This window comes from Rhodococcus sp. JVH1, from assembly GCF_000280725.2.
Lineage (GTDB): Bacteria > Actinomycetota > Actinomycetes > Mycobacteriales > Mycobacteriaceae > Rhodococcus_F > Rhodococcus_F jostii_A.
This window is the reverse complement of record NZ_CP166289.1, coordinates 1-461,373: the sequence shown is the minus strand read 5'-3', so window position 1 is coordinate 461,373 and position 461,373 is coordinate 1. Positions and strand designations below refer to the sequence as shown.

Annotated in this window: 424 protein-coding genes, 6 tRNA genes and 18 pseudogenes (1 of these 448 only partly in view); 251 read left to right on the top strand and 197 right to left on the bottom strand. The window is 68.0% G+C overall.

Translation table 11 applies throughout. The features are described 5' to 3' along the window. Positions 1–480 carry the 3' portion of a TerC family protein gene (locus tag JVH1_RS02240; protein ID WP_009480008.1) on the top strand. The gene continues 504 nt to the left of window position 1, outside the view, so only the last 480 of its 984 coding nucleotides appear in the window; its start codon lies beyond the left edge, outside the window; it ends in the stop codon at positions 478–480. A gap of 42 nt (positions 481–522) precedes the next feature. On the opposite strand, the gene JVH1_RS02235 is transcribed toward JVH1_RS02240, so the two are convergent. Then, positions 523–807, bottom strand: coding sequence for a YciI family protein (locus JVH1_RS02235; protein WP_009480009.1), 285 nt, complete (start codon positions 805–807; stop codon positions 523–525). 73 nt (positions 808–880) lie between these two features. Beyond that, positions 881–1,405: an amino-acid N-acetyltransferase gene (locus JVH1_RS02230; RefSeq protein ID WP_009480010.1), complete on the bottom strand. Its 525-nt coding sequence runs from the start codon at positions 1,403–1,405 to the stop codon at positions 881–883. Between the two features lie 117 nt (positions 1,406–1,522). Here JVH1_RS02230 and pgsA (JVH1_RS02225) point away from each other — a divergent pair, with 117 nt between their 5' ends. From pgsA (JVH1_RS02225) to recX, 13 genes are all read left to right on the top strand, one after another. Next, positions 1,523–2,185 carry a CDP-diacylglycerol--glycerol-3-phosphate 3-phosphatidyltransferase gene (gene pgsA / locus JVH1_RS02225; protein WP_016880118.1) on the top strand — a complete coding sequence of 221 codons (663 nt, stop codon included), beginning with the start codon at positions 1,523–1,525 and terminating at the stop codon, positions 2,183–2,185. Beyond that, a complete protein-coding gene (locus JVH1_RS02220) occupies positions 2,182–2,682 on the top strand; it encodes a CinA family protein (RefSeq protein WP_009480012.1) in 501 nt (166 codons plus the stop codon). Before pgsA (JVH1_RS02225) ends, JVH1_RS02220 begins: the two co-directional genes overlap by 4 nt. Before the next feature lie 71 nt (positions 2,683–2,753). Further along, positions 2,754–3,140, top strand: a complete 387-nt coding sequence (locus JVH1_RS02215; RefSeq protein ID WP_009480013.1) for a helix-turn-helix domain-containing protein — start codon at positions 2,754–2,756, stop codon at positions 3,138–3,140. 157 nt (positions 3,141–3,297) lie between these two features. After that, positions 3,298–4,125: a PspA/IM30 family protein gene (locus JVH1_RS02210; RefSeq protein WP_009480014.1), complete on the top strand. Its 828-nt coding sequence runs from the start codon at positions 3,298–3,300 to the stop codon at positions 4,123–4,125. A gap of 15 nt (positions 4,126–4,140) precedes the next feature. Beyond that, positions 4,141–4,971 carry a hypothetical protein gene (locus tag JVH1_RS02205; protein ID WP_083849902.1) on the top strand — a complete coding sequence of 277 codons (831 nt, stop codon included), beginning with the start codon at positions 4,141–4,143 and terminating at the stop codon, positions 4,969–4,971. Positions 4,972–5,159: 188 nt separating this feature from the next. Next, entirely contained in the window at positions 5,160–5,336 is a 177-nt protein-coding gene (locus tag JVH1_RS02200; protein ID WP_007296377.1) for a hypothetical protein, read from the top strand. Positions 5,337–5,352: 16 nt separating this feature from the next. Then, positions 5,353–6,069 carry a PIG-L deacetylase family protein gene (locus JVH1_RS02195; RefSeq protein WP_009480016.1) on the top strand — a complete coding sequence of 239 codons (717 nt, stop codon included), beginning with the start codon at positions 5,353–5,355 and terminating at the stop codon, positions 6,067–6,069. A 269-nt stretch (positions 6,070–6,338) separates the two neighbouring features. Further along, positions 6,339–6,971 carry a TetR/AcrR family transcriptional regulator gene (locus tag JVH1_RS02190; protein ID WP_009480017.1) on the top strand — a complete coding sequence of 211 codons (633 nt, stop codon included), beginning with the start codon at positions 6,339–6,341 and terminating at the stop codon, positions 6,969–6,971. Next, positions 6,968–8,512: a glycerol-3-phosphate dehydrogenase/oxidase gene (locus JVH1_RS02185; RefSeq protein ID WP_009480018.1), complete on the top strand. Its 1,545-nt coding sequence runs from the start codon at positions 6,968–6,970 to the stop codon at positions 8,510–8,512. Before JVH1_RS02190 ends, JVH1_RS02185 begins: the two co-directional genes overlap by 4 nt. A 27-nt stretch (positions 8,513–8,539) precedes the next feature. Then, the gene (locus JVH1_RS02180) at positions 8,540–9,688 is read left to right on the top strand and encodes a glycosyltransferase (protein ID WP_043782436.1); all 1,149 of its coding nucleotides are present in this window, start codon (positions 8,540–8,542) and stop codon (positions 9,686–9,688) included. 33 nt (positions 9,689–9,721) lie between these two features. After that, positions 9,722–9,916, top strand: a complete 195-nt coding sequence (locus tag JVH1_RS02175) for a DUF3046 domain-containing protein (RefSeq protein WP_005240748.1) — start codon at positions 9,722–9,724, stop codon at positions 9,914–9,916. 145 nt (positions 9,917–10,061) lie between these two features. Then, positions 10,062–11,105 (top strand): recombinase RecA, encoded by a 1,044-nt coding sequence (gene recA / locus JVH1_RS02170; protein ID WP_005240749.1) that lies wholly within the window; start codon positions 10,062–10,064, stop codon positions 11,103–11,105. Between the two features lie 9 nt (positions 11,106–11,114). Next, positions 11,115–11,630 carry a recombination regulator RecX gene (recX, locus tag JVH1_RS02165; RefSeq protein ID WP_009480021.1) on the top strand — a complete coding sequence of 172 codons (516 nt, stop codon included), beginning with the start codon at positions 11,115–11,117 and terminating at the stop codon, positions 11,628–11,630. Between the two features lie 95 nt (positions 11,631–11,725). Here recX and JVH1_RS02160 read toward each other — a convergent pair whose 3' ends face one another. From JVH1_RS02160 to JVH1_RS02145, 4 genes are all read right to left on the bottom strand, one after another. Continuing rightward, complete coding sequence (locus JVH1_RS02160) at positions 11,726–12,625, bottom strand: amino acid ABC transporter permease (protein ID WP_009480022.1); 900 nt, start codon at positions 12,623–12,625, stop codon at positions 11,726–11,728. After that, positions 12,622–13,302, bottom strand: a complete 681-nt coding sequence (locus JVH1_RS02155) for an amino acid ABC transporter permease (protein WP_009480023.1) — start codon at positions 13,300–13,302, stop codon at positions 12,622–12,624. Before JVH1_RS02155 ends, JVH1_RS02160 begins: the two co-directional genes overlap by 4 nt. 92 nt (positions 13,303–13,394) lie before the next feature. Further along, positions 13,395–14,228 carry a glutamate ABC transporter substrate-binding protein gene (locus tag JVH1_RS02150; RefSeq protein WP_009480024.1) on the bottom strand — a complete coding sequence of 278 codons (834 nt, stop codon included), beginning with the start codon at positions 14,226–14,228 and terminating at the stop codon, positions 13,395–13,397. Positions 14,229–14,309: 81 nt separating this feature from the next. Continuing rightward, positions 14,310–15,038: an amino acid ABC transporter ATP-binding protein gene (locus JVH1_RS02145; RefSeq protein WP_011598564.1), complete on the bottom strand. Its 729-nt coding sequence runs from the start codon at positions 15,036–15,038 to the stop codon at positions 14,310–14,312. 210 nt (positions 15,039–15,248) lie between these two features. On the opposite strand from JVH1_RS02145, the gene miaB reads away from it, so the two are divergent. Next, positions 15,249–16,766 carry a tRNA (N6-isopentenyl adenosine(37)-C2)-methylthiotransferase MiaB gene (miaB, locus tag JVH1_RS02140; RefSeq protein WP_009480026.1) on the top strand — a complete coding sequence of 506 codons (1,518 nt, stop codon included), beginning with the start codon at positions 15,249–15,251 and terminating at the stop codon, positions 16,764–16,766. Further along, positions 16,763–17,383, top strand: a complete 621-nt coding sequence (locus JVH1_RS02135; RefSeq protein WP_009480027.1) for a hypothetical protein — start codon at positions 16,763–16,765, stop codon at positions 17,381–17,383. The genes miaB and JVH1_RS02135 overlap by 4 nt, the downstream gene beginning before the upstream one ends. A gap of 6 nt (positions 17,384–17,389) precedes the next feature. Here the strand turns inward: JVH1_RS02135 and JVH1_RS02130 are convergent, their stop codons facing one another. Then, entirely contained in the window at positions 17,390–18,775 is a 1,386-nt protein-coding gene (locus tag JVH1_RS02130; protein WP_009480028.1) for a DUF349 domain-containing protein, read from the bottom strand. A 203-nt stretch (positions 18,776–18,978) separates the two neighbouring features. On the opposite strand from JVH1_RS02130, the gene JVH1_RS02125 reads away from it, so the two are divergent. The 7 genes and pseudogenes from JVH1_RS02125 (at position 18,979) to JVH1_RS02095 (ending at position 26,386) form a co-directional block, all read left to right on the top strand. Further along, positions 18,979–19,695, top strand: a complete 717-nt coding sequence (locus tag JVH1_RS02125) for a class III extradiol dioxygenase subunit B-like domain-containing protein (RefSeq protein WP_009480029.1) — start codon at positions 18,979–18,981, stop codon at positions 19,693–19,695. Further along, positions 19,692–20,621, top strand: coding sequence for a tRNA (adenosine(37)-N6)-dimethylallyltransferase MiaA (gene miaA, locus JVH1_RS02120; protein ID WP_009480030.1), 930 nt, complete (start codon positions 19,692–19,694; stop codon positions 20,619–20,621). The genes JVH1_RS02125 and miaA overlap by 4 nt, the downstream gene beginning before the upstream one ends. Then, the gene (locus JVH1_RS02115) at positions 20,618–21,469 is read left to right on the top strand and encodes an RNA methyltransferase (RefSeq protein ID WP_009480031.1); all 852 of its coding nucleotides are present in this window, start codon (positions 20,618–20,620) and stop codon (positions 21,467–21,469) included. Before miaA ends, JVH1_RS02115 begins: the two co-directional genes overlap by 4 nt. Before the next feature lie 36 nt (positions 21,470–21,505). Then, positions 21,506–22,375, top strand: a complete 870-nt coding sequence (gene dapF / locus JVH1_RS02110) for a diaminopimelate epimerase (RefSeq protein WP_009480032.1) — start codon at positions 21,506–21,508, stop codon at positions 22,373–22,375. A gap of 58 nt (positions 22,376–22,433) precedes the next feature. After that, a complete protein-coding gene (gene hflX / locus JVH1_RS02105) occupies positions 22,434–23,888 on the top strand; it encodes a GTPase HflX (protein ID WP_009480033.1) in 1,455 nt (484 codons plus the stop codon). Continuing rightward, positions 23,881–24,996, top strand: coding sequence for a hypothetical protein (locus JVH1_RS02100; RefSeq protein ID WP_009480034.1), 1,116 nt, complete (start codon positions 23,881–23,883; stop codon positions 24,994–24,996). The genes hflX and JVH1_RS02100 overlap by 8 nt, the downstream gene beginning before the upstream one ends. A gap of 68 nt (positions 24,997–25,064) precedes the next feature. Then, positions 25,065–26,386: pseudogene (locus JVH1_RS02095) on the top strand (alpha/beta hydrolase). Positions 26,387–26,400: 14 nt separating this feature from the next. Here the strand turns inward: JVH1_RS02095 and JVH1_RS02090 are convergent. The 4 genes from JVH1_RS02090 to JVH1_RS02075 are packed head-to-tail and all read right to left on the bottom strand — an operon-like array spanning position 26,401 to position 30,579. After that, on the bottom strand, positions 26,401–26,658 hold the full coding sequence (locus tag JVH1_RS02090) for an HPr family phosphocarrier protein (RefSeq protein WP_005261132.1): 258 nt from the start codon (positions 26,656–26,658) through the stop codon (positions 26,401–26,403). Between the two features lie 57 nt (positions 26,659–26,715). Continuing rightward, positions 26,716–28,818, bottom strand: a complete 2,103-nt coding sequence (locus JVH1_RS02085; protein ID WP_009480037.1) for a fructose-specific PTS transporter subunit EIIC — start codon at positions 28,816–28,818, stop codon at positions 26,716–26,718. A 16-nt stretch (positions 28,819–28,834) separates the two neighbouring features. Next, the gene (pfkB, locus tag JVH1_RS02080; protein WP_009480038.1) at positions 28,835–29,815 is read right to left on the bottom strand and encodes a 1-phosphofructokinase; all 981 of its coding nucleotides are present in this window, start codon (positions 29,813–29,815) and stop codon (positions 28,835–28,837) included. Continuing rightward, positions 29,812–30,579: a DeoR/GlpR family DNA-binding transcription regulator gene (locus tag JVH1_RS02075; RefSeq protein ID WP_029537508.1), complete on the bottom strand. Its 768-nt coding sequence runs from the start codon at positions 30,577–30,579 to the stop codon at positions 29,812–29,814. Before JVH1_RS02075 ends, pfkB begins: the two co-directional genes overlap by 4 nt. 197 nt (positions 30,580–30,776) lie before the next feature. Between JVH1_RS02075 and ptsP the strand changes: the two genes are divergently transcribed. From ptsP to JVH1_RS02060, 3 genes are all read left to right on the top strand, one after another. Beyond that, complete coding sequence (gene ptsP, locus JVH1_RS02070; RefSeq protein ID WP_009480040.1) at positions 30,777–32,447, top strand: phosphoenolpyruvate--protein phosphotransferase; 1,671 nt, start codon at positions 30,777–30,779, stop codon at positions 32,445–32,447. A gap of 70 nt (positions 32,448–32,517) precedes the next feature. Next, entirely contained in the window at positions 32,518–33,846 is a 1,329-nt protein-coding gene (locus tag JVH1_RS02065) for a uracil-xanthine permease family protein (RefSeq protein WP_009480041.1), read from the top strand. 111 nt (positions 33,847–33,957) lie between these two features. Continuing rightward, entirely contained in the window at positions 33,958–35,100 is a 1,143-nt protein-coding gene (locus JVH1_RS02060) for an acyl-CoA dehydrogenase family protein (protein WP_009480042.1), read from the top strand. An 88-nt stretch (positions 35,101–35,188) separates the two neighbouring features. Here JVH1_RS02060 and lexA read toward each other — a convergent pair whose 3' ends face one another. Beyond that, on the bottom strand, positions 35,189–35,920 hold the full coding sequence (gene lexA / locus JVH1_RS02055) for a transcriptional repressor LexA (protein ID WP_009480043.1): 732 nt from the start codon (positions 35,918–35,920) through the stop codon (positions 35,189–35,191). Positions 35,921–36,086: 166 nt separating this feature from the next. Here lexA and JVH1_RS02050 point away from each other — a divergent pair, with 166 nt between their 5' ends. From JVH1_RS02050 to nrdR, 3 genes are all read left to right on the top strand, one after another. Beyond that, on the top strand, positions 36,087–36,218 hold the full coding sequence (locus tag JVH1_RS02050; protein ID WP_272943951.1) for a hypothetical protein: 132 nt from the start codon (positions 36,087–36,089) through the stop codon (positions 36,216–36,218). Further along, entirely contained in the window at positions 36,215–36,712 is a 498-nt protein-coding gene (locus JVH1_RS02045) for a LysM peptidoglycan-binding domain-containing protein (RefSeq protein WP_009480045.1), read from the top strand. Before JVH1_RS02050 ends, JVH1_RS02045 begins: the two co-directional genes overlap by 4 nt. A 180-nt stretch (positions 36,713–36,892) precedes the next feature. Then, positions 36,893–37,357, top strand: coding sequence for a transcriptional regulator NrdR (gene nrdR / locus JVH1_RS02040; protein ID WP_015890458.1), 465 nt, complete (start codon positions 36,893–36,895; stop codon positions 37,355–37,357). A 96-nt stretch (positions 37,358–37,453) separates the two neighbouring features. On the opposite strand, the gene hrpA is transcribed toward nrdR, so the two are convergent. After that, on the bottom strand, positions 37,454–41,344 hold the full coding sequence (hrpA, locus tag JVH1_RS02035; protein WP_009480047.1) for an ATP-dependent RNA helicase HrpA: 3,891 nt from the start codon (positions 41,342–41,344) through the stop codon (positions 37,454–37,456). Positions 41,345–41,414: 70 nt separating this feature from the next. Here hrpA and JVH1_RS02030 point away from each other — a divergent pair, with 70 nt between their 5' ends. Then, the gene (locus JVH1_RS02030) at positions 41,415–42,059 is read left to right on the top strand and encodes a Pr6Pr family membrane protein (RefSeq protein WP_009480048.1); all 645 of its coding nucleotides are present in this window, start codon (positions 41,415–41,417) and stop codon (positions 42,057–42,059) included. 96 nt (positions 42,060–42,155) lie between these two features. Beyond that, positions 42,156–43,235, top strand: a complete 1,080-nt coding sequence (locus JVH1_RS02025; protein ID WP_009480049.1) for an alpha/beta fold hydrolase — start codon at positions 42,156–42,158, stop codon at positions 43,233–43,235. Here JVH1_RS02025 and JVH1_RS02020 read toward each other — a convergent pair. Beyond that, positions 43,136–43,468: a VOC family protein gene (locus tag JVH1_RS02020; protein ID WP_337461717.1), complete on the bottom strand. Its 333-nt coding sequence runs from the start codon at positions 43,466–43,468 to the stop codon at positions 43,136–43,138. The genes JVH1_RS02025 and JVH1_RS02020 overlap by 100 nt on opposite strands. 156 nt (positions 43,469–43,624) lie before the next feature. Here JVH1_RS02020 and JVH1_RS02015 point away from each other — a divergent pair, with 156 nt between their 5' ends. Together JVH1_RS02015 and JVH1_RS02010 are read left to right on the top strand one after the other, a co-directional pair. Then, positions 43,625–44,989 carry an MFS transporter gene (locus tag JVH1_RS02015; RefSeq protein ID WP_009480050.1) on the top strand — a complete coding sequence of 455 codons (1,365 nt, stop codon included), beginning with the start codon at positions 43,625–43,627 and terminating at the stop codon, positions 44,987–44,989. 63 nt (positions 44,990–45,052) lie between these two features. After that, entirely contained in the window at positions 45,053–46,285 is a 1,233-nt protein-coding gene (locus JVH1_RS02010; protein ID WP_009480051.1) for an aspartate aminotransferase family protein, read from the top strand. Here the strand turns inward: JVH1_RS02010 and JVH1_RS02005 are convergent. Next, positions 46,249–46,551, bottom strand: a complete 303-nt coding sequence (locus tag JVH1_RS02005) for a hypothetical protein (RefSeq protein WP_009480052.1) — start codon at positions 46,549–46,551, stop codon at positions 46,249–46,251. The genes JVH1_RS02010 and JVH1_RS02005 overlap by 37 nt on opposite strands. Positions 46,552–46,569: 18 nt before the next feature. Between JVH1_RS02005 and JVH1_RS02000 the strand changes: the two genes are divergently transcribed. Beyond that, complete coding sequence (locus tag JVH1_RS02000) at positions 46,570–47,286, top strand: hypothetical protein (protein WP_009480053.1); 717 nt, start codon at positions 46,570–46,572, stop codon at positions 47,284–47,286. Here the strand turns inward: JVH1_RS02000 and JVH1_RS01995 are convergent. After that, complete coding sequence (locus tag JVH1_RS01995; protein ID WP_009480054.1) at positions 47,272–47,952, bottom strand: PhzF family phenazine biosynthesis protein; 681 nt, start codon at positions 47,950–47,952, stop codon at positions 47,272–47,274. The genes JVH1_RS02000 and JVH1_RS01995 overlap by 15 nt on opposite strands. Before the next feature lie 111 nt (positions 47,953–48,063). Between JVH1_RS01995 and JVH1_RS01990 the strand changes: the two genes are divergently transcribed. Then, positions 48,064–48,987: a hydrogen peroxide-inducible genes activator gene (locus JVH1_RS01990; RefSeq protein ID WP_009480055.1), complete on the top strand. Its 924-nt coding sequence runs from the start codon at positions 48,064–48,066 to the stop codon at positions 48,985–48,987. Positions 48,988–48,996: 9 nt separating this feature from the next. Here JVH1_RS01990 and JVH1_RS01985 read toward each other — a convergent pair whose 3' ends face one another. Continuing rightward, entirely contained in the window at positions 48,997–49,746 is a 750-nt protein-coding gene (locus tag JVH1_RS01985; protein ID WP_043782443.1) for a LysR family substrate-binding domain-containing protein, read from the bottom strand. A 58-nt stretch (positions 49,747–49,804) separates the two neighbouring features. Here JVH1_RS01985 and JVH1_RS01980 point away from each other — a divergent pair, with 58 nt between their 5' ends. Further along, positions 49,805–50,209, top strand: a complete 405-nt coding sequence (locus tag JVH1_RS01980) for a DUF5997 family protein (protein WP_011598590.1) — start codon at positions 49,805–49,807, stop codon at positions 50,207–50,209. A gap of 3 nt (positions 50,210–50,212) precedes the next feature. On the opposite strand, the gene JVH1_RS01975 is transcribed toward JVH1_RS01980, so the two are convergent. The 3 genes from JVH1_RS01975 to JVH1_RS01965 all read right to left on the bottom strand — a co-directional run bounded on the left by JVH1_RS01975 (position 50,213) and on the right by JVH1_RS01965 (position 54,908). Then, the gene (locus JVH1_RS01975) at positions 50,213–52,717 is read right to left on the bottom strand and encodes an RNA helicase (protein WP_009480058.1); all 2,505 of its coding nucleotides are present in this window, start codon (positions 52,715–52,717) and stop codon (positions 50,213–50,215) included. 40 nt (positions 52,718–52,757) lie between these two features. Then, entirely contained in the window at positions 52,758–53,795 is a 1,038-nt protein-coding gene (locus tag JVH1_RS01970) for an alpha/beta fold hydrolase (protein WP_005240793.1), read from the bottom strand. Between the two features lie 144 nt (positions 53,796–53,939). Further along, positions 53,940–54,908: a proteasome assembly chaperone family protein gene (locus JVH1_RS01965; protein WP_009480059.1), complete on the bottom strand. Its 969-nt coding sequence runs from the start codon at positions 54,906–54,908 to the stop codon at positions 53,940–53,942. A 285-nt stretch (positions 54,909–55,193) separates the two neighbouring features. Between JVH1_RS01965 and JVH1_RS01960 the strand changes: the two genes are divergently transcribed. The 3 genes from JVH1_RS01960 (at position 55,194) to JVH1_RS01950 (ending at position 57,834) form a co-directional block, all read left to right on the top strand. Continuing rightward, positions 55,194–55,820, top strand: a complete 627-nt coding sequence (locus JVH1_RS01960) for an MBL fold metallo-hydrolase (protein ID WP_029537522.1) — start codon at positions 55,194–55,196, stop codon at positions 55,818–55,820. 142 nt (positions 55,821–55,962) lie between these two features. Continuing rightward, positions 55,963–56,628, top strand: coding sequence for a DUF5642 family protein (locus JVH1_RS01955; protein WP_009480061.1), 666 nt, complete (start codon positions 55,963–55,965; stop codon positions 56,626–56,628). A 63-nt stretch (positions 56,629–56,691) separates the two neighbouring features. Beyond that, the gene (locus JVH1_RS01950; protein WP_083849903.1) at positions 56,692–57,834 is read left to right on the top strand and encodes an IS701 family transposase; all 1,143 of its coding nucleotides are present in this window, start codon (positions 56,692–56,694) and stop codon (positions 57,832–57,834) included. A gap of 166 nt (positions 57,835–58,000) precedes the next feature. Here the strand turns inward: JVH1_RS01950 and JVH1_RS01945 are convergent. Then, positions 58,001–58,910, bottom strand: a protein-coding gene (locus JVH1_RS01945) for an IS5 family transposase (RefSeq protein ID WP_371112931.1) whose coding sequence is annotated in 2 segments (ribosomal slippage) — positions 58,001–58,558 and positions 58,560–58,910 — 909 coding nt in all. Because the reading frame shifts where the segments join, the coding sequence is not laid out codon by codon here. Positions 58,911–59,110: 200 nt separating this feature from the next. On the opposite strand from JVH1_RS01945, the gene JVH1_RS01940 reads away from it, so the two are divergent. Continuing rightward, a complete protein-coding gene (locus JVH1_RS01940) occupies positions 59,111–60,250 on the top strand; it encodes a DUF4192 domain-containing protein (RefSeq protein WP_009480064.1) in 1,140 nt (379 codons plus the stop codon). A gap of 19 nt (positions 60,251–60,269) precedes the next feature. Here JVH1_RS01940 and galE read toward each other — a convergent pair whose 3' ends face one another. Beyond that, the gene (gene galE / locus JVH1_RS01935) at positions 60,270–61,262 is read right to left on the bottom strand and encodes a UDP-glucose 4-epimerase GalE (RefSeq protein WP_005261105.1); all 993 of its coding nucleotides are present in this window, start codon (positions 61,260–61,262) and stop codon (positions 60,270–60,272) included. 3 nt (positions 61,263–61,265) lie between these two features. Continuing rightward, on the bottom strand, positions 61,266–61,958 hold the full coding sequence (locus tag JVH1_RS01930) for a metal-dependent transcriptional regulator (protein WP_005240804.1): 693 nt from the start codon (positions 61,956–61,958) through the stop codon (positions 61,266–61,268). A 134-nt stretch (positions 61,959–62,092) separates the two neighbouring features. Between JVH1_RS01930 and JVH1_RS01925 the strand changes: the two genes are divergently transcribed. Both JVH1_RS01925 and JVH1_RS01920 read left to right on the top strand, forming a co-directional pair. Next, positions 62,093–63,364: an acetoin utilization protein AcuC gene (locus tag JVH1_RS01925; RefSeq protein WP_009480066.1), complete on the top strand. Its 1,272-nt coding sequence runs from the start codon at positions 62,093–62,095 to the stop codon at positions 63,362–63,364. Further along, positions 63,357–66,119, top strand: a complete 2,763-nt coding sequence (locus JVH1_RS01920) for a bifunctional GNAT family N-acetyltransferase/acetate--CoA ligase family protein (RefSeq protein WP_009480067.1) — start codon at positions 63,357–63,359, stop codon at positions 66,117–66,119. Before JVH1_RS01925 ends, JVH1_RS01920 begins: the two co-directional genes overlap by 8 nt. A gap of 86 nt (positions 66,120–66,205) precedes the next feature. Here JVH1_RS01920 and JVH1_RS01915 read toward each other — a convergent pair whose 3' ends face one another. The 3 genes from JVH1_RS01915 to JVH1_RS01905 form a co-directional block, all read right to left on the bottom strand. Continuing rightward, the gene (locus tag JVH1_RS01915; RefSeq protein WP_005261102.1) at positions 66,206–67,177 is read right to left on the bottom strand and encodes a sigma-70 family RNA polymerase sigma factor; all 972 of its coding nucleotides are present in this window, start codon (positions 67,175–67,177) and stop codon (positions 66,206–66,208) included. A 166-nt stretch (positions 67,178–67,343) separates the two neighbouring features. Next, positions 67,344–68,822 (bottom strand): class I SAM-dependent methyltransferase, encoded by a 1,479-nt coding sequence (locus tag JVH1_RS01910; protein WP_009480069.1) that lies wholly within the window; start codon positions 68,820–68,822, stop codon positions 67,344–67,346. A gap of 30 nt (positions 68,823–68,852) precedes the next feature. Continuing rightward, positions 68,853–69,212, bottom strand: a complete 360-nt coding sequence (locus JVH1_RS01905; RefSeq protein WP_009480070.1) for a DUF3099 domain-containing protein — start codon at positions 69,210–69,212, stop codon at positions 68,853–68,855. A 77-nt stretch (positions 69,213–69,289) separates the two neighbouring features. Between JVH1_RS01905 and JVH1_RS01900 the strand changes: the two genes are divergently transcribed. Then, complete coding sequence (locus JVH1_RS01900; RefSeq protein WP_005240826.1) at positions 69,290–69,526, top strand: DUF3039 domain-containing protein; 237 nt, start codon at positions 69,290–69,292, stop codon at positions 69,524–69,526. Here JVH1_RS01900 and JVH1_RS01895 read toward each other — a convergent pair. Continuing rightward, positions 69,499–70,671, bottom strand: a complete 1,173-nt coding sequence (locus tag JVH1_RS01895) for a YihY/virulence factor BrkB family protein (RefSeq protein WP_043782494.1) — start codon at positions 70,669–70,671, stop codon at positions 69,499–69,501. The genes JVH1_RS01900 and JVH1_RS01895 overlap by 28 nt on opposite strands. Before the next feature lie 255 nt (positions 70,672–70,926). Between JVH1_RS01895 and JVH1_RS01890 the strand changes: the two genes are divergently transcribed. Continuing rightward, positions 70,927–72,687, top strand: coding sequence for a DEAD/DEAH box helicase (locus tag JVH1_RS01890; protein ID WP_009480072.1), 1,761 nt, complete (start codon positions 70,927–70,929; stop codon positions 72,685–72,687). A 107-nt stretch (positions 72,688–72,794) separates the two neighbouring features. On the opposite strand, the gene JVH1_RS01885 is transcribed toward JVH1_RS01890, so the two are convergent. Beyond that, positions 72,795–72,989 carry a hypothetical protein gene (locus tag JVH1_RS01885; RefSeq protein WP_005240831.1) on the bottom strand — a complete coding sequence of 65 codons (195 nt, stop codon included), beginning with the start codon at positions 72,987–72,989 and terminating at the stop codon, positions 72,795–72,797. 260 nt (positions 72,990–73,249) lie between these two features. On the opposite strand from JVH1_RS01885, the gene JVH1_RS01880 reads away from it, so the two are divergent. Genes JVH1_RS01880 through JVH1_RS01870 form a run of 3 tightly spaced genes read left to right on the top strand, consistent with a single transcriptional unit; the run spans position 73,250 to position 75,310 of the window. Continuing rightward, positions 73,250–73,600, top strand: coding sequence for a DUF952 domain-containing protein (locus JVH1_RS01880; RefSeq protein WP_009480073.1), 351 nt, complete (start codon positions 73,250–73,252; stop codon positions 73,598–73,600). Positions 73,601–73,647: 47 nt separating this feature from the next. After that, entirely contained in the window at positions 73,648–74,130 is a 483-nt protein-coding gene (locus JVH1_RS01875) for a cation:proton antiporter regulatory subunit (protein ID WP_005240833.1), read from the top strand. Positions 74,131–74,137: 7 nt separating this feature from the next. Further along, positions 74,138–75,310 (top strand): cation:proton antiporter, encoded by a 1,173-nt coding sequence (locus JVH1_RS01870; protein ID WP_009480074.1) that lies wholly within the window; start codon positions 74,138–74,140, stop codon positions 75,308–75,310. A 62-nt stretch (positions 75,311–75,372) separates the two neighbouring features. Here JVH1_RS01870 and JVH1_RS01865 read toward each other — a convergent pair whose 3' ends face one another. Further along, positions 75,373–76,746 (bottom strand): RNA polymerase sigma factor, encoded by a 1,374-nt coding sequence (locus tag JVH1_RS01865; RefSeq protein ID WP_009480075.1) that lies wholly within the window; start codon positions 76,744–76,746, stop codon positions 75,373–75,375. 121 nt (positions 76,747–76,867) lie between these two features. Beyond that, positions 76,868–77,620 (bottom strand): polyphosphate--glucose phosphotransferase, encoded by a 753-nt coding sequence (ppgK, locus tag JVH1_RS01860; protein ID WP_009480076.1) that lies wholly within the window; start codon positions 77,618–77,620, stop codon positions 76,868–76,870. Positions 77,621–77,776: 156 nt separating this feature from the next. Here ppgK and JVH1_RS01855 point away from each other — a divergent pair, with 156 nt between their 5' ends. Further along, positions 77,777–78,679 (top strand): inositol monophosphatase family protein, encoded by a 903-nt coding sequence (locus tag JVH1_RS01855; protein ID WP_051033815.1) that lies wholly within the window; start codon positions 77,777–77,779, stop codon positions 78,677–78,679. Between the two features lie 7 nt (positions 78,680–78,686). On the opposite strand, the gene cei is transcribed toward JVH1_RS01855, so the two are convergent. Continuing rightward, positions 78,687–79,376 carry an envelope integrity protein Cei gene (gene cei, locus JVH1_RS01850; RefSeq protein WP_009480078.1) on the bottom strand — a complete coding sequence of 230 codons (690 nt, stop codon included), beginning with the start codon at positions 79,374–79,376 and terminating at the stop codon, positions 78,687–78,689. A gap of 480 nt (positions 79,377–79,856) precedes the next feature. On the opposite strand from cei, the gene JVH1_RS01845 reads away from it, so the two are divergent. Next, entirely contained in the window at positions 79,857–80,159 is a 303-nt protein-coding gene (locus JVH1_RS01845) for a DUF4193 domain-containing protein (RefSeq protein WP_005240850.1), read from the top strand. A gap of 46 nt (positions 80,160–80,205) precedes the next feature. Here JVH1_RS01845 and JVH1_RS01840 read toward each other — a convergent pair whose 3' ends face one another. Continuing rightward, positions 80,206–80,676 carry a DUF3093 domain-containing protein gene (locus tag JVH1_RS01840; protein WP_016880141.1) on the bottom strand — a complete coding sequence of 157 codons (471 nt, stop codon included), beginning with the start codon at positions 80,674–80,676 and terminating at the stop codon, positions 80,206–80,208. An 86-nt stretch (positions 80,677–80,762) separates the two neighbouring features. Between JVH1_RS01840 and dut the strand changes: the two genes are divergently transcribed. Then, a complete protein-coding gene (gene dut / locus JVH1_RS01835) occupies positions 80,763–81,284 on the top strand; it encodes a dUTP diphosphatase (RefSeq protein ID WP_009480080.1) in 522 nt (173 codons plus the stop codon). A gap of 2 nt (positions 81,285–81,286) precedes the next feature. Next, on the top strand, positions 81,287–82,117 hold the full coding sequence (locus JVH1_RS01830) for a DUF3710 domain-containing protein (protein ID WP_009480081.1): 831 nt from the start codon (positions 81,287–81,289) through the stop codon (positions 82,115–82,117). A gap of 23 nt (positions 82,118–82,140) precedes the next feature. Here JVH1_RS01830 and JVH1_RS01825 read toward each other — a convergent pair whose 3' ends face one another. Continuing rightward, entirely contained in the window at positions 82,141–82,887 is a 747-nt protein-coding gene (locus tag JVH1_RS01825) for an alpha/beta fold hydrolase (protein ID WP_011598601.1), read from the bottom strand. Between the two features lie 136 nt (positions 82,888–83,023). Here JVH1_RS01825 and JVH1_RS01820 point away from each other — a divergent pair, with 136 nt between their 5' ends. Both JVH1_RS01820 and JVH1_RS01815 read left to right on the top strand, forming a co-directional pair. Next, positions 83,024–83,401 carry an OB-fold nucleic acid binding domain-containing protein gene (locus tag JVH1_RS01820; protein WP_005240856.1) on the top strand — a complete coding sequence of 126 codons (378 nt, stop codon included), beginning with the start codon at positions 83,024–83,026 and terminating at the stop codon, positions 83,399–83,401. Positions 83,402–83,429: 28 nt separating this feature from the next. Continuing rightward, positions 83,430–84,110 (top strand): DUF3159 domain-containing protein, encoded by a 681-nt coding sequence (locus JVH1_RS01815; protein ID WP_009480083.1) that lies wholly within the window; start codon positions 83,430–83,432, stop codon positions 84,108–84,110. 67 nt (positions 84,111–84,177) lie between these two features. Here the strand turns inward: JVH1_RS01815 and JVH1_RS01810 are convergent, their stop codons facing one another. Genes JVH1_RS01810 through JVH1_RS01800 form a run of 3 tightly spaced genes read right to left on the bottom strand, consistent with a single transcriptional unit; the run spans position 84,178 to position 85,885 of the window. Then, positions 84,178–84,477 carry a GNAT family N-acetyltransferase gene (locus JVH1_RS01810; protein ID WP_009480084.1) on the bottom strand — a complete coding sequence of 100 codons (300 nt, stop codon included), beginning with the start codon at positions 84,475–84,477 and terminating at the stop codon, positions 84,178–84,180. 34 nt (positions 84,478–84,511) lie between these two features. Next, positions 84,512–85,171, bottom strand: coding sequence for a TrkA family potassium uptake protein (locus tag JVH1_RS01805; RefSeq protein WP_009480085.1), 660 nt, complete (start codon positions 85,169–85,171; stop codon positions 84,512–84,514). Positions 85,172–85,219: 48 nt separating this feature from the next. After that, positions 85,220–85,885: a TrkA family potassium uptake protein gene (locus tag JVH1_RS01800; protein ID WP_009480086.1), complete on the bottom strand. Its 666-nt coding sequence runs from the start codon at positions 85,883–85,885 to the stop codon at positions 85,220–85,222. 162 nt (positions 85,886–86,047) lie between these two features. On the opposite strand from JVH1_RS01800, the gene JVH1_RS01795 reads away from it, so the two are divergent. The 3 genes from JVH1_RS01795 (at position 86,048) to JVH1_RS01785 (ending at position 89,864) form a co-directional block, all read left to right on the top strand. Next, positions 86,048–88,042: an APC family permease gene (locus tag JVH1_RS01795; protein WP_029537538.1), complete on the top strand. Its 1,995-nt coding sequence runs from the start codon at positions 86,048–86,050 to the stop codon at positions 88,040–88,042. A gap of 13 nt (positions 88,043–88,055) precedes the next feature. After that, positions 88,056–89,324 (top strand): class I SAM-dependent RNA methyltransferase, encoded by a 1,269-nt coding sequence (locus JVH1_RS01790; RefSeq protein WP_009480088.1) that lies wholly within the window; start codon positions 88,056–88,058, stop codon positions 89,322–89,324. Between the two features lie 81 nt (positions 89,325–89,405). Continuing rightward, positions 89,406–89,864, top strand: coding sequence for a MarR family winged helix-turn-helix transcriptional regulator (locus tag JVH1_RS01785; protein WP_005240874.1), 459 nt, complete (start codon positions 89,406–89,408; stop codon positions 89,862–89,864). Here JVH1_RS01785 and JVH1_RS01780 read toward each other — a convergent pair. From JVH1_RS01780 to glsA, 4 genes are all read right to left on the bottom strand, one after another. Next, positions 89,861–90,520 (bottom strand): SIMPL domain-containing protein, encoded by a 660-nt coding sequence (locus tag JVH1_RS01780; protein ID WP_043782500.1) that lies wholly within the window; start codon positions 90,518–90,520, stop codon positions 89,861–89,863. The genes JVH1_RS01785 and JVH1_RS01780 overlap by 4 nt on opposite strands. Next, positions 90,517–91,356, bottom strand: a complete 840-nt coding sequence (locus JVH1_RS01775) for an ABC transporter permease (protein ID WP_009480090.1) — start codon at positions 91,354–91,356, stop codon at positions 90,517–90,519. The genes JVH1_RS01780 and JVH1_RS01775 overlap by 4 nt, the downstream gene beginning before the upstream one ends. After that, positions 91,353–92,315, bottom strand: a complete 963-nt coding sequence (locus JVH1_RS01770; RefSeq protein WP_009480091.1) for a daunorubicin resistance protein DrrA family ABC transporter ATP-binding protein — start codon at positions 92,313–92,315, stop codon at positions 91,353–91,355. The genes JVH1_RS01775 and JVH1_RS01770 overlap by 4 nt, the downstream gene beginning before the upstream one ends. Positions 92,316–92,413: 98 nt before the next feature. Beyond that, complete coding sequence (gene glsA / locus JVH1_RS01765) at positions 92,414–94,222, bottom strand: glutaminase A (protein ID WP_009480092.1); 1,809 nt, start codon at positions 94,220–94,222, stop codon at positions 92,414–92,416. Positions 94,223–94,472: 250 nt separating this feature from the next. Here glsA and dxs point away from each other — a divergent pair, with 250 nt between their 5' ends. Further along, the gene (dxs, locus tag JVH1_RS01760) at positions 94,473–96,422 is read left to right on the top strand and encodes a 1-deoxy-D-xylulose-5-phosphate synthase (protein ID WP_009480093.1); all 1,950 of its coding nucleotides are present in this window, start codon (positions 94,473–94,475) and stop codon (positions 96,420–96,422) included. Positions 96,423–96,484: 62 nt separating this feature from the next. Here the strand turns inward: dxs and JVH1_RS01755 are convergent, their stop codons facing one another. Together JVH1_RS01755 and JVH1_RS01750 are read right to left on the bottom strand one after the other, a co-directional pair. Beyond that, the gene (locus JVH1_RS01755) at positions 96,485–97,882 is read right to left on the bottom strand and encodes a sugar porter family MFS transporter (RefSeq protein WP_009480094.1); all 1,398 of its coding nucleotides are present in this window, start codon (positions 97,880–97,882) and stop codon (positions 96,485–96,487) included. A 96-nt stretch (positions 97,883–97,978) separates the two neighbouring features. Beyond that, complete coding sequence (locus JVH1_RS01750; protein WP_009480095.1) at positions 97,979–98,995, bottom strand: iron-siderophore ABC transporter substrate-binding protein; 1,017 nt, start codon at positions 98,993–98,995, stop codon at positions 97,979–97,981. A 294-nt stretch (positions 98,996–99,289) separates the two neighbouring features. On the opposite strand from JVH1_RS01750, the gene JVH1_RS01745 reads away from it, so the two are divergent. From JVH1_RS01745 to JVH1_RS01720, 6 genes are read left to right on the top strand one after another with little or no spacing between them, the layout of a single operon-like run. Further along, positions 99,290–100,069 carry a GntR family transcriptional regulator gene (locus JVH1_RS01745; RefSeq protein ID WP_009480096.1) on the top strand — a complete coding sequence of 260 codons (780 nt, stop codon included), beginning with the start codon at positions 99,290–99,292 and terminating at the stop codon, positions 100,067–100,069. After that, entirely contained in the window at positions 100,066–100,293 is a 228-nt protein-coding gene (locus tag JVH1_RS01740; RefSeq protein WP_005240903.1) for a ferredoxin family protein, read from the top strand. The genes JVH1_RS01745 and JVH1_RS01740 overlap by 4 nt, the downstream gene beginning before the upstream one ends. Before the next feature lie 16 nt (positions 100,294–100,309). Then, positions 100,310–101,740, top strand: a complete 1,431-nt coding sequence (locus tag JVH1_RS01735; protein ID WP_009480097.1) for an ABC transporter substrate-binding protein — start codon at positions 100,310–100,312, stop codon at positions 101,738–101,740. After that, positions 101,737–102,597, top strand: coding sequence for an ABC transporter permease (locus JVH1_RS01730; protein ID WP_009480098.1), 861 nt, complete (start codon positions 101,737–101,739; stop codon positions 102,595–102,597). The genes JVH1_RS01735 and JVH1_RS01730 overlap by 4 nt, the downstream gene beginning before the upstream one ends. Further along, positions 102,594–103,373, top strand: a complete 780-nt coding sequence (locus JVH1_RS01725) for an ABC transporter ATP-binding protein (RefSeq protein ID WP_009480099.1) — start codon at positions 102,594–102,596, stop codon at positions 103,371–103,373. The genes JVH1_RS01730 and JVH1_RS01725 overlap by 4 nt, the downstream gene beginning before the upstream one ends. Then, positions 103,373–106,057, top strand: a complete 2,685-nt coding sequence (locus JVH1_RS01720) for a fumarate reductase/succinate dehydrogenase flavoprotein subunit (RefSeq protein WP_009480100.1) — start codon at positions 103,373–103,375, stop codon at positions 106,055–106,057. The genes JVH1_RS01725 and JVH1_RS01720 overlap by 1 nt, the downstream gene beginning before the upstream one ends. A gap of 50 nt (positions 106,058–106,107) precedes the next feature. Here the strand turns inward: JVH1_RS01720 and JVH1_RS01715 are convergent, their stop codons facing one another. The 4 genes from JVH1_RS01715 to JVH1_RS01700 all read right to left on the bottom strand — a co-directional run bounded on the left by JVH1_RS01715 (position 106,108) and on the right by JVH1_RS01700 (position 112,304). Continuing rightward, positions 106,108–108,216, bottom strand: coding sequence for a 3-hydroxyacyl-CoA dehydrogenase NAD-binding domain-containing protein (locus JVH1_RS01715; RefSeq protein ID WP_009480101.1), 2,109 nt, complete (start codon positions 108,214–108,216; stop codon positions 106,108–106,110). Beyond that, positions 108,217–109,425, bottom strand: coding sequence for a thiolase family protein (locus tag JVH1_RS01710; RefSeq protein ID WP_009480102.1), 1,209 nt, complete (start codon positions 109,423–109,425; stop codon positions 108,217–108,219). Between the two features lie 145 nt (positions 109,426–109,570). Further along, complete coding sequence (locus JVH1_RS01705) at positions 109,571–110,860, bottom strand: ribonuclease D (RefSeq protein ID WP_009480103.1); 1,290 nt, start codon at positions 110,858–110,860, stop codon at positions 109,571–109,573. A gap of 49 nt (positions 110,861–110,909) precedes the next feature. Next, positions 110,910–112,304 (bottom strand): wax ester/triacylglycerol synthase family O-acyltransferase, encoded by a 1,395-nt coding sequence (locus JVH1_RS01700; RefSeq protein WP_009480104.1) that lies wholly within the window; start codon positions 112,302–112,304, stop codon positions 110,910–110,912. 165 nt (positions 112,305–112,469) lie between these two features. Here JVH1_RS01700 and JVH1_RS01695 point away from each other — a divergent pair, with 165 nt between their 5' ends. Beyond that, positions 112,470–113,720 carry an alpha/beta hydrolase gene (locus JVH1_RS01695; RefSeq protein ID WP_009480105.1) on the top strand — a complete coding sequence of 417 codons (1,251 nt, stop codon included), beginning with the start codon at positions 112,470–112,472 and terminating at the stop codon, positions 113,718–113,720. Here the strand turns inward: JVH1_RS01695 and JVH1_RS01690 are convergent, their stop codons facing one another. Continuing rightward, positions 113,721–114,314, bottom strand: coding sequence for a DUF3000 domain-containing protein (locus JVH1_RS01690; protein ID WP_009480106.1), 594 nt, complete (start codon positions 114,312–114,314; stop codon positions 113,721–113,723). It abuts the gene before it with no gap. A gap of 161 nt (positions 114,315–114,475) precedes the next feature. On the opposite strand from JVH1_RS01690, the gene hemE reads away from it, so the two are divergent. Genes hemE through JVH1_RS01670 form a run of 4 tightly spaced genes read left to right on the top strand, consistent with a single transcriptional unit; the run spans position 114,476 to position 119,965 of the window. Then, positions 114,476–115,543: a uroporphyrinogen decarboxylase gene (gene hemE, locus JVH1_RS01685; protein ID WP_192817886.1), complete on the top strand. Its 1,068-nt coding sequence runs from the start codon at positions 114,476–114,478 to the stop codon at positions 115,541–115,543. Then, positions 115,540–116,901: a protoporphyrinogen oxidase gene (locus JVH1_RS01680; protein ID WP_009480108.1), complete on the top strand. Its 1,362-nt coding sequence runs from the start codon at positions 115,540–115,542 to the stop codon at positions 116,899–116,901. Before hemE ends, JVH1_RS01680 begins: the two co-directional genes overlap by 4 nt. 4 nt (positions 116,902–116,905) lie before the next feature. Continuing rightward, the gene (hemQ, locus tag JVH1_RS01675; RefSeq protein ID WP_009480109.1) at positions 116,906–117,601 is read left to right on the top strand and encodes a hydrogen peroxide-dependent heme synthase; all 696 of its coding nucleotides are present in this window, start codon (positions 116,906–116,908) and stop codon (positions 117,599–117,601) included. A 15-nt stretch (positions 117,602–117,616) separates the two neighbouring features. Next, positions 117,617–119,965 (top strand): molybdopterin guanine dinucleotide-containing S/N-oxide reductase, encoded by a 2,349-nt coding sequence (locus JVH1_RS01670; protein ID WP_009480110.1) that lies wholly within the window; start codon positions 117,617–117,619, stop codon positions 119,963–119,965. On the opposite strand, the gene msrB is transcribed toward JVH1_RS01670, so the two are convergent. The 4 genes from msrB to JVH1_RS01650 are packed head-to-tail and all read right to left on the bottom strand — an operon-like array spanning position 119,925 to position 124,161. Beyond that, complete coding sequence (gene msrB / locus JVH1_RS01665) at positions 119,925–120,362, bottom strand: peptide-methionine (R)-S-oxide reductase MsrB (protein ID WP_009480111.1); 438 nt, start codon at positions 120,360–120,362, stop codon at positions 119,925–119,927. The two genes, JVH1_RS01670 and msrB, sit on opposite strands and share 41 nt — an antisense overlap. Positions 120,363–120,420: 58 nt before the next feature. Then, positions 120,421–121,758, bottom strand: coding sequence for a glycosyltransferase family 87 protein (locus tag JVH1_RS01660; RefSeq protein ID WP_009480112.1), 1,338 nt, complete (start codon positions 121,756–121,758; stop codon positions 120,421–120,423). Positions 121,759–121,792: 34 nt separating this feature from the next. Next, entirely contained in the window at positions 121,793–123,358 is a 1,566-nt protein-coding gene (locus JVH1_RS01655; RefSeq protein ID WP_009480113.1) for an alpha/beta fold hydrolase, read from the bottom strand. 14 nt (positions 123,359–123,372) lie between these two features. Next, the gene (locus JVH1_RS01650; RefSeq protein ID WP_016880151.1) at positions 123,373–124,161 is read right to left on the bottom strand and encodes a pyrimidine reductase family protein; all 789 of its coding nucleotides are present in this window, start codon (positions 124,159–124,161) and stop codon (positions 123,373–123,375) included. 34 nt (positions 124,162–124,195) lie between these two features. Between JVH1_RS01650 and zapE the strand changes: the two genes are divergently transcribed. Beyond that, a complete protein-coding gene (zapE, locus tag JVH1_RS01645; RefSeq protein ID WP_025432416.1) occupies positions 124,196–125,212 on the top strand; it encodes a cell division protein ZapE in 1,017 nt (338 codons plus the stop codon). Between the two features lie 9 nt (positions 125,213–125,221). Here the strand turns inward: zapE and JVH1_RS01640 are convergent, their stop codons facing one another. From JVH1_RS01640 to JVH1_RS01630, 3 genes are read right to left on the bottom strand one after another with little or no spacing between them, the layout of a single operon-like run. After that, positions 125,222–125,752 carry a GNAT family N-acetyltransferase gene (locus JVH1_RS01640; protein ID WP_009480116.1) on the bottom strand — a complete coding sequence of 177 codons (531 nt, stop codon included), beginning with the start codon at positions 125,750–125,752 and terminating at the stop codon, positions 125,222–125,224. Continuing rightward, positions 125,749–125,961, bottom strand: coding sequence for a hypothetical protein (locus JVH1_RS01635; RefSeq protein ID WP_009480117.1), 213 nt, complete (start codon positions 125,959–125,961; stop codon positions 125,749–125,751). Before JVH1_RS01635 ends, JVH1_RS01640 begins: the two co-directional genes overlap by 4 nt. Before the next feature lie 6 nt (positions 125,962–125,967). Next, positions 125,968–127,188, bottom strand: coding sequence for an MFS transporter (locus tag JVH1_RS01630; RefSeq protein ID WP_009480118.1), 1,221 nt, complete (start codon positions 127,186–127,188; stop codon positions 125,968–125,970). Positions 127,189–127,636: 448 nt separating this feature from the next. Here JVH1_RS01630 and JVH1_RS01625 point away from each other — a divergent pair, with 448 nt between their 5' ends. Beyond that, positions 127,637–128,125, top strand: a complete 489-nt coding sequence (locus JVH1_RS01625) for an alpha-isopropylmalate synthase regulatory domain-containing protein (protein ID WP_009480119.1) — start codon at positions 127,637–127,639, stop codon at positions 128,123–128,125. 73 nt (positions 128,126–128,198) lie between these two features. On the opposite strand, the gene JVH1_RS01620 is transcribed toward JVH1_RS01625, so the two are convergent. The 5 genes from JVH1_RS01620 to JVH1_RS01600 all read right to left on the bottom strand — a co-directional run bounded on the left by JVH1_RS01620 (position 128,199) and on the right by JVH1_RS01600 (position 128,680). Further along, positions 128,199–128,273, bottom strand: a tRNA-Val gene (locus tag JVH1_RS01620). A 16-nt stretch (positions 128,274–128,289) separates the two neighbouring features. After that, a tRNA-Gly gene (locus JVH1_RS01615) sits at positions 128,290–128,362 on the bottom strand. Positions 128,363–128,439: 77 nt separating this feature from the next. Next, a tRNA-Val gene (locus JVH1_RS01610) sits at positions 128,440–128,511 on the bottom strand. 1 nt (position 128,512) lies between these two features. Continuing rightward, positions 128,513–128,583 (bottom strand) — tRNA-Cys (locus tag JVH1_RS01605). A 24-nt stretch (positions 128,584–128,607) separates the two neighbouring features. Next, a tRNA-Gly gene (locus tag JVH1_RS01600) sits at positions 128,608–128,680 on the bottom strand. 242 nt (positions 128,681–128,922) lie between these two features. Here JVH1_RS01600 and JVH1_RS01595 point away from each other — a divergent pair. The 11 genes from JVH1_RS01595 to JVH1_RS01545 all read left to right on the top strand — a co-directional run bounded on the left by JVH1_RS01595 (position 128,923) and on the right by JVH1_RS01545 (position 139,444). Continuing rightward, positions 128,923–128,994, top strand: a tRNA-Val gene (locus tag JVH1_RS01595). A 155-nt stretch (positions 128,995–129,149) separates the two neighbouring features. Beyond that, positions 129,150–130,355, top strand: coding sequence for an RtcB family protein (locus tag JVH1_RS01590; protein WP_009480120.1), 1,206 nt, complete (start codon positions 129,150–129,152; stop codon positions 130,353–130,355). 103 nt (positions 130,356–130,458) lie between these two features. Beyond that, complete coding sequence (locus tag JVH1_RS01585) at positions 130,459–130,884, top strand: TIGR02611 family protein (protein WP_009480121.1); 426 nt, start codon at positions 130,459–130,461, stop codon at positions 130,882–130,884. 95 nt (positions 130,885–130,979) lie between these two features. After that, positions 130,980–133,037, top strand: coding sequence for a threonine--tRNA ligase (thrS, locus tag JVH1_RS01580; protein ID WP_009480122.1), 2,058 nt, complete (start codon positions 130,980–130,982; stop codon positions 133,035–133,037). A gap of 5 nt (positions 133,038–133,042) precedes the next feature. After that, positions 133,043–133,618, top strand: coding sequence for an HIT domain-containing protein (locus JVH1_RS01575; protein WP_005240964.1), 576 nt, complete (start codon positions 133,043–133,045; stop codon positions 133,616–133,618). Between the two features lie 79 nt (positions 133,619–133,697). Beyond that, positions 133,698–134,363 carry a phosphatidylinositol phosphate synthase gene (gene pgsA, locus JVH1_RS01570; RefSeq protein WP_009480123.1) on the top strand — a complete coding sequence of 222 codons (666 nt, stop codon included), beginning with the start codon at positions 133,698–133,700 and terminating at the stop codon, positions 134,361–134,363. Continuing rightward, complete coding sequence (locus JVH1_RS01565) at positions 134,360–135,265, top strand: phosphatidylinositol mannoside acyltransferase (RefSeq protein ID WP_009480124.1); 906 nt, start codon at positions 134,360–134,362, stop codon at positions 135,263–135,265. The genes pgsA (JVH1_RS01570) and JVH1_RS01565 overlap by 4 nt, the downstream gene beginning before the upstream one ends. Beyond that, positions 135,262–136,389 carry a glycosyltransferase family 4 protein gene (locus tag JVH1_RS01560; RefSeq protein ID WP_009480125.1) on the top strand — a complete coding sequence of 376 codons (1,128 nt, stop codon included), beginning with the start codon at positions 135,262–135,264 and terminating at the stop codon, positions 136,387–136,389. The genes JVH1_RS01565 and JVH1_RS01560 overlap by 4 nt, the downstream gene beginning before the upstream one ends. Continuing rightward, the gene (locus JVH1_RS01555; RefSeq protein WP_009480126.1) at positions 136,386–137,408 is read left to right on the top strand and encodes an NUDIX domain-containing protein; all 1,023 of its coding nucleotides are present in this window, start codon (positions 136,386–136,388) and stop codon (positions 137,406–137,408) included. Before JVH1_RS01560 ends, JVH1_RS01555 begins: the two co-directional genes overlap by 4 nt. 152 nt (positions 137,409–137,560) lie before the next feature. After that, a complete protein-coding gene (gene pdxS / locus JVH1_RS01550; protein WP_009480127.1) occupies positions 137,561–138,463 on the top strand; it encodes a pyridoxal 5'-phosphate synthase lyase subunit PdxS in 903 nt (300 codons plus the stop codon). A gap of 159 nt (positions 138,464–138,622) precedes the next feature. Further along, positions 138,623–139,444: an acyl-CoA thioesterase II gene (locus JVH1_RS01545; protein ID WP_009480128.1), complete on the top strand. Its 822-nt coding sequence runs from the start codon at positions 138,623–138,625 to the stop codon at positions 139,442–139,444. 6 nt (positions 139,445–139,450) lie between these two features. Here JVH1_RS01545 and JVH1_RS01540 read toward each other — a convergent pair whose 3' ends face one another. After that, a complete protein-coding gene (locus tag JVH1_RS01540; RefSeq protein ID WP_009480129.1) occupies positions 139,451–140,074 on the bottom strand; it encodes a hypothetical protein in 624 nt (207 codons plus the stop codon). 56 nt (positions 140,075–140,130) lie between these two features. Between JVH1_RS01540 and JVH1_RS01535 the strand changes: the two genes are divergently transcribed. Both JVH1_RS01535 and pdxT read left to right on the top strand, forming a co-directional pair. Beyond that, positions 140,131–140,985 (top strand): acyl-CoA thioesterase II, encoded by an 855-nt coding sequence (locus JVH1_RS01535; protein ID WP_009480130.1) that lies wholly within the window; start codon positions 140,131–140,133, stop codon positions 140,983–140,985. After that, positions 140,982–141,590, top strand: coding sequence for a pyridoxal 5'-phosphate synthase glutaminase subunit PdxT (gene pdxT, locus JVH1_RS01530; protein ID WP_009480131.1), 609 nt, complete (start codon positions 140,982–140,984; stop codon positions 141,588–141,590). The genes JVH1_RS01535 and pdxT overlap by 4 nt, the downstream gene beginning before the upstream one ends. Here pdxT and JVH1_RS01525 read toward each other — a convergent pair. Together JVH1_RS01525 and JVH1_RS01520 are read right to left on the bottom strand one after the other, a co-directional pair. Then, positions 141,587–142,501 (bottom strand): hypothetical protein, encoded by a 915-nt coding sequence (locus tag JVH1_RS01525; RefSeq protein WP_009480132.1) that lies wholly within the window; start codon positions 142,499–142,501, stop codon positions 141,587–141,589. The two genes, pdxT and JVH1_RS01525, sit on opposite strands and share 4 nt — an antisense overlap. Further along, on the bottom strand, positions 142,498–142,854 hold the full coding sequence (locus tag JVH1_RS01520; protein ID WP_009480133.1) for a GntR family transcriptional regulator: 357 nt from the start codon (positions 142,852–142,854) through the stop codon (positions 142,498–142,500). The genes JVH1_RS01525 and JVH1_RS01520 overlap by 4 nt, the downstream gene beginning before the upstream one ends. A 144-nt stretch (positions 142,855–142,998) precedes the next feature. Between JVH1_RS01520 and JVH1_RS01515 the strand changes: the two genes are divergently transcribed. From JVH1_RS01515 to JVH1_RS01470, 10 genes are all read left to right on the top strand, one after another. Next, on the top strand, positions 142,999–143,751 hold the full coding sequence (locus JVH1_RS01515) for a YebC/PmpR family DNA-binding transcriptional regulator (RefSeq protein ID WP_011598635.1): 753 nt from the start codon (positions 142,999–143,001) through the stop codon (positions 143,749–143,751). A 135-nt stretch (positions 143,752–143,886) separates the two neighbouring features. Then, a complete protein-coding gene (gene ruvC, locus JVH1_RS01510) occupies positions 143,887–144,456 on the top strand; it encodes a crossover junction endodeoxyribonuclease RuvC (RefSeq protein WP_009480135.1) in 570 nt (189 codons plus the stop codon). Then, positions 144,453–145,055 (top strand): Holliday junction branch migration protein RuvA, encoded by a 603-nt coding sequence (gene ruvA, locus JVH1_RS01505; RefSeq protein ID WP_009480136.1) that lies wholly within the window; start codon positions 144,453–144,455, stop codon positions 145,053–145,055. The genes ruvC and ruvA overlap by 4 nt, the downstream gene beginning before the upstream one ends. Then, a complete protein-coding gene (gene ruvB, locus JVH1_RS01500; protein WP_009480137.1) occupies positions 145,052–146,149 on the top strand; it encodes a Holliday junction branch migration DNA helicase RuvB in 1,098 nt (365 codons plus the stop codon). The genes ruvA and ruvB overlap by 4 nt, the downstream gene beginning before the upstream one ends. Before the next feature lie 135 nt (positions 146,150–146,284). Next, positions 146,285–146,662: a preprotein translocase subunit YajC gene (gene yajC / locus JVH1_RS01495; RefSeq protein WP_009480138.1), complete on the top strand. Its 378-nt coding sequence runs from the start codon at positions 146,285–146,287 to the stop codon at positions 146,660–146,662. A gap of 144 nt (positions 146,663–146,806) precedes the next feature. Beyond that, on the top strand, positions 146,807–148,477 hold the full coding sequence (gene secD / locus JVH1_RS01490; protein ID WP_009480139.1) for a protein translocase subunit SecD: 1,671 nt from the start codon (positions 146,807–146,809) through the stop codon (positions 148,475–148,477). Further along, positions 148,474–149,706: a protein translocase subunit SecF gene (secF, locus tag JVH1_RS01485; protein WP_009480140.1), complete on the top strand. Its 1,233-nt coding sequence runs from the start codon at positions 148,474–148,476 to the stop codon at positions 149,704–149,706. Before secD ends, secF begins: the two co-directional genes overlap by 4 nt. Position 149,707: 1 nt before the next feature. Beyond that, a complete protein-coding gene (locus tag JVH1_RS01480; protein ID WP_043782510.1) occupies positions 149,708–151,444 on the top strand; it encodes an ABC transporter substrate-binding protein in 1,737 nt (578 codons plus the stop codon). After that, complete coding sequence (locus JVH1_RS01475; RefSeq protein WP_011598641.1) at positions 151,441–151,974, top strand: adenine phosphoribosyltransferase; 534 nt, start codon at positions 151,441–151,443, stop codon at positions 151,972–151,974. Before JVH1_RS01480 ends, JVH1_RS01475 begins: the two co-directional genes overlap by 4 nt. Positions 151,975–152,077: 103 nt before the next feature. Further along, positions 152,078–154,453 (top strand): bifunctional (p)ppGpp synthetase/guanosine-3',5'-bis(diphosphate) 3'-pyrophosphohydrolase, encoded by a 2,376-nt coding sequence (locus tag JVH1_RS01470; RefSeq protein WP_009480143.1) that lies wholly within the window; start codon positions 152,078–152,080, stop codon positions 154,451–154,453. A gap of 69 nt (positions 154,454–154,522) precedes the next feature. On the opposite strand, the gene JVH1_RS01465 is transcribed toward JVH1_RS01470, so the two are convergent. Together JVH1_RS01465 and JVH1_RS01460 are read right to left on the bottom strand one after the other, a co-directional pair. Further along, on the bottom strand, positions 154,523–155,317 hold the full coding sequence (locus JVH1_RS01465) for a peptidylprolyl isomerase (protein ID WP_009480144.1): 795 nt from the start codon (positions 155,315–155,317) through the stop codon (positions 154,523–154,525). A 22-nt stretch (positions 155,318–155,339) separates the two neighbouring features. Continuing rightward, entirely contained in the window at positions 155,340–156,218 is an 879-nt protein-coding gene (locus tag JVH1_RS01460) for a peptidylprolyl isomerase (RefSeq protein WP_009480145.1), read from the bottom strand. A 177-nt stretch (positions 156,219–156,395) separates the two neighbouring features. On the opposite strand from JVH1_RS01460, the gene JVH1_RS01455 reads away from it, so the two are divergent. The 3 genes from JVH1_RS01455 to JVH1_RS01445 are packed head-to-tail and all read left to right on the top strand — an operon-like array spanning position 156,396 to position 158,985. After that, complete coding sequence (locus tag JVH1_RS01455; protein ID WP_009480146.1) at positions 156,396–157,076, top strand: MBL fold metallo-hydrolase; 681 nt, start codon at positions 156,396–156,398, stop codon at positions 157,074–157,076. A 15-nt stretch (positions 157,077–157,091) separates the two neighbouring features. Then, positions 157,092–158,363, top strand: coding sequence for a histidine--tRNA ligase (hisS, locus tag JVH1_RS01450; RefSeq protein ID WP_005260893.1), 1,272 nt, complete (start codon positions 157,092–157,094; stop codon positions 158,361–158,363). Then, positions 158,326–158,985: a hypothetical protein gene (locus JVH1_RS01445; RefSeq protein WP_051033816.1), complete on the top strand. Its 660-nt coding sequence runs from the start codon at positions 158,326–158,328 to the stop codon at positions 158,983–158,985. The genes hisS and JVH1_RS01445 overlap by 38 nt, the downstream gene beginning before the upstream one ends. 4 nt (positions 158,986–158,989) lie before the next feature. Here the strand turns inward: JVH1_RS01445 and JVH1_RS01440 are convergent, their stop codons facing one another. The 5 genes and pseudogenes from JVH1_RS01440 to istA form a co-directional block, all read right to left on the bottom strand. Further along, the gene (locus JVH1_RS01440) at positions 158,990–159,175 is read right to left on the bottom strand and encodes a hypothetical protein (protein WP_009480148.1); all 186 of its coding nucleotides are present in this window, start codon (positions 159,173–159,175) and stop codon (positions 158,990–158,992) included. Positions 159,176–159,236: 61 nt separating this feature from the next. Then, positions 159,237–159,509, bottom strand: a complete 273-nt coding sequence (locus JVH1_RS01435) for a hypothetical protein (RefSeq protein ID WP_009480149.1) — start codon at positions 159,507–159,509, stop codon at positions 159,237–159,239. A 370-nt stretch (positions 159,510–159,879) separates the two neighbouring features. After that, a complete protein-coding gene (locus tag JVH1_RS01430; RefSeq protein ID WP_371112930.1) occupies positions 159,880–161,760 on the bottom strand; it encodes a zinc ribbon domain-containing protein in 1,881 nt (626 codons plus the stop codon). A gap of 500 nt (positions 161,761–162,260) precedes the next feature. After that, positions 162,261–163,072: pseudogene (locus JVH1_RS01425) on the bottom strand (ATP-binding protein). 179 nt (positions 163,073–163,251) lie between these two features. Then, a pseudogene (gene istA, locus JVH1_RS01420) lies at positions 163,252–164,869 on the bottom strand (IS21 family transposase); the annotation flags it as partial. Positions 164,870–165,067: 198 nt separating this feature from the next. Between istA and JVH1_RS01415 the strand changes: the two are divergent. The 4 genes and pseudogenes from JVH1_RS01415 to JVH1_RS01400 form a co-directional block, all read left to right on the top strand. After that, positions 165,068–165,310: pseudogene (locus tag JVH1_RS01415) on the top strand (IS110 family transposase); the annotation flags it as partial. Between the two features lie 40 nt (positions 165,311–165,350). After that, positions 165,351–165,755 carry a hypothetical protein gene (locus JVH1_RS01410; RefSeq protein WP_371113108.1) on the top strand — a complete coding sequence of 135 codons (405 nt, stop codon included), beginning with the start codon at positions 165,351–165,353 and terminating at the stop codon, positions 165,753–165,755. Next, positions 165,752–166,072: an IS110 family transposase gene (locus JVH1_RS01405; protein WP_009480155.1), complete on the top strand. Its 321-nt coding sequence runs from the start codon at positions 165,752–165,754 to the stop codon at positions 166,070–166,072. The genes JVH1_RS01410 and JVH1_RS01405 overlap by 4 nt, the downstream gene beginning before the upstream one ends. A gap of 263 nt (positions 166,073–166,335) precedes the next feature. Beyond that, positions 166,336–167,646 (top strand): annotated as a pseudogene (locus JVH1_RS01400) (IS110 family transposase); the annotation flags it as partial. A 118-nt stretch (positions 167,647–167,764) separates the two neighbouring features. Here the strand turns inward: JVH1_RS01400 and JVH1_RS01395 are convergent. After that, on the bottom strand, positions 167,765–168,472 hold the full coding sequence (locus JVH1_RS01395; protein ID WP_009480158.1) for a TetR/AcrR family transcriptional regulator: 708 nt from the start codon (positions 168,470–168,472) through the stop codon (positions 167,765–167,767). Between the two features lie 220 nt (positions 168,473–168,692). On the opposite strand from JVH1_RS01395, the gene JVH1_RS01390 reads away from it, so the two are divergent. Genes JVH1_RS01390 through JVH1_RS01375 form a run of 4 tightly spaced genes read left to right on the top strand, consistent with a single transcriptional unit; the run spans position 168,693 to position 173,719 of the window. Further along, positions 168,693–170,237, top strand: a complete 1,545-nt coding sequence (locus JVH1_RS01390; RefSeq protein WP_009480159.1) for an amino acid permease — start codon at positions 168,693–168,695, stop codon at positions 170,235–170,237. Positions 170,238–170,247: 10 nt separating this feature from the next. After that, entirely contained in the window at positions 170,248–171,084 is an 837-nt protein-coding gene (locus JVH1_RS01385) for an urea amidolyase associated protein UAAP1 (protein ID WP_009480160.1), read from the top strand. Further along, positions 171,081–171,737, top strand: a complete 657-nt coding sequence (locus tag JVH1_RS01380) for an urea amidolyase associated protein UAAP2 (RefSeq protein ID WP_009480161.1) — start codon at positions 171,081–171,083, stop codon at positions 171,735–171,737. Before JVH1_RS01385 ends, JVH1_RS01380 begins: the two co-directional genes overlap by 4 nt. After that, positions 171,734–173,719, top strand: a complete 1,986-nt coding sequence (locus JVH1_RS01375; RefSeq protein ID WP_009480162.1) for a 5-oxoprolinase/urea amidolyase family protein — start codon at positions 171,734–171,736, stop codon at positions 173,717–173,719. The genes JVH1_RS01380 and JVH1_RS01375 overlap by 4 nt, the downstream gene beginning before the upstream one ends. Before the next feature lie 5 nt (positions 173,720–173,724). Here the strand turns inward: JVH1_RS01375 and JVH1_RS01370 are convergent, their stop codons facing one another. The 4 genes from JVH1_RS01370 to JVH1_RS01355 all read right to left on the bottom strand — a co-directional run bounded on the left by JVH1_RS01370 (position 173,725) and on the right by JVH1_RS01355 (position 176,332). After that, the gene (locus tag JVH1_RS01370; protein ID WP_009480163.1) at positions 173,725–174,219 is read right to left on the bottom strand and encodes a dihydrofolate reductase family protein; all 495 of its coding nucleotides are present in this window, start codon (positions 174,217–174,219) and stop codon (positions 173,725–173,727) included. A gap of 139 nt (positions 174,220–174,358) precedes the next feature. After that, on the bottom strand, positions 174,359–174,835 hold the full coding sequence (locus JVH1_RS01365; RefSeq protein ID WP_009480164.1) for an SRPBCC family protein: 477 nt from the start codon (positions 174,833–174,835) through the stop codon (positions 174,359–174,361). After that, positions 174,832–175,188, bottom strand: coding sequence for a helix-turn-helix transcriptional regulator (locus JVH1_RS01360; RefSeq protein WP_009480165.1), 357 nt, complete (start codon positions 175,186–175,188; stop codon positions 174,832–174,834). Before JVH1_RS01360 ends, JVH1_RS01365 begins: the two co-directional genes overlap by 4 nt. Positions 175,189–175,246: 58 nt before the next feature. Then, the gene (locus JVH1_RS01355; protein ID WP_011598663.1) at positions 175,247–176,332 is read right to left on the bottom strand and encodes a dihydrodipicolinate reductase; all 1,086 of its coding nucleotides are present in this window, start codon (positions 176,330–176,332) and stop codon (positions 175,247–175,249) included. Positions 176,333–176,526: 194 nt separating this feature from the next. Here JVH1_RS01355 and JVH1_RS01350 point away from each other — a divergent pair, with 194 nt between their 5' ends. Next, positions 176,527–178,119 (top strand): HD domain-containing phosphohydrolase, encoded by a 1,593-nt coding sequence (locus JVH1_RS01350; RefSeq protein ID WP_009480167.1) that lies wholly within the window; start codon positions 176,527–176,529, stop codon positions 178,117–178,119. Positions 178,120–178,157: 38 nt separating this feature from the next. On the opposite strand, the gene JVH1_RS01345 is transcribed toward JVH1_RS01350, so the two are convergent. Then, positions 178,158–179,885 carry an ATP-binding cassette domain-containing protein gene (locus JVH1_RS01345; RefSeq protein WP_009480168.1) on the bottom strand — a complete coding sequence of 576 codons (1,728 nt, stop codon included), beginning with the start codon at positions 179,883–179,885 and terminating at the stop codon, positions 178,158–178,160. A 125-nt stretch (positions 179,886–180,010) separates the two neighbouring features. Here JVH1_RS01345 and JVH1_RS01340 point away from each other — a divergent pair, with 125 nt between their 5' ends. After that, entirely contained in the window at positions 180,011–181,147 is a 1,137-nt protein-coding gene (locus tag JVH1_RS01340; protein WP_043782546.1) for a serine hydrolase domain-containing protein, read from the top strand. A gap of 431 nt (positions 181,148–181,578) precedes the next feature. Here JVH1_RS01340 and JVH1_RS01335 read toward each other — a convergent pair whose 3' ends face one another. Beyond that, a complete protein-coding gene (locus JVH1_RS01335) occupies positions 181,579–181,782 on the bottom strand; it encodes a hypothetical protein (protein WP_009480171.1) in 204 nt (67 codons plus the stop codon). A gap of 343 nt (positions 181,783–182,125) precedes the next feature. Here JVH1_RS01335 and JVH1_RS01330 point away from each other — a divergent pair, with 343 nt between their 5' ends. After that, positions 182,126–182,473 carry a hypothetical protein gene (locus JVH1_RS01330; protein ID WP_043782550.1) on the top strand — a complete coding sequence of 116 codons (348 nt, stop codon included), beginning with the start codon at positions 182,126–182,128 and terminating at the stop codon, positions 182,471–182,473. Positions 182,474–182,692: 219 nt separating this feature from the next. Here JVH1_RS01330 and JVH1_RS01325 read toward each other — a convergent pair whose 3' ends face one another. The 3 genes from JVH1_RS01325 to JVH1_RS01315 all read right to left on the bottom strand — a co-directional run bounded on the left by JVH1_RS01325 (position 182,693) and on the right by JVH1_RS01315 (position 185,581). After that, positions 182,693–182,860, bottom strand: coding sequence for a hypothetical protein (locus tag JVH1_RS01325; RefSeq protein ID WP_009480173.1), 168 nt, complete (start codon positions 182,858–182,860; stop codon positions 182,693–182,695). Positions 182,861–183,063: 203 nt separating this feature from the next. After that, positions 183,064–183,387: a hypothetical protein gene (locus JVH1_RS01320; protein WP_009480174.1), complete on the bottom strand. Its 324-nt coding sequence runs from the start codon at positions 183,385–183,387 to the stop codon at positions 183,064–183,066. Positions 183,388–183,517: 130 nt separating this feature from the next. Then, entirely contained in the window at positions 183,518–185,581 is a 2,064-nt protein-coding gene (locus JVH1_RS01315) for a transglycosylase domain-containing protein (protein WP_009480175.1), read from the bottom strand. 1,193 nt (positions 185,582–186,774) lie between these two features. Between JVH1_RS01315 and dnaK the strand changes: the two genes are divergently transcribed. The 5 genes and pseudogenes from dnaK to JVH1_RS01290 all read left to right on the top strand — a co-directional run. After that, positions 186,775–188,622, top strand: coding sequence for a molecular chaperone DnaK (gene dnaK, locus JVH1_RS01310; RefSeq protein WP_043782559.1), 1,848 nt, complete (start codon positions 186,775–186,777; stop codon positions 188,620–188,622). Then, the gene (grpE, locus tag JVH1_RS01305; RefSeq protein ID WP_009480177.1) at positions 188,619–189,290 is read left to right on the top strand and encodes a nucleotide exchange factor GrpE; all 672 of its coding nucleotides are present in this window, start codon (positions 188,619–188,621) and stop codon (positions 189,288–189,290) included. The genes dnaK and grpE overlap by 4 nt, the downstream gene beginning before the upstream one ends. An 83-nt stretch (positions 189,291–189,373) precedes the next feature. After that, the gene (gene dnaJ / locus JVH1_RS01300) at positions 189,374–190,543 is read left to right on the top strand and encodes a molecular chaperone DnaJ (protein ID WP_009480178.1); all 1,170 of its coding nucleotides are present in this window, start codon (positions 189,374–189,376) and stop codon (positions 190,541–190,543) included. Between the two features lie 117 nt (positions 190,544–190,660). Next, on the top strand, positions 190,661–190,948 hold the full coding sequence (locus JVH1_RS01295; protein WP_009480180.1) for a VOC family protein: 288 nt from the start codon (positions 190,661–190,663) through the stop codon (positions 190,946–190,948). A 544-nt stretch (positions 190,949–191,492) separates the two neighbouring features. Further along, positions 191,493–192,171: pseudogene (locus JVH1_RS01290) on the top strand (CocE/NonD family hydrolase); the annotation flags it as partial. A gap of 490 nt (positions 192,172–192,661) precedes the next feature. Here the strand turns inward: JVH1_RS01290 and JVH1_RS01285 are convergent. Both JVH1_RS01285 and JVH1_RS01280 read right to left on the bottom strand, forming a co-directional pair. Further along, positions 192,662–192,859, bottom strand: a pseudogene (locus JVH1_RS01285) (MFS transporter); the annotation flags it as partial. 217 nt (positions 192,860–193,076) lie between these two features. Next, positions 193,077–193,715 (bottom strand): HD domain-containing protein, encoded by a 639-nt coding sequence (locus JVH1_RS01280; RefSeq protein ID WP_009480184.1) that lies wholly within the window; start codon positions 193,713–193,715, stop codon positions 193,077–193,079. 330 nt (positions 193,716–194,045) lie between these two features. Between JVH1_RS01280 and JVH1_RS01275 the strand changes: the two genes are divergently transcribed. The 3 genes from JVH1_RS01275 to JVH1_RS01265 all read left to right on the top strand — a co-directional run bounded on the left by JVH1_RS01275 (position 194,046) and on the right by JVH1_RS01265 (position 195,789). Next, a complete protein-coding gene (locus JVH1_RS01275) occupies positions 194,046–194,474 on the top strand; it encodes a hypothetical protein (protein WP_009480185.1) in 429 nt (142 codons plus the stop codon). A gap of 409 nt (positions 194,475–194,883) precedes the next feature. Next, on the top strand, positions 194,884–195,279 hold the full coding sequence (locus JVH1_RS01270; protein ID WP_009480186.1) for a hypothetical protein: 396 nt from the start codon (positions 194,884–194,886) through the stop codon (positions 195,277–195,279). 246 nt (positions 195,280–195,525) lie between these two features. Then, a complete protein-coding gene (locus tag JVH1_RS01265; protein ID WP_009480187.1) occupies positions 195,526–195,789 on the top strand; it encodes a hypothetical protein in 264 nt (87 codons plus the stop codon). A gap of 483 nt (positions 195,790–196,272) precedes the next feature. Here JVH1_RS01265 and phoU read toward each other — a convergent pair whose 3' ends face one another. The 7 genes and pseudogenes from phoU to JVH1_RS01230 all read right to left on the bottom strand — a co-directional run bounded on the left by phoU (position 196,273) and on the right by JVH1_RS01230 (position 200,158). Beyond that, positions 196,273–196,920 carry a phosphate signaling complex protein PhoU gene (phoU, locus tag JVH1_RS01260; RefSeq protein WP_043782561.1) on the bottom strand — a complete coding sequence of 216 codons (648 nt, stop codon included), beginning with the start codon at positions 196,918–196,920 and terminating at the stop codon, positions 196,273–196,275. Between the two features lie 170 nt (positions 196,921–197,090). Then, a complete protein-coding gene (locus JVH1_RS01255; RefSeq protein WP_029537647.1) occupies positions 197,091–197,510 on the bottom strand; it encodes a hypothetical protein in 420 nt (139 codons plus the stop codon). Between the two features lie 412 nt (positions 197,511–197,922). After that, positions 197,923–198,171, bottom strand: a complete 249-nt coding sequence (locus JVH1_RS01250; RefSeq protein WP_009480192.1) for a three-helix bundle dimerization domain-containing protein — start codon at positions 198,169–198,171, stop codon at positions 197,923–197,925. 117 nt (positions 198,172–198,288) lie between these two features. Next, positions 198,289–198,777, bottom strand: coding sequence for a hypothetical protein (locus JVH1_RS01245; RefSeq protein WP_043782554.1), 489 nt, complete (start codon positions 198,775–198,777; stop codon positions 198,289–198,291). Between the two features lie 228 nt (positions 198,778–199,005). Continuing rightward, the gene (locus JVH1_RS01240) at positions 199,006–199,383 is read right to left on the bottom strand and encodes an SHOCT domain-containing protein (protein ID WP_009480194.1); all 378 of its coding nucleotides are present in this window, start codon (positions 199,381–199,383) and stop codon (positions 199,006–199,008) included. Between the two features lie 30 nt (positions 199,384–199,413). Then, positions 199,414–199,691 (bottom strand): annotated as a pseudogene (locus JVH1_RS01235) (SHOCT domain-containing protein). Then, the gene (locus tag JVH1_RS01230; RefSeq protein WP_009480195.1) at positions 199,652–200,158 is read right to left on the bottom strand and encodes a DUF6325 family protein; all 507 of its coding nucleotides are present in this window, start codon (positions 200,156–200,158) and stop codon (positions 199,652–199,654) included. Before JVH1_RS01230 ends, JVH1_RS01235 begins: the two are co-directional and overlap by 40 nt. Before the next feature lie 535 nt (positions 200,159–200,693). Here JVH1_RS01230 and JVH1_RS01225 point away from each other — a divergent pair. After that, positions 200,694–201,101 carry a hypothetical protein gene (locus JVH1_RS01225; protein ID WP_009480196.1) on the top strand — a complete coding sequence of 136 codons (408 nt, stop codon included), beginning with the start codon at positions 200,694–200,696 and terminating at the stop codon, positions 201,099–201,101. 612 nt (positions 201,102–201,713) lie between these two features. Here JVH1_RS01225 and JVH1_RS01220 read toward each other — a convergent pair. The 3 genes and pseudogenes from JVH1_RS01220 to JVH1_RS01210 all read right to left on the bottom strand — a co-directional run. Beyond that, positions 201,714–201,935, bottom strand: a pseudogene (locus JVH1_RS01220) (transposase); the annotation flags it as partial. Positions 201,936–201,984: 49 nt separating this feature from the next. Further along, positions 201,985–203,928, bottom strand: coding sequence for a tyrosine-type recombinase/integrase (locus tag JVH1_RS01215; protein WP_043783006.1), 1,944 nt, complete (start codon positions 203,926–203,928; stop codon positions 201,985–201,987). Next, on the bottom strand, positions 203,925–204,986 hold the full coding sequence (locus tag JVH1_RS01210) for a tyrosine-type recombinase/integrase (protein ID WP_043783004.1): 1,062 nt from the start codon (positions 204,984–204,986) through the stop codon (positions 203,925–203,927). Before JVH1_RS01210 ends, JVH1_RS01215 begins: the two co-directional genes overlap by 4 nt. A 443-nt stretch (positions 204,987–205,429) precedes the next feature. Here JVH1_RS01210 and JVH1_RS01205 point away from each other — a divergent pair, with 443 nt between their 5' ends. Beyond that, the gene (locus JVH1_RS01205; protein ID WP_009480267.1) at positions 205,430–205,852 is read left to right on the top strand and encodes an S-adenosyl-l-methionine hydroxide adenosyltransferase family protein; all 423 of its coding nucleotides are present in this window, start codon (positions 205,430–205,432) and stop codon (positions 205,850–205,852) included. A gap of 402 nt (positions 205,853–206,254) precedes the next feature. Here JVH1_RS01205 and JVH1_RS01200 read toward each other — a convergent pair whose 3' ends face one another. Beyond that, positions 206,255–206,464, bottom strand: a complete 210-nt coding sequence (locus JVH1_RS01200; protein ID WP_009480268.1) for a hypothetical protein — start codon at positions 206,462–206,464, stop codon at positions 206,255–206,257. A gap of 98 nt (positions 206,465–206,562) precedes the next feature. Here JVH1_RS01200 and JVH1_RS01195 point away from each other — a divergent pair, with 98 nt between their 5' ends. The 4 genes from JVH1_RS01195 to JVH1_RS01180 all read left to right on the top strand — a co-directional run bounded on the left by JVH1_RS01195 (position 206,563) and on the right by JVH1_RS01180 (position 210,146). Beyond that, positions 206,563–207,168 carry an ATP-binding protein gene (locus JVH1_RS01195; RefSeq protein ID WP_009480269.1) on the top strand — a complete coding sequence of 202 codons (606 nt, stop codon included), beginning with the start codon at positions 206,563–206,565 and terminating at the stop codon, positions 207,166–207,168. Beyond that, on the top strand, positions 207,101–207,394 hold the full coding sequence (locus JVH1_RS01190; protein WP_051033822.1) for a hypothetical protein: 294 nt from the start codon (positions 207,101–207,103) through the stop codon (positions 207,392–207,394). The genes JVH1_RS01195 and JVH1_RS01190 overlap by 68 nt, the downstream gene beginning before the upstream one ends. 285 nt (positions 207,395–207,679) lie before the next feature. Next, positions 207,680–209,161, top strand: coding sequence for a CHASE3 domain-containing protein (locus JVH1_RS01185; protein WP_009480272.1), 1,482 nt, complete (start codon positions 207,680–207,682; stop codon positions 209,159–209,161). A 793-nt stretch (positions 209,162–209,954) separates the two neighbouring features. Beyond that, a complete protein-coding gene (locus tag JVH1_RS01180) occupies positions 209,955–210,146 on the top strand; it encodes a hypothetical protein (protein WP_371113107.1) in 192 nt (63 codons plus the stop codon). On the opposite strand, the gene JVH1_RS01175 is transcribed toward JVH1_RS01180, so the two are convergent. After that, the gene (locus JVH1_RS01175; protein ID WP_009480276.1) at positions 210,105–210,311 is read right to left on the bottom strand and encodes a zinc-ribbon domain-containing protein; all 207 of its coding nucleotides are present in this window, start codon (positions 210,309–210,311) and stop codon (positions 210,105–210,107) included. The genes JVH1_RS01180 and JVH1_RS01175 overlap by 42 nt on opposite strands. Positions 210,312–210,587: 276 nt before the next feature. Between JVH1_RS01175 and JVH1_RS01170 the strand changes: the two genes are divergently transcribed. From JVH1_RS01170 to JVH1_RS01150, 5 genes are all read left to right on the top strand, one after another. Then, entirely contained in the window at positions 210,588–210,743 is a 156-nt protein-coding gene (locus JVH1_RS01170) for a hypothetical protein (RefSeq protein ID WP_009480277.1), read from the top strand. Positions 210,744–210,779: 36 nt separating this feature from the next. Further along, positions 210,780–211,046: a hypothetical protein gene (locus JVH1_RS01165; RefSeq protein ID WP_009480278.1), complete on the top strand. Its 267-nt coding sequence runs from the start codon at positions 210,780–210,782 to the stop codon at positions 211,044–211,046. A gap of 811 nt (positions 211,047–211,857) precedes the next feature. Then, positions 211,858–212,955 (top strand): histone-like nucleoid-structuring protein Lsr2, encoded by a 1,098-nt coding sequence (locus JVH1_RS01160; RefSeq protein WP_371112929.1) that lies wholly within the window; start codon positions 211,858–211,860, stop codon positions 212,953–212,955. Between the two features lie 525 nt (positions 212,956–213,480). After that, positions 213,481–213,708, top strand: coding sequence for a hypothetical protein (locus JVH1_RS01155; protein WP_371112928.1), 228 nt, complete (start codon positions 213,481–213,483; stop codon positions 213,706–213,708). Positions 213,709–213,742: 34 nt separating this feature from the next. Beyond that, positions 213,743–214,834: an IS630 family transposase gene (locus JVH1_RS01150; RefSeq protein ID WP_043783116.1), complete on the top strand. Its 1,092-nt coding sequence runs from the start codon at positions 213,743–213,745 to the stop codon at positions 214,832–214,834. Positions 214,835–215,082: 248 nt separating this feature from the next. Here the strand turns inward: JVH1_RS01150 and JVH1_RS01145 are convergent, their stop codons facing one another. From JVH1_RS01145 to JVH1_RS01105, 9 genes and pseudogenes are all read right to left on the bottom strand, one after another. Beyond that, the gene (locus JVH1_RS01145; protein ID WP_009480283.1) at positions 215,083–215,712 is read right to left on the bottom strand and encodes an antibiotic biosynthesis monooxygenase; all 630 of its coding nucleotides are present in this window, start codon (positions 215,710–215,712) and stop codon (positions 215,083–215,085) included. Positions 215,713–215,848: 136 nt separating this feature from the next. After that, positions 215,849–216,454 carry a WS/DGAT domain-containing protein gene (locus JVH1_RS01140; protein WP_371113082.1) on the bottom strand — a complete coding sequence of 202 codons (606 nt, stop codon included), beginning with the start codon at positions 216,452–216,454 and terminating at the stop codon, positions 215,849–215,851. 44 nt (positions 216,455–216,498) lie between these two features. After that, positions 216,499–216,720, bottom strand: coding sequence for a bifunctional wax ester synthase/acyl-CoA diacylglycerol acyltransferase domain protein (locus JVH1_RS01135; protein ID WP_009480285.1), 222 nt, complete (start codon positions 216,718–216,720; stop codon positions 216,499–216,501). Positions 216,721–216,824: 104 nt separating this feature from the next. Continuing rightward, positions 216,825–216,971: pseudogene (locus JVH1_RS01130) on the bottom strand (wax ester/triacylglycerol synthase domain-containing protein); the annotation flags it as partial. A gap of 154 nt (positions 216,972–217,125) precedes the next feature. Continuing rightward, entirely contained in the window at positions 217,126–217,434 is a 309-nt protein-coding gene (locus JVH1_RS01125) for a hypothetical protein (RefSeq protein ID WP_043782642.1), read from the bottom strand. Between the two features lie 493 nt (positions 217,435–217,927). Further along, positions 217,928–218,980 (bottom strand): acyl-CoA dehydrogenase family protein, encoded by a 1,053-nt coding sequence (locus tag JVH1_RS01120; RefSeq protein ID WP_009480288.1) that lies wholly within the window; start codon positions 218,978–218,980, stop codon positions 217,928–217,930. Positions 218,981–218,988: 8 nt separating this feature from the next. After that, on the bottom strand, positions 218,989–220,227 hold the full coding sequence (locus tag JVH1_RS01115; protein ID WP_009480289.1) for an acyl-CoA dehydrogenase family protein: 1,239 nt from the start codon (positions 220,225–220,227) through the stop codon (positions 218,989–218,991). Beyond that, entirely contained in the window at positions 220,224–220,988 is a 765-nt protein-coding gene (locus tag JVH1_RS01110; protein ID WP_009480290.1) for an enoyl-CoA hydratase-related protein, read from the bottom strand. Before JVH1_RS01110 ends, JVH1_RS01115 begins: the two co-directional genes overlap by 4 nt. A 7-nt stretch (positions 220,989–220,995) precedes the next feature. Further along, on the bottom strand, positions 220,996–222,594 hold the full coding sequence (locus JVH1_RS01105; RefSeq protein ID WP_083849913.1) for an AMP-binding protein: 1,599 nt from the start codon (positions 222,592–222,594) through the stop codon (positions 220,996–220,998). A gap of 220 nt (positions 222,595–222,814) precedes the next feature. Here JVH1_RS01105 and JVH1_RS01100 point away from each other — a divergent pair, with 220 nt between their 5' ends. Both JVH1_RS01100 and JVH1_RS01095 read left to right on the top strand, forming a co-directional pair. Beyond that, complete coding sequence (locus JVH1_RS01100; protein ID WP_009480292.1) at positions 222,815–223,606, top strand: FadR/GntR family transcriptional regulator; 792 nt, start codon at positions 222,815–222,817, stop codon at positions 223,604–223,606. A gap of 139 nt (positions 223,607–223,745) precedes the next feature. Next, entirely contained in the window at positions 223,746–225,098 is a 1,353-nt protein-coding gene (locus tag JVH1_RS01095; protein WP_016880261.1) for an MFS transporter, read from the top strand. A gap of 372 nt (positions 225,099–225,470) precedes the next feature. Here the strand turns inward: JVH1_RS01095 and JVH1_RS01090 are convergent, their stop codons facing one another. The 3 genes from JVH1_RS01090 to JVH1_RS01080 are packed head-to-tail and all read right to left on the bottom strand — an operon-like array spanning position 225,471 to position 228,468. After that, a complete protein-coding gene (locus tag JVH1_RS01090; RefSeq protein WP_009480294.1) occupies positions 225,471–226,247 on the bottom strand; it encodes an enoyl-CoA hydratase in 777 nt (258 codons plus the stop codon). Then, positions 226,244–227,323, bottom strand: a complete 1,080-nt coding sequence (locus tag JVH1_RS01085) for an enoyl-CoA hydratase/isomerase family protein (RefSeq protein WP_371112927.1) — start codon at positions 227,321–227,323, stop codon at positions 226,244–226,246. Before JVH1_RS01085 ends, JVH1_RS01090 begins: the two co-directional genes overlap by 4 nt. After that, positions 227,320–228,468 carry an isobutyryl-CoA dehydrogenase gene (locus JVH1_RS01080; RefSeq protein ID WP_016880287.1) on the bottom strand — a complete coding sequence of 383 codons (1,149 nt, stop codon included), beginning with the start codon at positions 228,466–228,468 and terminating at the stop codon, positions 227,320–227,322. Before JVH1_RS01080 ends, JVH1_RS01085 begins: the two co-directional genes overlap by 4 nt. Positions 228,469–228,673: 205 nt before the next feature. On the opposite strand from JVH1_RS01080, the gene JVH1_RS01075 reads away from it, so the two are divergent. Both JVH1_RS01075 and JVH1_RS01070 read left to right on the top strand, forming a co-directional pair. Further along, positions 228,674–229,192, top strand: coding sequence for a MarR family winged helix-turn-helix transcriptional regulator (locus JVH1_RS01075; protein ID WP_009480342.1), 519 nt, complete (start codon positions 228,674–228,676; stop codon positions 229,190–229,192). Then, positions 229,189–230,100: a LysR family transcriptional regulator gene (locus JVH1_RS01070; RefSeq protein WP_009480343.1), complete on the top strand. Its 912-nt coding sequence runs from the start codon at positions 229,189–229,191 to the stop codon at positions 230,098–230,100. The genes JVH1_RS01075 and JVH1_RS01070 overlap by 4 nt, the downstream gene beginning before the upstream one ends. 85 nt (positions 230,101–230,185) lie before the next feature. Here the strand turns inward: JVH1_RS01070 and JVH1_RS01065 are convergent, their stop codons facing one another. The 5 genes from JVH1_RS01065 to JVH1_RS01045 all read right to left on the bottom strand — a co-directional run bounded on the left by JVH1_RS01065 (position 230,186) and on the right by JVH1_RS01045 (position 236,625). Next, a complete protein-coding gene (locus JVH1_RS01065) occupies positions 230,186–231,400 on the bottom strand; it encodes a CaiB/BaiF CoA-transferase family protein (protein WP_009480344.1) in 1,215 nt (404 codons plus the stop codon). A 14-nt stretch (positions 231,401–231,414) separates the two neighbouring features. Next, complete coding sequence (locus JVH1_RS01060) at positions 231,415–232,917, bottom strand: aldehyde dehydrogenase family protein (RefSeq protein ID WP_009480345.1); 1,503 nt, start codon at positions 232,915–232,917, stop codon at positions 231,415–231,417. A gap of 53 nt (positions 232,918–232,970) precedes the next feature. After that, positions 232,971–233,540, bottom strand: coding sequence for an adenylate kinase (locus JVH1_RS01055; RefSeq protein WP_009480346.1), 570 nt, complete (start codon positions 233,538–233,540; stop codon positions 232,971–232,973). A 71-nt stretch (positions 233,541–233,611) separates the two neighbouring features. Next, entirely contained in the window at positions 233,612–234,553 is a 942-nt protein-coding gene (gene mmsB / locus JVH1_RS01050) for a 3-hydroxyisobutyrate dehydrogenase (protein WP_337461815.1), read from the bottom strand. A gap of 899 nt (positions 234,554–235,452) precedes the next feature. Further along, on the bottom strand, positions 235,453–236,625 hold the full coding sequence (locus JVH1_RS01045) for an epoxide hydrolase family protein (protein ID WP_009480348.1): 1,173 nt from the start codon (positions 236,623–236,625) through the stop codon (positions 235,453–235,455). A 103-nt stretch (positions 236,626–236,728) separates the two neighbouring features. On the opposite strand from JVH1_RS01045, the gene JVH1_RS01040 reads away from it, so the two are divergent. Together JVH1_RS01040 and JVH1_RS01035 are read left to right on the top strand one after the other, a co-directional pair. Then, on the top strand, positions 236,729–237,304 hold the full coding sequence (locus JVH1_RS01040) for an ABATE domain-containing protein (protein WP_011598808.1): 576 nt from the start codon (positions 236,729–236,731) through the stop codon (positions 237,302–237,304). A 577-nt stretch (positions 237,305–237,881) separates the two neighbouring features. After that, positions 237,882–239,111 (top strand): MFS transporter, encoded by a 1,230-nt coding sequence (locus JVH1_RS01035; RefSeq protein ID WP_043782709.1) that lies wholly within the window; start codon positions 237,882–237,884, stop codon positions 239,109–239,111. Here JVH1_RS01035 and JVH1_RS01030 read toward each other — a convergent pair. After that, the gene (locus tag JVH1_RS01030) at positions 239,094–239,603 is read right to left on the bottom strand and encodes a helix-turn-helix transcriptional regulator (RefSeq protein WP_009480352.1); all 510 of its coding nucleotides are present in this window, start codon (positions 239,601–239,603) and stop codon (positions 239,094–239,096) included. The genes JVH1_RS01035 and JVH1_RS01030 overlap by 18 nt on opposite strands. 821 nt (positions 239,604–240,424) lie before the next feature. Beyond that, on the bottom strand, positions 240,425–241,318 hold the full coding sequence (locus tag JVH1_RS01025; protein WP_009480354.1) for a dihydrodipicolinate synthase family protein: 894 nt from the start codon (positions 241,316–241,318) through the stop codon (positions 240,425–240,427). A gap of 530 nt (positions 241,319–241,848) precedes the next feature. Here JVH1_RS01025 and JVH1_RS01020 point away from each other — a divergent pair. Both JVH1_RS01020 and JVH1_RS01015 read left to right on the top strand, forming a co-directional pair. Beyond that, positions 241,849–243,342, top strand: coding sequence for an MDR family MFS transporter (locus JVH1_RS01020; RefSeq protein ID WP_009480355.1), 1,494 nt, complete (start codon positions 241,849–241,851; stop codon positions 243,340–243,342). A 982-nt stretch (positions 243,343–244,324) separates the two neighbouring features. Beyond that, complete coding sequence (locus JVH1_RS01015; protein ID WP_043782764.1) at positions 244,325–244,900, top strand: GNAT family N-acetyltransferase; 576 nt, start codon at positions 244,325–244,327, stop codon at positions 244,898–244,900. Positions 244,901–244,986: 86 nt separating this feature from the next. On the opposite strand, the gene JVH1_RS01010 is transcribed toward JVH1_RS01015, so the two are convergent. From JVH1_RS01010 to JVH1_RS01000, 3 genes are all read right to left on the bottom strand, one after another. Continuing rightward, positions 244,987–246,390, bottom strand: a complete 1,404-nt coding sequence (locus tag JVH1_RS01010) for an FAD-dependent oxidoreductase (protein WP_043782713.1) — start codon at positions 246,388–246,390, stop codon at positions 244,987–244,989. 16 nt (positions 246,391–246,406) lie between these two features. After that, the gene (locus tag JVH1_RS01005; protein ID WP_009480361.1) at positions 246,407–247,294 is read right to left on the bottom strand and encodes a diiron oxygenase; all 888 of its coding nucleotides are present in this window, start codon (positions 247,292–247,294) and stop codon (positions 246,407–246,409) included. Positions 247,295–248,646: 1,352 nt separating this feature from the next. Continuing rightward, complete coding sequence (locus JVH1_RS01000; protein ID WP_043782765.1) at positions 248,647–249,285, bottom strand: TetR/AcrR family transcriptional regulator; 639 nt, start codon at positions 249,283–249,285, stop codon at positions 248,647–248,649. A 239-nt stretch (positions 249,286–249,524) separates the two neighbouring features. Here JVH1_RS01000 and JVH1_RS00995 point away from each other — a divergent pair, with 239 nt between their 5' ends. The 6 genes from JVH1_RS00995 (at position 249,525) to JVH1_RS00970 (ending at position 254,072) form a co-directional block, all read left to right on the top strand. Beyond that, positions 249,525–250,124 carry a hemerythrin domain-containing protein gene (locus tag JVH1_RS00995; protein ID WP_009480366.1) on the top strand — a complete coding sequence of 200 codons (600 nt, stop codon included), beginning with the start codon at positions 249,525–249,527 and terminating at the stop codon, positions 250,122–250,124. A gap of 757 nt (positions 250,125–250,881) precedes the next feature. Next, entirely contained in the window at positions 250,882–251,007 is a 126-nt protein-coding gene (locus JVH1_RS00990; protein ID WP_081437507.1) for a deaminase, read from the top strand. 338 nt (positions 251,008–251,345) lie between these two features. Then, complete coding sequence (locus JVH1_RS00985) at positions 251,346–251,675, top strand: VOC family protein (protein ID WP_011598824.1); 330 nt, start codon at positions 251,346–251,348, stop codon at positions 251,673–251,675. 112 nt (positions 251,676–251,787) lie between these two features. Further along, complete coding sequence (locus JVH1_RS00980) at positions 251,788–251,967, top strand: hypothetical protein (protein WP_009480370.1); 180 nt, start codon at positions 251,788–251,790, stop codon at positions 251,965–251,967. 372 nt (positions 251,968–252,339) lie between these two features. Next, on the top strand, positions 252,340–253,710 hold the full coding sequence (locus JVH1_RS00975) for an MFS transporter (RefSeq protein ID WP_011598826.1): 1,371 nt from the start codon (positions 252,340–252,342) through the stop codon (positions 253,708–253,710). A gap of 236 nt (positions 253,711–253,946) precedes the next feature. Further along, positions 253,947–254,072, top strand: a complete 126-nt coding sequence (locus JVH1_RS00970; protein WP_009480373.1) for a dioxygenase — start codon at positions 253,947–253,949, stop codon at positions 254,070–254,072. Positions 254,073–254,299: 227 nt separating this feature from the next. On the opposite strand, the gene JVH1_RS00965 is transcribed toward JVH1_RS00970, so the two are convergent. The 3 genes from JVH1_RS00965 to JVH1_RS00955 all read right to left on the bottom strand — a co-directional run bounded on the left by JVH1_RS00965 (position 254,300) and on the right by JVH1_RS00955 (position 256,982). Then, on the bottom strand, positions 254,300–255,112 hold the full coding sequence (locus JVH1_RS00965; RefSeq protein WP_009480375.1) for an alpha/beta hydrolase: 813 nt from the start codon (positions 255,110–255,112) through the stop codon (positions 254,300–254,302). Between the two features lie 305 nt (positions 255,113–255,417). Continuing rightward, positions 255,418–256,641, bottom strand: a complete 1,224-nt coding sequence (locus JVH1_RS00960) for an NAD(P)/FAD-dependent oxidoreductase (protein WP_009480377.1) — start codon at positions 256,639–256,641, stop codon at positions 255,418–255,420. Positions 256,642–256,721: 80 nt separating this feature from the next. Then, positions 256,722–256,982: an acyl-CoA-binding protein gene (locus tag JVH1_RS00955; RefSeq protein ID WP_009480378.1), complete on the bottom strand. Its 261-nt coding sequence runs from the start codon at positions 256,980–256,982 to the stop codon at positions 256,722–256,724. A 245-nt stretch (positions 256,983–257,227) separates the two neighbouring features. Here JVH1_RS00955 and JVH1_RS00950 point away from each other — a divergent pair, with 245 nt between their 5' ends. After that, entirely contained in the window at positions 257,228–258,547 is a 1,320-nt protein-coding gene (locus JVH1_RS00950) for a cyclopropane-fatty-acyl-phospholipid synthase family protein (RefSeq protein ID WP_009480379.1), read from the top strand. Positions 258,548–258,642: 95 nt separating this feature from the next. Next, positions 258,643–259,560, top strand: a complete 918-nt coding sequence (locus JVH1_RS00945) for an alpha/beta hydrolase (RefSeq protein WP_009480380.1) — start codon at positions 258,643–258,645, stop codon at positions 259,558–259,560. A gap of 2 nt (positions 259,561–259,562) precedes the next feature. Here JVH1_RS00945 and JVH1_RS00940 read toward each other — a convergent pair whose 3' ends face one another. Together JVH1_RS00940 and JVH1_RS00935 are read right to left on the bottom strand one after the other, a co-directional pair. Then, positions 259,563–260,087, bottom strand: coding sequence for a polyketide cyclase (locus JVH1_RS00940; protein WP_202803513.1), 525 nt, complete (start codon positions 260,085–260,087; stop codon positions 259,563–259,565). A 97-nt stretch (positions 260,088–260,184) separates the two neighbouring features. Beyond that, positions 260,185–261,237 carry a GlxA family transcriptional regulator gene (locus JVH1_RS00935; protein ID WP_043782722.1) on the bottom strand — a complete coding sequence of 351 codons (1,053 nt, stop codon included), beginning with the start codon at positions 261,235–261,237 and terminating at the stop codon, positions 260,185–260,187. 58 nt (positions 261,238–261,295) lie between these two features. Here JVH1_RS00935 and JVH1_RS00930 point away from each other — a divergent pair, with 58 nt between their 5' ends. The 11 genes from JVH1_RS00930 (at position 261,296) to JVH1_RS00880 (ending at position 273,514) form a co-directional block, all read left to right on the top strand. Continuing rightward, positions 261,296–261,934 (top strand): HD domain-containing protein, encoded by a 639-nt coding sequence (locus JVH1_RS00930; RefSeq protein WP_009480383.1) that lies wholly within the window; start codon positions 261,296–261,298, stop codon positions 261,932–261,934. 57 nt (positions 261,935–261,991) lie between these two features. Further along, positions 261,992–262,429, top strand: coding sequence for a carboxymuconolactone decarboxylase family protein (locus JVH1_RS00925; RefSeq protein WP_009480384.1), 438 nt, complete (start codon positions 261,992–261,994; stop codon positions 262,427–262,429). Between the two features lie 544 nt (positions 262,430–262,973). After that, the gene (locus JVH1_RS00920) at positions 262,974–264,518 is read left to right on the top strand and encodes an NAD(P)/FAD-dependent oxidoreductase (protein WP_009480385.1); all 1,545 of its coding nucleotides are present in this window, start codon (positions 262,974–262,976) and stop codon (positions 264,516–264,518) included. Continuing rightward, on the top strand, positions 264,515–265,447 hold the full coding sequence (locus JVH1_RS00915) for a metal-dependent hydrolase (RefSeq protein WP_009480386.1): 933 nt from the start codon (positions 264,515–264,517) through the stop codon (positions 265,445–265,447). Before JVH1_RS00920 ends, JVH1_RS00915 begins: the two co-directional genes overlap by 4 nt. Continuing rightward, the gene (locus JVH1_RS00910; protein ID WP_009480387.1) at positions 265,444–266,547 is read left to right on the top strand and encodes a PDR/VanB family oxidoreductase; all 1,104 of its coding nucleotides are present in this window, start codon (positions 265,444–265,446) and stop codon (positions 266,545–266,547) included. Before JVH1_RS00915 ends, JVH1_RS00910 begins: the two co-directional genes overlap by 4 nt. Then, positions 266,544–267,056, top strand: a complete 513-nt coding sequence (locus tag JVH1_RS00905; protein ID WP_009480388.1) for an SRPBCC family protein — start codon at positions 266,544–266,546, stop codon at positions 267,054–267,056. The genes JVH1_RS00910 and JVH1_RS00905 overlap by 4 nt, the downstream gene beginning before the upstream one ends. After that, entirely contained in the window at positions 267,053–268,537 is a 1,485-nt protein-coding gene (locus JVH1_RS00900; RefSeq protein WP_009480389.1) for an aldehyde dehydrogenase family protein, read from the top strand. The genes JVH1_RS00905 and JVH1_RS00900 overlap by 4 nt, the downstream gene beginning before the upstream one ends. Next, entirely contained in the window at positions 268,537–269,508 is a 972-nt protein-coding gene (locus JVH1_RS00895) for an SDR family oxidoreductase (RefSeq protein WP_009480390.1), read from the top strand. Before JVH1_RS00900 ends, JVH1_RS00895 begins: the two co-directional genes overlap by 1 nt. Next, positions 269,505–271,346, top strand: a complete 1,842-nt coding sequence (gene fadD11, locus JVH1_RS00890; protein ID WP_009480391.1) for a fatty acid--CoA ligase FadD11 — start codon at positions 269,505–269,507, stop codon at positions 271,344–271,346. The genes JVH1_RS00895 and fadD11 overlap by 4 nt, the downstream gene beginning before the upstream one ends. Before the next feature lie 92 nt (positions 271,347–271,438). Continuing rightward, on the top strand, positions 271,439–272,566 hold the full coding sequence (locus JVH1_RS00885) for an acyl-CoA dehydrogenase family protein (RefSeq protein ID WP_157174105.1): 1,128 nt from the start codon (positions 271,439–271,441) through the stop codon (positions 272,564–272,566). Positions 272,567–272,905: 339 nt separating this feature from the next. Continuing rightward, positions 272,906–273,514, top strand: a complete 609-nt coding sequence (locus JVH1_RS00880; RefSeq protein WP_237735336.1) for an aminoglycoside phosphotransferase family protein — start codon at positions 272,906–272,908, stop codon at positions 273,512–273,514. A 241-nt stretch (positions 273,515–273,755) separates the two neighbouring features. Here the strand turns inward: JVH1_RS00880 and JVH1_RS00875 are convergent, their stop codons facing one another. Then, complete coding sequence (locus JVH1_RS00875; RefSeq protein ID WP_009480395.1) at positions 273,756–274,145, bottom strand: RidA family protein; 390 nt, start codon at positions 274,143–274,145, stop codon at positions 273,756–273,758. Between the two features lie 117 nt (positions 274,146–274,262). Here JVH1_RS00875 and JVH1_RS00870 point away from each other — a divergent pair, with 117 nt between their 5' ends. Next, positions 274,263–275,306: an Rv2578c family radical SAM protein gene (locus JVH1_RS00870; protein ID WP_009480396.1), complete on the top strand. Its 1,044-nt coding sequence runs from the start codon at positions 274,263–274,265 to the stop codon at positions 275,304–275,306. Here JVH1_RS00870 and JVH1_RS00865 read toward each other — a convergent pair. Continuing rightward, on the bottom strand, positions 275,293–275,715 hold the full coding sequence (locus tag JVH1_RS00865; RefSeq protein WP_009480397.1) for a PPOX class F420-dependent oxidoreductase: 423 nt from the start codon (positions 275,713–275,715) through the stop codon (positions 275,293–275,295). The two genes, JVH1_RS00870 and JVH1_RS00865, sit on opposite strands and share 14 nt — an antisense overlap. Positions 275,716–275,845: 130 nt before the next feature. On the opposite strand from JVH1_RS00865, the gene JVH1_RS00860 reads away from it, so the two are divergent. Beyond that, complete coding sequence (locus tag JVH1_RS00860) at positions 275,846–276,301, top strand: hypothetical protein (protein WP_043782727.1); 456 nt, start codon at positions 275,846–275,848, stop codon at positions 276,299–276,301. A 17-nt stretch (positions 276,302–276,318) separates the two neighbouring features. Here JVH1_RS00860 and JVH1_RS00855 read toward each other — a convergent pair whose 3' ends face one another. From JVH1_RS00855 to JVH1_RS00845, 3 genes are all read right to left on the bottom strand, one after another. Continuing rightward, positions 276,319–277,035, bottom strand: coding sequence for an SRPBCC domain-containing protein (locus JVH1_RS00855; RefSeq protein WP_009480399.1), 717 nt, complete (start codon positions 277,033–277,035; stop codon positions 276,319–276,321). Between the two features lie 2 nt (positions 277,036–277,037). Then, entirely contained in the window at positions 277,038–277,664 is a 627-nt protein-coding gene (locus JVH1_RS00850) for a helix-turn-helix domain-containing protein (RefSeq protein ID WP_011598849.1), read from the bottom strand. Positions 277,665–277,729: 65 nt separating this feature from the next. Next, entirely contained in the window at positions 277,730–278,653 is a 924-nt protein-coding gene (locus JVH1_RS00845; RefSeq protein WP_043782729.1) for a neutral zinc metallopeptidase, read from the bottom strand. Between the two features lie 143 nt (positions 278,654–278,796). Here JVH1_RS00845 and aspS point away from each other — a divergent pair, with 143 nt between their 5' ends. From aspS to aroB, 14 genes are all read left to right on the top strand, one after another. Then, positions 278,797–280,605 carry an aspartate--tRNA ligase gene (aspS, locus tag JVH1_RS00840; RefSeq protein ID WP_009480402.1) on the top strand — a complete coding sequence of 603 codons (1,809 nt, stop codon included), beginning with the start codon at positions 278,797–278,799 and terminating at the stop codon, positions 280,603–280,605. A 70-nt stretch (positions 280,606–280,675) separates the two neighbouring features. Beyond that, positions 280,676–281,647, top strand: coding sequence for a DUF389 domain-containing protein (locus JVH1_RS00835; protein WP_009480403.1), 972 nt, complete (start codon positions 280,676–280,678; stop codon positions 281,645–281,647). Further along, positions 281,647–284,226 (top strand): circularly permuted type 2 ATP-grasp protein, encoded by a 2,580-nt coding sequence (locus JVH1_RS00830; RefSeq protein ID WP_009480404.1) that lies wholly within the window; start codon positions 281,647–281,649, stop codon positions 284,224–284,226. Before JVH1_RS00835 ends, JVH1_RS00830 begins: the two co-directional genes overlap by 1 nt. Beyond that, positions 284,223–285,173, top strand: coding sequence for a transglutaminase family protein (locus JVH1_RS00825; protein ID WP_009480405.1), 951 nt, complete (start codon positions 284,223–284,225; stop codon positions 285,171–285,173). The genes JVH1_RS00830 and JVH1_RS00825 overlap by 4 nt, the downstream gene beginning before the upstream one ends. 65 nt (positions 285,174–285,238) lie before the next feature. Further along, a complete protein-coding gene (locus tag JVH1_RS00820; RefSeq protein WP_009480406.1) occupies positions 285,239–286,414 on the top strand; it encodes a phosphotransferase family protein in 1,176 nt (391 codons plus the stop codon). Positions 286,415–286,468: 54 nt separating this feature from the next. Continuing rightward, positions 286,469–287,905, top strand: coding sequence for a replication-associated recombination protein A (locus JVH1_RS00815; protein WP_009480407.1), 1,437 nt, complete (start codon positions 286,469–286,471; stop codon positions 287,903–287,905). An 88-nt stretch (positions 287,906–287,993) separates the two neighbouring features. Beyond that, positions 287,994–290,666 carry an alanine--tRNA ligase gene (gene alaS, locus JVH1_RS00810; RefSeq protein ID WP_009480408.1) on the top strand — a complete coding sequence of 891 codons (2,673 nt, stop codon included), beginning with the start codon at positions 287,994–287,996 and terminating at the stop codon, positions 290,664–290,666. A 2-nt stretch (positions 290,667–290,668) separates the two neighbouring features. After that, positions 290,669–291,205 carry a Holliday junction resolvase RuvX gene (gene ruvX / locus JVH1_RS00805; RefSeq protein ID WP_009480409.1) on the top strand — a complete coding sequence of 179 codons (537 nt, stop codon included), beginning with the start codon at positions 290,669–290,671 and terminating at the stop codon, positions 291,203–291,205. Then, positions 291,202–292,941 carry an endolytic transglycosylase MltG gene (locus JVH1_RS00800; RefSeq protein ID WP_009480410.1) on the top strand — a complete coding sequence of 580 codons (1,740 nt, stop codon included), beginning with the start codon at positions 291,202–291,204 and terminating at the stop codon, positions 292,939–292,941. Before ruvX ends, JVH1_RS00800 begins: the two co-directional genes overlap by 4 nt. Then, the gene (locus JVH1_RS00795; RefSeq protein ID WP_011598857.1) at positions 292,931–293,758 is read left to right on the top strand and encodes a shikimate dehydrogenase; all 828 of its coding nucleotides are present in this window, start codon (positions 292,931–292,933) and stop codon (positions 293,756–293,758) included. The genes JVH1_RS00800 and JVH1_RS00795 overlap by 11 nt, the downstream gene beginning before the upstream one ends. A 34-nt stretch (positions 293,759–293,792) precedes the next feature. Then, positions 293,793–294,452 (top strand): A24 family peptidase, encoded by a 660-nt coding sequence (locus JVH1_RS00790; protein WP_043782768.1) that lies wholly within the window; start codon positions 293,793–293,795, stop codon positions 294,450–294,452. A 74-nt stretch (positions 294,453–294,526) separates the two neighbouring features. Continuing rightward, positions 294,527–295,714 carry a chorismate synthase gene (gene aroC / locus JVH1_RS00785; RefSeq protein ID WP_009480413.1) on the top strand — a complete coding sequence of 396 codons (1,188 nt, stop codon included), beginning with the start codon at positions 294,527–294,529 and terminating at the stop codon, positions 295,712–295,714. A 38-nt stretch (positions 295,715–295,752) separates the two neighbouring features. After that, a complete protein-coding gene (locus JVH1_RS00780) occupies positions 295,753–296,259 on the top strand; it encodes a shikimate kinase (RefSeq protein ID WP_005241678.1) in 507 nt (168 codons plus the stop codon). 65 nt (positions 296,260–296,324) lie between these two features. Then, the gene (aroB, locus tag JVH1_RS00775) at positions 296,325–297,437 is read left to right on the top strand and encodes a 3-dehydroquinate synthase (protein ID WP_029537754.1); all 1,113 of its coding nucleotides are present in this window, start codon (positions 296,325–296,327) and stop codon (positions 297,435–297,437) included. Positions 297,438–297,525: 88 nt separating this feature from the next. Here aroB and JVH1_RS00770 read toward each other — a convergent pair whose 3' ends face one another. Then, the gene (locus JVH1_RS00770) at positions 297,526–298,272 is read right to left on the bottom strand and encodes a B-4DMT family transporter (RefSeq protein WP_043782735.1); all 747 of its coding nucleotides are present in this window, start codon (positions 298,270–298,272) and stop codon (positions 297,526–297,528) included. Between the two features lie 135 nt (positions 298,273–298,407). Between JVH1_RS00770 and JVH1_RS00765 the strand changes: the two genes are divergently transcribed. The 19 genes from JVH1_RS00765 (at position 298,408) to JVH1_RS00675 (ending at position 319,233) form a co-directional block, all read left to right on the top strand. Continuing rightward, the gene (locus tag JVH1_RS00765; RefSeq protein ID WP_009480416.1) at positions 298,408–299,511 is read left to right on the top strand and encodes an aminopeptidase P family protein; all 1,104 of its coding nucleotides are present in this window, start codon (positions 298,408–298,410) and stop codon (positions 299,509–299,511) included. A 34-nt stretch (positions 299,512–299,545) separates the two neighbouring features. Next, a complete protein-coding gene (efp, locus tag JVH1_RS00760; protein ID WP_009480417.1) occupies positions 299,546–300,109 on the top strand; it encodes an elongation factor P in 564 nt (187 codons plus the stop codon). Further along, positions 300,110–300,619, top strand: coding sequence for a transcription antitermination factor NusB (nusB, locus tag JVH1_RS00755; RefSeq protein WP_009480418.1), 510 nt, complete (start codon positions 300,110–300,112; stop codon positions 300,617–300,619). A gap of 142 nt (positions 300,620–300,761) precedes the next feature. Further along, entirely contained in the window at positions 300,762–301,391 is a 630-nt protein-coding gene (pyrR, locus tag JVH1_RS00750) for a bifunctional pyr operon transcriptional regulator/uracil phosphoribosyltransferase PyrR (protein WP_009480419.1), read from the top strand. Next, positions 301,392–302,336, top strand: a complete 945-nt coding sequence (locus JVH1_RS00745) for an aspartate carbamoyltransferase catalytic subunit (protein ID WP_009480420.1) — start codon at positions 301,392–301,394, stop codon at positions 302,334–302,336. Further along, on the top strand, positions 302,333–303,676 hold the full coding sequence (locus tag JVH1_RS00740; RefSeq protein ID WP_009480421.1) for a dihydroorotase: 1,344 nt from the start codon (positions 302,333–302,335) through the stop codon (positions 303,674–303,676). Before JVH1_RS00745 ends, JVH1_RS00740 begins: the two co-directional genes overlap by 4 nt. Further along, entirely contained in the window at positions 303,673–304,239 is a 567-nt protein-coding gene (locus JVH1_RS00735) for a hypothetical protein (protein ID WP_009480422.1), read from the top strand. Before JVH1_RS00740 ends, JVH1_RS00735 begins: the two co-directional genes overlap by 4 nt. Beyond that, a complete protein-coding gene (gene carA, locus JVH1_RS00730; RefSeq protein WP_009480423.1) occupies positions 304,236–305,396 on the top strand; it encodes a glutamine-hydrolyzing carbamoyl-phosphate synthase small subunit in 1,161 nt (386 codons plus the stop codon). The genes JVH1_RS00735 and carA overlap by 4 nt, the downstream gene beginning before the upstream one ends. Next, on the top strand, positions 305,396–308,764 hold the full coding sequence (gene carB / locus JVH1_RS00725) for a carbamoyl-phosphate synthase large subunit (RefSeq protein WP_009480424.1): 3,369 nt from the start codon (positions 305,396–305,398) through the stop codon (positions 308,762–308,764). Before carA ends, carB begins: the two co-directional genes overlap by 1 nt. Further along, complete coding sequence (gene pyrF, locus JVH1_RS00720; RefSeq protein WP_009480425.1) at positions 308,761–309,600, top strand: orotidine-5'-phosphate decarboxylase; 840 nt, start codon at positions 308,761–308,763, stop codon at positions 309,598–309,600. The genes carB and pyrF overlap by 4 nt, the downstream gene beginning before the upstream one ends. A 126-nt stretch (positions 309,601–309,726) precedes the next feature. Beyond that, the gene (gene mihF / locus JVH1_RS00715) at positions 309,727–310,047 is read left to right on the top strand and encodes an integration host factor, actinobacterial type (protein WP_005262298.1); all 321 of its coding nucleotides are present in this window, start codon (positions 309,727–309,729) and stop codon (positions 310,045–310,047) included. Between the two features lie 8 nt (positions 310,048–310,055). Continuing rightward, the gene (gene gmk, locus JVH1_RS00710) at positions 310,056–310,679 is read left to right on the top strand and encodes a guanylate kinase (RefSeq protein ID WP_011598864.1); all 624 of its coding nucleotides are present in this window, start codon (positions 310,056–310,058) and stop codon (positions 310,677–310,679) included. A 41-nt stretch (positions 310,680–310,720) separates the two neighbouring features. Then, a complete protein-coding gene (rpoZ, locus tag JVH1_RS00705) occupies positions 310,721–311,026 on the top strand; it encodes a DNA-directed RNA polymerase subunit omega (RefSeq protein ID WP_009480427.1) in 306 nt (101 codons plus the stop codon). Between the two features lie 14 nt (positions 311,027–311,040). Next, positions 311,041–312,345 (top strand): bifunctional phosphopantothenoylcysteine decarboxylase/phosphopantothenate--cysteine ligase CoaBC, encoded by a 1,305-nt coding sequence (coaBC, locus tag JVH1_RS00700; RefSeq protein WP_009480428.1) that lies wholly within the window; start codon positions 311,041–311,043, stop codon positions 312,343–312,345. A gap of 132 nt (positions 312,346–312,477) precedes the next feature. After that, positions 312,478–313,692 carry a methionine adenosyltransferase gene (gene metK / locus JVH1_RS00695; RefSeq protein ID WP_043782737.1) on the top strand — a complete coding sequence of 405 codons (1,215 nt, stop codon included), beginning with the start codon at positions 312,478–312,480 and terminating at the stop codon, positions 313,690–313,692. 46 nt (positions 313,693–313,738) lie between these two features. Further along, positions 313,739–315,757 carry a primosomal protein N' gene (locus JVH1_RS00690; protein ID WP_009480430.1) on the top strand — a complete coding sequence of 673 codons (2,019 nt, stop codon included), beginning with the start codon at positions 313,739–313,741 and terminating at the stop codon, positions 315,755–315,757. Positions 315,758–315,929: 172 nt separating this feature from the next. Next, positions 315,930–317,357 carry a rifampin monooxygenase gene (gene rox, locus JVH1_RS00685; RefSeq protein WP_009480431.1) on the top strand — a complete coding sequence of 476 codons (1,428 nt, stop codon included), beginning with the start codon at positions 315,930–315,932 and terminating at the stop codon, positions 317,355–317,357. 143 nt (positions 317,358–317,500) lie between these two features. Next, positions 317,501–318,157 carry a PadR family transcriptional regulator gene (locus tag JVH1_RS00680; protein WP_043782772.1) on the top strand — a complete coding sequence of 219 codons (657 nt, stop codon included), beginning with the start codon at positions 317,501–317,503 and terminating at the stop codon, positions 318,155–318,157. Positions 318,158–318,255: 98 nt separating this feature from the next. Continuing rightward, positions 318,256–319,233: a triacylglycerol lipase gene (locus tag JVH1_RS00675; RefSeq protein ID WP_009480433.1), complete on the top strand. Its 978-nt coding sequence runs from the start codon at positions 318,256–318,258 to the stop codon at positions 319,231–319,233. Between the two features lie 59 nt (positions 319,234–319,292). On the opposite strand, the gene JVH1_RS00670 is transcribed toward JVH1_RS00675, so the two are convergent. Then, a complete protein-coding gene (locus JVH1_RS00670; RefSeq protein ID WP_043782774.1) occupies positions 319,293–319,490 on the bottom strand; it encodes a hypothetical protein in 198 nt (65 codons plus the stop codon). 145 nt (positions 319,491–319,635) lie between these two features. Between JVH1_RS00670 and fmt the strand changes: the two genes are divergently transcribed. The 3 genes from fmt (at position 319,636) to JVH1_RS00655 (ending at position 322,971) form a co-directional block, all read left to right on the top strand. Continuing rightward, the gene (fmt, locus tag JVH1_RS00665; protein WP_041812534.1) at positions 319,636–320,559 is read left to right on the top strand and encodes a methionyl-tRNA formyltransferase; all 924 of its coding nucleotides are present in this window, start codon (positions 319,636–319,638) and stop codon (positions 320,557–320,559) included. After that, the gene (locus JVH1_RS00660) at positions 320,556–321,983 is read left to right on the top strand and encodes an RsmB/NOP family class I SAM-dependent RNA methyltransferase (RefSeq protein WP_009480436.1); all 1,428 of its coding nucleotides are present in this window, start codon (positions 320,556–320,558) and stop codon (positions 321,981–321,983) included. The genes fmt and JVH1_RS00660 overlap by 4 nt, the downstream gene beginning before the upstream one ends. Positions 321,984–322,113: 130 nt before the next feature. Continuing rightward, positions 322,114–322,971: a mycofactocin-coupled SDR family oxidoreductase gene (locus JVH1_RS00655; protein WP_009480437.1), complete on the top strand. Its 858-nt coding sequence runs from the start codon at positions 322,114–322,116 to the stop codon at positions 322,969–322,971. 61 nt (positions 322,972–323,032) lie between these two features. Here the strand turns inward: JVH1_RS00655 and JVH1_RS00650 are convergent, their stop codons facing one another. Then, positions 323,033–323,371 (bottom strand): MmcQ/YjbR family DNA-binding protein, encoded by a 339-nt coding sequence (locus JVH1_RS00650; RefSeq protein WP_009480438.1) that lies wholly within the window; start codon positions 323,369–323,371, stop codon positions 323,033–323,035. A 58-nt stretch (positions 323,372–323,429) separates the two neighbouring features. On the opposite strand from JVH1_RS00650, the gene rpe reads away from it, so the two are divergent. The 15 genes from rpe (at position 323,430) to ppc (ending at position 339,751) form a co-directional block, all read left to right on the top strand. Next, the gene (rpe, locus tag JVH1_RS00645; RefSeq protein WP_009480439.1) at positions 323,430–324,113 is read left to right on the top strand and encodes a ribulose-phosphate 3-epimerase; all 684 of its coding nucleotides are present in this window, start codon (positions 323,430–323,432) and stop codon (positions 324,111–324,113) included. 29 nt (positions 324,114–324,142) lie between these two features. Further along, positions 324,143–325,195 carry a bifunctional diaminohydroxyphosphoribosylaminopyrimidine deaminase/5-amino-6-(5-phosphoribosylamino)uracil reductase RibD gene (gene ribD / locus JVH1_RS00640; protein WP_009480440.1) on the top strand — a complete coding sequence of 351 codons (1,053 nt, stop codon included), beginning with the start codon at positions 324,143–324,145 and terminating at the stop codon, positions 325,193–325,195. Between the two features lie 11 nt (positions 325,196–325,206). Further along, positions 325,207–325,815: a riboflavin synthase gene (locus JVH1_RS00635; RefSeq protein ID WP_005241761.1), complete on the top strand. Its 609-nt coding sequence runs from the start codon at positions 325,207–325,209 to the stop codon at positions 325,813–325,815. 80 nt (positions 325,816–325,895) lie between these two features. Next, positions 325,896–327,149, top strand: coding sequence for a bifunctional 3,4-dihydroxy-2-butanone-4-phosphate synthase/GTP cyclohydrolase II (locus JVH1_RS00630; RefSeq protein ID WP_009480441.1), 1,254 nt, complete (start codon positions 325,896–325,898; stop codon positions 327,147–327,149). Beyond that, a complete protein-coding gene (gene ribH / locus JVH1_RS00625) occupies positions 327,146–327,637 on the top strand; it encodes a 6,7-dimethyl-8-ribityllumazine synthase (protein ID WP_005241766.1) in 492 nt (163 codons plus the stop codon). Before JVH1_RS00630 ends, ribH begins: the two co-directional genes overlap by 4 nt. A gap of 13 nt (positions 327,638–327,650) precedes the next feature. Beyond that, on the top strand, positions 327,651–328,103 hold the full coding sequence (locus tag JVH1_RS00620; protein WP_005241776.1) for a PH domain-containing protein: 453 nt from the start codon (positions 327,651–327,653) through the stop codon (positions 328,101–328,103). A 68-nt stretch (positions 328,104–328,171) separates the two neighbouring features. Beyond that, entirely contained in the window at positions 328,172–330,382 is a 2,211-nt protein-coding gene (gene uvrC, locus JVH1_RS00615) for an excinuclease ABC subunit UvrC (RefSeq protein ID WP_009480442.1), read from the top strand. Between the two features lie 44 nt (positions 330,383–330,426). Next, the gene (gene rapZ, locus JVH1_RS00610; RefSeq protein ID WP_050787545.1) at positions 330,427–331,293 is read left to right on the top strand and encodes an RNase adapter RapZ; all 867 of its coding nucleotides are present in this window, start codon (positions 330,427–330,429) and stop codon (positions 331,291–331,293) included. Continuing rightward, entirely contained in the window at positions 331,290–332,315 is a 1,026-nt protein-coding gene (yvcK, locus tag JVH1_RS00605; protein WP_043782742.1) for a uridine diphosphate-N-acetylglucosamine-binding protein YvcK, read from the top strand. The genes rapZ and yvcK overlap by 4 nt, the downstream gene beginning before the upstream one ends. After that, entirely contained in the window at positions 332,306–333,289 is a 984-nt protein-coding gene (gene whiA / locus JVH1_RS00600; protein ID WP_005262275.1) for a DNA-binding protein WhiA, read from the top strand. Before yvcK ends, whiA begins: the two co-directional genes overlap by 10 nt. A gap of 262 nt (positions 333,290–333,551) precedes the next feature. Continuing rightward, positions 333,552–334,571, top strand: coding sequence for a type I glyceraldehyde-3-phosphate dehydrogenase (gene gap / locus JVH1_RS00595; RefSeq protein WP_005241784.1), 1,020 nt, complete (start codon positions 333,552–333,554; stop codon positions 334,569–334,571). 17 nt (positions 334,572–334,588) lie between these two features. After that, on the top strand, positions 334,589–335,800 hold the full coding sequence (gene pgk / locus JVH1_RS00590; RefSeq protein ID WP_009480445.1) for a phosphoglycerate kinase: 1,212 nt from the start codon (positions 334,589–334,591) through the stop codon (positions 335,798–335,800). 3 nt (positions 335,801–335,803) lie between these two features. Continuing rightward, complete coding sequence (tpiA, locus tag JVH1_RS00585; protein WP_009480446.1) at positions 335,804–336,589, top strand: triose-phosphate isomerase; 786 nt, start codon at positions 335,804–335,806, stop codon at positions 336,587–336,589. A 125-nt stretch (positions 336,590–336,714) separates the two neighbouring features. Further along, on the top strand, positions 336,715–336,948 hold the full coding sequence (gene secG / locus JVH1_RS00580) for a preprotein translocase subunit SecG (protein WP_005241788.1): 234 nt from the start codon (positions 336,715–336,717) through the stop codon (positions 336,946–336,948). A 46-nt stretch (positions 336,949–336,994) separates the two neighbouring features. Beyond that, positions 336,995–339,751 carry a phosphoenolpyruvate carboxylase gene (gene ppc / locus JVH1_RS00575; protein ID WP_009480447.1) on the top strand — a complete coding sequence of 919 codons (2,757 nt, stop codon included), beginning with the start codon at positions 336,995–336,997 and terminating at the stop codon, positions 339,749–339,751. Between the two features lie 321 nt (positions 339,752–340,072). On the opposite strand, the gene pgl is transcribed toward ppc, so the two are convergent. The 5 genes from pgl to tkt are packed head-to-tail and all read right to left on the bottom strand — an operon-like array spanning position 340,073 to position 346,508. Further along, positions 340,073–340,816: a 6-phosphogluconolactonase gene (gene pgl / locus JVH1_RS00570; protein ID WP_005564790.1), complete on the bottom strand. Its 744-nt coding sequence runs from the start codon at positions 340,814–340,816 to the stop codon at positions 340,073–340,075. Further along, positions 340,809–341,720, bottom strand: coding sequence for a glucose-6-phosphate dehydrogenase assembly protein OpcA (gene opcA / locus JVH1_RS00565; protein WP_009480448.1), 912 nt, complete (start codon positions 341,718–341,720; stop codon positions 340,809–340,811). Before opcA ends, pgl begins: the two co-directional genes overlap by 8 nt. After that, positions 341,721–343,265 carry a glucose-6-phosphate dehydrogenase gene (gene zwf, locus JVH1_RS00560; protein WP_016880334.1) on the bottom strand — a complete coding sequence of 515 codons (1,545 nt, stop codon included), beginning with the start codon at positions 343,263–343,265 and terminating at the stop codon, positions 341,721–341,723. 3 nt (positions 343,266–343,268) lie between these two features. After that, positions 343,269–344,393: a transaldolase gene (gene tal, locus JVH1_RS00555; protein ID WP_009480450.1), complete on the bottom strand. Its 1,125-nt coding sequence runs from the start codon at positions 344,391–344,393 to the stop codon at positions 343,269–343,271. Between the two features lie 6 nt (positions 344,394–344,399). After that, a complete protein-coding gene (gene tkt, locus JVH1_RS00550) occupies positions 344,400–346,508 on the bottom strand; it encodes a transketolase (RefSeq protein WP_009480451.1) in 2,109 nt (702 codons plus the stop codon). A 216-nt stretch (positions 346,509–346,724) separates the two neighbouring features. Between tkt and JVH1_RS00545 the strand changes: the two genes are divergently transcribed. Beyond that, a complete protein-coding gene (locus JVH1_RS00545; protein ID WP_009480452.1) occupies positions 346,725–347,708 on the top strand; it encodes a heme o synthase in 984 nt (327 codons plus the stop codon). 9 nt (positions 347,709–347,717) lie between these two features. Here JVH1_RS00545 and JVH1_RS00540 read toward each other — a convergent pair whose 3' ends face one another. Beyond that, positions 347,718–348,683 (bottom strand): quinone oxidoreductase, encoded by a 966-nt coding sequence (locus tag JVH1_RS00540; RefSeq protein WP_009480453.1) that lies wholly within the window; start codon positions 348,681–348,683, stop codon positions 347,718–347,720. A gap of 80 nt (positions 348,684–348,763) precedes the next feature. On the opposite strand from JVH1_RS00540, the gene JVH1_RS00535 reads away from it, so the two are divergent. Then, positions 348,764–349,129, top strand: coding sequence for a hypothetical protein (locus JVH1_RS00535; protein WP_043782746.1), 366 nt, complete (start codon positions 348,764–348,766; stop codon positions 349,127–349,129). Here the strand turns inward: JVH1_RS00535 and JVH1_RS00530 are convergent. From JVH1_RS00530 to mptB, 5 genes are all read right to left on the bottom strand, one after another. After that, complete coding sequence (locus JVH1_RS00530) at positions 349,126–350,088, bottom strand: heme A synthase (RefSeq protein ID WP_009480455.1); 963 nt, start codon at positions 350,086–350,088, stop codon at positions 349,126–349,128. The genes JVH1_RS00535 and JVH1_RS00530 overlap by 4 nt on opposite strands. A 69-nt stretch (positions 350,089–350,157) precedes the next feature. Beyond that, positions 350,158–351,603, bottom strand: a complete 1,446-nt coding sequence (locus JVH1_RS00525) for a hypothetical protein (protein WP_009480456.1) — start codon at positions 351,601–351,603, stop codon at positions 350,158–350,160. Further along, a complete protein-coding gene (locus JVH1_RS00520; RefSeq protein ID WP_009480457.1) occupies positions 351,600–352,400 on the bottom strand; it encodes an ABC transporter permease in 801 nt (266 codons plus the stop codon). The genes JVH1_RS00525 and JVH1_RS00520 overlap by 4 nt, the downstream gene beginning before the upstream one ends. Next, positions 352,397–353,341, bottom strand: coding sequence for an ABC transporter ATP-binding protein (locus JVH1_RS00515; RefSeq protein ID WP_011598887.1), 945 nt, complete (start codon positions 353,339–353,341; stop codon positions 352,397–352,399). The genes JVH1_RS00520 and JVH1_RS00515 overlap by 4 nt, the downstream gene beginning before the upstream one ends. A gap of 6 nt (positions 353,342–353,347) precedes the next feature. Continuing rightward, entirely contained in the window at positions 353,348–355,132 is a 1,785-nt protein-coding gene (gene mptB, locus JVH1_RS00510; protein WP_009480459.1) for a polyprenol phosphomannose-dependent alpha 1,6 mannosyltransferase MptB, read from the bottom strand. A 96-nt stretch (positions 355,133–355,228) separates the two neighbouring features. Here mptB and JVH1_RS00505 point away from each other — a divergent pair, with 96 nt between their 5' ends. The 7 genes from JVH1_RS00505 to JVH1_RS00475 all read left to right on the top strand — a co-directional run bounded on the left by JVH1_RS00505 (position 355,229) and on the right by JVH1_RS00475 (position 361,847). Next, positions 355,229–356,014, top strand: a complete 786-nt coding sequence (locus tag JVH1_RS00505; protein WP_009480460.1) for a metalloregulator ArsR/SmtB family transcription factor — start codon at positions 355,229–355,231, stop codon at positions 356,012–356,014. A gap of 94 nt (positions 356,015–356,108) precedes the next feature. Beyond that, on the top strand, positions 356,109–357,569 hold the full coding sequence (gene sufB / locus JVH1_RS00500) for a Fe-S cluster assembly protein SufB (protein WP_009480461.1): 1,461 nt from the start codon (positions 356,109–356,111) through the stop codon (positions 357,567–357,569). Continuing rightward, positions 357,569–358,798 carry a Fe-S cluster assembly protein SufD gene (sufD, locus tag JVH1_RS00495; protein ID WP_009480462.1) on the top strand — a complete coding sequence of 410 codons (1,230 nt, stop codon included), beginning with the start codon at positions 357,569–357,571 and terminating at the stop codon, positions 358,796–358,798. The genes sufB and sufD overlap by 1 nt, the downstream gene beginning before the upstream one ends. Before the next feature lie 45 nt (positions 358,799–358,843). Further along, positions 358,844–359,653, top strand: a complete 810-nt coding sequence (sufC, locus tag JVH1_RS00490; protein WP_009480463.1) for a Fe-S cluster assembly ATPase SufC — start codon at positions 358,844–358,846, stop codon at positions 359,651–359,653. A 6-nt stretch (positions 359,654–359,659) separates the two neighbouring features. Next, positions 359,660–360,919 (top strand): cysteine desulfurase, encoded by a 1,260-nt coding sequence (locus JVH1_RS00485; RefSeq protein WP_009480464.1) that lies wholly within the window; start codon positions 359,660–359,662, stop codon positions 360,917–360,919. After that, a complete protein-coding gene (gene sufU, locus JVH1_RS00480) occupies positions 360,916–361,431 on the top strand; it encodes a Fe-S cluster assembly sulfur transfer protein SufU (RefSeq protein WP_009480465.1) in 516 nt (171 codons plus the stop codon). The genes JVH1_RS00485 and sufU overlap by 4 nt, the downstream gene beginning before the upstream one ends. Then, the gene (locus tag JVH1_RS00475) at positions 361,428–361,847 is read left to right on the top strand and encodes a metal-sulfur cluster assembly factor (protein ID WP_009480466.1); all 420 of its coding nucleotides are present in this window, start codon (positions 361,428–361,430) and stop codon (positions 361,845–361,847) included. Before sufU ends, JVH1_RS00475 begins: the two co-directional genes overlap by 4 nt. Positions 361,848–361,913: 66 nt before the next feature. Here the strand turns inward: JVH1_RS00475 and JVH1_RS00470 are convergent, their stop codons facing one another. Further along, positions 361,914–362,810, bottom strand: a complete 897-nt coding sequence (locus tag JVH1_RS00470; protein WP_009480467.1) for a Ku protein — start codon at positions 362,808–362,810, stop codon at positions 361,914–361,916. 31 nt (positions 362,811–362,841) lie between these two features. Further along, positions 362,842–363,990 (bottom strand): lycopene cyclase family protein, encoded by a 1,149-nt coding sequence (locus JVH1_RS00465; protein ID WP_043782750.1) that lies wholly within the window; start codon positions 363,988–363,990, stop codon positions 362,842–362,844. Between the two features lie 645 nt (positions 363,991–364,635). Between JVH1_RS00465 and JVH1_RS00460 the strand changes: the two genes are divergently transcribed. Together JVH1_RS00460 and JVH1_RS00455 are read left to right on the top strand one after the other, a co-directional pair. After that, positions 364,636–366,267 (top strand): ABC-F family ATP-binding cassette domain-containing protein, encoded by a 1,632-nt coding sequence (locus JVH1_RS00460; protein WP_009480469.1) that lies wholly within the window; start codon positions 364,636–364,638, stop codon positions 366,265–366,267. A gap of 73 nt (positions 366,268–366,340) precedes the next feature. Next, the gene (locus tag JVH1_RS00455) at positions 366,341–366,556 is read left to right on the top strand and encodes a helix-turn-helix domain-containing protein (RefSeq protein WP_005255033.1); all 216 of its coding nucleotides are present in this window, start codon (positions 366,341–366,343) and stop codon (positions 366,554–366,556) included. 31 nt (positions 366,557–366,587) lie between these two features. Here JVH1_RS00455 and JVH1_RS00450 read toward each other — a convergent pair whose 3' ends face one another. Together JVH1_RS00450 and acnA are read right to left on the bottom strand one after the other, a co-directional pair. Then, positions 366,588–367,154 carry a TetR/AcrR family transcriptional regulator gene (locus JVH1_RS00450; RefSeq protein WP_009480470.1) on the bottom strand — a complete coding sequence of 189 codons (567 nt, stop codon included), beginning with the start codon at positions 367,152–367,154 and terminating at the stop codon, positions 366,588–366,590. A 181-nt stretch (positions 367,155–367,335) separates the two neighbouring features. Next, entirely contained in the window at positions 367,336–370,140 is a 2,805-nt protein-coding gene (gene acnA / locus JVH1_RS00445) for an aconitate hydratase AcnA (protein ID WP_009480471.1), read from the bottom strand. Positions 370,141–370,446: 306 nt separating this feature from the next. Between acnA and JVH1_RS00440 the strand changes: the two genes are divergently transcribed. The 8 genes from JVH1_RS00440 (at position 370,447) to JVH1_RS00405 (ending at position 379,071) form a co-directional block, all read left to right on the top strand. Then, entirely contained in the window at positions 370,447–371,052 is a 606-nt protein-coding gene (locus JVH1_RS00440; protein WP_009480472.1) for a DUF6676 family protein, read from the top strand. Positions 371,053–371,410: 358 nt separating this feature from the next. Beyond that, on the top strand, positions 371,411–372,934 hold the full coding sequence (locus tag JVH1_RS00435) for an NlpC/P60 family protein (RefSeq protein WP_009480474.1): 1,524 nt from the start codon (positions 371,411–371,413) through the stop codon (positions 372,932–372,934). 204 nt (positions 372,935–373,138) lie between these two features. Next, positions 373,139–374,314 carry a MoxR family ATPase gene (locus JVH1_RS00430; protein WP_011598891.1) on the top strand — a complete coding sequence of 392 codons (1,176 nt, stop codon included), beginning with the start codon at positions 373,139–373,141 and terminating at the stop codon, positions 374,312–374,314. Continuing rightward, the gene (locus JVH1_RS00425; protein ID WP_009480476.1) at positions 374,311–375,285 is read left to right on the top strand and encodes a DUF58 domain-containing protein; all 975 of its coding nucleotides are present in this window, start codon (positions 374,311–374,313) and stop codon (positions 375,283–375,285) included. The genes JVH1_RS00430 and JVH1_RS00425 overlap by 4 nt, the downstream gene beginning before the upstream one ends. Continuing rightward, entirely contained in the window at positions 375,282–376,262 is a 981-nt protein-coding gene (locus tag JVH1_RS00420; RefSeq protein ID WP_009480477.1) for a VWA domain-containing protein, read from the top strand. Before JVH1_RS00425 ends, JVH1_RS00420 begins: the two co-directional genes overlap by 4 nt. 63 nt (positions 376,263–376,325) lie before the next feature. Then, complete coding sequence (fabG1, locus tag JVH1_RS00415; protein WP_005241843.1) at positions 376,326–377,075, top strand: 3-oxoacyl-ACP reductase FabG1; 750 nt, start codon at positions 376,326–376,328, stop codon at positions 377,073–377,075. Positions 377,076–377,122: 47 nt separating this feature from the next. Further along, the gene (gene inhA / locus JVH1_RS00410) at positions 377,123–377,920 is read left to right on the top strand and encodes an NADH-dependent enoyl-ACP reductase InhA (RefSeq protein ID WP_005241845.1); all 798 of its coding nucleotides are present in this window, start codon (positions 377,123–377,125) and stop codon (positions 377,918–377,920) included. A 41-nt stretch (positions 377,921–377,961) separates the two neighbouring features. Next, positions 377,962–379,071, top strand: a complete 1,110-nt coding sequence (locus JVH1_RS00405; protein ID WP_043782754.1) for a ferrochelatase — start codon at positions 377,962–377,964, stop codon at positions 379,069–379,071. Here the strand turns inward: JVH1_RS00405 and JVH1_RS00400 are convergent. Continuing rightward, positions 379,037–379,846: a hypothetical protein gene (locus tag JVH1_RS00400; RefSeq protein WP_009480480.1), complete on the bottom strand. Its 810-nt coding sequence runs from the start codon at positions 379,844–379,846 to the stop codon at positions 379,037–379,039. The genes JVH1_RS00405 and JVH1_RS00400 overlap by 35 nt on opposite strands. Positions 379,847–379,913: 67 nt before the next feature. On the opposite strand from JVH1_RS00400, the gene JVH1_RS00395 reads away from it, so the two are divergent. From JVH1_RS00395 to JVH1_RS00385, 3 genes are read left to right on the top strand one after another with little or no spacing between them, the layout of a single operon-like run. Beyond that, a complete protein-coding gene (locus JVH1_RS00395) occupies positions 379,914–380,753 on the top strand; it encodes a DUF3097 domain-containing protein (RefSeq protein ID WP_009480481.1) in 840 nt (279 codons plus the stop codon). Positions 380,754–380,761: 8 nt separating this feature from the next. Next, a complete protein-coding gene (locus tag JVH1_RS00390; RefSeq protein ID WP_005241863.1) occupies positions 380,762–381,193 on the top strand; it encodes an NfeD family protein in 432 nt (143 codons plus the stop codon). Further along, a complete protein-coding gene (locus JVH1_RS00385; protein WP_009480482.1) occupies positions 381,194–382,396 on the top strand; it encodes an SPFH domain-containing protein in 1,203 nt (400 codons plus the stop codon). It abuts the gene before it with no gap. Here the strand turns inward: JVH1_RS00385 and JVH1_RS00380 are convergent. The 3 genes from JVH1_RS00380 to JVH1_RS00370 form a co-directional block, all read right to left on the bottom strand. Beyond that, positions 382,377–383,114 (bottom strand): thioesterase II family protein, encoded by a 738-nt coding sequence (locus tag JVH1_RS00380; RefSeq protein ID WP_009480483.1) that lies wholly within the window; start codon positions 383,112–383,114, stop codon positions 382,377–382,379. The genes JVH1_RS00385 and JVH1_RS00380 overlap by 20 nt on opposite strands. Positions 383,115–383,118: 4 nt before the next feature. Next, positions 383,119–383,826 (bottom strand): aminotransferase class I/II-fold pyridoxal phosphate-dependent enzyme, encoded by a 708-nt coding sequence (locus JVH1_RS00375; RefSeq protein WP_371113081.1) that lies wholly within the window; start codon positions 383,824–383,826, stop codon positions 383,119–383,121. A 262-nt stretch (positions 383,827–384,088) separates the two neighbouring features. Beyond that, the gene (locus JVH1_RS00370; protein ID WP_063720718.1) at positions 384,089–384,910 is read right to left on the bottom strand and encodes an IS110 family transposase; all 822 of its coding nucleotides are present in this window, start codon (positions 384,908–384,910) and stop codon (positions 384,089–384,091) included. Between the two features lie 684 nt (positions 384,911–385,594). Between JVH1_RS00370 and JVH1_RS00365 the strand changes: the two genes are divergently transcribed. Then, positions 385,595–387,397: a zinc ribbon domain-containing protein gene (locus tag JVH1_RS00365; RefSeq protein WP_009480488.1), complete on the top strand. Its 1,803-nt coding sequence runs from the start codon at positions 385,595–385,597 to the stop codon at positions 387,395–387,397. 22 nt (positions 387,398–387,419) lie between these two features. Here JVH1_RS00365 and JVH1_RS00360 read toward each other — a convergent pair. Further along, positions 387,420–387,619, bottom strand: a pseudogene (locus JVH1_RS00360) (8-amino-7-oxononanoate synthase); the annotation flags it as partial. A 162-nt stretch (positions 387,620–387,781) separates the two neighbouring features. On the opposite strand from JVH1_RS00360, the gene JVH1_RS00355 reads away from it, so the two are divergent. After that, the gene (locus tag JVH1_RS00355) at positions 387,782–389,407 is read left to right on the top strand and encodes a hypothetical protein (RefSeq protein WP_009480491.1); all 1,626 of its coding nucleotides are present in this window, start codon (positions 387,782–387,784) and stop codon (positions 389,405–389,407) included. A gap of 74 nt (positions 389,408–389,481) precedes the next feature. Here the strand turns inward: JVH1_RS00355 and JVH1_RS00350 are convergent, their stop codons facing one another. From JVH1_RS00350 to JVH1_RS00330, 5 genes are all read right to left on the bottom strand, one after another. After that, the gene (locus JVH1_RS00350; RefSeq protein ID WP_009480492.1) at positions 389,482–389,928 is read right to left on the bottom strand and encodes an acyl carrier protein; all 447 of its coding nucleotides are present in this window, start codon (positions 389,926–389,928) and stop codon (positions 389,482–389,484) included. 318 nt (positions 389,929–390,246) lie between these two features. Next, the gene (locus JVH1_RS00345; protein ID WP_009480493.1) at positions 390,247–390,774 is read right to left on the bottom strand and encodes a hypothetical protein; all 528 of its coding nucleotides are present in this window, start codon (positions 390,772–390,774) and stop codon (positions 390,247–390,249) included. Then, on the bottom strand, positions 390,771–391,352 hold the full coding sequence (locus JVH1_RS00340; protein ID WP_009480494.1) for a hypothetical protein: 582 nt from the start codon (positions 391,350–391,352) through the stop codon (positions 390,771–390,773). Before JVH1_RS00340 ends, JVH1_RS00345 begins: the two co-directional genes overlap by 4 nt. A gap of 59 nt (positions 391,353–391,411) precedes the next feature. Next, complete coding sequence (locus JVH1_RS00335) at positions 391,412–392,122, bottom strand: TVP38/TMEM64 family protein (RefSeq protein WP_272943952.1); 711 nt, start codon at positions 392,120–392,122, stop codon at positions 391,412–391,414. 49 nt (positions 392,123–392,171) lie between these two features. Continuing rightward, positions 392,172–392,993, bottom strand: coding sequence for a PaaI family thioesterase (locus JVH1_RS00330; RefSeq protein ID WP_009480496.1), 822 nt, complete (start codon positions 392,991–392,993; stop codon positions 392,172–392,174). Positions 392,994–393,110: 117 nt separating this feature from the next. On the opposite strand from JVH1_RS00330, the gene mutA reads away from it, so the two are divergent. The 3 genes from mutA to meaB are packed head-to-tail and all read left to right on the top strand — an operon-like array spanning position 393,111 to position 398,294. Beyond that, a complete protein-coding gene (gene mutA / locus JVH1_RS00325; protein ID WP_009480497.1) occupies positions 393,111–395,027 on the top strand; it encodes a methylmalonyl-CoA mutase small subunit in 1,917 nt (638 codons plus the stop codon). Beyond that, the gene (gene scpA / locus JVH1_RS00320) at positions 395,024–397,288 is read left to right on the top strand and encodes a methylmalonyl-CoA mutase (RefSeq protein WP_009480498.1); all 2,265 of its coding nucleotides are present in this window, start codon (positions 395,024–395,026) and stop codon (positions 397,286–397,288) included. Before mutA ends, scpA begins: the two co-directional genes overlap by 4 nt. Position 397,289: 1 nt before the next feature. Further along, entirely contained in the window at positions 397,290–398,294 is a 1,005-nt protein-coding gene (gene meaB / locus JVH1_RS00315; protein WP_009480499.1) for a methylmalonyl Co-A mutase-associated GTPase MeaB, read from the top strand. Here the strand turns inward: meaB and JVH1_RS00310 are convergent. Together JVH1_RS00310 and JVH1_RS00305 are read right to left on the bottom strand one after the other, a co-directional pair. Then, positions 398,283–399,320, bottom strand: coding sequence for a nucleoside hydrolase (locus JVH1_RS00310; protein WP_009480500.1), 1,038 nt, complete (start codon positions 399,318–399,320; stop codon positions 398,283–398,285). The genes meaB and JVH1_RS00310 overlap by 12 nt on opposite strands. Further along, positions 399,317–399,799: an OsmC family protein gene (locus JVH1_RS00305; RefSeq protein WP_051033827.1), complete on the bottom strand. Its 483-nt coding sequence runs from the start codon at positions 399,797–399,799 to the stop codon at positions 399,317–399,319. Before JVH1_RS00305 ends, JVH1_RS00310 begins: the two co-directional genes overlap by 4 nt. A gap of 75 nt (positions 399,800–399,874) precedes the next feature. Here JVH1_RS00305 and JVH1_RS00300 point away from each other — a divergent pair, with 75 nt between their 5' ends. Next, a complete protein-coding gene (locus JVH1_RS00300) occupies positions 399,875–400,504 on the top strand; it encodes a maleylpyruvate isomerase family mycothiol-dependent enzyme (protein ID WP_009480502.1) in 630 nt (209 codons plus the stop codon). Here the strand turns inward: JVH1_RS00300 and JVH1_RS00295 are convergent. The 11 genes from JVH1_RS00295 to JVH1_RS00245 form a co-directional block, all read right to left on the bottom strand. Next, on the bottom strand, positions 400,488–401,795 hold the full coding sequence (locus JVH1_RS00295; protein WP_009480503.1) for a CoA transferase: 1,308 nt from the start codon (positions 401,793–401,795) through the stop codon (positions 400,488–400,490). The genes JVH1_RS00300 and JVH1_RS00295 overlap by 17 nt on opposite strands. A 100-nt stretch (positions 401,796–401,895) precedes the next feature. Then, entirely contained in the window at positions 401,896–402,756 is an 861-nt protein-coding gene (locus tag JVH1_RS00290; RefSeq protein WP_009480505.1) for a hypothetical protein, read from the bottom strand. 4 nt (positions 402,757–402,760) lie between these two features. Beyond that, on the bottom strand, positions 402,761–403,849 hold the full coding sequence (locus JVH1_RS00285) for a hemolysin family protein (RefSeq protein WP_043782758.1): 1,089 nt from the start codon (positions 403,847–403,849) through the stop codon (positions 402,761–402,763). Continuing rightward, positions 403,842–405,212, bottom strand: coding sequence for a hemolysin family protein (locus JVH1_RS00280; protein ID WP_011598916.1), 1,371 nt, complete (start codon positions 405,210–405,212; stop codon positions 403,842–403,844). The genes JVH1_RS00285 and JVH1_RS00280 overlap by 8 nt, the downstream gene beginning before the upstream one ends. 306 nt (positions 405,213–405,518) lie before the next feature. Continuing rightward, positions 405,519–406,955, bottom strand: a complete 1,437-nt coding sequence (locus JVH1_RS00275; protein ID WP_009480507.1) for a GuaB1 family IMP dehydrogenase-related protein — start codon at positions 406,953–406,955, stop codon at positions 405,519–405,521. Between the two features lie 3 nt (positions 406,956–406,958). Then, a complete protein-coding gene (locus JVH1_RS00270; protein ID WP_009480508.1) occupies positions 406,959–407,837 on the bottom strand; it encodes a DMT family transporter in 879 nt (292 codons plus the stop codon). Between the two features lie 5 nt (positions 407,838–407,842). Continuing rightward, positions 407,843–409,240: a DEAD/DEAH box helicase gene (locus JVH1_RS00265; protein WP_009480509.1), complete on the bottom strand. Its 1,398-nt coding sequence runs from the start codon at positions 409,238–409,240 to the stop codon at positions 407,843–407,845. A gap of 96 nt (positions 409,241–409,336) precedes the next feature. Beyond that, positions 409,337–410,788, bottom strand: coding sequence for an NADP-dependent phosphogluconate dehydrogenase (gene gndA, locus JVH1_RS00260; protein WP_009480510.1), 1,452 nt, complete (start codon positions 410,786–410,788; stop codon positions 409,337–409,339). A 152-nt stretch (positions 410,789–410,940) separates the two neighbouring features. After that, positions 410,941–412,839 carry a DEAD/DEAH box helicase gene (locus JVH1_RS00255; protein ID WP_009480511.1) on the bottom strand — a complete coding sequence of 633 codons (1,899 nt, stop codon included), beginning with the start codon at positions 412,837–412,839 and terminating at the stop codon, positions 410,941–410,943. Positions 412,840–413,064: 225 nt separating this feature from the next. Then, positions 413,065–414,018, bottom strand: a complete 954-nt coding sequence (locus JVH1_RS00250; RefSeq protein WP_009480512.1) for a M56 family metallopeptidase — start codon at positions 414,016–414,018, stop codon at positions 413,065–413,067. Positions 414,019–414,044: 26 nt separating this feature from the next. Continuing rightward, a complete protein-coding gene (locus JVH1_RS00245) occupies positions 414,045–414,458 on the bottom strand; it encodes a BlaI/MecI/CopY family transcriptional regulator (protein WP_005246077.1) in 414 nt (137 codons plus the stop codon). 175 nt (positions 414,459–414,633) lie between these two features. Here JVH1_RS00245 and JVH1_RS00240 point away from each other — a divergent pair, with 175 nt between their 5' ends. Continuing rightward, positions 414,634–417,222, top strand: a complete 2,589-nt coding sequence (locus JVH1_RS00240; protein ID WP_009480513.1) for a bifunctional lysylphosphatidylglycerol flippase/synthetase MprF — start codon at positions 414,634–414,636, stop codon at positions 417,220–417,222. Between the two features lie 6 nt (positions 417,223–417,228). On the opposite strand, the gene JVH1_RS00235 is transcribed toward JVH1_RS00240, so the two are convergent. From JVH1_RS00235 to JVH1_RS00225, 3 genes are read right to left on the bottom strand one after another with little or no spacing between them, the layout of a single operon-like run. Further along, positions 417,229–418,062, bottom strand: a complete 834-nt coding sequence (locus tag JVH1_RS00235; protein ID WP_009480514.1) for an ABC transporter ATP-binding protein — start codon at positions 418,060–418,062, stop codon at positions 417,229–417,231. After that, a complete protein-coding gene (locus tag JVH1_RS00230) occupies positions 418,059–419,165 on the bottom strand; it encodes an iron chelate uptake ABC transporter family permease subunit (RefSeq protein ID WP_009480515.1) in 1,107 nt (368 codons plus the stop codon). Before JVH1_RS00230 ends, JVH1_RS00235 begins: the two co-directional genes overlap by 4 nt. Beyond that, on the bottom strand, positions 419,162–420,631 hold the full coding sequence (locus JVH1_RS00225) for an iron ABC transporter permease (protein ID WP_009480516.1): 1,470 nt from the start codon (positions 420,629–420,631) through the stop codon (positions 419,162–419,164). Before JVH1_RS00225 ends, JVH1_RS00230 begins: the two co-directional genes overlap by 4 nt. Before the next feature lie 185 nt (positions 420,632–420,816). Between JVH1_RS00225 and JVH1_RS00220 the strand changes: the two genes are divergently transcribed. Continuing rightward, positions 420,817–421,590 (top strand): hypothetical protein, encoded by a 774-nt coding sequence (locus JVH1_RS00220; protein WP_009480518.1) that lies wholly within the window; start codon positions 420,817–420,819, stop codon positions 421,588–421,590. Positions 421,591–421,840: 250 nt separating this feature from the next. Continuing rightward, positions 421,841–422,302 (top strand): PaaI family thioesterase, encoded by a 462-nt coding sequence (locus tag JVH1_RS00215; protein ID WP_005255099.1) that lies wholly within the window; start codon positions 421,841–421,843, stop codon positions 422,300–422,302. Between the two features lie 82 nt (positions 422,303–422,384). On the opposite strand, the gene JVH1_RS00210 is transcribed toward JVH1_RS00215, so the two are convergent. From JVH1_RS00210 to tnpA, 4 genes and pseudogenes are all read right to left on the bottom strand, one after another. After that, a complete protein-coding gene (locus JVH1_RS00210; RefSeq protein WP_005246084.1) occupies positions 422,385–423,776 on the bottom strand; it encodes an NAD(P)/FAD-dependent oxidoreductase in 1,392 nt (463 codons plus the stop codon). Between the two features lie 182 nt (positions 423,777–423,958). Further along, positions 423,959–424,132 (bottom strand): hypothetical protein, encoded by a 174-nt coding sequence (locus JVH1_RS00205; RefSeq protein WP_009480519.1) that lies wholly within the window; start codon positions 424,130–424,132, stop codon positions 423,959–423,961. Between the two features lie 13 nt (positions 424,133–424,145). Beyond that, a pseudogene (locus JVH1_RS00200) lies at positions 424,146–424,739 on the bottom strand (transcriptional regulator); the annotation flags it as partial. Positions 424,740–424,771: 32 nt separating this feature from the next. After that, positions 424,772–425,128 (bottom strand): annotated as a pseudogene (tnpA, locus tag JVH1_RS00195) (IS200/IS605 family transposase); the annotation flags it as partial. 45 nt (positions 425,129–425,173) lie between these two features. Here tnpA and JVH1_RS00190 point away from each other — a divergent pair. Next, positions 425,174–426,372: pseudogene (locus JVH1_RS00190) on the top strand (RNA-guided endonuclease InsQ/TnpB family protein). A 39-nt stretch (positions 426,373–426,411) separates the two neighbouring features. Here the strand turns inward: JVH1_RS00190 and JVH1_RS00185 are convergent. From JVH1_RS00185 to JVH1_RS00170, 4 genes and pseudogenes are all read right to left on the bottom strand, one after another. Then, positions 426,412–426,617: pseudogene (locus tag JVH1_RS00185) on the bottom strand (helix-turn-helix domain-containing protein); the annotation flags it as partial. A gap of 60 nt (positions 426,618–426,677) precedes the next feature. Next, positions 426,678–427,502 carry an MBL fold metallo-hydrolase gene (locus JVH1_RS00180; RefSeq protein ID WP_009480525.1) on the bottom strand — a complete coding sequence of 275 codons (825 nt, stop codon included), beginning with the start codon at positions 427,500–427,502 and terminating at the stop codon, positions 426,678–426,680. Positions 427,503–427,519: 17 nt separating this feature from the next. Further along, entirely contained in the window at positions 427,520–427,843 is a 324-nt protein-coding gene (locus tag JVH1_RS00175) for an AzlD domain-containing protein (protein ID WP_009480526.1), read from the bottom strand. Beyond that, a complete protein-coding gene (locus JVH1_RS00170; protein WP_043782762.1) occupies positions 427,840–428,514 on the bottom strand; it encodes an AzlC family ABC transporter permease in 675 nt (224 codons plus the stop codon). Before JVH1_RS00170 ends, JVH1_RS00175 begins: the two co-directional genes overlap by 4 nt. Before the next feature lie 93 nt (positions 428,515–428,607). Here JVH1_RS00170 and JVH1_RS00165 point away from each other — a divergent pair, with 93 nt between their 5' ends. The 3 genes from JVH1_RS00165 (at position 428,608) to JVH1_RS00155 (ending at position 430,854) form a co-directional block, all read left to right on the top strand. Continuing rightward, the gene (locus tag JVH1_RS00165) at positions 428,608–429,162 is read left to right on the top strand and encodes a helix-turn-helix domain-containing protein (protein WP_009480528.1); all 555 of its coding nucleotides are present in this window, start codon (positions 428,608–428,610) and stop codon (positions 429,160–429,162) included. A 119-nt stretch (positions 429,163–429,281) separates the two neighbouring features. After that, the gene (locus JVH1_RS00160) at positions 429,282–429,641 is read left to right on the top strand and encodes a YciI family protein (protein ID WP_009480529.1); all 360 of its coding nucleotides are present in this window, start codon (positions 429,282–429,284) and stop codon (positions 429,639–429,641) included. A 1-nt stretch (position 429,642) separates the two neighbouring features. Beyond that, on the top strand, positions 429,643–430,854 hold the full coding sequence (locus JVH1_RS00155) for an RNA polymerase sigma factor (protein WP_009480530.1): 1,212 nt from the start codon (positions 429,643–429,645) through the stop codon (positions 430,852–430,854). Between the two features lie 13 nt (positions 430,855–430,867). Here the strand turns inward: JVH1_RS00155 and JVH1_RS00150 are convergent, their stop codons facing one another. The 7 genes from JVH1_RS00150 to JVH1_RS00120 all read right to left on the bottom strand — a co-directional run bounded on the left by JVH1_RS00150 (position 430,868) and on the right by JVH1_RS00120 (position 437,624). After that, positions 430,868–431,344: a hypothetical protein gene (locus JVH1_RS00150; protein ID WP_009480531.1), complete on the bottom strand. Its 477-nt coding sequence runs from the start codon at positions 431,342–431,344 to the stop codon at positions 430,868–430,870. A gap of 118 nt (positions 431,345–431,462) precedes the next feature. Next, complete coding sequence (locus JVH1_RS00145) at positions 431,463–432,662, bottom strand: Fic family protein (protein WP_009480532.1); 1,200 nt, start codon at positions 432,660–432,662, stop codon at positions 431,463–431,465. Between the two features lie 85 nt (positions 432,663–432,747). Then, positions 432,748–433,674 (bottom strand): metal ABC transporter permease, encoded by a 927-nt coding sequence (locus JVH1_RS00140; RefSeq protein WP_009480533.1) that lies wholly within the window; start codon positions 433,672–433,674, stop codon positions 432,748–432,750. Positions 433,675–433,680: 6 nt separating this feature from the next. Next, a complete protein-coding gene (locus JVH1_RS00135; RefSeq protein WP_009480534.1) occupies positions 433,681–434,418 on the bottom strand; it encodes a metal ABC transporter ATP-binding protein in 738 nt (245 codons plus the stop codon). Next, positions 434,415–435,344, bottom strand: coding sequence for a metal ABC transporter substrate-binding protein (locus JVH1_RS00130; protein WP_237735337.1), 930 nt, complete (start codon positions 435,342–435,344; stop codon positions 434,415–434,417). Before JVH1_RS00130 ends, JVH1_RS00135 begins: the two co-directional genes overlap by 4 nt. A 109-nt stretch (positions 435,345–435,453) precedes the next feature. Continuing rightward, on the bottom strand, positions 435,454–436,131 hold the full coding sequence (locus JVH1_RS00125) for a hypothetical protein (RefSeq protein ID WP_009480536.1): 678 nt from the start codon (positions 436,129–436,131) through the stop codon (positions 435,454–435,456). Positions 436,132–436,232: 101 nt separating this feature from the next. Next, positions 436,233–437,624, bottom strand: coding sequence for an NAD(P)/FAD-dependent oxidoreductase (locus JVH1_RS00120; protein ID WP_009480537.1), 1,392 nt, complete (start codon positions 437,622–437,624; stop codon positions 436,233–436,235). A gap of 156 nt (positions 437,625–437,780) precedes the next feature. Between JVH1_RS00120 and JVH1_RS00115 the strand changes: the two genes are divergently transcribed. Further along, entirely contained in the window at positions 437,781–438,326 is a 546-nt protein-coding gene (locus JVH1_RS00115; protein ID WP_371112926.1) for an Lrp/AsnC family transcriptional regulator, read from the top strand. Positions 438,327–439,377: 1,051 nt separating this feature from the next. Here the strand turns inward: JVH1_RS00115 and JVH1_RS00110 are convergent. From JVH1_RS00110 to JVH1_RS00085, 6 genes and pseudogenes are all read right to left on the bottom strand, one after another. Continuing rightward, positions 439,378–439,518 (bottom strand): hypothetical protein, encoded by a 141-nt coding sequence (locus JVH1_RS00110; protein ID WP_009472515.1) that lies wholly within the window; start codon positions 439,516–439,518, stop codon positions 439,378–439,380. Then, on the bottom strand, positions 439,515–440,420 hold the full coding sequence (locus tag JVH1_RS00105; protein WP_009472514.1) for an AAA family ATPase: 906 nt from the start codon (positions 440,418–440,420) through the stop codon (positions 439,515–439,517). The genes JVH1_RS00110 and JVH1_RS00105 overlap by 4 nt, the downstream gene beginning before the upstream one ends. After that, positions 440,414–441,808 carry a Mu transposase C-terminal domain-containing protein gene (locus JVH1_RS00100; protein ID WP_371112925.1) on the bottom strand — a complete coding sequence of 465 codons (1,395 nt, stop codon included), beginning with the start codon at positions 441,806–441,808 and terminating at the stop codon, positions 440,414–440,416. Before JVH1_RS00100 ends, JVH1_RS00105 begins: the two co-directional genes overlap by 7 nt. 682 nt (positions 441,809–442,490) lie before the next feature. Next, positions 442,491–442,757, bottom strand: coding sequence for a hypothetical protein (locus JVH1_RS00095; RefSeq protein WP_051033621.1), 267 nt, complete (start codon positions 442,755–442,757; stop codon positions 442,491–442,493). Positions 442,758–442,828: 71 nt separating this feature from the next. Then, positions 442,829–443,122: pseudogene (locus JVH1_RS00090) on the bottom strand (TnsA-like heteromeric transposase endonuclease subunit); the annotation flags it as partial. A gap of 145 nt (positions 443,123–443,267) precedes the next feature. Beyond that, the gene (locus JVH1_RS00085) at positions 443,268–443,483 is read right to left on the bottom strand and encodes a hypothetical protein (RefSeq protein ID WP_009472511.1); all 216 of its coding nucleotides are present in this window, start codon (positions 443,481–443,483) and stop codon (positions 443,268–443,270) included. 3,627 nt (positions 443,484–447,110) lie between these two features. Here JVH1_RS00085 and JVH1_RS00080 point away from each other — a divergent pair. After that, complete coding sequence (locus tag JVH1_RS00080) at positions 447,111–447,338, top strand: hypothetical protein (RefSeq protein ID WP_011593342.1); 228 nt, start codon at positions 447,111–447,113, stop codon at positions 447,336–447,338. A 670-nt stretch (positions 447,339–448,008) separates the two neighbouring features. Here JVH1_RS00080 and JVH1_RS00075 read toward each other — a convergent pair. Beyond that, positions 448,009–448,377: a WhiB family transcriptional regulator gene (locus JVH1_RS00075; RefSeq protein WP_009472503.1), complete on the bottom strand. Its 369-nt coding sequence runs from the start codon at positions 448,375–448,377 to the stop codon at positions 448,009–448,011. A gap of 340 nt (positions 448,378–448,717) precedes the next feature. On the opposite strand from JVH1_RS00075, the gene JVH1_RS00070 reads away from it, so the two are divergent. Continuing rightward, complete coding sequence (locus JVH1_RS00070) at positions 448,718–449,137, top strand: DUF1931 family protein (protein ID WP_009472502.1); 420 nt, start codon at positions 448,718–448,720, stop codon at positions 449,135–449,137. Between the two features lie 958 nt (positions 449,138–450,095). Here the strand turns inward: JVH1_RS00070 and JVH1_RS00065 are convergent. Next, the gene (locus JVH1_RS00065) at positions 450,096–451,598 is read right to left on the bottom strand and encodes a wax ester/triacylglycerol synthase family O-acyltransferase (protein ID WP_009472499.1); all 1,503 of its coding nucleotides are present in this window, start codon (positions 451,596–451,598) and stop codon (positions 450,096–450,098) included. A 297-nt stretch (positions 451,599–451,895) separates the two neighbouring features. Between JVH1_RS00065 and JVH1_RS00060 the strand changes: the two genes are divergently transcribed. After that, positions 451,896–452,351 carry an SDR family oxidoreductase gene (locus tag JVH1_RS00060; protein ID WP_009472498.1) on the top strand — a complete coding sequence of 152 codons (456 nt, stop codon included), beginning with the start codon at positions 451,896–451,898 and terminating at the stop codon, positions 452,349–452,351. 307 nt (positions 452,352–452,658) lie between these two features. Here the strand turns inward: JVH1_RS00060 and JVH1_RS00055 are convergent. The 5 genes and pseudogenes from JVH1_RS00055 to JVH1_RS00035 form a co-directional block, all read right to left on the bottom strand. Beyond that, positions 452,659–452,955 (bottom strand): annotated as a pseudogene (locus tag JVH1_RS00055) (hypothetical protein); the annotation flags it as partial. A 264-nt stretch (positions 452,956–453,219) separates the two neighbouring features. Then, positions 453,220–453,870, bottom strand: coding sequence for a hypothetical protein (locus JVH1_RS00050; protein ID WP_009472495.1), 651 nt, complete (start codon positions 453,868–453,870; stop codon positions 453,220–453,222). 546 nt (positions 453,871–454,416) lie between these two features. Next, positions 454,417–454,671: a hypothetical protein gene (locus JVH1_RS00045; protein ID WP_009472493.1), complete on the bottom strand. Its 255-nt coding sequence runs from the start codon at positions 454,669–454,671 to the stop codon at positions 454,417–454,419. 92 nt (positions 454,672–454,763) lie between these two features. After that, the gene (locus JVH1_RS00040; protein WP_009472492.1) at positions 454,764–455,147 is read right to left on the bottom strand and encodes a hypothetical protein; all 384 of its coding nucleotides are present in this window, start codon (positions 455,145–455,147) and stop codon (positions 454,764–454,766) included. Positions 455,148–455,296: 149 nt separating this feature from the next. Further along, positions 455,297–455,611, bottom strand: a complete 315-nt coding sequence (locus JVH1_RS00035; protein ID WP_043777267.1) for a hypothetical protein — start codon at positions 455,609–455,611, stop codon at positions 455,297–455,299. Between the two features lie 338 nt (positions 455,612–455,949). Between JVH1_RS00035 and JVH1_RS00030 the strand changes: the two genes are divergently transcribed. From JVH1_RS00030 to JVH1_RS00005, 6 genes and pseudogenes are all read left to right on the top strand, one after another. Next, entirely contained in the window at positions 455,950–457,140 is a 1,191-nt protein-coding gene (locus JVH1_RS00030; RefSeq protein ID WP_009472489.1) for a Fic family protein, read from the top strand. Between the two features lie 941 nt (positions 457,141–458,081). Further along, positions 458,082–458,858, top strand: coding sequence for a VOC family protein (locus tag JVH1_RS00025; protein WP_009472486.1), 777 nt, complete (start codon positions 458,082–458,084; stop codon positions 458,856–458,858). A gap of 452 nt (positions 458,859–459,310) precedes the next feature. After that, positions 459,311–459,526 carry a ribbon-helix-helix domain-containing protein gene (locus JVH1_RS00020; protein WP_009472484.1) on the top strand — a complete coding sequence of 72 codons (216 nt, stop codon included), beginning with the start codon at positions 459,311–459,313 and terminating at the stop codon, positions 459,524–459,526. Further along, entirely contained in the window at positions 459,523–459,879 is a 357-nt protein-coding gene (locus tag JVH1_RS00015) for a type II toxin-antitoxin system PemK/MazF family toxin (protein WP_009472483.1), read from the top strand. The genes JVH1_RS00020 and JVH1_RS00015 overlap by 4 nt, the downstream gene beginning before the upstream one ends. Positions 459,880–460,357: 478 nt before the next feature. After that, the gene (locus JVH1_RS00010; RefSeq protein ID WP_371112924.1) at positions 460,358–460,723 is read left to right on the top strand and encodes a type II toxin-antitoxin system HicB family antitoxin; all 366 of its coding nucleotides are present in this window, start codon (positions 460,358–460,360) and stop codon (positions 460,721–460,723) included. A gap of 205 nt (positions 460,724–460,928) precedes the next feature. Continuing rightward, a pseudogene (locus JVH1_RS00005) lies at positions 460,929–461,373 on the top strand (hypothetical protein); the annotation flags it as partial.

Below are 461,373 nucleotides of genomic sequence, written 5' to 3'. Positions count from 1 at the left end.
GCGAAGAAGATTCTCCCCACCACGGACACCTACGACGGCGACAAGCTCGTCACGCGGATCAACGGCAAGCGCGTCGTGACGCCGCTGCTGCTCGCGCTGGTCGCCATCGGATTCACCGACGTGCTGTTCGCACTCGACTCGATTCCCGCGATCTACGGACTCACCCAGGAGCCGTACCTGGTCTTCACGGCCAACGCGTTCGCGCTGATGGGTCTGCGTCAGCTGTACTTCCTCATCGGCGGCCTGCTGGACCGCCTGGTGTACCTGTCGTACGGCCTGTCGATCATTCTCGCGTTCATCGGCGTCAAGCTCGTGCTGCACGCTCTGCACGAGAACACGCTGGGCTTCGTCAACGGCGGCGAGCACGTGGCCGTGCCGGAGGTGTCGACGGTGTTCTCGCTCGCCGTCATCCTCGGTGTGCTGGCAGTGACCACCGTCGCCAGCCTTCTCAAGACGCGGAACACGACGCCGGCGCAGTAGTTCGGCCGAGCGTCGTGGCCGGGGTGTCCGGTGCTCGGCGAGTCAGGAACTGAATTCGCCGAGCACCGGAACCCATTCGACGATCCGCGAGGCCGCCACGAGTCCGTTGCGGGCGAACGGGTCGTGGGTGAAGAGCAGTTCCACGGTCTCCGCGTCGGCGGCGTCGACGATGATGAATGCGCCGCTGCCGTCGGCGAAGGGGCCGGACGACACGACGGTCTTCCGCTCGGCGAGCTCACCGAGCCACGCGCGGTGGGCGGGGCGATGCTCGTCGCGTCCGGCGACGGTATCGGCCGAATACGTGTACTCCACTACGAACAGGGACATGTTCTCGCTCTCTCGGGACGGGGTCGTCGAACAAAAATGGGATCAGGGCACTTCTGTCTCACCCACTGAGACTTCAGAGGGTGAGAAGCATTCGGGTATTGCCGAGGGTGTTCGGCTTGACGTAGCTCAGATCGAGGAATTCGGCGACACCGGTGTCGTACGAGCGGCACATCTCGGCGTAGACCTCGGCGGTCACCGGTGTGCCGTCGATCTCGACGAATCCGTGCTTGCCGAAGAAATCGACCTCGAACGTGAGAACGAAGAGACGCTCGAGTTCGAGTTCCCGCGCGACCTCGATCAACTTGGCCACCACGTGGTGTCCCGCACCCTGGCCCTTGGCCGACGGATCGACGGCGATCGTGCGCACCTCGCCGAGGTCGGCCCACAGCACGTGCATTGCGCCACAACCGATCACGCTGCCGTCGCGTTCGGCCACCCAGAACTCCTGGACGGATTCGTACAGGGTCACGAGGTTCTTCTCGAGCAGGATCTTGCCGGCGTAGATGTCGATCAGGCGCTTGATCTCGGGTACGTCGGAGGTTCGTGCTCGCCGCACGATCAGCTGATTGTCGGCGGTGTCCGGCGTCCGAGAAGTCATGTCGTGAACATTAGCCAACGGCCGTACCGATATTCTTAGGCACGTGCCGGTACGACCTACGAATCCTCCCCCCTCCCCGCTGCGTCCCGGGGTGCAGTTCGACGCTGCGGTGCTGCGATGAGCACGCAGCGCGAGGATTGGACGGCCGCCGACCAACCGGCGGCCCCGGATCCATCGGTGGAACCCGCGAGTGAGACGGCCGTACCACTTCTGAACATCGCGAACATCCTGACGATTCTCCGAATCCTGCTGGTCCCGGTCTTCCTGGTCGTGCTGTTCGTCGGCGACGGACACTCGACGATGTGGCGCCTGATCGCCACCGGTGTGTTCGCGGTCGCGGCCATCACCGACCGGATCGACGGGCAACTCGCCCGCAAGTACGGCCTCGTCACCGATTTCGGCAAGCTCGCCGATCCCATCGCGGACAAGGCGCTGATCGGAGCGGCCCTCGTGGGCCTGTCGATTCTCGGAGACCTGCCCTGGTGGGTGACGGCGGTGATCGCGGTCCGGGAACTGGGCATCACGCTGCTCCGGTTCGCGGTCCTGCGCCACGCCGTCATCCCGGCAGGCAGGGGCGGCAAGCTCAAGACTCTCGTGCAGACGATCGCGATCGGCTATTACCTGCTGCCGCTGCCCGACGGATTCGAGGTCGCCGGCTGGATTCTCATGGGTGCCGCCGTGCTGCTGACGGTGGTGACCGGGCTGGACTACGTCGTGCAGGCCGTCCGTCTACGGGCCGGAGTGCACAAGGTCGAGGCGAACGCGAGCACCGGGGCGTGACCGACCCGCTGGTGGACGGCACGCGGGCCGGTGACCTCGTCGCCGTGCTCACCGCCCGCGGCGAGACGGTGGCCACCGCGGAATCGCTCACCGCGGGACTGCTCACCGCGACGATCGCCGGAGTGCCCGGCGCCAGCAACGTGCTCCGCGGCGGGCTCGTCGTCTACGCCACCGACCTGAAGGCCACCCTCGCCGGGGTCGATCCCACGCGACTGGCGGCGGACGGGCCCGTCGCCGCGTCCACGGCGCGCGCACTCGCGGAGGGGGCCCGCGCCCGCTGCGGCGCCGACTGGGGCGTCGGCCTGACCGGTGTCGCCGGCCCCGACATGCAGGACGGACACCCGGTCGGCACCGTGTTCCTGAGCATTTCCGGGGCGTCCGGCACGACCGTCCGCGAGCTCGGATTGACCGGTGACCGGTGGCGGATCCGTAAATCTGCGGTGTCCGCCGCCGTGTCGGGACTCCTCGATCGTGTGCAGGAAACATCCGCAGGCTAAGGTCGGGAACCAATCGGTCCTGTTCGCGCGTTGAGATAGGCGAGACAGGTGACGGATGAAGGAGGAGCGAGATGGCGCTGCTATTGCGTGAGGCAATCGGTGACAGTCTTCGGCGTACGCGCGTTTCGCAGAGCCGGACCCTGCGTGAGGTCTCCAACAGTGCTCGTGTGAGCCTCGGGTACCTGTCCGAGGTCGAACGAGGGCGCAAGGAAGCCTCGAGTGAGCTCCTGGCGGCGATCTGCGACGCATTGGAGGTCCCACTCTCCGATGTGCTCGTCGACGTCAGCGAATCGCTGTCCGACGGTTCTTCGGCCAAGCGTGCGGGCACCGAGCGGCATGCGGTCGAATCCGCGCCCGCCGAGGCTCCCGCCGCGAGCGCACGACCGGGTTCGACGACCATTGCCCGCGACACCCGGGTGGTCATCCCTGCACCTGCGCAGGCGCTGGCCGCCGCGTAGCAACGCCCGTGCCGAACCGATAGATTTCAGTTGACCGCCGATCTCGTGGGCGGTTGGTCAGACAGGCAGTCGGGGCGCAGCCCTTGTTCCGGTGCGTGACGGTCGCGTATCGGGTCGCGCATCGCGCGGCGCAACAGATGGAGGCAGGATCAAACCCATGGCTAATCCTTTCGTCAAGGGATGGAAGTACCTGATGGCGCTCTTCAATTCCAAGATCGATGAGAAGGCTGACCCCAAGGTTCAGATTCAGCAGGCGATCGAGGATGCGCAGCGCCAGCACCAGGCCCTGTCGCAGCAGGCCGCGTCTGTCATCGGCAACCAGCGCCAGCTCGAGATGAAGCTCAGCCGCCAGCTCGACGAGGTGGAGAAGCTCAACGCCAACGCCCGTCAGGCCGTCAACCTGGCCGACCAGGCCCAAGCCGCGGGCGACACCGAGAAGGCCATCCAGTACACCAACGCCGCCGAGGCGTTCGCCGCCCAGCTCGTCACCGCCGAGCAGGGGGTCGAGGATCTGAAGGCGCTGCACGACCAGTCCCTGCAGGCCGCCGCGCAGGCGAAGAAGGCCGTGGAGCAGAACGCGATGGCTCTGCAGGCCAAGGTCGCGGAGCGCACCAAGCTGCTCAGCCAGCTGGAGCAGGCCAAGATGCAGGAACGCGTCAGCGAGTCGCTGCGCTCGATGGACAGCACCCTCTCGGCTCCCGGCAACACGCCCAGTCTCGACGCCGTGCGCGACAAGATCGAGCGCCGCTACGCCGACGCCCTCGGTTCCGCGGAGCTGGCACAGAACTCGGTGTCGGGCCGCATGATGGAGGTCCAGCAGGCGAGCATCCAGATGGCCGGGCACAGCAGGCTCGAGCAGATCCGGGCCTCGATGAAGGGCGACGCCCTGCCGTCCGGCGGTGCCGCCAACGCTCCGGCGACCCCCGCCAGCCCGAACCTCGACAAGCAGCCGCCGGCAGCGGGCCAGACCGGCGCCGCACAGTAGCCGAACAGTATTCGCATGAGTTCCAACCGAGGTGGCCGACCTGGACGCGCAGTCCGGTCGGCCACTGTCGTGTCCGGGCTCGCGGGGATTCAGGGCGCGCTGCGCGACGCCGGCGAGTCCGTCGCGGACGCGGCGCAGCGGTGGCGTGACCCCCGGGAACGGCTGCTGCGGAAGAAGCGGCGCGCCCGGCGCCGCGCGAAGCGCTACGGCATCGTGTCCGGATCCTCGGCCACCGGCGCCGCGGGTCTCGCCCTGATGGCCGCACCGGAGTGGTCGCTGCTGATGGCCGGTGGCGGCGCAGTCGTGTTCGCGGTCCCCGCGGTGCTGGCGGTCAGCCGGTTCCGCAAGCTCGACGCCGTGACGTTGCCACCGGGACTGCCTGCCCGTCGGGTGCTTCCGGGGCCGTCCTCGGCCGCCCGGGAGCCGATCGAGCGACTCGTGCACAGCGAACGGGCACTGCACGGCATCCTCGGTGTGCTGTCCCGGTCCGGGAGCATCAGCGGCGAGGACATCGAGGACACCCATTCCACTGCCCGCTCCGCGGGGGCAGCCCTCCAGGCGGTCGCCCTCGACATCACGTCCATGGAGGACGCCGCCCGGGGGAGCCGGGCCGCGGCCGCACCGCTCCACCGGGCGATCGCCTCCGCCGCCGCGCAACTCGACGACGCCGTCGACCAGTTCGAAGAACTGGTGGCCGCGGCCGCCGAGGTCGCCGTTCCCGGAACGACGAGTGCCGTCGGCGAACTGGCGTACGAGCGTGCTGAACTGGTGTCGGCGACGGAAAAGCTCACCGGCCTCGCGGTGGCTCTCGGCGAGATCGACGACATCGTGCGCCGCTACCGCTGATGTCGTCCGAACCGTCCGGCGACTTCCGGTACATCGTGTGGGGGAGAACCCTGATCTTTCCCTGATCTTTACGCTGACCTGGTGATTTACCCGCTCCGCCGTGCCACGCTGGTGTGCGTACCCGATAAGTGGGGTCGACCAGATGTCGGGCGCAGAAACCGATCGGGGAGACGTGAGTGGAGGAAATCATGTTCTGGAAGATTGTTCTGGCGGTCGCGGCGATCTGGATCGCATTGGCGGTCGTCGGTGCCCTCGTCAAGGGTCTGTTCTGGATTCTCGTGGTCAGCGCCGTGGTGTTCGGCGTGTACCTGTTGATCAAGGCGATGTCCGGATCCGGCGAGAAATCGGACATCACCCGGAGCTGACAGGCATGCTCTACCCATGGAACCGGTACCCGAGGACTGGCATCGTGGGCTCGTCGTCGTCGCGCACCCCGACGACATCGAATACGGCGCAGCGGCTGCCGTAGCGCGCTGGACCGAGCAGGGCAAGGACATCCGCTACGTGCTCGCCACGCGCGGGGAGGCGGGGATCGCGGGCCTGCACCCCACCGAGTCGGGCCCGCTGCGGGAGGCGGAGGAGCGACGTTCCGCGGCCGTGGTGGGAGTGACCGACGTCGAGTTCCTCGGGTACCCCGACGGCACTCTCGTGGAGAGTCTCGCACTCCGCCGCGACCTCGCGACGGCGATCCGTCGTCATCGCCCGGATCTCGTGGTGACGGCCAACTTCGCGGACACGTGGGGACCCGGCCAGCTGAACAGTGCGGACCACCGCGCACTCGGCCGTTCCGTTCTCGACGCCACCGCGGATGCCGCGAACGAATGGATCTTTCCCGAGCTGGGGGAGTCGGGGCTGCCGCCGTGGCGCGGTGTCCGCTGGGTCGCCGTCAACACGATGACACCCACTCACGCGGTGGATGTCACCCACACGGTGGATCGGGCAGTGCTCTCGCTGGCCGAGCACGTCCGCTACCTCGAGGCGCTGAGCGACGTACCGGTGGGGCAGCAGGCGAGGGCGCAGGTCGAGATGGTGACCGGACCGCAACCGGGATTCGACGCCGAACGCGCGGTGGGATTCGAGCTCTATTACTTCGGCTGAGGCCGCGAGCGAGCACGATCGTGCCGATCCTCCGGCCTACCTGACTAGAATCGGACTCGGACGGAATACCGATATTACCCAAATTAGCGAGGGGTCACCTCAACGTTCATCCGACGTGTCGGCCCTTCCTGTCGCCTCACCGTCCAGTCGTACCTCCGTCGCACAATTCCCCGACGTCGGGGAGGGGCGGGCCGTGGCGGCCCGGGTGATGTGATTCGAGTGCCGGTTCGGTGCCGGCGGGGGATTCATGCGTTACGGTGTTACATACAATGTCTATCCGTAATTCTGCGTCGCGTGACGACACCTCAGCGAGCGTCGAGGACTCCATTCTCGACGCCGCACGCTCGTGCATCCTCGATTTCGGACTGCGCCGAACCACACTGGCGGAGGTCGCCCGGCGCGCCGGCGTCAGCAGGCCGACCGTCTACCGCCGCTGGTCGGACACCAGGGCCGTGGTCGCCGATCTCATGACCCGTGAGATCGCAGCCGTGATGCCCGAATTCTCCGCCGAGGAATCGGTCCACCGCCAGCTGGTCGACGCCGTCGTCCACGTGTCCACCGAGGTGCGTGACCATCCACTGTTCGTGAAGATCCTGCGTTCGGATCAGGAACTGTTCACCACCTACGTCCTCGAGCGGCTCGGTACGAGCCAGCGGGCAATCATCGACCAGGTCGCGTTCGCGGTTTCGACGGGTCAGGACCAGGGCTCGATCCGCGGGGGGGACAGCCGTCAGATCGCCACGATGGTCCTGCTCATCGCACAGTCCGCGGTCCAGTCGGCCGTGATGGTGGCCGAGGAACTTCCCGGCGACGCCCTCACGGAGCAACTCCGGCACGCTGTCGGCGCCTATCTGGCGCCGGACGCCGCCGACACCCACCCGACAGATCGAGGAGACCGGTGAACCACCCGAACACGCCGCCCGTGAGCCGCTCGTCGGCTCTGAACGCCGCGCGAAGAGCGCGCGAACTCGACCAGCTGTCGGACGATGCCGTCGTCGACGTCCTGGTGATCGGCGGCGGAGTGACCGGCGTCGGTGTCGCACTCGACGCGGCGTCACGCGGCCTCGACGTCGTGCTCGTGGAGAAGCGGGATCTCGCGTTCGGGACCAGCCGGTGGAGTTCGAAACTCGCCCACGGCGGGTTGCGGTACCTGGCATCGGGCAACGTCGGCATCGCCCGCGAGAGCGCGGTCGAACGCGGAATCCTCATGACCCGCACCGCCCCCCACCTCGTCCGGGCTCTCCCACAGCTCGTGCCCGTCCTCGATTCGACGACGCTGTTCGGCAAGTCCCTCATCCGCACGGGATTCCTGGCCGGCGACCTGCTACGTGCAAGCGCTCGCACACCGTCGTCGGTCCTGCCGCGGTCACGGACGGTCCGGGCCGACCGGGTGGTCGAACTCGCCCCCGCGGTCCGGCGGGAAGGCCTGCGCGGCGGCCTGATGGCATTCGACGGCCAGCTCATCGACGACGCCCGACTCGTGGTGTCCCTCGCACGCACCGCCGCGCTCCACGGCGCGAAGGTGCTCACCCGGACGGGCGCGTACGACGTCACCGGGACGTCCGCGACCCTGCGCGACGAGCTGACCGGCTCGGAACTGCCGATCAGGGCGCGCGCCGTGGTCAACGCGGCGGGCGTGTGGTCGGGTGAGATCGATCCCGCGATCACGTTGCGGCCCAGTCGCGGCACGCATCTGGTGCTCCCGGCCGAGCGGCTCGGGAACCCGACCGCGGCGCTCACGGTTCCGATCCCCGGTGAGACCAATCGCTTCGTCTTCGCGCTGCCCGCACAGCTCGGCCGCGTGTACCTCGGCTTGACCGACGAGGCCGCGCCGGGACCCGTTCCGGACGTTCCGGTGGCGTCGGAGCAGGAGATCGACTTCCTTCTCGACACGGTCAACACCGCGCTCGAGGTTCCGTTGCAGCGCTCGGACGTCCTCGGCACCTTCGCCGGGCTGCGACCTCTCCTCGACACCGGGGACGGATCCACCGCGGACCTCTCGCGCAACCACGCCATCCTGCGTTCGGACACGGGTCTCGTCAGTGTGGTCGGCGGCAAGCTGACCACCTACCGCAAGATGGCCGAAGACGCCGTCGACGCCGCGGTCGAGGTGGCAGGACTGGACGCGGGCCCGTGCCGGACGCGGGCCCTGCCGCTCGTCGGTGCCGCGACACCCGAGGCGCTGCGGAAGGTCTCGGCCCCGCCGGCGCTGCTCGCCCGCTACGGAACGGAGGCGGCGCTGATCGCCGCCGCCGATGCCGAACTGCTGGCGCCGATCGCCGAGGGCGTGGACGTGAGCCGCGCCGAGTTCGAGTTCGCGGTGACCCACGAAGGGGCGCTCGACGTCGACGACCTGCTCGACCGGCGCACCCGGATCGGACTCGTCCCCGCCGACCGTGCCCGGGCTCACGGTGCCGCCGAAGCAGTGTTCGAGAAACGGTGACGCCGACCGTGTGACACCCTGTGGTTCGTGCGAGTCGCCGTGGTCGCCGGGCCTGATCCCGGACATGCCTTTCCCGCCCTTGCGTTGTGCCTCGCCTTCATCGAGGCCGGAGACGATCCAGTCCTGTTCACCGGCACACGGTGGGTCCAGCCTGCACGGGCGGCCGGCGTGCCTGCCGAGTTGCTGAAAGGCCTTGCGCCCCGCCCGACGGACGACGACCTCGATGCGGGAGCGCGCATTCACGCCCGCGCCGCGCACATTTCCACCGAGTTGCTCCCCGACCTGCGCGCGTGGGGACCCGACCTCGTGGTCTCGGACATCCTCACCGCGGGCGGGGGCATGGCCGCGGAGCGGCTGGGGATCCCGTGGGTCGAGCTGTCCCCGCATCCGCTGTACGCCGCGTCCAAGGGGTTGCCGCCCATCGGAAGCGGATTGGCTCCGGGCGTGGGAATTCGGGGCAGGCTCCGCGACACGCTCATGCGCGCCGCGACGGCGCGGTCGATCCGGCAGGGTGAGCGGCAACGCTCCGAGGCCCGGGTCGGCGTCGGACTGCCTGCGAAGGACCCGGGACCGGTGCGCCGGCTGATCGCGACGCTCCCCGCGCTCGAGGTGCCGAGGCCGGACTGGCCCGCCGAGGCGCACGTGGTCGGGCCGCTGCTGTGGGAACCGACGAACGAGGTGCTCGCGGCGCCGGACGGCACGGACCCTCTGATCATGGTGGCTCCGTCGACCGCGTTCACCGGCGCGGAGGGCATGCTCGAGACGACACTGGCGGGGCTCGACGGGGCCGGTGTCCGTGTGATCGCGTCGATACTGGACGGATCGCCGGCCCCGGTTCCGCCCTGGGCGAGGGCAGGTCTCGGCCGTCAGGACGCGATGCTGCGCGAGGCGTCGGCCGTCGTCTGCGGCGGCGGACACGGGATGCTGGCGAAGGCTCTGCTCGCAGGGGTCCCGGTGGTGGTGGTTCCCGGCGGCGGCGATCAATGGGAGCTCGCGAACCGGGCCGCGCGGCAGGGGAGCGCCGTCGTGGTGCGTCCCCCGAGCGCGGAAGCACTCCGCGCGGCGGTCGAACAGGTGCTCTCGAACGGTGCCCACACGGCCGCCGCGCGGCGGGCCGCGCGGAGCATCGTGGACGTCACCGATCCGGTGGAGGTGTGCCGCGACGCGCTGCGGTGAGAGCCCGGCACGAGGTTCGGCTAGCGTGGATGTGTGCGACTGACCGAATTTCACCAACTCGTCCGCGAAGAGTTCGGGCAGATGCGCGGCGACGCACTACTCGTCGACCACGTGCTGCTCAGTCTCGGGGGCAAGACCGCCGCCGAAGCTATCGAGGACGGCCGGGAACCCCGCGAGGTGTGGCGCGAACTCTGCGTGGAGTTCGACGTCCCGCCGCAGCGCCGGTAGAAATCCGGCGTGTCTAACGGACCGACCGCGCATATCGAACACACGTTCCCCTATGCTGGAGATGTTCGGTGGTCACGGTTCTTGTCGGTACCCGGATCTAACCTGACCGCAGATCACTGATGAGACTCGAGGAATGGGGACGACGATGGCACCACAGGCACACGATCGAGACAAGGCGCTCGACCTCGCGCTGGCGCAGATCGACAAGAACTTCGGCAAGGGCTCGGTGATGCGCCTGGGCGAAGGTGTCCGTCAGCCCATCGCCGTCATCCCGACCGGCTCCATCGCGCTGGACGTCGCCCTCGGCATCGGCGGGCTGCCCCGCGGCCGTGTCGTCGAGATCTACGGCCCGGAGTCCTCGGGTAAGACCACCGTGGCTCTGCACGCTGTCGCCAACGCCCAGGCGGCAGGCGGTATCGCCGCGTTCATCGACGCCGAGCACGCGCTCGACCCCGACTACGCCCAGAAGCTCGGCGTCGACACCGACGCGCTGCTGGTGTCGCAGCCCGACACCGGTGAGCAGGCGCTGGAAATCGCAGACATGCTGATCCGCTCCGGCGCCCTCGACATCCTCGTGGTCGACTCCGTGGCCGCTCTGGTCCCGCGCGCCGAGATCGAGGGTGAGATGGGCGACAGCCACGTCGGTCTGCAGGCCCGTCTGATGAGCCAGGCGCTCCGTAAGATGACCGGTGCGCTCAGCAATTCCGGCACCACCGCGATCTTCATCAACCAGCTGCGCGAAAAGATCGGCGTCATGTTCGGTTCCCCCGAAACCACCACCGGTGGTAAGGCATTGAAGTTCTACTCGTCGGTGCGCCTCGACGTGCGGCGGATCGAGACCCTGAAGGACGGCACCGACGCGGTGGGTAACCGTACCCGCGTCAAGGTGGTCAAGAACAAGGTCGCGCCGCCGTTCAAGCAGGCCGAGTTCGACATCCTCTACGGCCTGGGAATCAGCAAGGAAGGCTCGCTGATCGACATGGGTGTCGAACACGGGTTCATCCGTAAGTCGGGCTCCTGGTACACCTACGAAGGCGACCAGCTGGGACAGGGCAAGGAGAACGCCCGCAAGTTCCTGTTGGAGAACACCGACATCCGGGACGAGATCGAGAAGAAGATCAAGGAAAAGCTCGGAATCGGCGCCGACGTCACTGCTGCTACGGATGACGCCGCCCCGGTCGAATTCTAAGGCGCCGCCGTGCGTCCGACGGGCGAAGGTGGAACGGAGACGCAGGCCAAGGATTTGTGCCTGCGTCTTCTGACTGACCGTGCCCGGAGTCGAGCGGAGTTGTCCGAGCGTCTGGCGAAGAAGGGTTACTCGGCCGAGATCGCTGAGCGTGTGCTGGATCGCCTCACCGAGGTCGGACTCGTCAACGACGCCGACTTCGCCCAGCAGTGGGTGCATTCGCGGCACACGTACTCCGGCAAGGGAAAACGTGCGCTCGCACTGGAACTGCGTCGCAAGGGCATCGGTCAGGAGGAGGCCACCGAAGCTCTCGCTCAGATCGACAGCGAAGACGAACGAGCCCGAGCCACCGAACTGGTCGCGAAGAAACTGCGGACGGTGTCCACGGACGATCGGGACCGGGCGGTCCGCCGGCTGGTGTCGATGCTCGCGCGCCGCGGCTTCCCCCAGGGCATGGCGTTCGAGGTGGTCAAGGAACAACTCGATCGCGCCGGTGCGGAAACCGACGGCCTGTTCGACGAGACCTGACCACGAGACGACAACAACACTGACGAGACGACACTGCGGTCGGACGGGAACAGGGTTTCCGTCCGACCGCAGTGTCATGTCACACCCGCGTCAGATCACAACCGCTTGTCGGTGATGTCCATACCCGGAACCGACACCGCCGGAAGCTCGGGAACGGCCCCCCCGGGGCCTCCGCCCTTCTTGCTGGCCCGTAGCCGCTTCTCCACCTTGGTCGCCACCACGGTGAGCGTGTAGTTGAGGATGATCATGATGATCGCCACCACGATCAGGGCGGGCAGGTAGTTGCCGTAGAACGCACCGAGCTGCTGGCCGGACCGCACCACTTCGACATAGCCGATGAGGTAACCGAGCGCGGAGTCCTTCAACGCCACCACCATCTGCGAGATGATCGCGGGCAGCATCGCCGTGACGGCCTGCGGAAGCAGGATGGTCCGCATGACCTGGCCCTTGCGCATACCCAGCGCCATGGCGGCCTCGCTCTGCCCCTTGGGGAGCGAGTTGATGCCTGCCCTGACGATCTCGGCGATCACCGAGCCGTTGTACAGCGTGAGGCCCACGATGACCGCGGCGAGCGCAAGGTATTTCGACTTGAAGACCTCGTACTCGGCGAACAGCTGGTACGAGAAGATCATCAGGATCAGCACGGGGATGGCGCGGAACAATTCGACGATCCCGCCGGCCACCCATCGCACCGGCCGGTGGTCCGAGAGGCGTCCGATGCCGAGGATCGCGCCGAGGATCAGTGCCAACAGGATCGATACGGCGGCCGCCACGAGGGTGCCGCGGATGCCGGGGATCAGATACGTGGTCCACGACGTCGATTCGAGGAACGGATCCCATTTCGCCGCGGTCAGCTGACCTTTGTCGTCGAGCGCGGCGTAGACGAGGTAGCCGATTCCCAGTAGTGCGACAGCGACCACGACCGAGATCAGGCGATAGATGTTCTTCGCCTTCGGGCCCGGTGCGTCGTAGAGGACGGTGGCGGAATTGCTCATCGTGCAACCTCGTATCGCTTGCTCAGGTATCCGAAGAGAAGCCCCATCGGCAGGGTCAGGATCACGAATCCGAGCGCGAAGATGCCACCGACGACGAAGATGGCCGCCTCGTTCTCGATCATTTCCTTCATCAGCAGCGACGCCTCCGCCACGCCGATCACCGAGGCGATCGTCGTGTTCTTGGTCAACGCGATCAGCACACTGCCGAGCGGGGCGGTGACCGCGCGGAATGCCTGCGGCAACACGATCAACCGCAGATTCTGCGAGAACGTGAGGCCGAGCGACCGGCCCGCCTCCGCCTGGCCGACGTGCACCGTGTTGATACCGGACCGCAACGACTCGCAGACGAAGGCCGCGGTGTAGACGCTGAGGCCGAGCACGGCGAGCCGGAAGTTGTTCTCCTCGAAGAACGTCGGCGACTGCTCGGGGGCGAGCTTGACACCCATCGTCTGGAAGAGCCCGAAGGAGCAGAAGATGATGATGAGCGTCAGGGGAGTGTTGCGGAAGATCGTCACGTACGCCGTGCCGACGCCACGTGCGACCGGGATCGGTGACACCCGCATCGCCGCGAGGATGGTGCCGAGTATCAGAGCACCGACAGCCGAGAACGCGGTGAGTTGCACCGTCGTCCAGAACGCGTCGATCAGCTGATCGCTGTATTTGCTCAGTAGGTCCACTTACCGTCTCCCCAGGTCACCGGTGGTTGGTGTCGAACCGGGCCGGACGACTCCACGAATGGGAAGTCGTCCGACCCGGATGAGTGAGTTGCTCAGTACCGATCGACGGTCGGCGGGGCGGGGATCGGGTAACCCGACGCGCCGACTGTCTCGTTGAACGCGCGCGCCCATGAGCCATCCGCGATCATGGCGTCGATGGCGTCGTTGATCTTGGCGCGGGTCTCGTCGTCACCCTTGGCCAGGCCGATGCCGTAGCGCTCTTCGGTGAACGGCTCGCCGACCACCTTCAGCTCGCCCGGGTACTGCGCCGCATAGCCGGCGAGGATGATGTCGTCGGTGGTGACGGCGTCGACCGCACCGTTACGCAGCGCCTCGACGCAGGCGGAGTACGTGTCGAACTCCTGCAGCTGCACGTCCTGCGCGTACGTGTCCTTGACCTTCTGCGCCGGGGTCGACCCGGTGACCGAGCACAGCTTCTTTCCGCCGTTGAGCGAATCGGGGCCGGTGATGTCGGTGTTGTCGGACTTCACCAGGAGCGACTGTCCGGCGATGAAGTACGGCCCGGCGAAGTCGACCTTCTCCTTGCGGGCGTCGGTGATCGAGTAGGTGGCGACGATGTAGTCGACCTCACCGTTCTCGATCAGCGTCTCGCGCTGAGCCGACGGGGACTCCTTGAACTCGACGTTCTCGGGCGCGACACCCAGCTTGCCGGCCACGTATTCGGCCACCTCGACGTCGAAGCCGCTGAAGGACCCATCGGGGTTGCGCAATCCGAGGCCGGGCTGGTCGTACTTGATTCCGACCGTCAGCTTGCCCTCCGACGCGCTCTGGGAGGCGCTCTTCTCTTCACCTCCGCCGCAGGCAGATGTGACGACGGCGAGCGCCATGACGCCGATTCCCACGCGAATCGAGCGATTGATCCTCATCGAGTTCCTCCAATTGAAATGACGGGTGTTGCGTGTCGAGCACGGTCGACCGAGAGAGCACCGCAGCGGCGCCCCTTCGAGTCAGTGGCTGAGAATCTTGCCGAGAAAGTCCTTCGCGCGCTCGGATTTGGGAGCGGTGAAGAACGTGGCGGGCTCGGCGTCCTCGACGATCTGGCCGTCGGCCATGAAGAGAACCCGGTGGCCGACCTTGCGGGCGAAGCCCATCTCGTGGGTCACCACGAGCATGGTCATGCCTTCCTTGGCGAGCGAGGTCATGACGTCCAGGACCTCGTTGACCATTTCCGGGTCGAGTGCGGACGTCGGCTCGTCGAACAGCATGACCTTGGGGTTCATGGCGAGTGCGCGTGCGATCGCGACTCGCTGCTGCTGACCGCCCGACAACTGCGCCGGGTACTTGTCCGCCTGGTTGGCGATGCCGACCCGCTCGAGAAGCTCGTAGGCCTTCGCCTTCGCGTCGGCGCTGCTCTTCTTCCGCACCTTGACCGGTGCGAGCATCACGTTGTCGAGGATCGTCTTGTGGGCGAACAGGTTGAACGACTGGAACACCATGCCCACGTCGGCGCGCAGCGCCGCCAGAGCCTTGCCCTCGGCCGGCAGTACCTTGCCGTCCACCGCGATCTCACCGGAGTCGATGGGCTCGAGACGATTGATGGTGCGGCACAGCGTCGACTTACCCGAGCCGGACGGTCCGAGGACGATCACCACCTGTCCGCGAGGGACTTCGAGGTCGATCTCCTGGAGGACGTGGAGGGCGCCGAAGTGTTTGTTCACCGATTTCATCGAGATCATGGACGGGGCCGCGCCCGTGGAGGGTGTCGGCGTCGCGTCGTCGGCTTGCGTCATAGTCGATGACCCTATGTGTTGGGAGCGGGAGCACCTGCCATTTGCTCCGAGAATCCTCGGGATGTCACGGAAACTTTACTGTCCGGCTTCGGGCGTGTGTCCGGGCGCACACCGGCCGCGACGAGGCGATTTGGCGCGGGCCGTACGCTGGCATACGTGGACACGATCGACCAGACCCCTCACCGCAGCTACGAGGTGCGCACGTACGGCTGCCAGATGAACGTGCACGACTCCGAGCGGCTGTCGGGGCTCCTCGAGGACGCCGGCTACACGAAGGCGGCCGCGGGGCAGGCACCCGACCTCGTCGTCTTCAACACCTGCGCGGTGCGGGAGAACGCCGACAACAAGTTGTACGGCAACCTGAGCCACCTCGCGCCGGCGAAGGAACGGAACCCCGACATGCAGATCGCGGTCGGCGGGTGCCTGGCGCAGAAGGACCGCGACGTCGTCGTGAAGAAGGCGCCGTGGGTGGACGTCGTGTTCGGCACCCACAACATCGGTTCGCTCCCCGCGTTGCTGGACCGGGCCCGCCACAACCAGCGGGCCGAGGTCGAGATCCTCGAGGCGCTGGAGGCGTTCCCGTCGACGCTGCCCGCCAAGCGGGAGTCGGCGTACGCGGGCTGGGTGTCCATCTCGGTGGGATGCAACAACACCTGCACGTTCTGCATCGTGCCCGCGCTGCGCGGCAAGGAGGTCGACCGGCGCCCCGGCGACATCCTGGCCGAGGTGCAGGCCCTGGTGAACGAGGGCGTCGTCGAGGTCACCCTGCTCGGGCAGAACGTCAACGCGTACGGCGTCTCCTTCGCGGATCCGGACCAGCCCCGCGACCGCGGCGCGTTCGCCGCGCTGCTGCGAGCATGCGGACAGATCGACGGGCTCGAGCGGGTGCGCTTCACGTCGCCGCACCCGGCCGAATTCACCGACGACGTCATCGAGGCGATGGCCGAGACCCCCAACGTGTGTCCCCAGCTGCACATGCCGCTGCAATCCGGCTCGGACCGCGTGCTGAAGGCGATGCGGCGCTCCTACCGGAAGTCGCGGTTCCTGGGGATCATCGACAAGGTGCGCACCGCGATGCCGCACGCGGCGATCACCACCGACATCATCGTGGGATTCCCGGGCGAGACCGAGGAAGACTTTCAGGACACACTCGACGTCGTCCGGCAGGCGCGCTTCACCAGCGCCTACACGTTCCAGTACTCCAAGCGTCCCGGCACCCCGGCAGCGGAGATGGACGAGCAACTGCCCAAGGCCGTCGTGCAGGAACGGTACGAACGTCTCATCGCGTTGCAGGAACAGATCACGCTCGAGGAGAACCAGAAGCTCGTCGGCGCCGAGGTGGAACTGCTCGTCGCCGCCGGGGAGGGCCGCAAGAACGCGGAGACCGCCCGGATGAGCGGGCGCGCCCGCGACGGCAGGCTCGTCCACTTCCGGCCCGAGGGCAATCTCGACGGGACCGTCCGGCCCGGCGACGTCGTCACCGTCGTCGTCAGTGCCGCCGCCCCGCACCACCTCGTCGCCGACACCCCGGTCCTGACCCACCGCCGCACCCGCGCGGGAGACTCCTTCGAGAAGGGCGTGACCCCGAAGACCCCGCCGATCGGCGTGGGACTCGGACTGCCGCAGATCGGTGCGCCCGCACCACTACCCGTCCAGATGGGATGCAACGCATGACCTCCCCGTTCGACGACAAGCGGCACGACGGAAACCGGTCCGGTGACAACGGTTCGGGTGCCGAGAGCGAGCCGATCGAGAGTTACCTGAAGGATTTCGACGCCGCCGAGAAGAAGGTGGCCGGCGAGATCGATCCCGGCGCGCGTGCGCTCGTCGTCGCGGTCGCGGTGGTCGTGCTCCTCGGCTCGCTGACGTTGCCGCACTCCGGCATCGCCAACGGCTGGGAGGTGCTGGTGTACGGGGACGACGCCCGCGCGGAGACGATCGCGCTGCCGTCACGGCTGTTCGTGTGGTTCGAGGTGGTGTTCGGGGTCGTCGTGTCGATGCTGGCGCTCGTCACCCGCCGCTGGGCCCTCGCCTGGGTGGCCCTCGCCGGGACCGCCGTGTCGATCGTGTTCGGCATGCTCGCCATCTGGTCGCGGCAGACACCGGCGCCCGGGGTCGAGGCGGCCGGACCGGGGATCGGCCTGATCATCGGCTGGCTCACCGTCATCGTGCTCACGTTCCACTGGTTGAAGGTGGTCTGGAGCCGGACCGCCCTGCAACTGGCCGCGGAAGAGGAACGCCGCGCCGCTGCCGCCGAAGCGGAGCGACGCGGCGACTGGAACGTCGGCTGATCGGACCTACTGGCCGCTGACGGCGCCCTCGGCCGCCTCGGCCCATTCGCGCCACTGCTGGGCCTGAGCGAGGGCGCTCTCGGCGTCCTTCGTCTTGCCCGCCGCGGTGGCCTTGGCGGCCTGCTCCTCGAACTGCGTGACCCGCTCACGGAACTGCGCGGCCCGGGCGAGGGCCTCCGGGTCGGTGCGGCGCCATTCCTCGTCGGCGGCGTCGCGGACACGCTTCTCGATGGCCCGCAGCTTGCCCTCGAGGTCGTGCATCCGCTCACGCGGCACCTTCCCGATGGCGTCCCACTTCTCCTGCAGGTCGCGGAGTGCGGCCCTCGCCGCGTCGATGTCCTTGGCCGGATCGATGTGGCCGGCGTTCTTCAGCAACTCTTCCTTGGCGACCGCGTTCTCCTCGAACTCGGCGTCACGTTCGGAGGACGCGGCGTTGCGGGCGGCGAAGAACACGTCCTGAGCGCCCTTGAAGCGCTTCCACAGGTTGTCGTCGGCTTCCCGCGGTGCGCGGCCGGCGGCCTTCCACTCGGCGAGCAGGTCACGGAAAGCTCCGGCCGTGGGGCCCCAGTCGGTGGAGTCGGACAGCGCCTCGGCCCGGGTGACGAGCTCTTCCTTCTTGGTCTTGGCGGCGGCGCGCTCGCGATCGAGATCGGCGAAATGGGCGCCGCGGCGACGGTTGAACGCCTCCCGCGCCTTCGAGTACCGCTTCCACAGGGCGTCGTCGACCTTCCGGTCGATCCCGCGGATCGTCTTCCACTCGTCCAGGATCTCGCGCAACCGGTCACCGGCGGCCTTCCACTGCGTGGATTCGGCACCGATCTGTTCCGCCTCGGCGGCCAGTGCTTCCTTGCGTTCGGTGTGAGCCTGCCGCGACAGTTCCTTCTCGTGCTTGGCGTGGGCCGCAGCCTCGTCGGATCCGGCGATGATGACGTCGAGCCGCGCCGCGAGTGAATCGATGTCACCGATCACCGCCGCGGTCGGGAGGGATTCGGCGAGCGCGAGCGCTGCCGCCTTGGTCTTCTTCGCGTCGCCCGCGCCGGAGGTGAGCCGGGCCTCGAGGAGTGCCACTTCCGTTGCCAGATCGTCGAAGCGCCGACCGAAGTGCGCCAGACCTTCCGCCGCGTCTCCGGCCTGCCACGACCCGATCTGCCGTTCGCCGTCCGCGGTCTTCACCCAGGCGGTGCCGTCGTCGTCCACGCGGCCGAACTTGCTCGGGTCGCTGTGGGCGGGGGCGGCGACGGCGGGGGCGGAGAGGGCGTGTGTCGGTGTCGGGTGGGGCTTGGGTGCACCCGGTTTCGCGGCGGCACCGGGCTTCGGGACGCTGGACTTCGGTGTGTTCTGCTGCTGAGCGGCAGGCTCCACGGCGGGCTTCGCGTCGCTGCTGTCGGTCATCGGTTCCTCATCTCTGCCGCGCGTCACGGCTGCCTGAACGCAATACTGGCTCCATACGACCCGGGACGGGTGCTGGCTCCATTCAACCCGGTACGGGCCCTGTGGACTATTGAATCAGGTCGGACGGTCCGCGTTGATACCGATTGACGGCAGCACCCGAATCGGATGTCGGGTCCGCTCGGACGGTCGACTAGCGTGACTGTGTGTTCACCGCCGCAATCCTCGTGCCGTCCCCACCGCTACTGGTACCCGAACTGACCGGGGCGGCCGCTGCGGAGACGGCGCCGTTGCGGGACGCGGTCCAGACAGCGGCGAAGGCGTTGTCCGCGCTCGCCACCGAGTGGGTGGCGGTCGGAGCGGCACCCGCCGCGGTGGAGGTGCGGCCCGACGCCCAGGGCACCTACCGCGGCTACGGCGTCGACGTGCGGATCGCGCTGCGGCCCGGTCCGGCAGGCGATCCCGACCCCGACCTGCCGCTCGCGGCGCTGACGGCCGGGTGGATCCGGGGGACGTGCGCGCCGGACGCCGTCGTCGACGCGCGGATCCTCGCCGCCGACCTGTCCCCGGAGCAGTGCGCCGCCTACGGCGCGGAACTGCGCACGCTTCTCGACCGGGACCCGGAGCCGCGGGGGCTGGTGATCGTCGCGGACGGGGCGAACACCCTCACGGCGAAGGCGCCGGGCGCGTTCGACCCGCGCGCGGAAGGCGTGCAGGCCAGGATCGACGCGGCGCTCGACACCGGCGACCGCGACGCGCTGCTGGCCCTCGAACCCACGGAGTGCGAGTCCCTCGGCATCTGCGGGCGCGTCCCGTGGCAGGTGCTCGCCGGCGTGTTCGACGCGCCGCCCGCATCCTGCCGGACGCTGTACAGCGCAGCACCCTACGGAGTCGGTTACCACGTGGGGGAGTGGCGTCCGTGACGTCACCCGTGCCGATCGCCGTCGTCGGACCGACCGCCACCGGAAAGTCGGATCTCGCACTGGACCTGGCCGAACGTCTCGGCGGCGAAATCGTCAACATCGACGCGATGCAGCTGTACCGGGGCATGGACATCGGCACCGCCAAACTCGCCCCGGCCAAGCGCCGCGGAATCCCGCACCACCAGCTCGACGTGCTCGACGTGACGGAGACGGCCACCGTCGCGAACTATCAGCAGGCGGCGGTCCGCGATGTGGAGGGGATCGCCGCGCGCGGCGCCGTGCCGGTCATCGTCGGCGGATCGATGATGTACGTGCAGTCGCTGCTCGACGAGTGGAGTTTCCCCGCCACCGATGCGTCGGTGCGGGCGCGCTGGGAAGCCGTCCTCGCCGAGAAGGGCGTCGCGGCCGTCCACGCCGAACTCGGCCGGGTGGACCCCGAGGCCGCGGCGTCGATCCTCCCCACCGACAGCAGACGCCTGGTCCGTGCTCTCGAAGTCGTCGAGATCACCGGGAAGCCGTTCGCGGCGTCGGCCCCTCGCATCGGCGAACCGCGCTGGGGCACACACATCGTCGGTGTCGACCGGGACACCGCCGAACTCGACGACCGGATCCGGCTCCGCACCCGACTCATGTTCGAACGCGGGCTCGTCGACGAGGTGCGCGGGCTCATCGACGTGGGACTGCGCGAGGGCGTCACCGCCCCCCGGGCCATCGGCTACGCGCAGGTCCTCGCGTGGCTCGACGGCGAATACGACCTCGACGAGGCGCAGGAACGCACGTTCATCGGCACCCGGCGCTACGTGCGCAGGCAACGGTCGTGGTTCCGCCGCGACACCCGCATCCACTGGGTCGACGGAAGTGACCCCGACCTCGCGGACACCACGATCCGCACCCTCGGCGAGACCCGAAGAATGGGAGAACGATGAGCCGCGCACCGTCCGGACGCAACCGTCCGGCCCCGTCCCTGCTGGTGACCACCCGCAACGCCCGCTTTCAGCAGTGGCAGTCCTACCTCACCAACCGCGCCAAGCGAACGAAGGCGGGACGCTTCCTGATCCAGGGCGTCCGCCCCCTCAACCTGGCGCTGGAACACGACTGGCCGATCGAATCGCTGCTGCACCGCATCGACGGCCCGCCACTGTCCGACTGGGCGCGGGAACTGCTCGAGACCCGGTCCGTCGAACAGATCGGTGTCAGTGCCGAACTGATGGCCGAACTGGGCGAGAAGACCACCACCACCGCGCCGGAACTGATCGCCATTGCGAAGACACGAACCCCGCGACTGAAGGACCTGCGACTGCAGTCCGTCCCCCTGATCGTCGTGTTCGACCGGCCAGCCTCACCCGGAAATCTGGGCACCCTCGTCCGTTCCGCCAACGCGTTCGGCGCCGACGCGGTCGTCGTCGTCGGCCACGGCGCAGATCCGTTCGACCCCCGTAGTGTCCGCGCCTCCACCGGATCCCTCTTCGCGATGCCCGTCGTCACGGTCTCGTCCGTCGACGAGATCCTTGCCTTCCGCGACGCCCGGCGTGCGTCCGGAACCGACCTGCACATCGTCGGCACCGACGAGACCGGCTCCGTCACCATCGACGCCCACGACTTCGGCGGCGGCACTGTGCTCGTGATCGGCAACGAGACCCGCGGGATGAGCGCCGCGTGGCGCGACGGCTGCGACACGGTGGTCAACATCCCGATCGGGGGTGCCGCGAGTTCCCTCGGCGCCCCCTCCGCCGGCGCCGTCGCCCTCTACGAAATCGCCCGGCAGCGTAGATGAACCGCACCCGCTCGACCGTTGGTTAGAGTGGTGCGCATGGATTTCAGCAAGGGACACGGCACCGAGAACGACTTCGTGGTCCTCCCGGATCCCGATGTCCGCATCGACCTGTCCGCTCCGCGGGTGGCGGCGCTGTGCGATCGCAGGCGTGGGCTCGGCGCCGACGGAATCCTGCGCGTCGCGAAGGCCGGTGCGCTGGCCGGCGCCGGTGTGCTCGCCGAACTCCCCGACGGCACGTCGGAGGACGACTGGTTCATGGACTACCGCAACGCCGACGGGTCGATCGCGGAGATGTGCGGCAACGGCGTCCGCGTCTTCGCCCACTACCTCCGGGCGGCAGGGCTCGAGTCCCGCGACGAGTTCGTGGTCGGCAGCCGGGCCGGTGGCAAACCGGTGATCGTGCACTCGGCCGACGGCGCCTTCGGTGAGGTCACCGTCGACATGGGTGTGGTGCGGGATCTGGGAACCAGTGCCGCGACCATCGACGGCAAGGTCTTCAACGGGATCGGCATCGACGTCGGCAACCCGCACCTGGCGTGTGTCGATGCGCACCTCACGGCGGCGTCCCTGTCGGCCCTCGACCTGACGGCCGCACCCGGGTTCGACCCCGGCTTCTTCCCGCACGGCGTCAACGTGGAGATCCTCACCCGCATCGATTCCGGTGCCGTGGACATGCGGGTGCACGAGCGCGGGGTCGGCGAAACCCGGTCGTGCGGCACCGGCACGGTGGCCGCGGCCACCGCCGCGCTGCGCTTCGACGGTGCCGACTCCGGTGAGGTGAACGTCCGTATTCCCGGTGGTCAGGTCACTGTGGCGGTGTCCGGCGGCCGGGCGACGTTGCGCGGACCGTCCGTCCTGGTGGCGTCCGGAACCCTCGACGACGGCTGGTGGAACGGCCTCGCCTGATCGCCCTGCGCGAAATGCACGTGCGCTCCCTCGACATTCCGTGGGATCATGAGGGTGTATGACGAAAACACATCGCACAGAAGAATCGCCGATCTCCGACTCCACTGAGTTCGCCTATGACGACGGGCGCCCTTCGGTCGGCGAGATGCAACTCGAGGACCGCAGCGCGCTGCGCCGAGTTGCCGGGCTCTCCACCGAGCTCACAGACGTCACCGAGGTCGAATACCGACAGCTGCGCCTCGAACGCGTGGTGCTCGTCGGTGTCTGGACGCAGGGTACCGCGGCACAAGCCGAATCCAGCATGGCCGAGCTCGCGGCTCTGGCCGAGACCGCCGGGTCCGAGGTCCTCGAGGGCCTCGTCCAGCGGCGGGACAAACCCGACGCTGCCACCTACATCGGTTCCGGTAAGGCCGAGGAACTCCGTGAGGTCGTCCTCTCGACCGGCGCCGACACCGTCATCTGTGACGGTGAACTGACTCCCGCCCAGCTGACCGCGCTGGAGAAGGTCGTCAAGGTCAAGGTCATCGACCGGACGGCCCTCATCCTCGACATCTTCGCTCAGCATGCGACGTCCAGGGAGGGCAAGGCGCAGGTGGCGCTGGCCCAGATGGAATACATGCTGCCCCGACTGCGTGGCTGGGGTGAATCGATGTCCCGGCAGGCGGGTGGTCGCGCCGGCAGCAACGGCGGCGTGGGTCTGCGTGGTCCCGGTGAGACCAAGATCGAGACGGACCGCCGGCGAATCCGGGAGCGGATGGCGAAGCTGCGCCGCGAGATCAAGGGTATGAAGGCCGCCCGCGACACCAAACGCACCAGGCGACTGCGCAGCGAGACCCCGTCCATCGCGATCGTCGGCTACACCAACGCCGGCAAGTCGAGCCTGCTCAACGCGCTGACCGGGTCCGGGGTGCTGGTGCAGAACGCGCTGTTCGCCACCTTGGATCCCACCACCCGGCGGGCGGCGCTGGACGACGGCCGCGAGTACGTCCTCACCGACACCGTCGGGTTCGTGCGGCACCTGCCGACGCAGCTGATCGAGGCGTTCCGCTCGACGCTGGAGGAAGTCACGGACGCGGATCTGCTGCTGCACGTCGTCGACGGCTCCGATCCGCTGCCCACGGATCAGATCAGGGCCGTCCACGAGGTGATCACCGAGGTTATCCGGGAGAACGACGCCGCAGCGCCGCCGGAGCTCATCGTGGTGAACAAGATCGACGCGGCCGACCCGGTCACGTTGACCCAGTTGCGCAGCCTGCTGCCCGGCGCGTCATTCGTCTCCGCCCGGACCGGGGAAGGCATCGCCGAGTTGCGCGCGCATCTCAGCGACGTCCTGATCCGCCCGGAGATCGAGGTCAGCGTGCTCCTCCCGTACAACCGGGGAGATCTGATGGCGCGGATCCACTCGGACGGACAGATCCTCGACTCGTCCCACGAGGAGGACGGCACGCGCGTCCACGCGCGGGTGCCCGAGGCGCTGGCGTCGGCACTGGTTCAGTACAACGGCAGTGCCTGACCGCTCACGGTGGTCGCTCCGTGTCGCGGTTACAGTCCTCGCCGCGTGCACACCGCTCGCGGCGGCGGGCGCCGGATCGGCCGAGCCGTTCTTCCGCGATCAGACGGCAGTCGACGCGTCGGAGTTCGGTCCGCTCTGCACTCCCGACGATTCGGCCGCCGGAACCCCCGACGAGGCCTCGCTGGAAGAGCTGTCGGGGCTCGTGTCGGCGGGGGGACTGCTCTACGCGGTCGGTGACAGCGGTTCCGATCGCGCGGTCGCGGTGATGGACGGGAACTGCGCCGTGCAGCGGTGGCTTCCGCTGCCGGTCGATCCGTACGACGTCGAGGACATGGCGTCCGGCCCCGACGGCTGGCTGTGGCTCGCCGACACCGGCGACAACGGACGCCGCCGCGACACGGTGGCACTGATCGCGATGGACCGCGACACCGGTGCGGGAGAACTGTATCGACTGACGTATCCGGACGGCCCGCACGACGCGGAGACCGTTCTCGTCCAGCGCGACGGCACCCCGCTGATCGTCACGAAGGAAGTGGTCGGGGCGGGCGGCGTGTACCGGCCTGCGGGGGGTGCCGTCGTGGGTGACCTCGCGAGCCCCGGCCCGACCCCGCTCGAGAAGGTGGGGACGCTGGACGTCGCGGAGACGAACGGCGCCGACGACGCCACCACCGGGAGCGGCACCACGGCCCCGGCCCTGCATTCGACGATGTTCACCGGCGGCGCCGTGTCCGCCGACGGAACCGTGGCCGCCGTCCGCAGCTACTCCGACGTGTTCCTGTTCTCGGCCCCGGACGGCGACCTGGCCGCCGCGTTCGCCGCGGGGCCCGTGGTGCGCGCACACGTGCCGCAGCAGCCGCAGGGGGAGTCGATCGCGTTCACCGAGAACGGCGACCTGCTGATCGCCTCCGAGGCGCGGGAGGGGCCCGTTCCGCCGATTCAGACGTTGCCCGGGGCGGTGTCGAGGGTGCAGGAGCAGGCCCGCGCGCGGACAGCCGCCGACGAGGCGTCGGCGCAGTCGCCGGGAACGGTGTGGGGGATCGGCATCGCCGGCGGCGCGGTCGTGCTCGTGGTCGTCGCCGGCTTCCTGATCCGCCGCCGTGCCCGATAGGTCTGTTTTGCGGGAAATGTTGCGAGCCTAATTCTTTCGGTGGCCGACGCGGTGTGAATACTGGCGGGGTGCACGCCCACGAGTTGTTGTCGCGTATCGCCCACCTGTCGCTCGAGCACGGTCGCGCCCAGATCGCATCGACCGTCGCCGTGGTGGCGGGCGTCGTCGTGATGCTCGCGGCGTCGCGTTCCGCCCGGGCACCCATCCTCCGCGCCGCCGCGGTCGCGGTGCCCGTGACCGCGGTGATCGGGGCAGCCGTGTGGGCGCGGTACCGGCCGCTTCCCAATCAGATACCGCCGGCGGGCTACGCGTGGATCTGGCTCGCCGTCGGCACCCTCGTACTCGCAGCCACCATCCTGCTCCGCAAACCCGGTGTCCGGCGCGCCGCGGCGGTCGGGACGGCAGGTGCCGTGGTCGCGGCCGCGGCGGTGGGGCAGGTCAATGCGGAGGTCGGCGTCTTCCCGACCGTCGGTTCGCTGGTGGGACACCGCGCGCCGACGGTCGTCGAGCCGGTGTCGTTCGGTGACGTCCCCGGGTTCGAGAGCGCCGTGCAGGCAGGAACCCCGATGGACTCGGTGTGGACGCGTCCGGTGCGCACACCCGGCTCCGGTGTGGTGACGGAAGTGGAGATCCCGGGCACCGAATCCGGATTCCCGGCCCGGCCGGCGGTGCTGTATCTGCCGCCGGCATACCTGACGTCACCCCGCGCCGTGCTCCCCGTCATGGTCATGATCGCGGGACAGCCCGGGCGCCCGCAGGACTGGTTCAGCAGCGGACGACTGGGGTCCACGGTGGATGCGTATGCCGCGCGGCACGACGGCCTCGCGCCGGTCGTCGTGGTGGTCGACGCACTGGGGGCGCAGGACGCGAATCCGCTCTGCCTGGATTCGGCGCTGGGCAACGCCGCCACCTACGTGGCCCGTGACGTCCCCGCGTGGATCGAGAACTCTCTGCAGGTGTCGCATGATCCTGCGGAGTGGGCGATCGGCGGATTCTCCTATGGGGAACCTGTTCGATCCAGCTGGCTGTGAACTATCCGGCGATCTACCCGACGTTTCTCGACTTCCTCGGTCAGGACGAGCCCTCGCTGGGCGATCACGCGGGGACGGTCGCGGCGACGTTCGCCGGCGACGAGCGTGCGTTCGCGGCGGTCAATCCGGTCGACGTGCTGAGGACGCGGCAGTTCCCGGAATTGACCGGGGTGTTCGTCGCCGGGGCGGCGGACGACGAATACCGCCCGCAGCAGCAGCGGATGTTCGCTGCCGCGCGGGCGGCCGGTCTGAACGTGCGGTACTACGAGCTCCCCGGTGGCCACGAGGGCGCCACCTGGGGTGCGGCGCTCGAACAGGAGATGGACTGGACCGGCCGTCAGCTGGGCCTCACCGGCTGACGGCCGGAAACCGGTCAGGCGTCGAGGTCGGCCGCCACCAGCTGGGCCACCTTCTCGACGGCGTCGGCGTCGTCGCTGGTGACCGTGACGTCAGTGCCCTTGGTGGCGCCGAGCGTCATGATGAGCAGTGCGGAACCGGCGTCCACGGGTTCGCCGTCCGCCACGGCAAGCGTGACGGGCACACCGGCGGCGGCAACCGCTTCGGCGATGACGGCGGCGGGACGGGCGTGCAGGCCGATGGACGAACCGACGGCGACTGTGGTGCTGGGCATGGACTCTCTCCTCTGTCGGTGGGTTTGATGCGGGTCGAGCGGGTCGATCTGTTTCTCTTACGCTGCGACTGTCGCAACGTCGGGGTCGAGTTCGGCGTCGGACGCGCCGGGCTTGATGAATTCTTTGGCGCCGACGACACACAGTGCGGCGACGACGACACCGGCGGCCAGCGCCACCAGGAACCACAGCAGGTTGCCGATGGCGAAGAAGACGAAGATTCCGCCGTGCGGTGCGCTGAGGGTGACGTCGAACGCCATGATCAGGGCGCCGGTGACGGCGCCGCCGGCCATCATCGAGGGAATGACGCGCAGCGGGTCGGCGGCGGCGAACGGAATGGCACCTTCGGAGATGAACGCCGAACCGAGCAGCCAGGCCGCCTTGCCGTTCTCGCGTTCCGCCTCGCTGAACAGACTGGGACGCAGGACGGTCGACGCGAGAGCCATCGCCAGCGGCGGGACCATGCCCGCAGCCATCACGGCCGCCATGATCCGCAGCGAGGCGGGATCGTTGACGTTGAGACCGGCCACCGCGAACGCGTACGCCGCCTTGTTCACCGGGCCACCGAGGTCGAAGCACATCATCAGGCCGAGGATGATGCCGAGGAAGATGACGGAGCTGCCGGACAGACCGTTGAGCCAGTTCGTCAGGCCCGACGTGATCGAGGCGAGCGGACGGCCCAGGACCAGGAACATGAGGGCGCCGACAATCAGGGTCGCGAACAGCGGAATGATCACCACCGGCATCAGGCCGCGCAACCACTGGGGAACCGGGATCCGGCTGATCCACAGCGCGACGACACCGGCGATCAGACCACCGACGAGGCCTCCGATGAATCCGGCGCCGACGAAGACTGCCACGGCACCCGCGGTGAAGCCCGGCGCCAGACCGGGCCGGTCGGCGATGGCGAAGGCGATATAGCCGGCCAGAGCGGGCACGAGGAAGCTGAACGCCAGCGAACCCAGTTGGAACAGCACCGCGCCCAGGTACGTCGCCAGGCCACCCTCGGGGAGTTGGCCGAGGGAGTTGCTGAGGACGATGTCCTCCGCGGGACCGGAGATCTCGTACCCGCCGAGCAGGAAGCCGAGGGCGATCAGCAGACCGCCGGCGGCGACGAACGGGATCATGTAACTGACACCGGTGAGCAGCACCTGACGCAGGTGGGTGCCCCAGCCGATCGATCCGGCCGGCTCGTCCGCCGCGCTGCCGGCACTACCCGCGTCCACGATGGCCGCGGACGGGTTCATGCCCGCGCGCAGTGCCTCGGTGATCATGGTGTCGGGCTCGTTGATGGCACGCTTGACGCCCGACGCCACCACCGGCTTGCCTGCGAAGCGTTCCTTGCCCTTCACCCCGACATCGGTAGCGAAGATGACGGCGGATGCGCCCGCGATCACTCCGGGTGCCAGCGGTGTGCTTCCGCTCGAACCCTGCGTCTCCACGTGGACGACGACCCCCGCGCGTTCGCCGGCGGCGACGAGGGAGTCGGCCGCCATGTACGTGTGGGCGATGCCGGTCGGGCAGGCCGTGACCGCGACGATGTGCTTCGGTCCCACTTCGGGCTCGGGTTCCTTCTCCGGGGCGACCGGTTCGGGCTTCGGAGCCGGGGCCGCGGCGGCCGCCTCAGGGGCTGCCGCAGCCGCGGCGGCGGGGGCCGCGGCAGCCGGTGTGGCGGCGGGTGCGGGTGCCAGGACGTCGTTCACCAGGGTGACGATCTCGGCGGGGGTCTTCGCATCACGCAGGGCGCCGACGAAGGCGGGGCGCACCAGTGCCCGCGCGAGTGAGGAGAGCAGCTTCATGTGCTCCGCGCCCGCACCTTCGGGTGCGGCGATGAGGAACACCAGATCTGCGGGTCCGTCGGGGGCGCCGAAGTCGACCTTCGGGGCGAGCCGGGCGAATCCGAGGGACGCCGCCACAACGGCTTCCGAACGGCAGTGGGGGATCGCGATCCCACCGGGAAGTCCTGTCGCCGATTGTGATTCACGCGCCAGTGCGGCGTCGCGGAGAGCGTCCGCCTCGGTGGCGCGACCGGCGTCGGCCAGACGCCGGGAGAGCGCGGAGATCACGTCCTCCTTGGAGGCTCCGAGGTCGGTGTCCAGGGAGATCAGATCTTCGCTGATGATCTGCGGCCCCGAATCGCGGTCGGGTGTCGAGTGAGACATGGTGTTTCCTTCTTGTTCAGGCCGGATCGGGGGCGGGGGAGCTGAGAGCGGTGACAGTGACGGCGTCGATGTCGACGTGTTCGGGGGTCGGCAGGGTGGTGCCGGGGAGGGCTGCCGCCGCGCTGCCGTAGGCGACGGCGGATCGGAGGCAGTCGGCGGGCGTTGCACCGGACATGTGTGCTGCCAGGTAGCCCGCCAGCGACGAGTCGCCGGCGCCGACCGTGCTGCGGGCGACGATCGGTGGTGGCGTGGCCCACCACGCGCCGGCCTCGGTCACGAGAACCGCACCCGCGGCGCCGAGCGTCGCGAGGACGGCTTCGACCCCGCGGTCCACGAGTTGCCTGCCGGCATGGGCGGTGGCCGTCGGGTCCCCGCGCAGCGCGGACTCCTCGAGCAACTGCCCGTGGGCGCCCGTGAGCTGCGCGAGCTCCTCGCTGTTCGGTTTCACGAGGTCGGGAGCGGCCGCGGGGAACCGGTCCGCGAGCGCGAGCAGTGGAGCGTCCGACGTGTCGACGGCGACCCTGCACGGCGCCGAGCGCAAAGCCTCGACGAGCGTGGCGTACCAGTCGGTGGGAATGCCCGGGGGAAGCGACCCGGACAGCACCACCCATTCGGCCCTGGACCCGCGCTCGATGATCTCCGACTGCAGATCGGCGAGGGATTCGGCCGACATCGCGACGCCGGGTTCGTTGACCTTGGTGGTGGTGCCGTCCGGTTCGGTGATGGTGATGTTGGTGCGCGCCGGACCGGACGTCGCCACGGTCACGTGTTCGATCCCGTGCTCGGACAGGGCGGTGAGCAGGGGATCGCCCTCGTTGCCGGGGAGTACGGCGACAGCGGCGACACCGGCCGAGGTGAGCGCGCGGGCGACGTTGACCCCCTTGCCGCCGGGGTCGCTGTGGGTGGCGGCCGCGCGCAGGACGGTTCCTCGTTCGAGGCGCCCCACCAGGTTGACGGTGCGGTCGATGCTCGGATTGGCGGTCAGCGTGACGATCATGCGATCACCACCTCGATTCCCTGGTCGTGGAAGTGGGCTCGGTCTGCGGAACTGATATCGGCGTCGGTGACGAGGATGTCGACGCTGTGGATGGGGGCGAAGCTCACGAGGTGCTCGCGGCCGACCTTCGACGAGTCGGCGACCACGACGACGTGGTTGGCGCACCGGACCATCGCGCGCTTGACCGCAGCCTCCTCGGTGTCCGGTGTGGACAGGCCGTGGCCGACGCTGAGCGCGTTGGTGCCGATGAACGCGACGTCGACGCGGAGGACGTCGAGGATCCGCAGCGCCTCCTCGCCGACGGCGGCCTGCGTGATGCCGCGCACCCGGCCGCCCAGCATGTGGAGCGTCACCGAATTGAGCCCCGCGAGCCGGGCGGCGATCGGCACGGAGTTGGTGATCACGGTGAGGTCCAGATCGGACGGGAGTTCCGGGATGATGCGCCCCGTCGTGGTTCCCGCGTCGAACAGCACGCTGCCACCGGACGGCGGCAGGTAGGTGGCGGCGCGCTTGGCGATCCGGTCCTTCTGCTCGGCGCGGGTGTGGTCGCGCTCCGTCATGCCGGGCTCGGTGACGGTGAGGGACCCCGCAGGCACCGCGCCGCCGTGCACGCGGCGGATGTGGCCGAGACGCTCGAGTAGAGCGAGGTCACGGCGCACGGTCTCGGTGGTGACGCCGAACGTGTCGGAGAGGTCCGCGACCGACATGCGACCCCGCTGCGAGATCAGCGTGGTGACCGCTTGCTGGCGTTCTTCCGGATACACCGTGACCCCGTTCCTGTTCTCGTCGATGAAGTGTTCGGTGATGTGATCCGTTATGGTCTGCATCACACGAAATGTTGTGTCATGTTGTTTTACGCCCGAGTGTGTTGACATGTCAAGAGTTGAGAGTAATCTCCGTCACATAGTCGATTCGCATTTCCGACTGTGCGAAGACAGAACGAACCGGCCAGGAGGACCCGATGACCGAAAACCGTGAAATCGTGCGAGGTACGCCGGTGGTACCGGGCATTGCCTACGCGCCGGTGATCTGGCCGGCTCCGCGGCCGGAGGTCGCATCCGGATCGGCCCGGATCGACGAGGTGTCGCGCGACGCGGAGAAGGTCCGCTTCGAGGAAGCGGCCGCCGTGGTGTCGCAACGACTCCGCGACCGCGCGGCGAGCGTCTCCGGCGCCGCGGCGGAGGTGCTGCAGGCGAACGCGGCGATGGCGGCCGACCGCGGCTGGCTCGGTGCCGCGCAGAAGCTGATCGCCGGTGGAACCCCGGCGGAGGAGGCGGCAGCCGGGGCCACCGAGCAGTTCGCCACCCTGTTCACCAAGATGGGCGGGCTGATGGCCGAACGCGTGACCGACCTGCGCGACATCCGGGACCGCGTGGTGTCCGAACTCCTCGGTCTGTCCGAACCAGGTATCCCCGTGCCCTCGACACCGTCGATCCTGTGCGCCCAGGACCTCGCGCCCGCCGACACCGCCGGCCTCGATCCCGAGCTGATCGTCGGACTCGTGACCGTCCTCGGCGGCCCCACCAGCCACACCGCGATCATCTCGCGGCAGCTGGGCATTCCGTGTGTGGTCGCGGTGCGTGACCTCGAATCCGTCGTCGCGGGCACCCCCGTCCTCCTCGACGGCTCGGCGGGCGAACTCGTCGTCGAACCGGACCCCGTGGAGGCCCGCGCCGCCGTGGAACACGGCCGCGCCGAACGGATCCGCATCCAGTCGTGGGAGGGGCCCGGCCGCACGAGCGACGGACATTCCGTGTCGATTCTGGCCAATGTTCAGGACGGGGCCGGTGCGCGGTCGGCAGCCACGACCGCCGCCGAGGGCGTCGGACTGTTCCGCACCGAGTTGTGCTTCCTGGACCGCGATTCCGAGCCGGGTGTCGACGAGCAGGCCGAGATCTACGGCGAGGTGCTCGACGCGTTCGCCGGCCGGAAAGTGGTGATCCGGACGCTCGACGCGGGTTCGGACAAGCCGCTGCGCTTCGCCAACCACGCCGAAGAGGCGAACCCGGCACTCGGGGTCCGTGGAATCCGGATCGCCGAACAGAATCCGGGCATCCTCAGCAGGCAACTCGACGCCGTCGCCGCCGCGGCGAAGCAGACGCAGTCGCAGCCGTGGGTGATGGCACCGATGATCTCGACGCCCGCCGAGGCCGAATCCTTCGCGGCGGAGGTCCGCGCTCGCGGACTCGTGCCCGGCGTGATGGTCGAGGTACCGGCCGCCGCGCTTCTGGCCGACCGTCTTCTGCGCCACGTCGACTTCCTGTCCATCGGCACGAACGACCTCGCGCAGTACACGATGGCCGCGGACCGGATGTCCTCCGACCTGGCATCGCTCACCGACCCCTGGCAACCGGCGGTCCTCGCGCTCGTCGCCCGCACGGCCGAGGCGGGCATCGCGGCGGGCAAACCGGTCGGCGTCTGCGGCGAGGCGGCCGCCGACCCGCTGCTCGCCTGCGTGCTGATCGGACTCGGGGTCACGTCGCTGTCCTGCGCAGGTGCCGCTGTATCCGGTGTGGGTGCGAAGGTGGGATCGGTCTCGCTGGACGACTGCCGTCGTGCCGCCGAGGACGTGCTCGCCACGAGCGATCCCGCGGAGGCGCGCGCCGCGGCGGTCCGGGTACTGGGCGCGTAGCCCCGGGTGTGCTGCGGGATCCGGTCCCGAGGGCGCGAAACTCCCAGATCGTGCCTACTATTGGCGAACTGTGACGAAAAGAGAAACCGACGCCCCCGACGGTCCGGCCGGCGGCTCAGCAGGCCCGTCCACCCCCACGCGGGCGTTCGGGTGGGCGCTGCACGGTGACGGCAGGCGGATCGGTGAGGGCGAGGTGGTCGCTCCCGGCGAGCGCCTCACCTGGCCGCGCACGGTCGGAATTGGGATGCAGCACGTCATCGCGATGTTCGGCGCCACCCTCCTGGTGCCGACCATCACCGGGTTCCCGGTCACGACGACACTGCTGTTCTCGGGTATCGGGACGGCCCTGTTCCTGCTCATCACCCGCGGCCGCATCCCCAGCTATCTCGGATCGTCGTTCGCATTCATCGCGCCGCTGACGGCGTCGCAGAGTTCGGGTCCCGCCGCGCAACTCGGCGGTGTCGCCGCTGCGGGTCTGTTGCTGCTCGTGGTGGGCATCGCGGTGAAGCTGGCCGGATCGCGGGTCATCGACGCCGTCATGCCGCCGGTCGTCACGGGCGCCGTGGTCGCGTTGATCGGGCTCAATCTCGCACCCACCGCGGTGGATTCGTTCGAATCGCAACCGCTGATCGCCGGGGTGACCCTGCTGGCGATCCTGCTCGTGACCGTGCTCGGTCCGGGACTGCTGGGCCGTCTCGGCATCCTCGTCGGGGTCGTCGTCGGCTGGGTGTTCGCAGCCGTGATCGGCGGACTCGCCGAGGAGCGGGTGACGGCGCTGCGGGAGGCGGCCTGGTTCGGCGTGCCCGAATTGCGGGGACCGACGTTCGAGTGGTCCGTGATCGCGCTGACCCTGCCCGTGGTCATCGTCCTGGTCGCCGAGAACGTCGGCCACGTCAAGGCGGTGTCGGCCATGACCGGTCGGTCGCTCGACGACGTCGCCGGCGACGCCCTCGTCGCGGACGGATTGGCCACCACCCTTGCCGGATTCGGCGGCGGCTCCGGGACCACCACGTACGCCGAGAACATCGGAGTCATGGCCGCGACGCGGGTCTACTCCACCGCCGCCTACTGGGTCGCGGCCGCCACCGCCGTGGTTCTCGCGTTCTCACCGAAGTTCGGTGCCCTCGTGTTCACCGTGCCCAACGGTGTCATCGGCGGCGCCACCCTCGTGCTGTACGGCCTGATCGGCGTCCTCGGTGTGCGCATCTGGATGGACGCCGAGGTGGACTTCACCGACCCCGTGAACCTCACCGTGGTCGCTGCGGCGCTCGTCGCCGGCATCGGCGACCTGACGCTGACGATCGGGTCCGTGGAACTCGGTGGCATCGCGTGGGGTTCGGTCGGCATCCTCGTCGCCTACCCGGTGATGCGCTCGCTCGCGCGGTTCCGCAAGCCCTGACACGGTGACCGAATGGGTCACGAATCCCGATCACCTGGGTCATTCACCACGTAGTTCCTCGCCTCTACCGTCGAACGAGACGGACCCAGATAGTTGATACGAGGAGTCGGCGTGGAGCGCACCCTGTTCGAACCGGAGCACGAACTGTTCCGGGAGTCGTACCGCAAGTTTCTCGCACAGCATGCCGAGCCGAACCACGCCAAGTGGGAAGAGCAGAACATCGTCGACCGCAGCCTGTGGGTCGAGGCCGGCAAGCAGGGCTTCCTCGGCATGGCCGTCCCGGAGGAATTCGGCGGCGGCGGTGTGCGCGACTTCCGGTACAACGCGATAATCACCGAGGAGACCACCCGCGGCGGGTACAGCGGGATCGGCTTCACCCTGCACAATGACGTCGTCGCGCCGTACTTGCTCGAACTGAGCAACGAGGAGCAGAAGCAGCGCTGGCTGCCCGGCTTCGCGTCGGGCGAGCTGATCACGGCCATCGCGATGACCGAACCGGGCACCGGCAGCGATCTGCAGGGCATCAAGACGCGCGCCGTGCGCGACGGCGACTACTGGGTCCTCAACGGTTCCAAGACCTTCATCACCAACGGCATCAACGCCGACCTCGTGATCGTCGTCGCGTGTACCGATCCCGACAAGGGGGCGCAGGGATTCAGCCTCCTGGTCGTCGAACGGGACATGCCGGGCTTCGAACGCGGCCGCAACCTCGACAAGATCGGGATGAAGGCGCAGGACACCGCGGAGCTCAGCTTCACCGACGTCCGCGTTCCCGCCGCCAACCTTCTCGGTGAGGAGGGGATGGGCTTCCTCTACCTGATGAAGAACCTTCCCCAGGAGCGGCTGTCGATCGCCGTGGTAGCCGCGGCCGCAATGGAATCGGCACTCGACATGACGATCCAGTACTGCCGCGACCGAAAGGCGTTCGGCAAGTCGATCGGCAGCTTCCAGAACACCCGCTTCGTGCTCGCGGAACTCGCCACCGAGGCAACGGCCGTCCGAGTGCTCGTCGACAAGTTCATCGAACTGCTCAACGACGAGAAGCTGTCGGTGCAGGAAGCGGCGATGGCCAAGTGGTGGACCACCGAGGCGCAGGTCCGGCTGATCGACCGGTGCCTGCAGCTGCACGGCGGCTACGGATACATGAAGGAGTACCCGATTGCCAAGGCGTACATGGATTCCCGTGTCCAGACCATCTACGGCGGTACCACCGAGATCATGAAGGAAATCATCGGTCGCGGCCTCAATCTCTGACGAGGCGCGACCTGCGTATCCGGGATGGATGCGAGGAGGCCCCACGGCAGTCGCCGTGGGGCCTCCTCGTGTCTCCACGCGGCAGTGACTAGATCTTGCGCATGACCGTGACGACCTTGCCCAGAATGACCGCATCGTTGCCGGGGATCGGATCGAACAGGGGGTTGTGCGGCATCAGCCACACCTCGTTCTCGGTGCGCTTGAACGTCTTGACGGTGGCTTCGCCGTCGATCATCGCTGCCACGATGTCTCCGTTCTCCGCCACATTCTGCTGACGGACCACCACCCAGTCGCCGTCGCAGATCGCGGCATCGATCATCGATTCGCCGACGACCTTGAGCAGGAACAGCGAGCCCTGGCCCACCAGTTCACGGGGGAGCGGGAAGACGTCCTCGACTGCTTCCTCGGCGAGGATCGGGCCACCGGCGGCGATCCGGCCGAGGACCGGGACGAACGTGGGTTCCGGCAGAGGTGCGCCGTCGGCACCGGACTTGACCGCGGCCAGTCCGACGGCGGCGCTCGCGTTCGCCGCGGCTCCCGCCGCCACCTCGTCGAGGCCGCGTACGTCCACCGCGCGCGGACGATTGGGATCCCTGCGGAGGAAGCCCTTGCGCTCCAGCGTGCGCAGCTGATGAGCGACGGAGGACGTGGAGGTGAGCCCCACGGCGTCGCCGATCTCGCGGATGCTCGGCGGATAACCGCGCTCGTTCACGGACGTGCGAATCACCTCGAGGACACGGCGCTGCCGGTCGGTCAACCCGGCGGCGGAGCCACCGCTCACACGTGGAGTCGAACCGTCGGTCGAGCTGTCGTCCTTCATGGCGAGGTGCCTCCGTCTGTATGTGGATCTTCTCGGTATGGGTCGCATGTGACTGCTGTGCCGCGTGACACGAATCTATCCCGCTTTCCTCGGAGTTTCAAACATCTGTTCGACACGTGTCGCGAGAAGTAGGGACATTGTCGGAGTGCCGTGGTAGAAATCGAACATGTGTTCTTTCGAACGCGTGATCGAACGCCCGGAGGGGTCGGACGCCGACCGGGTCGGCAGCGGATACGACAACGGATCTGACGACAACGGATCTGACTACAACGGATACGAGCAGCGGAGGTACCGATGAGCAACGCAGTTCTCCATCGGCAGGCAGTGCTGAACCGGCAGGCACTCGAACGAGGTGTCGTCCGTTCCGGGGCCGCACGGTCGTACCGGACCGAGCCGCGCCCCCGTCGCACCGACGGTGAGCTGCGGCGGCCGTCGTCCGGCGCCGTCGCGTACCGGCCCACTCACACCGGGGTCTCCCGCGCCGATCACGCGCGCGGGTCGAACGATGTCGGCTGGCGGATGGTGCTCGCGAGTGTCGTGATCACCGCGGGTGTGTTGTGCGGGCTCGTCGGGGTGGCTCAGCTGGCCACCACCGACGGTGTGAGCAACTCGGCGGCCACGGAGGTCGTGCAGGTGCAGCAGGGGGAGAGCCTGGCCGCGCTCGCGGCGCGGATCTCCCCGGAATTGCCGGTGGCACAGGTGGTCGAGCGAATCATGGAGCTGAACGCCATGTCCAATTCGGCGCTCCACCCGGGTCAGAGTCTGATCGTCCCGTCGTCCTCTGACCGGTGACGGGGGTGGCTCTGCATGACTGTCCCCTCGGGCGGCCGAGTAGTCTCGGATGCTGTCAGTCCCACCACTTCGTGTGGTCGCGTCGAGATCGTGCATCCGCTGCGTGAATCCGTTTTCGTCGGTTCGCCATCGGGGGAGGCGAACAGTTGCGGCCACGACGGCTACGACGAAGGAATCGCCATGCACTGCCCGTTCTGCCGGCACCCCGATTCACGTGTGGTCGATTCGCGAGAAGCCGACGAAGGACAGGCCATCCGTCGCCGCCGTTCGTGCCCCGAGTGCGGTCGCCGGTTCACCACCGTCGAGACCGCTGTGCTGTCGGTGGTCAAGCGCAGTGGTGTCACCGAACCGTTCAGCCGCGAGAAGGTGGTGCGGGGTGTGCGCCGCGCCTGCCAGGGCCGGCAGGTAGACAACGACGCCCTGAATCTTCTTGCCCAGCAGGTCGAGGACGCGGTCCGGGCGTCGGGTTCCGCGGAGATCCCGAGCAACGAGGTGGGCCTCGCCATTCTCGGTCCGCTTCGTGATCTCGACGAGGTGGCGTACCTGCGTTTCGCGTCCGTGTACCGGTCGTTCAGCTCCGCCGAGGACTTCGCTCGCGAGATCAAAGAGCTACGCGAACACCGCGAATCCCGCGACGACGCCTGAGCCGAGGCGTCAGCGCACCTTCTCCATTGCCCTGCGCGTCAGCGCACCTTCTCCATTGCCCTGCGCGTCAGCGCACCTTCTCCATTGCCCTGCGCGTCAGCGCACCTTCTCCATTGCACTGATCACGCGCTTCTCCGAGACGGGGATCGGTGTTCCGAGTGTTTGAGCGAACAGGCTGACCCGCAGTTCCTCGATCATCCAGTGGATGGCGTCGACCTCGGGTGTGTGCTGTCGTTCTTCCGGCAGGCCCGCGAGCATGCGTTCGTATCCGGCGTACACCCGGTCGAGAACGTCCATTCCCTTCTGGTCGCGCGGTGCGCTCCCGGGAAGAGCGTCGAGACGGGCCGCCGCAGCGGCGAGGTAGCGGGGCAGTTCACGGAGGCGAGTGGCACCGATGTCGGCGACGAATCCGGGAAACAGCAGCGACTGCCGCTGTTCACGCACGTCGTCGGCGGCCTCACCGGTCGCGCGTTCCAGCACCACGGCGAGCCGGTGGTCCGCTTCGAGCACCGGCGACACCAGTCGCAGGAGCACCGCCACGTTCCGGGCCATCTCGGCGCGCGCCGTCGCTACGAGGGCGTCGAACTCCTGCGGGGTGCGCACCGGCGTGCCGTGCGCGGCGATCACCTGGTTCGCGGCGGCGTTGCGGCAGTCGTCGATCAGTGCGTCGAGGCTGCCGTCGGGGTTCTGCCCGAGCGCCAGTCGCTGTGCGTTGCTCAGCCCCGACGTGACCGTCTTCGCCTGGGTGGGAACGGCGGCGAGCAGCAGCCGCCGCGTTCCGGCGCGCATAGCGGATCGTTGCGCCGCCGCGGTGCTGAGCACGCGGACGGCGACACCGTCACCCTCCGGGACCAGGGCGGGGTAGCCGGTGACCTTCTGGCCGCCGAGTTCGCGTGTCACGGTGGCTTCGAGTGAACCGAGGGTGGCGGGGGTCCACGTGAGTGCGGGCGGCCGTTCCGAATTCGAGGCCGCCTTCGCCACCTCCACCTGGACGCGGGGAGCGAGCGACTTGCGCAGCGACACGAGGTCCTTGTCCCGGCCGAGGACGGCACCTTTCTCGTCCACGGCGGCGAACGTCATGCGCAGATGGTCGGGGAGCGCGGTGACGTCGAAGTCCTTGGGATCGATGCGACAGGCGCCGAGTCGCGACAATTCGCGGGCCATCGCCATGGTGAGCGGTTCGGAGCGGGGTTTCACGGCGGCCAGTGCGGCGGCCGCGAAGTCCGGTGCCGGAACCACCTGTCGGCGAAGGGTCTTCGGGAGCGTCTTGATCAGGGCGGTGACCAGTTCGACGCGCATGCCGGGGACCAGCCAGTCGAAGCCGACCGGGCGCAGGCCCGCCAGCAGCGCGATCGGGATGCGGGCGGTGACGCCGTCGTCCTCGGTGCCGGGCTCGAACTGGTAGGTGAGGGGGAACTGCATGTCGCCCTGGCGCCAGGCGTCGGGGTACTCGCCGCCGAGTACTGCGGCGGACTCGGCGTTGACGACCGTTGCCTGGGTGAACGTGAGTAGGTCGGGGTTCTTGCGGCGGGCGACCTTCCACCAGGAGTCGAAATGCCGGGCGGAGACCGCTTCCGGGCCGACGCGCTGGTCGTAGAAGTCGTAGAGGGTGTCGTCGTCCACGAGGATGTCGCGCCTGCGGGCGCGGTGCTCGAGTTCCTCGACGTCTTCGAGGAGGGCGCGGTTGGCGTGGAAGAACTTGTGCTGCGTCTGCCATTCGCCTTGCACCAGAGCGTGGCGGATGAACAGGTCCCGGGACGTCTCGGGATCGATGGTGCTGTAGGTGACCGCACGCCGGGCGACGAGCGGGATCCCGTACAGCGTCACGCGTTCGTAGGCCATGGCGGCGCCGCGCTTCGACGACCAGTGCGGCTCGGAGTAGGTGCGTTTCACGAGGTGCGGCGCCAGCTTCTCCGCCCACTCGGGTTCGATCCTGGCCGACATCCGCGCCCACAGCCGGGACGTCTCGACCAGTTCGGCGGCCATGACCCATCTCGGGGGCTTCTTGAACAGGCTCGAGCCGGGGAAGACCGCGAATCGGCTTCCGCGGGCCCCGAGGAAGTCTCGTTTGTCACCCTCTCGGAGTCCGATGTGCGACAGCAGTCCCGCGAGGAGCGACTGGTGGATCGCAGCCTCGCCGGCCGGGGTATCGGTGGTGTCCCAGCCGAGCCCGCGGGTGATCTGCCGGAGCTGGCCGTGCAGGTCCTGCCATTCGCGGATGCGCAGCCAGTGCAGGAACTCGTTTCTGCACATCTTGCGGAACTGGTTGGACGACAACTCGTTCCGCTGCTCGCGCAGGTACTTCCACAGTTCGAGGAAGGCGAGGAAGTCGGAGTTCTCCACGGTGAACCGGGCGTGCTTCTCGTCCGCTGCCTGCTGGAATTCGGCGGGACGTTCCCGCACGTCCTGGATCGAGAGGGCCGAGACGATGACCAGCACCTCGGCCAGGCAGCCGTTCCTGTGTGCCTCGACGAGCATCCGGGCCATGCGCGGATCGACGGGAATCTGCGCGAGTTCGCGTCCGACAGCGGTGAGGACGGGTTGCTCGTTCTGGGCTTTCCGTTCGATCGCCCCGAGTTCCTCGAGCAGGCCGATGCCGTCGCGGACGGCCCGCGGGTCGGGCGGCTGGACGAACGGGAACGCGGCGATGTCGCCGAGTCCGAGCGCCGTCATCTGCAGGATGACGGATGCGAGGTTGGTGCGCAGGATCTCCGGTTCGGTGAACGCGGGCCGCGCCTCGAAGTCCTCTTCCGAGTAGAGGCGGATGCAGATGCCCTCGGCCACACGGCCGCAACGCCCGGAACGCTGGCGGGCGGACGCCTGCGAGATCGGTTCGATGGGCAGGCGCTGCACCTTGGTGCGCACCGAGTAGCGGGAGATGCGGGCGGTTCCCGGGTCCACGACGTACCGGATGCCGGGCACGGTGAGGGAGGTTTCCGCGACGTTCGTCGACAGCACGACCCTCCGCCCGGTGTGGGGCGTGAACACCTTGTGCTGTTCGGCCGCCGACAGCCGGGCGTACAGGGGCACGATCTCGGTGCCGCGCAGTCTGCGGTCGCGGAGCGCGTCGGCGGTGTCGCGGATCTCCCGTTCGCCGGAGAGGAAGACCAGGATGTCGCCGTCGCCCTCGCCGGACAGTTCCTCGACCGCCTCGCACACCGCGTCGACGGGGTCGCGGTCGAAGGTCTGGTCGCCCACGTCCACCGTGAGTGGGCGGTAACGCATCTCGACGGGGAAGGTGCGTCCGGACACCTCGACGATCGGCGCGGGCACCCCGTCGTCGGTCGCGAAGTGCTGCGCGAAGCGTTCCGGATCGATCGTGGCCGAGGTGATGATGACTTTCAGATCGGGCCGGCGCGGGAGTAGCTGTCGCAGGTATCCGAGGATGAAGTCGATGTTGAGGCTGCGTTCGTGGGCCTCGTCGATGATGAGCGTGTCGTACCGGCGCAGCATCCGGTCGCGCTGGATCTCGGCGAGCAGGATTCCGTCGGTCATCAGTTTCACCAGCGTGCCGTCCGACACCTGGTCGGTGAATCGCACGGTGTAGCCGACGGTCTCACCGAGTTCGCTGCGGAGTTCCTCGGCGATGCGTTCGGCAACCGTCCGCGCCGCGAGACGGCGGGGCTGGGTGTGTCCGATGAGGCCGCGGACGCCGCGGCCGAGTTCGAGGCAGATCTTCGGGATCTGCGTCGTCTTGCCGGAGCCTGTCTCGCCGGCGACGATGACGACCTGGTTCTCGGCGATCGCCTTCGCGATGTCGTCGCGGCGCTGGCTGACGGGCAGCGAGTCAGGGTAGTCGATGACGGGGACGCTGTCGAGTCTTCGTGCGATGCGTCCGCGGGCGGCTGCGATCTCGTCGGACAGGGACGCGAGTGCGTCGGGTGTGCGCGCACGGTCGAGTCGCCGGCGAAGCCGGTGTTCGTCGCGCAGAGTGAGTTCGCCGAGGCTGTTCTTCAGTTCCCGCCGGCTGGGTGCTGTGGTGGACATGCTGCACCCCAGCCTAGCCAACCCGGTGGATCGCCCTGTGCCGCGCCCGCCCGTGTGCGAATATCGGCGGATGGACGCTGCCGTCGTCACGGACCTGCGGGGTCAGAGGATCGTTCGGGTTCTGCGGGCGGTCTTCGCCGTCTACGGGCTGATCGCGGTGCTGTGGATTCCGCTCCGCAGCGCGGGCAGCGACGACTTCTCCCTGGCCAACTACCTCAGCTACTTCACCATCGAGAGCAACATCCTCGCGGCCGTCGTCCTGCTCGTCGGCGCGGTCCGGGATCCGCAGTCGCGGGGCTGGCAGCTGTTCCGGGGCGCGACCACGCTGTACATGGTCATCACCGGAATCGTGTACGCGGTGCTGCTGGCGAACATCGACGTCATGCTGCAGGACGCCTGGATCAACACGGCCCTGCACCGTATGCTGCCGCTCGTCCTGCTGGTCGACTGGGTGGTGGCCCCGTCCCGGGTGCGGATCTCCGAGGCACAGAGCCTCAGCTGGCTGGTCTTCCCGGCCGTGTACGGCGCCTATTCCCTGATCCGGGGTCCGATCGTCGACTGGTACCCGTATCCGTTCCTGGACCCCCGACAGCAGGGGTACCTCCAGCTGGCCGTCACGGCGGTCGTGTTGTTGCCGGCGATGGCGTTGATGGCGCTCGCCGTCAACGCGGTGGGACGTCTCGGTGCGCGCCGGCGGTACGGCGAAGACCGGTAGGGCGAAGCTGCGCGCAGACGATTCGCGCACCGCGCTATCCTCCACACGACAGGCGTCCGCGCGATCATCCGTGACTTCGGCAACGGCTGGGAGACTATGTTCGACGAGTTCGCAGGCGAGAACTTCGACCTGCTCGGCCGCGACCGCGGCAGTGTCGTCGCCGCCGACGACGGTGTGCCCCTCGCGGTGCGCGAGGTGGGTCCGGCGTTCGCGCCCTTGACGGTGGTGTTCGTCCACGGCTTCTGCAATCGGATGACCGGGTGGCACTTCCAGCGGGTTCAGCTCGAGGAGGCGTGGGGCTCGACGATCCGCATGGTGTTCTTCGACCTGCGGGGGCACGGCGACTCCGGGGTCCCGCGTCGCGACACCTGCACAATCCCGCATCTCGCGCGGGACGTCGACGCCGTGATCCGTGCGCTCGTCCCCGAGGGTCCGATCGTGCTGGTCGGCCACTCGATGGGCGGCATGGCGGTCCTGTCGTACGTCGGACAGCATCCCGATCTGATCGGTTCCCGCGTCGTCGGGGTGGGTCTGATCGCCACCGCGGCGGAGAAGCTGGGTGACGTGGGGCTCGCGCGGACCCTCAACACGCCGGTCGTTGCCGGATTCAGCACCGCGGCCCGGCATCTGCCGCGGGTGGTGCAGACCGGTCGCGGCGCGAGCAAGAGGGTGCTGGCGCCGATCCTGAGGTCGGCGTCGTTCGGTGACCGCAGGATCAGTCCGGCGATCATGTGGCACTCCGAGCAGATGATCAACGACACGTCCCTCAAGACCCTCGTCGACTTCCTGCCGTCGTTCAAGAATCACGACGAGACGGCGGCGGTGCCATTGCTCGCACCCATCGAGACGCTGGTGGTCTGCGGCGATCGCGACCTCCTGACCCCGTTCCGGTATTCGAAGGCGATCGCCGGGCATCTGCCGGACGCGGAGCTGGTGGAGGTTCCGGGTGCGGGGCACATGGTGCAGTTGGAACGCGCCGAGCTCGTCTCGGACGCGATCGATCGCCTCCTGACCCGTTCCGTCGAAACCCTTCCCACGCCGAGTGCCTGGAGCGAGTGGGTCCGGGTGGCGGCGGACTACGTGGACCACGTACGGCACTGGGTCGCCCACGGCGGGCCCGCGGCCTGGTGGCGCGGGCTACGTGGGCGTCCCGTCGTCGGCTCCACGTTCCGGTAGCACGCAGAATTCGTGCCCTCGGGGTCTGCGAGGACCGCCCAGGGAACGTTCGGGTCGTCGACGGGCCGAAACACGAGTGACGGGGACCCGGGCGCGTTCGATTCGACGTACTCGAGCCCGTACGCGTCCTTCCATCGGCGGGTCGACGGGTAGTCCGGTGCGGCGCACCAGAATCGTGCCAGTGATTCCGCCTCGCGGCAGTCGACGGCGATGGCGATGATTCGGCTGGTCATGGGGTGCGGGTACCCGTGTGACGGTGGCCGCACACCGTCACCGAGACGGTGTCGGTGGGCCTCCGTGCCACGTCCGCAAAGGGCAAAGCCGCGACAACACGTGCCACTCGGGCCACAATGAGTGAACGCGAAACCGACCCGAGGAGGCGGGATCACATGGCATTTGCGAGTTCTTCAGCCGAGCAGGAAACCCTCCCACCAGGTGTTCTCCGTCGCGCGATCGCGGCGTCGGCAATGGGCAACGCCACCGAATGGTTCGACTACGGTGTCTACGCGTTCACCGTGTCGTACATCTCGGCAGCGTTCTTTCCCGGTGACACCGGTTCGGCCACCCTCTACGCCCTGCTCGTGTTCGCGGTGTCGTTCGTCGTGCGACCGCTCGGCGGCCTCGTGTGGGGTCCGCTGGGTGACCGGCTCGGACGCCGCCAGGTTCTGGCGCTGACGATCATCCTGATGGCGGGTGCGACGTTCTGCGTGGGCCTCGTGCCCGGATACGACGTCATCGGTTTCTGGGCGCCCCTGCTGCTGGTGCTGCTGCGCATGATCCAGGGCTTTTCGACCGGCGGCGAATACGGCGGCGCGGCAACGTTCATGGCCGAGTACTCGCCGGACCGCAAACGCGGTTTCTGCGGAAGCTTCCTCGAGTTCGGCACCCTCGGCGGATACGCGCTCGGCGCGATCGTGGTCCTGGTGGTGGAGTTGCTCTCCACCGACCCGTTCATGTCCACCTGGGGCTGGCGTATTCCGTTCCTGATCGCCGGACCGATGGGTCTCATCGGCCTCTACCTGCGCACCAAGCTCGAGGAGACACCCGTGTTCCGTGAGCTGGATGCGGAGGGCGAGGTCGAGTCGACGCCGACCCACGAGTTCAAGGACCTGGTGACCGAATACTGGAAGCCGTTGCTGCTGCTCGGCGGCCTCGTCATCGCATTGAACGTCACCAATTACACCCTGCTCAGTTACATGCCGACATACCTGGAGACGCAGATCGGCCTGACGTCGACCGCGTCGCTGACCCTGTTCATCGTCGGGCAGCTCGTGATGATGGCGGTCATTCCGTTCGCCGGCGGGTTGTCGGACCGGGTCGGCCGCAAACCGCTGTGGTACGGCTCGCTCGTGGGATTGATCGTGCTCGCCGTCCCGATGTACCTGCTGATGCGTCAGGGGTTCGGATGGGCGATCCTCGCGTTCGCGGTGCTCGGGTTGCTGTACGTCCTGCAGCTGTCCACGATTTCGGCGACGTTCCCGGCGATGTTCCCGACCCACGTGCGGTTCGCGGGATTCGCCATCGCCTACAACGTGTCGACGTCTGTGTTCGGTGGCACGGCCCCTGCGGTCAACGAACTGCTCATCGAATGGACCGGCAACTCACTCATGCCGGCGTTCTACATGATGGCCGCGTGCGCGATCGGCCTCGTCGCGCTGTACTTCGTGGCCGAGACGGCGGGCGCGTCCATCCGCGGTCGCGGGATTCCGGGAGTCGACACCGAGCCACACCCCACCGCCCTGGCGGAGAAGTGACGCGGCACGATCCTCTGCGGGGCGTCGTGGCATAGTCGCCTTCGGGCGGGGATTCACGAAGGGATGAGCATGGCGTCGGCACTGTGGCACGGATTCGCGGACATGGGCGCGGTGGAACAGAAGGGCGCCTTCGTGGTGTCCCGCGGCGAGGGCGCCTACATCTGGGACGATCGCGGCAACCGTTACCTGGATGCGACAGCAGGTCTGTGGTTCACCAACGTGGGGCACGGCCGCGCGGAGATCGCGGACGCTGTCGCGCAGCAGTTGCGGACCGTGGCCCATTTCTCGAACTTCGGTGACTTCGTCCCCGAGACGACGGCGGCCCTGGCCGATCGCCTCGCGACCATTGCGCCGGTGCCCGGCAGCAAGATCTTCTTCACGTCCGGTGGTTCGGATTCCGTGGACACGGCGGCCAAGCTTGCTCGCCGCTACTGGCACGAGTTGGGCAAGCCGTCCAAGACGATCGTGGTCGGCCGCCAGAAGGCCTATCACGGGATGCACGTGGCGGGCACCGCGCTGGCGGGCATCCCCGCCAACCGCGAGGGTTACGGCGAGTTGATGGCCGACGCCGCCACGGTCGCCTGGAACGACGCCAAGAGCCTGCTCGAACTGATCGAGAAGATCGGCGCCGAGACGATCGCCGCGTTCTTCTGCGAGCCCGTCATCGGTGCGGGCGGCGTCTACCTGCCGCCGGAGGGCTATCTCGCGGAGGTCCGCGACATCTGCCGCGAACACGACATCCTGTTCGTCGTCGACGAAGTGGTCACGGGATTCGGCCGTATCGGCGGCGACTGGTTCGCATCGACGCGATTCGACCTGCAGCCCGACATGATGACGACGGCGAAGGGCCTCACCTCCGGGTACGTCCCGATGGGTGCGGTGTTCATCGCCCCGCGCGTGGCCGAGCCGTTCTTCGCCGGCGGGGTCTGGTGGCGGCACGGCTACACCTACGGTGGGCATGCGGGTGCCGCCGCGGCGGCACTCGCCAACCTCGACATCATCGAGCGCGAGAATCTGCTGGCGGAGTCGAAGCGGCTCGAGTCGTCACTGCACGAGCACCTCGCGCCTCTCGCCGACCATCCGCGGGTCGAGGAAGTGCGCAGCGGTCTCGGTGCGGTCGCGGCGGTGCAGCTGGCCGATCCGGCGGAAGCGCTCCCGTTCGTGAACACGTTGCGCGAACACGGGATCTCGGGGCGCGCGGCCGGTCAGGGTGCCATGCAGATCTCGCCGGCGTTCGTGATGACGGACGAGCAGGTCGCTCAGCTCGCGGACGGAATCCGCCGGGCACTGGGCTGATCGGTCCCGGTGCCCCGCCTGCGAAAGCGGCGCAGGGCACCGGTGACACGGTCCCGCCAGGTGGGCGGGGTGAGGTCGATTTCCGTCTGCCCGTCGTGGGCCGCGTACGCACGGGTGTAGCGCTCGTGCAGACGCGCCCGGACCTCGTCGGGCGTGTACGCCTTGCGGTGCCGATCCGCGCGCACCGCGACGACCCCGGTCGCGGCGACACCCACCACACCGGCGAGTCCGAGAAGTTTCCACCATTGCCTGCCACGCGGTCGCATCCTTCTAGGCTAGGGCCCATGGACGCGCCACGGCACACGGACGCACGACGACACAGCTCCACCATCGACCTCGACAGCGCTGTCGAGGTCACGCGCACCGGCGACATCTGGATCTTCCGCGGAGAGTCTCCGGCCGACAGGGCCATTCAGACGCTGACGAACAGTCCGGTCAACCACGTCGGCATGTCGGTGGTCCTCGAGGACCTGCCGCCGCTGATGTGGCACGCCGAGCTCGGACATTCGCTGCAGGACATGTGGACGGGACGCTTTCAGCGCGGTGTGCAACTCCATGACCTGCGCGCCGCGGTCCAGGTGTGGGGTGCGCGCTATGGGCAACGGGGATGGCTGCGCCAGCTCGCCGAACCCGCAACGCCGCAGCAGGAGGACGCGTTGCTGCGGACGATCGCACGGCTCGACGGAACCCCGTTCCCGTCCACCGCGAAACTCGCGTCACGGTGGTTCGGCGGGCGCCTGCCCGGGACGGGACGCAGGCAGGAGAAGTCGGGCAGCCTCGAAAGTGCCTATTGTGCCGAGGTGGTCGCGCAGACGTACGAGGAGATGGGGCTGATCAGCGCGCGCAGGCGCACCAACTGGTACGACCCCGGCAAGTTCTGGAGCGGCGACAGGCTGCCCCTCGCTCCCGGGGTGACGCTCGGCCGGGAGATCGAGGTGACCCTGAGCGAAGCCGACCTCAGCGCGGGGCGAGGCCGGCGGCCGTCGTCAGAGGGTGCGTGACTTCTCGGGGTGGACTCGTCCACCGACCTCGATCCACCCGGCGGGATCGTAGGTGGTGCGCAGTTCGGATCCTTTGCCCTGCGTGATCAGGAGCGCGTGCCGGAGGTGTGCGGTGATCCGGACGGCCGCGGCTCCGGTGGCCTCGTCCTCGGTGATGCCCATGTCCGGGGCGAACATTCGCGACCGGATCGAGTGCTCGACCTTGTCCGTCCAGGCCCACAGATAGTGGTGTCCGGCGCCGAACTTCTTCGGGTCCGCAGACTGAACCTCGCGCACACTGTTCATGGGGTACAGCGAGAACTCGGGCGCCCACTCCGGCCGGGCCCGCACCCAGGTGATGGCGCCGGAACGGCGGGTGGCGACGGAGCCCGCGGGCACGTCGAGTGTGGTGACCGCGGCGCCGCGCTCGTGCAGCCACCAGGACAGCCCGACCGTGGGATGTCCGGCGAAGGGCAGTTCGGTGACGGGGGTGAAGATCTGGGCGCGTGCGTGCTCGTCGCCGGGTTCGGGCATGTCGACGAAGATCGTCTCGCTGTATCCGAGTGCGGCGGCGACGGACTGCCGGTCCTCGGACGGGACGGCCGAGGAGTCGACGATGCCGAGCGGGTTGCCGTGGCGTCCTTTGTCGTCGGTGAACACCCGGACGACATCTACGTGGATGGGCATTGATGCACCTTATCGCTCGTCGACCTCGACGCAGTGCCTCGACGGTGGGAGGGGTCGGCACCGGCCTCGGGTCGAAAGGCAGGGGTGATGGATGGCGCTAAACTGATAGGCATGGCCGATCAGAGTTATCAACCCACACTGTCGCAGCTGCGTGCGTTCGTAGCCGTCGCGGAGTACCGCCATTTCGGCACGGCGGCAGCACGATTGAGTGTGAGCCAACCCACGTTGTCGCAGTCGCTGGCCGCCCTGGAGAACGGACTCGGTGTGCAGCTCATCGAGCGCAGCACCCGTCGCGTCCTCGTCACCGCGGCGGGGGAGCGACTCCTCGGTCAGGCCAAGGTCACCCTCGAGGCCGCGGACGGTTTCGTCGCGACCGCCGCGGGTGTCGGCGACCGGTTGGCCGGACCGCTGCGCATCGGACTGATCCCCACCGTGGCCCCGTACGTGCTGCCCGCCCTGTTACCGGCGCTGCGCGAGGAGATGCCTGCCCTGGAGCCGCAGGTCATCGAGGACCAGACGGCACGACTGCTCGAGGCGTTGCGAGTGGGCGCGCTCGACGTCGCGGTGCTGGCGTTGCCGAGCGGTGTCAGCGGTCTCGTCGACATTCCCTTGTACACAGAAGATTTCGTGATGGTCGTCCCGGAGGGACACGCACTGGCGGGACGCACCGACGTCTCGCCGCAGATGCTGGACGCGCTTCCCCTCCTGCTGCTCGACGAGGGGCACTGCCTACGCGATCAGACCCTCGATCTGTGTCGATCGGTCGACGCGCACCCGGTCGCGGGCGACACCCGCGCCACGTCGCTGTCCACGGTGGTGCAGTGCGTCGCCGGCGGACTCGGCGTGACCCTGGTGCCGGAATCCGCCGTTCAGGTGGAGACCGGACGGGGACCGCTCGCGACCGCCCGCTTCGCGGCTCCCGCGCCCGGCCGCACGATCGGCCTCGTGTTCCGCTCGTCCAGTGCCCGTGCGGACGGCTACGGGCAACTCGCCGCCCTGCTCACGAAGACGGCGTCGGTCGCCGCGCCCGCCTGACGGTCCGAGCTACGACCGCCGCCGCGGTTTGCCCTTCTTGCCGCCCTTCGTTCCGGAGCCCGACCGGGACGTCCTGGCCCCCGCGGCCGGTTTCTGGCGTGCCGCCGCCGCGGCGGGACGCTTCTTCTTCGGCTGAGCCGGCGTCGGGGTGCGACCCCGGGAGCTGTTGACGGTGCGGCCCCGGACGATGCCGATGAACTCCTCCACCAGCTCGGTGGTCTCGGCCTCGGGCCACGACAGCGCGATCTGCGACTCCGGGCCGTCCGACACCGTCCGGTACACGAGGTCCTTGCGGTGGTGGAGCCGGGCGAGCGACTGCGGGACGACGAGCAGCCCGATCCCGGCGGCGACCAGTTCGATCGCGTCGGCAGTCGTGGCCGGGCGGTCCTGGGCGGGCAGTCCCGGCACGCTGTCCCAGACGAGGATGTCGTCGAGCGGGTGCAGCACGATCTCGTCGGCCAGATCCGCGATCGACACCTCGTCCACCGCCGCCACCACGTGGTCCTTCGGTGCCACGACCACGGGGATCTCGGTGTACAGGGGGATGGCGCTGAGACCGGTCCGGTCGATCGGCAGCCGCACCAGGCCCGCGTCGGCGCCGCCGCCGCGCAACTGGTCGGGTGCGTCCGCGGCCGCCACCGGGACGAGGGTGAGCGGGACGTCGGGCAGCCGTTCGTTCCAGATCCGCACCCACTTGGTGGGGGTCACGCCCGGGACATACGCGAGCCGGAACGAAGGGGATGCATCCGCGTCTGTCACCCCGTCAGGCTACCGGCCTTGGTCAACGGCACCGCACACGCTCGTTACTCTAGACACCATGACGTCGCACAAGAGCCCTCAGACTATGAAACCCGCCACCGCGGCGAAGAAGCTGGGTGTGTATCTCGAGGCCACCCCCGCGGAGTTCCAGGAGGGTCTCGTCTCCCGCGACGAGCTGAGTGCACTGCAGAGCGATCCGCCGGAGTGGCTGCTCGAGCTGCGCCGCAACGGCCCGCACCCGCGGCCGGTGGTCGCGGCGAAGCTGGGGGTGTCCATCGCGGGTCTCGCCCGGGGCGGCGTCACCGATGCGCTCACCACCGAGCAGATCGACGCGCTGATGGCGGATCGTCCCGAATGGCTGCAGCAGGAACGCGCCACCCAGGCCGAGGTCCGCAAGGAGACGGTCCGCATCAAGGAGAAGAACGCGGCGCGGCGTGATCAGCCCCGCCGGCCGCGTTCCTGACCGCTACCCTTCGACGATGCTGAGTTCGTCGAAGATCACTTCGCCGGCCGCGTCGGACTCGGGAAGGTCGACGACCGCCGTCAACGCCCACCCGTGATCGCCCTGCGGGTCCTCGAGGACCTGCCGCACCCGCCACAGCTCGGGCGCGGTCTCCACCTGGAACAGCTGAGGGCCGCGTGCCGAGGGGCCGGTGCCGAGGGAGTCGTATTCGTCGAAGTACGGCTGGAGCTGGTCCTCCCACTCGTCGGCGTCGATGCCGTCGTCGAGTCCCTCCAGTTCGGCCCACCGCCGCCGCGACGCGAGTTCGATACGCCGGAACATGGCGTTGCGCACCATCACCCGGAATGCTCGCGTGTTCGCCGAGATCGGGCGCGGCACATCGGCGCCGAACGCGACCTGCTGGTCGTCTCCCTCGGCGCCGGGGTCGGTGAGGGATTCCCATTCGTCGAGAAGGCTGGAATCGACCTGGCGGATCAGCTCGCCCAGCCACTCGATGAGGTCGTCCAGCTCCTCCGTCCGGGCCTCGGTCGGAACGGTCTGGCGCAGGGCTCGATACGCGTCCGCGAGATACCGCAGTACGAGCCCCTCCGAACGGGCCAGACCGTAGTGGCTGACCATTTCGGCGAACGTCATGGCCCGCTCGACCATGTCGCGCACGACCGACTTCGGCGACAGCGCGAACTCCGTGATCCACGGGTGCCCACCGCGATACATCTCGAACGCCGGGAACAGCAGGTCCGCGAGAGGCTTGGGCCAGGTGACCTCCTCGAGCAGTTCCATGCGTTCCTCGTACTCGATCCCGTCGGCCTTCATCTGCGCGACCGCCTCACCGCGGGCGAAGTGCTGCTGCGCCATGAGGACCTGCCGCGGGTCGTCGAGGGTCGACTCGATCACGGACACCACATCCAGTGCATACGAATCGGATTCGACGTCGAGCAGTTCGAGGGCGGCCAGGGCGAACGGGGACAGTGGCTGATTGAGCGCGAAGTCCCGCTGGAGTTCCATCGTCAGCCGGGCCATGCGGCCGTCGGCGTCGGGTTCGTCGAGTCTCTGCACCACGCCGGCGTCGATCAGCCCGCGGTACAACGACAACGCCTTGAGGATGTGCTTGCGCTGCGCGGGCCGCGACTCGTGGTTGTCCTCGAGGAGGTGCCGCATGGACGCGAAGCAGTTGCCCGGTCGCGCGATCACGTTGAGCAGCATGGAGTTCGACACGGAGAACCGGGAGACGAGCGGTTCGGGTGACGCGGCGACGAGGCGATCGAACGTGGCCTCGCTCCACGACACGAAGCCGTCCGGCGCCTTCTTGCGCTGCACCTTCCGGCGCTTCTTCGGGTCGTCGCCCGCCTTGGCGAGTGCACGCAGATTCTCGACCTCGTGTTCGGGGGCCTGCACGACCACGGTGCCCAGCGTGTCGTAGCCGGCGCGTCCCGCGCGTCCCGCGATCTGGTGGAACTCGCGGGCACGGAGGTGCCGGGTGCGGGTGCCGTCGAACTTGGTCAGCCCGGTGAGGAGCACGGTGCGGATGGGCACGTTGATCCCCACACCGAGGGTGTCGGTGCCGCAGATGACCTTCAGCAGACCGTCCTGCGCCAGCTTCTCGATGAGACGGCGGTACTTCGGCAGCATGCCCGCATGGTGGACGCCGATACCGTGCCGGACGAGGCGCGAGAGCGTCTTGCCGAATCCGGTGGTGAACCGGAAGCCACCCAGCGCTTCGGCGATGGCGTCCTTCTCCTCGCGCGAACAAAAGTTGACGCTGGTCAGGGCCTGCGCGCGTTCCAGGGCGGCCGCCTGAGTGAAGTGGACCACGTAGACCGGGGCCTGATTGGTGGTCACCAGTTCCTCGATCGTCTCGCTCACGGGTGTCGTGGCGTACGAGAACATGAGGGGAACGGGACGCTCGGTGCCCGCCACCACGGTGGTGGGCCGGCCGGTCCGGCGGGTGAGGTCGGACGAGAAGAAGTCGACCTCACCGAGGGTGGCCGACATGAGAAGAAACTGGGCGTGGGGGAGTTCGACGAGAGGGACCTGCCACGCCCAGCCCCGGTCGGGCTCGGAGTAGAAGTGGAACTCGTCCATCACGACCTGACCGATGTCGGAGTCGGGGCCCTCGCGCAGTGCGAGGTTCGCGACGATCTCGGCGGTCGCGCAGATGATCGGCGCCCGTGAGTTGACGGCGGCGTCGCCGGTCATCATGCCGACGTTCTCCGCGCCGAACACCTCGCACAGGGCGAAGAACTTCTCGCTGACAAGGGCTTTGATCGGGGCCGTGTAGAAGGTGCGCTTGCCGGTGGCCATGGCGTAGAAGTGGGCGCCGACCGCCACCATCGACTTGCCGGATCCGGTGGGCGTCGCCAGGATCACGTTGGCCCCGGACACCAGCTCCATCACGGATTCTTCCTGGGCGGGGTAGAGCGTCAGACCCCGTTCTTCGGTCCAGGAGGTGAAGGCGTCGAAAACGGAATCGGAATCCGCGTTCTCGGGGAGCAGGTCGGAGAGAAGCACTGCTACAGGCTAGCCGGAACGCGGTGCGCCGCCGCCGGGCCTATGTTGCGCTGCGTTCGTCCGATCCCATCGCGTCCAGGACCGCCATGCGGGTGGACGCGCTGCCGGTGATGGTGCTCTCACCGACGCCGGTGACGAGCATCTGCCGCCACTTCGCTTCGTCGAACTGCAGGGGATGGGTTACGGACAGGAACTTCTCGATGGTGCGCAAGAACCGCATCGGGTCGTCGCGGAACGGGAAATGGCCTGCGCCGCGGAAGATCTCGAGGTGTGAGCCGGGCATCGCCGCGTGTGCGAGGTGGGCGTGGCTCACCGGGATGACGGCGTCCTGATCGCCCCAGATGAGCTGCACCGGGAGGTTCTCGGTCAGATAACATCGGTCGAGCATGGTGACGACCTGGCCGCGCCAGTCGACGACCGCGCGCAGGGTGCGCAGATACGCCTCGTAGGCGGTGGGGTCGTACAGCTCCGCGAGCACCCGTACCAGGTCGGGTGTGTCGTGCAGCATCGCACCGGGACGCAACCGCGTTCCGTTCAGTTGGCTCAACACGTTGCCCACCAGACGCACGGTGGGCATGGCGCCGGGAATGCGCAGCAGTTTCAGTGCCTCGTTGACCACCGGAACCGACGCGAGCCGCAGCAGCGGGTGAACGTCCTTGGTGACGCCGCCGGCCGAGACCAGGACGAGCCGGTCGACCATCTGCGGGAACTGGTAGGAGAACTGCATCGCGACACCGCCGCCGAGGGAGTGACCGACGACGGTGACCTTGTCGATGCCCAGGGTGGAGAGCAGGTCGCGCATACCGTTGGCGTACGCGGCGACCGAGTAGTCGGCCCGCGGCTTGTCGGAGCGCCCGTGGCCCAGCAGATCGGGGGCGATGACGGTGTAGTTCTTGGCGAGGTGCGGGATGATCTCGGTCCAGGTGGACGAGTTGTCGCCGATGCCGTGGATCAGCAGAAGCGCGGGACCCTCGCCTGCCATGCGGAACGCGCGGCGGTATCCGTGGATCGTGCGGAACATCATGCGGGTTTCGGCGTTCGGAACGGGCCTGAGCTTACGAATGCGAGTGTCGCTCATGTCGCCTCCTGAACTAGGTGCACTCCCGAATGTTGACAGCTCAATCATCCGCTTCATCTCGACGCTATTGCACCGCTCTCGGCCGAACAACTGGACCGTGCGGTCGCACAGTGTCCGAGTGGCGACCGCACAACCGCTCCTCGGTCACGCCCCGCCCGGTGATCCCCCCTCGTCGTCGGAGTCGCCGCCCTCGCCGTCCTGCAGGGCCTGTTCGGCGAGGAAACGCTCGAATTCTGCACCGAGTTCGTCACCACTCGGCAGGTCTTCTTCGCTGGCCAGGAGCGTGGACTGCTGTTCTTGAGCCGTTACGTAGGCATCGTACTGGCGTTCCAGGGCGTGGACGACGGTTTGTACCTCCTCGTTACCCGCGATGTGCTCGTCGACCTGTTCGCGGACGCGTGCGGCGGCCTCGCCGAGCGCCGCCAGCGGCAGGTCCAGGTCGGTGACGTCACTCACATTCTCGAGGAGGGTCTCGGCGGCACCCGGGTAGTCCGTCTGAGCCAGGTAATGGGGGACGTGAACCGAGAACCCGACGGACTCGTGCCCGTGCTGCGCCATCCGCAACTCGATCAGCGAGGACGCGCTGCCGGGAACCTGCAGTTCGCCGGACCAGCGCTGATGATCCTTGATCAGGTCCTTGTTGGTGGAATGCGCGGTCACCCCGAGCGGACGGGTGTGCGGGATGGCCATCGGAATGGCGTTGATGCCCACGGTCCGGCGCACACCGAGCTGCTCGGCCAGCAGGCGCACCGCCGTGGTGAACCGCTCCCAGCGCAGGTCAGGCTCCATGCCGGCCAGCAGCAGGAACGGGGTGCCCGCCGTGTCCTTCAGCGCATACAGGTTCAGCTCGGGCTGGTCGTAGTCCGAGAAGTGATCGGCCTTGAACGTCATGGTGGGGCGACGTGAGCGGTAATCGACGAGTTCGTCGACCGCGAAGGAGGCGACCAGCTCACTCTCCAGGCTCTCGCGGAGATGCGTCGTGGCGAGTTTGACGGCGTGGCCTGCGTCGGAGAAGCCCTCGAGTCCGTGGATCAGTACAGGTCCCTGGCCATCCGCGGAAGACAGCTGCGGTGCCGGGAACTCCAGCTCGTACATCTTCGACTGTTCGTCCATTACAGACCTCTTCTCCTTCGTGCCTGGCCTCCAGTGTCCCCTATCGTCTCCGGCATCGATACGTCGGACTTTGCTCTCGGAGGTCCTGCTCTGGGGGAACACGGCGCGGGCAACCGATAATTCCCGTCCGCGGCGTTCCGGTGTTCGCCCACAGCGAGAACCCGCGCACGGTCTGTGGCAATGTGAGGAACGGCACGGTCCCAGACGGACGAGATCCTGGAGGTGCGCGATGTCGGCACGGGTAGGAAGATGTGCGGGCCGGGTTCGACGATCGGCGGTCGCGTCGTGAGCGTGCGCATCGACCGGGTGGTCACGTCCGGCACCTTCAGTCTCGACGGGGGCACCTGGGACGTCGACAACAATGTGTGGATCGTCGGCGACGACTCCGAGGTGGTGGTGATCGACGCCGCCCACACCGCCGCCCCGATCGTCGAGGCAGTCGGCGGCAGGCACGTGAGGGCCATCGTCTGCACACACGGCCACAACGACCACGTCACCGTGGCGCCCGAGCTGTCCACGGCACTGGACGCCCCGATCTACCTCCATGCGGCCGACGACGTGTTGTGGCGGCAGACCCACCCCGCTGTCGCCTACACGCCGATCGAGGACGGGCAGGAGATCGCCGTGGCCGGGACCGACGTCCGCGTGCTCCACACGCCCGGACATTCGCCCGGCTCCTGCTGCCTGTACCTGCCGGAGGCGGGGGAGTTGTTCAGTGGTGACACCCTGTTCTCGGGCGGTCCGGGAGCCACCGGGCGCTCCTACTCGGACTTCCCGACGATCATCGGGTCCATCCGTGACCGTCTGTTCGCGTTGCCGCCGTCGACGACGGTCCGCACCGGGCACGGCGACGGAACCACCATCGGGACCGAATCCCCGCACCTGGAGGAGTGGATCGCCCGCGGCAGCTGAGCCGCAGCCTCCCCGCTGTCGGCGCGCCGGCGTGGCAGAGTGGCGGAAAAGGCTCCCCGGGGTGGGAGCACCACACATCCGACATGGGAGGTCGACGGTGAGGTCTCGGCGCACAGCGGTACGGACGGCCCTGGTTGTCCCGGTGGTCTCGCTGGCCGCGGTGACGATTCTCTCCGGATGTTCTTCGACGGTCTCCGGTGTCGCGCAGCCGAGCACGACCATCGCGGCGGGGTCGCCGTCGGGCAAGGGACTGTCGAAGCTTCTGGTGGATCCGGCCGACTTCCCGGCCCGGTACGAGGCGATCGTGCTGCCCGCCCAGGCCGTGTCGATGGCGGCACCCGACCTGACGGGAGTACCGCAGGGCGCGGTGGTCGACCCCGCGGACTGTGCGCCGCCCGCGCAGGACTACGGACCGACCGGCACCGTCATGGCGGTGGGCACGGACAACGCGAGCCGTTCGACGATCTCGGTCGAGCTCACCAGAACCGATACGCCCCTCGACGAACTGGCGGCGCAGACGAAGAAGTGCGGCGAGGTCACCGTGACGGACAGTGGGGCCGAGTCCACCGTCACCACCGAGGTCACGCCTGCCCCTCCGGTCCGGGCCGACGACACCCTCGCGCTCCGGCGGACCGTCAAGTCCGGCAACGGGAGCGACAAGGTCACCCAGTCGATGGTCACGTTGATCGCGCAGGTGGGCGACGTGCGGGTGTCCGCGACCTTCATGTCGTTCGGCGACGCGAAGGCCGATACCGTCGCGCTCGACGAGTTGTTCACCGCCGCGGTGCAGAAGGTGCAGAACAGCTGAGCGGGCCCTAGTACTGCAACGACAGTTTGTGACTGACGAGGCTGTTGTGGTAATTGATCTAGGGTGCAGTCAGAGGTGCTGGAGTGGTCGGCGGGGTTCACCGCGTTCTGTGCGCGGTTCGCCCACCGGTTTTCGCGGGTGGAGTCGCGGCGGCGGATGGCCGCGTACGTGCGCGGGCCGCTCGGTGAGGTCGTACGTAAGAACGGATGGACACTGGCGGAGGCGGCCGGTGATGCGGGCCCGGAGGGCATGCAGCGGCTGCTGAACTTCTACTCCTGGGACTGCGAGGGGCTTCGTGACGACGTGCGTGAGGTCGTGGTCGAGACGATCGGTGACGCCGACAAGGGCGTGTTGATCGTCGACGAGACAGGATTTTTGAAGAAGGGCACCCGCTCGGCCGGGGTGGCCCGGCAGTATTCCGGCACGGCCGGACGGATCGAGAACAGCCAGATCGGGGTGTTTCTCGCCTACGCCTCCGACCGGGGTCGGGCGCTGATCGATCGCGAGTTGTATCTGCCGAAGGCCTGGACCGAGGACCGCGATCGGTGCCGGACCGCCGGGATCGGCGACGAGGTAGCTTTCGCGACGAAACCCGAACTGGCGCAAACGATGATCGAACGAGCCCTCGACGCCGGGGTGCCGTTCTGGTGGTTCACCGGCGACGAGGCCTACGGACAGGTCGGCAAGCTCCGGCTCTGGCTAGAATCCCGCGGTGTGGCCCATGTTCTCGCCGTTCCGAAGTCGCAGATGGTGATCTCGATGGAGTTGCGTCAGCGCCGAGCCCACGCTGTGATCGCCGACCTGCCGGCGACCGCGTGGCAGCGGATCAACTGCGGCGACGGCGCCCACGGACCCAGGCTCTACGACTGGGCGGTCGTCGACATCCGGCCACTGCGAGAACGCGGTCGCGGTCACTGGCTGCTGGCCCGACGGTCGATCACCGACCCCGACGAGATTGCGTACTACATCTGCTACGGCCCCGCCGATACCGAGCCCGCCGAGTTGGTCCGGGTGGCCGGCAGTCGCTGGGCGATCGAGGAGTGCTTCCAGACCACCAAGAACGAGACCGGGCTCGACCACTACCAGGTGCGCGGGTACCCGGCCTGGTACCGGCACATCACTTTGTCGATGGCCGCGGCCGCCTTCCTAACCATCCTGCGCCGCGGCGCTCAAAAAGGGGATCTCCAGCCGGTACCCGAGATCTAATACCTCTGACTATTAACGAGATACGGCGATTGTTCAACCGCGTCGCCTGCCCAGTCCAACACGCCCTCGTCCACGTCTGGCACTGGTCGAACTGGCGCCGCGCCAGCCAGGCCAGAGCCCGCGCCAGCCACTATAAACGTCGACATCACAAACTGTCGTTGCAGTACTAGGGCATGTCTCCCAATAGTTTGAGCCATTCGACGATGCCGGCGAGAAGGAATCCAGCCCGGTAAGTCAGCGCAAGCTTGTCATACCGGGTTGCCACCGCTCGCCACTGTTTTGCCATGTTGAAGGCCCTTTCCACCACGTTGCGGCCCTTGTATGACTCGGCATCGAAGTTCGGTGGCCGACCGCCCGCGCTGCCCTTGTTCTTGCGGTTGGCCACCTGATCGGACTTCTCGGGAATGACCGCCTTGATGCCCTTGCTGCGTAGCAGTTCTCGATTGGCCTTGGATGTGTACGCCTTGTCGGCACGGACCTCGTCCGGGCGCGTGCGGGGTGCGCCGCCACCGATGCGCGGCACGCAGATGCCCTCCAGGAGCGGGCCGAACATCGGGCTGTCGCCTGCCTGGCCAGGACCCACCAGCACCGACAAGGGACGTCCGTCGCCATCGCATGCCAGGTGGACTTTGCAGGTCAGCCCGCCTCGGGACCGGCCGATGCCGTGATCGACCGGTTCGTCAAGCAGATTCGTGTAATTCGGTAGATCCCCCTGTGTCACGCGCGGCGTTGGCGCCGTGCTGGTGCACCCGCACCACGGTGGAATCCACCGACACCGCCCAATCCAGGTCGCCACCGGCATCGGCCATCGCCGCCAGGGCTATGAGTACCCGATCCCACGTTCCATCCCCGGCATAGCGTCGGTGCCGTTTCCACACCGTCTTCCAGGGGCCGAAATGCGCAGGTAGATCCCGCCACGGGAGCCCGGTACGCAGCCGGTAGAGCATCCCCTCCACCACGAGCCGGCTGTTCTGGAACTTCCGCCCCCGCAGCCCATCCGAACTGGGCAACAGCAGCGCAAGCAACTCCCACTGCTTGTCCGTCAACACCTCAAACCGATTAACAACGTCTGCCACAGCGAAGAGTCTGCAGCACAACACCCCAAATCATTGGGAGACACGCCCTAGCACAGGGTTCCGACGACTTCGCGGCCTCACGGCGCGTCCGCGCGGCGCGGCGACCCGGTTGTCCACAACCGACGGCCCATCCACAGCCCTCTGTGTTTCGCCAGTTCGCCCGCCGGGCGCAGGCGCGTCGACCCGTCAGAGTCTGATGCATGACGACACCCGCATTCCCGCACGGTTCCGGATTCTCCGACGATCCCGGCGGGGGACCGCCCCCGCACCAGCACACCGTCACGTTGTCCGCCCCGGGCGACCTTCTCGCCTCGGTGCCCGCACTGCTCGGATTCCGGCCTGCCCGGTCGATCGTGGCGGTGTGCCTGTCCGGGGAGCGCAACCCGTCGGTCGGAGCCGTCATGAGACACGACCTGGTCCTCAGCGGCGGCGACGTGCCGACCCCGCCGATGTACGCGGCGTTGGGTCAGTTCGCGACCGTCTGCGAGAGGGAGCAGGCCACCGGGGTGCTCCTGGTGCTCGTCGACGACCGCTTCACCGACCCGGCCGCGATCTCCCTGGACGAGCTGTCCGCGATCGTCGAAGAATTCGAGGAGCTCCTCGAATTCACGCCGGCCGAACTTCTCGACGTGTTCGTCACGGCGGAAATCGCGGCCGGCCGCGAATGGTTCAGCCTCCTCGGCGGCGGTGGGTGCGGAGCCCAGTCCGATCCGACGTCGTCGCGAGTCGCGCTCGCGCGGGTCGTCGAGGGCAGGGCCATCCGCTCTTCGCGCGAGGAGCTGGAAGCCACGATCGAGGCGGGCCCGGTGCTCGAACGGATGCAGATCGCCGCTCTCATCGAACGTGGTCGTCAATCATCGCTTCTGCGACGGGAATTGGCCGGCCGGTCGGCCACGCCGGAGCGTGGTCACCGTCTCGAGCTCGAACTGGTGCTGACGCACGTCGCGCGGGTGTCGTCCGGGGAGCGGCTCCTCGCGCCGGAGTACGCGGAACTCGCGCTCGCACTGGACAATGTCACCGTCCGGGACAGCGCGCTCGCTCTGGCCGTCGGCCCGTACGCCGACGACGCGGAGCAACTGTGGATTCTCCTCGCCCGCAACCTCCCGGACCCGGAACGCGCGAACGCGGCGGCGCTGCTCGGATACAGCGCCTATCTTCGTGGTGACGGTCCGTTCGCCGGCATCGCGCTGGCCGCCGCACTGGACTCGGAGCCGGGGCACGTACTGGCCACCCTGCTCGACGGTGCACTGCACTCGGGACTCCGGCCGACCGAGGTGCGGGGCTTGGCCGACGTCGGTTACGAGCGAGCCGAGGCGATCGGTGTCGTGCTGCCCCGCTAGAGCCCGGACCGGGCCGGCGTCACCGGCGTGCCGCGTGCGACCGGTCTCCCAGCTCCTGCAGGTAGGCCCAGGCGTCGGCGACGATCTCGTCGAGGTCGGTGTGCTCCGGCCGCCATCCGAGTTCCGCGATCGCCCGATCACTCGACGCCACCAGCACGGCGGGATCGCCTGCCCGGCGCGGTGCGTCCTCGACCGCGATGGGGAGCCCGGTGACCCGCGCGCACGCCGAGATGACTTCGCGCACACTGAAACCCGCACCGCTGCCGAGATTGTAGATGCGGTGCCTGCCCTCGATCGACGACTCCAGTGCCAGCACGTGCGCCTCGGCGAGGTCGAGCACATGGATGTAGTCGCGGATCGCCGTGCCGTCCGGAGTCGGCCAGTCGGTTCCGAAGATCGAGATCTTCTCCCGCTGACCGAGCGCCACCTGGAGCACGAGAGGAATCAAATGCGTTTCGACGACCCGGTTCTCGCCGGCCGACTTGTACGCTCCCGCCACGTTGAAGTACCGCAGGCTGGTCGCCGCGAGCGAATGAGCCACCGAATACGACGTGATGGCATGGTCGATCGCGAGTTTCGTCGCCCCGTACGGATTGGTCGGACGGGTCGGATCGGCCTCCGTGATCGGCGAGTGCTCGGGCTCGCCGTACGTCGCGGCGGTCGACGAGAATACGAGTTTCCGCGTCCCCGAATGCCGCATGGCCTCCAGGAGCTCGAGCGTGGTGACGACGTTGCCGCGCCAGTACTTCTCCGGGTACTGGACGGACTCGCCGACGAGCGACTGCGCCGCGAAGTGCAGGACGCCGTCGAAGCGCGGGGTGCCGCTCGTGCCGAGCACGTCCGACACCACCTCCGCGACGTCGCCCTCGACGAACTCGGCACCGAGCGGCACCGCGTCGGCGTTACCCGTGGACAGGTCGTCGATGATGACGACCTCGTGTCCACGTTCGAGCAGGACCGTGCTGCAGACGCTGCCGACATAGCCGGCGCCGCCGGTGACCAGAAGTTTCATCGACTATCCCTGAACCTGCTTCACCTGGACGGCATGTGCCATCTCCTCGGACAGATCGAACCCGCTGTGGCCGGGCACCGTGATGGTGACCGAACCGGGCTTGGTCTCGACGGTCACGCGCGCGTCCGGGACGACACCCGCCTCGCGCAGCTGCCCGATGACGTCCGGATCCGACTGCACGTGCTCCGCGAGACGCCGGACGACGACAGCGGTCGGCTTGCCGGGCGGCACGTCCGTGAGCCGGATGAGCGTCTCGGGCGCATCGACCGGGCGGTCCAGCCCGAGCAGCGCGAGCCCCGGAATCGGGTTGCCGTACGGCGAAGTAGTGGGGTTGTTGAGCACCTCCACCAGGCGCCGCTCGACCTCCTCGCTCATGACGTGCTCCCACCGGCACGCCTCCGCATGGACCTCTTCCCACTTGAGGCCGATGACGTCGACCAGCAGTCGTTCGGCAAGGCGGTGCTTCCGCATCACCGACACCGCGAGTTCGCGGCCCTTCTCCGTCAGTTCCAGGTGGCGGTCACCGGCGACCAGGAGGAGACCGTCACGCTCCATCCGGGCGACGGTCTGGCTGACGGTCGGACCGCTCTGCTCGAGTCGTTCGGCAATACGTGCTCGAAGTGGGACGACGCCCTCTTCTTCCAAGTCATAGATCGTCCGGAGGTACATCTCCGTGGTGTCGACCAGATCCTTCACACTCACACCCCTTCGTCTCGGTTGATTCTACCGGTGATTGCCCGCCACCGGCGCCGTCCGTCCCCGTAGCGCGTCGGTGCCGGTCGTGCCGGGGTCTGCTCGCACCCTCCGCGGGGGACCAGTAGCGTGAGTTCATGACCGCGTCGTTCAGTTCCGGGGAGGATTCGGCTGCACTGGTATCGCACCGTGCAGTCGTGTGGAGTCCGGACTATCTCAGTTATCGGTGGAGTGCGGACCACCCGATGAATCCCACCCGGCTCGAGCTGACCATGTCGCTCGCCCGCAGCCTCGGGATTCTGGAGGGCGTCGAACTGTTGCGGCCCGCCGCCGCCTCGGACGCAGATCTGTTGCGGATCCACACTCCCGCGTACGTCGAAGCAGTCAAACAGGCCGGGCACTCGGCGACGTCGGGTGTGCTCGGTGCGGACGCCCCGCACGGGCTCGGCACCGAGGACAATCCCGTCTTCCCCCAGATGCACGAGGCGAGCGCGATCCTCGCGGGCGGTTCCCTCGCCGCGGCGCAGGAGATCGCAGCGGGACGCACACGCCGTGCCGTGAGCATCGGCGGCGGCATGCATCACGCGATGCCCGACTGGGCCTCCGGCTTCTGCGTGTACAACGATGTCGCCATTGCGATCTCCTGGCTGCTGGACCACGGGTTCGACCGAATCGCCTACATCGACGTCGACGCGCACCACGGTGACGGGGTGCAGCACGCGTTCGCGCACGACCCCCGCGTCCTCACGATCTCGCTCCACCAGCATCCGGCGACGCTCTGGCCCAACACGGGGTGGTCGAGCGAGGTCGGCGAGGGATCGGGGGAGGGCACCGCCGTCAACCTCCCCGTGCTGCCCGGCACCGTCGATGCGTTGTGGCTGCGCGGTTTCCACGCCGTCGTCCCGGGCGCCCTCGCGTCGTTCCGGCCCCAGATCGTGATCAGCCAGTGCGGTGTCGACAGCCACCGCGAGGATCCGCTGGCCGACCTCGCGCTGACGGTCGACGGCCAGCGGGCCGCGTTCCTCGCGATGCGCGATCTCGCCGACCGCTACGCCGAAGGACGTTGGCTCGCCGTCGGCGGCGGCGGGTACGGCCTCGTCCGGGTGGTCCCGCGCGCGTGGACCCACCTCATCGCCGCGGCGCTCGACCGCGAGATCGACACGGGCCGTGCCGTACCCGAGGCCTGGCAGGAACGGGCGCACGCGCTCGCACCCAGCGTGGACCTGCCGGACACGATGGGCGACGGCGGCGAGGTCGACTACCGGCCCTGGGACGGTCCCGGTGGCACACCCGAAACCGGGATCCCCTCGGTCGACCGCGCCCTGACGCGGATCGACTCGGCCGTCATCGCCACTCGCCGCGCCTGCTTCCCCCTACTCGGACTCGACCCGGAGGATCCCCGTGACTGAGCCGACCGACGGCAGCGAGACCACCGGTGGCACCGAGGCGTCGGACAGCGCCGAGACGTCGGGTAGCACCGGGTCGGCGGTCACGACCGTGGCGAAGGGGGAACCCGACGCCGCGCACAACTACCCGCGGCACTGGGTCGCCGACGTGCTCGCGGCGGACGGCGGGGCGGTGGCGTTGCGGCCGATCGTCCCCGAGGACGCGGACAAACTCGTCGCGTTCCACTCGAAGCTGTCCGAACGCACCCGCTATCTGCGGTATTTCGGCCCCTACCCGACCATGTCGAAACGGGACATCGTTCACTTCACCACGGTCGATCACCACGACCGGGTGGCGTTCGTGGTGCTGCTCGGGGACGAGATCATCGCCGTCGGCCGGTACGAGCGACTCGTCGGCGAGGGGGACGGCAAGTCCGCGGAGGTGGCGTTCGTCGTCGCCGACGCGCATCAGGGCCGCGGACTCGGGCCGATTCTGCTCGAGCATCTCGCCGCGGCGGCCGCGGAGAACGGCCTGACGATGTTCGTCGCCGAGGTCCTCGCGGAGAACCGGAACATGGTGACGGTCTTCCGTGAGGCGGGCTATCAGGTGAGCCGCAGCTTCGAGGGTGGAGTGCTCAAGCTCGAGTTCGCGATCGACCCCACCGAAGCGATGGTGTCCGTGCGCAATTCCCGCGAGCGGGCCGCCGAGGCGCGCAGCATGCGGAACGTGCTCAGTCCGCGGTCGGTCGCGGTGATCGGTGCGTCCACCGACCGCGCGAAGGTCGGCAACGCGGTGCTGACCAACCTGCTGCGGGCGGGATTCACCGGCCCGGTGTATCCGGTCAACGCCGAGCACCGTTCGGTCCACGGTGTGCGGGCGTACCCGTCGGTCCGCGACATCCCCGACGAGGTGGATCTCGCCGTCGTCGCGGTACCCGCTGAATCGATCAACGCCGTCCTCGACGACTGCCTGGTCAAGGGGGTCAAGGCCCTCGTCGTCGTGTCTTCCGGCTTCAGTGAAACCGGCATGGACGGACGGCAGTCCGAACGTCGCCTCGTCCACGCCGCCCGCGCGCACGGGATGCGGCTGATCGGGCCCAACGCGCTCGGCGTGGCCAACAACGACAGCGAGGTCTCGTTGAACGCCACCCTCGCGCCGGTGCTGCCGAGCCCCGGCAACGTCGGATTCTTCTGCCAGTCCGGCGCACTCGGCATCGCCATCCTCGACGAGGCCGCACGGAGCCGAATCGGATTGTCCGCCTTCGTCTCCGCGGGCAACCGCGCCGACGTCTCCGGCAACGACCTCCTGCAGTACTGGGATTCGGATCCGGCCACCGAGGTGGTGCTGCTGTATCTGGAGAGCTTCGGCAATCCCCGCAAGTTCTCGCGCATCGCGCGCCGGGTGGCCCGGAACAAGCCGATCGTCGCGGTCAAGAGCGGCAGGCACGCCGTCCCGCCCGCACTGGCGGCCAGCGGTGGCGAGATGGACGATTCGATCGTCCGCGCCCTCTTCGAACAGGCCGGTGTGGTGCAGGTCGGGTCGATCTCCCAGCTGTTCGACTGTGCGCTGCTGTTCGGGTATCAACCGCTGCCTGCGGGCCCCCGCCTCGCCGTGGTCGGAAACTCCACCGCGCTCGGTGTGCTCGCCGCGGATGCGGCGCGCAGTGAGGGTCTGCAGGTCGGCGACCCCGTCGACCTCGGTCCGCAGGCCGGTCCCGAGGAGTTCGCGGCGGCCGTGCGGACGGCGCTCACATCCTTCGACGTCGATTCGGTGATCGCCGTGTTCGTCCCGCCGGTCGCCGTTCCGGTCGAACCCTATGCCCAGGCGCTGCGGGAGGCGGTGCGGGAAGCCGACAAACCCGTCCTCACGACGTTCCTCGCGGCGGAGGGTGTGCCCGACGTCCTGGCGGTCCGGGGTGAGGACGGGCACCCGACACGCGGTTCGGTTCCCTCCTATCCCGGTCCGGAACGCGCGGCGCTGGCCCTGGCTCGCGCGTGGCGGTACTCGGCGTGGAAGAGTAAACCGTCGTCGAAAGTGGTACGCCCCAACGGGATCGATCCGGAGCGTGCGAAGGCGATGGTCGACGGCTGGCTCGGGGCGTCGTCCGGACGCTGGCTGTCGGACTTCGAGGCATCGCAACTCCTCGCGTGCTACGGCGTGAACGTCGTGGAATTCCGTTCCGCCACCACCGAAGACGAGGCTGTGCAGGCCGCCGAGGAATTGGGGTACCCGGTCGCAGTGAAGGCGACGGGGGAACAGTGGCGGCACCGGCCGGATCTCGGTGGCGTCCGCCTCGATCTGGTCGGGCCCGATTCGGTGCGCTGGGCCTACCGGGACCTCGCCGCCGCGTCCGGTGAACCACTACTTCACGTGCAGCGGATGGCCACCAAGGGAATTGGCTGTGTGGTGGGCGTGCAGGACGACCCGTCGTTCGGTTCGCTCATCTCGTTCGGACTCGCCGGCGTGATCTCCGACCTCCTCGGCGACCGCGCCTACCGGGTGCTGCCCCTCACCGAGGACGCCGCAACGGAATTGATCGACGCACCGAAAGCGGCGCCGCTGCTGTCCGGTTATCGGAGCGCGGTACCGGTGAACAAATCGGCTCTCGTCGACCTCGTGCAGCGGATCTCCGCCCTCGCCGACGACCTCCCGGAGGTGCGGGAACTGGCCTGCGAACCCGTGCTCGCGTCGGCGGAGGGCGCGCAGATCACCGATTCGCGCGTGCGGATCGGCCCGGAGCCCAGCGTCGCCGACCTCGGCCCCCGCCGCCTGCGCTGACCGGTCACCCGGCCCCGCAGACAGCGCAACGCCGGTGCCGGTCGCGTACGACCGGCACCGGCGCTGATACCGGTGGGAGACTCTCGTCAGCTGGCGTAGGAGCGGAGCCGCTCGGCGCGGTCGCCCTGGCGCAGCTTGCCCATCACTTCGCGCTCGATCTGACGGACACGCTCGCGGGAGAGTCCGAAGAGCTTGCCGATCTGGTCGAGAGTGCGCGGCTGACCGTCGTCCAGACCGTAACGGAGGCGGATGACCTGCTGCTCACGCTCGTCGAGGGTGGCCAGCACGCTGCGCACGTCGCTGTGCAGGAGACCCGCGATCACGGCGTTCTCCGCCGACGTGGCCTCGGAATCCTCGATGAAGTCGCCCAGGGGAGCTTCCTCGTCGTTGCCGACCGGCATGTCGAGGCTCACCGGGTCGCGGCTGTGGTCGAGGAGATCCGCGATCTTGTGCGCCGGGATTCCCGACTCCTCGGCCAGCTCGTCGTCGGTCGCCTCACGCCCGAGCTGCTGGTGCAGCTCGCGCTTGATGCGGGCCAGCTTGTTGACCTGCTCGACGAGGTGCACTGGGAGCCGGATCGTCCGGCTCTGGTCGGCCATGCCGCGGGTGATCGCCTGACGAATCCACCAGGTGGCATACGTCGAGAACTTGAACCCCTTCGCGTAGTCGAACTTCTCCATCGCGCGGATCAGACCCAGGTTGCCCTCCTGGATGAGGTCCAGAAGGGGCATGCCGCGTCCGGTGTACCGCTTCGCGAGCGAGACGACGAGCCGCAAGTTGGCCTCGAGGAGGTGTGCGCGGGCGGACTGTCCTTCACGGACGACCGTCGCGAGGTCGCGCTTCTTGGCGGGGGAGAGTCGCTTCCCGGTCTCCAGGATGTGCGCGGCGTACAGCCCAGCCTCGATTCGCTTGGACAGTTCTACCTCGTCTGCGGCCGTCAGCAGAGCCGTGCGGCCGATGCCGTTCAGGTAGACCCGGACCAGGTCGGCAGCGGGGCTCTGGGCGTCCAGATCGGCAGCGCTGGGGCGAATGCGAGTAGTGGTGCTGGGGCTTGTCATGACTTGCCTCCTCATCGGTGGTGTCTCATATGCATCAACGCACCGAAGGCCTGGGAAAGTTCCCGGCCGGTAATTTGCGAAGAGGCTGTGACCTGCGGGTTCCTCGATTCGGTCCTGAGAAGTTGCTGAGAACACGTATAAGGGGGACGGATCGGGAACCCGGCGGCTACGCGGGAAGCACGAGTCCGTGCCGGACGAGGGCGTGCACGAGCGGCACGGCCGACTGCGCGAGGTCCTCGGCGTCGACGCCGTGTGCCGCTGCGAGAAGCTCGATCAGTTCGCCCAGCACGAGGCCGTCGGCGCGCATGCCCGCGACGAGCGAAGCGACGAGATCGTCGACCTCGTGCTGCCAGGCCGGACCGTTCCCGCGGTGCAAACGGGCGACCACCTGAGTCCATCCCTCGTCGCCGGGCAGGAACACCCGCTCCAGGGCGGTGCTCTCCTCCACGCGGAAACACGCGGTGAGCACGTCGTGCTCGCGGAGCCACGCCACCCGCTCGAAGTACGCGAGCGCTTCCGCGCCCAAGGGGTCGCTGAAGCCGTGCGTGAGATCCTCCGCCATCAGATCGGTGGGAGCGTCGGTCCGGCGAAGGTAGACGAACCCGAAGCCGACCCCCTCGACGTTCGCGCTCGCGAGGTGATCCAGCCACTCCTCGGCGACCGTCGCGGTGGAGGGGTCCCGGGTGTCGAGTCCGCCGTCCCGCATCCAGGTGCCGACGTACAGGGCCGGGTCCGCGACATCCCGCTGCACCACCCACGCGTCCACCCCGTGGGCGGGAAGCCAGGAGGCCACCCGGGCCCGCCAGTCCTCGCCCTCGACGTGGATCCACGACGCCAGCAGCGCCGCCGTGCCGCCGGGCGCGAGGTAGTCCGCCACGCGGGAGATCATCAGCTCACTCGCGCCGTCGAGGTCGAGTCCGGAGTCGCGGTAGGTGTGACCCACTCGGGCGCGGCTGACGACGAACGGCGGATTGGCCACCACCTGATCGAACGTGCGGCCCTCGACCGGCTCGAACCACGACCCGGCGAGCAGTTCCACCCGTTCCTCGTTGAGCGCCGCCGTGACGGCCGCCAGATCGACGGCACGGACATTCAGGTCCGTGGCCGTGACCGAGTCGGCGTAGGACGCGCCGTGCAGGGCCTGGATGCCGCAGCCGGTCCCGACGTCGAGCAGCGTCCCGACCGGCGCGGTCGGGGTGGCCTGCAGCAGCGACAGCGACGCGTGCCCGACGCCGATGACGTGGTCGACGGGGGTCTCGCGGGGGCGGAGTGAGCCGTCGAGGTCGGAGAGCACCCAGCGATTGCCCCCGCCGATGTCCATCGGACGGAGGTCGAGGGCCGCCCGGACGACGTCGCCGTCGGATTCGAGCAGGCCTGCCGCCACGGCGTCCTCGACCGGGAGCGGGGACAGCGCCGCGGCCACCTCGCCGACGGGACAGTCGTCGGTGAGGAGGAACAGGCGGATCAGGGTGCCGAGTTGGCCGCAGCCGGCGCTGGCCCGGCGCACCGGGACCGGTTCGTTGCGGCTCAACGCCGCATGGACCTCGGGGCCCAGCGCGTCGAGGAGGGTGTCCGTGTCGTACCGGTTGCGGCGGAGCGCCTCACGCAGAGAGGGGCAGATCGACAGCAGTTCGTCACGGTTCACCCGTGCATTGTTGCAGCACGCCCGACTGCGTCAGCCCTCGATCGTGTGGTGCGGCGGTGCGGGCAGGGCGGTGGACGGAGACTCGCGGTGGTCGTACCGGCTGGGCTCGTCCTTGCTGCGAGGCGGACGGTCGTTGGCGATGAGGACTGCGATCCACGGCAGCGGGATCGACACGCCGATGATGGCCATCGAAATCCACGGGTTCTCCCAGATGCCGTACGCCACCGCCGCGAAGATCAGGGCGGGGAACCGGAAGGACATGATGAGCAGGTACTTGCGGACACGGGCACGATGCTGATCCTCGATGGATCGCGCTGCCTCGGTGATGAGAACCGGATTGCTCGGGGAGCCGGCGTCGTGGGACCCGCCGAACCCTGCACTTCGTGCCATGCCTCCACTGTTCCACTGTCGGGCGGCAAATGCACACAGGGGGTGGGATAGTCCGCCGGTTGCGGCATTATTGAGGGGTGAGCACTCAAACCAAGGAACGGCCCGACGTCACCACCGACGAGTCGACCGATGACGACACTCCCAAATTCTTCCACTACGTCAAGAAGAACAAGATCGCGGAGAGCGCCGTCATGGGCACTCACGTCGTCGCGTTGTGCGGCGAAGTGTTTCCGGTGACGAAATCCGCGAAGCCGGGATCGCCGGTCTGCCCCGACTGCAAGAAGATCTACGAAGGATTGCGCAAAGGCGACTGAGGCTTCGCCGGCGCTCGTCGCACACCCGGTGGCTCGGGGGATTCTCGTACCGGGCCGTCGGGCTCGTCGTCGTTCCCGGACTCCGGCTCGGCCGCATCCGGGCGGGCCCGGTCGCCGACGACCTTGATCGGACCGGTGGCGATGCGACGCGTGAGGCTGGTCACCGGACCCGCCGACGGCGAACTCTCGGCCTGCGCGGCGATCCAATCCCGCATCTGGTCGATGCGGGTGGCACGGGCGGGCCAGAATTCCTGGACGGTGGCGTTGAACTCGGCGCCGAGCACCACCGCGAACCCCAGGAAGAACGTGAACAGCAGGAACGCGATCGGCGTGGCCAGCGCCCCGTACGTGTACCCGGTTCCGGCCACCCAGGAGAGGTAGCGGCGCAGGCAGGTGCTCGCGCCGAGGAAGAACACCCCCGCGACGAGCGCGCCGCCGAGCAGCCGGTGCCAGGGCAGCGACCGGGGGAGCGCCACCTTGTACAGCGTGGTCAGGCCCACGATGAGCAGCAGTCCCACGCCGGGGTAGTAGAACGTGTCGACGATCTCCGTCCCGATCGTGCGCCACGCCTCCGGGAGCACCCTGCCGACGAGCGTCGGCCCCAGCGCGACCAGCGGCAGGGTGAACACCGCGAGGATCAGGAACATCACGTAGAGCAGCAACGCGAACACGCGCTGCCACACCGGGTGCCGCGCCTCCTGCTGGCCATGGGCCTCGACGATCGAGTCCACGAACGTGGAAATGGCGGACGAGCCGGCCCACAGGGACAGCAGGAAGCTCAGTGACACGATCTCGGGACGTCCACGTTCGAGTACGTCGCCGACCGTCGGGCGGATGATCTGTTCGACGACGCTGTCGCTGAACACCGTCCCGCTGAAGTTGATGATCTTCGACTGGATGATGTCGACGGTGTCGGGTCCGAACCATCCGCCGACGTAGCCGAGCATTCCGAGGAGCCCCAGCAGGAGCGGAGGCAGCGACAGTGTCTGCCAGAACGCTGCCGTGGCCGCCTTTCCGAAGATCGAATCGTCCCAGGCCTTGCTCGCTGTGCGACCGATCACGCTCAGTGCGCGACGTAGCGGATGCCACCCGGACCGGGGTGGGTCACCGCCACTCTGCGGCGTTGTCGGGGGTGTTTCGGTCATGATGTTTCCAGCATCCCTGACGACACGCCCGGTTGCCCACCGCTGCTGTCCTCGTGTCGCGACAAATCTGTCACTATCGGAACTCGCGAATGCGGTTCGCGTCGGATCCGGGCGCTAGGCTCCTTGACGGACAGCGCCTTCGGGTCTGGACCCGGACATGTCGATCGAATACCGAGGAGTGCGAGCAAACAGTGCCATGCCATCGGAGGGCAGCCCGTGAGTGCTGAGACAGTGGGCTCCCAGTCGGCGCCGAGAATGGAAACCGAGGCAGCGCAGATCGTGGGCACCGAGGCCTACCTCGCACAAACCGAACCTGCCAGACCCGCAGGATCACTGCGCGCCTGGCAGCGTCGTGCGCTGACGAAGTATCTGTCCACCGGCCCGCAGGACTTCCTCGCGGTCGCGACACCGGGCGCCGGTAAGACCACGTTCGCGCTGCGGGTCGCGTCGGAGTTGCTGCGCGACCGCACCGTCGATCAGGTGACCGTGGTCGCACCGACCGAGCACCTCAAGCACCAGTGGGCCGAGTCCGCCGCGCGCAACGGCATCGCGCTGGACTCGTACTTCTCGAACTCGACCGGGCAGACGTCCAGCGACTACCAGGGTGTCGTGGTGACGTACGCGCAAGTCGCCTCGCACCCGTTCAAGCACCGGGTCCGGACCGAGAGCCGGCGCACGCTGGTCATCCTCGACGAGATCCACCACGGTGGCGACGCGAAGAGCTGGGGTGACGCCATCCGGGAGGCGTTCGGTGACGCCACCCGCCGGCTCGCGCTGACCGGTACGCCGTTCCGCAGCGACGACAGCGCGATCCCGTTCGTGACGTACGAACCCGATCGCGAGGGTCTGATGCGCTCGAAGGCGGATCACTCCTACGGGTACTCGGACGCCCTCGCGGACGGCGTCGTCCGGCCCGTCGTGTTCCTCGCGTACTCCGGCGAGGCACGGTGGCGGAACAACGCGGGCGAGGAGTTCTCCGCGCGACTCGGCGAGCCCCTCAGCGCCGAACAGACGGCCCGGGCGTGGCGAACGGCCCTGGACCCGTCGGGCGACTGGATTCCCGCGGTCCTGCACGCCGCAGACACCCGGCTCGGCCAGCTGCGCACGGGCGGCATGCCCGACGCCGGCGGTCTGGTCATCGCCACCGACCAGACCGTGGCCCGTGCGTACGCGCAGACCCTGAAGGCGGTCACCGGGGAAGACCCGGTCGTGGTGCTCTCCGACGACCCGACGGCGTCCAAGCGGATCGCCGAGTTCGGGGCGAGCACCCAGAAGTGGATGGTCGCCGTCCGCATGGTGTCGGAAGGCGTCGACGTTCCCCGCCTGGCCGTCGGTGTGTACGCCACCAGCGCGTCCACCCCGCTCTATTTCGCGCAGGCGATCGGGCGTTTCGTGCGGTCCCGCCGCAAGGGCGAGACCGCGAGCGTGTTCCTCCCGTCGGTTCCGGTGCTGCTCGACCTGGCCAGCCAGCTCGAGGCGCAGCGCGACCACGTGCTCGGCAAGCCGCATCGGGAGAAGGACGGCTTCGACGACGATCTTCTCGCCGACGCGAACAAGCAGAAGGACGAGCTCGGCGAGGAGGAGAAGGCGTTCACCTCGCTCGGCGCGGACGCCGAGCTCGATCAGGTGATCTACGACGGTTCGTCCTTCGGGACGGCCACGTTCTCGGGCTCCGACGAGGAGGCCGACTACCTGGGTCTGCCCGGGCTGCTCGACGCCGATCAGATGCGCGCGCTGCTGCGTCAGCGTCAGTCGGAGCAGCTGGACAAGGCGGAACCGGCGCCCGCGCCCGTGCACACGCCCGTGCCGCAGGTCGCGGACCGGGTGGCTGCCGCCGGACAGCTCGCGCAGCTGCGCCGGGAACTGAACAGTCTCGTCGCGATGCATCACCACAGGACGGGCAAGCCGCACGGCACCATCCACGGCGAATTGCGTCGTGTCTGCGGGGGACCGCCCACGGCGATCGCCACCGTCGAGCAGCTCACCGAGCGGATCTCCACCCTGCGGCAGTGGTGACCGGCGTCATCCGGTGACTCGAACACAAAGAGACCGGCGAGTGCATCGCACTCGCCGGTCTCTTTGTTGAAGAGGTGAGCCTGGGACGGGTCACCCGGGCTGACGTATCAGATTGCAGCTTCGGCTTCGGACACGATCGTGGCGTTCATCTCGCGAAGACGGTCTGCGTGCTCGTTGGCGTGGTGACCGCAGAAGAGCAACTCTCCTCCGGTCGGAAGAACCGCGCGAACGCGGGCTCCCGCACCGCACCGGTCGCACCGGTCGGCTGCGGTCAACGGGGGGCTGGTCAGTGTTCCGGGCATGACTCCTCCGTACTGGCTTCGACTGATGCCGAGTGCCTGGGGCCTTGGTCCGCCGCGTCGGGGGTGGCGCGGTGGATCTACTCTGTCAGACGTTTGGGGTTTACGCGTTGTTCCCGTCGGCGTTTCTCAGTGTTGCATCACACACGAAACCCGCCCGAAACGCGCCGTCAGGGACGTGACGAGCGCAGATGTGAACAGACCGCGCGGTCCGAGTTCGCTGACAGCTGATTCGTTTTCGGGCGTGACGCTAGTCTCACCGTGTGAAATCCGAAGACCAGCTGGTCCACATCTGCAGCCGCGAGGAATGGCGCACCGCCGAACGTGAAGGCAGCCGAGTGCCCGCGACGTTCAGGGACGGTTTCGTGCACCTCTCGACGCCGGCCCAGGTGCACCTGCCCGCCAACAGGTTGTTCGCCGGCCGTACGGACCTCGTCCTGCTGAGACTCGACCCCACTGCGCTCGGTGCGCCGGTGAAGTGGGAGCCGGGTGTGCCGGCCGATCCGGCGTCGATGCTGTTCCCACACCTGTACGGGCCGCTGCCCGTCGCGGCGGTCACCGGGGTCGAGGAGTATCGCCCCGACGCCGACGGAACGTTCCCGGCCCGGCGCTGATGCGAGCCTTCCGCGGTTGGTCACACCGATCGGTCTACCGTGGAGGCATGAACGTTGAAGTGACGCCACTACCGGGTATCGGGGTGCGTAAGGACTTCGAACTCGCCGCCGGCCGCCGCATCGGTGTCATCACCCATCGCGACGGTCGCACCGATCTGATCGTCTCGAAGGCCGACGATCCCGATGCGTGCGCTGCGTCGGTGCCGCTCACCACCGAGGAGGCGGCAGTCCTCAGCAACCTGCTGGGGGCACCGCAACTGGTGGCGCAGCTGGAGGAGGAGCACCGGGACCTGCCCGGAATCCGCACCAAGCAGCTGTACATCAAGGAAGACTCCCGGTTCGACGGCCGCCCGCTCGGCGACACGGCGATGCGCACCCGCACCGGGGTCTCGATCGTCGCGGTCATGCGGGCCGGGCAGGTGTACCCGTCACCGAAGCCTGACTTCCTGCTCACCTCGGGCGACCTCCTGGTCGCCGTCGGAACCACAGACGGACTGGACGCGTCAGCCAAGCTCCTGGCCAACGGCTGACAGACCCGTGAACACCACCACGCTCGCGCTCATCGAACTGGGCGCGGTGTTCTTCGCGCTCGGATTGCTGGGCCGCCTGGCAGCTCAGTTCGGCATGTCGCCGATCCCGTTCTATCTCCTCGGCGGACTCTGCTTCGGCAGCGGCGGATTCGTCAACCTGGGCGACATCAGCGAGTTCAGTCACTTGGCGAGCGAGATCGGGGTGGTCCTCCTCCTGCTGTTGCTGGGGCTGGAATACACCGCGTCGGAACTCGTCACCGGGCTGCGACGGTCGTGGATGGCCGGGGTCGTGGACGCAGTTCTCAATGCCGCGCCCGGAGCGGTCGTCGCCCTGATGCTGGGGTGGGGGACCACCGGCGCGGTCGTGATGGCCGGCGTCACCTACATCTCGTCGTCGGGCATCATCGCGAAGGTGCTGAGCGACCTGGGCCGGCTCGGTAACCGTGAAACGCCGGTCGTGCTCTCGATTCTCGTGTTCGAGGACCTCGCGATGGCCGTGTATCTGCCCATTCTGACGGCCCTGCTCGCCGGCGTCAGTTTCGCCGGTGGACTGGAGGCGGTGGGCATCTCCCTCGTCGTGATCTCGGTCGTCCTCGTGATCGCACTGCGGTACGGCCGCTACGTGTCCGCCCTGCTGGACAGCCCGGACAGCGAAACCCTGCTCCTGAAACTCCTCGGCGCCGCGCTTCTCGTGGCGGGGATCAGTTCGGCGATGCAGGTGTCGGCGGCCGTCGGGGCGTTCCTGCTGGGGATCGCGATCTCCGGTACGACCGCCCACAACGCGAGCCGAGTCCTCGAACCGCTCCGCGATCTGTTCGCCGCGATGTTCTTCGTGGTGTTCGGGCTCAACACCGATCCCCGGGCGATTCCGCCGGTCCTCGGCTGGGCCGCCCTCCTCGCCGTCGTCACCGCGCTGACGAAGATGATCACCGGTGCGTGGGCGGCGAAACAACAAGGCGTCGCGCGCCTGGGCCGGGCCCGGGCCGGGGTCGCGCTGATCGCACGCGGCGAGTTCTCGATCGTCATCGCGGGCCTGGCGTTGTCGGCGGGAGCCGTGGAGAGCGAACTCGTGGCACTCGCCACCGCGTACGTCCTCCTGATGGCCGTCATCGGCCCGGTGGCGGCACGGGTGGTCGAACCGGTGGCGGGTGCCTGGATCCGGGTGCGCACCAGCGCGTAGCGAGACCCAGACGACGATGCCCCCGGACTCGCTCGGAGTCCGGGGGCATCGAGGTGTGTACGTCAGTCCAGGTAGTCGCGCAGCACCTGCGACCGGGACGGGTGGCGCAGCTTCGACATGGTCTTGGACTCGATCTGACGGATGCGCTCACGCGTGACCCCGTAGACCTGTCCGATCTCGTCGAGGGTGCGGGGCTGTCCGTCGGTCAGGCCGAAGCGCAGGCGCACGACGCCCGCCTCACGCTCGGACAGCGTCTCGAGCACCGACTGCAGCTGATCCTGCAGCAGGGTGAACGACACGGCGTCGACGGCGACGACGGCCTCGGAGTCCTCGATGAAGTCGCCGAGCTGGCTGTCGCCCTCGTCGCCGATCGTCTGGTCGAGGGAGATGGGCTCACGAGCGTACTGCTGGATCTCCAGCACCTTCTCGGGCGTGATGTCCATTTCCTTGGCGAGCTCTTCGGGAGTGGGCTCACGGCCCAGGTCCTGCAGGAGTTCACGCTGGATGCGGCCGAGCTTGTTGATGACCTCCACCATGTGCACTGGGATGCGGATGGTGCGGGCCTGGTCGGCCATCGCGCGGGTGATGGCCTGACGGATCCACCACGTGGCGTAGGTCGAGAACTTGTAGCCCTTGGTGTAGTCGAACTTCTCGACGGCACGGATAAGGCCCAGGTTGCCTTCCTGGATCAGGTCGAGGAACGCCATGCCGCGGCCGGTGTAGCGCTTGGCGAGCGACACGACGAGGCGGAGGTTCGCCTCGAGGAGGTGGTTCTTGGCGCGGTTTCCGTCGCGGCAGATCCAGCTCATGTCCCGGCGCTGGGCGGCGGGGAGCTTCTCGCCGGAATCGGACAGCTCCTGCATGATCTGGGTCGCGTAGAGCCCGGCCTCGATCCGCTTGGCGAGCTCGACCTCCTCTTCGGCGTTGAGGAGGGCGACCTTGCCGATCTGCTTGAGGTAGGCACGGACCGAGTCGGCGGACGCGGTCAGTTCGGCGTCCTTGCGGGCCTGGCGGAGCGCTTCGGACTCCTCCTCGTCCCACACGAAGTCGCCGGAGGCCTTGTCCTTCTCGGACGGCTCCTCGGTCTCCTCGTCCTCGCCGACTGCGACGACCTCGACGACATCGGACTCGACCTCGGCGAGATCGCCCTCGGTGATGTCGATGTCCTCCATGTCGGCGGAGTCTTCGTCGAGGTCTTCGCCGTCCGCACCCTTACCGGCCGTGGCCTTCTTGCCGCCCGCCTTCTTGGCCGCCGCCTTCTTGGCGGGGGCCTTCTTCGCTGCTGCCTTCTTGGCGGGAGCCTTCTTGGCCGCCGGCTTCTTCGCGGGAGTTTCCTCGGCTGCCGGAGCGGTGCCGGTGGCTGCCGCCCCGACTGGTGCTTCCGGTCCTGACTCCGAAGTCGAATCAGCAGTCTGACGTGTATCGGTGGCTGCCACGTACGCCCTTTCGTGACGGTGTCGTGCGGCGTCACGCCAGAGTGGTCATCCGGCGGAGAGGTCTACTGGTTTCGCCGGCGCGCAGCCGGGCTCTTCCATTGTAACGACCCATCCGAATTAGTTACGGAGCGATGCCCGTTTCCACTGCGAGCGCAGCACCGACGATGCCCGCCGTATTCAGCAGCGCAGCAGGTACGACGGGTGTCTTGTTGGTCAGATGCGGGATCCACTTCTCGTTCTTCCGGCTGATTCCGCCGCCGGCGATGAACAGATCCGGACACAAGAGGTTCTCGAACCGGGTGAGGACACGGCTCACTTCGCCGGCCCATTCCTTGTACGACAGGTCCTTCTTCTCCTTGACCGAGGACGCCGCCCGGTGCTCGGCTTCCTTGCCGTCCACCTCCATGTGCCCGAACTCGGTGTTGGGAAGCAGGACGCCGTCGTGGAGGATCGCCGAGCCGATGCCGGTGCCGAACGTGAGGAGGATGACGACCCCTTTCGCGTCCTTGCCTGCGCCGAGCGCGTCCTCGGCGATCCCCGCCGCATCCGCGTCGTTGAGGACGGTGACGAGCCGGCCGCCGAGTGCGTCGGAGAACAGCTTGCGGGCGTCCGTCCCGATCCACTTCTTGTCGATGTTGGCGGCGGATCGCGCCACACCGCCGGTGACGACGCTCGGCAGGGTGATACCGACCGGTCCGTCCCATTCTGCTTGGCGGATGATCTCGGCGACGGTCTCCGCGACCGCCTCCGGAGTGGACGGCTGGGGAGTGGGGAGTTTGATGCGGTCCCCGACCAGCTGGCCCGTCTCGAGATCTACGACGCCACCCTTGACGCCACTGCCTCCGACGTCGACACCGAACCCCGTTTTGGTCATGGCGTGTGCTCCTTCGTGTCGACGACGACGTGTTCTCCGGCGCTCTTCTGCTGCTCGTCACACTAGTGTGTCGACGCGTGTTCGGTGGGTGATGACACCAGCTGTGCGAAACGTCAGCGGTGGTGTGAGGCAGCGAAAGTGTGTTCCGATGGGTGGGTGCATGCACCCCAGAGTTCAGAGTCCGCGCCAGGCCACGTCGGCACCGACCCCAGGCGACTGCTCGAGGTCGCCGTGGCGGTGGCCGAGGAAGCCGCCGCCCACGTCCGGGCGCGACGGCCCGAGGTCTTCGGAATCGTCGGGAAGCGAGCGGGATCCGGCGATTCCGTCGCATCGAAGAGCACCCCGACCGACCCGGTCACGGTGGTCGACACCGAGAGCGAGCAGGTCATCCGCGACCGGCTCGCGGAGCTTCGCCCCGACGACGCGATCCTCGGCGAAGAAGGTGGGGGAGAGGAGGATTCCGTCGCCGAGGTGAGGTGGATCGTGGATCCGATCGACGGCACCGTGAACTTTCTGTACGGCGTCCCCGCGTACGCGGTCTCCGTGGCGGCCCAGATCGACGGGGTGTCCGTCGCCGGGGCCGTGGTCGACGTGGCGGCCCGGTCGACCTACGCGGCGGCACGCGGCGGCGGGGCCACCCTTACCGACGCGGACGGGCGGGTGAGCGACCTCCGGTGCAACCCGGTCACCGACGTGTCGATGGCGTTGCTCGCCACAGGCTTCGGGTACGGCGCGGCGCGGCGCAAGGCGCAGGGCGCCCTCATCGCGGACATCCTGCCGAGGGTGCGGGACATCCGCCGGATCGGCTCGGCGGCCCTCGACCTGTGCATGGTCGCGGCCGGCCGTGTCGACGCGCATTTCGAACACGGGCTGAGCCCGTGGGACTGGGCCGCGGGATCGCTGATCGCGACCGAGGCGGGGGCCCGCGTGCGAATCCCTTCCCCGCAGACGTCGAGTGCGGACGGCGATGTGGTGGTGGCCGCGGCCCCCGGCATCGCCGACGCGCTGGACGCGCTGTTCGCCGAGATCGGGGTGGACGCCCCGATCCCGGAAGGGTGACCGCCGGTCAGCAGCGGGCGGTGCGCGCCGCTTTCAGCAGGTCGATGTCGAGGGGGGCGGGCTGGCTTCCGGGCGGCGGATCCTTCAGGGACCGCAGGACCTCTTCGGCGTCCGTGTTCGGCGAGATCTTGCGGAAGTAGGTGCCGAGGGCGAGGTCGACCGTGTCGTCGGTGCGGGTGTCCTGGATGAGTTCGGCGCACGGGGCCACCAGCCAGAGCGCGCTGGCGGCGGCGGTGCCGTTGGGACCGAACCGCAGCTGCCCCTGGCACTGCATGTTCTGGTCGACGTAGACCGGGTCGTTGCCCGCCTGGACGTCGGGTGCGCTCGCGAATCCGTAGTCGCTGAGCTGTGCGGCGACCTGCGCAGCCTGGCCGTGCTCGCCGTTGGCGTTGAACACGCGCACCTTCGTGGCGGACAGCGCGGCAGGCTCCACGTCCCGAAGGGTCGAACCGTCGACCTTCTCGCCCAGCGCCTGCTGCGGCGGGGCGGCGGGGTCGAGGGGTTGCGCGGCCGGCTGCGGAGGGTTGCAGTCGACGGTGGTGGCCAGATCCTCGTCGTCGCCGAGGACGCCGGCCCACACGACGGCGCCGAGCAGGGCGAGGACCGCGAACACCACGAGGATCGGCATCGCCCGCCGCCGCCGGAACGGACGACCCTTGTCGTCGAGCGGGCTGCCTTCGGTGATCAGTGAAACCACAGTGTGCCTCGACCTCTCCTACGAACTGCGCTTCGTACGTTGCACCCGTACAACGCACCGATACAGGGCCCGGCCACACGTCGTGGCGCAGGTTCGGCACCTACCTTAGATCCCAGGCACGTCATAACCCCGAACCCGTCCCCGTTGTGGAATGTCACAGCTTGCTGTGGTGTTGGTGACGATTAGCAGACAATTTGCGCGATCGGTCGATTCGGTTACGACTTTTGTACTTCCTTCGGCTACTGTCTGGCGGCCCCAGTCGTTCAAAGCGTGCAGAACGAGGGTCGGCAGAAGATGACAAAAGAGGCGTAGATCATGTTTCCGGAGCCTGGTTCCGGGCACGAACCCATCCGCTGCAGCGTTGTGCAGCCGCAGGGTGTGATCTGCGCCGAGGCGGTTTTCGTGTGGACGGTCGACCGGCAATCGGTTCGACGTACCGCACGGGCCGGGATACACCGAAGAGGATGAGGGGAAGGCGACATGGCAACTGACTACGACGCACCGCGGCGAACAGAGTCCGACGAGGTTTCGGAGGATTCGCTGGAGGAACTGAAGGCGCGACGCAACGAGGCTCAGTCGGCTGTCGTCGACGTCGACGAGTCCGACACCGCGGAATCGTTCGAACTGCCCGGCGCGGATCTGTCCGGTGAAGAGCTCTCGGTGCGGGTCGTGCCGAAGCAGGCCGACGAGTTCACGTGTTCGAGCTGTTTCCTGGTGCACCACCGCAGCCGGCTCGCCAGCGACGCGGGCGGAGTGCTGGTGTGCAGGGACTGCGCGGCCTGAGCGGCGGCGAGTACGAGAGGCGGACGGTGGGAGGCCCACCGTCCGATCAGTCTCCGTCCGCCTGCGGGCGGGCACGGTTGACGGCGGCCAGCAACTCGGCCGGCCGTCGTGTGCTGATCAACCAGTAGGGGGTCGGGTCCTCGGGGTCGTCGAGCACGATCAGTGCCATCGGCTTGACCCATACGCGGTGTTGCACGAAGGCGGCGGGGTCGAGCTGACGACCGAGTGCCGCACTCTTCGCCGAACCGGGAACCTCGGCGACCCGCGAGATGACGTCCAACGGCAGATGCGCCTGTCCGACCCGTAGGTGGACACCGTTCGGTTCCTCGACGACCTCGACGCGGAGACGGCTGAGCCAGACGAGTCCCCACACCGGCAGGGGCAGTAGAAGGACGTACGGCAGCCATGCGCGCAGGCCCGGCGCACCCATGTGCACCTCCGCGGCGAGCAGACCGGCGACGAACAAGCCCACTGCCCACCACCAGACGGGCACCCACAGGCGCTCGGAGTACAGCACGGGCGAGGTGTTATCGGTGGGCGCGACTTCGGGCCGGGACGTTTGTGACACCCGACCAGGATAGTCGGTGTCTGAGAGTAGGCTCGGTGCACGTGAGCGACCTATCTCCCGGCCTTTCTCCCGCCGCGACCCCCGCCCTTCCGCCCGTCGCCCTCCAGCGGCTGGACCCCGACATTCCGGTACCGCAGCGTGCGCACGACGGCGACGCCGGTGTCGACCTGTGCAGCACCGTCGACGTGACCATCGAGCCGGGGCGCCGTGTCCTCGTCGGAACCGGCATTGCGATCGCGCTGCCCCTGGGCACGGTCGGGCTGATCCACCCCCGATCCGGGCTGGCCGCGAAGTCGGGTCTGTCGGTGGTCAACACCCCCGGAACCATCGATGCCGGGTACCGCGGCGAGATCAAGGTGTGCCTGATCAATCACGACCTCGAGACCCCGATCGAGATCCGCCGGGGCGACCGGATCGCCCAACTGCTCGTGCAGCGGGTCGAACTGGTGTCGTTCGTCGAGGTCCCGTCGCTCGACGGCACCACCCGCGGTAGTGACGGACACGGGTCGAGCGGAGGCCACGCGAGCCTCGTCGGCAATGCCAGTGAAGGAGCCTGATCATGTTCGGACGTCGTAAGAAGAAGGAAGCCGAGGACGACCGGCCCGGTTTCTTCGAGGACGCCGAGGCCGGCGACGCCGACGCGGATTACGAGGACGACTACGACGCCGTGACCGAGGTGGACGGCGGTCCGTACGACGCCGACGACCTCGAATCGGGCGCCGATCTCACCGTCGGTGAGGTGGGAACCCGCCTCGACCTCGGTTCGGTCTTGGTCCCGATGCCGCAGGGCGCCCAGTTGCAGGTCGAGATGGCGCCCGACGGTTCGCCGCAGGCCGTGCATCTCGTCACCCAGCAGGGGCGCATCACCGTGGCGGCGTATGCCGCCCCGAAGTCGCCGGGCCAGTGGCGGGAAGTCGCGGGCGACCTCGCCGAATCGCTGCGCAACGACAACGCCACGGTGAGCGTCGAGAGCGGACCGTGGGGACGCGAGGTCTTCGCCGTCACCCCGAACGCCGACCTGCGCTTCATCGGTGTCGACGGCTACCGGTGGATGGTGCGCTGCGTGGTCGCGGGACCGAGCGGTGGCAACACGGCCGATTCGGAGCTCGTCGCGACCGCCAGGGCGATCCTGCGCGACACCGTCGTGAAGCGGGGAAACGAACCCCACCCCGTTCGGACGCCGCTGCCGGTGGTCCTGCCCGCGGCGCTCGCCCAGCAGCTGGCTGCGGCTCACCAGCAGCAGCTGGCGCAGCAGCAGGGTGCCGCTCCGCAGCAGCCGGCTCCGGCGGGTCCGCAGGGCGAGCAGCAGGCGCCCCCCGCGGAGGCCCCGGCGCAGCCGCAGCAACGTCGCGGCGAATCGGGTTCGGCGATGCAGCAACTCGGTCGCTGACTCCGGTCCCGGAGATTCGACACTCAGGTCGTGTGCAGGACCGAATCGAGCGCGTCGAGGCTGGCGTAGCCGAGAATTGCAGGATCGGCGCCGATCTCGTCCAGCGTCACCGTGACGAGGCCCGCGTGCGGTAGTCGTTCGGACCACTCGCGCGCGACCTCGAGGGGATGCACGGCGTCGTCGGTGGCGGCAGCGATCCCCACCGGCACCGTGATGCGCTCGAGGTCGCCCGCACCGGGGGCGTGGTACTCGGACGCCTCGTCCAGCGCGGCGGGAAGGTGCGGCCACTGCGATCGCCACGATTTCGCCAGTTCCCGGCCCAGCCACGGCGGACTGGACGCGATCATCTCGGCGGTGACCTGTTCCAGGCCGTCCGCCCGCAGCCGGGCCGCGGTGAACCGGGCGCTGGCGGCGGCGGGAGCGTCCGCGGCGGTCCCGGTCCACGCGGGCAGCGCCGCGAGGACCCCGGCGATGCGATCCGGGTGTGATCCTGCCCACTGCAGCGCCACGGCGGCCCCGATGGACACCCCTCCGACGAGGATGCGTCCGTGCTGCGCGGCCGCGGCGTCGAGCGCGTCGACGTAGCTTCCGACGACTCGCCGGGGATCGGGTTCGACTGCGGCCGTGCGCACTCCACGGCAGGTCAGAGGCTCGGTGAAGGCACGGGTCACGAAGTCCGCGTCGGATCCCGTACCCGGGAGCACAACGGCCACACGAACAGGTGGCGGCGCTGTTCTCCGCGGCGGAGGCGGCCGATCATCAGAGGGCATGTGATGATCCTGCCTCGTCCGTCACAGCGCTTCTCCGGTGGTGTGGTTGCCGGGAACCAATGGGTCTACAGTGGCGAATACACAGCCCTACGAGCGGCGCGAAGATCTCGCGTCGCACATGCTCCAGGAGCGCGCAATGGCACCCGCCACGGCAGGATATTTTCGTCGGCTGACTCGCAGGCTCACCGAGGACCTCGAGCAGCTGGACGCCGAGGAAATGGCCGAGACGTCTCAGGCGTCCGGCGCACAACGTGCCTGCGACTGCAGCCGCGGCGAAGAGGTCACCATGCTGGGGCGGCTCCGGAGTGTCGAAGCCTGTCCGAAGTCCGGGAACGCCAGCATCGAAGCCGAATTCTTCGACGGCACGGAACAGATCAAGCTGGTGTGGATCGGCCGGCGGAGAATTCCGGGCATCGAGCCGGGCAAGACCCTGCTGGTTCGTGGACGTGTCGGCGAACGCGACGGCCAGAAGGTGATCTTCAACCCGTATTACGAGTTGCGCGGCGAATCGTAGGGGCCCTCTCGTGTGGCACTCTCGTTGAGTGACCGAAACGAAGCAGCAATCCATACTCGAACAGCTCGGTGGGCTCAGCGGGCTGGTCTATTCGACTCTGCCCATCCTGGTTTTCGTTCCGGTCAACGGTGTGTGGGGCCTGGGTCCGGCGATCTGGGCGGCCCTCGGCGTCGCCGTCGCCATTCTCGTCTGGCGCCTCGTCCGCCGCAGCCCCATCCAGCCCGCGGTGTCCGGGTTCGTCGGCGTCGGCATCTCCGCGTTCATCGCCTACCGCACGGGCGATGCCAAGGGATACTTCCTCTTCGGGATCTACACGAGCCTCGCCTACGGGGCGGTGTTCCTGATCTCGATTCTGGTGCGCTGGCCGATCGTCGGCCTGATCTGGGGATTCCTCAACGGCCACGGCAACCTCTGGCGGCGCCATCGCGGCGCGGTACGCGCCTACGACGTGGCCACCGCAGCCTGGGCGCTGGTGTTCGCGGCCCGGTACCTCGTGCAGTCGCAACTCTACGATTCGGACCAGACGGGCTGGCTCGCGTTCGCGCGCATCGCAATGGGCTGGCCGTTGGCGGGATTGGCTCTCCTGGTGACGATCTGGGCTGTGCGCCGGGCAGACCGGATCGTCGAACCGGCACCGTCGGACGACGCCGGCGAACCGACGGACGACACGGAAGCGGGCGGCCCCCGCGACGAGCCCGGCCACACCTGAGCACGGCCCCCGTCGAGGACCGCGTGGGCCCTGACCGGTTGTGCCGGAGCCGAAGTCGCCGACCCGATCAGGCCACGAGATCCTGGTACTCGGGATGCTTCGACACGAATTTCACGACGTACGGGCACACCGGGCGCACCCGCAGTCCACGGCGGCGGAGATCGTCCAGGGCCGCACCCACGAGCGTCCGGGCAAGTCCGAGTCCCTCGTATTGCGGATAGATCTCGGTGTGAACGAAAACGTGTACGTCCCCGTCGACTTCGTACTGCTCGATTCCCGCGAGTTCACCGTCGGCGTGGATCTCGTACCGGCTCTGCTGCGGGCTGTCGGTGACGACGATGCTCTCGGGTGTTGCGGTGGTACCCAACGGATCCTCCCGGGTGTCGATCGGTCCCGCCGGGTCAGGAGAGCCCGACGGCCGCTCGCAGGTCGTCCTCGACGTCCACGGACGCGACGAACAGCAGTTCGTCGCCGCCCTCGAGCGGATCGTCCTGCTGCGGCACGATGACCCGTCCGCCGCGGAGGATGGTGACCAGCGCGGCATCGCGGGGCAATTGCAGCTTGCGGACGGGCTTCCCGGCGAGCGGGGTGTTGTCGGGCAGCGTGACCTCGACGAGGTTGGCCTGCCCCTGGCGGAATGTCATCAGCCGCACGAGATCGCCGACCGACACCGCCTCCTCCACCAGCGAGGCGAGCATCCGGGGAGTGGAGACGGCGACGTCGACTCCCCAGGACTCGTCGAACAACCACTCGTTGCGGGGATCGTTGACGCGGGCGACCACGCGGCTGACCCCGAACTCGGTCTTCGCGAGGAGGCTGAGGACCAGGTTGGCCTTGTCGTCACCGGTGGCCGCGATCACCACCTCGTAGGTTTCGAGGGATGCGGCCTCGAGGCTGCTCAGTTCGCACGCGTCGGCGTGGACCCAGGTCGCCTCGGGCACCGACTCCCGTTCGACGTGCTCGAGCTTGCGTTCGATCAGCATGACGTCGTGTTCGCTGCGGACCAGTTCGCGCGCGATCGAGCGTCCGACTGCGCCGGCTCCTGCGATTGCGACTCTCATCGATTGCTTCCGTTCGGGTGGTCGATCGTGAACATTCTCACTGTCGTCTCAGTTGTCCGAAGGCGGGGGATTGCCCGCGAGCGCGACCGCCTCGGCAACCGTTCCCGACACGGCCGCGATGTACACCTGGTCGTCGGCCTGGAGGACGGTCTTGCGATCGGGAAGGACGCCGGTGCCGAAGCGGATGATGAACGCGACACGCGAATTCGTCGCGGCCTCCAGTTCGGCGACCGGCCTGCCGATCCAATCCTCGTGCAGGGACAACTCGGTGACCGCGACGGTTCCGGACGGATCGCGCCACTTGGCGGTCTGGCTGTCGCGCGTGAGGGTGTGCAGGAAGCGGTCCGTCGACCACGGAACGGTGGCGACGGTGGGGATCCCGAGCCGCTCGTAGACGGCGGCGCGCTTGGCGTCGTAGATCCGGGCGACGACGCGTTCCACGCCGAACGTCTCCCGGGCCACGCGCGCGGAAATGATGTTGGAGTTGTCTCCGGACGACACCGCGGCGAATGCCTCTGCGCGCTCGATACCGGACTTGACCAGCACGTCACGGTCGAATCCCATCCCCACGACGGTGTGGCCGGGGAAGTCGGGTTCGAGACGTAGGAATGCGGCAGGGTCGCGATCGATGACCGCGACCTCGTGGCCGATCCGGGTCAGCGAGCCAGCGAGGGATGAGCCGACCCGGCCGCATCCCATGATGACCACATACACCTTGTACTCCGTTCATGGGCTCTTACGTCACGTCTCGAGTACGTGCGTACCGAATCGAACCGTACAGTGCCCAGGCAGAAGAGCAACCGAGACAGAGATCGCAATCCGGACACATTGGTGGGTGAGGGTCCAGGTTTTCTGCGGACGGCTTACGCTTTGGCAGTGTCAAAGCTCTCGACCGCCACAAAGCGGCTACTGCTAGGCAGACCCTTCCGGAGCGACAAGCTCGGGCACACGCTGCTTCCCAAGAGGATCGCCCTCCCGGTCTTCGCCTCCGATGCCATGTCGTCGGTGGCGTATGCCCCGGAAGAAATCTTCCTCGTGCTGTCGGTTGCGGGCATCTCCGCCTACGCCTACACCCCCTGGATCGGGCTTGCCGTCGCCGCGGTGATGGCGGTGGTGGTCGCCAGCTACCGGCAGAACGTGCACGCCTACCCGTCGGGCGGCGGCGACTACGAAGTCGCGACCGTCAACCTCGGTCCCAACGCCGGTCTGACCGTGGGCAGCGCCCTGCTGGTGGACTACGTGCTCACGGTCGCTGTCTCCATCTCGTCGGCCGCGTCCAACATCGGTTCGGCGGTGCCGTTCGTGGCCCAGCACAAGGTGCTGTTCGCGGTCGCGGCCATCGTGCTGCTGACCGCCATCAACCTGCGTGGCATCCGTGAATCCGGTGCCGCGTTCGCGATCCCGACGTACGCGTTCATCGCCGGCATGGCACTGATGCTGCTGTGGGGGTTCTTCCAGATCTTCGTCCTCGGCGACGACCTGCGCGCCGAATCGTCCGGATTCGAACTCGAAGCCGAGGACTCCCACCTGTACGGGATCGCGTTCGCGTTCCTGATCGCGCGGGCCTTCTCCTCCGGCTGTGCGGCACTGACCGGTGTCGAGGCGATCAGCAATGGTGTTCCCGCATTCCAGAAGCCCAAGTCCCGCAACGCGGCCACCACGCTGCTGCTGCTGGGATCGATTGCCATCGTGCTGCTGATGGGCATCATCATCCTGGCCCAGAAGATCGGGATCGTGTACGCGCACAGCCCGGCCGAGCAGCTGATCGGCGCCCCCACCGGGTATCACCAGAAGACTCTGATCGCGCAGATCGCGGAGACGGTGTTCGGCGGTTTCCCCATCGGCTTCTATTTCATCGCCATCGTGACGGCCCTGATCCTCGTGCTGGCCGCCAACACCGCCTTCAACGGATTCCCCGTGCTCGGCTCGATCCTCGCGCAGGATCGCTACCTGCCCCGTCAGCTGCACACCCGCGGTGACCGACTGGCGTTCAGCAACGGCATCCTGTTCCTGTCCGGGGCCGCGATCGCGTTCGTCGTCCTGTTCGGCGCCGAGGTGACCAAGCTGATCCAGCTGTACATCGTCGGCGTGTTCGTCTCGTTCGTGCTGAGCCAGACCGGCATGATCCGGCACTGGACCCGGCACCTGAAGACCGAGAACGACCTGGCTCAGCGCCGGCGGATGCATCGCTCGCGGGTGATCAACTCCATCGGCCTGGCCATGACCGGCGCCGTCCTGATCATCGTGCTCATCACGAAGTTCGCGGCAGGCGCCTGGATCGCGATCGTGGCGATGGTCGCGATCTTCGTGGTGATGAAGATGATCCGGAAGCACTACGACAGCGTCGCCCGGGAACTCGAGGAACAGGAATGGGACGGGGTGCTGCCCAGCCGGACTCACTCCATCGTCCTCGTCTCCAAGCTGCACATGCCGACCATGCGTGCGCTCGCGTATGCCCGGGCCACACGGCCGGACACCCTCGAGGCGATCACGGTCAACGTCGACGAACCCGACACCCGGGCACTGGTGCGCCGGTGGGAGAAGAGCGACATCGCGGTGCCGCTCAAGGTGATCGAGTCGCCGTACCGCGAGATCACCAAGCCCGTGCTCGACTACGTGCGGCGCGTCCGGAAGGACTCGCCGCGGGACGTCGTCACCGTGTTCATCCCCGAGTACGTGGTGGGGCACTGGTGGGAGCAGATCCTGCACAACCAGAGTGCGCTGCGGCTCAAGAGCCGCCTGCTGTTCCAGCCGGGTGTGATGGTCACCAGCGTTCCGTGGCAACTGAACTCGTCCGAGAAGGCGAAGACACTGACCATCGAATACACGGCCGGGGCCTCACGCCGCGGCTACGAACCCGACGACAAGTGACGGGCGAGAAGCGTTGAGTGAGAACTGGTCGGACCGCCGCCTCGAACTGCGGCTGGGAAATCCCGGGCACGGCGGTTTCGTCGTCGCCCGGCACGAAGGCCGCGTCGTCTTCGTCCGGCACGGGCTGCCCGGCGAGCGGGTGATCGCCCTCGTCACCGAGGACCGCGGCGGGTCCTACTGCCGGGCCGACGCGATCGAGATCCTCGACGCGTCCCCGGAGCGGGTCACCCCGGTGTGCCCGGTGTCGGGTCCGGGCGGCGCGGGGTGTTGCGACTTCTCGCACGCGAGCCTGCACGTGCAGCGGGACATGAAGGCGCAGGTCGTGTCCGAGCAGTTGGCGCGGCTCGCGCGATTGCAGCGGGACGTGGACGTCGAGGAACTGCCCGGCACCGGAGACGGCACCGGCTGGCGCACGCGGGTGCGGCTCGCCGTCGACCCGGACGGCCGCCCCGGCTATCACCGGCACCGCAGTTCCGGGATCGTCACCGATCTCGCCTGCCCGCAGATCGAGTCGGCCGCCTACGACGGTGTGAGCGAGCATGATTGGAAGCCCGGCAGCGAGGTGCAGATCGTCCTCGACAGCGCGGGGGAGCGGCACGTGGTCGAGATCGCTCCGCCGAAGGTGTCGCGGACCGGCCGCACGAGTCCCGGGCGCCGCGGTGCCATGGCTCGCCGCGCCGCCAGCGGTGCGCCACGCGCCGAGCGGGTGGTCGTCGGATCGGGTCGCCCGGTGGAGCGGGTGTGCGACCGGGAATGGGCGCTGGCCGCCACCGGGTTCTGGCAGGCGCATCGCGGGGCCGCGGAAACGTATTCGGTAGTCGTCGCCGAATGGGCCGGGATGTCCGCGGGCGAGACCGCATGGGACCTGTACGGGGGAGTGGGTGTGTTCGCCGCAGCCCTCGCCGGTGATGCCGGGCCGTCGGGGCACGTGGACTCCGTCGAGTCCTCGCGCCAGGCCGTGTCGGACGGGAAGGCTGCGCTCTCCGACCTCCCGCAGGTGCGTTTCCACGCCGAGCGGGTCGAGCGCGCGATCGCCGGACTCGCCTCCCCGCCACGGGTCGTGGTGCTCGATCCGCCGCGTGCGGGTGCGGGGCGTGACGTGATCGACGCGGTCGCCGCGGCGGGCGCCGAACGGGTCGTGCACGTGGGGTGCGACCCGGCGTCGTTCGCCCGCGACATCGGGCTGTACCTCGCGCAGGGATATCATGTCGACGAGCTGCGCGCGTTCGATGCGTTCCCTCTCACCCACCACGTGGAGTGCATTGCGCTGCTGACGCGCTGACACCGGCGCATCGTTGTTTACCAAACGCAACAAAACGTTATAGTCGGCCCGCAAGTAGTGGGTGTGTGGGACGGGGACTGGATGTCGGTACAGGCAGATACAGCGCAAGCGCTCGTCGATGCGGTGTTCGCACTCGGACGATCGCTGCGGGCGGTCGTCTCCGCGAGCGGCGAGACCCCGATCCCGCCCGCGTTGACGAGCGTGCTCTTCGTGCTCGCCGCCCGGGGGGAGTGCCGTCAGAACGAACTGGCCGCCGACCTGTGCGTCAGTCAGTCCTCGCTGAGCAGGCAGATTTCCGAACTGGTCGACGCGGGATACGTGTCGCGCGCCGCCGACCCCCACGACAAGCGTGCCTCCCGCATTCGGGTGTCGCCGAACGGGATGGACATTCTGCGCGAGACCACCGAGCGCCGGGCAGAACGGCTGCGCGGCATGCTCGAAGGCTGGTCCCAGGAACAGGCGCTCGCGGCGGTGACGTCGCTGACTCAGCTCAACGACACGTTCGCCGCGTCGGTCCAGCAGCGGGGCCCCCGGGTCTAGACGAGACGCCACCGCACCCGGACGTCGACCCGCGTCGGCTTCTCGCCGCGTTCGACGGCGATCGGGGAGTCGGCCGCCGCGAACGCCTTCGCAACCGGCGGCGACACGTCACCGATGTCGACTTCCGAGATGTCGAGCACCTCGCCCAGCGCACGACGCGACAGCGAGGCATACTGCTCCGCCTTGGCGAGGGCATCGGCCCAGGCACGGTCCCGAGCGGTCGCCGTCAGCGCAGGAGGGTCGGAGAAGTCGAATTCGAGTCCGCCGAGCCGGATGTCGTCGCCACCCGCGCCGACGCAGGCGGCCACCACCTGCGCCGATGACGACGCGGACGCCCCGGCCTCGCGGACGGTGATCTGCAGCGTCGTCGCGGCGGTGTAGCCGGTCACCTCGCTGCCCCGGCCCTCGGTCCACGTGGTCTCGGAGTGCACGGAGAGACCGGTGGTCGCGAGGTCGGGCCCCGAGACGCCGTACCCGCGGAGGGTGTCCGTGACCGCCGTAGTGGACCGGGCGACGGCCTCGAACGCATCGGCCACCGCGGGACGGGTCGCGGTCACGGTGACGGTGGCGCGCACGAGATCCGGAACCGCCGACACGATTCCGGATCCCCGTACCGTCACCGATCTCTCGGCGCGATCGGTCGTCGCCACCGTCAGGATTTACGGTTGTACAGGCGCATCGTCAGCGGTCCGAAGATCACCACGAACCCGGCGCACCACCCGAACACGATGGCGAGATCCACCATCTCCACCGTCCCGGCCATCAGCCCGCGAATGGACGTCACCAGCTTGCTGATCGGGTTGACGCCGACGAACGCCTGCAGCCAGCCCGGCATCGTTGCGGGGTCGACGAAGATGTTGCTCGCGAATGTCAGCGGGAACAGGATGAACATCGACACCCCCATGACCGCCTGCTCGGTGCGCATGAGCATCGCGAACATCGTCCAGATCCAGGACAGGCTGAACGAGAACAGCAGCAGCAGGCCGATCGACGCCACCACACCGACGAGGCCGCCGTCCGGGCGGAACCCCAGGACGAGCCCCAGGAGCAGGACGATGATCGAGGCGATCGTGTAGCGGACGACGTCACCGAGCAACGCGCCCACGAGGGGAGACGGACGCCAGATCGGGAGCGACCGGAACCGGTCGAACACACCCTTCTCGATGTCCTTGTTGAGCGTCAGGCCGGTGTACATGGTGATCATGACGACCGTCTGCACCAGGATGCCCGGCAGCAGGAACTGGACGTAGGCGCTGGTCGAACCGGCCAGCGCACCCCCGAAGAGGTACGTGAACATCAACGTGAACATGATCGGGAACATCGTCACGTCGAACAGTTGCTCGGGGACGTGCTTGATCTTGAGCAGAGCCCGCCAGCCGAACGAGAGCGAGGTGGACCACGCGGTGGGTCTCGCGGGCCTCGGGCCGGGCATCTTCAGGACGTCGGCGACCGCAGTGGCGGTGTCGGTGGTCCGGTCGGTGGTGGAGGTCATGACGCATGCTCCTCGGTGGGTCGGCCGGTGAGGGAGAGGAAGACTTCGTCGAGGCTCGGTTGCCCCAATGCGAATGTGCTGACGGCGATTCCGGCGTCGTCGAGTGCGGGCAGCGCCCGCGCGACCCGGGCCGGGTCGTCGATACGGGCGGTGAGGGCGGCCGGGTCCGCTTCTTCGACGATCGGCACCTCGAGCACGTCGCGCAGCAGCGCCGCCGCGGCGGAACGGGTGGCGATGTCGGTGACCCGCACGTGCAGGGCCCCGGATCCGACGGAGGCCTTCAGTTCGCCGGTGGTGCCCTCGGCGATGACCTTGCCGTGGTCGATGACGGCCACCCGGTCGGCGAGTTGATCGGCCTCGTCGAGGTACTGCGTGGTCAGCAGCACCGTCGTTCCGCCGGCCACCAGCGCGCGGACGATCTCCCACACCTGATTGCGGCTGCGCGGATCGAGACCGGTCGTGGGCTCGTCCAGGAAGATCATCTCCGGAGTGACGATGATGCTGGCCGCGATGTCGAGCCTGCGGCGCATACCGCCGGAGTAGTTCTTCACCTGCCGATTGCCCGCTTCGTCGAGCCCGAACGCGGTCAGCAACTGTTCGGACCGGGTGCGGGCCGCCGCGCGGGAGTACCCGTACAGCCGGCCGAGCAGCAGCAGGTTCTCGCTGCCCGTCAGATCCTCGTCGAGCGAGGCGAACTGTCCGGTGAGGGAGACCTTGCTGCGCACGGCGTCCGGCTCGCTCGCGACGTCGTGCCCCAGCACGGTGGCCGTTCCACCGTCGAGGGGCAGGAGTGTGGCCAGCATCCGGATCGCGGTGGTCTTGCCCGCGCCGTTCGGTCCGAGGACGCCGTACACGCCGCCGAGGGGGACGGCCAGATCCAGGCCGTCGACCGCGTGGGTGGATCCGAACGTCTTGACGAGTCCCGTCGTCTCGATGGCCAGCTTTGTCGCTGTGAGCATTGCACCCTGCTTTCGATTCGAGCGTCGTCGATTCCGAGCCCCCAGCCTGTCCGATTTTTCCGGTTCGGGCAATCGGATTTCCTGTGGGCGATCCTCGATCAGGGCCGAAGCAGCGACCGCAGCATCACGTCGAGTTGCTCATAGGCGCCGGCAGCCAGTCGTTCGAGGAGAGCGAGTTTGAGTCCGGGCTCCGTGGCGGCCATGTCGGCATACCGATCCGCGGGGAGAACGGCGACGGTGACCTCGGAGTCGGCGCACACGTCATTGAGAAAGCGTAGGTCCAGCAGCATCGTCATCTCGCCGAAGGTCATGCCCGTCGACAGGGTCATGATCCGGTACACGGCGCCCCCGGAATCGGTGACTCGCATGCTGACCCGGCCCGACAGGATCAGGAACAGCCCGCACGCCCGGTCGCCTCGTTGGATGATCTGCTCGTCGCGGGCAAACGTGCGGATATCGAGTTCGCGGGTGAGTAGCCGCAACTGCTCCGGTCGCAGCCCGGCCAGCACCGGATGGTGCGCGACGTCGATGGTTGCCGGCTGACGAAGGGCGGCGCAGTGCCGATCGAGGAGGGTGTCCTCGGACCACTGCAAGGCGGCTTCGAGGTCGGCGAACACCCGGCCGCTCGCACCGGTGAGATCCGAATGCGTGTAGCCGAGCAGGGCCGCCGGATCGACGAGGGCGACCGCGCAGCCGCGACGGGTGAGTTCGTCGCGCAGACTCTCGAGCATGCGGCGCGCGATGCCGCCGACGTCGTCCACCCGCCGCACGTCGATCACCACGACCTCGAGCTCGTTCTCGACCCCGCCGATCTCGCGCACCGCTGACTCCGCGCCGGCGAAGAGCAGATCCCCGTGCAGCTCGTAGATCCGGCTGCGCTTGCCGACGTCGTCGAGGGCGGCCCGTTCGGCGGGAGTGCGCCGCATCCGCGACGGACTGTCGACGACGGAGTACGTGGCACGGATCGCCGACCGGGCGGCGCGGGTGACGTGCAGGAAATGCAGCTCCAGGTCGTTCGACAGGGCCCGGCACGCCTCCACCCCGCGCACGCTGTTCCCGTGCGCGTCGAGGCGCGGCGAGTAGACGGCGATGCCGATCTGGCCGGGCAGGACCGCGACGATGCCGCCGCCGACGCCGCTCTTGGCAGGCAACCCCACCTCGTACACCCACTTGCCCGCGGCGTCGTACATGCCGCACGTCGACATCACGCTCAGGACGCGCTCGACGAGGGCCGGTTCGAGAACGGTGTCCCGGGTGACGGGGTTGACGCCGTTGTTCGCCATCGTCGCGGCCATCAGGCTCAGGTCCCGGCACGTCACGTCGATGGAGCACTGGCGGAAGTAGAGGTCGACCGTCTCGTCGGGGTCGCCGGTGATGATGCCGAACGAACGCAGCATGTGGCCGATCGCCCGGTTGCGGTGCCCGGTCCGTGACTCGGACTCGTACACCGACCGGTTGAACGTCAGGTCCCGTCCGGCGTACCGGGAGTACTCGGCCCGGATCCGTTCGAACCTTGTGTCCACGTCCGGCCCGGCCACCAGCGACGCGGCGGTGATCGCCCCGGCGTTGATCATCGGATTGCGTGGTCGCTCCGTCCGCGGGTCGAGGCTGATCTCGTTGAATGGTTCCCCGGACGGTTCGACGTCGATCTTCTCGGCGACCGCGTCGGACCCGCGATCGGCGAGCGCCAGGGCGTACGTGAACGGTTTCGAGATGGACTGGATCGTGAAGGGCAGGCGGGTGTCGCCCACCTCGTACACGTAGCCGTCCACGGTGGCGATGCAGATTCCGAACGAGTCGGGGGCGACCGCGGCGAGTTCGGGAATGTAGTCGGCGAGCTCGCCGCTGCGGTTCTCCCGGGTCGCGGCGAAGACTTTCCCGATCAGCGCGTCCACGACGGTGCTCATGAGTCGACCCTAGAGGCTGTTCACGACAGCTGTCGGGTGTTCCGAGGGGCCCGTCCGGCGGCACAATTGTGTGAAGCCGGTCACGGTCGTGGCCGGGATGCCCGAGGACGAGCCCGCGATACCGGGCCGCACCGGCCCCTACCGTGTGTCCCGCACTCCGGCGGCTCCGTAGACTGGTTCCACTGTGACGTGACACGAAGCCACGGCAGAGGCACGCAAGGCCGCGTGCATCACGGAGGGAGCGATCTCGTTGGGTGTTCTTGCCCGTATCCAGACGCCTGACGATCTTCGTCAGCTGAATTCGGCGGAGATGAAGCAGCTCGCCGCGGAGATTCGCGAGTTCCTCGTGCAGAAGGTCGCGGCGACCGGTGGTCATCTCGGCCCGAACCTGGGCGTCGTCGAGCTGACCCTCGCGTTGCACCGCATCTTCGATTCGCCCGCCGACCCGATCATCTTCGACACGGGCCATCAGGCGTACGTCCACAAGATCCTCACCGGCCGCAAGGACGATTTCGACTCGCTCCGCAAGCAGGGCGGCCTGTCCGGGTACCCGTGCCGGGCGGAGAGCGATCACGACTGGGTCGAGTCCTCGCACGCGTCGGCGTCGCTGTCGTACGCGGACGGCCTCGCGAAGGCCTTCGAACTGACCGGTCAGGACCGCCACGTCGTCGCCGTCGTGGGTGACGGTGCGCTGACCGGCGGCATGTGCTGGGAGGCCCTGAACAACATCGCGGCAGGCAAGGACCGCTCGGTGGTCATCGTCGTCAACGACAACGGCCGCTCGTACGCACCGACCATCGGTGGTCTCGCCGATCACCTCGCCGCCCTCCGTCTCCAGCCGGGATACGAACGCATCCTCGACAGTGGCCGCCGGATGGTGAAGAAACTTCCCTGGGTGGGCCGCACCGCCTACTCGGTCCTCCACGGCATGAAGGCGGGCCTCAAGGACGCCGTGGCCCCGCAGGTGATGTTCACGGACCTGGGCATCAAGTACCTCGGACCGGTCGACGGACACGACGAGGCCGCGCTCGAATCGGCGCTGCGCCGCGCGAAGGCGTTCGGTGGCCCGGTCATCGTCCACGCCGTCACCCGCAAGGGCATGGGTTACGCGCCCGCCGAGAACCACGTCGCCGATCAGATGCACTCGACCGGCGTGATCGACCCGATCACCGGTAGGGGGACCGGGTCGGCGTCCGCCGACTGGACGTCGGTGTTCTCGGCCGAGCTGATCGATCAGGCGAGTCACCGGCAGGACATCGTGGCGATCACCGCGGCGATGGCGGGCCCGACCGGTCTCGCCGCGTTCGGCGAGAAATACCCCGACCGGATGTTCGACGTCGGGATCGCCGAGCAGCACGCCGTCACGTCGGCGGCCGGCCTCGCCCTGGGCGGCCTGCACCCGGTGGTCGCGGTCTACTCGACGTTCCTCAACCGCGCGTTCGATCAGCTGCTGATGGACGTGGCGCTGCTGAAGCTTCCCGTCACCCTCGTTCTCGACCGCGCGGGTATCACCGGCAACGACGGTGCCAGCCACAACGGCATGTGGGACATGTCGCTGCTGGGCATCGTCCCCGGAATGAAGGTCGCGGCTCCCCGCGATACCGCCACCCTGCGGGAGGAACTGGACGAGGCACTGGCCGTCGACGACGGCCCGACCGCGCTCCGGTTCCCGAAGGGCACCGTCGGTGACGACGTACCCGCGGTGAGCCGCCTCGACGGCGTCGTCGACATCCTTCGCGCCCCCTCCGGGCGGAACGACGTGCTCATCGTGTCGGTCGGCGCGTTCGCCGGTCTCGCGCTCGCCGCGGCGGAACGCCTGGAACAGCAGGGCATCTCGGCGACCGTCGTCGACCCGCGGTGGGTCCTGCCGGTCCCGGAGTCGCTGGTGAAGCTCGCCGAGGACTACACGATGGTCGTCACCGTCGAGGACAGCGGTCTGCACGGCGGAGTCGGTTCCACCGTGTCCGCCGCGTTGCGGGCGGCGGGGGTCGACGTCCCCTGTCGTGATCTCGGTGTTCCGCAACAGTTCCTCGACCACGCGTCGCGCGCGCAGATCCACGCCGAGCTGGGCCTCACCGCGCAGGACGTCGCCCGGCAGATCACCGGATGGTTCGCCGGCCTCGGGAACCTGCGCCCCGAGCAGCAGAACGGCGTCGTCGCCGACCTCGATGCGCAGCGCGCGGAGAAGCAGCAGGGCTGAGTCGTTGCACAGAAATCCGGCCGAATCACAGTGTGATTCGGCCGGATCCGTATGTGCCTGGGTCAGGTGTGCATCTCCTCGAGCTCCATCCCCTTCGTCTCCCGGACCTTCGACCGGACGAAGAAGAAGGAGAGCAACGCGAAGAACGCGAACAGTCCGTACAGGAACCACAGCCCCACCGAGCGGGTGAGCGGCGGGAATGCCAGCGTGACGGTGAAGTTCGCGATCCAGTTCGCCGCCGTGCTGATGCCGAGTGCGTAGGCGCGCATGTTGTTGGGGAACATCTCGCCCAGCATCACCCACATGACCGGGCCCCAGGTGGAGGCGAAGAAGATCACGAACAGGTTGGCGCCGATCAGGGCGACCGCCCCCCACGGGCTGGGGAGCACGACGTCGTCGCCGCTGCCACTCGCCTGGGAGAAGGCGATTGCGGCCATGAGCAGGCTCGCGAACATGCCGAGCGAGCCGACCATGAGCAGGATGCGCCTGCCGATCCGGTCGACGAACAGGATGGCGACGAACGTCATGCCCACGTTGATGATCGCGGTGATCACCGACGTGGTGAACGACTCGTTCTCGGTGAAGCCCACCGACTTCCAGAGCGTGGTGGAGTAGTAGAAGATCGCGTTGATGCCCACGAACTGCTGGAAGATGGCCATGAATATGCCGACCCAGACGATGGGCTGCAGCCCGAACTTCGGGCCGCGAATATCGTCGAACGACGCCGTCGATTCGTGGCGGAGGGTCAGCCGGATCTCGGAGACGCGCTCGTGCGGGTCGAGTTCGCCGGTGATGTTCGCGAGGATGTCGGCCGCCTCCTGATCGAGGTGCTTGCCCACGAGGTACCGCGGAGACTCGGGAATGAGCAGGGCGAGAATGCCGTACACGACCGCGGGGACCACACCGACGATGAACATCCAGCGCCAGGCTTCGAGGTTCAGCCACAACTCGTTGGAGGCGCCGCCCGCGGCGTTCTGCAGCACCGCGTCCGACAGCAGCGCGGCGAAGATGCCGAGAGTAATGGCCAACTGCTGCAGCGACGCCAATGCGCCGCGGTAGCGGGCCGGCGCGATCTCCGAGATGTACGTGGGCGCAATGACCGACGCGATACCGATGCCGAGGCCGCCGAGGACGCGCCACAGCATCAGGTCGGGGACGCTGAACGCGAGACCCGCTCCGAGCGAGGACACGACGAACAGCACCGAACCGAGCAGCATCACTTTCTTGCGGCCCCAGCGGTCCGCGAGACGACCCGCAAACCATGCGCCCACAGCACATCCGAGCAGGGCGATCGCCACGGCGAAGCCCGTGAAGAACGACCCGAGCTCGAAGTGGCCCTGAATGGAGTCGACGGCACCGTTGATGACCGAGCTGTCGAAACCGAAGAGAAATCCACCTACCGCGGCGGCGACGGTGACGCCGATGACCTTCGCGGTGTGTCTTTCGGACATCTGCGTCATCGCATACCTGCTTTCGGCGAGCGTTCCTGATGCGGGCACAGCGGAAAATTGTGTCTCGAATCACGCTACGCCCGACACCGCCTGTCAGGCAGGAGTTCAGGCACCCGCTTTCGTGGCGGCCTCGCTCAGTTGAGGTGTCAGCTTGTCCAGCACCCACGGAGTCGCGAGAACGCTGGTCTGGCTGAGCCCCGAGATGATCTTCGTGTCCGACAGCGTGACCGCGGTTCCACGCCCGATGGCACCGAGGTTCGCGTAGGCCGGGTTCGCGGCGACGGTGGTGTTCTCCGGGACGAACGCGACCACGACGTCGGCGTCGACATCGGAGATGTTCTCCACGGAGATGTCGGCGAAGAACTTGTCCGGATCATTGGCAGCGGCCAGCTTCTGCACGCCGGGAGACACGGTGAACCCGAGCTGGGTCAGCACCTGGACGCGGGGATCGGAGGGCATGTAGACGTTGACCGTCGCGGCATCGGTGTCGAAGTTGATCACCGAGATCGTCTTGCCGGCGAACTCGGGGTGCGCGGCGGCGGTCCGAGCGAGGGTGTCGTCGAGACCGGCCACCAGCTGCTCCGCCTCGGCGCTCTTGCCGAGTGCCTGTCCGACCAGCGTGGTCTGGTCCTGCCACGTGGTCTGCCACGCCTTGTCCGGGTAGGCCACCGTGGGGGCGATTCCCGACAGCTTCTCGTACGTCGCCTGGTCGAATCCCTCGTAGGGGGCGAGCACGACGTCCGGCGCCAGCGAGGCGACGCCCTCGATGGGGGTGGACGTGGCCGTGTCGAGCAACGTGGTCTCGGACGGATCGAATCGGTCCTGCAGCCAGGGCATCACACCGTTCGCCTCGGCGCCGTACATGTACTTCGGCATGCCGACCGGTGCCTCGCCGAGCGCGTAGACGACGTCCTGGGCATTCCATCCGAGCGTGACGATACGTTCGGGTGCCGCGTCGAGGGTGGTCGATCCGAACGTGTTCTCGAGGGTGACCGGAAACCCCTCACCGGACGCTTCCGTGGTTCCGCCGCTGTCGCCGGACGAGCACGCGGCGAGGAAGAGGGACGAACTGGTCACGGCGAGTGCGACGGCGATCTGACGTCTGGCGGTGGGTGCGAACACGGCAACGACTCCTTCGGGACGAAGATAGAAGGTAAGCCTAACCTAGGCTCGAGTGCTCGCCGGGTGGACGTCGCCACTTCGAATCACCCTGATTGAAACTTCCGGGCCCGGCCCGGCCTGGCGCATTCCCGGGTCGTTGCCGGGTTTTGGCTGGTGAGGCGGTTCGGGCCCGGCGCGGACCCGGCCGATTCGCGGGGGCGCCCCGAGCGGCGGTTCGCGGCGACTCCGGGCCCCGCCGACTGCCGTTAGCGTTTGTCTTCGTCCAGCTCACACGCACTATCGACGAAGGAAACCATGGTGGTGAATCCGACTCCCCTCCAGACGGCGTCGCGCAGTTCCCGCGCAGACCATGCGCGCAGATTCGCCGACCTGCTCCGTCAGCAGATCCACGCTGACTCCTTCGCCGAGCGCGGATTGCCGTCGGAATCGGAGCTGGCCGCCGAGTTCGGCGTGTCGCGCAATGCGGTACGCGACGGACTGGCACTGCTCAAGCAGGAGGGGCTCATCGACCGGGCCCCGCGGGTGGGAACCCACGTGGCGCAGCGCAAGTACGACCACGGTCTCGACGCCCTGCTCGGGCTGAAGGAGACGCTGAAGGGGCACGGAGAGGTCTGCAACGACGTCCGCGCCGCCCGGGAGATCAGCCCGCCGCCCGCCGTCGCCCGCCGCCTGCAGCTGGAGCCGGGCGACCCCGCTGTCTACATCGAACGGGTGCGGTACCTGGGCGACCTGCCGCTCAGCCTGGACCTCACCTACCTCGTCCCCGACATCGGAGCCGAAATCCTCGGTCACGACCTCGAAACCAACGACGTGTTCGCGCTGATCGAGGAAGTCTGCGGTCAACCCCTCGGCTCCGCCGATCTGGCGATCGAATCCGTGAACGCCGACGCCCATTCCGCCGCGAACCTCCAGACGCCCGAGGGTGCGGCGCTCCTGTTGCTCGAACGCCTCACCCGGCTCGTCGACGGACGTCCCGTCGACCTCGAATACATCCGCATGCGCGGTGACCGAATCACCATGCGCAGCAGCCTCGTCCGCCGACCCGACATCACGAACTGGGAGCTCACCTCATGACCTTGGTCAATCAACGAGCAGACGTACCCGTCACCATCGACGAGTCGCTGTGCATCGAGGGCTGCACCCTGTGCGTCGAGATCTGCCCACTCGATTCGCTGGCCATCAACCCGGAGAACGGCAAGGCCTTCATGCACGTCGACGAATGCTGGTACTGCGGTCCCTGCGCGGCTCGCTGCCCGACCGGCGCGGTCACCGTGAACATGCCGTACCTCCTCCGCTGAGCGAAAGACCACCCAGATGAAGCGACGCTCTTCCACCTTCGCGATCGCCGCCGCGGCACTGACACTCGTGGCGACGAGTTGCTCCCTCGAACCGTCGGCCGACAACGGGGAGGCGGTCACGCTCGTGATCGGGTACCAGTCCAAGACGATCAACACCGTCACCGCCGGAACGCTGCTGCGCGCGCAGGGATACCTCGAACAGCGCCTGCAGGACGTGACGGAGCAGACCGGGACGAAGTACTCCGTCGAGTGGCAGGACTACGACACCGGTGCGCCGATCACCGCCCAGATGGTGGCCGAGAAGATCGACATCGGATCGATGGGCGACTACCCGATGCTGATCAACGGCTCCCGCACCCAGGCGAATCCGCGCTCGAAGACGGAGATCGTCTCGGTCACCGGCTACAACCCGAACGGCGCACTGAACATGGTGGTGGTGCCGCCGAATTCACCGGCCACCGCCCTCGGCGACCTGGCCGGCAAGAAAGTGTCCGCGAGCGTCGGCTCCGCAGGTCACGGCACCCTCGTGCAGGCCCTCGACCGCGCCGGAATCGACCCGGGCACCGGCGTCGAGGTGCTCAACCAGCAGCCGCAGGTCGGATCCTCCGCCCTGGAATCCGGTCAGGTGGCGGCGCTGTCGCAGTTCGTCGCCTGGCCCGGGCTTCTCGTCTTCCAGGACAAGGCCAAGCTGCTGTTCGACGGCGCCGAACTCCGAACCCCGACCCTGCACGGTGTGGTGGCCCGCGAGGCCTACGCGGACGAACACCCCGAGGTTCTCGACGCGTTCCTCCGGGCGCAGCTCGACGCCACGCGGTTCGTCCAGACGCAACCGCTCGAGGCGTCGCGGATCGTGGCCGACGCGAGCGGCCTGCCCCAGGAGGTCGTGTACCTGTACAACGGCCCGGGCGGCACGTCGTTCGACACCACGCTCAAGCCCGGCCTGATCGGTGCGCTGAAGAACGATGTGCCGTATCTGAAGTCGATCGGCGACTTCGCCGACCTCGACGTCGACGGTTTCGTGAACGACGCTCCGCTCCGGTCCGCGTTCGAGGCCGACGGGCAGGACTACGACGCCACGCTCGCGTCCACCGCCAACCCGACGTCGGTCACCGGCACCGATCCCGTGTGCGCCACCGCCCCGGGCGATCCGTCGCTGGCCGGGGAGGTCTGGTTCGACGGCGCCACCGAGACGCAGCCGGCCGCGAACCCGACGTGCCTGCTCCGGGCGGTGAAACAGGCCCGGGCCGAGGGCCGCACCGTCCGCGCCGCGTACGTGCCCGACGCCGAACTGGGCACCCGATGGTTCGCCGACAAATCGGTGTGGGTGCGCGACGGCGACAACTTCCTGCCCTTCACCACCGGCGCCGCCGCAGACCGGTACCTGCGCGCACACCCCACGGGCGGCGTGATCACGTACGACCGCGCGGTCGAGGAGGTGCGCCAGTGACCACACTGCACCAGCCGACGGTCCTGGTCGATACCGAAGTCGCTGCCGAAGAACACGATCCGGCATCGACGCGCCGACGAACCTCGCCGTGGCGCTCACGCCTCGTGCGGATCACGTCCGTGATCGCGGCGATCGTCGCATGGCAGGTGTTGACCGCCAACGACGTGCGGGTGTGGCTGCGGTTCGACACGCTTCCCACCGTCACCGACGTCGTGTCCGCGTTCGGTACCCAGTTGCAGAGCGACCTGTTCTACCTCGACCTCGGGCAGTCGCTGATCCGCATCCTCAGCGGATTCGGACTCGCGACGGTGGTGGGTGTGGCCACCGGAGTCGCCCTCGGCAGATCGGAACTGTTCGCCGACGTCCTCGGTCCGCTGACGGAACTCGCACGTCCGATCCCCGCCATCGCGGTGGTGCCCGTCGCGATCCTGCTGTTCCCCAGCGACGAGGCCGGCATCGTGTTCATCACGTTCGTCGCCGCGTTCTTCCCGATCATGGTGAGCACCCGGCACGCCGTCCGGGCCCTCCCGACACTGTGGGAGGACTCCGTGCGCACCCTCGGCGGCGGACGCTGGGACGTGCTGTCCCGAGTCGTGCTGCCCGGAATCCTGCCGGGCGTCTTCGGTGGATTGTCCGTCGGGATCGGGGTGGCGTGGATCTGTGTGATCTCCGCCGAGATGATCTCCGGCAGGCTCGGAGTCGGCTACCGCACCTGGCAGGCGTACACGATCGTCGACTATCCCGGCGTCTTCGTCGGCATGATCACCATCGGCATCCTCGGATTCGCGACGTCCGGCGCAGTCGAACTGCTCGGCAGGCGCGTCACCCGCTGGCTGCCACGAGGGGAGCGCGCATGACCGCCACAGCCGCAGCGTCCGTGGCCGCCGGCATGTCGCTGGTCCTCGACGACGTCACCCTGTCCTACACGGGAAACCCCGTCATCCGTTCGCTGTCGCTGACCGTGGTTCCCGGCGAGATCCTCGTGCTCACCGGACCTTCGGGGTGCGGCAAGTCCACCGTGCTGCGCGCTCTGGCCGGCCTGCTGCCGCCCGATTCGGGCCGCGTCGTCGCCGACGGCGCGGCAGTGGAATCGACGTCCCGGGACCGGGCCGTCGTCTTCCAGGACAACGCGCTCCTCCCGTGGCGCACGGTGCGCTCGAACATCGAACTGGCCCTCGCACTCCGCGGCGAACCCCGCAAGGGGCGGCGTGCGACCGCCGACCGCTGGATCGCGGAGGTGGGGCTGACCGGGTTCGGCGACTTCCTGCCCAAGAACCTGTCCGGCGGCATGCGCCAGCGAGTGCAGTTGGCGCGCGGCCTCGCCGGGGCGCCGCGGGCCGTGATGATGGACGAGCCGTTCGGCGCCCTCGACACCCAGACCCGCGGCGTCATGCAGCGACTGCTCGTCGACACGTGGAGCACTCACCCGACGACCGTGGTGTTCGTGACCCACGACGTGGACGAGGCGGTGCTGCTCGGCGACCGCATCGCGGTGCTCGGCCGGGCCGGTGAGCCGCTGCGGGCGCTCGTCGACATCCCGCACCCCCGGGACCGCGACCACCTCGACCTCCCCGACACCCGTGCCGCGCGCGCCGACGTGCTCGCCGCACTGAACCACACTTCGGAGACCTGATGGACATCCCCGACCTCGCCGACACCGTCCGTCTCGATTGCGACGTGCTCGTGATCGGTGGCGGCACCGCCGGCACGATGGCGGCACTGACCGCCGCCGAGAACGGCGCGAACGTGCTCCTGCTCGAGAAGGCGCACGTGCGCCATTCCGGCGCGCTCGCAATGGGAATGGACGGCGTCAACAACGCCGTCATCCCCGGCAAGGCCGAACCCGAGGACTACGTCGCCGAGATCACCAGAGCCAACGACGGAATCGTCAACCAGCGCACCGTGTACCAGACGGCGACCCGCGGTTTCGCGATGGTGCAGCGCCTCGAGAAGTACGGCGTGAAGTTCGAGAAGGACGAGTACGGCGAATACGCGGTCCGCCGGGTGCACCGCTCCGGCTCGTACGTGCTGCCGATGCCCGAGGGCAAGGACGTGAAGAAGGCCCTCTACCGGGTGCTGCGGCAGCGGAAGATGCGGGAGAAGATCCGCATCGAGAACCGCCTGATGCCCGTCCGGGTCCTGACGGAGAACGGCCGGGCCGTCGGGGCCGCGGCGCTGAACACCCGCACCGGTGAGTTCGTCGCGGTCGGGGCAAAAGCGGTGATCCTCGCGACCGGTCCGTGTGGCCGGCTCGGGCTCCCGGCGTCGGGGTACCTCTACGGCACGTACGAGAACCCGACCAACGCCGGTGACGGCTACTCGATGGCCTATCACGCGGGAGCCGAACTGAGCGGCATCGAATGCTTCCAGATCAACCCGCTGATCAAGGACTACAACGGTCCGGCGTGCGCGTACGTCGCGAACCCGTTCGGCGGCTACCAGGTGAACGCGGAGGGGGAGCGGTTCGTCGACTCCGACTACTGGTCGGGGCAGATGATGAGCGAGGTCAAGAGTGAGATCGAATCCGCCCGCGGTCCCATCTATCTGAAGGTCAGCCACCTCCCGGAGGAAACCCTCGACACGCTCGAATCGATCCTGCACACCACCGAACGCCCCACCCGCGGCACGTTCCACGCGAACCGCGGCCACGACTACCGCAGCCACGACATCGAGATGCACATCTCCGAGATCGGCTTGTGCAGCGGACATTCCGCGTCCGGGGTGTGGGTGGACGAGCACGGCGCGACCACCGTCCCCGGCCTGTACGCGGCAGGCGACCTCGCGTGCGTCCCCCACAACTACATGATCGGCGCGTTCGTGTACGGCGACCTCGCCGGAGCGCACGCCACCGGCACCCTGCCCGGCGTCGAGGCCCCCACCGCGCTGCCCGCGGAGCAGCTGGCCGCCGCGCACGAGCTGATCTACCGGCCGCTACGCAACCCGGACGGGCCGCCGCAGCCGCAGGTCGAGTACAAGCTGCGCCGCTTCGTCAACGACTATGTCGCGCCGCCGAAGACGGCGACGAAGCTGTCGATCGCCGTCGAGACGTTCGACCGGATGGCGGGGGAGATCGCCGGGATGGGTGCGACCACCCCGCACGAGCTGATGCGCTGCGCGGAGGTCACCTTCATCCGGGACTGCGCGGAAATGGCGTCCCGCAGCTCCCTCACCAGGACCGAAAGTCGCTGGGGGCTCTACCACGAACGTGCGGATCTCCCGGAGCAGCGGGACGACGAATGGGGGTACCACCTGAATCTGCGGCGCGGCGAGAACGGCGACATGGAGTTCCTCAAGCGCCCCGTCGAGCCGTACTTCGTGCCGGTGCCCGGACTCGATTCCCTTCCGCCGGTGGACCGGACGGTCGTACCCGTCGCGCAGCCGCCGCTGGTCGGGGGGCGCGCCCCGGTCGAGGAGCGCTCGCGCATCGCGGCGCCGGTCCGGCAGGAGCCGTCGTCACCGGCCATCGTCGCGGTCCTCGGACTCGACGCGCCGAGTGTCGCCGAACTCGCGCCGTATCTGGCCGACGCCGACCCGCAGGTCCGCGTCACGGCCCTCTCGGTGCTGACGGAAGGAACCCCCGACGGATTCGGGGCGGCCCTCGTCGATGCCCTCGACGACGGTGCGGTGACGGTGCGCCGCGCCGCCGCCGACGGCCTGCGCGAACTCGTCGAGGTGCTGCCGTCCGCCGACGGGCTGGCCGACCACCTGGGGTCGGGTGACGCCGTGGTCCGGGCCGCCGTGGTCGACGTCCTGCGCGCGCTGCACGCCGGTTCGGCGGAGCAGTTCCTGACGGCGCTGTCCGACGGTGATCACCACGTCCGGATCGAAGCGGTGCGGGCGCTGGTGTCGCTGGACCGGTGGGAGTCGGTGGCGGCGGGCGCGCACGACGAGAACCGGGAAGTGCGGATCACCGTCGCGCACGGCCTGGCCACCATCGGGCTCGGCGGTGTCGACACCGTGCGCTCGCTGGCCGGCGACCGCGATCCGCTGGTGCGCGCCGCCGCGCTCACGGCGTTCGCGAGTCTGGGCTGCGACGGCGACGACGTGACCCTCGCGACGGCGGCGCTGCGGGAGTCGGCCTGGCAGATCCGGCAGGGCGCCGCGCGGGCACTCGCCGGAGCGGACCCCGAAGTCGCGGTGCCCGCGCTGGTGGACGCCCTGACGGATGCGCACCTCGACGTGCGCAAGGCCGCCGTCCTCGCGCTCGGCCGGTGGTCCGGCGACCGCGCCGCCGTCGGCGCGCTGACCACGGCCCTCGAGGACACGGACGCCGACGTGCGGGCGTACGCCCGCCAGGCGCTCGTCGCCGCCTCCTGAACAGGTGAGTGGCGACGCGTGCCGGGGCACACGTCGCCACTCACGTGGGGTCAGACGCTCGCGACGCCCGGTGCCAGGAACCGCTTGCCGTTGACGGCCTCGGACGTGCCGGTGCGGTCCAGGTACGGCGTGATGCCACCGTTCCAGAAGCCGAACCCGCCGCCCAGGATCAGGCAGAGGTCGATGTCCTCGGCCGCGGCGACGACACCCTCGTCGAGCATGATCTGGATCTCCTCGGCGAACGCGCGACGCGTGCGCTCCAGAACCTCTTCGGACGTGGACGCCTTGTCGCCCTGCTTCCACAGTTCGGCGACCTCGGGGTCGACGACCTGCTTGCCGTCGGCACCGTAACTCCACACCGCCGACTTCTTGGCCTCGACCAGCGCCTCGAGTCCGGGGGAGTTGTGGAAGCGTTCGGGGTACGCCTCGGCGAGGGTCTCGCCGGTGTGCAGTGCGACCGCAGGCCCGACGAGGGCCAGCAGGGTGAACGGGGTCATCGGCATGCCGAGTTCGGCGATGGCGTTGTCGGCCACCTCGAACGGGGTGCCCTCGTCGACCGCGTTCATGACCTCACCGAGGGTGCGGATCAGGAGCCGGTTGAAGACGAACCCGGGCAGGTCGGCGGAACCGACCGCCGACTTCTTGAGCGCCTTGGCAGTGGCGAACGCCGTTGCCAGGGTGGCGTCGTCGGTCTTCTCGCCCTTGATGACCTCGAGCAGGGGCAGCACGGCGACCGGGTTGAAGAAGTGGAAGCCGACCACCCGCTCGGGGTGCTTCAGGTCCGCGGCCATCTTGGTGATCGACAGCGAGGACGTGTTGGTCGCCAGGATCGTCTCCGGGGCGATGTGCTCCTCGAGTTCGGCGAAGATCTTCTTCTTCAGATCGAGGTTCTCGAACACGGCCTCGATCACGAAGTCGGTCTTCGCGAACGCGGCCTTGTCCAGCGAGCCGGACACGAGACCCTTGAGACGGTTCGCCGCGTCCGGGGACAACCGGCCCTTGCCCTGCAGCTTGTCGATCTCGCCGTGGACGTAGCCGACGCCCTTGTCGATGCGCTCCTGGTCGATGTCGGTGAGGATGACCGGCACCTTGAGCTGGCGGACGAACAGCATCGCGAGCTGGCTGGCCATCAGACCGGCACCGACGATGCCGACGCCGGTGACCTTGCGCGCGAGGGACTTGTCCGGTGCGCCTGCGGGACGCTTGGCGCGCTTGTTCACCAGGTCGAACGCGTACAGGCCGGCGCGGAGCTCGTCGGCGAGCAGCAGGTCGGCGAGCGCCTCGTCCTCGGCGGCGAAGCCTTTGTCGAGCGACGCGGGATCGGTGAGATCGGTGGTCCGGGCCAGCTCGAGGAGTTCGACGGCCTTGACCGGTCCGGGGGCGTTGTTCTTGGTCTTGCCCTCGACGATCGCCTTCGCGCGGGCGATCGCGTCGTCCCAGCCCTTGCCCCGGTCGATCTCGGGTCGCGCCGGGGTGATCTCGCCGGCCAGGACCTGCGCGGCCCATGCGAACGACTGCTCGAGGAAGTCGGCCGAACCGAACACCGCGTCGACGACGCCGAGTTCGAGGGCCTTCCTCGGGTTGAGCGTCTTGTTCTGGTTCAGCGCGTTCTCGAGGACGACGGCGACGGCGTTCGAGGGGCCGATGAGGTTGGGCAGCAACTGCGTTCCGCCCCAGCCCGGAACCAGTCCGAGGAACGTCTCGGGCAGACCCAGTGCGCCCGCGCTCTCGGATGCGGTGCGGTAGTGGCTGTGCAACGCGACCTCGAGCCCGCCGCCGAGTGCGACGCCGTTGACGAACGCGAACGTCGGCACGGACGATTCGCGCAGTCGGCGGAACACCTTGTGCCCGAGCCGGCCGAGTTCGAGCGCCTGGTCACGGTTCGTGATGCTCGGAACACCCTTGAGGTCCGCGCCCGCGGCGAAGATGAAGGGCTTGCCGGTGATCGCGATGGCGACGGGATGGGCGGCGAACGCCTCGTCCAGTGCGGCGTCGAGGGCCTTCAGGCCGCCCGGGCCGAACGACGACGGCTTGGTGTGGTCGAAACCGTTGTCGAGGGTGATCAGCGCGACCGGGCCCTCGATGCCGGGTACGGCGACGATCTTGGTGTACGCGTTGGTCACGACCTCGTCGGCGAATGCCGTTGCAATGTCGGTCATCTACTTGGCTCCATCGAAGTTCGGGTTCTCCCAGATCACGGTTCCGCCCATGCCCAGACCGATGCACATCGTGGTCAGGCCGTAGCGGACGTCGGGGCGCTGGGCGAACTGGCGGGACAGCTGGGTCATCAGGCGGACACCGGAGGACGCGAGGGGGTGGCCACACGCGATGGCGCCGCCCCACTGGTTGACTCGCGGATCGTCGTCGGCGATGCCGTAGTGCTCGAGGAACGCGAGAACCTGAACGGCGAAGGCCTCGTTGATCTCGAACAGGCCGATGTCCTCGATCTTCAGACCGGTACGGCCCAGCAGCTTCTCGGTGGCCGGCACCGGGCCGATGCCCATGACGGCGGGGTCGACGCCCTGGAACGCGAATCCGACCATGCGCATGCCGATCGGCAGTCCGAGTTCGAGCGCGGTGTCCTCACCGGCGAGGAGGGCCGCGGTCGCGCCGTCGTTCAGACCGGCCGCGTTACCCGCGGTGATGCGGCCCGCGGGACGGAACGGCGTCTTCAGCTTGGCGAGGTCCTCGAGCGTGGTGCCCGGTCGCGGCGGCTCGTCCTCGGTGGCCAGGCCCCAGCCCGCGGCGGAGCGGGTGGCGACGGGCACCAGGGTGTCGGCGATGAAGCCGGCCTTGCGGGCGGCCTCGTACTTGTTCTGGCTCGCGACGGCGTACGCGTCGGTGCGGTCCTTGGTGATGGTCGGGAACCGGTCGTGCAGGTTCTCGGCCGTGTTGCCCATGACGAGGGCGCTGGGGTCGACGAGGCGGTCGGCGAGGAACCGGGGGTTCGGGTCTGCGCCCTCGCCCATCGGGTGGCGGCCCATGTGCTCGACGCCGCCCGCGATCACTACGTCGTACTGGCCGAAGCCGATGCCCGACGCGGTGGTGGTGACGGACGTCATGGCGCCGGCGCACATGCGGTCGATCGCGAAACCGGGGACGGTCTCGGGGAGCCCGGCCAGGATCGCGGAGGTGCGGCCGATGGTGAGACCCTGATCGCCCGTCTGCGTGGTCGCGGCGATGGCGACCTCGTCGATGCGCGCGGGGTCGAGCAGCGGGTTGCGGCGAAGCAGCTCGCGGATGGTCTTGACGACGAGGTCGTCCGCACGGGTCTCCGCGTAGATGCCCTTGGGGCCGGCCTTGCCGAACGGAGTGCGGATGCCGTCGACGAACACGACGTTGCGTTGAGTTGTGGTGGATGGAGCCACGCGAATTCCTCCTGATGGAGCAGTTTGGTTCCGGATCACGGCCAGGCGTCCGGCCTCCAGACCAGCGTACCCCTACCGTTACTCACGGGTAACTTAATGGGTACCTCATCGGGAATTCACGCGCTCACCCCGCGCGTGCAGTCGATCAGTCGTCGCCGGAACCCTTCTGCTCGGCGGCGGAGAGCAGCGCGCTCGCCAGTACGGGCACCGTCAGCATCCGCTGCCACGGGCGGGCACCCCCCGCGTCGAGCACCCGGTCGATCGCCGACTCGACGTCGCCGCCCTCGGGGGCCGACCAGTCCCAGCACAACCTGCGGACGAGTTCCGGGGTCACCAGGTTCTCCACCGGCACCGACACCTCCGTGCCGAGAGCGGCCAGCGCGGCGCGGGCCGCCGTCAGCCGCTCGGCGGCGTCGGGGTCGTGCCGCGCCCACCGACTCGCCGGCGGCGGTCCCGTGAACGGCGGGGTCTTCGGAGGCAGTTCCGTGTCCGGCAGTGCCCGGGCATCCTCGAGCGCCTGTAGCCAGATCCGGGAGTGCCGCCGCTGACGGGGACCGCCGAACACGGGCAGCGCCCGCAGTGCCTCGATGCTCCGCGGGTCCTTCGTCGCGGCGTCGATGATCGCCGCATCCGGCAGGACCCGGCTGGGGGAGACGTCGCGTTTGCGGGCGAGGTCCTCGCGGGCCTGCCACAGCGAACGGGCGGCGGCGAGTTGCCGCTGCGTCTTCAGCGACGTGATGTGCGACGTCCGCCGCCAGCGGTCGGCCTTGGGCTTCGGGGGCCCCGCGAGCCGGATGTGCTCGAATTCCTGTGCAGCCCACTCGCTCTTGCCCTGCTCGTCGAGTTCCGCGGCCATCACGTTCCGCAACTCGACGAGAACCTCGACGTCGAGGGCCGCGTAGTTCAGCCAGGAATCGGGCAGCGGCCGCTTCGACCAGTCGGCGGCGCCGTGGCCCTTCCGCAGTTCGAGGCCCAGCGTCCGCTCGACGATCGCGGCGAGACCGACCCGTTCGAACCCGGCGAGGCGCCCCGCCAGTTCGGTGTCGAACAGTGTCGCCGGCGCCAGGCCGATCTCCGCGAGCCCCGGCAGATCCTGGTCCGCGGAGTGCAGGATCCACTCCAGCGGGTTGATCACCTCCGCCAGCGGGGCGAGATCGGCGGCGGTGGGGATCGGGTCGAGGAGCACCGTCCCCGCACCCTCCCGGCGCAACTGCACGAGATACGCCCGCGCCGAATAGCGGAAGCCGGACGCCCGCTCGGCGTCGACCGCCAGCGGGCCGGTGCCCTCGCTCAGCGCGGCCGCGGCCTTCGCGACACCCTCCGCCGTGGTCACGACGTCGGGCACGCCGTCCCGGGGTGCGAGCAGGGGAACGATCTGCCGGCCGGGCTCTTCGGCAGGGCCGGGTGACGAGGCGTCGTCGGTGACTTCGGACATGACAGCTGACTCTACGTCGCTTCGGGATTCCCGCAGCGCACCGGCGGGTTCACGACCGGTTCCCCGCTGCCTCGACGAGCTCGTCCAATGCCGCGGGAAACGCGTCGACGAGGTCCCAGAGGTGGGGTGCGAGTTCCGGGCAGCTCATCAGGCCGACGTCGAGCTGACCGTTCAGCGACATCACCGTCACGTTGAGCCCGGCGCCATGGAAGATCGGGCCCAGCGGATACATCGCCCTGATCAGGGCACCCAGGAAATACAGCGGGACCGACGGCCCGGGCACGTTGGAGATCACCAGGTTGTGGACAACCGGATGCCGTTCCGCCAGGCCGAGGGTCGAGTAGAGGCGCATGGCGGTGCCGAACACGGCCTGCCCGGCGAACTGGGACCAGTCCTGCAGCAGGCTCGCGCCGAGGGTTTCGTTGTGTTCCTTCGACGTCGAGTTGTGCTCGCCGATCGCGAGCAGGCGTTCGGCCGGATCCTCGATCTGGGTGCCGAGTTGGGTGAACATGCCGGACACCTGGTTGGTGCCCGGCCGGTCCGACTTTCCGTGGACCGAGACCGGGACGATGGCGACCAGCGACTTGTCGGGCAGCTCCCGGCGGTCCTGCAGGTATTTGCGCAGTGCGCCCGAGCACAGTGCGAGCACCACGTCGTTGACCTTGACGTCGAACGCGTCCTTGACCGTCTTGACCTTCTCGAGGTCGAGCTGGGTGAACGCGAGATTGCGGTGACTGGTCAACGTGCCGTTCAGGGACGTGCGCGGCGCGGTGAACGGCGCGGGCATCGCCGCACCGCGGCGGGCCCGGCCGATCCAGCGGGGCAGCAGTGTCAGGCTCTGCGGGACGATCCTCAGCAGTTTCGCGGGCCGGGACGCGACGGCGAGCAGCCCGCCGACGGCGATGTCGAGCGTGCTAGCCTGCCCCGCGCTCTCGGCGGAGTCGTCGGGGCCGGGGCGTGGTGCGTCCGGTTCGAGGCCGCACAGCTGGGCCATCATGTTGGCGCCGGTGATGCCGTCGACCCCGGCGTGGTGCATCTTCGACATGACGGCGACGGAACCGTCCTCGAGGCCCTCGATCACCCACATCTCCCACAGCGGCCGGGCGCGGTCGAGGGGAATGCCTGCGATGTCGCCACACAGTTCGGCCAGCTCGTCGCGGCCGCCGGGGGCGGGGAGCGCGACGCGGTGGCAGTGCCGGTCGATGTCGAAGTCGGTGTCCTCGACCCACACGGGGTGGTCGAGGTTGAACTTCGAGTCCTGCAGCTTGCGCCGGAACGAGGGAATCGCCTCGGTGCGCGCGCCGAGTTCCGCCTTGAGCTGGGCGAACGTGTAGCCGCCCGGAACCGTCGACACGTCGAGAACGATGACTCCGCAGACGTGGAGGAGTTGCGTCGACGTTTCGAGGTAGAGGAAGGATGCGTCGAGACCGCTGAGTCGCTGCATGTCCTGATACTAGAACACGTTCTAGAATGTGGTCCATCGAATCGTGAATCAACGAGGTCGACGCCGTGGCCCGGCCCGCGAGACGCGGCTCCGTCTCGTTCTCGATCCGGCGTCCGCCGCCGGGGTGGGCAACCGATCGATTAGAACATGTTCTACGGTTGAGGTATGACCCGAGGCTTCGTTCTCCGGCAGGCCGTCGGCGCCGCACTCGCCGCCAACGCCCTGCGTCCCCTGCCCGGTGCGCCCACGTCGGTGGTCGCGTTCTTCTCAGGGTGGCTCACCACCGAACTCGCACCGCACCTGCTCGTCGTGACCGCCGCCGACGCCGCCCAGCACGCCGCGCGTCACGGAACGCGAACCCGAAGCGACCGTGTCGGCCTCGCGCTGGCCGCCGCATCCGCCGCCGGGCTCGCCGCCGTGATCGCCACCGGTCGTGGCGCCGGAGCGGAAGCCGAATCCGCGCTCGTCGAGACGCTCGGCGAGAACTACACCGACCGCGACAGCGCCATCGAACACCCGGGGCGGCCCGTGTGGCGGCAACTCCTCAACCCGTTCTGGATGCGGAACAAAGCGGTCACCCGGGTCCGCAACCTCGCGTACGGGCCGGGCGGGCGCCGGGCCCGCCTCGATATCTACCACCGGCAGGATCTGCCGTCGAAGAGCCCGGTCCTCCTGCAGATCCACGGCGGCGGATGGGTGATCGGGAACAAGGATCAACAGGGTCTGCCGCTCATGCTCGAGATGGCCTCGCGGGGGTGGGTGTGCGCGGCCGTCAACTACCCGCTGTCGCCGAAGGCGAAGTGGCCCGAACACCTGATCGCAATCAAGCAGGCGCTGGCCTGGCTCCGGGAGCACGTCGAGGAGTACGGCGGCAACCCCGACTTCATCGCCGTCACAGGTGGTTCCGCGGGTGGCCACCTCGCCGCCATGGTGGGACTCACCGCGAACGACAGTCACCTGCAGCCGGGGTTCGAGGACGTCGACACGTCCGTTCAGGCGTGTGTCCCGTACTACGGTGTCTACGACATCGCCGGCGACACCGGAATCAAGGCGGTCCTCCAGCGCGTGCACTCCGGACTGATGCCGATGGTGCTCGGCAAGCACGCCACGTTCCCCGACGACTACCGGGCCGCGTCCCCGCTCGCGCACCTGCGGGCGGACGCACCGCCGTTCTTCGTGATTCACGGCACGAGCGATTCGCTGATCCCCGTCGCCGAGGCGCGGATCTTCGTCGACGAGCTCCGGCAGGTGTCCGACAACCCCGTCGTCTACGCCGAATTGAAGGGCGCGCAGCACGCGTTCGACGTGTTCCCCTCGATCCGCAGCATCTCCGTCACGCAGGCGGTCGGGCGCTTCCTGGAATGGTCGCGCAGCGCCACCACCGACGTGCCCGCGGCGGGCACGGAATCGGCCTGACTACTTGCCGCCCAGCGTCCGCAGCTGCGACACCCCGGCGGGCGGCAGGCCGGCCGCATACGCCAGGACCTCGCAGAACGCCTCGACGTGCGTGGCCAGTTCGACGGACGTCGCCGTCCACGACGCACGCAGTTCCAGCTGATGCGCATGCGGGGGGCCGGCGATGTCGCCGTAGCGCACCGACGTCGTCGCCGTCACCGTCCCGCCGAGCGCGTTGAGCGGTTCGTGGCGCGACTCGAGAGCGTCGACGAGCCAGCTCCACGCCACTTCGGGAAGCAGGGGGTCGGACGCCACGGCGGCGTCGAGATCGGCCTGAATGTAGGCGACCAGCCGCATCGTGCCGTTCCAGGCCTCGTCACCCTCGGGGTCGAACAGGAGGATCAACCTGCCGAACGCGTCACCCTCGCTCTGTTCGGCGACGACCCCGGTGTCCTCGTGCACGACCTCTGCGCCGACGGCGTAGCTGTACGGCGCGAGCCGTTGCGGGGGCCGGATGGGGCCCACCTCGATGTCCGCGCGAACCTGCGCGGAATTCATCGCTTCGACCGCGGCGCGGAACTCGGCCGGTTCGGCGGGCGATCCCGAAGTCGTCACAGCTCGGGACGTTAGACCCGGACCCACACATCTCGTCGGAGGCGCGCCGAGCAGGGCCGATCGGCGGCGGAGTCCCGGCATGGCAGCATGAGAGCTGCCGAAATTCGAGCAGGCAGAGAGCGCGAGGACCGATGAGCGGGTTGGAAAGCACCAATGCAGGCATGAGCGAACGGGCGACGTACGCCGCGAGGCGGGTGCTCCCCGACGCACCCCTCCTGGCGGCCGCGGAAGGCCGTACCCCCGGCCGTCGCCCGGTGTGGTTCATGCGGCAGGCAGGCCGCTCGCTTCCCGAGTACCGCGAGATCCGGTCGGGGATCGGCATGCTCGAGTCGTGCTTCGATCCGGCACTCGTCTGCGAGATCACCATGCAGCCGGTGCGCAGGCACGGCGTCGACGCCGCGATCCTGTTCTCCGACATCGTGGTGCCGCTCAAGGCCGCCGGGATCGATCTCGACATCGTCGCCGGCACCGGTCCCGTCGTCGCGAACCCGGTCCGGTCGATCGCCGACGTCGCCGCCCTGCCGCGCCTCGTGCCGGAAGAGGTCGGCGCCGTCGCGCAGGCCGTGCAGCTGCTCACCGCGGAACTCGGGTCGACGCCGCTGATCGGCTTCGCCGGAGCCCCGTTCACCCTCGCCTCGTACCTGGTGGAGGGCGGTCCGAGCCGCAATCACGAGCGCACGAAGGCGCTGATGCACTCCGACCCCCGCACGTGGCACGCGCTGCTCGGCACCCTCGCCGACACCACCATCACCTTCCTGCAGACCCAGCTGCGCGCCGGTGTCGACGCGATCCAGCTGTTCGACTCGTGGGCCGGCGCGCTGTCCCTCGCCGAGTACCGGGAATTCGTGCTGCCCCACTCCGAGCGGGTGTTCGCCGAGGTGGAGAGCGCGAAGGTGCCGCGTATCCACTTCGGTGTCGGAACCGGTGAACTGCTCGGCGCGATGGGCGAAGCGGGCGCCGACGTGGTGGGCGTCGACTGGCGCATCCCCCTGGATGTGGCGGTGCGCCGGGTGGGCCCGGGCAAGGCGCTCCAGGGCAACCTCGACCCCGCGGTGCTGTTCGCGGGACCGGCGGCCGTCGAGAAGCAGGTCCGCCGCATCACCGCGGAAGCCGACGCCGCCCTCGCCGCCGGCGCCACGGGACACATCTTCAACCTCGGGCACGGCGTGCTGCCCGACACCGACCCGGGTGCGCTGACCGCGCTGGTCGAGCTGGTGCACTCGCTGTGACGGGGTCGTCGCCGAACGTTCTCGTCGTCGGCGGCGGCATCTCCGGGCTCGTCGCCGCGTACCGGCTGCGGCAACGGCTCGGCGCCGATGCCCGGATCATCCTCGCCGACGGCGCGGAACGGCTCGGCGGCAAGCTACGCACGGTGGACCTGGCGGGGGAACCCGTCGACGTCGGGGCGGAAGCCTTCATCGCGCGGCGGCCGGAACTCCCGGCCCTGCTCGGCGAACTCGGCCTCTCCGACCAGCTGGTGTATCCGGCGGGACTGCGGCCGCTCATCTGGTCCGAGGACGCGCTGCACCCGCTGCCGGTCGACACCCTCATGGGGATACCGGCGGACGGAAACAGCCTGCGCGGTCTCGTCGACGACCGGACGCTCGCGCGCATGGCGGGGGAGCGGACGGTGCCCTTCGACTGGACACCGGGCGCCGACGTCGCCGTCGGTGCACTGGTCGGCGACCGGTTCGGCGCGCAGGTGGTCCAGCGGTCGGTGGATCCGCTTCTCGGAGGGGTCTATTCGGGTCTCGCGGACACCATCGGCGTGCGCGCCGCCCTGCCCACTCTCGCGGCGGCGCTCGACCGCGGCGCCACGAGCCTGTCCGCGGCCGTGGCGGACGCCCTCCCCGCCCCCACCCCCGGGCCCGTGTTCGGGGCGCTGCGCGACGGCTACGGCGTCCTGCTGCGCGCCCTGACGGAGGCCGCGTCGGCGGAGATCGTGCACGAGCGGATCCGGACACTCGGCCGGGACGGCGACGGCTGGTCGGCGGACCTCGTGGGCCGCGTCGACGGGGTCGTCCTCGCCGTGCCCGCCCCGCAACTCGCCGACCTGCTCGCCGGCATCGCCCCCCGCGCGTCGGCGGCCGCCGCGGACATCCCACTGGCCTCCTCGGCGGTCGTCGCGCTGGCGCTGCCGATCCGGGTCGACCTCCCGCAGAACTCCGGGATCCTCGTCGCCACCGACGCCACGCTCGGCGCGAAAGCGTTCACCCTGTCGAGCCGCAAGTGGCCGCACCTCGCCGAGCGGGAGGTGACCCTCGTCCGGGCGTCGTTCGGCCGGTTCGGCGACGCCGCCGTCGTCGACGCACCCGACGACGAGCTGATCGCCGCCGCCCGGCGGGACCTCGCGACCGTCACCGGGGTGTCCGCGGAACCCGTCGCGGTACACGTCCAGCGCTGGCACGGCGGCCTGCCGCAGTACGGTCCCGGCCATCTCGACCGGGTGGCGGTGATCGAGCAGGAAGTCGCAGGTCTGGACGGTCTCGAGGTGTCCGGGGCACTCCTCCACGGGGTCGGTGTTCCCGCGTGTGTGGCCGCTGCGACGACGGCGGCTGCACGGCTCGCCGGGCGAGTGGCACGATAGACCCATGGCACGCCTCGACTTCGACGCATTGAACTCTGAAATCCGCTACCTCATGTTCTCGGTGTTCCAGGTGGAACCCGGTGTACTCGGGGACGACCGGGAAGCTGTGATCAAGGAGGCGCGGATCTTCTTCGAAGGTCAGGCCGACAAGGGTGTCGTGGTGCGCGGGCTCTACGACGTGGCCGGCCTGCGAGCCGACGCCGACTTCATGATCTGGACGCACTCGCCCAGCATCGAAGCCCTCCAGGCCACCTACGCCGACTTCCGCCGCACCACCGCACTGGGCCGCGCGAGCAAGCCCGTGTGGAGCAACGTGGCGTGCCACCGGCCCGCCGAATTCAACAAGAGCCACATTCCGGCGTTCCTGGCCGGTGAGGACCCGGGCAACTACATCTGCGTGTACCCGTTCGTCCGCTCCTACGAGTGGTACCTGCTGCCCGACGAGGAGCGGCGCAAGATGCTCGCCGACCACGGTATGGCGGCCCGCACGTACAAGGACGTCCGCGCCAACACCGTGCCCTCGTTCGCGCTCGGCGACTACGAGTGGATTCTCGCGTTCGAGGCGCCCGAGCTGTACCGCATCGTCGACCTCATGCGCGACCTGCGTGCCACCGAGGCCCGCCTGCACGTCCGCGAGGAGGTGCCCTTCTTCACCGGCCCGCGGGTGGATGTGGAGAAGCTGATCACCGCTCTGCCGTGATCTGACACAGCACCGATGAATGACGCCGACGGGGCGCGCACCGCGCCCCGCTACCAGCACATGGCGCACTGGGGCATGTTCGAGGCCGAGGTCGCCGACGGCGACGTCGTCGCCGCCCACCCGTACACCGGTGACGCGAACCCGTCACCGGTGCTGGGCAACATCGCCGGATCGGTCCGCAGCAAGGCACGGATCACCGGCCCGGTGGTGCGCCGCGGGTGGCTCGAGAACGGCCCGGGACCCAGCAGTTCCCGGGGGTCCGACGAGTTCGTGTCGGTCGACTGGGAGGAGCTGACCCAGCGGCTGGCGAACGAACTGCGCAGAGTCGTCGACACGCACGGCAACAGCGCGATCTACGGCGGTTCGTACGGCTGGGCCAGCGCGGGACGGTTCCATCACGCCCAGAGCCAGGTTCACCGGTTCCTGAACACGCTCGGCGGCTACACCCGATCGGTGCACAGCTACTCGCTCGGCGCGACGGGCGTCATCATGCCCCGGGTGGTGGGCACGCACTGGAAGATGTTCGCTCGCTCCACGTCCTGGAAGATCATCGCCGAGCACACCGATCTCATGGTGTGCTTCGGTGGCGTCCCCCTCAAGAACACCGGCGTCAATCACGGCGGGACCAGCGACCACCCCACCCGCGACGCACTCGACGCCCTCCGGCGCCGCGGGGGATCCGTCGTGTCGTTCAGTCCGCTGCGCGACGACGTGCACGGCGCCGCCGAACGGCACGCCCCGGTGCCCGGCACCGATGTCGCGATCATGCTCGCCCTGGCGTTCGTCCTCGCGACGGAAGACCTGCACGACGCGGCATTCCTGGGCAGCCACTGCGTCGGCTACGACCGCTTCGAGGACTACCTCCTCGGGCGCTCCGACGGCGTACCGAAATCGCCCGCGTGGGCCGAGCAGATCTCGGGCATCGCCGCAGCGGACCTCGTCGCCCTCGCCCGGCGGATGGCGGCGGGCAGGACGATGGTGACCGTTACCTGGTCGCTGCAGAGGGTGCGGCACGGTGAGCAGGCCCCGTGGATGGGGGTCACCCTCGCCGCGATGCTGGGCCAGATCGGCCTACCCGGCGGCGGTTTCGGCCACGGCTACGGTTCCATGAACGAACCCGGGCTCGCCCCCGTCCCGTACCCGCTGCCCACGCTTCCCCAGGGGTTGAACCCCGTGCGCGACTTCATCCCCGTGGCCGCGATCTCGGACATGCTCCTGAACCCGGGCGCACCGTTCGACTACGACGGTCAGCGGCTGACGTACCCGGACATCAAGATGCTGTACTGGGCGGGCGGCAACCCGTTCCACCACCATCAGGACATTCCCCGTCTGCGCCGGGCGCTGGCCCGTCCCGACACGATCGTCGTCCACGACCCCTACTGGACGCCGATGGCCCGGCACGCGGACATCGTCGTCCCATCTACCACTTCGCTCGAGCGGGCCGATCTCAGCTGCACCCGCAACGACCCGCTGCTCGTCGCCATGCACGCCGCCGTCGGGCCGTACGCCGACGCGCAGGACGACTACGACACGTTCGCCGCCGTCGCCCGGAAACTGGGTGTCGGGGAGAAGTTCACCGAGGGCCGCTCGTCCGAGCAGTGGCTCGAGCACCTGTACGGGCAGTGGCGTGACTTCGTCCGCGCGGACGGCGGTCCCGCCCCGAGTTTCGACGACTTCTGGGCGCAGGGCCACGTGCGGATGCGGACCGAGGACGACCTGATCCTGTTCGGCGACTTCCGGGCCGATCCGGTGAAATTCCCCCTCGCCACCCCGAGCGGGCGGATCGAGATCTTCTCCGCCGACATCGACGGATTCGGCTACGACGACTGTGCCGGACACCCACGCTGGTACGAGCCCGAGGAATGGCTGGGCGGCCGACGGGCATGGCAGTTCCCGCTGCACCTGATCGCCAACCAGCCGCGGACCCGCCTGCACAGCCAACTCGACCACGGCGGCACCAGCCAGAAATCGAAGATCCGGGGCCGCGAACCGCTCCGAATCCATCCGGACGACGCCGCCGCCCGCGGACTCACCGCCGGCGACGTCGTCCGCGTGTTCAACGACCGCGGCGCCTGCCTCGCCGGTGTGGTGGTGGACGAGGGCGTCCGGCGCGGTGTGGTCCAGTTGTCGACGGGGGCCTGGTACGACCCGCTCGACGCGACCGACCCGGATTCCCTCTGCGTGCACGGGAACCCCAACGTGCTGACCCCGGACGTGGGCACGTCGTCACTCGCCCACGGCTGCACGGGCCAGCACGTGCTCGTCGAGATCGAACGCTACGAGGGTGAGCTTCCGCCTATCCGGGCGTTCGATCCACCGACGATCATTCGCCGGTCGGTTCCAGGGTCAGCGAGATCGAATTGATGCAGTACCGCTGATCGGTGGGGGTGGGGTAGCCCTCGCCCTCGAAGACGTGGCCCAGGTGGCTGTGGCAGGTCCCGCACACCACCTCGACGCGGCGCATGCCCAGCGACGTGTCCTCGCGGAGGATGACGGCGTCCGAGTCGGCCGGATCGAAGAACGACGGCCACCCGCAGTGCGATTCGAACTTCTCGGTGCTGCGGAACAGCTCGGCGCCACAGGCCCGGCAGTGATAGACGCCTTCCGTCTTCGTGTCGGTGTACTCGCCGACGAAGGGTCGCTCGGTACCGGCCTGGCGCAGCACGGCGTACTCCTCGGGAGTCAGTTTCTCGCGCCACTCGCTGTCGGAGAGAGCAACCTTCGGGGCGGACTGCGTGGGATCCTGCTGCTGCGAACTCATGGCTCCACGCTAATACGTTTCGCCGATTCCGGCCGTGACGCCCTGCGTGCGACGCGGCCTACGTCTTGGCGGTGGCCGACTCGACCTGCGGCTGCACGTCCGGTTCCGGTTCCCGCGCCGGGGTGCCGTGAGCCTTCCCGTCCGGTTCGAGGAGGAACGCCGGGTCGATGCCCCGGTCGAGTCGCCCCTCGCGCCGTGCCGTGACGTAGCGGACGGTCAGCACGCCGAAGACCACGAGGAGCATCAGGCTCCACCCCAGCGTGGTCTTCATGTACTCGGCGGTCCGGCCGGCCTCGATGAACCGGCTCGACAGCCAGCTGTCGTAACTCATGAACCCGTACACGGCCAGCCACGCCGGCCAGTTCCGCATCACCGAATTCTTCAGCACCACGGACATCAGGAGCGGGAACAGCATCATCGAGTAGTACATCTGGCCGAGCGAGCCGAGCAGCCACGACGCCGTCAGCAGAACCCCCGACGTGGTGACGACGAAGAACAGCTCGTCGTGGCGGTAGTAGCGGTAGAGCAGCCACAGGGAACTGAGCACGATGGCGGTGAAGACGCCGCGCAGGGCCCAGATCAGGGCGGTGGGGAGGCCGTAGTACTTGCCGTTGCCGACGATCGCGCTGTTGAAGTAGTCGCGCGATTCCATCAGGTACGGCACCGTGTGGCGCACGAAGTCCATCGGATCCGCGGACAGCGGCCACGCCACGGCGGTGAGGATCAGGGGAATGCCGATCGCGGTGACGAACACCTTCCACTGTCCGCGCACCAGAGGCAGCAGCAGGAGTGGGGCGAGGATCGGTTTGACCGCAAACGTCAGCCCGATGGCGACACCGGACCACATGTCCTTGCGCTTCATCAGCAACACGAGGAACGCGATCTCGCCGAGCAGGACCAGACCGTTGATGTTGGTGAAGACGAGGGTGTTGGTGACGGTCTCGGAGGAGAACGTGGCGAGCAGCAGGATCGGGGCCGCGATGGAGTTCAATCCCAGGCCGAACAGCCGCAGGAGCAGGTACAACGCGATCACGATGGCGATCGCGTTGGCGATGATGAACAACCACCGGGACTTCTCGGGGTCGATCACCGCGATCGGAGCCATCAGCAGGGTGCCGGACGGCGGATACAGGTAGTGCGGATCGACCCAGTTGAAGTTGGCGGTGTAGACGGGGCGGCCGTTGAGGAAGGCCAGCGCAGCGTTGTAGACCGGTCGGAAGTCGTCGGTGATGTACCCGTTGACCGCCTTGACGACCACTCGATGCAGCACTGTCATGACGGCGATCGGCCACAGCGCGAAGTTGATTACCTCGTTGGCAGTCCGCCCGGTGCGCGGTTCGAGTTGTCGAAGGAACACCACGGCACGGTACACCGAGAAGCTCTGACGTGCGGTCACGCACCCCCTGTGGGTGTCGGACCGAACACGTCGGCTAGGCGGGGCAGGCGCTGCCGTCCGGGGGCAGCACGCCGTCCGCGACGTAGGTGACGATCGACTTCTGCGCGCAGTCCGAATGGGTGGCGGGGTGGCCGCTGCCGTGCCACGTCAGGGTCGCGGTCGCGGCGCCTGCGCTCGACACGGCACCGGTCACCGTCCCCACCCCGGCGTTCCCGACGACCGGGTCGGCGGTGCCGCTCAGCACCAGGACCGGGAGTGTCAGCTCGCCGGGCAGGGCGGGCGGCGCGGTCGCGGGCCAGGAGGTGCACGCGAGCAGTCCGACGGCGGCGTTCGGGCCGAACAGCGGGAACCGCTCACCCCACAGCTTCTGCAGTTCGCGAACGCGGTCGGGTGCGGGCCACTGCTGGCCGTCCGTGCAGCGGGTGATGAACTGGCCGTCGGTCTCGTAGGCCGCCTCGGCCTGCGCGATCGCCGCGAGGATCGGCGCCGTGTTTCCGGCGAGGGCGGCGGACACCGCATCGGACAGGGCTCGGACGCGGCCCTGTTGGTCGCCGCCCGCCGCGGCGAGCGACCCGGACACCGCGGTGAGGAGGGCGTTCGCGGAGACCCGCGGGATCTGGCCGTTCGCGGCGCTGGTGACGGCGTCGGTCATCGCGGCGCGGGGATCGGCGCCGAGGGAGCAGTTCAGGGCGGTGCACTGGCGGGCGAACGCGTCGAATGCCGCCTCCTGACCTGCGACCTGCTGTTCGGTGGCGGTCGCGGCATCCACCGTGGTGACGGCGGGGGAGTCGAGGACGAGTCGGCCGATCCGATCGGGGTACTTGGCGGCGTAGCTGAGCGCGACGGCACTGCCGTTGCCGGTGGCGAGGATCCCGAGCGCATCGACGTCCCAGGTGCGGCGCAGCTCTTCGATGTCGTCGGCGGCGTGGGTGCTGTCGAACGCGAGTTCCTGCGGCTGCAGGTAGTCGGTGCACACGATGGTGGCGTCGCGGCCCAGCGCGGTGACCTTGTCGACCTGGTCACCCGTCCCCGGGTCGAACTGCCCGAGATTCGCCAGGCTGCTGCGGAGCTCCGGAGTGAGGCATTCGATCTCCTGTGAGGAGGCGATGCCGCGGCGGTCCACCGCGACCACCGGTCGCGTCGACAGCAGGGACGTCAGACCGCCGGTGCTCAGCGCGGCGAGCGTCGCGGTCGACGACCGGTCCGATCCCGACGTGAGCACCAGGGGGGCCGCGTTCTCGGGGGTGTCGGCGAGGCGTGCCCGCATGGCCCCCATCGTGAAGGAGCCGGGCAGGGTGCCGCTCTCGTCGACCGCCGACTCGTACGAGCCGCACTCGAAGATCAGCCCGGTGGGCGGCGTCGTTCCCGGGCCAAGGGCGCCGAGGGTGCTCTGCGTGCAGTCGGTCCACGCCAGATCGTTCTTCGGGGTCTGCAACACGGGCGGGGGAGCGTCGGCGTTCTCGGTCTCGGTCGCGGTGGGTTCGCTGCCGCCGCCCTCGCGTTCGACCGCCACGTGCGGCCGGTTGGACGGTCCGGCTCCGCACGCGCTGCACACCACGAGAACCATTGCGAGCAACACCGATCTGCGCATGGCGACCACCCTGCCAGGTTCCCCTACGGGCGGGGCAGCCGCACCCATCTGGTGAGGACGGTGCCGTCGGTGTCGGTGAGGATGTGCGCGGGAGTCATCGCGATGATCCGGGCACCCGGCGCGGTGGCGACGCGACCCGCGGTTCCGCCGACGAGTACGGGCGCCGTGGTCAGGCAGACCTCGTCGACGACGTCGTCCGCGGTCAGCCGGCCGAACAGGCTCGGGCCGCCCTCGCAGAGCACACGGCGCAATCCGAGATGCTCGAGGGCGGCGATCAGGCCGTCGCCGGTGATCTGCCCGTCGCCGGCGGTCACGATCCGCGCACCCGCGTCGGCGAGAGCACGGACCCGCCCCGGGTCCGCGTCCGTGCACGTGACGACGATCGGGGCCACCTCCGTGTCGGTGAACAGGCGTGACTGCGGGTCGAGGTGGGCGCGTGCCGACACGACGGCGATCGGCGGGACCTCCGGCATCCCCGACGCCACCCGACGTCGTCTGCCTTCAGCGTGAATGCGCGCCCCGCCGTAGTTCTCCACCCGGACGGTTCCGGCCCCGACCAGCACGACGTCGGCCAACTCCCGCAGTGTTTCGAAGACCAGCCTGTCCGCCGGTGTGCCGAGCGCCCCGCTGACCCCGTCCACGGAGACGGCGCCGTCGATGCTGCTCACGAAGTTGACGCGGACCCAGGGTCGCGGGGTCTCCGCCGGGTACGCATACAGGTCGCGCAGTGCGTTCGCGGTCGATTCGCTGGACTCCGGGCGGGCAGGCGGACTGTCCGGTGTGAAAAATGTCGCAATATGTACACGGTGCATGTTGGTGATCACAACACGTGGATACGCTGCTTGTATGCATGCACGTCTTGTCGATCGCAGCCCCGTGGTACCGGCTGATCAGTTGGTAGCTCAGATGGTGCCCCCGGCCATGTTCGACGAGGTGAGCTTCGCGTCGTACATCCCCGACCCCGCAGAACCCAGCCAGGCCGCCGCGGTCCAGACGGCCGAGGAGTTCGCGAAGAAGGTCGTGAAGATCCGCAGCGGCGGACGACGCGGCCTGTTCGGGAAGAAGACGCAGGCCACCGGTGCCGGTCTCTACCTCGACGGCGGCTTCGGCGTCGGCAAGACCCACCTTCTGGCCTCGATCTTCCACAGCGTCCCGTCGCCCAAGGCGTTCGGCACGTTCGTGGAGCTGACGCACGTCGTCGGTGCCCTCGGTTTCAACAAGGCCGTCGAGCAGCTGTCCGGCCACAGCGTTCTCTGCATCGACGAATTCGAACTCGACGACCCGGGCGACACCATGCTGGTGTCCCGCCTGCTGTCGGAATTGTCGGCGCGCGGCGTGTCCATCGTGGCGACGTCGAACACCCTGCCGGGCCAGCTCGGTGAAGGACGATTCGCCGCGCAGGACTTCCTGCGCGAGATCAAGAAGCTCGGCTCGATCTTCGAGACGATCCGCGTCGACGGCCCCGACTACCGGCACCGCGACCTGCCACCGGCCCCGGACCCGATCTCCTCGGAGGAGCTCGCCGAGCGCGCCGACAGCATCCCCGGCGCCACCCTCGACGACTTCGACGCGCTGTGCAAGCACCTCAGCACGCTGCACCCGTCCCGCTACAACAAGCTGGTCGAGGGCATCCCGGCCGTCTTCCTGGATGGCGTCCACCCCGCCGAGGACCAGTCGGTCGCGCTGCGCCTGGTGGTCCTCGCCGACCGCCTGTACGACGCGAGCATCCCGGTCACCGTGGCCGGGGCCAAGCTCGACGCGATCTTCACTCCCGAGATGCTGGCCGGTGGGTACCGGAAGAAGTACCTGCGTGCCACGTCGCGCCTGCTCGCACTGTCGCGCTTCGAGGTCGCCGCGAGCTGACCCAGCTCGTCACAGCGCCCGCTGCATCACGAAATCGTGGTGCAGCTGGGTGCCGACGAGGAAGGTCTTCGTTCCGACCTGCGTGAATCCGTGCTTCGCGTAGAAGCGCTGGGCGCGCACATTCTCCTGGTTGACGCCGAGCCACAGCCCGGCGGACCCCGCGGCGACGGCGCGTTCGACGATGGCGTCCATCAGCGCGGACGCGACACCGGTCCCGTGATTGCCGGGGAGCACGTACAGCTTGCTGATCTCGGTGGTCGGCCGCAGCGTCACGGCCCTGCCGACATCCGGGTTGGCGGGTTCACCGTCGATCAGCATCGCGTAGCCGACGATCGCCCCGCCGTGGGTGACCTTCAGGACGGTGCGGTTCGGGTCGGTGAGGTACTCCGAGAACCGTTCGGCCGACAGCACGTCGTCGATGAAGGCAGCAATGTCGTCCTGTGTCGCGCCGGGTGGGCACGCGAGAGGGAACGTTGCCGCGGCGACGTCGGCGATCGCCTCGGAATCCCAGATCCCCGCCGGGTCTATCTCGACAGTCACAGCTGATCCACCGCGTCCTTCGCTTCCCGAAGTGTCATTCCCGTACTGTCCCGCAGCCGGGTGATCGCCGCAACGGTCTTGATCGACTCGATCGTCCCGGGGTGTGCGAGCCGCCACGAGCGGACCGTGACGAGACCGGCACCGCGACGTAGACGATCGCCACGGCGGTCACGAACGATCCCCGAGTCGGCATATCCTAAGTAGAACATCTGCCGTCAGTCGCGATCCGGGGTCCACTCGGATTCCCGGTCCCGGTCCCGGTCCGGGGCGAATGCGGGGGCGAGCACGACGAGCCCCATCGCGAACAGGAGTGGGACCACGAACCCGATCCGCAGGCTGGTCGCGGTGGCGACGCCGCCGACGATCGCCCCGCCCACGAGCGTGCCCACGTAGTTGAACAGGTTGATCCGCGCCACGACGTCGTCCACCTGGCCGGTGGGTGCCAGCCGGCCGGCGGCGCTGAAACACAGGGGAGCGACGACCGGCACGCCGAGGCCCACGACAAGGAATCCGGCGATCGCGACGGCCGGGGACGGGGCGAGTACGACGACCGTCAATCCGGCGACACCGACCGCCGAACCCGCACGGACGACGGCGATCTCGCCGTACTTCGCCACCCAGAAGTCGCCGGTCAGACGCGACACCAGAGCCGCGCACTGGTATGCGGCCAGTGCCAGGGCGGCCGTGCCGGCGTCCGCGAGCAGAACGTTCCGGACGTACAGCGCGGACCAGTTGCCGACACCGAAATCGATGGCGTAGAACAACGCCATCGCGGTGCCGAGCGCGAGCAGCGCTCGGATCGGAACCGGCACGGGCACAGGGCCGGTCGACGGCGGGGCGGTGCCCGCCGGCTCCTGACGGGCCAGGAGCCGGGGGCCGCAGACGGCGAGGCCGACGGCCACGACGAGCGCCGCCACCAGTTGCGCGCCGGTCACGCTGACGTCGAGGGCGGAGGTGGCGGCGACGAAGAGTGCACCCGCAATCGCGCCGACGCTCCACACCGCGTGGAACGACGACAGGATGAAACGGCCGTACGCGCGCTGGATCGACACCGCCTGCATGTTGGCGGCGGCGTCGACGATGCCCAGCCCGGCGCCGTACACGGACAGGCAGACGAAGAACGCCGCGGTGTTCGGGCTGAAACCGAGGGCGCCACCGGCGACCGCGATGGTCGCGAGCCCGAGCTGCAGCGCCGACCTGCTGGAGAATCGGCGGGCCAGGTGCTCGGCGAGGACGCTTCCCGCCCCGGCGATGAGAGACACCGTCACGACCGCGACCACGATGACCGTGGCGTCGAACCCGAATCGGTCCTGGTACTGCGGCAGTTGGGTGAGGATGGCCGCGAGGAGAAAACCCTGCAGGCCGAATGCGCCCGCAGCGGCGATCCGTGCCGAGCGGTGGTCCGCGGACACGTCTGCGCGTGGTGAATCCGTCATGGAGTCGGCCTTCGGTAGAGGACATCCTAGTGATTGGACGAGTGTCCAATACTTTGCGGGGATGTGCAGCGTTCTCCGAAGGGGCGGGCGAAATGTCCGAAAGCGGGGTGTGTGAGGTGCCTGGACCAAGACTGAGCCCCAGCCTTGGATGGGGGGTCATGGCTGGGGCTCATTGCCATCGGGGGGGTGGATGGCAAGTTCGACGATACATGAGGAATTCCTCACGTTCCAGATGCAGCGGTAACGATTTCGTCACCCGCCCGTCACCGGCGGTCGGCGCGGCACCGTGAATCGGGGTTGTCTCTGCGGACGGTTGTCGCTTACAGTGTCATCCATGCAGCGCATTCTCGTAGTTCTCCGCCGTAGCGGGGTCTGATACGGACCGACCCCTCGCTGCGGGTCGTTGAGCTACGCGTTGGTCCTCCCTTCTTTCAGGAAGACCACGAGAATGAGTACCAACACTTCTTTCGCCTCATCCTTTCCCTCGTCGACACCGGCCGCCGACCCGTTCGCCGCGCGCCACGGCAAGTCGCTGCCACGGGAACTCCGCACCGAATCCGCCGGAATGGCGTGGTCCGTGTTCGAGGCCGCCTACGCGCCGTCCACCGGACCGTTCCGTCTGGGCAGTTGGTCGGAAACGAAGACCGGCCCCGGGATGTGGGATTTCGAAGCGACGCTCGGTATCGGCGAATCGATCCGCAAGACCGGTGCGAGCGCGCCCGGTCCGGTGGCCGCCATGACCTCGATGCTGTACGACGCGGGGTGTGCGATGGAGATCCTGTCTTTTCATCAGCACGAGATCGGGCACCGCACCGCGACATTCCTGCTCTGCGATCGCGACGGCATCAGGCTCTGGGCGATGGGAATCGGTGAATCCCACACGGAATCGACTCTGCGTGCGATGATCTCCGGCGCCAACCGGCTCCAGCCCGCCTGATACCCGGACAACAGTTCAGCCCCGGTCGAGGACCGGGGCTGAACTGTCGTGAACTGTTCGGTTGAAAGTGAACTGGTGCGCGATACTGGGATTGAACCAGTGACCTCTTCCGTGTCAGGGAAGCGCTCTCCCGCTGAGCTAATCGCGCGGGATGGAGAAAAGAGAGCGGACGACGGGATTCGAACCCGCGACCCCAACCTTGGCAAGGTTGTGCGCTACCAGCTGCGCCACGTCCGCATTCGTGAAAGCCCCCGGGCTGGGGGCCGTCACTGGTCGAGCAAGTAAAACAGTCGTGCATCTATCATCTATCTCGGTGCGCGATACTGGGATTGAACCAGTGACCTCTTCCGTGTCAGGGAAGCGCTCTCCCGCTGAGCTAATCGCGCGAGGTGGAGACGGGAATCGAACCCGTGTGCACGGCTTTGCAGGCCGTTGCCTCACCACTCGGCCACTCCACCGTGAAGGTTGAGTCCAACCTCTCGAGCGGACGACGGGATTCGAACCCGCGACCCCAACCTTGGCAAGGTTGTGCGCTACCAGCTGCGCCACGTCCGCATGCACCCTGTAACTCGCGGAGAATGTTCTCCGTGGTGCGGTTGAGAACATTAGCCGACCATCCGCGATAGTTACAAATCTGCAGGTCAAGGCATCAGACGGTGAACTACGCATGAACGACGCCGGGTCGCGGACGTGCCGCGGGCGGGGGTCGACACGAATCCCAACGACGTGATTTTCGTTCGGCCGCTCGGTCGTGTTAATGTTCCAACTCGTTCGAGCGCGAGTGTTTGGCGCGCCTCGGTCCCGTGGCTCAGTGGAAGAGCGTCCCGTTCACACCGGGGAGGTCGCTGGTTCGATCCCAGCCGGGACCACAGAAAAGAAGAGGGCGTTTCCGAAATCGGAAACGCCCTCTTCTTTTTCGTGTGCGCACCCGAATAATCGGTTGTTCCGGCTCTCCGGTGCGGCGGACAATGAACTCAGCCGGCCGAAATTTCCCGGGTGATCCGCTATCGAAGGACTGAGTCCCATGTTCCCCGTGAGGCTGGAAGGCACCACCGCGCCCACCTTGATGTGGGCGGAAGAGTGGACCATCGAGCAGGCAGCGTTGCAGCAGCTGCGGAACATGGCCGACCTGCCGTGGGTGCACGGTGTGCGGGTCATGCCCGACGTCCATGTCGGCAAGGGTGCGACGGTCGGTTCCGTCATCGCGATGCGGGAGGCGGTCGCCCCGGCAGCGGTCGGCGTCGACATCGGGTGCGGGATGACGGCGGTCCGGACGGATGTGACCGCGAACGATCTGCCCGACAGCCTGCGCTCGATGCGCTCGCGCATCGAGCACGCGGTGCCGGTCGGGTTCGCCATGCACGAGCGTTCGGTGAACGTCGGCGCACTGGACGTCAGGGACGCCGGGGGAGTGAAGAAGGGATGGCACCGCTTCTGGCAGGAATTCGGTGACCTGCATTCCGGCGTCCAGTCCCGCGAATCCAGGGCGATGAAGCAGATCGGAACGCTCGGCGGCGGCAACCACTTCATCGAGGTGTGCCTGTCGGACGCCGACGAGGTCTGGCTGATGCTCCACTCCGGTTCACGCAACATCGGCAAGGAGCTGGCGGAGCGGCACATCGCGGTGGCGCGGGCGTTGCCGCACAACCAGCGGCTGGTCGATCGCGATCTCGCGGTGTTCCTCGCAGGCAGCAAGGAGATGGACGCGTACCGCCACGACCTGACGTGGGCGCAGGAATACGCGGCCCGCAACCGTGCCGTCATGCTCACGTTGGTGATGCAGGCATTCCGGCAGGCTCTGCCCGGCAGGCCGGTGCGATTCGACGAGCCGATCTCCTGCCACCACAACTATGTGTCGGAGGAGATCATCGACGGCGAGCCGATGCTCGTCACCCGCAAGGGCGCGATCCGGGCCGGGCGGGGTGATCTCGGACTCATCCCCGGATCCATGGGCACCGGTTCCTACGTGGTGCGTGGCCTGGGCTCCGAGTTGTCCTTCCATTCGGCATCGCACGGGGCGGGGCGGACGATGAGCCGCACGAAGGCGAAGAAGCGCTTCACCGTCGACGACCTCGTGCGGCAGACGTCCGGAGTCGAATCGCGTAAGGACGCGGGCGTGATCGACGAGATCCCCGGCGCCTACAAGGACATCGAGCAGGTGATCGAAGCGCAGGCCGACCTCGTGGAGGTCGTGGCCCACCTGCGGCAGGTCGTCTGTGTGAAGGGATGACCTGCGGGCGGTGCGACGACGCGCCGCCGCAGGTCGCGCTCGGTAGGCTGGAGCGGTGACTAGCGGAGAAGCTCGGCCGGGACCCGCGCCCGAGAACGTGGACGTGGACGACTCGGATCTGTCCCCGTTCCAGGAAGCGGAGAGCCGGTGGCACCGGTGGCGGGCGCACATCGCGGCGCGGCCGAGCCTCAATCTGGCGTACCGCATCGCGGTGGGGGTCATCGGGGCCCTGGTGCTGGCCGCCGGGATCGTCGCGATTCCCTATCCGGGCCCCGGCTGGCTGATCGTGTTCGCGGGGCTCGGGATCCTCGCATCCGAGTTCGCTTGGGCCCACCGGCTGCTGCACTACGCGCGGCAGCGCTACGAGAAGTTCATGCACTGGTTCTCGCGGCAGTCACTGGTGGTCAAGGGGGCGGGCGCGCTGCTGACGTGTGTCATCGTCCTCGCCACGCTGTGGTTGCTCGGGACGTTCGGTCTCGTCGGAACGTGGATCGGCCTCGACTACCCGTGGCTGGAGAGCCCGCTCTAGCCGGACGCATGGTTGGGTGTGACTGCTGGGCCGATAACATGGGCTGGCACATTCACCATGTCTGCACCGCACACCTCACCTAGGAGAACATCGCCGTGAGCACCCCCGCATCCGCCGCCCCAGCCGCCCTCGTCCGGGTGCCCGCGGGGACTACGGCCGGTACAGCGGTTCGGGAGGCGGGCTACCCGAGCAAGGGTCCGGACGTCGTCGTCGTGGTCCGTGACGCCGAGGGCCAGCTCAAGGACCTGTCCTGGGTGCCCGACACCGACGTCGAGGTCGAGCCGGTCGCGGCGAACACCGACGACGGCCGGAGCGTCATCCGCCACTCCGCCGCCCACGTGCTCGCGCAGGCCGTCCAGCAGGAGTTCCCCGAGGCGAAGCTGGGCATCGGCCCGCCGATCAAGGACGGCTTCTACTACGACTTCGCCGTCGATCGCCCGTTCACCCCCGAGGACCTCGCGAGCCTCGAGAAGCGGATGAAGAAGATCATCAAGGGGTCGCAGCGGTTCTCCCGCCGCGTCGTCGAGTCGCTCGAGGACGCGCGCGCCGAGCTGGCGAAGGAGCCCTTCAAGCTCGAACTCATCGACGACAAGTCGGGCATCGACGATCCGGAGATCATGGAGGTGGGCGGCAACGAGCTCACCATCTACGACAACCTGGACCCGCGGACCGGCGAGAAGGTGTGGGGGGATCTGTGCCGCGGCCCGCACATCCCCACCACCAAGCACATCCCGGCGTTCAAGCTCACCCGCAGCTCGGCGGCGTACTGGCGCGGTAATCAGGACAACGCCGATCTCCAGCGCATCTACGGCACCGCGTGGGAGTCGGCGGAGGCGCAGGACCAGCACCTGGAGCTGCTCGCCGAGGCGGAACGCCGCGACCACCGCAAGCTGGGGTCCGAACTCGACCTGTTCAGCTTCCCCGACGAACTCGGCTCCGGACTGCCCGTGTTCCATCCGCGGGGCGGAATCATCCGCACCGAGATGGAGGACTACTCCCGCAAGCGGCACGTGGAGGAGGGGTACGAGTTCGTCAACACCCCCCACATCACCAAGGGGCACCTCTACGAGGTGTCGGGTCACCTGGACTGGTACCGCGACGGCATGTTCCCGGCGATGCACATCGACGAGGAGCTGAACGAGGACGGCACCGTGCGCAAGCCGGGCCAGGACTACTACCTCAAGCCGATGAACTGCCCGATGCACAACCTGATCTTCCGCTCCCGCGGCCGGTCGTACCGCGAGCTGCCGTTGCGGCTCTTCGAGTTCGGTTCCGTGTACCGGTACGAGAAGTCGGGTGTCGTCCACGGACTCACCCGCGTGCGCGGCATGACGCAGGACGACGCGCACATCTACTGCACCCGTGAGCAGATGCGTGACGAACTGGCGACCACCCTGCAGTTCGTGCTCGGCCTGCTGAAGGACTACGGACTCGACGACTTCTACCTCGAGCTGTCCACCAAGAACCCGGACAAGTTCGTCGGCGACGACGCCGTGTGGGAGGAAGCGACGGCGACTCTCGCCGAGGTCGCGGAGTCGTCGGGGCTGAACCTGGTTCCCGATCCGGGCGGCGCCGCGTTCTACGGACCGAAGATCTCGGTGCAGGTGCAGGACGCCCTGGGCCGCACCTGGCAGATGTCGACCATTCAGCTCGACTTCAACCTGCCGGAGCGTTTCGACCTCGAGTACACGGCCAACGACGGCACCAAGCAGCGTCCGGTCATGATCCACCGGGCCCTGTTCGGTTCCATCGAACGATTCTTCGGCGTGCTCACCGAGCACTACGCGGGTGCGTTCCCGGCGTGGCTGGCGCCCGTCCAGGTGGTCGGCATCCCGGTGGCCGAGACGTTCGCCGATCACCTCTTCGACGTGGTGAAGCGGCTGAAGGCGGCCGGTGTCCGCGCCGAGGTCGACGCGAGCGACGACCGCATGCAGAAGAAGATCTTCAACAACACGGCGCAGAAGGTGCCCTTCATGTTGCTGGCGGGTGCGCGCGACGTCGAGGCGGGTGCCGTCAGCTTCCGATTCCGGGACGGCACCCAGGTCAACGGCGTGCCCGTGGACGACGCCGTGCGGATCGTCACCGAGTGGATCGGTCGCCGCGAGAATGCCTCGCCGACGGCGGAACTGCTGCAACCCGGTAAGGAAGGGTGACGCACATGACCGGAGGTGACGACGTGACGGCCGACGAGATGCTCGGCGGCCCCGGCCGCCTCGTCGACCGCGGCCCCGGCGAACCCGATCACCTCCAGCGGATCTGGTCGCCGCACCGCATGTCGTACATCGCCGAGGCGCCGAAGTCGCGGGACACCCCGAACGAGCCGTTCATCGACATCCCGAAGATGGACGACGAGGACGGGTTGATCGTCGCCCGGGGTGAGCACGTCTATGCGGTGCTCAACCTGTACCCGTACAACCCGGGGCACCTGATGGTCGTTCCCTACCGCAAGGTCGCGGCGCTCGAAGACCTGACGGAGGAGGAAAGCGCCGAGTTGATGTCGTTCACGCAGCAGGCTCTGCGCGTGATCAAGCGGGTGTCGCGGCCGGACGGTTTCAACGTCGGTCTCAATCTCGGTGCGGCGGCAGGCGGTTCGCTCGCCGAGCACCTGCATCAGCACATCGTGCCGCGCTGGGGCGGGGACGCGAACTTCATCACGGTCCTCGCCGGGGTCAAGGTCATGCCGCAGTTGCTGCGCGAGACCCGGGGGCTGCTGGCGAAGGCCTGGAATGAATGACGCGTTAGATGAATGACGCGGGAGTCGCTGGCTCACGCGTGCGGGGTTCCTGGCAGGAAGTGAAGAACGGGGTGGAGAGGTGCTGAGCTTCTTCGGACGGGCATCCGTGTCCAAGGTGACGGCACCATTGGGGAAGGCCCTGGTCAAGACCGGGCTCACTCCCGATTCCGTCACCGTCATCGGCACCGTAGCGACCGTGGCCGGCGCGGTCACGCTGTTTCCCAGCGGACATCTGTTCTGGGGAGCGATGTTCATCTGGCTGTTCGTCATGTTCGACATGCTCGACGGTGCCATGGCCCGCGCCCGCGGCGGCGGAACCCGGTACGGTGCCGTTCTCGACGCCACCTGCGACCGGGTGGCCGACGGTGCGATCTTCGCCGGTCTGGCCTGGTGGGCGGTCTATCACGAGAACAGCAAGCCGCTGCTGATCGCGACTCTGCTGTGCCTCGTCACCTCGCAGGTGATCTCGTACGCCAAGGCGCGCGCCGAGGCCAGTGGGCTGTCCGCCGACGGTGGACTCATCGAACGACCCGATCGGCTGGTCATCGTGCTGGTCGGTGCCGGCGTGACCGGGCTCGGAGTTCCGTGGGCCATTCATGTCGCGATGTGGTTGCTGTCGGCGGGCAGCGTCATCACGGTGTTCCAGCGGGTACTGGCCGTCCGCCGGTCGCCGGGCGCCCGGGACGTGCTGCCCCTCCCGCCTGCGGACCCGACGCCGGAAGACGGACAGGCGAGCGCGCAGTGAGCGGCCTGTCGGAACACATCAGCGACCTGGGGTACGCGACCGGCTGGCGGCTGGTCCGTGCGCTGCCCGAGAAGGCCGCGGTCGCCCTGTTCGACAGGGGAGCCGACTTCGCCGTCCGGAACGGCGGCCCGGAACAGTTGCGCCGCAATCTCGCCCGTGTGCTCGGTGTACCCGCGGACGAGGTGCCGGACACCCTGATGCGGGTGTCGATGCGGTCCTACGCGCGCTACTGGCGGGAGGCTTTCCGGCTGCCGTCGATGGACCTCGTGAAGACGGGCGCCGCCCTCGACGAGCTGATCGAAGGGCAGAAGCACCTCGACGCCGCGAAAGAAGCCGGCCGGGGCGCGGTCATGGCACTGCCGCACAGCGGCAACTGGGACATGGCCGGTGTGTGGTGCGCCCAGCACTGGGGCGGGCTGTCCACGGTCGCCGAGCGATTGAAGCCGGAGTCGCTGTACCGGCGGTTCGTCGATTACCGCGAAGGGCTCGGTTTCGAGATCTTTCCGCTCAGCGGGGGAGAGAACCCCCCGTTCGTGGAACTGTCGGCGCGACTGCGGGACAACGGGATCGTGTGCCTCCTCGGTGAACGCGACCTGGCGAAGAAGGGCGTCCCGGTGACGTTCTTCGGGGAACCGACGCGCATGCCCGCCGGCCCCGCGAAGCTGGCGATCGACACCGGCGCGCCGCTGCTGCCGGTGCACTGCTGGTTCACGGACGGCGGGTGGGGTTTCCGCATCGACCCGCCGATCGACACCACCGCGGGGGTTGCCGCGGCGACTCAGGCCCTGGCGGATCGGTTCGAGGCCAACATCGCGGCACATCCCGAGGACTGGCACATGCTTCAGCCGCTGTGGCTCTCCGACCTGTCCCAGTCGAGGCTCTCCCGCATGGAGAACTCGTGAAGATCGGAATGGTCTGCCCGTACTCGTTCGACGTCCCGGGCGGAGTGCAGGCCCACGTCGTCGACCTCGCGGAGGTTCTGATCGAGCGCGGGCACAAGGTGAGCGTCCTCGCGCCGGCGTCCGACGACGTCGACCTGCCCGACTTCGTCGTCTCCGCGGGGCGCGCCCTCGCCATTCCCTACAACGGTTCGGTGGCCCGGCTGAGTTTCGGCCCCGCCGCGAGCGCCCGCGTGCGGCGCTGGATCTCGGACAACAACTTCGACGTCCTGCACATCCACGAGCCGAACGCGCCGAGCCTGTCCATGCTCGCCATGCGCGTGGCCGAGGGGCCCATCGTGGCCACTTTCCACACGTCGACCACGAAGTCGTTGGTGCTGAGCACGTTTCAGGGTGTTCTCCAGCCCTACCTGGAAAGGATCAGCGGCCGCATCGCGGTGTCGGAACTCGCCCGACGCTGGCAGGTGGAATCACTGGGCTCCGATGCGGTCGAGATCCCCAACGGGGTCGACGTCCAGGCGTTCGCGAACGCCGAGCCGCTGCCCGGCTACCCGCGTCCGGGAAAGACCATCCTCTTCCTCGGCCGCTACGACGAGCCCCGCAAGGGCATGGCGGTGCTCCTCAAGGCGCTGCCCGCTCTGGTGGAGAAGTATCCCGACCTCGAGGTGCTGGTGGTCGGACGCGGCGACGAGGACAAGCTGCGCCGCGAGGCCGGCCCGGTCTTCGGGCACCTGCGTCTGCTGGGCCAGGTCGACGATGCCGAGAAGGCGTCGGCACTGCGGAGCGCCGACGTGTACTGCGCCCCCAACCTCGGGGGTGAGAGCTTCGGCATCGTGCTGGTGGAGGCGATGGCCGCGGGAGCTGCCGTCGTGGCGAGCGAACTGGACGCGTTCCGCCGGGTCCTGCGGGACGGGCAGGCAGGCGTGCTGGTGCCGGTCGGGGATGTGGCGGCGCTCGCCGCCGGGATCGACTCGGTGCTCGGTGACCCCGAGCGCAGCGCCGCGCTCACCGATGTCGGCCGGACGGTGGTCACCGAATACGACTGGCCGGTGGTGGCCGAACAGATCCTGCGTGTCTACGAGACGGTCACCGTCGGCCGCGACGGCGTCCGGGAGGTCGGCTCGTGACGTTCTCCGCCCTCACGATCCTGGTCCTCGCCCTGGTCGCGGCCGTCGTCCTGGCGATCGGCCTGTGGGCGTACGGAACGGCCAACCGCCTCGACCGCCTGCACGTTCGCTCCGACCTGTCCTGGCAGGCTCTCGACGCGGCCCTCGCCCGCCGGGCGGTGGTCGTGCGGGCGGCGGCCGCGGCGATGGACCCGCCCGAGGGCAGGTCGCTGGCCGCGCTGGCGGCCCGGGCCGAACGGTCGGACCGGGCCGACCGGGAGATCGCCGAGAATGCGTTGTCGAGTGCACTCTCGTCCCTCGATCCGGAGGCGCTGCGTCCCCAGTTGGTGGCGGAACTCGCCGATTCGGAGGCGCGGGTGCTGATCGCCCGCCGTTTCCACAACGACGCCGTTCGCGACACCCTCGCACTCCGCACCCGGCGTCCGGTCCGATGGCTGCACCTCGGGGGCACGGCCCCGCTGCCGACGTACTTCGAGATCACCGAACGCTCGTCCGCCGCGGCGTTCACCGAGGGTCTGTCCCTCGATTCCGTCCGGACATCAGCCCGGGTGGTGCTGCTCGACGGTGAGGGCCGGGTCCTGCTGCTCCGGGGTCACGACCCCACCGTCCCTGACGTCTACTACTGGTTCACGATCGGTGGCGCCGTCGAGAAGGGGGAGAACCTGCGGGCCGCCGCGGTCCGGGAGATCGCCGAGGAGACGGGGCACACCGCGTCGCCCGAATCGCTGCGCGGACCCATGTGGCGTCGGGTTGCCATCTTCTCCTGGAACGGGCAGCTGATCCGCTCCGAGGAACTGTTCTTCGCGTTGCGCACCGACGGGTTCGAGCCGCACCACGGGGGCTTCACCGAACTCGAGAACCGCACCATCACCGGTCACCGGTGGTGCACCGCGGACACGGTTCGTGAACTGGCGGCAGCAGGGGAAGCCGTGTACCCGCACGACCTCGCGGATCTCCTCGACGAGGCGGGCGCGGTGGCCTCGGCCGCGGACGAACCCGAGGTGCGCGCGATCACCTGAGCCGTCCCGGGAGCCCGGAGAAAGCCAGCAATTGCCGACTGGCTACGGAAGTGGACGGCCCCTCGTCCTAGAATCGGGTACTGCAGCGTGAACGTCGTCGCTCACGTATGCCGTTATCGAAGTCAATCCACGCCACAACCCAGGAGTTCGCTGTGAGCACCCCCGACACCACCCCCACCACCGGTACGGCACGCGTCAAGCGTGGCATGGCCGAGATGTTGAAGGGCGGGGTCATCATGGACGTCGTCACCCCCGATCAGGCGAAGATCGCCGAGGATGCCGGTGCGGTCGCGGTGATGGCGCTCGAGCGGGTGCCCGCGGACATCCGGGCGCAGGGTGGGGTGTCCCGGATGAGTGATCCGGACATGATCGACGGCATCATCTCCGCGGTGTCGATCCCGGTGATGGCCAAGGCCCGGATCGGGCACTTCGTGGAGGCGCAGATCCTGCAGTCCCTCGGGGTCGACTACGTCGACGAGTCGGAGGTGCTGACCCCGGCCGACTACGCCAATCACATCGACAAGTGGCAGTTCACCGTCCCGTTCGTGTGTGGTGCCACCAATCTCGGTGAGGCGCTGCGGCGGATCACCGAGGGTGCGGCGATGATCCGGTCCAAGGGGGAGGCCGGTACCGGTGACGTGTCGAACGCGACCACGCACATGCGGACGATCGGTGGGGAGATCCGCCGGTTGACCTCGCTCAGCGAGGACGAGCTGTATGTGGCGGCGAAGGAGTTGCAGGCGCCGTACGATCTGGTCGTCGAGGTCGCCAAGGCCGGGAAGTTGCCGGTCACGATGTTCACTGCCGGTGGCATCGCCACCCCGGCGGATGTGGCGATGATGATGCAGCTCGGTGCGGAGGGTGTGTTCGTCGGGTCGGGGATCTTCAAGTCGGGTAACCCGGCGGAGCGGGCCGCGGCGATCGTGAAGGCGACCACGTTCTTCGACGACCCGGATGTGCTGGCGAAGGTTTCCCGTGGGCTGGGTGAGGCGATGGTCGGGATCAACGTCGACGACATTCCCGTCCCGCACCGGCTCGCCGAACGCGGCTGGTGATCCCCGCGATCGATCTGTGATCGATCGCGGCGCTCCCGGCGCCGCACTACTTCCGTTCGCACCGCACGAGGCCCCGACCCGGGCCTCGTGCGGTGCGGTGCGCCGGTGCCCGGGACCCGTGTGAGAGTGTCAGCGGACGAGCATCGGAAGGGGCCGTGGATGGCGACGATCGAAGAGATCCTGGAAGTGGAACGCCTGGAGGAGAACATCTTCCGAGGCATAGCGACCGAGACCATGCTTCCCCGCACGTTCGGTGGGCAGGTGGCCGGTCAGGCGCTGGTGGCGGCGGTCCGCACCGTCGACCCCCGATTCATGGTGCATTCGCTGCACGGCTACTTCCTCCGTCCCGGAAACCCCACGATGCCGATCGTGTACCTGGTGGACCGCATCCGGGACGGTCGGTCGTTCGTCACCCGGCGGGTCAGCGCCGTCCAGGACGGTCAGGCGATCTTCACGATGTCGGCGTCGTTCCAGGTCGAGGACGAGGGCATCGAGCACCAGGACGAGATGCCCGTGGTCCCGCCGCCCGATACGCTGCCGTTCGCCAGTGACTCGGACGACCCGGAGATCGCCTGGCTCGCCCAGGAGTGGTCAGACTGGGACATCCGGATGGTCGGCCACGGCGAGGTCGACCGCAGGCGCGGTGCGGCCGCTCAGCAGCAGGCGTGGTTCCGATCCCGCAAGACGCTGCCCGACGATCCCGTCTTCCACGTCTGCGCACTGGCCTACATGAGTGACATGACGCTGATCGGTTCCGCCATGACCCCGCACCCCGGTGTCGAGATCAACGGCGCCTCACTCGATCACGCGCTGTGGTTCCTGCGCCCGTTCCGAGCCGACGAGTGGCTGCTGTACGACCAGACGTCACCGTCCGCCGGATTCGGGCGGGCGCTCGCGCAGGGCCGGATCTTTGACAGGAAGGGCAACCTGGTCGCTGCCGTCGTGCAGGAAGGGCTGACCCGGTTCCTGCGCACGACGTGAGAGGCCTCAGCGGCCCGCCCGGACGGCTGGCCTCGGCGGATGGTCGTACCGCACCAGCAGGTCGGGTTCGACCGTGACGTCGGCGGCACGGCGCAGCAGTGCGGGCACGGTCCAGCGTTGATCGGCCGGGGTTCGGCGCATCAGGGCGCCTTCGCCCAGATGAAGTTGCACGGTGACGTCGAAGTCGAGATCCCGGCCCAGCAGCATCGGGCCGACGACGAGAAGCACCTGACCGTCGGCCGCGGGAACGCGGGCGCAGCGGGCGGAGCGATCCTCGGCCTCGTCCCACAGGCGCGGCAACCACCGGCGGTCGGTGCGGACCGACCGCACCACCTCTCGGTTCAGGGCGTCGTAGTCGAACCAGAGGGTGCGGTAGCTGAGTTCGTCGTCGCGCCCGTGCTCGAACCGCAGGGAGGCGGGCCGGACGTAGTCGTGGAGCGACACGACGTCACACGGGCGGCCCCGCTCCCGCAGCGACGCGCACACCGCGTCCGCGAGGGGCAGGGGGTGCGCGCCGTCCGGAGCGTCGATCGCGACGACGGCGGTGCCGTGAACGGCGAGGCAGCGTTCGGAGACGAGGGCGACGAGACCGTCCGGGCTCGTCGGTGTGAACATCGTCATGGCACCCATGGTGCCTCGAGCCCGAACCGGGCGGATAACCTTGACCAGGCACAGAAGGAGGGCTCATGGCGAGCATCGAGGACGTTCTCGAACTCGAAGCGCTGGAGAAGGACATCTTCCGCGGCGCGGTTCATCCGTCTGTTCTGAAGCGGACGTTCGGCGGGCAGGTCGCGGGTCAGTCGCTGGTGTCCGCGGTCCGTACCGTTGACGAGGCATTCAAAGTCCACTCCCTGCACGGGTACTTCCTGCGCCCAGGAAATCCGGCGAAACCCACCGTCTACCTGGTCGACCGGATCCGGGACGGCAGATCCTTCTGCACGAGGCGCGTCACCGGAATCCAGGATGGCAAGGCGATCTTCACCATGTCGGCGTCGTTCCACACCGAGGACGAGGGCATCGAGCATCAGGACACGATGCCGTCCGTCCCCGCGCCCGAAGAGCTCGTCGACGCCCAGACCCTCGAGGAGTTCGCCGCCACCGATCTCTACCGGGAGTGGAAGGAATGGGACGTCCGTATCGTTCCGGCCGGCTCCACCGGGAAGACTCCCGGAATCGCCGCGCAGCAACGGGTGTGGATGCGGTACCGCAGCAAGCTGCCGGACGATCAGGTCTTCCACATCTGCACCCTCGCCTACCTCAGTGACATGACGCTCCTCGGTGCGTCGAAGGTCCCGCACCCCGGAGTGGTCACGCAGACGGCGTCGCTCGATCACGCCATGTGGTTCATGCGCCCGTTCCGCGCCGACGAGTGGCTGCTCTACGACCAGACCTCACCCTCCGCCGGCTTCGGCCGCGCCCTCACCCAGGGCCGCATGTTCGACCGGAACGGCACCATGGTCGCCGCCGTCGTCCAGGAGGGGTTGACCCGTATCCAGCGCGATCAGGACAAGCGCGACATCGAGACAGGAAACATGGCATGACCCGTCCCCTCGTCGGAGTACTCGCCCTGCAGGGTGACGTCCGTGAACACCTTGCCGCACTGAATGATTCGGGTGCGGATGCCGTCGGCATCCGCCGCCCGGAGGAGCTCGAGAAGATCGACGGCCTCGTCATCCCGGGCGGCGAGTCGACGACCATGAGCAAGCTGCTGCAGATCTTCGAACTGCTCGAACCGCTGAAGGCGCGCCTGCGCGACGGGTTGCCCGCCTACGGGTCCTGCGCCGGGATGATCCTCCTCGCGAGCGAGATCCTCGACACGAGACCCGACGCGCAGCACCTCGGTGCGATCGACATGACGGTGCGCCGCAACGCCTTCGGTCGTCAGGTCGACTCCTTCGAGTCCGACCTCGAATTCGAGGGCATCGTCGGCGACCCGATGCGGGCCGTGTTCATCCGGGCTCCGTGGGTGGAGCGCGTCGGCGACGACGTCCAGGTCCTTGCCCGCGTGCCCGAGTCGGGTGGCGCGGCCGCCGGACGGATCGTGGCCGTCCGGCAGGGCGCCGTGGTGGCCACGTCGTTCCACCCGGAGGTGACCGGCGACCGGCGGGTGCACGAGCTGTTCGTCGACATCGTCCGCGGGGTCTAGGGACGGGGCGCGGCGAGTGTGTTGAGGAGCGCCGCACCCTGCGCGGCGCCGTCCACGGTGACCGCGAACGGGCGGCCGCCGGTGCGGTTCAGCACGATGCCCTCGCCGGCGCGGATCACGACCGCGGTCCCGCGCGGCGTGAAGCGGTAGCCCCAGCCGCCCCATTCCGTGGGCCGGATCTCGGTGACCCGGGCCTCGTCGATGGAGTCGAGCGGGATCTTCCGCCAGCGGATGTTCCACGACGACAGGGTCAGTCCTGTGCGGTCGATCTGCACGGTCACGGAGGCGAAGCCGCCGCCGGCGACCGCCAGGACGACGAACAGGACGGCGAGCCAGAGCGCTCCCACCAGCGCGGAGACGACGGCGGCCAGGGTCATGGCGAGAGCGAGCACGCCCGCCCACCGCCCGCGGGCATAACCGGTCCACGATGCGCGCTCGCCGGGCGCCAGGGGGACGGGCAGCGTCGGCGCCGCACCGTTCTCCGGGGAGTGCGGCGTCCGGGGGAGCAGGGCGAAAGCGGCGATGGCCCACACGATTCCCAAGAGGGGAACGACGATCCACCAGCCCAGCGTCGCCGCTTCGGGCGAGCCCGCCTCGATCGTGGCAGCGACGCTGACGATCCAGGCCGTGGCCACCGTCCACCCGACGAGAACGGTGGCGGGAAGCCAGAGCGCGGCGTCGGTGCGGACCCGCGCCGCCACGACGCCCGCGATCACGGCGGCGGCCGCGCAGACGGCGAGAGCGATCCAGAAGTAGGTGGTCGTGTCGCTGAACCGGTCGGGTTCGGTGCCGGACCAGTGGCTGGCCACCACCGGCGGCAGTTCGCCGCTCCACGCGAGTCTCGCGATCACCAGCGCGAGAAGGGGGACAGCCGAGGTCGCGGCGAGCCGGCGCGTTCGGGAGGTCGTCATTGTCTGGTGGTCTCCTTGATCAGGTCGAGCATCTGTTCGGTGTCGAGTCCGAGGCGTCGTGCCTCGGACACGAAAGTGCGTGCGGCTTCGGTCAATCCGGTGTGAACCGGGTCCGTGTCGGCGCGGACGACCGCGCCCCGGCCCCGGCGGAGGTCGATCAGGCCCTCGTCGCGCAGCGCGGCGTACGCGCGCAGCACGGTGTGGAGGTTGACGTCGATGGATTCGGCCAGTGCCCGGGCGGAGGGGAGCCGATCGCCCGCGCCGATCTCCCCGCGCAGGAACGCGCCGCGCACATTGGCCGCGATCTGTTCGCCCAGTGGGGTGGTGGAGCTGTGGTCGACCCGCATCAACATGTTTGCATTCTATGCAAACAATGGCGACTTATGCGAGTTGTTACCCCGGGAACGCACAGGGGCGGCCGGGCTGCGGGTAACATCGTCAAAGCTGAAACCGCGCATTCGGCGTGCCAAAGGCAGCAGGAAAGGGGCTTGAATCGCATGAGCGGCCACTCCAAATGGGCCACCACCAAGCACAAGAAGGCTGTGATCGATGCCAAGCGTGGCAAAGCCTTCGCGAAGCTGATCAAGAACATCGAGGTGGCGGCCCGTACCGGCGGTGGCGATCCTGCGGGAAATCCCACCCTGTACGACGCCATCCAGAAGGCTAAGAAGACGTCGGTCCCCAACGACAACATCGAGCGCGCCCGCAAGCGCGGCGCCGGTGAAGAAGCGGGCGGCGCCGACTGGCAGACCATCATGTACGAGGGCTACGGACCCAACGGTGTCGCCGTCCTCATCGAGTGCCTGACCGACAACCGCAACCGTGCGGCCGGCGAGGTGCGTACCGCGATGACCCGCAACGGCGGCAACATGGCCGACCCGGGTTCCGTGTCCTACCTGTTCACGCGCAAGGGCGTCGTCACCCTGGAGAAGGGTGACCAGAGCGAGGACGACGTGCTGATGGCGGTCCTCGATGCGGGTGCCGAGGAGGTCACCGACCTCGGCGACACGTTCGAGATCGTGAGCGAGCCCACCGACCTCGTCGCCGTCCGCAGCGCACTGCAGGAGGCGGGAATCGACTACGACTCCGCCGAGGCCGATTTCCGTGCGTCCGTCGAGGTCCCGGTCGACGCCGACGGAGCCCGCAAGGTGTTCAAGCTCGTCGACGCGCTCGAGGAGTCCGACGACGTGCAGAACGTCTACACCAACGTCGACCTGTCCGACGAGGTGCTGGCGGAGCTCGACGACTGATTGCACGACGCACGGCACGGGTCGGGGGAGCGGTGCTCGTCCGCCCCGGCTCGTCCTGCGTGTTGATGCGCCGACTCGTCCGACCCCACGGCTAAGCTATCGAACAGCTGTTCGGCGTGGGAGAGGTGGCTTTGCGTGCGTGTGCTGGGTGTGGATCCCGGTCTGACCCGGTGCGGATTCGGAGTGGTGGACGGCGGCGGCGGCCGCACCGTCACCCCGATCGCCGTCGACGTGGTCCGGACCCCGGCAGACCTCGAGTTGTCCTCCAGGCTGCTGCGTATCTCCGAAGCGGCCGAATCGTGGATCGATCTGCACATGCCCGAGGTCGTGGCGATCGAGCGGGTGTTCTCCCAGCACAACGTGCGCACCGCGATGGGCACCGCGCAGGCGGGTGGCGTGGTCGCCCTCGCCGCCGCGCGCCGCGGCATCCCCGTGTGTTTCCATACCCCCAGCGAGGTCAAGGCTGCCGTCACGGGGAGTGGCTCGGCAGACAAAGCTCAGGTGACGGCGATGGTGACGCGCATCCTCAAACTGGCGGCCGCACCCAAACCGGCCGACGCGGCGGACGCGCTGGCGCTGGCGATCTGCCATTGCTGGCGGGCGCCGATGATCGAACGCATGGCCCGCGCCGAAGCCGCGGCCGCCGAACAGAAACGTCGCTACCAGGCCCGACTGGCCGAAGTGAAGAAGGCAGGTACACGATGATCGCGTCCGTCCGCGGCGAGGTGCTCGAGATCGCCCTCGACCATGCGGTGATCGAATCCGCCGGAGTCGGCTACCGCGTGAACGCGACGCCGGCCACCCTCGGCGGACTGCAACGGGGATCCGAGGCCCGGCTGGTCACGGCGATGATCGTCCGCGAGGACTCGATGACGCTGTACGGCTTCCCCGACTCGGAGTCCAAGGAGTTGTTCGGGCTGCTCCAGACGGTGTCGGGAGTCGGCCCCCGCCTGGCGATGGCCACCCTCGCCGTCCTCGAACCCGACGCACTGCGGGCGGCACTGGCCGAGGGCAACGTCACGGCACTCACGCGGGTGCCGGGCATCGGCAAGCGCGGGGCGGAGCGGATGGTCGTCGAACTGCGCGACAAAGTAGACGCGGTCGCGTCCACGTCCGGGGCGGTGCCGCTCGGTGCGGGCGGCGGCGGGTCGGTCCGCGACCAGATCGTCGAAGCCCTCGTCGGGCTCGGATTCCCGGCCAAGCAGGCCGAGCAGGCCGCCGACTCCGTCCTCGCAGAGGCGCCCGAGTCGACCACCTCCACGGCGCTGCGCTCCGCCCTCTCGCTGCTCGGGAAGACCAGATGAATCCCGAACCCGGGGGCGACTACGACGAGGAGTCCCCGGTCTCGGCCGATCTCGTCGCCGGCGACGGCGACATCGAGGCCAGCCTGCGCCCGAAGAACCTCCACGACTTCATCGGGCAACCGCGGGTCAGGGAGCAGTTGCAGCTCGTCCTGACCGGCGCCAAGATGCGCGGCGGCACCCCCGACCACATCCTCCTCTCGGGCCCGCCCGGCCTGGGAAAGACCAGCATGGCGATGATCATCGCCGCCGAACTGGGCTCGTCGCTGAGGCTGACGTCGGGTCCGGCGCTGGAACGGGCGGGCGACCTGGCCGCGATGCTGAGCAATCTCGTCGAGGGCGACGTGCTGTTCATCGACGAGATCCACCGCATCGCCCGGCCGGCCGAAGAGATGCTCTACCTCGCGATGGAAGACTTCCGGGTCGACGTCGTGGTCGGCAAGGGCCCCGGCGCCACGTCCATTCCCCTCGAGGTCGCACCGTTCACCCTGGTAGGGGCCACCACTCGCTCGGGGGCGCTCACCGGGCCGCTGCGCGACCGATTCGGGTTCACCGCCCACATGGACTTCTACGAACCCGCGGAACTCCAGCAGATCCTCATGCGATCGGCTGGCATTCTCGGCGTGCAACTCGGCGAGGAGGCCGGCGCCGAGATCGCAAACAGGTCCAGAGGCACGCCCCGCATCGCGAACCGCCTCCTCCGCCGTGTCCGCGACTACGCCGAGGTCCGGGCGGACGGCGTCGTCACCCGCGAGATCGCCCACGCCGCTCTCGCCGTCTACGACGTCGACCAGCTGGGACTCGACCGCCTCGACCGGTCCGTCCTCAGCGCCCTCGTGCGCAGCTTCGGCGGCGGCCCGGTCGGAGTGTCCACCCTGGCCGTCGCGGTGGGTGAGGAACCCGCCACCGTCGAGGAGGTGTGTGAGCCCTTCCTCGTCCGCGCCGGAATGATCGCCCGGACACCCCGCGGCCGTGTCGCCACGGCCGCCGCGTGGACGCAACTGGGCCTGACCCCGCCGCCGGACGCTGTGACCGGCGGAATCGAGGTCCGCGTCAACGAACCGCAGGCATCCCTGTTCGATCCGCAAGACCCCTGATCGACCCCGGAGAAACGCCCGCCTCGTGCCGAGCGAACCGGTGTCCGGGCCGGTGATGGCACACTGGTGTATTGCATCGGTCCAACCGGGACCAGTGCTTCGGACCGTGCGACATACCTCGAGGTTGACTTACAGATGGATTTTCTCTTCCCGCTCCTGATTCTGGCGCTGCTCGTCCCCATGTTCCTGGGGATCCGCCGACAGAAGAAGGAGGCGGCCAAGGTGACCGCTCTGCAGGACTCGCTCTCGGTCGGTGACCGCATCCTCACGACTGCCGGTCTGCACGGCACCGTCGTCGCACTCGGCGACGAGACGATCGACCTCGAGATCGCTCCCGGCGTGGTCACCACGTGGTCGCGTCTCGTCGTCCGCGAGCAGATCGTCGACGCCCCGCTGCAGGGCAGCGGTTCCATAGACCACGAGTCGATCGACGCCGAGGCCCCCGCCACCGACATCGTCCGCGAGGATCGTGAGAACGGCGGCGACACCCCGCCGCGCCTGAACAAGGATTGATCGACGCTTCCGCGGCGTACCCGCGCAGCCGTCGCGTCGCAGGCGCCCCGGGCGCGGCAACCGGGGCACAGCCCTGCGTCTGCCGGTCCGGTGCGCTGTGAACGTTCCCACCCGAACTGCACGTACTGAGGAGACATAGAGATCGTGGCACCTTCCACAGGATCGGTGCATCCCGTCCGCTACCTCACCGTTTTCGCGGTGCTCATGGCGGTTCTGTATGCCCTGGTGTTCTTCACCGGCGACAAGTCCGCGACACCCAAGCTGGGCATCGACCTGCAAGGTGGGACCCGAGTCACCCTCACCGCACGCACCCCGGACGGCAGCAAGCCGACGCCGGACAGCCTGCGGCAGGCCCAGGAGATCATCGAGACCCGTGTGAACGGACTCGGCGTGTCCGGCTCCGAGGTGGTCATCGACGGCGACAACCTCGTCATCACCGTCCCCGGCGACGACAGCGCGCAGGCGCGTTCGCTCGGCCAGACGGCGCGCTTGTACGTCCGTCCCGTCCAGACGTCCCAGGCCGCGGCCCCAGCCGGCACGCAGGCACCTGCCGCCGGTGGGACGCCGGCCCAGGCTCCCGCCGGAACCGAGACTCCCGCGCCCCAGAACCGGCCGTTCCCGGCTCAGGATCCGTCCACCTCTCCCGAGCCGACTCCGACGGCGGAGCCGGCGCCCGCCGACGCGTCCGGCACCGAGACTGCCGAGGCGGCCGACGAGATCGCAGCCGCGCGGGCCACGCGCCAGAGCACCGACCCGGCCGTGCAGCAGCAGGCCATGGCGACGCTCGACTGCAGCGTGCCCGACCCGCTGCGCGGCAACGACGACCCGGCCCTGCCGCTCGTCGCGTGCTCCACCGACGGCCAGGCCGTGTACCTGCTCGAACCGGCGATCATCGACGGGCAGGAGATCGCCGACGCGACGTCCGGCTACAACTCCCAGCAGTCGCGGCACGAGGTGAGCCTGACGTTCAAGTCCGAGGGCAGCAACACCTGGGCCACGTTCACGTCGCAGAACATCGGCAAGCAGGCCGCGTTCACACTCGACTCCAAGGTGGTGAGCGCACCGGTCGTCCAGGGCGCGACACCCGCAGGTAGCTCGACGTCGATCACCGGCTCGTTCTCCGCGGAAAGCGCGAAGGAACTCGCGAACACCCTCAAGTACGGCTCGCTACCGCTGTCGTTCGCGGCGTCCGAGGCGGAGACCGTGTCGGCGACGCTGGGGCTCGCCTCGCTGGAGGCCGGTCTCATCGCCGGACTGGTGGGTCTGGTCCTGGTGCTGCTCTACTGCCTCCTCTACTACCGCATGCTCGGGGTGCTCACCGCGTTGTCGCTGGTGCTGTCCGGTGTGATGGTCTACGCGATCATGGTGCTGCTCGGCCGGTACATCAACTTCACCCTCGACCTCGCGGGCATCGCCGGTCTGATCATCGGTATCGGTATGACCGCCGACTCGTTCGTGGTGTTCTTCGAGAGAATCAAGGACGAGATGCGGGAGGGACGCAGTTTCCGGTCCGCGGTACCGCGCGGCTGGGCTCGTGCGCGCCGGACCATCCTGTCCGGTAACGCGGTCAGCTTCATCGCCGCCGCGGTGCTGTACATCCTCGCGGTCGGGCAGGTGCGCGGCTTCGCGTTCACCCTCGGCCTGACCACCATCCTCGATGTCGTCGTGGTGTTCCTGGTGACGTGGCCGCTGGTCCACCTGGCCTCGAAGTCGCCGTTCTGGTCGAAGCCCGGTGTCAACGGACTGGGTGCCGTGCAGCAGATCGCCAAGGAACGCAAGGCTGCCGCAGCGTCGGCGAAGGAGTCACGAGTATGAGCGAATCGACCACGTCCCGGTCTGCGTCGCAGACAGACCGCGAGTCTTCGCTGTCCGATTCGGGCGTCAACCAGTCGTCGATGCCCCAGCACAGCCTGCTGTCGCGGCTGTACACCGGAACCGGCGCCTTCGAGGTCGTCGGGCGTCGCCGCTTCTACTACATCCTGACCGGCACGATCGTGCTGATCTCGTTGCTGAGCATCCTCGTCCGCGGATTCACCCTCGGTATCGATTTCGAGGGTGGTTCGCGGATCCAGTTCCCCGCCGGCGGCGGGGTGGAGACCGCGCAGGTGGAGGAGGTCTACTCCGAGGCGCTCGGCATGGACCCCGTCTCGGTGCAGACGGTGGGCTCGGGTTCGAGCGCGACCGTGCAGATCCGCTCCGAGGCACTCGACGCGGCGCAGGTGGTGAAGCTACAAAACGCGTTGTACGACGAGTTCCAGCCGAAGGACAGCGACGGCAACGTCAGCAAGAACGTGATCAGCGTCGCCGACGTCAGCGAGACGTGGGGCGGACAGATCACCCAGAAGGCGCTGATCGCGCTGCTTGTGTTCCTGGTGATCGTGAGCGTGTACATCGCCGTCCGGTTCGAGCGGGACATGGCGATCGCCGCGATCGTCGCGCTGTTCTTCGACATCGCCGTCACCGCCGGCGTGTATTCACTGGTCGGCTTCGAGGTGACCCCGGCGACCGTCATCGGCCTGCTGACGATTCTCGGTTTCTCGCTCTACGACTCGGTGGTGGTGTTCGACAAGGTCGAGGAGAACACACGAGGGATTCTGCACCTGACCCGTCGCACCTACGCCGAGCAGGCGAACCTGGCGATCAACCAGACGCTGATGCGGTCCATCAACACCACCCTGATCAGCGTCTTGCCGGTGCTCGCGCTGATGGTGGTCGCGGTCTGGATGCTCGGTGTCGGAACGCTGAAGGACCTGGCGCTGGTGCAGCTCGTGGGCATCATCGTCGGCGCCTACTCGTCGATCTTCTTCGCGACACCCCTGCTGGTCACGTTGAAGGAGCGGTGGGGTCCGGTCGCCGCGCACACGCGAAGGGTCCTCGCTCGCCGCGCGACCCTGGCACAGGGCGGTGCGCCGAAGGCCGGCACCCCGGCCGCCGAGGTTGCCGCGTCCACGGCGGACACCGCCGTCCCGCGCCGCCGGTCGGCGGCGACCGCACCCACACCGGGCTCACGTCCCACCGGGAAGCGCAACAAGAAGAGGCACTGACATGCCCGCATCGCACAGCACCCGGCGCGGTGCGCAGACCCGACGCGGCCGTACGGCGGCCGTGTCGGGTGCCGGCCTCCTCGCGACCGTGCTCCTCGCCGGCTCGCTCGTCGGATGTTCCGAGGAGGGCGAGCAGATCCCGTCGATCGGGTATGCCATCGACAACACGATCACCACGTACAACGGCAACAGCGTCGCGGGTGCGGTGTCGGGGGCGCGTCAGGCGTTCGCGCGGGTGCTGCCCGGGTTCAACTACACGGGACCGGAAGGCGGACCGGTGGCCGACACGGACATCGGTACCGCCAACGCGATGCCCGGGGATGCCCTGACGATCCAGTACAAGCTCAATCCCAACTCCGTCTACTCCGACGGCGTGCCGATGTCCTGCGACGATCTGGTGCTGACGTGGGCGGCGAACAGTGGCCGTTTCCCGATGTTCGATGCGGCGAGTACGGCCGGCTACTCGGACATCGACCGGATCGACTGCCAGACCGGCTCGAAGGATGCCGTCGTCACGTTCAAGGCGGGACGGAGTTTCACCGACTGGAAGTCGTTGTTCGGCGCGACGTCGATGATGCCGGCGCACGTGGTCGCCAGCGCCGCCGGCGTGCCAGACGTCGTGGCCGCCGTACAGAATTCGGACGCGGAAGCGTTGACGCGCGTCGCGGACTTCTGGAACAACGGATGGACGATGGCGCCCGGCGACCTCGACCTCGCCAAGTTCCCCGCGTCCGGCCCCTACAAGGTCGAATCGTTCTCCGAGGACGAGGGCCTCGTGCTGGTGGCCAACGACCGGTGGTGGGGGAACCGTCCGGCCACCTCGCGGATCGTGGTGTGGCCCAAGTCTTCCGACGTGAGCGCGCGGATCGGTGACGGTTCGGTCGAGGTCGTCGACGTCGCCGCGGGATCGGCGCTCGATCTGGACCTCGGCGGGTTCGACGTGACGGAGGTGCCGTCGCGCAGCGTCGAGCAGTTCGTCCTGTCCACCTCGGGCCTGTTCGAGAACGCAGCCGGACGGCGGGCGTTCGCGGCGTGCCTGCCCCGGGAGGAGCTGGCGTCGAAGTTCGGGATCGCCGCGGAGTCGGACGAGGCAGGTGGAGCGTCCGGGGGCCCGGTCGACACGCGGGTCACCGCCCCCGACAGTCTCGTTCACCAGACGGTGGCCGGTGCCGTCGGCGGCCGGTACGAGACGGCGGACACGGCAGCGGCGACGGACGCTCTGGCCGACACCGGCAACACGTCGGCGACGGTCCGCGTGGGATATCTCGGTCCGAACCCGCGCCGCGCCGAGATCGTGGCGGCCGTGGCGGCGGCGTGTGCCCCGGCCGGTATCACCGTGCAGGACGTCGCGTCGCCCGAGTTCACCCCGTCCATGCTGCGTGACGGGCAGGTGGATGTGGTCCTCGCGGGCACGGCCTCCGCTCCCGGCGCCGCGGGCACGGCAGCGGCCACCACCGCGATGTACGCCCTCCGCAGCGGAGTCCGATCGAACTTCGGGGACTACAGCAACGGCCGTGTCGATCAGATCGTCGATCAACTCTCGGTCGACAGCTCGACCGCCACCCAGCTGTCGCTGTCGACGGAGGCGGAGAACATCCTGTGGTCGGACGTGCCCACGGTGCCGCTGTTCGATCAGCCGCGGACCGTCGCGTTCGCAACAGGTTTGCAGGCGGGAGCAGTCAATCCGACGCGATCGGGCGCCGGCTGGAACATGGACAGGTGGGTTCTGCGCAGGTGATCGACCATTCTTCGGCCCGTGACGCCGTCACCCGGCTCACCCGATGGGCCGACGACTTTCCGCAACCCGGGGTGCGGTTCGCCGACCTGACGCCGGTCTTTTCCGACGCGGACGGTTTCCGTGTCGTCGTCGACGCGCTCGCCGCCTGCGCCCCGGAGGCGGATGTGATTGCCGCCGTCGACGCCCGAGGGTTCCTCCTCGGCGGCGGCGTCGCCCGGGAACTGGGCTCCGGTGTGGTGGCCGTGCGGAAGTCGGGCAAACTGCCGCCGCCGGTGCTGTCGCAGTCGTACACCCTCGAATACGGTACGGCCACGCTGGAGATTCCGGCCGGCTCGATCGGTCTGGACGGGCGCTCCGTGCTCGTCGTCGACGACGTGCTGGCCACCGGTGGAACCCTCGACGCCACGGCGCGACTGGTGGAATCCGCAGGTGCCCGGGTGATCGGTGTCGCCGTGGTCCTGGAGATCGCCGCGCTGGGCGGTCGGGAGCGGCTCGGAAAGTACCCGCTCACGTCCCTGGTCACGGTCTGAGTACTAAAGTTGTGCCTGGTGGTCGTCACGGCCACCGGGGCGCATGCCCGAGACCAACCAGGGCCGCACGGCCCGAGCCATTTCAGTGGTAGGAGGTGACGGCATGACTTCGAATCTTGATCGGTCGCAGAACACGGGATCAACCTCGTCTGCGCAATCCGATGCCGAGTCACCTGCAGCGAACCCGGCTTCCGGTAACAACCGTGGAGCACAGGGATTCGCCGTTCCGGCGTCCGCATCGCGCCGGGTACGAGCGCGACTCGCCCGGCGCATCACGGGTCAACGGAACACGACCATCCGGCCGGTTCTCGAACCTCTCGTCAGCCTGCATCGTGAGCTCTATCCCAAGGCGGACCTGGCGCTGCTGCAGCGCGCCTACGACGTCGCGGAGGAGCGGCACGCGAGCCAGCGCCGCAAGTCGGGCGACCCGTATATCACGCATCCGCTCGCCGTCGCCAGCATCCTCGCGGAACTGGGAATGGACACGACCACGCTGGTCGCGGCCCTGCTCCACGACACCGTCGAAGACACCGGGTATTCCCTCGAGCAGTTGACCGACGAGTTCGGCGAAGAGGTCGCCCACCTCGTCGACGGCGTCACCAAACTCGACAAGGTGGTGCTCGGCAACGCCGCCGAGGGCGAGACCATCCGCAAGATGATCATCGCGATGGCCCGCGACCCCCGTGTGCTGGTGATCAAGGTCGCCGACCGGCTCCACAACATGCGGACCATGCGGTTCCTGCCGCCCGAGAAGCAGGCCCGCAAGGCCCGCGAAACCCTCGAGGTAATCGCACCTCTGGCCCACCGGCTGGGCATGGCGACCGTGAAGTGGGAACTCGAGGACCTGTCCTTCGCGATCCTGCATCCCAAGAAGTACGACGAAATCGTGCGGCTCGTCGCCGATCGGGCGCCGTCCCGCGACACCTACCTCGCGAAGGTTCGTGCGGAGATCAACGCGACCCTGACGGCGTCGCGCATCAACGCCGTCGTCGAGGGCAGGCCCAAGCACTACTGGTCGATCTACCAGAAGATGATCGTCAAGGGCCGCGACTTCGACGACATCCACGACCTGGTCGGTGTGCGGATCCTGTGCGACGAGGTCCGCGACTGCTACGCTGCCGTCGGCGTCGTCCATTCGCTGTGGCAGCCGATGGCGGGCCGGTTCAAGGACTACATCGCACAGCCGCGTTACGGCGTGTACCAGTCGCTGCACACCACGGTGGTCGGACCCGAGGGCAAACCGCTCGAGGTGCAGATCCGTACCCACGACATGCACCGGACCGCCGAGTTCGGTATCGCCGCGCACTGGCGGTACAAGGAGACCAAGGGCAGGCACTCCGGTGACGTTGCCGAGGTCGACGACATGGCGTGGATGCGTCAGCTCCTCGACTGGCAGCGTGAGGCCGCCGACCCGGGGGAGTTCCTCGAGTCGCTCCGCTACGACCTCGCGGTCAAGGAGATCTTCGTCTTCACACCCAAGGGCGACGTGGTGACGCTGCCCGCCGGGTCGACACCCGTCGACTTCGCGTACGCCGTGCACACGGAGGTCGGGCACCGATGTATCGGCGCCCGGGTCAACGGCAGGCTGGTGGCGCTCGAACGCAAGCTCGAGAACGGCGAGGTGGTGGAGGTCTTCACCTCCAAGGCCGTCAACGCAGGCCCGAGCCGCGACTGGCAGACGTTCGTCGTCTCCCCACGCGCCAAGACGAAGATTCGGCAATGGTTCGCCAAGGAACGCCGTGAGGAGGCGCTCGAGGCGGGCAAGGACGCCATCGCGAAGGAGGTGCGGCGGGTCGGGCTGCCGCTGCAGCGCCTGATGAACGCCGAATCGATGGCGTCCATCGCGCACGAACTGCACTACACCGACGTGTCGATGCTGTACACGGCTGTCGGTGAGAGCCACGTGTCGGCGCAGCACGTCGTCCAGCGTCTGGTGGCCCACCTGGGCGGCGTCGGCGACGTCGAGGAGGAGCTGGCCGAGCGGTCGACTCCGTCCACGATGCCGATGCGGCCGCGGAGCACCGGCGACGCGGGTGTGCTGGTTCCCGGCGCGGAGGGCACGGTCGCCAAGCTGGCCAAGTGCTGCACACCCGTTCCCGGCGACGAGATCATGGGCTTCGTGACCCGGGGCGGCGCGGTCAGCGTGCACCGCACCGACTGCACCAACGCGGGCTCCCTGCAGGAGCAGTCCGAGCGCATCATCGCGGTCAAGTGGGCGCCGTCGCCGTCGTCGGTGTTCCTGGTGGCCATCCAGATCGAGGCGCTCGATCGGCACCGGCTGCTGTCGGACGTGACGAAGGCGCTCGCCGACGAGAAGGTCAACATCCTGTCGGCGTCCGTGACGACGTCCGGCGACCGGGTGGCGATCAGCAAGTTCACGTTCGAGATGGGCGACCCGAAGCATCTCGGGCACGTGCTGAACGTGGTCCGCAACGTCGAGGGCGTGTACGACGTGTACCGGGTGACGTCCGCCGCGTAGCAACGTCGAACGGGACGGTCGTTCGATCAGTTCGAACGACCGTCCCGTTCGTGTAGCCGGGGGAGGGCGTCAGCCGACCTTCGCGGTCTCGATCTGCACCGGGGTGTTGGGCTTGCCGCCGCCCGCGGACATGGATCCGTCGTCGCCGTCCGCCGCGATCTTCTCGACCGTCGCGAGGCCCTCCTCGGAGATCGTCCCGAACACGGTGTAGTTGGGCGGGAGCACCGAGTCGGCGTAGACGAGGAAGAACTGGCTGCCGTTACTGCCGGGGGTCCCGCTGTTCGCCATCGCGACCGTGCCGCGGGGGTAGACCACCGGATTCGCGAGTGCCGGATCGTTCGGCGCGAACGCCGTCTCCGGGTACTCGGTGGTGAAGCCGTAGCCCGGTCCGCCGGTGCCCTTCCCGCTGGGATCACCGCACTGCAGGACCTGCAGTCCCAGCTCCGTCGTCAGCCGGTGGCAGGGTGTGTCGTCGAAGTAGCCCTGCTGGGCGAGGCTCGTGAAGCTGTTGACCGTGCACGGGGCCTCGGCACGGTCGAGGACCAGGCCGATCGGTCCGGAGCTCGTCTGGAGGTCGACCGGGACGGTGCCCTCGGTGGAGACCCCGGACGTGGGCGGCGGCGTGACGTCCTTGGCAGCGGGCTGCCCTGCCGGATAGGCGCAGTCCACGGTGGCCGCGGCCGGTGCCGGGACCGGCGGCAGCGTGCCGAACCTGGACAGATCGAGCGACTGTTCCGCCGCGCTCGTGGGGGCCGCCTTCGATGAGGTGCCGGTCGACGAGCCGCCGGAGTCGGACGAATCCGAACAGCCGGCGAGGAGGACCGCGAGGCTCACGCCTGCGACGAGGATCGAGGTGCGTTTCATCGGTCCATCCTCACACGAGACCTCAGTCCATCCGGACGGACGTGATGTCGATGGGCAGGTTGGGCTTGCCGCCGCCCGCCTGCATCGATCCGTCGTCACCGGCCGCCGCCACCTTCTCGATGGTCGCCAGGCCCGTCTCGTCGACCTTCCCGAACGCGGTGTACTGCGGGGGCAGCAGCGAATCGGCGTAGACGAGGAAGAACTGGCTGCCGTTGCTGTCGGGCTGGCCGCTGTTGGCCATTGCGATGGTGCCGCGCGGGTACGTCACCGGCACCTGTAGCGACGGATCCGACGCCTCGTATTGGTCGGTGGGGAATTCGTTCGCGAAGCCGTAACCGGGGCCGCCGGTGCCTGCGCCCGTGGGATCACCGCACTGCAGGACCTTCAACCCCTCGGACGTGACGAGCCGGTGGCACGGGGTGTTGTCAAAGTAGTTCTGGCTCGCCAGGCTCAGGAAGTTGTTGACGGTGCACGGGGAGTCGGCGTTGTCCAGGATCAGGCCGATGTTTCCCTGCGTCGTCTGCATGCTGACGCTGACTTCCTGGAGCGTGGTGTCGATGTCGTCGGTGCGCGGCGGGTTCACCTGCTTCGCCGGCGGCTGAGTGCTGGGGGTGTACGTGCAGGACACCTTCTCAGGCAGCGGTTCGGACCGGCCCGCCGGCATCACACCGGGCGACTGCGGCGACGCCGACACCGACTCGGCCGCCGACGCTTCCGTCGCGTCGTCGTCGCCGCTGGTGAGGGCGAAGACGACGGCGCCCGCCGCCACGACGAGCACGACACCGAGCACCGAACCGGCGATCGTCAGCTGCTTACGCTTGCGTGCTCTGTCGGCGCGGCGTTCGAGCTGACGCTCGAGCTTTCGTTTGGCTGCTTCCCGGCGCTGCTCGTTGCTCGGCACTGCGGTGGTCCTCCCGTATCGGTCTGTCTGGCAGTCGGTCGATATAGCAGTTGGTCGGTGCGAACTACCCCCGGCACACGACCTCCAGAGTCTGCCATCCGAACCTGAGAACATCCTGGCGGGGCGGCGGCTTAGGCTGTAGCGACTGCAATGTCCACTCGAACAGGAGCCTCACAGGTGCTCGTCACAGGATTCCCGGCCGGGATGTTTCAGACCAACTGCTACATCCTCGCGCAGGACGTTGCCCAGGAATGCGTCGTCGTCGACCCAGGACAGGACGCCGCCGAACCGCTGTTCGAGTTCCTGGACCAGTCGAATCTCACGCCGACCGCGGTGCTCCTGACCCACGGTCACCTCGACCACGTCTGGAACGCCTACGACGTCTGCGAGAAGTTCGGGATCCCCGCGTACATCCATCCCGAGGACCGGTACATGCTGTCGGATCCCGGCCGCGGCATCGGCCCGACGATGAAGCCGTTCATCGAGGGCATGACGTTCGTCGAGCCCGGCGAGGTGATCGCGCTCGCCGACGGCGACGTGATCGAGCAGGCCGGGATGTCGTTCGCTATCGACCACACCCCGGGGCACACACAGGGGTCCGTGGTCTTCCGGACCCGGGTCGCCACCGAGAACGGTCCAGTCGAGATCGCCCTCACCGGTGACACCCTGTTCCAGGGGTCGATCGGTCGCAGCGACCTGCCCGGCGGCAACCACGAACAGTTGCTGCAGTCCATCGCCGACAAGCTTCTGATCCTCGCCGACGACACGGCGGTTCTCCCCGGGCACGGCGGGTCGAGCACCGTCGGCGCCGAACGTGGGTCGAACCCGTTCCTCGTTGGACTCTCGGGATCGAAATAAGGAAAAGTAACGACAGTGAGCAAAGCCAGCACCTTCTCCGCCCCCAAGGGCGTCCCCGATTACGTCCCGCCGCAGTCGTCCGAGTTCGTCGCGGTCCGTGACGGACTCACGCGCGCTGCGCGACTGGCCGGATACGGGCACATCGAACTTCCCATCTTCGAGGACACCGGGCTGTTCGCCCGCGGTGTCGGCGAGTCCACCGACGTCGTCAGCAAGGAGATGTACACGTTCGCCGACCGCGGTGATCGTTCGGTGACCCTGCGGCCCGAGGGCACGGCGGGCGTCATGCGGGCCGTGATCGAACACGGCCTGGACCGCGGCCAGTTGCCGGTGAAGCTGAGCTACGCCGGACCGTTCTTCCGCTACGAGCGACCGCAGGCCGGTCGTTACCGCCAGCTGCAGCAGGTCGGGGTGGAGGCCATCGGCGTCGATGACCCCGCCCTCGACGCCGAGGTCATCGCCATCGCCGACGCGGGTTTCCGCGGCCTCGGCCTCGACGGGTTCCGGTTGGAGATCACGTCCCTCGGTGACGACACGTGCCGGCCGCAGTACCGGGAACGGTTGCAGGAGTTCCTGTTCGCCCTTCCACTCGACGAGGAGACGCGTCGGCGGGCGGAGATCAACCCGCTGCGGGTTCTCGACGACAAGCGCAAGGAGGTGCGCGAGATGACGGCGGATGCACCGCTCATGCTCGACCACCTCTCGGACACGGCGAAGGCGCACTTCGACGAGGTCCTCGCACACCTCGACGCGCTGGGTGTGCCGTACGTGGTGAACCCGCGAATGGTCCGCGGCCTCGACTACTACACGAAGACGACGTTCGAATTCGTCCACGACGGTCTCGGCGCGCAGTCGGGTATCGGCGGCGGCGGACGGTACGACGGCCTGATGGCGCAGCTCGGCGGTCAGCCGTTGTCCGGCATCGGTTTCGGGCTCGGCGTCGACCGGACCGTCCTCGCGCTCGCTGCCGAGGGCAAGACCGCAGGCTCGACCGCCCGCTGTGAGGTCTTCGGCGTACCCCTGGGCGAGGAGGCGAAGGCGAAGCTGGTGGTGATCGCTCAGCAGTTGCGCGCCCAGGGGATTCGAGTCGACCTCGCGTACGGCAACCGCGGGGTGAAGGGCGCGATGAAGGCCGCCGACAGATCCGGCGCCGCGCTGGCACTCGTGCTCGGCGACCGCGACATCGCCGACGGGACGGTGGGAATCAAGAATCTCGCCACCGGCGATCAGGAGTCGGTCTCCTCGGCGGATGTCGTCGCACGCGTCGGAGCCATCCTTGGCGCGTGACGACACCGCGCCGGTGTCACTCGACCTCGTTCCGATCGAGTTGATCGCACCACGGCTCAAACGGGTCGCGGCGATCGCCATGCTGATCGGTGTGGTGGTCGGCGTCCTCGTCGGGTTCTTCGGGCCCGTGTGGGTCGGTGTGACGGTCGGGGCCGTGATCGCGGTCCCGACCGCCGCGTCCGCTCTCCTCACGTTGCGGCGACGCATCACACTGCAGACCGGGCGAATCCGGTCCACGGGTGGGCTGCGCAGCAGGCACGTCGACGTCACGAGGGCGGTCGCGGCGGAACTGGTGGTCCGTTCGGCTCGCGTCAGCGAGGTGAGCGTCCGGATCACGGACCCCGACGGGAGCCTCGCGATACCGCTCGCCCTCTACACGACCGACGGCGGCCGTGAACTCGAGATCCTCGGGCTCCGCAGGCTGGCCGACGCCCTGACGACGAGCGAACTGGTGCCGGCAGCCGCGATCGCGTCGGTGCTCATCGAGCAGCTACGCGCGGAAGCGCGCGGCGCGGCCCTTCCCGAACGCCCCCTGTTCCGGGCCGTGGAACTGGTGCGTTCGGAAGGCCGCGTGCCCACCACCACGCTCACCGATCACGAGGTGGCAGCGCTCCTCGACTGAGTGATCAGCTCCGGTCGCCGAACGGAGTGTCGTCGAGATCCTCGCCGCCGATTACGGCGGGCACGACCATCGGGAGGTCGCCGACGCACGCGTTGTTCTCGCCGGCGTTGACGAGGTAGCTGGGTGTGGACCGGCCGCTCAGCTGGTCGTCGCCCCCACGCCCGGCGCCGGCCATCCCGGCGCCGCCCATGGGCCCGCCAGGTGACGAGGTGGCGGCCGGAGCGGCGCACTGTTTCGGAGTGGTCCCGGTATCACCGGGGCACAACCGGCACGGTGACCGTTCCGCGAGGTACGGAACCGCCACCCGCGGAGACGCTTCCGCCCACGCCGCCACCGTACACGCCGATGCCCGCGCCGCCGGCGATGCCCACCGCACCCGGAACTGCGCCCGCTGCCCCATGTGCGGGAACGACGGCGGATTTCGCCGACGGGGCGTCGGCAGGCAGGTCGGACGAGGAGACACTCGCCGCCTGGGTGCTCGCCGACACCACGTCGCCGAGGCTGTCGGTGAAGGTGGAGATCATCGTTGCCCACACCCTCGATCACGCTGGACGCGATGGCGAACGGTGACGTCGGTGCGGCTCCGGGCAAAGGGGCGGCGGTACCGGACCGGGCGCAGCCAGTCCGTTCATCGTGAGGGTCTGTTCGTTCAGTTCGGTGCGCGTCTGCGTCACGATACCGATGGCCGCCTTGAGGTGCTTGGCCGCGGACGCGAGCAGCATTGCCTGCCCGGGTGGAGTCATCACAATCGGCGCGGCGGTAACGCAGTAGCTGCGAACGACTCCGAGGTAGTCATGAGGTTCGCGTTGCCCCGCGGCGTGGACGCGGCGGACGTCTGGGTGCTCGAGATCTCCGGTGCCGCGTTCGCTCGTTCCGTGCCGCTCGACTGAGCGTCTACGTAGATCTCGGACTGTCTGCCACTGGTGTGGCGGGCGCCTGAGATGGACGTGTGTCACGGCTACCCGCGTCACCGTGCGGTGGTGTGGGTTGGACCGTGTCCCACACCGACGCTTGTGGTGCAGGAACATGCTGTTTCGGATTCACCCCCAACCGCCGTGGTGCGGTGGGCAGGCTGCGGCGGACCCGGCGATGCCGGGGCCTGCTCGGGGTGGGACCGGTTTTGTCGCGGCACCTGCGTATCGGCGCGTGCTCGGCGACCCGGACCGCGGGCAGCTGCCCACGTCGACGGGTGACCTTGCCTTTGCCGAGCAGTGCGCGTTTGGCCAGGTTCACCCCCGCGAGGTGGTCGCGGTTGCCGCCGACCCGGCAGCCCGGGCACCACGCGGTGTGGTACCCGCCGGGACGGGCAAGTGGTTCGTCGCAGCCCGGACACCATGCGGACGATCCTCGGGCGGGCACCGAGACCACCGTGATGCCGGCACCGGTGGCGGTGTGCGCGAGGGCGGCGACCGCTTGGCGGCGGGCGGACTGCGCGGCCCGGTTGTTGTTGACCCGGCCGTGTCCGCGGGTCTCGAGGGTGGTGAGATCTTCCACCGCGATCACCTGCGCTCCGGCGGTGGTGGCGTAGTCGGTGACCTGGCGGGCGAAGTGGAACGCGAGTTCCCGGTTGATCTTCCCCCGCTTGGCACCCACCGCGGTGCGGTGTTCGTCGAGGACGGCGATCTTCGCCTCCAGCTGGGCGCGGACCTCCGGTGGGGCGGTGGCGGCCAGCCGGGTCAGCCGGGCGGCCTTGGCGTGCAGCAGCTGCCCCTCGGCCTGCAGGCGCGCCAGTTTGATTCCGAGGCCGCGGTCGTCGTAGGTGAAGCCCCGGTAATCCGACACCAGCCCCTCCGGGCTGTCGGTGGTGAGGGCGGCGGCACCGAGCGTGGACGGGGACCAATCCACGCCCACCGCGACCGCGGCCGAGTCCAGGTCATCTGCCGGGACGAGTTCGGTCGCGGCGCACCGCCACAACAGACCCCGGTGGTCGAGGACCAGGGTCGGCAGATGCCAATCGATGACAGGCCGGCCGCACAGGTGCGCGGGGATGGCCGCGGTCAGCCGCACCCGCCGCCACTGCGCCCGCCCCACCGGCGCGGGACAGGTCGGCAGCTTCACCGTCAACACCAGCTCATGCTCTGCGACGGTGACGGCAAGCTGCGCGAGCTGCCGATCGGCGGCCGACAGTCGGGCCATCGACGCGATCTGCGGTGGTCCCTGCAGGTCGGTGATCCGCAACCGGCCGGCCGGTGCCCCGCCACTGGAGCGGGCGCGTGCGGCGAGCTGGCGCCGCACACCCCGAGCGAAACCCGAGGGCACAGAGTCGCCCGGCTCGGTGGGTGCGGTCAGACGACCGGTGGCCGGGTCGAATCGGGTCGACAGTGCCGCGATCGCGGTGTCCCGGTAGGCCAGGGTCCGCAGGGTCGCCAGCACCTGCGCGGTCACCACCCGGCTCACCCGCGACGGCACATAGACCCCGTCCGGATAGAACGGATCCCAGCCGAGCCGCGCCGCGGCGACATGACCCTGTGTGGGCAGCCTGCGGTCCTGGCGGTCACGGCCGGCGGCGAGCACGTCGAACGTCGCCGGCCGCCACAGCCGCGACACCAACTCGGCGCCAGCACCTGCAATCAGATCGAGCAGCCACCCCACCCGGGTGTCGACGTCATCGAGGCCGATCCGCTCACCGGTCGCGTCGTCGACCGCCACGTGGGCGCGGGTGGTGAACGAGAACTGCCGCGGCGTCGTGGAGACCCCGTCGTCGATACTGTGGCGACCAGAGCGCCCAGAAACCACGCCGGACAACGATGCCGGCACCGCCGTTACGTCATCCATCAACCCTCCCGCCAGTACATGTGGCAACCGGGTGCGTACGACCTCGACAGTAACGCCGACCTCCGACATTTAGCCTCGGGGGGAGTCCGCAGGCGGGCCGAACGTCCGACCGGGACACCTGGTGATCCCTGGCTTTTTGAGTGGTCGTCTGCGGGCTCGGTGTCTGGTCGAGCGGTGTCCTTGTTCGGGAACTGGGAGCCGGCCGGTAGGCGTGGACTCCTGCTTAGAGAATGTCTGGGCCGTGGCCGCGATGGTGAGTCACCTGGTGAACAGGGATGTGGACCGACAGGAGCAATGACGATGGCATTGACGTTGGGGATCGACGTGGCTGTCCGGGCCGAGCGTCAGACAACGCTGGCCCGTGATGGTGCCACGGTATGGCGTGGCCGGAAGTTCTGGCCACGGCCGGCCGATCTGGAACGGTTGTGGGCGGACTTGTGTCGCTTGCCAGGGTGATGGGACCACCTCGTTGCCACGAGCATGGGACCACCCGGAGATGTTCATCGAGCATCGACCTCGCCTTCTGAACTGTCAATGGCACCACGCCCGGGGCGGGTGCGTTGCCGGTAGGACGGTCCCTCGATGACGAGGGTGTGTGCCGCGGAGGTGAGCCGGTCGATCGCCGACTGCGCGAGCAGGGCATCGGTGGTCATCGACAACCACTCATCAGGGGACCTATTCGAAGAGACGATCGTCGGCTTGCGGCGGTGGCGCTCCACGACCAACTCGTAGAAGTCGTTGGTCTCGGTGGCGTCCAGGGGCCGAAGCGCAAAATCGTCGAGGACCAGGAGATCGACGGTGGCGATGTGCCGCATCTCCGCCTCGACCGAGTTGTCGAGCCGTGCGGCGCGCAGACGGGCGAACAGCTTGTCGGCGCGGGCGCAGAGCACCGTCATCCGGCGCCGGATCGCGACGTGCCCGAGGGCGGTCGCCAGGTGCGTCTTGCCCACCCCGACCGGTCCCAGAACCAGGACCGAGTGGCCGGCCTCGGCGAACCGCAGCGACACCAGATCCGAGAGCAGGGATCGGTCGTAGCGGAGGTCGTCGAGGGCGTTCCAGGTGTCGATTCGCATCGACTGATCCAGACCGGCCTTCGCCGACCGTAAAGTGGCCGAGCGTGATTCCCGCCGGGATACCTCGTCGGCGAGGAGCAGTTCCAGGAACGCGACGTGGCTGAGTTGGTGCTGGCGGGCCAGGGCGAGTCGCTCGGGCAGGGTGTCCTTGAGGGCGCCGAGTTTGAGTGTTTGAGGAGGGCGATCAGGTCGGCGCCGATCGGATCGACCGGCCCCGCGGGTGCGGGTGGGGTGGTCATCGTGTCTCCTTCGTGTCGGTGTTGCCGCCGACGATCACCGTCAGATGCCCGGTCCTCTCGGTGGCGACGCCGGTCCCGGCAGTGGCGACGGTGGTCCTTTCGGTGGCAACACCGGTCCCGGTGGTGGCGACGCTGGTCCCGGTGGTGGCGACGCTGGTCCCGGTGGTGGCGACGCTGGTCCCGGTGGTGGCGACGGTGGTCCCGGTGGTGGCCGGTGTGGTCCTGTCGGTGGCGAACTCGGCGGGGTCGCGGGTGAATCGGGACGGGGCCGCCGATCCGGCGGCTGGCAGCAGCGGCGTGGTGGTCTCGGTGGCGCGTTCGAGCATCGAGGCGATCTTGCTCACCGACACCACGTCCAGCTCCAGCGCTGTGCTGCACGCAGCTTCGACTGGGCCGGGCCCGTAGCGGCGGACCAGCCCGAGCAGCCGGTAGACCGCCCGCATCGAAGATCCAGGGCAGCGGATCGTCGAGCAGTCTTTCGGCGTAGATCCCGACGGCGCGGCCGTGCCCGGCGCAGGTCGTGATCAGCCGGTCCAGGTCCCGCATCGCGTATCCGACCTTCTCGGTGGGCAGATCCTCCGGGTCGGTGCTGCGCCCACCGGCGGGCTGGCGGGGATGCACCTTCACCAGGGTTCCGCGCAGATAGAACTTCACCAGCGCACTGTCCGCCCGCACCTCGAGGATCGAGCCGATCCACTGTCCCGGTATCGAATACAACGCCTTGGCCACCTCGGCATGGAAGTCGCGGTGCACCTTGACCTGTTTGAAGATCGGCACGTCGTAAACCTGGGGAACGGCCAGCAGTATCGGTGCCTCGTCCTCGTCGAACACCTCGAGTGGGCGGGCGGCGGTGGTGCCGTGCTTCCTCATCCCGGCGGTGTCACGGCACCACGCTTCGGCCCGCCGTTGCGCCTCGGCTAGATCCGTGAAGTCCTCACCAGCCCAGCAGTTCCCGCGCACATATTGAACGGCTCTTTCGACCCTAGGTTTGTCCTTCGGGGACCGGATCCGCGCCGGGTCCGTGACGAACCCGGTGTGCTGGGCGTAGTCCAGCCAGCCCTGCGACAGCCGCGGATTGACCGCGTCCGCCTCGGTCACCACCGGTCTCAGGTTGTCGGGGATCAGGACCTTGAAGACACCTCCGAAGAAGGTCCACGCCGCTTCGCAGCCGGCGATCACCGCCGCCAGGGTCTGCGAGTACGTCAGCCACACGAACATGTGTCGCGAGTACACGGCGGTGAAGATCAGTGCGTGCACCTTGCGGCGCCGACCGGTCTCCGGGTCGGTCAGATATCCCAGGTAGCCGAAGTCGATCTGGCATTCGCTGCCCGGATCGCCGTCGACGACCCGGACGGTGGTGTCCCTGCCGCCGAAACCGCACCGCTCGGTGGCGAATCGGTGCAACGTCCGATACGGCACCACACATCCCTGACGGGCCAGCAGCGTTTCGATCTTGGTGATCGTCAGCGGCGGATGGTTCCCGTCGCCGGCCACCCACGCGGTGATCTGGTCCTCGAACCCCAACAGCCGGTCCCAGGCGGGCCCGTGTCCGCTCGGGCGGGCCGGGCGCACCACCTCGATCACCGTCCCGATCAGCCCGTCGTCGAGGGCCTCGACACCGGCGGTGCGCTGCAGCCCCGCGGCCTGCGCGGCCTCGATGTACCGCCGCGCCGTTTTGCGGTCCACCCCGCAGTGCGCCGCAATCGTGCGTAACCCCGGCGGCCGGGACCCGGGCACCCCGAGCCAGACCCGGAGCACTTCCTTGACTTCGTTCACATTGACCTCCCGAAACGCCATGCCCGTCCGCCTTCGTGACCGGGGATACCGACACGACGATCAAACGAGTCATCCGACGGGACTTCGGCGCGACGCGCCGGGTGGTCCCATGACTGGCAATCCGAGTGGTCCCATGAGGGTGGCAGAAATCAGGTCAGACCGGTTCCATGCTCATGGCAGACGACAGACTTGGACCTGCCCGATCCGGCAGAGCTGACCGTGGTGGTCGAGCCGACCCGGAACGCGTGTATCGTGTTGGCGGAGTGGTTCCGTCGCCACGGTGCACGCGTGGTGATGGTCCCGACCACCCAGTCGGCCGACCTGCGAAAGTACTACTCCAAGAACGACCGGATCGACTCCGAATTGCTCGCCCGGCTGCCCTTGCTGCACCCCGAAGGCCTGCGGGAGTACTCCGGGCAGGGGCCCGCCGACTCGCTGCGACGACTGGTCAAGCAGCGCTCCACGATGGTCAAGCGCCGGGTCGCGGTCTATGCCCGGTTCGATGCGTTGGTCGAGTTGCTCGGGCCGGGCTGGTACGCGGACTCGGGTCCAACTACGCATCGCGGCGCTCGAGTTCCTGGCCCACTATGCCGATCCGCATGCCGTGATCCGGTTAGGCCAAGCGCGGCTGACCAGGTTCCTGATCGCCCGGTCCCGCGGTGCGTGGCGCGACGATCACGCCGCCGGGCTAATCACCGCGGCCCGAGAGACCCTCGCCCTGTGGGGCACCAGCGACGGGTCTGACGGGATGGACTTCGCCGAGCTCGCTGAGGACATCGCCCACGAAGCCGAACAGGCACTGTTCCTGACCCGTCAGATCAAGCAGATCGACGGCGAGTCGCGAACCTCTACGCCGACGCCGACCCGGCCGGCATCGTTGTCTCTGCTCCCGGAGTGGGGGCGGTGATCAGCGCGGTCATCGCTGGACGGATCGGCGACCCGCACCGGTTCACCTCCCTGGCCGCGATCCGGGCGTACACCGGTCTGGTTCCCAAGGTCAGCCAGTCCGGGGTGAGCAAGGTCGAGTCCTCGATCACCAAGGCCGGGGTTCCGCTGTTGCGTGAGATGCTGTGCACCGCTGCCGACCAGGCCCGCAGGGTCGATACCCAGTTCGCGGCGAAGTACCAGCGGTTGATCGTCGGCGACCGGCACCACGAGTCCGCGATCTGTCATCTGGCCACCCATCTGGTCACCGAGTACGGCGAGCGCGTCGCAACTAAATGACGAAGTCTCGCTGATCGACTCCCATTAGCCACCTATCCCTCCCGGGGACGCCTCGCAGGCGTGAAAATGGGGTCGGGTCGCCTGCCGACGCCGAGTTCCCCTTGGGCCTGAGCTCGTTCATTAGCCTGGCGCCGGGGCCCCGACCTGGAAGGGTCACGCATTGTTGCTTCGAGCACGCCGGTCAGAATTTCGGTTCCCTTGACCGAGGCCCCCAGGCGGCCCCCGTTGTGATTGCGTGCGGAATGTGGAAGGAGGACAACAGAATGAATTCACTACCCGAACAGATTCCCGATGCAGAGCACGAACTGGTGGTCGAGCGGGTGTGTGCCATCGACGTGGCCAAGGCCTCGGGAAGGGTATGTACCCGGACACCGGATCCGAGACGACCAGGCCGGCGGGCCAGCACGGTGTGGGACGCCCCGGCCACAACCGCCGCGATTACGGACCTCGGCGAGCAACTGGTGGCGGCGGGCATCGAGAAGATCACCGTTGAATCGACGTCGGACTACTGGCGGATCTGGTTCTATCTGCTCGAATCGGCAGGGTTGACGGTGCAGCTGGTCAACGCCCGCGATGTGAAGAACGTGCCGGGGCGCCCGAAAACGGACAAGCTCGACGCCGTGTGGCTAGCCAAACTCACCGAGAAAGGTCTACTGCGTCCGAGTTTCGTCCCGCCGCAACCGATCCGATAGCTGCGCGACTACACCCGGCTGCGGATCGATCTGACCCGCGAGCGCACCCGCTATTGGCAACGGCTCGAGAAACTGCTCGAGGACGCGCTGATAAAGGTGCCGTCGGTGGCTTCTCGTATGGACACCTTATCGGTGCGCGACATGCTGGAGGCACGGATCGCGGGCGAACGTGACCCGCGGCGGCTTGCCGGTCTGGCCCGCGGCGCGATGAAAGCCAAGCACGCCGCCCTCGTCGAGGCGCTCACCGGCCGGTTCGACGATCATCACGCCGAGCTGGCCCGGATGCTGCTCGACCAGATCGACACCCTCAACGCACAGATCGCCAGGCTCACCACCCGCATCGACGACCTGCTGGTCACCATCATCGACGAGCGCAGTGACCCGGTGCCGTGCGACGACCAAGACGCCGCGCGCGACGAGTCAGGGCTCACCACGATCGAGCGGCTCGACGAAATTCCCGGCGTCGGGCGTGCCGCCGCGCAGATCATTCTCGCCGAGGTCGGGCCGGACATGACAGTATTCCCCACGCCCGCGCACCTGGTGTCGTGGGCGAAACTGTGCCCGCGCACCATCCAGTCCGGGCCGATCTAGCGCGGCGGCCGAACCGGCAAGGGCAACCCCTACCTCAAGGGAGTGCTCGGCGAGGCCGCCACCGCAGCCGCCAAGACAAACACCTTCCTCGGCGAACGCTACCGGCGAATAGTCAAACGTCGAGGCAAGCTCAAAGCCCTCGTCGCCGTCGCCCGCTCCATCCTCGTCGTGGTCTGGCATCTGCTGATCGACGCAAACGCCCGGTTCCACGACCTCGGCGCCGACTACCACACCCGCTACATCGACACCGAACGCAAGCTTCGCAGCCACCTCGCCCAGCTCGCCGCCCTCGGCTACCGCGTCACCGTCACGCCCGCGCCTAACCCAAACCCATACCTTCACAACCTGATCCGGCTCCGCAAGCTACGCCGGATGCTATCGCCTGCCACTCACCTTCAGCATTTTCCGGTCAGAGGCGAAGGGGTGTTCCGCCCGCCGTCTCGGCGAGCAGTGCCCGCGACTTCGCCCGGATTTCGTCCATCGGCTTCGTCCATCCGAGGGCGCGTAGGCAGGCGTCGGCGAGGAGTCCGGCGGCACCCTCGTTCTCGGGCCCGGGAAGTAGTCCACGTTCGATGTCGGCGCGGGTTGCGATGGCGCTCTCGACTATTCGGAACGGCAGGTCGGTCAGGGCGGGGGAGGTGTCGCCCGAATCGTCGGTGATTTCCGTGAGGGCCTGGTCCGCCAGCTGCCGGTAGTGCCGGCGCAGCAGGGTTCGCTGGGCGCGGAACGGCTCGAATCGATCGGTCAGCAGTTCCGGAAGAAGATACAGCGCACCGAGATTCCATTTGGTGGCGGTGAGTTGCGTGACGTCGTAGGTGGCCAGCGCGTGCAGGCGCACCGTGGCGGGCGCGGCGGCGTCGGCGAGCCGCCCCGCGGCGGCGAGCGCGGGTGACACCGTCTCCTCGAGGAGCGCCGCCAGGATCTCCTCCTTGTTGGGGAAATGGTGGTAGAGCGATGCCTGCCGGATACCGACCATCTCAGCGATCTGCCGGGTCGAGGTGGCCGCGAAACCCTTGGTGGTGAACAACTCTCCGGCGGCGTCGAGTATCTCCTCGGGAGTGGTCTGCCCTGGTCTGCGCTGACTGGTCAGTCGGGGTCGTCCCGGCCCTGTGGTCACCGCTCCATGATGTCAGGTCGCTCGGAAATCGACGGTCTCCACCCGCAGTGAGGGTTTCGTCATGTTCCCGAAACGTAGGCAACGATGCTGTTACGGCCTGCCGCGATCTGGATACGCGGGCGTCACCCATCGAGGCCCTTTCGCGAGAAAACTGTCGAGCGACAGATATTGCTCTCGCCGAAGGAGTAAGCCCTTGAGTACACCCACAAGGACTGCGCAAGTGCTGACCGCGCCGGCCGCACCTCCCCGCCCGTCCGGCGGAACCGGCGTCGACGACACGGGCGACCTCGGCGAATTCGGCTACGAGCAGCAACTTCACCGTTCCTTGGGTAAGTTCGCGTCGTTCGCCGCCGGCTTCTCGTTCGTCTCCATCCTCACCACCATCTTCCAGCTCTTCGGACTCGGATTCGGATTCGCCGGACCCGCCTTCTTCTGGACGTGGCCGGTGGTGTTCGTCGGCCAGTTTATGGTGGCGCTCAACTTCGCCGAACTGGCCGCCCGGTACCCCATCTCGGGGGCGATCTACCAGTGGTCACGCCGGATGGGCGGCGAGGTGGTCGGCTGGTTCGCCGGATGGTTCATGATCCTCGCGCAGATGGTGACGGCATCCGCCGCGGCCATCGCCCTGCAGGTCGTGCTCCCCAACGTGTGGAGCGGATTCCAGATCATCGGTGAGGACAGCACGCTGACGTCCGCGAGTGGCGCCGCCAACGCGGTTCTGCTGGGCTCCGTCCTCCTCGTGCTGACCACGTTCATCAACTGCATCGGCGTCAACTGGATGTCCCGGATCAACAACATCGGCGTGACCTGCGAGATCGTCGGGGTCATCGCGGTGATCGGCATGTTCCTCACCCACGCCCAGCGCGGGCCGGAGGTCGTGTTCGACACGGGCACGGCCGGTGCGTCACCCGGATACGGGTGGGCATGGATCGTGTCGGGTCTGATGGCGGCCTACGTGATGGTCGGATTCGGCTCCGCGGGCGAACTCGCCGAGGAGACACGGAACCCGCGCCGGGTCGCTCCTCGCACGATCCGCCTCGCGCTGTCCGTGTCGGCGCTCGGTGGTGGGCTCATGATCATCGGCGCGCTGATGGCCGCACCGAGCCTGGCCGACGGCCGTCTCGCCGCCGAGGGCCTGCCGTACGTGCTCTCGTCGATTCTCAGCTCGCCCTGGGGCACGCTCCTGCTCGTCGACGTCGCGATCGCCGTGTTCGTCTGCACGCTGGCCATCCAGACGGCGGCGTCCAGGCTGGTGTTCTCGATGGCCCGCGACGGACGGCTGCCCGCCTCGCAGAGTCTGTCGACGGTGAACACCCGCACCGGAACACCCATTGCGCCGTCGGTCCTGATCGGCCTGGTCTGCATCGGCATTCTCGCTGTCAACGTCGGGAACTCCGCCATCTTCGCGACCCTCTCGAGCGTCTGCATCATCCTGATCTACCTTGCCTACCTGATGGTCACGGTGCCGCTCCTGCTGCGCAGGCTGAAAGGTTGGCCTCACGGAGGACCGCAGGTCGACGCGGACGGACGGAAGCTGTTCTCGCTCGGACGGTTCGGCCTTCCGGTCAACATCCTGGCCGTCGGCTACGGCGCGCTGATGGTCGTCAATCTGTCCTGGCCGCGCGCCGAGATCTTCGACCCCAGCGGCGACTACCCCCTCCTGCGGTGGGCCGCCCCCGTCACCGTCGCCGCCGTGGTCGCGCTCGGAATCGCGTGCTTCCCGCGCGGCCGCACGACCCCCAACCCCGTCACGATCGGAGCCTGACATGACCTCAGTGGACACCTCGACCACCAGTGCCGCGAAGGAACACGCGCGTGCCCAGTCGGGAGTGGTCACCGACTCGATGCCGGTGGTCCCGGCGTCGTCCTGGCCCACCCCACCGTCCGACATCGATCCGAAACAGCTCACTTGGGCGGAGACGGTTCCCGGTGGCCGGTACACCACGAAGGTGCTGGGCCGCGGCACACGGCTGCGACTGCGTGACCTCGCCGGCCGGGCCTGCGTCCACCTGCTGCTGTACCGGGCCGACGCGCCGTGGGAGCGGCTCAACGTCGCCGACACAGTGAAGGTGCCGTGGCAGGCGTACCTGGGGGCGGGACATCCGCTGCTCTCCGATCAGGGGCGCGTGCTCGCGACGCTCGTGTCGGACGGATCCGGGCGGCACGACACACTCTGCGGCACCACGTCACTCGCCTCGAACACCGCGAAATACGGTGACGGCAGCCTGCATTCGGCATCCCCGGCGGGTCGTGAACTCTTCACCGTGGCGGCGGCGAAGCACGGACTCGAGCGGCGCGACCTGCCGCCGTCACTGTCGTTCTTCCACGGGGTGCGGGTGGGGGAGGACGGGTCGCTGAGCAGCATCGGATCCGCCGGCGCGGACACCGCGGTCGACCTCGTGATCCACCTCCCGGTGATCGTCCTGATCGCCAACACGGCGCACCCACTCGATCCGTCGCCGACGTACGACACGACCTCGCTCGAAGTGCTCGCCTGGACCGGTGTGGACGTGGCCGAGCCCGTCGGCGCCGACCCGGAGTACCACCGAGCCTTTCTCAACACTGAAGACGTCTGGGCTGCAGCGCAGCGCCAGGGACGGGAGCAGGCATGACCACCACCATCGAGACCGCACCGCTGGTACCGGGAACGGTGATCCTGGACGAGGAAGTCGGCGCCCGCGGACCCTGGTCTGCCGTCGTCGTGGCCGCTGACGTCCTGACCATCGTCGACCTGTGTGGCAACCAGGCCGTGGACACCCTGATCTACGCGGCCGACGATCACCGGCAACGCTACTCGGCCGCCGCGACGGTGTCGGCGCAGCGAAACCTGTTCCTGACCACGGGAAGTGTCCTCCGCACCGACGATCACGACGCCCTGATGACGCTCGTCGCCGACGAGGTCGGTTCGCACGACACGGTGGGCGGCGCCTGCTCGCAGGAGTCGAACACCCTGCGGTACGGCCACCACACCAAGCATCAGCACGCCTGCGTCGAGAACTTCCTCGCCGAAGGATCCCGGTGGGGGATCGGCAAGCGGGACCTGGTGTCGAACATCAACTTTTTCATGAACGTTCCCGTCGACGCCGACGGCACGCTCGGAATCGTCGACGGCCTGTCTGCACCCGGCCGCCGCCTGGCGCTCCGCGCGGAGCGCGACGTTCTGGTACTGGTGTCCAATTGCCCGCAGATCAACAACCCCTGCAACGGTTTCGACCCGACCCCGGTGCGGATGATCGTGACCCGCCCGACGGGAGCGCAGGCATGAGCGCCAAGATCACCGTGCACCGGCCCGGCATGCTCACCACGGTGCAGGACTTCCCCGGACGGACCGGGTACTGGCACGTCGGCGTGCCGCCGTCGGGGCCGATGGATGACCTGTCGTTCCGGCTCGGCAACACCGCGCTCGGCAACGACGAGGGCGCCGCCGGAATCGAATGCGCCATGTCCGGTCCCGCACTGCAGTTCGACGAGGACACGGTGGTGTGTGTGACGGGCGCGCCCGCCCCGGTCACCGTCGACGGAGTGCTGCAGGCGCAGTGGCGTCCGGTACGGGTTCGGGCAGGCGCAGTCCTGGATGTCGGCGCGGTGGCAGGACCCGGCCTCCGCATTTACGTACTCGTCCAGGGCGGGCTCGACGTCGACGACTTCCTCGGCAGCGCCTCGACGTTCACGCTCGGCAAGTTCGGCGGACATCAGGGCCGCACGCTGCGGCAGGGCGATGTTCTCGCGGTCGGCGAGCACACCGGCACCCGCGCGGCCGCCGTCCCCGCCGAATACGTTCCGGCCCTGTGCCGTCGCTGGGAGATCGCGGTCACCGAGGGCCCGCACGGAGCACCCGAGTTCTTCACCCGCGCTGACATCGACACGCTGTACCGGACCGACTACGAGGTGCACTTCAACTCGGACCGCACCGGGGTGCGGTTGATCGGACCCAAGCCCGACTGGGCGCGCACGGACGGCGGCGAGGCCGGACTGCATCCGTCCAACATCCACGACAACGCGTATTCGGTCGGCGCAATGGACTTCACGGGGGACACCCCGATCCTCCTGGGCCCGGACGGACCGAGCCTCGGTGGGTTCGTGTGCCCCGTCACCGTCGTCGCGGCGGAACGCTGGAAGCTCGGACAACTGGCGCCCGGCGATGCCGTGCGCTTCGTGCCGATCAGGGCCGACCGGGCCGCGTCCACGCGGGCACTGGGTCCCGCCCGGCGGGCGGCGCACTCGATGGTCTTCTCCACCACCGGCGACCGCGACGACGGCGTGATCGCCCGGCGCGACGGCGAGACCGCCGTGACGTACCGGCGGTCCGGCGACGACAACGTCCTGGTCGAGTACGGCGACATGACCCTCGACCTGGCACTGCGGGCCCGCGCCCACGCGTTGCACCAGCGACTCGAGGTCGAGAAACCGGCCGGGCTCCTCGACCTGACACCGGGCATCCGCTCGCTGCAGGTCCGGGTCGACCCCGACGTGCTGCCGATCCCGAAGCTTATGGGGCTGCTCGGCGAGGCGGAGGACGCGCTGCCCGCGGCGAACGAACTCGTGGTGCCGAGCCGGTCCGTGCGGATGCCGCTGTCGTGGGACGACCCCTCGACGCGTGAGGCGATCCAGCGCTACATGCACGGTGTCCGTTCCGACGCACCGTGGTGCCCGTGGAACATCGAGTTCATCCGCCGCATGAACGGGCTCGGCAGCGTCGACGACGTCTTCGACACGGTCTACGGAGCGGAGTACATGGTGCTCGGGCTCGGAGACGTCTACCTCGGCGCACCCGTCGCGACACCACTCGACCCGCGGCATCGGCTGGTCACCACGAAGTACAACCCGGCCCGCACGTGGACGCCGGAGAACGCGGTCGGTATCGGCGGCGCGTACCTGTGCATCTACGGAATGGAGGGCCCGGGCGGCTACCAGTTCGTCGGCCGAACCACCCAGGTGTGGAACCATCGGCATCCCGAGAGGTCGGGACCGTTCGAGGACGGCACCCCGTGGCTGCTGCGCTTCTTCGACCGGATCTCCTGGTACCCCGTCGAACCGGACGAGCTGATGGACCTGCGATCCGACGTCGCGGCCGGTCACGGCGGCGGCATCGAGATCACCGAGGGCACGTTTTCGCTCGCCGAGCACCAGCAGTTCCTTACCGCCAACGCCGAATCGATCGGCGACTTCCGGGCCGAGCAGGCCGTCGCGTTCGGCGCCGAGCGGCAACGCTGGTCCGCGGCAGGGGAGTTCGCGACAGTGGGCTGACCGCGTTACGCGAGCATGTCGGTGAAGCTGTCCGGCCTGGGTGCGTCCGCGCGTTCCCGGGGCACGTAATGCACTTCGACGACCCCGTTGCCATACGACTCGGTGCCCACCAGTTCGAGGCCACGCTGGTCGGAGATCTCCGAGAACCAGGAGGCGCCCGGTGACACGACCGGGTAGACGAAGAAGTAGAACTCGTCCACCAGCCCCAGCGAGAGGACCGATCGTGCGAAGGAGGATCCGCCAGACAGGTGAATGTTCTTGCCCGGCTGTCTCTTCAGATCCTTGAGGTAGGTCACGAGCTCGTCGGCGGTCGCCACGACGACCTGTTCGGTGTCGGCCGATTCGGTCAGCGGGTGGTCGCCGGAGCGCGAGAAGACCAGCTTCCGGTAGGTGTTCATCCGTTCGGCCATGATCTGGTTGGTTTCGGTCCCCGCGCGTTCGGCCAGCGCGCGGGGCCAGTAGGCGGCCATCTCCTCGTAGGTGGTGCGCCCGACCAGCACCGTGTCGAAGGTCGAGTAGATTCGATCGATCTCACTGGTCGTCGACGACGTCGTGGACCCACGCTGCGGGGTCGTCGAGGCGACCGTTGAGTGTCGTCATCATCTGCAGGACGATCTTGCGCATGTAAGGTCTCCTCCGTTACGCCTGTCGCTCGGCCAGTTCGGCGAGCTGCTTCGTGACGGTGCCCCAGCCGTCGTAGAAGCCCATTTCTTCGTGGGTGTCGCGGTCGGCGCGGTTTTTGTGCATCACGTGGGCGACGTACTCCGTGCCGGTCGGATGATCGTTCAACGTGATGATCGCGGTCATGAACGGCTGCTCGGCGGGACGCCAGCCACCGACCAGCGAGTTGGTGAACACGATGCGCTCGAGTTCGTCGACGGCGAGGAAGCAGCCACTGATGTGTGGCACGAATTCGCTCCCGTCCTCACTGATCTGGGTCGTGAACGCCCCTCCCGGGCGTAGTTCCATGTCGACGACCCGGCACCGGGACGGCGCGGGGACCCACCATTGCTCGAAGCTGGCGGGGTCGGTCCAGGCGCGCCACACGACCGGACGTGGTGCCCGGATGATGCGCGAAATCGTGAGGTCGAGATCGGGTCTCGCGGTGTCGGTCATTGCGGTGTGTCCTTTGCGTGTGTCGTGACGGTGTGTTTGGTGACGAATTGTTCGAGTCGGTCGGTGCGGCTTTCCCACAGTTCCTGTTGCTCCGCGAGCCACGCTTCGACGGCCGTGAACGGTTCCTTCTCGATCGCGCATGTCCGTACGCGTCCCTGCTTGTGCGTCCGGATCCATCCGCTGTCCTCGAGGAAGTGGATGTGCTTCATGAAGGAGGGCAGGGCCATGTCGAATGGTTTCGCCAGTTCGCTGACCGTCGCCGGGCCTCGGCTCAGGCGGCCCAGCACGGCCCGCCGGGTGGGGTCGGCGAGCGCTTGGAAGATGCCGTTCAGCTGCTCCGGATACTGAGCCATAAGGCAAAGTATTCACCGCAGCAATGGTTAGCGCAAGGGCTAACTGACGTGGGTGGTGTCAGCCGAGCTTGCCGCGACCGGGCGTGAGCGGGACGTCCAGGGCGTCGTAGAGCCCCGGCGCGGCCGTCCGCAGCCAGGGGATCGCGTTGACCAGGCGCCCCACCGCGGTGGCGTTGCCGCCGGCCGCTCGATTGCCACCCTCGTCGGTGGCCTCCACGTTCACCTCGATGCGCGGCCGTCCCTCGATGATCACCTTGTGCGCGCCGTCCCCGCCGTCCGGCGGCACGGGCCAGTCCGGTGCGCACGACGGGTGGATCCGTGTGACGTGCTCGATGACGATCAGGGGCTCGCCGCCCACGATGCCCTGGACTTCGAAACGCAGCGCCCCCTGGGTGCCTGACTCGAACTCGCCCATGAGATCGGTGGTGATCGTCTCGTCCAGCGGCCGGCGCAGCAGCGTCTCCCGGATCTCGTCGAGCTCCACACCGAGGGCCCGGGCGATGAGCCGAATCTGGCCGCCCCACACCATCGTCGGCACCGTCGCCGCGACCATCGGCGGTTCGTAGTCCATCGGCTGGCCCATGCCGACGAGGTATCGCACGGAATCGTGCTGGTCGTACGTGGTGTAGTCGAAGATCTCCTGGCAACGGATCTGATCGATCGTGCCGGCCAGGCCCGTCATCAGGATCGGCAGGACGTCGTTGCCCCATCCCGGATCCACGCCCGACACGAACAGGGCGCCGCCGCCGGACTTCGCGGCCGCCTCGATCGGGTCGCGCAACTCGGCCGGCGCGTTGCGCTGGTCGTAGAGCGCATAGATCGACGGGGTCACGACGACGGCCCCGGCGGAGAGTGCGCGGGTGATGTCCGCCGCCGCATCGTCCGGGCGAATGTCGCCCGACGCGGCGTAGACGACAGCGCCCGGTGAGGTCGCGAGCACAGCGTCGGCGTCGTCGGTTCCCGCCACCCCCAGCGAGCGGCCCAGGCGGGCGAGGTCGCCGGCATCGCGTCCGACCTTCTCCGGGTTGGCCACGATCACCGCCGTCAGCTCGAGTCCGGGGTGTGCATCGATCGCGCGGATCGCGGCCCGCCCCGCATTCCCGGTGCCCCACACCACTGTCCGAATCTTCCCCTGGTCGGCCATGGAATCGGACCCTACCCAGTGTGCGAGGTCGACGCTGCCTGAATATTGGGGCAATGCCCTGACCCGCCGGTGCGAGGGTGCTTCGCACGGGCGGGGTTGACCTGCGAGCTTTCGCATGGGTCGTTCGGCGTATGTGGGTACCTGTCTTTTCGAGTTGCTCCAGGCCCGGCCACGTTGAGGTGGACAATGGGAAGATGCACCCGCACGGGACGCTGCCCGGCTCGGGAAAAGGTCTGAGCAGAGCCGAACTGCTGGCCGCGGTATCGCTGGCGATCGATCTCGGTCTGGGACAACCGATGGAACACATGCTTCGGTCGTCCTTGATCGCGACACGGATAGCGGAGCGGATGGGACTCGACCCCGAGCAGCAAGCGACCGTGTACTACGCCAATCTGGTCGGGTGGATCGGCTGTCACGCCGACTCCCACGAACTGTCGGCGCTCTTCGGTGACGACATCGCCTTCCGGGCGGACACCTACGCGGTGGACATGACCGGCCTGCCGTTTCTGCGGCTGATGACGAGTCACGTGGGACGCGGACTGCCGGGCTGGGAGCGCGGCATCCGGGCCGCTGTCTTTCTGGTCGCAGCGCGCGGCCGGGTCGCCACGCTGATCCATTCACATTGCAGTTCCGCCGGGGTTCTGTCCGATCGGATGGGCTTGGACGGGCAGGTCGGAAAGGCGCTGGCGTACGTCTTCGAGCGTTGGGACGGCCGGGGGTTGCCCAACGGTTGTCGCGGAGAGGGTATCCCGATCGAGATCCACATCTCGCACGTGGCAGACGTCGTCGAGGTGCACCTGCGGACGGGTGGGCTGGGGCACGCGAAGGAGGTTCTCCGTTCCCGGCGCGGCAGTCAGTTCAGCCCGGCAGTGGTGGAGGTGTTCGAACGTGACGCGGCGGCGATCGTGGACGGGCTGCTCGAAATGGACGTCTGGGTCGCAGCGTTGGCTCGGGCTCCGGATCGCGACCGAACCCTGACGGCCGAGGAGAGTGACGAGCTACTCGGGGCCATGGCTGATTTCGTCGATCTCAAGTCTCCGTTCACCCTGGGGCATTCGCGTGGCGTCGCGAATCTGGTGGCCGGGGCGGCCCGGCACCTGGGCATGTCGCCGTCGGATATCACGCATCTCTACCGTGCCGGCCTCGTGCACAGCCTCGGCAAAATGGGAGTGTCCAACCAGATCTGGGAGAAGAAGGGGCCGCTCACCACGACTGAATGGGAACGGGTGCGAATGTATCCGGATCTGACCGGCCGGATACTGAGCCGGGTCAACGGCTTGGAGTCGGTGGTGTCCGTCGCGATGAAGCACCGGGAACGGATCGACGGGTCCGGCTTTCCCCGGGGGATCGCGGGCGCGGAATTGACCGCGAAAGATCGGCTGCTTGCCGCGGCGGATGCCTATCAGCGACTGCTCGAGCCGCGTCCGCACCGGCCGGCGCTCGATCCTCGCGGCGCTGCCGATCGGTTGAAAGAGGAGGCGCGCACCGGACGCCTCGACGCCGAGTCGGTGGCGGCCGTGCTGGCGGCGGCGGGGCAACGGGTGTCGCGGCGGACGCCCTGGCCGGCCGGGCTGACCGACCGCGAGGTCGAGATCCTGCGACTCGTCGCGCAGGGCCGGTCGAACCGAGAAATCGCCGCCGACCTGTTCATCGCCGAGAAAACGGCACGCAACCACGTCGAACGTGTCTACGCCAAGCTCGGGGTGAACAACCGCACGCAGGCCAGTCTCGCCGCGATCGACCGGGGTCTGGTGGGCTTCCCGGTCAATGCGGTCGTGGGGAAGTGAAGCATCCGCCTTCTGGCGGGACCGGCCGTGTGGGGCCGTCATCGACGGGATGCGCCGGGCCGGGACCGCCGGTCCAGTACCCACACGGTGGCCAGCATGAGAGCGACGGCGAATGAGGCGAGCGCGATGAGACTGGCGCCGGTGCCTCCGCGGAAGGTGTCGCCGTAGGCGGACATGGCCGGCAGGGTGGCGCTGTACCGGTCGAGATCCAGGTCGCGCCCCAAGGCTTCGAATGCGTGGCGGTTGGACAGGCCGAGGCTCATCAGGCGTCCCGGGAGGGCCATCTCGTCAACCGGGACGATGGCTCCACCGAACAGAACCTGAGGGAAGCAGAGCATCGGCAGGGCGAGGGCGGCCTGCGCGGCGTTGGAGACCGCGGCCGAGGCGAGCAAGCCGAGAGCCAGCGCCGAGGTCGCCTCGATCACGATCGTCACGAACAGGACGGCCGACACGTCCCACCCGACGGCGGGGAGCCGACCGAGCGCCCGCAGCACACCGAGCAGCAGCGCGCTCACTCCAGCCAGCACCGGAAGCAGCGCTGCCACCTTGGAGGCCACGTAGGCGCCGACACTGAGCCCGGCCAGGCGCTCCTGCCGGAAGACGGCCATCTCCCCGACGATCTGGAGCAGGCCGTACGTGAGGCCGAAGAAGAAGCCTGCGAATGCGATCCAGAAGACGATCTGGGCGGGGCCGAGGTCGGCCGCGCCACGCGGATCGAACGCGCCGCGCTGGAACAGCGTCGCCATCATCGCCGTGACCAGCACCGGTGAGCCGAGCAGCACCGCCAGGGTCAGCCGGTTGCGAAGGAGGACATCGACATTGCGTTTTGTGAGTAGCCACCATTGCCGCACCATGCCGGTGCGTTCGACGTCTGAACGGGTGGCGGGGACGGGCAGGACGGGCGGGAGCGCCGAGCCGGTCCGGGATTCCGAGGTCCCACCGCTGTCCGCGAATCGCTCCGCCCAGATCTGGGGGGTGTGCTCACGAGCCAGCCGGTCGTACACATCGGCGAGGTCCTCCACACCGAAGTAGCGCCGAGCCTCGGTCGGGCTGCCGGTGAAGGCGAGGTGGCCGTCGCGAGCCAGGAACACCACCCGGTCGCACCGGTCGATGCCGGCCGGCTCATGCGTCGTGAGGACGACTGTGACCCCGCGCCGGCTGAGTCGGCGCAGCAGGCGCATCACGTCGGCTGCGGTCGACGGATCGAGCCCGGAGGTGGGTTCGTCGAGAAAGAAGAGGTGTGGCCGGGTCAGTAGTTCCACGGCGATACTGGCCCGCTTGCGCTGGCCGCCGGACAGCGCACGGACCGGCACCTCGGCCCGATCGGCCAGGTCGAGGTCCTGCATGGTCTCCTCGACTACCCGGTTCGCTTCGGCCGCCGATGTGCCCGCGGGCAACCGGAGCCGCGCCGCGTACCGCAGCGTGCGGCGCAGGGGCATCTCGAGGTGGATGATGTCGTCCTGAGGCACGTAGCCGATGCGCGAATCGGCGCTGACTCGGGCACCGCGAACGACGCCGTCGTGCCGAACCTCACCGGCAGACGGTGGTTGCAGTCCCGCGAGGATCTCCAGCAATGTGCTCTTTCCTGCTCCACTGCCGCCGGCGATGGCGACCAACTCGCCCGGCTCGACCGACAGTGACAGCTCCTGGAGGATCTGCCGTGCCCCGACCTGCCGGCTCACGTCGACCGCATCGACACGCCCGACGGTCGGTGATTCGAATGTCGATCCGGTCGTGACCGGTGATTCCTGAACTCGCTTTGTCATGCCCTGATCATCGGCCGGCCGCTCACGTCGTCGCATGGGGCGTTTGCCTCAAATCGGGCGCCGAAAACCGATCCAAGTCGAAGCCGATGAGGCAAGCTTCAATCAGATCGATAGTCGAGGCAGGGATGGGGAGCGGGGTGTCACAGACATTCGCGGGACGCCGAATCGTCGCGGCCTTGGCGATCTCGATGACCGGACTGGTGGGATGCGGTGAGTCGGCAGTTCCACCAGCCGTGCCCGACGCACAGCTCGACGACACGATTCCGGCGGCGATGGAGCACGCCTCGATTCCCGGGGCCATCGTCGGTGTCTGGCAGGACGGCGCCGCGCCCTACGTCGAGGCGTTCGGGGTGGGCGACACGGCCACCGGGGACCCCATGGCGCCCGACCTGTTCATGCGCGTCGGCAGCGTAACCAAGACCTTCACCACCACCGCCGTGCTGCAACTGGTCGACCAGGGAAAAGTCGGCCTCGACGATCCGATCGACAGGTACGTACCCGACGTCCCCAACGGGGACACGATCACCATCCGCCAGTTGGCGGCCATGCGCAGTGGGCTTCCCGACTACTCGGAGGTGGTGATCCCGGCGCTCCCGAGTCAGCCGCAGCGCCAATGGACACCCCAGGAACTGCTCGAGATCAGTTTCAGCCGTCCACCGCTGTTCACACCGGGCACCGAGTTCGACTACTCCAACACCAATACCGCGCTCCTGGGCCTCGTGGTCGAGAAGGTCTCCGGCCAGCCGCTGAACGCATACATCGACGAATTCATCACGCGACCCGAGAATCTCGGCCACACCTCGGTCCCGACCGATGCGGCCCTTCCGTCACCACACGCTCACGGATACACGAAAAAAACCGACGGGGAGACGGTGGACGCGACCGACTGGAACCCGTCGTGGGGATTCGGTGCGGGAAACATGATTTCCACGCTCGACGACCTGCGTGGGTGGGTGCGTGACTTGGCGACCGGAACGTTGCTCTCGCCGGCAACCCAACGCGAGCGGGAGCAATTTCAGCCGGCGCCGTCGGAAGGTGCGGGTTCGCTGTACGGGCTTGGAGTCGAGAACCAGAACGGCTGGATCGGCCACAACGGAAATATCGCGGGCTACCAGACCTACGCGTATTACCTTCCGCCTGAAGGGAAGACGGTGGTAATGCTGGTCAATACGAACGTCGACCCGCTGGGGGTGTGGAACTTCTTCGCCGAGATCGTGAAGATCGTCAGCCCCGATCGTCCCTGGCCGGCGCCTCCGTCATAGAGACCGGATGAAAAGGCTTGTTGCCGTCCGGATCAGGTACGTCTTTGGTCTTCGGAGTCGGGCTCTTCGGCAGGCGGTATCGATGAGGGCATTCCTTCACCCAGCTGACGTCAGCAATCCGACGATTGCAATCGCGAGTGCCGAGGCGGCACCGCAGATTGTCCAGGCCTGCACAGCGGTCCGGCTCCAGCGGGGGTTGCGGATCCGAGTCGTCGGCGCGGGGGCTGCGCCTCCTCCACCGACACGTGACGGTTCGGGTTCATGTCCGTGACGATGCGACATCGCATCCGCAGCGAGCGCTGCGCCGAGAGAGGCGACCACCACGATCAACGTGACGGCGATGACCACAACAGTCCAGGGCATATGTGCACCGAGCCTTTACGATTCCTGGGGTGCCGACGGGATGGGGCCGACGTTGGTGTGGGCGTGCGTCATGGCGAAGGCCGGAGCATCACCGCTGCCGCGATGAGGCCGGCGAATGTCGCGGCGACGATCGCCGCGGTGGCGCACAGTGAGTTGGTGACCATCCAGGCGGGCATGGCGACGGATAGTGCGGCACCGGCACCGATGACTGGCTGTGAGAGGCGTTCTGCACCGCCGGGTATGCGCTGCTTCATGGGTAGCGAGGGATGCATTCCATGCTCCTTTCGCAAGGGATAGACGCAGGCGGTGGCGATATCGGGTCCGATCGGCTTGGCCGCCTGGTGGTTTGTCTGTCTCCTCCGGTAACGATTAAGAGTGATTTGGATCACAATTGAGTTGCAGGGCTCGTTTGTACCGCATTCCGGTTGGGAGCGCCACTGGGCAACCGTCCATGTTCGGGGAACCCCCGAAAGCGCTCGGTGCGACTCGCGGTAACGCGCCGGCTGCTGTGATCCGGATCGGGAATCGAACAACGACGTGAGTCGCCGACATTGCGAGACAACGGGACTTTAGACCCTATCCGCACGTGCTTTCGCCGAGCTTACGATGCCGCGTGTGACACTCGGCTCCCTGTCCTTGGCCCTTCTACGTGTGAACTACCGACTGGCGCGGCTTCCGCTGCAACTGTTCGAAGATGTGGCGGTGTCACGGCTCGACGAACAGGAGCCGGTACGGCTCGCCTACGAGCAGATCCTGATCGACTGCGACCGTGCCGCGGCGTACCTGCTCAACGATGAGGACGCGGCCAGGCGCGCGGCCGAGCTGGAGCAGCGGACGGCGTCGGTGCGACTGCTGATTGCTCGTGAACATCACCGCGTCCAGCGTCGTGGTGTGATCTTGCTCGATGAGCAGCGCGAGCGGTTTCATCAACGCCGTCAGCAGGACTCGGGTCTGCCGACATGACGTGTGCCTTGTTCGTCGTTACGGTGGTGGGCGGTCAGCACGATCGACCGGTGAGCCGACGGGCCCAGGTGGGGCGTAGGGAAGTTTCGCGCGTCATCAGGGCACGCCGGCCGCTCTGGCCTTTCACTCCACGCGTGGTGATAGCTGCCGGGTGGGGGAGGGCTGCGACTGCTTTGCCCATAGTTCGCTGGCCTGGTGCGCACCACGTCTCAGCCCGGTTCAGCCCACCAGCGGCCTGAATTCGTGGAGGTTCAACAGCTGCTGCACATACTGCCCTTCGGCCAGCGCGGTCATGGCGTCGAGCTTGGCCAACTCTCCGGGGCTGGCCGTCGCAATGTCGAGTTGCATCAACTCGGCGACCCACTCCCGGATCTCTTGATGGATCACGCCCGATCACCACCTCTGCACTGTGCGTTTGACTCCGGCCGACGTTGATTCTCGATCTGATGTGGCGTCAGCGCCGGATCTCGCGCTTGACGTCGACGCCGGTCTTGCGTGCCTCGGCGATCGCGGCATCGTCCTGTGTGCTCATGCCTTGATTCTCCTCCGAACGTCCAGAGTGCGGGAATCGCCGGTCATCACCATTGAGTTCATTGCCTTTCCGGCGGCCATCTCCAGCCGCGGAGGGCGTAGTACTTCTCGCGGGGCTCGCCGGTCCATCCGTTGATGCCTTTCCGCGGAAGCCACCAGGCGTGGATCAGCAGCACGATCGCGGCCAGGACGCCGAGCAGTACGAAGAACCAGAATCGCCCGGCCGTGGCGGAAACCAGGACCGACAGCCCGCACAACACGAAAATCTTGCCGATGCGCCGCCATTTCGGGGTGTGTTCCTCCCAGTGTCCCCACACGATGGTGCCTACGGCGGTGATCCCGCATGTCACCGCAATTTCGAACCAATAGGGCCAGCTGCTCATCGTTGACCTTCCCATGCCTCGCGGGGACGTCCTGCCTGCCGATTCCGGCGCGACCAATCGTCAGCAGAACAGTCGCGGCAACCCGAGAGTTACTGTCCAGTCGAAGGCGTTCACCCCGCTCGTCGTCCGGTCATCGGGCGTAGCGCGGGTCGATCGGAGGCAGGGTGGTGGGGCCGAAGTTGTTCGCGATCGGCATCATCGCCGTGAACCAGGTGCGGGCCGGCTCGGTGCCGCCGAAGAGGTTGCCGTCCCCGCACGAGCGCAGTGGGCTGGTGCAGATCTGGCCGGGGGACGGCGAGTCCCCGAACACGTAGACGCTGCCGGCCAGGTTGTTCGTGTACCCGACGAACGCCGACGACATGTGCGATTCGGTGGTCCCGGTCTTGCCGGACATCGGCAGCTTCCACCCGGCGGCCGCGGCAGCGGCCGACGCCGTGCCACCGGGCAGGTCGTCCTTGCTGAGCGCGTTGGACAGGGTGTCGGCCAGGCCGGGATCGATGACCTGCTCGCACGCCTGCTGGGTGAGCGGGACCGGTCGGCCCTGCCGGTCGACGATGGAGTCGATCGGGCTCGGCGGGCACCACTTGCCGTGTGAGGCCAGGGTCGCGGCGACATTCGACAGCTCGAGCGGATTGATCCACACCGGGCCGAGGGTGAACGACCCCAGATTCTGGTCCTTCTGCATGTCGGCCAGGCTTTGGTCCCCGTACCCGGACGTGCCCGGTTCGGTGTAGGACCGCATGCCGAGGCGTACCGCCATGTCCACCGTCGCATCGACCCCGGTGGCCTGGAGAAGTTTCACGAACGCGGTGTTCGGCGACTGGGCGAGGGCGTCGGTGAGCGACAGTGCCCGCGGATACGGGGCGGCGTTCTGCACGCAGTAGGCGCCGCCGGGGCACCCTGGGGCGCCGCCGTCGCCCATCCCGAAGGCATCGAACCGGCCCGGTACGTCGAGGATCGCGTTCAGACGCAGCCCCTTCTCCATGGCCGCTGCCGTGGTGAAGACCTTGAACACCGATCCGGCGCCGTGCCCGGACAGTGAATAGGGCAACTCCTGCACCGTCTCCGCGGCGGCTGCGTCCAGGCCGTAGTTGCGGCTGCCCGCCATCGCCAGGACCCTGTGTTGGTCCTGCCCGGGCTGTACGACGTTCATCACGCTCGCGATGTCCGGGAGCTTCGGGTCGGCGTAAGTGGACACCGCCGACTTCACCGATCCCTGCACGGCCGGATCGAGGGTGGTGCGGATCAGGTAGCCGCCCTTTTCGAGCTGCTCCCGAGACAACCCGGCGGTCTGGAGGTACTGCAACGCGTAGTCGCAGAAGAACCCGCGGTCGCCGGCGGCGATGCATCCCCGGGGCAGATTGTTCGGTTTCGGGAGCACCCCGAGCGGTGTTTCCTTCAAGGCGCGGATCTCGGCGGCCCGGTCCGGAACATTCACGACCAGGGTGTCCAGGACGACATTGCGGCGCTCGAACACCCCCTCCGGGTTGGTGTAGGGGTTGAGTGCGGAGCTGGACTGCACCATGCCCGCGAGCATCGCCGACTGCGCCAGGTTCAGGTCCTTGGCGTCGATGCCGAAGTATGTGCGGGCGGCGTCCTGCACCCCGAAAGAACCGTTGCCGAACGGCACCAGGTTCAGATACCGGGTGAGAATTTCCTCTTTGGAAAGTTCCTGGTCGAGGGTCATCGCCATCCGGATTTCTCGGATCTTGCGGACCGGCGTGGTCTCGATCGCGGCACGGCGTTCGGCGTCGGTCTTGGCGACCACGTGCAGCAGGTAGTTCTTCACGTACTGCTGATTGATGGTCGAGGCACCCTGTTCGATCTGACCGCTGGTGGTGTTGGTGAAGAAGGCCCGCATCGTGCCTTGCCAGTCCACCCCTTGATGTTCGCCGAACCGCCTGTCCTCGATGGAGAGAATCGCCAGTTTCATCTCGTTGGAGATCTGGTCGCTGGGGACCTCGAATCGGCGCTGGTCGTACAGCCAGGCAATGGGCTTCCCGGTGATGTCGGTCATGGTCGTCACCGCCGGCACCACCCCGTCGGCCAGTTCGGCCGAGGAATTACCGACGCTGTCGGCGGCACGGTTGGATGCGTACCCGAGCCCGGCGGCGACCGGGAACATCACCCCGGCCAGCATTATTCCCGCGGCCACGGTGGCGCCGGTGAGCTTGAGAACAATCTTGGAATGCACTTCGGCACCTCATTCCGACGGTGCACCGGCAACGAATCTGCCGGTGCTGAAACGGCTATCGGGTCACGCGGCACGTCCGGGAAGGGATGTGGCGCACAAGCCCGTGGCGGTCACGATAGGGGAGTGGCGTCAGATCTGATGGGACGGCAGTAGGTGCCTGCCTGTCACACCCGGAGCACACAGGGGCTGTTCCGCACGGGCATGGTGACACGGCCGAGGTCGGTGACGGTGCCCGCGCGCGGGCCGGCAGCGATACCGGCCAGTTGACGGCGCCGCGCTCCGGGGCGCGGCGCGGCGCGAGCGCGTCGGCTCTGATGTCAGCTGGGAGCGTCTCGTGCACGTCGCTCGTAGCGTTGGTGTGGCCGAACTGCACGGCCATGCGCTCGGCGGCGATCACCCCTAGCACGGTAAGCAGCGCCGTGCGCCGCCGCGAGGATTGCCGACCGCCACACACAGGGCTCAAGGTAACACCGATAGCGCGTTCCCCGACCTGTTCCGGGGAGAGACCATCAAATGCGCTGAACCGGTGGACGATCCGCCGCCCGTCGACTGCCGCAAACGATGAAGGAGACCCTTGGTAGGATGACGAACCCGCTCGGAGGCCCGATCTGGAACCCGGTTGCGTCGATACGAGATGACGAATCATCAGATAGCCCCGAGGAGACGAACATGAGACCCACAATCCGAAGCCTGGTGATCCCCGTATCCGACCTCCGGCGCAACCGGGCGCAACGCTCCACGTCATGTCGCACCCGAGATGCGGATCTGCGTGCTTGCCGACGCCGACGGCAACCCGATCGGGCTGCGCGGCCGATAGACGTCGGCGTGGCCGGGCCCGGCCAAAGTGAATCGCGTGGGAGGGTGGGGTGAATCAACGCAGTCGTCCGGGCTGCGGGTAATCCGCGGCCCGGCGTTCGGGTGGTCGCGGATCTACCGCCGGACCACTCGGACTGCTTGTGTTCCTTGCCATTCGACGGTGAGCGGGCTATCTCCTACCAAGCGCCTCGGCGACCGATCAAGACGAAATCCACCGGGCAAACACAGCAAGGTTGAGCGTTCCACGCTCAATCCTTCGCCTTGACCTCGGTTTGGACCGGAGGGAAAATTGAGTCGATAACACTCGAGTTCGGTGGGTGTGACGACACAGATCGACCGAAGGATCACGCCCACCCGGTGTGCTGCTGGAGGCGGTCATGGCTCGCGCGGTGGGAATCGATTTGGGGACCACGAACTCGGTGGTGTGCGTGCTCGAGGGCGGCGACCCGGTGGTGGTCGCCAACTCGGAAGGTTCGCGCACGACACCGTCGGTGGTGGCGTTCGCGAAGAACGGTGAGGTGCTGGTCGGCCAGCCCGCCAAGAACCAGGCGGTGACGAACGTGGACCGGACGGTGCGATCGGTGAAACGGGAGATCGGCACCGACTGGCATGTGGCGATCGACGACAAGAAGTACAGCGCTCAGGAGATCAGTGCCCGCACGCTCATGAAACTGAAGAGGGATGCGGAATCGTATCTGGGTGAGGACATCACGGACGCGGTGATCACCGTCCCCGCGTACTTCGAGGACGCCCAGCGTCAGGCCACGAAGGAAGCCGGCCAGATCGCCGGTCTCAACGTCCTGCGCATCGTCAACGAGCCCACCGCGGCCGCACTGGCCTACGGCCTGGACAAGGGCGACAAGGAACAGACCATCCTGGTCTTCGACCTCGGTGGCGGCACGTTCGACGTCTCGCTGCTCGAAATCGGCGAGGGCGTCGTCGAGGTCCGGGCCACATCGGGGGACAACCACCTCGGTGGTGACGACTGGGACGACCGGATCGTGAAGTGGCTGGCCGACAAGTTCAAGACTCAGAACGGTATCGATCTGACCAAGGACAAGATGGCTCTGCAGCGTCTCCGCGAGGCTGCCGAGAAGGCCAAGATCGAACTGTCCTCGTCGCAGAGCACGTCGATCAACCTGCCCTACATCACCGTCGACGCGGACAAGAACCCGCTGTTCCTCGACGAGCAGTTGTCCCGCAGCGAGTTCGAGAAGATCACGTCCGATCTTCTCGACCGCACCCGGGCCCCGTTCCAATCGGTGATCAAGGACGCGAAGATCTCCGTCAAAGACATCGACCAAGTCGTGCTCGTCGGTGGCTCCACCCGTATGCCGGCCGTGACGAATCTGGTGCGCGAGCTGACCGGCGGGCAGGAACCGAACAAGGGTGTCAACCCGGACGAGGTCGTCGCCGTCGGCGCCGCCCTGCAGGCCGGTGTCCTCAAGGGCGAGGTCAAGGACGTGCTGCTCCTCGACGTCACCCCGCTGTCCCTCGGCATCGAGACCAAGGGTGGCGTGATGACCAAGCTCATCGAGCGCAACACCACCATCCCGACCAAGCGTTCCGAGACCTTCACCACCGCTGACGACAACCAGCCGTCGGTGCAGATCCAGGTGTTCCAGGGTGAGCGCGAAATCGCCTCGCACAACAAGCTGCTCGGCTCGTTCGAGCTGGCGGGGATTCCGCCGGCACCGCGGGGGGTGCCGCAGATCGAGGTTACCTTCGACATCGACGCCAACGGCATCGTGCACGTGACCGCGAAGGACAAGGGCACGGGCAAGGAGAACACGATCAAGATTCAGGAGGGTTCCGGTCTGTCCAAGGAAGAGATCGACCGGATGATCAAGGACGCCGAGGCTCACGCTGCCGAGGACGCCCAACGCAGGGAGGAAGCGGAGGTGCGCAACCAGGCCGAGTCGCTGGTGTACCAGACCGAGAAGTTCATCAAGGACAACGAGGACAAGGTGCCCGCCGACGTCAAGGAGAAGGTCGAGTCGTCGATCACGAATGCCCAGGAGAAGTTGAAGGGCAGCGACGTCACGGCCATCAAAGAGGCCATCGAGAAACTGACCACCGACTCGCAAGCTTTGGGCCAGGCGATCTACGACGCGCAGGCGAAGGACTCGGCCGCCACCGGCGGTGGGAACGGTTCCTCGGGAGGGGCCGAGGAGGTCTTCGACGCTGAGGTGGTGGACGAACCCGGACGGGAGGACAACCGATGAGCAACAGCGAGCGCCGCGACGGCGACAAGCCGCCGCGGGAACCGATCTCGATCGCCGACAAACGCCGCTTCGATCCGGATACCGGCCGGGTACGCGAGCACACTCCGAGCGAGCCCGTCACCCCGACCCCACAACGGGAATCCCAGCCGACGACGTCCGACGCGGAGATGCACCCCGGTGAACGGGCCGATCGGGCGGCGCGCGAACACCCTGATCGAGTGGCGGAGTTGACCGCCGATCTGCAGCGGGTGCAGGCCGAGTACACCAACTACCGGCGCCGGATCGAACGCGACCGACACGCGGCAATCGAGGCCGCGACGGCGTCGGTGGCGGCGAAGTTTCTCGGGATCCTCGACGACCTCGATCGAGCCCGCGAGCACGGCGACCTCGAAACCGAACCCCTGCGTGCGATCGCGGCCAAGCTCGATGCGATCCTGACCGGCCTGGGAGTGGCCGCATTCGGTGAAGAGGGTGACCGCTTCGATCCCACCTTGCACGAAGCGATCCAGCACGAAGGTGCCGGGGGTGATCCCGTCGTGGGCAGGGTGCTGCGACGCGGCTACACCTTCGGTGACCGCAAGGTGCTGCGGACCGCGACGGTCACCGTGGTCGAGGGGCCCGCGTCGCCGGGGAACGTCACGGGCACCGCACCGGTCGACGGCTCCTGAGACACCGCACACCAGTCTGACGACGCCGATCTCGGAACGCATTGCGCTCTCGTCGCGGCCTGGAGAAGGAAGGAGAATGCCAAGTGTCGCAGCAGGAATGGCTCGACCGCGACTTCTACGCCGTCCTGGGTGTCCCTTCGACGGCGTCGGCCGAGGAGATCAAGAAGGCGTACCGCACATTGGCTCGGGAGCTGCATCCGGACGCAAACCCGCACAACACCGAGGTGGAGGAGCGGTTCAAGAAGGTCAGTGAGGCGTACGCGGTGCTCTCGGACCCCGCCAAACGCAAGGATTACGACCGCGTGCGCCGGCTGCTCCGATCAGGGGCGTTCCCCGGGACGGGTTTTCCTCCTGGCACCGGCTCGGGCGGCTTCGACTTCGGGGACCTGTTCGGGAGCGGTTCACCCTTCACCATGGGCGATCCTCTGGGCGGGGTCGGCGATGTGCTCGGAGACCTGTTCCGGCGCGCAGGAACCCGAACTGCATCGGCTCGGCCGAGGCGAGGCAGTGACGTCGAGACCGAGACCAGACTGTCGTTCCGGGAGGCGGTTGCCGGGATGCTGTTGCCGCTATTGATGACCGGGCCGATGGTGTGCACCAGCTGCCACGGCTCCGGCACACGGCCGGGAACCCGGCAACGAACATGCCCACACTGCCGCGGCGTCGGGGCGCGCAACCGGAATCTGGGCGGCTTCGGGTTCAGCGAACCCTGCGAGGATTGCCGGGGCACGGGATCGATCGTCGACACCCCCTGCCCGGATTGTCAGGGCGCCGGGATCGGAGACCGCACCCGCACTATCTCTGTCCGTGTTCCGCCCGGGGTGAGCGACGGGCAACGCATCCGGTTACCGGCGCAGGGCGAACCTGGTCTCGGTGGGGCGCCGTCGGGGGACCTGTATGTCACCGTGCGCGTCGAACCGGATCCGGTGTTCGCCCGCAGCGGCGATGATCTCACCGTCACCGTTCCCGTGTCGTTCGCCGAATTGGCCTTGGGGACCGTGCTGTCCGTCCCAAACTTCGATGGTCGGGTCAGTCTGAAGATCCCGCCGGGAACCCAGTCGGGGAGAACGTTCCGGCTGCGCGGACGCGGGGTGCCCCGCCGCGGCGACGCGGTCGGCGATCTGCTGGTCACCGTAGAGGTCGCGGTCCCGTCCGATCTCGGCCACGAAGCCGCTGAGGCGCTGCGGGCGTACGCTCGGGCAGAGGAAATGGGCGGATTCGACCCCCGCCCCGGTTGGGCGGACAGCCGATGATGTCGGGAACGATGTCAGCACCGAGGGACCGCCTCGTCATTCCCGCCGTCGAGATCGACACCCGCATCTTGTACCTGCTTCCCACCCTCACCACCCAACCGTGAAAAGGAGTGTCCGATGACCCCACCGGACGAATGCGCCGGCGTCCGTTACCTCGTCGATGACGTGTCCGCAGCCATCGACTTCTACACCAGCCACCTCGGCTTCACCTTGCATACCAATCCCGCCCCTGCGTTCGCCGACGTGATCCGTGGCCCCTTGCGATTGTTGCTGTCCGGCCCGGCCAGTTCGGGTGCTCGCGCCACCCCGTCGGACATCACCGGCCCGGGTGGTCGCCAGATTCTGCTCGCGGACCCCGTCGGCAATCTGATCGAGCTGTTCCAGTCCTCCGCACTGGTCAGGTGACCTCGGATCAACCTCACCACCGCACCCGAGCGAGGTCGAGACCGGCAAAGCGGCTTAGCAATGCAGGTCTCGTGGCCGAGAGCTGATCGTCGGCGAGGAGCGTTGTGCGGCGTTTGGATCTCCGACGGTCCCGCCGTGCAGGCTTCCGCATGACGTCACCACCCTACGTGACGGTGCCCGTGGATCATCTCTTTCGGCGACCACCTGCGTGGAACGGACCCGAAGTGGGTCCGTACACGACGAACGAGTTGGCTTGTCGCGCCGAAACGGTCGTAGAACATGTCGACCACCAGGCACCGCGAGCATCGGTCGTAACCCGCCCCGCCATTCCAGACCCGACCGAGAAGCCCTGCGCGGCAGGGTATTCGTCGCCGTCGTGGTGGCAACATGCGGATTACAGATAGCGCACGCAGATCGACGTACGCCGAAACCACGCCACCAAGGCGGGCAGGCGAAAGGAAAAGATCGGCCGTTGTCGTCAAGGGTGTGCACGTCTTACGATCAGCTCCGTGTTTCACCAATTCGTGAAATAACGGAGGTCAGCATGTCGAGTGTCGTTTCCGGCGTCGACGTCGGTCAGCGTCAGCTCAACGGCCGCAGACCACTGGCCGGGAGTATCGCAACCTCAGCGAGCCCCCGATTCGGGGCCATCGCAGACCACAATGTCGCCGTGCCGATGCGCGACCGTGTCGATCTGCTCGCGGACGTCCACCGGCCTGCCGCTGATGGCCGCTTCCCCGCTCTGATCTCCGTATCGCCCTACCCCGGCAGATTCAAGACCTCGGCGCTCCCGCGGGGTTCATCGAGGCAGGTGCGGCGGACTTCTGGGTGCCCCGCGGCTACGTGCACGTCATCGCCAACGTGCGCGGCACCGGTGGTTTCGGCGGCACATTCGGGTTCTTCGATACCCTGGAGCGCCAAGACATGTACGACCTGGTCGAATGGGTGGCAGCGCAGCCGTGGTGCGACGGCAATGTCGGCATGATCGGCATCAGCTATTTCGCGATGACCCAGTTGGAGGCAGCTGTCGAGCGCCCGCCGCATCTCGAGGCGATCTTCCCGGTCGCGGTCACCGCCGACCTGTACGAGGCCGCGGTTCGTCACGGCTTGTTCAGCGTGGCGTGGCCCGTTGCTGGGAATGGCCCGACACATCCTGACCTCGCCTGACCTCGCCGCGGGTACACCACAAGTTCGCCACGATGAGCGGTGAAGCCGCTGTCACGACCCGAGCGCGCGGCGAGCAAAGTTGTATTGCCTTGCGTAAGTTGGCCGCCCGAGCGGCCGGGTCGAGGTCTGGACGAAATAAACGGTATTGGCGGGATGTTCCCCGACCGTTCCTCGATTACCGTGGCTGTGTGACAGCAGGTCGCCCGTGTACGAGTCGGCGACGCCGTATCCGGCTCGCGAGCTGCTCGAGTCCGCGGGGCTCTGGCACCGTGTGCTCGCGAATCGTCGACGCCAAGCAGATCTTCGGCACCTGGGAGGAGCCCAAACCGTATTTCCGAATTGTTCCCCAGCCAGTCTGAAAACAACTCGTCACCCCCATCGATCACCTGCTCGCGGTTCATCCGGCGGCGGTCGGCAAGGGTGAGCATCCGATGCGGTGTGATTCGCGCTGCTCGACGAAAACGGTGTCGTGGCGCCGGCCGGACGCTATTTGCAGTACCTGGCCGATATCGAGCGGGTCGACATTCCCGACCCGGACGGGCCGATCACCAGCGCCTCGAGCGCGATCGCGGCCTGGACGCCGCTGACGGTGGTGTCGAGGTCGCGAACCACCGACGAGATTGACACGTTCATCAGCGACGTGTCGACGACGAGTACGAGCATCGCCATTGCCAGCAGAATCGTGAGCGCTCGCGGGGGACCCGCTGCCCGCTCGGAACCACCGGTAGTCGGTTCTTCGGTCATAGGAGGCTCACCGTCCGTCCATCCCGCTGCACCCGAGTGTCCCATGCACGGGGCGAGGTATCTGAAGGGCGCGATCCCCGGCCGGACGTCCGGAAACGAGTCTTTTCCCCTCTCCTTCTCGCGGGCCCGGTTTGTGTCGTTCATCGAGGGTTTGCTGTTGCCGGCATGCATGGTCGGTGGATCTGCATCGAAGGGGAGACGCAGAACTGGTGTCTTGCTATCCGGTCCGTGTGTGGGGAGTGCTCGGTCCGTTTACAGTTCGCCGTCCCGGCTTCCGCATCAGACGGGCTCGGGGGTCGGGCGGAAGGCGCCGCTCGACTCGGTCTGCGGCGGCCCGGAGATACGGGTCCCGCTGAGGGTGGGCGCGGACGGTGGGCGAGTCCGGGCCGTGCCGGTCGATCTTCTCGCGCAGCCGCTGATCCAGACTCAACGCCTCGCCGTGCGGACCGGTCGTCTGATCGGCGACGGTCAGCGCGTCCGAGACCGCGTCCTCGACGAAGGTGAACTGGCTCAGTTCGTCGCCCATGCCGGTGACCGCGGCGACGAACCGGGCGCCGGAGTGATGAGCGACCAGGTCGCACACCCGCCCCGGCCAACCATGGGCTTGCAGATAGCGGGCGCCGTCGAGCGGGTGAAACCCGGTCTCGCGCAGCTCGGCGGCATAGCCGATGTCGTGCAGCCACGCGGCGGCCACCAACGTGTCCCGGTCCGCGGCCGGGACCGTGGGTGCAAGCGCCAACGCCCGCGCCGCAACCCCTGCACAGTGATCTGCACGCATGCGGTCGCGGGCAAGGACGCGCAGTGTCAGCGCCCGGGCGCGGGGCACCAAAGGCGACCGCGTCGCATCATCGGCCATGACCACACCTCTCCCGCACGGCGCCGATCCACTACCGGCCGCCACCGGTCGGGCTGTCGCAGCCTGGCATCCAGGATATATCGGACCGACGGCGTCCCGACGGGGTTCGCCGCTTCTACAGTCGGTGACGGCGACGTGCGGTTGAGGCGCCGGGGGAGTGCACCGTCGGAGCCGCGAGGAACGACGGACACCGGCTCGTCGGAGCATCGGGGGTCCTGGAGACCACTCCGCGGGCTCACACCTGCCGCGAAGTGCCGCCATCATCGGCCCGACCGGAGGACAATGAACCTTCCGGAATACTTCACGCGTTGCCCGGGAAGGGAAACGGTCATGTCCGAGGAATCTCTGGTCAAACGCGGTGTGGCGCAGGGGTCCGCGAGGGGTGGGGCGGTCCTGCTCGTCACTGTCGGTGTCCTCGAAGTACTCCAGGGCCTGTCCGCGATCGCCAAGGACGAGGTAATCGTCACCGGAATCGACTACACCTACCAATTCGACCTCACCGCATGGGGATGGACCCACCTGGTTCTCGGCGCGCTCGTCACCGCCGCCGGAATCGCCCTGTTCACCGGTGCCACCTGGGCGCGAGTGGGCGCCATGGTGATCTGCGCAGTCTCGATCCTCGTCAACTTCCTCTGGTTGCCCTACTACCCGATGTGGGCGATCACGATCATCGCACTCAACGCCGTGGTGATCTGGGCCGTCTCGACCTGGCACCCCGACACAGACCGAGCCGCACAGCCCTCTCCACCTGCGAGATGAACTGCCATGCGAGACTGGACCACGAACAGTGCGACCAGCACGCGCCGAGCGCAGGCGGCCGTCGACACGACCTCGCGCCGCGGTGATGTCGACCGGGTGTGAGGCGTGGCCGCCATGACGTGGGCGCTGCCGGCGATCGCGGTGGTCCTGCTCGGCTTCGCGGCGGTCTCTGGGCGCGTGGCGGGCACGCCGATCACCGGACCACCCCCATCCGGAGACCCGACCGGCCCCAGATACTTGACGGTGATCCCCGCACCCCCGGCCGCGCATCCGTCGTCATCGACCGAAGGACCGGCAGGCGATGGTGTCCCCAAGAGTCCAGCCCACATTCCGCGGCGGACCCGATGGGCTGAGGCGGACAATGAGCAGATACGGCGTGCGGGCAGCCCCCGCCGGAAGGGGGTACGTCATGACCGAGGAGTCGTCGACCGAACAGCGCGTGGCGACCGCCACGTCGATCGGGGCGGCCACTCTGGTGCTGACCATCGGTCTCCTCCAGTTCGCCCAGGGCATCGCCGGTGTTGCCGAGAGCGAAGGGTTCTCGGTGGGGATGGAGTACACCTACCGGTTCGACCTCATCGCCTGGGGCTGGTTTCATATCGCCTTCGGGGTGCTGCTCTGCGTGGTCGGTCTCGCTTTGGCCGCCGGGGCGCGTTGGGCGCGGGTGGCGGCGATCGTCTTCGCGGCCATCTCGATCCTCGCCAACTTCCTGTGGCTGCCGTACTACCCCTCCTGGTCGATGGTGATCATCGCACTTGACGTCGCGGCGATCTGGGCGGTGTCGACGTGGAAGCCACCACCGTAGTGAAACGAACGGAACCGCAGTCGAAACCAGATCGATTCTGTGGCGACCCCGGGTCGGTAAGCGGCAGATCTCTGCAGAGGGATCAGCCGGCGCCTGCGCCTCCTGTAGCTATACTCGGGACGCGGCCTCCTCCGGTAACTATTCGGGACGAGCCCGAAAGCCCGGGGCCGGCAGCGTCGAGCGGGTGGTTTTCGTCGGCGAGGTGCTTATGATCCGGGCGCGTAGCCGAGCGGAAGGCGAAGAACGATGCCCGAGAAGAAGGATCACAGTCCGAGACCCGAACCCGGTCCATTCGGCGCGGGCACGCGGGTGCTGGTGCGCCGGCCGTCCGAACCGGCGCAGACCGGTCGGATCATCGAGGACTACGCCGAGCTGACCGACACCGAGGAGCGCGGGCACGCCTGGGCGCCGGTGCACCGGTGGGCTATCGCACTCGACGACGGGCGCCTGGTCTTCGCCGACACCGACGACCTCACCGCCGACCCGAGCACGGAAGGATCCACCGGGTAGACCGGACCTGACCGGCGGAAGAACCAGCGAGAGACCGTGTCCCTGGGCACCGGTTTGACGTTGAAGCCAGAGGCGAATCCGACGCAGGTTCAGCTCTCACTAGCGGGTACCGTCACCACCACCTCACCGGACGCCCCAGCGCTCAGCGCTGGTACCGCGGTGGCGATACCGGCCGCGAAGACCATCGCGGGCGCGATGACCGCCGACGCGATGGCGGTTGTACCGCGATCTTGTTCTTCATGATGCTCACCTCGTTCTGAGAGTCCTCGACTCTTGCAGGAACGGGTGGCGGAACAGCCCCTCGGTGATCGGGATCGGTTATGAGCCAGGTCATCGCGAGGTCGGGCACGTTGATGTGCTGCTTCGGCGCGGGTGGTCGGCTCGTGTTCGCGTGGCCGGTGACTGGGTGACCGCATCCCGGCAGCGTGAGCAGCAGACCTCAGCCGAGGTTCAGCAGCAGTACTACCCCCCGGGGTCTGCGGCCTACGGGCTCAGCGGTTCGCCGGTGACGAGGAAGATCACCCGGCGCCCGACCACGACAGTGTGGTCGCCGAAGCGTTCGTAGAAGCGGCCGAGCAGGGTGATGTCTACCGCGGCCGGGATGCTGCCGGTCCAGGACGGGTCCTGGATCAGGGTGAGCAATCGTCGGTGCAGGTTGTCGAGCTCGTCGTCGCGTCTGCCGATCTCGGCGGCCAGTTCGGGATCGTGCGTGCGCAGGACCTGTTCGGCGAGGCCGGCCAGTTCGGCCGCCACCCGCCCCATCCCGGCGAGCACTTCCTCCGCCTCACCGGAGGCGACGTGCTCGGGATGGCGGCGGCGGACGCTTTCGGCCACGTGCTGCACCAGCCCGCCCATCCGGCTCAGATCCGTCACAAGGTGCACACCGGTGACGACCTGACGGAGATCACGCGCCACCGGGGCCTGCAGCGCCAGCAGCGCCATCGCCTGCTCCTCGCACGGACCGCGTGACGCCTCGATCTGCTCGGTGAGGTCGAACACTCGCTCGGCCAGCGGCAGATCGGCCAGCATAAGTGCGTCGGTCGCCGCCTGCACAGCCTCCCCGGCCAGGTGACACATCGACGCCAACCGGTCGGTCAGTGCGTCGAGCTGCTCGTGAAATTTCATCCGCATACGCATCATCATGGTGCACTCCGCCGCTAGGTGGGCTCGACAGCTGCCCGGGTCTGACGGAAGCGCGGGTCTGACGGCAGTGCCGTTCATCCGGCGATCGGCACCGCTACCACCACTGGCGCAGTATCCGGCACGATCCCGGCCGGTGAGCTGCCGAGCCGGGCGTGCCGCTACTGCGAATGTTCCCGTCTTTCAACCCTTTCCGGGTTCCAGGTCGAGACGGCCCAGATGACGACGACGTCGAGTGCGATGATCACCAGCGACCACACCGGGTAGTACGGCAGCCACAGGAAGTTCGCCAGAATCGAGATCGCGGCAACGATGATCGCTGACACCCGGGCCCATGTGGCTCCGGTGAACAGGGCGAGGCCGACGATCGCGACGAGGGCGCCGAGGACGATGTGGATCCAACCCCAGGTGGTGAGGTCGAACTTGTAGACGTATTCCACCCCGACCACGAATACTTCGTTCTCGGCGACGGCGGCGATGCCCTGAAAGAACTGGATGATGCCGACGGTGACCATGATGACGGCCGCCGCCATCGAGGTGCCGCCCGCGAAGCCTTGTTTGGTCGATGGATACTCGGACACGGACACGGCTGTCCCCTTTCCCCACAGCTACGAATTTCGCTCGGTATGACGATTGTCCGCCGCAGCGTGCTGTCTTCGCCGGAGAACGTGGATTCCGGCGGAACGAGCCCGGCGACGATCCTGGTGGTGAACTGGACCGGGTCGGCGGGGTCGGGTTCCGGTCGTCCTCGAAACCTTCGCGAGCGTGGGTCACGCTCGTTCGGCTTGCCCGCGCAGTGGCCGCCCTGAGCGGGTGCGAGGAAGAAGGGGACAGATCTCTGCTGCTGCATGATGATTGTGGTCCGGCATGCGCCCCCACATTCGTGGTCAGCCTCCCCGGTTTTGTCGAAGGATTAGGCTCACACTGCCCGGGTGTGGTGGGCGGCCGCCGACACCGGTCCCTCTCCCGGGCCTGGCCATCTCCTCTCGCCGCTTACGACAGACGTGGTGAGTGCCGCGCGAAGACACGCCGCCCTCCCCGGCTGCTGATCGTGGCGCGCACCGCCGGCTCGGTGTGCGGGGTGGTGGGAAGTTCAGGTGTGTGCAGCGGTTCGGGTTGCGCCGGTGCCCGGCTGTAGGCGGCGTCGAGTGTGCGCGTGGCGGCTCGTTCGATCAGGAGGGGGACGAAGTCTCGGATGCGGCATCCCTCGAACCGACCCTTCGCTGGAGCGTCGGCGTGCATGGGATGTGGTGTCGAACACGGCGTTGTCGTGCGCTGGTTGGTGTTCGGGGACGAGCCGCGCTTCTGCGAGGGTCTGGTTCGGTTGATGCTGAGTTGTGTGCGGGGGCGATGTGGTTGTTACCGTCCCGCGTCGGATTCGGAGGTGGTGGGGAAGGGGCTGGGGCCGAGTGCGAGGGTGAGGGAGGTGGGGTGGAGTCCGATCTCGGTCCAGCTGGTGGTGAGGATCAGCGACCCGGTGCGCGGGTAGGTGCCGATCCAGTACGACGGCGTGGTGCGGTACGGCCCGGAGTCGTCGGAGCGGGGTTCGGTGGGGTGGAGCGAGTCGGCGGGGCCGTCGAGGTCGTCGACGAGGACGAGCACGGACAGGTAAGACCACCGCGGCGACCAGTCGTGGGGGTCGGTCAGGGGACGGGTTTCGTAGCGGGCGAAGTCGGCACGGATCCCGGTGACATCCATCGCCAGTTGCAGCAGCAGCCCGGACGCGAATGCGGTGACCGCGGACAGTTCGAGGGTCAGGTCTTTCTCGGCCGTGATCGGCATCGGTGCGTGCACGCGAAGGCCCCGGTCAGCAGGCGGCGCGATAGCCGGCCAACGATGGCGGCGCATGCTTCATCTTCGCACCTCTCGCCGCCCGCCGAGGTCGGGATCGGGCGGCGGGATTGTTTGTTTCCCAGAAACATTCGTCCGGGACCCCATTGGTGCAGAGCTGGAGAGGTCCCGCAGACGACTGGCGGCCGTGACGGTGAGTCGGGGTGTCCAGCCCGCGACGCTGCCACCCGGGTCGGTGTCCGACACCGGGACCTGGGAAGGGCGGTGCCTCGGTCGCGTTCGGTGCTAGGTCAGTGCTTTGCTTTTGATCGTCTCGAACTCCTGCGGTGTGATCGCCCCCGAATCGAGCAGCGCCTTGGCGTCGGTGATCTGCTGGGCCGGGGATTTGCCCGCGACGTCCCGGATGTAGGTGTCCTGGGCCTGTTTGACCTGACGGAAGGCCGCCGCGGACCGCTCGGTCATGCCCTGGTTGCGCACGATCAGGTAGATCAGCGCCGACAGGAACGGGATCAGGAACAAGAACAACAGCCACAGCGCCTTGAGCCACCCGGACATCTGGTGGTCCCGGAACAGGTCGGTGATGATCGCAAACAGCACCCTCAGGTAGGCCACGAACAGGAAGAAGACGACGATAAACCAGAAGAACTCCCAGAAACTGTCCATTGTTGTGCTCCGTCCACTTGGTGATTCCGGTCAGGAGGCCAGGGTCCTGGCCTTCCGGTCGTTGAACTCGTCGGTGTGAGCACCTCCTGATCGCGCAGTTCACCGAACTGCTTCAACGCCGTGAGACGGTCGGTACCGCCGGTCGGTGGTGGCGATGCCGGTGGGGTGGACGGCGGCTGTGGCGCAGCCGACGGCGGCTGTTGGGCGGCCCAGCGCTGGCCTTGCCGCCGCGAGACCCGGCCTGACACGGTGGTCGCGGTTCCCGCGATCACGGCGGTGCGGGCAATTCCGCGGAGAAGTCCGGGCATGGTGCGCTCCTCCCGCTATCGGGTGGGGCGTCGAGAGAATCGAGCGTCGCCAGGATGCCTTGGACGGGTATCCGTCCCGACGCAACGAGTTGGGCTCCTTCACGACGTAGCGCGGAGGCGAACGGTGCGGCCCAGCGGTTCTCGTACACGAGGATCGCGCCGACACAGCCCGGTTCGAGGACGGCTCCCGCCTGCTCGAGATCGCCGCGGTCGATCAGGCCCGACGATGCCTCGGCGAACAGGGTCACGTCGACGGTCCCGGTGAAGCCCAGATCCTCGACGGCAATCCCTGCGAGCGATCCGTCGGCGTCTTTGCGGACGAAGACCAGGTCGAGTACCCGGATGATGTTCGCCTCGACCAGGTCGAGCAGCAGGGGAAGAGTCGAGCCGTCGGGCGGGTGGTCGGCGGGAAACTCCACGACCAGGTAGTCGATGGGCCCGACGTCGTCGAAATCGGTGTCGGTCACCGCGCTGACCTCGCTTCTGAAGACCGCAGCGATACAACATCAGGCGAAATATCTGCGCCTCCGGGCATGCGAAATGCCTCGTCCCAGCACGCACAGTTTCCCATCCACGCCTCAGAACGCGCCGGAAAACGACAACACCCGATCGCCCAGGCAGCCCTGAGTATTTTTCTCGTCCGGATCTTCGACTCCTGGCTATTCCGCTGGGTGATCAGCTCGCGCGGGAACCGCTCGGAGGCGCAACCGTCAGCCGAAACGCCGGCCTGGGTAGTGTGCTCGTCATTCCGGGACCGCCCTGGGCATGGACCGTCCTTGGTATCGACTGCCCGTCGGTGCTTCGGTTCGGCGGCCGCGATCGCGCCCCGGGCCCGCGCCCGCCTGAACCGACGTCTACGCCCGGATGCCCGTCGAGCCCGATTCCGGCAGCGTCCGTCGAACGACTGGCCGGGAATGCGCGCAAGTCGCGGTGGCGTACCCGTCGTGCGGCGCACACTTGGGAGCGGGCGTACAGCATCCGAGTCCAAAGAGGTGAACCATCGTGTCCGATAAATCGAGCGTCAATCAGCAGATCGCAGCTGACACGGTGATCGGTGCCGCGGTCTTGCTGGTCACCGTCGGCGTGCTGCATATCCTTCAGGGGATCGCCGCGGTCGCCAATGATGACGTCCTCGTCGTCATCGCCGAGTACACCTACGAATTCGATCTGACCGTGTGGGGGTGGATCCACATCGTGCTCGGGGTGGTGATCGCGCTGGTCGGTGCCGCCCTGTTCCGCGGTGGAATATGGGCGCGGACGTTGACGGTCACCATCGCGGCATTATCGATCGTCGTCAACTTCCTGTGGCTGCCCCATTACCCGGCGTGGGCACTGCTGATCATCGCGCTCGACACGGCGGTGATCTGGGCGGTACTGACCTGGATTCCGAATCCGGCTGGTACTAGGTGACTCGCGGCGATCAACGAACGTCCTGCAGGACGCACACAGGCCGGCGCGCATTCGGGTACGCCGCGCACAGTCATCCGGCTGATGCCACCCAGGGTGCGGTCGACGCGCCGTGTCCGCGATGGCGTCGACCGTGCGACTGTTCGAGGGACGGCTGGTCGGGCCGGTTCACCATATAGGTTCCCGCCCGGTGTCGGCTCTACCTCCGCGTGCACGGTGTTATTTGTGGGTGGTGAGGATCATCCCGTCGCCCTCGTCCCGGCAGTATGTACGACGACTTGTCGTCCTGGAGTTGAGTCTGTCGGATGAGCTTGCCGGCCTGTCGGGTGCACCGCGCGTAAGTCTCGGTTCTTCATGCATTCCGTCCGCTCTGTCGCAGTTGCGGTGAGCCGTCGATCAGGAAGTGCGGGTGCGGCGCGCTCGCCAGCGGTAGGCGTCGGTGATCGGGTCCTCGGGCAGTCGGTCCATCTCTTCGGCATTGAGAGTGCCCGGCGCAGCCGGGTGGGTAGGCGTGCCATTTGCCTCGCCGCAGGCGCCCGCACGAGAGGTGCTGCCACGCTCGGGGGTCAAGTCCCAGGGCGTGGTGTACGAGTCGACGCGTGACTCCTCGTGGGGTTATGCGGTCAGAGCCGCCGGCGTCACCTCCTCGGTAGGTTCGGGTGTTGCGTGGGTGCCGCGAGACCGGGCGAGCACGTCGAGGCCGAGGTAGCGGCGGCCTTCGATCCACTCGTCATGCTGCTCGGCGAGTACCGCGCCGACGAGCCGAATCAGGGCGGTGCGATCGGGGAAGATCCCGACGACATCAGTCCTCCGGCGGATCTCCTTGTTCAATCTCTCCTTTAACCGGCCTTCGCGTGTGGGTCAATCGCAGACTGGCGATCTGGAGTCAGCGGTCGAGCCGGTGGAGGTGATCGGTCAGGGCGTCTGCAACGCGGTGGTGGCGAGCAGCTTCGTCGGGCCAGCCGCGGTCGCAGGCATCGGCTTCGAGTGCCTGGACGTCGGTGCGTTGCGCCTCGAGCGCGCCGCGGAACTCGGGTCCGGTGACGAAGTTGTCGCAGGTCTCGCAGATGTTGGCATAGGGACAGGCTCCGGCCGCTTCGTGCCGAGAACAGTAGCCATGGGCAACACGGGTTTTGAGCATCTCGCTGCCGAGCCAGCTGACGGTGTCGGGAACGATCGGCTTGCCGACCGGGGTAAGGGTGAACCGGCGGCGCATCTTGCCCATGGCCTGGTCGTAGGCGTCGCGCAACGTCGGCGATGCGAGGGTGGCGTAGCGGAGAGTCATCTGAGGAGTGACGTGCCCGAGCAGCGCCATCAACGCCTGCAGGCTCATCCCGGCATTGGCGAGCTCGGTGGCCCAGGTATGCCGCAGCTGGTGCGGGGTGACAATCAGGGGCCCGCCGCCAGTGCCGCGCAACCCAGACCGTTCAACGGCGGCGAGCAGCCCGTTGCGCAGCCGGGTCTGGCCGAGGCGGCGGCCGTGCGCGACGAACAGAAAATCGGTCAAAGCTCCGGTGCGCGGATGCGGCAGTGGTCGGCAGACGCCGCGTTGGGTGGTCCACTCGTCCAACACCGCGACGGTGGCGGCCGAGAGCGGCACCATGCGCTCGGTCGCGAGTTTGCCCAGCGGCACCTTCAGCCAGGTCCCGGCCGGGCCGTAGTCGACGACGCTGCTGAGCTCGAGATCGAGCAGTTCCCCGACCCGCAACCCCGCCCCGCGGAGCGCCGTCAACCCGATGCGGGCGAACGGATCCTCCAATCCGGCAACAGCGTTCATCACCACGCCGTCGACGTCGGGTGCCAGTGCGCGGGGCAAGGGTTGGTCGAGCTTGGGGACGTCGGCAGCGAAGACCAGCCGACGCGGTGGTGCCTGCTCCCAGCCCCATTCGGTGAGATCGTCAAGTAGGTTGCGCAGGCTCAGCACCGCCGATTGGATCACGGCCCTCGAGATGGTGCGTCCGGCGCCGGCGGCGGCGCGTTGCCCACGCCAGGTGCGGGTGCGGTTCCAGGCGAGGAAGCCCTCGATGTGACTGCGGTCGAGGCCGTCGAGGGACGTGACCTCGGGGTGGTGTGTGGTGAGGTAGTCGGCGAACGGCAGGAGGTCGTTGATCAGTGATTCGACGGATTTCGGGCGAAGCACGGCGGCTCGGACGGTGACGTAGCGCAACAACGTCTCGCGGATCGCGTCTGCCATCGGAACGTCGGCGAACCGTTGGGCGTGGCTGCGGGCCCAGGACCGGCGCCGTGGTGGAATGTCGACGATGCGGGCCTCGAACAGCACCTGCCGCAGACCCGCGATCCGGTTGCGGTATGCCCGCCGAGACGACGGCGGAATAGATTGTGTTGCAGCCAATGCGGCGTCGAAATCGTCGACGGTGTCGTTGGTGATGTCGCTGACGAGTCCGCCATGCCAGGCGAGCAGCACCGCCAGGCACTCGCCGAGGACGGTCTCGACCCACGACGGTGCCCAGCCCAAGGCCAGTCCGGCAGTCCGGGCCGCGGCGAACCCGTCCGGGTCGCGGGCCTCGACCGCACTCCCGAGTCCGGTGAGGTTCTTGACCGCGGCGAACTCGAGGTCCAGTCGCAGCTCGTCTCGACCGATGACGTGACACAACAGCGGCCACGCCCCGGTGCTGCGGAGTTCGGTAAGCCGGTCCGAGGCAGGCCGGGCCATCCATTCCCGCAGATCCGGGTGCACGGCCAGGAATGCGGTTGCGATGCGGGTGCGGCCGCGGACGGCTCTTCCGCCCAGCCCGAGGGTGGCGACGTGGTCGAGATAGCCGGCCAGCACCGTATCCGGGTCCACCACGGTCGGCCATGCCGTGGTCATCGCCGTGCCCCGGCGAGACTGGCCCGGGCGGCGCCGTATTCGGCGGCGAGCTGCTCGATCGACAGGTGCACGTACTCGGCGGTGGTCTCCGGGGAGGCGTGCCCCATCAACTCCCGCAGCACCATCAGATCGATTCCCGCGGAGGCGAGTTCGGTGCCGTAGGTGTGTCGCAGCCGGTGCGGACGCACCCGACCCGCGCCGGACAGGTCCCGGTGCCGCCGGAACAACGATCGCAACCCGGCCTCGGTCACCGGCGCCCCCACGGTGGGGCCCCGCAGCACCACGAAGCACTCCGGTGTGACCAACCCGGGTGGCCGCTCGAGGCGCAGATAGGCCGATAGTTCGGTGAAGAACACCGCATCGACCGGCACCACACGCTCCTTCGAACCCTTGCCGAGCACCCGCAGCCGGCGTCGACCGAAATCCACCTCCGCCAACCGAAGCGATCGCACCTCGGCGCTGCGCAGACCCCCGAGCAGCATCGCCCACACCATCGCCCGATCCCGATGGGTGCGCAGCGACGAGACGAACACGTCCACCGCGTCGGCGTCGAGGGATTCGGGCAGCAACCGCGGCTGGCGCACCAGACGGCCTCCGGCCCGGGGCCGGCCGGGCCCGAGATGCCCGAGCAAACCCCGCCCCGACGGACGTAACCCTTGACCCCGCCGGGGTGAGGGCACCGGATTGTCGGCGCGCACCCCGGTCATCACCAGGTACTCGAACAACGCCCGCACCGCCGCGACCCGCCGGTTGATCGTCGACGCCGCCGCCGTGCGCTGCCTGCCGTTCCTCGTCGTTGCGCCGGGTCGGGGATCACGGCGCACGCCCTGCCAGTCGATCCACTCGAACACGGTCACCGGCGTCACCGACGCCAATCCGAGATCGCGGGCGATCAGGAACCGCGCCAGGTTCAGCACATCGAAGGCATACGCCCGCACCGTCGCCACGCTGAACGCACGCCCGGCCAGATGTTTGAGGAACGCGTTCGCTGCCGCGCAACCCTCCCACTCGCCGACCACCACATAACCGTCGTCCACCGCGTGCACCCGAACGGCCATCGCCTGCTCCTCTCCGATCGAGCCGACACCGTCAGCATGCGCCCCATCCGGCCATCGGCCCCGGACCTCACGCCGCGCATAGAATCGTGTCGCCCGAGAGCCGGTTAACCGATCGGGGATTGTTCGACCAGATCTGACGCCAGATCTGCTTCGGGAAGCCGGTGAACGCAACCCGCTCGGGTCCGCGCCTTCCCTGTTCGTGTGGGGCATGATGACTTCGCGTTCGGACCCGAACGCACGTTTCCCCGGGACGCGGGCGATCCTTCCCGATCACGTGGTTGTCGAGTGGCCGGGGGCCGATCACTGCATCCAGGAGGACGCGCCAGAACCGATCACCGCCGCGATCGGCGATCGGTTCGCCTTACGGTTTGCCCCTACCGCGGCCCATATGGTGCAGGCTGAGGAGGGCGCCGCGGGCCGAGAACAACGGACGGGATGACGACGTGGTTTACGACTGGATTTCGTTCACCACCGATTACGGGCTCTCCGACGGGTTCGTTGCGGCGTGCCACGGCGTGATCGCCCGCCTCGCGCCGGGTGTGCGCATGATCGATGTGACCCATGCGGTGCCGCCGCAACGCGTCCGGTGGGGTGCGGCGGTGCTGGCACAGACGGTGCCGTACCTGCCGCCTTCCGTGCACCTGGCGGTAGTCGACCCGGGCGTGGGCACCGATCGCCGCCCGATCGTCGTCGTCACCGACGCCGGGGTGCTGGTGGGCCCGGACAACGGACTGCTGCGGCCGGCGGCCGAGGCGCTGGGCGGGGTCCGGTCCGCGTACCTGCTTGCCGCACCCGAGTATCGGTTGAGCACGGTGTCCGCGTCGTTCCATGGTCGAGATAGGCACAACAGGGCACCTTCGCTGTAGAACTCGACTGATCAGACCAGCGCACTCCGCTGGCAGCACTGAGTTGGCGGCCCACCGGGTCCCAACGGGCCGCCTGGGGTGGGTGCCAAACATGTTGTCGTCAGCGAGTTTCTGGTCCGGCGGCCCTTTCCGGCTGTTACACGCGGACCTGTGGGCATGCAAGCGCGAAGATACCCACGAGGAAATGGGGTCGTGAAAGGGTTGGGTGTGAGGTGGTCCCATGCGGTGCGGACGGTGTGGAGGGCTTCGGCGGCGGTGACCACTCGGGTTTGGCCGGCGAGTTGTGTGTGCCATTCGTTGTCGCTGGGTGGGTGGGTGAAGACGTAGGCGCCGGTGTCCTTTCCGGTCGGCCGTGTTTGCGGAACAGTGCTGCGATGTAGGGGTTGATGGCGCCGATGTTGGTCAGTGCCCAGAGATCCCAGAGGTCGAGGTGGCGGCGTCCACGCTCGATCCGGCGCTGAGTAGGGGCGCCCATTCGAGGCGACCGTATGCGCGTTGCAACGCTCTCGGGAGCGCCTTGACGAGGTCGGCGGCGAGGATGCTGCGTCGTGGGTCGAGGACGATGAGGTCGATGTCTTCGCTGTCGAGGACGGTCTGTTCCGGGGTGGTCACCAGCGCGGGCCCGAGCGGAGTGTCCAGGCGTTCGGCATCGAGCTCGGGGGGTCGATGTACCGCACCAAGACGCTTGGTGAGACGGACGGGAACCTGGCGTGATCGAAAAGGTGCGTATCAGCGGCTACCGCAAACTTCGCGACCTCATGTTCGAACCGCACGCGCGCTTCAACATTCTCGTCGGAGAGAATGAGGCCGGGAAGTCGACGCTTCTGGAGGCCATCGGCCTCGCGCTTACCGGTCGAGTCAACGGGCGTGAGGCTGCCGAAGAGTTAAATCCGTTCGGGTTCAACCAGGAGAAGGTCGATGAGTTCTTCCGTGATCGACAGGCCGGCAACCTGTTGCACCACCGGAGATCAGGATTGGGATCTTCCTCGAGGATCGTGAGGAGTTCCAACGCTCGCTGTTTGGCGCGCACAACTCAGCTACGCCGACACGCGAGTGCGCGGCATCTGCCTAACGAATCGTCCCTGATCCGGAGTACTCAGTGGAGATCGAAGCACACCTCGACTCCGACAGCTCGATCCTGCCGGTCGAGCAACGGTGTCGAGTTCCATCTGCGGCAGATTCTCAACGGGCACTTGGCCCCGGAGGAGAAAGCTGCTGTGTCGCTCGGTTCGCTCGGTCAAGGAGGAGATGACCGCCGACCATTTGCAGAACGTCAACAGCAAGATGGCACAGCTCGAGGGTGCTCTCGACGATAAGCAGCTTTCACTCGCGATGGATCAGTCTGCGCGCGGCTCGTGGGACACCAGTGTGGATCCCCACGTCGCCGAGCTACCATTCGCGATGGCCGGCCAGGGACAAGTCGCCAGTGGTGTTCGAACCCGAATCAGTCAGGAGCAACTTCTCGGCTTGATGGACGACGCGTACCGCAACCGCAGTGCAACCCTCGATTGGGCCCTCGAACAGCGCCTCTCATGTGGATGAAGTGGCTTGTGGTGCATTGCGTGACGCGTGGGAGATGAGGTTGTCTCTCGATCGAGGCAGAAAGGTTACCGTTCTGTCCGAAGCCAGCGCCGGACGGTCTGCCGGCGCCGCTCGCGGCTATGTCGGATTCGGTCTGTTTCGGGTGACCTAGCGCTGATGGACCTGGTTGCCGGTTTCCACCCTGCCGGCGAGGTGTGGGCCTAGGGTGGACTCGGGTGTGGAATCGATGAGTGTCGGCGCGTACCGACGCCGCTCGGCTGGTTCTGCGAGTCCGAGAGGCACGCGATGACGGATTCGAGCGCGAAAACCGCGCGGGTCTCGTTGCGGACGCTGCTGTGGCTGGCTATCGGCACCCTGGTGACGCTGTTCGCGGTGTCCGCAGCCTTCTCGGTGTACGGGAGATTGGCGGTCCGAGCTGCCGTCAATGACCTGTCCGAGCAGCTGCTGCCCGCGCAGCGGGCGGTTGCCGAGCTGACCACGTCGTATGTGAACCAGGAAACGGGACTACGCGGATACGCCCTGACCGGCGATCCGCAATTTCTCGAACCCTATGACGCGGGCCGGCGTGACGCGGCCGCACTGCACACTCGCCTGGACACGCTGCTCGCCGAGGATACGGCCGCCCAGGCAGCGTTGCAGACGACCGTCGAGGCGGCCGAGATGTGGCGGATACGGGCAGCGGAGCCGGAGATCTCCGCGCGCGGCGACAACGCGAGCGAACCGGATCGGATCCAGTCGACGACCGCGACGGGCAAGGAGTTGTTCGACGACCTGCGCGCACGGCTCGCGGCATTGAGTGCCCGCACCGACATCCTGGTCACCGAGCAGGTCGAACGAGTCCACTCGGCGCAGGCCCTGGCGAACATCGCGACCGTCGTCGCGTGCGTTCTCGCCGTGGTCATGGTCGTGATCGCGGTGTATCTGACGCGGCGGTTGCTGACACAGCCCATCGATCATCTTCTCGCCGACATCGGCGCGGTGGCCGGCGGCGACTACAGGCGCGAGATCGACACCGACGGGCCCCGGGAGGTTGCGATCATCGCCGGCGCGGTCGACACGATGCGGACCAGCCTGTTGGCCAAGAACGAACAACTCATGGCGGCGGAGCGGGCCAGCGCACGTGATGACGAACAAAGCCGGATGGCAGCGGATCTCCACGATGTGACCCTCCAACGTGTGTTCGGTCTGGGCCTCGCGCTGACCTCCCTGGGTTTCCGGCAACCACGTTTGTCGGCCGAACTCGACCCGCTGATCGACGAGACGGACAGCATCGTGCGTGGATTACGTGCCGTCATATTCGATCTCACCCAGTCCACCGCGACCGCGGGGTCCGGGGACGCGGGCAGCCTGAGTGCCGCGGTGAGCGAGATCGTCGAAAATAGTGCCGCAGCGCTCGGTTTCACCCCTGATGTCTGTGTGGAAGGACCGGTCGACCGATATTCCGGCGGCGAGGCCGGACCGGAACTGCAGGCGGCCCTGCGCGAGGCCCTGAGCAACGTGGCCCGCCACGCACAGGCGAGCGTATGCAGTGTCCGGGTCACCGCCGACGACGACCGCCTCGTCATGACCGTGAGCGACAACGGCACCGGAATCGCGGCGGGAGCTGCGCAAGGACACGGACTGACGAACATTCGGAGTCGCGCCGAGCGGCTCGGCGGTCACGCGGCCATTCGCGACCTGGGGCCGGGGACTGAGGTCGAGTGGGAGATACCGGCAGCGGATGCGTCTCCACACGTGATTATCGATCGCAGGCCCGGCGACCTGTGACTCCGCTGCCGCATCCGCTGCAGCAGCGTACCGTGCGCGAATGGTGTTCGTGCATGTCGGGTCGCGTGCGGGCCGGGTGGTGAATATGCTCAATCCCAGTTCACTGATCTCGATCGACCGGGACCGGTTGTTGTAGTCGACGGGCCTCACGCCTTTGGGGCGCGGAGGCAATGGTGGCGTCGTCGGTCGGTTCGCCGGTGCACCGACTCCGTCTCGGGCACAATGGCGGTCGTACCGCACCGACACACTGGGGAGGGAACGATGTGGGAGTTGCCAATTGAGGGTGGCATACCGTGGCTGGTCTGGCTGCTGGACCTGGTGATCAACGGCTCCTGACACCGCTACAGGCCGACAACACGGTCTGTTGAGGTCGCTGGGGAGCCTCGTCGAGTACCTCCGTCGCGGGCGGACGTGCAACCGGCTTCTGCTCGTCACCAAGAATGCAACGCCGCACTTGCGGATACTGGGGCACAACTGGTCGGAGGACCGGCGCGCCCGTCGTGTGCGCCGGCCACGGATCCTGTGGGCGGTCGAACGGATGCTCCCGCTGGCTGATAGGTCGATGACACAGACCGATCTGGCGGCCGCCTCGAAGGAGATAACATGGCGGTTTCCCGAGAGGGTCTGAAGGTTCGGTGAGGAAGGCGTCCAATGAGATTCGTGAGCGGGCGATGGGGGAGGGTCGCGTAGTGTCCTCCCCGTGGCCGGATCTCGGGGTAGAAGTCGGAGTTGCCGACGGAGTGCTTGTACTGCGTCCGACAAAGGAAAAGCGAGCGCCGAGCTCGTTGTGGAAGTGCGTGAGCTGACCGATGAGGGCATCGTCGAGGTGGACGAGGGTTATTCCCACGCAATTGCACAGCAGGGCTGCACAATTGGAGAATTCGTGCCGGGCAACGACACTAACGCACGCTCCCTCAGCGGCCGCGTCGCCGGAATGAAGGTGTCAGACTTCGACGGCGGTGTCGCAGATGCCACATTCCTCTAACTGCCGGCGCTTCCAGCGTGCGACCGGAACGAAGAACAATGTGAACTGCTTGAATTCCCGCATCCGTGCCCACTGTGTGGTGTTGTGGCAGTGCGGGCACGTTCGGGTCTGCCCCGGGCCAAGGTGTTGCCGCTTGGTGCCGTAACCGAATAGAAAGAACACCATGCCAGCATAGAGCGATCCTCAGCAGACGGTCATCGGTTGGCATGCCCGATCCCGTTCGTGCGGCACGGCCAACGCGCCAGGAATACGCAGTCAAAGAATGTGCAGGGGGTCCCCACAGGAGGTAGACCGATGCAACGCCGTACCTCGACCGCCCGACCCGGACGCCGAACGTTGATCACGACGACCCGGGCGATCGTCGCCTTACCGCGCTGGTAGCGCTCTGGATAGGGTGGCAGGGGGGTCGAGGAGCGGCGAGAGACGTTGCGATGTAGATATTTGAGCCTCGGCACGGGGGAGGTGGCCGCTGCGGCGGTCTTCGCCGCCGTTTCCGTCACCCTCGCGATATCCCGACTGGAGATCAGGCAGGATTCCGCGGCCCTGTGGTCCGCGCTGTTCCCACTGCTCGTGATCCTCGTGCAGGCGGGCATCTAATGGTTGTCCGCACGTAGTTGGGTTGAGCGAGCATCTATGCCGGTCGCCCTCGCCGCCGCCTATCGTGTATTCCAGCTCGTCGATCCCGGCTTGCTTGTGGTCGGGCTCGTCGGAGTGCTCGTGTGGTGGCCCGATCACCTGGGCGTGGCGATAGCCGCGCTGGCGGTATGGGTCTTCGGCGTCGTGGAGTACGTCAATTACTTCGTCGTCTGCCTGACTTATCCCGGGGGCAGGTGGTTGACCATGGTGGGGCAGTGGCGCACGCCCCGGCTCGTGCCGGACTCGAACTCGACGACGCGGTGATCCCGTTAGCGAGATGCCCTCGTGGTGTGCCGCCGGTCAGGAAACGGGCGCAACGAGCTTGACGAGCTGAGTCCGGGCGTGGTGGGTCCGTGTCTTCACCGTGGGGCCGACCCGAGCAGTCAATAGGTCAGACTCCAGGCAGTAAGGAGGGCGGTAGTCGCGATGGCCGGCCCTATCGCGATCGTTCCCGCCCGTTCACGGTTGTCGGCACTTCCTTTCCCAGTCATGGATGTCCTTCCGTCCGTACTCCTCGATGCTGGTTCGGTAGGAGCGGCGTGATGTCGCGAGAACGGAGTTGTCTGTATACCTTTGGATGCGAATCGGTGTCCGGACATCACGTGTCGGGTTGATGTCGATAGAGGGATGCCGGCGTGTCTCGTCGGAGTACGCCGCATCTCCATCGTTCAGTTGCGGGGATACGAGCACTCAACCAGGCCCGGTAACCTCCCTGACAAATACGGCTCGACATTGCTGACCCGGTTCAGAGCGACTCGGTCCAATGGGTAACCGCCGGCCATAAAGCCTCATTCGAGATCGACTCGGTCCAAGGTCGCGCTGCGCAATCCCAACCTTACCTATCATCGCTGCGGCTCACCAAGGTTACTGACTGCCAAGGTGAGTCGCGCTCGTTCTGCCTGAATCTTGATGCGGCGTGAGTTGGGAACTTCAGGAGGATCGCGTCGGCCTGCCCAGATCAGAGATGGGCTGAAGACGGTGAAATGTCAGTTCGGATGAACTTCCTGATTACCGTGAGAAGCCGCCTGCCGTTACTGTGTGCGTTCGACGGTTGCCCGGGCGAAGAAGGAGACACATGGCGGTATCACCGAGGGGTTCTGAAGGTTCGGCGAAAAAGACAAGCAAGGAGATTCGTGAGTGGGCGATCGGGGAGGGCCGCGAGGTCTCCTTGCGCGGCCGGATCTCGGCCGAGGTGGAGCGAGCCTTCCATGACGCTCAGGCGAAGAAGGTTCAGGCAAAGAAGGCTAAGGCAAAAACGGCGCCGGTCAAGAGGACGGCCGTGAGTAAGGCTCCGGCGAAGAAGTCGTCCAGGGAGATTCGTGAGTGGGCGATCGGGGAGGGTCGCGAAGTGTCCTCGCGCGGCCGGATTCCGGCTGAGCTCGAGCAAGCCTTCCATGACGCTCAGGCGAAGAAGGCTCAGACAACAGCGGCGCCCATAAAGAAGACGGCCGCGGCGAAGACGGCCGGGAAGAAGACAGCCGCGCCGACGACAGTCGCGGCAAAGACAGTCGTGAAGAAGCCAGTCGCGACGAAGGCGGCTGCGGAGAAAAAGGTCGTGAAGAAGGTGGTCGCGGCGAAGGTGCCGGTGACGAGGACAGTGGTGAGTAGGGCTCCGGCGAAGACGTCGTCCAGGGAGATTCGTGAGTGGGCGATCGGGGCGGGCCGCGAAGTGTCGTCGCGCGGCCGGATTCCGGCTGAGCTCGAGCAAGCCTTCCATGACGCTCAGGCGAAGAAGGTTCATGCAAGAACGGCGCCGGTGAAGAAGACGGCCACGAAGAAGACAGCCGTGAAAATCACGGCCGCGGCGACGGCTCCGGTGAAGCGGGCGGCGGCGAGCACGGCTCCGGTGACGAAGACGGCCGCGACGGAGACAGCCGGGAGGAAGACGGCCGGGAAGAAGACAGCCGCGCCGACGACAGTCGCGGCGAAGACAGTCGTGAAGAAGCCAGTCGCGACGAAGGCGGCTGCGGAGAAAAAGGCCGTGAAGAAGGTGGTCGCGGCGAAGGTGCCGGTCAAGAGGACGGCCGTGAGTAAGGCTCCGGCGAAGACGTCGTCCAGGGAGATTCGTGAGTGGGCGATCGGGGCGGGTCACGAGGTGTCCTCGCGCGGCCGGATCTCGGCTGAGCTCGAGCGAGCCTTCCATGTTGCTCAAGCGGAGATGTCGGTGGCGTGAGTTGCAACATTGCCCTGATGGATTCCGCGGTCATCCTGCGGTGAAGATTATGGCCCGTGGGAATCATGGCCTTCGGGGCCGTGCGGTGGGCGGTTGTCCGGCGCCAGCGGTGCCGGCAAGGGGGCCGAGGTATCCCGGCGGCACCTGACTTGACGACTTCCGCGCGGGAGTGGTTGAGGTTCCGGCCCCAGGGCAAGCCCGAGCGTGGTGTGCGTGGCACTTCGGATGCGGCGGGAGACTTTGATGTCGCGGTGGATGCCGGCAGACCGGGGGTCTTCGCGCACGATGACGGACGCCGGGTTTTCGCTGGCACCCACGAGGTGCCCGTCGATCCCCGCCCCGGTCCGCCGGGGCGGGGATCGACGGCGAGAACTCTGACGGGGATTCGACGGCTCGTCCACAAGCCTCATTGGCGGAGCTCCGTGGGTCGAGCCGGGCGGCAGGTGCGATGAAGTCTCTGCCGGGCAGCATCGACTGCGAGGTCGCTGCACTGACCCGACAGACGACGTCGGATATTCTCACGCGGTGAAGTCGGCACCCTCAGGGTTGCGTTCGTCATGGGGGTTGTTGATGGTGCTGGCTGTGGTGCTGGGTACCACAGGCTGTGTGGATGTGGCGCCGGTCGAGACGTTGGATGTGACGGTTCGGAACCCGGCCACGCTCGATCAGTTAAGTCACTACACGTTTGACGGCGAGTGGCTGAGCGACCCGAGACCGGTGATGGTCCCTGCGTTGGACGAGCTAGTGTCTTGAGTCATAAATAAGCGATCGGTTGTTAAGATTGGTCATGGCAACTCGTGGTCCGCGACCGACGGAGATTGTGCTGACCGAGGCCGAACGCGTAGAACTCGAGGGGTGGTCGCGGCGACGCAAGACCGCTGCAGGTTTGGCAGTAAGGTCGCGAATCATTCTCGCTGCCGCCGATGGTGGATCGAATACCGAAGTGGCGCAGAGGTTGGGGTTGAACCGAGGCACGGTGCGGCGGTGGCGCGACAGGTTCGTCGAGGACCGATGCGACGGGTTGCTCGACGAACCACGCCCGGGCCGTCCGCGGACGATCGACGACGACAAGATCAAGGATCTGATTACCTCGACCCTCGAAACGACACCGAAGAATGCCACACACTGGTCCACACGATCAATGGCAGAGCATCTCGATATTTCGCAATCGACGGTCTCGAGAGTGTGGCGCGCGTTCGGTTTGGCCCCGCACAAACAAGACTCGTGGAAACTGTCGAAGGATCCACTGTTCACCGAGAAGGTCCGTGACGTCGTCGGCCTGTACATGAACCCGCCCGAGCGGGCTCTGGTGCTCTGCGTCGACGAAAAAACTCAGATCCAAGCACTGGACCGGACCCAACCGATATTCCCGATGCTTCCCACCACCCCGCAACGCGCCAGTCACGACTACGTCCGCAATGGCACCTCGAGCCTGTACGCTGCTCTAGACATCGCCTCAGGGAAGGTGATCGGATCACTCCATTCACGCCACCGCGCACAAGAATTCATCGCATTTCTTCGCAAGATCGACGCTCAGGTGCCCGACGATCTCGATGTCCACCTCGTGATGGACAATGCATCGACCCACAAGACTCCCGCGGTCAAACGATGGCTCCTCGCGCACCCGCGCTTCGTCATCCACTTCACACCGACCAGCTCATCGTGGATGAACCTCGTCGAACGCTGGTTCGCCGAACTGACCACCAAGAAGCTCCAACGCTCCACCCATACCTCGGTCCAACAGCTCAACAAAGACATCCGAGCATGGATCGAGACCTGGAACGACAACCCCAGACCTTACGTCTGGGTCAAGACCGCCGACCAGATCCTCGACTCCATCGCACACTACTGCGCCAGAATTAAAGACTCAGGACACTAGATGCGCAGGCATTCACGATCAGCGACGTTCGCGCCCTGAGTCGGGTCGAGCGCCGGGATGACGCGAATGTGGGTCACCGCGGCGAAGGTGCCGACGGGGTGGGGGACGTGCTGAGTGGCCGTGATCCCGTCAGCTTCACCCGCTGCTCGGCAGCGGTCCCGTCGGCATCAGTTCGGTTGTCGCACTGACGAGCTTCGGGTGAGAGCTCCTGGTTGCAGTGTGGGATTCCTTCTGGACAGTTCGACAGTTCACGCCATCTCGGGGACGTGCAGGTGCGCAATGGCAAGCTCGAACTCGCAAGTATCGAGTACCTCGGCGTTCGCCTCGCGAACTCCTTCGTCCCGGATGCGGTCGATGCGTTCTCTGTTGCGTTCCATTGCCTCGGAGCTGTCGAATGTCAGCGACGACACCCCGCGACCCGCGGCGTGGTCGAGCATCAGACTGGCGCTGCAGAAGCCGTCGAGTTCCTCCATCTTGGGCAGTGCGGCCATCTTCCACACGTCGACGGCGCGGTCCATGTGGGCAGGCTCGGTCTTGACCCACGTGACGCGGCAACAGGCCCCGCGATCCGAATGATGGTCACGATGCATGACAGCGATATCCCACCGCGACACCTCGGTGGTGCCGTGGAAGACCTCGGCTGCGACGTCGCGCAGCTTCAGTACCGGCCCCTCGCTGGCGCGTAGCGATTCCTCGTCCCGCCACGAACTGGTCGCGATGCACCGGCCCGAGCTGCGATCGATGAGCAAGGACATTCCCAGGCAGCCCTCGACGTCCGCCAGCGCGGGCATCACGGTGTCGCGTACGTGCTTGATCCCGGCGTCGATGTACGACGGATGCGCTTGAATTGTGGTTGAGCGTGCGAACACGATCGGCACCCTTCTCCTCAGGGCGGCGCCGACCCGGCGTCGCCGGTCATTTCTCTGTGTTTCACACTGCTCTCCCTATCCGCCGGAGGCAATGGGCGGTGGCCGGATGCTCAAACGAATGCGTGTCGGCGCGCCGTCACCAGTGTCACCGAGGGGTTGCGCGGGCCGCGGTGTCGAGGTCGGTCAGGGCGGTATCGAGGTGGCCGATGATCCGATGCAGATGAGGGACCGCGGTCCGGTCACCGACGACCGCGACGTGCAGCTGTCCGGATCGGCTGGTGAGGGTGATGCTCGAGGCCTGGCCGCGCGCGAGGGTCGGTATGGGGTAGACAGCGTCGAGATGGGCGCCGTTCCAGTACCGCGGGCGGGTCGGCCCCGGGGTGTAGGAGATCATCACGTTGAACGGTGGCGGGATGTCGTCGAGGACCTGGCGGACCGGGTCGAGCATGATCGGACTCAACGTCAGGGCACTGACCAGTTGAAATTGGGTACGGCTCAGGGCGGCGACAATTCCGCTGGTATGGGCTACGGAGCCGGCGATCCGCGCCAGGCGGGCGAGGGGGTCGTCCTCGTCGGTGGCCAGGGATACCACCATTGCCCCGATCCCTCGGTTGCCGCCCGGTCTGATGGTGGGGCCCTCGCCGAGGTCGAGCGGGACGGGGAGCATCGCGGTCAACGGCACCTCGGGGAGGGCGTACTGCTCGAGCAGATATGCGCGGAGCGCGCCCGCGCACAGGGTCAACACCACCACATCCAACGGGGCACCGGTACAGGCGGAGAGCCGGCGCAGTTGTTTCAGGGCCAGGATCGGGCGGCGACCTTGCGGGCCCGGCCGGTCGGGGCGTTGAAGATCGTCGGCGGGGACAGCAACGGCAATGTCAGGCGCTCCTCGGTCAGGCCGTGGTAGCCGGCACGGACCAGGGTGGGGACGGCGGCCAGCATCTCCCTCGTGATGCCCAGGCCAGACCGCAGCACCCCGCGTGGGTCGAGGGAGGAATGCCGAGTGGGGGCCGCCACCGACGGGCTCCACGGCGCGGGGGAGTCCCGGAGGTCCGGGTCTCCGACATCGGGTGCTGCGGATCGAGCGGCATCGAGTGCATCTGCGAGACCAGGGACAGCAGTTCGGTCATGGTGCCGTCGCCGGGAACGGCGGTGTGCCGCAGGTGATATCCGAGATCGACGTGCTTCTCGAGCCGCCACCACGGATACCCGTGCAGCCGGTGAACAGGGCGTTTGCGGAACAATTCCGCTGCCTCGGTTGGGCTCATCGGCGCCAGTCCACCGACCCCAGCTCGGACACCGCACCTCCCGGCTTCTGTGTGGCTCAGCAGAACACACCGCACCCGCGATGACTGTACTTTCCGCCGACACGACGACGTTGGACCGCACGACTTCCACACATGCGAGCAGGTCCGTGGGTCCTCAGGTGGTCGAGGGCTGGCCGAGTACTCGGTCCCACCAGTCGGCGAGGGGACTGGGGTCGGGCCAGATGATCGGATCGTCGGGTAGGGGCGAGGACGTGCTCGGGTCCTCACCATCGGATTCTCGATCCGGATCGGCGTCGGCCAGGGATCGCCGCACACCACCCCCGCACCGACCAGTGGCCACGGTCGGTGACCGGTCCGGACGCGTCGCTTGTCGGAGCGGCTGCGGATCGGCGGGCGGGGACGGGATGCGGAGGGGGTGGACTTCGTTCTCGAGCACGAACGTTTGCTCCTTCGCTGCATGCATCGGTCACCGGTCGTGTGGTGTCGGCGGGTCTGCGTCGCGGGGTGGGCCACCCACGTCACTGTCGATGCCCTCTCAGCTGTATCCGACCCGCCCCGCACTGTCAGCCAAACGTCATACACTGGGCGCTGATCTCAGTTGTGCCGATCGAGTGCGTCGCTTGGCCGGGAGTACCGCCGGGGCGGACTGCGCCCGCCGGGGCAGGTACCGGGCGCGGTATCTGACCAGTGACGTGAACCGCACGGTGGAGGTCTACGCATCGGGGAGGGGGCCGCGCAATGCTGTGGCCCCGATCCACTTGCGACTTCTCGTCGACGGTCGGTCTTGCGGCCCCGTGCTCGCACCCGGGTTTCGGCCGTGGAGTCGGTTCACGGTCAATCCGAACTCGAGGTTGCAATGCAGGCAAGGGTGCAGACGACGTTCTCGCCTGCCTGTAAGTCGGCTGCAATCATTCCGGCCGACGATTGCGGTGGCACGCAACCAACTCCCCGAACACCTATATCACCGAAGCTGCTATGACTTCGTGGTGCGTCTCTGCGCTGCCGAATAACAGTGCGTCGCTCTTAGCCCGCCGAAAGTACCTGTGTAGAGGGTGTTCCCAGGTGAATCCGATGCCGCCGTGGATTTGGATGGATTCTTCGGCGGCGTAGGTGAAGGCCTCGGACGCCAGCACGTGCGCAATGCTCGCTGCAGTGGCTAGTTCGTCTGTTGGCCTTTCGTCGGCGTTGGCCGCGTCCAGTACTGCGGCGTGCGCCAGTTCGAGTGCCACCAGCATGTCGGTGAGTCGGTGCTTGATCGATTGGAACGAGCCTATCGGTCGGCCGAACTGTTCCCGGGTCTTGGCGTACTCGACCGACATTTCCAGGCACGCCTCGGCGGCGCCCACCTGTTCGGAGGCCAGCGCCACGAGGGCTGACGCCTGCGCGCGGGGCAGTGTCGCCCCCAGGTTCGCGTCGCCGACCCCCTGTGCATGGGCGTCGGCAAACTCGATCCGGGTCAGTGGGCGGGTGGTGTCCAGGGACTCGAGCGGGGTACGCACGACGCCGGGTGCGGCGCCGTCGATGACGGCTAGCGCGAGGCCCTTCTCTCCGCGTGCGACAACGACGAGGAGATGTGCGCTGTCGCCATTGACCACGAATTCCTGTGTGCCCCGAAGAATCAGCCGGCTGTCACCGGACGGGGTGGCGGTAATCGGGGTGTCCGAGTACGGGTATCCGGCGACCAGGGTAGCGGTGCATTTGCCTGTTGCGATGGCGGGTAGATGTGTGGCGCGGCCCGCGTCCGAGGCGCATTCCGAGAGGGTGAGTCCGGCGAGGCACACGGACGAGAAGTAGGCGGCGTTGGAGATGGTGCGGCCGAGTTCGTGCATCACGACGGAGGTGTCCGTGAGGGTGTAACCGGCTCCGCCGAAGCGTTCGGGGAAGGGGATCTCCGTCAGGCCCAGGCCGGTGAGGCCTTCCCACAGCCCGTGTTTCGCATCGGTCTTCGTGAGGAGGGCGCGGACGCTGTCCCGAAGTTGTTCTTGTTCGTGGGTCAATTCGAGGGCCATGTTTGCTCCTAGCGCGGTTCTCTGGGCAGCCCGAGGCCGCGTTCGCCGATGATGTTTCGCTGGATCTCGTCGGAGCCGCCGGCGATGCGGTAGCCCGGGGCACCCAGGAGATGCTCGGTCCAGGCGTAGGTGTTCGGAGTGCCGGTGTCGGCGAGGATGCGGGGTCCGAGGAATCGGGCCGCGGCATCCCCGATGCGCTTGAGATTTTGCGTCCACACGAGCTTGGCGATCGAGCCCTCGACTCCGGGAACATGTCCGGCGAGTTCACGTTCGGCATAGCGGGCGTTGAACATTGCGGTGGCGCGTTCGTAGACGACGACTTTGGCGAGTGTCTGACGCACCTGCGGGTCGTCGGTGATGCCGAGTTGCTTGGCAAGCTGGATCAGGTCGGCTGCGCTGCCGCCGGCGGAGACGATTCCGCCGCTGGAGCCGCGTTCGAAACCGAGGGTGGTCAATGCGACATTCCACCCGTCGCCGACCTCGCCGAGACGCAGCGAGTCAGACAATTCGACGTCGGTGAGGAACACCTCGTTGAACGTGGAACCGCCGGACATCTGGCGGATGGGCCGGGTTTCGACGCCTGGGGCGTCCATCGGCACGAGGAACGCCGTCATTCCGTGGTGCTTGGGTGCGGCAGGGTCGGTGCGCGCGATGAGTAGTCCCCACTCGGAGAACTGTGCGCCCGAACTCCACACCTTCTGACCGGTGATCTTCCAGCCGGTGTCGGTGCGAACTGCGCGGGTCGCGAGCGCGGCCAGGTCGGAGCCGGCGCCGGGTTCGGAGAACAGCTGGCAGCACAGTTCGTCGGCACGCAGGAACGGTTGCACGAACCGTTGTTTGTGTTCCTCGGTGCCGAGCAGGTGGATGGTCGGTGCGATCAGCTCCACGGTCACCAGGATGGTTTCGTGCCGCTCCGGGGTGCGGAACTGACGTTCGAGCTCGACGTAGATCCGTTCGTGGGACGCGGTCAGGCCCGGTCCGCCCCATTCGGGGCCCCAGGTGATGGCGCCGAACCCGGCGTCGACGCGTGCGGATTGCCAGGCCTTGCCTCGGACGAGCAGTTCGCGCTCTTCGGCCTCTGTGCGGTTGTGGAAGATAGCGTAGGACGGCTCCGCATCGCCTCCTGACAGGTCGGTTCCGGAGGCCGGCAGATGCCGGTCCAGCCGCTGGGACAGCCACGCGGTGGCCCGCTCGCCGAACGCGTCGAGGTCCTCCGGTGTTGCCAGTTCACTCGTTGCCGTACTCATGGGTTCTTGCCGTTCGTCAGTGCGGCCATGTGTGCCTCGACCGCAGTCTTGGAGTCCGGATGCTCGGACAGCCGGACGGTGAAGGTCTGTTCGAGCTCGTAGCCGCGCTTGAGATCCATACCCTCGCAGCCGTTCAACGATTGCTTCGCCAGGGTCAGTGCGTAGCGGCTCTTCGAGGCAATGGACCGTGCGCGGGTGAATGCGGTGTTCATGAGTGCGTCGTGGGGTACTACCTCGATCGGCGCGCCCCACCGCTCGAGGGTGTGTGCGTCGACGGCTTCTGCGGTGAAAAACAGCCGGCGCATTGCCTGCTGCGGCAGCATGCGGGCGGTGAAACGGCCGCCGCCGAGGACCCCGACGTTCATTTCCGGCAACCCGAACGTCGCCTTCTCCGAGGTCACCACCAGGTCGCACGATGCGGTCAGGCCGAATCCGCTGCCGAGTGCCGGCCCGTTGACAGCGGCAATGACGGGGATCGAGCAGTCGATGAGGTTGAACATCGCGCGGCGGACATTGCGCATCTGCAGTTCACCGCTCGTCGTGTCCATGGTGCGGAAGTCGTTGAGGTCGTTGCCCGCGCAGAACACGTGACCGCGTCCTGTGAGCACGGCGACGTTGACTGTCGGATCGTCCGACAGCCGGTCGAAGACCTCGGCGAGTTCGCCGTACATTCGGTGGTCGAGTGCATTGACCTTGCCGCGGGCAAGTTCGACCAGGGCGATCCCTGGTTCGGGTTGGGAGATGCGAATGTGCTCGGTCATGTCGTCCTCACTTCTCATGCGCCGCATGAAGGCTGACGCCGACCATCTGCGGCGGGACGTGGGTGCGGTTACGGGTCCAGTCGCGGAGCGCGAACTTCTGGATCTTGCCGCTCGCGGTCTTGGGTAGTACGTCCACCACGAAGATGCTCTCGGGGATTTTCTGTTTGGCGACCTCGCGTCCGATCAGGAACTCGTGGACGTCTTCGAGGGTGAGGTCCTGCGCGTCGTGGGTGACGACGAAGGCGCAGCCCCGTTCACGGGTCGTCGCATCTGGCCCCGCGACTACGGCGACCTCGCTGACAGCGGGGTGCTCACTGAGCAGGTTTTCCACCTCGTGAGTGCTGATCTTCTCGCCGGACCGGTTGATGATGTCCTTGATTCGGCCCTCGATGTGGATTGCGCCGGTGTCGTCGAACCGCGCGAGGTCACCGGACCGGAAGAAGCCGTCGTCGGTGAACGCCGCGGCGTTGAGCGACGAGTCGAGGTATCCGAGGAAGGTGTCGGGGCCCCGCCACAGTACTTCGCCGACTCCGCCGGGCGCGACAGGGCGCCCGGCGGGGTCGACGATGATCACCTCGGTGGGCGCCAGGACTCGACCGTCGGTTCGGGTGCGTAATTGCATTGTGTCCCAGCGATTGCCGGCTGTGACTGACGGTCCCTCCGTGGCGCCGTACATGCGGACGACGGTGCCGAGCCGATCGGTGGCCCGGCGGGTCAGTTCGTCCGGCATGTCAGCGCCGCCGCACACGATGTACCGGATCGACGGAGTGGGGCGACCCGCCGCGACGGCGGCGTCGAGCAACCCTTGCAGGAACGGTGTGGAGAAGATCATGAAGCTGGCTTCGTGGCAGGATATCTTGTCGAGCGCGGCGACTGGATCCCACTGATCGTGCAGCACGACGGGCGCTCCGAGCAGGAACGGCAGTGTCAAGGCACAGTTCACGCCGGTCACGTGCGTGACCGGCGACGGGTTGAAGATGACGTCGTTCTCGTTGAGTCCGAACAACTCGATCATCGATAGGTTCTCGAATACGAGCGTGTTGTGGCTGTGCAGTGCGCCCTTCGGATCCGCGGTCGTCCCGGAGGTGTACAACAGCAGGCAGACCTGATCTGGATCCGGCTGGGGCAGTGCGGCAACCACCTTCGCGGCCTCTGCCGGGGCGCTGCCGAGCAGCTCCGTCCAGGTGGTCATCCGCTCGTCGGTGCCGCGCTCGCCACGGTCGCCGAGGATGACGACCTTCTTCAGGTGCGGCAAGTCGTCGAGCAGCTTGTCATACATCGCGGCGTAATCGAATCCTCGGTAGGTCGCGGGAATGAAGACGGCCGACGCCCGCGCCTGCCCGAGGATGAACCGCAGCTCGCGCCCTCGGTAGATCGGGACTATGGGGTTGGCGACGGCGCCTAGCTTCATGATCGCTTGGTAGACGATGACCGCTTCGGCCCGATTGGCGAGCTGGAACGAGACCACGTCGTCGGCGCCGATTCCGGCCGAATGCAGCGCAGCAGCGAGCGTGGTGGCGTTGCGGTCGACGTCGGCGAAGGTCAACCGTGTGTCGCCGTCGATCACGGCCACTGCATCGGGGAACTGCGAGGCGGCGCGCGTCAAGTAGTGCCCGATCGGTTGATCACGCCAGTGCCCTGACTCGCGGTAGGAATGGCCAAGGTCGGGCGTCGGTGGGCGCGTCGGCCACATCTTTACCTCCGGGAGAGCATCACGTTCGGATGTTGACTGGTGCCACGTGTTGATGGGTGTCACGCTAGCCACTTTCCCTAAATATGTACAGAGTTTGTCGATTCTCTCTCGGAGCTGGGTAGGGTTTGTACGCATGGCGGCTACACATCGAACTGTCGACGAGCGCACCGGGAACGCACTGACGCCGGACGACGCCCATCGCGCACCGGGCAGAGCCCCGAAAATGTCCGAACGCATCGCGAACCAGATAGCGGACGAGATCCTCGGGGGCGGCATCGTGGCCGGTGACCGGCTGCCGACCGAGAAGGAGATGGTCGCCGAGTACGGCGTGGCGCGCACGACTGTGCGCGAAGCCCTCCGACTGCTCGAGAGCCGAGGCCTGGTCACCATTCGGGCGGGTGTCGGCGGCGGCCCCGTCGCGTGCCGGCCTCAATTCGAATCACTGGGCAACACCATGAAACTGTTCCTGCAGCTCGAGGGTGCAAATCTCAGCGACGTCATCGACACCCGGCTGACCCTGGAACCGGTGGTCGCGCAACAGGCCACGCCTCGAATTACGGACGGCCAGCTGGACGAATTGCAGGCAGCGCTCGACAGCATGCGGACGCGGCCCGACGACTACGCCAACTTCATCGAGAAGAACGCGCTGTTCCACACCACCATCTACACCGCATCCGGAAACCCGGTGCTGCGCATCCTCATGGAAACGCTGCTGCTCCTGGTGCGGGACGCGGAACCCTCGCGGCACCCTGAGATCACCCGCACCGCCGCCGTCGAAGCGCAGCAACTGGTGCTCAATGCCATGCGCTCCCGAAATGCGTCCGCAGCAGGGGAGGCGATGGAGGCCTTCGTCCACGACACCGCGAAGTACTACCGTAAGCGCCTTGCGCACATCATCTCCGAGCCCGTGCACTGGCAGCTCTAGCGGACTGCTTCCATTAATATTCAGAAACATGTACAGATTTAGCGGATGCGCGGTTATGGTGTGGAAGCGCTCGCACGAGGTGACCCACTCCCACCTGCGGTAGGCGCACCTTCGGTCCACGCTTTCGCACAGAAATGAGATGTTCGTGGCGACCCACACGAATTCCACATCGCGCACCCTCGAGCAAACCAGACGCCGCGGCGTTCTCGCCGCGGCTGTCGGCACCATCGTCGAGTACTACGACCTCACCGTCTACGCATACCTGGCCGTGGTCGTCAGCCCACTGTTCTTCCCCGGCAACGACCCCACCGCCGCACTGCTCGCCAGTCTCGCCGTCTTCGCGTCGGCCTACCTCATGCGCCCCATCGGCGGCATCTTCTTCGGCCGCCTCGGGGACCGGCACGGACGCAAGCGCGCTCTGCTGGTGTCCGTGCTGCTGATGGGGGTCGGCAGCCTCCTCATGGCATGCCTGCCGACGTACGCGTCAGCGGGCATCGTCGCGCCGATCCTGCTCGTCCTCGCACGACTGGTGCAGGGTTTCTCCGCCGGCGGAGAACTCGGCGGAGCATTGACCTACGTCTACGAGACCGTCGGGGAAAAACGTAAGGGTCTGGGCGCCTCGTTCGTCGCACTCGGCAGCAACGGTGGTTTCGCGCTCGCCGCAATTGCGGTCGGGACCGTCTCAGCGCTCACCACCGAACCACAGATGACCAGCTGGGGCTGGCGAATCCCGTTCCTGCTCGGCGTCCCGCTGCTGCTGTTCTGCCTGTGGACCCGGACCCGCATCGAGGACACCGCACAGTTCGAGAACGCCGCGGCAAAGGACGACCTGGCGAAGTCACCGTTCACCGAACTCATCCGCACACACCCCAAGCAGGTTCTGCAGGTATTCGGGCTCGGCGTGGCACAGAATGCCACGGGCTACATGGTGCTCACCTACATCGGCATCCACCTGGTCCGCCAGGGCGGCTTCGATCGGACCGCGGTCACCTGGACGACCGCGCTCATCATCGTCCTCATCGCGCTGCTGATGCCGATCGCTGGTCTACTCGTCGACAGATTCGGCAGCGTCCCGGTCGCGGCAGCCGGACTGATCGGATCCGGCATCCTTGCTTACCCGGCCATGTCGCTGATGGGCGGCCACGGGCTCGTCGTCGCGGGCGTGGCATTCTTCCTCTTCGCGCTCGGCACCCCGCTCATCCAGGTCGCCACCGCACCACTGTTCCCATCGCTGTTCAACTCTCGCGTCAGGCTCACCGGCGTCGCCCTGGGCTTCAATCTGGCGACGATCGCGACCGGCGGAACGGCCGCATATATCGCCACCTGGCTGATCGACCGGACCGGCAGCGCCTTGTCGCCGGCATACTTTCTCGCCGGATCGTGCCTCATCGGGTTGCTGACCCTGTTCAGCATCCGAACCGCAACCTACGGCGGCGTCCGCCGCGAGTCCGCCTCCCACACGGAAACCGCTGCGCCGCAGAACGTCCGATAGTGATGGCCGGAGCCTGGGGTATGCGCCATTTCACGGCTACCGGTATCACCTTGGTTGGCGAACCAGTCTGTCGTCACTCAGGTGCATCTGCTGAAACTGTGGATTTGTCCGTCGGGAGTCACGGTAGCTGTCGGCAGTTGCGTGGTCACCACGCGTCGTCCCGTTCGTCCGGATCTGCCTCCAGCTCAGCGCCAACCGAAACCGGCGCAGGGGCAAGCGGACCCCCTCGCAACTGTGCAGAGATCGCGAGCACGAGGTCTGTCGGCAGGGGCGGCACGAGGCGGGGCAATTGTGGTCCTCCGACTCGGAGCTCGTGACGAATGGGTCGCCCCGCACCGGAGTCCGGTGCGGGGCGATTATCCACTGTGGCGCTTAGCGGTGTGTGAACGCAGGCGTGCGCTTCTCCACGAACGCGGCCATGCCTTCCTTCTGGTCCTCGGTGGCGAAGGTGGAGTGGAAGACCCGCCGTTCGAAGCGGATCCCTTCGGTGAGGGTGGTCTCGAATGCCCGGTTGACTGCTTCCTTCGCCATCATCGCGACGGGCAGTGACATCTCGGCGACAGTGGTGGCGGTCTGCAGTGCTTCGTCGAACAGGTCGGCGGCGGGGACGATCCGGGACACGAGTCCGGCGCGTTCGGCCTCCTCGGCGTCCATGGTGCGGCCGGTCAGGCACAGCTCCATCGCCTTCGCCTTACCGACGGCGCGGGTGAGGCGTTGTGAGCCGCCGATGCCGGGGATGACGCCGAGCTTGATCTCGGGCTGACCGAACTTGGCGGTGTCCGCGGCGAGAAGGATGTCGCACATCATTGCCAGCTCACAGCCGCCGCCGAGGGCGTATCCCGCGACTGCGGCGATGATGGGTTTGCGTGCGGCGGCGATGCGGTCGCCGATGGAGAAGAAGTCGTCCAGGTAGACGTCCATGTACGACTTGGTTTGCATTTCTTTGATGTCGGCGCCGGCGGCGAAGGCGCGGTCGGAGCCGGTGACGAGGATGGCCCCGATGTCGCTGTCGGTGTCGAGTTCTTCGACGGCGGTGACGAGTTCGCGTAGAAGCTGGGTGTTCAACGCGTTGAGCGCTTTCGGGCGGTTGAGGGTGATGATTCCGACCCGACCTTTGCGGTCGAGGAGGATGGTGTCGTAGTCGGTCACTGGTCTTCTCCGGTTGTGGTGGGTGGGGTGAGCCCGAGTTCGAGGTCGCCGAGTGGGGCGAAGAACGCGTCGACCTGCGCTTCGTCGACCTCCTCGATGGTGGCGGGCGACCATTGCGGGTTGCGGTCCTTGTCCACGACCTGCGCGCGGATGCCCTCGACGAGGTCGGGTGAGTTCAGGCAGGCGACGGACACCCGGAATTCGTCGTTGAGGACTTCCTCGAGGCTGCCGGCCCGCCGGGCGCGGCGCAGCGATGTCAGGGTGACCGCGCACGCGGTCGGCGACTTCGCCCGCACCTGCTCGGCCGCCTTCTGAGCCTCGGGCACCCCGCTGGCCTGCAGCCGCGCGACGATGTCGGCGACACTGTTCGCCGAGTACGCGGCGTCGATCCAGCCCCGCTGCGCCAGCAGTTCCGAGGCGGGAGCCGGTTCGGTGAACTGTGCGAGCGCCTCCTGAACCGGCGTGGTCGACAGTGCGTCGAGGAACCGCTCGATCTTCCCGGACGGGATGAAGTGGTCGGCGAACCCGCAGGCGATCGCGTCGCCGGCACCGAGCCGGGCGGTGGTCAGGGCGATGTGCGTGCCCAGCTCACCCGGGGTGCGGGCGAGCAGGTAGGTGCCCCCGACATCGGGGACGAAACCGATCCCGGTCTCGGGCATGCCGATCATCGACCGCTCGGTGACGATCCGCACGCTGCCGTGCGCCGACACCCCGACGCCGCCGCCCATCACGATGCCGTCCATGATCGCCACATACGGCTTGCCGTAGTTCGCGATGGCCGCGTTGAGGAGGTACTCCTCGCGCCAGAACTCCCGCGAACCGGTGCCCCCGTCCTTCGCGTCGTGGTAGATCGAGACGATGTCGCCGCCGGCGCACAGGCCACGCTCACCGGCACCGGTGATCACCACCGCCCGCACCGCGTCGTCGCCGGACCACTCGGCCAACGCCGCCGCGATCTGCCGCACCATCGCATGATTGAGGGCGTTGATCGCCCGGGGCCGATTGAGCACGATCCGGCCCAGCCCGCCGCTCGTGGTGATCAGAACTTCCGGTTCCGTGGGTACCGCGTCGGTCATACCGCTCCTCTGTTTCCGATGACGCTGCGGGCGATGACCACCCGCATGATCTCGTTGCTGCCCTCGAGGATCTGGTGGACCCGCAGGTCGCGGACGATCTTCTCGATTCCGTACTCCGCAAGATAGCCGTACCCGCCGTGCAGCTGCAGCGCCCGGTTGGCCACCTCGAAACCGGTGTCGGTGGCGAAGCGCTTGGCCATCGCACACAGCTCGACGACGTCCGGAGCGCCGTCCTCGAGCGCGGCCGCCGCCCGCCACAGCAGGGTGCGGGCCGCCTCCAGTTCGGTGCGCATGTCGGCGAGCTGGAACTGCAGGGCCTGCGAGTCGAGCAACGGCGCACCGAACGCCTTCCGGTCCGCCAGGTAGGCGACGGCCCGCTCCAACGCGGTCTGCGCGCCGCCCACCGAACACGCCGCGATGTTGAGCCGGCCCCCGTTCAGGCCCGCCATCGCGATCCGGAACCCACCACCCTCGGAACCGAGCAGGTTGCCCGCCGGCACCCGCACGTCCTCGAAGATCACCTGACGGGTGGGCTGGGCGTTCCAGCCCATCTTCACCTCGTTCGGCCCGAACGACAGACCCGGCGAACCCTTCGGGACGATGAACGCCGAAATCCCGCGGGGCCCACCCTCCCCGGTGCGGGCCATCACCACATACACCTCCGAGGTGCCGGCACCGGAGATGAACTGCTTGACCCCGTTGAGCACGTAGTCGTCGCCGTCGCGGACCGCCCGGGTACTCAACGCCGCCGCATCCGAACCGGCACCCGGCTCGGTCAGGCAGTAACTGCCGAGCTGATCCATCGAACACAGCCCCGGCACCCACGCACGGCGCTGCTCGTCGGTGCCGAACCGGTCGATCATCCACGTCACCATGTTGTGGATCGAGATGTAGGCGGCGATCGACGGGCACCCCTTCGCGAGCTGCTCGAAGATCCGGGCCGCATCGACACGAGTGAGCTCGGATCCCCCCACGTCCTCACGGATGTAGATCCCACCCATCCCCAACGACGCCGCCTTACGCAGGACATCCACGGGGAAATGCTTGGCCTGATCCCATTCCACGGCGTGAGGCGCGAGATGCTCGGCCGCGAAGTCGCGGGCAGTGTCGCTGATCGCCCGCTCGTCATCAGTCAAGGTGAACATATGAATCGACCCTTTCAGATCGGGGAAGTTGGAAGTACTATAGTTGGACATCCAGGTAAATTGCCAGTGGGTGTGACCCACTCCGAAATCAGAAACCCTTCGACACGGGAAGTGCCGTCACGGTCCCGTGTCGAATACGGGTTTCGCGAAATACCCACTCGGGGCGTTCATTCGATGCCCATTCCGGACAACTAGGAGGCTTCAGGTGGCCACTGCGCAACCACCCCACTCGGCGCCGGCCGCCGACTCCGTGGCGCCGTATGCATCGCTGATCGCCGCCGTACTGCAAACCCAGAAGCTGATCGGCCATCAACTCAACTCCACGTTGCGTCCACTCGGGCTGTCCTTCGCCCGGTACGAGGTCTTGGCCATGATGGTCGCCGCGAACGCCCCGCTGCCCATGGTGCGGATCGTCCGCGCCCTGGACAGGCATCCCACCACCATCGGAACGCTGATCGAAGGACTCGAAGGTTCCGGGTTGGCCGTACGGACGATCAATCGTGCCGATCGCCGCTCGACCCTCGTCACGATCACCGACAAGGGTCGCGAGGTGGCTATCTCGGCGACCCGGGCCCTCGACGCCCTCGCCCTCGTGGACCCGCAGGTAATGCGCCGTCTCCACGACGATCTGCACCAGCTCCTCTCCGCGACCCGACGTGCATCGACCGCCGCACCGGGCGGAGACCACCCCGCGGTGGCCGACCTGCCGGGAGGCACACCGTGATCGACGTCCGCAACATCCGCTCGGATGACCTTCGGTACTTGCTCGCCGTGGCGCGAACCGGTCGCCGCCGATCCGCGGCGCTGGACCTGGGCGTCGACCACACCACTGTCTCGCGGCGTGTGCGTGCGCTCGAGAAGGCCCTGGGTGTCCGTCTGCTGCAGCGTAGTGCCGACGGATGGGAGCTGACCGATGTCGGCCGATCGATCGCGGAGAAGGCGCGACAGATCGAGGAAGCCGTTCAGGAAGCCGCTGACGTGGTCCTCGGTATCAGTGAGAATCCACTCCGGGGGACCATCCGGATCACCGCTCCGGACGGATTCGGATCGTTGTTCGTCGCTCCCGCACTGGCCAAGCTGCGAATGAGTCACCCGCACCTTGTCGTCGAGTTGATCACCGATACAAGGCAATTGAATCTCTACCAATCAGGGTTCGACCTCGCGGTCGCGGTGGGCACACCGATCACCAGTCGGCTGGTCTCCGAACGTGTTTGCCAGTACTCGCTCGGGTTGTACGGCAGCGAGGAGTACTTTCGCGCGCACGGCGAACCCGGCAGTCTGGACGAGCTGACAGCGCACCCGCTGGTCTTCTTCGTCGACTCCTTGCTGCAGGTCGGGGATCTCGACTTGAACCGGCACCTGCCCGGTGTCGCGGCAAAGTTCATGTCCACCAACATCTTCGCTCATGTCGCAGCCACGCGATCCGGCGGCGGCATCGGACTGCTGCCGGCGTTCATGGCGGACCAGCACGCCGACCTGCGCAGGATCTTGCCCGATGCCGTCGACGTCCGGCTCGCCTTCTCCCTGGCCGCGCGCCGCGAAAGCCTCACCAATCCGGCGGTCCAGGCAGTCCGGCAGGCGATTCAGGAAGAGGCACGCAGTCGGCGAGACGAACTGGTCCCCACCGTGTAGTTGCCGGGCGCACCCGGGGCGGCGCCGCAGGACGCAGACTCCTGCAACGCCGCTGACCGGTGCGCCAGTCGGACTCGCACCGACTTCATGCCTGCGCGGGCACCATCGCATCGAGCGGATCGGTGGCGTCGACCGAGTCGAGCCAGTCGAGAATCTGTTCGGTGTGCTGTCCGAGCACCGGCGGTGCAGCATGCGCGGACCGCACCAGCGACGCACCGTCGGCCGTTTCCATCCGCAAGGACGGACCCGGCAACTGCACCGGCCCCACCACCGGGTGCTCGACCTGCACCAGCAGCCCCTGGCTGCGGGTCTGCTCCCACTCGTAGACCTCGTCGATGGTGCGGATCGACCCCGCCGGAACACCCGCGGCCTCGAGCGCGGCGAGGACATCGACCCGCGTGCGGTCGGCGAAATCGGCCTCGATCGCGGCGATCAACGCCTCCCGCGCCGCGACCCGGTCCCGGTTGACCGCGAACCGCGGATCCTGAGCCGACAGACCGGCCACCGGGGCGAACTTTTCCCAGATCGCCTCGCTGCCGACCGCGATCTGAACGTATCCGTCGGCGCAGCGGAAGCTTCCGTACGGTGCGATTTGCGGGTGGTGATTGCCGGACCGCTGCGCGACCTGTCCACCGACCGTCCACTTGGTGCCCTGGAAGGTGTGGGCGCTGATCGCCGCGGCCAACAGGGACGTCCGCACCACCATGCCCTTGCCCGTCTTCTCCCTCGACGCCAGTGCGGCCGACACCCCGGCGGTTCCGTGGACGCCGGCGAGGACGTCGGCGATCGGGATCCCGATCCGCGTCGGCTCCCCGTCGGGGTCTCCGGTCACCGACATCAGCCCGGCCTCACCCTGGGCGATCTGGTCGTAGCCGGCGCGGGATCCCTCCGGCCCGTCATGCCCGAAGCCGGTGATCGACAACGTGATCAGCCGCGGGTTGAGCTCCTCGAGCACGTCGGCGGGAAAGCCCAGCCGATCGAATGCGCCAGGCCGCAGGTTCTCGATGAGCACGTCCGCCCGCCGGATCAGCCGACGCAGCGCATCCTTGCCGTGCTCGGATTTGAGGTCGAGGACGATCGATTCCTTGTTCCGGTTCGCCGACATGAAGTACGACGACTGCGGGTCGTCGGCCGGCCCGACGAACGGCGGCCCCCAGGTGCGGGAGTCGTCGCCGGTGCCCGGGGCTTCGACCTTGATCACGCGGGCACCGAGGTCACCGAGCATCATCGCGGCGATGGGCCCCGCCAGCGCCCGCGAGAGGTCGAGCACGAGGATGTCGCCCAAGGGTCCGACAGTCATGGTGTGCTCCCTTCTCAGAGTGTGCGCAGGCGCACGTTGACCTGCTTGGTCTGGGTGAAACCGGCGATCATGCCCTCGAGCGACACTTCGCGGCCGAGGCCACTCTGCTTGTATCCGCCGTAGGACTGGCCGACCATCTGGCCTCCGCCCTGGTTGACCTGCACCCACCCGGTTTCGAGGGCGTGGGCGGTGGACAGTGCCAGATCGAGGTTATGTGTCCACACGTAGGCGGCCAGGCCGTAGTGCGAGTCGTTGGCCATCGCGATGACGTCGGAGTGGTCGTTCCACGGGATCGCGACGAGCGCGGGTCCGAAGATTTCCTCCCGGGACAGGCGCCAGGAGTTGTCGGCACCGGAGAATACAGTCGGTCCCATGTAGTAGCCGTCGGAGTTCGGAACCTTGGCGGGGGAGCCGTCGAGGACGGTGGCAACCTGGGTCGAACTCAGACCGTCGTCGAGGAATCCGCAGACGGAGGCGAACTGCGTCTCGTTGATGATGGCGCCCATGTCCGTGGACTCATCCAGCGGGTTCCCGACCTTCAGGTCGGCCAACGTGTTCACCAGCCGGTCGAGGACCTCGTCGTAGATGTCCTGGTGCAGGAACAACCGGGAACCGGCCGTGCAGCTCTGTCCCTGCCGGTGTACCCGGGTCGACAGCAGCAGTTGATTGATGAAGTCTTCGTCGATGTCCACGTCGGGGAAAACGATCGAGGGATTCTTGCCGCCGAGTTCGAGGGAGACATGTGCGAGACGGCCACCGGCCTCGCGGGCAACATGACGCCCCACCTCGGTCGAGCCGGTGAAGGAGATCTTGTCGACGTCGGGGTGCTGGACCAGCGCTTCGCCGGCGACCCTGCCGGATCCGGTGATGACGTTGAGGACACCGGCGGGCAGGAACTCGGCGCAGATCTCGGCAAGCAGCAACACGCTCAGCGGGGCCGCCTCGGCAGCCTTGACCACGACGGTGTTTCCCGCGACGAGGGCGGCAGGGATCTTGAATCCGGCGATCATCAGCGGGGAGTTCCAAGGCAGGATGCATCCGATGACGCCGAGCGGCTCCTGCCGTGAGTACTGGAGCTGATCGTCACCGGCGGGCAGAACCGTGCCCTTGATCTCGCCGGCGACACCGGCGAAGTACCGGAACAGGTTCGCCAGGGTGGCGACCTCGGGACGCGCCTGGGTGCGCAGCGCGTTGCCGGTATCGAGGGCGGTGAGACGGGCGAGTTCCTCGGCCCGCGCGTCGATGGCATCGGCGATCTGGCTCAGGATCCGGCCTCGCGCCGTGAAGTGCTGAGACCGCCACCGAGGGAAGGCCTTCTGCGCCGCTCGCACCGCGCGATCGACGTCCTCGGTGCTCGAGGAAGGGACACGGCCGATCACGTGCTCACGCAGAATCGGGGTGGTCACCTCACTCCACTGACCGGAACTGGCGTCCACCCAGGCCCCGTCGACGAACATGGGGTAGTCGCGGGCCTCGGGAATGTGGAGCTCAGCGAGTGAGGTTTGTGTGGAGGTCATATCGGAATCTCCTTGATATACGGATGGCTCTGCTGGGGTGCAGGGAACAGCGTTCAGGTGGACGGAGCGACGCTTCCGCGCTCGGACAGCGCGCCGTTCGCGTGGGCGTAGACCTCGTCGACCTCACCTTCCGCATCGACGGACAGAAGAAACGGCGAGTAGTAGTCGAGCAGCGGTCGGGTCTCGTCGTGATAGACCCGCAGACGTCGACGAATGACGTCCTCGGTGTCGTCGGCGCGGCCACGGGCCAGCATCCGTTCGACGACTGCATCGTCCGCTATCGAGAAATCCAGGACGGCATCGATCTGGCTCAGTTGCCGGCCGAGGAGCTCATCGAGCGCGGTCGCCTGAGCCACGGTGCGGGGGAAGCCGTCCAGAATGAATCCCGTGGCCGTGTCGGCGCCGGCGAGGCGCTCCGCCACCATCCCGATGGTGACCTCGTCCGGGACCAGTTCGCCGGCGTCGAGGAACGATTTCGCCGTCTGCCCGAGTTCCGTGCCCTGCGCGATATGGGAGCGGAACAGGTCACCAGTCGAGATGTGGGGGAGCTGCAATGCCGACGAAAGCAACTGCGCCTGAGTGCCTTTACCGGCTCCCGGCGGCCCTGTCAGGATGATGCGCATAACGAATTCCTTTCACATCGAGCAGCCTCACACCCGGTGCCGCGGCACGGGGCGAGGTCTACGTGGGAGGGCTACGACTGATGTGCCTGTGCGTCGTATGCACCGGCGCGGATCGCCGTCACGATCGCCGAGAAATCACGACCCGGGCCGTCATGAGCGACGAACTGTTCGTAGAGTTCGGTGGCGCGCCGTCCGAGCGCCGTCTCGACACCGTTCTCCGCCGCGGCGGCCTGCGCGAGTCGAAGGTCCTTGAGCATCAACGCGCTCGCGAATCCGCCGGCGTAGTCGCGGTTGGCCGGGCTGGTGGGAACCGGTCCGGGAACCGGGCAGTTCGTGGTCAACGCCCAGCACTGACCGGACGCGGTCGACGAGACGTCGAACAGTGCCTGGTCGGTCAGGCCCAGCTTCGCACCCAGCGCGAAAGCCTCGCTGACTGCGATCATGGAGATCCCCAGGATCATGTTGTTGCAGATTTTCGCAGCCTGACCCGCTCCGGAGTCGCCGCATCGGACGATTCGGGCTCCCATGGCGTCCAGGAGCGAGCTCGCCTGGTCCACCGCGTCGGCCGGGCCACCGACCATGAACGTGAGGGTCCCGCCGTCGGCGGCCACGGTTCCCCCGGACACCGGGGCGTCCACCGCCCGATGCCCGGCGCCGACGGCCAGTTCAGCGGCTGCCCGCGCGTCGGCGACATCGATCGTCGAGCAGTCGAGAAAGAGGGTTCCCTGCGCTGCGGCCGGGACCAGGTCGGCATAGACGTCGAGTACGTGCTTACCGCTGGGCAGCATGGTGATGATCACGTCGGCACTCTCTGCTGCATCCACAAGAGATGCAGCAGAGCCTATTCCGCGTGATTCCGCCTTCTCCATCGCCGCCGGGGAGGGGTCGAATCCGACGACCGTGTGGCCGTTGCGCACCAGATTCGTGGCCATACCCAAGCCCATGTTTCCGAGGCCGAGGAAAGCGATCTTGCTCATCTGTACTCCTAGCGGGTGTGGTAACCGACGTTCCACGCGCGGTCCGAGCCGTTGCCGGCAGGTGGCGTCGACTCGGACGAGCCCATGGGATAGACCCCGGGAATCTCTTCGCTTCGCGCAGAAGCTTCTGGCGGGGACGATCTCGAGTGTGCCCGGGTAGGGGAGGCCGGGGAATCACCTAACCTGCAATGGGGATGTGCAATATTGCATCACCGCGTGCTGACAGCGGACCCGTACCTCGATATCGAAGTGACGGGCGGAGCGCTGGGGAGGCGTCGTAGACCCGCAGTGACCGAGCCGCATGGTGATCAGTCCGCACAACTGTGGGCTGGTCCGAATTATCGATTGCCATCCGGACCAGCTCCACGCCTGACTCGGGGCGCACCCTGTGCAGGAACGCGTGCCGCACGTGGCCTGGACCGAGGGGATGTCGAGCAGAACCATGTCCGCGTCTCGGAGATCCGCGAGCCAGACCGTCTCCGACGCCGCCAGGCGGCCTTTTGCCGCCCTCGATCGACTCGCACTCTACCGATCTCGCGGCCACCACTCTCGGACGGCTGCGTCGGAAGCCCCTGATCCGCCAGATCGAGACACGCGGGTTCGTGGAGCGGAGCTCGCCGTCGAGTTCACAGACCCACGCGTGGTTGGGGCAGTGCTCCACCCTCTTGTTGGTGCACGAGTCCACTGTCAACAGCTCGTGCCCCCCGGTGTCGGCACGCGTTTGTAGAAGTGCGTGGAGCGTGCCGGCACCGTCGCGGGTCAGCAGGATGCCTTGGGTCCCGACCCGGACGGCGCGCTGGTCACGCAGACCCAAGCTGACTCCACTAGCCGCTTACGCGGCTCTTCGCAGTTAAGGGTGTTGGCGGGAGGCGTCGAGGTCGGGCAACGCCTCGAGCCGGATCAGGCGGTCATCGAATGCCCGCACCCAGCCGCGTTCACCGATTAGCGGCCAGCACCGCCGCGAGGCCCTCTTGTAGGTCCTTGACGAAATACTCGGGAACCTCCAGCGACGGGAAATGTCCCCCGGTTTCGGGTGACCTCCATCGGACGATCTGTCGGTACCGCTCCTGTGCCCAGGGGCGCGGACACTTCTCGATGTCGCGGGGATACATAGTGATTGCCGACGGGACGTCGACCCGAAGTTCGGGGTCCAGCGAGTTGTGGCTTTCGTAGTAAATGCGGGCCGATGATGCGCCGGTCCGCGTCAGCCAGTACATGGTGACGTCGTCAAGAACGCGGTCTCTGGACAGCGTCTCGAACGGGCTGTCTTCGGTATCTGTCCACTCGGCGAACTTGTCAAGAATCCAGGCAAGAAGCCCGACCGGTGAGTCGACGAGCGAGTAGCCGATGGTCTGCGGTCGGGTCGCCTGCTGCTTCGCGTACGCCGCGCGGTGGCGCCAGAAATCGTGGGTTTCCTCGGTCCACTTGCGCTCGACCGCCGTCAGCCCGTCCGTTGTCAACCCGGGCGGTCCCTCCGCGAATGTTGTGTGGATGCCGAGAACGTGCGCCGGGAACCTGCCGCCGAGAACCGTGGTGATATTCCCTCCCCAGTCGCCACCGTGGGCTGCGAACTTGCTGTAGCCGAGCCTTCCCATCAGTTCCACCCATGCGGCCGCGATCTTTTCGGTTCCCCACCCGGTGGTGGCCGGCTTGTCGCTGTATCCAAAGCCTGGTAGCGATGGAACCACGACGTGGAACGCCGGCGCGTCTGCATCTTTCGGATCTGCCAGCTCGTCTACCACATCGATGAACTCAGCAATGCTGCCCGGCCACCCGTGCGTCACGATCAGAGGAGTGGCATCTGCGCGCGCGGATCGGTGGTGCAGGAAGTGGATTCCCAGATCATCAATTGTCGTGCGGAACTGGCCGATACGGTTGAGGCGCTCTTCGAACGACCGCCAGTCGTACCCGGTGCGCCAGTAGTTCACGACATCGACGAGGTCGGCGAGAGGAACGCCCTGATCCCATCGGCACGGGTCGGGCGCGGCGCGATAGACCGTCTCGGCCTCCGGTAGCCGCGCCGCGGCTAATCGCGCGCGAAGATCGTCGAGGTCAGCGTCAGGTGCGTGGGCTTCAAATGCTTGCACGTCGCTGGTTGGACGGGGCATGAGACCTCCTGGCCATCGCGGAACCGGCTACAACCTATCGAGAACCGTCTAAGACGGTTCTAACATGTCTTCATGTCTGTGCGCAACCTGCTAAGGTGGTTCCATGCGTGCCGAGTTCCCTGACTTTCGCCTCGGTAACGTGCTAGCGACCAGCTTCACGGCGACTCTGACGGAGCGTCGTGGCGACGCTGTGGAGCGCATTCCCACGCCGCACCGACTCGTCGACTGGCTGGCAGTGAACGGCCTCGCTGTGGACTCCTGCACCACCGCTCAGCTCGAACTCGCTCGGGAACTGAGGGAGTCGATTCACGCCGCCGCGACAGCGGCCGCGATCCAGGACGCTCTCCCCGGATCTGCTGTCCAAGTCATCAATGACTGCAGCGTTCAGGGTCGGGCCGCGGCAATCCTGACGCCCGAGGGCAATCGTCAATGGCGGCTCAGCTCGGCGTCCTGCGTGGAAGACGCCCTCAGTGTGATCGCCGCTGACGCGATCAGCATCATCGCAGGCGAACGAGACGGGAAATTGGCCTTGTGCGCATCGCCAACCTGCCAAGCCGCCTTCTTCGACACCAGCCAAAGTCGCTCCCGCAAATGGTGTGACATGAACACGTGCGGGAATCGTCAGAAGAAGGCGCGCTTCAATGCCAACCGGCGCAAAAACGTCGGATCAACGAAGTGATCGTTACCTCGGCACATCCAAGTGGGCCCCACGCCTGCGACACATCTGTCGCGGTGGGTGCACCCCAACGGCACCACTAAGAGCCGTCCGTCGCCTTCGATCAACGTCCTCAATCAGTACGTCTAGGTTACTGATCGGCGACGTTCATCGGCTCGTCGCAGTCGGGGGTGTCGGCGAGTAGGTATGGAGGTCTTCCAGGATGGAAGTTATCCCTGCACTGCACATCTGACAGACCTCGGCCGAAGCGATCAACGGGCGCCTCGAGCACCTCCGTCCTGGGCTTCCGCAACCTCACCAACTACATCGCCCGGAGCTTGCTGGAAACCGGTGGATTCAGACCCCCTCACATTCGATGAGCCGCTTACGCTCCCAATCGAGGACCTCGGGGGACAGGTAGGCGTCCGCTGGAAGCGTGCATGCATCTGAGAGTCGTTCCTGGAGCCCGGAGTCCAGCGCAACGGCGGCGAGGGGTGCGGGCGCGAGGGCGGCGGTGGTCGCGAAAATTGTGTGGACGTTTGGCTTTGTTGTGTGGACGATTGGTCCCGTTTTTCTAACGCATTCTTTGAACGATCAAAGGATGACAACAAACATCGCGCCTGAAATCCTCTCCCCGCGCCGCTCCGAGCGCGCTGGGTGGGCGGGGGTGCTTATCCTCATGGCCACCAGTTTTACGCTGGTGCTCGCTGAATTTCTTCCGCCCAGTCTGCTGACCCAGATGGCAGCCTCACTTGACATCACTGAGGGTCAGGCGGGACAGACGGTTACCGCGACGGCGTTCATGGGGTTTTTGGTGGCCCCCGTTGTTGGCATGATGTTTCCCCGGCTGGACCGGCGAACGCTTCTGACTGGGGTTGCTCTGACCGCTGCGGTGTCCAATATTCTGGTCGCCATCTCACCCAATCTCGTGCTGTTGCTCGTCGCCCGGTTGATCCTTGGGGCCGCGATCAGCGGATTCTGGGCAATGTCGCTGGCGATCGTCTCCCAGCTGGTGGCACCGGAACGCCTGGGCCGTGGCCTCATGCTCGTGAACGGTGGCACCACCGTGGCCACGGTCGGCGGAGTGCCGCTGGGTGTCTACCTTGGCTCCGTGTTTGATTGGCGCGCGGTATTTGTCGGTGTAGCCGTAGTGTCGGTGCTGGTCGCTATCTTGCTGCGCACCGTGTTGCCGGCAATCGCCCCTGCCACCACCACGGGATTCCGTGAGTTGGCAGACACCCTCAAGGTGCCCGGCCTGTCGCTGGGTCTGACAGGGCATGTGCTCACCGTCCTTGGCCACTTCGCCGCGTTCACCTATATTCGGTTGGCATTCGAGCAGGTGCCCGGCATCGGCGCGGGCGGAATCGCGGGGTTGTTGGCGGCGTTCGGTATTGGAGGCCTTGCCGGAAACGTCGTCGTCGGGCTGCTCGTGGACAAGCACCTGAACCTGATGCGTCTGGTGGTGCCTGCACTCATCGGCTTCGGCATCGCTACAGTGGCGTTCTTCCCTGGACAGTTCTGGGCCGTGGGGGTAGGCGCGACAGCATGGGGTGTTGGATTTGGGGCTTGGTTGCTGGTGGTCAGCACCTGGATCGGGCGGCTCGCTCAGGATCGGATGGAATCCGTAGGCGGGCTGATCGTGACCGGATTCCAGATTGCGATCACTCTGGGAGCGGGACTCGGTGGCGTGGTTGCCGATAACGCCGGAGTCCAGATGACATTGATTGCCGCCGCACTTGCTTCTCTCGTTGGTGGAACCCTATTCCGAATGGCCAGGACGACAACAGCAGGAAGCTCGAACGCATCGACGGACCTAGACGGCAGGAAGTAGGAGGGACCGCTGTTGTCCGCGCCAGGCAGCGGGCGCGGACCCGGTGTGCCGTCGAAACGCGCGCCGGAAACCGGCCTCAGATTCGTACCCGAGGCGGTGGGCGGTTTCTGCGATGCTCAGCCCGTCACGGATCAAAAGCGTTTTACTGGTCTCCATCCGAACGTCAGTCAAATATGATGCCGGGGTTTGACCTACCAGAGTGGTGAAGCGCACCGCGAAGGCTGATCGAGACATGGTTGCCACCTGCGCCAGGTTCTGCACGGTCCACGGATCCCCGGGACTCTCGTGGATCGCATCGAGCGCGCGAGCAATGAACGGGTCCGACACCTGGTGCAGCCACCGCTCGGGAGCGCAGCCGAGCTCCGCCCAAAGCCGGATTGCGGACGAGACGATGGTGGTGGAAATGAGGCTGCACACCACCGCATCACCTGCACGATTGAAATCGGAAGCGTTGGCTTGTCCGCTGAGCATCCCCTCGATGAGCATCGCCATATTTGGTTCACGTACAGAGAACTCCCTCACCAACAGAGTGTTGGGGAAAGTGCCGAGAGTCTGAGCTGAGCCACCCGACGGCAGAAACCATGCGTTGATAACGTTGCACTCGCGCCTGGCGCGGATCTCAGCTCGGTGCGCCCGGGGGTAGATGACTAGGTCACCGGCGGAAAGTTCGCTTCGTTCTTGGCCTACTCGGAGTGCTGCAGTTCCTGCAGAAATGTAGGAGAACCCGGCAGAGTCATGCACCCGCGCGACTCGTTCACCCGGCGCAAGCAACTCACGCTGTGCAGCCTGAACGGGCCAGTCCAGCGAGGCCAACGCACGATCCAAGGCCCCCATCTGCCGGGGCTCGTTCTCTAATACTTTGAACACCGCAGTGCAACTCCGTAACCGCTCGAGAATATTGCTCGACCGCCCTCGAGCGCCAAATCTCGTCGTAGAAGGTGCTGTTGGACTGCCCCATTCACCATGTCCTCACTTGTGAGTAGGTGTCTTGTCCGGTCTGTGCACGCTTGACTTGTTTCGATGACCGGCAGTAGCGGCAGGGCTGTATGTACTCGCATATAAGTAGTGCACGAATAGATAGCGTACGCTACATGTTGGGATGGACTTGACCGAGGGGGCATGACGGGTCGCCGATGCCCCCGGCTTCGTCGCCAACCGTCTGCAGTTCGCGCTCTACAAGGAGGCATTGGCGATCGTCGAGGGATGGAACTGCGACACCGGAACAGGTCGACGCTGTCGTCAGCAACACTTTCGGCAGGTGCCGCGATGTCGGATCCGAGGTTCGGTTGCGACGATGTATGCCTCGCCGGGGGTCACTGGAGATCGTCGACCTGCTCGAGCGCGGTGGCGACCCTTGAACGTGCGGCCTCGGCGAGACCGCATACCGGCTGGGGGAGATTGGGTGATTCGACGAGGCCGAGGTGTTCGGCGATGGCGGATACCACGCGGAGGCTTCCATGGGCGCGGAACAATTCCCAGATGGGTTCGAGTCGATTCGACAGCGCGGTGGCAGTATTCCGGTCGTCGTTCTGAGATGCGCGGGTAAGTGCCAGGCACGGCTTGGGCAGCACCCCGGCAAGCACGCTGTACCAAACGTCGCAGCCGGCGTTGAGGCCGGTCGCGGCGAAGGCGTCTCCGCTGACACCGATCGTGACCGTCGACGGGATCTGAGATCGGAGGGATTTCACTCGACCGGCTGCCTCGGCGGGGTCGACGGGGACACCGGGAATCTTGATCGATCCGATCTTCGGAAGTTCGGCGATGCGGCCGTGCAGTTCATCGGTGAACGTGAAGTGGGTGGTACCGGGATTGTCGTAGATGCACAGCGGCACGGACAGTTCACGCGTCACCGCTTCGTAGAGGCCGAACACTTCCTCTGCGGTCAGTTGTTGGTAGGACACCGGTGCCAGCAGCACCGCGTCGGCGCCGGCATCTTGTGCGTCTTCGGCGAGGGCGCGGACGTGTGCGGTGCGCAGCGAGCCGATACCGATCATGACTGGTGTGGTGCCCGCTGCGGCCACGGCGAGCTGTGCGACTCGCTTGCGCTCTTCTCTGGTCAGGTAGGCGTAACTGCCGGTGGACCCGAGGGCGCTGATGGAATCGACCCCCGCGTCAGCCAGGCGCGAGACAATTCCGGAGAACGCGGACTCGTCGATTTCCGTCTCGCTCATGGGCGTAAGGGGGAAGGCGGACAGTCCGGTGAACATCGGTCGAACCTCGATTCGCTCTGGCGTGCAATGCGACCACTATCGTCCACATATAGGGCGGTCGGGCACTCAGGTAGTCGCAGAGCTTCCATTCTTCACCCATACCCGTTCTCACTTGACCCGCGGCGATGTCTGTTTTGTCCGTTACTTGCGCGGGTCTCGACGGTGGTTGGGGGTTGATCGGGGTGGGCTGGGCCTGCCGCCACGCCAGGGGCCATTCCACCCGCGGCCGCCGACGAGGGGGATGTCGGAGAAGGGGCGTCCCGCGTCGAGTCGGGGTTCGAAGTTTCCGATCCTGGTGCGCTCGGAAAGGAGATGCTGGCGTGGTTCATTTGTACAAGCGAGACCAGCGAGCGGGGCCACCAGTGTCAGCTGCCGCTGCGCTGTGCGGCCGGCCCCCGCGTCGCCCGTAATACGCACGGAAAAACAATTGGCGGCAGAACCGGCGGTCGGTAGATTCAGTGGCTGACCTGCTTCTGTTCCGTCGTTCGCCGGGACGTCCCCAGCTCCCACCATCCGAAAGGTCCACCGTGACCGAACCCACTGGCCTCGTGAACGACGAGGCGAGAGCCGACGACCGAATCGAACGCCGACACCTCCAGGTGATCGGTGTCCTGTTGGTGGCCAGCTTCGTGGTGATCCTCAACGAGACGGTGATGAGCATCGCCATCCCGGTCCTCCAGGTCGAATTGGGCGTACATCCCAGCGTGGGGCAGTGGCTGACGACCGCATTCATGCTCACGATGGCGGTGATCATCCCGCTCACCGGCTATCTCATCCAACGCATCCCCACGCGCACCCTGTTCGTGCTCGCCATGTCGCTGTTCACGGCGGGAACGCTGATCGCGTTCGCCGCACCAGGCTTCGGTGTGCTGCTGTTCGCCCGCATCGTGCAGGCCTCCGGGACAGCCCTCATGCTGCCGCTGCTGATGACGACGATCATGACGCTGGTGCCGCCCGCCCGTCGCGGTGCGATGATGGGCAACATCTCCATTGTCATCGCGGTTGCGCCTGCTCTCGGCCCCACCCTGTCCGGTTTCATTCTCGACCACTTCGGGTGGCGTTGGATCTTCGGATTCGTTGCCCCCATCGCGTTGGCCACATTGGTCCTCGGCGCACGATTCGTTGTTTCGGTATCCGAGACGACGAAGGCCGGCATCGACATTCTGTCGATCCCCCTGGCGGTACTCGGATTCGGTGGCCTGGTGTACGGCCTGGTGAGCATCGGCGAATCGGCCCAGAAATCCCCGACGATCCCCGTGTGGGTGCCGTTCCTCATCGGTGCGGCCGCGATGTCCGGGTTCCTCGCCCGACAGTTCCGGCTGCAACGCGAGGACCGCGCCCTGCTGGACCTGCGCGTGTTCGGATACCGCCAGTTCAGCATCTCGGTCGTCGCGATGCTGGTCGGCATGGCAACGATGATGGGCACCTTCATCATCGTTCCCTACTTCGCGCAGTCGGTGATTCACCTCGATCCGTTCGAAACCGGTCTCATCACACTGCCCGGCGGCCTTCTGATGGGTCTGGCGGGTCCGATCGTGGGCCGGGTCTACGACCGGCGCGGTCCTCTCGTGCTGGTCATCCCCGGCTCGATCCTCGTCAGCATCGGAGTGTGGATGTTGACGACGTTGAACACGTCCACCTCATTGTGGTGGCTGTTGTTGTCGAACATGGCGCTGTGCCTCGGCCTGGCGGCGACCTTCACACCGCTGATGACGTCGGGATTGGGATCGGTGGCCGCTCACCTGTATGCGCACGGCTCCGCAGTGGTGGGCACGTTCCAGCAGGTGGCCGGAGCCGCCGGTACGGCACTGTTCGTCACTGTAATGACGGTCGTAGCCTCACGATCCGGTCACCCCCACGACTCACCGGACGCCATCGCCGAGGGGGTGCGAATGGTCTTTGTTGTCGCCGGGATCCTCTCATTCGTGCTGATCGCCGCATGCGCCTTCGTGCGTAAACCGGTGAACCCGGAAGATTCCGCACACCCTGCATCGGTGGATGCGCCCGCGCTGGGGACCTGAACGGTGGCGCGTGCTGAAGGTTGGCGCCCGAGCCAGAGTTCGAGCCGCCTGGATCGGGTGTGCTTGCCGGAGGACTGCGATGTCGGGAAGATCTTCGGTTGATGCGTATACGAATTCTCCGCAGTTGTCGTGGTCGACGCGGATCAGTGACCCGGCGATCGCGGCCTGCTCGGCTTCGGCCGGCATATAGCGCTGGGCCTGCAGACAGTTCTTTGGCAGCTTCTCCCCGGACTGGCTGTTCTGATCTGTTCCGATCTGTGTGGGCGGGGCATTGGCCTTTCGGACACAGTGCGCGCCTCGTCGATCGAATGCCCAATTCGCGAACGAAGTCCATCCGCGCAGTTGGTGCAGACGTGAAGTACCCGGCCAACGCGGCGATCAGTTCGGGGACAGTGGGCGCAGGAGTCGAGCGTTGAGGTCGACTTGATCGTGTGTCGGCCGGGCCGCCCATGACTGTGCGTGGGCATCTACTGGCGACACGAGGGCGGGCGCGTCACTGATCATCGATCACTGTCAGTGGTTTCGCCGCCAGCGGTGCGCGGAGCATTTCAGTGGCCAGTTCCCTCGGTGGATGTGTTGTGGATGTCGCCGATGACGGATTCGTTCTCGCGGTGCTGCGGTCACCTTGGCGTGACAAGCCGGCCGTTGTCGTCGCCATGAGTGACGGCCGCCGGATTCCGTGCGCCCATACCAGCCTCGTTTGAACGATCTCTCACCGATCCGTAACCGGCGAGGGTTCCGCGATCGGCGAGCGCGGACACTGTGTGATGACGACTGGTCTTGCGGTCAATCTCCTGGACACGTTCCCTGGCCGCAAGTTGATCGTTGCCGACGGTCTGCGAGTGGTCTCACATGAACTGGAAAGTGCGGGCGCTTAGCCTTTCGGTCCTCGACGTGCATTCGGCGCCGGTTCGGAACAACGTGGTGGTGGAATGGTGGGGTGTGAGCCGTCTTCGGTTCGGTGACGGGAAAGGTGACCGCGATGACAGGTGCATCGCCGGACGAGCGTCCCTCCTGCGCTGCGGGTTCCGAGGGACCGGAGCAGTGGCGGCTCGAGTACGTAACGGATCTCGGCGCCGCCGTTGATGTCGAGCCGTTGGTTCAGGAGTACTGGGGTTGGGCCGGTGAGCGATTGGCCGGGATGCTCGGTCGCCCTGTGCGGGCGGATTCCGCAGATCGGATGCACCGTGCGTTCATGGCGGAGCTACCGACGATCATCGGGCCCCGGGGCCGATTGTTGGTGGTTCGAAGCCAAGATGCGATCGTTGGAATCGCCATGCTCAAGCCGGTCGATGATGTCACCGCCGAGCTCAAACGGGTCTATGTTCGTCCCGTTGTTCGAAGCGGCGGTGTGGCGCGGGCGCTGGTGGGGCGGCTGCTCGATGATGCACGCAAGGAGGGGTTTGTCACGGTTCGTCTCGAGTCGCTTCGTTTCATGACGGCGGCGCATGCGTTGTATCGGTCCGAGGGATTTGTGGAGACGCCGCCGTTCGCCGTGTCGGAAGCGGGGAGCGCCGGGCTCGAGTCAGCGGCGGTGTTCATGGAGTTGGTCCTGTAGGTCGGCCGGCGGCTAACCACGGGGTGCGATCTACCGCGTCCGAAAGGTGACGCGGTCGCACACTGACTGGAGTGGGGGCGCGGGCGTCACACCCGCGCGTGCAGGTCTGCGGCGAGTTGTGTCACGGTTCCCGTGGCGCAGCTGCGGTTATCGCCGACGCCGCCGGAGGCGCCTCGTTTCGCCCAGCCGACGACATACAGTCCGTCGAGCGGTTCGCCTGTCTCGATGGAGATCACTCGTCCTCGGCGGTTGGGCACGACCCCTCGCTCGTCCACGGGGATGCCGTCGATCTGCTTGGTCGTGAATCCGGTGGCGCGTATCGCGGAGTCCGCGAGGAACGTCCGACCGGTCGTCGTGGTGACCGCGACGCCGCCGGCCACTGTCTTCCCGAGATCGGTCACCTCTTGTCCGAAAGACAACACCACGCGTAGCCTGCCTGCTTCGGTGGCGGTCGGTCCGTCTGCCGCGCAGATATCGGCCGTGGGCAGGGCGGAAATGGCACGTTGCAGCGGGGCGTCTGCACCGGCGCCCGGCGGGCGGCCGGAGCGGTCGATCAGCACCTCGGTGTTCTCGAGGTCCAGAAGCTCGTATAACGCCGACGGCGTGAAGGACGCGCGTTCGGGGGCCGATCGCGACAACACGACCACCTCCGTCACCGGTTGGGCCGCGGCACCTTGGTCGCGTGTCTTGGCCATCCATCGGATGACATCGAAGGCGACGTTCCCCGCCCCGATCACGAGGGATCGCGGTCCCAGCGGCCCGCGGGGTCGAAAGCCGGATACTCCACAGTTCTCGGCCACCAGAATGTCGATGGCCTCATAGACACCGTCGCCGGGATCCGCAGTCGTGGGTCCGAGTCTGCGCGGTTGTGAGGCGCCACACGCTAGCACGATGGCGTCGAATCTGGCCCGGAGGTCGTCGACCGAGACATCCACACCGACTTCTGTGTTGTGGATGATCGTGACGCGATCGTCGTTGAAGGGCACGTCGAAGAGCCGGATCATGTCACGAACGCCGACGTGGTCCCGGGAGACGCCTCGGCGCAGCAGGCCCCCGATTTCGCCGTGCTGTTCGATGACGGTGATGCGTACCGAGGTCGATCGCCGAAGGAGTTCGCGAACGGTGTACATCGCCGCCGGCCCGGATCCGACGACGGCGATCTTCAGCCTGTCGCTGGGCCTGCCCAGTGGTTGCTCGAAGCGGATCCGCCGCGCACGGGGTCGGGACTTGGCGGGAGTCTGCTCGAAGTATTCTGCGTTGCGGGCCGCGTAGGGCCGTTCGGTGATGGTCAATGTCCACTCGGGTTTGATGGCAGACGCGGGGCAGGCCTCGACGCATGCGGTGCAATCGATGCACGAGCGCGGGTCGATGAACAACGTTTCGGCCGACTCGAAACCCGCTTCGCCGGGGGCGGGATGAATGCAGTTCTGCGGGCACACTCGCACGCACGAGGCATCCTTACAGCAATGCCCCAGGACAACGTGGGTCACAACGACTCCTGCTTGTTCAGAGAAGATTCGATTTTCGGTAGATCCATCGCGCGCCGAAATTCAGCAGCCCTTCTTTACTCAGGAATTCGATAAACGGTTCTGCGGCCCTGCGGAACATTATCCGATGGTGTTCGTTTGCGGCGATTTCCGGTCCCACAATCTTCCAATCCATGCCGAGGTCCTCGTACATTCGACGATTGATCAGGCTCTTCGCGATGAGATGTGTTCCCATCGCGATGATCAGGGTGCTAATAAACCGTCGGACGCGCGAAATCTTGGTCAACCGAGTGCGGATTTGTTGACGCGCGTACGCCATGTGCCGGGCTTCCTCGACAACGTGGATATAGCAGGCCCTGCGGATGGGCGCGGCGACGTCTTCGCTCGCCATCCAGTCGCGTTGCATGACGTCGAAGATCTCTTCTCCCGCCAGTACGATTCCGTACGTCACCTCCTCCCACGCGATGGTCCTGAAAAGCCATCCGAAGAAGTCCAGTGAGCGGTCGCGTCTATAGAAGTGCGATCCGATGCTGTCGATGACGTTGACGAACATCAACGAATGCAGGTTCTCGTCGGCGCATTCGTTGAACAGGAACTTGACGTCCGGGCGGGCGGGGTCAGCACTGTGGCAGGCCCGCAGCAATGCCACCTGCAATCCCACCTCCAGCCAGATTCCGACGCCCAGGAACTGTGCGACCTCGCTTCTGGTGAGGCGGACGCGTTCGGGCTCTGTCATGGAGTCCCATGTAGCGGTGCCGAAGAGAGGCGACCATTCGGGTGTCATCCCGTGCAGTTCGGCGCCGTCTGAATCGGGTTGGCAAACCAGCGGGTCCCGCGAATCGAATGAGAGGCGCTTGGCCGATTCCAAGAGTGTCTCGAATATCGCGTCGCTTCCGGAAGTCGTCATCCTTCCTTTACTCCTATATCCTATTCCATCGAATCTCGAATCGGTTAATTGACTATTGTGATCTTCTCGAGCGCAAGAAAGTCACCCTCGTACTTTGTCTCAACTGTGTTGCGCCCGGCATTCGAGCCGGTTACGGCAGCAATCGCAGAACTTGCAGCAGCGTACCTCGCCACCGACCCGGCGATCAGGTTGCGGCATCCATTGGATTGATCGTGAATGTCTCGGAGTTCTTCATGAGAATTCAAGTTACATGCAGTTTTTCGGGAAAGCCGTGGCCGATAACGCCACGGATCGACGTGCGCTGCCGCTCTCGAAACGTGTCGATGCTGCCGGCGGCCGCACCGCCGGCGGCGTTCCCGGAACCGGACCCGATCCACCACCTCGGCGTCGGTTCGGGTGCGGCGGCGAGAGTCGGCGATCGTGTCCTGGGCCGCCGGGCTGCGGTAGTCGATGACGCCCGCGTGGTCGCGGCCCGGTCAAGAGCGCCTGGTATCCGCGGCGCACTGGAGCCGCGCTGTGGTCCCCGTCCTGCTATCGGACCGTCGCTTCTGTAGGTAGAGCTCCGGCTGTGGTCCTCGGGTCGACCGCAGCCGCCTCGCCGGACCCGCCTGCTGGTCGGGGGTGCCGAGTTCACCGTTAGCCGTTAGCCGTTAGCCGTTAGCCGTCCGCTGTCGACTGGGACGGGGACGGCGGGAGTGGGCGCAGTCACCGTAGATCGGCTCACATCGGGCCTCGGCGCCAGCGCGGCGGAGCAGATCGGTCAGGACCGCGGGTTGATCGTCCAGCACCCGCCGCAGCGCCGGATGCGCGACTGACCCCGGGGATGGAGAAATCGACCCTGGGTGCAATTCCACACCCAAGGGCGCTCGTCCCCGCACACGCGACAAGTGTTGTCGACATTCGCGAGGGCCTGCATGGGCGCACCGGCTCAGACGGAGTCGAGCGGGTCTCCGTGGTGTGCAACGACGTCGACGACACCCGCGCAGAGCCCGGCGATCACGAGACCATGCAATGCCGCCGCCAACACGGCGAATCTCCCAGACCGAACGTCGAGAAACCGCCCCCGAGCTGGCTATTGAGGTCAGTCTGGGCGTGGTTTAACGTGGATGGTGCGAGCCGTATCCCGTCGGGTCGAGACTTGACATTCCGGGATACGACTCGCCTTGGGAGCAGACCAGCTCTCGAGGCTGAGGTCTGATGAGTGGCCCAAGCTCGTCTCGTTCGTCCGGTCGTTGCAGTCACAACGACCACGCACTGCCGTCGTGAGAAGCGCGAATCAGCAGTGACACGTGAGGGGAGTGATGAGAGATCGTCACGCACCGCTCTATGGACGCCCGTGGGGTGCGCCCGACCTACGGGCAGAGGGCGGCGATGACGGTTCGTGTCAGCCAGCTCGCGTACCTGTCGGGCGTCCATTCCCGCTCGAGCACGAGTCGTTCGTAGGTATCGATCGCGAGGTAGTTCCACAGCACGTCGCGCACCTCGTCGAGTTCGACGCCCGGCCGAAGTTGGCCGGTGTCCAGGAAGTGACGCCCGACGATCGTCATCCCGGTCAGTCCTTCGTCGCTCAGTTGTCGCCAGACCGGGACGAGCGAGTCGTCCACGTGTCGGCCGTCGCGGATGAGAATCTGCACCTTCGCCGAGCGCTCCTGTCGCTGCGCCAGTCCGTGAATGAACATCTCGATCTTGCGGCGCACGTCCGGCTCGGTGAACATCGCCTGCTGCTCTGGACGGTCGACGACCCGCTCCGGTTCGTCGTCACCCGCGATCACGAGATCGAACACCGCCTTCGCGAGCGCTGCCTTGCTGCCGAAGCTCTTGTAGAGACCTTTCACCGAGACATCTGCCCGCTCGGCGACGGCCGCGAGGGTGGTGGCCCGGAAGCCGTCTCGCTCGAACAATTCCTTTGCGGCCAGTACCACGGCTCGCCGGCGTGTGCGGGCCTGCTGTCGTCGGCCGGAGGCGTCGTAGCGCCTCTTGACTTCGACCATGACCGCTCCCATACTTTTGAGTACAACCTGATTGAACCTAATTTAGCGCGATCAGGAAAGCACCTTCTCCTCACCCCGAAGAAACCACGGAAGGAGAGGGCCATGGGGACCAACCTGCATGAGCCCGCCGACACTCGAAGCATGGGGATCGTTCACAGCGATCCCGCATCGCCCTCGAGGCACCGCCCTATCCGGACCGGAAACGTCGCCGACAGCTCGCCGCGCACGTGCTCTGGCTGATGCATGTGCTGCATCTGCATCACATTGCCGAGGACACCGGGCTGTGGCCGTTCATCCGCGCACGAAACCCGTCCGCGAGCACGCTGCTCGACCAGATGGATGCTGACCACAAACGCATCGCTCCCGCGATCAGCGCCCTCGAGGATGCCGCCCGGGCGTACCGCGCGAACGAAACGTCACGGACACAGCTGCTCGACGCGCTGACCGCGCTCGAGGCGGTTCTGCTCCCTCACCTGCGGCGCGAGGAACTCGACATGATGCCGGTCGTCGCCGCCACGATGACCACCGCCGAGTACCTCACCATCGAACAGGAGTTCTTCGTCAAACCGAAGGGCTTCCGGGAACTCGGTGCCGAAGGGCCTTGGATCATCGACGGTCTCGACCCGGAGGGGCGCGAGGTGATCCTGCACGTGATCCCGGCCGTTCCACGTTTCGTACTTCTCCACACCTTCGGCTGGGGCTACCGCCGCAAGGCCACCCGGCTGTGGGGCCACGGGCCCGCGACCGCCGTGCCGTCGCTGAGCCTGGCAACGATGGAGCGCAATTGCCGGGACGTCGCCACCGTCGAGCGCAACCAGCGAGATCGCCGACCATACTGAGGTCGTAGATTCTTCCCCAACGTAATCAACCGGTCTCTGCTGTCCACGCATCTACAGTAGTCTTCTTGCCAGACAGGGCATCTCATCACGATGCTGCGGAAGAGCTCGAGGGCTGCGCGGACGCACGGTGCCGCTTCCCGTACCCGGGATCGTGCGCTGGACGACGGCGCTGCGGGCAAGGCGTTCATCGGCCCGTGAACGCGCCACCATGGTCGGTGTTGGCCAAACATGGCCGCGCGAGAAGTCTCGTCGGAGAGATCACGATAGCGATAGCTGAACTGCGAGAATGGATCGTGGGTCGGGCCCGCACCACCAGTGGATCCATGTCTCGGATTCTGCGCCTCGCCTTCGTCGGGAGGAAGGGGATGCGTGACGGTAGTCGCTGATCAAGTAGCCGACGACCATACCGAGCATCGCGGTCTGCAATGCCGGGATGCCCCCTGCTAGCCGTGCTCGTCCTCGGCTCGCTGTGCGCTATTGCATTGAATGACCGCGCTCGACTTCCATACCTGCAAGTGCGTCCCACTGCCGAACCATCCTCTCTAGCAAAGAGTTGCACGACGGACCACATGAAGCACCAGCTCCACGCGGTCGAGGTTTCCAAGCACGCGGTGATCGACGGCAACCATCCGTTCGGGTCCATCCTGGTGGACGACAAGGGCAGTGTCCTGCCAGGAACTCCCTGTCGTACTGCTGGGAGGACCTGCGCATCAAGACCGTTTCCGCGTGGCCGGTGCAGTCACTCGTGGTGACCTCGATGTTCCCCTGCTCCAGCACCTGCACGCTTTACACAACAGCCGAGCCCTGCTCGATGTGTGCAGGTGCCATCGACTGGGGCAATGTTTTGCGCCTGGTGTACGGCATCACCAGAAGATCGAGATGATCGGCCCAATCCCGGAAGTGGCAGACGCAGTCCTGGAGCCGCACCGGACATACTGGACGCAGAAGAGCTGACTCTGACACGCCGGCACTTACGGTGCCCGCCCGGCAATGGTGTACCCATCCTCTGTTTCGGTCGCGATAACGAGGGGGTCCGCGTAGCCGCTGCCGGAAACCCCGGCCGTGACGGCGCCACACTTCGAATGTGGCCGAGATGGCGTCCCTCGAGGGTGTCGTTCTTCGTCAGGATTCGAGAAGCGGCATCACCGATTCGCGCATAGCGTGGTGGGCATTGCCGAAGAAGCGGTCGCCGACGACCGCCGTATCCCGAAGGAGACGTACATGAGCCCCACAATCCGCAGCCTGGTGATCCCGGTATCCGACCTGGACGCCGCCAAGGCGGTCTACACCGCGCTGCTCGGCGCACCGCACACCGACGAGTCCTACTACGTCGGGTACAACGTGGACGGCTTCGAAGTGGCCTTGAATCCGGGGGAGGAGACCGCCGGACCGGTTGCCTTCGCCGACGTCGAGGATCTCGACGCGACCCGCGAAACTCTGCTTGCCGCTGGCGCGACCGAGCGCAGCGCCCCGCGTCAGGTCGCACCCGAAACGCGGATTTGCGTGCTCGCCGACGCCGACGGCAACCCGATCGGACTGCGCGGCCGGTAGCCATGGCGTGGCCGGGCTCGGCCTCGTGAGTCGCCCGCGTCAACCACACTATCGACCTCGAACCGACTCGTGCGGCATGAGCGCTCGTTGATTCACCCGCAAACCGGGCGACGTGGTCACGATCCGGAGCAAGCACCTCGGCGCACTGGTCAACGAGGTCGGCGCAATCGAGACCCTCCCCGCCTGGTCCTTCGGCATCCGGCAGCTGTTCGAATACCTCCACACTCACACGGTGCCCCCGCTGCCGGTCACCACTGGTGTCGGGGGTGGGCTACTGGAGAGCCGAGTTTGAACAGGACCGATCCACCTTCCCACAGCGGTGGTCCCGGGGACCGCGATCCGGTGGCGACGTCAAGGGCGGATCTTGCCGCCGACGGGCCACCGAAGTACCAGTGCGCCGGCCCCGGTTCGATCGTCGATGTGGTCGAACCCGCAGCTGGGAGCTGTTGAATGTGTTCCCGACGATGCCGGCGACCGTGATCGCCGCCTGCCAGGGTGGGCACCGGGTGTTGTTCGCGACCGCCCCCCAATGGGTCGCCCGGCGATGGTCATCTCGCTGATCCTTCCGGTGCCCTGTTTGTGCGGTGGCGAACCGGGGACCGAACTGACGCCGCCCCTGGGCGACTCGCCCAGGGGCGGGAGGTCGATCCGCTATCGTCTACGGATGAGCGATGACGCGACTCCGTCCGGTCCGACCCGCGCTCCGACGAGCACCCGGCGGGCGGTGCTCAACACGATGAAGGGCTCGGCAGGAAACCTCGTCGAGTGGTACGACGTGTATATCTACACGGTCTTCGCCACGTACTTCGAGGCGCAGTTCTTCGACGAGAACGACGCCAACTCCACGCTCTACATCTACGCGATCTTCGCGGTCACCTTCGTCATGCGACCGGTGGGGTCCTGGTTCTTCGGCCGGTTCGCCGACCGTCGTGGCCGCAAGGCCGCCCTGATGCTCAGCATCACCATCATGTCATCGTGCTCCTTCGTGGTCGCGGTCATGCCGACGCGCGAAATCATCGGGTATTGGGCGGCGGTGGTTTTGGTCCTCGCTCGGCTTGTTCAGGGATTCGCCACGGGTGGGGAGTACGGCACCTCGGCGACGTACATGTCCGAAGCGGCGACCGCGAATCGGCGCGGCTTCTTGTCGTCTTTCCAGTACGTGACCCTCGTGGGCGGCCACGTGCTCGCGCAGTTCACGCTCCTGATCGCGCTCAGCGTTCTCGATGTCGAAGCGTTGAAGGATTGGGGATGGCGGATCGGCTTCTTCATCGGCGGCATAGCCGCGCTGGTCGTGTTGTGGATTCGGCGTTCGATGGACGAGTCGCTCAGCGAGTCGCATCTGAAGGCCATCCGTGCGGGTGAGGACCGGACGGCGGGTTCCTTGACGGCGTTGTTCACCAAACACTGGCGTCCGCTGCTGCTGGTGTTCCTCATTACCGCGGGTGGCACGGTCGCGTTCTACACCTACAGTGTCAATGCGCCGGCGATTGTGAAATCCACGTTCGGGGCCGACAATGCGCTGACGGCAACGTGGATCAACCTACTGGGGCTGATCTTTCTGTTGCTGCTGCAGCCGATCGGCGGCCTCGTCAGCGACCGCGTCGGGCGCAAGCCGCTTCTGATCTTCTTCGGTGTCGGTGGTGTGCTCTACACCTATGTGCTGCTCACCTTCCTTCCGCAGACCACCTCGCCGCTACTGGCGTTCGCGCTGGTCGCCGTCGGCTACGTCATCCTCACCGGGTACACCTCGATCAACGCGATCGTGAAGGCGGAGCTGTTCCCCGCCGACATCCGTGCCTTGGGTGTGGGACTGGGATATGCGCTCGCGAACTCTATCTTCGGCGGTACGGCGCCAGTGCTTTTCCAGGCGTCAAAGTCGGCCGGTCACGTCGGTTGGTTCATCTTCTATGTGACGGTAGTGATCGGGGTCAGCTTGCTGGTCTACATCTTCGGACTGAAGAACAAGGCGGTCACCGTGCTCGATCGCGAGCAGGGGAGCGCCTGGGGAGTGCCCGTGTCTTCGGGTCCCCGCTGAGCTGATTCCCGCGGTCCGGGTTCCGGGGGATCGGTGCCGGCAGTGCTGGCCCGGGGTGGACGGATAACTGCCCGGACGGACCACCCGGAAAAGCGGACCTACCGCAATCGGTGCGGGTCGTGCGGATGCCGACCTCGACTCGACTCTTGGGATTCTCGGCGACCACTTCGTAGTCAGCGACGGGCGACTCCTCGAAGCCTTCATCCGTTCCTTCGGAGAACGGCCTGAAGCAGATCATGCGGGCGGCGGTTGGGCACCTGCACGCCTTTCTCGGCGAGGTCCGGCTCACCGAGGGCGAGTGGAAGGTGGGAATCCACTTCCTCTCCAGTGACAGCGTCTTCGGGTCAATGACTCATTCGTGAAGGAATCTGTCGCGCAACCAGCCGGCACATCCACCCCGGACGGTCGCGACGGGAGCACCCGGACCTGGTCACGCGTTCGCTTCGACATCGTGCTCGCAACCGCGACACGTGGACCGCGACGAACGGCATTCGAACCGTGATATCGCCGAATCATGAAGGTGGGTAAAGGTATACGACACGCAGCGTGCTGTCTTTGCGAAACTCCTCTTATCGTTGTGACGGAGAATTCAGGGTGCAGTAGGCGTGAATCCTGCCGACATCGAGTTTGCGTGGTCTGCAATTATCTGCGCAATATCGACGGGACGGGAAAGGAAGGCCGAGTGGCTGGAGGCGACGCGTATGGTCTGTCCTGCCCGTGCGGACATGGCTTCCTGCGCCGGAACCGGAATCGCATTGTCGTTCTCGCAAATGATGTAAGTGCTTGGGGTCGATATCCACGCTGCGGCAGTTTGTGATTCTTCGAAAGAAGAGAGGCTCTGTGGCGAAAGTCGGGCTGCCGCGGCATCTGCGGCGGCTTCATCGATATCAGCAAAGAATATGTCTCGCGTATCTGTCGGCATCGTGACACCGTCGCCTATTTGCAACCATGATGTTGGTTGTCCCCCAATGGCACTCAACAGAGACTCGCCGATATCGAGCTGAAATGCCGTCAGATAGATGAGGTGCGCAACATTGGGGGCGCCCGCTGCCCCCTCGCTCAGTGGGAGGCCGCCGTAGGAATGTGCTACCGCGATGACGTTCCCCTCTATCGAATCGAGAGCAGACCGCACAACTCGCGCGTCATCATAGAGTCCTCCTCGTTGTCCTCCTTGCGGATTGGCGCTGGGGAGGTCGACAGTCTCGACCTCCAATCCGTTTCTGATCAATTCTTCCTTGACGTTCTGCCAGCGCCATGCGCCGTGCCATGCGCCGTGCACGAGTAGGACCGTGAGGCGCTCCTGGGAATCCGATGACATGGAACCTCCGTTGTTCGCGATGTGAACATTCATGCAGTATGTGAACATGCAGAAGATAGCAAGAAGGGTGACTCCTGTCACCATTGAATGTCGGTGACCGCCGGCAGGCAGCGCCTGATCACGGTTCGTGTATCCAGATCAGCGCAAATGCCGATGCCGTTCGTGTTGAACAGATTCGGGAAGGCTGATCCGCGGAGGGGTCGACACCGCAGGTCGCCTTTCGTGGCATCTATGCACTCGCTGCGACGTGGGCGATGGCCGGTCTCGGTCTAGCGGGCGAACGGCGCGGCGTCGGTGTCGTCGTGATCGACAAGGACGTCGTGGTCGACGACCTCGACCGCCGATTTGCATGTCGCCTGGGGCGGTGAGTCGTCACTTTCCTGCAAGAATCATTGCCCGGGATCGGGTCGTGCCTGCAGCACCGGTGCGGCGGCGGCGAGCAGGGCGTCGCGGTCTCGGTTCAACGGGGGATAGATGCGTTGGGTGTTGATGGTGACCTTGGTGGCCTTGGCCCGAGCGCCGCGCGACACTACCTGGCGATCCCACCCCTCGGTGTATACCGCGCCCGCCGGTCCCAGGTCGAGAATCGTGGCATACCAGGGGATCCGGAGCGGAAGCATCGGCTCTCCGAGTAGATCGCTGACGACGTTGTAGCCCGCGTAGCGGCCCATCGGGCGCCCGTGCTGGCACGACATCACCGACACGTGGTCGTCGTCCACCTGTGCCGCGGCGACGTCGCCGGCCGCGAATACTCCGGGCGAGCCGATCACTCGCAGATAGTCGTCGACCGGCAGGCGCCCGAGCCGGTCGCGCTCGCCGAGTTGTGCGGTCAGCGGATTGGCCCGCATGCCCGCGCACCAGACGACGGTGCCCGCGGCCAGCACCTCTCCGGAGGAAAGCGTCACGCCGTGCTCGTCGACAGCGGCGACACCGACACCGGTCATCGTCTCGACGCCGTTGTCGGACAGGGCCGCTTCGATCACCGGTCGCGCCGATGCCCCCATGTCGGAACCGACGTAGGGGTTGTGATCGATCAGCACTACCCGCGGTTCGACGCTGCGTCCAGCGCATACCTTCGCCAGCATTCCGGGCAACTCGGACGCCGTTTCGATGCCCGTAAGGCCTGCGCCGACCACCACCGCGGTCGCCGCGCCCCCGTCCGCTCGGCCGTCGGACAGCGTGGCCAGGTGGCGCTGGAGCTTGATTGCACCGTCGTAGGTGTCCACGTCGAAGCCGAATTCCCGCAAACCCGGGATATCGGGCTTCACCACCCGACTGCCCAGCGCCATGACCAAGCGGTCGTACCTCTGCGTGGGTTGAACTCCATTACCCGAGACGGTGACGCTGTGCGCCGCGGTGTCGATCGCCCTCACCTCGGCAGCGATGTGCCCGACGTCGACCGGGTCGAGCACATCGCTCAGCGGAATGCGGCAAGCGCTCAGGTCTGCCTCGTAGTTGCGGACCCGGATGTCGTGGAACGGCTGCGCACTGATCACCGTGACATCGACGGTGTCCGCGGCGTCGAGTTCGTCGCGCCGCCGCGCCGCCCCCAGCGCGGCCCACAAGCCGGCGAATCCCGAGCCGAGGACGAGGACGCGCTTGGAATCAGACACACCGCCATCGTGCCAGGTCTATGCCGGGACGACCGCTGGATCATGCGCGATCGGGCACCACCGGACCGAAACGCCCGAACTCAGCCCTGCGTGAGCCGGGCCACCAGGTCGATGTAGCCCTGCTTGGCATCGGCGCTGCTCGTACCCGCTACCTTGGCCCAGGCGTCGTACTTGGCGCGGTTGACCATGTCGAACCGACCGGGCCGCTTGCCTTCGACATCGCCCCTCGACCCCTGCTTGAACAGCGCGTACAGCCGCAGCAGCTCATCGTTGGCCGGCCGTGAGGTGAGCTTCTTGACGTTCTCCTGCGCATCGGCGAACGCCTGATCCAGATCCGACATGGGCACCCCTGGCTCTCGGACGAACTCTTCGACGCAATCGTAACGCCCGGAGCCGATGGCGTCTGATCCGTTCGGGCCGCCCATTCGATGAGGGCGAGGCGGGTTTCGAGAGACAGGTTGTCCCGAGCGGGAGTTGGTGTGAAGGTGTGCGGCGACGGGGGTTCCATCGATATGGTCGACGGGCGAGTGAGGTGAATTGAGCAGGCGCAGTGGTGGTGGGACCCCAAACTTCGACGGAGGTGTGTATGACGGTCGCTGACACGGTGGCGCCGCTGGTTCGCGCGGTGGTGGGGGCACAGGTCCCGGTAGGGATCCGGTGTTGGGACGGTAGTCGCAGTGGTCCTTCGGACGCGCCGTGGCAGGTGCACATCGTCAATCGGCGTGGTCTGCGGCGGTTGCTGTGGGCGCCCAACGACCTCGGTTTCGCGCGGGCCTACGTGTCCGGCGACATCGACATCGAGGGAGACCTGCTCGCCGGGCTGGACGTGTTGGAGCAGGTGTCGGACCCGAGCAGGGGCCCCGGTGTACGGATAGACCGGCAGACGAAGAAGGCGCTGGCGGCAGCGGCGCTGCGTCTGGGGATCATCGGCCTGCCGCCGAAACCGCCGGCCGAGGAGATGAAACCGGCGCGCGGGCACCGGCACGACAAGGAGCGTGACGCCGCCGCGATCAGCCACCACTACGACGTCGGCAACGACTTCTATCGACTCGTGCTCGGTGAGTCGATGACCTACTCGTGCGCGTACTGGGCGCAGCCGAGCGAGGATCTGGACGCAGCCCAATATGCCAAATGCGATCTGGTGGCCCGCAAGCTCGGTCTGACCGCGGGGATGCGGGTCCTCGACGTCGGCTGCGGGTGGGGGACGTTCGCGCTGCACGCGGCACGTCACTACGGAGTGCACGTCGTCGGTGTCACCCTGTCCCAGGAGCAGGCGGACTACGCCGGCAAACGGATGGTCGACGCGGGCGTGGGGGAGTTGGTGCAGATCCGAGTCCAGGACTACCGCGACGTCACAGACGGCCCCTACGACGCGATCTCGAGCATCGGCATGGCCGAGCACGTCGGCGCCGCGATGCTGGCGACCTACGCCGCGGACCTGTTCGCGTTGCTACGCCCGCAGGGGCGGTTGCTCAACCACGCGATCTCGCGGCGGCCACGCAAACCCGCCGCCACGTTCTCCAAGACGTCCTTCATCGATCGCTATGTGTTCCCCGACGGAGAAATCGAACCACTCGCGACGATGATCGAGGCGCTCGAAGGGGCCGGTTTCGAGGTGCGCGACGTCGAGTCGCTGCGCGAGCACTACGCGCTGACCCTGCGGGCCTGGGTGGGGAACCTGGAGGCGAACTGGGACGAGGCGGTGGCCTACAGCAGCGCCGGGCGGGCCCGGGTGTGGCGGATGTATATGGCCGGCGCGGCGTTGGCTTTTGCGGCGAATCGGCTCGGGATCAACCAGGTTCTGGCAGTCAAATCCTCCGAACGGGGTAGCAGCGGCATGCCCGGCACCCGTGCCGAACTCTTGCAACAATCTGTACCGATACAATCTCCGGCTCGCGAACACTGAAAACCGTTCAGAAGCACTGAATTCGCGTTCGGTGCGTGCCGAGCGCAGCGCGGTAAACAGTGTCGTGGTGAGACCCCCGACGGTGAGGAGGGCGCGTGCGGTTCGCGCTGGACGATTTGTTGGTCGACGTGCCGGCGGAGCAGGTCGAGGAAGCTCGCGGCTTCTACACCTCGAGGGCAGTCGGCCGCGGCCCCCGCACTCCCGAGGAGCTGAGGGAAGTACGGGCGAAGCGGTCCGCTCCTTCACCCGCCGATCCACCGGCGGTCGAAGAAATGGTCGAAGCCGCGGGAGCGCATGTCCCGGTGCGGATCTTCACCCCCGCCGGCGGGCGAGCGCGGGGCGTCTACCTCGATATCCACGGTGGCGGCTTCTACATGGACTCCGCGGCGCGCGACGACGTGCGTAACCGTGAGCTCGCTGACGCTCTCCGCATCGCCGTCGTCAGCGTCGACTACCGGCTGGCACCCGAGCACCCGTGGCCGGCCGCACCCGATGACTGCGAAGCGGCGGCGCTCTGGGTCGTCGAACACGCCGATGCCCGCTTCGGATCATCTCGACTGGCGATCGGCGGGCGATCGGCGGGAGCGACTCTCGCGCTGGCAACTCTGCTCCGGCTGCGGGACAGGGGAGCCGTCGACGGGTTCACCAGCGCCGCACTTCAATTCGGCACCTTCGACTCGAGCGCGCAGACTCCGGCCGGACGTCGGATCGCAGACGAATACTTCATCCAGGCCTACGTCGGCCACGTGGAAGATCGCACTGCTCCAGACATCTCTCCTCTGTACGGCGACCTCCACGGCCTTCCCCCGGCGCTGCTGGTCGTCGGAAGCAAAGACGTGTTGCTGGAAGACAACCTCGCGATGGCAGGCCGGCTCTCCGCCGCCGGCAATGACGTCGAGCTCCGGATCTATCCCGACGCGCCCCACGGGTTCACGGGCCACCCCACGGCAATGGCCAGGACTGCGCTGAGCGGCGTCGAATCATGGCTCCTCGAGCGGCTCGCCCAACCGTAGGACTACTCGGGTGTCGAAGCCTGGGAGGTCGATGCGGCAAGCTCGGCCAAGTGGTGCAGCGAGTTGGTGAGATGCTCAGGACCGAACGGCGGGAACTGGATGTACTCGCGGATGAACTGCGGCACCGCAGACCAGTCGTAGGTGAGCGTGACCTCGGTTTCAGTCGTGCCGCGCGGCACCAGGTCGTAACGCCAGATCCAGCCGCCGAACTCCAGGCGACCGTCGTCCTTCTCCTGCCCCGTCATCCAGCCGATGGCGCGCGGCGGGTCGATGACCTGGACCTCGTTGGGCACCTGATACTCACCGTTCGGATGGTTGGGGTGATACATGTCCATCCGGAAGATCTGCCCCACCTCGGTCATCGGCGCCGGGTCGGTAGCTTCCTGAACCCAGCCGGTGCCGTCGATCGCAGAATGGGTCTTCGGGTCGGCCAGCACCGCGAACACCCTGGTGGCGGGCACGGTGACAGTCAGAGTGGCGCTCACGTTGTCTTGATGCACGGTATGCACGCTCCTTGTTTGCCTCATCTCCGACCCCCCGCGGGTGCGGAAGCGGACACTCATCGAGACAGACTGCGGGGCGAGGCGGAATTCATCGGTCGCCGACGCCACACGGTGGCTACGGTTATCCTGCGTTGGCGCGGTGCGCGGTGCCGAAGCGGTGTCGGTAGGCGGTCGGTGACATCGACAGCTCTCGTGCGAAGACTCTTCGTAGGCTCTCGTAGCTGGGGAATCCGGCGAGTGATGCTGCTTGTGTTGCGTTGTGTCCTTGATCGAGGAGGGCCTTTGCCAGGTCGAATCGGATCAGTTCGACGTATCGGGCTGGTGTGGTGGACAGTTCGGTGCGGAAGAGCCGGGTGAGGTGTCGGGGGCTCATGTTGAGGTGTGTGGCGAGCTCGGGGAGCGAGTGGTTTCCGGCGGGGTCTGCGGTCACCAGGTCCACGATTCGGCGGAGGGCCGGTGTGCGCGGCGGTGGGCCTTGGAGTGGGGCGGAGAATTGCGATTGTCCGCCCGCGCGCTGCAGGTAGACCACGAGGCGTCGGGCGACGTCGCGTGTCAGATCGGGGCCGTGGTCGTCTTCGACGAGGGCTAGCGCGAGGTCGATGCCGGCGCTGACGCCTGCGGAGGTGTAGGTGGTGCCGTCGCGAACATAGATCGAGTCGGGTTCGACGTGGGTCGTCGGGTGTCGGGTGGCGAGTTCGTGTGCGACTTTCCAGTGTGTGGTCGCGCGTTTGCCGTCCAGGAGGCCGGTCGCTGCGAGGATGAATGCCCCGGTGCAGATGGAGCCGACTCGGGTAGCTCGCGTGGCGAGGGTGTTCGTGGCGTCGACGAGGTCGCGGGCGATGGCGGTTCGGGGATAGATGTCGCCGCCGGCCACGAGGAAGGTGTCGGGGGCCGGTTCCGATCCTGCGTTGCCGTCCACGGAGATCGTGATGCCGATGGACGATGCCACATTGGCCCCGGTCGGTGACAGCAGCACGATCTGGTAGTCGGCGCCGCATCGATTCGCCTCGGCGAACACTTCGGCGGGGCCGGCGACGTCCAGCAGCTTCACCCCGTCGTAGACGAGGATCGCGACCCTGTGGGGGTGGGGGCTGGTGTGCATGCTCACCGCCTGTCCAGATTCGAGTGGTTCATGGCCGGACCGAGGCGGCGCCGGATGCCGGATGTGCGGCACCGTTGGGGGACGGACACATCGTCTGTTCTACAACATCGAAACCTGAAAGTGCAGGCTCATGACCGAGATCATCGCAGGAGTGGAGATTCCCGAGACGCAGGCGGCGGCTGAGGCCACGGTTCTGATCAGGGAGACGACGAACCCGCTGATCTTCCATCACTCGCGGCGCGTGTTCCTCTTCAGCACGCTGCGGGCTCGCGAGCTCGCCCTGCGGCCGGACCCTGAGCTGCTGTATCTGTCGGCGCTGTTCCATGACACGGGTCTGCTCAGGCCGTTCTCGGGCGTGGAGCAGCGGTTCGAGCTCGATGGAGCCGATCACGCTCGCACGTTCCTGCTCGATCGCGGTTTCTCCGATGCCGCCGCTGAGGTGGTCTGGACGGCGATCGCGTTGCACACCACGCCGGGGATTCCCGGCCGGATGGGGGACGAGGTCGCTGCCACGAACTTCGGTGTTCTCACCGATGTGGTCGGGTTGGGTTTGGAAGGTCTGGACCCGGATCAGGTGGAGGAGATCACTGCTGTCCATCCGCGGGGTGATTTCAAGAACGAGTTTCTGCAGGCCTTCGTCGACGGGCTCAGCTACCGGCCGGACACTACCTACGGCACCGTCAATGCCGACGTACTCGAGCACTTCGTGCCCGGCTTCCGCAGCACGAGCATGGTCGATCGGATCATGGGGTCGGCGTGGTCGTCGTGACCGGGACGGGATCGCAGGACCATTCGTCAATTCGGCACACTATTCGAAGGGAACATGATGACCAGCGTGAATCTCGGTGAGCAGCACCCGTCCGTTTACCAGAACCTGATGAGGCTGGACGCGGGCGTGAAGGCGGCTCTGGAAACCGCGGGAGTGGACCCGCTGCTGGTGGAGTTGGTGAAGATTCGCGTCTCCCAGCTGAACGGCTGCGCGTTCTGTCTTCGCTTGCATAGTCGTGCGGCCCTGGCCAAGGGGGAGAGCGCGGATCGGCTTGCGGTCGTGGCGGCGTGGTGGGAGTCGCAGTACTTCAGCGACCAGGAGCGGGCGGCGCTCGCTCTCGCCGAACAAGTCACCGCGCTCGCTGTCCCGGACCGGCGAGCCTGGGACGACGGCTCACTCACCGACGTGCAGGTGTCCGCGATCAGCTGGCTGGCGACCGTGATGAACGCCTGGAACCGGGTCGCGATCACCAGCCACTACCCGGTTGCGCCGTAGAGTTCTCGGCCCTCGCGGCACGAGGCAGGCGGTGACGGCGAATTGGGCCGGCGCGAGCGCGGGAATCGCGGTGGTTGGCCATGTCGAGTGTCATCTGGCTCGATCCGGCGGGCTGTTGACGTTGGCCTGGGCTTCGATGACCAGCGAAACATGGTCTATGAACCGGCTTGTGGAAATTTTCGAGTTGCCGGTGAGCCAACGCTGGTACAGGGACGCGAGAGCGCCGAAGTTCGCTGTCGAGTCGAGTAGTGATCAACGTATCGCGTGCGGCGAGAACGACACGATCCAGGACGGCAACGGGGAGTGCATCCGTGCCGGCGAAGCTCTCGTAGACGTACCGCTCGGGGGCCTGCTCGGCGGCAGGTCCCCCGCACCATCGCGCGGCCGGTCCCGGTCCCGGTCGTGTCCTCATCCTCTCACTGCGACGTGCAGGTCGGACGCCGGTGGATCCTCCTTCAAATGTTGACATCGACCGCTGTTGACAGCGGATGATGTCAGTTCTAGTGTTGCCGGCATGCGCGGCATCAACGAGGAGGGCGCCCGAATGGTCAGGTCTGCAATACCGGTGGAACTTCCGGTCGACAGCGTCGATCACCCACCCGAAGTGGTCGACGTACTCGTGGTCGGCGCGGGATTCGGTGGGCTGGGAACTGCGATCAGACTGAAACAAGCCGGCATCGACGACTTCGTCGTGCTCGACCGCGCGGAGGACATCGGCGGGACGTGGCGGGTCAACACCTACCCGGGAGCGCAGTGCGACATCCCCTCGATCCTCTATTCATTCTCTTTTGCACCCAACCCGAACTGGACCAGGCTTTACCCGCTGCAGCAGGAGATCCACGACTATCTCCGTTCCTGCGCTGAGAACTTCGGCATCGTCCCGCATCTGCGGATGGGTCATGACGTGCAGGACGCGACCTGGGACGACGACTCGCAGGTGTGGCACGTGACCACCAGTCGTGGAACTTGGGAGGCGCGGATCCTGGTCGGGGCGATGGGCCCGTTCAGCGAACCGGCGGTACCGAACCTCCCGGGACTGGAGAGCTTCCGGGGCGCTGTCTTTCACTCGGCGGCCTGGGACCACGAGCACGATCTCGCGGGGGAAAGGGTCGCAGTGATCGGAACCGGGGCCTCTGCGGTCCAGATCATCCCCCGAATCCAGCCGATCGTCGGTTCGATGACAGTGTTCCAGCGGACCCCGACGTGGATACTTCCGCACCCCGACCAGCCGATGACCGGATGGCCCCGGAAACTGTTCGCGCGGGTACCTGTTGCCCAGAGGCTGGCACGGTCCGGTCTCGATCTGGTCCAAGAGGCGATGGTTCCCGGGTTCGTGTACAAGCCGGCGCTGTTGAAAGGGCTGGCGGCACTCGGGCGCGCCCACCTGCGCCGCCAGGTCCACAACCCCGAACTGCGGACAAAACTTACGCCCACCTATGCGTTCGGTTGCAAACGACCGACGTTTTCCAACTCTTTCTATCCGGCGCTCGCGCAACCGAATGTGGACGTGATCACCGACGGAATCCGGGAAGTGCGATCGAATGGGATCGTCACCGAAGACGGCGTTCTGCACGAGGTCGACACGATCGTGATGGGAACGGGATTCCGGCTGACCGACAATCCTGCGTTCGACGTGGTGCGAGGTCGAGGCGGTCGTACCCTGGCCGAGGCGTGGAACGGCAATGCCCGCGCCTATCTCGGCACCACCATCAGTGGTTTCCCCAACTTCTTCATGTTGCTCGGCCCCAATTCGGTCGTCTACACCTCGCAGGTGGTGACCATCGAAGCGCAGATTGCGTACATCCTCAGTTGCCTGCAGGAAATGAACGCGCAGGGGGCGGCCAGTATCGACGTCCGCCCCGAGATTCAGCAGGCGTTCGTCGACGAGGTCGACGAAAGGCTGCAGACCTCGGTGTGGAACACCGGCGGGTGCAACAGCTACTACCTCAGCGGCGAGGGCCGCAACTTCACCTTCTACCCGGGGTTCAACCGCCGCTTCCGCGCGCGGACCCGGCGGGTGGACCTCCACCACTACATCATCAGCGGGGCCGGAGCCTCGGCAAAGTCGACAGTGAGGACAGCAGGATGATGTCGTTTGCCCGAATCGGCCGAAACCCTGTGGTCGATCCCGTCGGTGCGCGGCGGTACACGGACGAAGCTCACGCGATCGCCGCCCGTGACGTCGAGTTCTCCTGGGATGGAGTGCCGTTGCACTATGTTCCCGGCGAGCCAATGGCCACGCATGTCATCAACTTCATGCATCTGGTTCTTCCCGAAGGTGAGCGTGCGATGTCCGCGACGTTGGCGGAGGTACTGCCATTGATCGAGGACGAGCGGCTCCACGAGGAAGTGGTCGGGTTCGTCGGCCAGGAGGCGACTCATGCCGCTTCGCACAAGGGTGCCCGTGAGCACCTCGCGGAACTGGGCATGGACATCGAACCGATGGCGGAGAAGATGGACTGGCTCGTTGACCGGATTCTGGGAGACCGAGGGCTGTCCGGCCGCGCGAAACAGGCGTGGCTGTGCGAACGGCTGGGCTTGTTCGCCGCCATGGAGCACTACACCGCCGTGGTGGGGGAGTGGCTGCTGACGGACCCCGCGCTGGAGAAGGCGGGCATGCATCCGGTGATGCTCGACATGGTCCGGTGGCACGGCGCCGAGGAGGTCGAGCACCGCAACGTCGCCTTCGACGCCTACATGTACGTCGACGGCAGCTATGCCCGGCGCGTACGAACGGCGCTGATCGCCAGCCTCACGCTCAGCCTGCTGTTCCTGACATCGATGAACTACCTCTTCCGCACCGACCCGTCGACGGACAAGGGTCGCTTCTGGCCCCTGCAGCTGATCCGGGCAACCAGGCGGGGGCTCGTGCCGAACATCAAATTCCTGATCACGGAGATCCCGCCGTACCTCCGTCCCGGCTTCCATCCCTCGCAGATCGGTGACATGGATGTGGCGATGCGCTACCTCGCACAATCGCCTGCTGCCAACCGTTCCCACCGAGGAAGCCACTTATGACGATGACGAGGTCGGACAGGTCCGCAGGTTCGGACTCCGATACACCCGATTTCGAACCCTCCAGGGTTCTCCGGCTGGCCGCGCGGGCGACGGTCGCGTATCGGCACGTGTTCGCCGCCAGTCGTGCTGCTCCGTGGCTGTCGAGGCCGAAGCCTGTGCGCAACTGGGGGTTCGATAGGGAACTGATCGTTGCGGAGGTGCGAACCGAGGCTGCTGATGTGGTCAGCCTGAAAGTGGTGTCGCCGGACGGACGCGATCTTCCGTCCTGGATCCCGGGCGCTCACCTCGACCTGATCCTCCCGTCCGGAAAGCAACGGCAGTACTCTCTGTGCGGCGACCCCGACGACCTGTCGTCCTACCGCATCGCGGTCCGCCGGATCGACACGGGTCTGGGTGGCTCGATCGAGGTACACGACTCCCTGCGGGCCGGGACCCCGATCACCGTGCGGGGGCCGCGCAACGCGTTCCCACTGGTGGCCGCCGACTCGTATCTGTTCGTCGCGGGCGGAATCGGAATCACCCCGATCCTGCCGATGCTGAAGAGATGCCACGACCGTGAACTGCCTTGGCGGCTGGTGTATCTCGGACGCTCCCGAGCGACCATGCCGTTCCTCGACGAACTCGCCCGGTACTCCCGTGGCCAGGTCGAGATCCGGCCGGACGACGAACTCGGCGCTCCCGACGTCGCCGGAGTCGTCGCCACGGCTTCACCGGGTGCCGCCGTCTACATGTGCGGTCCGACACCGTTGATGACGACCGCACGTCGGGTGATGCGCGAGATCGACCCGACCGGATCGCTTCACACCGAGCGCTTCTCACCACTTCCAGTGGTCGATGGCCGCGAGTTCGAGATACACCTTGCCCGCCGAGGGACGACTGTGTCCGTCGGGCCGGACGAGACCGCGCTGGCCGCGATCCGCCGGGAGGTCCCCGGCGTGGCCTACTCATGTCAGCAGGGCTTTTGCGGCACCTGTCGCGTGCGTGTCCTGGCCGGTGAGGTCGATCACCGCGACAGGATCCTGACGCACGACGAGAAGGAGGATTCGATGCTGATCTGCCTGTCCCGCTCGGCCGGTGGGTCGCTGGTGGTCGACCTGTGACGCGCTGGTACCCACTCGCCGCGACCGACGACGACTTCCTGCAGACCGCCCGATTCCGGATTGTGCACGTCGTGAACGTCTCGACGGACACCGGCCACGTGTGGAGTGTGTTGACCGCGCACGACGCACTGGTGTCGTGGGCGCGGCTGATCACGGCCAGCGAGTGGACATCGTCGCGGCCCTTCGGCGTCGGTACCACCAGGACCGTGACGCTCGGGCACGGGGCCGCGGCGCTCAGGGAACGCTTCTACCGCTGGGACGAGGGCAGACGGATGACTTTCACCGCCGAGTCCGCAAGCAGACCGGGATTCCGCCGGTTCGCCGAGGACATCTCCCTGGAGCCGACGCCGGACGGAACCCGCCTCACCTGGACCTTTGCGGTGGACTCCGCGCCCGGGTTCGCCCCCATCCTCGCGCTGTCCCTTCCACTCCTTCGTCGGGTGACACGGGGATGGGCGAACGCGCTCGCCGCCACGGCGCTCGACGAACCGAAGGGCACCGCCCGATGATCAGCACCTCGGCTGCAGCAGACACGTTCGATGTGATCAGTCCGGCGACCGGACGGGTGGTCGGCACCCACCCCCGCGGGTCGGCCGACGACGTCGAGGACGCGATATGCCGCGCGCGCGAGGTCGGCGGATGGTGGGCGGCACTGGGATTCGAGGCACGGGCCCGGCGACTCGACGCGTGGCGGGGCATCATCGCCCGCCGGGCACCGGAACTCGCGGAACTCACCCACATCGAGATGGGCAAGCCGCAAGCGGACGCGATGCTCGAAATTGCGATGGCCTTGGAACACCTCGCGTGGGCGGCGAAGAACGCCGCCCGGGTTCTGGGTCGGCGCACGGTCCGCCCCAGCCTCCTCACCGTCAACCAGGCGGCCGGCGTCGAGTATCTCCCCCTCGGAGTCGTGGGGGTGATCGGACCGTGGAACTACCCCATTTTCACCCCGCTCGGTTCTCTGTCCTTCGCGCTCGCCGCCGGGAACACCGTGGTCTACAAGCCCAGCGAGTACACCCCGGGCGTCGGTGTGTGGTTGGCCCAGACATTGTCCGAGGTCGTGCCGGAACACCCGGTGCTGCAGGTGGTCACAGGGGACGGCTCCACAGGAGCAGCGCTGTGCCGATCGGGTGTGGACAAGATCGGGTTCACGGGGTCCACCGCCACGGGAAAGAAGGTGATGACCGCGTGCGCGGAGACGCTCACCCCGGTCCTGATGGAGTGCGGCGGGAAGGACGCCTTGATCGTGGACGCTGACGGCGACCTCGACGCCGCGGCCGATGCGGCGGTGTGGGGTGGGTTCTCCAACGCCGGTCAGACCTGCCTCGGGGTGGAGCGGGTGTACGTGCACGAAGAGGTATTCGACGCGTTCGTCGATCGGGTGGTCACTCTCGCAGGCACGATCCGGGCCGGTACCGGCGGGAACGCGCAGATCGGCCCCATCGCCATGCCCACGCACATCGACGTCATCCGTCGCCACATCGACGACGCGATCGGAAAGGGCAGCCGCGCCGTACTCGGAGGGCCGGACGCCATCGAGGGCAACGTGGTGCAGCCGACCATCCTTGTGGACGTGCCGGAGGACAGTGCCGCGGTCACCGAGGAGACATTCGGGCCGACATTGACCGTCAGCAGGGTGCGGGATATGGACGAGGCGGTCGAACGGACCAACGCGAGCCGATACGGGTTGGGGTCGAGCATCTTTTCCCGCCGTCACGGCGAGGAGATCGCGACACGAATCCGCACCGGCGCGGTGTCGGTCAATTCGTACGTCATGTATGCCGCCGTCCCGAGCCTGCCGCTGGGTGGTGTCGGTGATTCCGGATTCGGCCGGGTCCACGGCGCTGACGGGTTGCGGGAATTCACCTTCCCTCGTGCGATGACGAGGCAGCGATTCCCGTCGATTCTTCCGCTCACCACGTTTCGGCGCACACCACGCATCGACGCTCTGGTCCGCGTTCTCGTCCGACTGCTCCACGGAAGGCATTGATGATGGCCACGTTCAGAACCCGGTCGACCATTGCGCGCACCCTGAGAGACCTGGGCCTCCCACTGCCCGGTCGAGGCGCCGAGTACAACGTTGCCGGCAAGGTAGTCCTGATTACCGGCGGAGGTGACGGTATCGGACTGGCATCGGCGCGTGCCCTGCACGCCCGCGGCGCAACGGTCGCACTGCTCGATGTCAATCAATCGTCCCTGACGGCAGCCGAATTCGCGCTCGGCCGACGGCGGGTCCTCACCCTGGTCGCCGATGTCCGCGACCGTCCCGGCATGGATTCAGCCGTGCACGCGGTGATCGAGCGGTACGGGCGGATCGATGTGGTGATCGCGAACGCCGGAGTGACCCCGCCCCCGTCCACCCTCCGCCAGATCGATCCGGCGGGCTTCGACCGCGTGATCGACATCAACCTCACGGGTGTCTTCAACACCGTCCATCCTGCGATCGACGAAGTGATTGCGCGACGCGGCCACATCGTGGTGGTGTCGTCTGCGGCGGCCTTCGCGCCCGGTCTCGGTGGCGCGTCCTACATGATCAGCAAGGCCGCCGTCGAACAACTCGGCCGGGCACTCCGTCTCGAACTCGCCGGCTACGGCGCCTCCGCGGGTGTGGCGTACTTCGGGATGGTCGACACCCAACTGGCTCGGGCAACCCTCGACGACGACGAGATCGGCAGAAGGCTCGATGCGCGTCTTCCTCGTCCGCTGCGCCGCCGCATAAGCCCGGAGGATGCCGCGACGGTGATCGCAGATGCTATCGCCCGCCGCGCCGGACGCACCCTCGCTCCGGCGGCATGGCAACCGTGGGCCCTGGGACGAGGACTGGTGAACGTGCTCGCCGACGGCTACCTCGCCGCCGACGCCGAATGTCACCAACTGATCCGCGAGCTCGAAGAACGTCCCGTCACCACACACCCGAGTGGCTCCACAACAGCCGGTCCCGAACCGAGGAGAACGCCATGACCATCGAGGAAGCGCCCCACACCCTGTGCGCAGCATTTCAACGCACCGCCGCCATCGACCCGGACGCCATCGCACTGCGAACCGTCGGCGATGCACAGACGTTGACCTGGCGGCAGTACTCGAGCCAGGTCCGCGACGTGGCAGCCGGATTCGCCGCACTCGGAGTCCGCCGCGGCGACACCGTCGCCTTGATGATGGCCAATCGTGTGGAGTTCTACCCCATCGATGTCGGAGCTCAACATGTCGGGGCGACGTCGTTCTCGATCTACAACACGCTTCCCGCATCTGCTATCGCTTACGTTCTCGGGAACGCCGAAGCCAAGGTCGTGGTGTGCGAGGCCCAATACGTGGAACGAATCAGGGAATCCGGCGCACAGGTGGAGCAGATCGTCGTCATCGACGCCGAGGGAGGAATTGCCCCGGCCGGGACACTCACCTTGAACCAGATGAAGACACTCGGCTCACCGGACTTCGACTTCGACGCCGCGTGGCAATCGGTGCGGCCCGACGATGTTGCAACCCTGATCTACACCTCGGGCACCACCGGCAACCCGAAAGGGGTGGAGTCGACTCATGCCGCATTGCTGTTCGAGGCCGGCGCGGTGTGCTGGATCCTCCCGATCGAGTTCGGAGACCGCATCACCTCCTTCATGCCGTCGGCACACATCGCCGATCGGATGACGGCGCTGTACTTCCAGATGGTGTTCGGAACGCAAGTCACCGTCGTCGCGGACGTACAGCGGATTGCTGCCGCACTTCCCGACTGTCGGCCGACCATCTGGGGCGCGGTGCCGCGTGTCTGGGAGAAGCTGAAAATCGCGGTCGAACGGGCGGTGGCGAACGAACCGGACGACGCACGACGGCACGCGCTGCAGTGGGGCCTCGATGTCGGCGCACGCCGTATCGAGATGCTCCGGGTAGGGCTGCCGGTACCGGAAGAACTGGAACACGAGTTCGTCACGGCAGAATCAATGGTGCTGGCGCCGATGCGCGCCGAACTCGGATTCGACAAGCTCAGATGGGCCGTGTCGGGGGCGGCACCGATACCAGCCGACACGTTGGCGTTCTTCTCAGCGCTCGGGCTGCAGATCTCCGAGATCTGGGGGATGTCGGAACTGACCTGCATCGCCAGTGCGGCCCCGGCCGATCCCGCCAAACTGGGAACGGTCGGCAAGATCGTGCCCGGCATGGACATGCGAGTCGCGAACGACGGTGAGCTTTTCGTTCGTGGCCCCCTCGTCATGAAGGGCTACCGGGGGGAGCCTGCCAAAACTGCCGACGCCGTCGACGCCGACGGATGGCTGGCCACCGGTGACGTGGTGTCCATCGACGCGGACGGATACCTCACCGTCATCGATCGGAAGAAGGAACTGATCATCAACTCCTCGGGGAAGAATATGTCCCCCGCCACCATCGAAAACGCAATCAAGGCCACCTCCTCGTTCATCGGCGGCGTGGCCACCATCGGAGATGCGCGGCCGTACAACACGGCCTTGATCTCACTCGACCCCGAGGCCGCAGCCAATTTCGCTGCGACGAAGGACATCCGGGTCGACGCCGCTTCCCTGGCAGGAGACCGTGACATGATCGCGATGATCGCCGCCGCCGTCGCGCTGGCCAACACCGGCCTCTCTCGCGTGGAGCAGATCAAGCGCTTCCTGATCCTCCCCACCTTCTGGGAGCCGGGCGGTGACGAACTGACCGTGACGATGAAACTGCGCCGCAAACCGATCGCCGAGAAGTACGCATCCGAGATCGAGCTGCTCTACCTCGAACCACTCGCCCGAGGTGTGTATGAGCCCGCCGCCCGGACGTCGGAGGTCCCGGTGGGGAGCTGAGACAGCTGACCCCTCATGACTCGTTCGCAACAAATTCTGGAGACGAACCCGTGACTGCTCACCCTGCCATCACCGACATCACATCCTCATGGATGGACGACGAGCTCGGCGCAGTTGCCGAACTCGCCCGAAACTTCTTCGCCAAGGAGGTCACCCCCCACCAACGCCGGTTCGCCGCACAGGGCTTTCCGGACAAGGAGATCTACGGCACCCTGGGCAAGCTGGGCTTGTCGGGGATGTCGATTCCTACGGAGTTCGGCGGAGGGGGAGGAACTTTCGCCCACGATGCCGTGCTGTTTCACGAACAGGTGATGGCGGGTGACCACTCGTTACAACTCGGTGTGCACTCGGGAATCGTTCCGCACTACCTGAACGCGTACGGAAGCCTCGAGCAGAAATCGCGATGGCTTCCCAAGCTCACAAGCGGTGAATGGGTCGGTGCCATCGCCATGACCGAACCTAGCGCCGGCTCGGATCTGCAAAATATCACTACCCAGGCCGTGCGTGACGGCGGCGACTACGTCATCACCGGCGCCAAGACCTTCATTTCCAACGGTCGCAACTGCGACCTCGTGATCATCGCGGCCAAGACCGATGCCACGCTCGGGGCGAAGGGAGTGTCTCTCGTTGTCGCCGAGGTGAACGACGACACTCCCGGATTCTCGCGCGGACAGATCTTCGACAAGCTGGGCCAGAAGGGGCAGGACACCACCGAACTGTTCTTCGACGGACTTCGCGTCCCGGTGGACAACCTCCTCGGAGAACGTGAGGGTGCCGGATTCGTCCAGCTGATGCAGCAGCTACCACAGGAAAGGTTGATCTGCGGCGTCGCTGCCGTCGCCGCGATCGAACGCGCAGTAGCACTTACGATCGAGTACACCAAATCGCGGACAATGTTCGGAAAGACCCTGTTCGACCTCCAGAACACCCGCTTCGAACTTGCCGAATGCGCGGCACTCGCGAGGGTGTCGCGCACCTTCATCGACGACTGCATCGACAAGCACCTTCGCGGCGAACTCGATGTCACCACCGCCGCAATGGCGAAATACTGGTTGACCGACCAACAGTGCGCCGTGATCGACCGCTGTCTCCAACTGTTCGGAGGATACGGTTACATCCTCGAATACCCCATCGCCCAGATGTACGCCGACGCCCGCATCCAGCGCATCTACGCCGGATCCAACGAGGTCATGAAAGAACTGATCTCGAGAGCGCTATAACAAGCAGACAGCTCAGCATCGTCGCATGGTGGGTGATTCCGCAAGTGCCTACCACATGCACACGATCGGCTCGGCCTGGTCTGGGGAAGTGCCGGGGCGGAATACAGATCTGACAGACGCGCAATCGGCTCTACTGGACCGTTGGTTCGGGCAGTGGCAGGTTCTCGCGGATCATTCGTGGCCATTGCAGGACACGACCGTACTGAGAGTGCGGAAAGCTGACAACGACTTCATCGTGAAGGCATCACGGTCGAGCCATCACATCGGCAGGGAGATCGCAGCCCACCAAGTATTCCTGAGGAACACGGGGTTGGGTTGCCGCGCTTGGTGTATGCCGACGTGGGCGAGAAGCTGCTGGTGACCGAGTACCTTCCCGGAGAACTGGTCGAGGGGTCGCCAGCGGACTGGGACCCGGCCACCTACCTGCAGGCGGGGCAGGCACTCGCTGGCCTGCTGTTGCCGGGCGACGTGTCTGCCGTGTACTACGCAAATCTGATCGAGCGCACGCATGGGTACATGGACCGGGCGGAGGATCTGGTGTCGGCTGACCAGCTGGAGGCATTGCGCGTGCGGTTGGCGGCTACCGCGGCAAGGCCGGTGCGGTTGTCGTTCACCCACGGCGACTACCACCCGCGGAACTGGTTGCTGCATGAGAGTGAGTTGAGGGTGATCGACTTCGGCCGCGCGGACTGGCGGCATTGGACGAGTGATCTGGTGAGGTTGCAGTCTCAGCAGTTCATGGGCCGGCCCGATTTGGAGGAGGCCTTCCTTGCCGGTCTCGGGCGTGATCTCACCGCCTCAGACGTCGAAACCTTGGACCTCGAGTGGATGCATCAGGCGATAGCGACTGTGGTGTGGGCTCACAACATTGGTGACGCAGAATTCGAGGAACACTGCCGCTGGATGCTCGACAAGAGCGTCGGCCGGGTATCCCAGGTTCATCTTTGAAAACGTAGAAACGCGACGCATCTACCGATCGGCGGAATCCCGCAGATCAGGACCGAAGGCAGATCGCCGGTCGGGCAGTGAGTGGCGCTCAGGTGTGCCCGCACCGGGTGCGGACCCACCCACCTCGGATTCCGACCGGGCGCCCACCACGGTGGCGACCCGGTCGGAAGTCGAGGCGGTGCTCAGCACGCAGTTGCGTGCGTCGTGAACGGGTGGGTGAGGTGCCACCTCTCCGCGTCGGTCAGTCGCCGATGACGGCGTCGGCCTCGATCTCGATGAGCAGGCCGGGGGCAATCAGCGCGCTGACCTCGAGGATCGTGGTGGCGGGTCGGATTTCGCCGAAGACCTCGCCGTGCGCGATGCCGGCCTCTTCCCACCGGCTCATGTCGGTGAGGTACATGCGGGTGCGGATCACATCGGTCGTGCTCGCTCCGGCCTCCGTGAGTGCTGCGTCGATCCGGCGCAGTGCTTCCCGGGTCTGTTCACCGAGATCGTTTCCGCCGACGGGGCCGTCGGGACCCGACGCCGTGGTGCCCGACACGGACACGAGCCGGCCGATGCGCACGGCGCGGGAGTAGCCGATCTTGGCTTCCCATTCGGAACCGGACGAGACATTGTTTCTGTTCGACATGGGCAACATTGTCGCAAGCCCAGATCCGGCGCTCACCAGCGCGGTCTTTCCCCACGATCCGGTCTCCGCGCGGGTCGAAGCCTTGACACCGGTTAGAACAAATGTTCGCATGTACTCATGAGGTGGGATGGGCAAGCGGTCGACGCCGACGACGGTGCATTGCCGGGGCTGGAGCGTGCCGGGCTCGTGCGCAGTGTGCAGACGCCCGAGTTCGACGGCATCACCTTCCACGAGGTGCTCTGCAAGAGCGCGCTGAACAAGATGCCCGAGGAGTCACAACTGCCTTTCCGGTTCACCGTCAATGCATTTCGCGGATGCTCGCACTCCTGTCGCTACTGCTTCGCGCGGCCCACCCACGAGTACCTCGACCTCGACGCGGGCCGTGATTTCGACAGTCAGATCGTCGTGAAGACCAACGTCGCGGCGGTGCTGCGCAAGGAGCTGGGGCGTCGGTCGTGGAAGCGGGAGCACGTGGCGCTCGGCACCAACACCGATCCCTATCAGCGAGCGGAGGGCCGGTACCGTCTGATGCCCGGCATCATTCGCGCGCTGGCCGAATCCGCCACCCCGTTCTCGATTCTGACCAAGGGGACATTGCTGCGGCGCGACCTCCCGCTGCTGACGCTCGCCGCCCAGCAGGTGCCGGTCAGCATCGGCGTGTCGCTCGCGATCCACGATCCCGACCTCCAGAAGTCGATCGAGCCGGGAACGCCCACCCCGAAGGCGCGCCTCGATCTGATCCGGGCGATCACCGACGCCGGCCTGCCCTGCAATGTGATGGTGGCCCCCGTCATTCCCTTCCTGACCGATTCGGTGCGGCATCTCGACGGACTACTCGAATCCATCGCCGATGCCGGCGCCTCGGGTGTGACCGTCTTTCCGATGCACCTGCGCGGCAGCACCAAGGGCTGGTTCATGAACTGGCTGTCGACCGAGCATCCGGCGCTCGTCCGTCAGTACCGGCAGTTGTACGGGCGGGCGGCCTACGTTCCGCCCGAATACAAGTCGTGGCTGAAGCAGCGCGTCGACCCTCTCGTCGACCGGTACGGTCTGGGCGGCGGGGCGAACCATCGGGAGGCCGGGCACCCCCAGGCCGTCGAGTCCGATCGCGGTGAACTGGTCGGGGTCGGTCGTCCCGGACCGGCGCTCACTCTCTTCTGACGTGAACGGTCCGCCTCGGCTCGTACCATTCGGCGCCGGCAGGTTCTCCCGCCATGTTCCAGCTCCACGAGATGGTCGGTGCGATGCGCACATAGAGGCCGGGGCCGATCATTCCGTCCCGTTCCACCGGCTGATCGGCCGTGCCGTAGATCCGGATGGACCGCGCGACGAAAGGTTCGAACGACACCAGGTCGTCGACGACCAGCGACACCTTGTCGTTCCCGGCCCGGATGTTCCGGAACTTGCGGGTACCGGCGACGGACGGTCCGGAGCCTCCCACCCAGAAGTCCGTTCCGTCGAACTCGAAGGCGAGTGGAACGACGTCGGGTTGCTCGTCAGCGCCTACGGTGGCGACGCGCGCGATCGGCTGCGACCGCAGGTAGGCGATCTCTTCGTCCGTGAACGACATGGAAATCTCCTCGTCGATGGCGACCGATGTTTCTGCGTCGACACTAGCCAAGCGGATGAGTAACGCTCCCCGCCTTCCCGGAGACAAGGGGGAGAGAGGTTCGCCCGACGCGCAACGACCAAGGAGCACCATGCCTGTGGGAGATCTGGTTGTCCGATCGGCGGTGGTGGGTTCGCTCGCCGCGGCCGCACTACTCGGTGCACCGGCCGCCGCCGGGGCGGATGCTGCGACGCTGACCCCCACCTACACGATCGGGCACGGTCTGAACCCCGGCGACCTCAGCGTGTGCGGTGGGCGCATCGACGCCCACGCGTCATCCGGCTACCCGGAGCCGTACGGGCCGAACTACGTGCTGTTGACGACGTACTTCGTGGGCCCCTCCCGGGTCTGCATGGTCGACGGAACCCTGCATTGGCGCAACCTCGACACCGGTGCCTCCGGGACGAAGCAGTGGGCGTTGAGCGGGTGGGACGGTCCGGGCGCGCCGACAGCCGTGTACTTCGATCCGGGGGCGGGCCAGGTCGGCATCGAGATCACCACGAGCACCCCGAACATTCCGGGTACGGGCGAGTTCACGGCGTCCTGAGCGCAGGTGCGGCGGGTTCAGGCGAACACGTTGGCCAGCCAGGACTTCCACGCGTCCTGCGACTTCTCCTGGTCGGCGCCCGCAGCGAACAGGTGGTGCGCCGCGTCGACCGTTCCGCCGAACGCGTTGCGGCCGTAGAACCGGTACAGCGCATCGGCGGTCCGGATGCCGATGAAGTGCGGCGTCAGGTAGTCGACGACACCGTCCACGGTGCCGAAACCGGGGACGTCCACGGACACGGCGTCGCCTGCGGCGGAGGCGTCGGTCAGACTTAGCGCGCCGCGGAGGGTGGCCATCGCGCCAGGACCGGTGGACGTGTCCGGGCCGGCGGTCGTGATGTAGGTGGCCGCGCGGCCGGCGAAGTACTGGACATACTGGCCGAGGCTGTGGAGGTAGAACGTGGTGTGCTTGTCGGCGCCGTCGTACTGCGCGTCCCAGTCGTCGGTGAAGATGCCGCTGTGGACGTAGCGCAGCGCCGCGGTGCCGCCGTCGCGGGCCTCGATGAGGTATTCGAGGGCGTTGAACCAGCCGCCCGGACCTTCCTGCCGCACGGCGAACTTCTGCGGCGGCTCCCACGCGACGACGGTGGGGTCGTCCGGTCCCTCGCTGCCCACACCGGGATCCAGTTCGGAGGGGAACATCCAGCCGCCGGTGCCGGTGGTGACGGCGGCGAACACCTCGTCCGGGCCGGCGTTCAGGACGACCTCGCGGCGAATCTCGAAGTTCTGGGACATGGCTAGCTCTCCTCGTGACGGTTGTCCGGTGACTTAGCTTGTGCAGGAGGTATTTTCAGGCTGGGGTGCAGTGCGACGACGAGCCGGTGCCTGCGTCCGTTCGGGGCGTTCTCGTCGTGGTACCGGGCCACCAGGTGCTTCACGGACTCGCCGAGTTCGTCGGCGAAGGCGGACCGGTCGGCTGCGGACGCGAACCGGATCTCGCTGTCGATCGCGTAGGTGGCCAGCGGCTGACGCGCCGCGGTGGCGCCGGCGATCAACTCGCCGACCTCACGCACCAGTCGCGCGGCCAGTGCCACCAGCCAACGGGCCGACAGTTGGTCCGGTGACCGGTCGGGATCGGGTGCGAGGGCGGCGAACGCGGCGGGGGAGATGACGTACGACGCCGCGGTGGCCTGGAAGACCCGCTCGGTGACGTTGCCCTTCTTGCGTTCCTCGACGAGTTCGACGAGGCCGTGCTCCTCGAGTGCCCGCAGGTGGTAGTTGGCCTTCTGCCGCGTCAATCCGACCGTCGCGGCGATGGAACTCGCCGAACCGGGTTCGGCCAGCGCCGCGAGCAACCGCGCCCGGACCGGGTCCAGGGAGATCTCCGCGGCGGCCGCCTGATCGATCACTGCTACGTCCAACATGCGTCAACTGTCGCACCGACAGCAAATTCTGTCAAGACAAATATAATTGTCGGTGCGGTGATCGGTCAGCGCAGCGCGGGCGGGTTGTTCAGATCGCGCGCCGAATAGGTGTCACAGGCCTGGACCTGACCGGTCCGGTACCCGGTGGCGAACCACTTCTGGCGCTGCTCCGAGGAGCCGTGCGTCCAGCCCTCCGGATTCACCCGAGCGCCCGCGGACTGCTGGATCCGGTCGTCACCGACCGACGAGGCGGCGGAGAGGGCGTCGTCGATGTCGGTGTCGGTGAGGGTGTTCAGGAACGGCGGCCCGCCGTCGGGGCCGGGGAGGCTGTCGGCGTAGTGGGCCCACACGCCCGCGTAGCAGTCGGCCTGCAACTCGGTTCGCACCGCGGCCGAGTCGGCGCCCCGCGGGTCGGCCTGCGCCCGCCCGATGTCGCCGAGCTGATTCTGGACGTGGTGGCCGAACTCGTGCGCCACGACGTACTCCTGCGCCAGCGGTCCGCCGCTGGAACCGAAACGGTCGACGAGGAGCTGGAAGAAGCTGGTGTCGAAGTACGCCGTCGAGTCCGCCGGGCAGTAGAACGGTCCGACCTCGCTGGTGGCGTTACCGCAGCCGGTGTTGACCGAACCGGAGAACAGCACGACCTCCGGCGGCACGTACGCGGTGCCGGTCTGTTTCGCGAGCTCCTGCTCCCACACGGAGTCGAGACTGCCTGCGGTGAACACCACCCGGCAGTTCACGTCGCGGTTGGCGTCCGCGCCGGTCTCGCAGCCGGCGAGGCCGGCGCCGGAATTCTGGGCGGAATCGGTGGTGCCGCTGAGGCCGCCGAGCAGCGATCCGGGATCGCCGCCGAGGAGCAGTGCGAGGACCAGCACGATCAGGCCGCCGGCGCCGCCGCCCATCGCGAACTTGCCGCCGAGGCCGCCGCCGCCCCCGCCGCCGACCGACACCCGGCCGGAGTCCATTCGGGCGCCCTCGTTGAAGGTCATGTGTCGTCGCTTTCTCTGCAGTTTTCCGGTACGTGCCGATCGAGCCTCGCACGTGAAGCGGGTATGCGTTTCCGCTCACGCACGGTGTCTCCGTAGGATCTCAGCCAACGAAGTAGCTTGCCCCATGTTTCGAAAGGAATCCCGTGCTGCGCACACATCTCGCCGGTTCATTGCGAGCCGAGCAGGCCCAGCAGACCGTAACCCTCACCGGTTGGGTTGCCAGGCGTCGTGATCACGGCGGGGTGATCTTCATCGATCTACGTGACGCGTCGGGTGTCTCCCAGGTGGTGTTCCGGGAGGGCGCCGCCGCCGAGCAGGCTCACCGTCTGCGCGCGGAGTACTGCGTCAAGGTGACCGGCGTGGTCGAGGTACGTCCCGAGGGCAACCAGAACTTCGAGATCCCCACCGGGGCCATCGAGGTCAACGTCACCGACCTCGAGGTCCTCAACGAGAGCGCACCGCTGCCGTTCCAGCTGGACGACCAGGCCGGAGAGGAAGCGCGCCTGAAGTACCGCTACCTGGACCTGCGCCGTGAGGGCCCCGGTCACGCCATCCGGTTGCGGTCCAAGGTCAACGCCGCGGCCCGCGCCGTGCTCGCGCACCACGAGTTCGTCGAGGTCGAGACGCCCACGTTGACGCGGTCGACGCCGGAGGGCGCCCGCGACTTCCTGGTTCCCGCGCGACTGCAGCCGGGCAGCTTCTACGCGTTGCCGCAGAGCCCGCAGCTGTTCAAGCAGCTGCTCATGGTCGGTGGCATCGAACGCTACTACCAGATCGCGCGCTGCTACCGCGACGAGGACTTCCGCGCGGACCGCCAGCCCGAGTTCACTCAGCTCGACATCGAGATGAGCTTCGTCAACCAGGACGACGTCATCCTCCTCGCCGAGGAGGTGCTGTCGTCGCTGTGGAAGCTGGTCGGGCACGAGATCAAGACGCCGATCGCGCGCATGACGTACGCGGAGGCGATGCGTCGCTACGGCTCCGACAAGCCGGACCTGCGCTTCGGCGTCGAACTGGTCGAGTGCGCCGAGTTCTTCAAGGACACCACGTTCCGGGTCTTCCAGCAGGAATATGTCGGCGCGGTGGTCATGCCCGGCGGTGCGAGCCAGCCGCGTAAGCAGCTCGACGCGTGGCAGGAATGGGCGAAGCAGCGCGGGGCCAAGGGCCTGGCGTACGTGCTCGTCGGCGAGGACGGCACGCTCGGCGGACCGGTGGCCAAGAACCTCACCGACACCGAGCGCGAGGGCCTCGCCGCGCACGTCGGGGCGAAGCCGGGCGACTGCATCTTCTTCGCCGCCGGCACCACCAAGTCGTCGCGTGCGCTGCTCGGTGCCGCGCGTGGCGAGATCGCCCGCAAGCAGAACCTCATCGACCCGGACGCGTGGGCGTTCGTGTGGGTCGTCGACGCACCGCTGTTCGAGCCGACCGCGGACGCCACCGCGAGCGGCGACGTCGCGCTCGGCTACAGCGCCTGGACGGCGGTGCACCACGCGTTCACCTCGCCCAAGCCGGAGTCGATCGACACGTTCGACACCGACCCGGGGTCCGCGCTCGCGTACGCCTACGACATCGTCTGTAACGGCAACGAGATCGGTGGCGGCAGTATCCGTATCCACCGCAAGGACATTCAGGAGCGAGTGTTCAAGGTGATGGGCATCTCCCACGAGGAGGCCGAGGAGAAGTTCGGCTTCCTGCTCGACGCGTTCGCGTTCGGCGCCCCGCCGCACGGCGGCATCGCGTTCGGCTGGGACCGCATCACCGCCCTGCTGGCCGGGGTCGATTCGATCCGCGAGGTCATCGCGTTCCCGAAGTCGGGCGGTGGCGTCGATCCCCTGACCAATGCTCCGGCTCCGATCACCGCGCAGCAGCGCAAGGAGTCCGGGGTGGACGCCAAGCCGGAGCCGAAGGGCGACGCCGCGGCGGCCAAGCCCGACGCACCCGCAGACAAGTAGGCGGGTCCGCCGGCGGCATCTGCCGGCGGAACTCGATTGACCGGACGACGCGGAACAGCCGGGGGACACGATGTTGCACCTGCGAGTGATCTGTCCGGCCGAGCGCACCGAGGACGTCCTCGGTGTGCTCGCCGCGGAACCCGGCGCCACCCACGTGGTGGTGCTGCGCGCCGCCGCGATCGACCCCGCCGGCGACGCGATCCAGACCGACGTGGCCCGCGAATCCGCGAACGACGTCATCGACGCGCTCGAGGCCCTGGGAATCGATCGCACCGGCGCGATCACGGTGGTGCCCGTCGAAACGGTGCTGTCGAAGTCCGCACACGACGCGGAGAAGGCGGCTCCGGGCGATCCCGCGGACAGCGTCGTGTGGGAGGAACTGGTCAGCCGGACGCGCGAGGAGTCGACACTCAACGGCACCTTCATCGCGTTCCTCACCATCGCCTGCCTGCTGGCCGCGGTCGGTGTGGTGACCGACTCGCCGATCACCGTCGTCGGGGCCATGGTGGTGGGGCCGGAATTCGGCCCGCTCGCCGCACTCGCCGTCGCGCTGATGCGGCGCAAGCTCGGTCTGGCCCGGCGGTCGCTGATCGCCCTGCTCGTCGGTTTCCCGTTCGCGATGGCGGCCACGCTGGTCGCGACGCTGCTGATGGAGCGGGTCGGCTGGATGGAGTTCGAGAGCATCGAGTCCCTCGACCAGGTCGATTTCATCTACCGGGTCGGACCGCTCTCGCTCATCGTCGCGCTCCTCGCCGGCGCGGCAGGCATGCTCGCGCTCGTGTCCGCGAAGTCGGCGGCACTCGTCGGCGTGTTCATCTCGGTCACCACCGTTCCCGCGGCGGGATTCGCCGCCGTCGCGGTCACCGTGGGCGAATGGCGCGTCGCGGCGCTGGCGGCGCTGCAACTCGGTGTCAACATGGTGGGCATCGTGATCGCAGGGGTTCTCGTTCTGGCACTGCGATTGCGCAGCGGCGGCGATCCCCGCCGGCTACTCGAGCAGGCGCGGAAAGAGCGGTTCGTGGCACAGAGGCGGAGGGCCTGATGATCGTGTCACCGCACGACGGCGCGGGCTACGACGAACTCTTCGGCGACGGCGGCGACGTCCGGGAACCGTGGGCGGAGCTGGCCCGGGACTTCACCGGCGGCGGGCCGGACTCCGTCCGCCGCCTGCAGTCCCGCATCCGGCTTCTTGTCGACAACCACGGGATCACCTACAACCCCCTCGACGGATCGGACGCCCCGACCGTGCCGCCGCGGTGGGAGATCGACGCGGTCCCGCTGATCGTCGCGGCCGAGGAATGGGAACAGCTCGCGGCGGGCTTCGTGCAGCGCTCCCGCCTCCTCGACGCGGTACTCGCCGATCTGTACGGACCGATGGCGCTCGTCCGGAGCGGCGCCGTGCCGGCCCGCACGGTGTTCGGGCACCCGGGGTACGTCCGTGCGGCGCACGGCATCACGGTGCCGGGCCGCCATCAACTGTTCCTGCACGGACTCGACGTCGGCCGCGGGGCCGACGGCACGTTCCACGCGCTGCGCGACCACACGCAGTCCCCGGCAGGCGCCGGCTACGCGATGGCGGATCGCCGCGTCGTCGCCCGCGCGATGCCCGGCATCTACGAGACCGTCGGCCCGCGTCCGCTGTCCTCCTTCGCCCAGTCGATGCGGCTCGCGGCGATCGACGCCGCCCCCGCGGGCACCGAAGACCCCCTGGTCGTCGTCCTCAGCCCCCGCACCCGGTCCGAGGCGGCATTCGATCAGGCGTATCTCGCGACCGTCCTCGGCTTCCCGCTGGTGGAGAGCGCCGACCTGGTGGTCCGCGACGGCCACGTGTGGATGCGCTCGCTCGGCAATCTGGAACGCGTCGACGTGATCGTCCGGCGGGTGGACGCCGACCTCGCCGACCCCCTCGACCTGCGCCCCGACTCCCGGTCGGGCGTGGTCGGGCTCGTCGAGGTGCTGCGACGGGGAGCGGTGACCGTCGTCAACCCCCTCGGCAGCGGAATCCTCGAGAACCCGGCCCTCACCAGGCTGCTCCCGGACCTGTGCCGTCGTCTCCTCGACGAGGACCTACTCCTGCCGTCGGTTCCGAGTTTCTGGGGTGGCGACCGGTCGGAGCTGTCGCACATCCTCGCGAACGCCTCGTCGATGGTGCTGCGCGCGGTGCACGGGGGGTCGCCGATCGTGCCAGCCGAGCTCGGTGCCGCCGATCGGGACACCCTGCTGGACCGGGTGCGGGCCGAACCCGAGCGGTGGGTCGGGCAGATCGTCCCGGACCCCTCGTATGCGCCCGCGGCCGACGGATCCGGCGACGTCTTCCTCGCACCGGTCGGGGTGCGGCTGTTCACCGTGGCGCAGCAGGTCGGATTCACCCCCATGGCCGGAGGTCTCGGCACGTCTCTCGTTCCCGGGGCCGAGCGCGGCGACCGGCGTCACGCCGGCGCGAAGGACGTCTGGATCCGGTTGGCCCAGCGCACCGCGTCCACCGATCCGGCGGACGCCGCCGACCGCGACGGGGAAGCCCTGCCCACGTATGCGGCGACGACGTCCGACCTGATGACGTCGCCGCGCGCACTGACCGAACTGTTCTGGATGGGCCGGTTCGCCGAGCGCGCCGAGGGTGCGGCACGCCTGATGATCGCCGTCGGCGAGAAGTACCGCGACTACCGCCTGCGACCGTGGCTCGCGGGCGGCGGAAGCCTCCCGATCCTGCTCGACACGGTCCTGTTGGTCGCCGACGCCGGGAACCGCCCGGAGGAGCCCGGTCGCGGTGCCGAGTCCGGCTCGGACCCGGTCGCCGACCAGTTGCGGGTGCGCTCGGAGTTCCGTTCGCTGACGGTCGACCCCGGCCGGGACGGGTCGCTCGCGCACGCGGTCCGTGGCGTCGAGCAGGCCGCGCGGGCCGTGCGCGGGCAACTGTCCACCGACATCTGGGCCGTCCTCAGTTCCGTCGAACGCGCACTCGGACAGGTCGCCGCCGACACGGCCGACGACGGGTCCGTGCTGTTCGAGGCGCAGTCCGCCGTACTCGGTGGGATGCTCGCTCTGTCCGGAGTCGCCGCGGAATCGCTGGTCCGGGACACCGGCTGGCACGTCATGGACATCGGGAAGCGAATCGAGCGGGCAGCCACCCTGACCGCGCTCGTGGAGTCCACGCTGCGACGGAAGACGGACCCGGCGACCGAGCGGGCGGTGATCGAATCGCTCCTCGTCGCCACCGAGAGTTCCGTCGTCTATCGCCGCCGCAATCGGAGCATCCGCCCGGCCGCCGTGGCCGAGTTGCTGCTGTTCGACGTGAAGAACCCGCGGTCGCTGGCGTTCCAGCTCGAGGCGCTCCGTGCGAATCTGACCGCACTGCCGGACGCCTCGGGTGCGTCGCGTGCGGAGCGGCTCGTCGAGGACATGGTCAATACCGTGCGGCGCGTCGACCCTGCTCGACTCGAATCGGTCGACGCGACCGGGTCCCGGAAGGAGCTGGGTGAGCTGACGGCCACGATGCGCGCACTGCTGAGCGAACTGTCCGACGTGATGTTGAAAGGTCAGCTGTCGCTGCCGGGCGGCACCCAGCCGCTGTGGGGCAGCGGGACCACGTGGAGCGCCGCGCAGGGCGGGGTTCCCGCATGACCGACGTGTCACCCCGCACAGACGAGGCAGCGCAACGGCCGGTGCTGCGCCGATACAGGATCACTCACCGCACCACTTACACGTACTCGGGGCCGGTGTCCTCGTCGTACGGCCGGGGTTATCTCCTGCCCCGCGACACCGAGGAACAGCGATGCGTGAGTTCCGTCGTCGACATCTCGCCGGTGCCCGCGGACCGTTCCACCGGGTCCGACGTGTACGGCAACCGGGACCTGTACTTCCAGGTGAGCACGCCGCACGAGGAACTGGTCGTGGCGGCCGAATCCGAGATCGAGGTCTACGGACCCGACAAGACCGGACTCGCCGCCGCACCCGCGAACGCGCCGTGGGAATTGTCCCGCCCCGTGGGAACCGAGGGGGCGATGGCGCAGGAGTTCGTGCTCGACCTCGAACCCCCCGAGATCAGCGACGCAGTCCGCGAGTACGCGGCGCCGAGTTTCCCACCGGAACGGCCCCTCGCCGACGCGGTGGTCGATCTCACCACGCGCATCCACCGCGACTTCCAGTACAAGTCGGGGTCGACGTCGGTCTCCACGCGCGTCGCGGAGGTGCTCGAGAAGCGGTCGGGGGTGTGCCAGGACTTCGCTCGGCTCGCCATCGCCTGCCTGCGCTCGCGGGGACTCGCGGCCCGGTACGTGTCCGGCTATCTGGCGACGCAACCGCCGCCCGGCAAGGAACGGATGATCGGCGTCGACGCCACCCACGCCTGGGCGGCCGTGTGGATGCCGGGGGACCGGTGGCTCGCCTTCGACCCCACCAACGACCAGCTCGTCGACGAGCGGTACACCGTGGTCGCGTGGGGCCGGGACTACGCGGACGTGCCGCCCCTGCGCGGTGTCATATACACAGAGGCACGAAACAGCACCATTGCGGTGTCGGTTGACGTGGCGCCGATCGAAGTGCTCGCGCCGGATCAGCCGAAATGCTGAAATTCATCCGGGCTTCCGGTGGAGGACTCGATGATCCGTGTCACTAGCAGGTAAGTTGGTCCGCGATGACTGCAATACTGGCAGACCCCGTTTCAGAGGTAGTTGCCGCAGCCGAGAAGCTGCTCACCCGTCGCACAGGGGCACCCGTGACACTGGTGGATCCCGTGGATCTCGGCGGTAGTGGCCGCACCATCGTGCTCCGTGTGCGCGTGGCGGAGAATCCGTTCTCCCTTCCACGGACGTTGGTGATCAAGCAGGTCCGCGAGGAGTCCGGGGTGTCCGGCGCGCGGGCCGTCGATCCCGACGATCTCACCGGCGACAGCCGCAGCGCCTTCCTCCGGGAGGCCGTCTCGTACCAGTTCGCCACGGCGCTGGCGACGGACAGCCGCCCCGGAGCCGAACTGCTCGCATCCGACCTCGACGCCCGGCTCCTCGTGCTCAGCGACCTCGGGGACGCCACCCCGATCAGCGCCCTGCTCGAGCACTCCGACTCCGACACCGTCACCAACACCCTGATGGCGATGGCCCAGGCGCTCGGCCGCATGCACGCGGCCACCGTGGGCCGCGAGGAAGACTTCACCGCCCTGCTGCGCCGCGCCGAGGTGGCGCACTGCGACGACACCGTGGCCGAGCAGGTGGAGCGTGCGGTGCCCGCCGTGCCCGGCCTTCTGTCCGAGATCCTCCGCGTCGACGTCTCCCCGGACCTGACCGATCAGGTGGCGCGTGCCGCGAAGCTGTTCGAGAGCGGCCGCTTCCGGGCGTTCAGCCCGTCCGACCTGTGCCCGGACAACATCATCGTCAACGACGAGGGCGTGCGGTTCCTCGACTACGAGTGGGGCGGTTTCCGCGACGCCATGCTCGACATCGCGTACGCGCTGGTCTCGTTCCCCGGCTGCCTGTGCAGCATCGAACTGTCCGAGGACCGGACGCAGGCGATGATCGAGGCCTGGCGTGCGGAGGTCGTGGGGATGTGGCCTGCGCTCGCCGACGACAACGTGCTCGCCGCCCGCATGGTCGAGGCGCAGCTGATCTGGGTGTGGCTCAGCACCTACCTGTTCCTGCCGGAGAACCACACGCGCATCGCGGCCGTCCGCGAACACCACCTGTCCGTGCCGCGGTCCGAGGCGCTGACCCAGCGCTGGGACAAGCTGGCCCGCTCGGCCGATCACGCCGGGAACACGGTGGTCGCCCACCACGCCCGCGTCATCGCCGACAAGATCCGGGGACTGTCCGTCGGCTGACCCGCGGTCCGGCCGGAATGGGTCCGACGGTGCGGTTCCAGTAGCGTCGAACTTGTGAGCGATCTTTTCGGTTCGGATGTCGGCGAGGACGAGTCGGCAGGCCTGTTCGAGACGGCGCAGCCCGACGAGGCGGCGTCGGCCCCGCGATCGGTTCCCGGTCCCGTGTCGCTCGACCACCACGCACCGCTGGCAGTGCGCATGCGTCCCCGGACGCTCGGTGAGGTGGTCGGGCAGCAGCATCTCCTGGGCCCCGGTGCGCCGCTGCGGCGCCTCGTGGAGGGGTCGGGGGCCGCGTCCGTCCTGCTGTACGGTCCGCCCGGCACCGGCAAGACGACGCTGGCGTCGCTGATCTCGGGGGCCACCGGCCGCCGTTTCGAGGCACTGTCCGCGTTGTCCGCCGGGGTGAAGGAAGTGCGCGGCGTCATCGAACTGGCCCGCCGCCGCCTGCTCGCGGGCGAGCAGACGGTGCTGTTCATCGACGAGGTGCACCGCTTCTCGAAGACCCAGCAGGACGCCCTGCTGGCGGCAGTGGAGAACCGGATCGTGCTCCTCGTGGCTGCCACCACCGAGAATCCCTCGTTCTCCGTGGTGTCCCCGCTGCTGTCTCGCTCGCTCGTCCTGCAACTGCAGTCGCTGACGGCGGACGACATCGAGAACCTCCTGGAGCGGGCCCGCACCGACGAGCGGGGTCTCGGCGGGGAGATCGAGATCGCGGGTGACGCGATGGACCATCTGGTGCGCCTCGCGGCCGGCGACGCCCGCCGGGCGCTCACCGCGCTCGAGGCGGCGGCGGGCGCTGCGCTCGACCAGGCCGGTGACACGGACCGTCCGGTGCTGCTGGACCTCGCGACCGTGGAAGCGAGCGTCGACAAGGCGGCCGTCCGCTACGACCGTGACGGCGATCAGCACTACGACGTGATCAGCGCCTTCATCAAGTCGATCCGCGGTTCGGACGTCGACGCCGCCCTGCACTACCTGGCCCGGATGCTCACGGCGGGCGAGGACCCCCGCTTCATCGCGCGGCGGCTGGTCGTCCATGCCAGCGAGGACATCGGGATGGCCGACCCCACCGCATTGCAGACCGCGACCGCCGCCGCGCAGGCAGTACAGCTGATCGGGATGCCCGAGGCCCGCCTGGCCCTCGCCCAGGCCACGATCCACCTCGCGACCGCACCCAAGTCGGGGGCCGTCATCGCGGCGCTCGGTGCCGCGATGGCGGATGTCGCGGCCGGAAACGCCGGGCTCGTCCCGCCGCACCTGCGCGACGGCCACTACGCGGGGGCGGCGAAACTCGGCAACGCCGTCGGGTACCGCTATCCCCACGATCATCCCGACGGGGTACTGGCGCAGCAGTATCCGCCGGACGAGCTGGTCGGTGTCGACTACTACCAGCCCACCACTCACGGCGGTGAGCGGGACATCGCGGGGCGTGTGGACAAATTGCGCGCCATCGTCCGCGGCACGAACCGTCAGGGTGGCCGGTTAAGCTGAATGATGCCGAACTGCGCGGTGGACGCGTGGTTCGCTCCGCTTGTTCGACCCATCGTTGCCCTCGAGACAGACAATAAGGATCACTGACGTGCAGACCCACGAGATTCGCCGGCGCTTCCTCGACCATTTCGTCAAGGCAGGCCACACCGAGGTACCCAGCGCCTCGCTGATTCTCGACGATCCGAACCTGCTGTTCGTCAACGCCGGGATGGTGCAGTTCGTGCCGTTCTTCCTCGGCCAGCAGACGCCGCCGTACCCGAGGGCGACCAGTGTCCAGAAGTGTGTGCGCACCCTCGACATCGAGAATGTGGGCATCACCACACGGCACAACACGTTCTTCCAGATGGCCGGCAACTTCTCGTTCGGCGACTACTTCAAGCGCGACGCGATCAAGCATGCGTGGGCGCTGCTGACCTCGAGCGTCGACGACGGGGGTTACGGCTTCGATCCCGAGCGCATCTGGGTGACGGTCTACCTCGACGACGACGAGGCCCGCGACATCTGGCGCGACGAGGTCGGCGTTCCCGAATCGCGGATCCAGCGCCGCGGCATGGCCGACAACTACTGGTCCATGGGCATTCCCGGCCCCTGCGGCCCGTGCTCGGAGATCTACTACGACCGCGGCCCCGAGTACGGCAAGGAAGGCGGCCCGGAGGCCGACGAGGACCGCTACATCGAGATCTGGAATCTCGTGTTCATGCAGAACGAGCGTGGCCTCGGCATCAGCAAGGACAACTTCGAGATCCTCGGCCCGCTGCCGAAGCAGAACATCGACACCGGCATGGGTGTCGAGCGCGTCGCGTTCCTGCTCCAGGGCGTCGACAACGTGTACGAGACCGACCTCGTGCGCCCGGTCATCGCGAAGGCCGAGGAACTGTCGGGCCGCAAGTACGGCGCCGTCCACGACGACGACGTGCGCTTCCGGGTCATCGCCGACCACGCGCGCACCGCGGCGATGCTCATCGCCGACGGCGTGAACCCCGGCAACGACGGGCGCGGCTACGTCCTGCGCCGCCTGCTGCGGCGCATCGTCCGGTCCGCGAAGCTGCTCGGCGCCGACAAGCCCAGCATGCGTGAGTTCATCACCGTCGTCCGCGACACGATGGCGCCGTCCTACCCGGTCCTCGACACCGACTTCGGCCGCATCGAGACGGTCGCGGTGGGGGAGGAGACCGCGTTCCTCAAAACCCTCACGTCCGGCTCGAAGCTGTTCGAAGGCGCCGCCGAGTCGGTGAAGGCGTCCGGCAAGTCGACGATCGGCGGCGACCAGGCGTTCGCGCTCCACGACACGTACGGCTTCCCGATCGACCTGACCCTGGAGATGGCGGCCGAGGCCGGCCTGACCGTCGACGAGGAGGGCTTCCGCACGCTGATGGCGGAACAGCGGCAGCGCGCGAAGGACGACGCCCAGGCCCGTAAGCACGCGCACGCCGACCTGACCGTCTACAAGGAACTCCTCGACCGCGGACCCACCGAATTCACCGGATTCCACGAATTGGTCTCCGAGGCACATGTTCTCGCGCTGATCTCGCAGGGGCAGCGGGTCCCCGTCGCGACGGCGGGCCAGGACGTCGAGGTCATCCTCGACCGCAGCCCCCTGTACGCGGAGGCGGGTGGCCAGATCGCCGACCTCGGTACCCTCACCGGCCCGGGCCTGCGGGTGAAGGTCAACGACGTCCAGAAGATCGCCAAGAAGCTGTGGGTCCACAAGGTGACCGTGCAGGAGGGTCAGCTCACCGAGGGTGACGTCGTGCTCGCGCAGGTCGACGCCGCGTGGCGCAAGGGTGCCACGCAGGGGCATTCCGGCACCCACATGGTGCACGCCGCGCTGCGACAGGTGCTCGGCCCCAACGCGGTTCAGGCCGGCTCGCTGAACAAGCCGGGCTACCTGCGTTTCGACTTCTCCTGGCAGGGCGCGCTGACGGAAGCGCAGAAGCAGGACATCGAGGTCGTCGCGAACGAGGCGGTGGCCGCCGACTACTCGGTGAACACGTTCGTCACCGATCTCGACAAGGCGAAGTCGATGGGCGCGATGGCGCTGTTCGGCGAGAACTACGGCGACGAGGTGCGGGTCGTCGAGATCGGCGGACCGTTCTCGATGGAGCTGTGTGGTGGAACTCACGTGGGCAGCTCCTCGCAGATCGGCAACGTCACCCTGCTCGGTGAGCAGTCCGTCGGTTCCGGTGTGCGCCGCGTCGAGGCGTACGTCGGGCTCGATTCGTACCGCTACCTGGCCAAGGAACGCGCGCTCCTCGCCGGTCTGTCGTCGTCGCTGAAGGTGCCCTCGGAAGAAGTGCCTGCCCGCGTCGAGGCGCTGGTGGAGCGACTCCGGGTGGCGGAGAAGGAACTCGAGCAGACCCGCGCGCAGGCGGTTCTCGCCGCGGCGGGCACGTTCGTCGACAAGGCGCAGAGGGTCGGGCCGGTGCTGCTGGTCGCAGACTCCGCCCCGGCCGGTGTCGGCGGCAACGACCTGCGTGGGCTCGTCACCGACATCCGCGGCCGGTTCGGCACCCAGCCCGCCGTGGTCGCGCTGCTCGGCGACGTCGACGGCAAGGTTCCGTTCGTGGTGGCCGTGAACAAGGCGGCACAGGAACTCGGCCTGGCGGCCGGCGACCTCGTGAAGGGATTCGGTCCGAAGATCGGCGGCCGCGGAGGCGGAAAGGCCGACATGGCACAGGGCTCCGGTTCGGACACCAGCGGAATTGCGGCTGCCCTCGACGCAGTCCGGGGACAAGTGGCGGACAAGGTGGGGAGCCAGTAGCGGTGGATCACGCGGAACAGGGTCCGGATCGACCGGGAGTCGACGACCCTGGGCGTGGTCGGCGCATCGGCATCGATGTGGGCAGCGTCCGGATCGGGGTCGCGTCGAGCGACCCCGACGGGATCCTCGCCACCCCCGTGGAGACGGTGCCCCGGTCCAAGGAACGGGGACCCGACGCGCCGGATATCCGGCGCATTGCCGACATTGTCGAGGAATACGAGGCCGTGGAGGTTATCGTCGGTCTGCCGCAGACCTTGCGGGGTGAACGGGGGAAGGCCGCCTCGATCGCTACTGTGTTCGCGAAGCGATTGCGAAGGAAGGTCGACCCGATACCGGTGCGGATGGCGGACGAACGTCTGACGACCGTCACTGCCGCGCGGGCGCTTCGCGAGAGCGGTGTCAGTGCGAGGGGCCAGCGTCCTGTGATCGACCAGGCTGCGGCGGTGGCGATCTTGCAGGGATGGTTGGACGAGCGGAGCAGGTCGGTGAATGCAGGGGATTCAGGTGGGGACGCGCAGCTACCGGAGGGGGGCCAGTGAGCAATCATCGGCGACCCGCAGGTGAGCGACCCGAATTCCAGTACGTCCCGCGCGAACCCCGACGGCACCGCTACCTCGACGAGGACGACGACCAGGTCGACTACGCGCCGCCCCCCGAGGACGACGACGTCGTCACCACGGGGCGCCACGCGGTGGTGTACGACGACCGTGACGTCGACGAACCCCCCGCCCACTACACGGAGCCGGTGTACGAGCAGCCGGTGTACGAGGACCCGGTGTACGAGGACCCGGTGTACGAGCGCCCGGTGTACGAGCAACCGTTCGACCCCGAGCCCGTCTACGAGGACGGATACGGTCCCCGTTCGTACGGCGACGCCCGCGCCTACCGGGAACCGGCAGCCGACGACCACGCGTACGACGAGCCCGCCTACGTCGAAGAGCCCGCGTACGTCGACGAGCAGTACGGTTCCTACACCCATCCCGACGACCGCTACGACACACCGCCCGACCAGCCCGATGTCGCGTTCGCGGAGGCCGAGACACAGATAATCTCGGCGATCCCCGAGGAGATCCCGCCGACTCGCGCCCACGCCCGCACGCAGGCCCGCCGGCGCAAACAGGCCACAGGACGCGCACGCCGAGGCAAGCTGTTCGGCGTCCTCGCAGCCGCGACGGTGCTGACAGTGCTGATCGGCGTCGTGTTCGTCGGCGGCAAGATGTTCTTCGGCGGTCCCGACGCCCCTGCGGACTACGCGGGCCCGGGTGGTCCCGACGTGGTCGTGCAGGTTCATCCCGGCGACACCGCGGAGGAGATCGCCTCCACTCTGGCCGAGCGGGACGTCGTCGCCAGCGGATCGGCCTTCTTCAACGCCGCGGTCCAGAGCAACGCGATGAACTCGGTGCAACCCGGCTTCTACAGCCTCTCGACCCAGATTCCGGCGGATGACGCCGTGCAGGAACTGATCGACCCCACCTCCCGCGTCGGGCAGATGATCATCTCCGAGGGCAGGCAACTCCACGACACCACCGATGTGCAGACCGGGGCCAAGAAGAAGGGGATCTACACCCTGATCTCCGAGGCCAGTTGTATCGGTGAGGCCGGCCAGGAGCAGTGCATCGGTTACGACGACCTCAACGCCGCCGGTGCGGGCGACCTGTCCGCGCTCGGGGTTCCCGACTGGGCGAAGGACGCGGTCGCCGGTGTTCCGGACCGGGATCGTCAGCTCGAGGGCCTCATCGCCGCGGGCAGCTGGGATTTCGATCCGACCGCCGGTCCCGCCGCCATTCTGCAGAGGCTGGTCACCGAGAGTTCCGCGAGCTACGAGAAGACCGGGATCCTCACCGCGGGCAACCAGGTCGGACTCACGCCGTACAAGATGCTGATCGCGGCGTCCCTGGTGGAACGGGAGGCGATGCCGGACGACTTCTCCAAGGTCGCTCGCGTCATCCTCAACCGGCTCGCCGTCAACCAGGCGTTGCAGTTCGACTCGACGGTCAACTACGCGCTCGACACGACCGAACTGGCCACCACCGACGCCGACCGCGCACAGGTGACACCCTGGAACACGTACGCCAGCCCCGGTCTACCCGCGACGCCGATCTCCTCGCCCAGCATCGGGGCGTTGCAGGCCGTCGAACAACCGGCACCGGGCGACTGGATCTACTTCGTGACGGTCGATTCGAAGGGCACCACCCTGTTCACGAAGAGCTACGACGAACACCTGGCCAATATCGACCAGGCTCTGAACAACGGGATTCTCAACAGTGGACGATGAAGTGGTGACCGCACGCAAAGCTGCGGTACTGGGCAGCCCGATCGCGCATTCGCGCTCGCCGCAATTGCACCTCGCGGCGTATCGGGCGCTCGGTCTCACCGGGTGGACGTACGACCGGATCGAGTGCGACGGGGAGCGACTACCCGGCCTGGTGTCCGGGCTCGGCCCGGAATGGGTCGGGCTGTCCGTCACGATGCCGGGCAAGATCGCCGCACTCGAATTCGCGTCCGAGCGCACCGAACGGGCCGTGGTGATCGGCTCCGCGAACACCCTCGTCCGTATCGAGGGTGGCTGGCGTGCCGACTGCACCGACGTCGACGGGGTCAGCGGTGCTCTCATCGCGGGTGGTGTCGGAACCATCGCGGGCACCGAGGCGGTCGTCGTCGGCGCCGGGGGAACGGCCAGACCCGCGCTCGTGGCGCTCGCCGACATGGGCGTGAAATCGGTGACCGTGGTGGCACGCGACGCGGGTCGCGCGGCAGGTGCACTGGGGTGCGCGGAATCGGTGGGACTCGACGTCCGGTTGCTCGGCTTCGACAGCCCGGAACTCGGTGCTCGGTGCGCGTCGGCCGCCGCGCTCGTCAGCACCGTTCCCTCCGCCGCGATCACCGAGTACGCGGACATTCTCGGGCGGGCGCCGTTCGTGCTCGACGCGATCTACGATCCGTGGCCGACCCCGCTGGCAGCGGCCGTCGAGGCGGCGGGCGGCACCGTTGTCGGCGGACTCTCGATGCTCCTGCACCAGGCGTTCGGGCAGGTCGAGCAGTTTACCGGTCGCCCGGCGCCGCGCGAGGCGATGGCGGCCGCTCTGGGCTAGTTGTCCACAGGCCGGACCGCCATCCACAGGTCGACTGTCGTGCCAGGTCACGGTGATCGACACGGTGATCAGGTCACGCATGCTGCTCGGTATGTGGTGGCTGATCGCGGCGAGTGTGGTGGCGGGTGCGGGTGCGGGATGGGCAGCCCGCCGGACGGCCGGCCTGTTCGTGGGCACGGTGCGGGCGGGCTGGTGCGAGGCGGTGTGCGCTGTCGGCGTCCCCGCCACGGTCTGGGCCGGTACCACCGCATCCACACCGGGGATGCTGCCGTGTGCGCTCGCGTTCTGGTGGTGGTGTGTGAGTCTCGCCGCCACCGACCTGTGTGCGCGGAAGCTGCCGAACCTGCTGACCCTGCCCGGCTTCCTCGCGATCGTCGGCGTCGGCGCCGCGACCGGATCCGCGGCCACAGCCGTGATCGGCGGGTTCCTGTTGGCTTCGGCGTATCTCGCCCTGTACCTCGGCGCCCCCGGGGCGGTCGGTGCGGGTGACGTGAAACTCGCCCTCGGGGTGGGCGCAGCCGCCGGGCTCGCCGGGGGAGAAGCCTGGGTGCTCGCGGCGGGGCTCGCGCCGGCGCTGACAGCGCTGGTGGGCTGCATCGTTCTCGCCACCCGGGGTTCGCCGCCGCCGCTCCCGCACGGCCCCGCCATGTGTGCCGCGACACTGGTTGCGCTGTTCGCCGCGCACGTCACCTGAACGAGTCCGCGCCCGGCACACGGTTGGGAGGACCACCGTCACTGCCGGGCGCGGCGACATGGAAGGATATTGGGGTGCTGCGCTGGATAACTGCCGGAGAATCCCATGGTCCCGCCCTCGTCGCGATGCTCGAGGGGATGGTCGCGGGCGTCGAAGTGACGTCCGAGGACATCTCGACCCAACTCGCGCGACGCCGTCTCGGCTACGGCCGCGGCGCGCGGATGAAGTTCGAGGCCGACAAGGTCACCATCGTCGGTGGTGTGCGCCACGGGCGGACACTCGGCGGACCGATCGCCGTCGAGGTGGGTAACACGGAGTGGCCCAAGTGGGAAACCATCATGTCCGCGGACCCGGTGGACGCCGAACTGCTCGCCGACCAGGCGCGGAATGCGCCACTGACCCGCCCGCGCCCCGGTCACGCCGACTACTCGGGCATGCTCAAGTACGGATTCGACGACGCCCGCCCGGTTCTCGAACGCGCGAGCGCACGCGAAACCGCGGCACGGGTCGCGGCCGCGACGTTCGCCCGCAGTTTCCTCCGCCAGGTGTTCGGCGTGGAGGTGCTGTCCCATGTGATCTCCATCGGCGCGTCCGACCCGTACGTCGGCCCCGAACCCACCGCGTCGGATCTGGCGGCGATCGACGCCAGCCCGGTACGCGCCTTCGACAAGGCCGCCGAGGAATCGATGATCGCCGAGATCGAGGCGGCCAAGCGTGACGGCGACACCCTCGGCGGGGTCGTCGAGGTCGTCATCCACGGTCTCCCTGTGGGTCTCGGATCGTTCATCAGCGGCGCGGACCGCCTCGACGCCCGTCTCGCGTCCGCCCTGATGGGCATCCAGGCCATCAAGGGTGTCGAGGTCGGCGACGGCTTCGAGACCGCGCGCCGTCGCGGCAGCCAGGCGCACGACGAGATGCGTCCGGGCCCGGACGGAATCCTGCGTTCGACCAACCGCGCGGGCGGCCTCGAGGGCGGCATGACCAACGGGGAGGCGCTCCGCGTGCGCGCGGCGATGAAGCCGATCTCGACGGTCCCGCGCGCGCTGGCCACCGTCGACATGTCGACCGGTGAGGAAGCCGTGGCCATCCACCAGCGGTCCGACGTGTGCGCGGTGCCCGCGGCCGGTGTCGTGGCCGAGGCGATGGTGGCGTTGGTCGTCGCCCAGGCGGCACTCGAGAAGTTCGGGGGCGACTCGGTTGCCGAGACGACCGCCAACTACGAGCGCTACGCGTCGGGCGTCGCAGCCCGGCTCGCGCGATGACCACCCGGTCTGCCGTCGCATCGGGGCGGTGACGGATGATGGCACCGAAAGCCGTGCTCGTCGGCCCCCCGGGCGCGGGTAAGTCCACGATCGGGCGGCGCCTCGCGCAGGCCCTGGACCTTCCGCTGTTCGACACCGACGTGGCGGTCGAGGAAGAGGCGGGACGCACGATCGCCGAGATCTTCGTCCAGGAGGGCGAACCCGCCTTCCGTGCCCTCGAGGAAGAGATCGTCCGGAAGGCCATCGAGAGCCACGAGGGGATCGTGTCGCTCGGCGGTGGATCCATCCTCTCCGAGCGGACCCGGGAATTGTTGAAGGGCCACACCGTGATCTATCTCGAGATCAGCGTGGCCGAGGGGCTCAAGCGCACGGGGACCAACACCGCGCGCCCCCTTCTCGCCGGTGGCGACCCCCGCCAGAAGTACACCGAGTTGATGCGCAAGCGCCGACCGCTGTACCGGCAGGTGGCGTCCATCCGGATACGCACGGACGGGCGGAGTCCCGCCCGCGTGGTGCAGCAGCTGGTGGCGAAACTCGCCGAGTGATCGGCGGCCCCGGCGGAACAGAGACATCCGAGAATCTCGGACAAGACGGAGCGGAGCAGCAGACAGTGACCGAACCGGTACGCGTACAGGTGCAGACGGCGAACCCCTACCCGGTCATCATCGGGCGCGGATTGCTCGGCGAGCTGGTGGACGAACTCACCGGCACGAGGACGGTGGCGATCTTCCATCAGCCGCCGCTGGCCGAGACGGCGGAGGCGGTGCGCGCGGCGCTCGCCGAAAAGGGAATCGATGCGCACCGCATCGAGATTCCGGACGCGGAGGACGGCAAGGATCTGGCCGTGGCCGGATTCTGCTGGGAGGTCCTCGGCCGTATCGGGCTGACCCGCAGCGACGCCGTGGTCAGCCTGGGCGGTGGCGCGGCCACCGACCTCGCCGGGTTCGTCGCGGCGACGTGGATGCGCGGTGTGCGCGTGATCCACGTGCCCACGACGTTGCTCGCGATGGTGGATGCGGCGGTCGGCGGCAAGACCGGCATCAACACCGAGGCCGGTAAGAACCTGGTGGGCTCGTTCCACGAGCCGTCGGCGGTGCTGATCGACCTGGCGACGCTGGAGACGGTGCCCCGCAACGAGATCGTCGCCGGAATGGCGGAGGTCGTGAAGACCGGCTTCATCGCCGACCCGGTGATCCTGGACCTCATCGAGAAGGATCCCGAGGCCGCCCTGGACCCGACGGGAACCGTTCTGCCCGAACTGATCCGGCGGTCCGTGGAGGTCAAGGCCAAGGTCGTGGCCGCCGATCTGCGCGAGTCCGATCTGCGGGAGATCCTGAACTACGGGCACACCCTCGGGCACGCGATCGAGCGGCGTGAGCGCTACCGCTGGCGCCACGGTGCGGCGGTCGCCGTCGGGCTCGTGTTCGCGGCGGAGCTGGGGCGTCTGGCGGGGCGCCTGGACGATGTGACGGCGGACCGGCACCGCACCATCCTGGAACTGGTGGGTCTGCCCACCACGTACGACGCGGACGCGTTCGGCCAGTTGGTCGAGGGGATGCAGACCGACAAGAAGAACCGGGCGGGCGTTCTGCGGTTCGTCGTGCTCGACGGGCTCGCGAAGCCGGGGCGGCTCGAGGGCCCGGACCCGTCTCTGCTCGTGGCCGCGTACTCCGCGGTGGCGCGGGAGGAGAAGCCGGGCACCGGTGGTGCCGTCCTGCTGTGACGTAGCGGCACGAAGCGAGACGCGGCGGTGTGAGCGAGTGCGCTCACACCGCCGCGTCGTCTGTCGGGTGTGGTGAAGCCGAGAGGTGTTACTCGCCGCGGCGAGGGTCGTCGGTGGTGCGCTTCCCGAGGTCCACAGGGTCCTGCCACGCGGTGTCCGCACCCTGCGGCTGATCGAGGTCGGACGTGTCCTCACGGTAGTTGTGCACCGGTTCGAAGACGGCCGTGTCGGCGTCGGAACCGGCGTAACCGGTGTCCGCGGTCTGCTCGTAGGCCTGACCGGGATAGTTCTGTCCGTAGCCCTCGTCGTCGGCGACGGCTGCTGCTGCGGTTCCCCCCGCTGCGGCCCCTGCGGCCGTTCCGGCGCCGCGCGCCGCCGGGTGACGCTCGCTGCGGTCCTTCTCCGTCTTCCTGGACTCGCGGCTGACGAAGAACCGGCCGAGGAACACGGCGAGCATGGCAGGCACGAAGATCAGCAGGACCGTGAACGCGGCCCCGGACGTGATCTCGAAGAAGAACGAGTTCTGGGTGACGTTGAGGGACGGAATCAGGTTGGCCAGCCAGCTCCCCATACCCGCCACGATGCCGCCGAGCAGGGCCGCCTTCAGCCACAGCATCGTCAGGTCGGCGCCGTCCTCCGGCTCGGGGTTCCGGCGACGGTCCCGGATGCCGTCGATGCCGGCCCAGATCAGCGCCACGAACACGACGACCAGCAGTGCGAGCCATCTCAGAGCGGATCCCTGAAGGGGCCACTGTGTGATCGACACACCGAGGATCACACGAACGAAAACATGTATCAGGGCCATGCCGAGGCCGCGTACCACCCACGCATTCATGGGCACAGCGTAACGAGCGGGTTTTCACCCGTGTGGTCTAACCCACACGGCGCGCTCTGAAACCCGTTCTCGCCACCGGACGGGTGCCGTCGATCCGCGCCCTCCGGGTGGCGATTTGCCGGTACGTTTGACGACATGCCTGCTGATCATGGTTCGCGGCGCGCGGCGCTGCGCGCGGCCCTCGCCGCCCGGGATCTCGACGCACTTCTGGTGACGAATCTGGTGAACATCCGCTATCTCACCGGGTTCACCGGATCCAACGCAGCCCTGCTCGTGCACGCCGCCGACGCCGAGGGGGCCGAGGAGCGCACCGTCATCTGCACCGACGGCCGCTACCTCACGCAAGTCGGGGAACAGGTTCCCGATCTGCGCGCCGAGATCGCCCGCGCCAGCGCCGCGCACCTCATCGAATCGGTGGGACGGCGGAGCCCGTCCTCGCTGGCGTTCGAGAGCCACGTCGTGACGGTGGACGAGTTCGCGGCCTGGTCGGTGCTCGCGCCGGACGCGCGGCTCGATCCCGTTCCGGGTCTCGTCGAGGAACTGCGGATGGTGAAGGACGATTTCGAGGTCGGATTGCTGCGGGCGGCGTGCACGGCCGCCGACTCCGCGCTCGCCGACCTGATCGAACGTGGTGGCCTCCGCCCTGGACGCACCGAGAAGGAGGTGGGCCGGGAACTGGAGGCGCTGATGCTCGCGCACGGCGCCGACGGCATCTCGTTCGAGACCATCGTCGCGGCCGGCGCCAACTCGGCGATCCCGCATCACCGCCCCACCGAGGCAGTCCTCGCCGGCGGCGACTTCGTGAAGCTGGACTTCGGCGCCGAGGTCGGCGGATACCACTCGGACATGACCAGAACGTACGTCCTGGGGCAGGCCGCCGACTGGCAACGGGACGTGTATGCGCTGGTCGCGCGGTCGCAGGAGGCCGGGCGGGACGCGCTGCGCCCGGGCGCCGAGGTGTCCGCCGTGGACGGTGCCGCCCGCCGGGTCATCGAGGACGCGGGCTACGGGGAACTGTTCCTGCACGGGCTCGGACACGGCGTCGGCCTGGAGATCCACGAAGCTCCGGGAATCGGCAAGCTCGGCACCGGTACACTTCTGGACGGTGCGGCGGTGACCGTCGAGCCGGGCGTGTACTTCTCCGGGCGCGGAGGCGTGCGGATCGAGGACACGCTCGTGGTTCGTGAGCAGGGACCGGAGCTGCTCACACTCACCACCAAAGACCTGACTGTCGTGTAGACGGTTTCGACCTTATCGAGGAGACGCGAAGCAAGTGGCTTCCACTAGTGATTTCAAGAACGGCCTGGTCCTGCAGATCGAGGGCCAGCTGTGGACGATCATCGAGTTCCAGCATGTGAAGCCCGGCAAGGGTCCCGCGTTCGTGCGCACCAAGTTGAAGAATGTGCTCTCGGGCAAGGTCGTCGACAAGACGTTCAACGCCGGCGTCAAGGTGGAGACGGCCACGGTCGACCGCCGCGACATGACGTACCTGTACCACGACGGCACCGACTACATCTTCATGGACGGCGACACCTACGACCAGATCTCGATCAGCGAGGCCACCGTCGGCGACGGTGCACGCTTCATGCTCGAGAACATGGCCGTGCAGGTTGCGACGCACGAGGACGTCCCGCTGTTCGTGGAACTGCCCGTCACCGTCGAACTGGTGGTCCAGCACACCGATCCCGGTCTGCAGGGCGACCGCTCCACCGGTGGCACCAAGCCCGCCACCCTCGAGACCGGTGCCGAGATCAACGTGCCGCTGTTCATCAACACCGGTGACAAGCTGAAGGTCGATTCCCGCGACGGCAACTACCTCGGGCGTGTGAATTCCTGAGTGTCCGGTACGCATAAGAAACTCGGCGCACGGCACAAGGCCCGCAAGCGCGCCGTCGATTTCCTCTTCGAGGCCGAGGCGCGAGATCTCGATCCGGTCGATCTCGCCACCGAACGCGCGGAGCTGTCCGGCAAGGACGACTCCGTGGCGCCGGTTGCTCCGTACACCGTCACCGTGGTGACCGGGGTGGCGGAGAACCTGGACCGCCTCGACGAGGTGATCAGATCCCACCTGCAGGACTGGACGCTGGAGAGGCTGCCCGCCGTCGACCGCGCCATCCTGCGCATCGCCGTGTGGGAACTGTTCCACGCCACCGACGTGCCTCCGGTCGTGGCCGTGGACGAGGCGGTGGAGCTGGCGAAACAGCTGTCCACCGACGAGTCGCCGGGGTTCGTGAACGGCATCCTCGGTCAGGTCGTGCTGGTGGCGCCGCAGGTGCGGTCGGCTGCGGCCGCGACGTCGCGGCGCACCGAGACCGCCGGCGGCGAGTCGAACGACGCCGGTTCGTAAGTTCGTGTCCCGCTGCGGGCCCGTGACTGCGCGGGCCCGCAGGTCAGGGGTCCGGGCCTGGCGCAGTCGACGCGCTGATAAGCTGTCCGCGTCAGGCATCCTTTAACGATCCGTCCAGTGAGGCGGAGAAGGAGGTCGTTGTATGCGTGTGCCCGAAGGGTCTCGCCCCGCCGGGGAACCGGCGGATTCAACACCAGAGTCGTCCCCGTCCGTCGAACCCGCACGCGAGCTGCTGTCCGCAGCCGATGTGGGACGGACCATTGCGCGAATCGCGCACCAGATCATCGAGAAGACCGCGCTGGACGCCGCCGACGGTGACGCGCCGCGGGTCGTCCTGATCGGCATCCCCACTCGGGGCACGACGCTCGCGGCCCGCCTCGCCGGGAAGATCGAGGAATTCTCCGGGGTGCGCCCATCGGTCGGCTCCCTCGACATCACCCTCTACCGCGACGACCTGCGCACCAAACCGCACCGTCCCCTCGAACGCACGTCGGTGCCCGAGGGCGGCGTCGACAACACCCTGGTGGTACTCGTCGACGACGTGCTGTTCTCCGGCCGCACCGTCCGCTCGGCTCTCGACGCCCTCCGCGATCTCGGGCGGCCCCGCGCCGTTCAGCTGGCCGTCCTCGTCGACCGCGGCCACCGGGAACTGCCGCTGCGCGCCGACTACGTGGGCAAGAACGTGCCCACCGCCCGCACCGAGGACGTCAAGGTGCTCCTGAGCGAACACGACGGCCGCGACGCGGTCATGATCTCCGGGGGGAAGAGCTAAGTGAAGCACCTGTTGTCGATCGCGGACCTGACACGGGAATCGGCTGTCGAACTCCTCGACGAGGCCGAACGCTTCGAACAAGCCCTCCTCGGACGTGAGGTGCGGAAGCTCCCGACGCTGCGTGGCCGGACGGTCATGACCGTGTTCTTCGAGAACTCGACCCGGACCCGGGTGTCGTTCGAGGTCGCCGGGAAGTGGATGAGCGCGGACGTCATCAACGTCAGCGCCTCGAGTTCGTCGGTGTCCAAGGGGGAATCCCTCCGGGACACGGCGATGACGCTGCGCGCCGCCGGCGCCGACGCCCTGATCGTGCGCCACCCCGCATCGGGTGCGGCCCACCAGATCGCGAAGTGGACCGGGCATCAGGACGACGGCGGGCCGGCGGTCATCAACGCCGGCGACGGTACCCACGAACATCCCACCCAGGCGCTGCTCGACGCGCTCACGCTGCGTCAGCGTCTCGGTGACATCGAGGGCAAGCGCATCGCCATCGTCGGCGACATCCTGCACAGCCGGGTGGCGCGGTCGAACGCCTTGCTGCTGTCGATGCTCGGTGCCGAGGTGGTCCTGGTCGCGCCACCCACGTTGCTCCCCGTGGGGGTGTCCGCTTGGCCGGTGTCGGTGGCGCATTCACTGGACGCGGAGCTTCCCGGCCTCGACGCGGTCCTCATGCTGCGTGTGCAGGCGGAACGGATGAACGGCGGATTCTTCCCGTCCCAACGGGAGTACTCGATCAATTACGGCCTGTCGGAGAAGCGGCTCGCGCTGCTTCCCGACCACGCGGTGGTGCTGCACCCCGGCCCGATGCTGCGCGGCATGGAGATCGCGTCGGCGGTGGCCGACTCGACGAGGACCGCCGTGCTGCAGCAGGTGACCAACGGTGTGCACATGCGGATGGCGGTGCTGTTCCGGCTGCTGGTCGGAGCGGAGGAAGTTGCGGGATGAGTGACAGTGCAGTGACAGGAGAGACAGTGCTCATCAAGAACGTGTTGCTGTACGGCGAGGGCGAACCCACCGACGTGCTGCTCGGGGACGGCGTCATCGCCGCGATCGGTGCGGACGCGGGCAAGGACAGCGGGCCGGACGTCGAGGTGATCGACGCAGCGGGGCAGATCCTGCTCCCCGGTTTCGTCGACCTGCACACCCACCTGCGTGAACCCGGCCGCGAGGACACCGAGACCATCGATTCCGGTTCGGCCGCCGCCGCGCTCGGTGGATACACCGCGGTGTTCGCGATGGCCAACACCAGCCCGGTCGCCGATTCGGTGGTCGTCACCGACCACGTGTGGCGCCGCGGCCAGGAAGTCGGGCTCGTCGACGTACACCCCGTCGGCGCCGTCACCGTCGGGCTCGAGGGCAAGCAGCTCGCCGAGATGGCCACGATGGCGTCGGGGATAGGCCGGGTGCGGATGTTCTCGGACGACGGCCACTGCGTCTACGACCCGCTGATCATGCGCCGGGCGCTCGAGTACTCCAGTTCGCTCGGGGTGCTCATCGCGCAGCACGCGGAGGAGCCGCGGCTCACCGTCGGCGCCGTCGCACACGAGGGCCCCACCGCCGCCCGGCTCGGGCTCGCGGGCTGGCCGCGCGCCGCCGAGGAGTCGATCGTCGCCCGCGACGCGCTGCTCGCCCGCGACGCCGGGGCGCGGGTGCACATCTGCCACGCCTCCACCGCGGGCACCGTCGAACTGGTGAAGTGGGCACGCGGCCAAGGCATTTCGATCACCGCCGAGGTCACCCCGCACCACCTGCTGCTCGACGACTCCCGGCTCGAGACGTACGACGCCGTGAACAAGGTGAATCCGCCGCTGCGGGAGGCGAGCGACGTCGCCGCGCTCCGGGCCGGACTGGCCGAGGGGATCATCGACTGCGTCGCGACCGATCATGCGCCGCACGCCGAGCAGGACAAGTGCTGCGAGTTCGCGGCCGCCCGCCCCGGAATGCTGGGTCTGGAGACCGCACTGTCGATCGTTGCGCAGACGATGGTCCGCACGGGTCTGCTCGACTGGCGCGGAGTCGCGCGGGTGATGAGTGAGCGGCCCGCCGAGATCGTCGGACTCGACGACCAGGGTCGCCCGATCGAGGTCGGCGAGCCCGCCAACCTGGTGCTGATCGATCCGGACGCCGAATGGACGGTCCACGGCCCCGATCTGGCCAGCGTCGCCCACAACACGCCGTACGAGTCGATGACGCTGCCGGCGCGGGTGACCACGACGTTCCTGCGTGGCCGGGTCACCGCGAGCGACGGCCACGCCCGCGTCCCGGTGCGGAACGGCAGGGGATGACGGTGGAGAGAATTCTGTGGATAGTCGGCCTCGTCGCGTTCTGGGCGCTGGCCATCTTCCTCATGTACATCGGGTGGCGCGGTCGTGCCCGCCGTCAGGCCGACCGGGTCGGGCAGCTTCCCGCCGTGCCCGCGCACCTCGGCAAGCAGACGATCGCCCCGGCCACCGGACTGTACGTGGGCAGCACCCTGGCCCCGAGCTGGCAGGACCGGATCGCGGTCGGCGACCTCGGTTTCCGGGCGACGGGGGAGATCTCCCGCTACGCGACCGGGATCCTGCTCGAACGTGATGGGGCGTCGGCGATCTGGATTCCGCAGGACGCGGTCCGCGCCGTCCGCACCGAGCGCGGTCTCGCGGGCAAGGTCATGAGCAAGGACGGCGTGCTCGTGATCCGATGGGAACTGCCGACCGGCACCGAGATCGACACCGGTTTCCGCAGCGACGACAAGTCCGTGTACCCCGCCTGGGTCGGCGCAGCGGCGCCGGACGGCAAGACAGACAGTGAAGATTCAGCGAATGCGGCGAGCTCTGGTGAGGTCGAGCAGAACGGAGAGAACGCATGAGCGGCTACGACACCGACTCTGCAGTACTGGTCCTCGAGGACGGACGGGCATTCCGGGGCACCACGTTCGGTGCCGTCGGCCAGACACTCGGTGAGGCCGTCTTCAGCACCGGCATGACCGGCTACCAGGAGACCCTCACCGACCCCAGTTACCACCGCCAGATCGTCGTGGCCACCGCGCCGCAGATCGGCAACACGGGATGGAATGACGAGGACGACGAATCCGTCGGCCCCACCGGCAGCAGCGCCGAGGCGAAGATCTGGGTCGCCGGGTACGTCGTCCGCGACCCCGCCCGCCGCACCTCCAGCTGGCGCGCCACCGGCTCCCTGCAGGACGAGCTCGTGAAGCAGGGCGTCGTCGGGATCGCCGGCATCGACACCCGCGCACTGGTCCGCCACCTGCGTACCCGCGGCTCGATGCGTGCCGGGGTGTTCTCCGGTGACGCACTGGCCGACACCGACGTGCTGCTCGACCGCGTCAAGAGCCAGCCGTCGATGCTCGGCGCGGATCTCGCCGGCGAGGTCAGCACCACCAGCGGGTACGTCGTCGAACCGACCGGGGGAGACGCGCGCTTCACCGTCGCGGCAATCGACCTCGGTATCAAGACCAACACCCCCCGCATGTTCGCCGAGCGCGGCATCCGGGTGCACGTGCTCCCGTCCAACGCGACGCTCGAGCAGATCCTCGACCTGAAGGCCGACGGCGTCTTCCTCTCCAACGGTCCCGGCGACCCGGCGACCGCCGACGGCGCCGTGCACCTCACCAAGGAAGTCATCGGGCAGGGCCTGCCCTTGTTCGGCATCTGCTTCGGCAACCAGATCCTCGGGCGTGCTCTCGGTCTCGGCACCTACAAGATGAAGTTCGGTCACCGGGGCATCAACATCCCGGTCGTCGAACACGAGACGGGACGCATCGCGATCACCGCGCAGAACCACGGGTTCGCGCTCGAGGGCGAGGCCGGGCAGGAGTTCGATACCCCGTTCGGCAAGGCCGTGATCAGCCACACCTGCGCCAACGACGGTGCCGTCGAGGGGGTCCGCCTGCTCGACGGATCCGCGTTCTCGGTGCAGTACCACCCCGAGGCCGCGGCGGGCCCGCACGACGCCGCGTACCTGTTCGACCGCTTCACCAGCCTGCTCGAGGGAGTCAAGAACTAATGCCACGCCGTACAGATCTCTCCCACATCCTGGTGATCGGCTCCGGGCCGATCGTCATCGGCCAGGCCTGTGAGTTCGACTACTCCGGAACCCAGGCCTGCCGGGTGCTGCGCGAGGAGGGCCTGCGGGTCAGCCTCGTCAACTCCAATCCGGCCACGATCATGACCGACCCCGAGTTCGCGGACGCCACGTACGTGGAGCCGATCACCGCCGAATTCGTCGAGAAGGTCATCGCCCTCGAGGCGGAGAAGGGTCACCCGATCGATGCCGTCCTCGCGACGCTCGGCGGCCAGACGGCCCTCAACACCGCGGTGGCGCTGCACGAGCAGGGCATCCTCGAGAAGTACGACGTCGAGCTGATCGGCGCCGACTTCGACGCCATCCAGCGCGGCGAGGACCGGCAGAAGTTCAAGGACATCGTCGCCAAGGTCGGCGGCGAGTCCGCACGCTCCCGCGTCTGCTACACGATGGACGAGGTCCGCGACACGGTCGCCGAACTGGGCTTCCCCGTCGTCGTGCGGCCGTCGTTCACGATGGGCGGACTCGGCTCCGGCATGGCCTACGACGACGAGGACCTGACGCGGATCGCCGGCGGCGGCCTGGCGGCGTCACCCACCGCCAACGTGCTGATCGAGGAATCGATCCTCGGGTGGAAGGAATACGAGCTCGAGCTGATGCGCGACGGCCGCGACAACGTCGTGATCGTCTGCTCGATCGAGAACGTCGACCCGGTCGGCGTGCACACCGGTGACTCGATCACCGTCGCCCCCGCCATGACGCTCACGGACCGCGAGTACCAGGCGATGCGCGACCTCTCGATCGACATCCTCCGCGAGGTCGGCGTCGACACCGGCGGCTGCAACATCCAGTTCGCGATGGATCCCACCGACGGGCGCCTCGTCGTCATCGAGATGAACCCGCGCGTGTCGCGGTCCAGTGCGCTCGCGTCCAAGGCGACCGGCTTCCCGATCGCGAAGATCGCCGCGAAGCTCGCCATCGGCTACACCCTGGACGAGATCGTCAACGACATCACCAAGGAAACCCCGGCGTGCTTCGAGCCGACCCTCGACTACGTCGTCGTGAAGGCGCCCAGGTTCGCGTTCGAGAAGTTCCCCGGCGCCGACGACACGCTCACCACCACGATGAAGTCGGTCGGCGAGGCCATGTCGATCGGCCGCAACTTCACCGAGGCGTTCGGGAAGGTGCTGCGCTCGCTGGAGACCAAGCGGGCCGGATACTGGACCGGACCCGACGTGGAGGCCGCCGACCTGGACAGTCTCCTGACGGAACTGAGCATCCCCCGCGACGGACGCGTGTACGGCCTCGAGAAGGCGTTCGCTCTCGGCGCCACCGTCGAGCAGCTGTTCGACGCCACGAAGATCGACCCGTGGTTCCTCGACCAGATCCTGCAGATCCACGAGCTCGGCGACGCGCTGCGCGAGGCGCCCGAGGTGACCGAGCGGGTACTGCGCCGCGCCAAGCACCACGGCCTGTCGGATCGGCAGATCGCGGCCCTGCGCCCCGAGATCGGCGGCGAGGACGCCGTCCGGGCGCTGCGTGAGCAGTGGAACGTCCACCCCGTCTACAAGACGGTCGACACCTGCGCCGCCGAGTTCGAGGCGAAGACGCCGTACCACTACTCGACGTACGAACTCGACCCGGCGGCCGAGTCCGAGGTGACCCCGCAGACCGAGCGTCCGAAGGTCCTGATCCTCGGTTCCGGACCGAACCGCATCGGTCAGGGCATCGAGTTCGACTACTCCTGCGTCCACGCCGCACTGACGCTGTCGGAGGCCGGCTACGAGACGGTGATGGTCAACTGCAACCCGGAGACCGTCTCCACCGACTACGACACCGCCGACCGCCTGTACTTCGAGCCGCTCACGTTCGAGGACGTGCTCGAGGTGTACCGGGCCGAGTCGCTGTCGGGCACCGTCGCCGGCGTGATCGTGCAGCTCGGCGGTCAGACCCCGCTGGGTCTGGCGAAGCGGCTGAAGGCCGCGGGCGTGCCGATCGTCGGCACCAGCCCGGAGGCGATCGACCTCGCGGAGGATCGCGGCGAGTTCGGCAAGGTGCTGGTCGAGGCCGGTCTGCCCGCTCCCAAGTTCGGCACCGCCACCACGTTCGCCGGGGCCCGCGAGATCGCGGCCGGCATCGGGTACCCGGTGCTGGTGCGGCCGTCGTACGTCCTCGGTGGCCGTGGCATGGAGATCGTCTACGACGAGGCGTCGCTGGAGAGCTACATCTCCCGCGCCACCGAGATCTCCGACGACCGGCCCGTCCTGGTCGACCGGTTCCTGGAAGACGCCATCGAGATCGACGTCGACGCGCTCTGCGACGGCTCCGAGGTGTACCTCGGCGGTGTGATGGAGCACATCGAGGAGGCCGGCATCCACTCGGGCGACTCGGCCTGCGCGCTGCCGCCGATCACCCTCGGCCGCGCCGACCTCGAGAACGTCCGCCGCTCGACGGAGGCGCTCGCCAAGGGCATCGGCGTCAAGGGCCTGCTCAACGTCCAGTACGCCCTGAAGGACGACATCCTGTACGTCCTGGAGGCGAACCCCCGCGCCAGCCGCACCGTGCCGTTCGTGTCGAAGGCGACGGCGGTGCAGCTCGCCAAGGCGTGCGCCCGTGTCATGCTCGGCGAGTCCATCGCCGATCTGCGTGCGAGCGGCGTGCTCCCGGCCACCGGCGACGGCGGCTCGACCCCGGCGGACGCACCCGTCGCCGTCAAGGAGGCCGTGCTGCCGTTCAACCGGTTCCGGCGTGCCGACGGCACCGGCGTCGACACCCTGCTGAGCCCGGAGATGAAGTCGACCGGCGAGGTCATGGGCATCGACGCCGACTTCGGCACCGCGTTCGCGAAGAGCCAGACGGCCGCGTACGGCTCCCTGCCCACCTCGGGCTCGGTGTTCGTCTCCGTCGCCAACAAGGACAAGCGGTCGCTGATCTTCCCGGTCAAGCGACTCGCCGACCTGGGGTTCCGGATCCTGGCCACCGAGGGCACCGCGGCGGTGCTCCGCCGGAACGGGATCATCTGCCAGGAGGTGCACAAGCACTCCGGCGAGAAGCTGGAGGCGGGTGAGCGCACCATCGTCGAGATGATCCGCGACGGCGAGGTGGACATGGTGATCAACACGCCGTACGGCAACTCCGGACCGCGCGTCGACGGCTACGAGATCCGCAGCGCGGCCGTCGCCATGAACATCCCGTGCGTCACCACCGTGCAGGGCGCGTCCGCCGCTGTGCAGGGCATCGAGGCCGCGATCCGCGGCGACATCGGTGTCCAGTCGCTCCAGGCCCTGCACGCACGGCTGCGGTCGCCCGCAGTGGTCGTGGCTCCCGCGACCGGGTCCGCCTCGTCGTGAGCGGACACCGTCACCACCACTCCTGGGTGCATCGGCTGACATCGGCGGTCGAGCACCGGGGGCGGTTGTGCGTCGGGATCGATCCGCATCCGGGCCTGCTCGAGGCGTGGGGGCTGCCCGTCTCCGCGGAGGGGCTGGAGACGTTCGCGGAGATCTGCGTGGAGGCCTTCGTCGGTGAGGTGGCCGTCGTGAAGCCTCAGGTGGCGTTCTTCGAAGCGTACGGCTCCGCCGGGTACGCGGTGCTCGAACGGACCATTTCGGTCCTCAGAGAGGCAGGGACGCTCGTCGTCGCCGATGCCAAGCGCGGGGACATCGGGTCGACTATGGCGGCGTACGCGCAGTCCTGGCTGGGTGCGGAGTCGGCCCTGTCCTCCGATGCGGTGACGGTGTCGCCGTATCTGGGATTCGGTGCGCTCGACCCGGCGCTGTCGCTGGCGGCGGAGCAGGGCCGCGGGCTCTTCGTACTGGCCCGGACGTCCAATCCCGAGGGCGGCGACCTGCAGGCGGCGCAGACCGCCGGGGGAGCGTCCGTGGCCCAGTCCGTGGTGGACGCGGCGGTCCGGTACAACGACGCGCAACCCGGTCTGGTGGGTCTGGTGGTGGGCGCGACACGCGGACACGGCCTGGATTTGTCGAATTTTTCCGGACCGATTCTCGCGCCCGGTCTCGGCGCCCAGGGCGCGACTCCCGGTGACCTCGCCGACATTTTTCCCGATTCTCGAAAACTGTTGTTGCCGAACAGTTCTCGTGGTGTTCTCGGTGCCGGACCGTCGGTGACGGCACTGCGTGAGGCGGCAGTGAAGGTCCGCGACGAGATCGAGTCCGCGCTCTCATAGCCCACCCGAATCCGGCTCTGACCTCGGGGGGTGGGTTCGCAATCGGCGCCGGGCGTGAGTACGGTCGCTATCGCTGCTGGTTATCCAGTGGTTTGGACTATTTGCCAACGACGAGACGGAGGAACCGTGGCCCTTCCCCAGTTGACTGATGAGCAGCGCGCTGCTGCTTTGGAGAAGGCAGCTGCTGCCCGCAAGGCCAGGGCTGAGCTCAAGGAGCGCCTGAAGCGTGGTGGCACCGACCTCAAGCAGGTTCTCAAGGACGCCGAGGACGACGAGATCCTGGGCAAGATGAAGGTGTCGGCACTGCTCGAGGCGCTGCCCAAGGTGGGCAAGGTCAAGGCGCAGGAGATCATGACCGAGCTGGAGATCGCTCCGACCCGTCGCCTCCGTGGCCTCGGCGATCGGCAGCGGAAGGCCCTGCTCGCCAGGTTCGACTTCGAGGCCTGAGCACGACAGTGGTAGCTGACGCACAAGTGTCAGAGAGCAAGACCGCAGTGCGGAGGGGTCGGCTGGTAGTACTGGCCGGCCCCTCGGCCGTCGGTAAGTCCAGCGTGGTGCGACTCCTGCGTGAACGGATGCCGGAGCTCGTCTTCAGCGTGTCCGCGACGACGCGCGACCCACGCCCGGGCGAGGTGGACGGCAAGGACTACCGGTTCACCTCTCGCGACGAGTTCCAGCGGATGATCGAATCCGGTGAGCTGCTCGAATGGGCCGAGATCCACGGCGGACTCCAGCTGTCGGGAACCCCGGCCGCACCCGTCCGCCGGGCCATCGAGCAGGGCAAACCGGTGCTGGTCGAGGTCGATCTCGCCGGTGCGCGGGCCGTCCGCGCCGCGATGCCGGAGGCTCTGCTCGTCTTCATGGCACCTCCGAGCTGGGATGTGCTGGTCGAGAGATTGACCGGCCGGGGCACCGAATCCGCCGAGGTCGTGGAGCGGCGTCTCGCGACCGCGAGAGTCGAGCTGGAGGCGCAGGACGAGTTCGACGAGGTCATCGTGAACGAGGATGTCAGCCGATCGTGCGACGAGTTGGTATCCTTGTTGGTTGGACGACCGGAACAGTCCGAGTCGACCCACTAGATCTCACATCAACTAGCCAGAACTATTTCAGGAGATACCGAGTGAGCAGCACCCCCGCAGCAGCGTCCGCAACTCCCAGCCACGGCGCCCTGCCGGCTTACGACACCCCGCTCGGCATCACCAATCCTCCGATCGACGAGCTTCTCGCCCGCACGTCGTCGAAGTACGCGCTGGTGATCTACGCGGCCAAGCGTGCGCGTCAGATCAACGATTACTACAACCAGCTCGGTGACGGCATCCTCGAGTACGTCGGCCCCCTCGTCGAGCCGGGCCTGCAGGAGAAGCCGCTGTCGATCGCGCTGCGTGAGATCCACTCCGATCTTCTCGAGCACACCGAAGGCGAGTGAGCGGAGGATCTGCCGTGCCTGAACAGGCAGCGGGCCCGGGCTCCGGGCACGCGACGGATTCACCGGAACCGGTTCTCTCGGGGGCAGCCCGCAAGCGGATCGTCGTCGGTGTCGGCGGCGGCATCGCCGCGTACAAGAGCTGTGCCGTTATCCGGGCCTTCACGGAGGCCGGTCACCACGTGCGGGTCATCCCGACGGAGTCCGCGCTCGAGTTCGTCGGCAAGGCGACGTTCGAGGCGCTGTCGGGTAACCCCGTCCACACGGGTGTGTTCACCGACGTTCCACAGGTTCCGCATGTTCGTCTCGGGCAGGAAGCGGATCTCGTCGTCATCGCGCCCGCCACCGCCGACCTCATGGCGCGGGCCGTGGCGGGACGCGCGGACGACCTCCTGACCGCGACGCTGCTCACCGCACGATGTCCCGTGGTGTTCGCTCCCGCGATGCACACGGAGATGTGGGAGCACCCGGCCACCGTCGCCAACGTCGCCACCCTGCGCGCTCGCGGCGTGACCGTGATCGAACCGGCGTCCGGCCGCCTCACCGGCAAGGACACCGGCGCAGGCCGGCTGCCCGAACCCGACGAGATCGTCGGGTTGGCGTCGCTGCTGGTCGAGCGTCCCGACGCGCTGCCTCGTGATCTCGAGGGCCGGCGGGTCCTCGTGTCCGCGGGCGGCACCCGCGAACCACTCGACCCGGTGCGATTCCTCGGTAACCGCAGTTCGGGCAAGCAGGGCTATGCCATCGCCCGGCTCGCCGTGCAGCGCGGGGCCGAGGTCACCCTCGTCTCCGGCTATACCGCCGGACTCGCCGACCCGGCCGCTGTCGACGTGGTGCACGTCCGCACGGCCGAAGACATGCGGGTCGCGGTCGCCAAGCACGCGCCCGGGTTCGACGCCGTGATCATGGCCGCGGCGGTGGCCGACTTCCGGCCGTCGACGACGGTGGCGAGCAAGATCAAGAAGGGTGCGGGCGAACCCGACTCGATTGCACTCACCAAGAACGAGGACATCCTCGCCGGCCTGGTCCAGTCGAGGAGGGACGGCGAGATCCCGTCGAAGACCGTGATCGTCGGATTCGCGGCCGAGACGGGCGACGCCGACGGCGACGTCCTCACGTACGCGCGGGCCAAGCTCGCGCGAAAGGGCTGCGACCTCCTCGTCGTCAACGCGGTCGGCGAGGGCAAGGCGTTCGAGGTCGACCACAACGACGGGTGGCTGCTCGGAGCCGACGGTTCCGAGTCCGCGCTCGAGCACGGATCGAAGGCGTTGATGGCCAGCCGGGTACTCGACGCCGTCGACCAGCTGTTCCGGACACTCTGACGGAAAATCCGGCAGAGTTTCGGTGATTCGAAAGGTGTCACTCCCGCCGGGGTGGCGCTAGGGTCGTTCGCGGTATTACGCAGCTAAGCTGTTTTCACGTGCTGTTCAGGACAACTGTCGAGAGGGAATTCTGTGAGCCAGTCCGGTAGTCGGCTATTCACCAGTGAGTCTGTGACCGAGGGGCACCCGGACAAGATTTGTGATGCGATCAGCGACTCCATCCTCGACGCGCTCCTCACCGACGACCCGCGCGCCCGCGTCGCCGTCGAGACCCTGGTGACCACCGGACAGGTCCACGTCGCCGGTGAGGTCACGACCACCGCATACGCCGACATCCCCAAGATCGTGCGCGACACCGTGCTCGAGATCGGGTACGACTCCTCGGCCAAGGGCTTCGACGGCAACTCCTGCGGAGTCAATGTCGCGATCGGTGCACAGTCCCCGGAGATCGCCCAGGGCGTCGACCACTCGCACGAGGTCCGCACCGGCGAACTGAGCGACGACGAGATCGACCGTCAGGGCGCCGGCGACCAGGGACTGATGTTCGGGTTCGCCACCACCGACACCCCGGAACTGATGCCGCTGCCGATCGCGCTGGCGCACCGCCTGTCGCGGCGTCTCACCGAGGTCCGCAAGTCCGGTGTCCTGCCGTACCTGCGCCCGGACGGCAAGACCCAGGTCACCATCGAATACGACGGTGACAAGGCGGTTCGCCTCGACACCGTGGTCATCTCGACGCAGCACGCCGCCGACATCGACCTCGACAACCTGCTCACCCCGGATCTGCGGGAGAAGGTTCTCGGATCGGTTCTCGCCGAGATCGACATGCCCGAACTCGACGTCTCGGACATCCGTCTGCTCGTCAACCCCACCGGCAAGTTCGTGCTCGGCGGCCCGATGGGTGACGCCGGCCTGACGGGTCGCAAGATCATCGTCGACACCTACGGCGGAATGGCCCGCCACGGCGGCGGCGCGTTCTCCGGCAAGGACCCCTCGAAGGTCGACCGGTCGGCGGCCTACGCCATGCGCTGGGTGGCCAAGAACGCGGTCGCGGCAGGCCTCGCCGACCGGATCGAGGTCCAGGTGGCGTACGCGATCGGCAAGGCGGCGCCGGTGGGTCTGTTCGTCGAGACGTTCGGTACCGAGAAGACGGATCCGGCGCGGATCCAGCAGGCCATCGCCGAAACGTTCGACCTGCGGCCCGGCGCCATCATCCGCGACCTCGACCTGCTGCGTCCGATCTACGCGCAGACCGCGGCCTACGGCCACTTCGGTCGCACCGACATCGACCTCCCGTGGGAGAGCATCGACCGGGCGGAGAAGCTGCGGGCAGCCGCAGGCCTCTGATCGGTAGTCACGGCGCGACGGGCGCCGCTCCGGTAGGGGCCGTCGCGTGAGCGCGGAAAAGGTTGCGGCAGAAGTCGATCCGGTTGCCCGGGTGCTGCCGCTGCTTCCGCTTGCCCACCTCGACCGCGAATTCGACTACCTCGTTCCGCAGGACCTCGACGAGCAGGCGCGGCCCGGGGTCCGGGTGCGCATCCGGTTCGCCGGGCGTCTGGTCGACGGGTTCGTCGTCTCCCGGAACGCGACGAGCGACCATCAGGGCCGTTTCGGCTGGCTCGAACGGGTGATCTCGCCCGAGCGGGTCCTGACCGAGGAGATCACCCGGGTGGTCGACCTCGTCGCCGGCCGATACGCCGGAACCCGCGCGGACGTCCTGCGGCTCGCGATCCCGCCGAGGCACGCGCGGGCGGAGTCCGAGGCGGCGTCCGAACCCCCCGAGGTGCCGGACAGCGCGATCGAGACCGAGGCGTGGGACCGGTACGTGCACGGCGGCGCATTCCTGACCGCACTGTCGGGGGAGCGTGCCCCGCGCGCGGTCTGGCAGGCGCTCCCCGGCGAGGACTGGCCTGCGCGTCTCGCGGAACTGTCGGGGCTCGTCGCCGCCACCGGGGCGAGCACCGTCGTCGTCGTTCCCGATCAGCGTGATCTCGACCGTGTGGTCGCGGCGGTGGAAAACCTCCTGGGCAAGGACGCGGTCGTCGGACTCGCCGCCGGTCTCGGTCCGGCGCTGCGGTACCGGCGTTGGCTGGCGGCGCTGCGCGGGACGGCCAAGGTCGTCGTCGGGACCCGGAGTTCGGTGTTCGCGCCGACGCCGCGCACCGGGCTGATCGTGGTCTGGGACGACGGGGACGACAACCATTCCGAGCCGCGCGCACCCTATCCGCACGCCCGCGAGGTGGCGCTGCTCCGCGCGTACGCCAGTGGTTGCGCGGTGGTGCTGGCCGGTCACGCGCGCACCGCGGAGGCGCAGGCCCTGGTCGACTCGGGGTGGGCGCACGACCTCGTGGCCTCCCGGGACTCGGTGCGGGCGGCCGCCCCGAAGATCACCGCACTCGCGGACAGTGACCACGCCCTGGCCCGCGATCCCGGTGCGCGCGCGGCCCGGTTGCCCGCGATCGCGTTCGCGGCTGCCCGGGAGGCGCTCGGCGCCGGCCGGGGAGTGCTGGTCCAGGTGCCCCGGCGCGGCTACGTGCCCAGCCTCGCGTGCGGCAAATGCCGGGCGCCCGCGCGATGCCGACGATGCAACGGACCTCTCGCGCTGCCGTCCGCGGCCGGCCCGGACGGGGCGGGGACGCCCGCGTGCCGATGGTGTGGCGTCGCCGACGCCGCACACCGCTGCCACGCGTGCGGAGCGAAGGCGCTGCGGGCCGTCGTGGTCGGTGCCGGACGGACCGCCGAGGAACTGGGTCGCGCGTTTCCCGGGGTTGCCGTCCGGATGTCGGGGGGCACGGACGTCGTGGACGAGGTGAAGCAGGGTCCCACCCTCGTGGTGTCGACGGTTGGGGCCGAACCGGTGATGCCGGGCGGCTACGGCGCGGCGTTGCTGCTCGACGGCTGGGCGCTGCTGGGCCGTCCCGACCTGCGCGCCGCGGAGGAGACGCTGCGCCGGTGGATGACGGCGTCGTCGCTCGTGCGGCCGTTCGCCGAGGGCGGTCAGGTGGTCGTGGTCGCCGATTCGGGGATTCCGACCGTGCAGGCGCTGGTTCGCTGGGATCCGGTCGGTCATGCCCGTGCGCAGTACGAGGAGCGGGCCGAAGTCGGATTTCCGCCCGCCATCCACCTCGCGGCGATCGACGGCAGTGCGAAGGCGATCGCCGATCTCCTGGACCTCGCCGACCTGCCGGCGAATGCGGAATTGCTCGGCCCGGTCGAGTTGCCTGCGGGGGAGCGGCTGCCGTTCTCCGGCGACGCGCCCGAGCCCGCGGACGTGGAGCGCATGCTGATCCGGGTGCCGCGGGGCGAGGGGAAGCCTCTGGCCAAAGCGCTGGGAGAGGCGCAGTCGGTGCGCAGTGCGCGCAAGGACTCGCAGCCTGCCCGCGTCCAGATCGACCCCATTCGCATCGGCTAGTTCGGCCCCGGGGTGACCAGACGGAATGGCAAGGAAATTATCCACTCCCTGCCACTCTCAACATATAACGCACCGGGGGCCTTGCGGCAAGACCCGGGTCGTGCCGCAGAATCTCCCACCGAAGCCAGGACCAGCGGAAATCGGTATTCGCGGCATACGTGTGGGGGTTTTCATGATCGACGTGATCGTTGCGGGCAGCGGACCGACCGGGTTGATGCTGGCCTGCGAGTTGCGGTTGCACGGCGTTCAGGTGCTCGTGGTGGAGAAGGACACAGAGCCGACCAGGGTTGTCCGTTCGCTGGGCCTGCACGCGCGCAGCATCGAGATGATGGACCAGCGCGGTCTGCTGGAGCGGTTCCTCGCGATCGGTACGCAGTACCCGGTCGGTGGCTTCTTCGCCGGCATCAGAAAGCCGGCTCCCGAGCGGCTGGACACCGCACATCCGTACGTTCTCGGCATCCCGCAGACCACCACCGAGCGACTGTTGACCGAGCACGCCACCGAAGTCGGCGTCGAGATCCGGCGCGGCTGCGAACTGGTCGGCCTGACTCAGGACGAACACGGGGTGACCGCCCTGCTGGCCGACGGCACCCAGCTGCGCTCGCGCTACCTCGTCGGCTGCGACGGCGGCCGCAGCACGGTGCGGAAGCTGCTCGGCGTCGGCTTCCCCGGCGAGCCCAGCAGAGTCGACACACTGCTGGGCGAGGTGGAGCTGACCGCGCCGCAGGAGACGCTGGACGCCGTGGTGGCCGAGGTCCGCAAGACCCAGCTTCGGTTCGGCGCCATGCCGCTCGAGGACGGGGTGTACCGCATCGGTGTGCCCGCCGCAGGGGTGGCCGAGGACCGCACGGTCGCGCCGACCCTGGACGAGTTGAAGCAACAGCTGCGGGCAACCGCGGGCACCGACTTCGGCGTGCACTCGCCGCGGTGGCTGTCCCGCTTCGGCGACGCCACCCGGCAGGCCGAGCGCTACCGGGTCGGCCGGGTGCTGCTGGCCGGCGACGCGGCGCACATCCACCCGCCGGTCGGCGGTCAGGGGCTCAACCTCGGTATCCAGGATGCGTTCAACCTCGGCTGGAAACTGGCAGCCGAGGTCGGTGGCTGGGCCCCGGAGGGGCTGCTGGACAGCTACCACACCGAACGGCACCCGGTAGCCGCCGACGTGCTGACCAACACCCGCGCCCAGATGGAGCTGATGTCCCTCGAGCCGGGGCCCCAGGCGGTGCGCCGGCTGGTGTCGGAACTGATGGATTTCGAGAACGTGAACCGGTACCTGACCGAGAAGATCATCGCGATCGGGGTCCGCTACGACTTCGGCGAGGGGCATAAACTGCTCGGCCGGCGCCTACGGGACGTGGGGCTGAAGCGGGGACGTCTCTACGGGCTGATGCACGACGGCCGTGGACTACTGCTCGACCAGACCGGCCGGCTGTCGGTGACGGGCTGGGCGGACCGGGTCGACCACGTCGTCGATGTCAGCGAGGAACTGGACGTGCCCGCAGCGTTGCTGCGACCGGACGGGCATGTGGCGTGGGTCGGTGACGACCAGCAGGATCTGGTCGGCCGGCTGCGCGAGTGGTTCGGCGCCGCTGCCGACTGAGCGCGAACGCCTCCGGACTCGGCCGGCAGGCGCAGCGCCCGCGAGTCCGGGGGCGACTTGACCACCGTCACAGGAAAGGACCTTGCCGAGTGTCAATTGACGATATATCGTTGATGCATCAGCGATACAGAAGGAGGCTGATGATGGAAAACTTCCATTTCGAACACAGGGGTCCCCGACGGGACCGATTCGCCCGCGAACGGACGGGGCGGCCCGAGGGGCCCCACCGTCACGGACACCGGCGAGGCCGCTTCGGGCCCGAGGGCGATCCCGGGTTCGGCCCGGGAATGCACTTCGGCCGCGGACGTGGACGGGGTGGCAGGGGGCGGCGCGGCGATGTCCGCTCCGCGATCCTGCTGTTGCTCACCGAGGAGCCGATGCACGGCTACGAGCTGATTCAGCAGATCGTCGAACGCAGCGACGGGGTGTGGAAGCCCAGCCCGGGCTCGATCTACCCCGCGCTGTCACAGCTCGAGGACGAGGGTCTGGTGCTGATCGAAAAGGTGGCGGGTCGCAAGACCGCACGCCTGACGGACGAGGGCAAGGCCTTCGTCGAAGCGAACAAGACCGAACTCGGCACCCCGTGGGACGACGTGCGGGAGAGTGTCGGCAGGCCAGCCGAGGACCTGCGGGGTCTGATCGGACTGCTGATGGGTGCCGCGGGGCAGGTCGCCGCCGTCGGTGACGACGAACAGGTCCGGCGTGCCGGCGAGATTCTCACCGAGGCGCGTCGCGCGATGTATCGCCTTCTCGCGGAAGACGATCAGAGCGAAGCCGGCAAGGGTGACACCGACTCGTAGGGCGTCGCGACTCACCGCGGGCCCACCGTCTCGACGCGACAGCGCGTGCACATTCTGGGAAAGTTCACGGAGATGTCACGGCGAAGTCGGGAGAGATCATGAGATTTCGGGGTGCCGGTGCGGTCGTCGCGGGTGTCGTCCTGCTGATGTCCGGCGCAGTGTCCACCGCCGATGCGGACGACGCCTCACCGCCCCAACCCGTCGTGCCCGCCACGGCCGGGCTTCCCCAGACCGGACGTAGTGCCGCCGCCGCATATGCGCACGAGCACCCGGGCACCGCGCCCGCGGGATCGAACGACTTCTCCTGCACACCTTCCCCGGACCACCCCGAGCCGGTGGTGCTCGCACACGGCACCGACGCCAGCGCCTACGCGGACTGGGCCGCCCTGTCGCCGATGCTCGCCGCGGACGGCTACTGCGTGTTCGCACTCAACTACGGCGGAGCGCCGGGTGCCGATACGTACGGCACCGAAGACATCGTCGCGAGCGCGGAGCAGTTCGGCCGATTCGTCGACCGGGTCCGCGACGCGACCGGCGCCGACAAGGTCGACACGGTCGGATACTCGCAAGGTGCGAACGTCACGCGGTACTACGTCAACAAGCTCGGCGGCGCCCCGTTCGTCGACCACTGGGTCGGACTGGCGTCGCCCAGCTACGGGGGAGTGATGTACGGCCTCGTTCCGATCGTCCAGGCGCTTCCCGGGGGACCGGACTTCGCCCGCACGGTGACGTCGGTGGCCGTCAGCCAGCAGATGCAGGGCTCGCCGTTCCTGAACGCGCTCAACGCGGGCGGTGACACCGTGCCCGGTGTCGCGTACACGACGATCGGGTCTCGGTACGACGAGATGATCCAGCCGTACACGAACATGGCGCTCCACGGCGCGGGGGCCGACAACATCCTGATCCAGGATCGATGCCCCCAGGACGGCACCGGACATTTCCAGGCGCCCTACGATCCGTTCGCGCTCGACCTCGTCCGGGCGGCGCTCGACCCGGACGCGACTCCGCTGGCTCGTTGCGAGTTCGTCCCGGTCGGTGCGGGTATTCCGCAGGTGATTCTCGACAGCAACAGATAGACCCACGAATGAGGCGGGGAGCCGTGCGCTGTACGGCTCCCCGCTTCCTCGTGTGTGTGCTACTCCGCCAGTTTCGCGACGGCCTGCGCCCACAGGAAGTACTTGTCGGTGCCGAGGTCCTTCACGGTCTCGATGTCGAACGCGGCCGCGAGGTGTTCGGCGTCGGAATCGCTCACGCCCTGCAGGGCGGCGACGGGGGCACCGGCCTCGGAACAGTCAATACCCGTCCGCCGTCGCTGTGTGCGGTTCTGCGGAATCGATTCGCCGACTGTTCGCCGAGTGTTATGGCCCGGGGCCGACTCCCTAGACTGGTCGGCACATCGTCGATCAAAGGGGAGCTTTCTTCGTGAGTATCGTTTCGGCCCGCGCAGCGGTCCACCGTCCGTCGTGTGGGTCGCCGACGTGCGCATAGTCTTCGCCGGAACCCCCGAGCCCGCTGTTCCCTCGCTCGAACGCCTGATCCGTTCGCCGCGCCACGACGTCGTGGCGGTCATCACCCGCCCGGACGCGGTCGCAGGCCGCGGACGCAAGGTGGTCCGTTCACCTATCGGTGCACTCGCCGACTCCCACGGCATCGAGGTGCTGACTCCCGAGCGGCCCTCGGAGCCGGACTTCCTGGCGCGTCTCGCCGACCTCGCACCCGACTGCGCGCCCGTCGTCGCCTACGGGGCGCTGCTGCCGCAGAAGGTCCTCGACATCCCGGCCCACGGCTGGGTGAACCTGCACTTCTCGCTGTTGCCGGCGTGGCGCGGGGCAGCCCCCGTGCAGGCCGCGATCGGTGCGGGCGACGACATGACCGGCGCGAGTGCGTTCCGGCTCGAGGCGGGGATGGACACCGGGCCGGTCTACGGGGTGGTCACCGAGAGGATCCGCGATTCCGATACCGCCGGGGATCTGCTGGGGCGCCTGGCCGACAGCGGTGCGGTCCTCCTGGAGTCGGTTCTCGACGGGATCGAGGACGGCGCGATCACCGCGGTCCCACAGTCGGCCGACGGGGTGTCGCACGCGCCCAAGGTGAGCGTCGAGGCGGCCCGGATCCGGTGGGACAGAACAGCTGCCGTGGTGGACCGGCACGTCCGCTCGGTGACCCCCGCGCCCGGCGCCTGGACCATGATCGGCGATCTGCGCGTCAAGGTCGGGCCGGTCACTCCGACGGAGGAGCGACTGGAGCCGGGGGAGATCTCGGTGACCAAGGCCGGATTCCTGATCGGCACGTCCACGGTGGCGGTGCGGCTCGACCGCATCCAACCGCAGGGCAAGAAACAGATGGCCGCCCTGGACTGGGCGCGAGGCGCACGACTCGACGCGGAGGTACGGGCACAGTGAGCGAATCCAGAAGGCCTGCACGTCGCGGCCAGTCCGGCTCGGGGGCCCGCAACAACCGTCCCCGCCAGGCCCGCCGGCCCGACGCGTCGCAGTCCGGTCTCGACCAGCCGCGGCTCGCCGCGAGGGACGTGCTGCGCGCCGTCCGGGAACGCGACGCCTACGCCAATCTCGTGCTGCCCGGGCTGCTGCGTGAGCGGCGCCTGGACGGACGTGACGCGGCCCTCGCCACGGAATTGGCCTACGGCGCCGCCCGCGCCCGCGGGCTCCTCGACGCCGTGATCGCCGACTGCGCAGGCAGGTCGATCGCCGAGATCGACGGACCGCTCCTCGACGTCCTCCAGCTGGGCGCCTACCAGCTGCTGCGCACCCGCGTCGCCCCGCACGCCGCCGTCGCCACCTCCGTCGATCTCGTGCGCGCGGAGGCCGGCCCGGGGAAGGCCGGCTTCGTCAACGCCGTGCTGCGCCGGGTGTCGGAGCGGTCCGAAGCGGAATGGGTGGAGCGCCTCGCCCCGGCCGACCCGGTGGGGCGGCTGGCGTTCGAGCACGCGCATCCCACGTGGATCGCGCAGGTGTTCGCCGACGCGCTCGGTGCCGACGCCGGCGAACTCGAGGACGTCCTCATCGCCGACGACGCCCGGCCGGTGGTGCATCTCGTCGCCCGCCCGGGGGAGATCTCGTCGGAGGAACTCGCGCTCGCCACCGGCGGCGAGGTGGGGCGCTACTCGCCGTACGCGGTCTATCTGGACGGCGGCGACCCGGGGCTGCTCGACGCCGTCCGTGAGGGGCTCGCAGGAGTGCAGGACGAGGGCAGTCAGCTCGTCGCCCGGGCGCTGTCGCTGGCACCGCTGGACGGTCCGGACGCGGGCCGCTGGCTCGACCTGTGCGCGGGCCCGGGCGGCAAGGCGGCCCTGCTCGGCGCCCTCGCCGGAATCGAGGGCGGACGCCTCGACGCCGTGGAGCCGGTGGAACACCGCGCGGACCTGATCCGCAAGACGACGAAGGAACTCCCGGTCGACGTGCACGTCGCCGACGGGCGGGATCCCGGGCTGGCGGGCGGGTACGACCGCATCCTGGTCGACGCGCCGTGCACCGGACTGGGTGCGTTGCGCCGACGTCCGGAGGCGCGGTGGCGCCGGCAGCCGTCGGACGTGGCTGGTCTCGCGAAACTGCAGCGCGAACTCCTGGCGTCGGCCGTCGAGTTGGTTCGTCCGGGCGGCGTGATCCTCTACGCAACGTGTTCGCCGCACCTGTCCGAGACGGTGGCCGTGGTCGCGGACGCGGTGCGCCGCTACGGGCTCACGGCACTCGACACGCGTGAGCTCGTTCCCGGGGTTCCGGGTCTGGGAGACGGTCCGGGAGTCCAGCTCTGGCCGCACCGGCACGGCACCGACGCGATGTTCATGGCTGCGTTGCGCAAGCCGTAGGACGGGGGGCGTCCCCGCTACCTGGACATCTGCCCGACTCTTGGTAGAACCTGTTCCACTTTTACGTGAAACGTGTTCTAATTCTTCTCGCGACAGAGACGTACGTCACGAAGCGAGTGGAGGACTTCAGATGAATCGGGTAGCGGGGAAGGTCGTTCTGATCACGGGAGCGGCGCGGGGTCAGGGGCGTAGTCATGCAGTGCATCTCGCCGACGAGGGCGCCGACATCATCGCCTTCGACCTCTGCGAGGACATCGCATCCAACGAATACCCGCTGGCGACCGAGGCCGATCTCGCGGAGACGGGACGGCTCGTCGAGAAGGCGGGGCGCCGGGTCGTCACCGCCAAGGTGGACGTGCGCGACCGCGCGGCCCTGCAACGCGAACTCGACGCCGCCGTCGCGACGCTGGGCCGGCTGGACGTCGTGGTCGCCAATGCCGGGATCGCGCCCCTCGGGAACGCCGTGCCCGTCGAGGGATTCGTCGATGCGTTCGACGTCGACTTCGTCGGAGTGATCAACACGATTCACTCCGCCCTTCCGCACCTGGACGCCGGCGCTTCGATCATCGCGACGGGATCGGTGGCCGGGCTGGTCCCGCAGACCGGTCTGAACGGCCAGCAGGCCCTGCAGGGGCCGGGCGGCGACGGCTACGGTCTCGCCAAGAAGATGCTGTGGACGTACACCAACTCGCTCGCGCTCACCCTGGGCCCGAAGTCCATCCGCGTCAACGCGATCCATCCCACGAACTGCAACACGGACATGCTGCAGAGCCCGCCGATGTTCCGCACGTTCCGCCCCGACCTGGAGAACCCGACCGCCGAGGACGCGAAGGTCACGTTCCCGTTCATGCAGGCCATGCCCACCCCGTGGGTCGAGCCCGAGGACATCTCGCACGCGGTGGTGTTCCTGTCGTCCGACGAGTCCCGATTCGTCACCGGTCAGCAACTCCGGGTCGATGCGGGGGCGGGCCTCAAGCTCGGCGTCTGACGCCGATCCGATGAGGGTCCGGGCCGGTGTGCGGGCGCCGCCCGGGCCCTCGACTTTCGCGTCAGGTCTGGTCGAACTGCTTGCGCAGCTTCGCCGGTGCCTTGATCCGCCAGGCATCCTGCAGCAACTCGGTCAGCTGCGGAACGGCGACGTTCTCGAGGTCGACGAGGATCGAACCGTGACCGTCGTAGTGCGGAGTGGTGTAGAACGGTGCGCCCTGGGCCAGCAGGGCCGCCTTCTCGTCGAGGTCGCACATCACCACCAGGCCCCCGTCCGACTCGGCCCGCAACCGGGCGAACAGCTTGCCCGCCACCTTCAGAGCCGGGGTGCGGTACGACGTGCTCTCCTGCACCTCCGGCAGGGCGACACCGATCGCCACGACGTCCGTCCAGGTCGGCATGAGCCCAGTATGGACCGCGGGACCCGGCCCCGGCACGCCTACGACTAAACTGCGGCCCGTGGCAACCCCGATGATCGCACCGTCCATTCTGTCTGCCGATTTCGCGCGTCTCGCCGAGGAGGCGGACGCCGTCGCCGGTGCCGACTGGCTGCACGTCGACGTGATGGACGCACATTTCGTGCCCAACCTGACGCTCGGTCTTCCCGTCGTGCAGAGCCTGCTCGCGGCGACGGACATCCCGCTCGACTGCCATCTCATGATCGACGACCCCGGCCGCTGGGCGCCGCCCTACGCGGAGGCGGGCGCGCACAACGTCACCTTCCATGCGGAGGCGACCGACGACCCCCGATCCGTGGCCCGTGACATCCGCGCCGCCGGCGCCAAGGCCGGTCTCAGCGTCAAGCCCGGCACGCCGATCGAGCCGTACCTCGAGATCCTGAAGGACTTCGACACGCTCCTCGTCATGAGCGTCGAGCCCGGCTTCGGTGGTCAGTCGTTCATCCCCGAGGTGCTGTCGAAGGCGAAGGCGGTCCGCCGACTCGTCGACTCGGGTGAGCTGAGACTGATCGTCGAGATCGACGGTGGCATCAACGCCGACACCGTCGAGGCCGCCGCCGAGGCGGGCGTCGACTGCTTCGTCGCCGGGTCCGCCGTCTACGGCACGAGCGATCCCGCGGAGGCCGTGCGCGCCCTGCGCGCCAGCGCCGCCAAGGCGTCACCGCACCTGAGCCTGTCGCGGTAACGGCGCTCCGGCACATCGTGAACTCCCACGTGCGGCACGAGAATTCGGCGGCGGACCTCGACGCCGCGATGCAGATCGCCATCGGCGCCGCGGAGTCGGCGCGCGGATTCACCAGCCCCAATCCGGCGGTCGGCGCGGTGGTCCTCGACGCCGCGGGACGCATCGCCGGTGTCGGGATGACGCAGCCTCCCGGCGGTCCCCACGCGGAGGTCGTCGCACTGCGGGAGGCGGGGGACGCCGCACGCGGCGGCACCGCCGTCGTCACGCTGGAACCGTGCAACCACCACGGCCGGACCGGGCCGTGCTCGCAGGCGCTGCTCGATGCCGGTGTGGTTGCGGTGCACTATGCGGTGGGTGATCCGAACCCCGAGGCCGCGGGCGGCGCGGAAACCCTCGTCTCGGCGGGTGTCGAGGTGACGTCCGGGCTGCGGGCCCAGGACGTCGAACGCGGGCCGCTCCGGGCCTGGCTGCACCGGCAGCGCACCGGACGGCCGCACGTGACCTGGAAGTACGCGGCCACCCTGGACGGGCGCAGCGCCGCCGCCGACGGCACCAGCCAGTGGATCACCGGTCCCGAGGCCCGGGAACGCGTCCACGCCGACCGGGCGAAACTGGACGCGATCGTGGTCGGCACCGGGACGGTGCTCGCCGACGACCCGCGGCTGACCGCCCGGATGCCCGACGGATCGCTCGCGGCCCACCAGCCGGTGCGCGTCGTCGTCGGACTCGGCGACATCCCGGCGGACGCCCGGGTCCTCGACGACTCCGCGCCCACCCTGCTGCTGCGCACGCACGACGTGGACGAGGTCCTCGCCGCACTCGCCGAGTACACCGATGTGCTGCTCGAGGGCGGGCCCCGGCTGGCGGGCGCATTCCTCGCCGCGGGCCGGGTCGACCGCATCCAGGCGTACCTCGCCCCGCTGATCCTCGGCGCCGGCACGTCCGCGGTCGCGGAGGCAGGAGTGCACACGATCGACGGCGCGCTGCGGTTCCGTCACGAGTCGGTCGAAACAATCGGCTCCGATCTGTTGTTGAGTCTGGTTCCAGCAGTGTCCGAAAACCCTGACAGTCACCGAACGTAGGAGAAGCCACAGTGTTCACCGGGATCGTCGAAGAATTGGGTGAGGTCGTCGCCAAGGAGGAACTGGCCGACGCCGCACGGTTCACCGTCCGTGGTCCGGTCGTGACTTCCGACGCGTCACACGGGGATTCGATCGCGGTGAACGGTGTGTGCCTGACCGTCGTCGAGGTACTGGCCGACGGCTCCTTCACGGCCGACGTCATGCAGGAGACGCTGAACCGGTCGAGCCTGCAGAAGATCGACGTGGGCAGCCGCGTCAACCTCGAGCGTGCCGCCGCCCTGAACAGCCGCCTCGGCGGCCACCTCGTCCAGGGCCACGTGGACGGCACCGGGCACATCATCAGCCGCAGCCCGTCCGAGAACTGGGAGGTCGTGCGCATCGCGCTGCCCGACGCCATCTCCCGGTACGTCGTGGAGAAGGGCTCGATCACGGTCGACGGTGTGTCGCTGACGGTCTCGGCGCTCGGCGGGGAACGCGGCGAGGAGTACTTCGAGATCTCGCTCATCCCCACCACGCTGCAGCTGACCACGCTCGGAGCGGCGTCCGTCGGGACGCCCGTCAACCTCGAGGTCGACGTGATCGCGAAGTATGTGGAGCGGCTGCAAGCGGCCGGCCGCTGAGTCGTACTGTTGAGGAGCATCCCACGGATGCATCCGTTGTATTCGAAGATGCCTAAGTCAAGACTTTGGAGACCGAGCACGTGACCAGGTTCGACAGTATCGAGCGCGCCGTTGCGGACATCGCCGCAGGCAAGGCAGTCGTCGTCGTCGACGACGAGGACCGCGAGAACGAGGGAGACCTCATCTTCGCCGCGGAGAAGGCCACCCCCGAGTTGGTTGCCTTCATGGTTCGATACACGTCCGGCTATCTCTGTGTGCCGCTCGACGGCGCCGACTGCGACCGCCTCGGCCTGCCGCCGATGTACGCCACCAACCAGGACAAGCACGGCACCGCGTACACCGTGACCGTCGACGCCCGGGAGGGCATCGGAACCGGCATCTCCGCGTCCGACCGCGCCGCCACCATGCGGTTGCTGGCCGACCCGTCCAGCGGCGCCCAGGACTTCACCCGGCCCGGCCACGTCGTGCCGCTGCGCGCCAAGGAGGGCGGCGTGCTGCGCCGTCCCGGCCACACCGAGGCCGCCGTCGACCTCGCCCGGATGGCCGACCTCCGGCCTGCGGGTGTGATCTGCGAGATCGTCAGCCAGAAGGACGAGGGCCACATGGCCCAGACCGACGAGCTGCGGGTCTTTGCCGACGACCACAACCTTGCCCTGATCTCGATCGCCGACCTGATCGCGTGGCGCCGCAAGCACGAGAAGCACGTGGAGCGGGTCGCGTCGGCGCGCATCCCCACCCGGCACGGCGAGTTCACGGCCGTCGGCTACCGGAGCATCTACGACGACGTCGAGCACGTGGCGCTGGTCCGCGGCGACCTGCCCGGCCCGGACGGCGACGGCAGCGACGTGCTCGTGCGCGTGCACTCCGAATGCCTCACCGGCGACGTGTTCGGTTCGCTGCGGTGCGACTGCGGTCCCCAGCTCGACGCCGCGCTGGACATGGTCGCGCAGGAGGGCCGCGGTGTGGTCCTGTACATGCGCGGGCACGAGGGCCGGGGCATCGGCCTCATGCACAAGCTGCAGGCCTACCAGTTGCAGGACGCGGGTTCGGACACCGTCGACGCCAACCTCGAGCTGGGGCTGCCCGCCGACGCCCGCGACTACGGCATCGGCGCGCAGATCCTCGTGGATCTGGGCATCTCCTCGATGCGTCTGCTCACCAACAACCCGGCCAAGCGGGTCGGTCTCGACGGCTACGGCCTGCAGATCACCGAGCGGGTGTCGATGCCGCTGCGGGCGAACGCCGAGAATCTGACGTACCTGCGCACGAAGCGCGACCGCATGGGCCACGACCTGATCGGGCTCGACGACTTCGAAGCGGGAGAAATGCTGTGAGTGGTGAGGGACTGCCGGAGCTGCAACTCGGTGAGGCGGGCGACCTCCGGCTCGCCATCGTCGCCGGCAGCTGGCACGCCGAGATCTCCGAGGCGCTGATCGCCGGCGCGCAGCGGGTGGCGGCCGAGGCGAACGTGAAGAACGTCACCCTGGTCCGGGTCGCCGGTGCCATCGAACTGCCGGTGGTGGCGCAGGCCCTGGCCCGCACCCACGACGCCGTCGTCGCGCTCGGTGTCGTGATCCGCGGCGGGACGCCGCACTTCGAATACGTCTGCGACGCCGTCACGGCCGGTCTGACCCGGGTCTCGCTGGACGAGAGCACCCCGGTCGGGAACGGTGTGCTCACCACGGACACCGAGCAGCAGGCCGTCGACCGCAGTGGCCTGCCCGGCTCCGTCGAGGACAAGGGCGGTCAGGCGTGCGCGGCCGCGCTGGACACCGCAGTCACGTTGGCGCGACTGCGCCGCGCCGAGGAGTCCTTCGTATGATCCGGATCCATCCATGACCACTCCCGAATCCGAGTGGACACTCGTCGCGACGCCACGCAAGTCGCGTCGATACGCCATCGGTGTCGCGATTCTTCTCGTCGTCGTACATGTGACGTTCGCAATCCTGCTGCGCGGCGATTCCACGGGCGTGTACTTCCGGCTCGCCGACCAGCTGGCGTTCGCGGGAATCGGCTGCCTCCTCGCGGCAGCCGTCCTGCTGCTGACCCGGCCCCGGTTGCGGGTCGGGCCCCGCGGCATCGCCGTCCGCAACGTCCTCGGGGAGCGCATCGTCGACTGGGACCTGTACGAGGGGTTGTCGTTCCCGGACGGCGCGGCGTGGGCCCGGATCGAGCTGCCCGACGACGAATACCTGGCTGTGATGGCCATCCAGTCGAACGATCGCGAATACGCCGTGGACGCCGTCGACCGCTTCCGCGCACTCGCGTCGGAGTACGCACCGTCCTGAACCGGGGGTCGGCCCTCCGCGACGTCGCGGATGCGGGGTTGGTCGGTGGCGCCGACTAACGTGGAGGGGTGCCCGATCCTTCGACATATCGCCCCGCGACCGGAACGATTCCGGTCGACCCGGGTGTGTACAAGTTCCGCGATCCGCACGGCCGGGTCATCTATGTCGGGAAGGCGAAGAGTCTTCGTTCACGGCTGAATTCCTATTTCGCCGACGTCTCGACGCTGCACCCGCGCACCCGCCAGATGGTGACCACGGCCGGCAGCGTCGAGTGGACCGTGGTGAGCACCGAGGTCGAGGCTCTCCAGCTCGAGTACAACTGGATCAAGGAATTCGATCCCCGGTTCAACGTCCGCTACCGCGACGACAAGACGTACCCGGTTCTCGCGGTCACCCTGAACGAGGAGTACCCCCGGCTGTTCGTCTACCGCGGGCCCAGACGCAAGGGTGTCCGCTACTTCGGTCCCTACTCGCACGCGTGGGCCATCCGCGAAACCCTCGACCTGCTGCTGCGGGTCTTTCCCGCCCGCACCTGCTCGGCCGGGGTGTTCAAGCGTCACAACCAGATCGGCCGTCCCTGCCTGCTCGGCTACATCGACAAATGCTCCGCGCCGTGCGTCGGACGGGTGTCCGCGGCCGAGCACCGCAAGATCGTCGAAGACTTCTGCGACTTCCTGTCGGGACGCACCGACCGGCTGGTCCGGCAGCTGGAGGCCCGGATGCAGGAGGCGTCCGAAGAACTCGACTTCGAGACGGCGGCGCGGCTGCGAGACGACGTGGGCGCGTTACGGCGGGCGCTCGAGAAGCAGGCCGTCGTGCTCGGCGACGGTACCGACGCCGACGTCGCCGCCTTCGCGACCGACGAACTCGAGGCCGCGGTCCAGGTCTTCCACGTCCGGGGCGGCCGCGTGCGCGGCCAGCGCGGCTGGGTCGTCGAGAAGGCCGGTGACGTCATCGACTGGGCCAGCGTCGATTCCGAGGCGGGATCGGACCTGCCGCTGCTCGTCGAGCAGTTCCTCACCCAGTTCTACGGGGAGCAGGCAGCGCTGTCGGGCGCGACCGACCAGGAGGCCGGCACCAGCGGCGTGCCGCGGGAGGTCCTGGTGCCCGTGCTGCCGCCCGACGCCGAACAGGTGCAGGAGTGGCTCAGCGGTCTCCGCGGCTCCGCGGTCCGCCTCCGCGTGCCCCAGCGCGGCGACAAGAAGGCCCTCGCCGAGACCGTGCAGCGCAACGCCACGGAGGCGCTGCAACAGCACAAGCTGCGCCGCGCCGGCGACTTCACGTCCCGGTCGGCGGCGCTGCAGGGCATCCAGGAGGCCCTCGACCTGGATTCGGCGCCTCTGCGCATCGAATGCGTCGACATCAGCCACGTGCAGGGCACCGACGTGGTGGCCTCCCTCGTCGTCTTCGAGGACGGCCTGCCCCGCAAGTCCGACTACCGCCACTACGCGATCAAGGAGGCGGCGGGCGATGGTCGCTCCGACGACGTCGCCAGCATTGCCGAGGTCACCCGGCGACGGTTCCTCCGGCACAACCGCGACGTCGGGGTGCTACGTGCCGAAGCGGCCGGGGCGGACGCCGACCAGGTGTCGGCCGGGGCGGACGCCGACCAGGTGTCGGGCGGGGACGGCGGCGACCTGGCCCCGGAGGCGGCGATCGATCCGCAGACCGGCAGGCCGCGGCGGTTCGCGTACCCACCGAACCTGTTCGTCGTGGACGGCGGAGCCCCGCAGGTGGCCGCGGCCTCGGCGGTCCTCGACGAACTGGGCATCACCGACGTCGCCGTGATCGGGCTGGCGAAACGGCTCGAGGAGGTGTGGGTGCCGGGGGAGGAGGACCCGGTCATCCTCCCGCGCACGAGCGAGTCGCTGTACCTGTTGCAGCGGGTGCGCGACGAGGCACACCGCTTCGCGATCACGTTCCACCGCAGCAAGCGGTCCCGTCGGATGACGGCGTCCGCACTCGACTCGGTCCGCGGGCTCGGCGAGACCCGGCGCAAGGCCCTGGTGACGCATTTCGGTTCCGTCGCCCGCCTCAAGCAGGCGTCAGTCGAGGAGATCACCGCGGTGCCGGGCATCGGAACGGCCACGGCGAAAGCGGTACTCACCGCTCTCGGGGCGGAGGAACCGTCTGCGGACGTCGTGGGAGTGGGGGATGATGAACCAGATCGGAACGGGCCGGGCACGGCAGAACGGAACGGCGCGGACATTCCCCGCGAACCGGTAGAACAGCACGGCCCGGCAGCACAGAGCGCTTCGCAACGGACAGGTGTCGAGTGAACGAGCAGCACGCGCAGAGTGACCGTCCACCCACGGTTCGGCCGATGGACTTCCTTCTCGTCACCGGGCTCTCCGGGGCGGGTCTGCAGACTGCGGCGAAGGTCCTCGAGGACCTCGGCTGGTATGTCGCGGACAACCTTCCCCCGGAACTGATTTCCCGGATGGTGGATCTGAGCCTGGAATCCGATTCGCGGCTCGAGCGGCTCGCCGTCGTCATCGACGTGCGCAGCCGGTTGTTCACCGGCGATCTCGGCTGGGTCCTCACCGAACTGGAGAGCAAACCCGTGCACACGCGGGTGCTGTACCTCGACGCGTCGGACGAGGTCCTGGTGCGACGTTTCGAACAGGTGCGCCGCAGTCACCCGCTGTCGGGGGGAGGCGCCGAGGGCACCCTGTCGGAGGGCATCGCCGCCGAGCGCGATCAGCTCGCGAAGGTGAAGGCCGCCGCGGATCTGGTGATCGACACGTCGTCCCTGGCCGCGCACCAGTTGCGGCAGAAGATCGAGGACGCGTTCGGCGACGCCGAGAACCGGACCATGCAGGTAACAGTCCAGTCGTTCGGTTTCAAGTACGGTCTTCCGATGGACGCCGATCTCGTCTGCGACGTCCGCTTCCTGCCCAACCCGCACTGGATTCCCGAGTTGCGTCCGCACACCGGGCAGAGCGAGGACGTGCGGGACTACGTGTTGTCGCAGGACGGTGCCGAGGACTATCTGGCCACGTATCACCACCTGCTGGATCTGACGATCGCGGGATATCGTCGGGAGGGGAAGCGCTACATGACCATCGCGGTGGGGTGCACCGGGGGGAAACATCGGAGTGTCGCGATGTCGGAGGCCTTGGCGAGCCGACTCGGAAAGGACTCCGGGCTGAACGTGCGCGTCGTCCATCGTGATCTGGGGCGCGAATGAGGCCGGTGAACCAGCCGCCTGCGATCGTCGCGCTCGGCGGGGGCCACGGACTGTTCGCCACTCTCAGCGCCGCGCGCCGGCTCAGCCGTGACGTCACGGCTGTCGTCACCGTCGCTGACGACGGCGGATCCTCGGGGCGGCTGCGCGCCGAACTGGGTGTCATCCCGCCGGGGGATCTGCGGATGGCACTCGCCGCACTCGCCGCGGACGACCCCGAGGTGCAGGACTGGACGGACACCATCCAGCACCGCTTCGGCGGAATCGGCGCCCTCGCCGGCCACTCGGTGGGCAATCTCATCCTGGCCGGCCTCACCGAAGTGCTCGGCGACCCCGTCGCCGCGCTCGACGAACTCGCCCGGTTGCTGCGGATCAACGGGCGCGTTTTGCCGATGTCGCCGATCGCCCTGGACATCGAGGCCGACGTGCAGGGCCTCGAGGCGGACCCGCGGGTCAGCCGCTGCATCCGCGGGCAGGTCGCGGTCGCGACCACCCCCGGCAAGGTGCGCCGCGTGCGACTGCTGCCGGCGAATCCGCCCGCCTGCCCGGACGCGGTCCGGGCGATCGAGGTCGCCGACATGGTCGTCCTCGGCCCGGGGTCGTGGTTCTCCAGCGTCATCCCACACGTCCTCGTGCCGGAACTCCTCGACACGCTGATCGCCACCGCCGCGCGGAAGGTGCTGGTGCTCAACCTGGCTCCGGAGCCGGGCGAGACCGCAGGATTCTCCACCGAGCGTCATCTGCACGTACTGTCCCAACACGCACCCGAACTCACCGTCGACTTCGTCGTGGTCGATTCGGGTTCGGTTCCACCGGGGCGCGAGCGCGAGCACCTCGCCCGCGCCGCCGGACAGTTCCAGGCACGCGTCGTGTACGCCGACGTGTCGGAGCACGGCACCCACACGCACCATGCAGGAAAACTTGCGTCCGTTCTCGAACAGCTCTGGAGCGACCCCGATGCGGGGTCTCGGGGGAGCGAAGTGGCCGAGACACCAGAGGAAAGGGAGAGCGCTTCGTGGCAATGACAGCAGAGGTCAAAGACGAACTCAGTCGTCTCGTCGTCACTCATGTGAGTTGCCGGAAGGCCGAAGTCTCGTCGCTGCTGCGGTTCGCCGGGGGATTGCACATCGTCGGCGGCCGGGTCGTGGTCGAGGCGGAAGTGGATCTGGGGTCCACGGCCCGCCGGTTGCGCCGCGAGATCTTCGACCTGTTCACCTACAGCGCCGACGTCCACGTCCTCAGCGCCGGCGGGCTACGCAAGTCGTCCCGGTACATCGTGCGGGTCGCGAAGGAGGGCGAGGCCCTCGCCCGCCAGACCGGTCTCCTGGACCTGCGGGGACGCCCCGTGCGCGGGCTTCCCGCACAGGTGGTCGGTGGCAGCGTCGCCGACGCGGAAGCCGCGTGGCGCGGCGCGTTCCTGGCGCACGGTTCGCTGACCGAGCCGGGCCGGTCGTCGGCGCTCGAGGTCAGCTGCCCCGGCCCGGAGGCGGCGCTCGCGCTCGTCGGGGCGGCGCGCAGGCTGGGCATCTCCGCGAAGGCGCGTGAGGTCCGCGGCACCGACCGGGTGGTGATCCGCGACGGCGAGGCCATCGGCGCGCTACTCACCCGGATGGGCGCCCAGGACACCCGCCTCGTGTGGGAGGAACGCCGCATGCGCCGGGAGGTCCGTGCCACGGCCAACCGGCTCGCCAACTTCGACGACGCCAACCTGCGCCGGTCGGCGCGAGCGGCCGTCGCGGCCGCGGCCCGCGTCGAACGGGCCCTCGACATCCTGGGTGACGAGGTGCCCGACCATCTGGCGGCGGCCGGTCACCTCCGGGTGGAGCACCGGCAGGCGTCCCTCGAGGAACTCGGCCAGCTCGCCGACCCGCCGATGACGAAGGACGCCGTGGCCGGCCGCATCCGGCGGTTGCTGTCCATGGCGGACCGCAAGGCCAAGGAAACCGGCATCCCCGACACCGAGTCGGCCGTCACCGCAGACCTTCTCGACGACGCCTGACCGTCGTCGGCGGTCGCCTCCCGCCACCCCCGGTCCCGGACGAACGGGACGCTCGTTGCGCCAGATCGGACGAGCGTCCCGTTCGTTCGGGTCGGGGCGGCACGGAAAGGGCGCCCGGAGGTGACTGCGCGCGAGCGTGGCCCGCGCACTAGGGTAAGAGCCACATCGACCGATGAAACCTCGCGCCGACCACCCGTCGGTGGTGTCGTAGCGGCGCGGGAGCAGAGCTGCACAACCAGAATCATGCGCAAAGGAGCAGATTGTGACTGTCCGGGTAGGCGTAAACGGTTTCGGCCGTATCGGACGTAACTTCTTCAGGGCGGTGGATGCGCAGAAGGCGCTCGGAACCACCGACATCGAGATTGTGGCGGTCAACGACCTCACGGACAACGCTACGCTGGCGCATCTCCTGAAGTACGACTCGATCCTGGGTCGTCTCCCGCACGACGTCTCGCTCGAGGGTGAAGACACCATCGTCGTCGGAAACCAGAAGATCAAGGCACTCGCCATCAAGGAAGGCCCCGCAGCGCTTCCCTGGGGTGACCTGGGCGTCGACGTCGTCGTCGAGTCCACCGGCATCTTCACCGACGCAGCCAAGGCGAAGGGCCACCTCGAGGCCGGCGCCAAGAAGGTCATCATCTCCGCCCCGGCCAAGGGCGAGGACATCACCATCGTGATGGGCGTCAACGACGACAAGTACGACGGCAGCCAGAACATCATCTCCAACGCCTCGTGCACCACCAACTGCCTCGGTCCCATCGCCAAGGTGCTCGACGACGAGTTCGGCATCGTCAAGGGCCTCATGACCACGGTCCACGCCTACACCCAGGACCAGAACCTGCAGGACGGCCCGCACAGCGACCTGCGTCGCGCCCGCGCCGCCGCCCTGAACGTGGTCCCCACCGGCACCGGTGCCGCCAAGGCCATCGGCCTGGTCCTCCCGCAGCTGCTCGGCAAGCTGGACGGCTACGCGCTGCGTGTCCCGATCCCCACGGGCTCGGTCACCGACCTCACCGCGAACCTGAAGAAGTCGGCCAGCGTCGAGGACATCAACGCCGCGATGAAGGCTGCCGCCGAGGGGCCCCTCAAGGGCATCCTGAAGTACACGGACGCCCCGATCGTGTCGTCGGACATCGTCACCGACCCGCACAGCTCGATCTTCGACTCCGGCCTCACCAAGGTCATCGACGATCAGGCCAAGATCGTGTCCTGGTACGACAACGAGTGGGGTTACTCCAACCGTCTGGCCGACCTCATCGGTCTCGTCGCCAAGTCTCTCTGAGCGAAGGTCCGGTAACAGTGGCAGTTCAGACTCTCGACGATCTGCTGAACGCTGGGGTCGAGGGGCGCGCCGTGTTGGTGCGCTCCGACCTCAACGTTCCGCTCGACGGTGACCGGATCACCGATCCGGGGCGCATCATCGCTTCCGCGCCGACGCTGAAGGCGTTGGCGGAGGCGGGCGCCAAGGTCATCGTCACCGCCCATCTGGGTCGCCCCAAGGGCGAGCCCGACCCGCAGTATTCCCTCGCACCGGTGGCGGTGAAGCTCGCCGAGGTGCTGGGACGCAACGTCCAGCTCGCCGGCGACGTCGTCGGGCAGGACGCTCTCGCACGTGCCGAGGGGCTCACGGACGGCGACGTTCTCCTGCTGGAGAACATCCGCTTCGATCCGCGGGAGACCAGCAAGGACGAGGCCGAGCGGACGAAGCTCGCCAAGGCTCTGGTCGAACTCGTCGGCGACGACGGCGCGTTCGTGTCCGACGGATTCGGTGTCGTCCACCGCGCGCAGGCGTCGGTGTACGAGGTGGCCAAGCTGCTCCCGCATTACGCGGGCAAGCTCGTCGAAGCCGAGATCAAGGTGCTCGGCAAGCTCACCGAGGAGCCCGAGCGGCCGTACGCGGTCGTGCTGGGTGGGTCCAAGGTGTCGGACAAGCTCGCGGTGATCGAGGCGCTGGCCCCCAAGGTCGACACCCTCGTAATCGGTGGCGGCATGTACTACACGTTCCTGGCGGCGCAGGGCGTGTCGGTCGGCAACTCGCTGTGCGAGGAGTCGATGATCGACACGTGCAAGGCGCTGCTCGAGCAGTACGCCGACGTGATCCACATCCCGCAGGACGTGGTCATCGCCGACTCGTTCTCGGCGGACGCCGAGTCGAAGATCGTGTCGGTGCTCGAGATCCCGGACGGCTGGATGGGCCTCGACATCGGACCGCAGTCGGTTCGCCGGTTCGCGGCGATCCTGACCAGCGCGAAGACCGTCTTCTGGAACGGCCCGATGGGCGTGTTCGAGTTCGAGAAGTTCGCCGCGGGCACCAAGGGTGTCGCCGAGGCGATCATCGAGGCCACCGGGAAGGGCGCGTACAGCGTCGTCGGTGGCGGTGACTCCGCCGCGGCGGTCCGCCAGCTCGGTCTGCCCGAGGACGGGTTCTCGCACATCTCCACCGGCGGCGGCGCCTCCCTCGAGTACCTCGAGGGCAAGGAACTCCCCGGCATCGCAGTTCTGGAGGGCTGAGGCATGGCACGGAAGCCGCTGATCGCCGGCAACTGGAAGATGAATCTGAACCATCTCGAGGCCATCGCGCTGGTTCAGAAGATCGCCTTCTCGCTCCCGGCGAAGTACTTCGACAAGGTCGACGTGACGGTGATCCCGCCGTTCACCGACATCCGCAGCGTGCAGACCCTCGTCGAGGGCGACAAGCTCCTGCTCACCTACGGTGCGCAGGACGTGTCGGCCCACGATTCGGGTGCGTACACCGGCGAGATCAGCGGCTCCATGCTGGCCAAGCTGGGCTGCACGTTCGTCGTCGTCGGGCACTCGGAGCGCCGAACCCTGCACTGCGAGGACAACGACACCGTGCTGGCCAAGACCAAGGCCGCGCTGAAGAACGGGATCACCCCGATCGTCTGCATCGGTGAGGGCCTCGACGTCCGCGAGGCCGGCGAGCACGTGTCCTACAACGTCGAGCAGTTGCGGGGCTCGCTCGCCGGACTGTCCGCCGAGGACATCGCGAAGGTCGTCATCGCGTACGAGCCGGTGTGGGCCATCGGAACCGGCCGCGTGGCCAGTGCCGCGGACGCGCAGGAAGTCTGCGCCGCGATCCGCGCCACGCTCGGTGAGCTGGCCTCGCAGGACGTCGCGTCCGGTGTCCGCGTTCTCTACGGCGGCAGCGTCAACGCCAAGAACGTCGGCGAGATCGTCGGTCAGACGGATGTGGACGGCGCCCTCGTGGGCGGCGCCTCACTGAAGGCCGACGAGTTCGCGACGCTGTCGGCGATCGCCGCGGGCGGACCTCTGCCGTAAGGCGCCTTCGGCGCCCGTGCGCCTTTCCGGTACCTACAGCTACCGGAAAGGCGCACGGGCGGGCAGCGCCTGTAGGGTGTACGAGGTCGTTGTTGTTCCTACTGGATGGGTGGACGTAGACAGACATGGAACTGTTCCTGGATATCCTGCTGGTGGTCACCAGCTTGCTGCTGATTCTGCTGGTGCTGCTGCACCGCGGTAAGGGCGGCGGTCTGTCCAGCCTGTTCGGTGGCGGCGTCCAGTCGAGTCTGTCCGGTTCCACCGTGGTCGAGAAGAACCTCGACCGGCTTACCGTCTTCACCGGCCTGATCTGGCTGATCGCGATCATCGGAATCGGCCTGGAGATCAAGTTCGGCTGATCGGCTTCATCATGCAGACGGGCCGTCACCGGTCGATACTGGATGAATGATCGAAACCCCACGTGAGGCCACTGAACCACTCCGCGAAGACATTCGGCTCCTGGGCGGCATCCTCGGTCAGATAGTGCGGGAACAGGCCGGGGACAGCGTCTTCGACCTCGTCGAGAAGGCCAGGGTCGAATCGTTCCGGGTTCGTCGTTCCGAGATCGACCGCGCAGATCTGGCGGACATGTTCACCCAGGTGTCCACGAGCGACACCATTCCCGTCATCCGGGCCTTCAGCCACTTCGCCCTGCTGGCCAATCTCGCCGAGGACATCCACCGCGAACGCCGGCGTGCCGTCCACGTCGCCGCCGGTGAACCCGCCCCCGACAGCACCCTGACCGCCACGTTCGCCAAACTCGACGCTGCGCACCTCGACAGCGCCGTCGTCGCGGACGCGTTGCGCGGGGCGCTCGTGTCGCCGGTCATCACCGCCCACCCCACCGAGACCCGCCGCCGGACGGTATTCGAAACCCAGTCCCGCATCACCGAACTGATGCGCTACCGCGAGCGGACCGCCCTGACCGAGAGCGAGACGGCCGACGTCGACGTCCGGCTGCGGCGGCAGATCCTCACCCTGTGGCAGACCGCGCTGATCCGGTTGTCGCGGTTGCGGATCCAGGACGAGATCGAGGTCGGGCTGCGGTACTACGACGCGGCACTGTTCGAGGTCGTCCCGAAGATCAACGCCGAACTGCGCGGCGCCCTGCGATCGCGGTGGCCGGACGCGGATCTGGGCCGGGAACCGATTCTGCGCCCCGGCTCGTGGATCGGCGGCGACCGCGACGGCAACCCGTACGTCACCGACGAGGTGGTCCGGCAGGCCACCACCCGTGCCGCGGCCACCGCCCTCGAGCATCACCTCGGGGAACTCGAGACGCTCGAGCGCGAACTGTCCATGTCGGCTCGCCTCGTCACCGTCACGCCCGCACTCGACCTCCTGGCCGCGGCCTCGCAGGACGATTCCCCGTTCCGCGCCGACGAGCCCTACCGGCGCGCGATTCGGGGTATCCGGGGGCGTCTCACGGCCACCGCGCACCGCATTCTGGGTGAGGCACCCGATCACGGGCTCGACCTCGGGCTCGCACCCTACGACACCCCGAGGCAGATGCTCGACGAACTCGACGTCGTCGACGACTCCCTGCGGCGCGGAGGTGACGGCACCATCGCCGACGACGGACTGGCGAACCTGCGGGACTCGGTGGAGGTGTTCGGTTTCCACCTCTCCGGACTGGACATGCGGCAGAACTCGGACGTGCACGAGACCGTCGTCGCCGAGCTGCTGGCGTGGGCGGGCGTGCACCCCGACTACCCGTCGCTGTCCGAGGACGAGCGGGTGGAGTTGCTGTCTGCGGAGCTGGCCACCCGGCGCCCACTGACCACCGCGAACGCGGAGTTCAGCGAGCTGACCGCGAAGGAGCTCGCCATCCTCCAGGCCGGCGCCGAGGCGGTCCGGACACTCGGTGCGGGCGCCGTGCCCAACTACATCATCAGCATGTGCACCTCCGTCAGCGACATGCTCGAGGCCGCTGTGCTGCTGAAGGAGGTGGGTCTGCTCGACCCCGGATCGGGGGAGGCGCCGTCCTGCCCGGTGGGCATCGTGCCGCTGTTCGAGACGATCGAGGACCTGCAGCAGGGCGCCGCCACCCTCGAGGCCACCCTCGAGGTGCCGATCTACCGGGCCCTGGTGACGTCGCGCGGCGACTCGCAGGAAGTGATGCTCGGGTACTCCGATTCCAACAAGGACGGCGGCTACCTGGCGGCCAACTGGGCGCTGTACCGCGCCGAGCTGGATCTGGTGGACGCCGCCCGCAAGACGGGAATCCGGTTGCGGCTCTTCCACGGTCGCGGCGGCACCGTGGGTCGCGGCGGCGGACCCAGCTACGAGGCGATCCTCGCGCAACCGCCCGGCGCGGTGGCCGGGTCGCTGCGGATCACGGAACAGGGCGAGGTGATCGCCGCCAAGTACGCGGAACCCCGCCTCGCGCAGCGCAACCTGGAAACGCTGCTCGCCGCGACCCTCGAAGCCACCCTGCTCGACGTAGAGGGACTCGGCGACGACGCCGAACCGGCGTACCGCATTCTCGACGAGCTCGCCGCGCTGGCCCGCCGCGCCTACGGCGAATTGGTGCACGAGACACCCGGATTCGTGGAGTACTTCGAGATGTCGACTCCGGTCGCGGAGATCGGGGCCCTCAACATCGGCAGCCGCCCGGCCTCACGGAAGCAGACCACGTCCATCTCCGACCTCCGGGCGATCCCGTGGGTGCTGTCGTGGAGTCAGTCCCGGGTCATGCTGCCCGGGTGGTACGGCACGGGTGCGGCGTTCGAGGAATGGACGCAGGGCGACCCCCAGAGGGTGGCCACGCTGTCCCGCCTGTACGAGAAGTGGCCGTTCTTCCGGACGGTGCTGTCGAACCTGGCGATGGTGATGTCGAAGTCCGACATGGGTCTCGCCGCCCGCTACGCGGAACTGGTTCCCGACGAGGAACTCCGCCGACGGGTGTTCGGCAAGATCGCCGAGGAGCACGAGCGGACCATCCGGATGTACAAGGCGATCACCGGGAACGACACCCTGTTCGCCGACAACCCCGGTCTGGAGAGGTCGGTGCACAATCGGTTCCCGTACCTCGAGCCCCTCAACCACCTGCAGGTGGAACTGCTGCGCCGCTACCGGGCCGGGGACGACAGTGATCAGACGCGCCGCGGCATCCAGCTCACGATGAACGGGCTGGCGACCGCGCTGCGCAACAGCGGATAGCCGGACCGGTTCCCGCGTTCCGCGAGAAGTGCGTGAACTTTCTTGCGGGGCGGGGGAACCGAACCGTCCTTCGCTGCGTCAGAACGGGAAAGAGCACGAACGTTTCCGAGACGAATTGGGGCGACGGATGAGGCGCTGCACGGGCAACCCGGACCATTGGCGCGGGGGAATCGGACGGCGGGGGACGAGCACGGTAAGCCCCCGTCGTGCCGGTCGGATCGTCACCGAATGCCGGGTCACCCGGTCACCGGTCGAGCGGGACCCTCGGTCGCCCGCCGGATTACCGGCGGACGACGACGAGGACCCCGTCGGATGAGAGCGTCAGTTCGGCAGCCGGGACGCGGCCGACGTGTCGAGCAGCCACCGGGTCGCCGACAGCCCGCGGGCCCCGGACGCCGGGATCTCGACGGGGGGAGCGCCCGCGATGGCGGCGGCCACGGCCTCGGCCTTCGCGTCACCCGACACGACCAGCCACACCTCGTCGGCGTGCCGGACGGCGGGCAGGGTCAGCGTGACCCGCACCGGCGGCGGCTTGGGGGAGTCCGTCACCGCGACCACGAACCGGTGCTCCTCGCGTACCGCGTCGGTGTCGGGGAACAGCGAATTGACGTGTCCCTCACCGCCCATGCCGAGCAGGTGGACATCGAACACCGGGACCTGCTTGCCTCCGGCGTGCGCCCCGAGTACCTGCGCGTACGCGACGGCGGCCGCCTCCGGATCGTTCTCGTAGATGCCGTCCGCGACGGGCATGGTGTGCACCCGGTCGGGATCGACGTCGACGTGGTCGAGCAGCGCGGCCCGCGCCTGCACGTCGTTGCGTTCCGGGTCGCCGGCCGGCAGGAACCGCTCGTCACCCCAGAAGATGTCGATCGCACGCCAGTCGATGTCGCCCGGGTTCTCCCGGACCTTCTCGAGCAGGCCGATCCCGGTGCCGCCGCCGGTGAGGACCACCGACGCCGTGCCGCGGTCCTTCTGGGCGGCGACGACGGTGTCGACGAACCGCTCCGCGGCCTTCGTCACCAGCGTGTCGGTGTCGGGGTGGACCTCTACGTGGATGTCACTCATACGTCACCTTCGTCAGCCCGGCGAGTGCGGTCTCGTAGACCTCGTCGGGGTCGAGTCTGCGTAGTTCTTCGGCCAGGCACTCGCTCGTTTCCCGCCTGCGGAGCGCGACCCGCGCATCGGGCTTGCCGGTGCGGGACAGCGTCGCCGTGGTACCCGTCTGGGGGCGGCTGATGGTCAACGCACCACCGTCGGCGAAGTTGATCTCCACGAACAACGGGCCGACCCGCCGGGTGACCGGGACGTCGACGCGGCTCGCCAACCACCCCGCGATCATGTCGACGGCGGGCTCGTCCACCAGTCCGGACACCACCGCCGACGTGATCGGCGAGTGCGGCGGCTGGTCGACGGCCGAGGTCAGGAGCGCACGCCAGTAGGTGATGCGGCTCCAGGCCAGGTCCGAGTCACCGGACGAGTACGATGCCAGGCGGCTCTTGATCTCCGCAGCCGGATCCGCGCGATCGGTCGCGTCGGTGATCCGCCGGATCGCGAGCTTGCCCACCGGATCCTCGGCGGGAACCTCCGGGGCGGTCTCCGGCCACCACACGACGACGGGAGTGTCTGGGAGGAGGAACGGCACCACCACGCTGCTCTCGTGGTCGGCGAGTTCGCCGAAGAGGCGCAGCACGACGACCTCCGACGCGCCGGCGTCGCCGCCGACGCGGATCTGCGCATCCAGGCGGGGTTCCGCGTCACGGGACCCCCAGGCGACGACGATGACGCGGCACGGATGCTCCCGGCTCGCCTCGTTGGCGGCGTCGATGATGTCCTCCGAGTACTCACTGTCGCGGGTGCACACCACCAGCGTGAGTACTCGTCCCAGGGTCACCGCGCCGCCCGTCTTGCGCAGCTCCACCAGTTTCTTGTTGACCTGTCCGGTGGTGGTCGCGGGAATGTCGGTGATCATCTACGGCCTTCTCCATTCGCGACCGGTGCGGTGCATCATTTCGTCTGCCGACGGCGGGCCCCACGTGCCGGCCTCGTACGGTTCCGGCCTGCCGTCCGCGGCCCAGTGCTCGAGCACGGGGTCGAGGATTTCCCAGGACAGTTCCACCTCGGCGTTCACGGGGAACAGCGAGGGCTCACCGAGGAGCACGTCGAGGATGAGGCGCTCGTACGCCTCGGGCGACGACTCCGTGAACGCCTGACCGTAGCTGAAGTCCATGTTGACGTCGCGGACTTCCATGCTCGACCCCGGGACCTTGGACCCGAACCGCATGGTCACACCCTCGTCCGGCTGCACCCGGATGACGAGGGCGTTCTGCCCCAGTTCCTCGGTCATGGTCTGATCGAACGGCAGATGCGGTGCGCGCTTGAAGATCACGGCGATCTCGGTGACCCGACGGCCGAGCCGCTTCCCGGTGCGGAGGTAGAACGGCACCCCCGCCCAGCGGCGGGTGTCGACCTCGAGGGTGATGGCCGCGAACGTTTCCGTGGTGGAGTCCTTCGAGAACCCTTCCTCCTCCAGCAGTCCGACCACCCGGGTACCGCCCTGCCAGCCGCCCGCGTACTGGCCGCGCGCGGTGGTCTCGTCGAGCGGCTGGGCGAGCCTGGTGGCGGAGAGCACCTTGATCTTCTCCGCCTGCAACTCGGACGGTTCGAAGCTGATCGGCTCCTCCATCGCGGTGAACGCGAGGAGTTGCAGCAGGTGATTCTGGATGACGTCGCGCGCCGCCCCGATGCCGTCGTAGTACCCGGCGCGTCCACCGAGACCGATGTCCTCGGCCATGGTGATCTGGACGTGATCCACGTAGTGGGCGTTCCAGATCGGATCGAACAACTGGTTCGCGAAGCGCAACGCCAGGATGTTCTGGACGGTTTCCTTGCCGAGGTAGTGGTCGATCCGGAAGACCGTGTCCTCAGGGAAGACCTCGTTCACGACCGCGTTGAGCTCACGTGCACTCTCGAGGTCGTGACCGAACGGCTTCTCGATGACTACCCGACGCCACTGGTCGTCGTTCGACTGCGCGAGACCGGCCTCGGACAGCTGCTTCAGGACGACCGGGAACGCGTCCGGCGGAATCGCGAGATAGAACCCGTGATTGCCGCCGGTCCCGCGTTCGCGTTCCAGTGTCCCGAGAGTGTGGGCCAGTTCCTGGAAGGCCGCCGGGTCGTCGAAGCTGCCCTTGACGAAACGCAGGCCCTCCGACAGTCGCTCCCAGACGTCCTCCCGGAACGGGGTGCGGGAATGGTCGCGGACGGCATCGTGGACGATCTTGCCGAAGTCCTCGTCCGACCAATCCCTGCGGGCGAACCCGACGAGAGCGAACCCGGGCGGCAGAAGACCACGATTGGCCAGATCGTAGATGGCGGGCATCAACTTGCGCCGGGCCAGGTCGCCGGTGACACCGAAGATCACCAGCGCACACGGCCCGGCGATGCGTGGTAGGCGCTTGTCCCTACCGTCGCGGAGTGGATTGACCCAATCGTCTGACGCTGCGGGTTCGCTCACGTATCAGCTCTTCTGCCCTGCTGCGCGCAGCTGCTCCGCGGTGGCCTCCAGAAGCTCGGTCCAGGACACCTCGAACTTGTCCACACCCTCGTCCTCGAGGACCTTGAACACGTCTGTGAGATCGATGCCGACGGCGCTGAGCTTGTCGAACACCTCCTGCGACTCGACCGCGGTGCCGGAGACGGTGTCGCCGACGACCTCACCGTGATCGGCGAACGCGTCGAGAGTCTTCTCGGGCATCGTGTTCACTGTGTTCGGAGCCACCAGTTCGGAGACGTACAGGGTGTCGGGGTAGTCGGGGTTCTTGACTCCGGTCGACGCCCAGAGCGCGCGCTGCGGGCGCGCACCGTCCGGCAGCAGACCCTGGAACCGCGGCTGCACCTCGAAGACCTGCTGGTACGCGGCGTACGCGAGGCGGGCGTTGGCGAGCGCCGCCTTGCCGCGCAGCGCAAGCGCCTCAGGGGTGCCGATCTTGTCGAGCCGCTTGTCGATCTCCGTGTCGACGCGGGAGACGAAGAACGAGGCCACCGAGTGGATGCGGGACAGGTCGTGACCGGCCGCCTTCGCGGCCTCGAGGCCGTCCAGGTAGGCGCCCATGACGAGCTCGTAGCGCTCCACGGAGAAGATCAGCGTGACGTTGACGCTGATGCCCTCACCGAGCACCTTGGCGATGGCCGGGATACCGGCCTCGGTGGCCGGGATCTTGATGAACAGGTTGGGGCGGTCGACGATCTTCCACAGTTCGACGGCCTGCGCGACCGTCTTGTCGGCGTCGTGCGCGAGGCGCGGGTCGACCTCGATGGACACCCGGCCGTCGACGCCGTGGCTCGCCTCGAACTGCGGGGCGAGGACGGCGCAGGCGGCGCGCACGTCGTCGGTGGTCACCGTGCGGATGGTGGCCTCGACATCGGCACCGCGCTCGGCGAGCTCCCGGACCTGTGCGTCGTAGACGTGGCCCTTGCTGAGTGCGGCCTGGAAGATCGACGGGTTGGTGGTGACACCGACGACGCTCTTGGTCGCGATGAGCTCGGCGAGGTTGCCGGACTCGATGCGGTCACGGGAGAGGTCGTCGAGCCACACCGACACGCCTGCTTCGGAGAGCTTCTGGAGGTTGGGGTTCTGAGTCATGGCTGTCTATCCCTTCACGCGTGCGAGCGAGCGCTGTGCGGCGGCGGTGACGGCTTCGGCGGTGAAACCGAACTCGCGGAACAGGGTCTTGTAGTCGGCGGACGCGCCGAAGTGCTCGATGGACACGATTTCGCCCGCGTCGCCGACGAAGCGGTACCAGGGCATGGAGATGCCGGCTTCGACGGCGACCCGCGCCTTGACCGTCGGGGGGAGGACGCCGTCGCGGTAGGCCTGGTCCTGGGCGTCGAACCATTCGACGCAGGGCATGGACACGACCCGGGTGGGGATGCCGTCGGCCTCGAGGGTCTCGCGGGCGGCCACGGCGAGCTGCAGCTCGGACCCGGTGCCGATGAGCACGACCTCCGGTGCGCCGGTGGAGGCGTCGGCGAGGACGTAGCCGCCGCGGGAGACACCCTCGTAGCTGGTGCCCTCGAGGACGGGCAGGTCCTGGCGGGTCAGGGCGAGGCCGGCGGGAGCGCGGGTGGCCTCGTCGGCGCCCTTCTCGAGGACGGCGCGCCAGGCGTGGGCGGTCTCGTTGGCGTCGCCGGGCCGCACGACGTACAGGCCGGGGATCGCGCGCAGCGCGGCGAGGTGTTCGATCGGTTGGTGGGTGGGACCGTCCTCACCGAGTCCGATGGAGTCGTGCGTCCACACGTAGGTGACCGGGGTCTTCATGATCGCGGCGAGCCGCACAGCGGGACGCATGTAGTCGCTGAAGACGAGGAAGGTGCCACCGTAGGGGCGGGTCGGTCCGTGCAGCGCAATGCCGTTGAGGATAGAGCCCATGGCGTGTTCGCGGACCCCGAAGTGCAGGGTGCGGCCGTAGGGCTGGGCCGTCCACATCCGGGTGGAGATGGCTTCGGGACCGAACGAGTCGGCGCCCTTGATGGTGGTGTTGTTGCTCTCGGCGAGGTCGGCGGAGCCGCCCCACAGTTCGGGGAGCACCGGCCCGACGGCGTTGAGAACGGCGGCGGATGCCTTGCGGGTCGCGACGCCCTTGGGATCCGGCTCCCAGGTGGGGAGGACGTCGGCCCAGCCGGCGGGAAGGTCGCGGCCGATCAGACGGTCGAGGAGCTTCTTGCCCTCGGGGGCGCGCTGCGTCCACTCGTCGTACTGGGCCTGCCATTGCTTGTGTGCCTGCGCGCCGCGCTCGACGACCTTGCGGGTGTGGGCGATGACCTCGTCGGCGACCTCGAACGTCTTGTCCGGATCGAAGCCGAGAGCCTTCTTCACGGCCGCGACCTCGTCGGCACCGAGGGCGGCGCCGTGCGCCGCGCCCGTGTTCATCTTGGTCGGTGCGGGGAAGCCGATGATGGTGCGGAGCAGGATCAGCGACGGCTTGTCGGTGACCTCGCGGGCCTTGTTCAGGGCCTCTTCGATGGCGACGACGTTCTCGCCGCCCTCGACGATCTGCACATGCCAGCCGTACGCCTCGTAGCGGGCGGCGGTGTCCTCGGACAGCGCGATCGCGGTGTCGTCCTCGATGGAGATCTTGTTGTCGTCGTAGATCAGCGTCAGGTTGCCGAGCTGCTGGACGCCGGCGATGGAGGAGGCCTCGGAGGTGACGCCCTCCTCGATGTCGCCGTCGGAGGCGATGACGTAGATGTGGTGGTCGAACGGGCTGTCGCCGAGCGCGGGCTCGGGGTCGAAGAGGCCGCGCTCACGGCGGGCGGCCATGGCCATGCCCACGGCGGAGGCGAGGCCCTGACCGAGCGGTCCGGTGGTGATCTCGACGCCGCGGGTGTGGCCGTGTTCGGGGTGGCCGGGGGTCTTCGAGCCCCAGGTGCGCAATGCTTCCAGGTCGTCGAGTTCGAGCCCGTAGCCGGCGAGGTACAGCTGGATGTAGAGGGTGAGGCTGGAGTGCCCGCAGGACAGCACGAACCGGTCGCGGCCGATCCAGTCGGCGTCGGTGGGGTCGTGGCGCATGACGCGCTGGAACAGGGTGTAGGCGAGGGGCGCGAGGCTCATGGCCGTGCCGGGGTGGCCGTTGCCGACCTTCTGCACCGCGTCCGCGGCGAGCACCCGGATGGTGTCGACGGCCTTGGTGTCCAGTTCGGTCCAGTCGGCGGGGTGAACCGGTTGCGTGAGGACGTGGATGTCGTCTGTGATCGACACGGGCAGAAGTCTCCTGACATGGGTGAACGTGGAGCCTGAGGATGCGTGGGCCTCTTGTGCGACTCCAGCCTAGTGTGCGGTCGTATCCGGGTCGATTCGGTTCGCGCATTACGGCGGTCTACCATCGTTTGTAGTAGACGGCCGGCGGTCGCGAAGGACTTCGGGAGCAGGCGCCGGCATTCGGATATGGAATTACGCGTGGTGCGAGGAGAGAACGTGCGGACAGGGCATCAGCCGAGCGGACACGGCTTCGGCAGCCCCAGCCCCGCCCCCCGCGCGACCGACACCGGTACGGTGCTGGGTCGCGTCACGGGCAAGGTCCTGGCCTACATCGCATTGACCAAGCCGCGGGTGATCGAGCTGCTGCTGGTCGCCACCATCCCAGCGATGCTGCTGGCGGATCGCGGCAACGTCGACATCGCGCTGATCCTCAGCACGCTGTTCGGCGGATGGATGGGTGCGGCGAGTGCGAACTCGCTCAACTGCGTCGTCGACGCCGACATCGACAAGGTCATGAAGCGCACCGCCCGCCGGCCGCTGGCCCGCGACGCGGTCCCGACGTCCCACGCGTTCGTGTTCGGCATGACGCTCGGTGTCGCGTCGTTCCTGTGGCTGTGGTGGCGGGCCAACCTGCTCGCCGGCTGCCTGGTCGTCCTGACCATCGCGTTCTACGTGCTCGTGTACACGATGGTCCTCAAACGCCGGACATGGCAGAACGTGGTCTGGGGCGGCGCCGCCGGCTGCATGCCCGTCATGGTCGGCTGGTCGGCGGTCACCGGGTCGCTGAGCTGGCAGCCCATCGTGCTGTTCCTGGTCATCTTCTTCTGGACGCCGCCGCACACGTGGGCCCTCGCCATGCGGTACAAGGAGGACTACAAGGCGGCCGGTGTCCCGATGCTGCCGGTGATCGCCACCGAGGAGCACGTCACCAAGCAGATCCTGCTGTACAGCTGGGCGATGGTGATCACGTCGCTCACGCTCGTCCCGGCCGCGGGTGTCGTCTATGCCGCCGTGACCCTCGTCGCGGGCGCCTGGTTCCTGCTGATGGCCCATCAGCTGTACCGCAGCGTCCGAGGCGGAGCGGCCGTGAAACCGCTCCGCCTGTTCCTGCAGTCCAACAACTACCTGGCTGTCGTCTTCGTCGGTCTCGCCGTCGACTCGGTGCTGGGACTGCAGACCGTCGGCAGCCTGCTCAGCTGACGCTCCGCGTCAGGGCACCAGCACGATCGATCCCGTCGTCGCACGCGCCTCCAGGTCGCGGTGCGCCTCCTCGGCCCGCTCGAGCGGGTACTCCGCGCCCACCCGGACCGTCAGCGAACCGTCGGCGAGGGCGGAGAACACGTCTCCGGCCCGCCACGTCAGTTCCTCACGGTTGCGGATGTAGTGCGCGAGGGTCGGCCGGGTGAGGAACAGCGAACCGGCCGGGTTCAGCCGTTGCGGATCGAACGGCGGCACCGGGCCACTGGCCGCACCGAACAACGCGACCGTCCCCCGGATCCGTACCGACGCGAGACTGGCCTCGAACGTGGACGCGCCGACACCGTCGTAGGCGGCTGCGACCCCGTCGCCGTCGGTCAGTTCACGCACCCGGGCGGCGATGTCGTCGTCGTATCGCAGCACCTCGTAGGCGCCGGCGTCACGGGACAGTTGTTCCTTGGCGTCGGAGGACACGGTGGTGATCACCCGCGCGCCCAGCGTGGTCGCCATCTGGGTCAGCAGCAGACCGACTCCGCCCGCTCCGGCGTGGACGAGGACGGTGTCGCCGGACCGGATCGGGTAGGTGGAGTGGGCCAGGTAGTGGGCCGTCATTCCCTGCAGCAGAGCGGAAGCGGCCTGCGGGGCGGGCACGGAGTCCGGGACCGCGATTGCGACCGCCGCGGGGACGACCACCTTCTCGGCGTAACTGCCGGGGCCGGAGCACCAGGCCACCCGGTCACCGGGAGCGATACCGGTCACGTCGCCGCCGACGGCCTCCACGACACCGGAGCCCTCGTCTCCGGGAACGTAGGGCAACGGCCGTGGGTACAGCCCAGTTCGGAAGTAGGTGTCGATGAAGTTGATGCCGATCGCGTCGGTGCGAACCAGAAGATCCGTCGTCCCGATCCGGGGTTCGGGAACCTCTGCCGGTTCGAGGACGTCGGGACCACCGAGACGGGAAACCTGTATAGCGCGCATGGTTTCAGTTCTACACGGCGCGGGCCGCCGTACGGAGCCTGGCGGACACGATGCCGCTACCGCCCAGTATTCTCGGGGTCATGAGTACCGACACCCATGCCGAACAGGCGCCCGCGAGCCCGGCGCCCACGCTGCCGTCCCACACGGTCGACGCGATCAAGAAGTTCGTGGCCGAGCACGGCGGTTCCGCCAGTGCCGTCATCCAGCCGATCGGACTCGCCGGCGTCCGCATCACGCTCGTCGGCGCCGACGGCATCCTCGGCGACCAGGTGGTCAAGGATCTCGCCACCGCGAACGCCGTCGTCGCATCCTTCGACGACGTCACCGTCTCGGAGTGGGACCGCGCGATCACCAGCATCGTCACGCCCCGCAAGGGTCACTTCCAGAAGATGGCCGGCTGGGTCGCGCGGCAGACGCGGTTCCCGAAGGCACGCAACGAGCGCTAGACGCTCGCGGTGTCCGGCTGCGTGACGTACTCGCGGGTGCGTCCCGCAGCCCAAACCGCCGCGGTGGCCGCGGTGCACAACCCGGCACCCGCGACGTGGAATGCCACCAGGGCCGCGGGAACGTTCGTGAAGAACTGGACGAGTCCGATCAGCGCCTGCGCCACCACCAGTGCGAGCAGAACCTGCACGCGGATCTTCACCGCCCGGGTGGCGCCCACGGCGTACAGGCCGAAGCACAGGCCGACCAGCAACGCCAGGTAGCCCACCAGCAGTTGGGCATGCAGGTGCACGAGCGTGACGATCTCCACCTCGAGGCGCGGAACCACGCGGTCGAGACTCTTGTCTCCCGCGTGCGGTCCGGCGCCCGTGACCAGCGTTCCGGCGGCGAGCACCCCGGCCAGAGCGACACCCGACAGCGCGGTGAGCCATCGCAGCGGGGCAGGGATCACGTCGATTGCCCGTGCATCGTCGGGTTCGCAGATCTTCGCGTACATCACGGTCGCAAGCCACACCATCGCCATCGACGCGAGCAGATGCACCGCCACCGTCCACCACAGCAGTCCGGTCAGCACCGTGACACCGCCGATCACGGCCTGCACGACGGTGCCGAGAGGCATCATCCACGCGTAGACGAGGACCTCTCGGCGGCGGCGGGCGCGGGTGACCGCGAGAACGATCAGAGCCGCGGCCACGACGACGACGAACGTGAGCAACCGGTTGCCGAACTCGACCGCCTGATGGACGACGGCGACCTCGCCGTGCCCGACCGGCACGAAACTGCCGGGGAAGCACTGCGGCCAGGTGGGGCACCCGAGGCCGGACGCGGTCACCCGCACGACGGCCCCGGTGACGGCGATACCGCCCTGCGTGAGGATCACCGCGAACGCGATGACACGCTGCACGGTCAGCGACGGAAGGGGGAGACGGTCTACCAGGCTCAGAAACCCGCGATACAGCACGACGTCGATGGTAGAGGGCCGTCAACTACAGCGTGTCGTTGGGCCGGTGGCGACGCGTTCGACTCCGTGCTACTCACCGCGAATGCGAAGGATGCCGGTCACCGTGCCCTGCCAGAAGTCGCCGGTGTCGGTGACGAGTCCGGACATCTGCAGGGTGTCGTTGACCGCGGTGCCGGGGAGTGGGCTGGTGTGCTCGACCGAACCGTCCGCCGGATCGATCACCGCGAACGAGAAGCCGTCCAGGGGCGTCGTGACGTCGAACCCGTGACGGATCACGGTGTACAGGAGCCCGTCGCCGGTCGAGAGATGGGGCACCGCCGCGCTGCGGACGTCGTTGCTCCACACCTGGTGGCAGCCGATCGGGTCGATGTCGACACGGGTCATGCCGCCGGTGAACGGGGCGTTCGTCGGCACCGCCGGGCCCGCGCCGTCCGGAACCGCGGGATACGGGTAGCCGTACGTCCCCGCGACGTACACCGAATTGGCGATGCCGATCGGGGAGTTCTCGCTGCCGCCCGGGCTGCCGAGCACCGGGAGGGAGCAGATCTCGTCACCGGAATCGGCGCGGAAGACCCGAAGACTCACCTCCGGGTCGGCGTTGTCAACGATCGCGACGAAATCGCTGCCGGTCGACGGTCCGAAGTAGGTGGGGGTGGACCCGGTGCCGTGGCTGAGTTGCCCCGGCTTACGGTCCGGACCGCGGTCGTAGTCACGCCGCCAGTCCACACGCACCGCGCCGTCGCGGAGCGTGAACTGGTACAGGGCATGCGTCGTCGCGACCGCGGTGCCGGCGGGCGAGGTGGAGATGCTGTTCTGGACCTGTTCGCCCGCGGCCAACGGCAGAGCATGCGCGACGCCGGCGCGATCCACGGCTCCGACGACACCGCCACCCGTGGCGAACCAGACGTTGCCCTGCCAGTCCGGCGTCAGCCCGGTCACGTTGTCGCCCGCCGGAACACTGCCGGACAGGTCGACGCGCGAGTCGACGGTGATCCGCCAGCGGCCTTCGGGATCCTGCGAATGTCCGAGGCGCAGTAGCTGACGGTTGCCGTCCACCACGACCAGCCGGTTGTCGTTGTCGAGGAACGCGTACACGCCGCCCAGGAGGCTGCCCTTCGCCAGCGCGAACGTGGCGAGCGAGTTGCCGAACGGGGCGGCGGGAGCGGCGGGGTCGACGAGGTGAACGGTGGGGACCTGGCCGGCCACGGTTGTGCACAAGGCGACGACGAGCCGGTCGGAACCCTGCAGGAGGGTGGGGCACGCCGAGACCAGCGGGTATGCGGACAGGGTGAACGGGCCGGTGCCGGGACCGGGCAGCGGAGTCACGTCGGTGGACCCCGCGTCGCCGTGCATCGTGGACGTGCCCGCGGGTCCGAGGAACGGGTTCGGCGCGGCGGGCGGACCCCACTGCGGTGCGGCGCCCGCGGGCAGGGTGCCGCAGCCGAGGACGGCGATCAGGACTGCCAGAACGGTGCCGGCGCTGCGGGCGCGCCGGGCTGCAGGTCGGCGGATCACGTGAATCGGAACGTCCGGGCCGCCAGGGCTCCCGCGGCCGCACCCCAGACGACGAGGACGACGACGCTGAGCAGATCCACCGACCCCGACAGTGCGGCGTCGAGCGCGTGCGCGAGCGCACCGGACGGGATCAGCCGGGCCCCGGTGTGGAGGAGCCAGGGCAGCTCGCCGGTGGCGAACACCACGCTGCCGACGCCGACCATCACGAACCACAGGATGTTGGCCAGGGCGAGGACGATGTCGGCGCGGAGGGTGCCGCCGAGCAGCAGTCCCATCGCCGCGAACGTCACGGTGCCGAGGGCGATGATCACGGCGCCGAGAACCAGTCCCCACGCACTCGGACGCCAGCCGAGCGCCAGTCCGATCGCACCGAGGAGCACCGACTGCAGGGCGACGACGATGACCACGGCGGCGCTCTTCCCGGCGATGATCCCCCACGTCGGCAGGGGGGTGGCGCCGAGTCGCTTGAGGGCCCCGTACCGGCGGTCGAAGCCGACCGCGATGGCCTGGCCGGTGAACGCGGTGGACATCACCGCCACCATCATGACGGCGGGCACGACCTTGTCGACCCGCGACGTTCCGAGGTCGCCGATGGGCAGCAGGCACAGGCCGATGAGCAGTGTGATCGGGATGAACATGGTCAGCAGCAGCTGTTCGCCGTTGCGTAGGAGCAGTTTGAGTTCGAGCGCGGTCTGCGCCCGCAGCATGACCGCTGCGCCACTCGGTCGGGGGTCGGGTGCGAACGTGCCCGGGGCGAAACGATTCTCCGTCAGACGGTCACTGCTGCTCATCGTCATCCCCTCAGTTCCCGGCCGGTGAGTTCGAGGAAGACGTCCTCGAGGCTGCGCTGGTCGACGCGGATATCGCTGATCAGGGCGTCCAGATCGGCACACCACGACGCGACCGACGCCACCACCTTCGGGTCGATCGGCCCTTCGACGAGGTAGGTGCCCGGTCCGGATTCGGCCACCCGGAAACCGTCGGGGAGGGCTTTGGCGAGGGGCTCGGTGTCCAGACCGGCGGGCGCGCTGAGCCGCAACTGGCCCTCGGCGCCGCGGCTGGTGACCTCGGCGGGCGTGCCTGCCGCGACGATCGACCCGTGGTCGATGATGACGAGCCGGTCCGCGAGTTCTTCGGCCTCGTCCATCAGGTGCGTCGTCAGCAGCACACTGACGCCGTCGCGGCGCAGGGCGTCGATCAGTTCCCACACGAGCAGGCGGGCCTGGGCGTCGAGTCCGGCGGTGGGTTCGTCGAGGAAGACCAATTCCGGCCTGCCGACCAGCGCGCAGGCCAGGGACAGGCGCTGCTGCTGCCCGCCCGACAGCCTGCGGTAGGGGGTGCGGCGGGAATCCTCGAGTCCGAGGCTGCGCAGCAACCAGTCCGGGTCGAGGGGGTCGGCCGAGTAGGCCGCGACGAGGTCGAGCATCTCTCCGGCGCGGGAACCGGGGTAGGCGCCGCCGCCCTGGAGCATCACACCGATCCGGGCCCGGACGGCGCCGGCCTCCGCGACGGGGTCGAGTCCGAGGACGCGGACGGTGCCGCTGTCCGGCCGGACGAAGCCCTCACACATTTCGACGGTGGTGGTCTTACCCGCGCCGTTGGGACCGAGCAACGCGACCACCTGTGCAGGTTCGACGGTGAGATCGAGTCCGTCGACGGCCCTCACACCGTCGAAGGTCTTCACCACGCCTTCCAGGCGTACAGCAGGTTGCGCCGATCCGGGCGTTCGCGAGGTCACGGGGAATCAGCGTAAGCCCTGGCCTGGTGTGACCCGGCCGGTGCCCCGGCTTTCCGCGTCGGCGTCGTCCCGGGGCGGATCCGGGGTTTCCGGCACGGTCGGCTGCTGCTCCGAACCGACCCGCCACGGCAGCCGGTTGCGGGTGATCACGATCAGCGTTCCGGCCGTGAAGATGGTGGCGATGGCGGCCTGCACGATGACGAACGGCTGGTACTCGCCGCCGTTCGGCATCAGGATGACGCTGACGATGGACGAGAAGACGATGGCGGGGACACGGAAGGCGGGTGCCGTGGCCCAGGCCGCGAGCGGCAGGACCGCCCACAGCAGATACCAGGGCTGCACCACGGGGAAGAGCAGGACGACCGCGCCGAGGGACAGCCCCAGCGCGCCGACCGCGTGGATCCGCCCGACGAGCGTCGCGACGAGCATCCGCAGTGTGATGAACGCCGCAGCGACGGCCGCGATCGGCCGGGTCAGGCTCAGCACCGCCGTCGTGTGGTCGCCGAGGCCCAGCAGGACCCCGGCCAGTCCGGTGCCCAGCCCGAGGAGCGTGGGGATGGACATCCAACTGCGGACCGCGTTCGCGGTGCCGAGGGTGTGTACCCAGCCGACGCCGAGTCCGCTGGACGTGCTGATGACGAGGGTGACCACCAGGGCCACCCCGCAGAGGAGGGCGGCCGCGGTGAGCACCGCTTTCGGTGTTCCGCCCCATCTCCGGGCCAGCGCCATCCCCACGAATCCCAATGCGAGGAGGGAGGGGATCTTGATCGTCGACGACAGGGCGATGAGTGCCGCCCCCGACAGCAGTAGGAGGAGGGACTGCCCGCGGATCGGCTCCGATCGTTCGACGGCCCGCAGCGCCAGCTCGATTCCGGCCAGCATGAGGCCGAGCATCAAGGCCTCGTTGTGAATTCCGGCGACCAGGTGGAACAGCAGCAGGGGGTTGGCGGCGCCCAGCCAGAGGGCGCTGACCTCGGCGACACCGCAGCGCCGCGCCAGCCGGGGGAGTGCCCACACGATCATGGCCACACCGGCGAGGGCCAGCAGCCGGTGCAGGAAAATCCCCGCGACGATGTTCTCGCCGGTCAGCCAGCTGATCCCGCGCCCCATCCAGAGGAACAGCGGCCCGTACGGCGCCGGGGTGTCGCGCCAGATCGTCGGCACGGTCCGGGTCAGGACGTGATCGACCCCGAGCGCACCGGCGGGACCGATCGCGTAGGGATCGAGCCCGCGGGCCGCGATCTCGCTCTGCGCGAGGTACGAGTACACGTCCTTGCTGAACATCGGCGGCGCGACGGACAGCGGGATGATCCACAGCAGAAGGGTGCGGTCGAGCTGGGACCGGTTGAGGCGACGCACGGCCCCGGACTGCAGGCTGCCGATCGCGAAGCGCCCGAGGAGGAGCCACGCGAGCACGATCATTACGGTGCCGGTCATGGTGAGCGTCAACGCGACGCTGGGGATCCGGGCGGGAAGCCCGATGACGCGAAGCCCCTGGACCGGGTTCTGCAGGACCGGCTGGGCGCCTGCGCCCAGCGCGCCCACCGCCATCAGGACGGCTCCGGTGGCGCCGAACCGGCGGATCCCGCGGAGCTGCGCGGTTTCCTGCTTGTTCAGCCCCGCGGTTTCCGGCTCGTCGCCGTGCAACGCGGCCGCCACCGAGGCGCGCGGGGAGCGGCCGTCGATGCCCAGCGCCCGGCGGGCGAGCTCGGCCGGATGTCGAAGAGCGGCGCGAGCCGTGAAGGTCGGCTCCGCGCGGGTCGGCTCCGGGTTCTCGGGGGTCTGCGGCACACAGGCAGCGTAGCGGTGCGCCGAACACAAGCGGTTCGGCCAGTATTCCCGGGCCCGGGCGGCACATAATCACAGGTGTAAGGCAGGGCACCCTTAGTGGACCTGCGATCCGAATTCCGTCACACTGGTGTTGTGAAAACGGAAACGACACCACGTGCAACGACGGAAAGCGCAGTTCACGCGCCTTCCTCGGCGGCGCCTGTCGGAACCGCGTCACCCGTCGCCGTCGGCCACGAAGGCCATACCCGCGCTGCCGTCGTGAAGCTCCTCCTCGAGGAGGGACCGATCACCGCATCGGAAATCGGAACCCGCCTCGGCCTCAGTGCCGCCGGTGTCCGCCGGCACCTCGACGCACTCCTGGACTCCGGTGAGGCGCGCGAGGCGTCCTCGGTCGCCGTGCGTCACCGCGGACGAGGGCGACCCGCCAAATACTTCCAGATCACCGCCAAGGGCCGCGGCAGGCTCGGACACGCGTACGACGACCTCGCCGGCGCGGCCATGCGTCAACTGCGGGAGGTCGGGGGAGACGCCGCGATCACCGATTTCGCTCGTCGCCGAGTCCAGGCGATAGTCGGAAACGTGACCCCGGCCGCCGATCAGAGCGCCGAAGGCCTCGAAACCACCGCCGACGCCATCGCCGACGCGTTCACGACCGCGGGATTCGCGGCGTCGACACGCCCGGTGGGCAACGGCGTGCAGATCTGCCAGCACCACTGCCCGGTCTCGCACGTGGCCGAGGAGTTCCCGGAACTGTGCGAAGCCGAGCAGGAAGCGTTCGCCCAATTGCTCGGCACCCACGTCCAGCGGCTCGCGACCATCGCGAACGGCGACTGCGCATGCACCACCCACGTTCCACTCGTCCCGCCGTCCGGTCCCAAATAACAACGCTTTCCCGATAGATCCCCTAGTCAGCAACCGTTTTCCACCGGCGACCAGCCCTCGCCGGTCTCGTAACAAGACTCCGGAAGGAGCTCGCATGACCGTCACATCAGACCAGGTGACATCCACTGCGTCGGCCAACGCCGAGCCGCTCACGCAGGAAGAGACCATCGCGTCACTCGGGCATTACGGGTACGGCTGGTCCGATTCCGACGAGGCCGGTGCCAGTGCGCAGCGCGGTCTGTCCGAAGACGTCGTGCGCGACATCTCGGCGAAGAAGAGTGAGCCGGACTGGATGCTCGACATCCGCCTGCGCGCGCTGAAGACCTTCGACAAGAAGCCGATGCCGAACTGGGGTTCGAACCTCGAGGGCATCGACTTCGACAACATCAAGTACTTCGTGCGCTCGAGCGAGAAGCAGGCCGAGAGCTGGGAAGACCTGCCCGAGGACATCAAGAACACGTACGACAAGCTGGGCATCCCCGAGGCAGAGAAGCAGCGCCTCGTCGCCGGTGTCGCGGCTCAGTACGAGTCCGAGGTGGTGTACCACTCGATCCGTGAGGACCTCGAGGCGCAGGGCGTGATCTTCCTCGACACCGATACGGGCCTGAAGCAGCACCCCGAGCTGTTCCGGGAGTACTTCGGCACGGTCATTCCCGCCGGCGACAACAAGTTCTCCGCGCTGAACACCGCGGTGTGGTCGGGTGGCTCCTTCATCTATGTCCCGCCGGGTGTGCACGTCGACATCCCGCTGCAGGCCTACTTCCGCATCAATACGGAGAACATGGGCCAGTTCGAGCGGACCCTGATCATCGTCGACGAGGGCGCCTCGGTGCACTACGTCGAGGGCTGCACGGCGCCGATCTACAAGTCGGACTCCCTGCACTCCGCGGTCGTCGAGATCATCGTGAAGAAGGGCGGCCACTGCCGCTACACGACCATCCAGAACTGGTCGAACAACGTCTACAACCTGGTCACCAAGCGCACCAAGGTCGAGGCAGGCGGATCCATGGAGTGGATCGACGGCAACATCGGGTCGAAGGTCACCATGAAGTACCCGGCCGTCTGGATGATGGGCGAGCACGCCCGCGGCGAGGTTCTCTCCGTGGCATTCGCCGGTGAGGGACAGCACCAGGACACCGGTGCCAAGATGCTGCACCTCGCGCCGTACACGTCGTCGACGATCATCAGCAAGTCGGTGGCACGTGGCGGCGGACGCGCGTCGTACCGCGGACTCGTCCAGGTCAACAAGGGTGCTCACGGTTCCAAGTCGACGGTCAAGTGTGACGCGCTGCTGGTCGATCAGATCAGCCGCTCGGACACCTACCCGTACGTCGACATCCGCGAGGACGACGTGACCATGGGCCACGAGGCCACCGTCTCGAAGGTGAGCGACGACCAGCTGTTCTACCTGATGAGCCGCGGGCTCACCGAAGACGAGGCCATGGCCACGGTCGTGCGCGGCTTCGTCGAGCCGATCGCCAAGGAACTCCCGATGGAGTACGCCCTGGAACTGAACCGCCTGATCGAACTGCAGATGGAAGGGGCGGTGGGTTAGTGACCACGCCAGAAACTGGTGTCCAGAATCTCGGAGTCGCGGGAGCCGTCGCAGGCGAGAATCCGCGGATAGCGCGGACCGCCACCGGCTCGCCGATCAAGAACAAGGGTGAGGTCTTCACCTCGTTCGACGTCAACGCCTTCGAGGTCCCGGGTGGTCGCGACGAGGTCTGGCGGTTCACACCGCTGCGCCGACTCCGCGGACTGCACGACGGAACGGCCGTCGCGAACGGCACGGTCACCGTCGACGTAGCCGGTCCGGACTCGGTCCAGGTCGAGACCGTCGGACGAGACGACGACCGGCTGGGCAAGGCCGGCGTGCCCGCCGACCGGGTTGCCGCGCAGGCCTACTCGGGTTTCGAGACGGCCACCGTCGTGACCGTCGGCCGTGAGGTCGAGGTCGCCGAGACCATCAACATCACGGTCACCGGCCCGGGCGAGGACAAGGTTGCCTTCGGGCACCTGCAGATCCGGCTCGACGCCTTCGCGAAGGCGACCGTCGTCATCGACCAGCGCGGCAGCGGCACGTTCGCCGAGAACGTCGAATTCGTTCTCGGCGACAGCGCCCGCCTCACCGTGGTCGCCGTCCAGGACTGGGCGGACGACGCCGTGCACGTCGCGTCGCATCACGCGCGGCTGGGCCGTGACGCGGTGCTCCGCCACAACGCGATCAGCCTCGGCGGCGACCTCGTCCGCCTGTCCGCGACCGTCAAGTACGACGGCCCGGGCGGCGACGCCGAACTGCTCGGCCTGTACTTCGCCGACGCCGGACAGCACTTCGAGCAGCGACTGCTCGTGGATCACTCGCAGCCGCACTGCAAGTCCAACGTGGTCTACAAGGGCGCCCTGCAGGGTGATCCGAATTCGGGCAAGCCCGACGCCCACACCGTGTGGATCGGCGACGTGCTGATCCGCGCCGCGGCCGAAGGTACCGACACGTTCGAGCTGAACCGCAATCTCGTCCTGACGGACGGTGCACGCGCCGACTCGGTACCGAACCTGGAGATCGAGACCGGTGAGATCGTGGGTGCCGGCCACGCCAGCGCCACGGGACGATTCGACGACGAGCAGTTGTTCTACCTGCGCGCCCGCGGAATCCCCGAGGACGCGGCACGGCGACTCGTCGTGCGCGGGTTCTTCCACGAGATCATCAACAAGATCGCCGTCGCCGAGATTCGCGAGCGCCTCGAGGCAGCTGTCGAGGCCGAACTCGCCGCAGTCGGCGTGTGACCCGAGCCGCCGGACCACTACTTCCCATTTCTTCGAAGGATCACAATGTCTACCCCTGACGCTTCCACCCCCGAAATCTCGGTCCTGGAAATCAAGGACCTGCACGTCGACGTCGCGAACACCGACGAGAACGCTGACCCGATCAACATCCTCAAGGGTGTGAACCTGACGGTTCGTTCCGGCGAGACCCACGCGATCATGGGACCCAACGGGTCCGGCAAGTCGACGCTGTCGTACGCCATTGCGGGTCACCCCAAGTACCAGATCACCTCGGGCACCATCACCCTCAACGGTGAGAACGTCCTCGAGATGAGCGTCGACGAGCGTGCCCGCGCCGGACTGTTCCTCGCGATGCAGTACCCCGTCGAGGTTCCCGGCGTCTCCATGTCCAACTTCCTGCGCACCGCGGCCACCGCAGTCCGCGGCGAGGCCCCGAAGCTCCGTCACTGGGTGAAGGAAGTCAAGGAAGCGCTGACCGAGCTGGACATCGACCCCTCGTTCGGCGAGCGCAGCGTCAACGAAGGCTTCTCCGGTGGTGAGAAGAAGCGCCACGAGATCCTGCAGCTCGGTCTCCTGAAGCCGAAGATCGCGATCCTCGACGAGACCGACTCCGGTCTCGACGTCGACGCCCTGCGCGTCGTCTCCGAGGGCGTGAACCGCTACAAGGAGCGCCAGCACGGCGGAATCCTGTTGATCACGCACTACACGCGCATCCTCCGATACATCAAGCCGGAGTACGTCCACGTGTTCGTCGGCGGTCGTGTCGTCGAGTCGGGCGGACCGGAACTGGCCGACGAGCTCGAGGCGAAGGGCTACGAGCGCTTCACCCAGGCTGCAGCAACGCAAGGAGCATAAACGCAGATGACCACCTCGGTGCGCGTATTCGACGTCACCCGGATCCGGGAGGACTTCCCGATCCTGGCGCGTACGGTCCGCGACGGAAAACCGCTGGTGTACCTCGATTCGGGCGCGACGTCGCAGCGCCCGAACCAGGTGCTCGACGCCGAGAGGGAGTTCCTCACCACCTGTAACGCGGCCGTGCACCGAGGCGCTCACCAACTCGCCGAAGAGGCCACCGACGCGTACGAGAACGCGCGTGCGGCGATCGCCGCGTTCGTCGGTGCCGACAGCGACGAACTCGTGTTCACCAAGAACGCGACGGAATCGCTGAATCTCGTCACCCACGTCCTCGGCGACGACCGCTTCGAGCGGCACCTCGGCCCCGGCGACGAGATCGTCATCACCGAACTCGAGCATCACGCCAATCTCGTGCCGTGGCAGGAACTCGCGCGCAGTACCGGTGCGACGCTGCGCTGGTACGGCGTCACCGACGACGGCCGGATCGATCTCGATTCGCTCGAGCTGACCGACGCCGTCAAGGTCGTGGCGTTCACCCATCAGTCCAACGTCACCGGGGCGGTGGCACCCGTCGAGGAATTGGTGCGTCGCGCCCGCGCGGTCGGTGCGCTGGTGGTACTCGACGCGTGCCAGTCGGTCCCGCACATGGCGGTGGACTTCCACGCGCTCGGCGTGGACTACGCGGCCTTCTCGGGGCACAAGATGCTCGGCCCGTCCGGCGTCGGTGTCTTGTACGGGCGCCGCGAACTGCTGAACGCGATGCCGCCGTTCATCACCGGTGGTTCGATGATCGAGACCGTCACGATGGAACGCACCACCTACGCGCCGCCGCCACAGCGGTTCGAGGCGGGCGTTCCGATGACGTCGCAGGTGGTCGGGCTCGGCGCAGCAGTCCGGTATCTCGAGGAGATCGGGATGGACGCGGTCGCGGCGCACGAGCACACCCTGGTCGAGGCGGCACTGGCGGCGCTCGGTGCCATCGACGGCGTGCACATCATCGGACCCACGACGGCCGAGGACCGCGGCGGGGCCGTGTCGTTCGTGGTCGACGGGATCCACGCACACGATCTCGGTCAGATCCTCGACGACGAGGGGGTCGCCATCCGCGTCGGCCACCACTGCGCCTGGCCCCTGCACCGTCGTTTCGGTGTCGCGGCCACGGCGAGGGCGTCGTTCGCGCTGTACAACACGGTCGACGAGATCGACGCGCTCGCGGCGGCGGTGCGGCGCGCACAGGAGTTCTTCGGGGAGGTTCCTGCATGAGAATGGAACAGATGTACCAGGAAGTGATCCTGGACCACTACAAGCATCCCCACGGCCGCGGCCTGCGCGAACCGTTCGGCGCAGAAGTACACCACGTCAATCCCACGTGCGGTGACGAAGTGACGCTGCGTGTGCAGCTCGCCGACGACGGCACCGTCGTGGATGTGTCGTACGACGGCCAGGGCTGTTCCATCAGCCAGGCGTCGACATCGGTGCTCACCGATCAGGTGGTGGGGATGCCCGTCGAGCAGGCCCTGCAGACCGTTACCGCATTCAACGAGATGGTCAGCAGCCGCGGTACCGTCGAGGGGGACGAGGACGTCCTCGGGGACGGCATCGCCTTCGTCGGCGTCTCGAAGTACCCGGCTCGCGTGAAGTGTGCGCTACTGGGATGGATGGCATTCAAGGACGCGGTTGTTCAAATAGTGGACGACCGGGTCGTGGACGAACGGGATTCGGCCGTTCCGACAGCAGACGGCGAACCAGCTCGAATCGGAGGACAGGCATCATGAGCGAGACGCAGACGCCGGAGGCGGACGCCACGGCCGTACCGGAGCAGGCGACGGCCGACCAAGGCGGCGAGACCGCCACCGCCGCGTCGGGTGCGATTACCGACCCGAAACGCCTCGAGGAGCTCGAGGAGGCGATGCGTGACGTCGTCGACCCCGAACTCGGCATCAACGTCGTCGACCTCGGTCTCGTGTACGGGATCACCGAGGAAGAGGACGTCGTGACCCTCGACATGACGCTCACGTCGGCGGCCTGCCCGCTGACCGATGTCATCGAGGACCAGTCGCGGGGCGCGCTCGTGCGCAGCGGTCTGTGCAACGAACTGAAGATCAACTGGGTGTGGCTCCCGCCGTGGGGCCCCGACAAGATCACCGAGGACGGCCGCGAGCAGTTGCGCGCGCTCGGCTTCACGGTCTGACCACCCACCACGGGTAACGCGGAGGGGCTCGGCGAGATGCATCTCGCCGAGCCCCTCCGCGTCGGTTCAGGCGCGCTTGCGTTCCGAACTGGATGATTTCGCTGTGGCCTTCTTCGCCGCCGTCTTGGCCGGAGCTTTCTTCGCCGGCTTCTTCTTGGCCGGTGCGGCCTTCTTCCCGGCGGCGTCGACGCTGCGCTGCAGGGCCGCCACCAGATCCACCACTTCGGCGTCCTCGCCGCTCTTCTCGACCTCGGCGACGGGGATGACCTTCTTGCCGCCCGACTCGATCATCTCGTCGAGCAGTTCTCGCAACTGCACCTGGTAGTCGTCGGTGAATTCGGTGGGGTCGAAGTCGTCGGCCATGCTGTCGACGAGTGTCTCGGCCATCGCGAGTTCCTTCGCCTTCGGCTTGTCGACGCCGTCGAGCGAGGAGAACTCGGCGACGCGTACCTCGTCCGGCCACAGCAGCGTCTGGATCACCAGCACCCCGTCGCGTGACCGCATCGCGGCCAGTCGGGTGCGCTGCCGGAGGGTGAAGTGGACGAGGGCTGTGCGGTCGCTGTTCTCGAGGGCAGTCGCGAGAAGGACATACGCCTTCGGAGAGCTGGAATCCGGTTCGAGGAAGTAACTCTTCTCGAACAGAATGGGATCGATCTGTTCGGTCGGCACGAACTGCAGAACGGGAATCTCGTGTTTCTCGGCGGCAGGCAGTTTCCCGAAATCATCGTCCGTCAACACCACGCGCACGCCGTCGTCGGAGTCGTAGGCCTTGTCGATATCGGCGTATTGGACGACGTTGCCGCATTCGGAGCAGACGCGGTTGTATTTGATCCGGCCGCCGTCCTTGGCATGGACCTGGTGGAACCTGATGTCGTGATCCTCGGTTGCCGAATAGACCTTGACCGGCACATTCACGAGTCCGAACGCTATCGAGCCCTTCCATATCGACCGCATGCGTTCCATGATGGTCTCCTTTTCGCGTTCGCGCGACAGTTCATCGAACTTCCCGGCGAAGCGTCGAACGGAGAATCACACTGCGGATATCGCCGGAGGATGCCCGAAACATCCGCCCCATTGCCGACAGGGTTCCGCGCGGATTCGACCGTTCGGACAGATATGCCGCCTGGAGTTGTGGCGGCAGATCGAAGAAATGCTCGAAGAATTCGGGGACGTGTTCCGCATCCAGATTCAGGAGGACGCGGAGACCAACCGACCGCAGGGACGCGACGGTGCGGGCCTTCCACGACCACAGTCGCGCGTTCGAACCGTCACGAAGATCGCGGGCAAGAACATCTGCGCACAGGAGCGACGCTGCGACGCTGTAGCCCGTTCCGGGGTGCATCAACCCGGCGCGGGCCCCGAAGCGCACCTGATCCGAGCTGTGGGCACGACCCGCCTCGGGGGGTGGCTCGACGGCGAATCTGACTCTCTCGACGTCCGAATGGGACGGCGCGGTGACGCCCCGCTGTCGGAGTCGGTCGTGGAGTCGGGTGGCGAGTTCCGAGATCGGGAGTGGCGGGCGACCGACCAGGCAGGTCTCTTCGAGCAGGAACCGGTCGTGCGCGAGCGGAACCCCGTAGAGGAAGGACGGCGCGTCCGAGGGTGATGTGCCGTTGTCGCGGCGCCAGTCCATGAACACCGCGGCCTCGCCGGCGAGCGCATGTGCGGCCGTGTCGGGGTCCACCACGACGCCGTATGCCGTCTGCTGGGCGAGGTCGGGGCTGTCGCCGGTGCCGCGGGCGTCGACGACGACATGCGCCTCCAGCGTGGACCCGTCGTCCAGCTGGACGGAGGTGGGGGAGAGGTCCACGGCTCTGCCTGGGAGAACAGTTCCACATTCCCTACTGAGTATTGATTGCAGTAAGGGTGTATTCAAAACACAATAGGTGCGATCGATGATGTGGCGACGTGTCGTCCAGGCTGCCGGGCGAGAAGTTCTCGTTTCGACCGCGTCCCTCGGAAGCCAGCTGGGGAGCTCGTCTTCCCACGCCGCGTACGTCGCGGTCCACGATCTGCGGGGGAGCGGGTCGACCGAGACGACCGTCGCACCGAGAGCCGTGGCCCGGTGGGCCAGGGCGCGGCCGGCAGGCCCGAGGCCCACGATCGCAACGTCCCAGATCGCTGGACGGGGAGAAGCTGTCACGCAGCAAGCCTGACACGAGGGCCGAGATCCCTGTCGAAACGAGTCCCCGTTCCAAAGTCGGACCCGGACGGAACAGCAATATTTACCGAATTCATCGTCGTACGCTCCGAATGGCTCGGGGGAGTGGCGCTCCACCCGGCGCACGTCGCGCTCCCGTCGACTCGCCACGGCCGGCCCGGACCAGTGGGGGCGTTGAGGGGAGTGCTGACGCGTGGCCCGGCTAACCGGGCGTGGGAGGAGCGCGGTGCGTTGAACGAGATGCAATTGCGCGGGGTGGGGAACCCGGATGCGCCTGCGAGGTCCCGAAACATGCCGGTCGCGCTTCCCGGTCCACCAGGTTGGGAGACGGTGCACTGAGTCGGGCCCGGACGGAACATCCTAGTTGCCCGAATGACCGTGGTGGCATTGACTCATCCCACCAACCGTCGTCACCGCAGCGCACACCTCGCGACTGCATCACACCCGATCGCCAGGCCTACGACGAAGAGGCCAGAGGCTTTCTACGAGCGGATACGGCCGCGAACGTTAGCGGGATCACTGGCGGGCGTGTTCCGAGTCGCCGGCGGTCGGGTAAAATTGCTGGTTCGTGTGTTCTTTGCGCAGTTTTTCTCATTCAACGCGAGCGTCATTTTCCTAGGAGTCTTGTTGATCACCGCTACCGACCTGGAAGTTCGAGCTGGAGTGCGGACGTTGCTGTCCGCGCCCGGGCCGGCTTTGCGGGTGCAGCCCGGCGACCGCATCGGGCTGGTCGGCCGCAACGGTGCCGGCAAGACGACCACCCTCCGCATTCTCGCGGGGGAGGGGGAGCCGTATGCGGGTGCCGTGGTGCGCACCGGCGACCTCGGATACCTCCCGCAGGACCCGAAAGAAGGCGACCTCGACGTCCTCGCGAAGGACCGCGTGTTGTCCGCGCGCGGCCTCGACGCGCTGCTGCGGGACATGGAGAAGCAGCAGATCCTGATGTCGGAGGTCGTCGACGACGCCGAGCGCGACAAGGCGGTGCGCAAGTACGGCAATCTCGAGGACCGCTTCTCGGCCCTCGGGGGGTACGAGGCAGAGAGCGAAGCCGCACGCATCTGCAACAGCCTCGGCCTGGCCGACCGCATCCTCGGTCAGCAGCTGCACACCCTGTCGGGTGGTCAGCGCCGCCGTGTCGAACTGGCGCGCATCCTGTTCGCGGCATCGGACGGTAGCGGCGGACGGTCGGACACGACCCTTCTGCTCGACGAGCCGACCAACCACCTCGACGCCGACTCGATCACCTGGCTGCGGGGATTCCTGCAGAACCACGAGGGTGGTCTGATCGTGATCAGCCACGACGTCGATCTGCTCAACGACGTCGTGAACCGGGTGTGGTTCCTCGACGCCGTGCGCGGCGAGGCCGACGTGTACAACATGAGCTGGAAGAAGTACCTCGACGCCCGCGCGACCGACGAACAGCGTCGTCGCCGTGAGCGCGCCAATGCGGAAAAGAAGGCCGGTGCGCTGCGCGCGCAGGCCGCGAAGCTCGGCGCGAAGGCCACCAAGGCGGTGGCGGCGCAGAACATGGCGAAGCGCGCCGACAAGCTGATGTCCGACCTCGACGCGGAACGCGTGTCCGACAAGGTGGCCCGGATCCGGTTCCCCGAGCCGGCCGCGTGCGGCAAGACTCCGCTGATGGCGGAGAACCTGACCAAGGTTTACGGTTCGCTCGAGATCTTCACCGGAGTGGACCTCGCGATCGACCGTGGGTCACGCGTCGTCGTGCTCGGTCTCAACGGTGCCGGTAAGACGACGCTGCTGCGCATTCTCGGCGGCGTCGAGACGCCGGACGCGGGCGGACTCGTTCCCGGACACGGGCTGAAGATCGGTTACTTTGCGCAGGAGCACGACACACTCGACGACAACGCGTCGGTGTGGGAGAACATTCGCCACGCGGCCCCCGACACGGGGGAGCAGGAGCTGCGTTCGCTGCTCGGTGCGTTCATGTTCACCGGGCCGCAGCTCGAGCAGCCCGCGGGCACCCTGTCCGGTGGTGAGAAGACGCGTCTCGCGCTCGCGGGTCTCGTGTCGTCCGCGGCGAACGTCCTGCTGCTCGACGAGCCGACGAACAACCTCGACCCGGTCTCCCGCGAGCAGGTGCTGGACGCGCTCCGCAGCTACACCGGTGCCGTCGTGCTGGTGACACACGACCCGGGTGCCGCCGAGGCACTCGACCCGGAACGGGTCATTCTCCTGCCCGACGGCACGGAGGACCACTGGTCGCAGGACTACCTGGAACTGATCCAGCTCGCCTGAGCACTGCGCGTAGATATCGCCGTCGCAGGGCTCTACCGTGGAAACCACCGTCGCTCGCCGACTGGAGGAGTTCATGGCTGACATCGGGGTCTTCGCCAAGAGCGCTCGGATCACGGGACCGTCGCGCGCCGATCTGCAGGCGGAGCTGAAGGAGCGCTACCAGGCCGGAGCGAGTATTCGTTCCCTCGCCCGTGAAATGGGGAGATCGTACGGATTCGTCCGCAACATTCTTGCGGAGTCCGAGGTGGAGCTCCGCGGACGAGGCGGAGCTCACCGTCGCAAGACCTGACCGGTGTCGGTGGGGGAGTGCGGTGTCGGTGTCAGTCGCGGCGTCGGACGGATTCCTCGACGAGGTCGAGCACGGCCGACAGGTTGTCGCCGGCGTGCCCGGAGGCGATGCGTGCGACGAGGCCGTCGAGAACCAGGTCCAGGTAGCCGATCAGGACGTCGGTCGGTACGTCGTCGCGGAGGCGGCCCGCGGACTTCTGCCGCGCGAGGCGCGCCATGGTCGCCTCGGTGAGTTCCGCCGACCGCTGTGACCAGCTTCTGCGGAAGTCGGGATCGTTCCGCAGCCGCCGGGCGATCTCGAGCCGGGTTCCCAGCCAGTCGAACTGTTCGGGCTGGGCGAGCATGTCCCGCATCACCTGGACGAGGCCCTCGTGGGCGACGACGTCCGCCATCCTGGTCGCGTCCTCGTGGGCGAGCGCCAGGAACAAGCCGTCCTTGTCCTTGAAGTGATGGAAGATCGCCCCGCGTGACAGTCCGGTCACTTCTTCGAGCCGGCGGACGGTGGCGCCGTCGTAGCCGTATTCGGCAAAGCAGCGGCGGGCGCCGTCGAGGATCTGACTGCGCCGTGCCGCGAGATGGTCTTCACTGACCTTGGGCAAAGGCTTCCTCCTTCGTCGTTCGCCTGTGCGCGTTTTCGGCCCTTCGCGAGAAAGGTCACCTCATGCACTAAGCGCGCACGACCATGTGTCCGGGACGGTGAGATCCGCTCGAAGATGGTCGTGCGCGCTTAGTGCCTGTCCTGGCCGAAAACGCGCACAGGCGCGGTAGCGCCTAGAGCGCCTAGCCCTTGATCATGTTGCGGAGCACGTACTGCAGGATGCCGCCGTTGCGGTAGTAGTCGGCCTCGCCGGGCGTGTCGATGCGCACGACCGCGTCGAAGACGACCTTCTCACCGTTCTCGCGGGTTGCCGTGACCTTGACGGTCTTCGGCGTGACACCCTCGTTGAGCTTTTCGACGCCTTCGATGTCGAAGACCTCGGTGCCGTCCAGCTTCAGCGACGCAGCTGACTCGCCGGCCGGGAACTGCAGCGGCACGACGCCCATGCCGATGAGGTTGGAGCGGTGGATGCGCTCGAACGACTCGGTGATGACGGCCTTGACGCCGAGGAGGCTGGTGCCCTTGGCGGCCCAGTCACGGGACGATCCGGAGCCGTACTCCTTGCCGCCCAGCACGACCAGCGGGATGCCGGCCTTCTGGTAGTTCTGCGACGCGTCGTAGATGAACGCCTGCGGGCCGCCGTCCTGGGTGAAGTCGCGGGTGTAGCCACCGGAGACGTCGTCGAGGAGCTGGTTGCGCAGACGGATGTTCGCGAACGTGCCGCGGATCATCACCTCGTGGTTGCCGCGACGCGAGCCGTATGAGTTGTAGTCCTTGCGGTCGATGCCGTTCGCGTCCAGGTACTGCGACGCGGGCGTTCCGGCCTTGATGTTGCCTGCCGGGGAGATGTGGTCCGTGGTGACCGAGTCGCCGAGCAGCGCGAGCACGCGGGCGCCCTTGATGTCGCTGACCGGGGTCGGCTCCTTCGGCATGCCGTCGAAGTAGGGTGGCTTCCGCACGTAGGTGGAGTTGGCGTCCCACTCGAAGGTCTTTCCCTCCGGGGTGGGCAGTCCACGCCAGCGCTCGTCGCCCTTGAAGACGTCCGCGTAACCCTTGACGTACATCTCCTGGCTGATCGAGGAGTTGATGGTCTCCTGGATCTCCTGGGGAGAGGGCCAGATGTCCTTCAGGAACACGTCGTTGCCGTCGGCGTCCTGGCCGAGGGCGTCGTGCTCGAAGTCGAAGTCCATGGTGCCGGCGAGGGCGTACGCGATGACCAGCGGCGGGGAAGCCAGGTAGTTCATCTTCACGTCGGGGGAGATGCGTCCCTCGAAGTTGCGGTTACCCGACAGCACCGCGGTGGCGGTGAGGTCGTTGTCCTGGATCGCCTGCGAGATCTGCTCGTCCAGCGGGCCGGAGTTGCCGATGCAGGTGGCGCAGCCGTAGCCGACGAGGTAGAAGCCGAGCTTCTCCAGGTACGGCCAGAGGCCGGACTTGTTGTAGTAGTCGGTGACGACCTGCGAACCGGGTGCCATGGAGGTCTTGACCCACGGCTTGGCGGACAGGCCCTTCTCGACGGCGTTGCGGGCGAGCAGGGCGGCGCCGAGCATGACCGACGGGTTGGACGTGTTGGTGCAGGAGGTGATCGACGCGATCACGACCGCACCGTGGTCGAGGATGAACTCGCCCTTGTCCTCGGACAGGACCTTGACCGGCTTGGTCGGGCGTCCCTCGGCTCCGTTGGCGGCCGACTGCACATCGACGGCGCCGTCGTCGGCGAACGACAGGGCGGCGGGATCGCTCGCGGGGAACGACTCCTCGACGGCCTCGTCGAGCTGCGAGTGACCCGTGGGGTGGTGCTCCTCCACGTAGTTGTGGATGTCCTTGCGGAACGCGTTCTTCGAGTCCGACAACAGGATTCGGTCCTGCGGGCGCTTCGGGCCTGCGATGGACGGAACCACGTCACCGAGGTCCAGTTCGAGGTACTCGGAGTACTCGGGCTCGTGGTCGGCGTCGTGCCAGAGACCCTGTTCCTTCGCGTACGCCTCGACGAGGGCGAGCTGCTCCTCGGTGCGGCCGGTCAGGCGGAGGTAGCTGACGGTCTCGGCGTCGATCGGGAAGATCGCGGCGGTGGAACCGAACTCGGGGCTCATGTTGCCGAGCGTCGCGCGGTTGGCCAGCGGAACCTCGGCGACACCCTTGCCGTAGAACTCGACGAACTTGCCGACGACGCCGTGCTTGCGGAGCATGTCGGTGACGGTGAGGACCACGTCGGTGGCGGTGACGCCGGGCTTGATCTCACCGGTCAGCTTGAAGCCGACGACGCGCGGGATCAGCATGGAGACGGGCTGGCCGAGCATGGCGGCCTCGGCCTCGATGCCGCCGACGCCCCAGCCCAGCACGCCCAGGCCGTTGACCATAGTGGTGTGCGAGTCGGTGCCGACGCAGGTGTCGGGGTACGCCTGGCCGTTGCGGACCATGATCGTCCGGGCCAGGTGCTCGATGTTGACCTGGTGGACGATGCCGGTGCCCGGGGGGACGACCTTGAAGTCGTCGAACGCGCCCTGGCCCCAGCGGAGGAACTGGTATCGCTCACCGTTGCGGGAGTATTCGATCTCGACGTTGCGCTCGAAGGCGTCTGCGCGGCCGGCGACGTCGATGATGACCGAGTGGTCGATGACCATTTCGGCGGGTGCGAGGGGGTTCACCTTGTTCGGGTCGCCGCCGAGTGCGGTGACCGCTTCACGCATGGTGGCGAGGTCCACGATGCAGGGGACGCCGGTGAAGTCCTGCATGATCACGCGGGCAGGCGTGAACTGGATCTCGACGTTCGGGTCGGCCGAGGGATCCCAGCTCGCGATGGCGCGAATGTGGTCGGCGGTGATGTTCGCGCCGTCCTCGGTGCGAAGCAGGTTCTCGGCGAGAACCTTCAGTGCATAGGGCAATTTTTCGGTGCCGGGCACGGCCGAGAGGCGGAAGATCTCGTAGGAGTTCTCACCGACCTCGAGGGTGCCTTTGGCGCCGAACGAATCAATACTCGTGCTCACGTCAGCTCCACTCGTCTATGAGGGTCGCCGCCAACGGGGCTGTGTCGACGGCTGCAGGCACTGCGGGCACGGCTGATCCGTGTGCGCTGTCGTGCTAGCGATGACGGAATCGGCCCATACCGCGGTACCTCCGATAGTCTAACAGTACGCTTGTCCTGTGAGAATTCGGGGCGGTATCGAGCGTGGACCCCCCGGCGATTCTGCTCGACTCCGATGCGGGACGCGCGCGGACGGAACGGAACTTCGGGGACTCCTCACGTAGTGTTCACGCGAGGCTTACGTTCCTACAGCAAACCCGGATGAGAGATGCCTGCCCCTATCGCCACCGCACTTCCTGCCAGTGTCATGCTCCCCGTCCAGTCGGCCCTCCCGTTGTCGACGGACCTTCCGGAAGACATCGACGTCTCCGACGTGGTCGCGGACGTGTCCGACGACGGCGTGTCGGCGCCGTCCGACGAGGCGAGTGACCTCGCCGCCGTGGTCGATCGCGCGGCCGACCACGGGATCAAGCTGAGCATCGTGGTGCTGGACGAGGATCCCGGCCGCGATTCGCAGCTGCGCGACCTCGCGACCGAGGTCGGGGCGGAAGAGGGCGGCACCGTTCTGGTGCTGAGTCCCAGCTGGGTCGGCACGTACAGCGATTCGATCAGCCGGGTCCTGCTCGAATCGGGTCAGGACCGCACCTACACCGGCGATGCGGTGGTCTCCGCCAATCACTTCGTCGACGAGGTGATCGAGCCGGGACCCCCGTGGGCCTTGTTCACGGCCGTCATCGTCGCGATCGTCGTGATCGCGTCGGGCGCCACGTTCTTCGCGAAATCGCGCCGCAGGTCCGGATCGCGTGACGACACCGCGGAAAAGGGCGACAACGCCGCGGGGGCCGGCACGTCGTACGAGCGACAGAAGCCCTGACGCCTCCCGAATTTCCGGGATAACTCGGCGGCAATTTTCACGATTCGCCCGACTGTGGCCGCTGCCTGCGTCGATGCGCGTAAATAGCGCCGACGATTCACAGTTCGACATTTCCGCTGGTCAAATTACTCATGTGTTATTTGTGACTAAAGTTTCCATAGAGTCCGGAAGTGTCGTACGGTGCATTTGGCGCTCTTGGGGAAGAAGTGTCGCAGGCTGGTGATTGACGTCCAGAGTGACGGCGATCCGGTGTATGCCGGTGTCGTCGAAGCACGGGTAGGTGTGGCTTCCGCAAATTTCTCCCCACGACGAGCACGGCGCGGTGTGCGTGATCGGTGCAGAACCGAGGGAGAGAGTTGTGAAGCGACAAGCACGAGCTGGAGTGGGGCACCGTAGCTTCTCCCGCGGGCACACTCGCACGGCGCGCCTCCTGATCGGATTGGGCATCGTCGGAGCCCTGGTCGGCAGCACGCCCGGCCTGGCCGCCGCGGTACCACCCCCGCCGCCGAATCCGTCCGACAACGACATCGCGCAGGCCCAGACCCAGGTGTCGGCGGGCCTCGGACAGGTCAGTGAACTGATCAACCAGGTGGCCTCCGCGGATCAGCAGCTCGCTCAGCTCGACAACGAGGTCGCCATCAAGCGCGAGGACGTGAACCGGGCGCTGGTCGATCTGCAGAACGCCCGCAGCGCAGCCGATCTGGCGGCCAATGTGGTCGGGGCCTCCCAGCAGGCGCTGCGCGACGCCGGGGCGCAGATCGAACTCGCGCAGAAGGACTTCGACAAGTACGCCCGGTCGAGCTACACGCAGGGCACCAACGTCTCCTCGATCTCGACCTACCTGGGCGCCCAGGGGCCCGGCGACGTCCTGGATCGCGCGCAGGTTCTGAAACTCCTGGCCACCAGCCAGAATGCGGTGCTCGAGGGTCTGCAGCGGGCACGGACCGCGCAGGCCAACAAGGACTCCGCGGCACGCGAGGCCAAGCAGCAGGCGGACGTGGCCGCCGACCAGGCCGCGGCGAAGAAGTCGCTCGCGGAGCAGGCGATCGCGATCGCCCGGTCGGCGCTGCAGGATCAGGCTGCCAAGAAGGCACAGATCGAGAGCAACCGCGCCGCCGCCCAGGCCCAGCTCGAGGCCGCCCGCGGGAACGTCGCGGGGCTGCAGGGGCAGCGTGAGGCATACGCGACGTGGGAGGAGCAGAAACGCGCCGAGGACGCGCAGAAGGCGGCCATCGCCGCCGCGGCCCGGGAAGCCGCGACACAGGCCGCCGCGCGCGTCGCCGCCAACGAGGCGGCTCGACAGCGCGCCGCGGAACTCGCCGCCGGGCAGCGCGCGCACACCACGATCGAGGAGGACTCGGAGGACGAGGACTCCGACTACTCCGCCGACGGCGGGACGACCACACCGAAGTCCACCCCCAAGTCGAAACCGTCGACCAGCGGTGAGGACCTGACCGGCAGCGAGGCCATCGAGACCGTCATCGACCGGGGCCTGTCCCAGATCGGTGTGGAGTACGCGTGGGGCGGCGGCGACGAGAACGGACCCACCCTCGGCATCCGCGACGGCGGTGTCGCCGACAGTTACGGCGACTTCAACAAGGTCGGTTTCGACTGTTCCGGTCTGATGATCTACGCGTTCGCCGGGATCGGCATCTCCCTGCCTCACTACACCGGGTATCAATACACCGCGGGCGAGCAGGTTCCCTCGGAGGAGATGCAGCGCGGCGACATGATCTTCTGGGGCCCGAACGCCAGCCAGCACGTCGCCCTGTATCTCGGAAACGACGAAATGCTGGAGGCCCCGCAGTCCGGATCGACCGTCCAGATCTCCCCGGTGCGATGGGACGGCATGACCCCTTACGCTGTCCGTATGGTGTCGTGATCCATGATGTCGATGAAGTAGTCCGCAGTGCGGATCGTGCTTGGTTGCGGCGGGGGTTGCTTGCACCTGGAATAGTTGAGCAAGTACGTGAACGGGCGGAACGATCTAGGTGAAAGCGGTGGATTCTTGGTGACCTCACGTGATGATGCGGTATCGGAGGGTGCAGCCCGGAAGGAGTCGCCCGCGAAGGCCGCTCCCGAAGGTGTGAAGAACGGGGGTGCGGCCAACGGATCGGGTCCCCAGAACGTCACCGCGCCGAATGCACCCTCACAGAACGCGGGCACGCAGAGCGCGACGACGAAGACGGTCGCGCCCAATCTCGCCGCCGATGTCCAGACGCTGGAACGCGCAATCTACGAGGTCAAGCGCGTGATCGTCGGGCAGGACCGGCTCGTGGAGCGGATCCTGGTCGGTCTGCTCGCGAAAGGGCACGTGCTGCTCGAGGGTGTGCCGGGTGTCGCGAAGACCCTGGCCGTCGAGACGTTCGCGAAGGTGGTCGGCGGATCCTTCTCGCGTGTCCAGTTCACCCCCGACCTGGTGCCCACCGACCTGATCGGTACGCGCATCTACCGGCAGGGGCGCGAGGAGTTCGACACCGAACTCGGTCCCGTCGTCGCGAACTTCGTGCTCGCCGACGAGATCAACCGCGCGCCGGCGAAGGTGCAGTCGGCGCTGCTCGAGGTGATGGCCGAGCGGCACGTGTCGATCGGCGGCAAGCGGTACCACATGCCCGACCCGTTCCTGGTGATGGCGACGCAGAACCCGATCGAGAACGAGGGGGTGTACCCGCTGCCGGAGGCGCAGCGCGACCGCTTCCTTTTCAAGATCCTCGTCGACTACCCGACGGTGGAGGAGGAGCGCGAGATCGTCTACCGGATGGGTGTCGATGCGCCCGAACCCCACCAGGTCCTCGATCCCGAGGAACTCGTCCGCCTGCAGAAGGTCGCGAGCGGCGTCTTCGTGCACCACGCGCTGGTCGACTACGTGGTGCGGGTCATCGCGGCCACGCGCACGCCGGCCGAGTTCGGTCTCCCCGAGGTCGACGGCTGGATCGCGTACGGCGCGTCGCCGCGCGCGACGCTGGGCATCATCTCCTCGGCCCGCGCGTTGGCGTTGCTGCGTGGGCGTGACTACGTGGTGCCGCAGGACGTGCTCGAGGTGATCCCGGACGTGCTTCGTCACCGTCTCGTGCTGTCCTACGACGCTCTCGCCGACGAGGTCAGCCCGGACGACGTCATCTCCCGTGTGCTGCAGACCGTGGGTCTGCCGCAGATCGCCGCACAGCCGACGACGGTCCCGGCCGGCCCCGCCGGTCACCACGGACCGCCTGTCCCGTCCACGTCGGTGCCCGGACCGACGGCGATGAGCCAGCCACGGTGAGTGCGCGTACCGCCGGTGCGCAGAGTTCCGGCCCGCCGCCGTCGTTTCGCTCCGGCGAACTCCGTGATCCCAAACTGTCCGCCGCGCTGCGGACGCTGGAACTGACCGTCCGCCGCCGCCTCGACGGGGTGCTGCACGGCGACCATCTGGGCCTGATCCCGGGCCCGGGTTCCGAACCCGGTGATGCCCGCGAGTACCAGCCGGGTGACGACGTCCGTCAGATGGACTGGTCGGTGACCGCCCGGACGACGCACCCGCACGTCCGGCAGTCGGTGGCCGACCGGGAACTCGAGACGTGGCTCGTCGTCGACCTGTCGTCGAGCCTCGACTTCGGGACCGCCGGCTGCGAGAAGCGGGACCTCGTGGTGGCGGCTGCCGCCGCCGTGACGCATCTGACCAGCGGCGGCGGGAACCGGATCGGGGCGATCGTCTCCACCGGCGCCCAGACCACCCGGATCCCGGCCCGCGGCGGCCGCATTCATGCGCAGGCGATGCTGCGTCAGATCGCGACCACCCCGCACGCCGCGGACGGGGTGCGGGGTGACCTGCAGGGTGCGGTGGAGTCGTTGCGCCGACCCCAGCGTCGCCGCGGTCTGGCCGTCGTCATCAGTGACTTCCTGGGGCCGATCGACTGGGAGCGGTCGCTGCGGGCGATCTCGGGCCGCCACGACGTACTCGGTGTCGAGGTGCTCGACCCGCGAGATCTGGAATTACCCGACATAGGGGATGTAGTGCTGCACGATCCGGAGTCCGGACGGACCCGCGAGTTCACGACCACACCGCAACTGCGCGCCGACTTCGCGCGGGCAGCGGACGAGCACCGCCTGCAGGTGGAGCAGTCGTTGCGGCGCTGCGGCGCCCCGCTGCTCAGTCTGCGGACCGACCGGGACTGGATCTCGGACGTCGTGCGGTTCGTGTCCGCCCGGAAGCACAGCTACGGGACCGCGACGAACCAGAGGTCCCGCCGGTGAGCCTTTCCCAGTTCACCTCACCGTGGTGGCTGCTGTTCCTCCTGGTCGTCGTGGCATTGGTCGCGGGATACGTGTGGGTGCAGCGTCAGCGGCAGAAGCACACCCTCCGGTTCACCAACTTCGCGCTCCTCGAGAAGGTGGCGCCGTCGCGGCCGGGCCGGGCCCGGCACATTCCGGCGCTGCTGATGGTGCTGGCGCTGGTGTTCTTCAGTGTGGCGCTGGCCGGACCGACGGAGGACAAGCGGGTTCCGCGGAACCGGGCCACCGTGATCCTCGTCATCGACGTGTCGTTGTCGATGAAGGCGACCGACGTGGAACCGACCCGGCTGGCCGCCGCGCAGGACGCCGCGAAGTCGTTCGCCGACGGGCTCACCCCCGGCATCAATCTCGGTCTCGTCGCGTTCGCCGGCACGGCCTCGGTGCTGGTGTCGCCGACCACCAACCGGGAGGCGTCGAAGGTCGCGATCGACAATCTGCAGTTGAGCGAGCGGACCGCCACCGGTGAGGCGATCTTCACGTCGCTGCAGTCGATCGACACCCTGGCCGCGGTGCTCGGCGGCAGTGATCAGGCGCCGCCCGCCCGCATCGTGCTGCTCTCGGACGGCAAGCAGACGGTCCCCGAGAACCCGGACGATCCGCGCGGCGGGTTCACCGCGGCCCGGCAGGCGAAGGACAAGGACGTCCCCATCTCGACGATCTCGTTCGGCACCAGCTACGGCAAGGTCGAGATCGAGGACGAACGCATCCCCGTGCCCGTCGACGATCCGTCGCTGCGGGAGATCGCGAATCTCTCCGGGGGCAGCTTCTTCACGGCGTCGAGCCTGGAGGAACTGCGTGACGTCTACGACACCCTCGAGGAGCAGATCGGTTTCGAGACCACCCGCGGCGACGCCAGCCGCCCCTGGCTCGTGCTGGGTGTCCTGTCCGCCACGGCGGGGCTGATCCTCGCGCTGGTCCTGCGTCAACGGCTGCCGTGATCTGCGTTCCACCGCGGCCCCGCGCTTCCACTCCTGCACATCTGAACAGATAGGTTGATCCCCATGTCTACCCCACAAACTACTGACGCGTCAGTTAGGACGGTGTCCACTCCTCGGTCGGTGCTCGTCACCGGCGGCAACCGCGGGATCGGCCTCGCTGTCGCGCAGCGCCTCGCGGCGGACGGCCACAAGGTCGCGGTCACGCACCGCGGCTCGGGTGCGCCGGACGGCCTGTTCGGCGTCCAGTGCGATGTCACCGACACCGAGTCGGTCGACCGCGCCTTCAAGGAGGTGGAAGCGCATCAGGGTCCCGTCGAGGTTCTCGTCGCGAACGCCGGCATCACCGACGACACGCTGATCATGCGGATGACCGAGGAGCAGTTCACCTCCGTCGTCGACGCCAACCTGACCGGCGCGTTCCGTGTCGCGAAGCGGGCCACACGGTCGATGCTGCGGGCGCGGTTCGGCCGGTTCGTGTTCCTCGGGTCCGTCGTCGGTCTGGCCGGTGGTCCCGGCCAGGTGAACTACGCGGCGTCGAAGGCCGGTGTGGTCGGCATCGCACGGTCGCTGACCCGTGAGCTCGGTTCCCGGTCGATCACCGCAAACGTGGTGGCCCCGGGATTCATCGACACCGACATGACTGCGGTCCTGGACGACAAGTACAAGGACATGATCACCGGCGCGGTTCCGTTGCAGCGGCAGGGCAAGCCCGAGGAGGTCGCCGCGGTGGTGAGCTTCCTGGCCTCCGACGATTCCGCCTACGTCTCCGGCGCGGTGATCCCCGTCGACGGCGGCCTCGGCATGGGCCACTAGCTCTCCCCACTCCACTTCCCGGACTTTTTCTCACAGGAGGACACCTCATGGGCGGATTGCTCGAAGGTAAGACCATTCTCGTCACCGGCATCATCACGGACGCGTCCATCGCGTTCCACGTCGCCAAGGTCGCCCAGGAACAGGGCGCCAAGGTGATCATCACCGGATTCGACCGTCTCCGGCTGATCGACCGCATCGCGCAGCGCCTGCCGCAGCCGGTGCCGCCCGCGCTCGAACTGGACGTGCAGAACCCGGAGCACCTCGCGAGCCTCGCCGACCGCATCCGGGAGATCGCGCCCGAGGGTGTCGACGGCGTCGTGCACTCCATCGCGTTCGCGCCGCGGTCCTGCCTGGGCAGCCCGTTCTTCGACGCACCGTGGTCGGATGTGGGAGTGGCGTTCGAGGTCTCCGCCTACTCGTACGCGTCGCTGTCGAAGGCGCTGCTGCCGGTGCTGAACGACAACGCGTCGATCGTCGGCATGGACTTCGATCCCGCGCGCGCGGTGCCGTTCTACAACTGGATGGGCGTCGCCAAGGCCACGCTCGAGTCGGTGAACCGGTATGTCGCCAAGGAGGTCGGCGAACGCGGTATCCGCTCCAACCTCGTCGCGGCCGGCCCGATCAAGACCCTCGCCGCCAAGGCCATCGCCGGCACCGCCACCGACGACGCCAAGCAGATGAACGAACTCAACACGGCGTGGGACGAGCGTGCGCCCATCGGCTGGAACGTCGATGACCCGGAGCCGGTCGCGAAGACCGTGTGCACCGTGCTGTCCGACTGGCTGCCCGGCACCACCGCGTCGATCATCTACGTCGACGGTGGCGCCCACGCGATGGCCGGCTAGGGCACGACCCGGGGAGTGCGCCCCGAACGGCACCACGGAAGATGGTGATCATGATCGCTGCGAATTCGACGGACGGTTCCGGTTCCCGGTTCGATGCCCTTCTCGTGTTGTCGTTCGGGGGTCCGGAGCAGCCCGCCGACGTGCGCCCGTTCCTGGAGAACGTTACCCGGGGCCGGGGGGTGCCGCCCGAACGTCTGGACGCGGTCGCCGAGCACTACCTGCACTTCGGGGGTGTGTCGCCGATCAACGCCCTCAATCGCGACATCATCTCCCGCGTCGAATCCGAATTGGCAAGCGCCGGAATGGATTTGCCCGTCTATTTCGGTAACCGGAACTGGCATCCGATGGTCGAGGACACCGTCGCCCGGATGGGCGCGGACGGGGTGCGGTCCGCGCTCGTGTTCCCGACGTCGGCGTGGGGCGGGTACTCGGGCTGCAGGCAGTACCACGAGGACGTCGCCCGGGCACGGGCCGCGGCCGGGGACGGGGCACCGCACCTGCGGAAGCTGCGGCAGTACTACGACCACCCGCTGTTGATCGGTGCGTTCGCCGACGCCGTCCGCGAGGCCGCGGCGCAGCTGCCCGCCGACCGGCGGGCCGACGCACGGCTGGTGTTCACCGCGCATTCCGTGCCGGTGTCCGCGGACCTCAACGCGGGACCGCCCGCGGAGGGCGGTCATCTCTACAGTCGGCAGGTGGCCGAGGCGGCCCGGCTCACCGCCCGCGCCGCCGGCTTCGACGACTTCGACCTGGTGTGGCAGTCCCGGTCCGGGCCACCCCAGGTGCCGTGGCTCGAGCCGGACATCTGCGACCACCTCGACGCCCTCGCCGCCCGCGGGGTGGGCGCGGTGATCGTGTGCCCGGTGGGATTCGTGTCCGATCACCTCGAGGTGGTGTGGGATCTCGACACCGAGGCCCGGGACAGGGCGGCCGACCTCGGCATCGACTTCGTGCGTGCCGCCACCCCCGGAACGGATCGGCGTTTCGCGGAACTCGTCGTCGCACTCGTGACCGAGCAACTGTCCGGCACGCCCGCCGAGCGGCTCGGGTCCGAGCCGCTGCTCGGTTCGACCCTCGACGGTCAGTCCTGCGCGGTCGACTGCTGCAAGGCCGTGGTCAGGCCGTCAGGCCGCCCCGCGCGCACGCATTGACGGCGGCGGTGCGCGCCGAGCGCACCGCCGACCGCAGCGGCCGCAGCAGGTCCTCGAGCGTGGCCGCACCCGACGCGGACACGGTGCGTGCGGGGGCCATCTGCTCGGCGACCGTGAGGATCGCGGCCACCTGATCGGCCGAGTCCAGGATCCGCAGTGCCCGCGGGGCGATCGTCGTCGGATACCGGTGCCGCGCGGACTGCGCCAGCGCATCGGCGATCAGCGCGCGCGGGTCGGCGCCGAAACCGGAATCGAGCATGTGCAGCGCCTCGAGCGCGGCCGCGGCGTCGCGCACCGCCTGCCGCATCGAGAACTCGGCCTCACCCAGCCCGGTGTGGTGGGCGTCGAGGGGAAGCCGCTCGATCGTCGACACCGTCCAGCGCAGCACGTCGGGACCCTCGACGTGCGGGACCAACCCCGTTCCGGACCGGCCGGGCGGTCCGACGAGCACACCCTCGCCTGCGATGATCGCGGCGGACGCGAACTCGGTGCCCGCGGGAAGCCCGCGGACGTCTCCCGGGCCGGGCAGCACCAGCCGGATCTCGGTCTCGGGTTGCGACACCGAGCGGCGCATCGCCTGCAGCAGCGCCGTCACCCCGGCGTCCTGCGGGTGGGGCCACGGCAGCCCGGTGCGGCCGGCCGTCTCCTCGTCCTCGGCGCAGGCGAGATGCATCGGCGCCCACGCGTGGAGGGCGTCGATGACGTCGTCGGGTGCACTGCTCCCGGCGAGCCAGGAACTGGCCCACACGGTGAGAGTGGCGCTGGGTGAAGTCACGATAAACGAGCATATGTCGGCGTGGCGGCGTGTGCGTAATGGCGCCGCTGGCATAGCGTCAGCGCCCGTGAGCGGAGGCGACAGATACGGCGACATCTTTTCCGGGCACCCACGCGCGCGCAAGCCCGTGACGCCGACGGTCCCGGCCGAGCGGGACCTGGTGGTCGAGGATGCGGGCACCGGTTTCTGCGGGGCGGTGGTGGGGTTCGAGCGCACCTACGACGGCGATTTCGTCCGCCTCGAGGACGGGGCGCGCCGCACCCGGTTGTTCGCGATGCGGGAGGCGGCGTTCCTGATCGACGGGAAACCGGTCACCCTGGTCCGCCCGGCGGCCAAGCCCGCCCGACCGGCCACCACCCGATCGGCGTCGGGATCGACCAAGGTGGCGGGGCTGCGGGCCCGGACGGCGCTGGCGAGCCGGATCTGGGTGGAGGGCGTGCACGACGCCGCCCTCGTGGAACGGGTGTGGGGGCACGACCTGCGCGTCGAGGGTGTCGTCGTCGAGCACCTCGAGGGTCTCGACAATCTCGGGGAGCGGCTCGCCGAATTCCGGCCCGGCCCCGGACGGCGCGTCGGTGTCCTCGTCGATCACCTCGTCACCGGATCGAAGGAGACGCAGCTGACGCAGGGACTCGGGCCGAACGTGCTCGTGACCGGGCACCCGTTCATCGACGTGTGGGAGGCGGTCCGCCCGTCGGCGGTGGGCATCGAGGCGTGGCCGAAGATCCCGCGCGTTGAGGACTGGAAGACCGGGGTGTGCCGCGAATTGGGGTGGGGGACACCGCGCGACGGCTGGCGCCGGGTCTATTCGGCCGTCAACACGTTCCGGGACCTGGAGGCGCCGCTGATCGGGGCGGTCGAACAGTTGGTCGACTTCGTCACCGTCGGTTCCGGAGATTCTGGTTAGATGGTGTTGTGGCTGCATTGATTTGGCTGGTAGCGGGGGTGCTGCTCGCCGCCGCGGAAGCGTTGACGGGGGATTTCTTCCTCCTCATGCTGGCGGGCGGTGCGCTGGCCACGGCCGGGGTCACCGCGATCACCGACTTCCCGGTCTGGGTCGACGCGGTGATCTTCGGGGTGCTGTCCCTCGCCCTGATCCTCGGGGTGCGGCCGGTGTTGTTGCGTAAGTTCGAGACCCCGCCGCCGACCCCGACCGGGATCGAGGCGCTGACCGGCAAGCAGGCCCTGGTGCTCGAGGAGGTCGCCGAACACGCGGGGCAGATCAAGCTCGGCGGCGACGTCTGGACGGCCCGCCCGCTCGACAGCACGGAAGTGTATCCACCGGGAACGACCGTGACGGTAATGCAAATTGACGGCGCGACCGCCGTCGTGTGGAGGGGACCGTAGATGGCAGCGCTCATCGTGTTGATCGTGCTCGTGTTGTTCGTCGCCCTGGTGGTGGCCAAATCGGTGGCGCTGGTGCCGCAGGCCGAGGCCGCCGTGATCGAGCGACTCGGCCGGTACGCGCGGACCGTGTCGGGCCAGTTGACGTTCCTGATCCCCTTCGCGGACCGCATCCGGGCCAAGGTGGATCTGCGGGAACGGGTGGTGTCGTTCCCGCCGCAGCCGGTGATCACCCAGGACAACCTGACACTGAACATCGACACCGTCGTGTACTTCCAGGTCACCAACCCGCAGGCCGCGGTGTACGAGATCAGCAACTACATCGTCGGCGTCGAGCAGTTGACCACCACCACGCTGCGCAACGTCGTCGGGGGCATGACGCTGGAGGAGACGCTCACCTCGCGTGACTCCATCAACGGGCAGTTGCGCGGCGTGCTGGACGAGGCCACCGGCCGGTGGGGCCTGCGCGTCGCCCGGGTCGAACTCAAGAGCATCGATCCGCCGCCGTCCATCCAGGAGTCGATGGAGAAGCAGATGAAGGCGGACCGCGAGAAGCGGGCCACCATCCTCACCGCCGAGGGTCACCGGGAGTCGGCGATCAAGACGGCGGAGGGCGACAAGCAGTCCCGCATCCTCGCCGCGGAGGGCGCGAAGCAGGCGTCGATCCTCACGGCCGAGGGTGAGCGGCAGTCCCGCATCCTGCGGGCGCAGGGTGACCGGGCCGCGAAGTACCTGCAGGCGCAGGGGCAGGCGAAGGCGATCGAAAAGGTGTTCGCCGCAATCAAATCCGGCAAGCCCACCCCCGAGCTCCTCGCCTACCAGTATCTGCAGACGCTGCCGCAGATGGCGCAGGGCGACGCGAACAAGGTGTGGCTGGTGCCCAGCGACTTCGGTGACGCCCTCAAGGGTTTCGCGAAGACCCTCGGCGCGCAGGGGCAGGACGGGGTGTTCCGGTACGAGCCGTCCACCACGGAGGAGGATCTGCCCAAGCCCGAGGACGATTCGGAGGAGGTCGCCGACTGGTTCGAGACCAAGTCCGACCCGGCCATCGCGCAGGCCGTCCGCGCCGCCGAGGTCGAGGCACGTCGTCCAGTCGACGGGCCGGGACCGCTCGCGAAGTCCGGTGGCGCCGACGAGCATCCGCCGCTGGATCCGGGTGGCGCGCCCGGGCAGCTGCCGCCGCCCGTCACGCCGCCGGGTCACTGACCGACTCCGACGCGGCGTAGCGGCGCAGCAACGGCCGGAGTACTCCGAAGAGCTGTTCGGGTGTGTGCTCGAGGTAGAAGTGATCGCCCGTCATGATGCGCACCTCGCGCAGCTCGGTGGTGTGCCGATCCCAGGCGTGCAGATCCCGCTCGCCGACCAGCGGATCGGCGTTCGCGCCGAGCACGTGCATCGGACAGGGAAGCGGCGGGTCTGCGGGATCGCGGTACCCGGTGCAGAGGCGGAGATCGTCCCGCAGTGCGGGGAGGCAGCGGTCCCGCCACGCCGGCCGGGCCGGGAGGTCGGCGGGCAGCCCGCCCGTGGCGCGCAGCAACTCGATCAGGGCCGGGTCGTCCAGGTCGTCGACCGGCGGCAGCGGCGAGGGCAGGTGCGGCGCCGAGTACGCGGACAGCAGCAGCGCCCGCGGGAGCGGGTGCCCGGCCGCGCGCCGGCGGCACGCGAGCCGGTACGCGATCAGCGCCCCCATGCTGTGCCCGAAGAAGACGTGCGGCTGCGTGAGTGGTTCGGCGAGCTCGGACTCGAGTGCGGTGACGAGGGACTCGACGCCGGTGAACCCGGCCTCGCCGGCACGGCTCTCCCGGCCTGGCACGGCAACAGGCCATACCGACACGTGCGGGCTCAGGGCGCGGTGCCAGTGCCGGTACGTCGAGGGTCCGCCGCCGGCGTGGGGGAAGCAGAACAGCCGGAGGGTGCCGGGCACGGCGCTACGCGGCCGCGACGAGCGTGGCGAGTTCGTCGGCGAGAGCTGCCACCGTGGACCGGATCTGGTCCTCGGTGTGGCACGAGGTGACGAAGAAGCGCAGCCGCGCGAGGTCTTCCGGCACGGCCGGGTAGAGGATGGGGTTCACGTTGATGCCGCGCCGGAGCAGGGCGTTGGACAGGGCGAGGGTGCGGAGTGAATCCCCGACGATGCACGGGATGACCGGGGTGTCCTCCGAGTCCCCGGTGTCGATTCCGGCGTCCGTGGCGAGCTGCAGGAAGAGCCGGGAGTTGCGGCGCAACCGGTCCAGGGCCTCCGGTTCGGCGCGCATCTGCCGGATCGCGGCCAGGGACGCCGCGGCATTCATCGGCGTGATCCCGACGCTGTAGACGAAGCCGGGCGTCGTGTACCTCAGGAAGCGGATGAGCTCGGCGCTGCCCGCCACGTAGCCGCCGCAGCCGGCCAGGGCCTTCGACATCGTGCCGGACCACAGCTCCACGTCGTCGCGGTCGACGTCGAAGTGCTCGCCGATGCCCCCGCCGGTGGCGCCGAGCACCTCGATACTGTGCGCCTCGTCGATCATCATCAGCGCCCGATGCTTCTTCTTCACCGCGATCATCGCGGGCAGGTCGGGGATGTCGGTGGTTGGGCTGTGCAAGGCGGCATGGGAGGGCCGGTGGCCTTCTCGGCGCACAGATCCGGGTGACCGAATCTTTGACCGTGCGGAGCTCGATTCTTATCTGGGCAGGCCCGGATGGGAGTGTGTGGGAGCGACGCCGGAGCGGGGGGCGTCGCTGGTCAATCCAAAAAGATGTTGCGGGACAGCACTTCTGGTGAGGTGTATCGAGGTATGCACGGATCGCGGTTCGAGTCCGCGGGGCAGCAGGCGGGGTTGAGCCGGATGCTCGACGGCGCGCCCGAGGGCCGGTTCGCCGGTGGCGTGGTTCGGGCGGTGCTTGAGTTCCTGACGGAGGTCAGGCCACCTGGCGGCTCGTAGGCTTGGTCTTGGCGGGCTGGGCTGTTGGAGCGCATCGCGGCTCCTGGGACTCCTGGCCCGCCACGTGCTTGCGGCGCTCACGCATCCGCTGGTATCGGACGTTGTCGCGCCGCCGCGGGTCGATCTTGTAGCGCGCCGTGACGATCGCCCGGCCCTCGGCCTCGGTGATCGGCGTGCCGTCGACGTCCCGCAAGGCGTACGGCTGGCCGGCACGCATACAGGCGGCGATCCGGGTGACCAGATGGGTGGCCAGATGACAGATCGCGGACTCGTGGTGCCGGTCGCCGACCATCAACCGCTGGTACTTCGCCGCGAACTGGGTATCGACCCTGCGGGCCTGGTCGGCAGCGGTGCACAGCATCTCACGCAACAGCGGATCCCCGGCCTTGGTGATCGAGGACTCGACCTTGCTCACCCCGGACTGGCTGACCTTGGGAACCAGAGCGATGACCGCGCTGATCACCGCCCCCACGCCGGGAGCAGAGGCAACGATGCCGGCCGGGTCGGCGTCGGCGTAGAGGTTCGCGACTCGCTCGTCGATCTGCTTGATCTGACGGGTCAGGAACAGTGCCTGTTCGGCTTCGTGGGCGATGTCCTCAGCGAGCTCGGCGAAGTCTAGCAAGGGCAGCCGGGCGAGCAATTCGGAGTCGATCCGGTCGTTCTTGGTGTGCTTGGAGTAGTACTTACGCAGGTCGGCTGACTGGGTGGTCGGGACCATCACCACGCGTGCACCGTGGCGACGGAACCACTCCGCCAACACGATCCACGCGTTCCGGGTCGGCTCGACCACCACGGTCAGCTCTGCCGGATCGGGCAGGTCCAAGTCCGCCCACAACCGTTCCAGAACTTCCGGCCACGCCATACCGTGGCACCATCACGGGCGAGCGTTGCCTGATGCTCCGCCCGGACAGCCACGTCGATCCCCAACGTCAATGCCATCGTCATTACTCCTGTCGGTCCACATCCCTGTTCACCAGGTGACTGACCATCGCGGCCACGGCCCAGACATTCTCTAAGCAGGAGTCCACGCCTACCGGCCGGCTCCAAGTTCCCGAACAAGGACACCGTTCGACCAGACACCGAGCCCGCAGACGACCACTCAGAAAGCCAGGGATCACCAGGTGTCCCGGTCGGACGTTCGGCCCGCCTGCGGACTCCCTCCGAGGCTAAATGTCGGAGGTCGGCGTTACAGTCGAGGTCCTGCGAGACAAGGGGTGCCACATGTGCTGGTGGGAGGGTTGATGGATGACGTCAGGGCGGTGCCGGCATCGTTGTCCGGTCGGTTCTCTGCGCTGCGGTCGACACGGAATCACCACCGGCTGTGGGGCGGCGCCGCCGCGCCGACGGATCCACTCGCCGATCCACGCACCACTCCTGCACAAACCTGCCGCGTCGTGGGAGTCGCCGGGACGGTGAGCATGGCGGGCGATCGCGAGTCGTCTCGGACTGCGACGGTGCTCGCCGCTCATGAATTGGGCCCGGCATGACCGGGCCGGGATCGACCGTGCCGCGGCAGTTCGCGTTCACCACCCGCGCCCATGTGGCGGTCGACGCCGTGACCGGTGAGCCGATCGGCCTCGACGACGTCGACATCCGGGTGGGGTGGCTGCTGGACCTGATCGCCGCGGCGGGTGCCGAGTTGGTGTCGCGGCTGTGGAAGCCGGCAACGTTCGATGTGCTCGCCGCCGGTCGGGACCGCCAGGACCGCAGACTGCCCGCACAGGGTCATGTCGCCGCGGCCCGCCTCGGCTGGAACCCGACCTACCCGGACGGGGTCTATGTGCCGTCACGGGTCACGCGGGTGGTTACCGCTCAGGTGATGGCCACCCTGCGGACACTGACGCACCGGGACACCGCGATCACGGCGCTCTCTCACCGATTCGACCCGGCCACCGGAGCTGTGGCGTGGCCGACCGAGCCGGGCGACCATGTGTCGGCGGGCTTCCTCCGCGGCGTGCGACGTCAGCTCGCCGCCCGCGCCCGCGGCGGTGGGGCACCGGCCGGCCGGTTGCGGATTAGCGACGTCCAGGGACTGCCGCAGACGAGCGCGATGGCCTGGCTGTCGGCCGCCGATCGACAGCTCGCACAGATCGCCGTCACAGACCGTGACCTGGTGTTGACGGTAAAGCTGCCCACCAGCCCGGCCCCGTCGGGGCGGGCGCAGTGGCGGCGGGTGCGGCTGACCGCCGCCATCCCCGCGCACCTGCACGGCAGAGCTGTCATCGACTGGCATCTGCCGACCCTGGTCCTCGACCGCCGGGGCCTGCTGTGGCGGTGCGCGGCGACCGAACCCGTCCCTGCCGACGACCTGGACTCGGCCACCGTCGCGGTCGGGGTCGACTGGTCCCCGTCCACTCTCGGTGCCGCCGCCCTCACCGCCGACAACCCGGACGGGCTGGTGTCGGACTACCGGGGCTTCACCTACGACGACCGCGGCCTCGGAATCAAACTGGCCCGCCTACAGGCCGAAGGGCAGCAGCTGCACCGCAAGGCGGCCCGATTGACCCAACTGGCCGCCACCGCCCCGCCCGAGGTCCGCGCCCAGCTGGAGGAGAAGATCGCCGTCCTCGACGCCCACCGCAAAGCGGTGGGTATCAAGCGGGGGAAAATCAACCGGGAACTCGCGTTCCACTTCGCCCGCCAGGTCACCGACTACGCCGCCACCGCCCAGGCGCAGCTGATCGCGGTCGAGGATCTCACCACCCTCGAGACCCGCGGGCACGGCCGGGTCAACAACAACCGGGCCGCGCAGTCCGCCCGCCGACAAGCCGTCGCCGCCCTCGCCCACACCGCCGCCGGTGCCGGCATCACGGTGGTCTCGGTGCCCGCCCGGGGATCGTCCGCACAGTGTCCGGGCTGCGACGAACCACTTGCACGCCCCGGCGGCTACCACACCGCGTGGTGCCCTCGCTGCCGGGTCGGCGGCAACCGCGACCACGTCGCCGGGGTGAACCTGGCCAAACGCGCACTGCTCGGAAAAGGCAAGGCCACCCGCCGGCGTGGGCAGTTACCCGCGGTCCGGGTGGCCAAGCACGCGCCGGTGCGGCCATCGCGAGACAAACACGGTCCCACCCCGAGTCGGCCACGGCATCGCCGGGTCCGCCGCAGCCTGCCCACCGCACCACGGCGGTTGGGGGTGAATCCGAAACAGTATGTTCCTGCATCACAAGCGTCGGTGTGGGACACGGTCGAACCCGCACCGCCGCACGGTGATGCGGGTAGCCGTGACACACGTCCATCTCTAACGCCCGCCACACCAGTGGCAAAGGACATGAGATCTACGTAGACGCTGTCGTGGATGACCAGGCAGTGACGTTGGTGGCGTGTCCGCTCACGAGGGCGATCCGTCCTCGGTGCCGAGCAGGCCGGCCAATTCGGCTTTGAGTTCGCGGTGTACCGGATTCTCCCCGGACAGCAGCCGACTGGCCGAGCGGGAACTGCCGTCGCGGGCGACCGCGTCCTGCACCGCCGACACGACGGCGGGGTGCCCGGACATGCCGAGGTAGTTCTACCGGGGCTGCGCCCCAGCCCGACGAGGCATGTGGGGGCGGGCTGCAGTCAGGGGCCCCGGCCGGTCGGGTGATGACCCTGGTCGACGTTGTCGATCGGGTGTATGAACCGTCGTAGCGGTTGGTTGGCCTACCGGCCGCCCGATCGTCCGGAGCTCATCATGACCATACCGCGCAGCGTCGCCGATGTGCTGACCACGCACACGCTCTTCGAGGTCGAATGCATCGACCGGATGTACCTCAACGTCTACGTTCCCGGGCTGCAATACGCCCCGGGTCTCGTCGCCTACGTGCACCGACAACTCGGGTTGCCGGTCGCCTCGACCGCCCCGTTGGCGAGGATCACCGACCGCTTCTCGGCGGCGGTGCACCGTTTCGCCGACACCCGACACATCCCGTGGGTCGACTTCGTCAAGGGTCAGCGCAAGGACGACGTCATGCACGAGCACCTGCAGCACTTCACCGCGGCCGAGGGAGTGGTGTTCATCGGACGGGCGCAGGAGAAGACCCCGTTGTTCCGCACCGAGAAACGCCGCGACGCGGACGGCAACAGCTACCCGTGGATCGTCAAAACCACCGGCATGGTCAACCATTACTACTTCTACTGCGTCGACGCGGACTTCGGACCTTTCTTCCTCAAGTTCTGCTCGTACTTCCCCTACAACGCCAAACTCTGTATCAACGGCCACCATTGGGCCCAACGTCAGGCGGCGAGGGCCGGGCTCGGGTTCACCGCGCTCGACAACGCCTTCGCCGCCTTCGCCGCCGTCGACGACCCCGACGCGCTGCAGGCGATCTGCGATCGGCTGACCGGTCCCCGGATCGATGCCCTGCTCCGCAAGTGGCTGGCGATTCTGCCGGATCCGTTCACCGACGCCGATCGGGCCGTCGGCTATCGCTATGACCTGTCGATCCTCCAGGCCGAGTTCTCCCTGACCCAGATGCTCGACGCCCCGGTCTCGGGGCGGGTGTTCTTCGAGCAGGTCATCCGCGACAACCTCGATCTCGGTCGCCCCGATCAGGTCACGCTGGTGTTCGACCGGCGGTTGATGCGCCGGGGGCCGCGTGCCACCCCGGGACGATTCCGCACCCGGGTGATCACCGAAGGCGTCATCCCCAGCCTGCACGTCGACTACAAGCACACCACCATCAAGCAGTACCACAAACAGGGACGCGCCCTGCGTACCGAGACCACCATCAACGACACCCGCGATTTCCACCTCGGGAAACGACTGACACATCTGCCCGCCCTGCGGGAGATCGGCTTTCACGCCAACCGACGCCTGCTGCGCGCCGGGCGACTCAGCCACGACCCGATCACCGGCGCCGACGCCCTCGCCGCCCTCACCGGCCCCCTCACCACCGCCACCGGCACCCGCGTCCCGGGCTTGCGGTTCGCCGACCAGCGCAGCCACGCCCTGCTCTCCGCGCTGCTGGTCTTCCGGCTGCACCCGAACGGCTTCACCAACAAGGACTTGCGCACCCTCACCGGCGAGCTGCGCGGACTCGACCCGGACACGGTGTCTACTGGGCAGATGACCTACGACCTGCGCCGGCTGAAAACCCGCAACCTGATCGTCCGGATCGAGGGCACCCACCGGTATCAGGTCACCAACCACGGACTCGACACCGCGAAGTTCCTCACCTGTGTCCACGATCGGGTCCTGCGCACCGGCCTGGCCGAACTCGCCACGCCGACAACCACTCCCGGTCGCCTGCGATCGGCTGCCACCACGTATCGCAACGCTGTCGATACCCTCACCGGCACAGCGCAACTCGCAGCCTGAAACACCAAGCCGTCGAACGTGACCCGAACACCACAAACTTGACCCCAAAATCCGGCTACGCCATCTTTAGCTACCTAGCTGGAGAAGTTGACGACCTCCGCGCCCCAGATCATCGACGTGTCTCGCGTGGCGCCGTCGTTGACGAGGAAGTACGGGTTGCTGACCCGAGCCCCTCGGCCGTGTTCAGCCGTGCGGCGAGCGCCTGAACCTCCGGGAACCCCGCGATGCGGAACTCGGGTGCGACCGCGGTGCGTAGGGCCTCCGGTTCCTACGAAACCGACGGTTCCGGCCGTGGGGGACACGGGTGCGTGGTGCGAGGTCACGTGCGCGATGACATCGCCGAGGGTGCGGCTAGGGGAGAACCAGTGCGGTTCGACGACGAGACCGGGGAATGCGCGGCTCACCCCGCCGAACAGGTCGGTGATCATGATCGAGTTGAATCCGAGGTCGCCGACGAGCGTATGTATCGCCTTCAGCGCCGCTGCCGGGAATCCGCTGACCCGGGCGACTTCCGCGCGCACCCTCGTCGCGACGTCGCCGACCGGTGTAGCGGGGACCCGGCCCGGCGTCCGGCGTCGCCGCCGGCACGGGGAGGGCTACTCCGGGAACGCCGTTGGCGGCAGCAGCGAGGACGGCGGCCTGTTCCCGGAAGAGCGCGATCAGTTGTTCCCTGGTGGTGTCTCCGGGTCGGGCGTCGGGCGTCGCGTGGGCGGGTGCGGGGTCGGCGCGGCCGCGGGTGCCTCGTCGGGTGTCCAGAAGCGAGCGGTGGTCGCGAACTCGTATCCGCTGAGCCGTCGGCGGACTCGGGCACCCGGCTCGTGGATGTCGCCCGGGGGCGACTACGTGATGAGGGCGCGTCCCGTTCCGCACACCGCGATCGCCCAGAGCACGCTGGTGAACGTGCCGATGATGAACTGTTCCGACGCGTGCGGTTCGCGCAGTTCTGGGTAGCGGGCCAGTCCCTTGACCGCCAGGACGACGGCGATGCCCTCCGGCCAGGCCGCGAGGATCGCCACCGCGACGGCGGCACGCTCGAGGAGTCCGATGATCCGTCCGCCGCGCAGCGGCCCGGCGTCCGGCCGCGGGTCGGAACCGGCGTCGGGCTGGCGGCGCGCGATCCGGAACGCGGCCAGCACGAGGGGCGCCCCGCCGGTGGCGGCGGCCGCGACACACAGGACGAGGGTCGCGGCGAGCGCGAAGCCCGTGACCGGGGTGGTGGCGGACGCGGCGAGCGCGGCGACGGCCAGGGCGAGCGCGACCACGATCGGCGCCGCCCACTGCGACATCCAGCGGGGGCTGCGCGGCGCCGCGAGCACCAGCGGGGCGACGGCGGCGACGCCGAGGGCGATGAGTGCGAGGGTCGTCACGTGTCCGCCTTGCGTAGGAGTCGTTCGGCCAGTCGTCGTCCGGCGGTCTCGACGTGCCAGCCGGCGGTGGAGAGTCGTTGGGAGACCGCCTGCTTGCTGATGCCCAGCGCGCGGGCCGCCTCGGTCTGGGTGGAGCCGTGCCGCATCTGTTCGACGGCCTCGCGGCCCTCCTCGGTGCGGCGCGCGACGAGGATCGCGACGAGGGTGAGGGCGGTGTCGGCGTCGGCGGCGCCGTCGGGGTCGGAGCCTTCGACGGCCACCCGGCCGGGGGCGTTCTTGGCGCGGTCGACGGCGACCCGTGCGGACTCGAACGCGGGGCCGCGCCCGGCCCGGGTCTCGGCGGGGAGGGGTTCCTCGACGGGGCCGGCGCCGATGCCGATGCTCCAGTGTTCGCGTCCGACGAGGTCGAGGGCGAGGTCGACGACGGTGGCCGGGTCCGCGACCACGGCCTGGACCTCGTCGCCGGCTGTCCGCTGGAACGGGCGGACGAGGTCGCGGTGCGCGAATTCGGTGAGGAGTTGGGCGACGCGGTCGACGTCGCGGCGGCTTCCGCGCTGGTCGACCGTCAACACGAACATGGGTCAAGGTTAGAAACTGGATACCACGATGTCAAGACTCAAAGCTTGACTGCCCTGGTTCAAGGCTGCGCTATTGACTCGTCCTCGGCGGGGCGGTCCACGGCCACGTCCGGCATCGCGTCGCCGGAACCGTCCAGCGGCCGCCGAGAATCCACCACCAGCCCGGCGATTCCGACGACGATGCACACCGCGGACAGCACGAGAAGTCCCGGCTTCGTCTCCCCGGTGAGGGCGTCGCCGAGAACGACGATGCCGACGGTTCCCGGCAGCACACCGACCACCGTGGCCAGCACGTACGGGACCAACCGGATCGAGGACACCCCGGCGCAGTAGTTCACCACGGAGAACGGGACGAACGCGATCAGGCGCAGCGAACCGACGGCGAGCCAGCCGCGCCGGGCGATCCGCTCGTCCACCCGGCGGATCGTCGGGTTGGAGATGCGCTGCCACACCACGTCCCGGCCGACGGCGCGCACCAGGTAGAGGGCGAGTACGGCACTGACCGTCGACGCCAGCACCGCGATCGCGATGCCCAGCCACGCACCGAACAGCAGACCGGCACTCAGCGTGAACACCGTGCGGGGGAACGGGAACACCGTCACCACCGCGTGCACGGCGACGAAGACGAGCGGAAAGGCCGGCCCGACGGATCGCGCCCATTCCCGCACCTGCAGCACGGACGGGTGCGGGGCCAGCAGCGCCACGACGACCAGCGCGACTGCCAGTACTGCGACGCCGATCACCCTGCGGTCCCCGAGGCGTCTCTTCACAGGGCACCAGGCTACCCGGGTGACCGGTGCGGGGCGCCGCGAGCGGCGGTCAGGACGGGCGGCGGCGCCCCGTCACGGTCGCCTCGACGCAGACCTGCCCGCCGGACGTCCCGGCCACCCGGGCCACCGCCACCGAGCGGCCCGCCCTGACCACGTCCGCGGTGAACGTCGTGTCGCGGTCGAGGGGAACCGGGCGGAAGTAGTTGATCCGCGCGGAGGCCGTGTCCATGTCCGCGCCGCCCCGGCTCAGGGCCGCGCGCGCCGCGAGGTCCACCGCGCATGCCTGGACGCCGCCGTGCATGAACCCGAGCTTGTTCGCGACCAGCGGGTTGGCCGGCACCACGACCCGGGCGCCGGGTCCGTCCTCGATCCGCCCGCCGATCCAGTCGAGCGGCGCGGCCCCCGGTTCCGGGAAGTCGGGCAGGGCCGACCCGGCCGCCGCCGGCGCCGGCAGGTCCACGAAGTTGCCCCACAGGGTGCCGGTGGCGATGAGGGTGCCCGCCGAGTCGTGGACGCGGGCGGTCGACGTGCCGCCGTCGGCGGTGAGTGCGAGGAGCCGGCTCTCCGCCCGCAGCGTCGGACCCTGCCACCGCCGGGGTGTGAGGACGTCCACCGACAATTCGGCCGTGACCAGGCCGTCGCGTGCTCCGCGCCGGTCCCACACGGTGAATCCGAGGAGATCGTCGAGCAGCACGGCGAGGACGCCGCCGTAGGGGGTGCGGGCGGTATTCGAGGCGAGCGCACCGATGTCCATGCTCATACGATTGAGTGGTTCGCCGCGGTCGTCGACGTCCCGGGTCGGCGCGCCGAGGCCGAACAACCGCTGCGTGGCGGTGCGATCGGTGACCACCGGTTCGTGCGCAATGCTCATGACCTGAGGTTATTCATCGTGTGGTGATCCTCACGATAGGGGGCGCCGAACTGCGGCTAGCATCACAGTCACACAACGTATTGATCGATCGCTCATCAGGGAGAGGAAGCCGACACCGTGTCATTAGCTTCAGAAGCCGAGGGAGCTGCGCGGGCGTACGCCGACTGGCAGCACTCCGTGGCCGGAGTCCTCGCGAAGTCGCGTCGGATCGACGCCGCGGAACTCGGTCCGGAACCCCAGAAGCTCCTCGAGACCGTCACCTACGACGGTGTCACCGTCGCCCCGCTGTACAGCCCGCGCGACGAGCGTCCGGAGCAGCCCCTGCCCGGCACCTTCCCTTACGTGCGCGGCGCGGACGTCACCCGGGACGTGAACGCTGGCTGGCTGGTCAGCGCCCGCTTCGGCGAGGGCGCGGAGGCGGCGGACGTCAACCGCGCCGTCCTCGACTCCCTGGAGAACGGTGTCAGCGCGCTGTGGCTCGCCGTCGGCGGCGCCGACCTTCCGGTCCGGTCGCTGGAGACGGCGCTCGACGGGGTCCTCCTCGACCTGGCACCGCTCACCCTCGACGCCGGAACGGACGCACCGCTCGCGGCGCGGGCACTGTTCGCGCTGCTCGACGCGCGTGCCGCCGCGGGTGACGGGGTCACCGACCGCACCGCGGTCCGCGTCGGCCTCGGGACCGCCCCGCTCACGAGCGCGTTCTCCGGTACCGCCGACGTGGCACTCGGCGACGCGGTGGCCCTCGCGGCCGAGTCCGCGTCGCGCGCGGAGAGTGTGCGGGCAATCACCGTGGACGGCACCGCATTTCACAACGCCGGCGCGTCCGACGCCGAGGAACTCGGCGCGGCGATCGCGGCGGGCCTCGAATACCTGCGGGCGCTCACCGAGAGCGGCCTGACCATCGGGCAGGCGCTCGGGCAGCTCGGCTTCCGGTTCTCGGCCACCGACGACCAGTTCCAGACCATCGCCAAGTTCCGGGCGGCGCGGCTGGTGTGGGCGCGGATCGCCCAGGTGTGCGGCGCGTCCGACTTCGGCGGCGCCCCCCAGCACGCGGTCACCTCGGCCGCGATGATGGCGCAACGCGATCCGTGGGTGAACATGCTCCGCACGACGCTCGCCGCGTTCGGAGCCGGTGTCGGCGGCGCGGACGCCGTCACGGTGCTGCCGTTCGACGCCGCACTGCCCGCCGGGGCGCTGGGAGTGTCGAAGACCTTCGCCGCCCGCATCGCCCGCAACACCCAGCTGCTGCTGCTCGAGGAGTCGCATCTCGGCCGGGTGCTCGATCCGGCCTCCGGATCGTGGTACGTCGAGGACCTCACCCAGCAGGTGGCGGCCAAGGCGTGGGAGTTCTTCCAGCAGATCGAGGCGGCCGGCGGCTACCTCGCCGCGCTCGACGCCGGCCTGATCTCCGAACGCATCGCCGCTACCCGCGCCCAACGTGATTCGGACATCGCGCACCGCAAGACCACCGTCACCGGCGTCAACGAGTTCCCGAACCTCGCGGAGGCACCGCTGCCCGCGGGCGCCGCCGAGACCGGCAGCGTCGCCCGGTACGCCGCCGCGTTCGAGGCGCTGCGGGACCGCTCCGACGCCTACCTGGCGGCGCACGGTGCGCGACCCGCCGTGTTCCTGGCCCCGCTCGGCCCCGTCGCCGAGCACAACGTGCGGACCACGTTCGCCGCGAACCTGCTGGCGTCGGGCGGCATCGAGGCCCGCAACCCCGGCCCGCTCGCAGTCGGAGACGGCAGCATCGCCGCCGCCGCGAAGGACTCCGGCGCCGGTATCGCGGTGATCTGCGGTACCGACAAGCGGTACGCCGCCGAGGCCACCGCCGCGGTGGAGGAACTGCGCGCGGCCGGTGTCGGCACCGTGCTGCTCGCCGGCCCGGAGAAGGTCGTCGCCGACGCCGACGGCTCCGCCCGGCCCGACGGATTCGTCACCGCCCGTATCGACGCAGTCTCGGTCCTGTCCGGCCTGCTCGACACCATCGAGAGCTCGAGCGACTCCTCGGGCGACACAGGGAGCAAGAAGTGACTACTCGCGAGGTCAAGCACGCGATCGGCAGCTTCGCCGACGTGCCACTGGAGGATCCGCAGTTTCCACAGCCGTCCGCCCCGACGCCGGAGCAGACGGAGGAGCTGATCGCGGCCGCCGCGGCCGCGAACCACTACAGCCCGGAACAGGTGGTGTGGTCCACCCCCGAGGGCATCGACGTCAAACCGGTGTTCACCAAGGCCGACCGCGACGCCGCCGAGGCCGAGGGCTACCCGGTGGGCAGTTTCCCGGGCGCCGCGCCGTTCGTGCGCGGCCCGTACCCCACCATGTACGTGAACCAGCCGTGGACGATCCGCCAGTACGCGGGCTTCTCCACGGCCGCCGAATCCAACGCCTTCTACCGCCGCAACCTCGCCGCCGGGCAGAAGGGTCTGTCGGTGGCGTTCGACCTGGCGACGCACCGCGGCTACGACTCCGACCATCCGCGGGTGCAGGGTGACGTCGGCATGGCCGGGGTGGCGATCGACTCGATCCTCGACATGCGTCAGCTGTTCGACCACATCCCGCTCGACAGCGTCAGCGTCTCGATGACCATGAACGGTGCGGTGCTACCGATCCTCGCGCTGTACGTCGTGGCCGCCGAGGAGCAGGGTGTCGCCCCGGACCAGCTGGCCGGAACCATTCAGAACGACATTCTGAAGGAGTTCATGGTCCGCAACACCTACATCTACCCGCCGAAGCCGTCGATGCGGATCATCTCCGACATCTTCGCGTACACCAGCGCGAAGATGCCGAAGTTCAACTCGATCTCCATCTCCGGCTACCACATCCAGGAGGCCGGGGCCACCGCCGACCTGGAGCTGGCGTACACCCTCGCGGACGGTGTCGAGTACATCCGTGCCGGCCTCGACGCCGGCATGGAGATCGACAAGTTCGCGCCCCGGTTGTCGTTCTTCTGGGCGATCGGCATGAACTTCTTCATGGAGGTCGCGAAGCTGCGGGCGGGTCGCCTGCTGTGGAGTGAGCTGGTCGCGAAGTTCGAACCGAAGTCCGCGAAATCGTTGTCGCTGCGTACCCACTCGCAGACGTCGGGCTGGTCGCTGACCGCGCAGGACGTCTACAACAACGTGGCCCGCACGTGCGTCGAGGCGATGGCGGCGACGCAGGGGCACACCCAGTCGCTGCACACCAACGCGCTCGACGAGGCCCTCGCCCTGCCGACGGACTTCTCCGCCCGCATCGCCCGCAACACCCAGCTGCTGCTGCAGCAGGAGTCGGGGACCGTCCGACCCATCGACCCCTGGGGCGGATCGCACTACGTCGAGTGGCTGACCCACCAGCTGGCGAACCGCGCCCGCGCACACATCGCCGAGGTCGAAGAGGCCGGCGGCATGGCGCAGGCGATCAGCGAGGGCATCCCGAAGCTGCGCATCGAGGAGGCCGCGGCCCGCACGCAGGCCCGCATCGACTCCGGCAGGCAGCCGCTCGTCGGCGTCAACAAGTACGTGCCGGACGAGGCCGACGAGATCGAGGTCCTCAAGGTCGAGAACTCGCGGGTCCGGAAGGAGCAGCTCGAGAAGCTGGACCGGCTGCGCGCCGACCGCGACTCGGACGCCGTCGAGGCGGCGCTCGCCGAGCTGAGCCGCGCCGCGGCCACCACCGAAGGCGGCATGGAGAACAACCTTCTCGCCCTGGCGATCGACGCGGCCCGCGCGAAGGCCACGGTCGGGGAGATCTCCGAGGCGCTCGAGAAGGTGTACGGGCGCCACCAGGCCGAGATCCGGACCATCAGCGGGGTGTACCGGGACGAGGCCGGAAAGGTCGAGAATATCAGCAAGGCAACGGAACTCGTCGAGAAGTTTGCGGAGGAGGAGGGCCGGCGTCCCCGTGTCCTCATCGCCAAGATGGGGCAGGACGGCCACGACCGCGGCCAGAAGGTGATCGCCACGGCCTTCGCGGACATCGGATTCGACGTGGACGTGGGACCGCTGTTCCAGACCCCGGAAGAGGTCGCCAATCAGGCGGCCGACAACGACGTCCACGTGGTCGGTGTGTCGTCGTTGGCCGCAGGTCACCTCACGCTCGTGCCTGCGCTCCGGGAAGCCCTCGCGGCGGTGGGACGTCCCGACATCATGATCGTCGTCGGCGGCGTCATCCCGCCCGGCGACTTCGCCGAACTGTACGAGGCGGGTGCCGCCGCGATCTTCCCGCCCGGGACGGTCATCGCGGACGCCGCCAGCGGTCTGCTCGAGAAGCTGGCCGCGCAGCTCGGCCACGACCTGACAGGCACCCCGGAATAGCATGGGGCGCCCTCCAGTCGACATCGATGCCCTCGCCCAGGCCGTGCGCGCCAATCAGCGCGCCGGCCTGGCGAAGGCCATCACCCTGGTCGAGTCCACCCGGACCGACCACCGTGAGGCGGCGCAGCGGCTGCTGCTCGAGCTGCTGCCGGAATCTGGGAAGGCGCACCGGGTGGGTATCACCGGTGTGCCCGGCGTCGGGAAGTCCACGTTCATCGACGCGCTCGGGATGCACCTGATCGGGCAGGGGCACCGGGTCGCGGTCCTGGCCGTCGACCCGTCGTCGACGCGCACCGGCGGGTCGATCCTCGGCGACAAGACGCGGATGGCGCGGCTGACCGTCGAGAAGGACGCCTACATCCGGCCGTCACCGACGTCGGGCACGCTCGGCGGGGTCGCAAAGGCGACCCGCGAGACGATCGTGCTGCTCGAGGCCGCCGGATTCGACGTGATCCTCGTCGAGACCGTGGGCGTCGGGCAGTCCGAGGTGACGGTCGCGAACATGGTGGACTGCTTCTGCTTCCTCACCCTGGCCCGCACCGGCGACCAGTTGCAGGGCATCAAGAAGGGCGTCCTCGAACTCGCCGACCTCGTGGCCGTCAACAAGGCGGACGGCAAGCACGAGCGGGAGGCGAAGGGCGCCGCCCGGGAACTCGCGGGTGCACTGCGGCTGATCTACCCGCACGACGCCGTCTGGACGCCGCCGGTGATCACGATGAGCGGCCTCGAGGGCGTCGGTCTCGAGGACTTCTGGGACACCGTCTGCCGGCACCGTGAGGTGCTCACCGCGGCCGGGCAGTTCGAGGAGAACCGGCGCCGCCAGCAGGTGGACTGGACGTGGACGATGGTCCACGATCAGCTGCTGCGCCGGCTCGCGTCCAACACCCGGGTCAAGGCGATCCGCGGCGAGGTCGAGCAGCGGGTGCGGGACGGTTCGCTGACGGCGGCGCTGGCCGCCGCCGAGATCCTCGACGCGTTCGACGGCACCGACGCGTCAGCCGACTGATTTCGCGAAGCGCCCGACCCGGTCGACGAGATCGTCGAAGAACGCGGCCGGGTCGGTGCGCACCGCGATGTCGACGTTGGGTTCCCGGTTCCAGTGCCCCACCCAGTCGGCGACCGTGGTGCCCCGGGTGAGCCGGCCGTGCAGTTCGACGTCGACGGTGGCCGGACGGGTCCTCGTGATCGCCGGGTTCAACGCCACCGCCGCCGCGAACGGATCGTGCATGTGCGCCAGGAAACCCTGGTCGTGGGTGCGGTGGAAGTCCATGTAGAAGCGGATGGCGTCAGACAGGTGCCGGATCACCGGGTTGGACGCGGTCGAGCGCACCTGCGGCCCGTCGTCGGGGGAGATGATCTCGGCCGGTGTGCTGCCCGCCGCCTCCGCCAGCCGCCGGACGTGGTCCGGTGTCATCTCGATCGTCTCGGTGACGTCCAGTCCGCACAGGATCGGGCGCCTGCCCGCCGGCAGCCCGGAGAACGCGTCGAACACCTCCTTGGCCGCCTCCGGATCCACCGACACGTTCCACTCGCTGGTGGGGGTGGTGTTGCCGGGGTGGTTGAACGCCCCGCCCATCACGACCAGGCGCCGCAGCAACCGGGGCAGCTCCGGTTCCTCGCGGATCGCGAGGGCCAGATTCGTCAGCGGTCCCGTCACCAGCCCGGTCAGCTCGCCGGGGTGGGCGCGAACCAGATCGACCCACAGGGTGGTGGCGTCCCGCTCCGACAGCGACCGCCCGGAAGGGGGGAGGACGGCGTACCCGATGCCCTGGGGTCCGTGCGTGTCCTCGGTGGTGCGCAGCGGGCAGTCCAGCGGCACCCGGGCGCCGAGCGCCACCTCGATGTCGGGTGCGCCGCACAGGGCGAGCCAGTTCAGGTTGTTCGCCGCGACCTGCTCGACGGGCACGTTGCCCGCGGTGCTGGCGATGCCGACGATCTCGGCCTCCGGACTGGCCAGCAGGTACAGCAGGGCGAGGGAGTCGTCGATGCCGGTGTCGACGTCCACGATCAGCCGGTGTGCGGGGGCGCTCATGCGACGCGCACCGCCGGACGGTGCCGGACCGGGAAGTTGACCGACCGGGCGATGAAACACTTCTCGTGTGCGCGGGTGTGCAGCTGTTCGGCGCGCGCGACCATCGACCCGTCGGCGACGGTCACGACCGGCGCCAGCACGACCTCGGTGAACTCGCCCGCCCCGTCCGGGTGTTCGACCATCGTGCCCGTCGGGTCGTCCCGGTAGTCGACGACGACCACACCGGCCGCGGCGGCCAGCCCCAGGTACCACAGCATGTGGCACTGCGACAGCGACGCGACGAGCAGTTCCTCCGGATTCCAGCGGGTGGCGTCGCCGCGGAACGACGGGTCCGCGCTGCCCGGCAGATCGGGTTTCCCGGCCGCCGCGATCACGTGGTCGCGGTCGTAGGCGTCCGGGCCCGCCGTTCCCGCGCCGCGGGTGCCCGTCCAGGTGACCGTCAGCGTGTAGTCGTGTGTGCTCACCCGACCATTCTTCATGGCCGCGCGATGAGTTTCGCCGGCGGGCACGGTCTGCCTCCGTAGGGCACGACACGGCGACCGGAGGAGACGGACATGGCACGGGACACGGCACCGGACTGGGTCGCAGGGGAGCGGCGCGACCTGGCGTCGATGCTGGCGGGACTGACGCCGGAGCAATGGGACGCGCCGTCGCTGTGCGCGGGGTGGCGCAGCCGGGAGGTGATCGCGCACATCACCATGCCGTACCGCCTGTCGACGCCGCGGATCCTGCTGAAGATGGTGAAGGCGCGCGGCAACTTCAACCGGATGTCGGACGCGCAGGCCCGCGAGGACGCACGGACCCTGACCGCCGACGCGCTGCTGCACACGCTGGAGGAGAACGTCGCGCACCCGTGGAAGCCGCCGGGCGGCGGCTTCGAGGGGGCACTGTCCCACGACGTGATCCACGGTCTCGACGTGTCGGTGGCGCTCGGCCTGGGCAGGCGGGTCCCAGACGACCGCCTCCACCGGGTGCTCGGCGGCGTCGGCCCGAAGCACGTCAAGTACTTCGGCACCGACCTGACGGGAGTGCAGCTGACCGCGGACGATCACCCCTGGACCTTCGGTGCGGGTGCGCCGCTGCGCGGTTCCGCCCAGGACCTGCTCCTCGTGCTGTGCGGTCGCCGGTTGCCGCCGGGACATCTGAGCGGGGAACCGAGCGCACGGTTCACAGCGACGGGCTGAGCCCGGGCCAGGAGGGGGCGTCGCCGCCCCAGGGCCGGGCCGGGAACGGGTAGTCGTCGAATTCGGCCAGGGCGGGACGGGCGGTCACCAGGTCGCCGTGCGCGGTGAGGCAGCGGGGCCCGGGCATGGCGGGCGGCGGCGGATCCTCGGATCGGCCGTCCGCGGTCAGCAGCCACGCGCCGGTGCGGGCGAGTGACACGTCGACGGAGCGGCCGCGTCCGTCGACGTGCCCCGCGGCGACGGCGTCGACGATGCCGGCGGCGAGCAGATAACCGGTGGCGTGATCGAGTGCCTGCGCGGGCAGCGCACCCGGGGTGTCGCCGCCCTCGATCGTCGCGATCCCCGACGCCGCCTGGACGACGCTGTCGAAGCCGCGGCGGCGCGCCCACGGTCCGGAGCCACCCCACGCGCACACCCGTCCCCGCACCAGATGGCCGGGGGCGTCGTCGAGCAGCCCGTCCAGTGCGCCCGGACGGTACCCGGTGACGACCACATCGGCCTCGGCGAACAGGCTGCCCCACACCAGCCTGCCGTCCGCGGACCGCACATCGAGCAGCGCGGTCCGCTTGCCCTGCCCGGTGTCGAGGTGCAGCACGACGATCTCGGGGATCGACGGCGGATCGATCCGCAGCACGTCGGCGCCGAGCAGCGCCAGCGTGCGGGTGGCGACGGGGCCGGCGATCACCCGGGTCAGGTCGAGGACCTTCACCCCCGCCAACGGCCCCGAGCCGGGCACCCGGTGGGAGCGGTGCCGTGTCCGGGGACGGGAGCTCTCGGCGTGCACGACGGTGGAGACGAGGTCGCCGGACCCGGCGGCCACCCCCTGCGCGCTCGCCGCCCACTCCGCCGCGGTCCGCACGCGCACGGCGATTGCCTGCGCCGCGGCGGCACGGTCCTCGACGTCGGCGGCGGTCAGGCGCCCGATCCGGGCGGCCATCGCGTCGCGGCCTGCGTCGTCCGAGAGGTCGAGTGCCGCCAGCAGTCTCGTGCGGTGATGCGGGTAGTTGGCGTGGGTCCGCACCCAGCCGTCCGACGCCGCGAAGAACCCCGACAGCTCCGCGAAACCGGACACCGGGGCCCCTGACACCCGCAGCAGCCGGTCGCTCGCGAACGAGGCGGCGATCCGCTCGGGATCGAGCCGCCACGACCGGGGGTCGCGGCCGTGCGCGCTGTCGTACCGGTCGACGGCGCCGGTGAGCGCGGCCACCGAACCGGCCGCCAACGTGAGCACGGGGAGGCGGGCCGCCAGGTAGTTGCCGGGGTCGCCGTAGTCGATCACGGTGGGGATCATCCGGGCACCTGCACTGTCATATCCGCGCCGTCGATGGTGGCGGCCGGCAGTTCGGTCTGCGTGACGATCTCGGAACGGTAGCGGTCATAACCCGGGAGAGTCATGGGCTCACGGTAGCGAGCAACCGGTTGCACCGGTCGCGCACTGCGGCACGAAGCGGTGCGGCGCGGTCGGCCAGCGCCGACTGCTCCCGGACGTACTCGGCGCGGCCGTGCGGGGTCTCGATCGGGATCGAGGTGTACCCGTAGGCGGTGAGGTCGTACGGGCTGGCCCGCATGTCGAGTTCCCGTGCGGCGAGCGCCAGCTCGAAGCAGTCGACGGTCAGGTCCGAGTCGATCATCGGCGCCAGCTTGTAGCAGAACTTGTACAGATCCATGGACGCGTGCAGGCACCCGGGCTGTTCCCGCCCGAGCTGGTCTTCGCGGGTCAACGGCTCACTGTTCCGCGGTTCGGCGGCCGGGGTGAAGAACCGAAACGCGTCGTAGTGGGTGCACCGCAGGTTCAGCGACTCCACCACGGAGTCGGTGCCGCCCGGCCCGAGCCGCAGCGGGACGCTGCCGTGCCGCACCTCCTCGGAGCGGTAGACCATCGCCCACTCGTGCAGGCCGAAGCAGGACAGGTGGGTGGGACGCCCGGCGGTCGCCTCCATCAGTCGTGCGGTGAAGGCGACCGTGTCCGAGCGGCGCCGCAGGAATTCCGGGTCGACGGCGACGCCGGCGTCGGTGCGGTGATACCCGCGGAGTTCGGCGTACTCCTGCCCGCCGGCGAGGACCGTTCCCCACCCGGGGTGCCAGCGCAGCAGCTGATTCGGCCGATAGCTGTAATAGGTGAAGAGGAAGTCGATCACCGGGTGGGTCTCGCCGCGTTCCCGGCGCTGCAGGTGCGGTCCGATCAGCGCGGACACCCTCGCCCGGTGCCGGTCGCGGCGAGGGATCCACTCCGACGCGTCCAGAACGTCCATCCGATCAGCTCGTTCGCTGTCCCGGATTGACGCCGTTGACGCGGTGGGTGCCGTCGCGGACGGTGCCCACGTATTCCTCGACGAGGTCCTCGAGGGCGACAATGCCGACGATCTGCCCGGACGCGTCCGCCGCCGCCCCCAGGTGGGAGCTGGCGCGCCGCAGACTGGCCAGGGCCTCCGCGAGCGGGGTGGTGGTCGACATGCGCGGCAGCGGACGGATGTCCGACCGCGGGATGACGGTGTCGGGTCCGGCCTCCTCGTCGAGGATGTCGTCGAGCACGTCCTTGAGGTGCAGGTACCCGACCAGTGAGCCGTCGTCGGCGCGCACCGGGTACCGGGAGTACCCGGTCTCGACGACGGCCTGCTCGATGGCGCCGAGCCGGGTGCCGCCCTCCGACAGCGGGATGGTCCGGGCCTCGGCGAGGGGGATCATCACCTCGCTGACCGTGCGGTCGGTGGTCTCCAGCGCCTGGGTGAGCCGGCGGTGCTCCTCCGCGTCGATCAGTCCCTCGGACCGGGACTCGCCGATCATCTCGGACAGTTCGACCGCCGACACGGTGACGTCGAGTTCATCCTTCGGTTCCACCCGCAGCAACCGCAGCGTCAGGTTGGCGCACAGGTTGTAGAAGGAGATCAGCGGGCGGGCCAGCTTGATGAACAGCAGGTGCACCGGGACCAGCAGCATCGCCGTCCGCTCCGGGCCCGCGAGCGCGATGTTCTTCGGCACCATTTCACCGAGCAGGATGTGCAGCACCACGATCAGCGCCAGCGAGATGGTGAACGCCACCGGGTGCAGCAGCCCGGCGGGCAGGCCGACCGCGTGGAGCGGCACCTCGAGGAGATGCGCGATCGCCGGTTCGGCAACCTTGCCGAGCAGGATCGAGCAGATGGTGATGCCGAGCTGCGCGGCCGCCAGCATCAGCGACAGGTTCTCGCCCGCCGTGATCACGGTGCGGGCGCGTTTCTTGCCCTGCGACTCGAGGGCCTCGAGCCGGTCGCGGCGGGCCGAGATCAGCGCGAACTCGGCGCCGACGAAGAAAGCGTTGCCTCCCAGCAGCACGAAGGTCAGCAGCACACCGAAGAGGTTACTCATCGTCGTCCTCCTCGCTGTCGGTGTCGCCGGTCTCGTCGGGCTTGGGGGTGAGCAGCACCCGGTCGATGCGCCGGCCGTCCATGTGGGTCACGGTGGCGACCCACCGGCCGCCGGGGTCGTGTGCGCCCTCGGGCAGTGGCAGTTCCACCTCGTCGCCCTCGTCGGGTATCCGCCCGAGCTCGGTGAGGACGAGTCCGCCGAGGGTTTCGTACTCACCCTCGGGTGCGGTATAGCCGGTGGTGTCGGAGACCTCGTCGACGCGGAGGAGCCCGGAGCAGGACCAGCCGTCCCCGACCCGCTGGACGTCGATCTCGGATTCGTCGTGCTCGTCGCGGACGTCGCCGACGATCTCCTCGATCAGGTCCTCCATGGTGACCATCCCGGCGGTGCCGCCGTATTCGTCGACGACGAACGCGACCTGCATGCCGTCGGACCGGATCCGCTCCATCAGGGCGTCACCGTCCAGGCTGGAGGGCACCACCGGGACCTTCTGGGCGAGCGAGTTGAGGCGGGCGGTGCGCCGGCGGTGGGCGGGCACCGCGAACGCGTGCTTGATGTGGACGACGCCGACGGCGTCGTCCAGGTCGCTTTCGACGACGGGGAAGCGGGAGAACCCGGTGCGGGAGGCGGTGTCGATGAGGTCGGCGACCGTGTCCGTGGTGGACAGGGTCACGATCTTCACGCGGGGGGTCATCAGTTCCTCCGCGGTGCGTTCCCCGAACCGCAGCGAGCGGTTCACCAGCAGCGCCGTGCCCTTGTCGATGGCGCCGCGCTGCGCGGACGTCCGCACGAGCGACCCCAGCTCCTGCGGGGACCGCGCCGACCGCAGTTCCTCGGCCGGTTCGATGCCGAGGCGTCGCACCAGCCAGTTCGCGGTTCCGTTGAGCCCGTTGATGGCCCACTTGAAGATGAGCGAGAACGCCGCCTGCATGCCGGCCGTCGCGCGTGCCGTGGGCAGGGGGTGGGCGATGGCGAGGTTCTTCGGCACGAGTTCGCCGAACACCATCGAGAACGAGGTCGCGAGGACGAGGGCGATCACCAACGACGTTGCCGCGGCAGCGGATTCACTGAACCCGATCGCGGACAGCACCGGGGTGATGAACCGTGCGAGGACCGGCTCGGACAGGTAGCCGGTGATCAGCGTGGTGATGGTGATGCCGAGCTGCGCCCCGGACAGCTGGAAGGACAGGGTGCGGTGGGCGTGCTGCACCTGCCGGGCCCGGCGGTCACCGTCGCGGGCGTGCGAGTCGACGGTGCTGCGTTCGAGGGCGGTGAGGGAGAACTCGGCCGCCACGAACAACGCGGTACCTGCGGTCAGGGCGAGAAAGCCGAGGAGGGCGAGAATGCTGAGCGCGATGTCCATGTGTCATCGCCGCCGAGCTGAGGAACGGGGGTCGCCGGGTTTGTCTCCCGGCTCGCTAGAGGAGCCCTCCGAACCGGCGGAATCGGAGTCCGGTTCCACGGAGCAGGAGGCGACGGCACTCCCGGAGACGGCGGGTGGGGCGCTTGCTTCGTGTGTGGGTGCCGCGGGCACCGGAGTCCTCTCGTTCGGCCTCGACGGCCCGGACGGGTCCGGCGCCGAGAACTGGTGTGGTTGAGCGACCCATGATACCGGTGGATGTCCGGTTCCGTGGAACAGGACACCCACCGGCGCATCAGGACGCGGTCGTCACCAGCCGGCCGGCAGCGGGCGGCCCTCGGCGAACCCGGCGGCGGACTGCACACCGAGAACGGCCCGCTCGTGCAGTTCCGCCAGCGTCCGTGCGCCCGCGTAGGTGCAGGTGCTGCGCACACCCGAACAGATGTGGTCGATCAGGTCCTCGACGCCGGGGCGTTCCGGGTCCAGACGCATCCGGGAACTCGAAATACCCTCCTCGAACAGGCCTTTCCTGGCCCGGTCGAACGCGGTGTCCGTGGCGGTGCGCGCCGCGACCGCACGCTTGGAGGCCATGCCGAAGCTTTCCTTGTACGCGTTGCCGGACTGGTCCACCCGCAGGTCGCCGGGCGACTCGTAGGTGCCCGCGAACCACGATCCGATCATCACGTTCGACGCGCCGGCGGCGAGGGCGAGGGCGACGTCGCGGGGGTGACGGACGCCTCCGTCGGCCCACACGTGCGCGCCCATCGCGCGGGCCTGCGTGGCGCATTCCTCGACGGCGGAGAACTGCGGCCTGCCCACCCCGGTCATCATCCGGGTGGTGCACATCGCCCCCGGTCCGACCCCGACCTTCACGATGTCGGCGCCCGCGTCGATCAGGTCCCGGGTGCCGGCGGCGGACACGACGTTGCCGGCGACCAGGGGGACACCGAGGTCGGCCTTCTTCAGTGCGCCGAGGACGTCGATCATCTTCTGCTGGTGGCCGTGCGCGGTGTCGACGACCAGCAGGTCCGCGCCCGCGTCCACCAGGGCGCGGGCCTTCGCGGCGACGTCGCCGTTGACGCCGACGGCCGCGGCGACCCGCAGCTTCCCGTTGCCGTCGACGGCGGGCTGGTAGATGCCGTCCCGGATGGCGCCGGTGCGGGTGAGGACCCCAGCGAGGGTGCCGTCGGGGTGGACGATCACGGCGAGGGAGTCGTGTTTGCCCTCGAGGAGTTCGAACACCTCCCGCGGCGACGCGGAGTCGGGGGCGGTGACGAAGTCGGTGAGCGCCACCGAGCGCAGTCGCGCGAACCGGTCGACGTCCGTGCAGGAGCCCTCGGTGACGACGCCGACGGGGCGGTCGTTCTCGACGACGACCACGGCGCCGTGCGCCCGCTTCGGCAGCAGCGCCAGGGCGTCGGAGACGGCGGCGTCGGGGCCGAGCGTGACCGGGGTGTCGGCGACCAGGTGCCTGCTCTTGACGAACGACACGGTCTCCGCGACCGCGGGCGCCGGAAGGTCCTGGGGGAGGACCACCAGACCGCCGCGGCGGGCGACCGTTTCCGCCATCCGGCGTCCCGAGACCGCCGTCATGTTGGCGACGACGATCGGAATGGTGGTGCCCGACCCGTCCGAGGTGGCCAGGTCGACGTCGAATCGGGAGGTGACCTCGGTGCGGTTCGGCACCAGGAACACGTCGTCGTACGTCAGGTCATAGGGAGGGCGATGCCCGTCGAGGAACTGCACATGTCAGGACGATACCGGGGAAGTTGCGGTGGTGTCGGATGTCCGCTGGGCCTGCGACCTGGACAGTCCGATCGTGGCCACCAGCATCACCGCGACCGCGCAGCCGACCACCACGAGTCCGGGGCCCGCCACCCGCAGCCGCTCGTCGAGGACGGTCATGCCGAGGAACACGGCGGCGAGTGGTTCGGCGATGGTCAGCGCGGGCAGCGACGCGGACAGCGGTCCCACCTGGAAGCCGCGCTGCTGCAGGTACACCCCGACCAGGCCGGCGGCGACGAGCGCCCACGCCTGCCAGCTGCTCAGCACCGCCCACAGCCCGCGGGGCACCAGTTCGACGACGTACTTGGTGAACGCGACCGCCACCCCGTACAGGATGCCGCCCGCCCCGCCGAGCAGCAGCGCACGCCATCCGGGGTCGATCTTCGACATCCCCGCGGCGGCCGCGACCGCCACCACCGCCAGGAGGATGCCGAGCGGCACCACCCATTCGCGGAAGGGGGCGTCGATGTTGCCCTCGGTGGGGTCGCCGATCACCAGGAAGATCGCGAGCGCGACGGCCAGTGCGACGGCGAGGGCCCAGGTGGTGCGGCTGAGCCGGTACCCGGAGAACTTCGCCGACAACGGCAACGCGAACAGCAGTGCCGTCACCAGCAGCGGCTGCACCACGAGCACCGATCCGAGCGCCAACGCCACCGCCTGCATCGCGTACCCGCCGCCGTCTCCGACGAAGCCGGCCCACCAGCGGGGACTGCGCAGCAGGGTGGTCATCAGCGCGGCGTCCTCGGGGACCGCGGACGCCGCGCTCTGCTGGGCGACCGACGCGCACGCGAACAGCAACGCCGCGATCAGTGCGCACACGATCGACGCGAACGGCAAGGACATGCCTCTCAGTGTGCCCCGCGGTTGCGGTGTCCGTGCGGAGTTGACGCAGGTCCGGGTTTCCGGCCGCGTCGGGCACCCGCCCGCGGTGCCCCGCCGTCCCCGGGGCGGCCGCGGCGGGCCGGGCGACCCCCGGTGTCGTGCGCCTGCCTGCCCTTCTTCGGGGTGTCCTGCGCCGGTGCCCGGGTGTCGGGCGCGGGGACCGGCTTCCCGGTGGGGCGGCGGGCGCCCGTGATCTCGGCCAGCACCGTGTCGCCGGGCCGCACCCGCACGCCGTCCACCTCGATCCCGGCCTTGCGGGTCAGCTTCTCGACCTCGGCGCGTTCGTCCTCGGTGACGAGGGTGACCACCACGCCGGACTCGCCGGCGCGGGCGGTGCGGCCCGCGCGGTGCAGGTAGTCCTTGGGGTCGGCCGGGGGGTCGACGTGGACGACGAGCGAGATGTCGTCGACGTGGATGCCGCGCGCCGCCACGTCGGTGGCGACCAGGACCGGGGTGGTGCCTTCGGCGAACGATTCGAGGGTGCGGGTGCGGTTGTTCTGCGCCTTGCCGCCGTGCAGGGCGCCCGCGGAGATGCCCGCCTCGTGGAGTTGCTGCGCGAGCCGGTCCACCCCGTACTTGGTGCGCACGAACATGAGGGTCCGTCCCACACGTGAAGCGATATGTGCCACAACGGATTTCTTGTCGACCCGGTCGACGAACAGCAGGTGGTGGCGCATGGTGCTCACCGACGCCGTGACCGGCGCCGTCGAGTGGGTGACCGGGTCCCGCAGGTACCGGCGGACGAGGGTGTCGACCTCCCCGTCGAGGGTCGCCGAGAACAGCAGCCGCTGACCGTCCGCCGGGGTCTTGTCGAGGATCGTCGTGACCTGCGGCATGAACCCCAGGTCGGCCATATGATCGGCCTCGTCGAGCGCCAGTACGGTCACGTCGTCCAGGGACACCGACCCCTGCGCCACGTGATCGGCGAGGCGTCCCGGCGTCGCGATCAGCAGGTCGACCCCCCGCGACAGGATCTCGACCTGACGTTTGATGGGAATCCCGCCGACGACGTTCGCCACCCGCAATCCCACGGACAGGGCCGGCTCGTCCAGCGCCCGCTCGATCTGCAACGCCAGTTCACGGGTGGGCACCAGCACGATGCCGCGGGGGAAGCCCCGCCTGCTCGCGGCGCCCTTGAGCCGCACCAGCATCGGCAGTCCGAAGGCGAGGGTCTTCCCGGACCCGGTCGGCGCGCGGCCGAGGACGTCGCGGCCCGCGAGGACGTCGGGAATGGTGGCCGCCTGGATCGGGAACGGCGCCCCGATACCGCTGCGGTCGAGGGCGTGGGTCATCACCGCGGGGAGACCGAGCGCGAGGAACGTCTCACCCACCGGTGCGGGGGAGGAGAACTCGTCGTCGGGCATATCGAGAAGGCTACCGCCTCCGAGTAGGGGCCTCCGACGCCTCGGCCGTGACGTACACGCGGTACGTCACGGCCGGGGACGGGCAGTGTGCGACGCTCAGGCCTGCACTTCGCTGCGGTCACCGCTCCAGAGGGTGTGGAACTTGCCCTCCGCGTCGACCCGCTCGTAAGTGTGGGCGCCGAAGAAGTCACGCTGCCCCTGCGTGAGGGCCGCGGGCAGCCGCTCCGCGCGCAGCGCGTCGTAGTAGGACAGCGACGACGCGAAAGCCGGCACCGGAATGCCCAGCAGCGTGGCGGTGGAAACCACCCGGCGCCAGCTGTCGATGGCCGTCTCGATGGCGTCCCGGAAGTACGGGGCCAGGATCAGGCTCGGCAGCTTCGGGTTCTCGTCGTACGCATCCTTGATGCGGTTGAGGAACCGGGCCCGGATGATGCAGCCGCCACGCCAGATGGTCGCGAGGTCGGCGGGGTGCAGGTCCCAGTCGTATTCGGCGCTGCCGGCCGCGATCTGGTCGAATCCCTGCGCGTAGGCCACGACCTTCGACGCGTACAGGGCCTGCCGGATGTCCTCGGTGAACTGGGCGGCATCGGTGGGCTTGTCGGCGAGGACGCCGGACGCCAGCCCGACCGCGGCCTTGCGCTGCTCGCGGGACCCGGACAGGGCGCGGGCGAACACGGCCTCGGCGATCCCGGTGACGGGGACACCGAGGTCGAGCGCGGACTTGACGGTCCAGCGGCCGGTGCCCTTCTGCTCGGCGGCGTCGACGATCACGTCGACGAGCGGCTTGCCGGTCTTGGCGTCCTTCTGCCGCAGCACCTCCGCGGTGATCTCGACGAGGTAGCTCTCGAGGTCGCCGCCGTTCCATTCGGTGAACACGTCGGCGATCTTGTCGGCGTCGTAGCCGAGGGCGGACCCGAGCAGGTTGTACGCCTCGCCGATGAGCTGCATGTCGGCGTACTCGATGCCGTTGTGCACCATCTTCACGAAGTGGCCGGACCCGTCGGGGCCGATGTGCGTGCAGCAGGGGGTGCCGTCGACCTGGGCGGCGATCGACTCGAGCAGCGGTCCGAGGGCCGCGTAGGACTCCTTCGGGCCGCCCGGCATGATCGACGGACCGTTGAGCGCGCCCTCCTCGCCGCCGGAGATGCCGGCGCCGACGAAGTGCAGGCCACGCTCCCGGAGTGAGGCTTCCCGGCGGATCGTGTCCGTGTACAGGGCGTTGCCGCCGTCGATGATGATGTCACCGGGCTCCATCGCCGCGGCGAGTTCCTCGATGACGGCGTCGGTGGGGTCGCCGGCCTTGACCATGATCAGCACGCGGCGCGGCTTCTGCAGCGCGCCCACGAACTCCTCGATCGTTTCGGTGCGGACGAAGTCGCCCTCGCTGCCGTGCTCCTCGATGAGGGCGTCGGTCTTGGCGATGCTGCGGTTGTGCAGCGCGACCGTGTGACCGTGCCGGGCGAAGTTGCGGGCGATGTTCGAGCCCATGACGGCCAGTCCCGTGACGCCGATCTGGGCGCGGGCACCCTCAGTGTTGTCGATAGTCATGGATACAGCATTCCCTCTCGCTCGGCGGTAGTGAAATCGGCGGCTACGAAAAGCTCGACCGCCTAAGCCAAACATACGAAGGCCGGCCGTCGCACATGCGACGGCCGGCCTTCTCTCACACTTCGATATTCGGTTGTCGGATCAGCGATCGATCAGCTGCGGCGCTCACGCCGCGGGCCGTCGAAGCCGTCGTACGAGCGACGCTCCGTGCGGCTACGGAACCCGCCACCGGTCGTCGCCGCGGGGCGACGCTCCGGCGTGGCCGCGGGGCGGCGATCGTCACGGCGGTCATCCCGGCGATCGTCGCGACGGAACCCGCCTGCCGCACCGCGGTTGTCGCCGAAGTCGCGGCGGGGTGCGCTGCGGTCGAAGCTGCGCTCGCCGGTTCCGCGGTGGCTGTCGCCGCGGTCGCCGAAGTCGCGGCGCGGTGCGGTGGTGCCGCCGCCGTACTCGCGTCGGGGTGCGCTGTCACCGAAGTCGCGGCGCGGGGCCCGATCGGTGAACGTCCGGTTGTCCCGGTCGCCGCGGTAGCCGCCGCCACGGTTGTCACCGTCGCGCTGCGGGCGGTCGCCGCGGTAGCCGCCGGACCGGTTGTCGGTCTGGTCGCGGCGCGGGCCACGACCCTCGAAGCTGCGACCACCCGACGGACGGTCGCCGATGCTGCGCTCACCACGGTCGCCGCGGTCGTTGCGATTGCCGCGGTAGCCGCCGCCGTCGCGGCCGGCATATCCGCCCTCACGGCGGGGTCCGCGGTCACCGAACTTGCGGTCGCCGCCACGCTCGCCGCGGGAGTAGGTGTCGCGCACCGGTTCTCCGCTGGGCGCCTTGGCGCCGGTGATGCTGGCCAGCTTCTCCGAGCCGGGGGTGACGGGCACGGCGGTGGCGTCGACACCGGCCATCCCGGTCAGGCGGCGGAACGTGCGCTTCTGGTTGGGGAGCACGATCGCGACGACGGTGCCCTTCTCGCCTGCACGGGCGGTCCGGCCTGCACGGTGCAGGTAGTCCTTGTGGTCGGCGGGCGGATCGACGTGCACGACCAGGTCGATGCCGTCGACGTGGATGCCGCGGGCGGCGACGTCCGTCGCGACGAGCACGGGGGTGCGGCCGTTCTTGAACCGTTCGAGGACACGGGTGCGCTGGTTCTGCGCCTTGCCGCCGTGCAGCGCCTCGGCGGCGATTCCCACCGCGCGGAGGCGGTCGGTGATGCCCTCGCAGCCGAGCTTGGTGCGGGCGAACATGATCGTGCGGCCGTCGCGGGCACCGATCTCGGCGAGGACGTTGTCCTTCTGGCCGCGGTCGACGAGCAGCACGTAGTGCTCCATCGTGTCGACGCTGGCGCGACCGTCCTCGGTGGAGTGCTGCACGTGGTCGGGCAGGAACTGGCGGACCAGCGACTGCACCTCACGATCCAGGGTGGCCGAGAACAGCAGACGCTGACCGTCGGCCCGGGTCTCCCCGAGGATCGCCCGCACCTCGGGCAGGAAGCCCATGTCGGCCATCTGATCGGCCTCGTCGAGCGCGGTGATCTCGATGGAGTCGAGGATGCAGGTGCCCTGCCGCAGGTGGTCGTTCAGCCGGCCGGGGGTGGCGACGAGGATGTCGACGCCGCGGCGCAGCTGGTCGACCTGCTTGCTGAACGGGGTGCCGCCGACGGCGGGGCGGACGGTCAGTCCCATGGCCCCGGCGTACGAGTTGAGGGAGTCGACCACCTGGAACGCGAGTTCACGGGTGGGAACGAGCACCAGTGCGCGGGGACGCTTGGGTGCGGGCCGGTCCTCGTGCCGGGACAGGCGGGTGAGCATCGGCAGGCCGAATGCGAGGGTCTTGCCCGATCCGGTCTGTGCGCGGCCGAGGACGTTGGTGCCGGCCAGCGCGTCGGGGACGGCCAGCGCCTGGATCGGCGACGGGACGGTGATGGAGTTGCGGGCGAGGGCCTGCACCAGGGGTGCGGGCAGGCCGATCTCGGCGAACGTCACGGTGGCGTTCTGGTCAGGGGTTTCGGTCTCGGTCTGCTCTAGTGGGGCAGACGTCGTCTGGACAGCGTTGGTCACGCAAATACCTCTCCGGGCATAGGGCGCGTCGCGGAGCGGGGGCTGTCATGCAGCACGCACAAAGGGACGAGCCAGGGCACATGTCACCTGGTCAATCCATTCGCGGAAGTGCGGGGAATTGGGCTGTGTGCCGTTTCAGTGTTGATGGGCCGCAGTGGCGACCGTCGACCAGTGTACGCGACGGGGCACCCGGTTATCGAACCCGGCGGGGTGTGAGCTGGGTGACTACACGGCGCTGAACAACCGGCTCAGCTCGGTGAGCCAGGGGACGGCGACGGCGATGGTCGGCACCACGAGGATGGCCACCGACGCGGCGTACGCGGCGAGAGCCACGGGGGTACCCGCCTCCGTGGAGGCCAGGCGCTGTACCCGCAGCAGGGTGCTGGGACCACCCGCGGCCATGGCGCCCTTCGGGGCGATCGACCCCGAACAGGCGACGAGCGCGCGGGCCAGTGCGGTCGGCCCGGTGGCGCGGACGGCGGAATCGTCGGCCAGCATCTCGACCAGCAACTGCACCGACCCGAGCGCGGACTTGCTGCGCACGACGGTGGGGAAGGCGGCGTTGACGGCGGTGAACGCCTCGAGGACGAGGTCGTGCCGGGCCCGCAGATGGGACCGCTCGTGGGTGAGGATCGCGGTGATCTCCGCGTCGTCGAGGTTGGTGAATGTGCCCTGGCTCAGCACCACCCGTTGACGCAGACCGGGCAGGCAGTAGGCGATGGGCTCGGTGACGTCGAGGACCCGCAGGTCCGGGGTGCGGGCGAGCGGCGACGACGAGTCGCAGCGGTCGAGGAGGTCGACCAGCATGCGGTGCCGGGCGCGTCGGCGCCGGGTGCGGACCCCGACCTGCACGATCGCGAAGATCAGTTTGGCGCCGACGAGGAGGGTGAGCGCGAAGACCACCACGTACAGCAGCCACAGGGGCAGGCCCAGGGCGTCGATCTCGGCGACCGGCGCCGTGGTGGGGCGCCCGTCCGGTCCGGGGACCAGGAGCTGGCTGGCGATCGCGAGGCCCGAACTGAATGCGGACAGAACTGCGGCGAGGGCGATTGCCTGCCACAGCACGAGTGCTGCTCGGGGGGCGCGATGCGGCCATCGGGCACGACTCAACAGCGCAGGGACAGGCCCTGCGAGAAGAAGTGCGAGTACTCCGAATACCAGCGCGGTGGTGGCGTCCATGTCCTACTCATCATGCATGACGAACGTCAGCCGGCGCGAACGGTTCCCGACTGATTGTCTCCGGTGGACCGCTCCTTGGCCTCGAGCGCGGCGAGGGCCTCGCGGAGCGCGTCGGCCTCGTCGGCGCCGACCTGGCCGACGAAGTGCACGAGTGCGGCGGCGCGGCTCCCGGACTTGTCGGCCTGCTGCAGTGCGTCCACCATGAGGCTCGCGACGAGCTCCTCGCGCTGGTGCACCGGCAGGTACCGGTGGGCGCGGTCGTCGCGCTGCTGAATGACGAGGTGCTTCTTCGCCAGTCGCTGGAGCACTGTCATGACAGTCGTGTACGCGAGTTCACGGCGTGCCGCCAGTGCCTCGTGTACCTGCCGTACCGTCTGCGGTTCCGAAGTGGACCACAGGTGATCCATCACTGCGCGTTCGAGTTCGCCGAGTCCAGCCATAAACCGATTCTACGGATACGACGACGCAGATACGTACTACTGGTAGTAGTAAAACTGCGCCACGGCGTGTGGTATTGGCCATACTCCGAAGGGGTGGATTACGGTCGGGTTGGCAGCGGCCGACCCGCCGGGCAAGCGTTCGTTCTCGACATCGCGGAGAGTGGGGACCTGGCGGATGAAGACCGACGACAGCGCGGCGACCGGGCACGGTGCGGCGTCCAGGGTCAAGGGTCAGACCGGGCGGGCAGCGGAACGGGTCCGGGGCGGGGTGCGGGGCGCACCGATCAGCATGGCGCTGCTGGTCGTGATCTGGATCCTCGCGATCGCCACGTCCAGTGTGATCAGCGGCCCCTCCCACGACCTGTCCCAGCACGTCGCGATCGGGATCCGGGCGTTCCAGAACGGGTGGGTGTGGACCCTGTTCACGGCCGGGCTGTGGGGCGACGACGTCCTGGCGTACCTGTCGACGACCGTCCTCGTCCTCGTGGCGGCCGCACCGCTGGAACGCCGCATGGGGTCGGCTCGGTTCGCGCTGGCCGCGGTCGCCACCCAGGTGCTCGGCGGGCTGCTCGCACTGTCGGTGGCCGCCGTCGCGAAGGTCGTCGACGCGAACTGGGGTTTCCGGCTGCACGTGGGCATGGCCGTCGGACCGAGCACGTGGATCGTCGGTGCCGCGATGGTGGCCAGTTCGAACATGGGCACCCTGTGGCGTCGGCGGATCCGCGTCGGCGTCCTCGTGTTCACGATCACCCTGGCACTGTTCAGTGGGTCGCTGCAGGACGTGGTCCGGCTCGCCGCGGCCGTGGTCGGGCTGGTGATCGGCCGCTGGATCGTCGGCCGCTCCGCCCGCGGCGAACGGATCGCGGGCACCCAGCGTGAGGGCCGGGTGCTGGTCGCGATCATCGTGGCGGCCAGTGCGATCGGCCCGATGATCGCGGCGCTGTCCGCGGAGGCGGTCGGACCGCTCGCCGTGCTCCGCGACCTGTTCCGCGGCATCCCCTACACGGCCGGCGAGGTGCGCGACCTGTGCGAGGTGTCGGCGTCGGACCCCGAATGCCGGCGCGGGCTGCTCGAACTGCGCCTGTCCGGGGTCGGGCCGACCCTGCTGAGTCTGATGCCGTCCCTGTTCCTCCTCACCCTCAGCGACGGCCTCCGACGGGGCCGTCGCTTCGCGTGGGTCGCGTCCGTGATCGCGCAGGTGATCCTGCTGGTGCTGTCGCTGCTGAACTTCGCGGTCCGGTTCGTCGACTCCCTCGACGAGGACTCCCTGTTCTACGGTCTCGCCGACCCGAACCTGTACCGGACGCTGGTGCCGTTCCTGACACCGCTGGCGATCCTGATCGTGCTGCTCGCCACCCGGAGGTTCTTCGACGTCTCCGCCCCGGCCGGCACCTATCGGCGGCTGGCCGTCGTCCTGGTGTCCGTCCTGGGCGGGCTCGCCGTCCTCTACGTCCTGGGCGGGCTGTGGGCGCGGAACGGTTTCGACCCCCGGCCCGGCACGACGACCCTGCTCGCCGACTTCCCGGAGCGGCTCATCCCGCCCGTGTACCTGCAATGGCTCGACCCCCGGCTGCTGCCGGTGAGCATTCCCGCGACCCTGCTGTACGAGTGGACCGGGGTGGTGTTCTGGGTGGCGGCGTGCGCGCTCGTCGCCGCGACGTTCCTCAGTCCCGCCATCGGATCGGACTCGGAGTCCGCCGAACGGGCCCGCGCCCTGCTGAAGTCGGGGAGCGGAAGCCCACTGTCCTGGATGACGACGTGGCGCGGCAACAACTACTGGTTCTCCGCCGACGGCACCGGCTACGTCGCGTACCGGGTCCTCGCCGGTGTCGCGCTCACCACCGGCGACCCGGTCGGCCCGCCGGACCGGTTGCGGGACAACGTCGAACACTTCGCCGAGTTCGCCGCCGCCAACGGGTGGATCCCGTGCTTCTATTCGGTGACCGGGGAGGTCCGCGCCGTCACGGACGCCCTCGGCTGGAGCGGCATCCAGGTCGCCGAGGAGACGGTGCTGGATCTGGGGCAGATCGCGTTCACCGGCAAGCGGTTCCAGGACGTCCGAACCGCCCTGAACAAGGCGAAGAAATCGGGGATCACCGCGGAATGGGTCAGCTTCCCCAGCGCCCCGCGATCGATCACCGACCAGATCACCGCGATCTCCGAGGAATGGGTGGCCGACAAGGGGATGCCCGAGATGGGATTCACACTCGGCGGACTCGACGAGGTCGACGACCCCGAGGTGCGCTGCCTGATCGCCGTCGACGAGGACCGCACCGTCCACGGCGTCACGTCCTGGTTGCCGGTGTACCAGGACGGGCGGGTGGTCGGCTGGACCCTCGACTTCATGCGGCGGCGCTCGGAAGGATTCCGGCCGGCGATGGAGTTCCTCATCGCGTCGGCGGCGCTGAAACTGGAGGAGGAGGGGGCGCAGTTCCTGAGCCTGTCCGGCGCCCCGCTCGCCAAGGTCGAGCAACCGGACGGCGACGCCGACGAGCGGGAACGGTCGGAGTCGTCGAGCCTGTCGGCGGTGATGGACAGTGTCCTGGATCTGCTCGGCCGGACCCTGGAACCGGTGTACGGGTTCCGTTCGCTGCTCGCGTTCAAGTCGAAGTTCCAGCCCCGGTACGTGGCCATGCACATGACGTTCGCCGACCCGGCCGCCCTGCCGAGCATCGGCAACGCCGTCGGCAGGGCGTACCTGCCGACGGTGTCGCTGGGTCAGAGTTACCGGTTGGTGCGGACGATGATCGGCGGCAGGCGCTGACGGCCGCTACTTTGTGTCCGGTCCGCCGACCGCGCCGTACACGTGGCGGGTGCCGATCGGCACCACCAGCGGGCGATCGGACACCGGGTCGGCGATGACCGCAGCCTCGAGGCCGAACACCTCGAGCAGGAGTTCGGCGGAGATGATGTCCTTCGGTGCGCCGGCCGCGACGATGGTGCCGTCCCGCATGACGATCAGCTGATCGCTGTAGCGGATCGCGAGGTTCAGGTCGTGGAGCACCATCACCACGGTGCGGCCCAACTCCTCGTGCATCCGGTCCACCAGGTCGAGAACCTCGATCGAGTGCGCCAGATCCAGGTAGGTGGTGGGTTCGTCGAGCAGGAGGATGTCGGTTCCCTGCGCCAGGGCCATCGAGATCCAGGCCCGCTGACGCTGACCACCCGAGAGTTGGTCGACGGGGCGGTCCGCGAGATCGGACACCCCGGTCAGCGCGAGCGCCTCGGCGACCTCACCCTCGTCGTCGGACGACCATTGCCGCAGCCACGACTGGTGCGGGTGCCTGCCGCGGGCCACCAGGTCGGCCACCGTGAGCCCCTCGGGGGCCAGCGGCGCCTGGGGAAGCATACCCAGTGTGCGGGCGACGTCCTTGGTGCGCATCGAGCCGATGGCCTTGCCGTCGAGCAGCACCGAACCGTTGCGCGGTTTCAGCAGCCGCCCCAGCGCGCGCAGCAGCGTGGACTTGCCGCAACCGTTCGGCCCGATCACGGTGGTGATCACCCCGGTCCTCACCTCGAGGTCGAGGTTGTCGACGATGACCCGGTCGCCGTACCCGAGGCTCAGGTTTTCGGCGATCAGTCGAGAGTCAGTCTGCACGGTCATGCCGAGACCTTCCGATTGTTGCGAACCAGCAGATACAGCAGGAATGGGCCACCGAGTGCGGAGGTGACGATACCCACCGGCAGCTCGACGGGCAGGATCGTGCGGGCGACGACGTCGCTGCCCACCACGAGCACGGCGCCGGTCAGGGCGGACGCGATGAGCGGTGGGCCTGCGGACCGCACCAGCCGTAGCGCCACCTGCGGTGCGGCGAGCGCGACGAAACCGACCGGACCCGCTGCCGCGGTCGCGATGCCGGCGAGGGCGACGGACATGAGCAGGAGCCGGGCCTGCGACCACTGCAGGCGCACACCCAGCGACACCGCGTTGTCGTCGCCGAGGCGGAGGGCGCCCATCGTGAACGACGAGATCACCGCGTAGCCGCCGACGAGGACGACGGCGATGGTGACGGGCCACACCTGACTCCAGGCGGCGCCGTTGAGGGACCCGTTGAGCCACACCTGGGCCCGCGAGGCGTCGTTGATGTCCGCGGAGATCAGCAGCCAGCCGGTGACCGCGATCAGCATGGCGTTGATGCCGATGCCGATCAGGATCAGCCGGTAACCCTCCACCCCGCCGCGCCACGCGAGGAGGTAGATGCCCAGCGCGGTGAGCAGTCCGCCGAACAGGGCGGCCAGCGGGATGCCCAGGGTGGCGAGGAGGCCGACGAAGCTGCCGCCGCCGCCGAGGACGATCAGCGCGACCGCGGCGGCGCTGGCGCCGGACGTGATGCCGAGGATGTCCGGGCTGGCCAGGGCGTTGCGGGCGATCGACTGGGTGATGGCGCCGGCCAGGCCGAGGGCCATGCCGATGAACACCCCGGTCAGCGACCGCGGCAGGCGGAGGTCCATGACGATGAAGTTCTGGGCCTTCGTGCCGCCGCCGAACAGCACCCGCGTGACCTCGGGGATCGACAGCGGGTAGTCGCCGCGACCGATGTTGAGGCACAGCACCAGGAACAGCGCCACCAGCAGGGCCACGTTCACGGCGATGCCGAGGGGGCGCAGGACCAGGGAGATCGGTCCGAGCCGGAACGCGGGGCGGGCCGGGACGCGGGACGCCGGGGCGGCCCCGAGGTCGGGGCGCACTTCGTCACGAGTGCTCACAGGCTTGCCAACTTTCTGCGCCGAACCAACGCGATGAAGAACGGTGCACCGAACACGGCCAGCACGATTCCCACCTGCAGCTCGCCCGGCCGGACGACGACGCGTCCGATGACGTCGGCGGTCACGAGCATGACGCCGCCGAGGAGCCCGGCGTAGGGGACCAGCCACCGGTAGTCGGGTCCGGTGATCGCCCGCGCGACGTGCGGGACCACGAGACCGATGAACGCGATCGGACCGCACGCCGCGGTGGCCGCACCGGTGAGGAGGGTGATGGCGACGATGCCGAGTGCGCGGCTGGCCTCGATGTTCGTGCCCAGCGATCGTGCCACGTCCTCGCCGAGGCTGAGGACGTTCAGGCCCGGTGTGCTGACGAGGGCGAGGATCAGACCGATGGCGAGGAACGGCAGCACCTGCCACAGCACGTCGAAGCCGCGGCCGGCCACCGACCCGACCACCCAGAAGCGGTAGGAGTCGAGGCTGGACTGGTCGACGATGATGATCGCGTTGGTCATCGCCTGCAGGAAGAACGCGACGGCGGCGCCGGCCAGGGCCAGGCTCAGCGGGCTCGCCGCCCCGTTTCCGATCGACGACAGCCCGAACACGACCACGCTGGCGGCGAACGACCCGGCGAACGCGAACCACAGGTATTCGCTGGGCGCGCTGAACCCGAACAGGTACATCGACAGCACCACGAGGAACGCGGCGCCCGCGTTGAGACCGAGGAGGCCGGCGTCGGCGAGCGGGTTGCGGGTGTGCCCCTGGATGAGGGCGCCCGCGACGCCGAGCGCCATCCCGACGACGAGTCCGAGCGCGGTACGCGGGCCGCGGAGTGTGCGCACGATGATGTCGGTCTGCGAACCGTCCGCATCGAACAGGGCGTGGAAGATCTCCGCGAACGACAGCGGCCGCGCCCCGACGGCGACGCTGGCGAGCAGCACCAACCCGAGCAGGACCACGAGGACGCCCAGCCCGACGAGCCGACGACGCCGGATCGCCGCGACCGACACGTCCTTCTCGCGGACGGTGAAGCCCTCGTCGGACGCGGTGCTCTCCCGCACGACCTCGGTTCCGGAGCGCGGGAACACCCGCTGCAGCGACCGTTTCGGGCCGACCGCGTCGTGGGTGTGGGTGTCGCGGGTGACCAGGCCGACCCAGCCCTTGCCCGAACTCTGGCCGGTGTTGCCTTCGCGGAAACCGCGGTTCCACACGGCCAGTCCGAGGGCGATCGCGACAGCGGCGCCGCCGAAGACGACCCGGTCCGCCTGCCCGCCGCCGTTGTCGTCACGGAGGGAGTCGACGATGTACCAGCCGAGGACGAGGGGGATGGCCACTATCCCGATGTCGAGCAGTCCCGCGAGTGCCCGGAGGTACAGCGGGGCGGGACCGCGCGGGACCTCGCGCTTCCCGTAGGGCTCGTCGGTCGGCAGGTGCGGGATGTCGCTGCCGAACTGTCTCGTCGTCGTCACTGGCGGGGGAGGCTCCTGACGTGTGTGCCTGTGCACCGGATCTGCACCGAATTCAACTACTTAGGTTACGGAACCCTATCTCTGATGCCACATCCGGCGGGACGCCCCGGGCGTTGCGGTCGGCGGGGGTGCCTCACATCACATGATGTCAACTCTTGATATTTGGTTAGGCTCACCTATGTTTGGTGGTGTTCCATCCCGACCGATTGGAGTGCACGGTGACTTCGACCCTGTCCGCCCCCGCGACCGCACTGGACGTGTCCTGCACACGACTTCGCGCGCTGAACGCCGAATATCCGCGTATGTACGCGGTCGCGACGATGGCAGACGAGGGTAAACGCCGGTGGTGGTCGCTGGCGGACGACCTCGACGGCGACCGGGTGCCCCGGATGTGGGCCCGTTCGCTCGAGGATGTTCCCGACCCGGACGTCGCCGCGATGCAGGTGGCCACCGCGCTCATCCACGCCGTGATCGGGCGTGTCACGGCGCTCGTCGTCCTGGAGGGCCGCGCGTGGGACCCGGGGCTCGAGAACCTGTGGATCCACATGGACAGCGACGAGGGGGTCGACTGGGCCGGTGTCGCCGACGACACCATGCGCGTGCTGCCGGACGACCCCTACGCCGGCGCACCCCGGACGGTCACCGTGCCGTGCGAGCGGGCGCTGCTGCTCTGGACGGTGCACCGCAGTCTCACGTCACTGCATGCGGTGTTCGACGCCATCGCCCGGCTGACGCCGATCGACGCGTCCCGCTTCTGGGGGCTCGTGGGGGAGGCCGTGCTCGGGGCCGCGACATACGTGCCGATCCTCGCCGGTGGCGGCGAGGCCGCCGCGCAGCGTCGTGGTCAGGGGATCCTGGACGCCTTCGTGGCGGCCGGGGTGCCGGTCCGCTCGAAGAGCCGGATCACGCGCCCGCACTGCGGCCGGCTCGGGCAGGCGAGGAAGCGCTTGCTTAATTAGGGCAGCCTTGCCTATACTCGTTCCAATCGCCGAGCAGAAATGCCGGCGCCGAGAACCGAACTACCGGACCGCGCCGGAGTCCTGAGGGCTGCAGTGACTCCCAGGTCCATCCCACGGCGGGTCTCACGCTGACACAGTGTGAGGCCCGCCGATCCGTTTGCCCCACCTGCTTTTCCCGCCCCCCGCCCCGTCGTGTAGGCAGGACATCGGGTGCGCCGCGAGAGCGCACAGCGATCCGATGGAGAGTGTGATGGTGGATTCCGGGGAACAGCAGGCATCGAACGGCGACGGGCGGATCGACACCGCCGCGTTGGCCGATCAACTGGGCAAGGGCTTCGACGCCCTCATCGGACTCGAATACACCGAACTCTCACCCGACCGTGTGCGAGCGCAATGGACGGTCACCCCGGACCTGCAGCAGCCGGCCGGAATCCAGCACGGCGGCGTCTACTGCTCCGTCATCGAATCGGTGGCCAGCGCAGCGGGCACGGTGTGGCTCGGCGGACGCGGACACGTCGTCGGTGTCAACAACAACACCGACTTCCTCCGCGCGACCCGGGAGGGCACGCTGACCGCCGAAGCCAGCCCCGTCCACCGCGGACGCACCCAGCAGCTGTGGGAGGTCCGGATCACCGACGAACAGGACCGACTCGTCTCCAAGGGGCAGGTCCGGCTCGCCAACATCACCGACACCGGCCGCCTCGGCAACTGACGACCACCCCCGTGCACGGCGGAGGGGACGGACCCGACAGGTCCGTCCCCTCCGCTCTGTTCACGTCACGGGCGCGTCTGCGTCACCCCGCGGCTTTGCGCTGCGCGCCGCCCGACTTCTCGGCGGCCTCTTTCTCCCGCTCGTGCCGCTCCAGCTGCTCCATCGCGTTGCGGGCGAACACCCACTGCTCGGTGGATGCCATCTGCGCGCGCCCGCGGCCGAGGAACGTCACCGTCCACGACAGTAGAGTGGACAGCCGGCTGCGGAACCCGACCAGGTACATCAGGTGGATCGCCAGCCAGGCCACCCAGCCGATGAACCCGCTGATCTCGAGCTTCCCGACCTTCGCCACCGCACTGAACCGCGAGATGGTGGCCATGCTGCCCTTGTCGAAGTACTTGAACGGCGGCCGGTCCTCCGGCTTGTGACCACTCAGTCCCGCCTGGATCTGCTTGGCCGCGTACTTGCCGCCCTGCATCGCGACCTGCGCCAGACCCGGCAACTTGTCGAGCGCCATCATGTCGCCGATCACAAACACCTCGGGGTGGCCGGGCACCGACAGGTCGGGTTTGACCAGGACGCGACCGGCCCGGTCGATCTCGGCGTCCGACTGCTCCGCGATCTGCTTGCCCAGCGGGCTCGCCTGCACACCGGCCGACCAGACCTTGCACTGCGACTCGATCCGGCGCTGCGTGCCGTCCTTGTCCTTGACGACGAGGCCGTCCACATCGACGTCGACGACCATCGCCCCCAGCTGAATCTCGATGCCGAGCTTCTCCAGCTGCTGGCGGGCCTTGCGGCTCAGCTTGCCGCCGTAGACGGGCAGCACGTCGTCCGCGCCGTCCAGCAGGATCACCCGTGCCTCACGGGGATCGATGTTGCGGAACGCCCCCGACAGGGTGCGTCGCGACAGTTCCGCGATCTGGCCGGCGAGTTCGACACCGGTCGGACCGGCGCCGACGACGACGAAGGTCAGGAGCCGGGCGCGTTCGGCGGGATCGTTCGACAATTCGGCCTGCTCGAACGCGCCCAGGATGCGGCCGCGCAGTTCGAGGGCGTCGTCGATGGTCTTCATGCCCGGCGCGAACTCGGAGAAATGATCGTTGCCGAAGTAGGACTGGCCCGCGCCCGCCGCGACGATCAGGCTGTCGTACGGGGTGACGGTGGTCCGGTCCAGGAACCGGGAGGTGATCGTCTTCGCCTCGAGATCGATCTTGTCGACATCGCCGAGCAGAACCTTGGTGTTCTTCTGCTTCCGCAGCACCAACCGGGTGGCGGGAGCGATGTCGCCGACGGAGAGAATGCCGGTCGCCACCTGATACAGCAATGGCTGGAACAGATGGTGAGTGGTGCGCGCGATCATGGTGATGTCGACATCGGCATTCTTCAGCGCCTGTGTGCCGAACAACCCACCGAAGCCGGATCCAATGACCACGACGCGATGGCGGCGTGACTCAACCGACTTGATACTCATTCCGTGCTCCTCGAAAAATAGACGACTCCTGTCACGGTAGTCGCCTTGTCCCCGAGCGTCTCAGTAAGCGTTGCTTCGCCCCGCCCGCACAGCGGAATCGATCCAGAAACCGGCGGCCCGGCCATACGTGAAGGCGGGCAGCCCCTCCGTGAGGAACCGCCCGCCTTCCGGTGCGTACGCGGCTATTCCGCCCTGCCGATCCGCTTCCGCCCCGTGGGAGTCCCCGGGGATTCCGGCGGAATGAAATCCGATTTGATCGAGAACACGAACAGTGCCGACACCCCGACCACGACGACAAGAATGGTGAGGACTACGACCACGTAGCCGAAACCGACACCAATTGCTGTCAAGTCCATCAGACCTACCTCCTCAGTCGCTGCTCACGCTACTGCGGAGGGTAGCCGCTGTCACCGCGTCGGCGGGGAAGAACGATTCGATGGCCAGCTCCGCGACCGTCACGTCGAGGGGAGTGCCGAACATCGTGGTCGTGCTGAGGAACGCCAGCACCGTGTCGTGGTGCCGGATACGCAGCGGCACGACGAGCGACCCCGGCAGTTCGGCGCTGCCGACGGTGCCACCGGGGTAGCCCTCCAACTCCCGCAGCAGGTCACGCAGTCCGTCGTCGCCGGTGACCGCGATCTGATGCCGCAGCCGGTGCAGGAGATGCCCCCGCCACTGCGCCAGGTCCAGGATGCGCGGTGCCATGCCGTCCGGGTGCTGGCTCAATCGCAGGACGTTCACGGGCGGCTCGAGCAATTCCGCGGCGCACCCCTCGGTCAGCACCGCGACCGCGTCGTTGGCGTCCACCATGTTCCAGTGCCGGTCGACGACCACCGCCGGGTACGGGGAATGCGCGGTGAGGATCTTCCCGATGGCATCGGCGATCGACGCCATCGGCACATCCGACAGTCGATGCTCCGGGAAGGCGGGCGCGAAACCGCCCGCGAGGAGCAGCGAATTGCGTGCACCGGATTAAACAGAGGAAGCCTGGCCCTTCAGGGCCGGGAGGAAGCTGATTCTGTCTGCGCGAGCGCCGTAGCGGGGTCGCTTTCTTTCGTGGGTTCTGGTCGTTTTTGGTTGGTGATGTACTCGGCGATGATGGCGAGTGGGCGTCCACCTGCGGAGGCGGCGAAGTGGGACGGTGACCAGAAGTGATTGCGCCACAATTATTTCCGGATGTGGTCGGGGAACTCGTGGCGCAGGTATCGAGCGGAGACGCCCTCGAGGCTATTGACCAGGGTGGAGAGTTGCACGGTGGGTGGGTAGTGGATCAATAGGTGGACGTGGTCGGTTTCTCCGTTGAACTCGGTCAACGTTGCGCCGAACTTGTCACACACCTCTGCCATGATCTGCCGGTGACATAGACCAATGGGTATCAGCAGGGAAAGGTGCAGGGTGTGAAGCGGATCGTTGTCGTGAAGCTGGCTCCCACCCCAGAGCAGTATGTGGCGCTGAAATCGACACTAGAGTTGTGCAATGCGGGGGCGAACATGGTTTCGCGGTTCGCGCACACGGCTACTGATCGACGCCCGTTCGCGCTGCAGAGACAGGTCTATGCCCAGCTCAAAGCGCGGGGGTTGTCGGCGCAACCGGCGATCCGGGTCATCAAGAAAGTCGCGGATGCGTACGTGACCCGGAAAGCGAACCTGCTTAACGGGAATTACGGCACGCCGGAATCGAAACGGTATGCGAAGGTTGCAGGTAAGGCGATCGTGTTCCGCGAGGACGCGGGCCAACCGTTTGACGATCGGTGCTTGTCGTGGCAGATCGATCGATCGACGGTGTCGATCTGGACGACCGAGGGCCGGATGCGCAACGTCGGATTCGTGTGCGCGCCGTGGCAGCTGAAAATGCTCGCCGACCGCAAAGGCGAGTCGGATCTGATTTTCCGCGACGGATCTTTCTACCTGCACGCCACCGTCGATACCGACGCACCGGATCAGGTGGTCCCCGCCGACGACCCCACCGGGTGGCTGGGCGTGGACTTGGGGATCGTGAACCTGGCGGTGACCACCGCAGATGACCCGGCCGAACTCGACGTCCGGTGGTCTGGTGGTGCGGTCACCGCTCGCCGGAAAAAGAACGAAACCATGCGGTCCGCGCTGCAAAAGGTGGGGACCAAGTCCGCGAAACGGAAGCTGAAGAAACGGCGTAGGAAGGAGACTCGGTACGCCACCGACATCAATCACCAACTCTCGAAACGATTGTTGCCCAGGCACAACGCACCGGTCAAGGAATCGCGCTAGAAGACCTGTCGGGGATCCGGGACCGGGTACGGCTCGCACGCAAACAACGGCAACAACTGCACTCCTGGGCATACGCGCAATTGCGCGACCAGATCACCTACAAGGCGCAAGCCGCAGGACTGCCGGTGCAGGTGATCAACCCGCGCAACACCAGTAAAACGTGTCACCTCTGCGGGCACTGCGACACCGCGAACAGGCACAGTCAAGCACTATTCCGGTGCCGCGGCTGCGGATGGACCGGGCACGCCGACCATAACGCCGCCGCCAACATTGCCGCACTCGGACACACCAACTACCGGGCCGCCCAATCAACCGTGCCTAAAGCAGCCACCCCTCTAACAGCCAGTTAGAACGTGAGCAGCAAACCCGCGTCCTTCAGGACCGGGTAGTTGATGCAGGGGAATGTCGAGATGCTCGCTGAGCCGCAGCAGCATCGCCCGGGTGGGATTCGACCGCCCGGTCTCCAGGAAGCTGACGTGGCGGCCGAGATGTCCGCCCGGTTCGCCAGTTCCAGCTGACTGAGCCGGCGGCGTTCCCGCCGCGTCCGCAGATGGGTGCCGACATGCGACGTTCGCCGATCGTCGAGGGTGGTCATGCGGCCAGTCTAGGGCGGCCGGATCGTCGTGATCATTACCTCGGACGTCATGGTCAGCGGTCAGGTGAGGTGATCGAACTCCCCGGTCACCCACGCGCAGTGACGGGTGGCCGAGTATTCGAGCGCCTCCCGGCCGGCGTTGTCGATCACGTTGTCGAAGTTGCCGATGATGCGGTCGAATTCGAGGTGCGACAACTGGTCCGCGATGCGCCGCACCACCGCCGCGGACAGCGGCAGCCGGTTGGGGTACGACCGGAGGAACGACACCGTGCGGCGGTCCGGGTTGGGGAACACGCCGTCCCCGGTGAGGAGGACCCCGCGGCCGTCGGCGCCGTCCCGCCAGTGCGCGACGGCGCTGCCCGGGAAGTGCCCACCGATCTGGTGCAGGGTCAGACCCGGCGTCACTTCGTGGGTGCCGGACCAGAACACGATCGGGCCGTCGGACCGTGCCAGCCATCCGCGGTCCGCGTCGGCCACCAGGATGGGCACGTCGCCGAGCGCCTTGGACCACTGCGTCTGGACGCCGAACATGTGCGGGTGGCTGCCCGCGACGGCGAGGACCGGGCCGTGCGCGGCGACGGCGGCGACGGCGGCGTCGTCGACGAACCCGATCGGATCCCACAGCAGCGACCCGGCGGGGGTGCGGATCACGAGGGACTGCTGGCCGATCGCGGTCTTCGGGTCCACGTACAGGCCGTGCAGCCCCGGCTCGACCTCGTGCTCGACCGCGCGGTACCCCGCACCGGACAGCTTCTCCACGGTGGTCCACTCCTGACCGCCCAGCGGAATGTACTGGCGTTCGTCCGCGCAGATCGCGCACTCGTCGGGGAGCGGGGTGTTCGGGTCCTGTTCGACGCCGCACGTGGCGCAGAGATGAAATAACACCCCTCGATCATGCATCCTCACGGCACCCCGAGGAGCCGCAATCCGGCAGTCGCTGCGGCCGCGGACAGGACGACGACGACGAAAGGTGCCTTCCGCCAGGCGAGTATGCCCGCGACGACGACGCCGGTGGGACGCGCCACTCCGGCGAGGTCGTGGCCTTCGGTGAGCGCGGTCGTGCCCACCAGCGCGGTGAGCAGAACCACGGCGGCCGTCGCCATGGTCCGCTCCACCCACGGCCGGGTGGCGATCCGCGGCCGCAACACCGGTCCGGCGAATCGGAACGCGAACGTTCCCGCCGCGAGAACCCCGACCGACCCGATCAGCACGAGGTTCCCGGTCACCGCAGCACCTTCCGCCGTACACCGGCAAGCAGCCCCGCCAACGCCGCCAGCACCGGAAGTCCGGCGGGCAGGAAGGGTGAGGCGGCCAGGGCGATCACCCCGCCGGCCAGTGCCGGCACCCGCACGTCCCGATCGCGCAACGCCGGCAGCACCAGTGCCAGCAGCACTGCCGGGAACATGGCGTCCAGTCCCAGCACCGCGGGGTCGCCGATCGCCGAACCCGCCACCGCGCCGAGCACGGCCCCGAGCGGCCAGCACACCGCGATCCCCACGCCGCACGCCCAGTAGGCGGCGCGCCTGCGGTGGGCGTCCGTCTCACCGAGGGCGAATACCACCGACTCGTCGTTCATCAGGTGACTGCCGACGACGCGGCGCAGCCCGCGCCCCAGCACGTCACCGACCGCCAGACCGAACGGCAGGTGCCGCGCGTTCACCAGTAGCCCGGCGATCGCCGCCGCGACCGGGCTGCCGCCTGCCGCGACGATGCCGACGAACAGGAACTCCGCAGATCCGGCGAGGACCAGCACCGACAGCGCGACGGGCAACCATGCGTCCAGGCCCGAGCCCACCGCGATGGCGCCGTACGACATGCCGACCAGTCCATCGGCCAGGCACACCAGCGCGATGTTCCGGAGGACCCGCACATCGAGTGTTCGCTTCATCGAACGCATGACTTCTATACTGAACACATGGTGCGGTGTTCGTCAGGACGAACGCAGCGCCCAAAATAATGAACACGAAGTCGGAAGTCGGGAAGGGGAACCATGGCAGGGCAGTCCCCGCTGGGCTACATCGGGCCCTCGCTGCGTCGCGAACGGGAACGGTCGGGCATGTCCCTGACCGAGGTCGCCCGCCGCGCCGGGGTCGCGAAATCCACTCTGTCCCAACTCGAATCGGGGGGCGGCAACCCGAGCGTCGAAACCCTGTGGGCCCTCTGCGTCGCCCTGGACGTGCAGATGTCGCAACTCCTGGACCCGCCGCGGCCCCGCGTCCAGGTCATCCGGGCCGACGAGGGGCCGGAACTGACATCCGAACGGTCCGACTACCGCGCCACCCTCGTCGCGTCCTGCCCGCCGTCCGCCCGCCGGGATCTGTATCGCCTCGTCGTCGAACCCGGCCCGGTCCGGGAATCCGAACCGCACATGCCCGGTGTGGTCGAACACGTCATCCTCAGCGCCGGGCGCGCCCTCGTCGGCGTGGCGGGCGATCCGGTCGAACTCGGACCCGGCGACTACATCGCCTACCCCGGCGATGTCGCACACGTGTTCGAAGCGCTGGAACCGGGTACCCGCGCCGTCCTGGTGTCCGAACACAACTGAGGACATTCGGCGAAATTTCTCCGCGCAGGGTGTCGATTCGGAAGGGTGACGTTCGTATAGGAGGTGAGAGCCGGTCACATCCGCAGACGCCGGCTGTCCGATCCGAGGAGGAACCCGAGATGACCCAGTACCTGTTGAGCGTGTACCAGCCCGACGGCCCCGCTCCCGAACCCGACGTCCTCGCGAAGATCGGCGACGACCTCGACGCCCTCAACCAGGAGATGGTGTCCGCGGGCGCGTGGGTGTTCAGCGGGGGACTGTGCGCCCCCACCACGGCGACCGTGCTGCGGGCCCAGGGCGGGGACGTGCTCCTCACCGACGGCCCCTACACCGAAGGCAAGGAGCATCTCGGCGGATTCACCATCGTCGAGGCGCCCGACCTGGACGCCGCCCTCGAATGGGGTCGCAAGCTCACCCGGGCGACGACCCTCCCGATCGAGGTCCGGCCGTTCGTTCACCACGGTGGAGCCGGCGACTGACGTGATCGGGTCCGCCGACATCGAACGGGTGTTCCGTGAGGAACACGGCCGCGCGGTGTCCGTCCTGGTCGGCGTGTTCGGCGACATCGACATCGCCGAGGACGCCGTCCAGGACGCGTTCACCGAGGCGGTGCGGCGCTGGCCGTCGTCCGGGCTGCCACCGAGCCCGGCCGGATGGATCATCACCACCGCCCGGCACCGCACGATCGATCGGCTCCGGCGCGAGGCCTCCCGGCACGACCGCCACGCGCAGGCCGCCCTGGTGCTCGCCCGCGATGAACCGGTGAAGGAGGTCGTCGTGCCCGACGACCGGCTACGCCTGATCTTCACGTGCTGCCACCCGGCGCTCGCCCCCGCCGCCCAGGTCGCGCTGACCCTCCGCCTCCTGGGCGGGCTAGGCACCGCGGAGATCGCGCGCGCATTCCTGGTCCCCGAACCGACCATGGCGCAGCGCCTCGTCCGGGCCAAGGGGAAGATCCGGGACGCCCGGATCCCGTACCGGGTGCCGAGCGAGACCGATCTGCCGGACCGCCTCCGCGCTGTCCTGGCCGTCGTCTATCTGATCTTCAACGAGGGATACACGGCCAGTTCGGGGGATCGGCTGACGCGGGCGGACCTGTGCGCCGAGGCCATCCGCCTCGGCCGGGTCCTGGCCGCGCTGATGCCCGACGAACCGGAGGTCGCCGGGCTGCTCGCGTTGATGGTGCTGATCGAGTCCCGGCGAGGCGCCCGCACCGACGGCGACGGCCGGCTCGTGCTCCTGTCCGATCAGGACCACAGTCGGTGGGATCGTGACCTCGTCGCCGAGGGGCAGTCGCTGGTGCGGGAATGCCTGCGACGGAACACGCCCGGGCAGTACCAGATTCAGGCCGCGATCAACGCCGTCCACAGTGATGCGGCGACGGCCGCCGACACCGACTGGTGGCAGATCCTGCAGTTGTACGACCAGTTGATGTCGGTGGCGCCGAGTCCGGTGGTGGCCCTGAACCGAGCGGTCGCCGTCGCCGAGGTCAGGGGACCGGAGCAGGGGTTGGCACTCGTCAACCACCTCGACCTCGACAACTATCACGTGTACCACGCGGTGCGGGCCGATCTGCTCCGCCGCCTCGGACGCCCCGAAGAGGCTGCGCTCGCGTACGAGACGGCGCGCGACCGCACCGACAACGCTGCCGAACGGGAATTCCTTCGGGCGCAGCGCGATTCGCTCCGGTGACCGGGGCTGCGGGTCAGAGACCCAGGCCCGGCGGCAGGCACACCGACCCGAAACACGTTTCCGTGCGCACGGTGACGGGGAGAGGCTCCGCCGTCGCCGGCTTCGCGTATGCGGTCTCCGGGAGCGGCGCCGAACCCCACACCTCGTCACCGGGGCCCGCGTTCTCACTGCAGATCCAGTGGATCAGGTAGTCGCCGTCGGGCACTGCGTCGAACACGAAGTCCCGCGGTCCCGGCCCGATCACCACATTCGATGCGTGGAACACCGCCACGGACTCGGGGTTCACGATGTCGTCCGCCGCATGCAGTCCGCCGAGTCCGCACACGATGTCCGCACCGGTGTCGTTCGCGATCGTCGTCGTGACGGTGCTCGCGGCCACGGCGGCGGCCAGGGTCACGTCGGGTGGGTCGGCGGAGACGGGAGCGGCCAGGAACAGGGCGAGGGGGCCTCCGGCGATCAGCGTGACCGCGGCCCGGGGCACGAGTGTCATCAGCGGAACCTTCGTTCTCGGCGGTCTCACTCCGGACGTCACGGTATTGATACCCGCCGTGCGGGCGGATAAACGGCGGCGGGCGACACGACATGTTCCCGCCGGCGGATCGGGACATTCAGTGTCGGCGGCGTTTGGCGCGGGCGGCGAATTCGTCGAGCACCCGGACCACGTCCTTGGCCTGCCAGATCCGGTTCCGTCGCCCGTCGGTGATCTGGGTGAGTATCCCGGCGTCGACCAGGCGGTCGATCGCGATCTGCGCGTTGGCGCCGGTCACCCCGAGCGTCGATGTGACGATCTTGTTGTCGACGACCGGTTGGCGAAGGAGCAAGTCCACCAGCCGGTGTACCGCCGCGCCGCGCCGCGCCGTCACACGGGTGCGCCAGTCGGCTCGAACCGTTTCCAGGTCCTGGACGAGGGTGCGACCGTTGGCGACCGCACCGAACGATGCCTCCGCGATCGACCGGACGATCGGCTCGACGTTCCCGGACCGGTACTCGCCGAGTGCGTCGAAATACTCTGCGGTGTCGTGCAGTAGACCCGCGGACACCGGAACGGCAACACTGCGGGTGAGCTGTCCGCCGCGCAGCATCGCCTGGATCAGGGCGCGACCGACACGCCCGTTGCCGTCCGGGAACGGGTGGATGGTTTCGAACTGCGCGTGCGCGACCGCTATCTGCGCGATCACGGGCACATCGACGCGGTTGGCGAAGACGATCAAGTCGTCGATCAGGTCGGGAACCCGGTCATGGTGCGGGGGGACGAATTGCGCGGTGTGGGGTCCGAGGCTTCCGCCGCCGATCCAGACCTGCTGCTGCCGCCATCGACCGGCGATGTTCGGATCGCCGTGTTCGAGCAGCGCGCGATGCATCTGCAGGATCGCCTCGGCGTCGATGGAGTCGGACAACTCCAACGCGGCGTGCATGGCGCGGACGTTTCCGGCGATCAGGCGGGCGTTGCGGGAGGAGTGCTCGCCGAGTTCGGCCAGCGCGATTTGCCGCGCCCCGCTGCTGAGGTTCTCGATCTCCGAGCTCGACGCACTCTCGGTGCGGAGCAGAATGGAGGCGAACGGGGCGGTGATGTGGCCGACTTCGACGTCGAAACGGGTGAGCTCGGTCGCCGCTTCCTCCGTCAGCGACTGCAGCTCGCCGCTCAGTGAGATGGACTGATCGGCAATGAACGCCGGTACTGCCGCACGGTAGGGGCCGGCAGTGAGGCGTCGCTCGCGCCGGGAGCCGTAGTCGCCGGCGGCGCTGACCCAGGGATGCTGCTCGTAGGCGACAGGAGGCCACAACAGTCCGCCGTTAACCGATGCCACCCAGCGAACATACCATTGGTTGATAAGTTATCCAATGGTATGGACCGCCGGTAGTCACGGTGTACAACGCGATCGGGCGCCAGATCTACGACTTCGGTTCCGGCGCCCAATCGCGTTCCCCGTGAATCTCGGTGTTCCCGCGGTCGTCACGTGGTGTCCGGCGTCGCCGGGACGCGGTGATTCGGCGACCGACGATTCCGTGCTGGGGTGCGAACAGATAGACCAGCGCGAATGCCGCGCCCTGGGACAGCACCACCATGCCGCCGCTGGCCGTGTCGAGGTGATAGCTCAGGTACAGGCCGATGACGGCGCAGGCCGCCGAGATCGCCGGGGCGATGACCAGCATCCGGTGGAAGCTGTCGGTCAGCAGGTACGCGGTGGCCCCGGGAATGATCAGCATCGCGACGACCAGGATGACGCCGACGGCCTGCAGGGCCACGACCGCCGTCAGGGCCAGCAGCCCCAGGAGCGCGGCCCCGAGCAGGCGCGGGTTCAGGCCGATCGCGTGGGCGTGGGTGGGGTCGAAGGCGTACAGGGTGAAGTCGCGGCGCTTGACGATCAGTGCCACGAAGACGACGGCCCCGAGTGTGGCGATCTGGACGAGGTCGGACCGGCTCACGCCCAGCAGGTTGCCGAAGATGATGTGATTGAGGTCGGTTTGGCTCGGGGTGACCGAGACCAGCACCAGCCCGAGCGCGAACAGGGTGGAGAACACGATGCCGATCGCCGCGTCCTCCTTGACGCGGCTGGTGTCGCGGACCACCCCGATCAGTGCCACGGCCAGGAACCCGAAGATCACCGCGCCGATCGCGAACGGGGCACCGACGATGTACGCCAGGACGACGCCGGGCAGAACGGCGTGCGAGACCGCGTCACCCATCAGTGACCAGCCGATCAGAACCAGCCAGCACGACAGCACCGCGCACACCACGGCGGCGATCAGGGTGGTGATCAGCGCGCGGACCATGAAGTCGTAGCGCAACGGGTCGACGAAGAAGTCGATGACGTCCATTGATTCTCAGGTCCTTGTCATGACGTCGAGGCCGAAGGCGGCCGCCAGGTTCTCCGGTTGCAGCACGACCGTCGGGTCGCCGTGCATGAGGACGGTGCGCATCAGCAGGATCGCCTCGTCGGCCAGGGTGGGCAGCGCGTGCAGGTCGTGAGTGGAGACCAGGATCGCCGCACCCGCGGCGGCGAGTTCACGCAGCAGTGCGGTGATGGTGGCCTCGGAGCGTTTGTCGACCCCGGCGAACGGTTCGTCGAGGAGAAGGATGGTGGCGCCCTGTGCGATTCCGCGGGCGACGAAGGTGCGTTTCTTCTGGCCGCCGGACAGTTGCCCGATCTGCCGGTCCGCCAGTTCGGTCAGTTCGACGCGTTCGAGGGCGTGGTCGACGGCCTCGCGGTCAGCTCTGCCGGGCCGCCGGGTCAGCCCCATGTGCCCGTAGCGGCCGGTCATCACCACGTCACGCACCGAGAGCGGGAACGTCCAGTCCACGTCCTCGCTCTGCGGAACGTAACCCAGCACACCGGTCTTGCGTGCCGCGACCGGCGCCGTGCCGTTGATGCGGACCGTGCCGGAGTCGGGTTTGACCGTGCCCATGATCGTCTTGAACAGGGTGGACTTTCCGGAACCGTTCATGCCGACGAGGCCACAGACGCGTCCGGGCTGCAGGGCAAGTGAGACCTGTTCGAGCGCAAGGACATCGCCGTAGTGGACGGTGACGTCCTGTACCTCGACGGTCGGCTGGGTGGTCATGATTGCTGCCCGTTCAGTGCGGAGGTGAGGGTGTCGGCGTCGTGCCGGATCAGATCGAGGTACGTCGGCACGGGCCCGTCCGCCTCGGACAGGGAGTCGACGTAGAGGGTGCCGCCGAACGCGGCGCCCGTGGCTTCGACGACGCGTTGCATCGGCGCATCCGACACCGTGGATTCGCAGAACACCGCCGGAACCCGGTTGTCTTTGACGAACTCGATCGTCGACGCGATCTGCTGGGGCGTGGCCTGCTGTTCGGCATTGACCGGCCAGATGTACTTCTCGGTCAGCCCGGCATCCCGGGCCAGATACGAGAACGCTCCCTCGCACGTGACCAGCGCCCGTTCGTTGACCGGCAGCGCTCCCAGCTCGGCGACCAACTCGTCCTGCACCTTCTGCAACTGCGCCTTGTACGCGTCGCCGTTGATGCGATAGTCGGCCGCATGTGCCGAATCGAGTTCGCTGAACACGGCGACCATGTTGTCGACGTAGATCTGAACGTTCAGCGGTGACATCCAGGCGTGCGGATTCGGTTTGCCCGCGTAGGCATCCTCGCCGATGGCGATCGGCTCGACGCCGTCGCTGACGACCACGTGCTCGACGTCCGAGCCGTCGACGAACTGGGCGAACCACGCCTCCAGGTTCATCCCGTTGTCGAGGATCAGGTCGGCCTCGGCTGCCTTCTTGATATCGCCCGGGGTGGGCTCGTATCCGTGGATTTCCGCGCCGGCCTTGGTGATCGACTCGACGGTCACGTGCTCGCCTCCGACGTTGGCGGCGATATCGGCGAGAACGGTGAACGTGGTCAACACCACAGGTTTGTCGTTTTCCGGTCCGTCACCCGTGCCGCACCCCGACAACATCAGCGCCGTGGCAAGCGCTGTCAGCACCGCGGCCGGCCGTCGTCGCACACCCACCCTGAAGCCCATTGTTTTCACGGTCGAATCATAATGTTCGGCTTGCCGAAACCACAAGTGGTGGCACCCGCGTGACCACCCCTCGGGACGGTGCCCCCGAATGCGCCCACACCCGCCGCAGTCACGATCTCGGTCGACGGAAGTCGCCGTTGGTGCCCGTCTGGGAGCGCCGTGCCGCGACCGTGTCGGCGGTGGACCCGATCGTGGGCGCGAGCCGCCACAATCCAGCGGCGGCGAGAACGTGCCACAGCGCGTGGCCCTGCAGGACACTGCCCGGCCGGCAGATCGACGTCCGGTCGCCGATGGTGCCGAGTAGCGCGCCGGACGCGAGAAGCAGTGCCGCGACGATGGTCGTGCGCCGCAGCTGCGGACGGACGCGGGCGCGTTCCAGACCGAGTCCCACGGCGACCGCGGCGAGTATGGCCTGCGCGGCCGTGGAGGTCGCCGGGCCGGCCGCGACCGCGGGGATCATCACGACCGGGACGACGAGCCACCACACCGGCGACAGCCGCCGGCCTAACCGATCGGAGGCGGCGTCGACGGCGATGAAGGTCAGCACTGTCGCGATCGGGATGTCGTGGGCGTAGGCCTGCCATGGCGGGTTGGGTCCGTGCGCAACGAGAGACCCGGCGCCGACCGCGGTGACGAGGAGGCCGTACGTCACGGTCGGCGCGCTGTGCGGACGACGCGCGACGACCGCGAGACCGGCGATCACGAAGGCGAGGCTGGTGACGGCGGCCGCCGGCTGCCCGATGAAACCCGCGTCGCGGTACAGCTCGCAGGCGTTCGCCAGCATCATGTCTTCGAGGTTTCCAAAGAGGTCCGCCTGCCGCAATCGCGGTAGCGACGGCGGGCTGGCGGCCAGGCGGTGGTCCCGTGCGGACCGGAGTCGGTGTCGTGTCAGCTCGCCCGCGCGACGTCGGCTTCCGTGTCCTCGATGCGGCGTTCGAGGTGGTGCAGCTGCGCGATCGCGTTGCGGGCGGTGATCTGCTGGTGGGTGTTGGTCAGTTGACCGCGCCAGGTACCGAGGAAGGTCCAGGCCCACGACAGCAGGGTCACGAGGCGGCTGCGGAAGCCGACGACATAGACGACGTGCACGGCCAGCCACATGATCCACGCGAGGAACCCGGTCAGCTCGAGGCCGCCGATCTTGGCGACCGCGTTGAATCGGCAAATGGTTGCCATCGCGCCCTTGTCGCGGTACCGGAAGGGGTTCCGATCCGGTACCGGGCGTCCTTTGCCTGCGGCGCAGACCTCGGCGGCGATCTGCTTCGCGGCGTAGCGGCCCCCTTGGATCGCGACCTGGGCGACGCCGGGGAGACGATCGCGCGACATCATGTCGCCGACAACGAACACATTCGGATTGCCCGGCAGGGTGAGGTCTTCGTCGACGGAGACCCGGCCTGCGCGGTCGATGTCGGCACCGGACTGTTCGGCGAGCCGGCGACCGAGGGGACTCGCTGCCACTCCCGCGGACCAGACCTTGCAGACGGACTCGATGCGGTGCTCGGTGCCGTCGGCATCACGAACGGTCAGTCCGTCGGCGTCGACGTCGGTCACCGACGCACCCAGCCGCACCTCGACGCCCAGCTTTTCGAGGGTTTCCGCCGCCTCGGAACCGAGGTTGTCCCCGAACGGCGGCAGTACCGCCGAGGCGGCGTCGAGCAGGACGATCCGCGCATCCCGGGGATCGAAATTGGAGTACGCCCCGACGAGTGTGCGGTGTGCGAGCTCGGCGATCTGGCCGGCCATCTCGACGCCGGTGGGGCCGGCACCGACCACGACGAAGGTGAGTAGGCGTGCCCGCTCCCGCGGGTCGGTGATGACCTCTGCCTGCTCGAACGCGCCGAGTATCCGGCCGCGGAGTTCGAGGGCGTCGTCGATCGTCTTCATGCCGGGTGCGTGCTCGGCGAAGTGGTCGTTGCCGAAATAGGACTGCTGCGCCCCGGCGGAGACGATGAGGCTGTCGTATCCGGTGACGGTGATCTGCCCGAGGTGTTCGGACGTCACCGTACGTTCGGTCAGGTCGATGGTGGTGACGTCGCCGAGTCGGACGGCGGCGTTGGCTTGGTCCTTGAGGATCATCCGCGTCGAGGGGGCGATCTCGCCTTCGGAGAGGATACCGGTGGCCACCTGGTACAGGAGGGGTTGGAACAGGTGGTGGGTGGTGCGGTCGATCACCGTGACGTCCACCTCCGCGCGGCGGAGGGCCTTCGTCGCGAACAGCCCACCGAAGCCAGATCCGATGACGACGACGCGGTGGCGCGCGGGCGGGGACTGGGGGTTGCTCATGGTGAGCCTTTCCGATCACGCCCAGGGGCGACGATCTCGGTGTCGGGGGAGATGGATGTCGGGGTTCAGACCAGCAATTCGACTGACAGGCATCAATAGTGAACAAGCGGCGCAGGGAAGCCGAGGTGAGAGAACAAAATTCTCTAGACTGAGCCGGTGAAGAAGAATGTTTCAGGCGCGCCGTATGTCGAAGGCTCGGGATCGAATGATGTTCGAACGGGGGCGCCGATCGATGAGATCGACCGGATCCTCCTCGATCAACTCTCGCGCGACGCGCGTACCCCGAACAACGCCCTCGCCGCCCTCGCGGGCATCGCCCCCTCGACCTGCCTGGGCCGCGTGCGTTCCCTGATCGATCGCGGAGTGATTCGCGGCTTCCATGCCGACATCGATCCCGCCACCCTTGGCAGGGACCTGCAGGCAATGATCGCAGTTCGAGTACAGGCCAACGCAAGACAGCATCTCGGGCAGCTCGCCGAGCAACTCGCCACCCTCGACGAGGTGCTGAACGTGTACTTCATCGCCGGCGCCGACGACTACCTCATCCACGTCGCCACCGCGAGCAGCGAAGAGCTGAGGCGCTTCGTCCTCGACCACCTCAGCGCGCATCCCGCGGTCGCCTCGACGGAGACCATCCTGATCTTCGAGCACGTGCGCCCGCGGCACCGAGCGCCCCGGACCGAGCAGTCTTCGGGCCGTTGAGGGGGAGCGGAACTGCTTGGCGATGGATGTGATCAGGTGCGTCGGTCGGATGTTGTCTTTGCCGGTGGTTGGCGTGTCGTTGTCCTGGCGCTGTTCGCGCGTCCTGTTGTGGGGGGCGGGCGGGGTGTTGTCGGCGTCGGAGGAGGTCGGTGGCCGGCACGAGTTTTCGGACTCGATGTCGGGTATCAGTTGCTAAGATTTGGTGCGCCAATGGTATTCGCGCGATCGGCAATGGGGAGATGGCAGATCACCGCACCGCCATCGTGCACCCGGCGAAGTCAATCAGGGATGGGTGGGACGGTCGGCTTCGCCGATGCGTATGCCATGGCAACGCCTGCGCTGTCTGCTCGCTGATCGGTGAGCATGTCCACGCCGCTCCTCTGTTGTGTAAGCGGGTGCACAGGCTTGCCGCTGATTGGTCTCCTCCTCGGAAGGAAGATCTCGGTACGGGGGCCTGTGTGACGCGATAGTGCGTCGGTGGTCGCGGGGACGAGCATGTGGTGCTGGGAGAGTTCGTCGGGGTTGTTGATCTTCGTGGAGAACCAGGACGGCAGTGTGGCCAGGACCTCGGTGAGGGTGAGGTGGTTGGTTCGGGCGAGCCGAGGTAGGTAGGAGCTCAGCGTTTGCCCTGTGATCGGTGCGACCGGCCGTGGCAGCACGACCGTGTGCTCGCCCGGACTGCCCGAGCGGGCGCGGGGGAGCCGGCTGTGCGGCGGGTTGCCGGAATTGTTGCATCTCGCGGTTGAAGGTCGCTTTGCTGGCTTGGAATCCGAGTTCTTTCAACTCTTTGAACAGGGCGTGGGGTCGTAGCTGTGGGTCGTAGCTGTGGGTCGTCGGTGAGGTGCTGGCGGCTGTAGTCGGCCAGGCATCGGTGAGCAGGCGGGTGCGTGCGGTTCGGACTCCGGGTCTCTTGTGTCCGGTCAGGGAGGAGCGGTTCGTCGTCGGGCTGTAGCCGAGCTGCCCCGGCGATGGCGTTCACCGACCATCCGGCCTTGCCCAGGGCCGGTATCAGCTCGGCTCGATCGCGGGGCAGCATGTGGGACCTCGCCGCTTATCCGACGGGAGGGGCCGAGGATTCGGAGGTGATGTCGGCGTCGGCGGCGTCCAGGGACTTCTTGGTGATTTTCTCGGTGCCGTCGAGGACGGTGTTGATGGCCGCGCTGCGGATCAGCCAGAGCAGGCTTCCGATCATTTGCGTGGGTGCGCCTGTGCAGGTAGCGGTCGAGCTCGGGCAGTGATCCAGGCCGGTGCCGGTGTAGTCGCAGACTGTCTTCCAAGGCGGCGATGAGCGCGGTCCATTGTTGGTCCTGGCTGAACGGACCGGTGCGGACCGTGTTCGAATCGGCCGGCGATCTGCTCGCCGCGGGTGCCGGACAGCAGCCCGGTGCGTTCCAGGCTGATTCCGGCATATGTACAGGTGGCTGGGGTCCTCTCGCTGAAGTATTTCAAGGTGTCGGATGCGTCGGCGCCCGCGCGGGTGCGGGTGCGGGTGTTGAGGTTATGGAGTTCGTCGACTGCGACGAGGGTGACGCGGGCGTCGCGGCTCACGCCGCAGACCGCGTCGGCGATGTCGGTGATGTTGGCGCGCCGCGAGATCGGCAGGTCGAAGAACCGCGCGAACTCCATCGCGATCATCTTCGGGGTGGCGGCGGGCGCGATGGTGATGTAGACGAGGGGAATGTCGTCCGCCGCGTGCGGGTGACGTCGCCGGTGGATCACCTCGACGGTCTTGCCGAGCTGGGTCAGTGCGGTGGTCTTACCGGTTCTGGCGGGCCCGGACACCATCAAGCCGCATCGCCCGTAGTGGGCGTTGCGGTTCAGCTGGACCAGGCGGCGACCGGAGGCGATGACCTGGCGGATCGTGGGTGTCTGGACCACCAGCAACCGGGAATGGTGATCGATGCGATCGTCGTCGTAGTAGTCGCGTTTGTCCTCGGCCAGGCCCGTCCACACCGCTGCGGGCAGCAGGTTCGGCGCGGTGTGCATCTCGGCGACGAAGCCGCGCCACCCGTCCAGCGTGGTCAGCTGCAGGTGTCCGTAGTCGGCATCACCGGATTCGTCATCGGATCCGTGACGGGCTGTGCGGGTCACCATCGCTTGTCCGCCTCGGCGAAGGGGTCGAAGATCGGCAGCGCTATCACCTTGGCGCCCGGACGAGTTGTTGCGGACCGGGTCCGGTTCCTCGTCGATGCTGTCCCGCGGTGCGGGCCGCGGTGGGATCGGGGCAGCCGGTGAGCTGGCCTTGGTGCGCGCGGCGACCCGGCGGTGAGTTTCGCCGAGGCCTTTCCCTCACTGTCGGAAGGTCCTTGGTGGGCCCGTTTGAGCAGGTCGGCGACAGCGTCGGCGACTTCTTCTTCGGTCGCGGCCGGTAGGGCGCGGTGGGTGTGGTCCCAGGCCAGTTCCCCGAACGGTGCTGCGACGCGGTGCAGGTGCTTCCAGAACAGGGTGATCCAGCCGCCCTTCCAGTGGTTGCGGACCCAGACGCGTGAGACGTCGTAGGGGTCGTAATGGATCTCCCAGAGATCCCGATGGTCGGTCACGCCGGATCGCTGGTGCCGCAGCGGGTTCAGGGCTTTGTCGTGGTAGGTGCGATGGCTGATCTTCACGCCGTAGACGTTGATCGCCCGCCAGGTCGCGGGCAGCAGTTCGACGTAGTCGTCCGCCGACAGTGCGACCGGGACATAGCCTGCGGTTTCGATGAGCGCGGCGTATTTCTCGTTCGGGCTGAACATCCGTCCCGGATGGACGGGGTCGCCGAGCCCGTCGTGGGGCCGGTTCTGCCAGGCTGCCACGAGCCACTCGTCCAGCAGCTCCTGCAACTCCGTCACCGACCACACCGCTTGCTGCTCGACGTGGCGGCCCCGGCGTTCGGCGTTGAATCCGGTGTAGCCCGCGACGAACTGGGCGAACAGCGTGCCGACCGAGCCGAGCATCCGCTCGATATGCCCCTTTTCCCAGCCGGATGCGTCGTGGACGGGCTGGAAGTTGATGCCCAGGAAGTTGCAGGAGGCCCGGAAGTTGCGGGAGATGAACACCTTTCCCTGGTCGACCACGATCGTCTCGGGAATGACGACCGGCCGGGCTGCGGCGTGCTGCATACGGGCATCGATGTCCAGCAGCCGCTCGAACGGCAGCGCCGACCGCGACATCGCCAGTGCCTGCGACCAGCCCGGCCGCATCGGTTCAGGCGTGACGGTGCGGGCCAGCAGCACGCTCGCGTCCACCGACTTGGTCGTCGGAGGCAACACCGCCGCGGTCACGGTCCTGGTCGCGACATCGATCATGCCGGTCAAATCGATCCGGCCCGCGACGCCGTCGTCCAGGCGGACCAGCACGTCCAGCGGGGTGCAGTCGATCTGCATCACCTCACCCGGCGCCCACGCGTCCGCCTCGCCGAACGGCCCGTCCGGGCGGTCGGCCAGCGACCGGCGGGTGCGGGCAGATCCCGTGGTGTGCTTGCCCGCCGCCAGCTTCTCCAGCAACCGGTAGAGGCTGCGCTGTGACGGCAACCGAACGGCCCCCCCGGACCGTGGGCGGCCTCCAGGATCTGGCCGGTCCGCCAGAACAGGTAGGTGGCCGTGCGGGAGGACTCCTGCGTCGCCTCGGCGATCGCTTGTTGCAGCGCCTCCACCACCAGCGGATCGGCCCGACCGTGCGCGGTGACGGGCTTGTCGATCCGATGATCGACCATCCCGGCCAGCCCGCGCGCTTCGTAGCGGCGTCGGCGTTTGGTGATCGCGCTCGCGGTCACCGGACGACCGGCCCCGGTCAGCTCCGCGGCCTTGGCCTGCTCGCGGCGGGTCAGCGACACCCGCTCCGGGTCGTACTCCCGTTTCGGCCTGGTCCCCGCCGGGGCCTGCGGCGGCACCCCGCGCAACACCTCGACGATGTGCTGTTCCCACCACAACGCCTCCGCCGCCACAGCTTCCGGCACACCGTCCAACAGCGTGGACGGGGGAACCGGAGCCTGCGCCGGCGCACTCACCGCCTCGAAGTCTCCGGCCGCCAATAGGTCGGTCAGGCCAACCTCGGCGACTTGACCGCCGGTGTCCGCCAGCTGTATTCGTGTTCCCGACACCGCGATCACCGTGTGCAACGTTCCCGCCAGCCGCACGCGATCACCGATCGACAACCGCGCAGGCCGCCGAGGCGCAGATCCCCCGCTCACCGAGCACCACCGACCGAACCCACAGTCGCCACCAGAGTGGTCGGGCACAGCCTGGCGGCCGCCAGCTCGGCCACCAGCTCCTGCTGCCACATCAGGTGCAACAGTGCTGGCAGCACCGCGATCCGGTCTCCGGCACGCTCGGCGGTCGCCAGCAGCGGCGCCGGTGACGCGAACACCCCCCGCAGCCGCTGCCCGATCTCGGCCCGGCCGGCGCACCGCGGATGCCGGTAGCGTGCCAGCCACCGCACGTTCCCCGCCAGCATCGGATCCAGCACCCCACTCGCCGATATCGCCAGCCGACCACCTGCTCACACGCCTGCGCCGTGACCGTGAACGCTTCGGCGTCCCTCGGCTCGATCGCGTCATCGGCGCGGACATCGATCACCACACCCGACCCGTCGACCACGCGAGCGAAATAGTCCGGGGCATGGCGGCGCTGGCCTCTGCCATCGCTCCAGTGCAGCCAGAACGGCTGCGACGCGATACCGACGACGTCCCGATCGAAATCGAGCGCGCGGACACGATCGCGCTCCAGCCAGGACTCGTAACCCACATGGTGGCCGGTTGTCACCGACCACCACCACCCGGGGAAATGACCGAGCCCACGCGACCAGCGGAACGTCCGCACCGGCGCGGCCTGCTCCAGCGTCAAGTGACCGCACTGCCCCAGCCGCACGAATCGATCCCCGCCCACTGCATCGCGCAGCCCCAGCGTGAACCCGAAATCGTCGGCCGGAACACGATCCAGCGCCAGCACAGCGTCGCCCACCTGATCAGCGCTCGCTCAGCCGTTCCTCCGCAGCCCGGGCGATCGTGTCGCCGAGTGCCTTCCCTGGGGCGCTCGCGGAGTCGGGAATCATGATGTCGACCGCGCGCCCGTCGGGGTGATCCGGGGTGACGTCGCCGGTGGGGCGCCATCCGCCGAGGGTGGTGATCTCGGGGAAGGCCGCCGCGATTGTGCGCATGATGCGGATCGAGTCGATCTGCATGTGCGCTTGGCTGCCTTTGTCGGCGGGCAGCGGCGGTAGCTCTTCGTCGGTGGAACGAACTCGGCTTCGGAGGTCGTGCGGTGTTTGCGGCGTCGCTGCGGGCCGGCGGGTTCGTCGCTGCGGGCCGGCGGGTTCGTCGACGACGGGTGGTTCGGTGGGAGGGGGGTGCCGCGGGTGTCCTGGGCGGTTCGACGGGCGGCGGGCTGGCCCCGGGCCCCGGGGCTCGGGGGCCGGGGGCCGGGGGCCGGGCTGGGTGTTGTGGTGCCGGTTCGGCCGGCGGGGTCGTGGGGGGCGTTGCGCATCGCCGCGGCGCGGGAGGGAGGCGGGGCTTCCGGCGGCAGGACCGGCGGCTGCGGCTCGTCGAAGTTCGGGTCGAGCACCGGCGGCGATGTCCTTGTTCGGGGCTGATCGGATTTCACCGTCGATCTTCGGTAGTGGACAGGTCGAGCACCGGCGGGCCGGGGCCGGGGCGCTCTGTCCGGGTCTGAGGCGGTCGTGGTGCCACCACGTCGTTCCATGCCGCGATGAACACGGAAAGTGCGGGGGTCGGTCGGCGTTGATGTATCGGGTGATCGTGGTGGTGAGAGAGACGGTGAGCGTGAGCATCACGGCCAGTGGTGTGAAGCCCGGAGGGACGTGGATGATCATGCGGGCGACGACGAAGGCCGTGACCGCGATCGTTGCATTCACCCCGACGGCGGAGTACCGGATGCGAGTCGGGGGAGGGTTCTGCCCGCGGGGGCCGAGGTAGTGCGCGTCTACGCGGGTAGAGCGGGTCGGTCGGCGTTTACGTGCTCACTCCCTTCGAGGATGTGTTCGCAAGGGACGAGCACGCGTGAGACGTCGACGCCGAAGAGGCTGAGGGAAAAGGTTCCGAGCCCGTTCATTGCGTTCTGGCTACCGGCGAGCACGAAGAAGGTGATCGCGCCGACAGATCGGTCCGCCGACGGTCGGCACCTTCGAGAAGTTGCTTGTGGCGGGCTCCGAGTGTGATCGCGCAGGCAACCAGCGGGGAAGATCCCCGGCGAAGACGTTGTCGCCGATCCAGTCTCGAGGTTGTTGGTGTTCACCTCGGTTTCCGGAGCAAGAAAGTGATCACCGATGTGGGGGTGTGTGGGTGAAGCGAGTGCGGCGTCGACGACGGTGGACGCAACACAGATGGGGTTCTTCTCGGGTCGGATCTGGCGAGAGCACTTGAAATGTGGTGCGGGCGACGTGAAGAAAGATCGCGTGCCGACGTCAACGGGGTATGTGGATAGCTTCCTTGTGAGAAGGCGCAGCGGTGGTCGTCGGCGCAGCGGGGGTGCGTGCTTTTCGGCCATCTGGTGACCCACGCATGGGCTGGGCGCGGGCATCGGTTGCGTGGGCGGTGAGGGTGTCGCGCGTGGACCTCTGACGGGTCGTGGGTGGTTCGGTGTGCGCTTGACCCCCTCTCGGTCAGAGATCGGGGCCCGCCGAGCACCGCAACGGGCCGCCCGGTGGGGTGGTGCCCGGAGAACCCGGCGGAGCAACGGTGGCGGCAGGGCCGTGGAAGCGCGAAATTCAGCGCTGCAATGTGGTGCCGGACCGCCCGTGTTCAGGCGCACACGAGTGCGCGTCTTATTGCCCTCGAAATGGGGATCGAACAGGTGGTGCTGCGGCACCGATCGGAGGGTGCTCTGCCGTGGCATGAGAACGGGCGTCCGAATCGAGCGTCCGGAAAAGCGGGGGAACCCCACCCCCTTCGGGGGTCACTCCCCCCGGCCCTTCGGGCCTAGGGGGGAGTGTACTACTAGAAATTGCGCCGCGCCAACCTATTTCGGGACGCCCCATGTCACACGCCTGCGGCGGTGCTGTGTCGACCGCGCAGCGGGGCGCCGGTTCGGCGCGCCCTTCGTGGACTCGCCGCGCCGGCATCGGGACCGCGTCGACCGCCGCACCGACCCTGCCGGTATCGCTCGCGGAGAGGCGTCTCACACGCGTGCTCGGACGTGCTCGCCGCAGCGGTCGAATCACCGTCGAAACGCCCGGAACTCGACCGCTCATTCGACCGCTGATTCGAGCGCTCTGCGACGGGGGTCCGTGACCGCTGATTCGGGCGCTCTGCGACGGGGGTCCGCGACTGCTGTTCGGAGCGCTGCGGCGGGCGGGTCCGCGGCCGCACCCGCACCGTTCCGGCACCGTGCGGCGAACACCGCCGACACAGCGAACGAGTCCCCTGGATGCCTGCTTCGCCACGGCGTGCGATGCGGCACACACCGGGTCTCGGTGAGCGGCGCGCGGACCGCTGGGATCCGGGGGTCGCCGGGATGCTCTACGTGGGGCACCGACAGGCTCGGGACGATTCGTCGAACGCGCCGCTCGGAAGTTATCCACATACCCCGTTGAACCCGGCGCGCGTTTGTTGCCACAGTGCTCCCGCATCACTCCCGCAGTGGTGTCGGGCCGAGCGAAAGGAGCCCGCGGTGAACGCACGTCGTGACCCGGTCGAGGACTGGGTGGTTCAGCAGTACCACGAGATCTTCGGCGACTGCGACACCGCACGCGCAGGCACGCAGGTCGATTCGGCCGCCCGACCGGGCGCGCATCGGCCGCTTCACCCCCACCTCACCGATCGCTGTGGCCGGCGCCGCCGCGGCGGTGTACGCGCCACGGCTGCTGCCGGCCGTCGACGGCAACGAGACCGCGACCGACGTCCCTCACCCAGCTGCACGGCTACCAGTGGCCCGTTGCTCGCTGGCGCTGCCGCACTGTGCGCGCTCGATGTGTCCCGCTACCGCGCGCACAAGTCGACTCGGATGCTCGAATCCGTGGTGCGGCAGAGCACCGGTCACCGTCCCCGGAAGGTCATCGTGTCACTGGCTCCCCGGCGACGGACCGTCTGCCGGGCGGCGATCACACTGCACCCCGGCACCGTGATCCGGCCGAAGGCGTTTTCACGAGCTGACCCGGGCAATCGAGGAGGCATTCGCTGGCCGCGGCAAGTGGGAGGTCCGCCTCGAGCATGAGGGGCACAGGAATCGAATCCTCATCACCCGCGCCGAAGTCATCCCCGACACTCGCTCCGCGCGGCACAAGGCGCTGCAGGCGGCGCTCGATGCCGGCGCAATCCTCAAGGACGCGAGTGTCACCGTCGACTCGGTCGACGAGTACGGCGTCGAGAACGGCTCGAGAACGGCGTCGAGAGCACGTTCGAGCCGTCGATGAACTCCGGTGCCCGCGGCTTCCAAGCGAAGGTCGACGAAGCCCTGGCATCTCTTGCGGGCGTGCACGAGTCCGGCCGGACCTGGACCACGGAGTGGACCCCTTCGCAGGGCCCCCTGGTGATGCGGCTCGTGGCTGCGGTGCCGACCGGGGTGGAGTACCCGTTCGCCCTGGTCGGCGGGGACCTGCGGCACCTGCCGTATGCGACCGGCGCGGCGGACCTGACGATGTTCTGGGATGTGTCGACGAGTTCGAACCGGCCGCATTGCGTGATCGTGGGGCCGACCGGCGGTGGCAAGGGGTTCGTGATCCGCACGGTGCTGACCGAGGCGGTGCGCCGTGGCATCCCGTTCGTCGGTGTCGATCCGAAGATGATCGAACTCGACGGCACTCGAGGGTTACCCCGGTTGTGGCGCGATGGTGTAGGACGCGCTCCGCGCGGCAATGTTCGTGCGTGCGCTGCACACCGAGATGATGGCCCGCAACGCCTACATTCACCACAAGAAGATCGAGGGTTCGCAGCTACCGCTGATGATCGCGGTCCTCGACGAGTTCTTCATTCTCTCCGGCAAGTGGCAGCGGCTGGCGAAGACGGGCGACGACGCGACCCGAGAGCAACCCGAGAGCGACTCGAGGAACTCGACCCGAGAGCGGAGAGCGACCCGAGAGTGACTCGAGAGCGACTCGAGGAACTCGACCCGCTCGGGGCGTGGGCCGCGTGCTCGGTGTCCAGGCGTTCCGGACGCTTCTCTGTTCGGCGGCGCCAGCGGTAACCCTCGTGACAACCCCCGGGCGCCCGCACCGCGGGTGCGGTGCCGGGGGCCGGCCAAGCGACTACCGACTAAAAGCCCGGGGAATGCGTGGCCCTTCGGGTGGCCGCCCATACGTGAAGACCGCAGCCGCGTTGGGCATCACCGCCGCCTGCGTTGCCGCCGTGGGGGTGGCGAACGACCCGATGGGCGAGGGCAATCCCGATCCGGCTCAGGCTGCGATGACGGCCGCCGCTGCGACCGGCGAGAACGGACTGCCCACGCTCAACCTGCCCGAACCTGAAAGGGTCGAGGAACCGGAGGCCCGCTGCGGTCGGCGACCTTCGCTGCGCCGGGAGGGCAGTTCGTCATCGCGACCGGTGACAATCGGTGTTTCGTCGCTTCGGAGAGCACCGTGCTCGCTTTCGGGGCCGGGAGCATCGCGTCGTTGACGCGTTCGGGCGTCTCGATCGGCGATGCTCCATCGGACTCTGGTTGGTCCAAAACCGTTGATCTGGTTCGTATTCTGGTGCTGGAGCTGGGGTTCTCCGTGGGGTGGTGGGGTCGTCGGGATGCCGCGTTGGACGCGCTCGTTACCGGGCGGAGCTCAGGTGCAGGGCGTCGGCGGTGGCCGGTGTCGCGTGCCGGGGCGCGAGGGGTCGGTGCTCGCGGCGGCGAGCTCGGTTGGTGTGTCGTTTGCGGTCGTTTTCGGTCATGCCGCCCCAGATTCCGTACGGTTCGCCCGTCGTCAGGGCGTGCTCGCGGCACTGGGTGAGTACGGGGCAGTCCTGGCAGATCTGCCGGGCCCGTGATTCGCGGTGACTTCGGGCGATGCCGCGTTCATTGTCGGGGGAGAAGAACATCGACGGTTCGATACCGCGGCACGCGGCGCTGTCCCGCCACCCTTCGGGTCCGCTCAGGACCTGGTGGGTCGGCGTGGATGGGGTTCGGGCGGGGAGCAAGTGCGGTTCCTTTCGTTCCCGAACGGGAGGATCTGTGGGCAGATCCGGACTCCGGAAACTGAATTTCTGTGTTGTCGATGTGTCGTGGGGTCTCGGTTGCGGCTCGTTCCGGACAACAAACCGGGCACCTTGGTTTGACGGGTAGTGCGGATGGCCTGGTGTCTGCGCTAGGCGGTCCAGTGTCCAATCCTCGGCGGTGGCGGTGGCGGTGGCGGTGGCGGTGGCGGTGTGGGCCCCATCGGGGTGATGCCGTGTCATGGCTCCCGCCTCGGGAGGCTTGTGGCTCTTGTGCTGTACGTATGCGACTTTCCCCTGCCGGCCACCCGGGGTGGGATGGAAGATGACGCTCGATCAGTTCGAGGACAGCTTTCGGGTGGTGGCCGCTCGCGGCGTCGGCAGGGGCGACTGTCGCCGGTTCGGCGAGGTTGGCGCCAGGAGAATATGCGATCTGCTCTTCGTCGCCGCGGCGGTTGCCGCGGCCCTTCGCCACAACATCATCGATTGTACGGACATACCGATCACATGGGTTTACAGGAGAACAGCGATTGTTCCGCGAGGCTCAGGTCACCGTTTGTCAGTCGAGCCGATCCTCGGGTGGCTGGCCGGCTATCCGTCGCTCGACCGGATGCTCGCGACCGAAACCCCGGTCGTGGCTGCCCGCGACACCACCGGCGGGCTGCGCGTGAGGTTCGCGCGGACCTTCCGCACCGTATCCCGAGGTGAAGACGGTGCGCGCCCACGGTCGGACACCGCTCGATGATCGGTGTCCCTCTCGACCTCTACCTCTGAGACCGAAGGGTTGTCCCGTCCCGGGTCGCCGAAGTGCCGATGCCGACCGAGGCTGCGGGTGAAACGCAGTGCCCGGGCCGGCAGAGGTGAATACCCGATCGGGTGCGGCGGCAGGATGCGCCGGATGGTCCGACGCGTCGACGACAGCATCGGCATCGTGTCGTTCACCGCCTGTCCGGTCAATCTGGCTATGGCACAGCGCATTCCATGTTCAGTGATGGGATAGTTCCGTCCGGAGGCGCCCCGTGATGTTCATGTCGACGTTGCGGTGACCGTCGAACGTCCGCAGGCTGCTCGTGGGAACAGGTGAGGTGCACGGCGAGTCGCCGTGCACCCATCCCCGTGCCCCTGACATTGGTCACCGATGCGATCGGCAGGCGCCCTCGGTGCGCTGGACCGATGCGCCTGTCGGCTCGAGGAGTGAACCGGTCGGATAGGGGTATCCGATGCGCGTGCTGCCGCGTGGCCTCGGACGGCAAACCCGCGCGAGAGCCCGGATCCTCCGGCCGCCTGACCCCTTCGGTCGGAGGGTTCCCATCTGGACCTGATCCGCATGCTGATGGAAGCCTTGGGGCAGTATCGGATTCGACCGTGCATTTCGCCAACGGCCGCATCCGGCACCTTTGCGCGGACGAACTCATACTTGCCGCCGCCGCCCCACCACCGGCGTATCGCGAGATCACCGATTCGCTCAGTGGCGACGATCCGTTCCCCTCGAGGAACTGCCGACGCGGCGTTCCGGTAGCCGGCCCCGGCTGAAGCCGGTCGGCCTCGTAGACGGAAATGGAGCGCCGCGCCAACCTCGAAAATCCTTCCTGCCCAAGGATCGTCTCGACAGGACGGCCTCCACGCAAAATCGCCTCCGGGTAGAGCCGGGACTATTTGCGTTTTCGGGTCGGTAGATGGTGGTGCCGATGACGAGAGCGCGGTTACCTCGACATCGGTCGGTGCGGGGGACGGGCGGGGCGCAGGTATCGGACGTTGCGGGTGCACGCGGTCAGTTCGGAGAGGGCCTGGTGTAGTTGGCCGGTGACGTCCCACACATCGGGGACGAGGTTTCGGCAGGTGATGATGCCGACGTCGAGGTGCCGGCCGTAGGACATGGCGGCGATGGTGATGCCGCCGGCCATGTCGCTGACGGCGGAGACGGGGAAGTTCCCGGTTACCTCGATGCCCGCGGCATACAGCCGCCGAGCAGGGCCGGCGGCGTGGGAGATGATCAGGTTGACCGGTGGCGTGGGCATGGTCAGTGCCCGCAGCGGTGTGCGTGAGATCGGACCGCGCAGTGCTCGCGGCAGCGCGGCACCGACGTCGCGGACGAGGGTGGCGGGGGCGGCGCGGAAACGTTGGGGTGCCGCCGTGAGCGAGGTGTGCACCTTGTGCAGGCGGCGGGCCGGGTCGGCTTCGTTGATCGGAAGGGCGATGGGCAGGAGGGAGAGTCGATGGCCGGCGGCCGCGAACTGTGCGTCGGTGCGCCGCGCGATCGGCATGGCCGCGGCCAGCGCCGTGTTTGGCGGGGCATCGTGGTCGATGAGCCAGCGACGCAGCATGGTGGTGCACAGCGCCGTCACCACGTCGTCGACGGTGCACCCCAGCGCGGTCCTGACCGCATCGACCTCGCCGAGCGGTAGCGAGGTGAACGCGAACCGTCGGCGCGCGGTGTCGGGGCCGGGGAATGGGGTGTCGGGTGGTGCCGGTGCCCCGGCCGTCGCCTCGTCGGCCGGCCGCCGCCATGTGCGCGGGGTCAGCCTCCGGGCGAGTGTGCCCAGCAGGTCCGCGCCCGGGTGGGTGAGGGCGTCGGCGAGCTCGGGCAGGTGCGGTGCCAGCCGGAGTGTGGACCACATCAGCCGCGCGGGCAACAGTGCCAGATGCCAGGCACTGTTGCCGAGCATCCCCAGGGCGCCGGCCGCCTGGTACTGCTCGTCGCTGAGCCGGTGCGGCACCGTGCGGGGTTGCGGGGTGGTGTCCATCAGCACCGCGAGAGCCTGCGCCGCGGTCAGGCCGTCGATCACCGCGGGGTGCACCTTGGTGTAGATCGCCTGCCGGCCACCGGTGAGCCCGTTCACCAGGTAGCACTCCCACAGGGGCCGGTCGCGGCTCAGTGGACGTGCCGCGAGACCGGAAATCTGCTCGGCGAGCTGTTCGTCGGTGCCGGGACCGGCCAGGGTGACCTCCCGGATGTGATAGCCGAGGTCGAGGAACTCGGAGTCCACCCAGTAGGGCCGGTCGAGCCCGAGAGGTACCTGCTGTAGCCGCCACCGCAGTGGCCCCACCAGGTGTAATCGGCCATCGGCGAGCCCCCGGAGGGCCTGCACCGTGAGCCCGCCACCCGGCGTGGTGGGGCCGAGGACACTCAGGATCCCGACATGGGTGCAGGTGGTGGATGTCTCGGCGTCGAGGAACTGCGCATCGAGTGAACTGAGCTGGTGCATAAGGTTTTACCTGGATTGGGTGAGCCAACGTGCTGGGCGAGCCCACAAGGCGTCACCCCAACGCTACGCCGCGGCGCGCCCCCGTGGTGTCCCACGCAATTCGTTGACCGAATCCGCGCTGAGCTTCGCTCGACAATTTCGAATTGGCGCACACCGAGTTTCGAATTGCGCCGCCGGTGCGGCCGCACGCGGGCAACAGCGAGGGTTCGTGCGGACCTCCCGGCGTGTCCGGACACCAGAGAACTCGGCGATCGCGCCGAGTACGGAAAGAACCTCCGCCGGGGGAGCGTGAGAGAAGTGGGATTGACCCATCGGCTCTTCGACAGCGTCGAGCGCGAACTGGGAAACGTCTCCGCGCTGGTGTTCTGCCATTGCGAGTCGGTCGATTCCGGCCGGTTGGACACCACGGTGGAGAGCTTCGATCGGCACTTCGCGGTCAGTACGCGGGCGTCGTGGCTGCTGATCCGGGGGTACGGGCTGCGATTTCGCGGTCAGCACGGTACCGGGCGGGTGGTCAGCCTGACCAGCGATCACACCGTCGGCAACCTGGCCTGTGGGGCGAGCAAGGGGGCGATGGACCGGATCACGCTGGCCGCCGCCCGTGAGCTTGCCGATCTGGGAGTGACCTGTAACGCGATCAATCCCGGACCGACCGACACCGGGTGGATGAACCGAACAGCAGAAGGCGCACATGATCACCTGCACATCTCTGGGACGCCTCGGTATGCCGCAGGACTTGCGCGAATCTGGTGACGTTCCTCTGCTCGGCGGAGGGCGGAGGGATCAACGCCCAACTTCTCCAGAGCGACGGCGGTCTCGAGTAGTCAAAGGCTGTATCTGATCAACGACGCGAATCGTACGGTCGAGGTCACCGCGCTCTCTCACCGCGCGGACGCCTGTCGGTCCTCGTCCTGACGTGAGACGGCGAGTGTCGCAGGATGGACAGGATAGAGCCGTGGCCCGGGCGAATGCTCTGATCTGGGAATATGTCGGGTCCCGGATGTGATCGGGAGGCGTGTTGCGGATGATGGGTGGAAAGGACTGCGGATTTCACTGGGCGTCATCGCGGGGCCGCTGCTGGCGGTCTTTTCCAGCTGCCGGTGATGATTGTGTGGCAGCACTTCAGTCGACCGAAACCGCGTTGCCGGCGCCGCCGTGGTAGGCCGTCTCGATCCACCCGACGGTCGCCAACCGTCGTTCCTCACGGCTGCTCCAGCGGCCACGGTCGAGGACATTGCGTTGCAGCAACGCGAAGAACGATTCCATCGCCGCATTGTCACCCATGCCCCAACCTTCTCATAGAAACTCGTAAGCCATTGCAGGCCAACAATTCTACGAACATTCCGGAACGGAACCGACCAGGTTCAACCGGTCGACGCAACACCTCGACAATGAAAGGCGCGGAATGGGTGACGTCCATCGGCACGGGCGGCAGCGTTGACTTCGACGGGCGGCGGTGTGGTCACCGGGACCACACCGACCGACGAGTACGGGCTGCCCACGCTCAACCTGTCCGTGAGCAAACCGGCCGAAGACACCGAAGCCACCGAAGCCACTACCCAGAAGATCTCGTTTCTCCTGCGTTTCTGTGTCACGAATGCCTTCGGGGCAGTCGCGGTGTTCACCGGGGATCGTCGGGAACCGCCCACAGGCCCGGGCCGGTCCGTCGGCCGGTGTCGGGTGTCAGTGCCCGTAGCCGGGCGGCGTCGTCGCTCAGTGCCTTCCGCAGGTGGGGGCGTACGTCCTCGGCGACGCCTGGTGGGAGTGTGCAGCCGTGGTGCACGAGGTCGGCGGTGTTCTCGATGAGCCGCACCGCTCGCACGACGAGCGGCTCCGGCACCCAGACAGTGGGAAGGTCACCGTCGTGTTCTCTGGTCAGGACGCCGAGGGTGGAGATCATCGACATCGCTGTCGCCGGCTCGTCGGGACCGGTGTCGGCGCCGGCGAGGGCGGCGACCTCGACGAGGGCGGCGATTGTCGCACCGAGGGTGGGCAGGGGCATGGCGATGGTGCGGGGCAGTGTCAGCAGGTCGGCGCCGGGTGCCTCATCGTTGATGCGCAGGGCCAGTTCACGGGCGAGGGTGCGCAGTGCGTGAGGATCGAAGTACCGGCGGGCGGTGCGTTCGGTGATGTGCATCCGCTCTGCCACGGCGGCGACTCGGTCGGTGAGCAGGTCCTCGAGTCGGTCGGCGGGGACGGTCAGACCGATCCGTGCCAGCTCCTCACCGAGGGCGGAGGCCGTCGTCCTCACCCATGATGATGGTCGTGGCATCGGGGCCTCCTGATCAGAGCGTTCCACCACATCTGGTCTGTCTACCAGTTCGCCCATGGTGCGGCGGCGGCAGGCGACGGGAATGAACGCCGCGCCGGACCGGATTGCGGGTTCGGCGACGGGTGCTGGATCGGACGCTGACAGTTTCCGGGGTGCGCTCGCTGTCGGATCGGGACTTCCACAGTGGTGTGCAAATTTGGTGCAACAACGAAGGGTGGGCATGTCTGTCCTCGACACCAGAAGCGCTCTTGCCGCCAACTCTGCCCGTGCACACCTCGGCTTCGGAGGGGGGAGCTGTGGAGCGATTCCGGTGGCGGGCAGGGCATGCAGTCGGCGGCGTAGTGCTCGGTGAGCGCCTCTGGTCGACGATCTCCGCCAGATCCATCCGCACGCGCATGCGTCGACGGCGAGGACACGGTGATCGAGTCGATGCGCGGCGACGTTCCCCGGGGCAGTTCCCCTGCCATGCCCGCCTGGAGCGGTGGGTCCCGGTCGAGTCCTGACCCGGACGAGTAGTGCCATCTGGACAGCGGAGATAGACGCCCCCTATCGCTCGCTCGTCGCGGCGATCGCGTCGGTGATCTGCCCGCGCTGTTCGGCGGTCAGGTCGCGGGCCCGGGCGTCGTCGGCGATGCCGAGCATGACCATGACCCCGGCCGGCCCGATCCCGTGACCGCGCATGTATGTGGTGAGGACGTCGGAGACGAGTAGGTCGGCGGCGATTCGGTCGCGTCGGCGGTACAGCAGCGACGTCAGTGGTACGTGCCCGGACAGTAGGTCGTCGGTTGTCCTCTGACGCACCGCGTTCAGACTGACGATCGTCTGGTCGTCTGGTCGTCAGGTTCGGGTGTCGGCACTGGGGTTCCTCTCGGTCGGCAGGCGGCAACGGCGGATCACAGGCAGCGCGGCGGTGCGGTCGCTCCGGCCCAACTCGTTCGGTCCGTGCTGCGGATCGGGGATCGCCACCGGAGCCAGACGCCGCCGGCGGCGAGGACGACACCGGCGAGGGCCAGTCCGGTCGCGTGCCAATCGACCACGAAGACGGTGGGGGTGGTTCGGGGGCCGGAGACGAGGTGGAGGGTGCAGTGCGCGGCCACGGTGGGCATCTTTGCTCGGCTGAAGTGCTGTTCGGCGATGACGAGTCCGTACTGGTTGAGCACGTCCTCGGGGAAGCGGTGGTGTCCGCGGCAAATCTCCTGTGGGGGGTGAGAGATGAACGCGGCCAGATAGACCGCGATCCCGATGACTACCGCGGCCAGCGGTCCCGCGCGGCGCATCAGCTGCCGGGACGTCGCGGGCGGCGGGCGGCGAACACAGCGACGGTGATCTCGACCTCCTTGAACGCGGCGGCCAGAGCCGTATGCAATCCGTCGAGGTCGTCCCCGCGGTTGTGGAAACGGTGTGATCGGCCCGCTGTAGAGGCTGTTCAGGGTGCGGCTGAGAAGAGTGTGCTGCACACCGTGTCGAGGATGGTCGAGCCGAAGAACACCCCGTCGTCGGCCATGAAGTAGCCCAGGTTGCGGAGCCGAATCTGCCATTCGCGCTGAACGCGGCGCGCCTGCGCGACAAGCTCTTCAGGTTGTGCGGGTGTCAGCGCATCGGGAGCGGCCAACAACGACTCGACCACCGCGACCGGGACGCGAGGGGTTGAGCTGTCGTCGGCGTTGTCGTCAGACCTGTCGTCGCCTGACCGCTTGCCCGTTAAGTCCCGCAGAAGGTTTGGAAGGATGTGCCGAATCATTGTGGGCGGACATGGTGTGGTCAGACCATTCGTCGCGGCGGCCGAACGCCATCAGCTTCTCGAACGAGCGGCAAATCCGGGCAGGTTGTTTCGGTCGCGGCGAAGTCAGGTTCCGGCATGGCTCGGGGCACGGTGCGGGGTCGGGTTCGACGAGTGACGGTGTCACCCGACCGGGCGGTGATCTGCCGGGCGTGGACGACATCAGGCGCCGACCTGCGGGGGTGGGTGTCCTGCCGCCGTGCGTATACCAATCAACGTCATTGACTACGTTTAAGGTAGTAAAAGTACGCTAAGATGTCTGTTGTCTACGTTTGCACCGAACCAGGGGGAGAAGGTCTGTGATCTGGCCGGAGCATCGTATCGAGACTCGGCCCTGGAACCCGCGTCATCGGCAGGGTTCGCGCGCGGACCGCACCCTGGAGACCGTCGACGTGATGATCCCGCCGATGATCGGCGCCCTCGACTGCGATCTGGTCGGTGTTGTTGCCCGCGCGCACGAGGAGGCGGTCATCGCGGTGGCCCGCCTCGAAGCAGGGTTCGGCGAGCACCTGGCGCCGCTGTCGGACTTCCTGCTGCGCAGCGAGTCGGTGGCGTCGTCGAAGATCGAGCACATCGACGCGGGCTGGCGCGCGTTCGGCAAGGCGCTGGCCGGTGGCAAGTCCAGCGCGGAGGCCAAGTCCCAGCTCGCCGCGGTCAAGGCCCTGATCGCGATGGTCGACGCGGCCGGGGACGGCCCGATCACCGGTGACACCCTACTCGGTGCGCACCGGTTGCTGATGGCACCGGACTACTACACCGCCCGCGACTCCGGCCGATTCCGCGACGTGCAGAACTGGATCGGCGGCAGCGACTACACCCCGATCGACGCGCTGTTCGTGCCCCCGCCACCGGAACTGGTCGACGAGCTGATGGCGGACCTGCTGGAGTTCGCGAACCGCACCGACCTGCCGATCCTCGCGCAGGCCGCGATCGCACACGCCCAGCTCGAGTCCATCCACCCGTTCACCGACGGCAACGGACGCATCGGCCGCGCCCTGATCAGCGCGATCCTGCGCCGCCGCCGCCTGACCCACCGGGTCACCGTCCCGTTGGCGTCGGTGATGCTCGCCGACACCCGCCGCTACTTCGACCACCTGACCCGCTACCGAGCGGGTGATGCCGACGGGTTCGTCGAGTACGTCGCCCGCGCGGCGATCGTCTCCAGCGAGGCCGCGCAGGACTCTGCCCGCGCCCTGGCCGAACTCCCCAGCTATTGGCGCGATATCGCGCGGCCGCGCAGCAACTCCGCCGACGAGAAGATCATCGACGCCCTCCTCGGCACGCCGATCTTCGGCGCCGACACCGCCCAGCAGATCACCGGCACCACCGACGCCAGCGCGTACCGCGCGCTCGGCCGGCTCACCGCGGCCGGGGTGCTCGAGGTGCTGTCCGAGAGCAAGCGCAACCAGATCTGGGCCGCCACCGGTGTGCTCGCCGAACTCGACGCCCTGAGCACCACCATCGGCAGGCGCACCACCGAGCACCTGTAGCCTTCCGCAGGGCCCGCCGCTCTGCGCCCTCGGCACCCGTCGCGGCGACGGGTGCTGCTCGGTTAGGGCCCCGGCGGAGGTGTTGGCCGATCCGGATCATCGTTGGTGGCTGTCGATGCCTGAGCAGCGCCGGCGGCGAGGGCGTGATGCGTTGCTCCTGCTGGGTCGGGATCCGGCGGCGAGAGCTCCGCAGCAGCAACGAAATACACGGTAGCGCAGAACCTGCCACTGTCGGCTGGCGCTCTGCCGGGTCACGGACGTGGCGGCGATGGCAAGCCCCACCGAGGGCGGCGCGGGTGATCCTGGACACGAAAGATATAGGCAGGACACGAAAGGCGGAGGCGCTGAACGCCCGTCGTTGGTGCCACTGCAGCATGAACGCGTTCGGTGGTGTCGAGGTGCGCGCGGCGTCCGCTGGGTTCGGGTGAGGAACAATAGAATTCTGCGATACCTGATGGTGCCGACCCGGCCGGGTGCTGACAACCGGCGGCGGTGTTGCTGCGACCGTGCCGGGTACTCGTCGGCGTCCGGTGTTCAGGCGCCGTCGTCGACCGGGGGCCGGGTGGGCGGCCTGGTCCGCGTTCGAGCCAGAGTGCGAAGTCGTCGGCGAGATAGTACCGGACTGCGTCCTCGCGCAGTCGAGGCGTGGCCGCGACCGAGGCGATCAAGGCGAGCAGTAGGCGCCCGCGGACCGGTGTGGCGGGACCGTGGCCGAGCAGCGATCTGCGATCTGGCTTCGAGTCCGTCCCAGCGGTCGCGAATGGGCCGGCGGCGGGCATGAGCGCAGTGTGCCATTCAGTGGTGTGCTCGTGGCGGAACGCGGACCGAACGGGAGGTGCCATCGGTTCGCGGAGCGCGACGGCGAAGCCCGGTGGCTCTGCCGTGGAATGTCGGTGGCGCGGGCTAGCGTCGAGTGGGTACCCGACAGTTGAGGGGCAGCGATGAGCGCGGTCACGACGAATCAGCCACTCGGCACCCCCACCTGGATCGACCTGGGCATCCCGGATCTCGACCGGGCGATGACCTTCTACGGGTCGGTCTTCGGTTGGGAGTTCGACGTCGGTCCCGAGGAGTACGGGCGGTACACGATGTGTCTGCTCGGCGGCAACAAGGTCGCCGCGCTGATGCCGAATCCCGACGAGAACGCCACCGAGTTCTGGTGGAACGTCTACCTGGCGACCGACGATCTCGATGCGACGGTCGCTCGGTCCGCCGCCGCGGGCGGCGCACTGCTGATGGAGCCGATGGACATCGCCGACCAGGGTCGGATGGCGATGGTGCGGGATCCGTCCGGGGCGCAGTTCGGCCTGTGGCAGGGGCGGGCACACGTCGGCTGCGAGCTCGTGAACGAGCCGAACACGTTGTTACGCAACGACTTGGTGACCCCGGATCCCGGCCCGGCGCGGGAGTTCTACGCGGCGGTGTTCGACTTCACCCTGGACGGGAACGACGACCTGCCCGGCGTGGACTTCACCTTTCTGCGCAGACCGGACGGGCACGAGATCGGTGGCATCGTGGGCGACCCGGCCGCCTCGGCGTCCGCTTGGGGCACGCTCTTCCAGGTCGTCGATACCGACGCGGTCGTCGCCGCCGCGCGGGCGAGCGGGGGCGCCGTGGACGATCCGACGGACATGCCGTACGGGCGGACCGCGGATGTCACCGATCCGTTCGGTGCGACGTTCACGGTGGGTTCCCCGCTGCCGGGTGCACAGGGGTAGACGCTCCCGTCGGGCTACCCGCCGACAGCTGGTGCGTGCGAGGTGGCGCCGAGGGTGATCGCGGGCCGCCAGCCGGGGTGCCCGGACGAGGCGGCAGCGCTGCTCCACGACGGCGGCCCGATCAGCCCGGTCGTGCGATGAACGCCCTGACCGAGATGCCCGCGCTGCCCCTGTCACGACCAACCACCGACGCCCTGTCGAGGTGGTGACGGTCCCCGAAGTAGGGGGCCTGCCAGCACACGCGCGTCAACGGCCGGCCGGCCGTTCACGAGAAATTCTCACTCGTGGAGCGATTGTCTGGGCGTGGGATCGGCCTCCTTGCGGTGAGTTTTCGCTGCACGAGGACTGGTTCGACATCATCGCAGCATCCGCGCATCGTGGTGGGCCGCCTGAGATGCCGGCGGTTGGTTTCGGGCTTTTCCTGCCCGTTCATACTGGAGTATGATTGCAGTATGACGACGAGGTTCACGATCAGTTTGCCCGACGAGGACGCTCGCGTCCTCGACGCGTACGTCCGCGACCACGGTCTGGGTGGCCGGTCGGCGGGGATTCGAGCCGCGGTTCGGATGCTCGGGGAGGTGGGTCTCGAGCGCGATTACGCGGCGGCTTTTGTCGAGGGTGGTGTTGTCGACGACGACTGGGACGTCACGTCGGCAGATGGCGAATGATCCGCCGGGGTCAGGTGCACTGGGTTGATCTTGATCCGGCGCAGGGCAGTGAAGCGGCCAAGCGTCGACCCGCTGTTGTGGTGAGTAATGATCGCGCCAATGCGACGGCGGAGCGGCTCGGTCGGGGGGTGGTCACTGTGGTGCCGTTGACGAGTAACACCGCACATGTGTTCGCGTTTCAGGTTCTCGTCGAACCCGACGAATCGGGTATGCCGCGTGAGTCGAAGGCTCGAGCGGAACAGGTTCGTTCGGTGTCGGTGCGTCGTCTCGACGGTGACCCGGTCGGGAAGCTTTCGACGAGAACGCTTGCCGCGCTCGAGGAAGCTCTGCGGCTGCATCTCGATCTGCACTGAGTCGCGTCCCCTGCGGTCGGTCTGACGGGTTCATCAGGTGGGGCACCCGTCGCACTTTCGCGGCGGCCGTTCCGATCCCGCCGCGCGGTCCTGCCCACGGTGAACTCGGAGAAGTCCGCGAGAGGCGCAGCGCAACGCTTCTCTCTCTTCTCGCCCGGGCCCCGGTCTGGGAGGACCGTGACAAGCGGGCAAGGACCATGAGATGCGCCGTGACGCCAGGGACGCCGATCGCGTCGGAGATCCCGGGGCTCAGTGGCGATACCACCAACGCCAGGGTGAGACCCACGACTTACCTGCTGCTCACGTCGAAATTGGTATCGCCGGTGATACCATCCTGTAGGTCGGGGCAGGCGCAACTCCGCGGGGATTCCTGTCAGTCCACAGGGCGTGTCCGACAAGACAATGTGGCACGGCCGAGTGCTCCCGGGGTCGACCACGCCATCTCCGCCGACGGCAAGGGCGTGAAGGAGGCGGGACAATGGCTGACCCGGCGCATTACACCTACCGGGTGACCTGGTCGGAACCGGACGGCGAGTTCGTCGGCACCGTCGCCGAATTCCGCTCCCTGTCCTGGCTCGCCGACACCCAGAACGAGGCCCTCGACGGCATCGTCACCGTCGTCCGAGAGATCCTCGACGACATGGCGAGCACCGGGGAACGCCCGCCGGTGCCGATCGCGGACCGCTCCTACAGCGGCACCTTCACCGTGCGGACCTCTCCGCGGGTGCACCGCACACTGGCGGTCGAGGCCGAGGAGCAGGGTGTCTCACTGAATCTGCTGGTCAACCAGAAACTCTCCGCTCCCGCGGCGGACCCCGCCGGAGCCGACGCAACGCCGGGGTGAGGCCGGGAGGATATCGCCGACACCCGTGACGGGGCAGGACGACCGCATCATCGGCGGTCATATGGTGCACATTCTCAGTTCCGTGTATCCCACGAGCCTGCTGGGGTGGGTGTGAGGGAAAGGCCTCGAACCGAGGATGCCCTGTCCGACAGAATGTACGTGGAGTACGATTATTGATACGTACTTCACGTATCGGAGGTGTGGGATGCCGGAGAATCGAACGCGGCGGAAGGTGATCAAGGCGCCGGCCGTGAAGAGCGGGGGTGGGCCGCGGGTGGTTGCCGGGCGTGGTCACCGGTTGAGTGCCGCCGCCTACCGCGCTGGTGGGGGCCGTGGTGTGGAGGTGGCGGGCGAGTTCGTGGAGTACGTGACCCGGAATGCGCCGCGGCAGGAGTGGGCGCTGATCGCGAAGCTGATTCTCGATGAGGCGTTCGCCGACCCGGTGGGGACTCGTGCCGGGGACCTCGTGGGGGCGGCGGCGGAGCGGCGGCAGTCGTTGCTCGAGCAGGTGGTCACCCTCAAGGCCGGGGAGGCCGGCCGGGTGTTGGCCCCGCGGGCGGGGGAATCGCGGACCCTGGTGAAGAAGTTGCGGGACGAGGGGGTGTTGCTCGGTTTGCCGTTGGGGCGCCGCCCCGATTATCACTATCCGG

Excerpts from the sequence above, each read along its gene's own strand:
- JVH1_RS01540 (WP_009480129.1), bottom strand. The coding sequence starts at position 140,074 with ATGGGTGCCATGACGATGTTCACACCGACGAGCCCGGACGGTCTCGTC.
- JVH1_RS00970 (WP_009480373.1), top strand. The coding sequence starts at position 253,947 with ATGCGGGCGGCGGTTGGGCACCTGCACGCCTTTCTCGGCGAGGTCCGG.
- pgsA (WP_016880118.1), top strand. The coding sequence starts at position 1,523 with ATGAGCACGCAGCGCGAGGATTGGACGGCCGCCGACCAACCGGCGGCC.
- JVH1_RS00120 (WP_009480537.1), bottom strand. The coding sequence starts at position 437,624 with ATGAGCAACCCCCAGTCCCCGCCCGCGCGCCACCGCGTCGTCGTCATC.
- JVH1_RS02015 (WP_009480050.1), top strand. The coding sequence starts at position 43,625 with ATGGCATTTGCGAGTTCTTCAGCCGAGCAGGAAACCCTCCCACCAGGT.
- hemE (WP_192817886.1), top strand. The coding sequence starts at position 114,476 with ATGAGCGAACGGGCGACGTACGCCGCGAGGCGGGTGCTCCCCGACGCA.
- recA (WP_005240749.1), top strand. The coding sequence starts at position 10,062 with ATGGCACCACAGGCACACGATCGAGACAAGGCGCTCGACCTCGCGCTG.
- JVH1_RS01030 (WP_009480352.1), bottom strand. The coding sequence starts at position 239,603 with ATGGCGATGCTCATCGAGGGGATGCTCAGCGGACAAGCCAACGCTTCC.
- JVH1_RS01355 (WP_011598663.1), bottom strand. The coding sequence starts at position 176,332 with ATGGCCGACCAGGGGAAGATTCGGACAGTGGTGTGGGGCACCGGGAAT.
- nrdR (WP_015890458.1), top strand. The coding sequence starts at position 36,893 with ATGCACTGCCCGTTCTGCCGGCACCCCGATTCACGTGTGGTCGATTCG.
- JVH1_RS00650 (WP_009480438.1), bottom strand. The coding sequence starts at position 323,371 with ATGCCGACCTGGACGGACGTCGTGGCGATCGGTGTCGCCCTGCCGGAG.
- opcA (WP_009480448.1), bottom strand. The coding sequence starts at position 341,720 with ATGATCACCGACATTCCCGCGACCACCACCGGACAGGTCAACAAGAAA.
- JVH1_RS02010 (WP_009480051.1), top strand. The coding sequence starts at position 45,053 with ATGAGCATGGCGTCGGCACTGTGGCACGGATTCGCGGACATGGGCGCG.
- JVH1_RS00975 (WP_011598826.1), top strand. The coding sequence starts at position 252,340 with ATGAGCGATGACGCGACTCCGTCCGGTCCGACCCGCGCTCCGACGAGC.
- JVH1_RS01365 (WP_009480164.1), bottom strand. The coding sequence starts at position 174,835 with ATGACCGACACCGCGAGACCCGATCTCGACCTCACGATTTCGCGCATC.
- JVH1_RS01805 (WP_009480085.1), bottom strand. The coding sequence starts at position 85,171 with ATGAGAGTCGCAATCGCAGGAGCCGGCGCAGTCGGACGCTCGATCGCG.
- JVH1_RS01915 (WP_005261102.1), bottom strand. The coding sequence starts at position 67,177 with ATGACAAGCCCCAGCACCACTACTCGCATTCGCCCCAGCGCTGCCGAT.
- JVH1_RS00850 (WP_011598849.1), bottom strand. The coding sequence starts at position 277,664 with ATGTTGGACGTAGCAGTGATCGATCAGGCGGCCGCCGCGGAGATCTCC.
- JVH1_RS01980 (WP_011598590.1), top strand. The coding sequence starts at position 49,805 with ATGACGTCGCACAAGAGCCCTCAGACTATGAAACCCGCCACCGCGGCG.
- JVH1_RS00470 (WP_009480467.1), bottom strand. The coding sequence starts at position 362,810 with ATGGAACGCATGCGGTCGATATGGAAGGGCTCGATAGCGTTCGGACTC.
- JVH1_RS01435 (WP_009480149.1), bottom strand. The coding sequence starts at position 159,509 with ATGATCTCCACCTTCACCGACAGCCTCGGCGACGTGGTGTCGGCGAGC.
- JVH1_RS00675 (WP_009480433.1), top strand. The coding sequence starts at position 318,256 with ATGAGATTTCGGGGTGCCGGTGCGGTCGTCGCGGGTGTCGTCCTGCTG.
- JVH1_RS01755 (WP_009480094.1), bottom strand. The coding sequence starts at position 97,882 with ATGACGCAGATGTCCGAAAGACACACCGCGAAGGTCATCGGCGTCACC.
- JVH1_RS01060 (WP_009480345.1), bottom strand. The coding sequence starts at position 232,917 with ATGACCTCCACACAAACCTCACTCGCTGAGCTCCACATTCCCGAGGCC.
- JVH1_RS00290 (WP_009480505.1), bottom strand. The coding sequence starts at position 402,756 with ATGGACGTTCTGGACGCGTCGGAGTGGATCCCTCGCCGCGACCGGCAC.
- JVH1_RS01335 (WP_009480171.1), bottom strand. The coding sequence starts at position 181,782 with ATGCATCCCTCGCTACCCATGAAGCAGCGCATACCCGGCGGTGCAGAA.
- JVH1_RS00865 (WP_009480397.1), bottom strand. The coding sequence starts at position 275,715 with ATGTCGTTCACGGACGAAGAGATCGCCTACCTGCGGTCGCAGCCGATC.
- JVH1_RS01095 (WP_016880261.1), top strand. The coding sequence starts at position 223,746 with ATGTTCGTGGCGACCCACACGAATTCCACATCGCGCACCCTCGAGCAA.
- JVH1_RS02000 (WP_009480053.1), top strand. The coding sequence starts at position 46,570 with ATGGACGCGCCACGGCACACGGACGCACGACGACACAGCTCCACCATC.
- JVH1_RS01725 (WP_009480099.1), top strand. The coding sequence starts at position 102,594 with ATGACCGCCACAGCCGCAGCGTCCGTGGCCGCCGGCATGTCGCTGGTC.
- JVH1_RS00010 (WP_371112924.1), top strand. The coding sequence starts at position 460,358 with ATGGCTGACCCGGCGCATTACACCTACCGGGTGACCTGGTCGGAACCG.
- JVH1_RS01545 (WP_009480128.1), top strand. The coding sequence starts at position 138,623 with ATGGCGACGATCGAAGAGATCCTGGAAGTGGAACGCCTGGAGGAGAAC.
- JVH1_RS00950 (WP_009480379.1), top strand. The coding sequence starts at position 257,228 with ATGACGGTCGCTGACACGGTGGCGCCGCTGGTTCGCGCGGTGGTGGGG.
- JVH1_RS00985 (WP_011598824.1), top strand. The coding sequence starts at position 251,346 with ATGAGCCCCACAATCCGCAGCCTGGTGATCCCGGTATCCGACCTGGAC.
- JVH1_RS00250 (WP_009480512.1), bottom strand. The coding sequence starts at position 414,018 with ATGGACGCCACCACCGCGCTGGTATTCGGAGTACTCGCACTTCTTCTC.
- JVH1_RS00295 (WP_009480503.1), bottom strand. The coding sequence starts at position 401,795 with ATGATCCCCACCGTGATCGACTACGGCGACCCCGGCAACTACCTGGCG.
- JVH1_RS01110 (WP_009480290.1), bottom strand. The coding sequence starts at position 220,988 with ATGACCGAGCACATTCGCATCTCCCAACCCGAACCAGGGATCGCCCTG.
- JVH1_RS01775 (WP_009480090.1), bottom strand. The coding sequence starts at position 91,356 with ATGACCTCCACCACCGACCGGACCACCGACACCGCCACTGCGGTCGCC.
- JVH1_RS00520 (WP_009480457.1), bottom strand. The coding sequence starts at position 352,400 with ATGACGATGAGCAGCAGTGACCGTCTGACGGAGAATCGTTTCGCCCCG.
- JVH1_RS01375 (WP_009480162.1), top strand. The coding sequence starts at position 171,734 with ATGAGCGCCAAGATCACCGTGCACCGGCCCGGCATGCTCACCACGGTG.
- JVH1_RS01035 (WP_043782709.1), top strand. The coding sequence starts at position 237,882 with ATGACAACAAACATCGCGCCTGAAATCCTCTCCCCGCGCCGCTCCGAG.
- rox (WP_009480431.1), top strand. The coding sequence starts at position 315,930 with ATGATCGACGTGATCGTTGCGGGCAGCGGACCGACCGGGTTGATGCTG.
- JVH1_RS01150 (WP_043783116.1), top strand. The coding sequence starts at position 213,743 with ATGGCAACTCGTGGTCCGCGACCGACGGAGATTGTGCTGACCGAGGCC.
- JVH1_RS00620 (WP_005241776.1), top strand. The coding sequence starts at position 327,651 with ATGACCACTCCCGAATCCGAGTGGACACTCGTCGCGACGCCACGCAAG.
- JVH1_RS00845 (WP_043782729.1), bottom strand. The coding sequence starts at position 278,653 with ATGACCTTCAACGAGGGCGCCCGAATGGACTCCGGCCGGGTGTCGGTC.
- JVH1_RS00735 (WP_009480422.1), top strand. The coding sequence starts at position 303,673 with ATGACGGTGGAGAGAATTCTGTGGATAGTCGGCCTCGTCGCGTTCTGG.
- JVH1_RS00895 (WP_009480390.1), top strand. The coding sequence starts at position 268,537 with ATGATGGCCACGTTCAGAACCCGGTCGACCATTGCGCGCACCCTGAGA.
- JVH1_RS01885 (WP_005240831.1), bottom strand. The coding sequence starts at position 72,989 with ATGCCCGGAACACTGACCAGCCCCCCGTTGACCGCAGCCGACCGGTGC.
- JVH1_RS01360 (WP_009480165.1), bottom strand. The coding sequence starts at position 175,188 with ATGGCTCAGTATCCGGAGCAGCTGAACGGCATCTTCCAAGCGCTCGCC.
- JVH1_RS02190 (WP_009480017.1), top strand. The coding sequence starts at position 6,339 with ATGTCTATCCGTAATTCTGCGTCGCGTGACGACACCTCAGCGAGCGTC.
- JVH1_RS01745 (WP_009480096.1), top strand. The coding sequence starts at position 99,290 with ATGGTGGTGAATCCGACTCCCCTCCAGACGGCGTCGCGCAGTTCCCGC.
- JVH1_RS01740 (WP_005240903.1), top strand. The coding sequence starts at position 100,066 with ATGACCTTGGTCAATCAACGAGCAGACGTACCCGTCACCATCGACGAG.
- JVH1_RS01895 (WP_043782494.1), bottom strand. The coding sequence starts at position 70,671 with ATGACCGAAACACCCCCGACAACGCCGCAGAGTGGCGGTGACCCACCC.
- JVH1_RS01190 (WP_051033822.1), top strand. The coding sequence starts at position 207,101 with ATGACCGCCGACCATTTGCAGAACGTCAACAGCAAGATGGCACAGCTC.
- JVH1_RS01470 (WP_009480143.1), top strand. The coding sequence starts at position 152,078 with ATGACTTCGAATCTTGATCGGTCGCAGAACACGGGATCAACCTCGTCT.
- JVH1_RS00310 (WP_009480500.1), bottom strand. The coding sequence starts at position 399,320 with ATGAGCGCCCCCGCACACCGGCTGATCGTGGACGTCGACACCGGCATC.
- JVH1_RS00305 (WP_051033827.1), bottom strand. The coding sequence starts at position 399,799 with ATGAAGAATGGTCGGGTGAGCACACACGACTACACGCTGACGGTCACC.
- glsA (WP_009480092.1), bottom strand. The coding sequence starts at position 94,222 with ATGAGCACCGTCGTGGACGCGCTGATCGGGAAAGTCTTCGCCGCGACC.
- JVH1_RS01245 (WP_043782554.1), bottom strand. The coding sequence starts at position 198,777 with ATGCGCCGCCATCGTTGGCCGGCTATCGCGCCGCCTGCTGACCGGGGC.
- JVH1_RS01875 (WP_005240833.1), top strand. The coding sequence starts at position 73,648 with ATGAACGTTGAAGTGACGCCACTACCGGGTATCGGGGTGCGTAAGGAC.
- JVH1_RS01320 (WP_009480174.1), bottom strand. The coding sequence starts at position 183,387 with ATGAGCAGCTGGCCCTATTGGTTCGAAATTGCGGTGACATGCGGGATC.
- JVH1_RS00210 (WP_005246084.1), bottom strand. The coding sequence starts at position 423,776 with ATGAGTATCAAGTCGGTTGAGTCACGCCGCCATCGCGTCGTGGTCATT.
- JVH1_RS00820 (WP_009480406.1), top strand. The coding sequence starts at position 285,239 with ATGACTGCAATACTGGCAGACCCCGTTTCAGAGGTAGTTGCCGCAGCC.
- JVH1_RS01160 (WP_371112929.1), top strand. The coding sequence starts at position 211,858 with ATGGCGGTATCACCGAGGGGTTCTGAAGGTTCGGCGAAAAAGACAAGC.
- JVH1_RS00405 (WP_043782754.1), top strand. The coding sequence starts at position 377,962 with ATGGTGATCATGATCGCTGCGAATTCGACGGACGGTTCCGGTTCCCGG.
- JVH1_RS01890 (WP_009480072.1), top strand. The coding sequence starts at position 70,927 with ATGGAAACCGAGGCAGCGCAGATCGTGGGCACCGAGGCCTACCTCGCA.
- JVH1_RS00215 (WP_005255099.1), top strand. The coding sequence starts at position 421,841 with ATGGTGGATTCCGGGGAACAGCAGGCATCGAACGGCGACGGGCGGATC.
- JVH1_RS00105 (WP_009472514.1), bottom strand. The coding sequence starts at position 440,420 with ATGGTGACCCGCACAGCCCGTCACGGATCCGATGACGAATCCGGTGAT.
- galE (WP_005261105.1), bottom strand. The coding sequence starts at position 61,262 with ATGAAACTTCTGGTCACCGGCGGCGCCGGCTATGTCGGCAGCGTCTGC.
- JVH1_RS01465 (WP_009480144.1), bottom strand. The coding sequence starts at position 155,317 with ATGAAACGCACCTCGATCCTCGTCGCAGGCGTGAGCCTCGCGGTCCTC.
- carA (WP_009480423.1), top strand. The coding sequence starts at position 304,236 with ATGAGCGGCTACGACACCGACTCTGCAGTACTGGTCCTCGAGGACGGA.
- JVH1_RS00780 (WP_005241678.1), top strand. The coding sequence starts at position 295,753 with ATGGCACCGAAAGCCGTGCTCGTCGGCCCCCCGGGCGCGGGTAAGTCC.
- JVH1_RS01240 (WP_009480194.1), bottom strand. The coding sequence starts at position 199,383 with ATGGACAGTTTCTGGGAGTTCTTCTGGTTTATCGTCGTCTTCTTCCTG.
- sufU (WP_009480465.1), top strand. The coding sequence starts at position 360,916 with ATGAGAATGGAACAGATGTACCAGGAAGTGATCCTGGACCACTACAAG.
- JVH1_RS00680 (WP_043782772.1), top strand. The coding sequence starts at position 317,501 with ATGGAAAACTTCCATTTCGAACACAGGGGTCCCCGACGGGACCGATTC.
- JVH1_RS01830 (WP_009480081.1), top strand. The coding sequence starts at position 81,287 with ATGTTCGGACGTCGTAAGAAGAAGGAAGCCGAGGACGACCGGCCCGGT.
- JVH1_RS02150 (WP_009480024.1), bottom strand. The coding sequence starts at position 14,228 with ATGAGGATCAATCGCTCGATTCGCGTGGGAATCGGCGTCATGGCGCTC.
- JVH1_RS01695 (WP_009480105.1), top strand. The coding sequence starts at position 112,470 with ATGACCCGAGGCTTCGTTCTCCGGCAGGCCGTCGGCGCCGCACTCGCC.
- JVH1_RS00830 (WP_009480404.1), top strand. The coding sequence starts at position 281,647 with ATGATCGTGTCACCGCACGACGGCGCGGGCTACGACGAACTCTTCGGC.
- JVH1_RS00900 (WP_009480389.1), top strand. The coding sequence starts at position 267,053 with ATGATCAGCACCTCGGCTGCAGCAGACACGTTCGATGTGATCAGTCCG.
- JVH1_RS00925 (WP_009480384.1), top strand. The coding sequence starts at position 261,992 with ATGACCAGCGTGAATCTCGGTGAGCAGCACCCGTCCGTTTACCAGAAC.
- JVH1_RS00080 (WP_011593342.1), top strand. The coding sequence starts at position 447,111 with ATGTTCGTGCGTGCGCTGCACACCGAGATGATGGCCCGCAACGCCTAC.
- JVH1_RS02030 (WP_009480048.1), top strand. The coding sequence starts at position 41,415 with ATGGACGCTGCCGTCGTCACGGACCTGCGGGGTCAGAGGATCGTTCGG.
- JVH1_RS01120 (WP_009480288.1), bottom strand. The coding sequence starts at position 218,980 with ATGGCCCTCGAATTGACCCACGAACAAGAACAACTTCGGGACAGCGTC.
- hrpA (WP_009480047.1), bottom strand. The coding sequence starts at position 41,344 with ATGTCCACCACAGCACCCAGCCGGCGGGAACTGAAGAACAGCCTCGGC.
- JVH1_RS01990 (WP_009480055.1), top strand. The coding sequence starts at position 48,064 with ATGGCCGATCAGAGTTATCAACCCACACTGTCGCAGCTGCGTGCGTTC.
- JVH1_RS02115 (WP_009480031.1), top strand. The coding sequence starts at position 20,618 with ATGAGCCGCGCACCGTCCGGACGCAACCGTCCGGCCCCGTCCCTGCTG.
- JVH1_RS00485 (WP_009480464.1), top strand. The coding sequence starts at position 359,660 with ATGACCACCTCGGTGCGCGTATTCGACGTCACCCGGATCCGGGAGGAC.
- JVH1_RS00990 (WP_081437507.1), top strand. The coding sequence starts at position 250,882 with ATGTTCCCCTGCTCCAGCACCTGCACGCTTTACACAACAGCCGAGCCC.
- JVH1_RS00655 (WP_009480437.1), top strand. The coding sequence starts at position 322,114 with ATGAATCGGGTAGCGGGGAAGGTCGTTCTGATCACGGGAGCGGCGCGG.
- JVH1_RS00265 (WP_009480509.1), bottom strand. The coding sequence starts at position 409,240 with ATGCCCGACGACGAGTTCTCCTCCCCCGCACCGGTGGGTGAGACGTTC.
- secF (WP_009480140.1), top strand. The coding sequence starts at position 148,474 with ATGAGCGAATCGACCACGTCCCGGTCTGCGTCGCAGACAGACCGCGAG.
- JVH1_RS01340 (WP_043782546.1), top strand. The coding sequence starts at position 180,011 with ATGGGGAGCGGGGTGTCACAGACATTCGCGGGACGCCGAATCGTCGCG.
- JVH1_RS01100 (WP_009480292.1), top strand. The coding sequence starts at position 222,815 with ATGGCGGCTACACATCGAACTGTCGACGAGCGCACCGGGAACGCACTG.
- JVH1_RS00095 (WP_051033621.1), bottom strand. The coding sequence starts at position 442,757 with ATGCTGGCGGGGAACGTGCGGTGGCTGGCACGCTACCGGCATCCGCGG.
- JVH1_RS02020 (WP_337461717.1), bottom strand. The coding sequence starts at position 43,468 with ATGACCAGCCGAATCATCGCCATCGCCGTCGACTGCCGCGAGGCGGAA.
- JVH1_RS02205 (WP_083849902.1), top strand. The coding sequence starts at position 4,141 with ATGAGTTCCAACCGAGGTGGCCGACCTGGACGCGCAGTCCGGTCGGCC.
- JVH1_RS00205 (WP_009480519.1), bottom strand. The coding sequence starts at position 424,132 with ATGGACTTGACAGCAATTGGTGTCGGTTTCGGCTACGTGGTCGTAGTC.
- tal (WP_009480450.1), bottom strand. The coding sequence starts at position 344,393 with ATGACTCAGAACCCCAACCTCCAGAAGCTCTCCGAAGCAGGCGTGTCG.
- JVH1_RS00135 (WP_009480534.1), bottom strand. The coding sequence starts at position 434,418 with ATGACCACCCAGCCGACCGTCGAGGTACAGGACGTCACCGTCCACTAC.
- JVH1_RS00245 (WP_005246077.1), bottom strand. The coding sequence starts at position 414,458 with ATGGCTGGACTCGGCGAACTCGAACGCGCAGTGATGGATCACCTGTGG.
- msrB (WP_009480111.1), bottom strand. The coding sequence starts at position 120,362 with ATGAGTTCGCAGCAGCAGGATCCCACGCAGTCCGCCCCGAAGGTTGCT.
- JVH1_RS01705 (WP_009480103.1), bottom strand. The coding sequence starts at position 110,860 with ATGTCCGAAGTCACCGACGACGCCTCGTCACCCGGCCCTGCCGAAGAG.
- JVH1_RS01970 (WP_005240793.1), bottom strand. The coding sequence starts at position 53,795 with ATGAGCGACACTCGCATTCGTAAGCTCAGGCCCGTTCCGAACGCCGAA.
- JVH1_RS02230 (WP_009480010.1), bottom strand. The coding sequence starts at position 1,405 with ATGACTTCTCGGACGCCGGACACCGCCGACAATCAGCTGATCGTGCGG.
- JVH1_RS00455 (WP_005255033.1), top strand. The coding sequence starts at position 366,341 with ATGGCTGACATCGGGGTCTTCGCCAAGAGCGCTCGGATCACGGGACCG.
- JVH1_RS00020 (WP_009472484.1), top strand. The coding sequence starts at position 459,311 with ATGACGACGAGGTTCACGATCAGTTTGCCCGACGAGGACGCTCGCGTC.
- JVH1_RS01295 (WP_009480180.1), top strand. The coding sequence starts at position 190,661 with ATGACCCCACCGGACGAATGCGCCGGCGTCCGTTACCTCGTCGATGAC.
- JVH1_RS00035 (WP_043777267.1), bottom strand. The coding sequence starts at position 455,611 with ATGATTCGGCACATCCTTCCAAACCTTCTGCGGGACTTAACGGGCAAG.
- JVH1_RS01650 (WP_016880151.1), bottom strand. The coding sequence starts at position 124,161 with ATGCACCGTGTACATATTGCGACATTTTTCACACCGGACAGTCCGCCT.
- JVH1_RS01825 (WP_011598601.1), bottom strand. The coding sequence starts at position 82,887 with ATGCCCTCTGATGATCGGCCGCCTCCGCCGCGGAGAACAGCGCCGCCA.
- JVH1_RS01575 (WP_005240964.1), top strand. The coding sequence starts at position 133,043 with ATGACCGGAGGTGACGACGTGACGGCCGACGAGATGCTCGGCGGCCCC.
- JVH1_RS02005 (WP_009480052.1), bottom strand. The coding sequence starts at position 46,551 with ATGCGACCGCGTGGCAGGCAATGGTGGAAACTTCTCGGACTCGCCGGT.
- pgl (WP_005564790.1), bottom strand. The coding sequence starts at position 340,816 with ATGAGTGACATCCACGTAGAGGTCCACCCCGACACCGACACGCTGGTG.
- JVH1_RS00475 (WP_009480466.1), top strand. The coding sequence starts at position 361,428 with ATGAGCGAGACGCAGACGCCGGAGGCGGACGCCACGGCCGTACCGGAG.
- JVH1_RS02130 (WP_009480028.1), bottom strand. The coding sequence starts at position 18,775 with ATGACCGACAGCAGCGACGCGAAGCCCGCCGTGGAGCCTGCCGCTCAG.
- JVH1_RS00440 (WP_009480472.1), top strand. The coding sequence starts at position 370,447 with ATGCCTGCCCCTATCGCCACCGCACTTCCTGCCAGTGTCATGCTCCCC.
- JVH1_RS01185 (WP_009480272.1), top strand. The coding sequence starts at position 207,680 with ATGACGGATTCGAGCGCGAAAACCGCGCGGGTCTCGTTGCGGACGCTG.
- JVH1_RS02235 (WP_009480009.1), bottom strand. The coding sequence starts at position 807 with ATGTCCCTGTTCGTAGTGGAGTACACGTATTCGGCCGATACCGTCGCC.
- JVH1_RS01080 (WP_016880287.1), bottom strand. The coding sequence starts at position 228,468 with ATGTTCACCTTGACTGATGACGAGCGGGCGATCAGCGACACTGCCCGC.
- rapZ (WP_050787545.1), top strand. The coding sequence starts at position 330,427 with ATGGACTTCCTTCTCGTCACCGGGCTCTCCGGGGCGGGTCTGCAGACT.
- carB (WP_009480424.1), top strand. The coding sequence starts at position 305,396 with ATGCCACGCCGTACAGATCTCTCCCACATCCTGGTGATCGGCTCCGGG.
- JVH1_RS00085 (WP_009472511.1), bottom strand. The coding sequence starts at position 443,483 with ATGCAGATCGACTCGATCCGCATCATGCGCACAATCGCGGCGGCCTTC.
- JVH1_RS01820 (WP_005240856.1), top strand. The coding sequence starts at position 83,024 with ATGGCACCCGCCACGGCAGGATATTTTCGTCGGCTGACTCGCAGGCTC.
- JVH1_RS00170 (WP_043782762.1), bottom strand. The coding sequence starts at position 428,514 with ATGCGTTCGATGAAGCGAACACTCGATGTGCGGGTCCTCCGGAACATC.
- meaB (WP_009480499.1), top strand. The coding sequence starts at position 397,290 with ATGGGGCGCCCTCCAGTCGACATCGATGCCCTCGCCCAGGCCGTGCGC.
- sufB (WP_009480461.1), top strand. The coding sequence starts at position 356,109 with ATGACCGTCACATCAGACCAGGTGACATCCACTGCGTCGGCCAACGCC.
- JVH1_RS01535 (WP_009480130.1), top strand. The coding sequence starts at position 140,131 with ATGGCGAGCATCGAGGACGTTCTCGAACTCGAAGCGCTGGAGAAGGAC.
- JVH1_RS02215 (WP_009480013.1), top strand. The coding sequence starts at position 2,754 with ATGGCGCTGCTATTGCGTGAGGCAATCGGTGACAGTCTTCGGCGTACG.
- JVH1_RS01175 (WP_009480276.1), bottom strand. The coding sequence starts at position 210,311 with ATGGTGTTCTTTCTATTCGGTTACGGCACCAAGCGGCAACACCTTGGC.
- pdxT (WP_009480131.1), top strand. The coding sequence starts at position 140,982 with ATGACCCGTCCCCTCGTCGGAGTACTCGCCCTGCAGGGTGACGTCCGT.
- JVH1_RS02210 (WP_009480014.1), top strand. The coding sequence starts at position 3,298 with ATGGCTAATCCTTTCGTCAAGGGATGGAAGTACCTGATGGCGCTCTTC.
- JVH1_RS02025 (WP_009480049.1), top strand. The coding sequence starts at position 42,156 with ATGTTCGACGAGTTCGCAGGCGAGAACTTCGACCTGCTCGGCCGCGAC.
- JVH1_RS00300 (WP_009480502.1), top strand. The coding sequence starts at position 399,875 with ATGGCACGGGACACGGCACCGGACTGGGTCGCAGGGGAGCGGCGCGAC.
- JVH1_RS00340 (WP_009480494.1), bottom strand. The coding sequence starts at position 391,352 with ATGTTCGTGTTGACGGTCGACCAGCGCGGAAGCCGCCGCGACGTCGAC.
- JVH1_RS01210 (WP_043783004.1), bottom strand. The coding sequence starts at position 204,986 with ATGGCCGTTCGGGTGCACGCGGTGGACGACGGTTATGTGGTGGTCGGC.
- JVH1_RS00070 (WP_009472502.1), top strand. The coding sequence starts at position 448,718 with ATGACGCTCGATCAGTTCGAGGACAGCTTTCGGGTGGTGGCCGCTCGC.
- JVH1_RS00930 (WP_009480383.1), top strand. The coding sequence starts at position 261,296 with ATGACCGAGATCATCGCAGGAGTGGAGATTCCCGAGACGCAGGCGGCG.
- JVH1_RS00235 (WP_009480514.1), bottom strand. The coding sequence starts at position 418,062 with ATGACCGTGCAGACTGACTCTCGACTGATCGCCGAAAACCTGAGCCTC.
- JVH1_RS01085 (WP_371112927.1), bottom strand. The coding sequence starts at position 227,323 with ATGACCGACGCGGTACCCACGGAACCGGAAGTTCTGATCACCACGAGC.
- JVH1_RS01380 (WP_009480161.1), top strand. The coding sequence starts at position 171,081 with ATGACCACCACCATCGAGACCGCACCGCTGGTACCGGGAACGGTGATC.
- JVH1_RS01270 (WP_009480186.1), top strand. The coding sequence starts at position 194,884 with ATGACCGAGGAGTCGTCGACCGAACAGCGCGTGGCGACCGCCACGTCG.
- JVH1_RS01670 (WP_009480110.1), top strand. The coding sequence starts at position 117,617 with ATGAATGACGCCGACGGGGCGCGCACCGCGCCCCGCTACCAGCACATG.
- JVH1_RS00040 (WP_009472492.1), bottom strand. The coding sequence starts at position 455,147 with ATGCGCCGCGCGGGACCGCTGGCCGCGGTAGTCATCGGGATCGCGGTC.
- JVH1_RS01625 (WP_009480119.1), top strand. The coding sequence starts at position 127,637 with ATGAGTACCAACACTTCTTTCGCCTCATCCTTTCCCTCGTCGACACCG.
- JVH1_RS01410 (WP_371113108.1), top strand. The coding sequence starts at position 165,351 with ATGCGTTGGTCGAGTTGCTCGGGCCGGGCTGGTACGCGGACTCGGGTC.
- phoU (WP_043782561.1), bottom strand. The coding sequence starts at position 196,920 with ATGCGGATGAAATTTCACGAGCAGCTCGACGCACTGACCGACCGGTTG.
- lexA (WP_009480043.1), bottom strand. The coding sequence starts at position 35,920 with ATGAAGGACGACAGCTCGACCGACGGTTCGACTCCACGTGTGAGCGGT.
- ruvA (WP_009480136.1), top strand. The coding sequence starts at position 144,453 with ATGATCGCGTCCGTCCGCGGCGAGGTGCTCGAGATCGCCCTCGACCAT.
- JVH1_RS00965 (WP_009480375.1), bottom strand. The coding sequence starts at position 255,112 with ATGGTGACAGGAGTCACCCTTCTTGCTATCTTCTGCATGTTCACATAC.
- JVH1_RS01720 (WP_009480100.1), top strand. The coding sequence starts at position 103,373 with ATGGACATCCCCGACCTCGCCGACACCGTCCGTCTCGATTGCGACGTG.
- JVH1_RS01525 (WP_009480132.1), bottom strand. The coding sequence starts at position 142,501 with ATGACGACCTCCCGAACGCGCCGGCTCGCCGCGACCTCGGCTGTCCCC.
- yvcK (WP_043782742.1), top strand. The coding sequence starts at position 331,290 with ATGAGGCCGGTGAACCAGCCGCCTGCGATCGTCGCGCTCGGCGGGGGC.
- JVH1_RS00770 (WP_043782735.1), bottom strand. The coding sequence starts at position 298,272 with ATGAATGCGTGGGTGGTACGCGGCCTCGGCATGGCCCTGATACATGTT.
- JVH1_RS00270 (WP_009480508.1), bottom strand. The coding sequence starts at position 407,837 with ATGTCCTTGCCGTTCGCGTCGATCGTGTGCGCACTGATCGCGGCGTTG.
- JVH1_RS00910 (WP_009480387.1), top strand. The coding sequence starts at position 265,444 with ATGACGATGACGAGGTCGGACAGGTCCGCAGGTTCGGACTCCGATACA.
- JVH1_RS01430 (WP_371112930.1), bottom strand. The coding sequence starts at position 161,760 with ATGGATGACGTAACGGCGGTGCCGGCATCGTTGTCCGGCGTGGTTTCT.
- ruvB (WP_009480137.1), top strand. The coding sequence starts at position 145,052 with ATGAATCCCGAACCCGGGGGCGACTACGACGAGGAGTCCCCGGTCTCG.
- JVH1_RS00065 (WP_009472499.1), bottom strand. The coding sequence starts at position 451,598 with ATGCACCAGCTCAGTTCACTCGATGCGCAGTTCCTCGACGCCGAGACA.
- zapE (WP_025432416.1), top strand. The coding sequence starts at position 124,196 with ATGCATGCACGTCTTGTCGATCGCAGCCCCGTGGTACCGGCTGATCAG.
- JVH1_RS01995 (WP_009480054.1), bottom strand. The coding sequence starts at position 47,952 with ATGCCCATCCACGTAGATGTCGTCCGGGTGTTCACCGACGACAAAGGA.
- JVH1_RS02145 (WP_011598564.1), bottom strand. The coding sequence starts at position 15,038 with ATGATCTCGATGAAATCGGTGAACAAACACTTCGGCGCCCTCCACGTC.
- JVH1_RS00875 (WP_009480395.1), bottom strand. The coding sequence starts at position 274,145 with ATGTCGAACAGAAACAATGTCTCGTCCGGTTCCGAATGGGAAGCCAAG.
- JVH1_RS00385 (WP_009480482.1), top strand. The coding sequence starts at position 381,194 with ATGGCAGCGCTCATCGTGTTGATCGTGCTCGTGTTGTTCGTCGCCCTG.
- yajC (WP_009480138.1), top strand. The coding sequence starts at position 146,285 with ATGGATTTTCTCTTCCCGCTCCTGATTCTGGCGCTGCTCGTCCCCATG.
- JVH1_RS00535 (WP_043782746.1), top strand. The coding sequence starts at position 348,764 with ATGAGTACCGACACCCATGCCGAACAGGCGCCCGCGAGCCCGGCGCCC.
- dnaK (WP_043782559.1), top strand. The coding sequence starts at position 186,775 with ATGGCTCGCGCGGTGGGAATCGATTTGGGGACCACGAACTCGGTGGTG.
- JVH1_RS01635 (WP_009480117.1), bottom strand. The coding sequence starts at position 125,961 with ATGTTCTACTTAGGATATGCCGACTCGGGGATCGTTCGTGACCGCCGT.
- pfkB (WP_009480038.1), bottom strand. The coding sequence starts at position 29,815 with ATGATCGTCACGCTGACCGCCAATCCGAGCATCGACCGCACCGTCAAC.
- JVH1_RS02050 (WP_272943951.1), top strand. The coding sequence starts at position 36,087 with ATGTGTTCTTTCGAACGCGTGATCGAACGCCCGGAGGGGTCGGACGCC.
- JVH1_RS02135 (WP_009480027.1), top strand. The coding sequence starts at position 16,763 with ATGACCTCCCCGTTCGACGACAAGCGGCACGACGGAAACCGGTCCGGT.
- JVH1_RS00150 (WP_009480531.1), bottom strand. The coding sequence starts at position 431,344 with ATGACACTCGTGCCCCGGGCCGCGGTCACGCTGATCGCCGGAGGCCCC.
- JVH1_RS00130 (WP_237735337.1), bottom strand. The coding sequence starts at position 435,344 with ATGGGCTTCAGGGTGGGTGTGCGACGACGGCCGGCCGCGGTGCTGACA.
- JVH1_RS01590 (WP_009480120.1), top strand. The coding sequence starts at position 129,150 with ATGTTCCCCGTGAGGCTGGAAGGCACCACCGCGCCCACCTTGATGTGG.
- JVH1_RS01925 (WP_009480066.1), top strand. The coding sequence starts at position 62,093 with ATGACCGCGTCGTTCAGTTCCGGGGAGGATTCGGCTGCACTGGTATCG.
- JVH1_RS00995 (WP_009480366.1), top strand. The coding sequence starts at position 249,525 with ATGCATGTGCTGCATCTGCATCACATTGCCGAGGACACCGGGCTGTGG.
- gndA (WP_009480510.1), bottom strand. The coding sequence starts at position 410,788 with ATGACTATCGACAACACTGAGGGTGCCCGCGCCCAGATCGGCGTCACG.
- JVH1_RS01065 (WP_009480344.1), bottom strand. The coding sequence starts at position 231,400 with ATGACTGTCGGACCCTTGGGCGACATCCTCGTGCTCGACCTCTCGCGG.
- JVH1_RS00860 (WP_043782727.1), top strand. The coding sequence starts at position 275,846 with ATGCCTGTGGGAGATCTGGTTGTCCGATCGGCGGTGGTGGGTTCGCTC.
- JVH1_RS00920 (WP_009480385.1), top strand. The coding sequence starts at position 262,974 with ATGGTCAGGTCTGCAATACCGGTGGAACTTCCGGTCGACAGCGTCGAT.
- JVH1_RS01055 (WP_009480346.1), bottom strand. The coding sequence starts at position 233,540 with ATGCGCATCATCCTGACAGGGCCGCCGGGAGCCGGTAAAGGCACTCAG.
- JVH1_RS00825 (WP_009480405.1), top strand. The coding sequence starts at position 284,223 with ATGACCGACGTGTCACCCCGCACAGACGAGGCAGCGCAACGGCCGGTG.
- JVH1_RS01700 (WP_009480104.1), bottom strand. The coding sequence starts at position 112,304 with ATGCAGCGACTCAGCGGTCTCGACGCATCCTTCCTCTACCTCGAAACG.
- JVH1_RS01015 (WP_043782764.1), top strand. The coding sequence starts at position 244,325 with ATGACAGGTGCATCGCCGGACGAGCGTCCCTCCTGCGCTGCGGGTTCC.
- JVH1_RS00365 (WP_009480488.1), top strand. The coding sequence starts at position 385,595 with ATGACCGGGCCGGGATCGACCGTGCCGCGGCAGTTCGCGTTCACCACC.
- tpiA (WP_009480446.1), top strand. The coding sequence starts at position 335,804 with ATGGCACGGAAGCCGCTGATCGCCGGCAACTGGAAGATGAATCTGAAC.
- ppc (WP_009480447.1), top strand. The coding sequence starts at position 336,995 with ATGATCGAAACCCCACGTGAGGCCACTGAACCACTCCGCGAAGACATT.
- JVH1_RS00285 (WP_043782758.1), bottom strand. The coding sequence starts at position 403,849 with ATGAGTAACCTCTTCGGTGTGCTGCTGACCTTCGTGCTGCTGGGAGGC.
- JVH1_RS00015 (WP_009472483.1), top strand. The coding sequence starts at position 459,523 with ATGATCCGCCGGGGTCAGGTGCACTGGGTTGATCTTGATCCGGCGCAG.
- JVH1_RS01350 (WP_009480167.1), top strand. The coding sequence starts at position 176,527 with ATGCACCCGCACGGGACGCTGCCCGGCTCGGGAAAAGGTCTGAGCAGA.
- JVH1_RS01445 (WP_051033816.1), top strand. The coding sequence starts at position 158,326 with ATGTCGTCGCACGCGTCGGAGCCATCCTTGGCGCGTGACGACACCGCG.
- secG (WP_005241788.1), top strand. The coding sequence starts at position 336,715 with ATGGAACTGTTCCTGGATATCCTGCTGGTGGTCACCAGCTTGCTGCTG.
- JVH1_RS01275 (WP_009480185.1), top strand. The coding sequence starts at position 194,046 with ATGTCCGAGGAATCTCTGGTCAAACGCGGTGTGGCGCAGGGGTCCGCG.
- hemQ (WP_009480109.1), top strand. The coding sequence starts at position 116,906 with ATGGCACGCCTCGACTTCGACGCATTGAACTCTGAAATCCGCTACCTC.
- JVH1_RS01250 (WP_009480192.1), bottom strand. The coding sequence starts at position 198,171 with ATGCACGCCGACGCTCCAGCGAAGGGTCGGTTCGAGGGATGCCGCATC.
- JVH1_RS00870 (WP_009480396.1), top strand. The coding sequence starts at position 274,263 with ATGAGGTGGGATGGGCAAGCGGTCGACGCCGACGACGGTGCATTGCCG.
- JVH1_RS01215 (WP_043783006.1), bottom strand. The coding sequence starts at position 203,928 with ATGACCACGGCATGGCCGACCGTGGTGGACCCGGATACGGTGCTGGCC.
- JVH1_RS01005 (WP_009480361.1), bottom strand. The coding sequence starts at position 247,294 with ATGACGACTTCCGGAAGCGACGCGATATTCGAGACACTCTTGGAATCG.
- JVH1_RS01735 (WP_009480097.1), top strand. The coding sequence starts at position 100,310 with ATGAAGCGACGCTCTTCCACCTTCGCGATCGCCGCCGCGGCACTGACA.
- JVH1_RS01715 (WP_009480101.1), bottom strand. The coding sequence starts at position 108,216 with ATGACCGACATTGCAACGGCATTCGCCGACGAGGTCGTGACCAACGCG.
- JVH1_RS00025 (WP_009472486.1), top strand. The coding sequence starts at position 458,082 with ATGAGCGCGGTCACGACGAATCAGCCACTCGGCACCCCCACCTGGATC.
- JVH1_RS00765 (WP_009480416.1), top strand. The coding sequence starts at position 298,408 with ATGCCTGCTGATCATGGTTCGCGGCGCGCGGCGCTGCGCGCGGCCCTC.
- JVH1_RS00330 (WP_009480496.1), bottom strand. The coding sequence starts at position 392,993 with ATGAGCATTGCGCACGAACCGGTGGTCACCGATCGCACCGCCACGCAG.
- JVH1_RS00125 (WP_009480536.1), bottom strand. The coding sequence starts at position 436,131 with ATGATGCTGGCGAACGCCTGCGAGCTGTACCGCGACGCGGGTTTCATC.
- JVH1_RS00140 (WP_009480533.1), bottom strand. The coding sequence starts at position 433,674 with ATGGACGTCATCGACTTCTTCGTCGACCCGTTGCGCTACGACTTCATG.
- JVH1_RS00160 (WP_009480529.1), top strand. The coding sequence starts at position 429,282 with ATGACCCAGTACCTGTTGAGCGTGTACCAGCCCGACGGCCCCGCTCCC.
- JVH1_RS01785 (WP_005240874.1), top strand. The coding sequence starts at position 89,406 with ATGTCGGTACAGGCAGATACAGCGCAAGCGCTCGTCGATGCGGTGTTC.
- JVH1_RS00280 (WP_011598916.1), bottom strand. The coding sequence starts at position 405,212 with ATGGACATCGCGCTCAGCATTCTCGCCCTCCTCGGCTTTCTCGCCCTG.
- pyrR (WP_009480419.1), top strand. The coding sequence starts at position 300,762 with ATGCGTGTGCCCGAAGGGTCTCGCCCCGCCGGGGAACCGGCGGATTCA.
- JVH1_RS02045 (WP_009480045.1), top strand. The coding sequence starts at position 36,215 with ATGAGCAACGCAGTTCTCCATCGGCAGGCAGTGCTGAACCGGCAGGCA.
- JVH1_RS01025 (WP_009480354.1), bottom strand. The coding sequence starts at position 241,318 with ATGTTCACCGGACTGTCCGCCTTCCCCCTTACGCCCATGAGCGAGACG.
- JVH1_RS01040 (WP_011598808.1), top strand. The coding sequence starts at position 236,729 with ATGCGTGCCGAGTTCCCTGACTTTCGCCTCGGTAACGTGCTAGCGACC.
- JVH1_RS01630 (WP_009480118.1), bottom strand. The coding sequence starts at position 127,188 with ATGACGGATTCACCACGCGCAGACGTGTCCGCGGACCACCGCTCGGCA.
- JVH1_RS01905 (WP_009480070.1), bottom strand. The coding sequence starts at position 69,212 with ATGGCACGAAGTGCAGGGTTCGGCGGGTCCCACGACGCCGGCTCCCCG.
- JVH1_RS00955 (WP_009480378.1), bottom strand. The coding sequence starts at position 256,982 with ATGTCGGATCTGGATCAGGCGTTCGCCGATGCGCAGGAGAACGTCAAG.
- ptsP (WP_009480040.1), top strand. The coding sequence starts at position 30,777 with ATGACCGAAAACCGTGAAATCGTGCGAGGTACGCCGGTGGTACCGGGC.
- JVH1_RS00540 (WP_009480453.1), bottom strand. The coding sequence starts at position 348,683 with ATGCGCGCTATACAGGTTTCCCGTCTCGGTGGTCCCGACGTCCTCGAA.
- JVH1_RS00885 (WP_157174105.1), top strand. The coding sequence starts at position 271,439 with ATGGACGACGAGCTCGGCGCAGTTGCCGAACTCGCCCGAAACTTCTTC.
- JVH1_RS01165 (WP_009480278.1), top strand. The coding sequence starts at position 210,780 with ATGCCGGTCGCCCTCGCCGCCGCCTATCGTGTATTCCAGCTCGTCGAT.
- fadD11 (WP_009480391.1), top strand. The coding sequence starts at position 269,505 with ATGACCATCGAGGAAGCGCCCCACACCCTGTGCGCAGCATTTCAACGC.
- JVH1_RS02200 (WP_007296377.1), top strand. The coding sequence starts at position 5,160 with ATGTTCTGGAAGATTGTTCTGGCGGTCGCGGCGATCTGGATCGCATTG.
- JVH1_RS01440 (WP_009480148.1), bottom strand. The coding sequence starts at position 159,175 with ATGGGCGGCGCCGGGATGGCCGGCGCCGGGCGTGGGGGCGACGACCAG.
- JVH1_RS02195 (WP_009480016.1), top strand. The coding sequence starts at position 5,353 with ATGGAACCGGTACCCGAGGACTGGCATCGTGGGCTCGTCGTCGTCGCG.
- JVH1_RS00835 (WP_009480403.1), top strand. The coding sequence starts at position 280,676 with ATGTTGCACCTGCGAGTGATCTGTCCGGCCGAGCGCACCGAGGACGTC.
- JVH1_RS01845 (WP_005240850.1), top strand. The coding sequence starts at position 79,857 with ATGGCAACTGACTACGACGCACCGCGGCGAACAGAGTCCGACGAGGTT.
- JVH1_RS01265 (WP_009480187.1), top strand. The coding sequence starts at position 195,526 with ATGCCCGAGAAGAAGGATCACAGTCCGAGACCCGAACCCGGTCCATTC.
- JVH1_RS01515 (WP_011598635.1), top strand. The coding sequence starts at position 142,999 with ATGAGCGGCCACTCCAAATGGGCCACCACCAAGCACAAGAAGGCTGTG.
- JVH1_RS01965 (WP_009480059.1), bottom strand. The coding sequence starts at position 54,908 with ATGGACGAACAGTCGAAGATGTACGAGCTGGAGTTCCCGGCACCGCAG.
- JVH1_RS02085 (WP_009480037.1), bottom strand. The coding sequence starts at position 28,818 with ATGTCTCACTCGACACCCGACCGCGATTCGGGGCCGCAGATCATCAGC.
- JVH1_RS00855 (WP_009480399.1), bottom strand. The coding sequence starts at position 277,035 with ATGTCCCAGAACTTCGAGATTCGCCGCGAGGTCGTCCTGAACGCCGGC.
- JVH1_RS00240 (WP_009480513.1), top strand. The coding sequence starts at position 414,634 with ATGAAGACCGACGACAGCGCGGCGACCGGGCACGGTGCGGCGTCCAGG.
- grpE (WP_009480177.1), top strand. The coding sequence starts at position 188,619 with ATGAGCAACAGCGAGCGCCGCGACGGCGACAAGCCGCCGCGGGAACCG.
- JVH1_RS01125 (WP_043782642.1), bottom strand. The coding sequence starts at position 217,434 with ATGCATGCAGCGAAGGAGCAAACGTTCGTGCTCGAGAACGAAGTCCAC.
- JVH1_RS01345 (WP_009480168.1), bottom strand. The coding sequence starts at position 179,885 with ATGACAAAGCGAGTTCAGGAATCACCGGTCACGACCGGATCGACATTC.
- JVH1_RS00355 (WP_009480491.1), top strand. The coding sequence starts at position 387,782 with ATGACCATACCGCGCAGCGTCGCCGATGTGCTGACCACGCACACGCTC.
- JVH1_RS00915 (WP_009480386.1), top strand. The coding sequence starts at position 264,515 with ATGATGTCGTTTGCCCGAATCGGCCGAAACCCTGTGGTCGATCCCGTC.
- fabG1 (WP_005241843.1), top strand. The coding sequence starts at position 376,326 with ATGTCTACCCCACAAACTACTGACGCGTCAGTTAGGACGGTGTCCACT.
- JVH1_RS00110 (WP_009472515.1), bottom strand. The coding sequence starts at position 439,518 with ATGATCGGAAGCCTGCTCTGGCTGATCCGCAGCGCGGCCATCAACACC.
- JVH1_RS01280 (WP_009480184.1), bottom strand. The coding sequence starts at position 193,715 with ATGGCCGATGATGCGACGCGGTCGCCTTTGGTGCCCCGCGCCCGGGCG.
- JVH1_RS01770 (WP_009480091.1), bottom strand. The coding sequence starts at position 92,315 with ATGCTCACAGCGACAAAGCTGGCCATCGAGACGACGGGACTCGTCAAG.
- sufC (WP_009480463.1), top strand. The coding sequence starts at position 358,844 with ATGTCTACCCCTGACGCTTCCACCCCCGAAATCTCGGTCCTGGAAATC.
- JVH1_RS00740 (WP_009480421.1), top strand. The coding sequence starts at position 302,333 with ATGAGTGACAGTGCAGTGACAGGAGAGACAGTGCTCATCAAGAACGTG.
- JVH1_RS01000 (WP_043782765.1), bottom strand. The coding sequence starts at position 249,285 with ATGGTCGAAGTCAAGAGGCGCTACGACGCCTCCGGCCGACGACAGCAG.
- JVH1_RS01045 (WP_009480348.1), bottom strand. The coding sequence starts at position 236,625 with ATGCCCCGTCCAACCAGCGACGTGCAAGCATTTGAAGCCCACGCACCT.
- JVH1_RS02160 (WP_009480022.1), bottom strand. The coding sequence starts at position 12,625 with ATGAGCAATTCCGCCACCGTCCTCTACGACGCACCGGGCCCGAAGGCG.
- JVH1_RS01480 (WP_043782510.1), top strand. The coding sequence starts at position 149,708 with ATGCCCGCATCGCACAGCACCCGGCGCGGTGCGCAGACCCGACGCGGC.
- JVH1_RS00050 (WP_009472495.1), bottom strand. The coding sequence starts at position 453,870 with ATGCCACGACCATCATCATGGGTGAGGACGACGGCCTCCGCCCTCGGT.
- JVH1_RS01940 (WP_009480064.1), top strand. The coding sequence starts at position 59,111 with ATGACGACACCCGCATTCCCGCACGGTTCCGGATTCTCCGACGATCCC.
- inhA (WP_005241845.1), top strand. The coding sequence starts at position 377,123 with ATGGGCGGATTGCTCGAAGGTAAGACCATTCTCGTCACCGGCATCATC.
- JVH1_RS00940 (WP_202803513.1), bottom strand. The coding sequence starts at position 260,087 with ATGAGGCAAACAAGGAGCGTGCATACCGTGCATCAAGACAACGTGAGC.
- dapF (WP_009480032.1), top strand. The coding sequence starts at position 21,506 with ATGGATTTCAGCAAGGGACACGGCACCGAGAACGACTTCGTGGTCCTC.
- JVH1_RS02090 (WP_005261132.1), bottom strand. The coding sequence starts at position 26,658 with ATGCCCAGCACCACAGTCGCCGTCGGTTCGTCCATCGGCCTGCACGCC.
- ppgK (WP_009480076.1), bottom strand. The coding sequence starts at position 77,620 with ATGACCAAAACGGGGTTCGGTGTCGACGTCGGAGGCAGTGGCGTCAAG.
- JVH1_RS00165 (WP_009480528.1), top strand. The coding sequence starts at position 428,608 with ATGGCAGGGCAGTCCCCGCTGGGCTACATCGGGCCCTCGCTGCGTCGC.
- hflX (WP_009480033.1), top strand. The coding sequence starts at position 22,434 with ATGACGAAAACACATCGCACAGAAGAATCGCCGATCTCCGACTCCACT.
- JVH1_RS01115 (WP_009480289.1), bottom strand. The coding sequence starts at position 220,227 with ATGAGTACGGCAACGAGTGAACTGGCAACACCGGAGGACCTCGACGCG.
- JVH1_RS01520 (WP_009480133.1), bottom strand. The coding sequence starts at position 142,854 with ATGTTGATGCGGGTCGACCACAGCTCCACCACCCCACTGGGCGAACAG.